Annotated in this window: 284 protein-coding genes and 11 pseudogenes (1 of these 295 running past the window's edge); 171 read left to right on the forward strand and 124 right to left on the reverse strand. The window is 68.3% G+C overall.

The window, feature by feature from the left end; genetic code table 11:
- Window positions 1-1,105: the 3' portion of a DUF4153 domain-containing protein gene (locus CJ179_RS27075; protein ID WP_095863407.1), read on the forward strand. Its footprint begins 383 nt before the window's first position; 1,105 of the gene's 1,488 nt are visible here — the last part of the coding sequence; the start codon falls outside the window, past its left edge; its stop codon occupies window positions 1,103-1,105.
- Window positions 1,106-1,212: 107 nt separating this feature from the next.
- Here the strand turns inward: CJ179_RS27075 and CJ179_RS27080 are convergent, their stop codons facing one another.
- Together CJ179_RS27080 and CJ179_RS27085 are read right to left on the reverse strand one after the other, a co-directional pair.
- Window positions 1,213-2,019 (reverse strand): ABC transporter ATP-binding protein, encoded by an 807-nt coding sequence (locus CJ179_RS27080; protein WP_095863408.1) that lies wholly within the window; start codon window positions 2,017-2,019, stop codon window positions 1,213-1,215.
- On the reverse strand, window positions 2,016-2,708 hold the full coding sequence (locus tag CJ179_RS27085) for a FadR/GntR family transcriptional regulator (protein ID WP_072944707.1): 693 nt from the start codon (window positions 2,706-2,708) through the stop codon (window positions 2,016-2,018). The genes CJ179_RS27080 and CJ179_RS27085 overlap by 4 nt, the downstream gene beginning before the upstream one ends.
- 94 nt (window positions 2,709-2,802) lie before the next feature.
- Between CJ179_RS27085 and CJ179_RS27090 the strand changes: the two genes are divergently transcribed.
- Together CJ179_RS27090 and CJ179_RS27095 are read left to right on the forward strand one after the other, a co-directional pair.
- Window positions 2,803-3,264, forward strand: a complete 462-nt coding sequence (locus CJ179_RS27090) for a PPOX class F420-dependent oxidoreductase (protein WP_095863409.1) — start codon at window positions 2,803-2,805, stop codon at window positions 3,262-3,264.
- Window positions 3,265-3,340: 76 nt separating this feature from the next.
- Entirely contained in the window at window positions 3,341-3,610 is a 270-nt protein-coding gene (locus CJ179_RS27095; protein WP_072944703.1) for a hypothetical protein, read from the forward strand.
- A gap of 145 nt (window positions 3,611-3,755) precedes the next feature.
- Here the strand turns inward: CJ179_RS27095 and CJ179_RS27100 are convergent, their stop codons facing one another.
- Both CJ179_RS27100 and CJ179_RS27105 read right to left on the reverse strand, forming a co-directional pair.
- Window positions 3,756-4,151: a helix-turn-helix domain-containing protein gene (locus CJ179_RS27100; RefSeq protein WP_095863411.1), complete on the reverse strand. Its 396-nt coding sequence runs from the start codon at window positions 4,149-4,151 to the stop codon at window positions 3,756-3,758.
- Window positions 4,152-4,160: 9 nt separating this feature from the next.
- Complete coding sequence (locus CJ179_RS27105; protein ID WP_095863412.1) at window positions 4,161-4,658, reverse strand: MaoC family dehydratase; 498 nt, start codon at window positions 4,656-4,658, stop codon at window positions 4,161-4,163.
- Between the two features lie 346 nt (window positions 4,659-5,004).
- On the opposite strand from CJ179_RS27105, the gene CJ179_RS27110 reads away from it, so the two are divergent.
- On the forward strand, window positions 5,005-6,720 hold the full coding sequence (locus CJ179_RS27110; RefSeq protein ID WP_241031479.1) for an alpha/beta hydrolase: 1,716 nt from the start codon (window positions 5,005-5,007) through the stop codon (window positions 6,718-6,720).
- Window positions 6,721-6,875: 155 nt separating this feature from the next.
- Here CJ179_RS27110 and CJ179_RS27115 read toward each other — a convergent pair.
- Window positions 6,876-7,516 (reverse strand): annotated as a pseudogene (locus CJ179_RS27115) (acyl-CoA dehydrogenase family protein); the annotation flags it as partial.
- 134 nt (window positions 7,517-7,650) lie between these two features.
- On the opposite strand from CJ179_RS27115, the gene CJ179_RS27120 reads away from it, so the two are divergent.
- Together CJ179_RS27120 and CJ179_RS27125 are read left to right on the forward strand one after the other, a co-directional pair.
- Window positions 7,651-8,346, forward strand: coding sequence for a TetR/AcrR family transcriptional regulator (locus CJ179_RS27120; RefSeq protein WP_095863413.1), 696 nt, complete (start codon window positions 7,651-7,653; stop codon window positions 8,344-8,346).
- Between the two features lie 23 nt (window positions 8,347-8,369).
- Window positions 8,370-10,652, forward strand: a complete 2,283-nt coding sequence (locus CJ179_RS27125; protein WP_257015780.1) for a serine/threonine-protein kinase — start codon at window positions 8,370-8,372, stop codon at window positions 10,650-10,652.
- On the opposite strand, the gene CJ179_RS27130 is transcribed toward CJ179_RS27125, so the two are convergent.
- Entirely contained in the window at window positions 10,653-11,918 is a 1,266-nt protein-coding gene (locus CJ179_RS27130) for an Nramp family divalent metal transporter (RefSeq protein ID WP_072944691.1), read from the reverse strand.
- 183 nt (window positions 11,919-12,101) lie between these two features.
- Here CJ179_RS27130 and CJ179_RS27135 point away from each other — a divergent pair, with 183 nt between their 5' ends.
- Window positions 12,102-13,280, forward strand: a complete 1,179-nt coding sequence (locus CJ179_RS27135; RefSeq protein WP_072944689.1) for a hydroxylase — start codon at window positions 12,102-12,104, stop codon at window positions 13,278-13,280.
- A 35-nt stretch (window positions 13,281-13,315) separates the two neighbouring features.
- Here CJ179_RS27135 and CJ179_RS27140 read toward each other — a convergent pair whose 3' ends face one another.
- The 3 genes from CJ179_RS27140 to CJ179_RS27150 form a co-directional block, all read right to left on the reverse strand.
- Window positions 13,316-14,617 (reverse strand): bifunctional o-acetylhomoserine/o-acetylserine sulfhydrylase, encoded by a 1,302-nt coding sequence (locus CJ179_RS27140; RefSeq protein ID WP_095863415.1) that lies wholly within the window; start codon window positions 14,615-14,617, stop codon window positions 13,316-13,318.
- Between the two features lie 40 nt (window positions 14,618-14,657).
- Window positions 14,658-15,185: an OsmC family protein gene (locus CJ179_RS27145; RefSeq protein WP_072944685.1), complete on the reverse strand. Its 528-nt coding sequence runs from the start codon at window positions 15,183-15,185 to the stop codon at window positions 14,658-14,660.
- A 231-nt stretch (window positions 15,186-15,416) separates the two neighbouring features.
- Entirely contained in the window at window positions 15,417-16,826 is a 1,410-nt protein-coding gene (locus tag CJ179_RS27150; protein ID WP_072944683.1) for a PLP-dependent aminotransferase family protein, read from the reverse strand.
- A 49-nt stretch (window positions 16,827-16,875) separates the two neighbouring features.
- On the opposite strand from CJ179_RS27150, the gene CJ179_RS27155 reads away from it, so the two are divergent.
- Window positions 16,876-17,334: a carboxymuconolactone decarboxylase family protein gene (locus CJ179_RS27155; protein WP_095863416.1), complete on the forward strand. Its 459-nt coding sequence runs from the start codon at window positions 16,876-16,878 to the stop codon at window positions 17,332-17,334.
- A 4-nt stretch (window positions 17,335-17,338) separates the two neighbouring features.
- On the opposite strand, the gene hppD is transcribed toward CJ179_RS27155, so the two are convergent.
- A complete protein-coding gene (gene hppD, locus CJ179_RS27160) occupies window positions 17,339-18,544 on the reverse strand; it encodes a 4-hydroxyphenylpyruvate dioxygenase (RefSeq protein ID WP_095863417.1) in 1,206 nt (401 codons plus the stop codon).
- Window positions 18,545-18,761: 217 nt separating this feature from the next.
- Between hppD and CJ179_RS27165 the strand changes: the two genes are divergently transcribed.
- Window positions 18,762-19,409: an IclR family transcriptional regulator gene (locus CJ179_RS27165; RefSeq protein WP_072944677.1), complete on the forward strand. Its 648-nt coding sequence runs from the start codon at window positions 18,762-18,764 to the stop codon at window positions 19,407-19,409.
- A 5-nt stretch (window positions 19,410-19,414) separates the two neighbouring features.
- Here CJ179_RS27165 and CJ179_RS27170 read toward each other — a convergent pair whose 3' ends face one another.
- Window positions 19,415-19,957, reverse strand: coding sequence for a gamma carbonic anhydrase family protein (locus tag CJ179_RS27170; RefSeq protein ID WP_179377646.1), 543 nt, complete (start codon window positions 19,955-19,957; stop codon window positions 19,415-19,417).
- Between the two features lie 213 nt (window positions 19,958-20,170).
- Here CJ179_RS27170 and CJ179_RS27175 point away from each other — a divergent pair, with 213 nt between their 5' ends.
- From CJ179_RS27175 to CJ179_RS27190, 4 genes are all read left to right on the forward strand, one after another.
- Window positions 20,171-21,388: a CaiB/BaiF CoA-transferase family protein gene (locus CJ179_RS27175; RefSeq protein ID WP_072944673.1), complete on the forward strand. Its 1,218-nt coding sequence runs from the start codon at window positions 20,171-20,173 to the stop codon at window positions 21,386-21,388.
- 14 nt (window positions 21,389-21,402) lie between these two features.
- Entirely contained in the window at window positions 21,403-22,272 is an 870-nt protein-coding gene (locus CJ179_RS27180) for a hydroxymethylglutaryl-CoA lyase (RefSeq protein WP_095863418.1), read from the forward strand.
- A gap of 28 nt (window positions 22,273-22,300) precedes the next feature.
- Entirely contained in the window at window positions 22,301-23,668 is a 1,368-nt protein-coding gene (locus tag CJ179_RS27185; protein WP_072944669.1) for an SLC13 family permease, read from the forward strand.
- A 222-nt stretch (window positions 23,669-23,890) separates the two neighbouring features.
- On the forward strand, window positions 23,891-26,167 hold the full coding sequence (locus CJ179_RS27190) for a bifunctional SulP family inorganic anion transporter/carbonic anhydrase (protein ID WP_095863419.1): 2,277 nt from the start codon (window positions 23,891-23,893) through the stop codon (window positions 26,165-26,167).
- Window position 26,168: 1 nt separating this feature from the next.
- Here the strand turns inward: CJ179_RS27190 and CJ179_RS27195 are convergent, their stop codons facing one another.
- Entirely contained in the window at window positions 26,169-27,065 is an 897-nt protein-coding gene (locus CJ179_RS27195) for a diiron oxygenase (RefSeq protein WP_072944665.1), read from the reverse strand.
- Window positions 27,066-27,180: 115 nt separating this feature from the next.
- A complete protein-coding gene (locus tag CJ179_RS27200) occupies window positions 27,181-28,686 on the reverse strand; it encodes an MFS transporter (RefSeq protein WP_257015822.1) in 1,506 nt (501 codons plus the stop codon).
- Window positions 28,687-28,850: 164 nt separating this feature from the next.
- Here CJ179_RS27200 and CJ179_RS27205 point away from each other — a divergent pair, with 164 nt between their 5' ends.
- The gene (locus tag CJ179_RS27205; RefSeq protein WP_083395614.1) at window positions 28,851-29,522 is read left to right on the forward strand and encodes a TetR/AcrR family transcriptional regulator; all 672 of its coding nucleotides are present in this window, start codon (window positions 28,851-28,853) and stop codon (window positions 29,520-29,522) included.
- A gap of 203 nt (window positions 29,523-29,725) precedes the next feature.
- Here the strand turns inward: CJ179_RS27205 and CJ179_RS27210 are convergent, their stop codons facing one another.
- Window positions 29,726-30,781, reverse strand: a complete 1,056-nt coding sequence (locus CJ179_RS27210; protein ID WP_179377647.1) for an adenylate/guanylate cyclase domain-containing protein — start codon at window positions 30,779-30,781, stop codon at window positions 29,726-29,728.
- Between the two features lie 164 nt (window positions 30,782-30,945).
- On the opposite strand from CJ179_RS27210, the gene CJ179_RS27215 reads away from it, so the two are divergent.
- A complete protein-coding gene (locus tag CJ179_RS27215) occupies window positions 30,946-31,662 on the forward strand; it encodes a DUF6319 family protein (protein ID WP_095863422.1) in 717 nt (238 codons plus the stop codon).
- A 121-nt stretch (window positions 31,663-31,783) separates the two neighbouring features.
- Complete coding sequence (locus tag CJ179_RS27220; RefSeq protein ID WP_095863423.1) at window positions 31,784-32,437, forward strand: S1 family peptidase; 654 nt, start codon at window positions 31,784-31,786, stop codon at window positions 32,435-32,437.
- Between the two features lie 66 nt (window positions 32,438-32,503).
- On the opposite strand, the gene ilvD is transcribed toward CJ179_RS27220, so the two are convergent.
- Both ilvD and CJ179_RS27230 read right to left on the reverse strand, forming a co-directional pair.
- Window positions 32,504-34,198: a dihydroxy-acid dehydratase gene (gene ilvD / locus CJ179_RS27225; RefSeq protein ID WP_095863424.1), complete on the reverse strand. Its 1,695-nt coding sequence runs from the start codon at window positions 34,196-34,198 to the stop codon at window positions 32,504-32,506.
- Between the two features lie 37 nt (window positions 34,199-34,235).
- Window positions 34,236-34,802 (reverse strand): TIGR03086 family metal-binding protein, encoded by a 567-nt coding sequence (locus tag CJ179_RS27230; protein WP_095863425.1) that lies wholly within the window; start codon window positions 34,800-34,802, stop codon window positions 34,236-34,238.
- An 83-nt stretch (window positions 34,803-34,885) separates the two neighbouring features.
- On the opposite strand from CJ179_RS27230, the gene CJ179_RS27235 reads away from it, so the two are divergent.
- From CJ179_RS27235 to CJ179_RS27250, 4 genes are all read left to right on the forward strand, one after another.
- Window positions 34,886-35,884 (forward strand): aldo/keto reductase, encoded by a 999-nt coding sequence (locus tag CJ179_RS27235; protein ID WP_095863426.1) that lies wholly within the window; start codon window positions 34,886-34,888, stop codon window positions 35,882-35,884.
- 45 nt (window positions 35,885-35,929) lie between these two features.
- Window positions 35,930-37,207 (forward strand): nitrate/nitrite transporter, encoded by a 1,278-nt coding sequence (locus tag CJ179_RS27240; RefSeq protein ID WP_072944652.1) that lies wholly within the window; start codon window positions 35,930-35,932, stop codon window positions 37,205-37,207.
- An 82-nt stretch (window positions 37,208-37,289) separates the two neighbouring features.
- Window positions 37,290-38,870, forward strand: a complete 1,581-nt coding sequence (locus tag CJ179_RS27245) for an FAD-binding oxidoreductase (RefSeq protein WP_072944881.1) — start codon at window positions 37,290-37,292, stop codon at window positions 38,868-38,870.
- Window positions 38,867-39,781, forward strand: a complete 915-nt coding sequence (locus tag CJ179_RS27250; RefSeq protein ID WP_095863427.1) for a diacylglycerol kinase — start codon at window positions 38,867-38,869, stop codon at window positions 39,779-39,781. The genes CJ179_RS27245 and CJ179_RS27250 overlap by 4 nt, the downstream gene beginning before the upstream one ends.
- 4 nt (window positions 39,782-39,785) lie before the next feature.
- Here CJ179_RS27250 and CJ179_RS27255 read toward each other — a convergent pair whose 3' ends face one another.
- Both CJ179_RS27255 and CJ179_RS27260 read right to left on the reverse strand, forming a co-directional pair.
- A complete protein-coding gene (locus tag CJ179_RS27255) occupies window positions 39,786-40,169 on the reverse strand; it encodes an RNA-binding S4 domain-containing protein (protein ID WP_072944648.1) in 384 nt (127 codons plus the stop codon).
- Between the two features lie 34 nt (window positions 40,170-40,203).
- Window positions 40,204-41,694, reverse strand: coding sequence for an MFS transporter (locus CJ179_RS27260; RefSeq protein ID WP_095863428.1), 1,491 nt, complete (start codon window positions 41,692-41,694; stop codon window positions 40,204-40,206).
- Window positions 41,695-41,809: 115 nt separating this feature from the next.
- On the opposite strand from CJ179_RS27260, the gene CJ179_RS27265 reads away from it, so the two are divergent.
- Entirely contained in the window at window positions 41,810-42,265 is a 456-nt protein-coding gene (locus CJ179_RS27265) for a GNAT family N-acetyltransferase (protein ID WP_072944644.1), read from the forward strand.
- A 53-nt stretch (window positions 42,266-42,318) separates the two neighbouring features.
- On the forward strand, window positions 42,319-42,738 hold the full coding sequence (locus tag CJ179_RS27270) for a hypothetical protein (protein WP_072944643.1): 420 nt from the start codon (window positions 42,319-42,321) through the stop codon (window positions 42,736-42,738).
- A 12-nt stretch (window positions 42,739-42,750) separates the two neighbouring features.
- Here the strand turns inward: CJ179_RS27270 and CJ179_RS27275 are convergent, their stop codons facing one another.
- Window positions 42,751-44,196 carry an MFS transporter gene (locus CJ179_RS27275; protein WP_072944641.1) on the reverse strand — a complete coding sequence of 482 codons (1,446 nt, stop codon included), beginning with the start codon at window positions 44,194-44,196 and terminating at the stop codon, window positions 42,751-42,753.
- An 86-nt stretch (window positions 44,197-44,282) separates the two neighbouring features.
- Window positions 44,283-45,527, reverse strand: coding sequence for a hypothetical protein (locus CJ179_RS27280; RefSeq protein WP_095863429.1), 1,245 nt, complete (start codon window positions 45,525-45,527; stop codon window positions 44,283-44,285).
- 90 nt (window positions 45,528-45,617) lie between these two features.
- Here CJ179_RS27280 and ubiG point away from each other — a divergent pair, with 90 nt between their 5' ends.
- Window positions 45,618-46,457 (forward strand): bifunctional 2-polyprenyl-6-hydroxyphenol methylase/3-demethylubiquinol 3-O-methyltransferase UbiG, encoded by an 840-nt coding sequence (ubiG, locus tag CJ179_RS27285; RefSeq protein ID WP_072944637.1) that lies wholly within the window; start codon window positions 45,618-45,620, stop codon window positions 46,455-46,457.
- Here the strand turns inward: ubiG and CJ179_RS27290 are convergent.
- The 3 genes from CJ179_RS27290 to CJ179_RS27300 all read right to left on the reverse strand — a co-directional run bounded on the left by CJ179_RS27290 (window position 46,448) and on the right by CJ179_RS27300 (window position 49,404).
- Window positions 46,448-47,296 carry a 3-hydroxybutyryl-CoA dehydrogenase gene (locus CJ179_RS27290; RefSeq protein ID WP_072944635.1) on the reverse strand — a complete coding sequence of 283 codons (849 nt, stop codon included), beginning with the start codon at window positions 47,294-47,296 and terminating at the stop codon, window positions 46,448-46,450. The two genes, ubiG and CJ179_RS27290, sit on opposite strands and share 10 nt — an antisense overlap.
- A 74-nt stretch (window positions 47,297-47,370) precedes the next feature.
- Window positions 47,371-48,531 carry an acyl-CoA dehydrogenase gene (locus CJ179_RS27295; RefSeq protein WP_072944633.1) on the reverse strand — a complete coding sequence of 387 codons (1,161 nt, stop codon included), beginning with the start codon at window positions 48,529-48,531 and terminating at the stop codon, window positions 47,371-47,373.
- Window positions 48,532-48,705: 174 nt separating this feature from the next.
- Window positions 48,706-49,404: a TetR family transcriptional regulator gene (locus tag CJ179_RS27300; RefSeq protein ID WP_072944631.1), complete on the reverse strand. Its 699-nt coding sequence runs from the start codon at window positions 49,402-49,404 to the stop codon at window positions 48,706-48,708.
- Between the two features lie 118 nt (window positions 49,405-49,522).
- Between CJ179_RS27300 and CJ179_RS27305 the strand changes: the two genes are divergently transcribed.
- Complete coding sequence (locus CJ179_RS27305; protein WP_095863430.1) at window positions 49,523-76,327, forward strand: non-ribosomal peptide synthase/polyketide synthase; 26,805 nt, start codon at window positions 49,523-49,525, stop codon at window positions 76,325-76,327.
- 164 nt (window positions 76,328-76,491) lie between these two features.
- The gene (locus CJ179_RS27310; protein WP_095863431.1) at window positions 76,492-103,038 is read left to right on the forward strand and encodes a non-ribosomal peptide synthase/polyketide synthase; all 26,547 of its coding nucleotides are present in this window, start codon (window positions 76,492-76,494) and stop codon (window positions 103,036-103,038) included.
- Between the two features lie 6 nt (window positions 103,039-103,044).
- Here CJ179_RS27310 and CJ179_RS27315 read toward each other — a convergent pair whose 3' ends face one another.
- Window positions 103,045-103,740 carry a 3'-5' exonuclease gene (locus CJ179_RS27315; RefSeq protein WP_072950394.1) on the reverse strand — a complete coding sequence of 232 codons (696 nt, stop codon included), beginning with the start codon at window positions 103,738-103,740 and terminating at the stop codon, window positions 103,045-103,047.
- Between the two features lie 334 nt (window positions 103,741-104,074).
- Here CJ179_RS27315 and CJ179_RS27320 point away from each other — a divergent pair, with 334 nt between their 5' ends.
- Window positions 104,075-105,205 (forward strand): magnesium and cobalt transport protein CorA, encoded by a 1,131-nt coding sequence (locus CJ179_RS27320; protein ID WP_072950396.1) that lies wholly within the window; start codon window positions 104,075-104,077, stop codon window positions 105,203-105,205.
- Window positions 105,206-105,251: 46 nt separating this feature from the next.
- Here the strand turns inward: CJ179_RS27320 and CJ179_RS27325 are convergent, their stop codons facing one another.
- Entirely contained in the window at window positions 105,252-105,935 is a 684-nt protein-coding gene (locus CJ179_RS27325; protein WP_083395613.1) for a hypothetical protein, read from the reverse strand.
- 52 nt (window positions 105,936-105,987) lie between these two features.
- On the opposite strand from CJ179_RS27325, the gene CJ179_RS27330 reads away from it, so the two are divergent.
- The 11 genes from CJ179_RS27330 to CJ179_RS27380 all read left to right on the forward strand — a co-directional run bounded on the left by CJ179_RS27330 (window position 105,988) and on the right by CJ179_RS27380 (window position 117,374).
- A complete protein-coding gene (locus CJ179_RS27330) occupies window positions 105,988-107,031 on the forward strand; it encodes an ATP-dependent DNA ligase (RefSeq protein ID WP_095863432.1) in 1,044 nt (347 codons plus the stop codon).
- Window positions 107,032-108,060 (forward strand): DNA polymerase domain-containing protein, encoded by a 1,029-nt coding sequence (locus CJ179_RS27335; protein WP_095863433.1) that lies wholly within the window; start codon window positions 107,032-107,034, stop codon window positions 108,058-108,060.
- Window positions 108,061-108,113: 53 nt separating this feature from the next.
- Entirely contained in the window at window positions 108,114-108,629 is a 516-nt protein-coding gene (locus tag CJ179_RS27340; protein ID WP_095863434.1) for a DUF6764 family protein, read from the forward strand.
- A gap of 92 nt (window positions 108,630-108,721) precedes the next feature.
- On the forward strand, window positions 108,722-109,927 hold the full coding sequence (locus CJ179_RS27345; protein ID WP_095863435.1) for a serine hydrolase: 1,206 nt from the start codon (window positions 108,722-108,724) through the stop codon (window positions 109,925-109,927).
- A gap of 18 nt (window positions 109,928-109,945) precedes the next feature.
- The gene (locus CJ179_RS27350) at window positions 109,946-110,167 is read left to right on the forward strand and encodes a dodecin (protein ID WP_072950405.1); all 222 of its coding nucleotides are present in this window, start codon (window positions 109,946-109,948) and stop codon (window positions 110,165-110,167) included.
- Window positions 110,168-110,260: 93 nt separating this feature from the next.
- Complete coding sequence (locus CJ179_RS27355) at window positions 110,261-111,940, forward strand: FAD-dependent oxidoreductase (protein ID WP_095863436.1); 1,680 nt, start codon at window positions 110,261-110,263, stop codon at window positions 111,938-111,940.
- Between the two features lie 169 nt (window positions 111,941-112,109).
- The gene (locus tag CJ179_RS27360) at window positions 112,110-113,030 is read left to right on the forward strand and encodes an Ig-like domain-containing protein (protein ID WP_095863437.1); all 921 of its coding nucleotides are present in this window, start codon (window positions 112,110-112,112) and stop codon (window positions 113,028-113,030) included.
- Between the two features lie 75 nt (window positions 113,031-113,105).
- Entirely contained in the window at window positions 113,106-114,059 is a 954-nt protein-coding gene (locus CJ179_RS27365) for a carbohydrate ABC transporter permease (protein WP_373560160.1), read from the forward strand.
- The gene (locus tag CJ179_RS27370) at window positions 114,056-114,955 is read left to right on the forward strand and encodes a carbohydrate ABC transporter permease (RefSeq protein WP_095863438.1); all 900 of its coding nucleotides are present in this window, start codon (window positions 114,056-114,058) and stop codon (window positions 114,953-114,955) included. Before CJ179_RS27365 ends, CJ179_RS27370 begins: the two co-directional genes overlap by 4 nt.
- A gap of 17 nt (window positions 114,956-114,972) precedes the next feature.
- On the forward strand, window positions 114,973-116,292 hold the full coding sequence (locus CJ179_RS27375) for an ABC transporter substrate-binding protein (RefSeq protein WP_095863439.1): 1,320 nt from the start codon (window positions 114,973-114,975) through the stop codon (window positions 116,290-116,292).
- A gap of 17 nt (window positions 116,293-116,309) precedes the next feature.
- On the forward strand, window positions 116,310-117,374 hold the full coding sequence (locus CJ179_RS27380) for an ABC transporter ATP-binding protein (RefSeq protein ID WP_072950412.1): 1,065 nt from the start codon (window positions 116,310-116,312) through the stop codon (window positions 117,372-117,374).
- Window positions 117,375-117,379: 5 nt separating this feature from the next.
- Here CJ179_RS27380 and CJ179_RS27385 read toward each other — a convergent pair whose 3' ends face one another.
- The 3 genes from CJ179_RS27385 to CJ179_RS27395 all read right to left on the reverse strand — a co-directional run bounded on the left by CJ179_RS27385 (window position 117,380) and on the right by CJ179_RS27395 (window position 121,224).
- Entirely contained in the window at window positions 117,380-119,329 is a 1,950-nt protein-coding gene (locus tag CJ179_RS27385) for a M13 family metallopeptidase (protein WP_072950417.1), read from the reverse strand.
- A 76-nt stretch (window positions 119,330-119,405) separates the two neighbouring features.
- On the reverse strand, window positions 119,406-120,368 hold the full coding sequence (locus CJ179_RS27390; RefSeq protein ID WP_095863440.1) for an intradiol ring-cleavage dioxygenase: 963 nt from the start codon (window positions 120,366-120,368) through the stop codon (window positions 119,406-119,408).
- Between the two features lie 91 nt (window positions 120,369-120,459).
- Window positions 120,460-121,224 (reverse strand): pirin-like bicupin family protein, encoded by a 765-nt coding sequence (locus tag CJ179_RS27395; protein WP_072950414.1) that lies wholly within the window; start codon window positions 121,222-121,224, stop codon window positions 120,460-120,462.
- Between the two features lie 343 nt (window positions 121,225-121,567).
- Between CJ179_RS27395 and CJ179_RS51430 the strand changes: the two genes are divergently transcribed.
- Complete coding sequence (locus CJ179_RS51430; RefSeq protein WP_167372172.1) at window positions 121,568-121,744, forward strand: hypothetical protein; 177 nt, start codon at window positions 121,568-121,570, stop codon at window positions 121,742-121,744.
- Between the two features lie 72 nt (window positions 121,745-121,816).
- Here the strand turns inward: CJ179_RS51430 and couM are convergent, their stop codons facing one another.
- From couM to couN, 3 genes are read right to left on the reverse strand one after another with little or no spacing between them, the layout of a single operon-like run.
- Complete coding sequence (gene couM, locus CJ179_RS27400; protein WP_095863441.1) at window positions 121,817-122,293, reverse strand: p-hydroxycinnamoyl-CoA hydratase; 477 nt, start codon at window positions 122,291-122,293, stop codon at window positions 121,817-121,819.
- A gap of 10 nt (window positions 122,294-122,303) precedes the next feature.
- Complete coding sequence (gene couO, locus CJ179_RS27405) at window positions 122,304-123,194, reverse strand: 4-hydroxyphenyl-beta-ketoacyl-CoA hydrolase (protein WP_095863442.1); 891 nt, start codon at window positions 123,192-123,194, stop codon at window positions 122,304-122,306.
- Window positions 123,191-124,102 carry a 4-hydroxyphenyl-beta-hydroxyacyl-CoA dehydrogenase gene (gene couN / locus CJ179_RS27410; protein WP_095863443.1) on the reverse strand — a complete coding sequence of 304 codons (912 nt, stop codon included), beginning with the start codon at window positions 124,100-124,102 and terminating at the stop codon, window positions 123,191-123,193. Before couN ends, couO begins: the two co-directional genes overlap by 4 nt.
- A gap of 114 nt (window positions 124,103-124,216) precedes the next feature.
- Between couN and couR the strand changes: the two genes are divergently transcribed.
- The 5 genes and pseudogenes from couR to CJ179_RS27435 all read left to right on the forward strand — a co-directional run bounded on the left by couR (window position 124,217) and on the right by CJ179_RS27435 (window position 129,320).
- Complete coding sequence (couR, locus tag CJ179_RS27415; protein ID WP_095863444.1) at window positions 124,217-124,657, forward strand: MarR family transcriptional repressor CouR; 441 nt, start codon at window positions 124,217-124,219, stop codon at window positions 124,655-124,657.
- Between the two features lie 6 nt (window positions 124,658-124,663).
- Window positions 124,664-125,122, forward strand: a pseudogene (locus tag CJ179_RS27420) (DUF3237 domain-containing protein); the annotation flags it as partial.
- A gap of 24 nt (window positions 125,123-125,146) precedes the next feature.
- Window positions 125,147-126,052, forward strand: coding sequence for a LysR family transcriptional regulator (locus CJ179_RS27425; RefSeq protein ID WP_072947578.1), 906 nt, complete (start codon window positions 125,147-125,149; stop codon window positions 126,050-126,052).
- A 176-nt stretch (window positions 126,053-126,228) separates the two neighbouring features.
- Window positions 126,229-127,554 (forward strand): MFS transporter, encoded by a 1,326-nt coding sequence (locus CJ179_RS27430; RefSeq protein WP_072947575.1) that lies wholly within the window; start codon window positions 126,229-126,231, stop codon window positions 127,552-127,554.
- Complete coding sequence (locus tag CJ179_RS27435; RefSeq protein WP_095863445.1) at window positions 127,551-129,320, forward strand: CocE/NonD family hydrolase; 1,770 nt, start codon at window positions 127,551-127,553, stop codon at window positions 129,318-129,320. The genes CJ179_RS27430 and CJ179_RS27435 overlap by 4 nt, the downstream gene beginning before the upstream one ends.
- 43 nt (window positions 129,321-129,363) lie before the next feature.
- Here CJ179_RS27435 and CJ179_RS27440 read toward each other — a convergent pair whose 3' ends face one another.
- The 7 genes from CJ179_RS27440 to CJ179_RS27470 all read right to left on the reverse strand — a co-directional run bounded on the left by CJ179_RS27440 (window position 129,364) and on the right by CJ179_RS27470 (window position 135,288).
- Complete coding sequence (locus tag CJ179_RS27440; protein ID WP_095863446.1) at window positions 129,364-129,939, reverse strand: DJ-1/PfpI family protein; 576 nt, start codon at window positions 129,937-129,939, stop codon at window positions 129,364-129,366.
- 29 nt (window positions 129,940-129,968) lie between these two features.
- Complete coding sequence (gene couL, locus CJ179_RS27445; RefSeq protein ID WP_095863447.1) at window positions 129,969-131,507, reverse strand: p-hydroxycinnamoyl-CoA synthetase; 1,539 nt, start codon at window positions 131,505-131,507, stop codon at window positions 129,969-129,971.
- Between the two features lie 41 nt (window positions 131,508-131,548).
- Window positions 131,549-132,877, reverse strand: coding sequence for a p-hydroxycinnamate MFS transporter (couT, locus tag CJ179_RS27450; RefSeq protein WP_095863448.1), 1,329 nt, complete (start codon window positions 132,875-132,877; stop codon window positions 131,549-131,551).
- Window positions 132,878-133,058: 181 nt separating this feature from the next.
- Window positions 133,059-134,225 carry a dihydro-p-hydroxycinnamoy-CoA dehydrogenase gene (couH, locus tag CJ179_RS27455; RefSeq protein WP_095863449.1) on the reverse strand — a complete coding sequence of 389 codons (1,167 nt, stop codon included), beginning with the start codon at window positions 134,223-134,225 and terminating at the stop codon, window positions 133,059-133,061.
- A gap of 105 nt (window positions 134,226-134,330) precedes the next feature.
- A complete protein-coding gene (locus CJ179_RS51435) occupies window positions 134,331-134,486 on the reverse strand; it encodes a DUF6131 family protein (protein WP_095863450.1) in 156 nt (51 codons plus the stop codon).
- 31 nt (window positions 134,487-134,517) lie between these two features.
- Window positions 134,518-134,724 (reverse strand): hypothetical protein, encoded by a 207-nt coding sequence (locus CJ179_RS27465; protein WP_072947562.1) that lies wholly within the window; start codon window positions 134,722-134,724, stop codon window positions 134,518-134,520.
- A gap of 57 nt (window positions 134,725-134,781) precedes the next feature.
- Entirely contained in the window at window positions 134,782-135,288 is a 507-nt protein-coding gene (locus tag CJ179_RS27470) for a hypothetical protein (protein ID WP_095863451.1), read from the reverse strand.
- A gap of 151 nt (window positions 135,289-135,439) precedes the next feature.
- Here CJ179_RS27470 and CJ179_RS27475 point away from each other — a divergent pair, with 151 nt between their 5' ends.
- Window positions 135,440-136,069 carry an alpha/beta fold hydrolase gene (locus CJ179_RS27475; RefSeq protein ID WP_373560158.1) on the forward strand — a complete coding sequence of 210 codons (630 nt, stop codon included), beginning with the start codon at window positions 135,440-135,442 and terminating at the stop codon, window positions 136,067-136,069.
- A 41-nt stretch (window positions 136,070-136,110) separates the two neighbouring features.
- Window positions 136,111-137,007, forward strand: a complete 897-nt coding sequence (locus CJ179_RS27480) for an alpha/beta fold hydrolase (RefSeq protein WP_095863453.1) — start codon at window positions 136,111-136,113, stop codon at window positions 137,005-137,007.
- 10 nt (window positions 137,008-137,017) lie between these two features.
- Here CJ179_RS27480 and CJ179_RS27485 read toward each other — a convergent pair whose 3' ends face one another.
- Complete coding sequence (locus CJ179_RS27485; RefSeq protein ID WP_095863454.1) at window positions 137,018-137,605, reverse strand: phosphoribosylanthranilate isomerase; 588 nt, start codon at window positions 137,603-137,605, stop codon at window positions 137,018-137,020.
- A 67-nt stretch (window positions 137,606-137,672) separates the two neighbouring features.
- Here CJ179_RS27485 and CJ179_RS27490 point away from each other — a divergent pair, with 67 nt between their 5' ends.
- The 4 genes from CJ179_RS27490 to CJ179_RS27505 all read left to right on the forward strand — a co-directional run bounded on the left by CJ179_RS27490 (window position 137,673) and on the right by CJ179_RS27505 (window position 141,489).
- Window positions 137,673-138,977 carry an esterase family protein gene (locus CJ179_RS27490; protein WP_072947557.1) on the forward strand — a complete coding sequence of 435 codons (1,305 nt, stop codon included), beginning with the start codon at window positions 137,673-137,675 and terminating at the stop codon, window positions 138,975-138,977.
- Between the two features lie 28 nt (window positions 138,978-139,005).
- Window positions 139,006-139,731 carry an ABC transporter substrate-binding protein gene (locus CJ179_RS27495; protein ID WP_095863455.1) on the forward strand — a complete coding sequence of 242 codons (726 nt, stop codon included), beginning with the start codon at window positions 139,006-139,008 and terminating at the stop codon, window positions 139,729-139,731.
- A gap of 73 nt (window positions 139,732-139,804) precedes the next feature.
- A complete protein-coding gene (locus CJ179_RS27500) occupies window positions 139,805-141,043 on the forward strand; it encodes an acyl-CoA dehydrogenase family protein (RefSeq protein WP_072947555.1) in 1,239 nt (412 codons plus the stop codon).
- Window positions 141,044-141,111: 68 nt separating this feature from the next.
- Window positions 141,112-141,489 carry a VOC family protein gene (locus tag CJ179_RS27505; protein ID WP_072947554.1) on the forward strand — a complete coding sequence of 126 codons (378 nt, stop codon included), beginning with the start codon at window positions 141,112-141,114 and terminating at the stop codon, window positions 141,487-141,489.
- Window positions 141,490-141,492: 3 nt separating this feature from the next.
- Here the strand turns inward: CJ179_RS27505 and CJ179_RS27510 are convergent, their stop codons facing one another.
- Entirely contained in the window at window positions 141,493-142,296 is an 804-nt protein-coding gene (locus CJ179_RS27510; protein ID WP_179377659.1) for an alpha/beta fold hydrolase, read from the reverse strand.
- Window positions 142,297-142,363: 67 nt separating this feature from the next.
- Between CJ179_RS27510 and CJ179_RS27515 the strand changes: the two genes are divergently transcribed.
- The gene (locus CJ179_RS27515) at window positions 142,364-142,834 is read left to right on the forward strand and encodes a nucleoside deaminase (RefSeq protein WP_072947550.1); all 471 of its coding nucleotides are present in this window, start codon (window positions 142,364-142,366) and stop codon (window positions 142,832-142,834) included.
- A gap of 32 nt (window positions 142,835-142,866) precedes the next feature.
- Here the strand turns inward: CJ179_RS27515 and CJ179_RS27520 are convergent, their stop codons facing one another.
- Both CJ179_RS27520 and CJ179_RS27525 read right to left on the reverse strand, forming a co-directional pair.
- The gene (locus tag CJ179_RS27520) at window positions 142,867-144,465 is read right to left on the reverse strand and encodes an ABC-F family ATP-binding cassette domain-containing protein (RefSeq protein WP_072947549.1); all 1,599 of its coding nucleotides are present in this window, start codon (window positions 144,463-144,465) and stop codon (window positions 142,867-142,869) included.
- 141 nt (window positions 144,466-144,606) lie between these two features.
- A complete protein-coding gene (locus CJ179_RS27525) occupies window positions 144,607-145,173 on the reverse strand; it encodes a hypothetical protein (protein WP_072947548.1) in 567 nt (188 codons plus the stop codon).
- 94 nt (window positions 145,174-145,267) lie between these two features.
- Between CJ179_RS27525 and CJ179_RS27530 the strand changes: the two genes are divergently transcribed.
- The 3 genes from CJ179_RS27530 (at window position 145,268) to CJ179_RS27540 (ending at window position 149,669) form a co-directional block, all read left to right on the forward strand.
- A complete protein-coding gene (locus tag CJ179_RS27530; protein WP_095863457.1) occupies window positions 145,268-147,076 on the forward strand; it encodes a penicillin-binding transpeptidase domain-containing protein in 1,809 nt (602 codons plus the stop codon).
- A gap of 96 nt (window positions 147,077-147,172) precedes the next feature.
- Window positions 147,173-148,852 (forward strand): NTF2-like N-terminal transpeptidase domain-containing protein, encoded by a 1,680-nt coding sequence (locus CJ179_RS27535; RefSeq protein ID WP_083395612.1) that lies wholly within the window; start codon window positions 147,173-147,175, stop codon window positions 148,850-148,852.
- A 79-nt stretch (window positions 148,853-148,931) separates the two neighbouring features.
- Window positions 148,932-149,669 carry a sulfite exporter TauE/SafE family protein gene (locus CJ179_RS27540; protein ID WP_072947546.1) on the forward strand — a complete coding sequence of 246 codons (738 nt, stop codon included), beginning with the start codon at window positions 148,932-148,934 and terminating at the stop codon, window positions 149,667-149,669.
- Window positions 149,670-149,693: 24 nt separating this feature from the next.
- On the opposite strand, the gene CJ179_RS27545 is transcribed toward CJ179_RS27540, so the two are convergent.
- The 3 genes from CJ179_RS27545 to CJ179_RS27555 all read right to left on the reverse strand — a co-directional run bounded on the left by CJ179_RS27545 (window position 149,694) and on the right by CJ179_RS27555 (window position 152,276).
- The gene (locus CJ179_RS27545; protein ID WP_072947545.1) at window positions 149,694-151,166 is read right to left on the reverse strand and encodes a peptide MFS transporter; all 1,473 of its coding nucleotides are present in this window, start codon (window positions 151,164-151,166) and stop codon (window positions 149,694-149,696) included.
- Between the two features lie 59 nt (window positions 151,167-151,225).
- Window positions 151,226-151,603 (reverse strand): DUF3054 domain-containing protein, encoded by a 378-nt coding sequence (locus CJ179_RS27550; RefSeq protein ID WP_072947544.1) that lies wholly within the window; start codon window positions 151,601-151,603, stop codon window positions 151,226-151,228.
- Window positions 151,604-151,697: 94 nt separating this feature from the next.
- Window positions 151,698-152,276, reverse strand: coding sequence for a TetR/AcrR family transcriptional regulator (locus tag CJ179_RS27555; protein WP_072947543.1), 579 nt, complete (start codon window positions 152,274-152,276; stop codon window positions 151,698-151,700).
- Window positions 152,277-152,362: 86 nt separating this feature from the next.
- Between CJ179_RS27555 and CJ179_RS27560 the strand changes: the two are divergent.
- Window positions 152,363-153,215: pseudogene (locus CJ179_RS27560) on the forward strand (alpha/beta fold hydrolase).
- A 21-nt stretch (window positions 153,216-153,236) separates the two neighbouring features.
- Here the strand turns inward: CJ179_RS27560 and CJ179_RS27565 are convergent.
- Window positions 153,237-154,370, reverse strand: a complete 1,134-nt coding sequence (locus CJ179_RS27565; RefSeq protein WP_072947541.1) for a TIGR00374 family protein — start codon at window positions 154,368-154,370, stop codon at window positions 153,237-153,239.
- A 28-nt stretch (window positions 154,371-154,398) separates the two neighbouring features.
- Complete coding sequence (locus tag CJ179_RS27570) at window positions 154,399-155,856, reverse strand: adenylate/guanylate cyclase domain-containing protein (protein ID WP_072947540.1); 1,458 nt, start codon at window positions 155,854-155,856, stop codon at window positions 154,399-154,401.
- A 188-nt stretch (window positions 155,857-156,044) separates the two neighbouring features.
- On the opposite strand from CJ179_RS27570, the gene CJ179_RS27575 reads away from it, so the two are divergent.
- The 5 genes from CJ179_RS27575 (at window position 156,045) to CJ179_RS27595 (ending at window position 161,786) form a co-directional block, all read left to right on the forward strand.
- Window positions 156,045-157,274: an AI-2E family transporter gene (locus CJ179_RS27575; protein WP_095863458.1), complete on the forward strand. Its 1,230-nt coding sequence runs from the start codon at window positions 156,045-156,047 to the stop codon at window positions 157,272-157,274.
- Entirely contained in the window at window positions 157,258-158,460 is a 1,203-nt protein-coding gene (gene macS, locus CJ179_RS27580; RefSeq protein WP_095863459.1) for a MacS family sensor histidine kinase, read from the forward strand. The genes CJ179_RS27575 and macS overlap by 17 nt, the downstream gene beginning before the upstream one ends.
- Window positions 158,453-159,121, forward strand: coding sequence for a response regulator transcription factor (locus CJ179_RS27585; protein WP_072947537.1), 669 nt, complete (start codon window positions 158,453-158,455; stop codon window positions 159,119-159,121). The genes macS and CJ179_RS27585 overlap by 8 nt, the downstream gene beginning before the upstream one ends.
- Before the next feature lie 61 nt (window positions 159,122-159,182).
- Window positions 159,183-159,833, forward strand: a complete 651-nt coding sequence (locus CJ179_RS27590; RefSeq protein WP_072947536.1) for a DUF1707 domain-containing protein — start codon at window positions 159,183-159,185, stop codon at window positions 159,831-159,833.
- Between the two features lie 66 nt (window positions 159,834-159,899).
- Window positions 159,900-161,786 carry a DUF2339 domain-containing protein gene (locus tag CJ179_RS27595; protein ID WP_095863460.1) on the forward strand — a complete coding sequence of 629 codons (1,887 nt, stop codon included), beginning with the start codon at window positions 159,900-159,902 and terminating at the stop codon, window positions 161,784-161,786.
- Here the strand turns inward: CJ179_RS27595 and CJ179_RS27600 are convergent.
- From CJ179_RS27600 to trmB, 3 genes are read right to left on the reverse strand one after another with little or no spacing between them, the layout of a single operon-like run.
- Window positions 161,761-164,739 (reverse strand): MMPL family transporter, encoded by a 2,979-nt coding sequence (locus CJ179_RS27600; protein WP_095863461.1) that lies wholly within the window; start codon window positions 164,737-164,739, stop codon window positions 161,761-161,763. The genes CJ179_RS27595 and CJ179_RS27600 overlap by 26 nt on opposite strands.
- Window positions 164,740-164,749: 10 nt before the next feature.
- Window positions 164,750-165,481: an NYN domain-containing protein gene (locus CJ179_RS27605; RefSeq protein WP_072947533.1), complete on the reverse strand. Its 732-nt coding sequence runs from the start codon at window positions 165,479-165,481 to the stop codon at window positions 164,750-164,752.
- A complete protein-coding gene (gene trmB / locus CJ179_RS27610) occupies window positions 165,478-166,254 on the reverse strand; it encodes a tRNA (guanosine(46)-N7)-methyltransferase TrmB (protein ID WP_174705561.1) in 777 nt (258 codons plus the stop codon). The genes CJ179_RS27605 and trmB overlap by 4 nt, the downstream gene beginning before the upstream one ends.
- A gap of 122 nt (window positions 166,255-166,376) precedes the next feature.
- Here trmB and CJ179_RS27615 point away from each other — a divergent pair, with 122 nt between their 5' ends.
- The 5 genes from CJ179_RS27615 to CJ179_RS27635 all read left to right on the forward strand — a co-directional run bounded on the left by CJ179_RS27615 (window position 166,377) and on the right by CJ179_RS27635 (window position 171,871).
- Window positions 166,377-167,252: a hypothetical protein gene (locus CJ179_RS27615; protein ID WP_095863462.1), complete on the forward strand. Its 876-nt coding sequence runs from the start codon at window positions 166,377-166,379 to the stop codon at window positions 167,250-167,252.
- The gene (locus CJ179_RS27620) at window positions 167,249-168,697 is read left to right on the forward strand and encodes a hypothetical protein (protein WP_095863463.1); all 1,449 of its coding nucleotides are present in this window, start codon (window positions 167,249-167,251) and stop codon (window positions 168,695-168,697) included. Before CJ179_RS27615 ends, CJ179_RS27620 begins: the two co-directional genes overlap by 4 nt.
- 105 nt (window positions 168,698-168,802) lie before the next feature.
- Window positions 168,803-169,114 carry a DUF6802 family protein gene (locus tag CJ179_RS27625; protein ID WP_095863464.1) on the forward strand — a complete coding sequence of 104 codons (312 nt, stop codon included), beginning with the start codon at window positions 168,803-168,805 and terminating at the stop codon, window positions 169,112-169,114.
- A gap of 274 nt (window positions 169,115-169,388) precedes the next feature.
- Window positions 169,389-171,218 (forward strand): phosphoenolpyruvate carboxykinase (GTP), encoded by a 1,830-nt coding sequence (locus CJ179_RS27630; protein ID WP_072947528.1) that lies wholly within the window; start codon window positions 169,389-169,391, stop codon window positions 171,216-171,218.
- A 152-nt stretch (window positions 171,219-171,370) separates the two neighbouring features.
- Window positions 171,371-171,871 (forward strand): hypothetical protein, encoded by a 501-nt coding sequence (locus tag CJ179_RS27635; protein WP_241031483.1) that lies wholly within the window; start codon window positions 171,371-171,373, stop codon window positions 171,869-171,871.
- Window positions 171,872-171,939: 68 nt separating this feature from the next.
- Here CJ179_RS27635 and CJ179_RS27640 read toward each other — a convergent pair whose 3' ends face one another.
- The 5 genes from CJ179_RS27640 to CJ179_RS27660 all read right to left on the reverse strand — a co-directional run bounded on the left by CJ179_RS27640 (window position 171,940) and on the right by CJ179_RS27660 (window position 177,454).
- Window positions 171,940-173,388: an aldehyde dehydrogenase gene (locus CJ179_RS27640; protein WP_072947526.1), complete on the reverse strand. Its 1,449-nt coding sequence runs from the start codon at window positions 173,386-173,388 to the stop codon at window positions 171,940-171,942.
- A 28-nt stretch (window positions 173,389-173,416) separates the two neighbouring features.
- Complete coding sequence (locus CJ179_RS27645; protein WP_095863466.1) at window positions 173,417-174,562, reverse strand: hypothetical protein; 1,146 nt, start codon at window positions 174,560-174,562, stop codon at window positions 173,417-173,419.
- Window positions 174,559-175,728 carry a phosphotransferase family protein gene (locus CJ179_RS27650; protein WP_072947524.1) on the reverse strand — a complete coding sequence of 390 codons (1,170 nt, stop codon included), beginning with the start codon at window positions 175,726-175,728 and terminating at the stop codon, window positions 174,559-174,561. The genes CJ179_RS27645 and CJ179_RS27650 overlap by 4 nt, the downstream gene beginning before the upstream one ends.
- Window positions 175,729-175,808: 80 nt before the next feature.
- Window positions 175,809-176,696 carry an ROK family protein gene (locus CJ179_RS27655; RefSeq protein WP_095863467.1) on the reverse strand — a complete coding sequence of 296 codons (888 nt, stop codon included), beginning with the start codon at window positions 176,694-176,696 and terminating at the stop codon, window positions 175,809-175,811.
- Between the two features lie 2 nt (window positions 176,697-176,698).
- Window positions 176,699-177,454 carry a bifunctional 2-polyprenyl-6-hydroxyphenol methylase/3-demethylubiquinol 3-O-methyltransferase UbiG gene (locus tag CJ179_RS27660; RefSeq protein WP_095863468.1) on the reverse strand — a complete coding sequence of 252 codons (756 nt, stop codon included), beginning with the start codon at window positions 177,452-177,454 and terminating at the stop codon, window positions 176,699-176,701.
- A gap of 174 nt (window positions 177,455-177,628) precedes the next feature.
- Here CJ179_RS27660 and CJ179_RS27665 point away from each other — a divergent pair, with 174 nt between their 5' ends.
- Complete coding sequence (locus CJ179_RS27665) at window positions 177,629-178,849, forward strand: glycosyltransferase family 4 protein (RefSeq protein ID WP_095863634.1); 1,221 nt, start codon at window positions 177,629-177,631, stop codon at window positions 178,847-178,849.
- Here CJ179_RS27665 and CJ179_RS27670 read toward each other — a convergent pair.
- Window positions 178,790-180,511 carry a hypothetical protein gene (locus CJ179_RS27670; protein WP_095863469.1) on the reverse strand — a complete coding sequence of 574 codons (1,722 nt, stop codon included), beginning with the start codon at window positions 180,509-180,511 and terminating at the stop codon, window positions 178,790-178,792. The two genes, CJ179_RS27665 and CJ179_RS27670, sit on opposite strands and share 60 nt — an antisense overlap.
- Before the next feature lie 62 nt (window positions 180,512-180,573).
- Between CJ179_RS27670 and CJ179_RS27675 the strand changes: the two genes are divergently transcribed.
- Window positions 180,574-181,770 (forward strand): polysaccharide biosynthesis protein, encoded by a 1,197-nt coding sequence (locus CJ179_RS27675; protein ID WP_072947520.1) that lies wholly within the window; start codon window positions 180,574-180,576, stop codon window positions 181,768-181,770.
- Window positions 181,771-181,886: 116 nt separating this feature from the next.
- On the opposite strand, the gene CJ179_RS27680 is transcribed toward CJ179_RS27675, so the two are convergent.
- Window positions 181,887-183,041 carry a DUF3068 domain-containing protein gene (locus CJ179_RS27680; RefSeq protein WP_072947519.1) on the reverse strand — a complete coding sequence of 385 codons (1,155 nt, stop codon included), beginning with the start codon at window positions 183,039-183,041 and terminating at the stop codon, window positions 181,887-181,889.
- A 220-nt stretch (window positions 183,042-183,261) separates the two neighbouring features.
- On the opposite strand from CJ179_RS27680, the pseudogene CJ179_RS27685 reads away from it, so the two are divergent.
- Window positions 183,262-184,317 (forward strand): annotated as a pseudogene (locus tag CJ179_RS27685) (acyltransferase family protein); the annotation flags it as partial.
- 23 nt (window positions 184,318-184,340) lie between these two features.
- Here the strand turns inward: CJ179_RS27685 and CJ179_RS53800 are convergent.
- From CJ179_RS53800 to CJ179_RS27705, 4 genes are all read right to left on the reverse strand, one after another.
- On the reverse strand, window positions 184,341-188,645 hold the full coding sequence (locus CJ179_RS53800; protein ID WP_095863470.1) for an alpha-(1->3)-arabinofuranosyltransferase: 4,305 nt from the start codon (window positions 188,643-188,645) through the stop codon (window positions 184,341-184,343).
- A 46-nt stretch (window positions 188,646-188,691) separates the two neighbouring features.
- Window positions 188,692-188,865, reverse strand: coding sequence for a DUF2613 domain-containing protein (locus tag CJ179_RS27695; RefSeq protein ID WP_072947516.1), 174 nt, complete (start codon window positions 188,863-188,865; stop codon window positions 188,692-188,694).
- A 127-nt stretch (window positions 188,866-188,992) separates the two neighbouring features.
- Window positions 188,993-190,084 carry an isochorismate synthase MenF gene (locus CJ179_RS27700; protein WP_072947515.1) on the reverse strand — a complete coding sequence of 364 codons (1,092 nt, stop codon included), beginning with the start codon at window positions 190,082-190,084 and terminating at the stop codon, window positions 188,993-188,995.
- A 30-nt stretch (window positions 190,085-190,114) separates the two neighbouring features.
- Window positions 190,115-190,582, reverse strand: coding sequence for a universal stress protein (locus CJ179_RS27705; protein ID WP_072947517.1), 468 nt, complete (start codon window positions 190,580-190,582; stop codon window positions 190,115-190,117).
- Between the two features lie 118 nt (window positions 190,583-190,700).
- On the opposite strand from CJ179_RS27705, the gene CJ179_RS27710 reads away from it, so the two are divergent.
- Both CJ179_RS27710 and CJ179_RS27715 read left to right on the forward strand, forming a co-directional pair.
- Window positions 190,701-191,876 (forward strand): glycoside hydrolase family 3 N-terminal domain-containing protein, encoded by a 1,176-nt coding sequence (locus tag CJ179_RS27710; protein ID WP_072947514.1) that lies wholly within the window; start codon window positions 190,701-190,703, stop codon window positions 191,874-191,876.
- Between the two features lie 103 nt (window positions 191,877-191,979).
- Window positions 191,980-192,579 carry a TetR/AcrR family transcriptional regulator gene (locus tag CJ179_RS27715; protein ID WP_072947513.1) on the forward strand — a complete coding sequence of 200 codons (600 nt, stop codon included), beginning with the start codon at window positions 191,980-191,982 and terminating at the stop codon, window positions 192,577-192,579.
- A 48-nt stretch (window positions 192,580-192,627) separates the two neighbouring features.
- Here the strand turns inward: CJ179_RS27715 and CJ179_RS27720 are convergent, their stop codons facing one another.
- Window positions 192,628-193,491, reverse strand: coding sequence for a MaoC/PaaZ C-terminal domain-containing protein (locus tag CJ179_RS27720; RefSeq protein WP_095863471.1), 864 nt, complete (start codon window positions 193,489-193,491; stop codon window positions 192,628-192,630).
- Window positions 193,491-194,837, reverse strand: coding sequence for a 3-oxoacyl-ACP reductase (locus tag CJ179_RS27725; RefSeq protein ID WP_095863472.1), 1,347 nt, complete (start codon window positions 194,835-194,837; stop codon window positions 193,491-193,493). Before CJ179_RS27725 ends, CJ179_RS27720 begins: the two co-directional genes overlap by 1 nt.
- Window positions 194,838-194,967: 130 nt before the next feature.
- On the opposite strand from CJ179_RS27725, the gene CJ179_RS27730 reads away from it, so the two are divergent.
- Entirely contained in the window at window positions 194,968-196,302 is a 1,335-nt protein-coding gene (locus CJ179_RS27730; protein ID WP_072947510.1) for an acetyl-CoA C-acetyltransferase, read from the forward strand.
- 330 nt (window positions 196,303-196,632) lie between these two features.
- On the forward strand, window positions 196,633-198,924 hold the full coding sequence (locus CJ179_RS27735; RefSeq protein ID WP_095863473.1) for a VanW family protein: 2,292 nt from the start codon (window positions 196,633-196,635) through the stop codon (window positions 198,922-198,924).
- Between the two features lie 72 nt (window positions 198,925-198,996).
- On the opposite strand, the gene CJ179_RS27740 is transcribed toward CJ179_RS27735, so the two are convergent.
- The 4 genes from CJ179_RS27740 to CJ179_RS27755 form a co-directional block, all read right to left on the reverse strand.
- Entirely contained in the window at window positions 198,997-199,980 is a 984-nt protein-coding gene (locus CJ179_RS27740; protein ID WP_095863474.1) for a hypothetical protein, read from the reverse strand.
- 180 nt (window positions 199,981-200,160) lie between these two features.
- On the reverse strand, window positions 200,161-201,996 hold the full coding sequence (locus CJ179_RS27745; protein ID WP_095863475.1) for an acyl-CoA dehydrogenase: 1,836 nt from the start codon (window positions 201,994-201,996) through the stop codon (window positions 200,161-200,163).
- Window positions 201,997-202,078: 82 nt separating this feature from the next.
- Complete coding sequence (locus CJ179_RS27750; RefSeq protein WP_072947506.1) at window positions 202,079-202,702, reverse strand: bifunctional 2-polyprenyl-6-hydroxyphenol methylase/3-demethylubiquinol 3-O-methyltransferase UbiG; 624 nt, start codon at window positions 202,700-202,702, stop codon at window positions 202,079-202,081.
- A 21-nt stretch (window positions 202,703-202,723) separates the two neighbouring features.
- Window positions 202,724-203,839, reverse strand: coding sequence for a DUF4185 domain-containing protein (locus CJ179_RS27755; protein ID WP_095863476.1), 1,116 nt, complete (start codon window positions 203,837-203,839; stop codon window positions 202,724-202,726).
- 285 nt (window positions 203,840-204,124) lie between these two features.
- Between CJ179_RS27755 and CJ179_RS27760 the strand changes: the two genes are divergently transcribed.
- Window positions 204,125-205,144 (forward strand): beta-ketoacyl-ACP synthase III, encoded by a 1,020-nt coding sequence (locus tag CJ179_RS27760; protein WP_072947504.1) that lies wholly within the window; start codon window positions 204,125-204,127, stop codon window positions 205,142-205,144.
- A 34-nt stretch (window positions 205,145-205,178) separates the two neighbouring features.
- Window positions 205,179-205,802 (forward strand): DUF3060 domain-containing protein, encoded by a 624-nt coding sequence (locus CJ179_RS27765; RefSeq protein WP_095863477.1) that lies wholly within the window; start codon window positions 205,179-205,181, stop codon window positions 205,800-205,802.
- Here CJ179_RS27765 and CJ179_RS27770 read toward each other — a convergent pair whose 3' ends face one another.
- The 3 genes from CJ179_RS27770 to CJ179_RS27780 form a co-directional block, all read right to left on the reverse strand.
- Window positions 205,803-206,564, reverse strand: coding sequence for an HNH endonuclease family protein (locus CJ179_RS27770; RefSeq protein ID WP_095863478.1), 762 nt, complete (start codon window positions 206,562-206,564; stop codon window positions 205,803-205,805). It abuts the gene before it with no gap.
- Window positions 206,565-206,638: 74 nt separating this feature from the next.
- On the reverse strand, window positions 206,639-207,799 hold the full coding sequence (locus CJ179_RS27775; protein WP_072947501.1) for an alkaline phosphatase family protein: 1,161 nt from the start codon (window positions 207,797-207,799) through the stop codon (window positions 206,639-206,641).
- A 46-nt stretch (window positions 207,800-207,845) separates the two neighbouring features.
- The gene (locus tag CJ179_RS27780; protein WP_095863635.1) at window positions 207,846-209,192 is read right to left on the reverse strand and encodes a cytochrome P450; all 1,347 of its coding nucleotides are present in this window, start codon (window positions 209,190-209,192) and stop codon (window positions 207,846-207,848) included.
- Window positions 209,193-209,279: 87 nt separating this feature from the next.
- Between CJ179_RS27780 and CJ179_RS27785 the strand changes: the two genes are divergently transcribed.
- Together CJ179_RS27785 and CJ179_RS27790 are read left to right on the forward strand one after the other, a co-directional pair.
- Complete coding sequence (locus CJ179_RS27785) at window positions 209,280-209,897, forward strand: TetR/AcrR family transcriptional regulator (protein WP_072947499.1); 618 nt, start codon at window positions 209,280-209,282, stop codon at window positions 209,895-209,897.
- A 49-nt stretch (window positions 209,898-209,946) separates the two neighbouring features.
- The gene (locus tag CJ179_RS27790; RefSeq protein WP_072947498.1) at window positions 209,947-210,876 is read left to right on the forward strand and encodes an alpha/beta fold hydrolase; all 930 of its coding nucleotides are present in this window, start codon (window positions 209,947-209,949) and stop codon (window positions 210,874-210,876) included.
- Between the two features lie 33 nt (window positions 210,877-210,909).
- On the opposite strand, the gene CJ179_RS27795 is transcribed toward CJ179_RS27790, so the two are convergent.
- Window positions 210,910-211,683 carry a VOC family protein gene (locus CJ179_RS27795; RefSeq protein WP_072947497.1) on the reverse strand — a complete coding sequence of 258 codons (774 nt, stop codon included), beginning with the start codon at window positions 211,681-211,683 and terminating at the stop codon, window positions 210,910-210,912.
- A 117-nt stretch (window positions 211,684-211,800) separates the two neighbouring features.
- Here CJ179_RS27795 and CJ179_RS27800 point away from each other — a divergent pair, with 117 nt between their 5' ends.
- Window positions 211,801-213,087 (forward strand): alpha-hydroxy-acid oxidizing protein, encoded by a 1,287-nt coding sequence (locus CJ179_RS27800; RefSeq protein WP_072947496.1) that lies wholly within the window; start codon window positions 211,801-211,803, stop codon window positions 213,085-213,087.
- 3 nt (window positions 213,088-213,090) lie between these two features.
- Here the strand turns inward: CJ179_RS27800 and CJ179_RS27805 are convergent, their stop codons facing one another.
- Window positions 213,091-213,387: a response regulator transcription factor gene (locus CJ179_RS27805; RefSeq protein ID WP_072947495.1), complete on the reverse strand. Its 297-nt coding sequence runs from the start codon at window positions 213,385-213,387 to the stop codon at window positions 213,091-213,093.
- Window positions 213,388-213,495: 108 nt separating this feature from the next.
- Window positions 213,496-214,590, reverse strand: a complete 1,095-nt coding sequence (locus CJ179_RS27810; protein ID WP_095863480.1) for a DUF1524 domain-containing protein — start codon at window positions 214,588-214,590, stop codon at window positions 213,496-213,498.
- Window positions 214,591-214,765: 175 nt separating this feature from the next.
- Between CJ179_RS27810 and CJ179_RS27815 the strand changes: the two genes are divergently transcribed.
- From CJ179_RS27815 to CJ179_RS27825, 3 genes are all read left to right on the forward strand, one after another.
- On the forward strand, window positions 214,766-215,755 hold the full coding sequence (locus tag CJ179_RS27815) for an alpha/beta hydrolase family protein (protein WP_095863481.1): 990 nt from the start codon (window positions 214,766-214,768) through the stop codon (window positions 215,753-215,755).
- A complete protein-coding gene (gene arfB, locus CJ179_RS27820) occupies window positions 215,752-216,213 on the forward strand; it encodes an alternative ribosome rescue aminoacyl-tRNA hydrolase ArfB (protein ID WP_072947492.1) in 462 nt (153 codons plus the stop codon). Before CJ179_RS27815 ends, arfB begins: the two co-directional genes overlap by 4 nt.
- A gap of 125 nt (window positions 216,214-216,338) precedes the next feature.
- Complete coding sequence (locus tag CJ179_RS27825) at window positions 216,339-216,818, forward strand: sigma factor-like helix-turn-helix DNA-binding protein (RefSeq protein WP_095863482.1); 480 nt, start codon at window positions 216,339-216,341, stop codon at window positions 216,816-216,818.
- 5 nt (window positions 216,819-216,823) lie between these two features.
- Here the strand turns inward: CJ179_RS27825 and CJ179_RS27830 are convergent, their stop codons facing one another.
- From CJ179_RS27830 to CJ179_RS52855, 3 genes are read right to left on the reverse strand one after another with little or no spacing between them, the layout of a single operon-like run.
- A complete protein-coding gene (locus tag CJ179_RS27830; protein WP_072947490.1) occupies window positions 216,824-217,174 on the reverse strand; it encodes a VOC family protein in 351 nt (116 codons plus the stop codon).
- Between the two features lie 41 nt (window positions 217,175-217,215).
- Window positions 217,216-217,422: a hypothetical protein gene (locus CJ179_RS52850; RefSeq protein ID WP_257015786.1), complete on the reverse strand. Its 207-nt coding sequence runs from the start codon at window positions 217,420-217,422 to the stop codon at window positions 217,216-217,218.
- Between the two features lie 2 nt (window positions 217,423-217,424).
- Window positions 217,425-217,778, reverse strand: a complete 354-nt coding sequence (locus CJ179_RS52855) for an SRPBCC domain-containing protein (RefSeq protein ID WP_257015787.1) — start codon at window positions 217,776-217,778, stop codon at window positions 217,425-217,427.
- Between the two features lie 213 nt (window positions 217,779-217,991).
- On the opposite strand from CJ179_RS52855, the gene CJ179_RS27845 reads away from it, so the two are divergent.
- The 3 genes and pseudogenes from CJ179_RS27845 (at window position 217,992) to CJ179_RS27855 (ending at window position 220,004) form a co-directional block, all read left to right on the forward strand.
- On the forward strand, window positions 217,992-218,411 hold the full coding sequence (locus tag CJ179_RS27845) for a recombinase family protein (RefSeq protein WP_095863483.1): 420 nt from the start codon (window positions 217,992-217,994) through the stop codon (window positions 218,409-218,411).
- On the forward strand, window positions 218,371-218,577 hold the full coding sequence (locus tag CJ179_RS27850) for a hypothetical protein (protein ID WP_244163883.1): 207 nt from the start codon (window positions 218,371-218,373) through the stop codon (window positions 218,575-218,577). Before CJ179_RS27845 ends, CJ179_RS27850 begins: the two co-directional genes overlap by 41 nt.
- A 3-nt stretch (window positions 218,578-218,580) precedes the next feature.
- A pseudogene (locus CJ179_RS27855) lies at window positions 218,581-220,004 on the forward strand (zinc ribbon domain-containing protein).
- 32 nt (window positions 220,005-220,036) lie between these two features.
- Here the strand turns inward: CJ179_RS27855 and CJ179_RS27860 are convergent.
- Window positions 220,037-220,654, reverse strand: a complete 618-nt coding sequence (locus CJ179_RS27860) for a TetR/AcrR family transcriptional regulator (protein WP_095863636.1) — start codon at window positions 220,652-220,654, stop codon at window positions 220,037-220,039.
- A 154-nt stretch (window positions 220,655-220,808) separates the two neighbouring features.
- On the opposite strand from CJ179_RS27860, the gene CJ179_RS27865 reads away from it, so the two are divergent.
- The 11 genes from CJ179_RS27865 to CJ179_RS27915 all read left to right on the forward strand — a co-directional run bounded on the left by CJ179_RS27865 (window position 220,809) and on the right by CJ179_RS27915 (window position 234,584).
- The gene (locus CJ179_RS27865) at window positions 220,809-221,705 is read left to right on the forward strand and encodes a diiron oxygenase (RefSeq protein WP_095863484.1); all 897 of its coding nucleotides are present in this window, start codon (window positions 220,809-220,811) and stop codon (window positions 221,703-221,705) included.
- Window positions 221,702-223,513, forward strand: coding sequence for a DUF4873 domain-containing protein (locus tag CJ179_RS27870; protein ID WP_095863637.1), 1,812 nt, complete (start codon window positions 221,702-221,704; stop codon window positions 223,511-223,513). The genes CJ179_RS27865 and CJ179_RS27870 overlap by 4 nt, the downstream gene beginning before the upstream one ends.
- 37 nt (window positions 223,514-223,550) lie before the next feature.
- Window positions 223,551-224,693 (forward strand): XdhC/CoxI family protein, encoded by a 1,143-nt coding sequence (locus tag CJ179_RS27875; protein WP_179377648.1) that lies wholly within the window; start codon window positions 223,551-223,553, stop codon window positions 224,691-224,693.
- A gap of 75 nt (window positions 224,694-224,768) precedes the next feature.
- Entirely contained in the window at window positions 224,769-225,674 is a 906-nt protein-coding gene (locus tag CJ179_RS27880; RefSeq protein WP_095863486.1) for a xanthine dehydrogenase family protein subunit M, read from the forward strand.
- 2 nt (window positions 225,675-225,676) lie between these two features.
- The gene (locus CJ179_RS27885) at window positions 225,677-226,255 is read left to right on the forward strand and encodes a (2Fe-2S)-binding protein (RefSeq protein WP_095863487.1); all 579 of its coding nucleotides are present in this window, start codon (window positions 225,677-225,679) and stop codon (window positions 226,253-226,255) included.
- Window positions 226,252-228,651, forward strand: a complete 2,400-nt coding sequence (locus CJ179_RS27890; protein ID WP_095863488.1) for an aerobic carbon-monoxide dehydrogenase large subunit — start codon at window positions 226,252-226,254, stop codon at window positions 228,649-228,651. The genes CJ179_RS27885 and CJ179_RS27890 overlap by 4 nt, the downstream gene beginning before the upstream one ends.
- 31 nt (window positions 228,652-228,682) lie before the next feature.
- Window positions 228,683-229,570 carry an XdhC family protein gene (locus CJ179_RS27895; RefSeq protein ID WP_095863489.1) on the forward strand — a complete coding sequence of 296 codons (888 nt, stop codon included), beginning with the start codon at window positions 228,683-228,685 and terminating at the stop codon, window positions 229,568-229,570.
- Entirely contained in the window at window positions 229,567-230,454 is an 888-nt protein-coding gene (locus CJ179_RS27900; RefSeq protein ID WP_072946900.1) for a MoxR family ATPase, read from the forward strand. Before CJ179_RS27895 ends, CJ179_RS27900 begins: the two co-directional genes overlap by 4 nt.
- A 12-nt stretch (window positions 230,455-230,466) precedes the next feature.
- Window positions 230,467-231,129, forward strand: coding sequence for an SRPBCC family protein (locus CJ179_RS27905; RefSeq protein ID WP_095863490.1), 663 nt, complete (start codon window positions 230,467-230,469; stop codon window positions 231,127-231,129).
- Complete coding sequence (locus CJ179_RS27910) at window positions 231,126-232,343, forward strand: VWA domain-containing protein (protein ID WP_095863491.1); 1,218 nt, start codon at window positions 231,126-231,128, stop codon at window positions 232,341-232,343. The genes CJ179_RS27905 and CJ179_RS27910 overlap by 4 nt, the downstream gene beginning before the upstream one ends.
- A 480-nt stretch (window positions 232,344-232,823) precedes the next feature.
- Entirely contained in the window at window positions 232,824-234,584 is a 1,761-nt protein-coding gene (locus CJ179_RS27915; RefSeq protein WP_095863638.1) for an MOSC domain-containing protein, read from the forward strand.
- 6 nt (window positions 234,585-234,590) lie between these two features.
- Here CJ179_RS27915 and ligD read toward each other — a convergent pair whose 3' ends face one another.
- The 3 genes from ligD to CJ179_RS27930 form a co-directional block, all read right to left on the reverse strand.
- Window positions 234,591-235,562 (reverse strand): non-homologous end-joining DNA ligase, encoded by a 972-nt coding sequence (gene ligD / locus CJ179_RS27920; protein WP_095863492.1) that lies wholly within the window; start codon window positions 235,560-235,562, stop codon window positions 234,591-234,593.
- Window positions 235,563-235,699: 137 nt separating this feature from the next.
- A complete protein-coding gene (locus tag CJ179_RS27925; RefSeq protein ID WP_072946891.1) occupies window positions 235,700-236,134 on the reverse strand; it encodes a PAS domain-containing protein in 435 nt (144 codons plus the stop codon).
- 92 nt (window positions 236,135-236,226) lie between these two features.
- The gene (locus CJ179_RS27930) at window positions 236,227-237,840 is read right to left on the reverse strand and encodes a serine/threonine-protein kinase (RefSeq protein ID WP_095863493.1); all 1,614 of its coding nucleotides are present in this window, start codon (window positions 237,838-237,840) and stop codon (window positions 236,227-236,229) included.
- A 142-nt stretch (window positions 237,841-237,982) separates the two neighbouring features.
- On the opposite strand from CJ179_RS27930, the gene CJ179_RS27935 reads away from it, so the two are divergent.
- Window positions 237,983-238,471, forward strand: a complete 489-nt coding sequence (locus CJ179_RS27935) for an FBP domain-containing protein (protein WP_095863494.1) — start codon at window positions 237,983-237,985, stop codon at window positions 238,469-238,471.
- Window positions 238,472-238,672: 201 nt separating this feature from the next.
- Here CJ179_RS27935 and CJ179_RS27940 read toward each other — a convergent pair whose 3' ends face one another.
- A complete protein-coding gene (locus CJ179_RS27940) occupies window positions 238,673-239,794 on the reverse strand; it encodes an AbrB family transcriptional regulator (protein WP_095863495.1) in 1,122 nt (373 codons plus the stop codon).
- Between the two features lie 90 nt (window positions 239,795-239,884).
- Here CJ179_RS27940 and CJ179_RS27945 point away from each other — a divergent pair, with 90 nt between their 5' ends.
- Window positions 239,885-240,583, forward strand: a complete 699-nt coding sequence (locus CJ179_RS27945) for a GntR family transcriptional regulator (RefSeq protein ID WP_095863496.1) — start codon at window positions 239,885-239,887, stop codon at window positions 240,581-240,583.
- 9 nt (window positions 240,584-240,592) lie between these two features.
- Here CJ179_RS27945 and CJ179_RS27950 read toward each other — a convergent pair whose 3' ends face one another.
- From CJ179_RS27950 to CJ179_RS27975, 6 genes are all read right to left on the reverse strand, one after another.
- Window positions 240,593-241,972 (reverse strand): tripartite tricarboxylate transporter permease, encoded by a 1,380-nt coding sequence (locus CJ179_RS27950; RefSeq protein WP_095863497.1) that lies wholly within the window; start codon window positions 241,970-241,972, stop codon window positions 240,593-240,595.
- Window positions 241,969-242,442, reverse strand: a complete 474-nt coding sequence (locus CJ179_RS27955; protein ID WP_095863498.1) for a hypothetical protein — start codon at window positions 242,440-242,442, stop codon at window positions 241,969-241,971. Before CJ179_RS27955 ends, CJ179_RS27950 begins: the two co-directional genes overlap by 4 nt.
- 32 nt (window positions 242,443-242,474) lie before the next feature.
- Entirely contained in the window at window positions 242,475-243,443 is a 969-nt protein-coding gene (locus CJ179_RS27960; protein ID WP_179377649.1) for a hydroxymethylglutaryl-CoA lyase, read from the reverse strand.
- Between the two features lies 1 nt (window position 243,444).
- Window positions 243,445-244,719, reverse strand: a complete 1,275-nt coding sequence (locus CJ179_RS27965) for a hydroxymethylglutaryl-CoA reductase, degradative (RefSeq protein WP_095863499.1) — start codon at window positions 244,717-244,719, stop codon at window positions 243,445-243,447.
- Between the two features lie 146 nt (window positions 244,720-244,865).
- On the reverse strand, window positions 244,866-246,770 hold the full coding sequence (locus CJ179_RS27970; protein WP_257015789.1) for a GAF domain-containing protein: 1,905 nt from the start codon (window positions 246,768-246,770) through the stop codon (window positions 244,866-244,868).
- A 131-nt stretch (window positions 246,771-246,901) separates the two neighbouring features.
- Entirely contained in the window at window positions 246,902-249,256 is a 2,355-nt protein-coding gene (locus CJ179_RS27975; protein ID WP_095863640.1) for an arylsulfatase, read from the reverse strand.
- Window positions 249,257-249,449: 193 nt separating this feature from the next.
- Between CJ179_RS27975 and CJ179_RS27980 the strand changes: the two genes are divergently transcribed.
- The 5 genes from CJ179_RS27980 (at window position 249,450) to CJ179_RS28000 (ending at window position 254,961) form a co-directional block, all read left to right on the forward strand.
- Window positions 249,450-250,115, forward strand: coding sequence for a hypothetical protein (locus CJ179_RS27980; RefSeq protein WP_095863501.1), 666 nt, complete (start codon window positions 249,450-249,452; stop codon window positions 250,113-250,115).
- Entirely contained in the window at window positions 250,112-251,293 is a 1,182-nt protein-coding gene (locus CJ179_RS27985) for a DUF2254 family protein (protein WP_095863502.1), read from the forward strand. The genes CJ179_RS27980 and CJ179_RS27985 overlap by 4 nt, the downstream gene beginning before the upstream one ends.
- A 141-nt stretch (window positions 251,294-251,434) precedes the next feature.
- The gene (locus CJ179_RS27990; protein WP_095863503.1) at window positions 251,435-252,502 is read left to right on the forward strand and encodes a LacI family DNA-binding transcriptional regulator; all 1,068 of its coding nucleotides are present in this window, start codon (window positions 251,435-251,437) and stop codon (window positions 252,500-252,502) included.
- Between the two features lie 229 nt (window positions 252,503-252,731).
- Window positions 252,732-253,910 (forward strand): Gfo/Idh/MocA family protein, encoded by a 1,179-nt coding sequence (locus CJ179_RS27995; protein WP_095863504.1) that lies wholly within the window; start codon window positions 252,732-252,734, stop codon window positions 253,908-253,910.
- A 49-nt stretch (window positions 253,911-253,959) separates the two neighbouring features.
- The gene (locus CJ179_RS28000; protein WP_095863505.1) at window positions 253,960-254,961 is read left to right on the forward strand and encodes a sugar phosphate isomerase/epimerase; all 1,002 of its coding nucleotides are present in this window, start codon (window positions 253,960-253,962) and stop codon (window positions 254,959-254,961) included.
- On the opposite strand, the gene CJ179_RS28005 is transcribed toward CJ179_RS28000, so the two are convergent.
- A complete protein-coding gene (locus tag CJ179_RS28005; protein ID WP_072946939.1) occupies window positions 254,953-255,876 on the reverse strand; it encodes a LysR family transcriptional regulator in 924 nt (307 codons plus the stop codon). The genes CJ179_RS28000 and CJ179_RS28005 overlap by 9 nt on opposite strands.
- Before the next feature lie 83 nt (window positions 255,877-255,959).
- Between CJ179_RS28005 and CJ179_RS28010 the strand changes: the two genes are divergently transcribed.
- The 7 genes from CJ179_RS28010 to CJ179_RS28040 are packed head-to-tail and all read left to right on the forward strand — an operon-like array spanning window position 255,960 to window position 262,372.
- Window positions 255,960-256,895 (forward strand): DMT family transporter, encoded by a 936-nt coding sequence (locus CJ179_RS28010; protein ID WP_072946871.1) that lies wholly within the window; start codon window positions 255,960-255,962, stop codon window positions 256,893-256,895.
- Window positions 256,892-257,476: a biotin transporter BioY gene (locus tag CJ179_RS28015; protein WP_083395608.1), complete on the forward strand. Its 585-nt coding sequence runs from the start codon at window positions 256,892-256,894 to the stop codon at window positions 257,474-257,476. Before CJ179_RS28010 ends, CJ179_RS28015 begins: the two co-directional genes overlap by 4 nt.
- A complete protein-coding gene (locus tag CJ179_RS28020) occupies window positions 257,473-258,582 on the forward strand; it encodes a class I adenylate-forming enzyme family protein (RefSeq protein WP_095863506.1) in 1,110 nt (369 codons plus the stop codon). Before CJ179_RS28015 ends, CJ179_RS28020 begins: the two co-directional genes overlap by 4 nt.
- Window positions 258,579-259,706, forward strand: a complete 1,128-nt coding sequence (locus CJ179_RS28025) for a thiolase family protein (RefSeq protein WP_072946868.1) — start codon at window positions 258,579-258,581, stop codon at window positions 259,704-259,706. The genes CJ179_RS28020 and CJ179_RS28025 overlap by 4 nt, the downstream gene beginning before the upstream one ends.
- Window positions 259,703-260,383, forward strand: coding sequence for an energy-coupling factor ABC transporter ATP-binding protein (locus CJ179_RS28030; protein ID WP_072946867.1), 681 nt, complete (start codon window positions 259,703-259,705; stop codon window positions 260,381-260,383). Before CJ179_RS28025 ends, CJ179_RS28030 begins: the two co-directional genes overlap by 4 nt.
- Complete coding sequence (locus CJ179_RS28035; RefSeq protein ID WP_095863507.1) at window positions 260,380-260,982, forward strand: energy-coupling factor transporter transmembrane protein EcfT; 603 nt, start codon at window positions 260,380-260,382, stop codon at window positions 260,980-260,982. The genes CJ179_RS28030 and CJ179_RS28035 overlap by 4 nt, the downstream gene beginning before the upstream one ends.
- On the forward strand, window positions 260,975-262,372 hold the full coding sequence (locus tag CJ179_RS28040) for an AMP-binding protein (RefSeq protein ID WP_095863508.1): 1,398 nt from the start codon (window positions 260,975-260,977) through the stop codon (window positions 262,370-262,372). The genes CJ179_RS28035 and CJ179_RS28040 overlap by 8 nt, the downstream gene beginning before the upstream one ends.
- On the opposite strand, the gene CJ179_RS28045 is transcribed toward CJ179_RS28040, so the two are convergent.
- Genes CJ179_RS28045 through CJ179_RS28055 form a run of 3 tightly spaced genes read right to left on the reverse strand, consistent with a single transcriptional unit; the run spans window position 262,369 to window position 265,429 of the window.
- A complete protein-coding gene (locus tag CJ179_RS28045; RefSeq protein ID WP_095863509.1) occupies window positions 262,369-262,698 on the reverse strand; it encodes a hypothetical protein in 330 nt (109 codons plus the stop codon). The two genes, CJ179_RS28040 and CJ179_RS28045, sit on opposite strands and share 4 nt — an antisense overlap.
- Entirely contained in the window at window positions 262,695-264,068 is a 1,374-nt protein-coding gene (locus CJ179_RS28050; protein ID WP_095863510.1) for an acyclic terpene utilization AtuA family protein, read from the reverse strand. The genes CJ179_RS28045 and CJ179_RS28050 overlap by 4 nt, the downstream gene beginning before the upstream one ends.
- Window positions 264,069-264,118: 50 nt before the next feature.
- Entirely contained in the window at window positions 264,119-265,429 is a 1,311-nt protein-coding gene (locus CJ179_RS28055; RefSeq protein ID WP_095863511.1) for a CitMHS family transporter, read from the reverse strand.
- Window positions 265,430-265,583: 154 nt separating this feature from the next.
- On the opposite strand from CJ179_RS28055, the gene CJ179_RS28060 reads away from it, so the two are divergent.
- Complete coding sequence (locus tag CJ179_RS28060) at window positions 265,584-266,504, forward strand: LysR family transcriptional regulator (protein WP_095863512.1); 921 nt, start codon at window positions 265,584-265,586, stop codon at window positions 266,502-266,504.
- A 9-nt stretch (window positions 266,505-266,513) separates the two neighbouring features.
- Complete coding sequence (locus CJ179_RS28065; RefSeq protein WP_095863513.1) at window positions 266,514-266,879, forward strand: VOC family protein; 366 nt, start codon at window positions 266,514-266,516, stop codon at window positions 266,877-266,879.
- A 12-nt stretch (window positions 266,880-266,891) separates the two neighbouring features.
- Here CJ179_RS28065 and CJ179_RS28070 read toward each other — a convergent pair whose 3' ends face one another.
- Window positions 266,892-267,917, reverse strand: coding sequence for a LacI family DNA-binding transcriptional regulator (locus tag CJ179_RS28070; RefSeq protein ID WP_095863514.1), 1,026 nt, complete (start codon window positions 267,915-267,917; stop codon window positions 266,892-266,894).
- A 132-nt stretch (window positions 267,918-268,049) separates the two neighbouring features.
- Between CJ179_RS28070 and CJ179_RS28075 the strand changes: the two genes are divergently transcribed.
- The 6 genes and pseudogenes from CJ179_RS28075 to CJ179_RS28100 all read left to right on the forward strand — a co-directional run bounded on the left by CJ179_RS28075 (window position 268,050) and on the right by CJ179_RS28100 (window position 274,267).
- Window positions 268,050-269,105, forward strand: a complete 1,056-nt coding sequence (locus tag CJ179_RS28075) for a Gfo/Idh/MocA family oxidoreductase (RefSeq protein ID WP_072946857.1) — start codon at window positions 268,050-268,052, stop codon at window positions 269,103-269,105.
- Window positions 269,106-269,110: 5 nt separating this feature from the next.
- Window positions 269,111-269,890, forward strand: a complete 780-nt coding sequence (locus CJ179_RS28080) for a TIM barrel protein (RefSeq protein ID WP_072946934.1) — start codon at window positions 269,111-269,113, stop codon at window positions 269,888-269,890.
- Between the two features lie 185 nt (window positions 269,891-270,075).
- Window positions 270,076-270,225: pseudogene (locus CJ179_RS54075) on the forward strand (YncE family protein); the annotation flags it as partial.
- Between the two features lie 475 nt (window positions 270,226-270,700).
- Window positions 270,701-271,402, forward strand: a complete 702-nt coding sequence (locus CJ179_RS28090) for a hypothetical protein (protein WP_072946932.1) — start codon at window positions 270,701-270,703, stop codon at window positions 271,400-271,402.
- Between the two features lie 32 nt (window positions 271,403-271,434).
- A complete protein-coding gene (locus CJ179_RS28095) occupies window positions 271,435-272,760 on the forward strand; it encodes a TIGR03118 family protein (RefSeq protein WP_095863515.1) in 1,326 nt (441 codons plus the stop codon).
- 1 nt (window position 272,761) lies between these two features.
- Window positions 272,762-274,267 carry a hypothetical protein gene (locus tag CJ179_RS28100; RefSeq protein ID WP_095863516.1) on the forward strand — a complete coding sequence of 502 codons (1,506 nt, stop codon included), beginning with the start codon at window positions 272,762-272,764 and terminating at the stop codon, window positions 274,265-274,267.
- Here the strand turns inward: CJ179_RS28100 and CJ179_RS28105 are convergent.
- Window positions 274,259-274,681: a hypothetical protein gene (locus tag CJ179_RS28105; RefSeq protein ID WP_095863517.1), complete on the reverse strand. Its 423-nt coding sequence runs from the start codon at window positions 274,679-274,681 to the stop codon at window positions 274,259-274,261. The genes CJ179_RS28100 and CJ179_RS28105 overlap by 9 nt on opposite strands.
- A gap of 104 nt (window positions 274,682-274,785) precedes the next feature.
- Between CJ179_RS28105 and CJ179_RS53805 the strand changes: the two are divergent.
- From CJ179_RS53805 to katG, 6 genes and pseudogenes are all read left to right on the forward strand, one after another.
- A pseudogene (locus CJ179_RS53805) lies at window positions 274,786-275,923 on the forward strand (RNA-guided endonuclease InsQ/TnpB family protein).
- 106 nt (window positions 275,924-276,029) lie between these two features.
- Window positions 276,030-277,193: a sensor histidine kinase gene (locus CJ179_RS28120; RefSeq protein WP_095863518.1), complete on the forward strand. Its 1,164-nt coding sequence runs from the start codon at window positions 276,030-276,032 to the stop codon at window positions 277,191-277,193.
- Window positions 277,194-277,210: 17 nt separating this feature from the next.
- On the forward strand, window positions 277,211-277,885 hold the full coding sequence (locus tag CJ179_RS28125) for a response regulator transcription factor (protein WP_095863641.1): 675 nt from the start codon (window positions 277,211-277,213) through the stop codon (window positions 277,883-277,885).
- A gap of 87 nt (window positions 277,886-277,972) precedes the next feature.
- Window positions 277,973-278,128: a hypothetical protein gene (locus tag CJ179_RS51445; RefSeq protein WP_167372170.1), complete on the forward strand. Its 156-nt coding sequence runs from the start codon at window positions 277,973-277,975 to the stop codon at window positions 278,126-278,128.
- Window positions 278,129-278,357: 229 nt separating this feature from the next.
- Entirely contained in the window at window positions 278,358-278,801 is a 444-nt protein-coding gene (locus tag CJ179_RS28130) for a Fur family transcriptional regulator (RefSeq protein WP_087555081.1), read from the forward strand.
- A 37-nt stretch (window positions 278,802-278,838) separates the two neighbouring features.
- Window positions 278,839-281,067, forward strand: a complete 2,229-nt coding sequence (katG, locus tag CJ179_RS28135; protein WP_095863519.1) for a catalase/peroxidase HPI — start codon at window positions 278,839-278,841, stop codon at window positions 281,065-281,067.
- 83 nt (window positions 281,068-281,150) lie between these two features.
- On the opposite strand, the gene CJ179_RS28140 is transcribed toward katG, so the two are convergent.
- Complete coding sequence (locus tag CJ179_RS28140; RefSeq protein WP_072946847.1) at window positions 281,151-281,384, reverse strand: hypothetical protein; 234 nt, start codon at window positions 281,382-281,384, stop codon at window positions 281,151-281,153.
- Window positions 281,385-281,489: 105 nt separating this feature from the next.
- The gene (locus CJ179_RS28145; RefSeq protein ID WP_095863520.1) at window positions 281,490-282,269 is read right to left on the reverse strand and encodes an acetoin reductase; all 780 of its coding nucleotides are present in this window, start codon (window positions 282,267-282,269) and stop codon (window positions 281,490-281,492) included.
- 127 nt (window positions 282,270-282,396) lie between these two features.
- Between CJ179_RS28145 and CJ179_RS28150 the strand changes: the two genes are divergently transcribed.
- Window positions 282,397-283,653 (forward strand): GAF domain-containing protein, encoded by a 1,257-nt coding sequence (locus tag CJ179_RS28150; protein ID WP_371851586.1) that lies wholly within the window; start codon window positions 282,397-282,399, stop codon window positions 283,651-283,653.
- Between the two features lie 3 nt (window positions 283,654-283,656).
- Here CJ179_RS28150 and lipA read toward each other — a convergent pair whose 3' ends face one another.
- From lipA to CJ179_RS28175, 5 genes are all read right to left on the reverse strand, one after another.
- A complete protein-coding gene (lipA, locus tag CJ179_RS28155; protein WP_083395606.1) occupies window positions 283,657-284,640 on the reverse strand; it encodes a lipoyl synthase in 984 nt (327 codons plus the stop codon).
- Window positions 284,641-284,711: 71 nt separating this feature from the next.
- Window positions 284,712-286,121, reverse strand: coding sequence for a dihydrolipoyl dehydrogenase (gene lpdA / locus CJ179_RS28160; protein ID WP_072946844.1), 1,410 nt, complete (start codon window positions 286,119-286,121; stop codon window positions 284,712-284,714).
- 9 nt (window positions 286,122-286,130) lie between these two features.
- Window positions 286,131-287,663 carry a 2-oxo acid dehydrogenase subunit E2 gene (locus CJ179_RS28165; protein WP_095863521.1) on the reverse strand — a complete coding sequence of 511 codons (1,533 nt, stop codon included), beginning with the start codon at window positions 287,661-287,663 and terminating at the stop codon, window positions 286,131-286,133.
- Window positions 287,664-287,665: 2 nt separating this feature from the next.
- The gene (locus CJ179_RS28170; protein WP_072946842.1) at window positions 287,666-288,697 is read right to left on the reverse strand and encodes an alpha-ketoacid dehydrogenase subunit beta; all 1,032 of its coding nucleotides are present in this window, start codon (window positions 288,695-288,697) and stop codon (window positions 287,666-287,668) included.
- A 14-nt stretch (window positions 288,698-288,711) separates the two neighbouring features.
- Window positions 288,712-289,677, reverse strand: a complete 966-nt coding sequence (locus tag CJ179_RS28175; RefSeq protein WP_095863522.1) for a thiamine pyrophosphate-dependent dehydrogenase E1 component subunit alpha — start codon at window positions 289,675-289,677, stop codon at window positions 288,712-288,714.
- A gap of 149 nt (window positions 289,678-289,826) precedes the next feature.
- Between CJ179_RS28175 and CJ179_RS28180 the strand changes: the two genes are divergently transcribed.
- Entirely contained in the window at window positions 289,827-290,114 is a 288-nt protein-coding gene (locus CJ179_RS28180; protein ID WP_095863523.1) for a nucleoside triphosphate pyrophosphohydrolase, read from the forward strand.
- Window positions 290,115-290,300: 186 nt separating this feature from the next.
- Entirely contained in the window at window positions 290,301-290,828 is a 528-nt protein-coding gene (locus CJ179_RS28185; RefSeq protein WP_095863524.1) for an ester cyclase, read from the forward strand.
- 148 nt (window positions 290,829-290,976) lie between these two features.
- On the opposite strand, the gene CJ179_RS28190 is transcribed toward CJ179_RS28185, so the two are convergent.
- From CJ179_RS28190 to CJ179_RS28205, 6 genes and pseudogenes are all read right to left on the reverse strand, one after another.
- Complete coding sequence (locus CJ179_RS28190; protein WP_072946838.1) at window positions 290,977-291,591, reverse strand: hypothetical protein; 615 nt, start codon at window positions 291,589-291,591, stop codon at window positions 290,977-290,979.
- A gap of 556 nt (window positions 291,592-292,147) precedes the next feature.
- Window positions 292,148-295,960 (reverse strand): YncE family protein, encoded by a 3,813-nt coding sequence (locus CJ179_RS28195; RefSeq protein ID WP_095863642.1) that lies wholly within the window; start codon window positions 295,958-295,960, stop codon window positions 292,148-292,150.
- A gap of 67 nt (window positions 295,961-296,027) precedes the next feature.
- Window positions 296,028-296,159, reverse strand: a complete 132-nt coding sequence (locus tag CJ179_RS52870; protein WP_257015801.1) for a hypothetical protein — start codon at window positions 296,157-296,159, stop codon at window positions 296,028-296,030.
- Window positions 296,160-296,346: 187 nt separating this feature from the next.
- A complete protein-coding gene (locus CJ179_RS54080; RefSeq protein ID WP_373560161.1) occupies window positions 296,347-297,753 on the reverse strand; it encodes a LuxR C-terminal-related transcriptional regulator in 1,407 nt (468 codons plus the stop codon).
- Between the two features lie 249 nt (window positions 297,754-298,002).
- Window positions 298,003-298,953: pseudogene (locus CJ179_RS54085) on the reverse strand (serine/threonine-protein kinase); the annotation flags it as partial.
- Between the two features lie 189 nt (window positions 298,954-299,142).
- Window positions 299,143-299,919 carry a hemerythrin domain-containing protein gene (locus CJ179_RS28205; RefSeq protein ID WP_083395604.1) on the reverse strand — a complete coding sequence of 259 codons (777 nt, stop codon included), beginning with the start codon at window positions 299,917-299,919 and terminating at the stop codon, window positions 299,143-299,145.
- A gap of 239 nt (window positions 299,920-300,158) precedes the next feature.
- Here CJ179_RS28205 and CJ179_RS28210 point away from each other — a divergent pair, with 239 nt between their 5' ends.
- Window positions 300,159-300,803, forward strand: coding sequence for a TetR/AcrR family transcriptional regulator (locus tag CJ179_RS28210; RefSeq protein ID WP_095863527.1), 645 nt, complete (start codon window positions 300,159-300,161; stop codon window positions 300,801-300,803).
- A gap of 183 nt (window positions 300,804-300,986) precedes the next feature.
- On the opposite strand, the gene CJ179_RS28215 is transcribed toward CJ179_RS28210, so the two are convergent.
- Window positions 300,987-302,372, reverse strand: coding sequence for an SLC13 family permease (locus CJ179_RS28215; protein WP_095863528.1), 1,386 nt, complete (start codon window positions 302,370-302,372; stop codon window positions 300,987-300,989).
- Window positions 302,369-302,641 (reverse strand): hypothetical protein, encoded by a 273-nt coding sequence (locus tag CJ179_RS50640; protein ID WP_143548918.1) that lies wholly within the window; start codon window positions 302,639-302,641, stop codon window positions 302,369-302,371. Before CJ179_RS50640 ends, CJ179_RS28215 begins: the two co-directional genes overlap by 4 nt.
- Before the next feature lie 122 nt (window positions 302,642-302,763).
- Here CJ179_RS50640 and CJ179_RS52885 point away from each other — a divergent pair, with 122 nt between their 5' ends.
- The 3 genes from CJ179_RS52885 to CJ179_RS28225 all read left to right on the forward strand — a co-directional run bounded on the left by CJ179_RS52885 (window position 302,764) and on the right by CJ179_RS28225 (window position 305,002).
- Window positions 302,764-302,889, forward strand: coding sequence for a hypothetical protein (locus CJ179_RS52885; protein WP_257015804.1), 126 nt, complete (start codon window positions 302,764-302,766; stop codon window positions 302,887-302,889).
- Between the two features lie 179 nt (window positions 302,890-303,068).
- Complete coding sequence (locus CJ179_RS28220) at window positions 303,069-304,178, forward strand: PrpF domain-containing protein (RefSeq protein WP_179377651.1); 1,110 nt, start codon at window positions 303,069-303,071, stop codon at window positions 304,176-304,178.
- Window positions 304,175-305,002 carry a CoA ester lyase gene (locus CJ179_RS28225; protein WP_095863530.1) on the forward strand — a complete coding sequence of 276 codons (828 nt, stop codon included), beginning with the start codon at window positions 304,175-304,177 and terminating at the stop codon, window positions 305,000-305,002. Before CJ179_RS28220 ends, CJ179_RS28225 begins: the two co-directional genes overlap by 4 nt.
- Window positions 305,003-305,028: 26 nt before the next feature.
- Here the strand turns inward: CJ179_RS28225 and CJ179_RS28230 are convergent, their stop codons facing one another.
- Window positions 305,029-305,949: a LysR family transcriptional regulator gene (locus CJ179_RS28230; protein ID WP_072946918.1), complete on the reverse strand. Its 921-nt coding sequence runs from the start codon at window positions 305,947-305,949 to the stop codon at window positions 305,029-305,031.
- A 178-nt stretch (window positions 305,950-306,127) separates the two neighbouring features.
- On the opposite strand from CJ179_RS28230, the gene CJ179_RS28235 reads away from it, so the two are divergent.
- From CJ179_RS28235 to CJ179_RS28260, 6 genes are all read left to right on the forward strand, one after another.
- On the forward strand, window positions 306,128-307,369 hold the full coding sequence (locus CJ179_RS28235; RefSeq protein WP_095863531.1) for a CaiB/BaiF CoA-transferase family protein: 1,242 nt from the start codon (window positions 306,128-306,130) through the stop codon (window positions 307,367-307,369).
- Window positions 307,369-308,154 (forward strand): CoA ester lyase, encoded by a 786-nt coding sequence (locus CJ179_RS28240; protein ID WP_095863532.1) that lies wholly within the window; start codon window positions 307,369-307,371, stop codon window positions 308,152-308,154. The genes CJ179_RS28235 and CJ179_RS28240 overlap by 1 nt, the downstream gene beginning before the upstream one ends.
- Before the next feature lie 221 nt (window positions 308,155-308,375).
- Window positions 308,376-309,554 carry a cytochrome P450 gene (locus CJ179_RS28245; protein ID WP_095863533.1) on the forward strand — a complete coding sequence of 393 codons (1,179 nt, stop codon included), beginning with the start codon at window positions 308,376-308,378 and terminating at the stop codon, window positions 309,552-309,554.
- Window positions 309,551-309,748, forward strand: coding sequence for a ferredoxin (locus CJ179_RS28250; protein WP_095863534.1), 198 nt, complete (start codon window positions 309,551-309,553; stop codon window positions 309,746-309,748). Before CJ179_RS28245 ends, CJ179_RS28250 begins: the two co-directional genes overlap by 4 nt.
- Window positions 309,745-310,875, forward strand: coding sequence for an NAD(P)/FAD-dependent oxidoreductase (locus CJ179_RS28255; RefSeq protein WP_095863535.1), 1,131 nt, complete (start codon window positions 309,745-309,747; stop codon window positions 310,873-310,875). The genes CJ179_RS28250 and CJ179_RS28255 overlap by 4 nt, the downstream gene beginning before the upstream one ends.
- Window positions 310,876-310,914: 39 nt before the next feature.
- Window positions 310,915-311,841, forward strand: coding sequence for a LysR family transcriptional regulator (locus CJ179_RS28260; RefSeq protein WP_095863536.1), 927 nt, complete (start codon window positions 310,915-310,917; stop codon window positions 311,839-311,841).
- On the opposite strand, the gene CJ179_RS28265 is transcribed toward CJ179_RS28260, so the two are convergent.
- Window positions 311,838-312,425, reverse strand: coding sequence for a TetR/AcrR family transcriptional regulator (locus CJ179_RS28265; RefSeq protein WP_072946827.1), 588 nt, complete (start codon window positions 312,423-312,425; stop codon window positions 311,838-311,840). The two genes, CJ179_RS28260 and CJ179_RS28265, sit on opposite strands and share 4 nt — an antisense overlap.
- Window positions 312,426-312,573: 148 nt before the next feature.
- Here CJ179_RS28265 and CJ179_RS28270 point away from each other — a divergent pair, with 148 nt between their 5' ends.
- From CJ179_RS28270 to CJ179_RS28315, 9 genes are all read left to right on the forward strand, one after another.
- On the forward strand, window positions 312,574-313,560 hold the full coding sequence (locus tag CJ179_RS28270; protein WP_095863537.1) for an aryldialkylphosphatase: 987 nt from the start codon (window positions 312,574-312,576) through the stop codon (window positions 313,558-313,560).
- Window positions 313,561-313,612: 52 nt separating this feature from the next.
- Window positions 313,613-314,566, forward strand: a complete 954-nt coding sequence (locus CJ179_RS28275) for a phosphotriesterase (RefSeq protein WP_095863538.1) — start codon at window positions 313,613-313,615, stop codon at window positions 314,564-314,566.
- Window positions 314,567-314,617: 51 nt separating this feature from the next.
- Window positions 314,618-315,739, forward strand: coding sequence for an NAD(P)/FAD-dependent oxidoreductase (locus CJ179_RS28280; protein WP_072946824.1), 1,122 nt, complete (start codon window positions 314,618-314,620; stop codon window positions 315,737-315,739).
- A 4-nt stretch (window positions 315,740-315,743) separates the two neighbouring features.
- Window positions 315,744-316,670 (forward strand): alpha/beta hydrolase, encoded by a 927-nt coding sequence (locus CJ179_RS28285; RefSeq protein ID WP_095863539.1) that lies wholly within the window; start codon window positions 315,744-315,746, stop codon window positions 316,668-316,670.
- A 1-nt stretch (window position 316,671) separates the two neighbouring features.
- The gene (locus CJ179_RS28290; RefSeq protein WP_072946821.1) at window positions 316,672-317,613 is read left to right on the forward strand and encodes an MBL fold metallo-hydrolase; all 942 of its coding nucleotides are present in this window, start codon (window positions 316,672-316,674) and stop codon (window positions 317,611-317,613) included.
- Between the two features lie 21 nt (window positions 317,614-317,634).
- Complete coding sequence (locus CJ179_RS28295) at window positions 317,635-319,368, forward strand: CocE/NonD family hydrolase (protein ID WP_095863540.1); 1,734 nt, start codon at window positions 317,635-317,637, stop codon at window positions 319,366-319,368.
- Between the two features lie 242 nt (window positions 319,369-319,610).
- Window positions 319,611-320,753, forward strand: coding sequence for an RNA-guided endonuclease TnpB family protein (locus CJ179_RS28305; RefSeq protein ID WP_095863541.1), 1,143 nt, complete (start codon window positions 319,611-319,613; stop codon window positions 320,751-320,753).
- A 42-nt stretch (window positions 320,754-320,795) separates the two neighbouring features.
- Window positions 320,796-321,122: an HNH endonuclease gene (locus tag CJ179_RS52180; protein WP_072946916.1), complete on the forward strand. Its 327-nt coding sequence runs from the start codon at window positions 320,796-320,798 to the stop codon at window positions 321,120-321,122.
- A 115-nt stretch (window positions 321,123-321,237) separates the two neighbouring features.
- Window positions 321,238-322,608, forward strand: a complete 1,371-nt coding sequence (locus CJ179_RS28315) for an MFS transporter (protein WP_072946818.1) — start codon at window positions 321,238-321,240, stop codon at window positions 322,606-322,608.
- Window positions 322,609-322,629: 21 nt separating this feature from the next.
- Here the strand turns inward: CJ179_RS28315 and CJ179_RS28320 are convergent, their stop codons facing one another.
- On the reverse strand, window positions 322,630-323,553 hold the full coding sequence (locus tag CJ179_RS28320) for a LysR family transcriptional regulator (protein ID WP_072946813.1): 924 nt from the start codon (window positions 323,551-323,553) through the stop codon (window positions 322,630-322,632).
- Window positions 323,554-323,739: 186 nt separating this feature from the next.
- On the opposite strand from CJ179_RS28320, the gene CJ179_RS28325 reads away from it, so the two are divergent.
- On the forward strand, window positions 323,740-325,026 hold the full coding sequence (locus CJ179_RS28325; RefSeq protein WP_095863542.1) for a glutamate dehydrogenase: 1,287 nt from the start codon (window positions 323,740-323,742) through the stop codon (window positions 325,024-325,026).
- A 24-nt stretch (window positions 325,027-325,050) separates the two neighbouring features.
- On the opposite strand, the gene CJ179_RS28330 is transcribed toward CJ179_RS28325, so the two are convergent.
- Window positions 325,051-325,716, reverse strand: coding sequence for a TetR/AcrR family transcriptional regulator (locus tag CJ179_RS28330; RefSeq protein ID WP_095863543.1), 666 nt, complete (start codon window positions 325,714-325,716; stop codon window positions 325,051-325,053).
- Between the two features lie 62 nt (window positions 325,717-325,778).
- On the opposite strand from CJ179_RS28330, the gene CJ179_RS28335 reads away from it, so the two are divergent.
- Window positions 325,779-326,606, forward strand: a complete 828-nt coding sequence (locus CJ179_RS28335; RefSeq protein ID WP_095863643.1) for an alpha/beta fold hydrolase — start codon at window positions 325,779-325,781, stop codon at window positions 326,604-326,606.
- Here CJ179_RS28335 and CJ179_RS28340 read toward each other — a convergent pair.
- Complete coding sequence (locus CJ179_RS28340) at window positions 326,595-327,170, reverse strand: ABATE domain-containing protein (protein ID WP_095863544.1); 576 nt, start codon at window positions 327,168-327,170, stop codon at window positions 326,595-326,597. The two genes, CJ179_RS28335 and CJ179_RS28340, sit on opposite strands and share 12 nt — an antisense overlap.
- Before the next feature lie 103 nt (window positions 327,171-327,273).
- Between CJ179_RS28340 and CJ179_RS28345 the strand changes: the two genes are divergently transcribed.
- Window positions 327,274-328,446 (forward strand): epoxide hydrolase family protein, encoded by a 1,173-nt coding sequence (locus tag CJ179_RS28345; protein ID WP_095863545.1) that lies wholly within the window; start codon window positions 327,274-327,276, stop codon window positions 328,444-328,446.
- 119 nt (window positions 328,447-328,565) lie between these two features.
- Here the strand turns inward: CJ179_RS28345 and CJ179_RS28350 are convergent, their stop codons facing one another.
- Complete coding sequence (locus CJ179_RS28350; protein WP_095863644.1) at window positions 328,566-329,273, reverse strand: LysR substrate-binding domain-containing protein; 708 nt, start codon at window positions 329,271-329,273, stop codon at window positions 328,566-328,568.
- Window positions 329,274-329,302: 29 nt separating this feature from the next.
- On the opposite strand from CJ179_RS28350, the pseudogene CJ179_RS28355 reads away from it, so the two are divergent.
- Window positions 329,303-329,686: pseudogene (locus CJ179_RS28355) on the forward strand (YihY/virulence factor BrkB family protein); the annotation flags it as partial.
- A 149-nt stretch (window positions 329,687-329,835) separates the two neighbouring features.
- Here the strand turns inward: CJ179_RS28355 and CJ179_RS28360 are convergent.
- Window positions 329,836-330,180, reverse strand: a complete 345-nt coding sequence (locus tag CJ179_RS28360; RefSeq protein ID WP_095863546.1) for a WhiB family transcriptional regulator — start codon at window positions 330,178-330,180, stop codon at window positions 329,836-329,838.
- Window positions 330,181-330,753: 573 nt separating this feature from the next.
- Here CJ179_RS28360 and CJ179_RS52890 point away from each other — a divergent pair.
- The gene (locus tag CJ179_RS52890) at window positions 330,754-331,089 is read left to right on the forward strand and encodes a hypothetical protein (RefSeq protein ID WP_257015808.1); all 336 of its coding nucleotides are present in this window, start codon (window positions 330,754-330,756) and stop codon (window positions 331,087-331,089) included.
- Window positions 331,090-331,963: 874 nt separating this feature from the next.
- Window positions 331,964-332,299 carry a hypothetical protein gene (locus tag CJ179_RS28370; RefSeq protein ID WP_257015809.1) on the forward strand — a complete coding sequence of 112 codons (336 nt, stop codon included), beginning with the start codon at window positions 331,964-331,966 and terminating at the stop codon, window positions 332,297-332,299.
- A gap of 102 nt (window positions 332,300-332,401) precedes the next feature.
- Here the strand turns inward: CJ179_RS28370 and CJ179_RS28375 are convergent, their stop codons facing one another.
- Window positions 332,402-333,049 (reverse strand): PAS and ANTAR domain-containing protein, encoded by a 648-nt coding sequence (locus tag CJ179_RS28375; protein WP_095863547.1) that lies wholly within the window; start codon window positions 333,047-333,049, stop codon window positions 332,402-332,404.
- A gap of 380 nt (window positions 333,050-333,429) precedes the next feature.
- On the opposite strand from CJ179_RS28375, the pseudogene CJ179_RS28380 reads away from it, so the two are divergent.
- Both CJ179_RS28380 and CJ179_RS28385 read left to right on the forward strand, forming a co-directional pair.
- Window positions 333,430-333,579: pseudogene (locus CJ179_RS28380) on the forward strand (cyclase); the annotation flags it as partial.
- A 158-nt stretch (window positions 333,580-333,737) separates the two neighbouring features.
- Window positions 333,738-334,148, forward strand: coding sequence for an anti-sigma factor (locus tag CJ179_RS28385; RefSeq protein WP_244163847.1), 411 nt, complete (start codon window positions 333,738-333,740; stop codon window positions 334,146-334,148).
- A gap of 44 nt (window positions 334,149-334,192) precedes the next feature.
- Here CJ179_RS28385 and CJ179_RS53820 read toward each other — a convergent pair.
- Window positions 334,193-335,044: pseudogene (locus CJ179_RS53820) on the reverse strand (hypothetical protein).
- A gap of 92 nt (window positions 335,045-335,136) precedes the next feature.
- Between CJ179_RS53820 and CJ179_RS28395 the strand changes: the two are divergent.
- Both CJ179_RS28395 and CJ179_RS28400 read left to right on the forward strand, forming a co-directional pair.
- Window positions 335,137-335,985, forward strand: coding sequence for an SDR family oxidoreductase (locus CJ179_RS28395; RefSeq protein WP_095863548.1), 849 nt, complete (start codon window positions 335,137-335,139; stop codon window positions 335,983-335,985).
- Window positions 335,986-336,043: 58 nt separating this feature from the next.
- Window positions 336,044-336,400 (forward strand): DUF2231 domain-containing protein, encoded by a 357-nt coding sequence (locus CJ179_RS28400; protein WP_143548919.1) that lies wholly within the window; start codon window positions 336,044-336,046, stop codon window positions 336,398-336,400.
- A 256-nt stretch (window positions 336,401-336,656) separates the two neighbouring features.
- Here the strand turns inward: CJ179_RS28400 and CJ179_RS28405 are convergent, their stop codons facing one another.
- From CJ179_RS28405 to CJ179_RS28420, 4 genes are all read right to left on the reverse strand, one after another.
- Entirely contained in the window at window positions 336,657-337,022 is a 366-nt protein-coding gene (locus CJ179_RS28405; RefSeq protein WP_072937592.1) for a universal stress protein, read from the reverse strand.
- 36 nt (window positions 337,023-337,058) lie between these two features.
- Window positions 337,059-338,495 (reverse strand): sugar porter family MFS transporter, encoded by a 1,437-nt coding sequence (locus CJ179_RS28410; protein ID WP_095863550.1) that lies wholly within the window; start codon window positions 338,493-338,495, stop codon window positions 337,059-337,061.
- Window positions 338,496-338,594: 99 nt separating this feature from the next.
- The gene (locus CJ179_RS28415; RefSeq protein ID WP_095863551.1) at window positions 338,595-339,551 is read right to left on the reverse strand and encodes a dioxygenase; all 957 of its coding nucleotides are present in this window, start codon (window positions 339,549-339,551) and stop codon (window positions 338,595-338,597) included.
- Window positions 339,552-339,608: 57 nt separating this feature from the next.
- A complete protein-coding gene (locus tag CJ179_RS28420) occupies window positions 339,609-340,685 on the reverse strand; it encodes a maleylacetate reductase (RefSeq protein WP_095863645.1) in 1,077 nt (358 codons plus the stop codon).
- 256 nt (window positions 340,686-340,941) lie between these two features.
- On the opposite strand from CJ179_RS28420, the gene CJ179_RS28425 reads away from it, so the two are divergent.
- The 4 genes from CJ179_RS28425 to iolG all read left to right on the forward strand — a co-directional run bounded on the left by CJ179_RS28425 (window position 340,942) and on the right by iolG (window position 345,795).
- Window positions 340,942-342,549 carry an IclR family transcriptional regulator gene (locus CJ179_RS28425; RefSeq protein ID WP_072937589.1) on the forward strand — a complete coding sequence of 536 codons (1,608 nt, stop codon included), beginning with the start codon at window positions 340,942-340,944 and terminating at the stop codon, window positions 342,547-342,549.
- A 189-nt stretch (window positions 342,550-342,738) separates the two neighbouring features.
- Window positions 342,739-343,824 (forward strand): Gfo/Idh/MocA family protein, encoded by a 1,086-nt coding sequence (locus CJ179_RS28430; RefSeq protein ID WP_095863552.1) that lies wholly within the window; start codon window positions 342,739-342,741, stop codon window positions 343,822-343,824.
- A 98-nt stretch (window positions 343,825-343,922) separates the two neighbouring features.
- Complete coding sequence (locus CJ179_RS28435; protein ID WP_257015811.1) at window positions 343,923-344,720, forward strand: sugar phosphate isomerase/epimerase; 798 nt, start codon at window positions 343,923-343,925, stop codon at window positions 344,718-344,720.
- Between the two features lie 67 nt (window positions 344,721-344,787).
- Entirely contained in the window at window positions 344,788-345,795 is a 1,008-nt protein-coding gene (iolG, locus tag CJ179_RS28440) for an inositol 2-dehydrogenase (RefSeq protein WP_095863554.1), read from the forward strand.
- Window positions 345,796-345,896: 101 nt separating this feature from the next.
- Here the strand turns inward: iolG and CJ179_RS28445 are convergent, their stop codons facing one another.
- A complete protein-coding gene (locus CJ179_RS28445) occupies window positions 345,897-346,166 on the reverse strand; it encodes a hypothetical protein (protein WP_143051403.1) in 270 nt (89 codons plus the stop codon).
- Window positions 346,167-346,619: 453 nt separating this feature from the next.
- Complete coding sequence (locus tag CJ179_RS28450) at window positions 346,620-347,222, reverse strand: hypothetical protein (protein ID WP_143548920.1); 603 nt, start codon at window positions 347,220-347,222, stop codon at window positions 346,620-346,622.
- 27 nt (window positions 347,223-347,249) lie between these two features.
- Between CJ179_RS28450 and CJ179_RS28455 the strand changes: the two genes are divergently transcribed.
- The 14 genes from CJ179_RS28455 to CJ179_RS52910 all read left to right on the forward strand — a co-directional run bounded on the left by CJ179_RS28455 (window position 347,250) and on the right by CJ179_RS52910 (window position 362,392).
- Complete coding sequence (locus CJ179_RS28455) at window positions 347,250-347,954, forward strand: FadR/GntR family transcriptional regulator (protein ID WP_072937584.1); 705 nt, start codon at window positions 347,250-347,252, stop codon at window positions 347,952-347,954.
- A gap of 200 nt (window positions 347,955-348,154) precedes the next feature.
- Complete coding sequence (locus CJ179_RS28460; RefSeq protein WP_095863556.1) at window positions 348,155-349,336, forward strand: substrate-binding domain-containing protein; 1,182 nt, start codon at window positions 348,155-348,157, stop codon at window positions 349,334-349,336.
- Window positions 349,337-349,369: 33 nt separating this feature from the next.
- Window positions 349,370-350,920 (forward strand): sugar ABC transporter ATP-binding protein, encoded by a 1,551-nt coding sequence (locus tag CJ179_RS28465; RefSeq protein ID WP_257015812.1) that lies wholly within the window; start codon window positions 349,370-349,372, stop codon window positions 350,918-350,920.
- A 28-nt stretch (window positions 350,921-350,948) separates the two neighbouring features.
- Complete coding sequence (locus CJ179_RS28470; RefSeq protein ID WP_072937581.1) at window positions 350,949-352,001, forward strand: ABC transporter permease; 1,053 nt, start codon at window positions 350,949-350,951, stop codon at window positions 351,999-352,001.
- A 22-nt stretch (window positions 352,002-352,023) separates the two neighbouring features.
- Window positions 352,024-352,740, forward strand: a complete 717-nt coding sequence (locus tag CJ179_RS28475; RefSeq protein WP_095863558.1) for an SDR family NAD(P)-dependent oxidoreductase — start codon at window positions 352,024-352,026, stop codon at window positions 352,738-352,740.
- 58 nt (window positions 352,741-352,798) lie between these two features.
- On the forward strand, window positions 352,799-353,986 hold the full coding sequence (locus CJ179_RS28480) for a fumarylacetoacetate hydrolase family protein (RefSeq protein ID WP_095863559.1): 1,188 nt from the start codon (window positions 352,799-352,801) through the stop codon (window positions 353,984-353,986).
- 1 nt (window position 353,987) lies between these two features.
- Window positions 353,988-354,938: a C-terminal binding protein gene (locus CJ179_RS28485; RefSeq protein WP_072937578.1), complete on the forward strand. Its 951-nt coding sequence runs from the start codon at window positions 353,988-353,990 to the stop codon at window positions 354,936-354,938.
- 26 nt (window positions 354,939-354,964) lie between these two features.
- On the forward strand, window positions 354,965-356,404 hold the full coding sequence (locus CJ179_RS28490) for an aldehyde dehydrogenase (protein ID WP_241031498.1): 1,440 nt from the start codon (window positions 354,965-354,967) through the stop codon (window positions 356,402-356,404).
- Window positions 356,401-357,933: a xylulokinase gene (xylB, locus tag CJ179_RS28495; RefSeq protein WP_095863560.1), complete on the forward strand. Its 1,533-nt coding sequence runs from the start codon at window positions 356,401-356,403 to the stop codon at window positions 357,931-357,933. The genes CJ179_RS28490 and xylB overlap by 4 nt, the downstream gene beginning before the upstream one ends.
- The gene (locus tag CJ179_RS28500) at window positions 357,930-358,580 is read left to right on the forward strand and encodes an HAD family hydrolase (protein ID WP_095863561.1); all 651 of its coding nucleotides are present in this window, start codon (window positions 357,930-357,932) and stop codon (window positions 358,578-358,580) included. The genes xylB and CJ179_RS28500 overlap by 4 nt, the downstream gene beginning before the upstream one ends.
- A 24-nt stretch (window positions 358,581-358,604) precedes the next feature.
- A complete protein-coding gene (gene rpiA / locus CJ179_RS28505) occupies window positions 358,605-359,363 on the forward strand; it encodes a ribose-5-phosphate isomerase RpiA (RefSeq protein ID WP_095863562.1) in 759 nt (252 codons plus the stop codon).
- A gap of 17 nt (window positions 359,364-359,380) precedes the next feature.
- The gene (locus tag CJ179_RS28510; protein WP_257015813.1) at window positions 359,381-360,835 is read left to right on the forward strand and encodes an aldehyde dehydrogenase (NADP(+)); all 1,455 of its coding nucleotides are present in this window, start codon (window positions 359,381-359,383) and stop codon (window positions 360,833-360,835) included.
- Window positions 360,836-361,119: 284 nt separating this feature from the next.
- Window positions 361,120-361,623 (forward strand): acyl-CoA thioesterase, encoded by a 504-nt coding sequence (locus CJ179_RS28515; RefSeq protein WP_095863564.1) that lies wholly within the window; start codon window positions 361,120-361,122, stop codon window positions 361,621-361,623.
- A 640-nt stretch (window positions 361,624-362,263) separates the two neighbouring features.
- The gene (locus tag CJ179_RS52910) at window positions 362,264-362,392 is read left to right on the forward strand and encodes a hypothetical protein (RefSeq protein ID WP_257015815.1); all 129 of its coding nucleotides are present in this window, start codon (window positions 362,264-362,266) and stop codon (window positions 362,390-362,392) included.
- A 722-nt stretch (window positions 362,393-363,114) separates the two neighbouring features.
- On the opposite strand, the gene CJ179_RS28520 is transcribed toward CJ179_RS52910, so the two are convergent.
- Window positions 363,115-363,387, reverse strand: coding sequence for a DUF3263 domain-containing protein (locus tag CJ179_RS28520; protein ID WP_095863565.1), 273 nt, complete (start codon window positions 363,385-363,387; stop codon window positions 363,115-363,117).
- Window positions 363,388-363,541 lie beyond the last annotated feature (154 nt).

Here is a 363,541-nt window from a genome sequence, read left to right on the forward strand (position 1 = left end):
GGCCGCAGGGTCGTTCGCGTTGTGGTTCACCCCGCTGCGGGTGGTGCGGTGGACGCGCCGGGGCGCACGACGGTGGCACGCGACCGGGACGGTGCCGGTGGGCCGGGTGTTCGGGGTCGCCGCCGTGACCGCCATACTGCTGCTGGTGTTCGGTTCGCTGTTCGCCGGCGCGGACGCGGGTTTCGCCGCACTGCTCGGCCGGGCCGCACCGACCGTCCACGTGTCGAATCCGTTCGGGCGGTTCGTGCTCGGCGTTCTGGTGTGCGGCGGGACCCTGGGCGCCGCGTACCTGCTGCGGCGCACACCCCGCGTCGACGCGCTGGCCCCGCGGCCGGGGCACCCGGTTGCCCGGTGGGAGTGGGCGATTCCGCTGGCCGTGCTGGATCTGCTGTTCCTCGGATTCGTCGCGGTGCAGCTGACGGTGCTGTTCGGGGGGAACACGCACGTGCTGACCACGGCGGACCTGACGTACGCCGAATATGCGCGACAGGGTTTCTGGCAGTTGCTGGCGGTGACCGCGCTGACACTGCTGGTGATCGCGGTCGCGGTGCGGAAGGCGTCGCGGGTGGAGGTCGCGGACCGGGTGCTCGTGCGGGTGCTGCTCGGACTGCTGTGCGGTTTGTCGCTCGTCGTCGTCGCGTCGGCGATCCACCGGATGTCGTTGTACGAGAGCCAGTACGGGTACACGCGGCTGCGGGTGACGGTCCTGGTGACGGAACTGTGGCTGGGCTTGGTTTTCGTGCTGCTGATCGCGGCGGGCGTGCGGTTGTCGGGGCGGTGGCTGCCGCGCGCCGTCCTGGCCTCCGCGGTGGGCGGCGTGCTGCTGGTCGCCGCGATCGACCCGGACGCATACGTTGCCAGGAAGAACGTGGAGCGGTTCGGCGACACCGGGCGAATCGACGTGAGCTACCTCGGTTCGCTGTCCGTCGACGCCGTCCCCGCCCTCGATCGGCTGCCCGAACCGGAACGGCCCTGCGCCCTGTACCGACTCGACCGGGAAGTCAGGGGCGACTCGGAGTGGTACGAGTACAACGCGGCCCGCAGTCGCGCGAAGGAACTGCTGGCCGCGCATCCCGTCGGCTCGTGTGAGCGGTCGGGCTCGTAGCCGAGACGGCGCGCGCTGTTTGCCCACCGATTCGCTGGAATCATGCGCAATTGCGCGGGAATCCGACCAATCCGTGTGCGGCTGTGGCGAGTACGGCCCGGGAGCGGCTAACCGACCGGCTCGGGCACCCGCGTCTGCGCGATCCACCGGCCGCGTTGCCGGTGGATCTCGATGGGGTGGTCGAAGCATTCGCTGATGGTGGCGGTGGTGAGGACGTCCGCCACGTCACCCTGTGCGATCACGCGGCCGTCGCGGATGAGGACGGCGTGGGTCGTGGTGGTGGGGATTTCCTCGAGGTGGTGGGTGACGAGGATGCTGGCGAGGCTCGGGTAGCGTTCGCGCAGTTCGTCGAGTGCGGTGAGGAGTTGTTCGCGCGCCGCGAGATCGAGTCCGGTGGCGGGCTCGTCGAGCAGGAGGAGTTGCGGTTCCGCCATCAGGGCCCGTGCGATGAGGGCGCGGCCGCGCTCACCCTGGGAAAGGTTGGGCCACAGGGCGTCCGAGTGCTTCTGCATGCCGAGGGAGGCGATCAGTTCGTCGGCGCGGGCGATCTGCTCCGCGGACGGCGACCATCGCGGCACGAAATCGGGTGTGTTGGTGAGGCCGGTGAGCACGACGTCGCGCACCGCCAGGGGCGCGTCGATCCGGTATCGCGGGTTCACGTGCCCGATGTGGGCGCGCAACTCGCGCATGTCGACCCGGCCCAGCTGGTGGCCGAGGACGCGGACGGTGCCGCGCGTCGGGTGCGCGACCGCGCCGAGCATGCTCAGCATCGTGCTCTTACCTGCGCCGTTCGCGCCGAGCAGCACCCAGTGCTGGCCGCGTTCGATGCGGAGGCTGATGTCGCTGAGCAGATACCGTCCGCTCCGCACGAGATCGACGTGCTCGATGCTGACGACCGAATCCGGGATGGTCACTGATTTCCGCCTTTCCGCAGAATCGACATGGTCGGGTCGAGGTTGGCGGCGGTGGCGGCGACGGCCGCCGCGGCGTCGCCGGCTTCCAGTGCGCGCACCAGATCGTCGTGGGCGCAGCTGGTGTCGGGCCGCCCCGGTTCGTGGTCGACGAGTTCGGCCAGCGCGTCGACGAGGAGCGGCCGGATCGAATCGAACAGGGCGGACAGGATCGAGTTGCCTGCGATCTCCAGGATCGCGGCGTGGAAGTCGAGGTCGGCCGCGACGAACACGGCGGTCGACGCGGTGGTGCTGTCATGCCGGGTGGACAGCTGCTCTCGCAGCCGCCGGAGGTCCTCGGGGCGCACGCGTTCCGCGGCGAGCCGGGCGGCCTCGATCTCGAGGGCGCGCCGCACCTCGTACACCTCGAGCAGGCGGGCACGGCGCAGCAGCTTCCCGAGTCCCGCACCGCTCGTGGGGGGCTGTGCGACGAACGTGCCGACGCCGTGCCGCACGTCGAGCAGGCCGTCGCGGGCGAGCAGCCGAACGGCCTCGCGGACGGAGGACCGGCCGACGCCCAGTTCGGTGGCCAGTTCGGCCTCGCTGGGGATGCGGCTGCCGAGTGTCCACTCGCCGTCCCGGATCCGGGCGGTGAGGAGTTCCTCGAGTTGGGGGACCAGCGGTCCGCTGCGGAGGGTGGGACGTCCGGCCATGCGCCGACGCTAGCACAGTCCTCAGACGTCTGAGGACTCCCCCGGGCCTAAGGTGAGTCCGGGAAGAACCACCGCAGCAGAGGAGAGGTGCACCATGGCCGTCGCCACCGCAGACCGTGTCACGAGGGAAGAGTTGCTCGACTTCGTCCGCCCGCGCCATCGCAGCGTGCTGATCACCCGGAAACGCTCGGGCGGCCTGCAGATCTCCCCGGTCACGTCGGGACTCGACTCGGAGGGCCGGATCGTCGTCTCCACCTACCCGCAGCGCGCCAAGGCCGCGAACGTGCGGCACGACCCCGCCGTGAGCGTGTGCGTGCTGTCCGACGAGTTCAACGGCGCCTACGTGCAGATCGACGGCACCGCCGAGGTCCTCGACCTGCCCGACGCGCTCGAACCGCTGGTGGAGTACTTCCGCGGCATCTCCGGCGAGCATCCCGACTGGGACGAGTACCGGGACGCCATGCGGAAGCAGAACAAGAGCCTCATCCGGATCACCATCGACGAGTGGGGACCCATCGCGACCGGTGGCTTCCCGCCGGACGCCGATCGCGGATAGGTCCCGTCACCGGTCTCCAGTTCGTTAGCAATCACTGTGCTATTTTGCTAACGACCCAGTCGTGAAGGAGACCGCCATGACCACCCCCACCCCGAATCCCAAGTCCACCAACGCGAAGACGGAGGCCAAGTCCGTCGGCTCGCAGTTCGTCGACGCCGCCAAGAAGGCAGGCAACCTGTCGCTGGACACATACGAGAAGGCTCTCGACAGCAGCCTCGACTTCCACACCAACCTCGCCGACGCGAGCAGCTTCGAGTGGATCGGCACCGTCACCCGCGCCCAGGCCACGCTCGTGCGGGAGGTGAGCGCCGCGGCGACGTCTGCGGCCCGTGAACTGCTGAAGTAAGCCGCGATCCCGAGCGCCCACGGCCGTTCCCCGACGGACGCCGTGGGCGATCGCCGTCCGGTCCGTCCCCACGCTCATGACATGTCGTATCGTCGACGGCGTCGCCACGGTTGAAAGCGAGAATCCGTCGACGGCGGGGGACCTGTCAGTCGGCGACGCCTGAGTCGTCGCCCGCCGCCGGCCGTCCCCGCTTGCGCCTGCCTCGGGTGACCTCACGGAACGTCTCGTACATCTCCACGAGGGCCTTGCGCTGTGCGTTCGTCAGGTCGGGGTCCTGATCGATCGCGGTGGCGACCCCGGACACGGCTCGAGGTTCGTTCCGGAGCTGCCCGAGCAGCATGTCGGTCGACATCTGCAGATGCTCGGCGATCGCGTCGAGCACCCGCTCGCTCGGCTCGCGGAGGTTGCGCTCGATCTGGGAGAGATATGGATTGGAGATGCCGACCATCGCGGCGAACTGCCGCATCGGGAGCTCGGCCAGCTCCCGCTGTCGCCTGATCAGTTCCCCCAGAGTGCGATAGCGTGCTTCCTCGTCGACCACTCCATCAGGTTAACCGGCGAGGAATCGAAGCAGCATCTCCGCGATGCACACCGGACGGCTTCCGCCCTCCACGTCGAAGGTGAGGGCGATGGTGGCCTGGTATCCGCCGGTGCACGGCTCGACAGCCACGAGGTCGGCGACCGCGCTCAGCATCGAATCCACCGGAACGGGTGCCGGAAACCGCACCTTGTTCAGCCCGTAGTTGACGACCTGGTCGCAGTCGGACACCTCGAAGATCTCCCACAGCAGGGGGACCGCGAGCGAGAGCGTGAGGTATCCGTGCGCGATCGTGGTGCCGAACGGGCCGGTCCGCGCACGATCGTGGTCGACGTGAATCCACTGACGGTCGTTCGTGGCTTCGGCGAAGGTGTCGATGCGATCCTGCGTGACCACCATCGTCCCGGACGAACCCAGCCGGGTACCGACCAACGCCGGCAGCTCCGCCATCGTGACACTGCGTGCCGGTGTGTGGGTGGTGGCACCCGCTGCCGAAGTGGATGTGTTCATGGATCCCCGTCGATGAATGGGTGAATTTCTTCCGGCTCACCCGCGGAGATCGGACAGTAACGCACACGCCGGCTTCGCGCGAATTGATCCCACACTCTTTCCCGTGCCCGCACGGTGTCGCATGCCTGTGGACCGCGACGCCAAAACAGTTACCGCTGACGGAATTTCGATCAAGAATTTGGCTCGTGTTTCCATTTTCGACATATGTCCCAAGAATGTCGAAGATGATCTTGCTCGAAATTTTTCATTACGCGCGGGTAACTATTTTTGGTGTTTATGATCCGGTCTACGCCGGACGAATCCCCGCGACGGGGTGACAGGTCCAGGTGCAGACAGAGGAGAACCGTTGACCAAGACAGCGGAGACGAAGGTGGCACTCGTGACACCCGATGCCACCCCCGATGGACAGGACCGCGCCGGCGGGTTCGGCGTGCGGAGCGCGGTGAGCGCGGTGGCGGGTGCCTTCGGGCAGGGCCGGGTGGTCCTCGACGAGTCCCTTCGCCTCGGGCGCGAACTGACGAAGATCGCGGTGGGCCGCTCGGAGGTGGCTCCGCACGGCGGCGATCGGCGGTTCACCGACCAGGCGTGGACGAGCAATCCCCTCTACCACCGCGTGCAACAGACCTACCTTGCTTCCGTCGACGCGATCGACGGCGTCGTCGAGGAGTGGGGCCGACGGGTCGACCACCGTCGCGCGCAGGAAGCGGCGTTCGTGTCGGCCGTCCTCACCAGCGCGCTCGCGCCGACGAACTACTTGCCCACCAACCCGGCGGCCGTGAAGGAGGCATTCGACACCGGCGGCATGAGCCTGGTGCGCGGCGCCCGCAACTACGTGTCCGACCTGCGCCGTAACGGTGGGATGCCGCAGATGGTCGATCCTGATGCCTTCACCGTCGGCGTCGATCTGGCCGTGACGCCGGGAGCCGTCGTCGCCCGCGACGAGGTCGCCGAGGTGTTGCAGTACACGCCGACCACGGAGACCGTGTACGAGCGGCCGGTGCTCGTGGTGCCGCCGCCGATCGGCCGCTTCTACTTCCTCGACCTGCGTCCCGGACGCAGCTTCGTCGAGCACGCGGTGTCCCGGGGTCTGCGGACGTTCATGCTGGCGTGGCGTAATCCGCAAGCAGAACAGGGCGATTGGGATCTCGATACATACGCGCAACGCGTGTCGGACGCGATCGACGAGGTCCGGGAGATCACCGGCAGCGACGACGTCAACGTGATCGGGTTCTGCGCCGGCGGCCTCATCACCACCGCCCTGCTCAACCATCTCGCAGCCACCGGGGACACCCGCGTGCACAGCATGTCGTACGCCGTGACGATGCTCGATTTCGCGGACCCGGCGGGGCTCGCGGCGTTCTCGGGACCGAGTCTGCTGAAGTTGGTGAAGAGTCGGTCCCGGCGGAACGGCATCATCTCCGCCCGCGACATGGGTAGTGCCTTCACCTGGATGCGCCCGAACGATCTCGTCTTCAACTACGTGGTCAACAACTACCTCATGGGACGCACGCCACCGGCCTTCGACATCCTCGCCTGGAACGCCGACGGCACCAACCTGCCCGGGGCCCTGCACGTCGAGTTCCTCGACATCTTCGAGGACAACTCCCTCGCAACGCCGGGAGCGATGACGTCGCTCGGCACACCCGTCGACCTCGGCAGGATCACCGTGCCCACCTTCGTCTCCGGCGCGATCGCCGACCACCTCACGTCGTGGAAGAACTGCTATCGCACAACCCAGCTGCTGTCGGGCGACAGCAAGTTCGTGCTCAGCTTCTCCGGGCACATCGCCAGCCTCGTCAACCCGCCCGGCAACCCGAAGTCTCACTACTGGGAAGGCGGCGAGCCGGGATCCGATCCCGAGGCGTGGCTCGATGCGGCGACGAGGAAGACCGGCAGCTGGTGGGAACCGTGGGCCGACTGGGTCTCCGAGCGGGCCGGCGAGCGAATCGCCGCCAGCACACGTCTGGGCAGCGACGAGCACACCGTCCTGGGCGACGCACCCGGTCTCTACGTGCGCGATCTGCTTCCCTCGCAGGTCGGGGAACACGTGGGACGTAACTAACCGTCCGATTAGGCCGCTGTTCGAGCACCCGCTCAGTGGTCGAACGGCGGTTCGGACGATCATGGCGCGAGAGGACACCTGACGTGAATACCAACGTGGTCCAGTTGCTGCTGTTGCTCGCCGGTGCACTCGGCGGCACCGGCGCTCTGCAGGCACTACTCGCGCGGCGGTCCGAGCATGCGTTCGGCGATCACGTTGAGCTGCACCTTGGTGGTGCCGCCGTAGATGGTGGTGGCGCGGCCGGCGATCAACAGCTCCATCGCCTTGTCGCTCGGCCCCCGGGGGTGGCACATAGGCCTCCATCTTCTGGCTCAGCGCCACCCGCTCGCCGGCCAGCGTCGTGCGCGCCACGTTCCAGCCGTCGTTCATGTTCCTGACCACGTTCGCGTAGGGGATGAACACGTCGTCGAGGAAGACCTCGTTGAACAGGACCGACCCGGTCATCTCGCGCAGCGGCCCGACGGTCACGCCCGGCGTCGACATGTCCAGCGATGCCCATGTGCGCGCACTTGTGCTCGACACCCTGGAACTGGCCGATCGGACGCCCGAACTGCACGCGGGTTTTCGCGTACTCGGACGCGGTGGACACGCACCAGGACATCACGCCGAGCGCCTCCGCGCCGAGAATGACGGTGGCCACGGACTGGACGCGCTACTCGGTGAGCCCGTCGAGGATCCGATCGGCGCCCACCCGGACGCCGGCGACCGTGATCCGTGCCGAACCGCGGAGCACGTCGGTGCTGTCCTGTAGCGTGACGGTGACGTTGGCGGAATCGACTACGGCCCAGCGGACGTCGGCGTCGGGATGACGAAATTCGAGTGCCCATTGCGGATCCCCGAGTCCGGAAAAATATGTGTACGACACCCTGTCTCACCAAAGTATGTGAGACATCCTGTCCAGTCAACAGTCGGATGGGTAACGTATGGGCGATGCCGGACAAAGTGGAAACCGCCGCGTCGCCCCAGGGTGACGGCCGCGCCACGCGCTGGGAGGACCACAAGGCGGAACGCCGCAGCCGGATTCTCGACGCCGCGATGGAGGCCATCAACGAGGACGGCCCCGACGTGGGCGTCCAGCAGATCGCGAACTGCGCCGACGTGCCGCGGTCGGTGGTCTACCGGATCTTCACCGATCGCGGCGACCTCGACGAGCAGTTGCGCGGCCGTATCATCGAACGGCTGATGGCGGACCTCGCGCCCACGTTGACGCCCGAGGGGACCGTCGGCGAGGCGATCGCGCGCGCGGTCGAGACGTATCTGCGGTGGATCGTGGAATTCCCGCGACTCCACCAGTTCCTCGGCACCGGGTCGCCGAGCAGGCGCACCACCGGCTCGCGCGTGGTGACGGGCACGAAGACCGCGATCGCGCTCCAGCTGTCGGGCCTGCTCGCGACGGTCCTCGACGCGGTCGCCGGCAACTCCGACCTGGCCGAGTCGCTGGCCTTCGGGTTGGTGGGACTCGTCGACGCCAGCGTCAACCGGTGGCTGAGCAACCCGCAGTCGGCGCTCGGCTGCGACGACCTCGCCGAGTTCCTGGAGGTGTCGATCTGGCAAGTGCTGCACGGCAATCTGACGCGGATCGGCGTGACCATCGACCCGTCGACCCCGGTGTCGGAACTGCAGTAGGCGGACGGGTGTGGCCAGCTACCATGGCTTTCATGCCCTTCCGGCGAGGTTCACCGGCCGCTTCCGAGCAGGCCCGGGTGTCGGACACGGCGGTCGGCGACGCCGTCGCGCGCTTCGCCAGCGCCTGGGAGTCCTCGTTGTCCGCGCCCGATCTGGTCGCCTATCTGCCCGCGTCGCCGGCACTTCGCCGGGTCACGCTCATCGAACTGATCAAGGTCGACCTGGAGAACCGCTGGCTGCGCGGCGACCACCCGAAACGGCTGGCGCAATACTGCGAGGAGCTGCCCGAACTGCGGCGGTGGCCGCTGCCGCCGGACCTGCTGTACGAGGAGTTCCACATCCGGCGGCGCAGCGGCGAGTCGGTCGAGGCGAACGAGTACACGCTGAGCTTTCCGGGGCAGGCGGGCGAACTCGGCGAACTGCTCGGCACCGGCGAATACCAGAGCACCTCGCTCCATCACGGGGAGATGACCCAGTCGGCGAGCCCCGGCTCGCTCGACGACCTCGAGGTAGGCAGGCGCATCGACGACTTCGACCTGATGACCGTTCTCGGCAGGGGCGCGTTCGCGCGGGTGTTCCTCGCCCGGCAGCGGTCGCTGCAGCGACTGGTCGCGGTGAAGATCTCTCAGGACCGCGGCACCGAGCCGCAGACCCTGGCCCAGTTCGACCACGACTACATCGTCCGGGTCTTCGATCAGCGACTTCTCGCGGGCCGCGACCTGCGCCTGCTGTACATGCAGTACGTGCCGGGGGGAACGCTGCTCGACGTGGTCGGGCGGGTGCGGGAGACGCCGCCGGAATCGCGCAGCGGCGCCGTGCTGCTGGACGCGATCGACCGCGCCCTGGTCGGCAGGGGCGAGATCCGGCCCAGCGAATCCGGCGTGCGCCAGGAGATCGCGACGCTGACGTGGCCCGAGACGGTGGCCTGGCTCGGCCGGAGGCTGGCGCAGGCGCTCGACTACGCGGGCGCGCACGGCGTTCTGCACCGCGACGTCAAACCGGCAAACGTGCTGCTGACGGTCGAGGGCGTCCCGAAGCTCGCCGACTTCAACATCAGTTTCAGCGGCAACCTCGCGGGCGCGAGTCCGGTCGCGTACTTCGGCGGCTCGCTGGCCTACATGTCACCGGAACAGCTCGAGGCGATCCACCCGGACCGGCCGGGCACGCCCGCCGATCTCGACACCCGCAGCGACCTGTACTCGCTCGCCGTCGTCCTGTGGGAGTTGCTGACCGGCGCAAGACCTTTCGACGACAGTGACGCCGAGCTCCACTCCCACCCGCCCGGCGACCGCACCACCCTCGACGCGATGCTCGCGCGGCGGCGGGGGCACGACGAACCGGCCGTCGCCGAGCTGCCCGCCGACTGCCCGAATGCGCTGCGGCGAGTGTTGCTGAAATCGCTGGCGCCGGAACCGAAGGACCGGTTCTCGTCCGGGGCCGAACTCGCCCAGCAACTCGATGTCTGCCTCGACGCGCACGCCCGGGATCTGGTCGATCCGCCGCCGGGGAGCCGGCGCCTGCGGATGCGCCGGTGGACGCACCCGATCATGTTCCTGGCCATCGCAGTTCCCAATCTGCTGGCCATCCTGTACAGCTACCACCACAACACCACGCTGATCATCAGCAAGCTTCCGCCCGGCGCGCAGGACAGCTTCGAGCGGATCACCCGGATCGACTATACGATCGCGTTCCTGATCGGGACCGTGGGCACGCTGTCGATGGTGCTCTACTTGACGGCGGTGGCCGGCGGTCTGCGCCGCGGGAGGGTGTACACCGGCGCCCAACTCGCCCGCGCCCGCAAGGACACCCTGCTGCTCGGCCAGCGGTGTGCACTGCTGTGTCTCGGGCTGTGGGTGGTCACCGGCATCATCGTGCCGATCACGCTGGAGGTGAGCGGCAGTGAGGTTCCGTGGAACACCGTCGTCCACTTCACCGCGTCCCAGCTCGTCTGCGGAGCGATCGCCGTGGTCTACCCGTTCTTCTTCGTGAACTTCTTAGCCGTGCGCTGCCTGTACCCGGTCTTCCTGCGGCACGGCGAGATCAGTGCCTCGGACGCCCGGATGCTGAAGCGGTTGGGACGGCGCAGCACGTTCTTCCTCGCCGCGGCCGCCGCCGTGCCGCTGCTCGGCGTCGCGGGGGCCACGTTCATTCCCCCGGAGGACCTGCCCCGCGTCATCGTCGCGCTCCGCGTCCTGTGCGTCGGCAGCGTCGTCGCGTTCGTCGGGGCCTACTGGATGTTCCGGATGCTGTCCGAGGACCTGCAGGCGCTGCAGCGTGTCGTGTCCGGTGCGCCGCGGCACGAGTGATCAGTTCGAACCGGTGAACGTCAGCCACAGCAGCGACACGTTGAGCACGACGATCAGCGACGCCGCCACCCAGGCGGCGACCGTGGTGGCCGTCGCGTTGCGGTGGACACCCATCAGGTCGCGGCTCGACGTCATCCGCACGAGGGGGACTACCGCGAACGGGATGCACAGGCTCAGAACGACCTGGCTGAGGACGAGCGCGAAGGTGGGATCGACGCCGACCGCCAGCACGACCAGTGCGGGAATCAGGGTGACGACCCGGCGCAGCAGCAGCGGGATGCGCATCGACAGCAGGCCGTACATGATCTCGGATCCGGCGGCGCAGCCGATCGACGTGGAGGCCAGACCGGAGGCCAGCAGCCCGACGGCGAAGATGACGGCGACGGTGGGGCCGAGTGAACTCTGGATGGCGGCGTGCGCACCGTCGATCGAATCGGTGCCGGGAATGCCGCGCAGGGCCGAGGCGGCGAGGAGCAGCATGCCGATGTTCACCGCACCCGCCACGATCAGCGCACCGACCACGTCCCACTTCGTCACCCGCAGCAGTCGCGCGAGGCGCGGGCCTTCGAGGTCGTTCCCGTGCCGGTCGCGGGCGAGAGCGGAATGGAGGTAGATCGCATGCGGCATCACGGTGGCGCCGAGCATGCTCGCGGCGAGCAGCACCGTCTCGGTGCCTTCGAACCGCGGCACGAGACCGGCGAGTGCGTCCGGGCCCGACACGTCGGTGAACGCGAGTCCGGTGAGGAACCCGACGGTGATGATCGTGAGGAGTCCCATCACGACGAACTCGAACGTCCGCTGACCTCGGCGGCTCTGGATCGACAGGATGCCCATCGACACGACACCCGTGATCAGGCCGCCGACGAACAGGGGAACGCCGAACAGGAGGTTGAGCGCGATCGCCCCGCCGATTACCTCGGCGAGATCGGTGGCGATCGCCATCGCCTCCGCCTGCAACCAGAACGCACGACGGTTGCCGGTCCGGAGTCGGGTCCCCAGCATCTCCGGCAGCGATTTGCCGGTGACCAGCCCGAGCTTGGCGGACAGGTACTGCACCAGCACAGCCATGGCATTGGCGAGCACGAGGACCCAGACGAGCAGGTATCCGTACTTCGCGCCCGCGGTGAGGTTGGCGGCCACGTTTCCGGGGTCGACGTACGCGATGGCCGCCACGAACGCTGGCCCGAGGAGCGCGACCGTTCGGAGGCTGCCCTTGCGGCGGGGTGCGCGGCGCGGGAGGAGAGGGCGGGGGGCCTCGATGCTCACGGAGCTCCTGATTTTCGTCGCGTAGATCTACCTGCTGATTCGTATCTCCGCACTATAGATTTAGGTGATACGAACTTTCAAGTGTGGAGTGCGGATCGGCTCGAAAACCGGCACGCCGGGCTATATTTACTAGAACGTGTTCTACTCACGACTCGTTCTACTGACTGCGGAAGGGGAGTCCCGATGGGTCAGGTTCTCGACAGAATCGAAGGCGTCGCCGAGGAGATTCGCGGGCAGGCCGTCCGGTCGGAGGCGGACTGCCGGCTCACCGACACCGCAGCCGGCCTCATCCGCGACTCCGGGGCGATCCGGTTGCTGCAGCCCAAGCTGTACGGCGGCTACGAGGTCCACCCCCGCGAATTTGCCGAGACCGTCATGGCTATTGCCTCACTCGACGGTGCGAGCGGATGGGTCGCCGGGGTCGTCGGCGTGCACCCGTGGGAACTGGCGTTCGCCGCCCCGCAGGTGCAGGAGGAAATCTGGGGCGAGGACAACGACACGTGGATGGCGTCGCCGTACGCGCCCATGGGCATCGCGACACCGGTCGACGGCGGTTACGTCCTGAACGGTCGGTGGTCGTTCTCGTCCGGAACCGACCACTGTCGGTGGGCCTTCCTCGGGGCGATGGTCGGCGACGGCGACGGCGGTATCGCGCTGCCGCCGTCGTCGCTGCACGTGATTCTGCCGCGCACCGACTATCAGATCGTCGAGGACACGTGGGACGTCATCGGACTGCGCGGAACGGGAAGCAAGGACCTGATCGTCGACGGTGCCTTCGTCCCCGGATACCGGACGTTGAACGCGTCGAAGGTGATGGACGGGCGGGCGCAGAAGGAGGCGGGCAGACCCGAACCACTGTTCAACATGCCCTACTCCTGCATGTTCCCGCTCGGCATCACCGCCGCCGTCATCGGCATCACCGAGGGCGCGCTGGCCTGTCACATCGCGGTGCAGAAGGACCGCGTCGCCATCACGGGCCAGAAGATCAAGGAGGACCCCTACGTCCTCAGCGCGATCGGGGAATCCGCCGCCGAGATCAATGCGTCCCGGGTTTCCCTCATCGAGACCGCGGACCGGTTCTACGACAAGGTCGACGCGGGCAAGGAGGTCACGTTCGAGGAGCGTGCGATCGGACGCCGCACCCAGATCGCCGCGGCCTGGCGTGCGGTGCGTGCCGTGGACGAGATCTTCGCGCGCGCCGGCGGTGGCGCGCTGCACTACAAGACGCCGATGCAACGGTTCTGGCGGGACGCGCACGCCGGTCTCGCTCACGCCGTCCACGTGCCCGGACCCACCAACCACGCGAGCGCGCTCACCCAGCTCGGCGGCGAACCGCAGGGAATGATGCGCGCGATGATCTGAACGCCGGGGGCCGAGTCTCGGCCCCCGGCATCGGATCAGACTGCGGCCGCGGCAAATCCGGTCTCGAGGTCGGCGAGGATGTCGTCGATTCCCTCGATGCCGACGGCGAGACGGACCAGTCCGGGCGCCACACCGGCAGCGAGCTGCTCCTCCGGGGTGAGCTGCGAGTGCGTCGTCGACGCCGGGTGGATCACCAGCGAGCGCACGTCGCCGATGTTCGCGACGTGGCTGTGCAGGGTGAGCGCGTTGACGAACTTCTTGCCGGCATCGACACCGCCTGCCAGTTCGAACGTCACGATCGCACCCGGACCCTTCGGGGTGAGCTGCCGTGCGCGCTCGTGCCACGGCGAGGACGCCAGACCCGCGTACGCCACGGACGTGACCTCCGTGTGTGCCTCGAGGAACTCGGCGACCTTCTGCGCGTTGGCGACGTGCCGCTCCACCCGCAGGCTGAGGGTCTCGATGCCCTGCGCGATGAGGAACGCGTTGAACGGGGCGACCGCGGAACCGAGGTCGCGCAGCAACTGCACGCGCGCCTTCAACGCGTACGCCGGGGCGCCGAGGTCCGCGAACACGACGCCGTGGTAGCTCGGGTCAGGGGTGGTGAAGTTGCCGTGCCTGCCCTGGGTCCAGTCGAACGTGCCGCCGTCGACGATGACGCCCGCGATGGCCGTGCCGTGGCCGCCGAGGTACTTGGTGGCCGAGTGCACCACGATGTCCGCGCCGTGCTTCAGCGGCTGCAGCAGATACGGTGTGGCCACCGTGTTGTCGACGATCAGCGGGATCCCGTTGTCGTGACCGACCTTCGAGATTCCCGGGATGTCCAGGACGTGGTTCTTCGGGTTGGCGATCGTCTCACCGTAGAACGCCTTCGTGTTCGGGCGGACGGCGCTGCGCCACTGCTCGAGGTCGTCCGGGTCTTCGACGAACGAGACCTCGATGCCGAGCTTGGGCAGCGTGTAGTGGAAGAGGTTGTACGTGCCCCCGTACAGGTACGGGCTGGAGACGATGTGATCGCCTGCCTCCGCGAGGTTCAGCACCGCAAAGGTTTCCGCGGCCTGCCCGGACGACAGCAGGAGGGCGGCGACGCCGCCTTCGAGGGCGGCGATGCGCTGCTCGACCGCGTCCTGGGTGGGATTCATGATGCGGGTGTAGATGTTGCCGGGCTCGGCCAGACCGAACAGCGCGGCAGCGTGATCGGTGCTGTCGAACGTGTACGAGGTGGTCTGGTAGATCGGCAGCGCCCGCGCCTTCGTGGTCGCGTCGGACGTCTGCCCGGCGTGGATCTGCTTGGTCTCGAACGACCAGTTGGCGGTGGGATCGATGCTCTCGGTCACGAGTGGAGTCCTCCGGATTCGGTGCAGTGGATGTGATGAATCAGTTGTCGCCGGTAGCTGTTTCGACCACGGTGTGGACCGGGGTCGGATTGCGGGTCAGGTCGAGGACGGGGCAGTGCGCGTCGACCGCTTCCTGCAGTTCGAGGTAGCGCTCCCGCGATTCCGGACCGGTGAGTGTCACGACGACGCGCACCTCTCCGAACCCGGGGCGGACGGCGTCGTCGAAGCCGAAGAACCCGCGCACGTCGAGGTCTCCCTCCGCGCGTGCCGAGATGTCGTCGACACGGACACCGAGCTTCTCGGCCCAGAAGCGGTACGTCACCACCTGGCAGGAAAGCAGCGAAGCGAGGTAGTACTCCACGGGATTGGCGGCGGAGTGCTCACCGCCGAGCGCGGGCGGCTCGTCCACCTCGACGCTGTACTTGCCGAGCGAGACGGTGCTCGCGACGGCGTCGTGGGCCTGCGCGGAGGCGGTGAAGACGACGTGCGCGTTCGCGGAATCCTGCGACACGGCGTCGCGGGTGGCGCTGATGACGGACGTGAGATGTGAAACGGATGCAGTGGTCACGAGTGACGAATCCTTCGAAAACGTGGGTGTGCAGAGAGAACCCGGCGTGGAGAGAATCACGCCGGGACGGGTCCGATCAGGAGATCGGACACCTCGAGGTACACACCAGTGCGAAATCGACATGGCGGCGCCGCGTCAGCAGCTCGCCTGAGTCGATCACACCGGATTCGGTCACGGATCAGACTGTAACCGCACGACACGCATTCCGACCAGTCCCATAGGAAATTCTGCTCACGGAGTGGGCAGCGCGCGGCACAGGGCGTCGAGCGTGGCGGCGAAGCGGGCGGACGACGGCGTGCTGTAGCCGACGACGAGCCCGTCCGGCCGGTCCGCGGGACCGTCCGGATGACGGAACGTGCGCAGACCCTCCACCGCGAGACCGAGGCCCGCGGCCCGGCCGACGGTGGCCGCCTCGGTCCCGGCCGGAAGTTCGAGGACGGCGTGCAGGCCGGCCGCGATGCCGGTGACGTGCACGTGCGGTGACCGCGCGGCGAGCGTCTCGACGAGGGTGTCGCGTCGGCGGCGGTACAGGGTGCGCATCCTGCGGACGTGCCGGTCGAACGCGCCCCGTTCGATGAAGTCCGCCAGGGTCAGCTGGTCCGTCGCGCTGACCCACCTCTCGTACACGCCCTTGACCGCCAGGACGTCGTCGATCACGTGTTCCGGCAACACCATCCACCCCACACGGATCGCGGGAGACAGGGTCTTGCTCACGGTGCCCAGGTACGCCACCTGTTCCGGGGCCAGACCCTGCAGGGCGCCGACGGGTTGGCGGTCGTACCGGAACTCTCCGTCGTAATCGTCCTCGATCACGATCCCACCGGTCGTGCGCGCCCATTCCACGAAAGCCGTTCTCCTGCTGGGGTGGAGCGGACCTCCGGTGGGGAATTGGTGGGCCGGGGTGAGCAGTGCCGCGGACAGCCGCGTACCCGTCGCGTCCGGGGGCTGGGCGCCGTGGGCGTCGAGGTGCAGGGGCACGGTGACGGCCCCGGCGTCGCCGAGCAGTTCGCGATGGAAATGCAGCCCGTACCCTTCGACGGCGACCGGTCCCTGCACGGCGCGGGCGAGGAGCCACAGTCCATGCCCCGAACTCGCGCTGACCACAATCCGATCGGGATCGGTGCGGACCCCTCGTGCCCGGGCCAGGTATTCGGCGACGGCGCGGCGCAGTTCGGGGCGGCCCCGCGGATCGCCCGGACCGAACGCGTCGTGGGGTGCCGCGGTGAGCGCCCGGCGCGCCGACGCCATCCAGGCGGCACGGGGAAACTCCGCGACGTCGGGCGAACCGGGCAGCAGGCTCCACGCGGGCCGGGGTGCGGAGGCGGAGCGGGTCTGCGCGCGGTGGGCGGTCTCGCGTGCCCGATCGGCGACCCGGGTCCCCGATCCCTGCCGTGCCGTGAGCCACCCCTCCGCGACGAGTTCGGAGTACGCCTCGGCGACGGTGTTGCGGGCGACGCCGAGGTCGAGGGCCAGCGCGCGGGAGGGCGGGAGGGTGGTGCCTGCGACGAGCCGTCCCGAGCGGATCGACTCGCGCAGCGCGGACACCAGAGCGGCGCGCACCCCGGAAGTCCGTCCACCGGCGGGTGCGGCGAGGTCGAGATGGAGGTCGCGGCCCAGACCCGAATTGGCCCAAGATTTCATGCTCGAATTGAACCATGGAGATGGGCTATTTCGCGCTTACTGTTCTCCTATGACCACAACAGAGCGCAAGACCCGAGTCGACCTCGCACGCAAGGCCCCCGCCGTCTACAAGGCGATGATCGCCCTCGACGCCGCCGCCCGGCAGGGCCTCGACCCGGAACTCGTCGAGTTGGTGCTCACCCGTTGCTCCCAGATCAATCACTGCGCGTGGTGCATCGACATGCACACCGCCGATGCCCGCAAGATCGGCATCAGCGAACAGAAACTGTTCCTGCTCGGCGCGTGGGAGGAAATGCACGGCCTGTACACCGACAAGGAGCGCGCCGCGCTCGCCCTCGCCGAGTCGATCACCGTGCTGACCGACGGCTTCGTCCCGGACTCGGTGTACGAGGAGGCGACGGAACATTTCGACGAGACCGAACTGGCCCAGCTCATCTCGCTGGTGCTCACGATCAACGCGTGGAATCGCATCGCCGTCAGCACCCGCAAGATCCCGCGAGTGCGCTAACCCCTCAGAAGTTTCCGCGGGCGGCTTGTTCGCGTTCGATGGCTTCGAAGAGGGCTTTGAAGTTGCCGATGCCGAAGCCGAGGGAGCCGTGGCGTTCGATGAGTTCGAAGAACACGGTGGGCCGGTCGACGAGGGGTTTGGTGAAGATCTGCAGCAGGTAGCCGTCCTCGTCGCGGTCGACGAGGATGCCGCGTTTCTGCAACTCCTCGATCGGGGCGCGGACGTTGCCGATCCGGGCCCGCAGTTCGGGGTCCTGGTAGTAGGAGTCCGGGGTGGCCAGGAACTCGACCCCCTCGGCGGTGAGCCGGTCCACCGCGGTGAGAATGTCATTGGTGGCCAGCGCCAGGTGCTGGGCGCCGGGGCCGCCGTAGAAGTCGAGGTACTCGTCGATCTGCGAGCGTTTCTTGGCGATGGCGGGCTCGTTGAGCGGGAATTTCACGCGGTGGTTGCCGTTGGAGACGACCTTGCTCATCAGGGCGGAGTAGTCGGTGGCGATGTCCTCGCCGACGAATTCGGCCATGTTCGTGAAGCCCATGACCCGGTTGTAGAAGTCGACCCAGTGGTCCATCTTGCCGAGTTCGACGTTGCCGACGACGTGGTCGAGGGCCTGGAACAGCCGTTTGGGGGCGCCGTCCCGTTTGGTGTGCGACGAGGTCCGGGCGAGGTAGCCGGGCAGGTAGGGGCCGGTGTAGTTGCTGCGGTCGACGAGGGTGTGGCGGGTGTCGCCGTAGGTGGCGATCGCGGCGATCCGGACGGTGCCGTGTTCGTCGGTCACGTCGTGGGGTTCGTCGAGGACGGTGGCGCCCTGGGCGCGGGCGTGGGCGATGCATTTGTCGACGTCGGGGACGGCGAGGGCGATGTCGACGACGCCGTCGCCGTGGGTGCGGTGGTGCTCGATCAGCGGGCTGTCCGGGTTCACGGCGCCGTTGATGACGAAGCGGACGGCGCCGGATTCGAGGACGAAGCTGTGGTGGTCGCGGTTGCCGGTGGTCGGTCCGGAGTAGGCGACGAGGGTCATCCCGAACGCGGACTGGAAGTAGTGGGCGGTCTGGGTGGCGTTGCCGACCACCCAGACGACGGCGTCCCAGCCGCTGACCGGGAACGGGTCGCGGGTGCCGTCGTATTCGACGAGCCCGACCAGCTGCTCGAGCTGGCCGAGGTCGAGACCTGCCAGGCGTTCCTTGTCGGTGAGAGTCTGCTCGATCGTCATGATGGTGCCTTTCCTTGCAACGGTTTTCGGGTACGGAGAAGGTGAGTGCGACTGCGCACCGGGGGAGTGGCGAATGCCTGACACAGAGGTAACCGGCCGCCGGCCCGGTCGTCAACCGAGACCCGCACATCTAGCCGCATCGACGGATGAGAGCAGCCCCGCCCCCGCTTTCCTATACAATCTGAATACTTCAATGGGGCAATAGAAATGGGCTGCGATGGTTGCGCGGAGTGAGATCGGCGTCGGAGTGCTCGCACGCGCGGTGGCGATCCTCGACGTCGTGGAGGCGAGCCCGATGGGTGCGAGCGACCTCGCCCGCGAATTGGACCTGTCCTTGTCGACCACGTACCGGCTGGCCACGGACATGGTCAAGCACGGCCTCCTCCGGAAGGATCAGGAAGGCCGTTTCTACCTCGGTCAGCGTTTCGTCACGACGGCGCTGAGCGACCTCGCCATCCCAGCGCTGCGCGAATTGGCGGAGATGACAGGCGAATCCGCACAGCTATGGGTGCGGCGGGGCGAATCGCGGCTGTGCGCGGCCAGCGTCGACTCGCAGCACGAATTGCGGGTCGCGCTGCCCGTCGGAACACTGGTGCCGCTTCCTCAGGGGTCGAGTGGGCACGTGCTGTCCGGAGACTGGGAGACCGACCCCGAGGCGGTGAAATCGGGTTGGTGGGTGTCGGTTTCGGAACGGACGCCGGGATCCGCCTCCATCAGCGCACCCGTTCGCAGGCACGGCGAGATCGTGGCCGCCGTGTGCGTGTCCGGTCCGGAGGGGCGCATGGGGGAGGATCTGGGCGCCCGGATGGGCCACGCAGTCGTCGCTGCTGCGCGGCAGATCGAGAAGTCGGTGCCGGGCGACTGACTCGTTCAGGCGATGTCGAACGTGGTGACGTCGGCCGACCGATGTTGCTGCGCCAGTTGACGGTAGACCGCGGCGTTGGCGGCGTTGTGGGCCACCTCGTCGTCGGTCAGTTCCCGGCGGACCTTCGCGGGCACACCGGCGACGAGTGAGCGCGGCGGAATCTGCGAGCCTTCGAGCACCAGTGCGCCGGCCGCGATCAGCGACTTCTCGCCGATCACCGCGCCGTTGAGAACGGTGGCCCCCATACCCACGAGTGCGCCGTCCCCCACGGTGCAGCCGTGCAGCACGGCGTTGTGCCCCACACTGACGTCCCGGCCGACGACGACGGGAAACCCCGGGTCGACGTGAACGGCCACTCCGTCCTGGATGTTGCTGCCCTCGCCGAGGGTGATGGAATCGCAATCGGCCCGCAGCACCGCGCCGTACCAGACGCTGGTCTCCGCGCCGAGGGTCGCGGCGCCGATCACCGCCGCGGTCGGCGCGACCCACGCGGTCTTCTCCGCGCGCGGCGACCGTCCGTTGATCGCAACGACGTGTGGTTCTCTCACCGTGTTCTCCTCCTGTCGAGCAGCGGATTCGCGCTGCATCTCGCAGCGTTCCGTCGTCCATTGTCGTGTGGCGCGGACTCCGGGCATTGCCAATTGTGACTGCTACCACTACCGTCATTCTTATCAGACGGGAATCCAACTGCCAAATAATGAGAATCAGCAGGTAGGACCCCAGTCGCCATCCGGTACAGATCGACGAGGGAGAACTCTCACATGCAGGTCCCAGAGAACGGCCCACTGCACGGCATCCGTGTGCTGGAACTCGGCAACTTCATCGCGGCCCCCATGGCGAGCCGCATCTTCGCCGACTTCGGCGCCGAGGTCGTCAAGATCGAACGGCCGGGCGTCGGCGACGAACTGCGGGGCTGGCGCCGCCGTCGCGGCGCGACGTCGATGATGTTCCGCACCATCGCCCGCAACAAGCGGTCCGTCACGCTCGACCTCCGGACGGACGAGGGCCGCGCGATCATCCTCGACCTCGCCGCCAAGTCGGACGTCGTCATCGAGAACTTCCGGCCGGGAACGCTCGAGCGGTGGGGCATCGGTCCCGACCAGCTGACGGCCGCCAACCCCGACATCGTCCTCGTGCGGATCTCCGGCTACGGGCAGACCGGCCCGTACCGGGAGCGCACCGGATTCGGCGGTGTCGCCGAGGCCTTCGGCGGGCTGCGGCACGTCACCGGCTACCCGGACCGCCCATCCGTCCGGGCGGCCGCCCCCATCGCCGACACCCTCGCCGGGCTGCACGGCGCGATCGGCGCCCTGATGATGTTGCTGGCCAAGGCGAGACAGGGCGATCACTCGACCCCGCGGGTGGCGGACGTGGCCCTGTACGAATCGGTGTTCATGGCGATGGAGTCCCTCGTTCCCGATTACGACGCGTATGGCATGGTGCGCGAACGGACCGCGGGCAACCTGCCCGGCGTGGTGCCGAGCGGTGTCTATCCGTGCGACGGCGGCTCCGTGATGATCGCCGGTAACTCGAGCGGCGTGTTCGGCCGGCTGATGCAGGCCGTGGGACGGGGCGATCTCGCCGACGATCCCGAACTGGCCGACGGGGATCAGCGATTCCGGCGTGAAGCCGAACTCGACGACGCGATCTCCTCGTGGACGTCGCAGCGGCGTCCCCGTGACGTCGTCGCCGAACTCGGCGCCGCAGGCGTGCCGGTGGGCGAGGTGTACGACGCGGTCCAGATTGCGGACGACGAGCACTACAACGCCCGCGGCATGCTGCAGAGCCTGAAGGTGTCCGTCGACGGGGAACCCGAAGAGGTGCGCTTTCCCGGAGTCGTCCCGCAGCTCGACGGCGAACCCACCCAGATCCGCTGGGCCGGCCCCGAGCTGGGTGAGCACACCGACGAGATCCTCGGCGGATTGCTGAACCTGTCGGGCGATCAGCTCGACGACTACCGCGCCCGCGACATCGTCTGAATCGGAGAAGTGAAATGACAGTCACCATAACGGATGTCGTACTGCGGGACGGACTGCAGGACGAGGACGCGGTCGTCTCCACCGACCGCAAGATCGCCGTCGCGGACGCACTCGTCGCCGCAGGCGTGAAGCACATCGAGGCGGCATCGTTCGTTTCGCCCACACGCGTCCCGCAGATGGCGGACGCCGACGACGTCATCGCCCGGCTGCCCCGCACCGATCCGTCGGTCACCTACAGCGCACTCGCACTCAACCCGCGTGGGGTGCACCGTGCCGCCGCGACCGGCATCGACGAGATCCAGGTCGTGACGTCCGCCAGCGCCGGGCACAGCACTGCGAACACGGGCCGGAATCCGGACGAGGCGCTGACCGGACTCGCCGAGGCATTGCAGAAGTACCCGGACCGGAGTTTCCTCGGAGGTGTGTCGACCGCGTTCGTCTGCCCGTTCGAGGGCATCATCGCCCCCGCCGCGCTGGTGCGGGTGGCGCGCGCGATGGCCGCGATGGGTGTACGCAGGCTCGGGCTGGCCGACACCCTGGGAACGGCCACCACCGAGCAGGTGCTCGCGTCGGCCGGGGCGGTGCGCGACGCCCTCCCCGACATCGAACTGAGCCTGCACCTCCACAACGCGCACGGGCAGGCCCTCGGCACCGTGATCGCCGCGCACCGGCACCTCGGCATCACGCACTTCGACAGCGCCATCGGAGGGTACGGCGGCTGCCCGTTCGCCCCGGGCGCCCACGGCAATCTCGCCACCGAGGAACTGGTAGCGCACCTCCACGCGCACGACATCGACACGGGGATCGATCAGCAGGCCCTCGGCCTCGCCGTCGGCACCGTGAAACTTGCTCTGGCACAAGCTCGGCCCCTCTCCGCAGTGTGAACTGCGCACTCACCCCGAAAGGCCGACCATGGTCTACGCAATCTCCATCGTCGCTCTGATCGCGATCTTCACCGTGGCGACACTCACCCCGATCAACATGGGCATCCTCGCGTTCGCCGGAGCATTCGTCATCGGCGGCTGGGTGTCCGGGATCCCAGTCGAGGACATCATCGACGCCTTCCCCGGCAGCACGTTCATCATCGTCGGCGGCATCACGCTGCTGTTCGCCATCGCGAAGACGAACGGGACCATCGACCTCGTCATCGAGGCCTCGCTGCGCCTCGTGCGCGGCAGGCGGTGGGCGATCCTGTGGATGATGTTCCTGCTGTCCGGGCTGCTGATGGCACTCGGGTCCGTGCTCGCGGTCGGGATGCTCGCCCCCATCGCGATGCCCCTCGCGGCGAAGAACAAGATCAATCCGTTCCTCATGGGCATGGTGATCAGCCACGGCGCCCTGGCCTGCGCGTTCTCGCCCATCAACCTCTACGGCGCGTTCATCAACGGACTGATGGACTCCACCGGCGTGGGGGCGAACCCGCTGGTCCTGTTCGCCCTGCCGTTCGTCCTCAACCTGGCCATCGCGATCGTGCTGTTCCTGATCTACGGCCTCGACCTGATCGGGCGCCGCACCCCGCGCCCGGTCGGGGAGACCTCCGACGGCGGCGGATTCGGCGGTTCCTCGCGCCGGTCGTCCGGTGGTGGCGCCCCCGCCGGCGGTCCGGGCGGGAACACCGCGACGCTCACCGATCGCGAGGTCATCGAGGAAGCGCTGAGTCACGAGGGCATGAAGCCGGTGAAGATGGACAGGTACCGGTTCGCGACGCTCGCGGGCATCGGGTTCCTCGTCGTCGGGTCGGTCGCGTTCGGAATCGACGTAGGCGTCAGCGCGATCTGCATCAGCGCGGTCCTGCTGTTGATGGCGCCCAAGTCGCACCCCAAGGTCGTCGACAACGTGGCATGGCCCGCCGTGGTGCTCGTGTGCGGGATGCTCACCTACATGGCGGTCATGACGCAGAACGGCACGCTCGACTTCCTCGGTGACGCGGCGTCGGCTCTCGGTTCGCCGTTGCTGACCGCGTTGATCCTCTGCTACGCGGTCGCGATCATCTCCGCGTTCGGATCGTCGATCGGCACGCTCGGCATCGCACTGCCCCTCGCCGCGCCGATGCTCGCGATGGGGGAGGTGGGCGCCGTGGGATTCGTCGCCGCCCTGGCGTTCTCCGCGACAGTGGTCGACGTCAGCCCGTTCTCGACGAACGGCGTGATGGTGCTCGCCAACGCACAGGTCGAGGACAAGGCGCGGTTCCAGCGCAAGATGCTCGCCTATTGCGGCCTGATCGTGCTGTCGGCCCCGATGTTCGTCTGGGCGCTGGTCGTCGTGCCGACGTCCGTGTAGCTCTTCCGGGCAGTGCCGGTCGCCGTCTTCGGGGCGGTGACCGGCACTTCTCACGGTGCGAGGCCGCCCGGTGTGAACTTTACGTACTTTAATCTTCATGTAATGAACTGTTGTCCAATAGTTTTCGATTCAACTGAGCGAATAGTGCTGCCACAGTGACACATGCCACAGGATCACGTCCGTTTCGGGCGTTTCGTCGGTCTCCGCCCGTAGGGTGTCGACATGTCGTCGATCCTCGAGAACGAGAAAGCACCCCCATCCGGTGCCCCCGCCCCCGGACCGACCCGCGGCGAAAGGTGGCGAAATAACGCGCGATACGACCTACCCGCGTCGCTCGTCGTCTTCCTCGTCGCCCTGCCCCTGTCGCTCGGCATCGCCATCGCGTCCGACGCCCCGATCATGGCGGGTCTCATCGCCGCGATCGTCGGCGGTGTGGTGGCGGGTTCCGTCGGTGGCTCACCGCTCCAGGTCAGTGGTCCCGCCGCCGGATTGACCGTGGTGGTAGCAGAATTGGTCGCCACCTTCGGCTGGAAGGCGACCTGTGCGATCACCGTCGCCGCCGGATTCCTTCAAATCATCTTCGGGCTCAGTAGAATTGCCCGTGCCGCCCTGGCCATCGCGCCGGTCGTCGTCCACGCCATGCTGGCCGGCATCGGAATCACGATCGCCCTCCAGCAGATTCACGTCCTCCTCGGCGGCAGCTCGCACAGCTCGACCGTCGAGAACATCACCCAGCTGCCCGGACAGCTGACGTCCGCCCGGTACGGCGACGTCCTCGTGGGAGCGGTGGTCATCGCCGTCCTGCTGTTCTGGAAGAAGATTCCCGGCAAGCTGAAGGTGCTCCCGGGGCCGCTGGTCGCCGTCGTCGCCGCCACCGTTCTGTCCCTGGTTCTCCCGTTCGACCTCGATCGAATCACGTTGGACGGCTCCCTGTTCGACGCCGTGGCACTGCCCTCGATGCCGGACGGTCCGTGGCTCGCCGTGGCCACCGGTGTGCTGACGGTCGCGCTGATCGCCAGCGTCGAGAGCCTGCTCTCCGCGGTGGCCGTCGACAAGATGCACGGCGGGACCCGGTCGGAGTTCAATCGGGAACTCGTCGGGCAGGGCTCGGCCAACATGATCTCGGGTCTCATCGGCGGCCTGCCGGTCACCGGTGTCATCGTGCGCAGCTCCACCAACGTTGCCGCCGGGGCGAAGACCCGGGCGTCCGCCGTCCTGCACGGCGTCTGGATCCTCGTCTTCGCCGCACTGCTCACCGCGCTGGTCGAGCAGATCCCGATGGCCGCGCTCGCCGGACTGCTCATCGTGATCGGCATCCAGCTCGTCAAGATGGCGCATCTGCGTACCGCGCGACGCACCGGCGACCTGTGGGTGTACGGCGTGACCGTGGCCGGTGTGGTCTTCCTGAACCTGCTCGAGGGTGTGATCATCGGTCTCGCACTCGCGGTGGTCCTGCTGCTGTGGCGGGTCATCCACCCCAGGATGCGCGCCGAACCCATCGGATCCGAGGACTCCGGGCGGTGGCGCGTGACCGTCGAGGGGTCGTGCAGCTTCCTGTCCATGCCCGCACTGACCGGGCTACTCGCGAAGGTTCCCGCGGGCGCACACGTCACCGTGGAACTGGCGGTCGACTTCCTCGACCACGCCATGTTCGAAGCGATCGACGACTGGAAGCGGCACTACGAGAACAACGGCGGAACCGTCGTGATCGACGCGCTCGGTCCCGTCGACATGAACGCCGTGGGTGCGTCGCCGCCCCGGCGCGGCGTCGGCGTGGCGAGCCCCCGCGGGTTCGCCCCGTGGAAGAGCTGGCAGCCGCGGCACCACGACACCGCGGAGACCACCACACCGGCGGCGCTGCGACCCGTCCTCGCGGGAGTGTCGGAGTACCACCGGCGCAACGCGGCGCAACTGCAGCCGCACCTCGACGACCTGCGGGACGGGCAGCGCCCCGACTCGCTGTTCCTCACCTGCTCCGATTCACGCATCGTGCCGAACGTGATCACCAGCAGCGGTCCCGGCGACCTGTTCACGGTGCGCAACGTGGGTAACCTCGTCCCGACCGGGAAGCAGGACGTGTCCGTCGAAGCGGGCCTGGCCTTCGCGCTCGACGAACTCGAGGTCAGCTCGGTGATCGTGTGCGGCCATTCCGGCTGCGGCGCGATGAAGGCCGTCCTGGCAGAGGCGCAGGCAGACACGGACGGATCCGAGGGGGCCGTCGAGCAGTGGCTGACGTTCGCGCAGCCGAGCCGCAGGGCGTTCCTCGGCGGTCACCCGGTGGCGCGTGCAGCGGCCGAACTGGGATTCGACGAAGTCGACCAGCTGGGCATGGTGAACGTGGCGGTCCAGGTGCAAACCCTCGGGCGCCATCCCCTCGTCGGTGCGGCGGCGGCCGAGGGCCGAGTACGCGTCGCGGGAATGTTCTTCGACATTCCGTCCGCGCGCGTACTCGAGATCACCTCGACCGGTGTGTCCTACCTGGACCACGTGCCGACATGATTCAGAGGAGATGGACCCTCTTGTAGAGGCGCTTCGACGGGCCGCCGACGAGGCCGACGCCATCGAGGAACTGCATCAACTTGGAACCGGACGTCCGGACGGTGTCCTTGTAGTGCTGGTTGCTCCTGGCCTCGGCGGCGGCCCGCTTCGGGTCGAGGCCGGCGTTCTCGTAGACCTCCTTGCGGATCATGCTCTTCATCACGAAGTACACGACCGCGGCGGTGTTGAGCCGCTCGATCTGGAGGCGGGCCCAGCTGGCGCCCTGGATGCGTCGTCCGACCTCCTCGCGGGCGAAGCGGATGTGGCGGGCCTCTTCGAGGACGTGGATCTTGCTCACCGTGCGGGTGACGGGCTGCACGCGCTCGTCCTTCATGAAGTCGCGCTGCATCATGTCGAGGATCTCCTCGGCGGCCATCACGCTGGCATACGCGTTGGCGCCCCGGAAGAAGCCACCCCAGATACGCCCGAGCTTGTGGATCACCGGATGGGGGCCGTAGCTCGGCATGTTCAGGCGTTCGCCCGCGCGGGCGAACATCACCGAGTGGCGGCACTCGTCCGCGACCTCGGTGAGGGCGAACTGGACGTGCCGCGAGTGCTTGTCGCGGCCGTACACGTCGCGCAGGAGCATCTGCATGAGAAGGATCTCGAACCACAGTCCGACGCTGGAGACGCTGGCGGCCTCGTGCTTGGTGAGTTCGATCTTCTGCTCGTCGGTCATCTCGTCCCAGAGGGCCGTGCCGTAGAGCGTGCTCCACTCGGGGGTGAGACCGAACTTGTCTTCGGGGATCGGTGCTTCCCAGTCGACCTCGACCATCGGGTCGTAGGACTTGCGTGCCGACGACGCCAGCAAGCGCTGGGCGGTCTCTTCGCGGTCGGAGACGACGATCGATGCGGTCATCACTACCCCTTGATCTGTGACTGGTTGATCTGTGATTTGGGCGGTCAACTAACTGTGACATTCAGTTACTGATACTGAACGATACAGCGATGGCGGTCACAAGGGCAATGTCCGCTCAGTCGATCTCGGCCAGTTCCTGCGGCGATTCAGCCCTCGGTGCGGACCCCTTCCGCCCGGGCGCCCACACCGCGAGCAGCAGTGATGCGCCGAACAGCGCGCAGGCCAGAACGATGGACGCCTCGTCGAAACCCTTCAGGAACGAATCCCGGGCGAACGTCGCCAGTTGCTCACCCTGCGGGCCGGCGACGTCGGCGACCTGCAGTGCCGCCGCCAGCGAACTCGACACCGGCTCCTTCGCGGCCTCCGGAACGGCGTCGACCGCGGGCTGCACATGCCTGCCGTAACCCGCGGCCAGGACGCTGCCCGCGAGCGCGACCCCGATGGCCGAACCGATCTCGCGCGCCGCGTCGTTGACGGCCGATGCGACACCCTGCTTCTCGTCGGGAGTGTTCTGCACGATGGCCGCCGTCGCGGGCGCCGTGCACAGTCCTATCCCGAAAGCGGCCACGATGAGCGGGGCGCACACCTCCGCGTAACTCGAATGCGCGTCGAGCCGCACCAGCAGGAGAATGCCCAGGCCGAGCAGCGCGGAGCCGGACGCGAGTAGCGGCCGCAGCCCGACGTGCGGGACGAGCATCGGCATGACCGCGGACATCGCCACCACCGGCACGGCGAGGGGAGCGAGCGCGAGCGCCGACTGCAGAGGCGAGTAGTCCAGCACCAGTTGCAGATACTGGACGAGCAGGAAGAACAGGCCGAGTGAGGCGAGGAACTGCAGCAGAAGCGACATCGAGCCCGAGCCGAACGCGCGGTTGGCGAACAGCCGGACGTCGAGCAGGGGGTGTTTTCTGCGGAGTTCCACGAGGGTGAACGCGGCCGCGGCGGCGAGTCCGCCGACGAGCAGTCCGAGCACGACGGGATCCAGCCAGCCGCGTTGCGGCGCCTCGATGGTTCCCAGGACGAACAGGCCGACCGCGGCGGCGATCAGGCCGGTGCCGGGCAGGTCCAGCGGTGGGCGCTGCGACTCCCGGGACGACGAGATGGTGAAGCCCGTGACGAAGATCAGCGCGGACACCACGGTGAGGCCGATGAAGATGGCGTGCCAAGACCACTTCTCGAGCAGGAATCCGGAGACCAGCAGGCCGGCGATCGCGCCGGAACCGGCGACACCCGACCAGATGCCCACGGCCCGGCCCCGGTGTGCCGGCGGAAAACCCGACGTGAGCAGCGACAGTGTGGCGGGCATGACGAGGGCGGCGCCGACGCCCGCCATCGCCCGCGAGCCGATGATCCACTCGGGTGCGTCGTTGACGAGGGGGATCGCGGTGGACGCGCCGAAGATCAGCAGTCCGATCATGAGCAGCCCACGCCTGCCGTACCGGTCGCCGAGCGCGCCCGCCGGAAGCAGCAGGGCGGCCAGGGTCAGGGTGTAGCCGTCGACGATCCACGTCAGCTGACTCTGCGTCGCACCCGTGTCGCGGGCGAGGTCGGGGAGCGCGGTGTTGAGGGCCGCCATCGCCGCGACGACGAGGGCGACGGCGCAGCACGAGACCGTGAGCATCCATATCTGCCGCAGGGTCCAGCCGGCGTTCTCCGGTTGTTCCTGCTGTTCCTGCGATGCCTCGTTCCGAGCGTGCACGACACTCCTCCCGATAGAAATAAGACTGTCAGTATCGTTGGTAGACTGACAGTTCACAAGAGGTCGGGCAGTGGCAGGAACGGGCGGTGCAGATGACCGAGCAGGATCCCCGCAGGCAGCGCTCGCGTGCGCGACTTCTCGACGCCGCGACAACTCTCCTCGCGAAGGGCGGCACGGACGCCGTCACCATCGACGCCGTCACCACGCTGGCGAAGGTGGCTCGTGCCACGCTCTACCGGCATTTCGACAACGGCACCGAATTGGTGGCCGCGGCGTTCGGGCGGCTGATTCCGCCGGCCCCGACGGTGCCCGCCGAAGGCGACCTCCGCGACCGGCTGGTCGAGTTGATGGTCAGTCAGGCGAAACTCATCGAGAGTGCCCCCATGAACGTGACGGCGATGTGCTGGCTGGGCATGGGCCCCGCGCTGGACGACTACTCGAGCGCGGACGCCGCCCAGTCGGACAAACCGGAACTGCGGACGCTCCGGCAGACGATCGTCGCGCAGTACCGGGCGGCGTTCGACCAGGTCTTCGGCACACCCGAGGCGGCGGAACGCCTCGGAAAATTCGACTACGACCTCGCCCTCGCCCAGCTTCTCGGACCGCTCGTCTTCACCCGGCTCGCCACCCTCACCCCGCTCGGACGCACCGCGTGTGAGCAGATCGTCGACGACTTCCTCGCGGCACGCGCCGCGCAGGTCGAAGCCGGTGCCCGGCCGCCGGCGCTGCACGAGATACCGCCTGCTCAGGCATTATGACGTCGACAGCTCAGGCTGTCGTCATTACCGTGGCAGTGCGCGCGGCACCCGACGCCGCGCCTGTCTGATGAATGGTGTGGGAAGGTTTTTCGATGATCACTGATGCACTCAACTGGCTCCTCGGTGCGTGGGGCGGCGTCGCCGCCGGCAGCAGCGGATACTCCATCCCGCCCGGAACCCTTCCCTTCGGAAGCTGACGCTCGTCAGGCGTCCCGGTTCCGGCGCAGCACGAACTGCTCGAGCCTGCGTATCCCTCGAACGCGTCGTGGGCGTAGCTGTTTGAGGTAGTAATCGGGAGCGCCGTCGAGTTCGTGGGCGAGTTCCTCGTCGATCAGCACCGTGCCGGGACGCGCCGAACCGGTGAGTCGCGCCGCGGTGTTGACGACGGAACCGTAGAGGTCGCCGAACCGGACGAGAACCGGACCCATCGCCAGACCGACCCGCAGTTCGGGGTCCGTCTCGTCCGGCAGGACCCGCTCCTGGAGTTGCAGGGCGATTTCCGCCGCATCGGCCGGCGATTCGACGGCGAACATCACCTCGTCGCCGACCGTTTTCACCACCCACCCCTGATGCCCGCCGATCACCGTCGTCGAGGCCGACTCGAAGCGTTCCAGCAGGTCCGCGAGATCCCGGGCACCGAGCTGACGCGTCAGGGACGTATATCCGACGATGTCCGCGAATCCGACCACCAGGGTCCGGCTCGCGACCTCCTCACCGGGATTGCCCACGTTGCGGCCCGTGGTCGAGGCGACGTGCCTGCGCCACACGTACGCCTGCAGCGACTCGACCGCCGGAAGGATCTCGGCGGTGAGTCCCCGCACCTGCTCCCGGATCGCCTGCTCGTCGCTGCCCGCCGAGCCCGCGAGTTGATCGACGATGTGCGTGCTGATCAGCGACACCTGCCATTCGGCGAGCCGCGACAACGACTGGCCCAGAGCGCGGGCCGCCGCCACTTCGCGTTCCGGTGAGATGATCCCCCGGTCGACGAGTGACGCGATGGTCCTCAGCGCGGCGGCGTCCCCCTCGGTGAACATGACGCTGTCCGGGTCGATGTCGACCGCGAACCCCATCGACACCCACAGGCGGTCCGCTCGCTCGACCGATACGCCCGCGATATCGGCGATCTCGGCCCGCGTGTACCGGCGGGGCCCACCCAGCAGCGACTCCTCGAGATCGGCCTGGACGTCGCGGAGCAGGGTCGGTGAGATCTCCGTCGGCGCTGCCGTCTCGTCGCCGTTTTCCGGTGCTTCCGAGGTCACGTCGTTCCTCTCGATATCTTCGATGCGCACGCGCTGTCGCTCGTGCGACCATCGCCCTCAATCTGCCACTGTGCGAGCCCGTCCGATGCGGAACCGTCGGTGGTGTGTGCAAGAGTTGCGGTGCTCACGAGCGTAACCAGGAGACAGACCAGAAAGGACAGCGCATGCCGCCCCGTAGACGTTCCGGCGCCGCCGCACCGGATCACCTGACCGCGGAGAATCTCGAGACCCTCGCTGCCGCGATCGCGGAAGGCAAGCGGGCCACCGTGTATCTGCGCGACGCGATGCCCAGCCTCGGGCTCGAGGCCGGAGCCTCGGCCAAAGTCATCTCCGTGCAAGGCAATACGGTCTTGATCCGCCCCAAGGGTGTCGACGACGAGCTCCCCTTCGAAGCCGAGGAGCTTCTGATGAGACGAATTCCGGCGCCCAAGCCGGCGCCCGCCGCCAAGTCCGCCCCCGCAGCGCCGGTCGTGCACCAGGAGATCGAACCGGGTCCGCCGCCCGCCCCCAAGACGCCCGCGGCGAAGACCGTCGCGGTGCCGCAACCGGCCGCCGCCGCGGTCCCGAAACCCGCCGCGGCACCGGCCAAACGCACCGCCAAGAGGGTGCCGGCCGGAGTCAGCGTCACCATCCATGCCGGCGCCGACAACGACTGGAGCGTCACCGTCGCGCACGGAGCCAAGCGTCCCGGTAAGGCCGTCCCCGTGTCACCGGACGCCGTCGAGCGTGCCGTCCGGGAACTCGGCGAGGAGACGGCGATCGAGGCCGTCGAGTCGATCATCGTGGCGGCCCGCAACCTCGCCGCCGCCCGGGTCGACGAGCTGAGCCGGCAACTCGAGGACGCCCGGAAAGCACTGGAGGCACTCGGCGCCGGCGAGTAGTACCGGAGCGGGCAACGGCCGCGGTCTCTACATCGGCATTCCCCCACGCAGGTCTTGTGCGGGGTGGGATTCTTATGGAGAGACACGCGGCCGTCGGGGCTCATCCGGGAAGGTTCGAAAAATGTTGAAACGATTCGCGGCGGTTGTTGCGGCGACAGCGGGAATTCTGGGATTCGTTGCGGCAGGGACCGCGACAGCAGCTCCGGCCGCCGTCATGGGGGGCGGTTCGGGGATCGTGGTGAACGACGAACTGGTCTGTTCACTCACCACCATCGGGCACGACAATGCGGGCAGGCTCGTCGGCCTGACGGCGGGCCACTGCGGTGAGGTCGGCTCGTACGTGGTGCCCGAGGCCAGTCAGGACAGCGGCATCATCGGGAAGTTCGTCATCTCCAACCCCGCGCTCGACTACGCGGTGATCCAGTTCGATCCGGCGAAGGTCGTCCCGGTCAACCGGGTCGGCGGCGTCACCATCACCCGGATCGGCGCCCCGGCAGCGTTCCCGCAGGTGGCGTGCAAGGAAGGTCGAACCACGGGCAACACGTGCGGCATCGTCTACGGCGACCTCATGCAGACGGGGGAGACGTGGACCCAGGCCTGCGTGATCGAAGGTGACTCGGGCGCACCGATGGTCGTCGGCACCACCCTCGTCGCCATGGTCAACGCCTACCTCGCCGCCCCGTGCATCGGCCCGGAGATCGGCACCAACCTCAACTCGATCGTCGCCGACATGAACGCGAACGCCGGTCCCGGCGCCGGGTTCCGGCCCATCTAGGCCCTTCGGGCCCGTGCGCCTTTTTGGTAGCCAGGACAACCAGAAAGGCGCACGGGCGCGGAGCGCCTATCCGCAGACGGCGCCGCCCGAGGCGGAACCGACGAGCTTCGTGTACTTGGCCAGGACCCCGCGGGTATAGCGCGGGGGCAGGGGTTCCCACTCGCTCTTGCGGCCGGCGAGTTCCTTCTCGTCGACGAGCAATTCCAGCGTGCCCTTTCCGACGTCCAGGCGGATCTGGTCGCCGTCGCGGACGAACGCGATCGGACCGCCGTCGACGGCCTCCGGTGCCACGTGCCCGACGCACAGGCCGGTGGTGCCGCCGGAGAATCGGCCGTCGGTGAGCAGCAGGACGTCCTTGCCCAGGCCTGCGCCCTTGATGGCGCCGGTGATCGCGAGCATCTCGCGCATGCCGGGACCGCCCTTGGGTCCCTCGTAGCGGATGACCACGACGTCGCCGTTCGTGATCGTGCCGTCCTCCAGAGCATCCATCGCGGCCCGCTCCCGTTCGAAGACTCGGGCGGTGCCGGTGAAGACGTCGGAGTCGAACCCGGCCGACTTCACCACCGCGCCGCCCGGGGCGAGGGAACCCTTGAGGATCGTGATCCCGCCGGTCGGGTGGATGGGCGAGCTCATCGCGCGGAGCACCTTGCCGTCCGGGTCGGGCGGCGCGATGTCGGCCAGGTTCTCGGCCATGGTCTTGCCGGTGACGGTGAGGCAGTCGCCGTGCAGCATCCCGGCGTCGAGCAGGGCCTTCATGATGACGGGGACACCGCCGATGTGGTCGACGTCCTTCATCACGTGCTTGCCGAACGGTTTGACGTCCGCGAGGTGCGGGACGCGCGCGCCGACGCGGGAGAAGTCGTCGAGGGTCAGTTCGACATCGGCTTCGCTCGCGATCGCCAGCAGGTGCAGGACGGCGTTCGTGGAACCGCCGAACGCCATCACCACGGCGATGGCGTTCTCGAACGCCTCCTTGGTGAGGATGTCCCTGGCGGTGATGCCGCGGCGGAGCAGTTCGACGACGGCCTCACCGCTGCGCCTCGCGAACCCGTCGCGACGACGGTCGGTGGCGGGCGGGGAGGCGCTGCCGGGCAGCGACATGCCGAGTGCCTCGGCGGCACTGGCCATCGTGTTCGCGGTGTACATTCCGCCGCACGCGCCCTCGCCGGGGCAGATGGCGCGCTCGATGGCGTCGACGTCCTCGCGGCTCATCAGTCCGCGCGAACAGGCGCCGACCGCCTCGAACGCGTCGATGATGGTGACGTCGAGTTCGGTGCCGTCGGACAGCTTGGCGACCCCCGGCAGGATCGACCCCGCGTAGAGGAACACGCTCGCGAGGTCGAGGCGGGCCGCGGCCATCAGCATGCCGGGCAGCGACTTGTCGCAACCGGCGAGCAGCACCGATCCGTCGAGGCGTTCGGCCTGCATCACCGTTTCCACGCTGTCGGCGATCACCTCACGGGACACGAGGGAGAAGTGCATGCCCTCGTGTCCCATCGAGATGCCGTCGGAGACGGAGATGGTGCCGAACTCGAGGGGATACCCGCCCGCGGCGTGGACGCCGTCCTTGACGGCCTTCGCGAGCCGGTCGAGCGACAGGTTGCAGGGGGTGATCTCGTTCCACGACGACGCCACACCGATCTGGGATTTTCCCCAGTCGTCGTCGCCCATGCCCACCGCACGGAGCATGCCGCGTGCTGCGGTCTTCTCCAGTCCGTCGGTGACGTCGCGGCTGCGGGGTTTCGGATCCGGAGTACTCATGCATCCCAGCGTAGGCGGGACCCTCGGCGGCGGTTGGTTAAATGCGTTGCCGGGGATCGCGACCGGTCAGGGCGATCAGGCGATCCTGCAGCGGTGCGTCGGCGGGTACGTCGACGGGGTCGGCGAACAGTCCGCTCTCGGAGAGCATCTCGCGTTGGCCGTCGAGGTCCGACCAGACCCCGGCGACGAGTTGCGGGTCGAGCGTGTCGTCGGATCCGGTGGCTTTGGCGAGGTCCCAGGCGTGGATGGTGACGTCGGCGGTCTGCTGCCTCAGGTACGGCTCGAGCGGCACCGTGCCGTAGGACAGATGCACGTGCGTCTGCGGGTCGGTCGACGACCACGCGCGGATGGCCGCGTCCGAATACCGCTGCCATTCCGCCCGCATGTCGCCGTGCAGGGGTTCGATGTCCGGGGTCGCCTCGCCGACCGTCTTCCCGGCGAGCAACGGGGGAACCCACTGCTGTTCCTCGATGACGTGCCGCACCAGGTGGGTGACGTCCCATTCGCCGTCCGGTGTCGGCGCCGACCAGTCGGTGATCGCGGCGACCCGCGCACCGAACTCGCGGTGGGCGATGCGGGCGAGTTCGAACCAGTCGAATGCCATGCCTTCAGGGTAGAGGCAGCCGGGTCACGATCAGCGCGATTCCAAACGATGCACCTGGCGGGGTGCTCGGGAAGGATGGGCGCATGACCAACATCCCCACCGTGCAGTTGTCCGAAGGCCTCACCGTCAGCGCGCAGGGCTACGGCGCCATGTCCGTCGCCCCCGTGTACGGCCCCGTCGATCCCGCGGAGGCGCTCGCGACCCTCCACCACGCCATCGACATCGGAGTGACGTTCATCGACACGGCCAATGTGTACGGCGACGGCGCGAGCGAGATCGCGGTGGGCACGGTGCTGAAGGAACGCCGCGACGAGGTGCAGTTGGCCACCAAGTTCGGTCTCGTCGGCAACATCGCGAACGGCAGGCGCAGCATCAACGGCAAGCCCGAGTACGTGGGGCAGGCCCTCGACGAATCGCTGAGCCGGCTCGGTGTCGACACCGTCGACCTGTACTACCTGCACCGCGTCGACCCCGAGGTGCCCATCGAGGACACCGTCGGCGCGATCGCGGAACAGGTGAAGGCGGGGAAGGTCCGCCACATCGGACTGTCGGAGGCGACCGGCGACGAACTCCGTCGCGCGTCGCGGGTGCATCCCATCGCCGCGATCCAGAGCGAGTGGAGCATCTGGAGTCGCGACGTCGAGAAGCACGTGGTGCCCGCGGCGGCGGAACTGGGCATCGGCTTCGTGCCGTACTCGCCCGTGGGCCGGGGCTTCCTCACCGGAACGTACGACCCGGCCGTGCTGGGCGACAAGGACCTGCGTCGCCGGTTCCCGCGTTTCGGGGACGACGCGCTGCCGTCGAACCTGAAGGTGCTCGACGTCGTCCGCGAGGTGGCCGCCGAGCTCGACGCGACGCCCGCCCAGGTGTCGCTGGCGTGGCTGGACGCGAAGGGCCGCGAGTTCGGGTTGCCGTCCGTGTCGATTCCCGGCACCCGGTTCGCGGCCCGTGTGACGGAGAACGCAGGTGCGGTCGCGCTCACCCTGACCGAGGGGCAGATCGCCCGTCTGGACCTGCTCGCGGACCTCACCGTCGGCGAGCGCACGGCCGATCCGACCTGGGTGTCGCTGGGCCGCGAGTGACTTCACCCAGCGGGTAATACCTGCTGGCGGGTAGTTTGATCTGCGATGAGCAGAGTGTGGTTGGTGTGGGGCGTCGGGGTTGTCGCATATATCGTCGCCGTCCTGCATCGAACCTCGTTCGGTGTGTCGGGGCTCGCGGCGTCGGAACGATTTTCGATCAGTCCGAGTGTGCTGTCGAGTTTCGTCGTACTCCAGATCGTGGTGTACGCGGGGATGCAGATCCCGGCCGGTGTGCTCCTCGACCGGTACGGGTCGCGGGTCATGATCGCCGCCGGCGCGCTCATCATGGCGTCGGCGCAGATGTTGCTCGCGCTCACCGAATCGCTGCCGCTGGCCGTCGCCGCGCGCGTGTTCGTCGGCGTCGGCGATGCGATGACGTTCATCTCCGTGCTGCGCCTGGTGCCGCAATGGTTCGCGCCGCGGCGGGTCCCGCTCGTGTCCCAGCTGACGGGCATCTTCGGTCAGATCGGTCAGATCCTGTCGGCGCTGCCGTTGATGCTGCTGCTGAACGGGCCGGGCTGGAGTTTCGCGTACGGCACGGCGGCGTCGCTCGGGTTGCTGTCCTTCGTGCTGGCAGTGTCCGTCATCCGCAACGCCCCGCCCGGTCTCGAGGTGGTGGCCGCACCCGCCGGACTGCGGGAGGTGGGAACGCAGATCCGCGCGGTGTGGCGGCGGCACGGCACCCGGCTGGGCTTCTTCACCCACATGGGCACGCAGTTCTCGATGACGACGTTCGCCCTGCTGTGGGGTGTGCCGTACCTGAGGTCGGCGCAGGGGTTGTCGGCGGCCGAGGCCGGTTCGCTGCTCACGCTGTCGGTGATCTCGGCGATCGTGGCCGGGCCGATCATCGGCATCCTCAGCGGCCGGTTCCCGATGCGCCGCTCGTATCTGGTGCTGGCGATCATGATCAGCAACGCGGCGATGTGGACCGTCGTGCTGGCACTGCCGGGCCCGGCGCCGATCTGGTTGCTGGCACTTCTGGTGATGGTGATCTCGGTGGGCGGCCCCGGTTCGATGATCGGCTTCGACTACGCCCGCATGTTCAACCCCAGTACCAGCATGGGAACCGCGCAGGGAATGGTCAACATCGGCGGCTTCCTGGCCTCGTTGCTGGTCATCCAGGCGATGGGGCTCATCCTCGACGCGATGGGCGGGTATTCGTTCGACAGTTTCCGGGTGGCCTGGCTCGTGCAGTATCCCGTCTGGATCGTGGCGATCACCGGGGTTCTGGTGACGCGGGGGAAGACGCGGAAGCAGATGGGACTGGTGCTGCGGCCGATCCGGCAGGTGTGGCGGGAGCGGGGCGATCGCCCGAAGGACTAGTTACACTCTTACATGATGTGTAACACTATAACGCATGAGCAATGAGCGTTCGGAAGATCACGCCGTCCTGACGGCACCCCCGATGCAGTGGGACGCCTGGGGCGCGCCCGAGAAGCACAAGGTCCTCTCGGACGGCATCAAGGGACTGCTGCAGCAGGCCCTCGGCGTCACCATCAGGGAACCCTCCGGCCGGGCGGCCGACGACGCCGTCCTCGCTCCGAGCGCACTCTCCGACCAGCACGTCACCGCGCTCGCGGGCATCGTCGGAGAGCAGTTCGCCAGTACCGCACACACCGACCGGTTGCTGCGTTCCGGCGGCAAGAGCACGCTCGACCTGCTGCGCCGCCGCAGCACCGAACCCCAGAACGCGCCCGACGCCGTCGTCACCCCCGGCACCGACGCCGAGGTCGCCGACGTGCTCCGGTACTGCGCCGCCAACGGCATCGCCGTGGTCCCGTTCGGCGGCGGAACCAGCGTCGTCGGCGGACTCGACCCGGTGCGCGACCGATTCGACGCCGTCGTCTCGCTGGACCTGCGCCGGTTCGACTCGCTGATCGACCTCGACACCGACTCCGGCATCGCGACGCTCGGAGCGGGTGTGACCGGTCCGCTCGCCGAGGAACTGCTCGGCGCGCACGACTTCTCGCTCGGGCACTTCCCGCAGAGTTTCATGTTCGCGACCATCGGCGGTTTCGCGGCCACCCGGTCGTCGGGGCAGGCGTCCGCGGGGTACGGCCGGTTCGAGGACATGGTGCAGGGACTGCGGGTGGTGACCCCCGCCGGAACCCTCGACACGGGGCGTGCCCCGGCGTCCGCGGCAGGCCCGGACCTCGGCGAACTGTTCGTCGGGTCGGAGGGCACGCTCGGCGTCATCACCCGGGTGCGGGTCCGCGTGCACGCGGTCCCGGCCACCACCGTGCGGGAGGGCTGGCGTTTCCCCGACTTCGCGACCGGCGCGGCCGCGCTGCGCGCGCTGCGGCAGGAGGGTGCGGTCCCGACCGTGCTGCGACTGTCCGACGAGGCCGAGACGGCGGTGAACCTGGCGACCACCGACAAGATCGGCGAGGAGACCGTCACCGGCGGCTGCCTGGCGATCACCACGTTCGAGGGCACCGCGGAGCACACCGCGGAACGGACGGCGGAGGCCCGCGCGGTGCTGCAGGCGCGCGGCGGCACGTCCCTGGGCGAGGAACCCGGAAATGGCTGGGAGCACGGCCGTTTCGACGCACCGTACCTGCGCGACTCGCTGCTCGACGCGGGAGCGCTGTGCGAGACGCTGGAAACCGCGACCACGTGGGGCAACCTCGCCGCCCTCCGCGCGGCCGTCACCACCGCGCTGACGGAATCGCTGTCGGCGCAGGGCACCCCGCCGCTCGTCCTCTGCCACATCTCGCACACGTACCCGACGGGCGCCTCGCTGTATTTCACCGTCGTGTCGGCGCAGGCGGACGACCCGATCGAGCAGTGGCGGCGGGCCAAGACCGCCGCCGGGGACGCGATCGTCGCCGCCGGCGGAACCATCACGCACCACCACGCGGTCGGCGTCGACCACCGCCCGTGGATGCGGGACGAGATCGGCGATCTGGGCGTCACGATTCTGCGGGCCGTCAAGGACGCCGTCGATCCCGCGGGAATCCTCAACCCCGGCAAGCTGATTCCGTGAGCACGCAGCAGGTGATCGAGAAGGTCACCGTCCTCGTCAACCCGCTCGCCGGGCACGGCCACGCGCCGGTCGCCGGGCGCAAGGGGGTCGCGCGCCTGCGGGAACGCGGCGTCGCCGTCACCGAAATCATCGGTACGGACGCCGATCACGCGCGCACGCTGGCCCGCCGGGCCATCGACGACGGCACCGACGCGCTCGTCGTCGTCGGGGGAGACGGCGCCATCAGCATCGGGTTGCAGGCGGCGGCGCAGTCCGGGACACCGGTCGGCCTGATCCCGGCAGGCACCGGCAACGACCATGCGCGCGAATTCGGCATCCCCGTCGGCGACCCCGTCGCGGCCGCCGACGTCATCGCCGACGGCGAGGTGCAGGAATCCGACCTCGCCAGGATCACCCTCGACAGCGGTGCGGTCGTGTGGGCGGGCACGATCGTCGCGAGCGGTTTCGACTCACTCGTCACCGACCGCGCCAACCGGATGTCCTGGCCGAAGGGCCCGATGCGGTACAACCTGGCGATGCTCGCCGAACTGACGCAACTCCGCCCGCTGCACTACCGCATCGCACTCGACGACCAGACCTTCGAGGTCGACGCGACACTGGTCGCCGTCGGCAACGGCCGCTCCTACGGCGGCGGGATGCAGATCTGCCCGAACGCGGACAAGACCGACGGACTGCTCGACGTCACCGTCGTCGACTACGGCCGCCGGTCGAGGCTGGTCCGGCTGTTCCCCCGCGTGTACAAGGGCACCCACGTGGAACTCCCCGACGTGCAGACCTACCGCTCGCGGACGGTGCGACTGCAGTGCGACGGCATCACGGCCTACGCGGACGGCGACCGCGTCGGCCCGCTGCCGGTCACCATCGAGGCGGTGCCTGCCGCGCTGCGGATCCTCAGCCACACCCCGGCCTGAGCGGTCACAGCCCGCGCAACCGGTCCATCTCGCGGCGTTCGCGTTTGGTCGGCCTGCCCGCGCCGCGGTCGCGCTGCGGGATGGACGCGAGGACCTCGCGCGGTGGGGGTGGTGGTGTGTTGTCGGTGTAGCACTCGACGGCCACCACCGCGCCCACCCGTTTGGTGATCGGCCGGATCACCTCGACGATCCGTTCGACACCGGCCGCGCGGATGCGGACCTCGTCGCCGGCCTTGACCGGCTGCGCCGGTTTCGCGGTGCTGCCGTTGACCCGCACGTGCCCCGACCTGCACGCGGCCGCCGCCGCGGAACGCGTCTTGAACAGCCGGACCGCCCACGTCCAGCTGTCGACCCGGACGCTCGACGGGTCGGTACCGGAAATCGCCACCCGACCAGGATACGAAAGCGTGCCCGCAGTCGCGTCACCCCTCCGGCGGGGTGGGGCCGGGCCGCGCGAGGGCCGGTTGCACGGCCGGACCGGTGACGTCGCAATGTGGTTTGCATGCAACCGAATCCGGGACGGGACCAAGCGGGGTGGGAGCCGGCGGAGCGGGAGCGCGGATCAGGGCTGCGGCGATGATCGCCCCGACCAGGAGCAGTGCGATGCAGATGTACATCGCGATGCGGAAGCCGTGCGAGAAGCTGGTGGGGTCGATCATGCTTTCGGCGTCGATCCCGGCGATCCCAGGGAGTGCGGCCACCGCCAGCAGTTGGCTGGTGCGCGCGACCGCGTTGTTCACCCCGGACGCGATGCCCGACTGCTCCACCGGGACCGACCCGAGCACGGCGGCGGTCAGCGGCGCGACCATGGCGGACAGTCCGAGACCGAACACGACGACGCCGGGAAGCACGACCGTCCAATAGCTCGCGTCCGGCCCGATCCGCGTCATCAACAGCAGCCCGACCGCTGCGAGGGCGGGCCCGACGGTCATCGGTAGCCGGGGGCCGTGGGTCTGGGCGTAGCTGCCGGCGCGGGAGGAGAACGCCAGCATCGCCAGCGTGATCGGGATGGTGGCGACCCCGGCCTCGATCGGCGAGTATCCGGCCACCAACTGCAACTGCAGGACCAGCAGGAAGAAGACGCCGCCGAGCGCGGCGTACACGGCGAGCGTCACCAGGTTCGCCGCCACGAACATGCGCGACGCGAACAGGCTCGGCGGCACCAGCGCGTTCGGTGAGCGCCGTTCCACCACGACGAACGCGATCAGCGCGACGGCTCCGACCACCCCGGCGATCAGGTTCATCTCGATCAGACCGTAGGTGAGGGCGCCGAGACCGACCACCGCGCACACCGACCCGAGCACGTCGAGGTGATCGGACGGATGCGGGTCCCGGCTCTCGGGGACGTGCCGCATCGACGCCCACACGACGACGACGGCGAGCGGAAGATTGATCAGGAACACCGACCGCCAGCCGGCCACCTCTACCAGCCAGCCGCCCAGCAGAGGTCCGATCGCCCCGGCCACCCCACCGAGCCCCGACCACAGTCCGATCGCGGCGCCGCGGTCGTCCTCGTGAATCGACGCCGAGATCAGTGCGAGGCTGCCGGGGGTCAGCATTGCAGCCCCGACACCCTGCAGAATTCGGGCGATCACGAGCATCGTGATGTCGGGTGCGATGCCGCACAGGAGCGACGCCACCGCGAACCAGACCGTCCCCCAGACGAAGACGCGTCGCCGGCCCCAGCGATCCCCGAGCGCCCCGCCCAGCAGGATCAGCGACGCCAGGGCGAGGGTGTAGCCGCTCAGTACCCACTGCATTCCGGCGACATCCGACCCGAGGTCCTCGCCGATGTGGGGCAGGGCGATGTTCACCACCGTGCCGTCCAGTAGCGCGAGGCTCGAGCCGAGAACGGTGGCGGTGACCACCCACCGCCCCTGGCGGGTGCTCAGGCGCAGAACTGTCTCGGTCATCTCCCCATGGTGCGCTGCGGTCCAGGCAGTGCGGTACTCGTTGCGATTTCTCGCGCCGGCTTCGGCATACTCGACAGCGTTGCCCGGTCGGAAACCGAAAGTCGAGAGCCTGCACGTGTATATCGAAGTCGACGACCTGTCCCGCGAGGACGTGCACGGACTGCTGGCCGAGCACCTGGCGGACATGCGTGCCACGTCGCCGCCCGAGAGCGTTCACGCCCTCGATCTGTCCGGTTTGCGGGACCCCTCGGTCACCGTGTGGACGTTGTGGGACGAGGAGGCCGTGCTGGGAACCGTGGCTCTGCGTGAGCTCTCGGCGGCCGAAGGTGAGATCAAGTCGATGCGGACGGCCACGGAGGCGCGCGGGCGGGGTGTGGCCACCCGGCTCCTCACGCACCTGGTCGACGAGGCGCGGGCACGCGGGTACGTCCGGCTCAGCCTCGAGACCGGCACCGAGGATTTCTTCGCCCCGGCAAGGCGGCTGTACACCGAGCACGGCTTCACCGAATGTCCTCCGTTCGGGGACTACGACAACGATCCGAACAGCATCTTCTTCACACTCGCCCTGTGACGGCTGTGTACGTGCGACACTTTCCGCCACGCACCTCGATATACGGAGAACTCATGGACATCATGCGCAAGGTCGCGGTCGGGGCCGTCGCGGTGGCCGGCCTGTCTTTCTTCGCTGCGGGGACGGCCGCTGCAGACCCGGTACCGGCGCCCATGCCGCCGCCGCTCCCCGCGCCCATGCCGGTCCCGTTGCCTGCCGGCACGTACCTCGGCACCACCAACGTTCTCGGTGGCGACCTGATCTGGAAGGGCAAGACGTTCGGACCCGGATGGGTCATGGACAACTTCGGGGTGTTCTTCCCCTACATCTTCGGCATGACCACCCCGGAACCGGGCGGCTCCCTCGTCACCGACTACAGCCCGTCCGGCCTGAATTTCCTCACCGACCGGATCACCCCGAGGCCGGACGGGACCTACGAGGGCACCGTTTACATCAACGGCAACCCCGTGGCCGGATACGCCCTGCACAAGTAGGGCGGTCGACGGCTATGCCTTCGACGACGCGAGCGGTTCGGTGGGAGCCGTGTTCGGCGGTGTGGGTGCACGTCGGGTGGGAATTGCCACGGTGATGGCCGCGGCGACGAGCGCGACACCGCAACCGATCAGCAGACCGGTCCGGAATCCGCCCTCGGTGGGCAGGGTGTGGCCCGCGACCTGCACGCTCATCTGCGCCAGGACCACGCCGACGACGGCCGCGGACACCGACGTGCCCACCGAACGCATCAGGGAGTTCACGCTGTTCGCGGACGCCGTCGCGGACTGCGGCACGGCGCTCATCACGAGGGCGGGCATCGCGCCGTAGGCGAGACCGACGCCCGCGCCGCAGATGCAGGTCACCACGACCAGACCCCACGTCGACCCCATCAGGAACATCGACGACCCGTAGCCGAGGGCGATGACGAGGCTGCCGACTAGCAGCGTGACCTTCGGTCCGCGGGTCGACGACAGCTTGGCGCCGAACGGGGACACCGCCATCATCATCAGGCCCGACGGGGCCATCCACAGACCCATCGCCAGCATCGACTGTCCCAGGCCGTATCCCGTCGACGCGGGCAACTGCAGGAGTTGCGGAACGATCAGCGACTGGGCGTACATCGCGAAGCCGACGACGACGGACGCGGCGTTGGTCAGCAGCACCTGACGTCCGGCGATGACCCGCAGGTCGACGAGGGGCTGCGGAGTGCGGAGTTCCCACCGGCCCCACGCCGTCAACACGATGATCGTGGCCGCGAACAGGCCGAGGGTGGTGCCGCTCGTCCAGCTCCAGTCGGCGCCCTTGGACACGGCCAGCAGCAGGCACACCAGTCCGACGCCGAGCCCGACCGCCCCGACGGGATCGAAGCGGCCCCGGGTGCCGTGCACCGGGGTGGCGGGCACGAAGTACCAGAGCAGTACGGCGATCACCGCGCTGAGCCCGGCGGCGCCCCAGAACAGCACCCGCCATGAGGCGTTCTCGGCGACCGTCGCGGCGAGCGGCAGGCCGAGGGCACCGCCGATGCCCATCGACGAGCTCATCAGGGCGATGGAGGAGTGCAGGCGCTCGGGCGGCAGCAGGTCCCGCAAGGCGCTGATTCCCAGCGGGATCAGGCCCACCCCGACGCCCTGCAGTCCCCGGCCGATCACCATCGGGGCCAGGGTCGTCGCGAGTGCGCAGACCACCGAGCCCAGGACGAGCGGCACCGTGCAGATCAGCATCATTCGACGCTTGCCGTAGAGGTCGCCGAGACGTCCCGTGACCGGGGTAGCCACCGCGCCGGCGAGCAGCGTCGCGGTGATCACCCAGGATGCGTTGGAGGCGGTCGTGCCGAGGAGTCGGGGCAGGTCACCGATCAGCGGCACCACGAGGGTCTGCATGAGTGCGGCGACGATGCCGGTGAATGCCAGCACGGCGACGAGGCCGCCCGGGCGGACGACGGGCGTCGGACTGTCCACACGAATCTCCTTGACGTTGCGAAACACAATTTGTGCACCCTACACAGTCTATGCATGGTGCACAACATATGTATCCTGCATATTGGTCAGGAGGGGCGTTTTCCGAGGTAGGCCGCGGTGAGGCCGTACGCGACCACGGCGGCCACCGACACTCCCGTGGACGTCCACCCCCACGAGTCCGGCCACGGCGTGGTCCCCGATGTGGTGAGCGGCGTGTACGCCGTCCACCCGTAGTCGACGACCAGGGGGACGGTGAGCGCGGCGGGGATCGCCAGCGCCGCCGCGGTGACCGGTCCGCTCGACGGCACGCTCGACGCGAACGTGTACGTGGCCGCGAGCGGAAGGAGCAGCCACATCGCGCCGAGTTGCAGGTTGTCCCACGGCGGGTGCTCGAACACTGCCGACGCGGCGACCACCGCCAGCGCCGCGATGCCGAGAACCGGCTGGGGGAAACGCCGTCCGAGCACGGCACCCGCGAGTGACAGTGCCGCGGGCAACAGCAGCCACGGCCACGAATCCGGGAACGCGGACCTGCCGATGCCGCCCGTGGCGACGAGCGCCATCGCGGCGAGCAACACGATCCCGGTGCGGCCCTCCAGCCACAGCGCGGCGGCGATCACCACCGCGACGAGGACGATCCCGAACACCCACCGGCCCTTCATTCCGCCGTCGGAGTCCACGTCCCACGCCTGGTGAACGAACCACCAGCACAGCACCAGCCCGACCAGCGGCACCACGATCCCCGCGACGACGGCGCGCCTGCTCACCGCGAGGTCCGCCCGCTCGCCGAAGTCGCCGGATCGCAACGCCACAGCCAAAACCACGGCCGTGAGCGCTAGGACGGCCAGCGCCGCCGCATCGACGGTGTGTCCGGGAAGGTAGTCCGCGTAGCGCCGGGGGAGGGATATCCGGAGATGCTCGATCGGTCCGTCGAGGAGGACCCCGGTGAGGACACCCGCCGCGAGTGCGGTCTGCAACCACTCGAGGTCGGCGGTGGCGCACAGTCCGACGAGACCGCCGAGGAGAAGTCCCGCAGCGACGCCGCCGAGGAACATCTCGAAGTCCCACGGCCTGATCGAACGGGCGACGCCCAGCAGTGCGAGGCCGGCGAACGACAGCGCCGACAGGCCCCGGCGGGCCCGAACCAGCACCGTCACCAGGACTGCGACGACCGCGGCGAGGGTGGCACCGGCGGCGGGATCGAGATACGACGCGTCCAGGACCTCACGGCCCACGACGAAAACGAACCCACCGGACCCGGTGGACGTCAACGCAATTCCCGCGACGAACCCGCCCAGCAGCAGGCACACGTGCGAGATCCGGAAAGTCATCCTCCGAGCATCGCGTACGGGTGTCGGCCTTGAAGTGACCGACGCGCAGGGGAAGGCTGGAGTCGTCGAAGTGCGCTCGGCAGAGAAGGGGTGGTCCGTGTGGTCATCGACAACGACGTCTACAACCGGGTGGGGGAGTCGTGGTGGGAGGAGGACAACCCGCTCAACCTGCTGCACGGAAGCCTGACGCCGGGACGATTCGCCTACTTCCGCAAGGTGCTCGGCCAGACGATCGGTCCTGACTATCGCGGTCTGCGTGCCCTCGACGTCGGGTCGGGTGGAGGGTTCCTCGCGGAGGAGTTCACCCGGATCGGATTCCGCGTGACGGGAATCGATCCGTCCCCGGTGTCGATCGACACCGCCCGCCGTCACGCCGACCGCGCGGAACTCGACATCGAGTACCGCATCGGGTCGGGCGAGCGACTCCCCGTGCCGGACTCCACGTTCGACGTCGTCTACTGCTGCGACGTCCTCGAGCACGTGTCGGATCTGGGCGAAGTGATCGCCGAGACGTCCCGCGTGCTGAAACCCGGCGGCCTGTACCTGTTCGACACCATCAACCGCACATTCGTCAGCAAGCTCGTCGCCATCAAGATCATGCAGGAGTGGCGGATGACGCGGATGTTCGACACCCCCATCCACGACTGGTCGATGTGCATCCGTCCCGCGGAGCTGACGGCGATCCTGGAGCGCCGCGATCTGCGGCTCGGCGAGATCGTCGGGCTCGGGCCGCGGTCGAAGAATCCTCTCCGGCTCCTCGACCTCGCCCGGGCGGGCGGAACCCGGCTCAGCTACGGGGAGTTGAGCCGCCGCCTCGACTTCGGGCAGATCCGGAGCACGGCCATCTCGTACATGGGATACGCCGTCGCGAACGGCGAAAGCCCGCCGCGACAACGCGACGGGCTCCCGGACGGGCGCGATCAGCTGTAGTCGTAGAAGCCCTTGCCGCTCTTCTTGCCGAGGTGCCCGGCATCCACCTTGCGCTTGAGCAGCGTCGGGGGAGCGTAGTGCGGCTCGGCGAACTCCGCGTACAGCGACTCCGCGGCGGCGAGCGTGATGTCGAGACCGACGGTGTCGATCAGCGTCAGCGGGCCCATCGGGTACCCGCAGCCGCCCTTCATGGCCTCGTCGATGTCCTCGGCGGTGGCGTAACCCGACTCGAGCATCCGGACCGCCGACGTGAGGTACGGGATGAGCAGCGCGTTCACGATGAATCCCGCGCGGTCACCGGCTCGCACCGTCTTCTTGCGCAGCGTGTTCTTCGCGTAGTCGGTGACCGCGGTGACGGTCTCCTCCGACGTGACGAGGCTGACCACGATCTCCACCAGCGGCATCACCGGCACCGGGTTGAAGAAATGGACACCCACGACCTGCCCGGGACGCTGCGTGGCGTTGGCCATCTTGATCAGCGGAATGGACGACGTGTTGGACGCGAGGATGCCGGACGGCTTCACGACCTTGTCGAGCTTCTGGAAGATGTCGACCTTGAGGGATTCGATCTCCGGCGCCGCCTCGATGACGAGGTCGCGGTCGGCGAAGTCGTCGATGTCGAGGGTGACCCGCACCCGGGCGAGCGCGGCGTCCGCGGCCTCCTGGTCGAGCTTGCCCGCCTTGACCCCGCGGGCGAGGGACTTCTCGATCCGGGCCTGCGCGGCCTCGGCGAACTCCGGCTTCGTCTCGAGGATGAGAACCGAGCTGCCGGCCTTGATACATACCTCGGCGATGCCGGCACCCATGGTGCCGCCGCCGATCACGCCTACTAGTTCCACAAATTCTCCTCACGTAGCCGTGCGCCTTTCTGGTAGCGGGAACTACCAAAAAGGCGCACGGGCGGCGTAGCCGCCTACTTCAACAGTGCACGCGACATCACGACGCGCTGGATCTGGTTGGTGCCTTCGTAGATCTGGGTGATCTTCGCATCACGCATCATCCGCTCGACGGGGAAGTCGGTGGTGTAGCCGGCGCCACCGAACAGCTGGACGGCGTCCGTGGTGACCTCCATCGCGACGTCGGAGGCGAAGCATTTGGCGGCCGCGGAGATGAAACCGAGATTCTTCTCGCCGCGCTCGGCGCGGGCCGCGGAGGTGTAGACCATGAGGCGCGCGGCCTCGACCTTCATCGCCATGTCGGCGAGCATGAACTGCACGGCCTGGAAGTCGCTGATCGACTTGCCGAACTGCTTGCGGTCCTTGGTGTAGGCGAGGGCGGCGTCGAGGGCGCCCTGTGCGAGGCCGACTGCCTGCGCGCCGATGGTGGGACGGGTGTGGTCGAGGGTCTGCAGCGCCGTCTTGAAACCGGTGCCGGGCTCGCCGATGATGCGGTCGCCGGGAATCTTGCAGTTCTCGAAATAGAGCTCGGTGGTGGGCGAACCCTTGATGCCGAGCTTCTTCTCCTTCGGTCCGACGACGAATCCTTCGTCGTCCTTGTGGACCATGAACGCGGAGATGCCGTTGGCTCCCTTGTCGGCGTCGGTGACGGCCATGACGGTGTACCAGCTGGACTTGCCACCGTTCGTGATCCAGCACTTGGACCCGTTGAGGATCCAGTCGTCGCCGTCGGCCTTGGCGCGGGTGCGCATGCTCGCGGCGTCCGAACCGGCCTCGCGCTCGGACAGCGCGTACGACGCCATCGCCTCGCCGGACGCGAGCTGCGGCAGGACCTGCTGCTTGAGTTCCTCGGAGCCGTTGAGGATCAGGCCCATGGTGCCGAGCTTGTTGACCGCGGGGATCAGGGAGGAGGAGCCGCAGACGCGGGCGACCTCTTCGATGACGATGCAGGTGGCGACGGAGTCGGCGCCCTGCCCGTCGTACTGCTCGGGGACGTGGATGGCGTTGAAGCCGGAGTTCACGAGGGCCTGCAGCGCCTCTTCGGGGAAGCGCGAATCCTCGTCGACTTCCTTCGCGTGGGGTGCGATCTCCTTCTCGGAGAGCGCGCGGATCGCGGACCGCAGTTCGTCGTGCTCTTCACCGAGCTTGAACAGATCGAAGTCCGGATTTCCGGCCATGGGGGCGCTCCTTGCTGAGTCTCGACGGCACCGAGTCTGAGCGGCACTCCGTGCCAGGTCTATTTCCGTTCAGGTGGGCCGCAACGTTCGTGGTCGGCAAACTACTGCCACTGGAGTGCAGTCAACCACGGCACTGAGTGCCAGTCAAGGGTGGGTGTCGTCACCTTCGGCCGCTCAGCCCCGGCGCCGGGACAACTGCGTCCGGATGCGCCCGGTGATCTCCTCCACGGGAGTCCCCGGCGGGTACGAGACCACCATTACGGCGTCCTCTTCCTGCGTGGATGCCCCCGGAGCGACGCCGAACGTCCGGCGCACGTCGAGCAGGGCTCGCTCGAGTTCCTCCGCGGTGGCGTCCTGGTCGCCCTTGATCATGTTCCGAAGCAGAAAGTTGTGGCACGCGGTGACAGCGGCCGCGAATCCGATGACCTTCAGGACCGGTTGGGTGGGCACGACGCCGCGCAGGTAGTCGACGAACAACCGCTCGTAGCGGACGCCGGTGACGATCTCCCGGTCGCGGAGCGCGGGAACCCTCTGGACCACCTGGTACCGGCGCACCGCCAGTTCCCGGTTCTCCCGGAACCTGTCGAAGACCAGGCCCGCCGTTCTGCAGACCGCCGCCCACGGGTCGTCGGTTTCCGTGGACAGATGGTCCTCTGCCTGCTGCAACAGTGATTCGTGATCGGCGAAGATCACGTCCTCCTTGGAGCGGAACTGTCGGAAGAACGTCCGCCGGGACACCCCGGCGGCCGACGCGATCTGCTCGACGGTCGTCGCCTCGTACCCGTTCTCGGAGAACAGTCGGATGGCCTGCGCCACCACGTGGACGCGGAAGTCCGCGGGATCGATGCCGGGTGTGTCGACGCGCTCGGTCATGAGGCCCAGTATCCATCGGCGGCATTGGACCCGCAGTGCCCTGGACCCGGAACGCCGCGCGGGCGGATACTCGAAAGAGTGCGTCCGTCCTGGTTGGGCGGGGCGAGGTCGAGTTCTAGTGTGCCCTGGACAAGGTGAAGGACCCGTTCCGGGGGCGGGGGATCCGCGCCGCCCCGCGGACCTGCGCGTCCCGGGACAGCGATCGGACGGTTCCGCCCCGGGCGGCAGTGAACCGATTCCGCTGTCGGCGGCGCAGCGGGCCACGTGGTTCGCTCAGCAACTGGAACCGCGGGTCCCGATCTTCATCGCCCAGTACGTCGAGTTCCGCGGTGCGCTGGACATGGACCTGTTGCGGCAGGAGACAGTGGAGGCGGCCCGCGAATTCGAATCGCCGTTCCTCAAGGTCTACGACGTCGACGGCCGCCCGCTGCAGTACGTGGACCATCGGACGGACACGTCGATCGCGTACGTCGACTTCCGCGCCGAAGAGGATCCGATGTCGGCGGCGCACGAATGGATGGAGCGTGACTACGTCACGCCGATCGACCTGAGCGCAGACCGGCTGGTGGAGACGTCGATCCTGCAGACCGGGGACGCGCACTTCCTGTGGTACAGCAGGATTCACCACGTCGCCCTCGACGGCTACGGTGCGATGACGATGCTGCGCCGCATCGCGCACCGGTACTCCGCGAAAGTTGCGGGCCGCGAACCGGATCCGAACAGGGCGGTCAGCTTGCGGCAGTTGTACGACATCGACAGCCGGTACCGCGCCTCGGACCGTTTCCTGACCGACCGCGAGTACTGGGCGGAGCGGGTCGCCGGGGTCGAGGGCACCACATTGGCGCGGACGGTGGGACACGTGTCCGCCGCCAGCACGGTGGAGAGTGCGGTCCTCTCCAACGACGTCGTGGCCGTTCTCGATTCCCGCGACAGCCCGTCGGCGGCGACCATCATCGCGGCCGCGGCGTGCTACCTGGCGCGGCGCACCGGCAGAACCGATGTGCTGGTGACCATCCCGGTGTCGGCGCGCACGACGGCGGTGCTGCGCAATTCCGGCGGCATGCTCGTCAACGTGGCCCCGATGCCCGTCCGCGTCCGGGCCGAGGACACCGTCGCGGACCTGATCGAGCAGGTCCATCGTGAGCTGGTCGCGGCACTGCGGCACCAGCGGTGCAGCCTCGACGACATCCGACGTGACGCCGGCGACACCGCGTCGACGGAATTGTACGGGCCGATGGTGAACGTCATGTTGTTCCGCCAGGAGGTGGCGCTGGGTTCGCTGGTGGGCGATTTCCACATCGTCACCTCGGGTCCGGTGGAGGACCTGCTGATCAACGTGTACCAGAGCGGCACGCCCACCAGGATCTTCGTCGACTTCCGTGCGAACCCCAGCCGCTACGAGCGTGGCGAACTGCGGGAACACCATCGGCAGTTCGTGGAGTTGCTCGCGGAACTGGCCACCGCGAACCCGGCGTCCCGGGTGGGCGACATCCACGAGGAAAGCGCCCGCATCGGGGAACGGTTGCTGGGCGAGGCCCGGGAAGTCGAGTACTGGCGCCGGCGACTGGATGGGTTGCCCGACCTCCTGCCGTTGCCCACCGACCGGCGCCGGCCCGCCAGGCTGTCGCCGGAGAGCGACCGGGTCACCGTGGTGGTGTCTGCGGAGTTGCACCGCCGGGTGGGCGCGCTGGCCGAAGACGCGGGCACCGCCGGCCGCACGGTGTTCCTCACCGCCCTGTCGATCCTGCTCGGCCGGGTCACCGGGAGCAGCGACATCGCCGTCGGGACGGCAGTGGACGTGGGCGACCGCACGGACACCGTGGTGGTGCGTTCGCGGTACGCGGGCGAGGTGTCGTGCCGCGACTACCTGGCCCACGTCCGAGACGTCGCCGCGGAGGCGTTGTCGCACACCGGGGTTCCGTTCGACCGTCTGGTGCAGGAGCTCGGCGTGTCGGTGTCGGAGGCGTACGCACCGATCGTCCAGGTGCTGCTCGACACCAGGCCCCCCGGCTCCCCGGATGCGGAATTCCCCGGCCTCGACCTGTGCGTGTCCGTGACGGAAGCGGTCGGCGAGTCGGGGGGACTGGCCGGGGCCACCGTCGAATTCGGTTTCGCCGCAGACCTGTTCGACGCCCACACCATCCGGGTGGCGGCCGAACGGTACCTGCGCATCCTCGGTGCGATGGCGGCCGATCCGGACGTTCCGGTCGGTGACATCGAGATCCTGTCCGTGGCCGAACGTTCCGCGTTGACACCGGTCCGGGGCCTGCCTGCCCGGTCAGAGCGCACCCTGCCCGGCCTGTTCGCCGATGCCGCGGCACTGGATCCGGCAGCAACGGCCCTGACCCGGCAGGGCGAAGAATTGTCCTACCGCGAGCTGGACCGGTGGTCGACGCAGGTCGCGCGCGTGCTGATCGACCAGGGTGTGGGACCGGAATCGTTCGTCGCGCTGGCGTTGCCGCGGTCGTTCCGGTCGGTGGCGTCCGTCTGGGCGGTCGCGAAGACGGGGGCGGCGTTCGTGCCGGTGGACCCGAACTACCCGGCCGACCGGATCGACTACATGCTTGCCGATTCGGGTGTGGTGCTCGGTCTGACGGAGCAGTCGGTGCGTGGCCGCCTGCACGATTCGATTCCGTGGTGCGTGCTGGACGATCCGGACTTCCAAGCCGAGTGCGCCGTCCGCCCGGACAATCCGCTGACCGACTCGGACCGCATTCGGCCCCTGCACCTCGACAATGCCGCGTACCTGATCTACACGTCCGGTTCGACGGGGCAGCCGAAGGGCGTCACCGTCACCCACCGCGGGCTGGACAACTTCGCCGCCGATCAGCAGGAGCGGTTCGGCGCCACCAGATCGTCTCGAACGCTGCATTTCTCGACCCCCAGCTTCGACGCATCCGTGTTCGAGTACCTGCAGGCCTTCGGAGTGGGCGCGACCATGGTGGTGGTGCCGCCGACCGCGTACGGCGGCGCCGAACTGGCCGACCTGCTGCGGTCGGAGCGCGTCACGCACGGCTTCGTCACCACCGCGGCGCTGGGAACGATCCCGCCCGATTCGCTGGGCGACTTCCTCGACGTGGTCGTGGGCGGCGAGGCCTGCCCGCCCGACCTCGTCGCCCGGTGGGCGCCGGACCGCCGGCTGCACAACGCGTACGGTCCGACCGAGACCACGATCATGGCGAACATCAGCGCACCGATGACCCCCGGTGACCCCATCACGCTGGGTGGGCCGCTCCGGGGCGTCGAGGAAATGGTGCTCGACGCCCGGCTCCATCCGGTACCCGTCGGGGTACCGGGTGAGCTGTACATCGCCGGTGCCGGGTTGGCGCGGGGCTATCACCGCCGCCCGGGTCTCACCGCGGCGCGGTTCGTCGCCGACCCGTACGGCCGGGGCCGGATGTACCGCACCGGCGACGTGGTGCGGTGGCGGCCCGATCACACGCTCGAGTACCTGCGGCGCAGCGATTTCCAGGTGAAGGTCCGAGGGTTCCGCATCGAGCTCGGTGAGATCGACGCGATGCTGCAGACGCATCCGGACGTGCGACTGGCCGTCACCATCGGCAGGCCGGGACCGTCCGGGGACACGGTCCTGGTGTCCTACGTCGTCCCGGCTCCGGGCAGGCCGATCGTGACGTCGGAACTACTGCGGCAGGTGCGGAACCGGTTGCCGGCGTACATGGTTCCCTCGGTGATCGTGGTGCTGGACGAGATCCCGCTGAACCCGGTCGGGAAGCTGGACCGCGCGGCGCTGCCGGAACCGCGGTTCCTGTCCGCGGCCGCCGAGTTCAAGGCGCCTGCCGACCCGGTCGAGGAGTCGATCGCCGAGGTCTTCACCGACGTCCTCGGCGTCGAACGGATCAGTGTCGACGACAGCTTCTTCGACCTCGGCGGTAACTCGCTCGTCGCGACGCGGGTGATCGCCCGGGTCAACGCGGCACTCGGATCGGACGTCGGGGTGCGGGCGTTGTTCGAGGCGCCCACCGTCGAACTGCTGGCGGCGTACGTCCGCCGGGCAGGCACCGAATTCGTGGACCGGCCGCCCCTGACCGTCGGGGATCGGCCCGATCGGATCCCGTTGTCGCTGGCGCAGCAGCGGATGTGGTTCCTCAACCAGTTCGACACGTCGTCGGCGGCGTACAACATTCCGATGGCAGTGCGCCTTACCGGACCTCTGGACGCGGACACGTTGCGGGCCGCGGTCGGGGACGTGATCGAGCGGCACGAGTCGTTGCGCACCGTGTATCCGGCATCGGAGGACGGCCCCTACCAGGTGGTGGTCGACACCGCGGAGGTCGCCCCGGACCTCACCCCGCACGTCGACGGCGACGAGTCGCTGCACGACCGGATCGGGACGCTCCTCACCGGTGGGTTCGACGTGAGCACGAAGGTCCCGCTGCGCGGGGCCCTGTTGTGGACCGGTCCGGACGAGCACGTGCTCGTGATCGTGGTGCACCACATCGCTGCCGACGGGGCGTCGCTCGCGCCGCTGGCCCGAGACCTGATCGTCGCCTACTCGGCGCGCCGGTCCGGGACCCTGCCGAGCTGGGAACCGCTGCCCGTGCAGTACGCCGACTTCAGCATGTGGCAGCGTCGACTGCTCGGCAGTGCCGAGGACCCGGACAGCCTCATGTCCCGGCAACTGCAGTACTGGCGCGATGTGCTGGCCGACCTCCCGGAGGTCAGTGCCCTCCCGCTCGACCGGAACCGGCCGGTCACCCGCTCGCTCGCGGGTGCGACCGCGGCGTTCCCGATCGATGCCGGCCTGCACCGGAAACTGCTCCTCCTCGCACGCGAACACAACGCGACGCTGTTCATGGTGATGCACGCGGCGCTCGCCGTGCTGCTCTCGAGGATGACCGGGTCGGGTGACGTCGCCATCGGCACCCCGATCGCGGGTCGCGGTGAGGCGGCGCTGGACGACCTCGTCGGGATGTTCGTCAACACGCTGGTGCTGCGGACTCCGGTGGAATCGGGTGACGTGTTCACCGACGTGCTGGCCCGGGCCCGCGACACGGATCTGGGCGCGTTCGGGCATACGGACGTCCCGTTCGAGAGCGTCGTCGACGAGCTCGCTCCGGGCCGGTCGACGTCCCACTCGCCGCTGTTCCAGGTGCTGCTCGAATTCCAGAACACCGTGCGTGCCCACCTCGAACTGCCGGGCCTGACCGTGGAGGCGGTCGACGTCGACCCGGGGGTTGCCAAATTCGACCTCCAGCTGTCGCTCGCCGAGTACCACGACGAGAAGGGCGCCGCCGCGGGGATGTCCGCCGCCTTCCTGTACGCGACGGACGTGTTCGACCGGTCGTCGGTGGAGGGGTTCGGGGAACGCTTCGTCCGGGTGCTGCGGGCGGTGGTCGACGACCCGGCGGTGGTGGTGGGGGACATCCCGGTTCTCGGTGCGGTCGAGCGCGAGCTGGTGCTGGACCGCTGGAACCGTGAGGGTGTCGCCGCCGACGCGCAGACCGTGGTCGAGTTGTTCGCGCGGGTGGCCTCGGCGACCCCGGACGCCACCGCGATCGTGTGCGGCGACGAGACGCTGACCTACGGCGAACTGGACGAGCGGGCGAACCGGTTGGCCCGGTTGCTGATCGCCGAGGGTGTGGGAACCGAGTCGCTGGTCGCGGTGATGGTCGATCGCACACCTGCCCTCGTGGTGACGTTGCTGGCGGTGCTCGCCGCCGGTGGCGGGTACGTGCCGGTCGACACCAGCTATCCCGCCGAGCGGGTGGCAGCGATGTTCGAGGACGCGCGACCCGTGTGCGCCGTGGTGAGCGCGGAATTCGCGTCGCTGGCGCCGGCCGGAATTCCGGTGGTGGCGATCGACGATCCGGACACGGTGGGTGCGGTGGCCGAACTGTCCGGGCTGCCGGTCACCGACTCGGACCGGTTGCAGCCGCTGTGGGCCGACGCCGTCGCGTACGTCATCTTCACGTCGGGATCGACGGGGCGGCCGAAGGGCGTCCAGGTGTCGCATCGGTGTGTCGTCACCCTGCTCGCCAACACCCGAAAGCTTTTCGGGTTCGACTCGTCCGACGTGTGGACGCTGTTCCACTCGTACGCTTTCGACTTCTCCGTCTGGGAACTGTGGGGTGCGCTCGTCCACGGCGGCCGGCTGGTGCTGGTCGACTACTTCACCGCGCGGTCGCCGGACACGTTCCTCGAACTGCTCCGCCGGGAACGGGTGACGGTGCTGAACCAGACGCCGACCGCGTTCTATCAGCTGACGGAGGCCGATCGTGCAGCGAGCGCCGTCGAGGACGGCGACGCAACGCCACTGTCGTTGCGGCACGTGATCTTCGGTGGCGAAGCCCTCGACGTCGGGCAACTGGAGCGGTGGTACACCCGGCACGACGACCGCGCCCCCGTGCTGGTGAACATGTACGGCATCACCGAGACCACCGTGCACGTCAGCTACCTCGCCCTCGACCGGGCGCTGGCGGCCTCCGTACCCGGCTCGGTGATCGGCGGCGGACTCCCCGGACTGCGCGTCTACGTCCTCGACGGCCGGCTGCATCCGGTACCCCCCGGGGTGGTGGGAGAGCTGTACGTGTCCGGAGACCAGGTGACCCGCGGCTACATCGGGCGGCAGGGGCTGACCGCGACGCGGTTCGTCGCCGACCCGTTCGACCACCGCCGGGCCGGGACGCGCATGTACCGGTCGGGCGACGTCGTGAAGTGGGGTGCGGGCGGGCGGCTCGAGTATGTGGGGCGCAGCGACTTCCAGGTGCAGCTGCGCGGATTCCGGGTGGAACTCGGCGAGGTGGAGGCCGCCCTCGGCGCGTGCGCCGGGGTGGCGCAGTCGGTGGTCGTGGTGCGCGGCGACGAGCGGGACGGCGACCGGCTGGTGGGCTACGTGGTCCCGGAGGCGGGCGCCGACGTCGACGCGGCGGCGGTTCTCGCCGCGGTCGGGGCGAGCGTGCCGTCGTACATGGTGCCGGCGGCGGTGGTGGTGATCGACGCCCTGCCCCTGACGGTCAACGGCAAGCTCGACCGGAAGTCGCTGCCGGACGCCGACTTCGGCACGGCGACGGTGGGATTCGTCGCCCCACGCAACCCGGTGGAGGAGATCGTCGCCGCCGTGTTCGCCGACCTCCTCGGCATCGTCCGGGTGGGGGCGAACGACAGCTTCTTCGCGCTCGGCGGAAACTCGCTGACCGCGACCCGGCTCGTCGCCCGCGTCAACGCGGCAGTCGGCGACCGTCTGGGCGTGCGGGACGTGTTCGACGCCCCGACCGTCGCCGGGCTGGCCGCCCGCGCCGAGGCTGGGGAATCCCGGGCGGAATCCCGGCCTGCGCCCGCCCCGCGGGATCCGTCGCGGGAGGTCCCCGTCTCGCTGGCGCAGCAGCGTATGTGGTTCGCCAACCAGTTCGACACGGCCAGTGCGGCATACAACGTCGCGATCGCACTCCGCCTCACCGGCACGCTCGACGTGACTGCGCTGCAGGCGGCCGTCACCGACGTCGTCGAACGTCACGAATCCCTCCGCACCGTCTTCCCGCTCACCGACGCCGGCCCACGGCAGGTGATCCTGCCGCCGGAGACCGTGGCGCCCGATCTCACACCTCACCCCGTCGCGCCGTCGGACGTCGGCGCGGAACTCCACCGCCTGCTCTCCGCGGGATTCGACGTGACCACGGAGGCGCCGCTGCGGGCCCGGCTGTTCGCGGCAGGCGAGCACGAGCACGTGCTGGCCGTGGTGGTGCATCACATCGCGGCGGACGGCTTCTCGATGGTCCCGCTCGCCCGCGACGTCCTGTCGGCGTACACGGCCCGCGCCCGCGGCGCCGCACCCGACTGGACTCCTCTGCCCGTCCAGTACGCGGATTACACACTCTGGCAACGGGACCGGCTCGGCGACGAACACGACGAGGAGTCGCCGCTCGCCCGCCAACTCCATTACTGGACGGCGGCGCTCGCCGACATCCCCGACGTGCTGGAACTGCCCACGGACCGGCCCCGCCAGGCCGCCCGCACCCTCGGCGCGGGCCGCGTCGAGTTCGGGATCGGCCCGGATCTCCACCAGGGTGTCGTGCAGGTCGCGCGCAGGCACGGGTCGACCGTGTTCATGGCGCTGCACGCCGCGCTGGCGGTCCTGCTGTCGCGGCTGAGCGCGTCGGACGACGTCGCCGTGGGCACACCCATCGCGGGCCGCGGCGAGGCCGAACTCGACGACCTGGTCGGGATGTTCGTGAACACCCTCGTGCTCCGCACCCCCGTCGACGGCGCCCGCACGTTCGCCGAACTGCTCGCGCAGGTCCGTGAGGCCGACCTCGGGGCGTTCACGCACGCGGACGTGCCGTTCGAACGCGTCGTGGAGAGTCTGCGTCCCTCCCGTTCGACGGAGTACTCACCGCTGTTCCAGGTCATGCTCGAATTCCAGAACACCGAGCGCCCCGAGCTGGAACTGCCCGGCCTCCACGTCGAACCCCTCGAGCTCGAGTTCGACACGATCAACTTCGACCTCCAGCTGACCCTGCGGGAGAACGTCGACGCCGACGGTCGTCCCGCGGGGATCAGCGCGGCGCTGGGCTACGCCACCGACATCTTCGACGAGGACACGGTGGCCGTGTTTGCCGAGCGGCTGGTCCGGATCCTCGGCGCCGTCACCGACTCGCCGGACGTCCCGGTCGGCGACGTCGACGTCCTCGGCGCCGGCGAGCGGGCCGCACTGACGCCGGTGAGCGGGGGGCCCGGCGTGCCGGCGCGGACGCTGCCGCAGTTGCTGACGGCCGCTGCCGCCGTGGACCCGGATGTCGCGGCACTGGTCTTCGACGGACGCCGGGTGTCCTACCGGGACCTCGACGAGCGGTCGGACCGGCTCGCCCGGCTCCTGATCGGGCGGGGCATCGGCCCGGAACAGGTGGTGGCGCTGGCCTTGCCGCGGTCCATCGAATCCGTCCTCGCCGTCTGGTCGGTGACCAAGACCGGGGCCGCGTTCCTGCCGGTCGACCCGAACCATCCGGCCGAGCGCATCGAGTACATGCTCGGCGATTCGGGCGCCGTCACCGGTCTCACCACGGCCGCGGTGCGGTCCGCCCTGCCGGCGTCGATCCCGTGGCTGGTGCTGGGCGACCCCGGGACCGACGCCGAGCTGTCGCTGTTCCCGGCGACGGCGGTGACCGACACCGACCGCTCGTCGGCCCTGCACGTCGACCACCCCGCGTATGTGATCTACACGTCGGGATCGACCGGCACACCGAAAGGTGTGGTGACCACACACCGCGGGCTGGCGAATTTCGCTGCGACGGAGCAGGGCACGTTCGGCACGACCACGGGGTCCCGGACCCTGCACTTCGCGTCGCCGAGCTTCGACGCCTCGGTGCTCGAGCTGATGCTGGCGGTCGGACCGGGCGCGACGATGGTGATCGCGTCCCCGTCCGTCTACGGCGGCGACGACCTGGCGGACCTGCTGCGGCGCGAGCGGGTCACGCACTGCTTCGTCACGCCGGCGGCGCTCGCCTCGGTCGATCCCGCCGGCCTCGAGAGCGTGCAGTGCGTGGTGACCGGCGGCGAGGCCTGCCCGCCGGAACTGGTGGCACGGTGGGCGCCGGGCCGGGCCATGTTCGACGCGTACGGTCCGACCGAGGCGACGGTCGTGTCGAGCATCAGCACGCCGCTGGCGCCGGGCGAGCCGGTCACGATCGGCGCGCCGACGCTCGGGTTCACCGAGACCGTCCTCGATCAGCGACTGCATCCGGTGCCGGCAGGCGTGGCCGGGGAGCTGTACCTCGCGGGCCCCGCGCTCGCCCGCGGCTATCACGGCCGGCACGCCCTCACCGCGGAACGCTTCGTGGCCAACCCGTTCGGGCCGCCGGGCAGCCGGATGTACCGGACCGGCGACCTAGTGAGCTGGACGGCGGACGGGCAACTCGACTACCTCGGGCGCACCGACTTCCAGGTGAAGATCCGCGGATTCCGAATCGAACTCGGCGAGGTGGAGTCGGCGCTGCTCGCCCACGAGAACGTGGCGGCGGCAGTCGCCGACGTGCGGCGGGACAAACGGTCCGGCGACCGGCTGATCGGGTACGTCGTCCCCGAACCCGGCGCGGCCGTCGATCCAGGCGAGGTCCTGCAGTTCGCGGGCACGCGGCTCGCGTCGTACATGGTGCCCGCCGCCGTTCTGGTGATCGCGGCGCTCCCGGTGACGGTGCACGGCAAGATCGACCGGAAGGCGTTGCCGGAACCAGACTTCGGTGTCACCGTCACCGACAGCCGGCCGCCGCGCACCGAGACGGAGGCGCTGCTCGCCGGCCTGTTCCGGGATGTGCTGGGACTCGCCTCGGTGGGCGTGGACGACTCGTTCTTCGCGCTGGGCGGCGACAGCATCATGTCGATCCAGCTGGTGGCCCGCGCGAAGGCCGCGGGACTGATCCTCTCCCCGCGGGACGTGTTCGAGCGCCGGACCGTCGCCGGTCTCGCCGAGGTGGCCCACCACGAACGCGCTGATGCCGTGGTGCTGGAGGAACTGCCCGGCGGCGGAGTCGGCCCGGTGCCGCTGACCCCCGTCGTCGCGTGGATGCTCGACCGCAGCGGCGGCAGGCTGGAGCGGTTCTCCCAGTCTGTGCCGGTCACCGCACCACGCGGCCTCACCCGCGAGGATCTCGCCGCCGCCGTCGACGCCGTGCTGGACCGCCACGACATGCTCCGCGCGCGACTCGCCGCCGACGAGGCGGGGCGGTGGGCGATGACGGTGCTGCCGACCGGATCGGTGCGCGCCGACGCGCTGATCCACCGCGTGCCCGTGACGTCGTTCGACACCGGCGACTTCGCTGCGGTGGCGAGAGTGGAATTGAACGCGGCGGCCGACCGGCTGGACCCGGCCGCGGCCAGCATGGTGCAGGTGCTCTGGTTCGACGGCCCGGACGGGCAGGGGCGTCTGCTGCTGGTCGCGCATCATCTCGTCGTCGACGGCGTGTCCTGGCGGATCCTGATCGCGGATCTCGCGGCCGCCCATTCCCACGTAGCCGAGGGTCTGCCCGCCGCACTGCCGGCGGTCGGGACGTCGATGCGGCGATGGTCGCACGGGCTCACCGATGCCGTGCGGTCCCGGCGCGCCGAAGGCGCACTGTGGCAGTCGATCCTGGACGGCCCCGATCCGCTTCTCGGCTCCCGGCCGCTGAATCCGGACGTCGACGTCGACGCCACGACGGGCCGCGTCGTCGTCGACGTGCCCACCGGCGTCACCGACGCACTCCTCACCACCCTTCCCGCCGCGTTCCACGGCGCCGTCGGCGACGGCCTGCTCACCGCCCTCGCACTGGCGATGATCCGGTGGCGGCGGCACCGCGGGGTCGACACGGCCGACGTGCTGATCAACCTCGAGGGCCACGGCCGCGAGGACCACGTCGTGCCGGGCGCCGACCTGTCCCGCACCGTCGGATGGTTCACCACACTGTTCCCCGTGCGACTCGACCTCACCGGCATCGACGTCGAAGCCGCACTCGCCGCCGACGACGCGGCCGGGGCCGCGACCGCCGACGACGCGGCCGGGGCCGCGACCGCCGACGACGCGGCCGGGGCCGCGATCAAGGCCGTCAAGGAACAACTCCTCGCCATTCCCGATCACGGCATCGGGTACGGCATGCTGCGGTACCTGGACCCCAGCGACTCCGCGGGACTGCGCCGATTCCGGCCGCCGCAGCTGAGTTTCAACTACCTCGGCCGGGTGGCGACGAGCGCAGGCGACGTGCCCTGGCTGCCGGTCGCGGACAGCGGGGACCTCGGCGGAACCCAGAACCACGAGATGCCCGCCGCTTGGGTCGTGGATATCAACGCCGCGACCACGGTCCGCGACGGGGCGCCAGTGCTGACGGCGACGTGGTCGTACCCCACCGGTGTGCTCGCCGCCGAGGACGTGGAGGAGCTCTCCGCGCTGTGGGTGCGGGCGCTCACAGCACTCGCCGAGTACGCGAACCGGCCCGGCGCGGGCGGGTTGACCCCGTCCGACCTCGACCTGGTGTCCGTCGGGCAGACCGACATCGACCGGCTGGGGCGCACCTACCCGGACCTCGCCGACATCTGGCCGCTGTCCCCGCTGCAGGCGGGTCTGCTGTTCCACGCCCAGCTGTCCGAGCATCGCCTCGACGCCTATCAGGTGCAGTTGGTCCTCGACCTGCGCGGCACCGTCGACCCGGCGAGGCTGCGCCGTGCCGCGCAGGGCCTGCTCGACCGGCACGCGAATCTCCGCGTGGCGTTCGCCGACACCGGCAACGGACCGGTGCAGGTGGTACTCGATTCGGCGACCGCGCCGTGGACCGACGTCGATCTCTCAGACCTCGACGACAGCGCGTTCCTCGCCGCCGACCGTGCCGTCCCGTTCGAGATGTCCGAGGCCCCGCTGCTCCGATTCACGTTGCTGCGCACCGCACCCAACCGGTACCGGCTGGTGCTCACCCATCACCACATCCTCCTCGACGGCTGGTCGACCCCGCTGGTGATCAAGGACCTGCTCGTCCTGTACGCCACGGACGGCGACGCGACCGCCCTGCCCCGCGTCACGCCCTACCGCGACTACCTGCAGTGGATCGGCAGACAGGACCACGAACGGTCCACGGCCGCCTGGGTGTCCGCCCTCGCCGGCGCGGACGAGCCGACGTTCGTGGCGCCCGCGGCGCACGGCGAACAGTCCTTCGCCGAACCCGAGGACGTGCGCCTCGAGGTGGGCGAGGAGAAGACCCGCGCGCTCGAGTCCCTCGCACGCGAGCGCGGGCTGACGATGAACACCCTCGTCCAGGTGGCGTGGGGGCTGGTGCTGACCACGCTCGGCACCCGGGAAGACGTGACGTTCGGCGCCACCGTGTCCGGCCGCCCACCGGCGGTCGCGGGGATCGAGTCGATGGTCGGGCTGTTCATCAACACGGTGCCCGTCCGGCTGCGCCTGCGCAGGGAGGAGACGCTCGCCGAACTGCTGCAGCGCTTCCAACGCGAACAATCGGCCCTGCTCGATCACCACTACCTGGGACTCACCGAGATCCAGCGCGCCGTCGGGGAGGGCGCCGCGTTCGACACACTCACCGTGTTCGAGTCGTATCCGGTGGACCGCATGGGGCTGTCGGAAGACACCGACATCGGCGGCATGCACGTCGCCGCGATCGAGGGGATCGACTCCACCCACTATCCGTTCACCCTGATGGCGCACGTCGACACGGCACTGCACCTGCGACTGCGGTACCAGCCGAACGTCTTCGGCAGCGAGTTCGCGGAGTCGGTGGCAGCCCGCGTCGCACGTGTCGTGCAGATCCTGCTGTCCGATATCGACACCCCGCTCGCGCACCTGACGCTTTTGTCGGAGGCCGAACTCGAGGAGTACACCGCGGTGTGCGGCGCCCCCGCCGGGCCGCCGAGGACGCTGCCCGAGCTTCTCACGGCCTCTGCCGGGAACCGGCCGGACGCGTCCGCGTTCGTCTTCGACGGACAGGGGACGAGCTACCGGGAACTCGACGAGCGGTCGAGCGCGCTGGCCCGCGTGCTGATCGAACAGGGTGCAGGGCCGGAGACGTTCGTGGCGCTCGGGCTGCCCCGATCACCGGAATCGGTGCCCGCGGTGTGGGCGGTCGCCAAGACCGGAGCCGCGTTCGTGCCCGTCGACCCGACCTATCCCGCCGATCGCATCGAGAACATGCTGGCCGATTCCGGTGCGGCACTGGGGGTGACGACGTCGGCGCACCGGCACCGGCTGCCCGGCTCCGTGCCGTGGCTGGTGCTGGACGATCCGGACTTCGAGCGCACCTGGTCCGCCGCCTCCCCGGCCCGCGTCACCGACCTGGACCGCCGGTCGGTGCTCGACGTCGACCACGCCGCCTACGCGATCTACACGTCCGGGTCCACCGGCAGGCCGAAGGGTGTCGTCGTCACCCACCGCGGTCTGGCGAACCTGCTCACCGAGCAGACCGAGCACTACACCGTGTCGCCGGACTCCCGGTGCCTGCACATCTGTTCACCCAGTTTCGACGTGGCCATCCTCGAACTCGTCCAGTCGTGCGCGGCGGGAGCGACGCTGGTGATCGCGCCTCCCGACGTCTACGGCGGTGCGGAACTCGCGGACCTGCTGCGCCGCGAACGGGTCACCCACGCCTGCATCACCCCGGCCGTCCTGGCCACCGTGGAGCGCGACGGCATCGAGCACCTCGAGGCGCTCGTCGTGGCCGGCGACGCCGTCGGCCACGAACTGGTGGTCACGTGGGGCGCGGACCGGGCGATGTTCAACGGCTACGGCCCCACCGAGGCGACCGTCCTCACCACCTTCAGCGCACCGATGGCGCCGGGAGAACCGGTCACGATCGGGAGCCCCGTCCGCGGCATCGCACTGTCCGTCCTCGACGCCCGGCTGCAGCCCGTCCCGGCCGGGGTGCCCGGCGAGTTGTACATCGCGGGAACGGCTCTGGCCCGCGGGTACCACCGGCGCGCGGCGCTCACCGCGGAGCGGTTCGTCGCCAACCCCTACGGCCGTGGCCGGATGTACCGCACGGGCGACGTCGTGCGGTGGCGTCGCGACCACACCCTCGAGTACCTCGGGCGCAGCGACTTCCAGGTGAAGATCCGCGGTCAGCGTGTGGAACTGGGGGAGATCGATTCCGTGCTCACCACCCACCCGCACCTCGACTTCGCCGCGACCCTCGGCAGGCCGGGGCCGCTGGGCGACACGGCGCTCGTGTCGTACGTCCTGCCGCACGACGGCGAGGAGGTGGCGGCGCCGGACGTGCTCGCGTTCGCGGGCCGCATCCTGCCGAAGTACATGGTGCCCGCGGCCGTGGTGGTTCTCGACGAGATCCCGCTGACCCCGGTCGGCAAACTGGACCGGAAGGCGCTGCCCGCGCCGGAATTCGTAACGGCGACCCTCGGTTACCGGGCACCCACCACTCCGGTCGAGGAGGCCGTCGCGGACGTGTTCGCCGAGGTGCTCGGCGCCCCGCGCGTCGGTGCGGACGACAGCTTCTTCGACCTCGGCGGCGACTCGCTCAGCGCCACCCGGGCCGTCGCGCGCATCAACTCCGCCCTCGACGCCGGGATCGGGGTGGCCATCCTGTTCGATGCGCCCGTGGTGGCCGATCTGGCGGTCCGGATCGATTCGGCCGCGTCGGCGAGGACGCCGTCGGTGGCGCTCTCCGCCGGGCCGCGCCCCGACCGGATACCGCTGTCGCTGGCGCAGCAGCGGATGTGGTTCGTCAACCAGTTCGACACGTCCTCGCCCGCCTACAACATCCCGATCGCCCTGCGGCTGACCGGCGCCCTCGACCGCCCCGCCCTGCACGCGGCGGTCGGCGACGTCGTGGAGCGGCACGAGTCGCTGCGCACCGTGTTCCCCGGGTCGGTCGACGGACCGCACCAGGTGATCGTCGATCCCGGGCCGGCGACCCCCGGCCTCGACCCGGTGCCCGTGTCCGGTGACCGTGCGCTGCGGGACGCCGTCGCGGCACTGGTCGGGACGGGTTTCGACGTGAGCGACGAGATCCCCTTCCGCGCACGGCTGTTCGAATTGGATCCCGAGCAGCACGTCCTCGCCATCGTCGTGCACCACATCGCCGCCGACGGGTTCTCGATGATGCCGCTGGCCCGCGACGTCATGCTCGCGTACACCGCCCGGACCGTGGGGGAGACACCCGGCTGGACGCCGCTGGCGGTGCAGTACGCCGACTACAGCGTGTGGCAGCGGGACGTCCTCGGCGCGGTGGACGATCCCGACTCGGTGATGTCCAGGCAACTGGGCTACTGGGCGGACACGCTGTCCGGTGCACCCGAGGTGCTGCAGATCCCGGTCGACCGGCCGCGCCCCGCCCAGCGGTCGTATCGCGGGGACGTCGTCGAGTTCGACGTGCCGGCGCGGATGCACCGGGCGCTGAACACGATCGCGGCCCAGCACAATTCGACGCTGTTCATGGCCGTGCACGCGGCGTTCGCCGTGCTGCTGTCGCGGTTGTCGGGCACCGGCGACGTCACGATGGGAACGCCGGTCGCCGGCCGCGGGCAGGCGGTACTCGACGACGTGGTCGGCATGTTCGTCAACACGCTCGTCCTGCGGACGGTGGTGGACCCGCGGGCGTCGTTCGGTGAGGTCCTGACCGCGGTCCGGGCCGTGGATCTCGGGGCGTTCGAGCACGCGGACATCCCGTTCGAGCGGCTCGTCGACCACCTCGCCCCCGAGCGGTCCACGTCGCACACCCCGCTGTTCCAGGTCCTCATCGAATTCCGGAACGCGGAGGGCACCCACCTCGAGCTGCCGGGACTCACCGTCGACTCGCTCGACGTGGATCTTCGTGTCGCGAAGTTCGACCTGGAACTGAGCGTCGCCGAGCAGGTCGACGAGGACGGCGCACCCGCCGGACTCGCCGCCGGGCTGCGGTTCGCGACGGACGTGCTCGACCGCGACACGGTGACGCGGTTCGGGGAACGGTTCCTGCGGGTGCTCGAATCGATCGCCGCGGCCGGGGCGCTCCCGGTGGGGGACATCGACATCCTGGACCCGGCGGAGCGGGAGTCGGTGCTGCCCGCGCTCGCCGAACCGATCGGGGCGCACGCGACGCTGGTGGAACTCTTCGAGCGGGCCGCGGAGCGGTCCCGCGACGCGACCGCTGTCGTCTGCGAGGGCGCGTCGCTCACGTACGAAGAACTGGACACCCGGGCGAATCGCCTGGCGCGGTTGCTGATCGCGCGCGGCGCGGGCCCCGAGACCCTGGTGGCCGTCGCCGCCGCACGGTCGGTGGACCTGGTGGTAGCGCTGCTCGCGGTGGTGAAGTCGGGGGCCGGCTACGTACCGGTCGACGTCACGTATCCGGCGGAGCGACTCGCGTTCGTGTTCGCCGACGCCCGGCCGGTATGCGTGCTGACCACTGTGGCCGAATCCGGCGCGGTCCGCGCGAGCGGCGTCCCGGTCGTCCTCGTCGACGGCCCGGAGACGGTGGCCGAACTGGGCCGCACGTCGCCGCTGCCGGTGACCGACCAGGACCGGCGGGGACCCCTGCACCCCGACGCGGTGGCGTACGTCATCTACACCTCCGGCTCGACGGGACAGCCGAAAGGCGTTCAGGTGTCGCACCGCAACGTCGCCACCCTGTTCGCGCACACGCAGCCGCTGTTCCGTTTCGACGCCGCCGACGTGTGGACCATGTTCCACTCGGCGGCATTCGACTTCTCCGTCTGGGAGTTGTGGGGTGCGCTGCTCCACGGCGGCAGGCTGGTGGTGGTCGACTACTTCACCACCCGCTCACCCGACGCGTTCCTGCGATTGCTGCGGGACGAGAACGTCACCGTCCTGAATCAGACCCCCACCGCCTTCTACCAACTCGCCGAGGCGGACCGGGTGTCCGGCGGCACCGAACTGGCGCTCCGCGTCGTGGTGTTCGGCGGCGAGGCACTCGACCTGGGGCAGCTCACCCGCTGGTACACGCGACACGGAGACACCGTCCCGGCGCTCGTGAACATGTACGGCATCACCGAAACCACCGTGCACGTCAGCCACCTGCCGCTGAACGGGGAACTCGCCGAGTCCGCGTCGGCGTCCGTGATCGGCCGGGCCCTGCCCGGACTGCGCGTGCACGTGCTCGACTCCCGCCTGCACCCGGTGCCGCCGGGCGTGGTCGGGGAACTCTACGTGTCCGGCGCGCAGGTGTCCCGCGGATACCTGGGCCGGTGCACGCTCACGTCGACGCGGTTCGTGGCCGACCCGTACACACCCGGATCCCGGATGTACCGGTCCGGCGACCTCGGCCGGTGGAACAGAGACGGGCAGCTGGACTATCTGGGCCGCAACGACTTCCAGGTGCAGGTCAAGGGGTTCCGCATCGAACTCGGCGAGGTGGAATCGGCGCTCCTCGCCTGCGACGGTGTGGCGCAGTCGGTGGTGCTGGCGCGGAACGAGCGCCTGGTGGGCTACGTGGTGCCCGAGGCGGGCCGGGTGCTGGACCCCGCCGGGATCGTCGACACGGTCGGGGGCCGGCTGGCGGCGCACATGGTGCCCGCCGCCGTGGTGGTGCTCGACGCCCTGCCCCTCACCGTGAACGGCAAACTCGACCGCCGGGCGCTGCCCGAACCGGACTACGGCCGGCAGGTGTCGCTCGGCCGCGCACCGGCGACGGAGACGGAACGGATCCTCGCCGGCCTGTTCGCCGAGGTCCTCGGCCTCGACACGGTGGGCGTCGACGATTCGTTCTTCGCGGTCGGCGGCGACTCGATCATGTCGATCCAGCTGGTCACCCGGGCGAAGGCGTCCGGGGTGGTGATCACCCCGCGGGACGTGTTCGAACGCAAGACGGTTGCCGCGCTCGCGGAAGTCGCCACGTCGGGGGAGGAGACGATCACCCTCGAAGAGTTGCCCGGCGGCGGTGTCGGCGAGTTCCCGCTGACCCCGATCGTGCGCTGGATGCTGGGCCGGGACGGCGACTTCCGGCGGTACTCGCAGGCGGCGCTGTTCACGACCCCCGCCGAACTGGACCAGGACACGCTGACGGCGGCGATGCAGGCCGTCCTGGACCGGCACGACATGCTGCGCGCCCGCCTGTACCGCAGCGACCGGGTCGGTTGGACGGCGGCGCAGCCCAACTGGACGATGGCGACCGCGCCGCCCGGGTGGGTACGGGCGGCCGACGTGGTGCGCACGGTGCCGCTCGGCGCCGCGGACTCGTTCACCGACGCCGCGTCCCGCGAATTGGACGCCGCCGCAGGCCGCTTGGACCCCGAGTCGGGCGTGATGGTACAGGCGGTGTGGTTCGCGAGCACCGAGGAACCCGCCACGGCGGGACGGTTGCTGATCGTCGCCCATCACGTGGTGGTCGACGGCGTGTCGTGGCGCATCCTCGTCCCCGATCTCGCCCTCGCCTGCGCCCGGGTGCTGTCCGGTGAGGCAACCGCCCTGCCCGCCACCGGAACGTCGATGCGCACCTGGGCGCACGCACTAACCGACGTGGCGCAGGAACCATCTCGCACAGCCGAACTCGGCCTGTGGCGGCAGATGCTCGACACCCCCGACCCGCCGCTGGGGTCGCGGCCGCTGACCCCGGCCGACGTCCAGACCTCCGACGTCGAGGTCCAGCTTCCCGTCGCCGTCACGGAGACGCTGTTGACGTCGCTCCCGCAGGCGTTCCACGGGAACGTGGCAGACGGGTTGCTGACGGCGCTGGCGTTGGCGCTCGTCCGGTGGCGCCGGCGCCGTGGGATCGAGTCTTCCGCAGCGCTCGTGAATCTCGAAGGGCACGGTCGTGAGGAACACGTGGTCCCCGGCGCCGATCTGGCCCGCACGGTCGGCTGGTTCACCACGATCTTCCCGGTGGGCCTCGACCTCGACGGTGTGGACGTCGAGGAGGCGTTCGCATCGGGCCCCGCCGGCGGCGATGCGGTCAAGGCGGTGAAGGAGCGGCTGCACTCGATCCCCGACCACGGCATCGGGTTCGGGCTTCTCCGGTACCTCGACGACGACACGGCCCGGGAACTGTCGGCGCAGGCGAGTCCGCAGGTGAGTTTCAACTACCTCGGCAGGCTCGGGGCGGGCACCGCCCCCGGCGGCGACTGGATGCCGGTCTCCGACGCGGGACTCGCCGCCGCCGCGCACTCCGGGTTGCCCGCGGCGGCCGTCGTCGACGTGAACGCCAGAACCACCGACACCGCCGCCGGCCCCGTACTCACCGCGACGTGGTCGTTCCCCGTCAGGGTGATCGCGGCGGAGGACGTCGGCGAACTCGCGCGACTGTGGGTGCGGGCGCTGGAGGCCCTGTCCGAGCACACAAGGTCGGGTGGCGGCGGCTTCACCCCGTCCGACCTGAACCTCGTCCGACTCGGCCAGAGCGCGATCGACGACCTCGAACGCCGGTACCCGGCGATGACCGACGTCTGGCCGTTGTCGCCGTTGCAGGCGGGCATGCTGTTCCACGCCGAACTGGCCGACGAGTCGGTGGACGCCTACCTCGTCCAGCTGATTCTGGACCTCGCCGGCGACGTCGACGCGGCACGGTTGCGCCGGGCCGCAGGCGCGCTCCTCGACCGTCACCCGAACCTTCGCAGCGCGTTCTGCCACGACGCCGACGGCGGGGCCGTGCAGGTCGTCTCGGGCCGGGTTGCCGCGCCCTGGCGGGAGATCGACGTGAGCGGACTGGACGCGGACGCGGCGGAAGCCGAGATCGAGCGACTGCTGGCCGCCGACCGGACCACCCCCTTCGACATGGCCACCGCACCGCTGATCCGGTTCCTGCTGGTGTGGACGGCGGGCGGCCACTGCCGACTGGTGTCGACGAACCACCACATCCTGCTCGACGGCTGGTCGATGCCGCTGATGATCCGGGAACTGCTCACGCTGTACGCCACGGACGCCGACCCCTCGCCACTGCCCCGCGTGCGGGATTACCGCGACTACCTGGCGTGGATGAGCGGGCGCGACAGGGGCATGTCCGCGCGGGCCTGGGCGGACACTCTGGACGGGGTCGAGGAACCGACGCTGCTGATCCCCGCGGACCGGGCGCGGCAACTGTCGACCGTGTCGCGGGAATGGGTGTTCGACCTCGACGAGGACCGGACCGACCGGCTGCGCGAATCCGCGCGCACCCGCGGGCTCACGCTCAACAGCATTCTGCAGACGGCGTGGGGCATCGTGCTGGGAATGCTCACCGGACGCGACGACGTCGTGTTCGGTGCCACCGTGTCCGGCAGGCCGCCGGAACTCGCCGGCATCGAGACGATGGTCGGGCTGTTCATCAACACCGTGCCGGTGCGGGTCACGCTTCGCCCGGACGAGATGCTCGGCGCGTTGCTGGAGCGGGTGCAGGCCGAGCAGGCGGCGATGCTCGACCACCACTACACGGGTCTCGCCGAGATCCGGGACGCCGCGGGCCCCGGCGTCGGGTTCGACACCCTCACCGTGTTCGAGTCGTACCCGGTGGACCGGGCCGGGCTGTCGGAAGACACCGACATCGCCGGGCTCCGCGTCACCGGCGTCGACGCCCGCGACGCCGCCCACTACCCGCTGAGCCTCGTCGCGTCGGCGGCGGCGAGCCTGCACCTGAAGTTCGAGTACATCCCCGACCTGTTCGCCCCCGGAGAGGTCGAGGACATCGCCGACCGGGTGGTGCGGGTGCTCGACGCCTGCGCCGGACCCGACGTGCCACTGGCCCGGTTGTCGCTGCTCACCGAGCGGGAACGCGAGGAACTGGTACCGGTCCGCGGTGGCCCGGCCGCGTCCGTCCGCACACTCGCGCAGATCTTCACCGACGCCGCCGCGGTCGACCCGGATGCGGTCGCCCTGTCGTCCGGCGACGTCGAGGTGTCGTACCGGGAGCTGGACGAGCGGTCCACCCGGCTCGCTCGCGTTCTGATCGGCCGCGGTCTCGGTCCGGAAATGTCGGTGGCCGTGGGTGTTCCGCGTTCGATCGAGTCGGTGCTGTGCGTGTGGGCGGTGGCCAAGGCCGGGGCCGTGTTCGTGCCCGTCGACCCGAACTATCCCGACGAACGCATCGCGCACATGCTCACCGACTCGGAATGCGCTCTCGGACTGACGACGTCCGAGCATCGTGCCCGGCTGGCCGGGAGCACGCGCTGGCTCGTCCTCGACGATCCCGAGTTCGGCGCCGAGTGCGCGGCCGGTTCCGCGGCACCGGTCGACGACGGCGACCGCACGGCACCGGTCACTCTCGACTCCGCCGCGTACGTCGTCTACACGTCGGGCTCGACCGGAATGCCGAAGGGCGTCACCGTGACGCACCGCGGCCTGGACAACTTCGCCAAAGACCAACTCGCCCGTTTCGGGGCGGACTCGGAGTCCCGGACGCTGCACTTCTCGACCCCGAGCTTCGACGGATCCGTGTTCGAATACCTGCAGGCGTTCGGTGCCGCGGCGACGATGGTGATCGCGCCGCCCACCGTGTTCGGCGGCGACGAACTCGCCCAGCTGATCCGCGACCGGCGGGTCACGCACGCGTTCGTCACCACCGCGGCGCTCGCATCCCTCGACCCCGCGGGGCTGGATCTGTTCGCGGACGTCGCGGTCGGCGGCGAGGCCTGCCCACCCGAACTCGTGTCCCGGTGGGCGCCGGGACGCCGGTTGTACAACGCGTACGGGCCGACCGAGACCACCATCATGTCCAACATCAGCGATCCCCAGACCCCGGGGGAGCGCATCACCATCGGCGGACCGATCCGCGGTGTCACGGAACTGGTGCTGAATTCCCGGTTGCAGCCGGTCCCGGCCGGGGTTCCGGGGGAGTTGTACCTCGCAGGCGCGGGACTGGCGCGCGGCTACCACCGCCGCCCCGGGCTCACCGCCACCCGGTTCGTGGCCGACCCGTGCCGGCCCGGTGAGCGGATGTACCGCACCGGCGACGTCGTGCGCTGGACCCCCGGACTCACCATCGAATACCTGGGCCGCAGCGATTTCCAGGTCAAGGTCCGCGGGTTCCGCATCGAACTCGGCGAGATCGACACGACACTCGCGGCGGTCCCCGGCGTCCGGTTCGCGGTCACGGTCGCCTACCTCGGCCCGGCCGGCGACACGCTCCTCGCGTCCTACGTCGTACCCGCCCCCGGGCACACCCTCGACACCGGCGACCTCACCCGCGGTCTCGCGAGCAGACTGCCCGCCCACATGATTCCGTCGTCGATCACCGTGCTGGACGAGATCCCGCTGAACGCCGTCGGCAAGTTCGACCGCAAGGCCCTGCCCACCCCCGAATTCGACGTCGGCACCGCCGAATACCGGGCACCGGCCGACCCGGTGCAGGAGACGGTGGCCGGCGTCTTCGCGGAGGTACTCGGACTGGACCGGGTGAGCGCGGATGCGGGATTCTTCGATCTCGGCGGCAACTCGCTGAGCGCCACCCGCGCCGTCGCCCGCCTGCGCGCCGCGCTCGACACCGACATCGGCGTGCGGGCGTTGTTCGAGGCGCCCACGGTGGAGGCGTTCGCCGCGCGCATCGAGCATGCGGGAGCGGGTCCGTCCGGCCGTCCCACCCTGACCGCCGGGGACCGCCCCGCCCGCATCCCGCTGTCCTACGCGCAGCAGCGCATGTGGTTCATCAACCAGTTCGACACGAGTTCGCCCGCCTACAACATTCCGATGGTGGTGCGGCTTACCGGCGACCTCGACGTGGATGCGCTGAGGCTGGCGGTCACGGATGTCGTGACCAGGCACGAGTCGCTGCGCACCCGATTCCCGCTCCGTGACGGCGAACCGGTGCAGGAGATCCTCCCGCCGGCGGCGCCGATGGCTCCGCCGACCGCGGTCGCGGACGACGGCCGGCTCCGGGAGGAACTCACCCGGCTGGTGTCGGCCGGCTTCGACGTCGCCGCCGCCGTCCCACTGCGCATCGCCCTGTTCTCCCTCGACACCGTCTCTCTCGACACGGTCTCCCTCGACACCAGGACCCATGTGCTCGCCGTCGTGGTGCACCACATCTCGGCCGACGGCTTCTCGATGGCACCGCTGGTGCGGGATGTGATGGTCGCGTACGAATCCCGCGCCCACGGTCGCGTTCCCGCGTGGACGCCGCTACCGGTCCAGTACGCCGACTACACACTGTGGCAGCGCAGGCTGCTGGGTTCGGAGGACGACCCCGAGTCGCTGATCTCGCGGCAGCTGTCCTACTGGGAGTCCGCGCTGGCCGGGCTGCCGGAACTCCTCGAACTGCCCACCGACCGCCGACGTCCCGCACAACAGTCGTTCCACGGCGACCGGGTGGGCTTCACGATCGACGCGGGGCTGCACGAGCGGATCCGGGCGGCGGCGCGCGAGCACCGGTCCACCGAGTTCATGATCGTGCACGCCGCACTCGCCGTCCTTCTCGGGCGGCTCGGCGGCACGGGCGACGTGGCGATCGGCACCCCGATCGCCGGCCGCGGCGAGGCGGCGCTCGACGACCTCGTCGGCATGTTCGTCGGCACGCTGGCCCTGCGCACCGCGATCGAGGCGGGGCAGCCGTTCCGCGACCTCCTCGCGCAGGTCCGCGACGCCGATCTCGGTGCCTTCGCGCACGCCGACCTGCCCTTCGAACGGGTGGTGGACGCCGTCGGCCCGGTGCGCTCGACCGCCCACTCGCCGCTCTTCCAGGTGTCGCTCGAATTCCAGAACACCGAGAATCCCGCGCTGCGGTTGCCCGGGCTGAGCGTCGAGGGACTCGATCCCGACCTCGCCGTCGTCAAGGTGGACCTCGAGGTCATCCTCGACGAGCGATTCGACACCGACGGCACCCCGGCCGGCATGACGGGGGCGATCGACTACGCGACCGATCTGTTCGACGCCGACACGGTGCTGGGTTTCGCGGAACGGTTCGTGCGCATCCTCGACTCCGTCACCGCCCAACCCGGAATTCCGGTCGGCGACATCGAGATCCTCGGCACCGACGAGGTCGCGGCGCTCACCCCGGCGCGCGGAGCACCCGACGCACCGAACGTCCTGCTGCCGGACCTGCTGACGGCCGCGGTCCGACTCGACCCGGACGCCGACGCGCTGTCGTACCGGGGCCGGGCGATCACGTACCGCGAACTCGACGAAACCTCGAACCGGCTGGCGCGCCGCCTGATCGAGTCGGGTGCCGGTCCGGGAACCACTGTCGCGCTGAGCCTGTCGAGGTCGATCGAATCGGTGCTGTCGGTGTGGGCCGTCGCCCGCACGGGCGCCGCGTTCCTGCCGGTCGACCCCGGGTATCCGCTCGACCGGATCGAGCACATGCTCACCGACTCGGGTGCCGTGTCGGGGGTGACGGTCCGGGAACACCGAGATCGGCTGCCCGCCGCCGTGACCTGGATCGTGCTCGACGACGTCCGGGATGCCGACCGGATCAGGACGCAGTCGCCCGGCCCGGTCACCGACGCGGACCGGACCGCGCCGCTGCACGAATCGCATCCCGCGTATCTCATCTACACGTCCGGATCCACAGGCGTCCCCAAGGGTGTGGCCGTCACGCACCGCGGCCTGGCGAACCTCGCCGCGGAGGAGCGGGACCGCCTCGCCGTCACCCGAGGCTCGCGGGTGCTGCACTTCGCGTCGCCGAGTTTCGACGCATCCGTCTTCGAACTCGTCATGGCGTTCTGCGCGGGTGCGACGCTGGTGATCGCACCGCCCACGATCTACGGCGGCACCGAACTGGCCGCGCTGCTGAGCGACGAGCGGGTGTCTCACGGATTCGTCACCCCGACCGCGCTGGCGTCGATGGACCCGCTGGGCTTCGAGTCGCTGCGGACTCTGGTCGTGGCTGGTGAGGCCTGCCCACCCGAACTCGTCGCCCGGTGGGCGCCGGGCCGCCGGATGTTCAACGCCTACGGGCCGACCGAGACGACGATCATGTCGAACATCAGCGACCCGCTGGTGCCGGGCGACCCGATCACACTCGGCGCACCCACCCGCGGCGTCGCGGAGGTCGTGCTCGATTCCCGGCTGCGCCCGGTGCCGGTCGGTGTGGTCGGTGAGCTGTACGTCTCGGGCCGCGCCCTGGCCTCCGGGTATCACCGCCGGTCCGGCCTGACGGCGTCCCGTTTCGTGGCCGTCCCCTGGGGCGCCCCCGGCGACCGGATGTACCGCACGGGCGACGTGGTGCGGTGGCGCCGCGACGGCACCCTCGAGTACGTCGGGCGCAGCGATTTCCAGGTGAAGATCCGCGGGTTCCGCATCGAGCCCGGCGAGATCGACGCCGCACTCACCACCCACCCCGACGTCGGGTTCGCCGTCACGATCGGCCGGGACGGGCCGGCCGGGGAACCGCTCCTGGTCTCCTATGTGCGGCCGGTCGGCGGCGCGGACGTCGACACCGCGGAACTGTCCCGCCTCGTCGCCGAGCGGCTGCCGTCCCACATGGTGCCCGCCGCGATCGTCGTGCTCGACCGGATCCCGTTGACGCCGGTGGGCAAGCTGGATCGCGCCGCGCTGCCCGCTCCCGAGTTCCTGTCGGGCACCCGCTTCCGGCCGCCCGCCACCGACCTCGAGGCGGCGGTCGTGGACGTGTTCGCCGAGGTGCTCGGTGTGGACCGGGTCGGGGCCGACGACAACTTCTTCGAGAGGAGCGGCAACTCTCTGCTGGCCACGAAGGCGGTCGCCGCCTTGCAGGAGCGACTCGACCGGAAGATCCCGTTGCAGTGGATGTTCCTCGATCCCACACCGTCCGGCCTCGCCCGCAGGATCGCACTGCCGTCGGCGGAGGGCGCAGTGACGGAGGCGCTGGCGGTGGTGATTCCGCTGCGCACCGAAGGCACCGGACGACCGCTGTTCTGCGTCCACCCGGGAATCGGGCTGTCCTGGGGGTATGCGGGCCTCGTCCGGTATCTGCCCGCCGACCGCCGCGCGTACGGTCTGCAATTGCCCACGATCAGCGGGGACGGCGAGTACCGGTCGATCGAGCAACTCGCGCACCGGTACGTCGAGGAGATGAAGGCCATTCAGCCGGAGGGACCGTACGACCTGCTCGGCTGGTCGCTGGGCGGGGTCATCGCCCACGCGATGGCCGTCGAACTCCAGCGGGCAGGCGAAAACGTCGCGACCCTCGCCGTCATGGACAGCTATCCCGACAACGGCGAGGACCCGCTGTTCGGGAAACTCGACATGCGGGATCTGCTCCGCGGGCTGGGCCTCGTCGTCGCCACCGACGCCGAAGTCACGTACGAACGCGCAGCGCAACTGCTCAACGAATCGTGGGGTAGCGACTCCGGGCTGCGCGGAGAACACCTCGAGCGGATCAACGCCGGATACGAGAATTCGCGGGAACTCGTCCATCGGTTCGAGCCGCAGGTCTACGACGGCGACCTGCTGATCTTCCCCGCGACCGGCGAAGACGACGGCACCACCCGCGCCCGGTCGGTGGACGAGTGGCGACCGCTGGTGACCGGCCGGATCGCGGAGTATCCGGTGGACTGCGGGCACAACGACATGATCGAGCCGCAGTCCCTCGCCGTCATCGGGCCGGTGCTGTCGAGGTATCTGGGCGCCGATCGCACCCCGCGCCACGACGACCGAATCGGCTGAATGCGGCCACGCCGCTGTGCGACTATGGGGTCTGTGCGCCCTGTGGATGGCGAACGAACGACCTGGGGGACGGGGAAGAACTACCGCCTCCCGCATTCGCGAGTCAGGATCCGGACGCGCTCACGACGTCGACGGTCGGGGATACCGTACGGGGAGGACCCACCGTGAAGGCCCCAGACACGCGGAAGCCGGCTACACAGAATTCGGACGCGGACGCATTCCCGCTGTCCGCGGCGCAGCGTGCCACGTGGTTCGCGCAGCAACTCGACCCGGCGGTGCCCATCTCGGTGGCGCACTACGTGGAGTTGCACGGCAACCTCGACATCGACCTGCTGCGACGCGAGACCATCGTGGTTGCCCGCGAGTTCCAGTCGCCGTTCCTCAAGGTCGTCGAGGTCGACGGCAGGCCGATGCAGTACGTCGACCACACCACCGACACGTCCATCGAGTTCGTCGACTTTCGCGGCGACGACGACCCGGTCGCCGCCGCGCACGAATGGATGGACCGGGACTACCAGGCCCCACTCGATCTCGACGCCGATCGGCTGTTCGAGACGTCGATCCTGTGCGTGGGCGAGGCGCATTACCTGTGGTACAGCCGCATTCACCACGTCGCGCTCGACGGCTACGGTGCCATGACGCTGATCAACCGCATCGCGCACCGGTATTCGGCCACGGTCGCGGGTCGTGAACCGGATCCGAGCCGCGCCGCGACGCTGCGCGCACTGTACGACGTCGACGCCCTCTACCGGGCGTCCGATCGCTTCGTGGCCGATCGGGAGTACTGGGCCGAGCGAGTCGAGGGAATCGGCGGGTCGACGTTGGCCGACGCGCCCGCACCCGCACTCGCCAGGAGCACGGTCGAGAGCGTGCTGCTGTCCGAGGCGGCCGCGTCCGGCATCCAGAGTTCCGACAGCCAGGCGACCGCCGCGGCGGCCGTGACGATCATCGCGGCCTTCGCCTGCTACCTGTCGCGGGCCACGGCGAAAACCGAAGTCCTCGTGAACGTTCCGATGTCCGGGCGGACCACGTCGCTGCTGCGCAATTCCGGCGGGATGACGGTCAGCGTCGCACCGCTGCCGATCACCGTCGACGAGAGCGCAACGGTCGCGGAACTCGTGTCGCAGGTCAGGCGAGAGCTGATGGGCGCGTTGCGGCATCAGCGGTGCAGCGTCGAGGACATCCGCCGCGACGTCGGCGCGGGCGGTGTCGCGGAACTGCACGGACCCATGGTCAACGTCATGCTGTTCCACCAGGAGGTGGTGCTCGGCCCCCTGGTCGGCGAATACCACATCGTCACCTCGGGGCCGGTGGAAGACCTCCTGGTCAACGTGTATCCGAGCGGGACGCCGGCGGAGATCTTCGTCGATTTCCGGGCCAACCCGAACCGGTACGAGGATGCGGCGCTGCGCCGGCACCACCGGTACTTCGTCGAACTGCTGGAAGAATTCGTCTCGGCGGATCCACAGGCCCGGCTCGCGACCGTTCACGAGGCGACCGCTCGCGAAGGCGAGCGGCGGCGCCGCGAGGCGCACCACCTCGCGTACTGGACCGATCGGCTGTCGGGGATGCCCGAAGTGCTGAACCTGCCGTCCGATCGGGCCCGGCCGCCCGCGCAGTCCGGGAACACCGACCGCGTCGACGTCCCGATCGGAGCCCGGACCCACCGCGGGGTGCGGGCACTGGCAGACGAACACGGCACCACCGCGTTCACCGTTCTGCACGCGGCCGCGGCCGTGCTGCTGAGCCGGCTCTCCGGTGCGTCGGAGGTCGCGGTCGGAACGACGGCCACACTGGACCGGGGGCAGAACCTCGTCGTTCTCCGGACCCGCGCCGAACCGGACGCGACCTTCACGCAGCACCTCCGTCACGTTCGCGACGTCGACCGGGAGGCGTTCGAGCACCCCGACGTCCCGTTCGAGCAGGTGGTCCGGGCGCTCACGGTCCGCGAGTCGCCCGCATACTCGCCGATCGTCCAGGTGCTGTTCGACGGCGGGGACGCGGCCGAAACGGCCGTGATCGGCAGATTCGACCTCCGGGTGACCGCGGCGGAGACGTTCGACGCCGACGGCATCCCGACCGGCATCACGGTGACCCTCGCGTTCGCCACCGATCTGTTCGACCCCGGCACTGTTCGTCGACTCGGCGAACGATTGAGCCGAATCCTGCAGGCGGCCACCGGCGACCCCGATTCCGTCGTCGGCGACATCGACATCCTGTCCGACACCGAACGCGCCACCCTCGTCCCGGTGCCCGGCGCGCCCGGACGGCCGGGGCGCACGCTACCCGAATTGTTCTCGGCGGCAGCCAAAGCCAACCCCGCCGGTGCCGCGCTCTCGTATCTCGGAATCGACGTGACGTACCGGGAATTGGACGAGCGCTCCAACCAACTGGCCCGCGTCCTGATCGAACACGGCATCGGGCCGGAGAACGTCGTGGCGCTGGGCATGACCCGCTCGATCGAGTCGGTGCTGTCGATGCTGGCGGTCGCCAAGTCGGGTGCGGCGTTCCTGCCCGCCGACCCGAACTATCCGGCCGAACGGATCGAGCACATGCTCCACGATTCGGGCGCCGCGCTTTGTGTGACGGTGTCGGCAGTGCGGTCCCGGCTAGCAGGATCGGTGCCGTTGCTGGTGCTCGACGAGGACGCGTTCCGGTCGCACTGTGCGAGTCGGCCGGCCTCGGCCGTCACCGACGCCGACCGGGTTCGGCCCCTCCGCCCGGAGAATCCGGCCTACGTGATCTACACGTCCGGTTCGACGGGCAAGCCCAAGGGGGTCGTGGTCACCCACAGCGGCCTGGACAACTTCGCGGCCGAGCAACGCACCCGATCCGGTGCGACGCAGGCCTCCCGGATTCTGCACTTCTCCACACCGAGTTTCGACGCGTCCGTCTCCGAGTACCTGCACGTGTTCGCCGCCGCGGCAACGATGGTGATCGTGCCGCCCGCGATCTACGGCGGCGAGGAACTGTCCCGGTTCCTGCAGTCGGAGAGGGTCACTCACGGATTCGTCACCACCGCGGCGCTCGGCACCATCGAGCCGGACGGACTCTCCGACTTCCGGGACGTGGTGTTCGGCGGCGAGGCGTGCTCCCCGGAACTGGTGCAGCGGTGGGCGCCCGGCCGCCGGCTGTCCAATGCGTACGGGCCCACCGAGGCCACCGTCATGTCGAACATCAGCGCGCCGCTGTCCCCGGACGGCGCCGTCACGCTGGGCGGCCCGCTCCGCGGTTTCCGCGAGGTCGTGCTCGACGAACGGCTGACACCGGTGCCCGTCGGCGTGGCCGGAGAGTTGTACATCGCCGGCGACGCCCTCGCCCGCGGCTACCACGGCAGGTCGGCGCTCACGGCGGAACGGTTCGTGGCCGACCCGTTCGGCGGCCCCGGCGACCGGATGTACCGCACCGGCGACGTGGTGCGGTGGCGGCCCGACCGCACGCTGGAGTACTTGGGCCGCAGTGATTTCCAGGTTAAGGTGCGCGGCTTCCGCATCGAACTCGGCGAGATCGACACGGTCCTCCACACCCATCCACACGTGCGGACCGCGGTGACGATGCAGCGCACGGCACCGTCCGGAGACACGGTGCTCGTGTCGTACGTGCTGTCCGCCGCCGGGCAGCGGCTCACAGCGACCGAGTTGACGGACCATGCCGCACGGCGACTGCCGACGTACATGGTGCCTGCGGCGATCGTGATACTGGACGAGTTCCCGTTGACCCCGGGCGGAAAGCTCGATCGTGCGGCATTGCCCGCGCCGGAATTCCTGTCCGCGACCGCCGAATTCCGCGCTCCTGCCACCCCGGAGGAGCAGGCGGTGGCGCGGGTGTTCGCGGACGTCCTCGGCGTGGAGCGAATCGGCCTCGACGACAGCTTCTTCGACCTCGGCGGGAATTCGCTCGTCGCGACGAGGGTCGTCGCACGTGTGAATGCCGCACTCGGCGTCGAACTCGTGGTGCGGACTCTGTTCGAGGCGCCGACGGTGGAGGCATTGGCGGAACGCATCGGGAGTGCGCACGCGCGGCCCTCCGGCCGCCCGGACCTCGTCGCGCAGCAGCGCCCCGACCGGATCCCTCTCTCGCTTGCCCAGCAACGCCTGTGGTTCGTCAATCAGTACGACACCTCCTCGCCCGCCTACAACATCCCGATGGCGCTGCGCCTCAACGGAACCCTCGACGTGGACGCGCTCCGAACCGCGGTCGGGGACATTCTCGAACGACACGAATCGCTGCGCACGGTGTATCCGGCGTCGGTCGACGGACCGCATCAGGTGATTCAGCCGCTGGGCGAGATGATTCCGGATCTGGAGCCGAGAATTGTCGAGGACGAGGCGGCGTTGCGTGCGCGAATGGCCGAGTTGACCGCGCGGGGATTCGACGTGAGCACCGACGTGCCCGTGCGGGGCGCCCTGTTCCGCGCCGGCCGGGACGACCACGTTCTCGTGCTCGTGGTGCACCACATCTCGGCGGACGGAGCGTCGCTGGCTCCGCTCGCCCGCGATCTGATGGTGGCGTACTCGGCGCGGGTGCAGCAACAGCCGCCGGACTGGCGACCACTGCCGGTGCAGTACGCCGACTACAGCCTCTGGCAGAGGGCGGCCCTCGGCAGCGAAGACAATCCCGGCAGTGTGATGTCGGCGCAAGGGGCGTACTGGAAGCAGACGCTGTCCGGTCTGCCCGCCGCGATCGACCTTCCATTGGATCGACCGAGGCCCACCGACAGGGCGCTCCGCGGCGGGACCGTCCGGTTCACCGTGCCCGAGGACGACCACCGGGCGCTTCTCGCCCTGGCGCGGCAACACGATTCGACGATGTTCATGGTGACGCACGCGGCGCTCGCGGTGCTGACGGCCCGGTTGAGCGGGTCCGGAGACGTCGCGATCGGGACGCCGATCGCCGGGCGTGGCGAAGAAGCACTCGACGACGTCGTGGGGATGCTCGTCAACACCCTGGTCCTGCGCACAGCCGTCGACCCCGCAGCGGCGTTCGCCGACGTGCTGTCCCGGGTGCGGGAGGCGGATCTGGCGGCGTTCGGACACGCGGACGTGCCTTTCGAGAGTGTGGTGGACGCGGTCGCGCCGACCCGCTCGACCGCGTACTCACCGCTGTTCCAGATCTTGCTCGAGTTCCAGAACACCGCCCCGGTCCACGTGACCCTGCCGGGACTGACGGTGGAAACCGTCGACGTCGAACCCGGTGTCTCCAAGTTCGACCTGCAGTTGACGCTCACCGAGAAGTACGACGCGACGGGGACCGCAGCGGGCATCGACGCTTCGTTCACGTTCGCATCCGACGTGTTCGACCGGGCGACGGTGGTGGGGTTCGGGGAGCGGTTCGTCCGGATTCTCGAGACGATCGCCGGTGATCCGGGCACCGTGGTGGGGGATGTGGAGGTTCTGGGGGCGGGGGAGCGGGGGTTGGTGGTCGGGGCGTGGAATGCGACGTCGCATGTGGTGCCGGCTACCACTGTTGTGGAGTTGTTCGAGGCGCAGGTGGTGCGGTCTCCGGGTGCGCCGGCGGTGGTGTTCGAGGGTGGGGTGTTGTCGTATGGGGAGTTTGCTGCGCGGGTGCATCGGTTGGCGCGGTGGTTGATCGGGGGGGGGGTGGGTCCGGAGTCGTCGGTGGGTGTGGCGGTGCGGCGTTCGGTGGACATGGTGGTGGGGATCTATGCGGTGCTGGTGGCGGGTGGGGCGTATGTGCCGATCGATCCGGATCAGCCTTCGGAGCGGGTCGGGTATGTGGTGGGCACGGTTGCTCCGGTGCTGGTGTTGACGACGGCGGCGGATGTGGGGGTGTTCGCGGGGTCGGTTCGGGTGGTGGCGGTGGACACGCTGGATGTGTCGGGGTTGCCGGCGGGTCCGGTGGGGGTGGGGGAGCGGTCGCGGTTGTTGCCGGGTCATCCGGGGTATGTGATGTTCACGTCGGGGTCGACGGGTCGGCCGAAGGGGGTGTCGGTTCCGCATGGGGGGATTGTGAATCGGTTGTTGTGGATGCAGGATCGGTATCCGTTGCAATCCGATGATGTGGTGTTGCAGAAGACGCCGGTGACGTTCGATGTGTCGGTGTGGGAGTTGTTCTGGCCGTTGCTGTGTGGTGCGCGGTTGGTGATCGCCGCCCCGGACGGTCACCGTGATCCGGCATATCTTTCCGGACTGATCGTCGAACACCACGTGACCACAGTGCATTTCGTTCCCTCCATGCTGGCGGTGTTCACCGCCGAGCCGGCCGCGGCGCGCTGCACGAGCCTGCGGCAGGTGTTCGCCTCGGGTGAGGCGCTGCCCGCGCCGACGGCGTCGAGGATGCGGGCACTGATCCCCGAGGCCCGCATCCACAACTTGTACGGCCCGACGGAGGCTGCGGTGGATGTGACGTTCCACGAGGTCACGGGGTCGGATCGGGTGGTGGTGCCGATCGGGGTGCCGGTGTGGAATACGCAGACGTTCGTGTTGGATGGGCGGTTGCGGCCGGTGCCGGTGGGGGTGGCGGGGGAGTTGTATCTCGGGGGTGTGCAGTTGGCGCGGGGGTATGCGGGGCGGGCGGAGTTGACGGCGGATCGGTTCGTGGCGAACCCCTTCGGTGCAGGTGCTCGCTTGTATCGGACGGGGGATCGGGTTCGGTGGTTGCGGTCGGGGGAGTTGGAGTATCTGGGGCGTACGGATTTTCAGGTGAAGTTGCGGGGGCAGCGGGTCGAGCTGGGTGAGGTCGAGGCGGTGTTGCTGCGCCGGGTGGAGGTGGCGCAGGCGGTGGTGGTGCTGCGCGGGGACGGTGCGGCGGGGGAGTATCTGGCGGGGTATGTGGTGCCGGTGGTCGGGATGGTGGTGGACGAGTGGGTGGTGCGGGAGTCGGCGGCGACGGTGTTGCCGGGGTTCATGGTGCCGTCGGTGGTGGTGGTGTTGCCGGAGTTGCCGGTGACGGTGAACGGCAAACTCGATCGGAAGGCGTTGCCGACACCCGACTTCGGCAGCCCGACTGCCGGTTTCGTGGCCCCCCGAACCCCGATCGAAGAGATCGTGGCCGCCGTCTGCGCCGATCTGCTCGGACTCGACAGGGTGGGCGCGCATGACAGCTTCTTCGACCTCGGCGGGAACTCGCTGATCGCCACCCGGTTGGTGGCCCGGATCAATGCGGTCGTCGGGGACCGGATCGGACTGCGCGACGTGTTCGACGCCCCCACCGTCGCGGGTCTGGCGCTGCTGGCCGAGTCGCAGGAAGGGCTCGAGGCCCGCCCCCCGCTGAAACCGAGGGAGGGCACCGCGGAAGTTCCCGTGTCGCCGGCCCAGCAGCGCATGTGGTTCATCAACCAGTTCGACACCTCCTCCTCCGCCTACAACGTCGCGTTCGCGCTGAGACTCGAGGGCCGGCTCGACGTGCCCGCGCTGCAGGCGGCGGTCGCCGACGTCATCGAACGGCACGAGGCCGTGCGCACTGTCTTCCCCCTCACCGACGACGGCCCCCGCCAGGTGATCCTGCCCGCGGCGAGTGCGGTGCCCGACCTCACACCGGTTACTGTGTCGAGTGAAGCGGACCTCCGCGAACTATCGCTGACACTGCTGTCCGCCGGATTCGACGTCACCACGCAGGTGCCGCTGCGCGCGCGACTGTTCCGGCTCGGCGAGAACGTGCACGTGCTCGCGGTGGTGGTGCATCACATCGCCGCCGACGGCTTCTCGATGGCACCGCTGGCCCGGGACGTCATGGTCGCGTACGCGTCCCGAGCGAACGGTTCTGCCCCGGACTGGGCGCCCCTGGACGTGCAGTACGCCGACTACGCGCTGTGGCAGCGGGAGTGGCTGGGATCGGAATCCGATGGCAAGTCGCCCATTTCGCGGCAGCTCGCCTACTGGACCACGACGCTGTCGGACCTGCCCGAACTGCTGGAGTTGCCCACCGACCGTCCCCGGCCCGCCGTCCGGTCACTTCGCGGTGGCCACGTCGAATTCCTGATCGACCCGGACATTCATGCGGGCGTCGTGAGGTTGGCGCGGGAACAGACCACCACGGTGTTCATGACGTTGCATGCCGCGCTGGCGGTCGTGCTGGCACGCGTGAGCGGCGCGGACGACATCGCCGTCGGGACGCCGATCGCCGGTCGCGGCGAACGCGAACTCGACGACGTGGTCGGCATGTTCGTCAACACCCTCGTCCTGCGTACCCACGTCGACGGCGGCGCTACCTTCGCCGAGTTCCTCGGCCGTGTCAGGGAAACCGATCTGGGTGCCTTCACGCACGCGGAGGTTCCGTTCGAGCGGGTGGTGGAGGTCCTGAGCCCGTCCCGGGTGACGGCGTACGCGCCGCTGTTCCAGGTGATGCTCGAGTTCCAGGACATCGAGCGCCCCACGCTGGAATTGCCGGATCTGCAGGTCCGGAACATCGACTTCGAGATCGACACCGCCAACTTCGATCTGCAGTGGACCCTGGCCGAGAAGTTCGACGAGAACGGCAACCCGGCAGGCATCGCCGCGGGTCTCGGCTACGCGACCGACCTCTTCGACGAGGACACGGCGATCGGATTCGCGGAACGACTCGTGCGTATCCTCGCGGCGGTCACGGCCGACCCCGGCGCCCGGGTCGGCGACATCGACATCCTTGGATCCCTGGAGCGTGCCCTGCTCACCCCGGTGCCGGGTGGTGCGGCGGTCGCGCCGCGGACGCTGCCGGACCTGATGGCCGACGCGGTCGCGCACGATCCGGAGGCCACGGCGCTGATCTTCGCCGGGAGTTCGGTGCGGTACGCAGAACTCGACCGGCGTTCGAACCGCTTGGCTCGCATGCTGATCGAGCGCGGCATCGGACCCGAGTCGGTGGTCGCACTGTGCGTGCCGCGGTCCGTCGAATCGGTGGCGGCCGTCTGGGCGATCGCGAAGTCGGGGGCGGCCTTCCTCCCCGTGGACCCGAACCACCCGCCGGCGCGGATCGAGTACATGCTCACCGACTCCGGTGCCGTGTGCGGGCTGACGGGATCCGCGCAACGTGGCGTACTGCCCGACGTCGTGCCGTGGCTGGTGCTGGACGACCCGGATGTCGGCGACGATCTGTCGCACTATCCGGCGCCGGCGATCACCGACGACGACCGGATCGCGCCCATCCGGGCCGACAATCCGGCGTACCTCATCTACACGTCGGGGTCGACCGGCATACCCAAGGGCGTGATCACGACCCACCGCGGTCTCGCCGCCTTCGCGGCCCAGGAGAGGGAGACGTTCGGCACGACGCCCGAATCCCGGACCCTGCACTTCGCATCACCGAGTTTCGATGCGTCCGTCCTCGAACTGCTGCTGGCGGCCGGCGCGGCAGCGACGATGGTGATCGCACCGCCGTCCGTCTACGGGGGCGCCGAATTGGCGCAGTTGCTGGAATCCGAGCGGGTCACGCACTGCTTCGTCACTCCGGCGGCGCTCGCGTCGGTCGACCCCGCGGGTCTGACCGCCCTCGGGTGCGTCGTGACGGGCGGGGAGGCCTGTCCGCCCGAACTGGTCGCCCGGTGGGCGCCGGGCAGGCGCATGTTCAACGCGTACGGGCCGACCGAGACGACGGTCGTGTCGAGTATCAGCGACCAACTGGTGCCGGGCGAACCGGTCACCATCGGCACACCCACCCGCGGTTTCGCCGAGACCGTGCTGGACTCACGACTGCACCCGGTGCCTGCCGGTGTCGCGGGCGAGTTGTATCTCGCAGGTCCAGCCCTCGCGCGCGGATACCGCCGGCGGTTCCCGCTGACCGCCGAACGTTTCGTCGCCGATCCGTTCGGGCCACCGGGAAGCCGGATGTATCGCACCGGGGACCGGGCGCGCTGGCTTCCCGACGGCCAGTTGGAGTACCTCGGGCGGACCGATACCCAGGTGAAGATCCGGGGCTTCCGGATCGAACTCGGCGAAGTCGAGTCGGCGCTGCTCACCCACGACTCCGTCGCCCACGCGGCGGCGAGCGTGTGGAACGCCGACGGCGGAGGCGACCGGCTGATCGGGTACGTGGTGCCCGAATCCGGTGTGACGATCGATTCGCGGGTAGTCCTCGACTTCGTCGCCGGCCGGTTGGCGTCGTACATGGTCCCGGCCGCGCTGGTGGTACTCGACTCCCTTCCCCTGACGGTCCACGGAAAACTCGACCGCACAGCGCTTCCGGCACCCGACTTCACCGGATCCGGAAGCCGGCCGCCGCAGACCGAGACCGAGGAACTTCTCGCCGGACTGTTCGAGGACGTGCTCGGACTCGATTCGGTCGGCGGGGACGATTCGTTCTTCTCCCTCGGCGGCGACAGCATCCTGTCCATCCAGTTGGTGGCCCGAGCCCGGGCGGCCGGTGTGATCCTCTCTCCCCGAGACGTATTCGACCACCGAACCGTCACCGGCCTCGCCGCTGCCGCTCGATTCGACCGTGACGGCACGGTCGCTCTCGGCGAGTTGCCGGGCGGTGGCGTCGGCCCCCTGCCGCTGACACCCGTCGCGCGGTGGATGTTCGAGCGCAGCGGCGGACGGCTCGACCGGTTCTCGCAGGCGCTGCTGCTGGCGGCCCCCGCCGGTCTCACTCACGAGGTGCTCGTCGGCGCCGTCGAGGCGGTACTGGACCGGCACGACATGCTCCGGGCGCGGGTGTCCGCGGACGGCATGGACGTGCTGCCTGCGGGTTCGGTACGGGCGGACGTCCGCCGGGTGCCAGTCGACGCGGTGCGGGGCGAAGACTTCACCGCACTCGCCGGCGCCGAACTCGATGCCGCGGCCGACCACCTGGACCCGGCCGCCGCCCGCATGGTGCGGGTGGTCTGGTTCGACGTCCCGGACGACGTCGGGCGACTGCTCGTCGTGGTGCACCACCTCGTGGTCGACGGTGTCTCCTGGCGGATTCTCGTGGCGGACCTCGCGTCGGCCGCCGGCCGACTCCAGGCCGGTCTCACACCGGCGTTGCCGGCAGTCGGAACGTCGATGCGGCGCTGGTTGCACGGACTGGCCGACGCCGTGCGGACCCGGACGGGCGAACTCGCGTCGTGGGAGAAGATCCTCGACGGCCCCGATCCGCTGATCGGTTCGCGCCCCCTGGATCCCGCGATCGACGTCGCCGCGACGGTCGGCACCGTCACGGCCGACGTGCCGTCGGCGGTGACCGACGCCCTGCTCACCACGCTGCCGGACGCATTCCACGGGACTGTGGGCGACGGGTTGCTCACCGCGGTCGCCCTGGCACTGATCGCCTGGCGACGGGAACGCGGCGCCGCCGTGCCGGACACCCTGCTCACCCTCGAGGGCCACGGCCGCGAGGAGCAGATCGTCCCGGGCGCGGACCTCTCCCGCACCGTCGGGTGGTTCACCACCGTGTATCCGGCGCGGTTGGATCTCACCGGAATCGATGTCGACGACGCCCTGGCAGGCGGCGCCGCGGCGGAGCAGGCGGTCAAGACCGTCAAGGAACAGTTGCTCGCGATCCCGGACCACGGCATCGGCTTCGGACTGCTGCGCTACCTGGACGACGAGACGTCGGAGACACTCCGCCGATTCCGTTCTCCGCAAGTCGGTTTCAACTACCTGGGCCGGGTGACCGTCACCGGCGGAGGCGAGGACTGGCTGCCGGTGGAGAGCACACTCGGCGGCACCAGGAACCCCGACATGCCCGTCGAATCCGTGATCGACATCAACGCCTTCGTCTCCGACACCCCCGAGGGGCCCCGGCTACGGGCGTCGTTCGCGTTCCCGGCCGGCGTCCTCCACGAGACCGAGGTCGCAGCGTTCGCGGATCTGTGGCGCCGTGCACTGGAGGGTCTCGCCGCGCACACGGCACGACCCGATGCGGGCGGGCTGACACCGTCCGACCTTCCGCTGGTGCCGGCGAGCCAGAAGCAGATCGAACGCTGGGAGCAGCGGTTCCCGGCACTGCAGGACGTGTGGTCGCTGTCTCCGCTGCAGTCGGGGTTGCTGTTCCATGCCTCGCTGGCCGCGGAGTCGATGGACGTCTACACGGCGCAACTGCGGATCGACTTCGAAGGCGAGGTCGACGCGGCGCGCCTCCGTGCGGCCGCCGCCGCTCTGTTGGCTCGCCACGCGAATCTGCGGACCGCGTTCGTGTACGACGACGGGGTACCCGCGCAGGTCGTTCTCGACGCAGTGGAGGTGCCGTGGCGGGAGGTCGATCTCACCACTGCCGGGACTGAGACGGAACTCGCGCGACTGCTCGACGAGGACCGCAGTGCTCGATTCGATCTCGCCCGGCCGCCCCTGCTCCGGCTGACGCTGTTCCACACCGCACCAGGCAGATTCGTCCTCTCGATCACGAACCACCACATCATTCTCGACGGCTGGTCGATGCCGTTGCTGGTGCGGGAACTGCTGGTCCGGTATGCCGCCGACGGCGACCCGGCCGGGCTACCGGAGCCGCCCTCGTACCGCACGTACCTGGAATGGCTGGCGAACCGGGACGCGGAAGCGTCGGCCCGGGCCTGGGAACGAGCACTCGACGGTGTCGAGGAGCCGACGCTGGTCGCGCCGCACGCGTCCGCGGCGCTCTACGGTGTGCCCCACGAACTCGACGTCGACCTGCCCGCCGGGATTCTCGACGGACTCGCCGCCACAGCCGCAGGCATCGGCGTCACCATGAATACGGTGATCCAGGCAGCGTGGGGTGTGCTGTTGTCCCGGTTGGTCTCCCGCGAAGACTTGATCTTCGGCGCCACCGTGTCCGGTCGTCCGCCGCAACTGTCCGGTGTCGAGACCATGCTGGGCCTGTTCATCAACACGGTGCCGGTGCGAGTGCGGGTGGACCCGGACGAGACCGTCGCGGGACTGCTCGCCCGCCTGCAGGACGAGCAGATGTCCCTGCTCGACCACCATCACCTCGGCCTCGGCGACATCCAGTCGCGGGTGGGCCTGGGCAACCTGTTCGACACGCTGTCGGTGTTCGAGTCGTACCCGATCGACACGTCCGGACTGGACGAGAACACCGACATCGGCGGCGTGCGGGTGACCGGTCTCGATGCCCGCGACGCCACGCACTACCCGGTCACGCTGCTGACGATCGTCGAACCGAGACTGCGACTGAGTCTGCGCTACCAACCGGCGATCCTCGACCGGGCCACCGTCGCCCCGCTCGCCGACCGCCTGGTCCGGATTCTCGAGACGATCGCCGGTGATCCGGGCACCGTGGTGGGGGATGTGGAGGTTCTGGGGGCGGGGGAGCGGGGGTTGGTGGTCGGGGCGTGGAATGCGACGTCGCATGTGGTGCCGGCTACCACTGTTGTGGAGTTGTTCGAGGCGCAGGTGGTGCGGTCTCCGGGTGCGCCGGCGGTGGTGTTCGAGGGTGGGGTGTTGTCGTATGGGGAGTTTGCTGCGCGGGTGCATCGGTTGGCGCGGTGGTTGATCGGGGAGGGGGTGGGTCCGGAGTCGTCGGTGGGTGTGGCGGTGCGGCGTTCGGTGGACATGGTGGTGGGGATCTATGCGGTGCTGGTGGCGGGTGGGGCGTATGTGCCGATCGATCCGGATCAGCCTTCGGAGCGGGTCGGGTATGTGGTGGGCACGGTTGCTCCGGTGCTGGTGTTGACGACGGCGGCGGATGTGGGGGTGTTCGCGGGGTCGGTTCGGGTGGTGGCGGTGGACACGCTGGATGTGTCGGGGTTGCCGGCGGGTCCGGTGGGGGTGGGGGAGCGGTCGCGGTTGTTGCCGGGTCATCCGGGGTATGTGATGTTCACGTCGGGGTCGACGGGTCGGCCGAAGGGGGTGTCGGTTCCGCATGGGGGGATTGTGAATCGGTTGTTGTGGATGCAGGATCGGTATCCGTTGCAATCCGATGATGTGGTGTTGCAGAAGACGCCGGTGACGTTCGATGTGTCGGTGTGGGAGTTGTTCTGGCCGTTGCTGTGTGGTGCGCGGTTGGTGATCGCCGCCCCGGACGGTCACCGTGATCCGGCGTACCTCGAACGGGTGATCCGCGAGGAGTCGGTCACGACGGTGCATTTCGTGCCGTCGATGCTCGAGGTGTTCCTTGCGGGCGCGAACGTGGAGGGGTGCGGCGCGTTGCGCCGGGTGTTCACCAGCGGTGAGGCGTTGCCGTCGGCGACGGCGGCACGGTTGCGCGGGGTGAGCGGGGCGGAGCTGCACAACTTGTACGGCCCGACGGAGGCTGCGGTGGATGTGACGTTCCACGAGGTCACGGGGGCGGATCGGGTGGTGGTGCCGATCGGGGTGCCGGTGTGGAATACGCAGACGTTCGTGTTGGATGGGCGGTTGCGGCCGGTGCCGGTGGGGGTGGCGGGGGAGTTGTATCTCGGGGGTGTGCAGTTGGCGCGGGGGTATGCGGGGCGGGCGGAGTTGACGGCGGATCGGTTCGTGGCGAACCCCTTCGGTGCAGGTGCTCGCTTGTATCGGACGGGGGATCGGGTTCGGTGGTTGCGGTCGGGGGAGTTGGAGTATCTGGGGCGTACGGATTTTCAGGTGAAGTTGCGGGGGCAGCGGGTCGAGCTGGGTGAGGTCGAGGCGGTGTTGCTGCGCCGGGTGGAGGTGGCGCAGGCGGTGGTGGTGCTGCGCGGGGACGGTGCGGCGGGGGAGTATCTGGCGGGGTATGTGGTGCCGGTGGTCGGCATGGTGGTGGACGAGCGGGCGGTGCGGGAGTCGGCGGCGACGGTGTTGCCGGGGTTCATGGTGCCGTCGGTGGTGGTGGTGTTGCCGGAGTTGCCGGTGACGGTGAACGGCAAACTCGATCGGAAGGCGTTGCCGACACCCGACTTCGGCACGACCACCCGCGGATACCGCGCGCCGACGACACCCGCGGAGGAGGCGGTCGCGTCGGCCTTCGCCGCCGTCCTCGGAATCGACCGCGTCGGCGCCGACGACAGCTTCCTCGACCTCGGCGGAGATTCGCTCAGTGCCACCCGGGCGGTGGGGCGCATCAACAGCGCGCTGGACACCGACGTCGGTGTCGCGGCGCTGTTCGACGCACCGGTGGTGTCCGATCTCGCCGTCCGGATCGACTCGGAGATGATGACGAATTCCGTCTCTCCGGCGCTCACCGCGAGGCCGCGGCCCGAGCGGATTCCGCTGTCCCTCGCGCAGCAACGGATGTGGTTCGTCAACCAGTTCGACACCGCCTCGGCGGCCTACAACATCCCGGTCGCGCTGCAACTGGACGGGGCGCTCGATCTGGGTGCACTGCAAGCGGCACTCGGCGACGTCCTGGAGCGACACGAATCGCTGCGCACCGTGTTTCCCGGTTCCGCGGACGGACCCCGGCAGATGATCGCCTATTCCGCACTCGTCACCCCCGACCTCGATCCGATCCCGGTTTCCGAAGGTGCGCTCCGGGACTCCCTCGCCGCGCTCTTCGGCGTGGGATTCGATGTCACCGAGGACCTTCCGCTTCGCGTGCGGCTGTTGCGAGTCGCGCCCGAGCAGCACGTTCTCGCCCTCGTCGTGCACCACATCGCGGCCGACGGCTTCTCGATGGCCCCCCTGGCGCGGGACGTGATGCTCGCCTACACGGCACGCGCGCAGCAGCAGGCACCCGGCTGGGTGCCGCTGCCCGTGCAGTACGCCGACTACAGCCTGTGGCAGCGCGAGACTCTGGGCACCGACAAGCAGCCCGATTCGATGCTGTCCGGCCTGCTCGACTATTGGACCCGGACGTTGTCGGGCATCCCGGACGTGCTGCCGCTACCACTGGACCGGCCACGACCCGCGCAGCGGTCCCAGGTCGGGGCCGTCGTTCCGTTCGACATCCCACCGGACGTCCACCAGACCCTGGCCGACCTTGCACACCGGAGCAATTCGACGCTGTTCATGGTGGTGCACGCGGCCTTGGCCGTGCTGCTGACGAGGGTGTCGGGATCGGAAGACGTGGTGGTGGGTACCCCGATCGCGGGCCGCGGCCACGCCGCACTCGACGACGTCGTGGGGATGTTCGTCAACACGCTGGTACTCCGCACCCCGGTACCCGCGGGAACGTCGTTCGCCGAGTTGCTCACCGACGTGCGGTCGGTGGACCTCGGTGCGTTCGAGCACGCAGACCTGCCCTTCGAGCGGCTGGTCGACGAACTTGCACCCGAGCGGTCCACCGCGCACTCACCGCTCTTCCAGGTGTTGCTCGAATTCCAGAACGCCACCCGCACACACCTGGAACTGCCCGGGCTGACCGCCCGGTCGCTCGACGTCGATCTGGACGTCGCGAAATTCGATCTGCAGGTGAGCCTGGTGGAGCGCGTCGACGAGCAGGGCGTGCCCGTCGGGATCAGCGCCGGTGTCCGCTACGCGACGGACGTCTTCGATCGTGCGTCGGTGGAGGGTTTCGCGGAGCGCTTCGTGCGGGTGATCGAGGCCGTGACCACCGACCCGGCCGCGCCCGTCGGGGACGTCGACATCCTGGATGCGCCCGAACGCGAACTCGTGCTCGCCGCCGCGTATCGGCCGGGGACCGACGTCGCACCGCTGTCACTGGTCGATCTGTTCGATCGGGCGGTGGCGTCCGACGGCGAGGCCGTCGCGGTGCGCTGCGAAGGCTCGTCGGTGACGTACCGGGAACTCGACGAGCGGGCCAACCGGCTCGCCCGACTGCTGGTGGCGCGGGGAGCGGGCGCGGAAACACTGGTGGCGGTGGGGATGACGCGGTCGATCGACCTCGTCGCGGCGCTGGTGGCGGTGGTGAAGGCGGGCGCGGGCTACCTCCCGGTGGATGTGACCTCTCCTGCCGAGCGGTTGGCCTTCCTGCTCGGCGACGCCCGGCCGAAGTGTGTGCTCACCACCACCGCGGACGCCGAGACCTTCCGAGACTCCGGGGTGCCGGTGGTCGTGGTGGACGACCCCGCGACCGTGACTGCACTGCAGCAGCTGTCGCCCCTTCCGGTGACCGACGACGACCGTCGCACTCCGCTGCATCTGGACTCCGTGGCTTACGTGATCTACACCTCCGGTTCCACCGGGCAGCCGAAGGGCGTGCAGGTCTCGCACCGCAACGTCGTCACGCTGGTGGCAAACACGCAGACGCTGTTCGGATTCGGACCGGCCGATGTGTGGACCATGTTCCATTCCGCCGCATTCGACTTCTCGGTGTGGGAGATGTGGGGGGCACTTGCCCACGGCGGCCGGCTGGTGCTGGTGGACTACTTCACGGCGCGCTCACCCGAGATGTTCCTCGAACTTCTGCGCGAAGAACATGTCACGGTCGTCAATCAAACTCCCACCGCCTTCTACCAATTGGCGGAGGCGGATCGCCTCGCCGGCGGTCCCGCGCTGTCGCTGCGGTACATGATCTTCGGCGGGGAGGCCCTCGACTTCGGGCAACTGCGGCGCTGGTACGCCCGCCGGGGAGACACCGCGCCGGTCCTGGCGAACATGTACGGCATCACGGAAACGACCGTGCACGTCACCCACCTGCCGATCGACCGGGACCTCGTCGGGGACGCGTCCGGGTCTGTGATCGGCCGGGGTGTGCCCGGACTGCACGTGTACGTGCTCGACGGACGGCTCCACCCGGTGCCGCCGGGAGTGGCGGGGGAGATGTACGTCTCCGGGGCGCAGGTCTCGCGCGGCTACCTCGGCAGGCCCGCCCTCACGTCCGGCCGATTCGTTCCCGACCCGTTCGTGCCCGGGGCCCGGATGTACCGGTCCGGCGATCTGGGCAGGTGGAACGCGCACGGACAACTCGAGTACCTCGGCCGCAACGACCTCCAGGTGCAGGTGAAGGGCTATCGGATCGAACTCGGGGAGGTGGAGTCGGCCCTGCTCGCGATCGAGGGGGTGGCGCAGGCGGCGGTGACGGCGCGCGGCGACCGGTTGGTGGGGTACGTGGTGCCGGAGGCCGGCGTCGTGATCGACGCGGCCCTGATCGTCGACGCGGTCGCGGAGCGATTGGCCTCGCACATGGTGCCGGCCGCAGTGATGGTGCTCGATGCAATGCCGCTGACGGTGAATGGCAAACTCGATCGGAAAGCGCTGCCCGAACCGGACTTCGGGCAGCGAGTGACCGCGGGTCGCGGACCGGTCACCGAGACCGAACGGATCCTTGCCGGCCTGTTCGCGGAGGTCCTGGGCCTCGACTCGGTGGGTGTCGACGACTCGTTCTTCGCCCTCGGTGGCGACTCGATCATGTCGATCCAGCTGGTTACCCGCGCCAAGGCTGCGGGGGTACTGATCTCGCCGCGGGACGTGTTCGAGCGCAAAACCGTTGCCGGGCTTGCCGCGACGGCCGGCACGGACGACGAGGCGGTGGTTCTCGACGAATTGCCCGGGGGCGGGATCGGCGAGATCGTGCTGACGCCGATCGTGCGGTGGATGCTTGCCAGGGGCGGGGATTTCCGCCGTTACGCGCAGTCCGTGCTGTTCACGCTCCCGGCGACGATGACCGAAGGCACCCTGACGCAGGCCCTGCAGGCCGTGCTGGACAGGCACGATGTCCTGCGGGCGCGGTTGTACCGCACGTCCAGCGCCGAACCGGGATGGTCGATGGAGGTACAGGGGGAAGGGTCGGTGCGGGCGGCGACCGTGCTGCGCCGGGGCCGGGCGGACGAGATCGGCGCCGAATTCGACAGCGCTCTTGATCGGCTCGACCCGGAGTCGGGCGTGATGATACAGGCGGTCTGGTTCGACGAGGCCGAACGGCCGGGGCGCGTGCTGATCGTCGCGCATCACCTGGCGATGGATGGGGTGTCCTGGCGGATCCTGATCCCCGACCTCGCTGCGGCGTGCGCGCAACTGCAGTCCGGCAGCCCACCGGCGCTGGAGCGGCAGGGGACGTCGATGCGCAGGTGGGCGCACGGGCTCGCCGACGCCGCGCGTGAGCCCCGGCGCGCCGCCGAACTCGACGTGTGGCGCGCGATGCTGGACGCACCCGACCCGTTGCTGGGGTCGCGTCCGTTGACCGCGTCGGACACCGCCGCCACCGCCGCGGACCTCGCGGTGCGTGTTCCTGCCTCGCTGACCGAGACTTTGTCGACGACCGTGGCGCGGGCGTTCCACGGCAGCGTCGCCGATGCCCTGCTGACCGCGCTGACGATGGCGCTGACGCGATGGCGGCGACACCGCGGCATCGACCTTCCCGGCGCGCTGGTCGGGCTCGAAGGCCACGGTCGTGAAGAGCAGGTGGTGCCCGGCGCCGATCTCGCGCACACCATCGGCTGGTTCACCACGATCTTCCCGGTGCGACTCGATCTCGCCGGGGTGGACCTCGCCGACGCGTTCGCCGCGGGTCCGTCCGCGGGAGCCGCGCTCAAGTCCGTGAAGGAGCAACTCCGCGCCGTTCCCGACCACGGCATCGGGTTCGGGCTTCTCCGGTACCTGAACGACGAGACGGCGCAGTCTCTTTCGCCGCTGCCGACTCCCCAGATCAGCTTCAACTACCACGGCAGAATGGGCGGAACCGCCACGGAGACCGCGGAGGGGTGGGTGCCGGTCGACGAACCCCGACTGCGCGAGAACCCGGCCGTCCCGGTCGCGGCCGTCGTCGACATCAATGCAATGACCGTCGACTCGGGCGACGGCCCCCGGCTGAGTTCCACGTGGACCTACCCGCCGGAGGTCGTCACCCGCGCGGAGATCGAGGAACTCGCGCAGCTGTGGCTGCAGGCCCTCGCCGCCCTCGGAACCCACGCGGAGTCGGGCGGCACCGGGTTCACGCCGTCGGACCTCGATCTCGTCGCACTGCGACAGGACGCGATCGAGTCGCTCGAAAGCCGTTGCCCGGACCTGACGGACGTATGGCCGTTGTCGCCGCTGCAGTCCGGCATGCTCTTCCACGCCGAACTCGCCGACGACTCCCTCGACGCCTACCTGGTGCAGGTGAGCCTCCAACTCGACGGCGCCGTGGATCCGCGTCGACTGCGCCGCGCGGCCGATGCGCTGCTGGCCCGGCACGACAACCTGCGCGCCGGCTTCCTCCGCGACGCCGAGGGCAACGCCGTACACGTGATCCGGCGACGGGTGCAGGCGCCCTGGCACGAGATCGACCTGACGGCTCTGGGCGTAGACGCCGCCGAGTCCGAGATCACGAGGTTGCTGGCCGAGGACCGGGTGCGCCCGTTCGACATGACGCGCGCCCCGCTGATCCGGTTCATGCTGATCGCGACCGGGCCGAACCGGTACCGGCTGGTGTCGACGAACCATCACATCCTGCTCGACGGCTGGTCGATGCCGTTGCTGATCCGGGAGTTGCTGACGCTGTACGCCACCGACGGGGACGCGTCGCCGCTACCTCGTGTGCGCGCATACCGCGACTATCTGGCGTGGATGACCCGCCGCGATCAGGACGCCTCCCGGGAAGTCTGGGCCCGGGCTCTCGCCGGCGTGGAGGGGCCGACGTTGCTGGCCCGCTCGGATCCGGGACGACGGCTGTCCACGATTTCAGACGAGTTCGTGTTCGACCTCGACGAGGAGCGCACCGCCCTGTTGCGGGACGTCGCGCGTTCGCGAGGGCTGACCGTCAACACCCTCGTCCAGGTGGCGTGGGGGATCGTGCTGGGTGCGTTGACCGCCCGCGACGACGTGCTGTTCGGTGCCACCGTGTCGGGGCGGCCGCCCGAGTTGGCGGGTATCGAGACGATGGTCGGGCTGTTCATCAACACCCTGCCCGTCCGGATCAGGCTGCGCCCCGACGACACGGTGGGTGCCCTGCTGGAGCGCGTGCAGGCCGAGCAGGCGGCGCTGCTGGATCATCACTACCTGGGCCTGTCCGAGATTCAGGGCGCGGCGGGGCCGGAGGTCGGGTTCGACACGTTGACCGTGTTCGAGTCGTACCCCGTCGACCGCGCCGGGCTCACCACCGACACCGACATCGCAGGCCTGCGCGTCACCGGGGTGGACGCGCGGGACGCCGCCCACTACCCACTCAGCCTGGTGGCGTCGGTCGACGCCCGGCTGCACCTGAAATTCGAGTACCTCCCGGACGTGTTCGACGCAGACACCGTCGCCGACGTCGCCGGGCGGGTGCTCCGGGTGCTCGATGCCTGCACCCGTCCGGACCGGCCGCTGGCCGCACTGTCGCTGCTGACGGGCCGGGAGCGCGCCGAACTGGTGCCGGTCCGCGGCCGTCCGGGCGGATCGACCCGCACACTGCCGCACATCCTCGAGGAGGGCGCCGCGCTCGACGCGCACGCGGTCGCCCTGTCCTACGAGGACGTCGACGTGACGTACGGTGAGCTGGACGAGCAGTCGAACCGTCTGGCCCGCGCCCTCATCGCACGCGGGGCGGGCCCGGAAACGTTCGTGGCCATCGGGATTTCGCGGTCCCTCGACTCGGTGCTGTCGGTGTGGGCGGTGGCGAAGACCGGTGCGGCGTTCGTGCCGATCGACCCGAACTACCCCGACGAGCGCATCACCCACATGCTCGTCGATTCCGGAGTCACGCTCGGCCTGACCACGACCGGGCACCGAGACCGGCTCCCGGGGGACGCGCAGTGGCTGCTGCTCGACGAACCCGGCTTCGCGGTCGAATGCGCCGAGCGTCCGGGGGCACCCGTGACCGACGCCGACCGGAGCGGTTCGGTCACGCTGGACACCGCCGCGTACGCCGTCTACACGTCGGGGTCCACGGGCCTGCCGAAGGGTGTGGTGGTCACCCACCGCGGTCTGGACAATTTCGCCCGCGATCAACTCGAACGTTTCCGTGCGACACCGCAATCCCGGACACTGCACTTCTCCACGCCGAGCTTCGACGGGTCGGTCTTCGAGTATCTCCAGGCGTTCGGCGCCGGCGCGACGATGGTGATCGCGCCGCCCACCGTGTTCGGCGGCGACGAACTCGCGCGGCTGCTGGCCGACCGGAACGTCACCCACGCCTTCATCACCACGGCCGCGCTGGCGTCGCTCGACCCTGCCGGGCTGACGCACCTGACGGACCTGGTGTTCGGCGGGGAGGCGTGCCCACCCGAACTCGTCGCCCGCTGGGCGCCCGGCCGCCGCCTGTACAACGCGTACGGGCCGACCGAGACCACGATCATGTCCAACATCAGCGCACCGATGGTCCCGGGGGAACCGATCACCATCGGCGGGCCGATCCGCGGCGCGACGGAACTGGTGCTCGACACCCGGCTGCAACCGGTCCCCGTCGGTGTTGCCGGCGAGTTGTACCTCGCCGGGGCGGGTCTGGCCCGCGGCTACCACCGCAGGCAGGCACTGACCGCCGAACGGTTCGTCGCCGACCCGTTCCGGCCCGGTGAGCGGATGTACCGCACCGGCGACATCGTGCGGTGGACGCCGGACCACAGCATCGAGTACGTGGGCCGCACTGACTTCCAGGTCAAGGTCCGCGGCTTCCGCATCGAACTCGGCGAGATCGACGCCACGCTGATGTCGGAGCCGAACGTCGGATTCGCGGCCACGCTCGCGCACCGCGGGCCCGCGGGCGACACTCTGCTCGTGTCCTACGTCGTACCGTCGTCGGGCGGCTCCCTCGACACCGCCGAACTCACCCGGCACGTGGCGGACCGATTGCCGCCGCACATGGTGCCCACCTCGATCACGGTGCTGGAGCGCATTCCGCTGACGGCTGTCGGCAAGCTGGACCGCTCGGCGCTGCCGGAGCCCGACCTGCTGTCCGGGGCAGGGCACTACCGGGTCCCGGCCGGCCCGATCGAGGAAACGGTGGCCGGTGTCTTCGCGGATGTGCTCGGACTGGCGCGGGTCGGCGCCGACGCCGATTTCTTCGACCTCGGCGGCAACTCCCTGAGCGCCACCCGGGTCACGGCGCGGTTGCGCGCGCTGCTCGGCACCGACTGTGGTGTGCGGGACCTGTTCGAGGCGCCCACGGTCGCGGCGCTGGCGGCCCGGATCGAGCAGTCCGGGGCGGAGACGGCCGGCCGCCCGGTACTCGGGGCCCGCACGCGGCCCGACGACATTCCGCTGTCGTTCGCGCAGCAGCGGATGTGGTTCGTCAACCAGCTCGACACCACCTCGGCGGCCTACAACATCCCGATCGTGGTGACATTGAGTGGGGATCTCGATGTGGGAGCGCTGAACTCGGCGCTCACCGACGTCCTCGTCCGGCACGAGTCGCTGCGCACGATGTTCCCGGTCCGCGGGGACTGGCCGGTTCAGCAGATCCTGCCCGCCGCCGGTGCGGTGCCCCCGCTGGTCCCCGCCCCCGTCGCGGAAGAGCACCTGCGGGACGAGGTGTCCCGGCTCGTCTCCGCGGGTTTCGATGTGACCGTGGAGCTTCCGCTGCGGGCCGGGCTGTATTCGCTGAGCACTACCGAGCACGTCCTCGCCGTGGTGGTGCACCACATCTCGGCGGACGGGTTCTCGATGGGGCCGCTGGTGCGCGACGTGATGGCGGCGTACGGCGCCCGCGTGTCCGGCGGCGCGCCCGACTGGACACCGCTTCCGGTGCAGTACGCCGATTACGCCCTGTGGCAGCGGGAACTCCTCGGTTCGGACGACGACCCCGAGTCGCTGCTGTCGAGGCAGCTCGACTACTGGACGACCGCGCTGGCGGGTACCCCCGACCTCCTGGAACTGCCCACCGATCGGGATCGGCCGTCGCAGCAGTCCTTCCGCGGTGCGCGCATCCACTTCTCCGTCGACACCGACCTGCATCGACGCATCCGGGAGCTGTCTCGACGCCTCGGCTCCACCGAGTTCATGACCGTGCACGCCGCCCTGGCGGTGTTGCTCAGTCGGCTCGGCGGCACCGCGGACGTCGCCGTCGGCACCCCGATCGCCGGCCGGGGAGACCCCGCCGTCGACGGTCTGATCGGCATGTTCGTGGGCACGCTCGCGCTCCGCACCCGGGTGGACGCGGCCGCGTCGTTCACTGCCCTGGCCGCGCACTGCCGGGACGTCGACCTCGGGGCGTTCGCACATGCCGACGTTCCGTTCGAGCGGGTGGTGGACGCGGTCGGGCCGACCCGCTCGACGGCGTACGCGCCGCTCGTCCAGGTCTCGCTGGAATTTCAGAACAACGAGCGACCGGTCCTGACGCTGCCGGGGCTGGACGTCCGCGGCATCGACTCCGGGCTCGCCGTCGTCAAGGTGGATCTCGAATTCCTGCTGGCGGAGGAGTTCGACGCGGACGGTGCGCCGGCGGGGATGACCGGCGCCGTCGATTTCGCCACCGACCTCTTCGACGCAGGCACCGTCCGCGGGTTCGCCGACCGGTTCGTGCGGATCCTCGACGCCGTCACGGCGAACCCCGACCGGCCGGTCGGCGACCTCCCGCTGCTCGACGAGGCGGAGCTGAAGGCAATGGCGCCTGCCCGCGGCGAGCCGGACGTGCGAGCGCAGTTGTGGCCCGACCTGCTCACCGCTGCCGCCGCATTCGACCCCGATTCGGTGGCCCTGTCCTACGAGGACCGGCGGGTCAGGTACCGCGAACTCGACGAGTGGTCCAATCGGTGGGCGCGGGTCCTGCGCGGCCGTGGGGTGGGGCCGGAGACGTTCGTGGCCGTCGGAATGCCCCGCTCGATCGAGTCGGTGGTCGCGATCTGGTCGATCACCAAGGCCGGTGCGGCGTTCGTGCCCGTCGACCCCACGTATCCGCGCGAGCGCATCGACTACATGCTCACCGATTGCCGGGCCGCACTCGGCCTCACCGTGAGAAGTCGCCGCGGCGACCTGCCGGACACCGTCCCGTGGCTGATCCTCGACGACGAGGGGGCCGCTGCGCAGGTGGCAGCGGTGTCACCCGCACCGGTCACCGACGAGGATCGGACGAGTCCGTTGCACCTCGCGCACCCGGCCTATCTCATCTACACGTCGGGGTCGACCGGACGACCGAAGGGCGTCACCGTCACCCACCGGGGGATGGCCGACTTCACCGCGGAGACGCACGAACGGTTCCAGGTCACCCACGAGTCCCGGGTGTCGCAACTGGCGTCCCCGAGTTTCGACGCCTCCGTGTTCGAACTGATGATGGCGTTCAGCGCGTCGGCGCAGGTTGTGATCGTGCCGCCCGCCGTCCTCGGGGGCAGCGAGTTGGCGGACCTGTTCCGTCGCGAGCGCGTGACCCACGCGACCATCACCCCGACCGCGCTGGCGGCGCTCGACAACGACGGACTCGATTCGCTCCGCGTCCTCGACCTGGTGGGCGAGGCGTGCCCGCCGGAGGTGGTCGCGCGGTGGGCGCCGGGCCGGAGCCTGCACAGCGGGTACGGACCCACGGAGACCACCATCCAGGCGAGTGTCAGCGCCCCGATGCGTCCCGGCGAGGGTGTGAACATCGGTTCGCCCGCAGTGGGATTCGCGTTCCTCGTTCTCGACGAGCGGCTGCAGCCCGTGCCTGCCGGGGTGCCCGGCGAGTTGTACACCGGGGGGCCGGGCATGGCGCGCGGGTACCACGACCGGCCTGCGCTCACCTCGGAACGATTCGTGGCCTGCAATTTCGGGGAGCCGGGGTGCCGGATGTACCGGACCGGCGACGTGGTGCGCTGGAGACGTGACCACACCCTGGAGTACCTGGGCCGCAGCGACTTCCAGGTCAAGGTCCGTGGCTTCCGCATCGAACTCGGGGAGATCGACGCCGTGCTCGGCAGGCACCCGGCGGTGGCGTTCGCCGCCACCGTCGGTCACACCGGCCCGTCCGGCGACACCGTGCTCGCCTCGTATGTGCGGGTTCAGGACGGACAGGAGGTCGAGCCCGCCGGACTGCGCACCTACGCGTCCGAGCGCCTGCCCGCTCACATGGTGCCGTCCGCGGTGGTCGTACTCGATCGGATACCGATGACCCCGGTGGGCAAGCTCGACCGGAAGGCGTTGCCTGCCCCCGAGTTCGGTTCGACCGGCGCCGCGTTCCGGGCCCCGGCCACGGACACCGAACGCATCGTCGTGGACGTCTTCGCGTCGGTTCTCGGGGTGGACCGGGTGGGCACCGCCGACAGCTTCTTCGATCTCGGCGGAAACTCCCTCCTCGCCACCCGGATCGTCAGCGCACTGCAGGCCGAACTGGATCGGCGGGTTCCGCTGCAATGGATGTTCCTCGACCCGACCCCGGCGGGGATCGCAGGCCGACTCGACCTTCCGCACCGGAGCGCCGGTCTGGAAGAGGCGCTCGCCGTCGTGATTCCGCTGCGGGCGCAGGGCAGCGGCAGGCCGCTGTTCTGCGTGCATCCGGGAATCGGGCTGTCCTGGGGGTACGCCGGTCTGGTGCAGTACCTCCCGCCGGACCGGCCCGCGTACGGGCTGCAACTGCCCACGATCAGCGGCGGCGGCGACTACCGGACGATCGAGCAGCTGGCGCACCGCTACATCGAGGAGATGCGGGCCATCCAGCCCACCGGCCCGTACGACCTGCTCGGCTGGTCGCTCGGTGGCGTCATCGCGCACGCCATGGCCGTCGAACTGCAGACGGCGGGCGAGGAGGTCGGCACCCTGGCCGTCATGGACAGCTACCCCGTGGGTGGCGAGGAGCCGCCGTCCGGCAGGCTGGACGTCCGGGAACTCCTGCGTGGGCTGGGACTGCAGGCCGACCCGGACGCCGAGATGACCTACGAGCACGCGGCCCGGTTGATCGACGAGTCGTTCGGCGCCGAGACCGGCGTGCGGGGACGCGACCTCGAACGGATCTCCGCCGGCTACGAGAACTCCCGGTGGCTCGCGCATCACTTCGTGCCCCGGGCCTACGACGGGGACCTGCTCGTCTTCCACGCCACCCGCGACGGGGACGGGACCGGCCCTGCGCACTCGGCGGACGAATGGCGGCCGCTCGTCACCGGCCGGATCGACGAGCAGCCCGTGGACTGCGGGCACAACGCCATGATCGAGCCGCAGTCCCTCGCCGTCATCGGGCCGGTGCTCTCGCGCGTGCTCTCCGACCGCTCGTGACCCGGGTCAGGCGATGAGGAACGGGGTGAGTCCGCGAATCGGCCACTCGCCGTTGACATCCGACGCATCGCGCCCCTGCCGGACGAGGTAGTCGGCGAAGTCGCGCTGCCGTTCCGCGTGCCAGTCGGCCTGATGGGTCATGATGTCGAGGGCCCGTAGATTCGGGAACTGCTGCGCCAGCGTCCGGGCGAGATGTGCGGCGGCGAGCGCGTCGGCCTCCGCCTCGTGAGCGTCCTCCAGCGCGATGCCGTAGTGCTCGCACACCGCGCCCAGGGTGCGCCTGCCCTTCCGGTACCGATCCATCTCGCGGTCGATGACGTAGGGGTCGACCACGGTGCCGGTGACGAGTTCGGGCAGCCCGAGCCGCAGACCCTCGGTGTGCATGACGGTCAGGTCGTAGGACGCGTTGAACGCGACGACGGCGTGGTCCAGGGTCCACGCGTTGTACAGGGCGTCGCGGATCTCGCCGTACCCGGTGGCGTAGTCCTGCCCGCGGGCCCGGGCGTACTCCGTGGAGATGCCGTGCACGTCCGTCGCGCCCTGCGGGATGGGAACCTCGGGGTCGAGCAACCAGGTGCGCGACTCGAAGTGGTGAGCGTCGACGACGGCGATGCACGCGGAGACGATGCGGGCGTCGGTGGGGTCGGGCCCCGTCGTCTCCAGATCGAACGCGCAGATCGGTCTGTCCGACCAGCTGGTCATGGGGGCCTCTCGGTGGTGATTCGGTGCGCGCCCAGTATCTGCCGAGGGAGGCGCCGGATCCGGGACCGACACGGCGGGGATCCCAGGTTGTCGTGGCCGGTCGCCGGGGGTATCGTGTCCTGCGGTCTGCAGTTCGCCGAGGTCGTGAACTGTGTTATCTCGAGAGAGCGTTCTTTCGAGGGAAGAGTGCGAGAGGGTAAGGAGGTGTGGCATCCGATGAGAAGCCAACCTCCCAGTACCAACTGAAACCGTTCCACCGGTAGGTGCGCGGTTTCACGGTCCGTGTTCCTCAGCGCCGTCCCGCGCTGCCCTTTTCCCTCGAAAGCCCCGTGCCATGCCTCAGTTGCGCCCGATCCGTTCCCTCCTGCCCAGCCGCTCCGCCGGTGTGTCCGACGCGAACGCCGGTCACGCCGTCACGCGGCGCCCCGTCGAGCCGACGCCGGCGGAGGAAACGGTGGTCAACAGCGCCGTCTACCGCGACGGCCGGAAGACGGCCACTCCGGCCACGCTGTCGGAGGCGCTCGCGAGCCTGCCGGATGCGGCGTCGATGGCGTGGATCGGGATGTACCGGCCCAACGACGCCCAGTTGTATGCGGCGGCAAAGCAATTCGACCTGCACGAGCTGGCCGTCGAGGACGCCATCGTCGCCCACCAGCGGCCCAAGCTGGAGCGTTACGGCAAGACGCTGTTCGTGGTGCTCCGCGCCGCGCGATACTGCGACGAGACCGAGCGCGTCGAATTCGGTGAGCTGCACGTCTTCTGCGGTCCGACGTTCGTGCTCACGGTCCGGCACAGCGAATCCCCCGACCTGTCGGCGGTCCGCAGGCGGATGGAGAGCAACCCGGACCTGCTCCGGCTCGGACCCGAGGCCGTGCTCTACGCCATCCTCGACGCCGTGGTCGACGGGTACGCGCCGGTGGTGGCCGGGTTGCAGAACGACATCGACGAGATCGAGACCGAGGTGTTCAGCGGGGCGCCGGGCGTGTCGCGTCGCATCTACGAACTCACCCGTGAGGTCATCGAATTCCAGAGGGCCACACGGCCGCTGCTCGGAATGCTGCGGGGGTTGTCGCAGGGTTTCGAGAAGTACAACACCGACGAGGAGTTGCAGCGTTACCTGCGTGACGTCACCGACCACGCGACGGTCGTCGTGGAGCGGGCGGACGGGTTCCGTCAGTTGCTCGGCAACATCCTCACCGTCAACGCCACCCTGGTGTCGCAGGAGCAGAACGAGGAGATGCGCAACCTGACCCAGGCCAGTTACGCGCAGAACGAGGAGATCAAGAAGGTGTCGGCGTGGGCGGCGATCCTCTTCGCGCCCACTCTGATCGGAACCGTGTACGGCATGAACTTCGACCACATGCCCGAACTGCACTGGGCCGGCGGGTATCCGTTCGCGCTGTCGCTGATGATGCTCACCTGCGCCGGGCTGTACACGATCTTCAAACGCCGGGGCTGGTTGTGAGCGAGGCCGGCCGCGGGCGGGACCCGCGGCCGGCCTGCGCCCGCCGTCAGAGTTCGTCGACGCAGACGACGAACTTGCGTTCGGAGTATTCGTAGCCGTTGGACGACGTGCTGCACGAGTCCACGGACGTGGCGCCCTGCACGATCTCCGTCACTTTCACCCCGTCGACGGCCGTCGTGTCACCGCACTCGATGCGTGCGGGGTCCTCGCCACCGACGTCCATGCAGCCGCCGATCACCCAGTCCACGTCGAGGCAGATCGCGCCCTGCTCGATGCCGCCGAGGGTTTCGTAGTAGTACGAGTCGGCGTCGCTGATGCACTGGCTGTTCTTCGCGGCCTTCGCGATCACCTTGTAGTTCGAATCGGGGCTGCCGCACACCGCCTTGTCGATCTCGGCGTCGGTGACGGTGCCGCCGAGTTTCACGCACTCACCGATCGCGACCTCGAAGTCGACGTCGCCGCCCGAGTCCTCGCCTTCCTGTCCGTCGATCACGGTGGTCGACGAGGTGGCCGCGGAGGCACCCGACTCCGGCACCGCGGTGGGCGTCGTGTCCGAACCGCACCCTGCCACCAGAACTGCCGTCGCCGACAACGCGACGACCGCGGTACACACCCGCCGAACTAACCCTGTCATGTCTGACCCCTCCGTCGGGTGACGTCCCGCCACCCGTGCCTCTGAGATGACCGTTGCCACCTCGACCGTGTCCACCGCGATTGCCGTGTCGCGCATTATTTGATTACATCGCTGTCCGATTTGCCAATTGTGATGACAGTATGGACGGGTGGACCTCCCCGTGATGCCTCCGTTACAGCCGATGCTCGCGAAGGCTGCGTCGTCCGTTCCGGCGCAACCGGAGTCCGGGCCCGTCTGGTTGTACGAACCCAAATGGGACGGGTTCCGCACCCTCGTCTTCCGGGACGGCGACGAGGTGGTGCTCGGTTCCCGCGGCGGAAAAGACTTGGCCCGGTACTTTCCCGAACTCGTCCGCGCCGTGAAGGACGAACTGCCCGAGCGGTGCGTGGTGGACGGCGAACTCGTCGTCCCGCGCAACATCGACGGCCGCACCCGGCTCGACTGGGAGTCGTTGTCGGAGCGCATTCATCCCGCGGAGAGCCGGGTGACGATGCTGGCGGAGAAGACCCCGGCCCAGTTCGTCGCGTTCGATCTGCTGGCCCTGGGCGACCGCGACCTCAGCCGGGAGGACTTCTCGGTGCGCCGCGCGCAACTCGTCGACACCGTCGGCGGCGGGCCCTCCTGCCACGTCACCGCGGCCACCGAATCCAGTGCGACGGCCACCGAGTGGTTCGAGGCGTTCGAGGGGGCCGGCCTCGACGGGGTGGTGGCGAAGAAGCTGGTGGGCCCGTACCTGCCGAACAAGCGGGAGATGGTGAAGGTGAAGCACGCCCGCACCGCCGACTGCGTCGTCATCGGATACCGGCCGCACAAGAGTCAGCCGGGGATCGGGTCCATGCTGCTCGGACTGTACGACGGCGAGCAGATGGCGATGGTCGGTGGGGCGTCGGCGTTCACGGCCGCGCGGCGGATCGAACTGCTCGCCGAACTCGACGAACTGCGCGTCGGCGACGACGTCGTCGCGGACGGGGCACCGACGCGGTGGCAGTCGGGCAACGACCGGACCTGGGTGCCGCTGCGCCCCGAACGCGTCGTCGAGGTGGCGTACGACCAGATGGAGGGTGCCCGGTTCCGGCACGCCGCGCGGTTCCTGCGCTGGCGCCCGGACCGGACGCCCGACGAGTGCACGTTCCAACAATTGGAGGTCCCGGTGCGATACGACCTTGCCGACGTCCTGGCCGGAGGTTCCTAGATGGCGAGTCCTGCCGAAGAACTCGACGTCGACGGCGTCGCCGTGCGGCTGTCGAGTCCCGACAAGATCTACTACCCGAAACTCGGTGCCGACGGCGGCACGAAACGGCACCTGGTGGAGTACTACCGGACGGTGGCGCTGGGCGGTGCGCTGCTGGGCGCCCTGTTCGATCGGCCGACGCACCTGCAACGCTTCCCGGACGGGGTCGAGGGCGAGGAGATCTACCAGAAGCGGGTGCCCGCGAAGCGCCCCGACCACGTCGACTCGTGCGAGGTCACGTTCCCGTCCGGCCGCAAGGCGGACGTGCTCCGGGTGCGCAGCGCCGCGAACATCGTGTGGGCGGCGAACCTCGGCAACATCACGTTCCACCCGTGGGCGGTGCGGTGCCCCGACGTCGATCACCCCGACGAACTGCGCATCGACCTGGACCCGCAGCCCGGCACCGGATTCGACGACGCCCGGGCGGTCGCGCTGGAGGTGCTCCGGCCGCTGCTGGACGAACTCGGTCTGATCGGCTACCCCAAGACCTCGGGCGGACGCGGCCTCCACGTGTATCTCCGCATCGAGCCGCGCTGGGACTTCATCGAGGTGCGGCGCGCGGGCATCGCCCTGGCCCGGGAGATCGAGCGGCGCAGCGGCGACCGGGCCACCACGTCCTGGTGGAAGGAGGAACGCGGCGAACGCATCTTCCTCGACTTCAACCAGAACGCCCGGGACAAGACCATCGCGTCCGCCTATTCGGCCCGCAAGACGCCGATCGCGACCGTGTCGACGCCGGTCACCTGGGAGGAACTCGTCGACGTCCACCCCGACGACTTCACCATCGCGACGGTGCCGGCGCTGCTCGAGAAACGCGGCGACCCCATGGCGACCATGGGTGACGTGGCGCAATCGCTCGACGTGCTGCTGGAGATGGCGGAACGGGACACCGCGAACGGCCTCGGCGATCTCCCGTACCCACCCAATTACCCCAAAATGCCGGGGGAACCCAAGCGGGTACAACCGAGTCGGGACCGAGACCGCAAATAGCCGGCGCTCACGTAGGCTCGGGACGGTCGGGTCGGGAACAATGTGAGGTCGCCATGGAACGTAAGACGGTTCGTACTGCCGGACTCGTCCTCGGTGTCGTCGCGACGGCACTCGGGACTCTGATGATCGCGCCGGCCACCGCGTCGGCCGTCTCCCTCTCCTGTGTGTCCCCGCCTGGCCGGGGTCACACGACGGTCGTCGACCGCACCGCGTGCGGGGCCAACGCCGACACCAGCAGCAATTCGGCGGCCTTCGGCACCGACGGTGTCGGTTTCGCCGACGCGGCCCACGCGGGAGCGGCGCTCGGCGCCGGACTGGGCGGCGGTGTCGGCGCGGCAGAGGCACGCCGCGGCGCCGTCGCGGCGGTCGCGGTCGGGCCCGAGAGCGTCGCCATCGGAACGGTCGACAGCGTCGGCCCGGCGCTGGTGCTGAGCGGTCCCGGTGGGCAGGCGCTCGTCGCGGATCCGGCCAAAGGCGTGGTGTGCGCGGCCGGTCCCTCGCTGGCCATCAATTTCCTTGCAGGTCAAGCATGTCTGAGCGACGGCACAACTGTGTGGCGGCTTCCCTGAACGGCACCCCGGTCCGCGTCGTATGGTGACGGTAGTCACAATGGGCTGACGCACTGCCGTAGGACTTACGGCAGCGAGATCGGAGGTGGTCGATGACGACCAGCGTTCGAGTTTCCCGGCCCGCGTCCGTGCCACGGACGGAACTGCACGTCGATCCGCGGTTCCTGCCGCTCGCCGACCGGTTCTTCGCGATGTACCGGCAACCTCAGCACGGCGGCGGGGCACTCACCGCGTACTTCCGGGGCGAGAAGGTCCTCGACGTCTGGGCGGGCTGGGCAGACCGCGACCGCCGCTGGGACCGCGACACCGTCGCATTGTCGTTCTCGACCGGAAAAGGCGTGGCCAGCACGGTCGTCCACCGGCTCGCCGAACGCCGGCTGATCGACTACGACGCGCCCGTGGCACGCTACTGGCCCGAATTCGGTGCGGCAGGCAAGGACGACATCACCGTCCGCGACGTCCTCACCCACCGGGCCGGACTGCACAAGGTCCGGGGGCTGATGCGGAGCCCGCTCGATCTCCTCGAATACGACGCAGTCGTGGAGGCCCTCGCGGCGGCCCCGGCGGATCCGCGCAGGCTGCGCGGCCCCGGGTATCACGCCGTCACCTACGGGTGGCTGGTGGCCGAGCTGATCGCCCGCGTCACCGGAAAACCGTTCGTCCAGGTCGTGCAGGACGAGATCGCGGGACCGCTCGGTGTCGACGACTTCTGGTATCAGGTTCCCGGACAGCACCGTCCACGGATCGCGAAGCTGTTCCCGCACATCAACCCGGCCGGACTCAACTGGGAGCTCACCTCGAATGTGCTCTCGCTCGTCGGCCCTACCCGCGGGCTGGCCGAGGCGGCGATGCCGCAGGGATTCGACGCGCTGGTGCGGAACCCGGCGGTGCACGACGCGGTGATGCCCGGCTGGAACGGTGTGTTCAGTGCGCGGGCGCTCGCGCGGATGTACGGCGCCATCGCGAACGGGGGCAGGCTGGACGGACGCCGGTTCCTGCGCAAGTCGACCATCGCGCGGATGTCGGAGGTGCAGACCCGCGACCGCGACTACGTCCTCGGTATCCGGCCGCTGTGGTCGCTCGGCTACCACCGGCCGATCTTCGCGTCCCGGGAACAACCACGGAACGCGATCGGGCACTACGGGGTCGGCGGGTCCGGCGCCTACGCGGACCTCGACAGCGGACTGTCGCTGGGGTTCGTCACCAACCGCCTCGGCAGTTCCCTCACGGCTCTCGGTGATCTTCGTCTGGCCCGGCTCGGTGTCGAGGCACAGGCGATCGTCCGGAACGGCAAGTAACCCACGAAAGGAATCCCGATGAGTGATCACGTGTACCGAGTTGTCGAGGTCGTCGGTTCGTCGAGCGACAGCACCGATCAGGCCATCAAGAACGCGATCGCGCGGACCAACGACACCGTGCGGAACGTCGAGTGGTTCGAGGTCGTCGAGACCAGGGGCCACGTCGAAAACGGCGCCATCGCGCACTACCAGGTCACGGTGAAGGTCGGATTCCGGGTAGAGCCGGGCGACGCGGTCTGACCTCGCGCACGGTTCTCGCACAAAAGTGGAACACGTTATAGTCTGGGGTCATATCTCGACTTCGGACTGCGCGTACTCAGGTAGGGGAGAACCGTGGCATATGTGATCACGCAGCCGTGCTGCAACGACGCGTCGTGCGTCGACGTCTGTCCGGTCAACTGCATCCATCCCACACCGGACGAGAAGCCGTTCGCGAGCACGGAAATGCTGTACATCGACCCGGACACCTGCATCGACTGCGGGGCCTGCGTCGAGGAGTGCCCGGTGGAGGCCATCTACGCGGAGAACGACCTCGACGAGGTCGACGAGCCGTACCTCGACATCAACGCGCAGTACTACACCAAGCACCCGATCGGCCCCGACTGGCCCGAGCCGCTCAAGCTGCCGCAGATCGACGCAGCCCTCGGCACGCTCCACGTCGCGGTCGTCGGGTCGGGTCCGGCCGCCTGCTACGCCGCGATGGAACTGACCGCGAAGCCCCGCGTCGAGATCGACATCTTCGACCGTCTGCCCACCCCGTACGGGCTGGTGCGCGCAGGCGTCGCCCCGGATCATCCGGGCACCAAGGGCGTCACGGACCAGTTCCGCTCCGTCGTCGGCAAGCGGACGGTGCACTGCCACTTCAACGTGAACGTGGGCACGGACGTGACCCACGAGGAACTGCTCGCGCACCACCACGCCGTCATCTACGCGGTCGGTGCGGCAGGCGACCGCGAACTGGGCATTCCCGGCGAGAATCTCGCCGGCAGCCACGCCGCCACCGAGTTCGTGGCCTGGTACAACGGGCACCCCGACTACGCCGACCGCACGTTCGACCTGTCGGGGGAGCGGGCCGTCATCGTCGGCAACGGCAACGTGGCACTCGACGTGGCCCGCATCCTCGTCACCGACCCGGAGATCCTGGCCACGACGGATCTCGCCGACCACGCCCTCGAGGCGCTGCGGGCGAGCAACATCCGTGAGGTCGTCATCCTCGGCCGCCGGGGCCCCGCCCAGGCCGCCTACACCAACCCCGAACTCCTGGCGCTCGGGCGCATGCCGAACGTGGACGTCGTCGTCGACCCGGAGGAAGCCGTGCTCGACCCGGCGAGCCGCGCATTCGTCGACGGCGACGATGCGGAGCCGTGGCAGCGCCACAAGGTGCGCCAGGTCGAGGAGTTCGCCCGGCGCACCGCCGACCCGGCCAAGAAGCGGATCGTGCTGCGCTTCCTGACCTCGCCCGTGGAAATTCTGGGCACCGACGCCGTCGAATCGGTGCGCATCGCGAAGAACGAGATGGTCGCGGACGCGTCCGGCAGGCTCAGCGCAAAGCCGTCCGACGACACCTCGACGCTGCACACCGGCCTGGTGCTGCGCTCGATCGGCTACCGCGGGCAGCCGGTGGCCGGTATCCCGTTCGACGACCGGCGCGGCGTCATCCCCAACGAGAACGGCCGGGTGATCGATCCGGAGACCGGCGCACCGGTCCCCGGCGTGTACGTGGCCGGCTGGATCAAGCGCGGGCCGACGGGCGTGATCGGCACCAACAAGTACTGCTCCGCGGAGACGGTCAGGATGCTGATCGACGACTTCTCCGCCGGGCGGCTCGACGCGCCCGCCGACCGTGAGGCTCTCGACCGGCTGATCGCCGAGCGCGCGCCCGACGCGGTCGACTTCCAGGGCTGGCAGCGGATCGACAAGACCGAACGTGCCGGGGGCAGGGCGGCCGGCCGGACGCGCACCAAGTTGATCACCATCGAGAGCATGCTCGCCGCCGCCCGCGCCGAGACCTGATCGTGAGCGCTTCTTGACCACTCGGTGACACCGACCGCCCGCAGGCCGCGGAGCGGCAACGATTGCGGGCAAATTGCTCGCGGCCGGATGATGTGTGTTAATGGCAGTGCGCGATTGATAGGTCCGTCGGGGACGCGCGGTGTACACGTCGTCGAACGAGAGTGGTCATATGGGCAAGTCACGAATCGGTTCTTCCAGGAACAAGCACTGGTCGTCACGCGTCGCTGTCGCACTGACCGGGGCCGTCGTCTCCGGAACTGCGCTGGCCGGGGCCGCACAGGCCGCGCCGCTCTTTCCCGGTGGACCGGAGATTCCGAGTCTTCCCACCCTGCCCGGTCTGCCCGGCGCGCCGCAGCTCCCGCTGCCCGAACCGGCGCCGGCGCCTGCGAACTTCTCGGCCCCGTCCCTCAACCCGGGTGCGGGCGAGGTCGTGGGTGTCGCGCAACCGGTGATAATCCGCTTCAACGAGGCCATCGGCGACCGCGCCGCCGCCGAGAAAGCCATCAAGGTCACCACCAGCCAGCCGGTCGAGGGCGGCTTCTACTGGATCAACGACAGCCAGGTGCGCTGGAAGCCCACCGAGTTCTGGCCCGCGAACACCGAGGTCACCGTGGACGCCGGCGACGCGCACTCCACGTTCACCATCGGTGACGCGTTCGTCGCGACCGCCGACGACAACACCAAGCAGATCACCGTCACCCGCAACGGCGAGGTGGTCAAGACCATGCCGACGTCGATGGGCAAGGTCGATCACGAGACGCCGAACGGCACGTACATCATCGGCGACAAGTTCCGTGACATGTACATGGACTCCTCCACGTACGGGGTCCCGGTCGACTCCGCCGAGGGCTACCGCACGTACGTCGAGTACGCCACCCGCATGTCGTACAGCGGCATCTTCGTCCACGCCGCGCCGTGGTCGGTGAACGCCCAGGGCAACACGAACGTCAGCCACGGCTGCCTCAACGTCAGCACCGAGGACGCCAAGTGGTTCTACGAGAACTCGAAGAAGGGTGACGCCGTCGTCGTGCAGAACACCGCGGGCGGCGTGCTGAACGGCTCCGACGGTCTCGGTGACTGGAACCGCTGACCCTGCTCCGACCAGTTCTTCCCGTAGCCCGCACAGTTCAATGTGCGGGCTACGGCAATTTACCGGCTATTCGTAATCGGTCGTCAGACTGCCGCAGTGAGATCGAGTCCGGAACGAACCCTGCCGTCGCCGGGAAAGCAGGGGTTCCTCGGGCGTCCGTGGCGGGACTACGCGCTGTTCGCGGCGCTGGTGGGCCCCAATCTGGTTCTGCTCGTCCTGTTCACCTACCGCCCGCTGGTCGACAACATCCGGCTGTCGTTCTTCGACTGGAACATCGCCGACCCCGCCGCCACGTTCGTCGGCCTGGGCAACTACCGCGAGTGGTGGGGCCGCCCCGACACCTGGCAGATCGTCGGCAATACCGTCGTGTTCACGGCCGTGACCGTGGTGGGATCGATGGTCGCCGGTCTCGCGCTCGCCGTGCTGCTGGACCGTAAGCTGCACGGTCGCAACCTTGTTCGATCCGCGATCTTCGCGCCGTTCGTCATCTCGGGCGCCGCGATCGGGGTGGCGTTCCAGTTCGTGTTCGATCCCCGGTTCGGGCTGATCCAGGACCTCCTGCACCGCGTCGGGGTCGACTCCGTGCCCGACTTCTACCAGGATCCGCACTGGGCGCTGGTCATGGTCACGGTCACCTACATGTGGAAGAACCTCGGCTACACGTTCGTGATCTACCTTGCGGCACTGCAGGGTACGCGACGCGAACTGGCGGAGGCCGCGGAGATCGATGGGGCGAGCGGGTGGACGACGTTCCGCCGGGTCGTTCTCCCGCAGTTGCGTCCGACCACCTACTTCCTCTCGATCACGGTGATGCTGGGCTCGCTTCAGGTGTTCGACATCATCAACGTGATGACCAGGGGCGGTCCGCTCGGCACCGGCACCACCACGATGGTCTACCAGGTCTACAACGAGTCGTTCCGCAACTTCCGGGCCGGGTACGGGGCCACCGTCGCCACGATCATGTTCCTGGTGCTGCTCGGAATCACCGTCTACCAGGTGCGGATCATGGATCGCGGGGACGGCCGGTGACCGCGGGAGCCGTGCGCGAGCGGCGCAGCACGGAGGTGCCGGCGACGGCGGACGCGGCCCGCGACCACCGCCGGCGGGAAGCGCTCGTGACGGCGCTGGGCTACGCCGCGATGGTGGCCGTGCTGGTGACGGTTGCCCTGCCGCTGTACTGGATCGTGATGACGTCGTTCAAGGATCGCCCCGACATCTACACCCTTCCGGTCACGTGGTGGCCCGGGACCTTTCACCCCGAGAACTATGCGGAGGCCACCACGTCGGTGCCGTTCTGGACGTTCCTGCGTAACTCGGTGATCATCACCGGAGTGCTGTCCGCCGTGAAGTTCACACTCGGCGTCCTCAGCGCCTACGGTCTGGTGTTCCTGCGGTTCCCGGGCAAGAACTTCGTGTTCCTCGGCATCATCGCCGCGTTGATGGTGCCCAACCAGATCACCGTCATCTCGAATTACGCCCTCGTCGCCGGATGGGGTTGGCGGAACAGTTTCCACGGCATCATCGTTCCGCTCGCGGGAGTTGCGTTCGGAACGTTCCTGATGCGCAACCACTTCCTGTCGATACCCACCGAGATCATCGAGGCCGCCCGGATGGACGGCGCCGGCCATGCCCGGTTGCTGTGGCGGGTGGTCCTGCCGGTGTCCGGCCCCACCATGGTGGCGTTCGCGATCATCACCGTCGTCACCGAATGGAACGAATACCTGTGGCCGTTCCTGATGGCCGACGACGCGTCCGTCGCGCCGCTGCCGATCGGGCTGACCCAGCTGCAGAACAACGACGGGCTCACCGACTGGGGTCCGGTCATGGCGGGGACGGTGCTCACGATGCTGCCGATTCTCGCGGTTTTCCTTGTGCTGCAACGGCACATGATCAAGGGCCTCACGTCGGGTGCGGTCAAGGGATAGCGGACACGAGGAGAGACATGAATCGGATGAATCGCCGGGGATTCCTCGGGCTCGCGGGCGCGGTGGCAGCCGGTGCCGCGCTCACGGCCTGCGCGGGCTCGGGTTCGGGCTCGTCGGCGGCGTCCGGGGCGGCGGGGGACCCGAACACCATCACGTTCTGGTCCAACCACCCGGGCAAGTCCCAGGACGTCGAACGTGAACTGATCAACCGTTTCCAGGCGACACACCCCGGCCTCACCGTCGACCTCGTGGACGCCGGGAAGAACTACGAGGAGGTGTCGCAGAAGTTCAACGCGGCACTGTCGGGCGGCGCACTGCCGGACGTCGTGGTGTTGTCGGACGTGTGGTGGTTCAACTACGCCCTGACCGGTGCCGTCGAACCGCTCGACGGGCTGTTCGGTGACGTGGGGGTCGACACCTCCGACTACGTCGACTCGCTGCTCGCCGACTACCTGTTCCAGGGGATGCACTACGCCCTCCCGTACGCGCGGTCGACGCCGCTGTTCTACTACAACAAGCAGGTCTGGGCGCAGGCAGGCCTGCCCGACCGCGGTCCCGCCACCTGGCAGGAGTTCGACGAATGGGGTCCCGAACTGCAGCGAGTGATCGGCGGCGGCAAGCTGGCCCACGGCTGGGGCGACGCCAAGAACTACCTCGGCTGGACGTTCGAGGGACCGGTCTGGACGTTCGGCGGGGCGTACTCGGACCAATGGGACCTGAAGTTCGGCGACGAGAAGACCCTCGCCGCGGGGACCTTCCTGAAGAACATGATCCACACGAAGAAATACGCGGCCGTGTCGAGCGACATCGCCAACGAGTTCGGGGCGGGCATCCTCGCGTCGACGATCGCCTCGACCGGCGACCTGTCGGGGATCACCAAGTCGGCCGCGTTCGACTTCGGCACCGCCTTCCTCCCCGCGTCGGGCGCGCCGGGCTGCCCGACCGGCGGCGCGGGTCTCGCGATTCCGGCGCGAATCTCCGACGAGCGGAAGAAGAATGCGCTCACGTTCATCGACTTCGTGACCAACCGCGAGAACACCGCGTACTTCTCGCAGAACGTCGGGTACATGCCGGTCCGTAAATCTGCGGTCGAGGACCCGGCCATGAAGGCGTACCTGGACGCGAACCCCAACGCGCGCACCGCCGTCGACCAGCTCGCGAAGACCCGATCGCAGGACTACGCCCGGGTGTTCGTGCCCGGCGGCGACCAGATCATCGGCACCGGACTCGAACAGATCGCGCTGCAGAACGCGGACGTGGCGACGACCTTCGCCGGTGTCGGGGAGCAACTCCAGCAGATCGTCGACCGCCAGATCACCCCCAAACTGCCCCAGTAGGAGGAGAAGGAACATCCATGGCCAACGTGCAGTTCGCGGGTGTCACGCACCGCTATTCCGGAGCCGACCGACCCGCGGTCGATCGGCTGGACCTCGACATCGCGGACGGCGAGTTCCTCGTTCTCGTGGGTCCGTCCGGGTGCGGTAAGTCGACGAGCCTGCGGATGCTGGCCGGCCTCGAAGCCGTCGAGGCCGGCCGCATCGAGATCGGCGGCGCCGACGTCACCGCGCTGCCGCCCCGAGCGCGGGACGTGGCCATGGTGTTCCAGAGCTACGCGCTGTACCCGAACATGACCGTCGCCGACAACATGGGGTTCGCGCTCCGCAATGCCGGCGTCGGAAAGGTGGAACGCACCGCGCGGGTGCTGGAAGCGGCGCGGATGCTCGAACTCGAACCGCTGCTCGGTCGCAAACCGGCGAAACTGTCCGGCGGGCAACGCCAACGGGTCGCGATGGGCCGCGCCATCGTGCGGCACCCCAAGGTGTTTTGCATGGACGAACCGCTGAGCAACCTCGACGCCACGCTGCGGGTGAGTACCCGCTCGCAGATCGCGGGGCTGCAGCGCAGGCTCGGCACGACCACCGTGTACGTCACCCACGACCAGGTGGAGGCCATGACGATGGGCGACCGGGTGGCGGTCATGCAGGCCGGCCGCCTCCAGCAGGTCGCCCGGCCACGAGATCTGTACGACAACCCGGTCAACACGTTCGTCGCCGGGTTCATCGGCTCCCCGGGCATGAACCTCATGGACACCCCGATCCGGGACGGTGTCGCCGAACTGGGCGAACTGCGTATTCCCGTGCCGCACTCGGCGATCGGGGACGGCTCCGTGATCGTCGGAGTGCGACCGGAGTCGTGGACGCTGGTCGGGTCGTGGCGCAAGGACTCGTACACCGTCGAGACCGACCTGCTCGAGGAACTCGGTGCCGAGTCGTTCGTGTACGCGTCCGGCACGTCCGGGAAGGTGGTGGTGCGGGTGGACCGCACCCGCACCGTCGCCGCGGGGGAGAGGTTGCACCTGCAGCCGAAGCCCGGCGAGGTGTACTTCTTCTCCGCGGCGACGGGCGACCGTCTGGGGTAGCCGCGCTACCAGATCTTGACGCGCTCGCTGGGATCCAGATACAGGGCGTCACCGGGCTGGACGTCGAACGCGTCGTGGAACGTGTCCAGGTTGCGGATCACGCCGTTGCAGCGGAACTCCGGCGGCGAGTGCGGGTCGACGGCGAGCCGGCGGAGCGCCTCCGCGTCCCGGGCCTTGGTGCGCCACACCTGCGCCCAGCCGAAGAACACCCGCTGGATCCCGGTCAGGCCGTCGAGGACCTCCGGCTCGGACCCGTCCGTCGCGATCCGGTACGCGGCGATGGCGATGGACAGGCCACCGAGGTCGCCGATGTTCTCCCCGATCGTGAACTCGCCGTTCACCGTGTGCCCGGGCAGCGCCTTTGGTTCGAACGCGTTGTACTGCTCGATCAGCGCCTTCGTGCGCTTGCCGAATTCGGTCCGGTCGTCGTCGGTCCACCAGTCGATCATGTTGCCGTCGCCGTCGTACTTGGCGCCCTGATCGTCGAAGCCGTGGCCGATCTCGTGACCGATGACGGCACCGATCCCGCCGTAGTTGGCGGCGTCGTCGGCCGCGGCGTCGAAGAACGGCGGCTGCAGAATGGCTGCGGGGAACACGATTTCGTTCATGCCCGGGTTGTAGTAGGCGTTGACCGTCTGCGGTGTCATGAACCACTCGTCGCGGTCGACCGGGCCGCCGAGCTTCGCGAGATCGCGGTCGTACTCCGCCGCGTAGCCGCTGCGGTAGTTGCCGACCAGGTCGTCGCGGGAGATGGTGACGGCTGAGTAGTCGCGCCACTTGTCTGGGTACCCGATCTTCGGCGTGAACTTCTCCAGCTTGCGGAGCGCCGCCTGCCGGGTCTCCGGGCTCATCCAGTCCAGGTCGGAGATGTTGCGCCGGTACGCCTCCTGCAGATTCGCGACGAGTTCCTGCATGCGGGCCTTCGCGTCCGCCGGGAAGTGCCGCTCGACGTACAGCTTGCCGACAGCCTCGCCCAGCAGATCCTGCACCAGGGACACGCCGCGCTTCCAGCGCTCACGAATCTCCTCGGCGCCGGTCAGCGTCTTCCCGTAGAACGCGAAATTCTCCTCGACCAGCGCCTCGGTGAGATACGGGGCGCGGGAGCGGATGACGTTCCACGTCGCCCACGCCTTCCAATCGTCGAGGTCCTCGGACGTCCACAGCCCGGTCAGGGTGGTGAGGTAGTCGGGCTGGCGGACCACGATCTCGGCGAACTGCTCCGACGTGCCCCCGAGCGCGCCGATCCACGAAGACCAGTCCAACCCGGCAGGCAGCTGGTCGAGGGTGAGCAGGTTGTAGCTCAGCTCGGCGTCGCGACGCTTCACGACGTCCCAATGGCCTGCCGCGATCTTCGTTTCCAGATCGAACACACGCTGCGCGTCGTAGTCGACACCGGCGAGGGCGAACATCTTCGCGATGTGCTCCACGTACGCGGTGCGGATCTCCGCGTGATCGTCCTGGCGGTAATACGACTCGTCGGGCAGCCCGATGCCGGCCTGGCTGAAGTGCACGAGGTAGCGCGCGGAGTTCTTGGCGTCCGTGTCGACGTAGTGACCGACGGCGCCGCCGACCCCCGTGCGCTGCAGGCGGCCGATGACGGCGGCGAGGGCGGAGCGGTCGGCGGCCGAGGCCACGTCGGCGAGCTCCCCGGCGATCGGAGCGAGCCCCGCCGCCTCCACGACATCCGCGTCCATGAAGCTGCCGTACAAATCGCCGATGCGCTGTGCGTCGGTCCCCGGGGCCGCGCCGGAGCCCGCCGCCTCCTCGATGATGTTCTGGACGTCGACCTCGGCCTTGTCGTAGAGCGTGCGGAACGCGCCGTCGATCGCCCGGTCCGCGGGAATCTCGTAGTCGTCGATCCACTTGCCGTTCACGTGGACGAACAGGTCGTCCTGAGCGCGGGTGTCACTGTCGAGGTGGGTGAGGTCGATGCCGGAGCGCTGAGCCGTGGTCATGCGTTCCATCCTTACACCGTTCCGCGCCGACAGGTCCACCACTGCGCTCAGGGCGAAACAAAGGACCGGGGAGCGGTCAGACGTCGATGCCGAGGTTGATCGCCGCGAGGTAGCCGTCCGACTGCGTGGCGACCGTCAGCAGGCCTGCGTCGTCGTAGATGCCGTCCGTGGCGTTGGTCACGTTGTTCTCCCGTCCGGTGTGGTCGGAGTACGGCGCCGTCGCGTACACCTCGTCGAGCAGGGCCTCGTCGAAGTACAGCTGGGTGGTGAGCACCGTCTTCTTGTCGATGTGCACCTTGAGATGGATGTGCGTGGTCCGGCCGGTGTACCAGCCGGGGAAGATTGTCGTGAACTGGGCGATGCCGTTCGCGTCCGTCGTCTGAGCGCCGCGCAGGTAGGTGCCGTCGTCCGTGGTGGTGGCCTCGCTGTCGCCGACGCTGTAGGACCCGTCGGACGTCTCACCCGAACCGCCGGACATGTCGCCGCCGGGGCCGCCGGGTCCACCGGGACCTCCGGCCGGGGGCTGGCCGCCGTCGCCGGGCCCGCCTGCCGGCGGTGCTCCGGCGGGCGCGCCGTTGCCGCCGAGGTCCGCGGCCTTCGAACCCGACTCGAAGCCGGAGTACACGCCGCCCGCGTCGCAGTGCCAGATCTCCACGACGGCGTTGCTCACCACCGCGGCGGAGCCGTCCGCGGAACAGTTCGTCAGGTCCTGCACCCGCAGTGCGAGCTGCAGGTTCGTCCCCGGCCGGTCTTCGCGGATGTCGCTGCGGATGGAGTCGACGTCGAACCAGTACGGTCCCTGCGTCTCCTCGACGGCCATCACGCACTGCGGCGCCTGGTCGAGCAGGGCCGTCACCGCGTCGTCGCTCGTCGTCGTCGCACTCGACGCGGCCGCGGTCGACGTGGCCGACGCCGACGTGCCGCTGCTCCCGTTCCCGGTGCAGGCGGCGATGAGCCCACCCAGACTCACTGTCCCCCCGACCGCAAATGCGCGGCGGCGGCTGATGCGCAGTCGGCTCTTCTCGACGTCCTTGTTCACTGTGGGTACCTCTCCATGATCGGGCTGTGCCTCGATCGTGGCGCACGAACCTGCGCGTGGCGTTCCGCCCGGCTGTGAACTTGCTGGGAACTCAGCCGCCGAGGCGGGCGTGCATCTCCCAGACGAGCACCTCGGCGCCGGAGTGTGAGGAGATCTGCTGGCCACCGGAGGCGCTCAACCGGACGGCGTCGCCCTCGTACAGGGTGCCGACACCCTCCATCTCCGCGGTGCCCCGGGCGACGAACACGTGCAGGAACGGCGCTTCGGGAAGGGTCACCGGTGCGCCGGGGAAGAGTCGCGCGACGTGCAGCGCCGCGTGCTTGTTGTTGATCCGGATGGCCGAATTGTCCTTGTATTCTGGCATTCCGGACGCAACGGGCACCAGCCCGCCTTTGAGGATTTCGTCCTCGATCTCGAGTTGCTCGTAACTCGGGGCGAGCCCGGGTTCGTCGGGTACCACCCACATCTGGACGAAATGCACCGGCTCGTGGTGCTGCTCGCCGGCGAGGCGCCAGCTGTCGTTCTTCTCGGAATGCATGATGCCCTTGCCTGCGCTCATGCGTTGCGCAAGGCCGGGATAGATGATGCCGGAGTGGCCGATCGAGTCCTGGTGGACGAGCGAGCCGCGCAGCACCCAGGTGACGATCTCCATGTCCTTGTGTGGATGGGTGTCGAATCCCTGACCGGGGAGCACCGTGTCGTCGTTGTTGACGAGGAGCAGTCCGTGGTGCGTGTTGTCGGGGTCGTAGTGCTGGCCGAAGGAGAACGAGTGCTTCGAATCCAACCAGGAAATCTTGGTTTTCAGCCGATCGCCGGCGCGATGAACGTAGACGTGAGGTGTGGTGACTGCTGGCATATCGGTCCTCCTTCGGGTGGTACCCGGTCCAGAGTACGAGGTGCCGGCTGCGGGTACTCGCGAGACGGTGTCGATTGTGCATCGAATTCATCGCCTGCTCGTCGCGGTGGAGGTGCCCGAGTCGATCCCGAAATGATGTTGCGCAGTGCGGTATTGGAGGATCGACGCTCCGTAAGGTGCTGTTCGGCAACGGGTTTCGCCGACGGCCGGAAAGTGTGAAAGACGGCCGTCCAGTTTGTACCACCACGAATGCCCGCTTCTGCCGGGCCCGCGGCGTACAGTTCGAATTGTGCGTCCAGGAGTCGCAGGATTCCGGCACGTCGCACCCGGCGGAAGGAGCGTGATGAAGGCGAATCCGGATCGACACGATCAGCTCCCCGAACACCAGCGGATCGCAGACCTCGTCGACGACATGGAAGACCGGCTCGCGGCCGAACGCGAGGCGAAGGGAATCGCGGGCAACGCGTCCGAGCGCGAGCAGGCGGAGCAGGTCGAGCCCGACGACCAGGCGCCCGAGTAGGCGTGGTGGTGCGCCTCCGGCACCTGTGAGTACTTATTAACCGCCCGACGTTAACAAGTACTCACAGGTGGTCTACTCGAAGAAGCGGTACACGGCCTCGACGACTACCGCGGGACGCTCGCTGCCCTCGAGTTCGATCTGCCCCGCGACCGTCACCTGGACGCCGCCCTTGGGCAAATCCTCGAGGGACTGCAGCGTCGCGCTGAGCCGGACGCGTCCTTCGGCGGGCACGGGGCTGGTGAACCGGACCTTGTTCAGCCCGTAGTTGACGGCCATGGTGACGCTGTCGACGGTCAGGATCTCGTCCCACATGGGGATGATCAGCGACAACGTGAGGTACCCGTGGGCGATGGGTCCGCCGAACGGGCTCTCGGCCCGGGCGCGTTCGGGGTCGACGTGGATCCACTGGTGGTCGTCGGTGGCGTCGGCGAACGTGTCGATTCGCTGCTGCGGGATGTCGATCCACGAGCTGGTGCCCAGCGACGTGCCCTCGAGTGCGGCGAGGTCTGCGAGGGTGGCGACCCGGGTGGTGGTGGCGGTGGTGGTCATGTCAGGGCTCCTAGTCTTTGATACCGAGAACACGCAGGGCGTTCTGCTTGAAGATCAGCGGTGCGACCTCCGGTTTGATGTCGAGGTTCTCGAAGTCTGTGATCCAGCGGTCGACCTGGATGACGGGGAAGTCGGACCCGAACAGCACCTTGCCGCGGAGCATGCTGTTGGCGGCCTTGACCAGTTGCGGCGGGAAGTATTTCGGCGACCATCCGGACAGGTCGATGTAGACGTTGGCCTTGTGGGTGGCGATGGAGATCTGCGCGTCGACCCACGGCACCGACGGGTGGGCCATGATCACGGTGAGGTCGGGGAAGTCGGCGGCGACGTCGTCGAGGAGCATCGGGTCGGAGTAGCGCAGTTTGATGCCGTGGCCGCCGGGCAGGCCGGCGCCGATGCCGGTCTGGCCGGTGTGGAACAGGGCGGGGACCCCGGCCTCGGTGATGGCGTCGTAGAGCGGGTAGAACCGGCGGTCGTTCGGCTCGAATCCCTGCATGCTGGGGTGGAATTTGAAGCCCTTGACGCCGAAGTCGTCGACGAGGCGGTGGACGCGGCGGACGGCGGCCTTGCCTTGCCAGGGGTCGACGGAGCCGAACGGGATGAGGACGTCGTTGTGGCGGGCGGCGCCCTCGGCGATCTCCTCGACGGAGTTCGCGGCGTGTCCGCTGGCGGAAGCCGCGTCGACGGTGAACACGACCGCCGCCATGTTGCGGGCCCGGTAGTGGTCGGCGATCGCGTCGATGGACGGGGTGCGTTCCTCGCCGGACTTGAAGTATTTCTCGGACGCGGCCATCAGTTCGTCGTCGAGGGACCGGTGTCCGCAGCCGTCGATCTCGACGTGGGTGTGGATGTCGATGGCGTCGATCGTGTCGAAGTCGATGCCGTACTCGTAGCGGCTCACTTGGCCATCAACTCCTCGGGGAATTCCTCGCCGACGGACTGGACGGACTCGCCGAACGTGGCCGTCCACTGTGCGGCGATGTCGTCGGCCGACCAGCCACCGTCGTGGTACTCGACCGCGGTGAGTTCGGGGTGCGACCACAGTGCGAGGCGGTCGCCACCGACGGCGAACGCCTGTCCGGTGATGTCGGCTGCCGCGTCGGACGCGAGGAACGAGATGATGCCCGCGGCGTCGTCGGGGCTGCCCATGCCCACCTCGCGGCGGATGATGTCGGGCAGCGGCTCACCGTTCTTCATGCCCTCGATGTAGGGCGCGAGGAACGGGACGGTCTCGGTCATCGCGGTCGCGGCGACCGGGCAGACGGCGTTGGCGGTGATGCCGGCGCGCTGCAGTTCGAGCGCCCAGGTGCGGACCATGCCGACGATGCCGGATTTGGCGCCGGAGTAGTTGGTCTGCCCGAAGTTGCCGCGCTGGCCGGCGGGGGAGCCGATGCAGATGATGCGACCACCGTCGCACTGTTCGCGGAACTTCAGGACGGCCTCGCGGACGCACGTGAAGGTGCCGCGCAGGTGCACGCCCACCACGGCGTCGAAGTCGTCGTCGGTCATCTTCCACAGCACCTTGTCGCGGAGGATGCCGGCGTTGGTGACCATGACGTCGAGGCGGCCGAACGCGTCGACCGCGCCCGTGACGAGGGCCCGGGCGGTCTCGGTGCTGCCGACCGGGGCGACGATGGCGACGGCCCGGCCGCCCGCGGCGGTGATCTCGGCGACGGCGGCGTCGGCGGTGGCCTGGTTGACGTCGTTGATCACGACCGCGGCGCCGTGGCGTGCCAGGTCCTTGGCGTAGGCCAGTCCGAGGCCCTGTCCGCTGCCGGTGACGACGGCGACTTTGTCGGTGAGGTCCATGTCGTGATTCTCCTAAGGTCGTGTTCGCTGAATCACACGTAATCATTGATGATTGAGAAAGTCAATCATTAAGATCTGCTACTCTAGCGACACTCATCGGAAGGGGGTCGTCGCATGGCAGAGGCGCAGGCGTTATCGGACGACATCGGGTTCCTGCTCTCGCGCGTCGGCGGAATGGTGCTGGGCTCGGTGAACAAGGCTCTCGTTCCCACCGGGCTGCGGGTGCGGTCCTACTCGGTCCTGGTGCTCGCGTGCGAACAGGCCGAGGGCGTCAACCAGCGCGGAGTGGCCGCCACCATGGGCCTCGACCCCAGTCAGATCGTGGGGCTCGTCGACGAACTCGAGGAACGTGGACTCGTCGTGCGCACCCTCGACCCCTCCGACCGCCGCAACAAGCTGATCGCCGCGACCGACGAGGGCAGGCGGCTACGCGACGACGCCAAGGCCCGGGTCGACGCCGCCCACGGGCGCTATTTCGAGGGCATCCCCGAATCTGTCGTGAACCAGATGCGGGACACGTTGCAGAGCATCGCCTTTCCCGCAAGTCCCGAGTAGGGCACGATGACCGACCTGCTCGCCCCGGCCCCGCCCGGCCTGTCGTTCCTCGCCACGTTTGTCGTGCAGGTCGCCGATCCGGTGGAGATCGGATCTACACCCGAAGGCACCCGCCGCATCATCCCCATAGTCGGGGGACGCGTCGAGGGCCCCGAACTCCGCGGCACCGTGTTGCCGGTCGGGGCGGACTTCCAGGTGCTCAGCTCGCCCACGCTCACCGAACTCGAGGCCAAGTACGCGATCGAGACCGACGACGGCGACCGGATCTACGTCACCAACTTCGGCCTTCGCTCAGGCACCCCGGAAGACATCGCCCGGCTGGTCGCGGGTGAGCCCGTGCCGCCCGAGCGTGTCTACTTCCGCTGCACGCCGCGGCTCACCGCCGCCGAGGGCCGGTGGTCGTGGCTGCGCTCGCGGATCCTCGTCGGCACCGGCGAACGACTGCCCGGCGAGGTCCGTCTCACGGTGTTCGTGGTGGACTGGCCTGCCGTGGAAATCCGCTGGATGAAATCGTTCGTGGCGGTCGCCGAGGAACTCAACTACGGCCGGGCCGCCGAGGTGCTGCACATCGCGCAACCGGCGGTGAGCCAGCAGGTGCAGCAACTCGAGAAGCGTCTCGGTGTGAAACTGTTCGACCGCACCACGCGCTCGGTCCGGCTCACCGCGGCGGGCGAGCGCTTCCTGCAGCCGTGCAAGGACGCGCTCGCCGGCATCGACCGCGCCGTCGATGCCGCGGTGATCGCGGATCCGAAGGTCGAGGGCCGCGTCCGGGTCGGCTTCAGCGGGGCCTACGGGCAGACCGAATTGTCCTCTCTGGCAAGGTCGGTGCGCCGACGGTATCCCCTGATCGACCTCGTCCTCGAGGGGGCGACGGTGAGCGGGCAGATCCTCGACGAGATCTGGGAGGGGCAACTGGACCTCGGGATCGTGTCGGACGCGGTCTCGCACCCCCACGTGCTCACGCGGCAGATCTCGGTGGAGTACCTCAGTGCGCTGCTCCCGAGCGATCACCCACTCGCCGAACGGGAGTCGATCGATCTCGCGGAACTGCGCGAGGAGGCGTTCGTCGCGAATCCCGCCGCCACCGGATCCACGCTCCGCCGGGATCTGCTCGCCGCGTGCCGGGATGCCGGGTTCACCCCGAACATCGTGCAGGAGACCACCGACGGCATCGTCCTGACCGCCCTCGTCGCGGCGGGGGTCGGCGTCGCGCTCGTGCCCGGTGACGTGCAGACGTATCCCAACCGGGTGGTGCTGATCCCCCTCGACGCCGGTCGATTCGAAGTCCGGGCGGCGCTGGCCTGGTCGGACCGTCCCGTGTCGCCCGTCGTGCAGACGGTTCTCGACCTCGCCGCCGAGGTGCTGCCGACGCCGGGCGCCGTCTCCGACGAGTAATAAAGATCGGTTATCAATCACTGCCGATACTGCTCTTGGACGGTGATCGGTTTCTTTGGCAGAGTCTCCCTCGGCGGCAACGGATGTGACCTGGACAACTTCCGATCCCCGGTGTCGCCCCCACCTCGAGGCCTCTCCGAACTCCCGGAAGCCCTTCACTTTCAGGTAGGAACCACATGACTTCCACATTCGACGGCCGCGTCGCACGCGCCGACACGAGCGCCCGGTCGCCCCACGCGCGCCGGGCCGCCCTGGCCTCCTTCGTGGGCAGCACACTCGAGTACTACGACTTCTTCATCTACGCCTCCTTCTCCGCGCTCGCGTTCAACACCCTGTTCTTCCCGGATCTCGGTTCGTTCTGGGGGACCATCGTGTCGATGGCGACCATCGGGATCGGGTACGTCGTCCGGCCGCTCGCGGCCCTCGTCTTCGGGCACTTCGGGGACACGCTCGGACGCAAGCGGATGCTGGTGGTGACGCTCGTGATGATGGGCGTGGCCACGTCCCTCATCGGTTGCCTACCCACCTACGGGGCGATCGGCGTCGCGGCGCCGATCCTGCTGGTCCTGCTCCGGGCCGTCCAGGGCGCGTCGGCGGCCGGCGAGTCGGCGGGAGCGGCGTCCCTGGCCCTCGAACACGCACCCGCAGGCCGCCGCGCGCTCGCGGCGAGCTGGGTGAACACCGGTGCGGCCGCCGGCATGCTGCTGGCATCGCTGGTGGTCCTCGTGTTCTCCGGACTGCCCGAGGACGCCTTCCTCGACTGGGGATGGCGTATCCCGTTCCTGCTCAGCATGTTCGTCGCACTCGCCGGCCTCGTGATCCGCCGGATGCTGCCCGAGAGCGAGGTGTTCGAGGAGGCCGTGTCCACCGACGGGCCGACGGAGATGCCGGCGAAGGTGATCTTCCGCGACCACTGGCCGAGCGTGCTGCGGGTCGTGGGCTGCGGACTGTTCGCGGTGGTGTCCACCATCTTCAGCGCCTTCGCCCTCGCGTGGGGCACCCACGAGGCCGGTGTGTCCCGGACCGTCATGGTGGGAGCCACCGTCCTCACCGCCGCGCTCGCCCTCGTCGCGCAACCCGCCGCCGGGATCCTCGCCGACCGGATCGGACGCAAACCGGTCTTCATCACCGGCAACCTCGTCTGCGCAGTCTCCATCTCCGGGTTCTTCTGGGCGATCAGCCAGCGTTCGACCGTCCTGATCCTGATCACCGCGTGCATCGTGATGGTGGTCGGCTACTCGCTCGTCAATGCCATCGGCCCCGCCCTGTACGCCGAGATGTTCGAGACGCGCATCCGGTACTCGGGCATGGCGATCTCCGGACAGCTGGCCCTGGTGGCCACCGGATTCGCCCCCACCATCGCCGCGACCCTCGTCCGGCCAGGACCGGACGGCTGGATACCGGTGGCCGCGTTCACCGCGGGCTGCTGCCTGGTCAGCGCGCTCACCACCCTCACGGTCCGCGAAACCTACCGGACCAGCACCACCGACCTCGGCAAATGACCCACCTCCCGTCGAAAGCGACCGAACCTGTGAAACACGATGTACTGATCGAGAACGATGTCGAGGCGACGATGCGGGACGGCGTCGTCCTGCGCTCGACCGTCTACCGCCCGAATACCAGCGGCAGCTTCCCGGTGCTGCTCACCCGCACCCCGTACGGCCGCGACCTGTCCGTCAACTCCGGCTACCTCAACCCCACCACGGTCGCGGCCGGCGGATTCGTGGTGATCATGCAGGACGTCCGCGGCCGGTTCGGCTCCGACGGTGAGTTCGTGCCGTCCGAGAACGAAGGCCCGGACGGCTACGACACCGTGCAGTGGGCCGCCGAACTGCCGTACTCGACCGGAGCCGTCGGCATGTGGGGAAGGTCGTACTTCGCCGAAACGCAGTGGCGCGCAGCCCAGGAGAAGCCACCCGCCCTGCGCGGCATCGCCCCGGGAATCTCGGCAGGCGGCAACGCGCGGTCCGGCGGGCTCGTGCGCGGGGGCGCGGTCGAATTCGGCGCCCGGCTCGGATGGGGGCACCTGTCGGCAGGGCCGGCCGAGATCGCGAAACTGTCCCGCACGGATCCGGCACGCGCAGAACGCGAATGGGCGTCGTGGGCGCGGATCGATCGGGCGATGTCCGAGGACGCGTACTTCGACGCCCTGCCCCTGCGCGACCTGGCTGCCGATGCCCCCGCGTTCTTCGCGTCGCCGATCGTCGAATCGCTCGGATTCCCGATCGACCACCCCAGCCGCGACCTGTGGGACAGCGCCGGCGACCGGGCCGTCGACCTCCCCACGCTGCACATCGGCGGCTGGTACGACATCTTCGTCAACAGCACCCTCGACCAGTACTTCGGCCAACTCGCCCACAGCGATTCCGGTGCGGCTCCCGCGCCGTACCTGATTCTGGGTCCGTGGAGTCACACCAACTTCTCCGGGCTGGGTGGGTCGGTGGTGTTCGGCAGTCCTGCCAACCAGGCGGTGCTCGACTCGGGTCAGGACCTGTCGTCGGTGCACGCGCAGTGGTACGCGGCGGTGCTTGGCGACGAGGAACCCGACCTGCCGCGGGTCCGGATATTCGTGATGGGGGAGAACCGGTGGCGGACGTACGACCGCTTCCCGGAGCCCACCCGCACCGCGGACCTGTTCCTCGCTCCCGGTGGAACCCTCGCCGCGGAAGCAGAGCAGATGGAAGGTCGCGTCGACTACGACTACGACCCGGCGGATCCGGTACCGACGGTCGGTGGGGCGACGATGATGCCGGGAACGTTCGCACCCGGCGCACTGGAACAGAGCCGGGTCGAATCCCGCGACGACGTCCTCGTGTTCACCGGCGAGGTCCTCACCGAGCCGTTGACCGTGATCGGCCGGGTGTCCGCGACACTGTTCGCGTCGTCGAGTGCCGTCGACACCGACTTCGTCGTCAGGCTGTGCCGCGTCACGACGGACGGGACGTCGATCACCCTCACCGACGGCATCGTGCGGGCCCGCTACCGCGACTCCTACCGAACCCCTGGGGCGTACACGTCCGCCGAGCAGAGCCTGCTCGAGCCCGGGGAGGTGTACGAGTACGCGATCGACCTGTGGTCCACGGCCGTCACGTTCCAGCCCGGTGAGCGGATCCGCGTCCAGGTGACGTCCAGCAACCATCCGCGGTGGGACCGCAACCTCAACACCGGCGAATCCGCCTACGAATCAGCGGAATTCGTGGTCGCCCACCAGCGCGTGCACACCGGGGCACGGTACCCCAGCAGGGTGTCGCTGCCGGTCGTGCGCTGACGCACCCGTGAGTACTTGTTAACCGCGGGACGTTGACAAGTACTCACGGCTCGTACTGGATGTAGCGTTGCACCTCGCGCGCCCGCTCCGCTCCGGCGAAGCGGGCGACGAGGTGCAAAGCCATGTCGATGCCCGCGGACACACCGGCCGAGGTGATCACGTCGCCGTCGTCGACGAACCGGTCGTCCGGCCGCACGACGATGCTCGGGTCGATCTCCGCCAGCAAACCCAGTGACGCCCAATGCGTCGTCGCCGGCCTGCCGTTCAGCAGGCCGGCTTTCGCGTAGACCAGGGATCCCGTGCACACGCTGGCCATCAACGGAACCTCGGCGCGCTGCCTGCGGACCCAGCCGAGATGGGCGTCGTCGAGCAGCTGCGGACGCGTGCCCTGGCCGCCCGGGTGGATCAGGACGTCGAGCGGCGGGGCGTCGGCGTAGGAATGATGCGCGCCCAGGACGAGCCCCTTGGCGCACTGCACACTCCCACCCGATGCGGACAGGCAGAACACCGCGTAGCCGTCGTCCGGGTACATCCGCGTCCACGCGGACAGCACCTCCCACGGTCCGACGGCGTCCAATTCCTCGACGCCGTCGAACAACACGATCCCGATGTGCTTCACCCTGAAATGCTACCGCCCGTGAGTACTTGTCAACCGCGGGACGTTAACAAGTACTCACGGGCGGAGGTTCGCAGGTCGGGTTTGCGGATCTTGCCGGTCGCGGTGCGGGGGAGTTCCTCCGCGATCCGGATGAACGTGGGAATCTTGAACCCCGCGAGCTTCTCTCGCAGCCGGGCGCGCACCGTGTCCTCGTCGAGGGCGGTGCCGTCGGCGGCGACGACGAAGGCCATGCCGGTCTCGCCCCACTTCTCGTGCGGGACGCCGATCACCGCCGCCTCCCGGACGCCGTCCAGCTTCAGCAGCGCCGCCTCGACCTCGGCGGGGTAGACGTTCTCGCCGCCCGAGATGTACATGTCCTTGTAGCGGTCGCAGATGAAGAGGAAGCCGTCGTCGTCGAAGTAGCCGGCGTCGCCGGTGTGCAGCCAGCCGTTCACGATGGTGCGGTCGGTCGCCTCGGGCTGATTCAGGTAGCCGAGCATCACGTTCGGCCCCTTCGCGACGATCTCACCGATCTCGTTCGGTTCGGCGCTCGACCCGTCGGGGCGGACGACGTCGACGTCGGTGAAGAACGTTCGCTTGCCTGCCGATCCGACCTTCGCGCGGACGTCGTCCCCCGACAGCATGGTCACCGACGGCGCGGTTTCCGTCAGACCGTACGCCTGCGCGATCGCGACGCCGCGTTCCTGCCACGGCGAGATCAGCGCTTCGGGCAGGGGAGCCCCGGCGACGCAGATGGCCCGCAGGCTGGACAGGTCGGCGCCCGCGAACCGGGGGTGGTGCCAGAGTTCCTGGATCATCGTGGGGACCGCGAAGAACGTGGTGATGCGTTCCTTCTCGATCGTGTCGAGGACGGCGCCGGCGTCGAACTTGCGCAGCAGCACGACGGTGCCCCCGGACAGCAGGGTCGGTGTGACGGCTCCGCCGATACCGCCGATGTGGAACAGCGGCGCCACCGACAGCGTGCGTTCCTTGGACGTCATGTCCTGGGCGAGAAGCTGGTTCATGGCGTTCCACAGCATGTTTCCGTGGCTGAGCATGACGCCCTTCGGTGCGCCGGTGGTGCCCGACGAGTACATGAGCACCGACAGGTCGTCGAGACCCACCTGCTCGTCGATGCGGGTGTCGGGCTGCCCGGCGCGCACACTCTCGTAGGTGTGGGCGGACCACGAGTCGGTCAGCCCGATCCAGGTGGTGACCGGGGACTCCGACTGCGCCAGCTCCTGCGCGACGTCGGCCTGCTGAGTGCCGAAGATCACTGTGGTGCAGCGTGAATCGCCGAGAACGTAGCGTGCTTCCTCGGCGGTGAGGCGGGCGTTGAGCGGGAGGTACGTGGCGCCGAGCAGGCCTGCCGCGAACATCACCTCGAGCGCCGCGGGGTCGTTGAACCCGAAGAAGCCTACGCAGTCACCCTTCTCGACGCCGAGGGCGCGCAGCCCGTGGGCGAGCCGGCGGGTCCGCAGGGCCATCTCCTTGTAGGTGACGGCTCGTTCGTCGAAGACGAGCGCCTCGTTCCCCGGCGTCATGGTGATGCGGCGCTCGAGCCACGAGCCGATGCCTTCGTTGTCCATGGTGACTCCTCGTTCTCTTCGAAACTACTCTCGGGCTCGTGTCAGGCAGACGGGGTGTCGGCGCTCAGGTCGTTGTCCTTGCTTTCCTTCGTCGCGACAAGGAAGACGGCGCTGACTACGCACAGTGCGATGACGAACATCCCGACCGGGAGGATCGACTTGCCGGACGACGCGAACAGTGACGCCAGGATGACGGGGGTGAATCCCGCGCCGACGAGGGTGGCAAGCTGGTATCCGAGCGACGCCCCGGTGTAGCGCGCGCGGGTGCCGAACTGCTCGGAGATGAATGCGGCCATCGGCCCGTAGGTGGCCGAGTGGCAGAGGGTGTACCCGACGAAGGCGAGCGCGATGAACAGGAACTGTCCCGTGCCCAGCAGCAGGAACAGCGGGTAGACGCTGAGGATCATCGCCGCGAGACCTGCGAGCATGACCGGTCGGCGGCCGATCCGGTCGGACAGCCGCGCCGATCCGAGAACCAGGAAGATCGCACAGAACTGGCAGAAGGAGAATGCCAGCAGCGCGTCGGACCGCGGGGCGCCGCTCGACACGGCGTACGTGATGGCGAAAGTGGTGAAGGCGGTCTGCATTCCGAAGCTCGCGATGCAGCTCATCGACGCCACGACGACCGCGCGTGGCCGCTTCAGGATCGTGACGATGGGCGGGGTGGTGTCCTTCTGGGCCGATTCCTTCAGTGCCGCCGTGAACAGCGGGCTCTCCGACACCTTGGACCGGACGAAGAGGCCGAGGGCCAGCATGAGCGCCGAGATGAGGAACGGAATGCGCCAGCCCCACGTCAGGAACTGCTCGTCGGGCAGTAGGGACACGGCGGCCAGGGCGAGGGTGCCGAGCAGTGCACCGGTCGGCGCACCCGCGTTGGTGAACGCCGCGGCGAAGCCGCGTTTGCCGGATTCGGCGTGCTCGAGCGACATCAGCGCTGCGCCACCCCATTCGCCGCCGACGGCGAGTCCCTGGCAGACGCGGAGGAGGACGAGCAGCACCGCTGCCCAGGATCCGATCATCTCCGGCGGGGGAATGAGCCCGATCGCGAACGAGGCGATGCCCATGACGGTCATCGAGATCAGCAGCATGGCCTTGCGGCCGACGGTGTCGCCGAAGTGGCCGAACACGATTCCGCCCAGCGGACGTGCGACGTAGCCGGCGGCGAATGTTCCCATCGACGCGATGGTCGCGGCGAGCGGGTCCAGGCCGGCGAAGAACACCGGGCCGAAGACGAGGGACGCCGCGGTGGCGTAGAGCAGGAAGTCGTAGAACTCGATGGTGCTGCCCAGGTAGCTCGACAGGATCACCCTGCGAACTTCCTTCTTGCGTCGGGTGGCCGACATGGTGCCGGCGGTGGCGGTGACCGTCATCGATACTCCTTGGCCGAGCGTGGGACAACAGAGCGGAGCGCATGTGTAGCGCGGATCACAATTAAACATTAATCATTGAAGTTGTCAATGGAAGAGATTGCCAACGCTTCGGGGGTCGTGGTCGCAGACGGCCGCCGGGGCCGCGGCTCGCGTGAATCATTCACGCGGGCAATCGGACCCGTCAGGACCGTGTGAGCCTGCGCCCGATGATCTCCTTCATGATCTCGGTGGTGCCGGCGTAGATCGGCCCGCCGCGGCAGTCGAGGTAGTCCTGCGCGACGTCGTACTCGCGCATGTACCCGTAGCCGCCGTGTAGTTGGACCGCCCGCTGGACGACCCGCTGCTGCAGCTCGGTGATCCACCATTTCGCCATCGCGGCGGTCACTTCGTCGAGCGCGCCGTGCGCGGCGTCGAGGATGCAGCGGTCCGTGAAGCACTGCGCGATCTCGATCTCGGTGGCGAGTTCCGCGAGGTAGAAGCGGTTGGCCTGGAAGTCGGCCACCCTCCGGCCGAACGCCGTGCGGTCGCAGCTGTACGTCAGGGCCTGGTCGAACGTGCGGCGCATCGACGCCATGGACGTGACGGCCACGCTGAGACGCTCCTGAGGCAGATTGTGGCGCAGGTGGCCGAAGCCGGCGTTCGGTTCGCCGAGGACGTTCTCACGGGGGACGAGGACGTCGTCGAACACGAGCTCGGCGGTGTCCTGGGCGCTCAGCCCGACCTTGTGCAGCGGGCCGTTGCGGGTGAATCCGTCCATTCCGGCTTCGACCACCAGCAGGCTCATGCCCTTCTTGCCCGCGGCCGGATCCGTCTTGGCCACGACGATCACGAAGTCGGCGAGCATGCCGTTGCTGATGAAGATCTTGGTCCCGTTCAGGACCAGGTTGTCGCCGTCGACGACGGCGGTCGTGGAGATCGCGGCCAGGTCGCTACCCGCGCCCGGCTCGGTCATGGCGATCGCCCCGATCTTCTCGCCGGTGCACAGGGGTGTCAGGAATCGGTGCTTCTGCTCCTCGTTCGCGAGCGAGGCGAGGTAGGGCGTGACGAGGTCGTTGATGCCGGCCAGGCCCATCACGACGGCGGGCGCCCCGACGCGGCAGAGTTCCTCGATGACGATGGCATTGAAACGGAAGTCGTCGGTTCCGCCACCGGCGAATCGCTCCTCGACATTGATCCCGAGGAGCCCGAGCTTGCCTGCCTGACGGTAGACGTCCCGATCGACCTGCCCTGCATCGGCCCATTCGCGAAGGCGTGGGGCGACGTCACGTTCGGCGAATCGGCGCACCGTGTCCCGGAACGCATCGTGATCGGCGTCGAAGATGGTCCGTTCCAGTGCAACCGGAGACATGCAAGGTTCCTTTCGTCGGCAGGCGCGCATTGCACGCCTGCATGCCCGAAAGGAACCTATCTATCAATCATTGATAATGTCAATGATTAGGGACGGTCGCCGACGTCAATACCAGTACTTCCGCCCGCCGACCGCGCGGCCCGTCGTGCCCAGCAGCAGAAGTACGAGGCCGACGACGAGGAGGATGATTCCGATCGTCGTGAGAATCGAGATCCCCGTGACGAGGCCGATGACGAGCAGGATGAGTCCGAGAACGATCACGGTCTTCCCTCTTTCGGTTGACTGCTTGGAACTACTGACTCGGTTGCGGCACTTCACAATCGATCTTCGGGTTGACACCCGCATAGTTGAGCGGCCCGGCGATCACGGTGACGGCGATCGTTCCCGCGCTGGCGCAATCGGCCTGCGCGTCCTTGAAATAGCCGCGCTGGAACACGGCGATGGCGCCGATGATCAGCCAGATGATCACGATCAGCGACAGGAGCCGTCCGATACGCATTTCCGACCTCCCGTGTGGGCACCGGCACCGGGCCGGTGTACCTGTCGTACCCGAACGCTATGTCGACGACGTGTCGGTCGGCTTCGCGTGTGCTCCATGGGTATTCGTGGAGCTCGTGCCGTCGGTCCGGGCGTTGGCCGGTCCGCCGTCGGTGGTGCGGGCGTCCGCGGCCCTGGCGTCGGTGGTGCGGGCGTCGTTCGAGGCGGCACCCCTCGTCTTGACCTCGGGATCGAGCTCGTCCGCCCTCTTCCACTCCTGCTTCAGGTCGTCACGAGACGTGGTCGCCGTGTTCTGATGAGTCTGCGCATCGACCTGTAGTCGCTTGGCCTCGGCGGCCTTCGCCTCCGCTTCTGCCTGGGCCTTCCGCGCATTGGCCGCAGTCTCCTCCGCCAGCGCTTCGCGCTTCTCGACGACGGACGTCTGCTCCTGCGCCTTCGCGCGGATGCTGTCGGCCTCCCGGTGGCGGCGCTCGTTGCGCTTGCGTGACGCCGCAATGAGCAGCGCGGCCACGGCGAGTACGACGACGATCGCGACGATGATCCAGATGATGGTCATGGTGTCCATTGGCTACTCCCAGCAGTCGTGTTGTTAAAGTACCCAGCCCGCAAATGCGGCAAACAGACCGTGAGCCAATCGCAATCAACGGGAAGTTCCGGCAGGCAGGTTTCGCAGCCGGAGCGCTGGAACAGTCCGGCATTCCACTACCGTGAACCGCATGAGCGAGTTGCTGGAACGCGACGGCGTGCGCGGACGTCTCCACCGCCCCGCGGGAGACGCGTCGGCCGGGCTGGTCCTGACGCACGGGGCGGGAAGTGACTGCGACACAAAGCTGTTGCGGGCCGTGACCGAGGGGTTCGTGCAGCGGGGGGTGGCGGTCCTGCGGTTCGACCTCCCGTTCCGGCAGCGCCGCGCGTCGGGTCCGCCACACCCGTCGAAGGCGGCGGAGGACCGGGAGGGCATCGCGGCCGCGGTGGCCGTGATGCGGGAGTTGGTGCCGGCGCCGGTGTGGGCGGGCGGGCACTCGTACGGCGGGCGTCAGGCGTCCATGCTCGCCTCGGAGCGTCCGGGTCTCGTCGACGCCCTGCTCTTGCTGTCGTACCCGCTGCATCCACCGGCCAAGCCGGAGAAGCTCCGCACCGAGCACCTGCCCGGCCTCCGCACCCCGGCCGTGGTGGTGCACGGGTCGAAGGACCCGTTCGCGACCCCCGACGAAATGCGGTCGGCACTCGCACTGATCCCCGCTCCGACGACGCTCGTCGAACTCGAGGGCGCCCGGCACGATCTGGCCCCGGACAGGTTCCCGGTGGTCGAACGCACGGTCGCGGCCATGCTGGACCTTCTCTAGGGCGGCCGAGAGCGTCCGCCCGTGGTCGGTATGTTCGGTGAATGAGCAACGAGCAGTCGGACGCGCCCCATTGGTTCACCACGGCAGTGGCGGCCCCGGTCGACATCGGCCGGGTGGACGTCGCCGGTGCGGAGGTCCACTACCGCGCGTGGGGCCCGACGGGCACTCCCGGGCTCGTGCTCGTCCACGGCGGTGCCGCCCACAGCCGGTGGTGGGATCATGTGGCACCCATGCTGGCCACGGGCCGCCGCGTTGTCGCACTCGACCTGACCGGGCACGGAGACAGCGACCGCCGCCAGGAGTACGGACTGGAACGGTGGGCGGAGGAAGCCCTCGCCGTCGCCAAACCGGCGGGCATCTCGGGGGCGCCCGTGCTGGTCGGGCACAGCATGGGTGGAATGGTGTCGTACGTGGCCGCGCAACTGTTCGGCGAGGACCTGGCCGGTGTCCAGCTGATCGATTCGCCCGTCCTCGCGCGCACGCCGGAAGAGGAAGAAGCGCGGAAGCAGCGGGCCTTCGGTCCGAAGAAGGTCTACCCGTCCCGGGAGGTGGCGCTGGAGCGGTTCCGGTTCGTCCCGCCGCAGGACACCGCGGTGCCCGCCGTCCTGCGCCACGTCGCGGAGACCTCGATGGAGGAGGTGGACGGCGGGTGGTCGTGGAAGTTCGATTCCTCGTTCTTCTCCCGCGAGGGCAGCGGCCATCTGGGCGCGTCCGACCCGCGCTGCCGCCTCGCCTACTTCCGCGCCGAGAACGGCATCGTCACCGACGCCATGATGGACAGCATGCGCAGCCGATTCGGGCCGACCGCGATGGTCGTCGAGATCCCCGATGCCGGACACCACGTGATGATCGATCAGCCGCTCGCGCTGGTCGTCGGTATCCGGACGGTGCTCGCATCGTGGGACGTGGAGGATTCCGTGGCCGGGATGCCGCGCTGAATCAACTGACTCAGTCGCCGGACCGCACGGCGGCGACGAACTGCTCGATCAGCGCCGCATCCTTCACCCCGCGGGACGATTCGACGCCGCTCGACACGTCGACACCCCACGCGCCGGTCGCGTCGACGGCGGCCCGCACGTTGCCCGGATGAAGCCCGCCGGCGAGGATCCATTGGCCGTCGGGCCTGCTCTGGTTCGCCCAGTCCCAGGGCACGCCTGCCCCGGCGGTGGCCCCGTCGACGAGGATGCGGTCTGCTCCGAAATCGCCCGAGGTGTCACCGGCGACGACGGCACGGATCACGCCGAGGCCCGCCTCCCGCAACCGGGTGACGTCGTCGGCGGAGGTCAGGTCGTGCACCTGGACGGTGCCGAGACCTGCCGCGGCGGCGATCTCGATCACCTCCGGAACGGGACTCCCCTTGAACACGCCCACCGCGACCGTGTGACCGGTGACCCGGCGGACCAGCGGTGCGGCTTCCTCGGCGGAGATCCGGCGGACGCTGTCGGCGAACACGAAACCCACGGCGTCCACGCCGAGGCGCACGGCCAGATCGACGGAGGCCTCGTCACGCAGGCCGCACACCTTGATGAATGTCACCCCCGCAATTTTACCGGTCGCTCCGAGTCGCCGACGCGGTGCGGGTTCGCGCTCTAGGCTTCGGAACGTGGAATGGCTCAGCGACGTCAGCGTGATCTCAGGGCCTCTGCCCTGGATCCTCACGGGGATCGGCGCGCTCGGCGGCGTGTGGTTGCTCGCCGCCCGCGCCCCCTGGTACCGCACGAAAGCTGTTCCGATCTGCCTGGCCGTGTCGGTGGTCGTCACCGTCGTCCTGTACGTGATGGTCGAAAAGGTTCTCCGGCCGTTCCCCGACCCCATCGAGATGTCCATCTACGTGTGGATCGGTCTGGGGCTCTTCGCGATCATCCTGCTCGTGCCGCGGATCCGTGCGGGCCGGACAGTGAAAGCCGCCGTCGGGTCGGTTCTCGCGGTCCTCGCCGTGCTTCTCGCGTCCGCGACGCAGATCAATTGGGTGTTCGACGCCTATCCCACGGTGGGCACGGCATTCGGGGCGGAGCCGTTCGACCGCGTCCAGATGAACGACCTCGGCAGCTCCACCGAGAACGTCGTGACGGGAACGCCGCTCGACGCGTCGTGGACGGCCCCGCCCGGGATGCCCAGCGAGGGACGGGTGCTGACGGCGGCCGTTCCCGGGACGGCGTCGGGGTTCGCCGCCCGCGACGCCGAGATCTACCTGCCGCCCGCCTACTTCGCCAACCCGCGCCCGCTGCTGCCCGTGCTCGTGATGCTGGCCGGCCAGCCCGGCTCGCCGGAGGACTGGTTCGCCGGAGGCAAGCTCGCCACCACGATGAACGAGTTCGCCGCGAAACACGATGGACTGGCCCCGATCGTGGTGGTGGCGGACGGCACCGGTTCGCAGATCGCGAACCCCCTGTGCACCGATTCGAAGCTGGGCAACGTGGCCACGTATCTGGCGAAGGACGTTCCGTCGTGGGTGAAGTCGAACCTGCAGGTGAACCCGGACCCCAAGGCGTGGGCCATCGGCGGCCTGTCCTACGGCGGCACCTGTTCGCTGCAGATGGCCACGAACTATCCCGACGTGTATCCGACGTTCCTCGACATCTCGGGTCAGGAGGCGCCCACGCTCGGCGACCACCAGCGCACCCTCGACGACGGCTTCGGCGGTGACGAGGCGGCGTTCAAGAGGGTCAACCCGCTCGACCTGATGGCGGCGAACAAATACCCGGACTCGGCCGGGGTCTTCGTGATCGGCAGCGACGACGATGCCTACAAGCCGGGAGCGCAGAAGGTCTATCAGGCCGCGAAGAACGCCGGAATGGACGTGCAGTACGTGGAAGTGCCTGGCGGGCACAGCTTCGCGGTGTGGTCGGCGGGACTGGAGAAGGAAATGCCCTGGCTGGCACAGCGGTTGGGGCTGATCGGTTCGTAGGCACCCGCCACGGCCGGAGAGGGGCGACATGACGGCGGCAGCGCGCGTACTGCGGGTGGGTTCGGCCCTGCCCGACCCGCCGTTCGAGTTCCGGGACGGCGAGGCGCCTGCGGGTTTCGACGTTGAGTTCACCCGGGCGCTCGCGCAGGAACTCGGCCTCGACTGGTCGCTCGTCCCGTACCGCGGCACCGACTTCAACGGCATCTTCGACGCACTGGCGGACGGCGAATTCGACTGCATCGCCTCGGGAACCACCGTGACGCCGGAGCGGCGGACGCGTGCCGATTTCTGCGCCCCGTACCTCGTGTCGGGTCAGTCCCTGGCCGTCGACACGTCCCGGCATCCGGGCGTGCGCGGGGTCGACGACCTGCGCGGCCTGACCGTCGGTGTCCAGCACGGCAACACCAGTCAGCCGATCGTCGATCGCCTGGTCGCGGAGGGCCGCGTGGGCGCGATCCGGGTGTACGCGTACGACCGGATCGGACAGGCCCTCGACGACCTGTCCTCGGGCGGGTGCGACGCCGTCATGAAACTCGCGCCGGTCCTCACCTGGCTGGTCCGGGACCGCCCGCACGTCGAGGTGGTCGAACGGGGGATCTCCCGGGAGGAGATCGCCGTCGCCGTCCGCACCGGTGATCGCGCGCTGCGTGACCGCATCGAGTCGGCGCAGCGCGCCCTGGCCGCGGACGGCACCCTCGACCGGCTGCGGTCGAAGTGGCTCGGGATCGGTGGAACGGACGGTGGCTCGTCATGACACCTGTCGAATAATAGGAACGTGTTCTATATTTGCGGCAACCCTTTGTCTCTCGGCGACTGGAGTGCCCGGCATGTATGAGTGGTCAGATACCGACCTGATGTTCCGCGACGCGATCCGCGGCTTCATCGACAAGGAGATTCGACCGCACGTCGACAAGCTGGAGACCGGCGAGCTGCCTCCGTTCGACATCATCCGCAAGCTCTTCGCCACCTTCGGCCTGGACGAGATGGCCCGGGAGGCGCTCACGAAGTCCCTGGACCGCGAACGCAGCGGCGACGCGGCAGCCGGCGCGAAGGAGGAGAAATCCGGCGGCCTCGGCGGCGCGGGCAGCATGGGCGTCATCATGAACGCCGAACTGGCGGGCGTCAGCCTCGGGCTCGTCGCCTCGCTCGGGGTGAGCCTCGGGCTGGCGGCGGGCACCATCCGCAGTCGCGGGACGCTGGCGCAGAAGGAGCGCTGGCTGCCCGGTCTGGTCACGTTCGAGAAGGTCGGAGCGTGGGCGATCACCGAGCCCGACTCCGGCTCGGACGCGTTCGGCGGCATGAAGTCCTACGTCCGCCGCGACGGCGACGACTACATCCTCAACGGGCAGAAGACGTTCATCACCAACGGTCCCTACGCCGACGTCATCGTCGTCTACGCGAAACTCGACGAGGGGGACTCGTCCGTCGACCGCCGCGACCGGAAGGTCCTCGCCTTCGTCCTCGACGCGGGCATGGAGGGGCTCACCCAGGGGGCGCCGTTCAAGAAGATGGGCATGAACTCCTCGCCCACCGGGGAACTGTTCTTCGACAACGTGCACCTCACCCGCGACCGTCTGCTCGGCGAGACGGAGGACGGCGGCAAGTCGGACGGCAAGTCCAGCGCGAAGGAGAACTTCGCGGCCGAACGGATCGGTATCGCATCGCTGTCACTCGGCATCATCAACGAGTGCCACCGACTCTGCGTCGACTACGCCAAGTCCCGCAAGCTGTGGGGCAAGGAGATCGCCCAGTTCCAGCTCGTCCAGCTCAAGCTCGCCGAGATGGAGATCGCGCGCATCAACGTGCAGAACATGGTCTTCAACGCCATCGAGCGCACGGCGGCGGGGGATCGGGTGAGTCTCGCGGAGGCGTCGGCGATGAAGCTCTACTCCTCGCGGGCCGCCACCGAGGTGGCGATGGAGGCGGTGCAGCTGTTCGGCGGCAATGGCTACATGGCCGAGTACCGGGTCGAGCAGCTCGCGCGCGATGCGAAGTCGCTGATGATCTACGCCGGCAGCAACGAGATCCAGGTGACGCACATCGCGAAGGGCCTGCTGGCGATGTGAGGTCCGCCCCGGGAACAATTGTCGTACGGCGTACGTTAGTGAGGTGTCGTCAACGAAAGGACACCACCGTGAAGGTCACCGCGAGCGCACTGTCGCTGAACGTCGCAGACCCCGTCGCGTCGGCCGAATTCGCCAAGTCCCACCTGGGCTTCGTCGAGGAGATGGCCGCCGAGGGCTTCGTGTCGCTGAAGCGTGCGGACGTCGGCTTCAATCTGGTCTTCCTGAAGACCGGACTGGAGACGTTCAAACCCGCGCGGATCGCCGGTGACGCCGGCCAGGGGCTGCTGATCGCACTCGTCGTCGACGGCATCGACGGCGAATACGAGCGACTGCAGGCGGAGGGCGTCCCGATCGTGACGCCCATCGAAACCGAGCCGTGGGGCGAACGCTACTTCCAGATGAGCGACCCGAACGGGGTGATCATCCAGTTGGTCGAATGGGTGTAGCGGTCACACCGCCGCGAGAAACGGCTCGACGGCCGCGAGCACCTCGGTGCTCGCGGCCACCGCCGTCGAATGGTCGAAACCGGGCAGGATCGTCAGCGACGCACCGGGAATCAGCGCCGCCACCCGCCGGGTGTCGCCGATCCGCTCGGCATCGTTCGAGCCGACGAACAGCAGGGTGGGGACGGCGATCCGGCGCAGGACGTCGTCGTCGACTCCCGGCTCCACACCGGAACGCCGCATGTACGCGGCGAGCGCCTTCGCGTCGTTCGCCATGAACGCCGCCCGCGTCCCGGCGTCGATCGGCCACCCGCGCCGGGCATTCCACTGCCCCAGGAACGCCTCCATACCGTCCCGCTCGAGGACGTCGATGCAGCCCGGGAAGAACAGCCGGTCGAACGCGCCTGCCTGCGGGAGGCTGCTGCCACCGCCGACGATCAGGCTCTCCAGACGTTCGGGCACGCCGACCGCCAACGCCAGCGCGACCCGGCCGCCGAGCGAATACCCCAGCACGTGCGCGCTGGGAAGCTCCAGGTGGTCGAGGACCGCCAGGACGTCGCCGCTGAGCAGATCCATCGCGTACGCGTCCTCGTCGTGCGGCTTGTCGCTGCGCCCGTGGCCCCGCAGATCGACCAGGATCAGCCGGTACCGATCACGCAGCGCGGCGACGTAACCGAATCCGCGCCAGATCGCGTGGGAGAGAGCCGTGCCGTGGACGAGGACGAGCGGTTCCCCGTCGCCGACGGTCTGGTACGCGATCCGGACGCCGTCGACGGGATTGGTAGCGTGCTGCACCCGACCAGTCTGCATCACGCGCGTGTCGCGGCCGACTCGCGGAGTGCACTCGGGCGCACGGGCCGGGGGCGATACTGGTGGCATGCCGATTCCTCCGAATCCCGCGCTCGACCCCGAGGAGCTGCTGGCCGTGGCGATCGCCGAGGCGGAACTCGGCAAACGTGAGGGCGGAATCCCGATCGGGGCCGCGCTGTTCGCCGGCGACGGAACCCTGCTGGGCCGCGGCCGCAACCGGCGGGTCCAGCACGGCGACCCGTCCGTCCACGGCGAGACGGACGCGTTCCGCGCCGCCGGGCGCCAGCGTGACTACCGCTCGACGATCATGGTGACTACCCTGTCGCCGTGCTGGTACTGCAGCGGACTGGTCCGGCAGTTCAACATCGGCGCGATCGTCGTGGGGGAGAGCGTCACGTTCACCGGCGGTCACGAATGGCTCCGCGAGAACGGCGTCGACGTCACCGTCCTGCGCGATCAGCACTGCATCGACCTCATGGCCGAATTCATCGAGCGCAGGCCCGCACTGTGGCACGAAGACATCGGCGTCGCCGAATGAGCTTCGCCCGTGCGCCTTTGTGGTAGCCGGGACTACCCGAAAGGCGCACAGGGCCGGAGGCCCTCTCCCGTCATTTCCAGCCACCGGGTGACACCGATGTCGTGGAGGAACTGCCGGTCGTGGCTGACCACGATCAGTGCACCGCGGTAACTGCGCAGCGCCTGCGTGAGGTGCGCGAGGCTCGGCAGGTCGAGGTTGTTCGTCGGCTCGTCCATCAGCAGCAGTCGCGGGGCGGGTTCGGCCAGCAGGATGGTCGCGAGGGCGGCCCGCAACCGTTCCCCGCCCGACAACGCCGACGCGAGAACATCGGAATCGTTGCCCCGGAACAGGAACCGGGCCAGCTGGGCGCGGATCTGTTCCTGCGACGCGTGCGGCGCTGCCGCGGCCACGTTCTCGGCGACCGTCAGCGACTCGTCGAACACGTCGAGTCGCTGCGGCAGGGCCTTGAACGGCACCCGCGGTCCCGCTGCCACGACGGCGTCGAGCAGGGTCGTCTTCCCGACGCCGTTGCGTCCGACGAGCGCGATCCGCTCGGGGCCGACCACGTCCAGCGACACCTGCTGTCCGCTGCGCAGGCTCAGGTCCCGGACGGAGACCACCTCCTGACCCGAGTACACCTCCGTGTCGGGCAGGTCGATGCGCACCTCGCGGTCGTCCCGCAGGGCACTCTCCGCTTCCGTCAGCGAATCCCGCGCCTCGTCGACCTTCGCGATGTGATTGTTCCGCAGCTTTCCCGCCGACTCCTGCGCCTGCCGCTTCCGCAGTCCCATCACGATCTTCGGCTCGCGTTTGTTCTCGAACATCTTCTGCCCGTACCGCTTACGACGGTCGATCTTGATGCGGGCCTCGACGAGTTCCCGCTTCTGCTTCTGCACGTCGCTGCGGGCGTCGCGCACCGCGGCCCGGGCGGCCGCCTGCTCCGCCTCGACGATCTCCCGGTACGCGCTGAAGTTCCCGCCGAACATGCGGATCTCGCCGGCGCGCAGTTCCGCGATGGACGTCATGAGGTCGAGCAGGGCACGGTCGTGGCTGACCACCAGCAGCGTGCCCGGAAACTGTTGCACCACCTCGTAGAGCTTGCTGCGGGACGCGCCGTCGAGGTTGTTGGTGGGCTCGTCGAGTAGTAGCACCTCCGGTTCCCTCAGCAGTTGCGCGGTGAGACCGAGCAGCACGGTCTCGCCACCGGACAGGGTGCCGACGGTGCGGTCGAGGTCGGACGTGCTGCCGAGCACCCGCTCGAGACCGAGCCGGTGCAGGGTCGACACGGCCCGCTCCTCGATGTCCCAGCGGCCGGTCGCGGCATCGAAATCCTCGGGCGTGCCGTCGCCGGACTCGATGCGGTGCAACGCCGCCCGAAGATCGTCGATGCCGAGGATCCGGTCGATCTTCAGCGTGGGGTCGAGCGTGATGTCCTGCGGCAGGTACGCCACCTCGCCCTGTGCCGTCACCGACCCGCGGTCGGGACGCAGGCGCCCGGCGATCAGCCGGAGCAGCGTGGATTTTCCGGAACCGTTGAGACCGACCAGGCCGGTGCGTCCGGGGCCGAAGACGGCGTCGAGGCCGTCGAAGACAGGCTCGCCGTCGGGCCAGGTGAACGTGAGGTCGGACAGGGACAGATATGACTGGGCCATGGGGTACTCCCGAGGTGTGTGCGGATGAAGACTCGCGTGACTACCTCGTCAGGAGCAATGGACCGTTCCCCTCTGTCTGACGCGCCCGGTGCGCATCGGTGACGTTCACGATAGGACGCCACCGATACCCGTGCAATCGAATTAAATCTGGGGACCTTCGGCGCGGAGGTCGTCCACCTTCGCCATGGCTTCACGGAGTTCGGTGAGCCACTGTTCGCTGTGCTGGCCCGCCAGGCGCACCGTCCACATCAGGGCGTCCGACCGCGACCGCGCCACACCGGCGTCGACCAGCGTGTCGAGAACCTTGCGTTCGGGCTGGCGGAGCCGGGTCATCACCGGAACCGCGAGGTGGGTGAACAGCGTCTTGTGGCCGTCGAGGCTGACGCCCCACGCGACCTTGCGTCCGTAGCGCCGTTCGGCCTCGTCGGCGATGCGCATTCGATCGCCCCGGGTGGTTTCGCGGAACCGGGAAATGCGTCCGTCGATCGCGGCCTCCGAACCGGAGTCGGCGGACTCGACGGGCGGCAACTCGCCGACCACCACGATCTCCTCGCGGTCGACCTCGACGGTCGCGGGGCCGGTGAACCAGTCGTCGGGAAGGCGGCCGGCGAACCACTCGGCCGCGTCGCTCGCGTCGGGGACGTCCGCCTGCTGCCATCCACCGGGGCGGCCGAAGCGGCGGGAGCCCGGACCTTGTGCGTTTCTCATGGCGTCCTCCTGGGAGCCGGGTGCCACGATCACCGTGATGCAGCACTGATTACATAATTACACCGATTATTCGAAGCGCGCCACCACGTCAGGCATGATCGAGTCCGTGCGCACCTCAACCGTTCGTCACAGCCCCACCCGTCCCACCCCCACCCGGAAGGCCACCGCCGGAATCGCCGTCCTCGCGACGGTGCTCTCCGCCTGCGGACTCTTCGGACCGGACCAGCCCGACACCGTGTCACAGCAGTTCGCCGACGCCCTGAACAGCGACGACGTGCAGGCTGCCGCCGCGCTCACCACCGACCCGGCCGCCGCCACCGCCGCGATCACGGCCATGTACGACGGGCTCGGGAACCGGGACGGCACGTACACCCGCACCGACGTGCAGGAGTCGGGCGACAACGGCGGAACGTTCACGATGGACGTGTCCTGGCCGTTCGCCCCGGGGCAGGAATGGAAGTACAGCACCACCGGCAACGCCACCAAGGAAGGCGACGACTGGAAGATCGTCTGGGACCCGGCCGTGCTCGCACCCGGACTCACCGACGACACCACCGTCCGGTACACCACCACGACGGGAACACCGCCGAAGGTCCTCGCCGCGGATGGCGCGCCGATCCTCGAGCAACAGGTCGTCACGCTGGTCAACCTCGACCAGGGCGCCGACACGGCGGCGGTTGCGTCGTTGCTGTCGCCCATCGCACCGACCATCACCGCGGCCACGCTCCAGCAGGATCTGGCAGGCGCCCAGGGCAAGCCGGTCACGGCCATCTCGCTGCGGGCCGAGGACCTGGCGCCGATCGAACCGCAGTTGCGGCAACTCGCCGGAGTCACGCTCGCCCCGCAGACCAGGTTGCTCAGCACGGACAAGGCGCTGGCCTCGCCCACCCTGGCCGGGCTCGGCGACCTGTGGCAGCAGGGGCAGGACGCGTCCGCGGGCTGGGCAGTGCAACTGGTCGGTCAGGACGGTTCGGCGAAGACCGTCGCCGGCGAGCAGGGCCCCGACGCCCCCGACATCGCGACGACCCTCGACCTCCCGATGCAGATGGCCGCCGAGCGGGCGCTCGCCGACGTGCCGCAGCAGGCCGCGATCGTCGCCCTGCGACCCTCCACGGGTGAGGTGCTCGCGGTCGCGCAGAACGCCCCCGCCGACGCGCTCGGCCCGATCGCGCTCACCGGCCTCTACCCGCCGGGATCGACGTTCAAGACGGTGACGACGTCCGCCGCGCTGCAGGCCGGTGTCGCCACCCCGGACACCGTCCTGCCCTGCCCCGGCACCGAGAACATCGAGGGCAGGCAGATCCCCAACGACGACGAATTCGACCTCGGCGCGGTCCCGTTGCACACCGCGTTCGCCCGGTCCTGCAACACCACCATGGGACGGCTGGCGGTCGGGTTGCCGCCCGACGCCCTGCAGAAGGCTGCGCTGCAGTTCGGGCTCGGCGTCGACTACGTCACGCCCGGACTGACCACCGTGACCGGCAACGTGCCGATCGCCGACAGTCCCGCCGCCCGGGTCGAGTCCGCGATCGGACAGGGGCAGGTCACTGCGTCGCCGTTCGGCATGGCTATGGTGGCCGCATCGATCGCGGACGGTTCCACGCCGGCGCCGATGATCGTGCGGGGACAACCCGGGACCGCGGACACGACGGCGCCCGCCGTGCCCGCGAACGTCACCGCCGACCTCCGGACGATGATGCGCGAAACTGTGACGGGAGGTACCGCTACTGCGCTGCAGGACATTCCGGGGCTGCTCGGAAAAACTGGCACGGCCGAGTCCGGAAGTGGTCCCGCTCACGGCTGGTTCGTCGGAATCAAGGACGACCTAGCATTTGCCGTCTTTATTGCAACAGGTGACAGTTCGGCCCCTGCTGTGCAGGCTGCGGGGCGTTTTCTTCGATAAACCCGTTCACGCGTTGCTGTTCGGGGATAAGTTGTGGCTCAACCGTAACTCCTTCGTAGGCAAATGGTGCTTGTTACGCATGTGACTGAAAGCAAGATGGTGGACATGGGGAATGGACGATCGCTTGGCCGCCGCAACAGATACGTGATCGCCCTGACGTCGGCTGTCGTTCTGGCGGTAATTCTGGCGTCGTGCGTGCTGTCGAAAGAGGAGGCGACCGCGCAGTCGGTCGTCGACGACTTCGTCAACGCACTGAACGAGGGCGATGCCGCTGCCGCTGCAGCGCAGACCTCCTATCCCAACGCCGCGGAGACGGCGATTCAGCAGATGTTCGACGGCCTCCATCCCGAGGACGCCAAGTTCGACGTGACCCAGTTCATGGATCTCGGCTCGGATTCCGGCTTCTTCACCGTCGGTGCCGCTTGGCATTTCGGTGAGGGCAAGGATTGGAGCTACCAGGTTCAGGGTGGCGTGCGGAACCTGTCCGTCGGCTGGCGCATCTCCTGGGATCCGTCGATCCTCGCGCCCGACATGGGCAACGGGCGCGTCGTCCGCTACGACCGGACGGACGCCGCACCGCCGCGCGTCTTCGACGCCGTCGGCGGGCTGCTCATGAACGAGCAGACCATCAACTCGGTCACCCTCGATCCCGCGACGATGCCCGATCCCGTCGCGACCACCCGGCGTCTGGCGGAGGTCCTCGAGCCGGTGGCTCCCCTCGTGACGGCCGACTCGATGATGGCGGAGATGGCCGAGAAGCCCGGCCAGCAGGTCACCGCCGTGCTGTTGCGCGACCAGGACTGGCAATTCCTCGAGGAGGACCTCGCGATCCCCGGCGTCGTCACCATCAAGACGCCGAAGCTCATCACGTCGGATCGGCGCATCACGACACCGTTGCTGGATCCGCTGCGCAAGGTGTGGCAGGCCAACCGGGACGCGACGGCCGGCTGGGCCGTCCACCTCGTCGACCCCGACGGCACGCTCATTCCGCAGGCCGGTTTCCAGGGCCCGCCCGGGCCGGACATCGTCGCGACGGTGGACTCCCACCTGCAACTGGCAGCAGAGGAAGCCGTGGTCAGCGTCGGAACCCCCGCGGCGATCGTCGCGATCCAGCCGTCCTCCGGCGCCGTGCTCGCCGCCGCGCAGAACAACCAGGCGATGGAGCAGGGGCCGATCGCGTTCCAGGGTCTCTACCCCGCCGGATCGAACCTCGATCTCGTGAAGAGGGCCGCTGGACTGCAGAAGGGCGTCGACCCGTCCTCGCTGTCGATCGAGGACATCGAGAAGGCGGGCAATCAGCTCGGGCTCGGCATGAACTACAACATCCCGGGCCTCGACCATCAGACCGCCGTCTTCACCGCCGACCAGTCGGGCATGAACCAGGTGATGAACCGCAAGGACAGCGACCTGCCCGCCGTCACGCCGTTCGGGATGGCCATGCTGGCCGCGTCGATCGCACGGGGCAGCGCGCCGGCGCCGATGATCGTCCAGGGACAGCCGGGCACCACCGACGTGGCCGCTCAGCCGCTTCCGGCGAACATCAACGACCAGTTGCGGGGCATGATGCGCGACAACGTGGTGCGGGGCGGTGCGTCGTACCTCAACGGCTACCCGGACCTCATGGGCATGAATGGTGCGAGCGGCGACGACCGCTGGTTCTACGGCTCACGCGGCGACCTGGCCTTCGCGGTCTTCGTCGCCGACGCCGACGGTGGCGACCGCGCGGTGAAGATGACCGACATGCTCTTCCGTGAAATGGCGAAGCCGGCGAACTGACAACGACGGGGACCGTCCGCGCTGAGGGGCGGACCGTCCGCGCTGAGGGAGTAAGTGAGCAAGGGTAAGTTTCTACCTTGTGTCCCTGCTTGATATCGGTCTTCTCGTCGTAGCGGGGTTCTTCGCGGGACTGGTCGGGTTCGTCACCGGCCTGGCGTCCATCGTGTCGTATCCCGCACTCCTCGCCGTCGGTCTGCCGCCCGTGACCGCCAACGTCACCAACACGGTCGCGATGGTGGCGGTCGGCGTCGGCGCGCTGTCCAACTCCACGCGGGAGGTCGCCGACACCGGTCCCAAGCTGTGGCGGTGGGCGCTGTACTCGGCGGCGGGCGGCCTGGTCGGCGCGGGAATCCTGCTGTTGGCGCCCGCGGGGTCGTTCGAGGCGATCGTCCCGTTCATGGTCGCGTTCGCCGCGCTGGCACTGCTGCTGCAACCCCGGCTGCGGGCGCTGGCCGGCGGGCGGGACATGCCCCGCACCTATTCGGTGTCGCTGTTCGTCGTCGCCATCTACGGCGGGTACTTCGGTGCGGGTGCCGGTGTCATCTTCCTGGCGATCGCCCTGATCCTCACCTCGGAGAAGATCTGGCGCGCGACCATTCTGAAGAGCTTTCTCCTCGGCGTCGCGAACCTCGTCGCCGCGATCGGGTTCGCGGCCTTCGGCCCCGTCCACTGGGGCGCCGCCGCCGCGATGGCGATCGGCGCCCTGGCCGGTGGATGGTGCGGCCCACCCGTGGTCAGGCGGATACCGCCGTCCGTCCTCCGCGTCGTCATCGCGATGGCGGGATTCGGTTTGGCCGTGTGGTTGTGGGTGCGCTGAGACCGTTTCTCAGCGCAGCGGGTGTTAGTGCACGCCCTTCATCAGACGCTTGATCCACGGTGCCCCGATAGCGAGGAGCACACCCACGGCGATCGAGCCGAGCCCGACCGCGGTGAAGTACGGGACCTCGTTGTTCTCGTCGTAGTACTTGGCCAGCGTGCCCGCCATCGCGGTGCCCAGGGCGACGGACAGGAAGAACAAGGCCACCATCTGGGTGTGGAATGCCTCGGGCGCCAGCTTGGTCGACAGCGACAGTCCCACCGGCGACAGCAGCAGTTCCGCGAACGTGAACAGCAGCAGGATGCCGGCCAGACCCAGCAGCGGTGCGCTGTTGGCGCCGCCACCCGACATCGGGATGAACGCCAGGAACGCGAGACCCATGATGATCGTGCCTGCCGCGAACTTGATCGGCGACGACGGCTGACGGGGGCCGAGTTTCGTCCACGCGGCAGCGAAGACACCCGCGAAGATGATGATGAAGACCGGGTTGATGGACTGCACCCACGACGGCGGGAAGTCCCAGCCGAACAGGTTGCGGTCGAGTCGTTTGTCGGAGTAGACCGCAACGGTGGTGAACTGCTGCTGGAACAGCGACCAGAACACGGCGCTGGCGATGAACATCGGAATGAATGCGTAGACGCGGCTGCGCTCGACGGCCGTGATGCGGCGACTCGACAACATGATCGCGAAGTAGCCGATCGCCGCAACAATGGTGAGGCCGACCACGATGTCCGACATATTGGCCGCGGTGATCACCCCGGTCAGGGACAGGGCCGCAATCACCACGATCGCGGCGGCGCCGATCGCGATCCACTTGGGCCGCTGGGCGCGGGGAAGGGGATTGGGCGGTTCCGCCCCGATGCCCCGGAGGCGCTTGCGGCCGAGTGTGTACTGGATCAGTCCGAGCGCCATACCGATGGCGGCGAGCGCGAAGCCGGCATGGAAGCCGATGGCGTCCTGGGCCCAGCCCGTCAGCAGTGGGCCGACGAGCGCGCCGATGTTGATGCCCATGTAGAAGATGGAGAATCCGGCGTCGCGGCGCTCGTCGTGCTCGTCGTACAGATCGCCGACCAGGGACGTGGCGTTGGCCTTGAGCCCACCGCTGCCGAACGCGACACAGACCAGACCGATGCCCACACCCCACAGACCCGGGAACACCGCCAGGGCGATGTGGCCGAGCATGACGAGGATGGCGCTGTAGAACAGGGTTCGCTCGGAGCCGAGGAGCCGGTCCGCGATCCACGCGCCGAGAATGGTCGACAGATACACCGTGCCGCCGTAGGCGCCGACGATGCTGGTCGCGGACGATTCGGCGATTCCGAGGCCACCTTCGGAGGCCGAATAGTAGAGGTAATAGATCAGGATGCCCTGCATCCCGTAAAAGGAGAATCGCTCCCACATCTCGACGCCGAACAGGTTCGCGAGGGCGAACGGCTGGCCGAAGAAACCGCGGTCGGACCGCCGCTCGTCCCGGGCCGGATCGATGGTGTCACTCATGGGAAAACTGTCTCACCTCGAGCGGAAGTTCGTGTGCCGTCGGGGCGGATTCGCCGGTATCAGGTGGTGGCGCGGGCCTTCGTCACGATCTTCGCGACTGCGCGCCAGCCGAGGAGGAACACAGCGAGAACCGTGCCCGCCACGATGATGAAACTGAACGCCGTTCCCTGGCCGCTCACCACGCGTAACAGCATGCCCACCACGAGCGTCGACAGCCACACCACGATGCCCGTCGGGACGATGAGGAACGCGTCGAACTTGTCGCGGTAGAGCGCGACGGTCGCGAGCCAGCCGACGGCCAGACCGGACAGGAATGGCCAGGCCGTGGTCGCCAGGCCCGTCAGGGCATTGGCTTCGTCGTGACTGCGGCGGCCGATGGCGCAGAACACGATGACGAGGACGACGTCCAGGGCGAGCGCGGGGAGGTACTTCTTCACACGGCCAGCCTAGAGGTGGTGTCGACGTGGCGTTCCGCCCGATCGGTTCAGCGACCCGGCCCGTGAGTGGCAAAGCGTGTCCGGGGACGCTTTCTCACTCACGTGGGGGGAGGCAGGCGCGCGCGGCGGCGAGCACGGTGGCCCCGGCCGCGTCGAGCGGCTCGGTGCTGCGGAGCGCCCGGGCGAGCACGAACGCGCCCTCCAGGCTGGTGACGAACCCCAGGATCAGACGCCTCGCATCGGCCTCGCCGAACCCGCGGGCCCGCAGCAGCGCGCTGCCGGAGTCGATCCAGCTCGTGAACACGTCCGCCGTAGCGACGCGGAGCACCTCGTTGGTGCTCGCGACCTCGAGTGCGACCGTGGCGATGGGGCAGGCGTCCGCGTAATCGGTGGCCACCAGGGTGTCGCCCGCCAGCCGGAACCCGACCTCGATCCCCTCGAGGATGTCGGGATGCGCGTCGAGGACGGAGAACACCAGCCGCGCGTACTCCTCGCCCGACGTGCGAATGACCTCCTCGCCGAGCTGCTGCTTTCCGCCCGGGAAGAAGTGGTAGATCGACCCGAACGGGGCGCGGGCCTCCGTTGCGACCTGCTTGAGTCCGGTCCCCGTGTAGCCGTTGCGGCGGAAGAGGTCGCTGCTGGTGCCGAGGATCCGGGCCTTGGTGTCGTTCACTTTTCTGCCTCCGACCGTTGCGCTCGGTGCGCACCCCATCGTAACCTGATTCTAAGTAGAACGATCTATCAAATGGAGTGAGCGCCATGAAGAAGATCGAACTCTCCGCAGGCACCGTCGAGTACGACGACACCGGAGGAGACGGCCCCGTCCTCGTGTTCGTCTCCGGCCTGACGATCGACGGCACCGTGTGGCGGCACGTGGTCGAGCGACTCGTCCCGGACTTCCGCTGCATTCTCCCCACCCTCCCGCTCGGCGCGCACCGCATCCCGATGCGCGCCGGCGCCGACCTCTCGTTGCGCGGTCTCGGACTGCTCATCGGCGAGTTCCTCGAGAAACTCGACCTGACGGACGTCACGCTCGTGCAGAACGACTGGGGCGGCGCGCAGGTGCTGATCGCGCTCGGCGACACCAGCCGCGTCGGGGCCCTCGTCCTCACGCCGTGCGAGGCGTTCGACAACTACCCGCCGGGAATTCCCGGTCGCGCGATCGGTCTCGCGGTGGCAGTCCCCGGTGGCCTCGCCCTGACCATGCAGGCGCTGCGATTCCGGGCGATGCGCCGGGCTCCCGCGGCGTGGGGATGGATGAGCAAGCGTCCGGTACCGAAACCGGTGATGGACGGCTGGTTCCGCCCCGCGACCACCGATCGCCGGATACGCCGGGACCTGCGCAAGTACACGACGTCGCTTCCGTCCAAGTCGACGCTGCGCGAATGGGCGGAAGGCGAACCGGCGCTTCGACCGGCCGGTCCTCGTGCTGTGGGCGGTCGAGGACAAGGTGATGCCCCGCGACCACGGTCGGCGACTGGCCGAGCTGTACCCGCACGCCCGACTGCGGGAGGTCGAGGACAGCTACACGTTGATGCCCGAGGACCGCCCGGACGTGGTGGCGGAGGCGATCCGGGCCTTTGCGGCTTCGCCACCCGTGAGTACTTCTTAACCGCCCGACGTTAACAAGTACTCACGGCTGAGAGTCGGGCTCGGACTCCGTGGAGTGCTGCGTCCGGTTGGTGGTCGGGGTCGACTGCTCCCGGCGTTCGAATTCGAGGTCCATCTCCAGGTCCTCGTGCTGGTTGTGCCGGAACAGGATGAGGAACACCACCCAGCCGACCAGTGCGACGAGGATGTAGCTCACGACGCGGTAGACGAACACGGCCGCGAGGGCCTGCGACGCGGTGGCCCCCGCCGCGGTCAGTGTGGCGATCAGTGTGCCGTCGACGAACCCCAGCCCGCCCGGCGCGAGGGGGATGCTGCCCACGGCCTTGGCCGCGGCGAACGCGATCAGCAGACCCGCGAACGACGGTTCCGCGCCCACCGCCCAGCACGCGAAACCGAGGCACGCGACGTCGGCGAGCCGGTGCACCGCCGACCACCCGAACGTGATGATCGAATCCTTGCGCCTCAGCTCGACCGAATCGAGCTGGCTCAGGATCTCCCGCCACCGCTCGGCGCCGGCTTCGGGGGGATTCTTGCGGAACTTGTTGTACCGGGCGAGCACCCACAGTCCGATCGACTCGATGGAGTCGGGGTTACGTGAGATGTATCGCAGTGCGTAGAACAAGCCGAACGCGGCCACCAGCGACAGCACCAGAGTGACCGGACTCACCTTGGTGCCCACCGCGAATGCGCCCGCGGCGCCGAGAAGCGCGAGGCTGCCCGCGGCGATCACGCCCGAGATCGCCAGCTGCCAGGACGCCACAATGGGGGTGGCACCCCACTTGCGGGTCTGCTTGTAGGTGAAGGCGGTGGAGAACACCTGACCGGCCGGCAGGCTCACGGCCATTGCGGTGCTCGCGTAGATCACGGACACCGACTTCAGCTGGCTGACGACGACTCCGCCCGCCTGCAGCAGCCGCTGCTGGACTGCTCCGTACCCGCTCAGGGACACAGCCTGGGCTGCGATGCACGCCGCGACCCACCCCCAGTGAATCTCGGTGAGCGCTTTCCACGAGTCGCTGAGTGTGGGCCACAGATAGATTCCCTCGACGGTCAGCAGGGCCAGGAGGCCGGCGCCGAGTAGCCATTTGATCCACCAGTATCGGCTTCGCTGCCGAGGAGGCTCGGCAGTGGGCGGGTCGGATCGAGGCTGTGCCACCTGGCCAGCGTAACCAACGGGTAGCGGATTACTCCGGATAGTCCTCCGGCCAAGCCAGATGGGTGTTGCGGCGACGGCCCCGCAGCTGGACCTGTTCGCCGAGTTCCCAGTGCGCCTGTTCGTCGTCGTCCGCGAAATACAGGGCACTCGTCGACGCGAGCACGCGGCTGGGGTGCAGCTTGGCGAGTTCGGTGAGCCGCGACGCCTCGTTGACGGGGTCCCCGATCACCGTGTATTCGAAGCGTTCGGCGGCGCCGATGTTGCCGGCGACGGCGAGGCCCGCGGAGACGCCGATGCCGACGTCGAGGCCGGTGATCTCGTTCAACGCGAACCGCAGCTCCCGGGCCGCGGCCAGCGCCGCCGTCGGTGCGTCGGGGCGGTCGAGTGGGGCGCCGAAGATCGCGAGCGCCGCGTCACCCATGAACTTGTTGACGAAGCCGTGGTGCCGGTCGATCACATCGACGACGACGCGGAAGAACTCGTTGAGCAGGTTCACGACCTCGCCGGGGGGACGCTCCGCGGCGGCGCCGGTGGACCCGACCATGTCGACGAACAGCACTGCGACGAACCTCGTCTCGCCGCCGAGTTCGGTGCCGAACTGCAGTGCCCGCCGTGCCACGTCTTCACCGACGTGCTGGCCGAACAGTTCACGCAGCAGCCGCCGCTCGTCCGACTCGCGCATCATGCGGTTGAACCCGACCTGCAGTCGCCCGACCTCGCTGCCGTCGAACACCTCGACCCGGACGTCGGTGGCGCCGCGCTGGACGCGTTCGATGGCCCGTCGCAGCTGCTTGATCGGGTCGGAGATCTGGCTGGCCGTCAGCATCGACAGCGCGAACGCCTGCGCGATCGCGATGATCGACAGCAGCATGATCGCCCACGCGAGCGCGTCGGGGGAGAACACGAGGTCGGTGGTTATCTGCGTCACGCACAGCAGGATGATGCCGATGACGGGCATCAGCGTTCCGAGGCCCCACGTCATCGCCATCCGGGTGCCGACGCCGGGGGCCATGGTCCGGTCGAACTCGCCCTCGCTGAGCGCGCGGGCGGCCACCGGTCGCAGGATGCGTTCGCCGAGCATGTACGTGAAGCCGAACGTGGTGGTCGCGGCCATGCAGACGGTGACGATCACCGCGACCGCCAGTTCCGGCATCTCGGTGATGGTGAGCAGCACGAAGATGATGCCGCCGAGGATCCACAACACCAGGTGCACGATCGCCTGCCGCAGCGGCGCGTGCAGCGCCGACATCTGTTCGCTGCGCGTCGGCGGACCGCCCCGCAACTGCCAGCGGACGACCGACCGCAGCATCATCGCGGCGGCCGTGAGACTCACCACGGCGGCGAACGCGAGATAGCCGCCGAAGATCGCGACGTTGCGCACCCGGTCGGCCATGATGGCTGCCGATTCGGGGATCGGCACTCCGTACCGCACGAAGGCGAACACGAGGATGGCGCCGATGAAATTGGCGAGGAGCATCGAAATCATATAGAGCGGCCATCTGCTGCGGACCGTCGCCGCGATCGCTCTATAGGATTTCCGCACGCCGTTCAATTTAGCGGGGGGTGTACCGGGTGGCGTAGGACACGTCCCCTAAACGGCGCATATGCGTGCCCTGCGCACGTGTTTCCCGCGCGAAGCACCCGGCGCCGCCCGAACCTCGATACGCTCCGCAGGTGAACGCGAACGAGCAACGCTCGGACACTGCCGCGGTAACACAGGGCGGGGGTCACCCCTCGGCGTCGGTGCACCCGGTGGTGCGGGTGGCGGCCGAGTGGACGTGGCGGATACTGGTCATCTTCGCCGGCCTGCTGACCCTCGGATACATCGTGACCAGGCTCGACACCGTCCTGATCCCGGTGGGTCTGGCGCTCCTGGCGTCGGCGCTGCTGGTGCCCCTCGTCGACTGGCTGCAGGGCAAGGGGGTGCCGCGGTCGGCCGCCGTCCTCGTCGTCCTCATCGGTTCGATCGGCATCGTCGCCGGGATCATGACGTTCGTCGTCGAGCAGTTCATCGAAGGTCTCCCCGGCCTCACCGAACAATTCGAGGCGAGCATCACACAGATCCAGGGGTGGCTCACGGACGGCCCGTTCCACTTCAGCGAGGATCAGATCCGGCAGGCCGGCGATTCGGTGGTCAAGTCGATCCAGGAGAACCGGCAACAGCTGACGAGTGGCGCACTGACGACTGCCACGGTCGTCGGCGAGATCTTCACCGGCGCCCTGCTGACGCTGTTCACCCTCATCTTCTTCCTCTACGGCGGCTCCCAGATCTGGGAGTTCGTCACCCGCCTCGTCCCGTCCGCGTCCCGGCGGCGGGTCCGGCTGGCGGGGAGCGAGGGGTTCGGCTCGCTGATCGGGTACGTCCGGGCCACCGTGGCGGTGGCGGCCGCGGACGCCATCGGGATCGGGGCGGGACTCGCGATCCTGGGGGTTCCGCTCGCCCTGCCGCTGGCGTCGCTCGTGTTCATCGGCGCGTTCATCCCGATCGTCGGTGCGTTCCTCACCGGGTTCCTCGCGGTGCTCGTGGCCCTGGTCACCAAAGGATTCCTCACCGCGCTGATCGTGCTCGGCATCATCATCGGGGTGATGCAACTCGAGGCCCACGTGCTGCAACCGCTGCTGCTCGGCCGCGCGGTCCGGTTGCACCCGCTCGCGGTGGTGCTGGCCATCACCACCGGCATCGTCCTCGCCGGGATCGTCGGCGGTCTGCTGGCGGTGCCGATCGTCGCGCTGCTGAACACGGCGGTGCGGTCACTGCTGTCCGCGGATCCCGAAGCCACCTACGACGCACTCGAGATCGACGACCCGTCGGTCCCGCTCTATCCGGCCGAGGCCGACACACCGCCTCACCACGACGACCCGCACTTGGAGAACCCGGCGCAGACCCATGACCGACGAGAGTGAACACCGCACCCGCCTGCACTACCGGCCGAGAGCCGCGACCGAACTCGACACCCAGCCGGACGCACCACTGTGGCGTGCGGCGCAGGCGTTCCGGCTCGTCACGCTCGCGTACGCGATCAGCTACCAGATCGTGTCGCTGCAGTACTACACACATCAGCGGCTGAGCTGGTTCTTCGTCGCCCTGATGGCGGTGTGGTCGGGACTGTCGGCGGTCCTGCTGTCCCACGGAAAGGTGCCGCGCTACCAGGTCGTGATCGCCGACCAGGTGATCGCCATCGCGCTGATGGCGTCGACGCGCCTCGTCTCCGATCACGATTGGTACAGCCACCATCAGACGCTGCCGACGACGCTGTGGGTCACCAACGCGGTGATCTCCGCCGCCGTCTTCGGCGGGCCGTGGCTCGGCATGGCGTCCGGGGTGCTCATGGCGGCCGTGAGCGCGGTGGTGCGCGATCAGGTCAACCTCGACCTGTGGAAGGACGCGACGGCACCAGTCCTGGTGTCGGTGGGGTTGGCGCTCGGGCTCGCCACCACCACCGCGAGGCGCGCGCAGGCCCAGCTGGAGCAGGCGGTGCGGTTGGCCGCCGCCACCGAGGAACGGGAACGACTCGCCCGCGAGGTGCATGACGGCGTCCTGCAGGTGCTCGCGCTCGTCCGTCGCAGGGGCAACGAGATCGGCGGGCCCGCAGCCGAACTCGCGGAGCTCGCCGGCGAGCAGGAGGTGGCGCTGCGCATGCTGATCTCCGAGCAGGGCGCGGGTGTCGCGTCGGATCTGGGTGGGAGCGCGATCGACGTGCGACTGCTGCTGGGCACGCGGGCGAGCACCACGGTGTCCGTGTCGACTCCGGCGGATCCGGTGACGATCGAGCGCGGACGGGCGACCGAACTCGTCGCGATCGTCGACACGGCACTGTCCAACGTCACGTTGCACGCGGGGTCCGGCGCCAGGGCATACGTCTTGCTGGAGGATCTGGGCGCCGAGGTGATCGTCAGCGTCCGCGACGACGGCAGCGGCATCGCCCCGGGACGGCTGGCCGAAGCGGAGGCCGAGGGTCGCATGGGAGTATCGAAATCCATTCTGGGCCGCGTCGGTGCGCTCGGCGGCACCGCCGCACTCGACACCGAACCCGGCCAGGGCACCGAATGGGAGATCCGCGTGCCGAAGGGAGACGAAACGCATGAGTGACACGGAGACCGGCGAACAGATCACCGTGATGGTCGTCGACGACCACCCGATGTGGCGGGACGCCGTGGCCCGCGACCTCGACGGCGCCGGGTTCACCGTGGTCGCCACGGCGGACGGCGTCGCGGCCGCGGGACGCCGGGCGGCGGCGACCCGTCCCGCTGTCGTCCTCATGGACATGCAACTGCCGGACGGCAACGGCGCCGCGGCCACCGCCGCCGTCCTGGACGTGTCGCCGGACAGCCGGGTGCTGGTGCTGTCCGCCTCGTCGGAGCGTGACGACGTCCTCGACGCCGTCAAGGCAGGCGCGTCCGGGTACCTCGTGAAGAGCGCGTCCGTGAAGGAACTGCTGGACGCGGTGCGGGCCACCGCGGCCGGGCAGGCGGTGTTCACGCCGGGGCTCGCGGGACTCGTGCTGGGGGAGTACCGCCGAATGTCGAGTGCGCCCGCCGACGAGCAGGGCCCCGCGGTCCCCAAACTGACGGAGCGGGAGACCGAGGTGCTGCGGTTCGTCGCGAAAGGGCTCAGCGCCAAGCAGATCGCGAACAAGCTGTCGCTGAGTCACCGCACCGTGGAGAACCACGTCCAGGCCACGCTACGCAAGCTGCAGTTGGCCAACCGCGTCGAGCTGACCAGGTACGCCATCGAGCAGGGCCTCGAGTAGCCGTGAGTACTTGTTAACGTCCGGCGGTTAACAAATACTCACGGGCGCTAGCCTGGTCGGTATGGAGGCACGGGACCTACGCGTATCGGATGCGGAACGGGAACACGTCGGCGAACTGCTGCAGCGGGCGGTGGGCCAGGGGATGCTCTCGCTCGGGGAGTTCACCGAACGGATGGACACGGCACTCGCCGCGAAGACGCGCGCGGAGCTGAACGTCGTCCTGGTGGATCTGCCGGGAATCCAGTTGATCTCCGAGTTCACGCCGCCGCCGTACCCCGACCAGCCGTACGTGTCCCGCCCGGCGCCGCCGGTTCCGCCGACCGTGCACCGGTCACCTCCACCGCCCCCGGGCGACGTCGTCCGCGGCCGGATGTCGTCGGTCAGCCGCACCGGCTCGTGGAACGTTCCCCCCGCCCTCGAGGTGAACACCCGGCTGTCGACGGTGACGCTCGACTTCACGCGGGCCGTCATGGCCACGCAGGTGGTGCACGTGACGATCGACGACTACGCGAGCACGATCTCGCTGGTCGTGCCGGAAGAGGCGACGGTCGACCTCAACGGCGTCGAAACGGTCGGTGGTTCCGCGACCAACAGGGTGCGGACCGGCCCTCCCATCGGCCCGCTGCACCTCGTCGTCCGGGGCAAGGTCAGGTTCGGGAACGTGACCGCCAAACACCCTTTCGGTACGTCGATCCGCCGCATGTTCGGGTAGCTCGACGCAGGTCTCTCGAGTAGGCCTACTCATGTGTGGGCGCCGTCGCCGCAGGACGATTGATCCATGTCCACACCTGGTATTCCTTCGGTCGACCCCCGGCTCGTCGCGCAGCTGTCCGGCGACTTCTCGGCGCTCGGTCAGCAGATGCGTCACGTGGGTGAGAACCTCGCCGTCCTGCAGGCGCAACTCGCGAGCGTCCCGCGGCCCCAGCCCCAGCCCCAGCCCGTGCCGCAGCCCCAGCCGGTGCCGCAGCCGATGTACCGGCCACCGGTGCCGCAGACTGCCCCGGCACCTCCGCCGCCCGCACCGGCCGCCCCGTACCGGCCCGCACCACCACCCGCGCCGCGGCCCCGGGTGGTTCGCGAACCCTGGTGGCAGCGCGACGGGATGATCAGCCGCGTCCTCGCCGTCGCGGGTGTCGCCGTCACCCTGATCGGTGTGGTGATGCTGCTCGTGCTGGCGGCGCAGGCCGGGTTCTTCGGCCCGGAACTGCGGGTGGTGGCGGGCGGGCTGTTCTCGGTCGGTCTCGTCGTCGCCGGTGCCCGCGTCTTCGGACGTCCCGGCGGCCGGGTCGGCGGGATCGCGCTCGCGGCAACGGGTATCGCCGGCGCCTACCTGGACGTCGTGGCCGTGGCGGTCGTCTATCACTGGCTGCTGCCGGTGCTCGCGATGGTCGTGGCGCTCGGGATCGCGGGAGCCGGTGTCGCACTGGCGGTCAGGTGGGATTCGCAACCCCTCGCCCTGCTCGTGGTGACCGGTGCCGCCGTGCTCGCGCCCGTGCTCACCGACGGCATCACGCTCACCCTGATCGGGTTCCTGTTCGTGATCCAGGTCGCGAGCTTCCCGGCGCAACTCGGTCGCGACTGGCTGTACCTGGCGATCGCGAGGACGTGCCCGGTGGTGATCGCACTGGTGATCGCGATCGCGAATACCGGACTCTACGACCGGCCGGAACGGTTCTGGCTGCTGGCCTCCGCCGCACTGGTTGCCCTCGTCGGGCTCGTGTCGTCGATCATCCTGCTGCGCAGCAACTCTCGCGACATCACCGCGACCGCGATGATCGTCACGACGGCCGTCCCGACGCTGGTGATCGGTCACCTCTTCGACCGGCTCGGGTCCACGCTGATCGCGCTGGCACTGGCCGCCGCGATGTTCGCCGCGTTCGCCGTGGCCCGGTCGTTGCCGAACCATGCCCGGATCGCGCTCGCCGGCGTGGGTACCCTCGCGCTGCTCGAAGCCTGCCTTCTCGGGTCGAGCGAAGACCTCGCACCGCTCGTGCTGCTCGGGGTGGCGGCACTGTTCCTCACCGTGGGCGGGCAGGCGGAGTCACGGATCGCATACGCCGTCGGTGCCGTCTTCACCGTCGTGGGCGGGCTTGCCTTCGCGATCGCCGCGCCGCCGTTCGTCCTCGTCGACGAGTACCGCGCGCTCGACGCGCTCGGGGTGACCACGGTGCTATCGTCGCTGGTGCTCGCGGGAACGGTCTTCCTGTTCGTCTGGTACGCGCACACACTGAAGCTGCTGAGCACCGCCGACGCCCAGCCGTGGTGGGTGCTCGCCGGCCTGGTGATCCTGTACGCCGTCACCACCGCGACGGTGTCCGCGGGGACGGCGCTCACCGGGACGTCCGCAGGCTTCATCGCCGGACACTGCGCCGCGACCATCGCGTGGATGGCGGCGGCGACGGCCGCCCTGGTGTTCGGACTGGCCCGCCGCGACTACGCCCACACCGCGCTCGGCGTCGGACTGGGGCTGACCGCCGCGGCGCTGGCCAAACTGTTCCTGTTCGACCTGGCCACCCTCGACGGGCTGTTCCGCGTCCTCGCGTTCCTGGTGGTGGGCCTGCTGCTGCTCCTCGCCGGCACCCGCTACGCGCGTGAATTCGCGGAGCGGGAGGCCGGGCGGGGAACGCCGAACGGCTCCGTCAGCGCCGGTTCTGCCGAGCGATGAGTTCGCTGACGCTGACGGCGTTGCCGTCGTCCGCGCGGTGCCTGCCGCTCGAGGCGTCGTCCGGATCGACGGGCGGCTCCTCGGCGCGGCGGCGCGAACCGTTGGCCGGGGCACCGTTGGCCGGGCTCCCGTTGGCAGGCGCGCCGTTGGTGCGCCTGCCGCCGTTCACCGGTTCCGCAGGCTCGGCGGCGCGACGCCGGGACGGGATCGGCGGCACCGGGCGGGCAGGAGACGACTGGGGGGTCTCCTGCTCGTACGGTGCCGGCACCGAGCGCGGCGACCGCGTGGGCAGTGACGGCGACGCCGCGCTCGGTCGCGGTTCGGCAGGCGAGGAGATCGGCCGCGGTTCGGCGGCCGACGTCGACCGGAGGTCGGCGAGCCAGCTCTCGATGGGACGCGACTCGGTGGCCGGACCCGGGGCGGGGGCCGCCGCCGGGCGGGGCCGGGGAGCGGGACGCGACTGCGGTGCGGGGCGCGGCGCCGGCGCGGGACGGGACTGCGTGGGGGCCGGACGCGGCGCAGCAGGCTGCGGCAGCGCGGTGGTCTGCGGTTCCGCGGGCGGCTCCTCGATCTCCACCGGCGGCCGGGCCGGGCGGCCGGTCGCCGACCGCCGGGCCTCGTCCTGTGCCCTGCGCGCCTTCGCGTCGTCCTCGGACATCTTCGCGGCCAGCGCCCGCGCGGTCACCAGCGGGATCGGCTCGGTGAGCGGTTCCGGTTTCCGGGGTGCGGGCGGCGCCGCGAGCTTGCGCTGCGGCGGAACGGCACCGATCGGAGTGAGCTCCGGGACGTCGGTGGGCATCAGCTCGTTGTCGAGGATGGGCTCACCGAGGCCCGTCTTCTCCTGGATCCGCTTCATCCACGCCGGCGCCCACCAGCAGTCGTCGCCGAGCAGCTTCATCGTGGCGGGGACGAGGAACATGCGGATGAGGGTCGCGTCGATGATGAGCGCGGCGATCATGCCGTAGGAGATGTATTTCATCATCACGAGTTCGGAGAACCCGAACGCGCCGGTGACGACGATGAGGATGAGCGCGGCCGCCGTGATGATGCGGCCCGTGTGCGCGGTGCCGATGCGGATCGACTCCGTCGTACTGGCCCCCTGCGCCCGCGCCTCCACCATGCGGGAGAGCAGGAACACCTCGTAGTCGGTGGACAGGCCGTAGACGATCGCGATGATCAGCACCAGCACCGGCGACATGATCGGTCCGGGGGTGAAGTTCAGCCACTCCGAACCGTGACCGTCGATGAAGATCCACGTCAGGATGCCCAGCGTGGACCCGAGGCCCAGCGCGCTCATCAACGCCGCCTTGATCGGCAGCACCAGCGAGCCGAACGTCAGGAACATCAGCAACGTCGTCAGGAAGAGGACGGAGATCACCATCGTGGGCAGGTGGTCGAGCAGCGCGGAGATACTGTCCTGTTCGATCGCCGGGGTGCCGCCCACCAGCACTTGCACGCCGTCCGGACTGTCCATGGCACGCAGATAGTCGATGGTCGGCTTGGACTCGTTGCGGTCGACGAGACCCGCCTTGAGGACAACCACCCCGTCCTTGGCCGCGCCCTCCGGGGTGAACCGCTCGATCAGACCCGGCGCGCCACTGGCTTCCTTGATGATCTGGCCGAGCGCCTTGTTGTCGGCGTCGGACACCACGAGCTTGACCGGTTCGGTGCGCAGGTTCGGGAAGATCTCGTCGAACTGTTCCTGCGCGGCGCGGGTCGTGCTGTCCGGGGGCAGGTAGGTCTCGTTGATGCCACCGAACTTGATGCCCGTCAGCGGCACGATCAGCAGGAGCAGGCCGACGACGATCGGAATGGTGACCTTGAGCGGGTTGCGCATCACCCAGCGGGTGAGCCGGCCCCAGATGCTCGCCTCGATCTCTTCGGTGTTCTTGGTCTGACGGAAACGGTCGAGGCTGAGGGCGTCGACGCGCTTGCCGAGGATGCCGAGGATCGCGGGCAGGATCGTGATCGACGTCAGGGCGGCGAGGCCGACGGTCGCGATGGCGCCGTAGGCGACGGATTTCAGGAAGCCCTGCGGGAACAGCAGCAGTCCGCCGAGGCTGGCGACGATCATCGTCGCCGAGAAGACCACGGTGCGGCCCGAGGTCATCACCGTTCTGCGGACGGCGGCGCGGGTGTCGTACCCCTCCGCCATCTCTTCTCGGAACCGGCTGACGATGAACAACCCGTAGTCGATGGCCAGGCCCAGCCCCACGAGGGAGACCACGGGCGCGACGAACGAGTTGACCTCGGTGAAGTTGGTGATCAGACGGACGATGCCGTTGGCGCCGACCACGGTCAGGCCACCGATGATCAGCGGCAGCGCCGCCGCGATGACACCACCGAACACGAAGAACAGCAGCACACCCACGGCCGGGATCGCGAGGAGCTCCATCCGCCGGATGTCCGTGGCCATCGTGTCGTTGAGCGCACCCGACACGGGCTGGAGACCGGCGAGTTGCACGTCGACGCCGTCGATGTAGAACTCGTCCTTGACGTCGCGGAAATTGGCCGTGACCTCGGTGTCGTTGTCGCCGACGATCGCGACGCTCTCGATCGCGTGCTGCTTGTCGGCGTCCGCGGCGGACGCCAGCTGCGGTGCGGTGCCGACCTTGAAATAGCCGCCGTTGATCTTGAGGATCTTGTCCGGGTGTTCCGCGGCCAGACGCTCGAGGTTCGCGACGACCTTCGCCTGGAACTCGGGGTCCTCGATCGTCTTGCCCTCGGGCGCCGTATAGAGCGCGACGACGTCGCTGTTGGTGTCGCGGCCGAAGGTGCCGTCAGCCAGCTTGGCCGCGGCGACCGACTCCGAGCCCGGATCGTCCCAGCCGCTCTGGCTGAGATGCTTCTCGAGGCCCAGGCCGTACGCGGCCGAACCGAGCAACAAGGCAACCATGATGCCGATGACGGTGAATCGGGCCCGGTAGACGACGCTTCCCCAGCTCGCGAACACAGATCAACTCCTACTCGGCAGCACTCTTCCGCCCGACGAGCAGGGCGGAAAGCGGTCGGAACGGCTGCAACCAGGCACCCTCGTCGGGCAGTGTGTCGAGGCTGACCCGAGGCAGTGGCTCCCGGAACACGCCGGGGATGTCCTCGAGATCGACGAAGTCCAGAAGGTCGGACGCGACCGCCCAGCTGGCGTGCTCGCGGAACCCGAGTATCTGGACCGGAATGCCGGTCGCGGCGATGTCCTCCAACGGTTCGCGAAATGCTTGACCGTCGGCGGAGGCGACCATGACACCGGCCAGCCCCTCGCCGTGACGAAGCGCGATGTGGTCCAGCATGTCGGAGTCGACGTCGCTGTCCTCATCGATCTTCGGCTTGGCGAACACCGCGAATCCCACATTACGCAAGGCTTCGACCCACGGTCTCACGACATCGGCGCTGCCAGCCGCGATGTTGGTGAAGACCGTTGCCTCGGGTTCGAGTGTGTCGGTGCCGGACGCGGACAGTTCCGCGGTCCGGGAGAGCAACCAGCGGCCGAGTGCGTCGAATCGTGGCCGGTAGGCGGCCGTGGGCCTGCCGCCGAGGATGGCGCCGAGACCCATGTCGAGGTTGGGTGCGTCCCAGACGAGAAGGACCCGCTTCTGGTGGCGCCCGTCACGTGCACCCACCGCGGGAGATCCTGACGACACTGCGGTGCCTGCCGGGGCGGTGCCGGCTGTGTCGGTGTACTGCTCGCTGACGCTCATGACCTGATCTTCCCCCAAATCAACTCGGTGATCGCACTGCCGACCTGGTGGGCCTTGTCTTCGAACTTCGTCACCGGACGCTCGTGCGTCATGGGTGATTCCCAGTCGAGGGAGGTCAGGAGGGGTTCCGCGTTGCCTGCCTCGGCGATGGCCTCGGCGTACTCGGCGTGATCTGTTGCGACATGCAACACACCGCCGGCTTTCAACCTGCTCGCGATCAGGGCGAAAGTGGGGGCCTGCAGCAGGCGCCGCTTGTGATGGCGGGCCTTCGGCCACGGATCCGGGAAGAAGACACGGACTCCGGTGAGCGATTCCGGTTCGATCATGTTCTCCAGGACATCCATGGCGTCGCCGCGCAGGACCCGGATGTTCGGGATCTCGTCCCGTTCGATCTGTTGAATCAACTGTGCGAGCCCGGGCCGGTAGACCTCGACGGCCACGAGGTTCACGTGCGGTTCGGCCTTCGCCATCGCCGCGGTGGCGGTACCCGTGCCCGAGCCGATCTCGAGGATCAGGGGCGCGTCCCTGCCGAACCACGACGGCGCGTCCAGGCGATTGTCCGAGACGTCGGCGCCGATCACGGGCCACTGCCGGTCCCACGACTCCTGCTGGGCGGCGGTCAGGGCGCCCCTGCGCGAGCGGAAACTTGTCACCCTCGGGTGGAGACGGGACCCCTTCGAGTCCTTCGTCTGCCCCTCCTCGGGGACGGCGGGTGCATCCTGATCAGCGTGGTTCACCGGACCATTGTCACGCATGAGGGGCGTTTCTGGCATACGGGTCTGAAGTTCACCTTGAGACTTTTTCGGTAATCCGGTGCCCAGCCTGCACGGTTGCCCACGCCGATTCGGGGCGAGTCTGACAGAATCGGCGCGGGACGAAGGGGGGTGACTGCGTCATGGGCACTGCAGATGCCGGGGGCGGAATACTGACGGATCTCGCCGCAGAAGTAGCGGCACTGGACGAGGCCGGCGGCGACCGGGTGCGCGCCGCCGTCGCGGCGTTTCGGGCGCCTGTCCGGGTTCAGACCGCCGGTCGGGCGGGTGTGGGCAGGTCGACCGTGGCCGCCGCGCTGACCGCCGGTGGCATCGACGGCGCGGTCGTGGAGGAATCGGACGCCGTCGACGTGCCGGGCGCTCCCGACCCGGTGCTGGACGGCGACGTCGTGGTCTACGTCCTCGTCGAAGCGGTGCGCGACGCCGACCGGGACGCCGTGCGGAACCTGGACCCGGCGCAGGCCCTGTTCGTCCTCAACAAGGCGGACACGGTGGGCGCGTCGCGAGTGCCCGCCGACGCCTGGGCGACGGCGACCGCGCGGGCTGCCGAATGCTCGGACGAGGGCGGCCTCCCGGCTCTGCCGTTGATCGGCACGCTCGCGACCGCGGGGACGTCCTCGGAGTCCGGGATCGGTGCGGTGTCGGCCGCGGTCGCCGACCGGGTCGCACGAGTCCGGGCGCACCGCGGTGAGATCCTGCTGAACACGCTGCGGTCGCAGGCCGCGCGCAGCCTCGCGTCCCGCGACGTGCTGGAGCGGTACCTCGCCGGCGACCACGCGGTTGCTCTCGGCGCCGCCGCGGCCCGGCTCCACCTCGCCGACTGCATCGCGGACGAGCCGGAACCGCCGCGCACCGCCGCGGACGCCGGCCGGTGCGCGGACTGGTGGCGGGCGCAACTCGCCCGCCAGCCGACGGCCCGCAGGCGCCGGGCGGTCGTCGACATCCGGCGCCACTACGTTCGCGTCGGACGGCAGCTGAGCGGCAGCCCCGGAACGTGACGACACCGCAGTTGTCCGATCTGCCCGCCGAGACCGTCGACGTGGTGGCGCGATGGAACCCGGACGCCGTCGCCCGGCTGAAGTCCGGGGGACCCGCGCAGCGAGGTGTCCTCGTGGCGGGGCCGCGGCGCGCAGGCAAGACCACTCTCGTGCGCCGGCTCCGCGCGCTCGACGCGCACGCGCTCGCATTCGTGGAGGATCCGCTCGACGCCGGGGTGGTTCTGATGGTGCTCGACGCGTCGGCACCACTCGGACGGGAAGAGCTGTCCGTTCTCGACGTCGTCGCGCGACCGGCGTGCCCCGTGGTCTTCGCGCTCACCAAGACCGATCTCCACCGGGACTGGGCGGGCGTGCGCGAACGCAACCGGACCCTGCTCGCCCGGCACGCGGCGCGTTTCGCCGACGCGGAGATCCACCCGGTCGCGGCCGGCGGATCCGGGGTGGAGGCGGTGCTCGCGGCACTCCAGAGGGCCGCCCGGGACGAGGCCCGCGACTCGCGCCCCGCCGCCGAGGCGGTGCTCGAGCAGACCCGGCGGATGATCGCGGCCACCGCCCGGTCCGTGCGGGAGACCGAGCCCGGCGCGGAACTGCGCGCCGAGCGGGTTCGCGCGCTGACGCTGCGCGACGGCGGACGCACGGAACGGGTCGCCCAGCTCCGCGGTCAAGTCCAGCTCGCGAAGGTCGAGTTGCTGCACGAGGTGGCATCCCAGGTCCGCGCGGCCGGAACGTCGGCGCGTTCCGAGATCGACCGCGCAGGCCGCGGGACCCTTGCGGACTATCCCGGCCGGCTGGCCGAGATCGTGCGAGAGAGAAGCGGTGCGGTCGACACCGCGGTGACCGGGCGCCTCGACGACCTGCGGTCGCGTGTCGGCGTCGCCGTCTCCGATCCCGAGGCCGCCGCTCCGCTGGCGGAACCGGTGGTGCCGGAAGGGCCCGAACCGCGGCACCGCGGACTGGAAGACCGGATGACGATCCTGATCGGTGCGTCCGCCGGGCTCGGTCTGGGCAGGCTGGTGGTCTCGCCGCTGTCGATGGTGCCCGCCCTCGACATCGCGACCATCCCGCTCACCCTCGCGCTGGGCGCGGTCGCGGCGTGGTGGCTGACGCGGTCGCGCGCGCACGTCGCCGAGCGTGCCCACGTGCGGCAGTGGGCGACCGAGGCGCTGGTGCACGTGCGGTCGCAGTGGGAGCAGTTCGTCCTCGCCCGGTTGCTGGCGGCGGAGACCCGGGTGAGTGAGGCGGTCATCGCCGAGAGCAGGGTCGCCGCCCGGGAGGTGGACGAGCGGGTCGCCCGGATCGACGGTGAACTCCGCCGGCTGGCCGCGCGACGCAGCGGGCAGTTGTCGTCGTGCGAACGCGACCTCGCGGCGGTCGACCGGGGACTGCAGGAGGTCCGCAGGCCGGCCGGGGAACCGAATCGGCGCGGCGAACGTCTGAATACATAGGTGCCCGACCGATGTTCGCCCGTTTTTATGTGGGATCGTGTTGAATTATCTTGATATGTCTTGTTTTGGGCGGGAAACCGGTCCGAAATACGAAGGGAGACCGCGGTGGCGACGACTGAGAGTTTTCTGGTCCCGGACGTGCCGGACCTCGATCCGAACACGTTCGGCCACGATTCCGGGCCGGTCGCGCTCACCGATCCCACCCACGACATCGACGGCGACGGCGTCCTCGACACACAGACCTTCGACGCGGGCGATGCCGTCGTCATCGCCTCCGACCTCGACTCGGACGGCGACGCAGACCATCTGACGTTGATCCACGAGGACGGCGACTACGCGTCGTGGGAGTTTCACCGCGACGGCGACGGCGTCGTGCACTGGGAGCAGACCGATGGTGGGACTCTCGGTATCGGCTGACCATCCCCGAAATCCGCACTCCAGACGCGGGAAAGGCTCCTGACAGGGCTACTGAATCGTTTCTGTGACCATTCCAACCGCACCCGATTCCCCGAGACGGGACTCGCGGCGTTAACCTCTAGGGATAGGACACCCGGCGCCCGCGTCTTCCATGTGGCATGGACGGCCTGGCTGGACCCCGCCGAGAGGGGAAATCGGACCGTCTGGCACACGCTGCGAGGCTCTCTCAGCGGACGGCAGATGGTCCGGTTCCGGCTCACCCCAGGAGAGTTTGATGACCTCAGCGACCATTCCCGGTCTGAACGGAACTGACGGCACGCCCCCCACGGAGCACAGTGAGCTGCTCGCCTGGGTTCGAGAGGTTGCCGAACTCACTCAGCCCGACCGCGTCGTCTTCGCCGACGGCTCGGACGCAGAATGGGATCGACTGACCGAGCAGCTCGTCGCGGCCGGCACGTTCACGCGACTCAACGACGAGAAGAAGCCGAATTCGTTCGTCGGCAACTCGGACCCGTCGGACGTCGCACGCGTCGAGTCCCGCACCTACATCTGCTCGCGGGAGGAGATCGACGCCGGGCCCACCAACAACTGGATGGACCCGACGGAGATGCGGTCGCTCATGACCGACCTCTACCGCGGCAGCATGCGCGGACGCACCATGTACGTGGTGCCGTTCTGCATGGGTCCGCTCGGGGCTGACGACCCGAAGCTGGGTGTCGAGATCACCGACTCCGAGTACGTCGTCGTCTCCATGCGCATCATGACGCGCATGGGCACGGCCGCGATGGAGAAGCTGGGCAAGGACAAGCCGTTCGTGAAGGCGCTGCACTCGGTCGGCGCACCTCTCGCCGAGGGTCAGGCCGACGTCCCGTGGCCGTGCAACGACACCAAGTACATCACCCACTTCCCCGAGGACCGCGAGATCTGGAGCTACGGTTCCGGCTACGGCGGAAACGCTCTGCTCGGCAAGAAGTGCTACTCGCTGCGCATCGCGTCGGCGATGGCCCACGACGAGGGCTGGCTGGCCGAGCACATGCTGATCCTCAAGCTGATCTCCCCGGAGGACAAGCCGTACTACATCGCGGCCGCGTTCCCGAGCGCCTGCGGTAAGACCAACCTCGCGATGATCCAGCCCACCATCCCCGGATGGCGCGCCGAGACCCTCGGTGACGACATCGCGTGGATGCGCTTCGGTGAGGACGGCCGCCTGTACGCCGTCAACCCGGAGTATGGGTTCTTCGGCGTCGCGCCGGGCACCAACTACGGGTCGAACCCGAACGCGATGAAGACGCTCGAGGCCGGCAACTCGCTGTACACGAACGTCGCGCAGACCGACGACGGCGACGTCTGGTGGGAGGGCCTCGAGGGAGACCCGCAGCACCTCGTCGACTGGAAGGGCAACGAGTGGACGCCCGAGTCGGACGAGAAGGCCGCGCACCCGAACTCGCGTTACTGCACCCCGATGTCGCAGTGCCCGATCCTCGCCCCCGAGTGGGACGACCCGCAGGGTGTGCCGATCTCCGCGATCCTGTTCGGTGGACGCCGTAAGACCACGGTTCCGCTGGTCAGCGAGTCCTTCGACTGGCAGCACGGCACGTTCCTCGGTGCGACGCTGTCGTCCGAGCAGACCGCTGCCGCCGAGGGCGCCGTGGGCACCGTCCGCCGCGACCCGATGGCCATGATCCCGTTCATCGGCTACAACGCCGGCGACTACCTGAACCACTGGATCAACCTCGGCAAGCACGCGGATTCCGAGAAGCTGCCGAAGATCTTCTACGTCAACTGGTTCCGTCGCGGCGAAGACGGCCGCTTCCTGTGGCCCGGTTTCGGCGAGAACTCCCGCGTGCTGAAGTGGATCGTCGACCGCATCGAGCACAAGGCCGGCGCCGAGTCCACCCCGATCGGATTCGTTCCGACCGCAGCCGATCTGGAGCTCGGCGGGCTGGACGTCAACGGCAACGACGTCGACGAGGCGCTCAAGGTCGACGTCGACGAGTGGAAGCAGGAGCTGCCGCTCATCGAGGAATGGTTCGAGTTCCTCGGCGAGAAGGTGCCCTCCGGCATCCGTGACGAGTTCGAGGCCCTGAAGCAGCGCCTGGGCTAGTCCCTCCCCGGTGACCGAATGTCACAGTGGTTCAGTTCGCCTGAACCGCTGTGACATTCGTCGTTTCGGGGGAGGCTTCTGTAGTAAACGCATACCATTCGGTTTGTAAAAGCTTCGATTCTCGAAGCTCGCACGCGACGAAAGGATTGCAGATGCAGACAGGGACCAGCAGGGGCATGAAACGACTCGCCGGAGGGGCCGCACTCGCTGCCGCAGCCGCCGCCACCGTAACCATGACCATGCCGGCGACCGCTTCCGCAGCGACGGAAGTGCAGCCTCCCACCGTGGTGACCGCGGTCGACGGAAGCACCCTCGACATCACCGTCACCAACCCCAACGTCCTGAATCTGCTGGACGCCCAGTCCTGCGGCGCCGTGGCATTCGACGCCACCAAGCTGCCCGCGGTACTCGCGGACCCGACCGTCGTTCTCGAACCGGGATTCGTCGCGTGGGCCACCAACCCGATCGAACGCGTTCTCGCGAACGCCACGGGCGACGCCGTCAAGACGTTCACCACTCCGGAACTTCCGGACGGCGCCTACGCGGTCCTCGGCGAATGCCTGTCGCTGACCACCGTCGCCAATCCCCAGACCACGATGCCGCAGATCGTCCTCGTCGGCGGCCCGCTCGGTGGGGTCCAGTTCGGCAGCTAGGCGCTTCGCGCCCGTGAGTGGTTGAGGAGTCTCTGGACTCGTCAACCACTCACGGGCGGCGGAGCCGCCTACCCCGTGTAGCCGGGCGGCATGAGGACGGACTTGGTCTCGCAGAACGCCTCGAGCCCTTCCGGTCCGTTCTCGCGGCCGATGCCGGAGGCCTTGTAGCCGCCGAACGGTGATCCCGGATCGAATGCGTACCAGTTGATGGCGTACGTGCCGGTGCGGATCTGCTTCGCGACGGCGAGTCCGTGGTCGATGTCGGTGGTGTACACCGAGCCGGCGAGTCCGTAGTCGGAGTCGTTGGCGATCTTGATCGCCTCGTCCTCGGAGTCGTAGGGGATCACGGAGAGGACTGGCCCGAAGATTTCCTCGCGGGCGATCGTCATCGAGTTGTCGACGTCCGCGAAGATGGTCGGCTCCACGTACCAGCCCTTGTCGAGGCCCTCCGGGCGGCCGCCGCCGAGCACCACGCGGGCACCCTGTTCCTTGCCCTTGGCGATGTACCCCTCGACGCGGTCGCGCTGCTTCTCGGAGATCAGCGGCCCGAGTTGCGCGGCCGGGTCGGACGGATCGCCGACGGCCATGAATCCGGCACCCGCGACGAGGGCGTCCAGCACTTCGTCGTAGCGGGACCGCGGGGCGAGGATCCGGGTCTGCGCGACGCACGCCTGCCCGGTGTTCATCAGCCCGGACATCACCAGCATCGGCATCGTGGACGCGAGGTCGGCGTCCTCGAGGATGATGGCCGCCGACTTGCCGCCCAGTTCGAGGGAGCAGCGCTTGAGGTTCTGCGCGGCGATGGCCCCGATCTTGCGGCCGACGGGACTGCTGCCGGTGAACGTGATCTTGTCGATGCCGGGATGCGAGACCAGGTATTCACCGGTCTCGGCGCCGCCGGGCAGAACGGAGATGACGCCCTCGGGGACCCCGGCCTCGGCGAAGATCTCGGCGAGAACGTGTGTGGAGAGCGGGGATTCGGGTGCCGGCTTCAGCAGCACGGTGCAGCCGGCGAGCAGCGCCGGGGACAGTTTGTTGACGGCCAGGAACAGTGGGACGTTCCAGGCGAGGACCGCGGCCACCACACCGACCGGCTCCCGCAGCACCTTCGTCTGGCCGAACACGCCGGTGCGGGTCTGCTCCCACTCGAATTCGTTCGCGAGACCGGCGTAGAAGTTCAGCGTCGCGAGCGACGGCGTCTGCTGCATCATCCCGACCATCGCGGGCGGCTGACCCATCTCCGACGAGATCAGCGCGTTGAGGGTCTCGCCGCGCTCCTCGATGAGCTTCGCCGCCTTCGCGAGGATCTCTCCGCGCTCCGCGGGAGTGGTCTGCGGCCACGGACCTTCGTCGAACGCCCGCCTGGCGACGGCGACGGCGTCGTCGATGTCGGCAGGCGACGCGACGGGACAGCTGCCGACGCGTTCCTCGGTGGCCGGGGAGAACACTTCGAGCACCTGGTCGGTGGCCGGGGCCACCCACTTGCCGCCGATGTAGAGCTTGTCGTAGTCGGTCATGAGTCCATTCCTCGTGTCGTTCCCCCGGTCAGGAGGCGGTGTCGGTGAAACTGTCGAATCCGTATCGTGCGTGTGGCCCGATCGCCGCGACCTCGAACAGCCCGGTCCCGACTACGGTCTCGCCGCCGTCCTCGAGTCGGAATCGGGTGAGATTGTCGACGGGGCAGAACATCCGGAGTCCCGGCTCGATCTCGGACGCCCGTTTGCGCAGTCCCTGCACCACGAGTTCGCCCTGCCACATGCCGTGACGCCAGTCGGCCTCGAGTCCGTAGCCGGTTCCGATACCGATGTAGTTGGGAACCAGCAGGTCGCAGGTGACGGTGACGACCTCGCCGGTCGGCCGGTGGAAACTCAGCGACGCCGACGTGACGTCGCGCGTCCCGGGCTCGAATTTCAGCTCGTGTTCGGGTCGGCCCAGCCATTCGGGTTCGTGGTCGGCGTCCGGCCAGATGCGGACGGCCTCCTCGACGATGCGCCTGCCGAGTTCGTCCTCCTGCAGGACGACGGAGACGGCGTAGTCCTCGAACTGCATCACCGAGTAGATCCAGAAGAAGTTCTGGATCCCGTCGACCGCCCGCCGTCCGGGCGGCTCGGACTCGCCGACGGGACGCACTCCCCACGACCGGTCGCGGTTGCCGCGCCAGGTGTCGGGGGTGACGGGGCGGCTCTGCCCGTCGATCGTGAGTTCGCCTGCCCAGGTACCGGTCTGGACGAAGCGGCTCGTGTCGAACGTGACCCGCTCGAGTTGCCTGCGGAAGTGGCGGGGCTCGAGCGTCGCGGGGATCGCGCCGTCGAAGGTGAGGTCGAAGGAGAGGTCGTAATCGCCCGGTGCGAGCACCACGCGCAGGCGCTGCAGCCCCTCGAGGACCTCGACCCGGAATGGTCCGACGGTGCTCTCGGAGCGGTCGTGGCCCAGCGCCGCCGACCCGCGGACGACGATGTGGTCGTCGCCGCGGCGGAGCACCGCGAACGCGTCCGTGACCCCGAGGTTGGGGTACTGGCCGAGACCGATGATGAGGAACAGGTCGGACTCGGCCGAGGGATAGCAGTTGAAGTAGTAGCGGTCGTAGAAGTTGCGGTCGGACGTCGCGACCCGCCGGATGGGCTCGGCCACCTGATGGATGGGGTAGTCGTCCATCGGGGACAGCGGGTTTCCGGCGTAGTCGGCGGTCATCGGATCTTCTCCCAGTACGTGCCGTCGAGCATCGCCTCGAGCGAGGCGCGGTGCATGATCATGTCGTCCGGATCCTCGGGGGCGACGGCCTGACCGAAGTGGATGGCGCGCTCCTGAATTCGCAGCATGATCGTCGCCTGCCGCAGGGCCGCGTAGGCGGTGTAGTACTCGAGATCGCGGGGCGCGTGGCCCGTCAGTTCCTCGTACAGGGCGGCGAGGTCGTCGAGGCGCAGGAAGCCGGGCATCCCGTCGAGTCCGGCGGCCGCGGCGATGTCCTCGAAGAACCGGTGCAGGTATGTCATCCAGCCCAGGTCGAGTTCGCGGGGCCCGAGCGTGGCCATCTCCCAGTCGAGTACGGCCACCGGCCGGAAGTCCTCGAACATCATGTTGCCGATGCGGGCGTCACCCCAGCAGAAGACGGCGGGGGAGGAGTCGTCCGGGAGGTTCTCCTCCATCCACGCGAAGCCGCGTTCGATGAGCGGGGACCGGGGGCCGGACCGGGTCGTCCATTCGTAGTAGTCACGTTGCTGCCGGATGTGCGCGGCGAGCGCCTCGGAGACGGTGGGGCCGGCGCCGGGCAGCCGCAGGAACGCGAACCGCTCCCACGGCCGGTCGATGTCGTGCAGTTGCGCAAGCACATTCACGGCACTGTGCTGCAGCAGTGCACGCTGCTCCTCGGTCGCCTCCGTCACCCACGACCCGAAGTTGTAGGGCATCACGTCCGGCGGAACCTGCCCGGAGACGCGGGCCATGACGAAGAACGGGGCGCCCAGCGGCCCGGGATCGGGCTCGGACCAGTAGACGACCGGGACCGGGACGGCGGAGTGTTCCCGGACCTGCGTCATCGCCTGGAACTGTCCGTCGAGGTCGTAGTCGGGGAAGACGGGCATCGTCGTGTCGGCGGGCGCGACGCGTGCGACCAGCGGGTGCACCTCGCCCGACCAGGTGGCGTCGAACAGGATGGTCTCGCTCGACATGCCGTTGGCGTCGGGGAGATGGACGTGGGTGACCTCGGGTGCGGCGTCGGAGGGCAATTGCGCGGCGAGCCAGCGTTGGAGCGCCTCCCGCAGCACCTCCGGATCGCGACGGGAATCACTGGGCCTGGCAACTTCGGATTGGTGATCGGAGTCGTCGGCAGATCGGGTTGCGCTCGTGCTCACGGTCACCTCCTCTCCTGAACGTGGTGTGACCCTGAACACTAGAACACGTTACAGAATTTCGGAACAGGTGAGGAGATTCCGCTGTGTCAGCCCTCGCCGGCGGCCAGGACCGCCGCCCCGACGAGCGTGCCCGAGGCGCCGAGTTCCGCGGGCACCACGCGCAGATCGGCGACGAAGGACAACCGGGCGTGACGGGCCGCGGCCCGGCGCATCGGGTCCCACAACGGCGGCCCTGCCTGCGCGAATCCGCCGCCGATCACCGCGAGATCGACGTCGAGCAGAGCCGCGGCCGACGCGATCGCCTGCCCCAGTGCGGTCCCCGCGCGGTCGAGGGCGGCCACCGCGACCTCGTCACCGTCCGCGGCGGCCCGCGCCAATTCGACGCCCGTCGTTCCGCGCCATCCGCGGGAGCGGGCCCAGCGCACGGACGACGGTCCGCTGGCGACCGTCTCCAGGCACCCGACCCCGCCGCACGTGCACGGGTCGGTCCCGCCGGAAACCACCATGTGGCCGATGTGTCCCGCGTTGCCGGTCCGGCCGGTGGCGATGCGACCGCCGAGGATCACCCCGCCGCCGATGCCGGTGGACACGACGAGGCTCAGCAGGTCGGGGGCGCCGCGACCGGCGCCGTGGTGATGCTCGCCGAGTGCGGCCGCGGCGCCGTCCATGGCCAGTCGCGCAGGGACGCCGGGGAAGAGGTCCTGCACGGCGCCGACCAGGCCGAATCCGCCCGCCCACTCCTCGATGTTGATGGGCGACACGGTGCCGGCGACTGTGTCGACCGGTCCGGCGCAGGCGATGCCGACCGACGTGATCTTCGCGCTTCCCGCGACCTCGCGCAGCAGGGCGGCGCACGCGGCCGCGACTCCGGCCGCCGGCGTGGGAGTGGTCACAGGGTGCGGCACCGCGCCGTCCGCGCCGACGATCCCGGCGGCGATCTTGGTGCCGCCGATGTCGAGTGCCAGCGCGACCACGGTCAGCGCTTCCGCATCACGAGAACGAGATTGCTCACCAGGAACTCCCGCAGTCCGGGGACGCGCACCATCCACCACGCCCAGCGCGGGTGATAGCGGGGGAAGGCGGCCAGCAACTCCGCGTCCGGGGTGCGCCGGGCCCACCGAAGCCCGTCGGCCGCACCCACTTTGAACAGCGACACACCGTAGCGGTTCTTGGGTTCCCGGCCGTTCCTGCGCAGGTAACGCCGGGCGGCGTACTCGCCGCCCAGTGCATGCCACGGTCCGGTCTCGTGGCCGCCGAACGGGCCCCACCACAACGTGTACGACAGCACCATCAGGCCGCCGGGTTTCGTCACGCGGATCATCTCCTCCGCCATTGCCCACGGTTCGCTGACGTGCTCGGCGACGTTGGACGAGAAGCAGATGTCCACCGACGCCGTCCGGAACGGCAGCGCCAGCCCCGACCCACGGACGGCGCCGCCCACCGCGAGTCCCGCGGCGTGCATCTCGGACGGATCCGGTTCCACGGGAACGTACCGGGCGCCGGCCTGCTGGAACACGTCCGCGAAGTAGCCGGGGCCGCCGCCGACGTCGAGGACCGTCGTGCCGGTGAGATCCGCGTCGGTCAGACCGCCCCACAGGTCGCCGATCAGTTCGACGGAGTCGCGGGCGAGGGCGCCGTAGAACAGGTCGGGCGCGGTCTGTTCGTGCCGGAAGTCGCTGAGCAGGCCGAACGACCTCTTCAGGGTTGCCCGTCGACCGAATCGCCGGGTCACGGGAGGCGTCGTCACGAGACTGAACCTTAGCGAGTGGAGCCGCCGGGACGGCAATCCGTTCGCGGTGGCTGCAACATCGGGTGGAATACGACCGATAGGGTGTTCGGGGACTACAGCGGCGAACGTCCCGCCCCGAGACCACGAGTACCGCACCGACCACAGGAGTATATGAACGTGCGAGAGGTTCTGCTGCTCTGCTGGCGCGACACCGGTCACCCGCAGGGTGGCGGCAGTGAGCGGTACCTCGAGGAGGTCGGCGCCCAGCTCGCGGCGCGGGGAATCAAGGTCACCCTCCGCACCGCCGGTTACCGCGGCGCCGCCAAGAAGGAGACCGTCGACGGCATCGAGATCAGCCGGGCAGGCGGACGGTACAGCGTCTACCCCCGCGCCCTCGCCGCGATCGCCGCCGGCCGGCTCGGGTTCGGGCCGCTCCGCGGCATCCGGCCCGACGCCGTCATCGACACCCAGAACGGCATCCCGTTCTTCTCCCGCGTCGTCGCAGGCGCACCGGTCACGCTGCTCGTCCATCACTGCCACCGCGAGCAGTGGCCGGTGGCGGGCCGGTTGATGGGCAAGATCGGCTGGTGGGTGGAATCCCGGCTGTCGCCGCGCACCCACCGGGACGACCAGTACCTCACCGTGTCGCTGCCGTCCGCCGACGAACTCGTCGAACTGGGAGTGGAGCGCGAGCGGATCGCGGTGGTGCGCAACGGCGCCGACGACATCCCTCTCGGCGTGGACATCGGCGGCGCCGACACGAGGACCGCGCACCCCAGCGTGTGCGTGCTGTCACGGCTCGTGCCGCACAAACAGATCGAGGACGCCCTCGAGGCCGTCGCCGCCCTGCGCCCCACGATCGCCGACGTGCACCTCGACGTCATCGGTGGCGGCTGGTGGGAGCAGAACCTCCGCGACCGCGCGCACGAGCTGGGCATCGGCGACGCCGTCACGTTCCACGGGCACGTCGACGAGACCCGCAAACACCAGTTGCTGTCGCAGTCCTGGGTGCACGTGATGCCCTCCCGCAAGGAGGGCTGGGGTCTCGCCGTCATCGAGGCAGCGCAGCACGGCGTCCCGACCGTCGGCTACCGCAGCTCCAAGGGCCTCACGGATTCGGTCGTCGACGGCGTGACCGGCGTTCTGGTCGGCAAGGCGGAGGCGGCGACGGCCGACGTCGCCGACCTGACCGCGGCGGTCAAGACGCTCCTGCTCGAGCCCGAGACCCGCACGGTGCTCGGTGAGAAGGCACGCGTCCGGGCGGGTGAATTCTCCTGGAAGCACACCGGGAACGGCGTCCACGAGGTGCTGGCCGGCACGGCCGCGGGCCTGCGCACGTCAGGGCTGGTGTCGCCGGCGCTGGCGCGTCCGGGCCTCGAGCACGCCCGCGCCGAGTAGACCACCGGCCAACAGCATCGCCCACAGCACGTGGGCCGCGATCACGGTCGCGCGCGCCCGTCGGGTCGCCTCGTACGGCGCGACGTCGCCGTCGACGCGGTACAGCTCCAGATGCTCGTCCGAGAACTGTCGCTCCAGCCGGGACAGGGTGGTCGCGGATTCGCCGCGGGGTCCGGGCGTGTCGCGCTCGACCAGAACCCATCGGACGCCCAGCGACGCGAGATCGGCGGCGGAACCGCCGGTGAGCAGCACCCGTTCGACCTGCTGCGCCCGGGACCCCTCGCCCCCGACGCTGCCGCCGGCCACCACCAGCTCGCCGGTCTGCAGGACGTCCTCCGGCAGCATTCTCGGGGCGGGGTCCAGGACGGGAGCGGAACTGCTGTAGGGGAACTTGCGGAACATGCCGGTGGGCAGGACGGCGACGTCCCCGCTGGTCGGGTCGTCGTCCAGTTCGGCGGCCAGCTGCCGCCACGACGGCGGATAGTGGACCGGGCGCAGGGAGCCCCCGACGCCCCACGCGAGGTCGGGGAGGGCGAGCAGCACGATCAGGACGGCCGAGACCGACCAGGTGACCGGGCGCCGCAGCACGGCGGCCGCGGCGGCGAGCGCATACAGCGGGGCCGCAAGGGCCACCCACTTCTGCGCGTCCCGGAGCAGCCCCGCGCCGGGGACGTGCTGCACCGACCAGCGGCCGGCGTCGAGACCCCACGCCGTCGCGCCGAGCGTCGGCAGCAGCACCGCGAGCAGTGCGAGCACGGTCAGCGCGGCCACTGCGGGATGCCGTCGACGCCGCCACAGCGCAGGGAGACCACACAGCACGACACCGAGCAGCAGGACCGTTCCGACCAGGGCGAACAGGGTGGTCCGGGTCTGCGGGACGGCGGTCTCGTTCCAGACGCCGCCGAGCCCGGCGAGACTGCCGAGCGTCGCCAGACCCGGTTCGGCGCGGGCCGCGAACGCCGCGACCCCGGCGGGATCGGAACCGTCCCCGCCGCCGCCGGACAGAGCCGTGGCCACCAGCCACGGCGCGCTCGCGGCGAAGAACAGGCCCAGCGCACCTGTCAGACGGAGCCATCGGGCGGAGCGTCCACCCGGGCAGGCGAGGACGGCCAGCGCCGTCACCGCCGCGAGCAACACCCCGGTCGGTGTCAGACCGGCCGCGGCGAGGCAGACCGCGAGGGCGAACCACCCCTGCCGCCGACCGCGCCGGATAGCGACGGCCGCGCACACCGTCCACGGCAGCGCTGCATACCCCGTCAGCAGACTCCAGTGACCCTGCAGCAGTCGCTCGGCGACGTACGGGTTCCACACCGTCACCGTCGCGGCCACGAGTTGCGGCCCGAGCCCGGCGGTCGGCAGGACTGTCCGGACCATGCGGGCCGCGCCCCAGCCCGCCGCCCACAGGGCGAGCAGCAGGATCGCCTTCACCACCAGTCCGCCGTCGACGAACGCACTCAGCGCGGCCAGGAGGGCGTCCTGCGGGACCGCCCGCGCGGCGGCATCGGTGAGACCGAGCGCCGAGTCCGTGCGATACGACCGGGGAGTGCTCACCGCGTCACGCAGCAGCAGATAGCCGGGACCGAGCAGCGGACCGAGGATCAGTAGCGCCAGGACGAGGCTGTAGACCGCCGCCACGAACGGTGCTCGGCGCCGGACGGTCATGGGCCGTCACGATACGTGGTGCATCGACCCGGCCCGCACGGCACGTAGTGCATCATGGGCGAATGCCACGCCAGACCCTCACCAGCTCGGCGGTCGCCGGGGTGACGATGGTGACGGCCGGCTCGATGACCGCGAATATCGCGTCCTACCTGCTTGCCTGGGCGGCGAGCGCCTGGCTCGGCCCGGCGGGTTACGGGGAGTTCGCGAGTCTGCTCGCCGCCCAACTCGTCCTCGCCGTCCCCGCGCTCGCACTGCAGACCGTCGTCGCCCGCGAGGCGGTCCGGGGCAAGGGTGCACACGCGCTCCGGCTGCTGGGGTACCGCTGTGCGCTGATCGTCGCGGTCGCGGCGACGCTGCTCACGCCCCTCGTGTCGTTCGCCCTCGACACCGGGATGCTCGCCACGTTCTCGGCGCTCGTCACAGCGCCCGTCCTCGTCCTGCTCGCCACCGAACAGGGACTGCTGCAGGGTTCGGCGCGGTTCGGCCCGCTCAGCGTCGTCCTCGCCGGAGCCGGAATCGCAAAGGTCGTTCCCGCGGTCGTGGTGCTCGCCGTCGGCGCCGGGCCGGGACTCGCCCTCGCCGCCAGCGCGGTCGGCACCGGCCTGGTGGCCCTGTGCGCCCGACTGTTCGCAGACTCCGGGATCACCGGGGAATCGAGCACCCGGATCGGCGTCGCGGCCGTGCTGAAGGCGTCGCAGGTGCAGTTGGCGCTGATCGCGCTGTCGTCGATGGACCTCGTGATCGCCCGCATCGTGCTCAGCAACGACGACGCAGGCCTGTACGCGCTGGGTGCCGTCGCCACCAAGGCCGCGTTCTGGCTGCCGCAGGCCGTCGGGGTGGTGCTGTACCCGCGGATGGCGAATCCCGCGCACTCCGCGCAAGCGATCCGCTCGGCGCTCGCCGTCCTCGTCGGACTGGGCGCAGTGCTCGTCGCGGGTGTCGCGGTGGCCGCCCCCCTCGTCCCGCTCCTCGTCGGGGACGCGTACCGCCCCGTGCAGTCGCTGCTGTGGCTGTTCGCGCTCCACGGCGCCTGCCTGGCCGTCCTGCAGGGCGCCCTGCTGTCCGCCATCGCGGGGGAGCGGACGTACCTTGCCGTCATCGCCTGGATCGGCCTCGCCGTCGAGATGACCGCCATGCTGACCCTCGCGTCCACGATCGGGCAGTTCATCGCCGTCGCCGTGACGGTCGCGTCGAGCACCGCCCTGGTCGCGAGTCTCTTCGCCGTGCGCAGCGCGCGACGTGACGCACCCGCGATCTGACATCGGCCCGGTTCGACAGGCCCCCCGACACGACAGCCCTGACACGACGAAGGGGACCTCGGTGAAAAACCGAGGTCCCCTTCGCACCGGACTACGTGGCGTCCGGTTGTCGCGCTCTACCGCTCGTCGTATCGGCGCGGATCTGCGACGGGAATCTCCTCCGTCTTGTCCGTGGTCCAGTCGTGCTGCTCCGTGGGAGCCTCCGACTTGCCCAGGTCGACGTGGCGTCCACCACCGCTCTGCGGGACGTCACCACCGTCGGCCGGTGCGGGCTGCTTGCCCTTGCCGCCGCGCAGCGCCAGGAACAGTCCTGCGATCAGGGCGATGAGACCGAGGATGCCGGCGATGATCGGCACGGTGCGACCGAACGTGCTGAGCTTGTCCATGCCGTCCTTGGCCTGCTGGACCTGGTACTCGATGGTCTGCTCGTTGAACGGCAGTTCCACCTTCAGGACGTCGATCTCCGGCTTGTCCTTGTTGCGGGCGTAGTACTGGTGCAGCTGCTCCTGGCCCTTGACGACGACACCGGTCTCGGGCTCGACCCACACGTCACGCACGTTGGTGTACCAGCGGGTCATCGTGACGGGGAGGGTGCCGCCGGGGACGCCCCACGTCTCGGCGGGCAGTGTCAGCTTGTTGGTGGGCGAGTTGACGACCTTGGACAGGTCGACCGGCGCGATCGTCTGGCTGTAGTGGTACACCTTCAGACCGTTGATCTCCGTCTCCTCGACGAAGTCGATGTCCTGGGTGGCGCGCGCGTTCAGATCGAAGTAGGGGTAGCTCTTCTTCTCCGAGTCGAACGGGAACTTGTACTGCAGTCCGTCGCGCGGAACTTCCTCGGCAGGCTGGTTGGGTTGCGTCTGGATGGTGCCCACCGGGTCGTTGGTCGGCATCGAGGTCTTGCGGTCGACGGTGTTGCGGTCGACGATCGCGGACAGCAGTCCGGTGTCGCCCTGCTTGTCGGTGCGCCGGAGTGTCTGCCCCGCCTGGAGAGTGACGACGTCCGCGTTCGCCGGGTCCTCGGTGGTGACGTAACGCTGTGACACCAGTGGAACGTTCGTGTTGACTTCGGTCTTGCCTGCGAGAAGAGCCTGCGAGTTGAGCACGCTGCCGGAACCTTCGGCGATCGTGGTCACTTCGAGGTCCAAGGGCGTCTTCGCCAATTTGCCCACCGTGTAGGTGGGAATGAGAATGGCGACGGCCAAGAGGAAGGCACCGAGGCCCACCAGAATGCAAGCAAGTATCCGGCTCGGCCCTGAGCGCTCCGCCATGCTTTCTCTCCTAACCCAATTCTGTCGATTGAGATTCCCCCACCGGCAGCACGGCTGCACGGATCGCATGGAGCCCACATCGACACCACGTGAGGCAAAACACTAACAGTCTCGAATGCGCATTTGCCCCATCGGATAGTAAACGCACCGGCCGTTCCGCAGCGAAGTGACCGGGACGGAGTTTTCCGTCACAGGGCCCGGACCAGGCACACTGTTGGTGATGAGCACCCCGGCCACGATCTCGCCCGCGCCCGCGGCGACCGCTACTCCGCGCAGTTTCATTCCCGCACTGGAGGGGATGCGCGGTCTCGCGGCGCTGGGGGTGCTCGTGACGCACGTCGCTTTCCAGACGGGCGCGACGCACGTGCCGGTCCTCGGCCGCATCTGGGGACGATTCGATCTGGCGGTGGCGGTCTTCTTCGCGCTGTCGGGATTCCTGCTGTGGCGCAGCCATGCCGGGGCTGCGCGGGGGATGGGTTCCGCCCCCGGCGTCGTCCGGTACTGGATTTCGCGGGCGACGCGCATCCTGCCCGCGTACTGGGTCGCCGTGGCCGTGGTGTTGACGTTCCTGCCCACCGCCAACGCGAGTTACCGCACGTGGTGGGCGAATCTCGGTCTCGTGCAAGTGTTCGTGCCACTCACTCTCACCGACGGTCTGACCCAGATGTGGAGTCTGTCGGTGGAGGTGGCCTTCTATCTGGTGCTTCCGCTGCTGGCCCTCGCACTGGTCCGGCTACGGGGTCCGGCTGCGCGGCTGCGTGTTCCGGCGATCCTCGCGTTGATCGCGGTGAGCCTGACGTGGGCATTCGTACCGGTCTCGACGCCGGGCGGCATCCACCACGACAACTGGCTGCCCGGATACCTGCCCTGGTTCGGAGCTGGGATGTTGCTGGCCGAACTGGCGGTGAGCCCGCCCGGGCGGATGCACCGCTGGGCGCATCACCGCGTCCGGATGTTCCTCGTCGCCGCAGTGGCATTCGCGCTCACGGCGACCGACCTCGCCGGGCCGGAGGGGCTGGTGCGTCCCGAACCCTGGCAGTACGCCGTCAAGATGGCGCTCGGCGCCGTCATCAGTTTCGCGTTGATGGCACCGCTGGTGCTGTCCGACAGGTCCACCCACCGTTACCTCGCGAGCCCGCTCGCTCTCGCGGTGGGCCGCTGGTCGTACGGCATCTTCATCTGGCACCTCGCGGTGCTGTCCATCGTCTTCCCGGTGTTCGGGCTCGTCCCGTTCTCCGGCCACTTCGTCTACATCCTGTTCCTGACGACGGTGCTGAGCGTCGCGGTCGCGTCGGCCAGTTACGCGTTGGTGGAGGAACCGGCGCGCCGCGCCGTCAAACGCTGGGAGGCGCGCGCGAGCAACGCCGAACGTCCGAGCGGCAGCACGGCCAGCCCCGTCGCGACGAGCGCGAGCAGCAGCGGGAACTGAACGAGGAACGAGTGCCCGACGTATCCGCCGGGCGCGCGCCACGGCCCGGTCGAGAGCATCGCCATGCCGAGCATCGTCGACGCTCCGGCGACCCCGACCAGCACGCGCGCGGTGGTGGCGGTTCCGCGCAGCCGGATCAGGACCACGGCCAGCAGCGTCGCCACGACCGTCGTCACCGCGCCGACGGGACCGCCGATCACGGTGGCGGCGGCGAGGATTCCCAGCCACCCGGCCGTTGCGCTACCCCAGGTCCGGGGTGCCGGGCCGGGTTCGCGCTCACGGGCGCGACGCGGCCACAGCGCGGCGGCGAGCAACGGGATCAGCAGCAGCAGGCCGCCGAAGATCCCCAGCCGATACCAGTGGTCGGTGGGGAAGTCGAGGGTCACCGTCCCCTCGGTTCCCGCGGGCAGGATCCATCCCTGCTGCCAGCCGTCGACGACGACCGGCGTCAGTTCGCCGCCGTCCGGGGCGGTGGCCACCCAGCCGACGTTGGTGCTCTCGGGGACGACGACGAGGCGCTCGGTGTCAGAGCGGGGCACCGTGAGTTCCCGGTGGTTCTCCGTCCACGCGATGGTCGACACCTGCTCGGCCGGAACGGCCTGTGCCAGCGGTCCGGCGTCGAGGCGCAGACTGTCGACGAAGAACGCCGACCCCGGGTCGACCGTCACGTCCTGTGATCCCGCCGCCAGCGGGACGGGGCCGGGACCGTCGCAGAGCGTCGCGGGAACCGGGTCGCCGGAGAGCAATTGCCCGGCGGTCGCGGTGACGCTCGTGCGCACCGGCTGCCCGCCGATCGACACGACCGGCCCCTCCTCGCAGGGCACCGTGACCGGGCGGTCGCCGGCGTCGTCGACCGGACCCGAGCCGGGCAGCAGGACGCCGTCCTCGCCCAGCACCCCGACCTCGGCGAGTCCGGCGGGCTGCAGCTGGGCGAACCCGAGAGCGTTCTGGTCGAGGGTGCTTTTCCAGGACACGAGGCTGAGCACGATCCGGTCGGTCACCCGGGGTTCGACCGTGACGGTCCCGTCGTCCTCGTTCACGTCGCGCACCTGCGGTCCGTTCCCGAGGTCGACGGCGACCCGGTCGGGGGCGGCGGGCAGGGCACCCAGGCTGGGCGTCAGCTGCAGGCCGGTGACGAGCGTGGGTTCGGGAAGATCGATCGTGAGGGTCGGTTTCGCGCCCTTGCCGCTGGTGGTGTCCTGTTTCGCCGACCAGCTGGTGCGCGGATCGTTGTCGGTGGCGGCGAACGCCGAGCCGCGCAGGTCGGTGATGTTGCTGGTTCCGTGGGCGGACGGCCGATCCCGTTGCGTGAGAACATCCTCCAGCGGTGCGCCCTGCCGGGCCCGCAATGTGAGCTGCGGCGTCACCGCGGTCGGTTCGGGCACCGACAACGTTCGCTCGAACGCGCCGACCTCCTCGGGGGGCAGGACGAAGGCGTTGCTGCACCGCACCCGGTCCGGGGCCTCCGCGCACGCGTTGCGGCCGGGGAGTTCCTGGCTGAGGTCCCAACCCGACACGGACGCGCCCTCGGGGGTGGGAGGCAGCACCGTCCGGTACCGGATCGGCACGGTGACCGGGGCGTCACGCTGGGCGAAGTCCTCGACCGATACCTCGCTGATACCGAACTGCGTTCCCGGGGAACCGTTCTCGGTGCGGGTCGCGGTGATCCGCACCCACGGGGTGACACCACCGGGAACGGACACGGCGATCGGTTTGCCCGGGGTGTCCACCTTCACGGCCGTGCTGCCGTTGGGCGTCGACACCTCCATCCAGCGGACGGGCGCGCCGATCGCGGCCGGGCTCGTCGTGATGTGCAGCAGCGAACTGGTGAGCGGGGTGTCGAAGTCGATCTGGAGCCACTGACCCAGCGCCCGCTCGATGCCGTTGCTGAACCAGCCCGTCGCCGGGTCGCCGTCGACGGTCGCGGCGGCACTGCTGGCGGGCGAGGAGCCGCCGAGTTGGGTGGCGTCGGACGCCGCACTCGACACGCTCAGCGTCGCGCCCTCCCACCGGCCCTCGACCAGCGGGGTGTCCGCCACCGGGTAGTCGGGGACGTGATTGAACGTGCGGCGCGCATCGTCCGGGGTGCGCAGCGCCGAACTGTGATTGTCGACCTGGCCGTAGTCGGTTTCGCGGTCCCGGGGCGTGTCCGTGACCGTGACGTCGTCGACGGGCAGTCCGGCGCGCTTCGCGTCCGCGGCAAGCAGGACAGGTCCGGTTCCGGGCAGGGTGCCGTTCTCCCGCAGGCGCTGCAGCGATTCCGGACCGCCCTGCACGCGGGGGATGCCGTCGACGTTCGCCGTGTAGGGGCCGCTCGTTGCGGGCGATCCGTCCGGTGTCGACACCTCGAAGATCTCGATGGCCGGATATCGCGGCCGCAGGTCGCTGTCGATGACGAGGCCCTCGACGTCGCCGGGGCCGATGTCCTCGCCGAACTCCGCGACCCGGGTGAATCCGGGAGATCCGGTGACGGCCTGGTGCGCGAGCAGTGGGCGCGTCGACCGCGACGTCTCCGGGTCGAGGTCGTTGCGGAGGACGAGGTAGTGGATGCCCTGGCCGAGCAGGGTCTGCGCCATGCCGTCCGAGGGCCGGCCGTCGGCGATCAACCGCTGGATCGAGTCCATCGCCCGGATGGTGCCGGGCGGGGTGAGCGGGACGGCGTCGCGGGACGCCCACGGCGTGGACGCCAGAGCCTGCATCGGCTCGTCGCGGGTGAGACCCCAGAGCTGGCTGCCGAACGGTGCGCCGGGCACCACGAGCGCGCGCTCCGCGTCCGAACCGTCGGGGCTGGTGCCCCCGGCGTTGTCCTCCAGCCACGACGCGGCCTGCTGCCAGTAGTCGGGGACGTCGGTGTACGTGCCCCGCGGTGCGAGCTTGCCCGTCCACGCCAGCGACGTCGCGAGGGTGAGGGCGACCAGCACCAGGCTGGTCACCGCGACCATCGGTTCACGCTCGGGATGCGCCAACGCGCTGCGCCACCGCGCGAACGGCACGGACCCGGGCAGCGGCACCTTCGCCAGGAGATGCGCCAGCCCGAGCACGAGCGGGAGCCGGACGAGCGGCTCGAGTTTGTGCACGTTCCGCAGGGGCGCCCCGGTGGAGTCGAGGAACAGTCGCACCTGCTCGGCGAACGGGGAACCCAGTTCGCCGATGTACCCGGCGGCGAGTCCGGCGACCCCGACGAACAGGATCAGGGTGAGACGACCGCGGGCCGGCATCGACCGCATGCACAGTCCCGCGAGACCGGCGGCGGCGATGAGCCCGGTCGCGGCGACCGCGGCGGGCTGGGTGACGAGGACCGCGCCTGCGATGCGTTCGGGGGAGACGAACGGTGTCCAGCTGTCGGTGCCGCGGAGGATTTCGGCGAGGGACGTCCACTGCGTCGTCACCCCGGACGATTCGATGTAGTCGAGGAACGGCGGGCTCACCTTGCCGAGCAGCAGCAGCGGCACGATCCACCACAGCGTGGCCAGCGCCAGGAACGGGAACCACCACGCGGTGAACGTCCACCACCGGCGGTTGGGGCGGTGGGAGATCCACCACAGGCCTGCGACGAGGCACGCGGCCGCGGTCGCGACGGCGTTGACCGCACCCATCAGCGCGACGGCCAGCGCCGATTGGGCCGCCAGCCGTGCAGGTGAGCGCCAATGTGCGTCCCGGGACGCTTTGCCGCTCACGTGGGAGAGGGCGACGACGACGGGCAGAAGGACCCACGGCGCCAGCATCATCGGGAGGGTTTCCGACGAGATCGAACCCAGGGTGGTGAGGACGCGGGGGGAGAACGCGAACGCGATACCGGCGATGACGCGGGACGAGCGGCTACCGGCGCCGAGCGCCTCGGCGAGGCGGACGATGCCCCAGAATCCGGCGACGAGCAGCAGTGCCCACCACACCCGCTGGGTGATCCACGCCGGGACGCTCAGGACGTCGCCGAGCGCGAAGAACGCGCCGTGCGGGAAGAAGTATCCGTAGGCCTGGTTCTGCACCTGGCCCATGGGGGCCTGGCTGCTCCACTGATGGGACGCCCGTTCCAGGAATCCGATCGGATTCTGGGACAGGTCGTACTTGGTGTCGGCGGCGAGCCGGCCGGGGGTTTGGAGGAACGCGAGAAGGAACGCTACGACAGAGGCGCCGAACAGCCACCGCCGCGACAGAGGCTCCGCCGAGGGCGCCATGGCCGCCGACTCGGGGGAAGTGCGGGAAGTTGTCGAGCCGGCGCTCTCAGCGGCTGCCGTACTCAACCTGGTTCAGGAGTGAGGAATCCGCGTTGCCGCTCCGGTCGACCTCGGGACGCGTGTTGTCCTGTGCGGCTGCGGTGATGCCGAGCGTCGCCACGGTGCCGAGAGCGACACCGACCACGGCGCTGACCACACCGGGCACAAGGAACTTCCCCATCAGACATCTCCCACCGTCGTGCCATCGACGCACACGGCTACTCCCGCGTACGAATTGCTCGGGTCAAGGTATCACCCGAGGGCCGCCGAACTGCTGATTGGTGCTCGGGGACCGCCGTTTCCGCAGTTCACGGGCTCTGCTGCACACCCAGCGCCCGGAGCAGCGTGCGCAGTTTGGTGGTCGTCTCGTCGAGCTCGGACTCCGGGTCGGACTCGGCGACGATGCCCCCGCCCGCGGTCGCGAGGGCCTCGAGCCCGTCGGCGGCGATCTCGGCGCAGCGGATGGCCACCACCCAGTCGCCGTCACCGTCGCCGTCGCACCATCCGACGGCACCGCCGTAGAACCGCCGATCGTCCTCGACGTCCCGGATGGTCGCCAGAGCCGCGTCGGTGGGGGTGCCGCACACCGCGGGCGTCGGGTGCAGCAGCACCGCCAGGCTCAGGGCGCTCGTCGACTGCTCGCGCAGCACGCCCTCGATGGGAGTCGCGAGATGCCACACCTCGTGCGTGCTCGTCAGCACCGGGGAAGCCGGGACCGTCAACTCCGTGCAGAGCGGCGCCAGGACGTCCCTGATCCACGCCGTCACGAACGCGTGCTCGGCCAGGTTCTTCGTCGACTCCAGCAGGCCCCGGCCTTCTTTCTCGTCGGCCTCCGGATCGGCGCGCCGCGGGGCGGTTCCGGCGAGAGGGCGGCAGGTGACGCGTCGGCCGCGCCTGCTGAGCAGGACTTCGGGGCTGGCCCCGACGAGGCTGCGGCCGCGGAAGCCGTCGCCGGCCGCGGACAGGTCGACGGCGAACCCGTTGGCGGTCGGATTCTGGTGGATCATCCGTGCGGCCAACGATTCTGCGGAGATGGGGGCGTCCGCGCGGAGGGTGACGCTGCGCGCGGCCACCACCTTGCCGAGGGCACCCTCGCGCAGTCGCTCGACGAGGGACCGGACGCGGGCCACGTGCTCGGTCGGTTCGGGGACCTGCCGAACGACGCGGACGGAGGGGAGTGCGGCGACGGTGCCGGGCCGCCACGGGCCGTCCGTGAACTCCCACGATTCCGGGGCGGTCAGCGCGGCGGGACGTTCGGGATCGAACGGCAGCGCCCCGACGATCAGCCCGGTGTCACCGTTCGTGAGGGCGGACGCGGCAGCGGCCGCGGTGTCGTACCCGTGCCGCACCCCGGATGTGCGCAGCGTCCGTTCGGCGCGGGAGAGAAGGAAGCCGTCCATGGTGCACCCGACAGTAGTCGGGCGTCCGGACTACTTCCCGGGAGGCACGATCAGCACCGGGCGGTGACTGTGCCGCAACACGTGGTCGGCGACGCTGCTCTGCAGCAGCGACCGCAGACCGGTGGTGCCCCGGGTGCCGGTGACGATGATGTCGACCGCCAGTTCGTCCGACGTCTCGACGATCGCCGTCCAGATCGTGCTGGTGCACTCGATGCACCGACCCTCGGTGGTGAGCCCGGCCGCCTCGGCGAGCAGGATGCCCTCCTCGTTGGTGACCTTGGCGTCGGAGAACGCGACGTCCTCGGTCTCCTCGTCGGGCACCCACTCGGGTTGCATCACCCCGGACAGTCCCGACATGCGCGCGGCCTGACGGACCATCGGCTCCCACACCGTCACCAGCACAGCGCGATTGGAGGCGAGAAAGCGTCCGGCGCACTCCACGGCGCGCTTCGCGTTGTCGGATCCGTCGTAGGCGATCAACATCAAACCACCGGGCACCACGACCTCCTGAGTACGGGTTTCCTCTGTGTCCAGATTAGCAAGACGGGCGGCAGCGGTCGTCGATTCGGGGCCTGCTGCGGGAGCATCGGCGGTCAACTGGGCTACCGTCGAACCCATGCGGATCAAGTATGCCCTCGCGCTCGCAGCCTGTACCGGCCTCGTCGCCGGATGTTCGTCGGGTGGTGGCGAGACGGTCGCGGAGTCGTCCTCGGCGACGCCCTCCCCGTCTTCCGTCGAGCCCGCGTCGCACACCGGCACCGCCGCGCCCGCCGCAGCGCCGGTGTCGTGCGAGACGCAGTTCCTGCAGTCGTTGCCGTTGCGGCGCAAGCTCGCTCAGCTGCTGAACGTGGGTGTGACCGGCACCGCGGATGCCGCCCAGGTGGTCCGGAACGAGCAGGTCGGTGGCATCTTCATCGGAAGCTGGACCGACGAGACCATGCTCGCGAACCGCGAGGTTCCCCAGGTGGCCTCGGCGTCGTCGCTACCGCTGATGGTGACGATCGACGAGGAGGGTGGGCGGGTGTCGCGCGTCGAGAACCTGCTCGGCGCCGATCCCTCCGCCCGGCAGACCGCGGCCACGATGACGGAGGAGCAGACGTATCAGATGGCGCTCGAGCGCGGGCGCGGACTGAAGGACCTCGGGGTCACCGTCAATTTCGCGCCCGACGTCGACGTCAGCAGCCAGCCCGACGACAGCGTCATCGGCGACCGCTCCTACTCCGACGATCCCGCCGTCGTCACCCGCTACGCCGACGCCTACGCGCGCGGCATGCGGGACGCGGGAATCCTTCCGGTGATCAAGCATTTCCCCGGTCACGGATCCGCGTCCGGCGACTCCCACACCGGGGCTGTCACCACCCCACCGCTCGAGCAGTTGCAGACCAAGGACCTCGTCCCGTTCCGGAATCTGGTCTCCACCGGGGTCGGCGTCATGCTCGGCCACCTCGAGGTGCCCGGCCTGACGGCGCCCGGGATCCCCGCCAGCATCAGCCCCGACGCCGTGGCGCTGCTGCGCGGCGGCACCGGCTACGGCGCGCCGCCGTTCACCGGCCCGATCTTCACCGACGACCTCAGCGGCATGCAGGCGATCACCGACCGCTACGACATCACCGAGGCCGTCGAGACGGCACTGGAGTCCGGTGTCGACGTCGCGCTGTGGCTCACCACCGACGACGTCCCGCGGGTCCTCGACCACCTCGAAGGCGTCGTGGCCTCGGGCAAGCTGCCGCAGCAGCGGGTCGACGAGGCGGTGCTGACGGTCGCGCGGGCGAAGGGCGCTCTGGCCTGCTAGTGCGCGGTGTGGGGACGGGGTGCTGGTATTCTTCTCGTCCGCCGGTCGAGCCCGGTTTCTTACCGTAGAGTAAGATAGCGGGTTCGACGATGATGGAGGACGAATGGCCGGCGGCACCAAGCGACTGCCGCGCGCAGTGCGCGAGCAGCAGATGCTCGACGCTGCCGTCGACGTCTTCTCCGACAGGGGTTTTCACGAGACGTCGATGGACGCGATCGCGGCCAGGGCGGAAATCTCGAAGCCGATGCTGTACCTCTACTACGGCTCCAAGGACGAACTGTTCGCGGCCTGCATCCAGCGGGAGGGGCTGCGCTTCGTCGAGGCGCTCGCACCGGCCGGTGATCCCGGGCTGAGCCCGCGTGAACAGCTGCGCCGCGCGCTCGAGGGGTTCCTCGGGTTCGTGGGCAAACATCGCAAGTCGTGGATGGTGCTGTACCGCCAGGCGATGGGGCAGCAGGCGTTCGTCGGCTCGGTGCAGTCGAGCCGCGACCGGCTGATCGAACTCACCGCACACCTGCTCGAGTCCAGCACGAAGGATCCGGAGCCGGGCCAGGATTTCGAACTGATCGCCATCGCCCTGGTCGGGGCCGGTGAGGCCGTGGCCGACCGGGTCGCCGGCGGCGAGATCGAGGTCGACGCCGCCGCCGACCTGCTGGAGTCCCTGGCGTGGCGCGGCCTCGCGGGCAAGAAGAAGCCGGAGTGAACGGGACGCTCGTTCGATCAGATCGAACGAGCGTCCCGTTCGTCCCCGTCAGCGCAGCGTCGCGGTGAGGTGCGGGTACCCCTTCTTCGGGTGCTTGATCGACAGATCCCAGCCGTCGGCGGTCCGATCGGCGTACACGTTCAGCGTGGACGGCAGCAGGATCGGCTTGCCGAAGCGCACGCTGTAGGTGACGGCGTCCGGGATCCGGCCCTCCACCGACCCCAGGACCGCGGCCGCACTCCACATGCCGTGCGCGATGGTCTTCGGGAACCCGAAAGCCTTGGCGCCCAACGTCGACACGTGAATCGGATTCCGGTCGCCGGACACCGCCGCGTACTTGCCGATCGTCTTCTGATCGACCCGCAGCGTCCGCAGCGGGCGCGGCGGCTCCTCCTCGGCCTTCGGCTCGGGGCCGGGCTGACCGGACAGCGACGTCTTCTGCTGACGCAGGAACGTCGACGTCTGCTTCCACACCAACTCGCGTCCGACCCTGATCTCGCTGATCACGTCGATGAGCAGCCCCTTGCGGTGCTCACGCAGATTCTCCGCGTGCACCGACACGTCGAGGGGTTCGACCACCGAGATCGGGCGGAACTGCTCGATGACGTTCTCCGCGTGCACCGAACCGATGGCGGGGAAGGGGAAACCCTCGGACACCATCAGCTTCATCACCACCGGGAACACCAAGGTGAACGGGTATGTGAGCGGCAGGGTGTCGCCGAAGCGCAGCCCCGTCACTCGGTCGTACGCCGCCAGGTTGTCGGGATCCACGTGCACGCCGCTCAGGACGAGCGTCGTGTCCGGGGCGCTGTGCCCGCTCGCACCGATGACCGGCAGCGCGCTGCGCACGGCGCGGGTGTAAATGTCGAGCGTGCCCGGCTTCTCCGTGAGTTGCACGACCTTGCCCGACATCAGGCCCCCAGCAGGCTCTGGCCGCAGACGCGGACGATCTGCCCGGTGACGGCGTTCGACGCGGGGCTCGCGAAGTACGCGACGGTCTCGGCGACGTCGACGGTCTCGCCGCCCTGCAGCAGCGAACTCATGCGGCGTCCGGCCTCGCGCGTCGCGAAGGGGATCGCCGCCGTCATCGCGGTCTCGATGAAGCCGGGGGCGACGGCGTTGATGGTGATCTTCTTCTTCGCGAGCACCGGCGCGGACGCCTGCACGAGTCCGATGACACCGGCCTTGGAGGTGCCGTAGTTGGTCTGGCCCCGGTTGCCCGCGATGCCGGCGATGGAGGAGACGTCGATCACGCGGCCGCCTTCCTTCAGCGCACCCTTGGCGACGAGGACGTCGGTGATGCGCTGCGGTGCAAGAAGGTTGACACCGATCACCATGTTCCAGCGGCCCTCGTCCATGTTGGCGAGCGTCTTGTCGCGGGTGATGCCGGCGTTGTGGACGATGATGTCTGCGCCGCCGTGCCGTTCGAGGACGAACTCGGCGAGCTTGTCGGCGGCGTCGTCCGCGGTCACGTCCAGGGCGAGGGAGGTGCCGCCGACCTTGTTGGCGGTCTCGGACAGCGCCTCACCGGCGGCCGGGATGTCGGCGCAGATGACGTGCGCGCCGTCGCGGGAGAGGACCTCGGCGATGGTCGCGCCGATGCCGCGGGCCGCACCGGTGACGACGGCGACCTTCCCGTCGAGCGGCTTGTCCCAGTCGGCGGGTGCGACGGAATCCTCGGACCCGACGCGGATGACCTGGCCGCTGACGAACGCGGACTTGGCCGACAGCAGGAAGCGCAGCGTGGATTCGAGACCCGACAGTCCGGTGGCGGCCTTCGGCGAGACGTACACGAGCTGAGCGGTGGCGCCGCGCTTGACCTCCTTGCCGACGCTGCGGGTGAAGCCCTCGAGCGCACGCTGGGCGATGTGCTCGTCGACTCCGGACGCCTCCTCGGGGGTGGTGCCGATGACGACGACGCGCGCGGACGGTGCGAGGTTGCGGATGACCGGCTGGAAGAACTCGAACAGCTGCTCGAGCTCGGTGACCGAACCGATGCCTGTGGCGTCGAACACCAGGGCGCCGTACCGGTCGTCGCCCGCGCCCGCGGCGGGGTAGTCGGACAGGAGTTCGCGCAGCGGCTCGACGAGGCGGCCCTTGCCGCCGATCAGGACCGGGCCGGCGAGCGCCGGCTCGCCGTGCTTGTATCGCCGCAGGTTCTCGGGCCGCGGCAGTCCCGCCTTCGCCGCGATGAACGCGCCGGGTGCGGATGAGAGGAACTGGGAATAGAGGTCGGGAGCTCCCTTGCTGGCTGCCACGGTCCTACCTTCTGTCGTCGTTCGGCGGTCAGTCACCGAGCACCGAGTGGAGTGCGGTGTCGACAAGTAACTTACTCCTGAGTAAGAATAGTAGCCAACAGGTAATCGCACCAGATCCTTGGAGACGTCAGTGACCAGCAAAGCTCGCACCAACTCGAACTCCGCTGCGGCCCCGAAGCCGGGCGGAAAGCAGCAGCGTCCCGTCGCGATCGTCGGCGGAAACCGCATCCCGTTCGCCCGCTCCGACCGAAAGTACGCGCAGGCGTCCAACCAGGACATGTTCACCGCCACCCTCGACGGACTGGTGAGCCGCTTCAACCTCCAGGGCGAGAAGCTGGGCCTCGTCGCGGGCGGCGCCGTCCTCAAGCACAGCCGCGACTTCAACCTGATGCGCGAATGCGTCCTCGGCAGCGCCCTCAGCCCCTACACCCCGGCCTTCGACCTGCAGCAGGCCTGCGGCACCGGACTGCAGTCGATCGTCGCGGTCGGTGACGCCATCGCGGCCGGCCGCATCGACGCCGGTGTCGGCGGCGGCGTCGACACCACGTCGGACGCCCCGATCGGCGTCAACGACGACCTCCGCGAGTTCCTGCTGTCCCTGAACCGCGCGAAGAGCACCGGCGACCGCATCAAACTGCTCGGGAACGTCCGCCCGTCCATGCTCGGCATCGAGATCCCCCGCAACGGCGAACCCCGCACCGGCCTGTCCATGGGCGAGCACGCCGCCATCACCGCCAAGGAGTTCGGTGTCCGCCGCGAGGACCAGGACGCACTGGCCGCCGCCAGCCACCAGAACATGGCCGCCGCCTACGACCGCGGATTCTTCGACGACCTGGTCACCCCGTTCCTGGGCCTCACCCGCGACGACAACCTGCGTCCCGATTCCAGCGCCGAGAAGCTCGCCAAGCTGAAGCCGGTCTTCGGGGTGAAGGCGGGCGACGCCACCATGACGGCGGGCAACTCCACCCCGCTCACCGACGGTGCGTCCGCGGTCCTGCTCTCCACGGACGAATGGGCCGCCGAGCGCAAGCTTCCGGTCCTCGCGCACCTCGTCGACTCCGAGACCGCGGCCGTCGACTACATCCACGGCAAGGACGGGCTGCTCATGGCGCCCACGTACGCCATCCCGCGCCTGCTGGCCCGCAACGGCCTCACCCTGCAGGACTTCGACTTCTACGAGATCCACGAGGCGTTCGCGTCCGTCGTGCTCGCGACGCTGCAGGCATTCGAATCCGACGAGTACTGCAAGGAGCGCCTGGGGCTCGACGGCGCACTCGGCTCCATCGACCGCAGCAAGCTCAACGTCAACGGCTCGTCGCTGGCGGCGGGCCACCCGTTCGCCGCGACCGGCGGGCGCATCGTCGCCTCGCTCGCCAAGATGCTCGCGGAGAAGGGTTCGGGCCGCGGCCTGATCTCCATCTGCGCCGCCGGCGGCCAGGGTGTGACGGCAATCATAGAGGCGTGAACCGACTGGCCTTTCCGGTAGCTGGGAGACCGGAAAGGCCAGCGTGTGCGCGGTGCGAGCGGGGATCCGGCAACGAGGGGTGGCCGGATCCCCGAAAACTTTTCCGACAGGTGTAACGCTGGAGATTAGCTGGCGATATCCCTGTCAGCCCCGTGTTGCTGCCTGACCCCCGACCTGGCAGCAGCGCGGGGCTCTTGCATTTCCGGCGGCCGGTAGGCTGACGTGGGGGTCTCGACCGGGCCTCGCTCGGATCGGATCGCGCTTGAAATGCAACGAGCACCGACGGCAAGCTGAGGCCCGCACGAAGGACGACTCGGTGAGAGGGCCACGGTGAACCACGAAGACGGCGACAAGGGGAGCACTGCACCCGAACGGTCGACGCCGGACCCTTCCACGACGCCCGACAGCGTCGAACCCGAGAACGCGGCCGACGAGCCTGCTTCGGAAGCGGACGAGGCCCCGACAACGCAGCCGAGTGCCGACGAGGCCCCGACAACGCAGCCGAGTGCCGACGAGGCCCCGACCACGCAGCCGAGTGCCGACGAGGCCCCGACCACGCAGCCGAGTGCCGACGAGGCCCCGACAACGCAGTTGGACCTCGGTGACCTGGGGGAACGTTCCGAGGAGCAGGCCCCGTTGTGGGTGGAGCCGCCGGCGAACGAGGACGTCACGCAGGTGATTCCCGCGATTCCGCCGGGTCCCGTTCCCGGGCCGACGCAGGCGTACACCACGCCGGCCGACGAGCCGACCGTGGTTGCTCCGGCCGCCGCGGCTCCGGTCCCGCCGCAGCCGGAACCGGAACCTTCCGCGCCTGCCGAGCCGTCCACGGAATCGACAACCCCTGCTCCCTGGGTGAAGATCGCAGCGGTCACCGGGGGTGTGATCGCCCTGATCGGCATCGCCTACGCCGCGGACCTCGCGGTGTCCTCGGGAAACGTGCCGCGCGGGGTGACCGTGGCGGGCGTCGACGTGGGTGGCTCGACCCGCGAGGAGGCGGAGGCCACGTTGCAGGCGCAGGTCGGCCCGCGCGTCGGTCAGCCGCTGACGGTGCAGGCCGGCGACGTGTCGACGGAACTCGTTCCGTCCGCCGCCGGGCTCGGGGTCGACTGGGAAGCCACCCTCGACCGGGCCCATTCGCAGCCGCTCAACCCGTTCACCAGGGTGGCGTCGTTCTTCACCACCGACGAGATCGGGGTGGTGTCGACTCGCGACGAGGCGGCGCTGGCGTCCGCCGTCGACGGCCTTCGCAGTGAGACCGACCGCGCGTCCCGCGAGGGGACCGTCGTGTTCGAGGGCGCGACCCCCGTGCGGGTGGATCCGTCGACCGGGCAGAACCTGAACGGTGAGGGTGCCGAGGCGGCGTTGATCGAGAAGTGGGCGTTCGGCCGGACGGTGGATCTGCCCGTCGACGTCGTGCCCGTGTCGGTGACGCAGGAGGGTGTCCAGCGGGCGCTCAACGATGTTGCGGTGCCGGCGGCGTCCGCCGATCTGGTGGTCACCGGTCGTGACGGCAAGGTCGCGACCGCGCCGCGTCAGCAGATCGGCGCCATCGTCGGATTCGAACCGGACGGCAACGGCGGGTTGAAACCGACGTACAACGTCGAGGCCGCGACCGGCATCCTCGCCCCGCAGCTCGTGTCGACGGAGATCGTTCCGAAGGACGCGAAGATCACGCTCGACGGGGGATCGCCGACTGTCGTCCCCGCCGTTGTCGGCGATCTGGTGCAGTGGCCCAAGACGTTGGAGACACTGCCCGAGGTGTTGCGCGGCAACGGTTCTCACACCACCGCTGCGGTGTATGGACCGATTCCGCCCGCCCTCACGACGGAGGCCGCGCAGGCGCTGGGTGTGAAGGAAGTGGTCGGCGAGTTCACGACCGGCGGTTTCTCGGCGGCGTCCGGGACGAACATCCGGCTCGCTGCCAGCGAGATCAACGGGGCACTGATCAAGCCGGGCGACACGTTCTCGCTCAACGGGTACACGGGTCCGCGCGGTACCGCTCAGGGCTATGTGGAGTCGGGCATCATCAACAACGGCCGCCCGGACACCGCCGTCGGTGGCGGTGTGAGCCAGGTGGCGACGACGCTCTACAACGCCGCGTATTTCGCCGGCATGGAGGACGTCGCGCACACCGAGCACTCATACTACATCTCGCGGTACCCCGAGGCGCGGGAGGCCACCGTCTTCGAGGGCGCCATCGACCTGCAGTTCCGGAACACCGGAAAGACGGGTGTGATGATCCAGGCCATCGGCGGCGCCTCGGATCTGACCATCCGGTTCTGGGGTACCAAGTCGGTCGACGTCGAGTCGATCACCGGCAACCGCACCAAGCCGACGCAGCCCGACACGGTCACCCTGCCCGCCGGTGACCACTGCATCGCCTCCAGCGGCGCACCGGGGTTCACCGCCAGCGACACCCGGGTGATCTCCGATCACGCCACCGGCCAGGAGATCTCCCGGGACACCAGGACCGTCCGCTACGACCCCGTCCCGATCGTGAAGTGCGAGGAACCCGGCGCTCCCAAGCCTGACGAGCGCACCCCCGCCGCGGCGCCGGCCCCGTCCGCTCCGGCGGAGAGCCCGACCGCCACCCCGAAGCCGAAGCCGAACGACGGCGAATAGACGCACCACTTCTCGGTTTGCACACACCCTTTCGAGGAAGAAGAGCTGCGCGCAAACCGAGAAAGGGTGCGGCTACAGCGACCGCACCGTGAGCGGCTGGGCGGACGGCAGCGGCGCCTGGACAACCCATCCTCGCGGCGATTCGGCCCGGGCGATCGCGCGGCGGACCCGGTCCACCGCCTGTGAAGGCGACTCCAGGTCGTCCCAGGTCCACCGCACCACCTGGTATCCGAGGTCGCGCAGTGCATCTTCGCGTTGTTTCTCGGCGAATACTGCGTCGCCGGGTGATTGCCCCGGTTTCAGCAGCCGTCCGTACTTGACGCGTCCGTCGAACTCCCCGAGCACGATGCCGTCGAAGTGGAAGTCGACGCGCCCGACACGGCGCCCGCCGGGGTCGAACACCTCACCCTGCTGGGAGGGAACGGCGAGCCCGGCCCGCGCCAACATCACCCGGCTCCGCGATTCCCCGACACTTTCGCTGTGCCCGCTCACGAAGTGGACGACCCTGCGCGCCGCGTCGATTCCGTGCCGCCGCGCGGCGAGGGCGAGTTCTGCGTCCAGTTCGTCGCGGCTGATGCCGAACGTGCGGACCGCCGCGTCACCGGCCACGGCGGCCTGCTCGAACGGCAGCGTCCTCGCGAGGTCGACGACGGTCCGCGCCGGGAGGGTCAGCGAGTGTCCGTCCACCACTGCCACCCGTTCTCCGATCGGGGCGCAGTGCACCGTGATCCGTCGCTTGACCCGGCCGCCTCCCCGCCGGTTTCTGGTGACGTGAACGCGGTCGAGGGCCGTTCGCCACAGCGGCAGTCCGTACACGACGGCCGCGGACTGGTGGCTGAGTACCGCGTCGTCCGAGAGGGCGTGAAGTGTCGAATCGATCAGGAAGCGATGACGTTCCTCGTCGCCGAGCGCCGAGCACACCGCCGCGGAGAGGTACGCGCCGCGGCCGATGCGTTGCCACTCACCGCGCGTGTAGAGGCGTCGGATCTCGTCGTCGCTGTAGCCGCGGCCCAACGCTTCCTGGCGTCGCAGCATCGCCCCCGGGTCGTGTTCCATGGGAACGATTCGCGCCGGGGCGACGCCGCGAATCCGGCTCGGCGGACCGGGCTGTGGATGACCCGAGGGTTGTGGACAACTCCCGCACTCCTTCTCTGCCCGCGCACTGGCTGTGGGGTCAGAGAAGGTATGCGTCGACCGAGAAGGAGTGCTGGAGTCCACAAAGCCCTGTGAAGCCGATCAGAACGCTGCTTCGTCGAGCTCCATGATGTCGTTGTCGAGGTTCGCGACGATGCCGCGGGTGGCGGTCAGCTCGGGCAGCACGTTCTTCGCGAAGAAGGACGCGATGGCGACCTTGCCCTCGTAGAACGCCTTGTCCTTGTCGGAGGCACCTTCGTCGAGGGCCTTGATCGCGATCTCGGACTGGCGCAGGAGCTGCCAGCCGATGAGGAGGTCGCCGACGGACATCAGGAACCGGACGGAGCCGAGACCGACCTTGTACAGCTCGGACGGCTGCTCCTGTGCGCCCATGAGGTACCCGGTGAGGGTGGCGGCCATGGTCTGGACGTCCTCGAGGGCGGTGGCGAGCAGGGCGCGCTCGGCCTTGAGGCGACCGTTGCCGGCCTCGGTGTCGATGAACTTCTTGACCTCGCCTGCGACGTGGGCGAGTGCCACGCCGCGGTCGCGGGCGATCTTGCGGAAGAAGAAGTCCTGCGCCTGGATGGCGGTGGTGCCCTCGTACAGCGAGTCGATCTTGGCGTCGCGGATGTACTGCTCGATCGGGTAGTCCTGCAGGAAGCCGGAACCGCCGAAGGTCTGCAGGCTGTCCGTCAGGTACTGGTAGGCCCGCTCGGAGCCGACACCCTTGACGATCGGGAGCAGCAGGTCGTTGACGCGGAACGCGAGGTCCTTGTCGGCGCCGGACACCAGCTTGGCGGTGGCCTCGTCCTGGTGCGCCGCGGTGTACAGGTACACAGCGCGCAGGCCTTCGGCGTACGCCTTCTGCATGGCGAGGGCGCGACGGACGTCGGGGTGGTGCGTGATGGTGACGCGCGGGGCGGCCTTGTCCGTCATCTGCGTGAGGTCGGCGCCCTGGACGCGTTCCTTCGCGTAGTCGAGGGCGTTGAGGTAGCCGGTGGAGAGGGTGGCGATGGCCTTGGTGCCGACCATCATCCGGGCGTGCTCGATGACGTCGAACATCTGCGCGATGCCGTTGTGAACCTCGCCGACGAGCCAGCCCTGGGCGGGAATGCCGTGGCCGCCGAAGGTCACCTCACACGTCGCGGAGACCTTCAGGCCCATCTTGTGCTCGACGTTGGTGACGAAGGCGCCGTTGCGCTCGCCCAATTCGTTGGTCTCGAAGTTGAAGTGCGTCTTCGGGACGAAGAACAGCGACAGTCCCTTGGTGCCGGGGCCTGCGCCCTCGGGGCGGGCCAGGACGAGGTGGAAGATGTTCTCGAACAGGTCGTCGGAGTCGGCGGACGTGATGAACCGCTTGACGCCCTCGATGTGCCAGGAGCCGTCGTCCTGCTTGATGGCCTTGGTGCGGCCTGCGCCGACGTCGGAACCGGCATCGGGTTCGGTGAGGACCATGGTGGCACCCCAGCCACGCTCGACGCAGGTGGCGGCCCACTTCTTCTGCTCTTCGGTGCCGTTGTGGAACAGCACGTCCGCGAACGCGGGTCCGGCCTGGTACATGTGCGCGGCCGGCTGGGCGCCGAGGATCAGCTCACCGATGGCCCACACGACGGACCGGGGGACGGGTACGCCGCCGATCTCCTCGGAGAGTCCCATGCGGTACCACTCGGCGTCCCACAGTGCGCGGAACGACTTCTTGAAGGATTCCGGCAGGGTGACGGTGTGGTTCTCGGGGTCGAAGACCGGAGGGTTGCGGTCGGCGTCGGCGAAGGACTCGCCCAGCGGTCCCTCGGCGAGGCGGGCAACTTCACTGAGCATGTTGCGGACGGTGTCGGCGTCGAGATCGCCCCACACGCCGTCACTCAGCGGCTGCTCGAGACCGAGTACCTCGAAGAGGTTGAACTCCAGGTCGCGGACGTTGCTCTTGTAATGGCCCATGTCTTCTGTCTCTCCCAGTGAGATGGTGCGGTCTATCCGTTAGTACCGCCCAAGTTATTACTCGTCGGTAACATCAGCGATATTACGCGCCATTTACCGGACTGCCAAGACTCGGGCGGCGTGCGACGAGGAGTGCGTCGATCGCCGTTCCCGCGTCCGTCTCGCGGAATCGCCGTTCGGCGACGTCCACGTTCAGGCGACCGTCGAGCATGGTCACCAAATCGTCTGGTGTGTAGAGGATTTCGATGTCCTGGGGACCCCCGACTCCCTGCGACAAGTTAACGGCGTCATGCCCCAAAATCATGAGGATTCCGTCAGGTTTCAGCGCGGATATGGCGCGGTTCACAACCTCCAGACGCTCCTCGGGAGCGAGATGGAGGTAGATCATGAGCACCAGGTCGTACTCGCCGCCGAGGTCCGAACCGGTGACGTCGGCGACGCGGTACTCGAGCCGTTCCCGGACCGAGCGGGGCGCCTCGGCGGCCACCCGGCGGGCCTTGTCGAGGGCGACGGCCGAGTAGTCGAGCCCCGTCACCTCCCAGCCGCGGGTGGCGAGCCAGTGCGCGTTGCGGCCCTCCCCGCACGCGAGGTCGAGTGCGCGACCGCGGGGGAGCGCGGTGACCTGCTCGACCACGACGGCGTTGGGTGGCGCGCCCCACACCAGTTCGCTCTGTGAATACCGTTCGTCCCAGGCAGCTGCATCCATGCCCCGACGCTAGTACGACCGCTACGGAGTGAGCGTGGTGCGCATCAGGAGAACGTTGTAGTTGTTGTGCACCGTCGTGAGGAAGTAGAGGTCGCGTCCCGACGACCACGGGTGGATGTAGGCGCCGTACGCGGTGGGCAGTTCCCGGGTGTCGACGAGTACCTCGGGTGGGCCCCACGGTCCGGTCACCGACGGTGCGCGGCGCATGACCACCGAGTTGAACTGATCGGTGGTCAGCATGAGGTACTGCCCGAGGTATTCGTTGTACGCGACGGACAATTCGCCGACGCCGCCCGGCATGATCGGCCTGGCGACGTCGGGGTTGCCCTTGATCCACTTGGCGCCGTCGAAGTACTCGTACGCGCCGAGGTCCATGATCTGGGGTTCCGGGACGCGGGCGATGTGGACGAGTCCGCCGCGCCCGGCGGGTGTGCCGTACTGGTAGACGAAGCCGTCGGCCTTGACGAACGCGCTCATCTGGAAGTTGGCGTTGCCCCCGACGTTCGGGCGCTGCGTCTCGGGGGCGACGGTCCAGTTCTCGCCGTTGTCCTGCGAGTAGACGAGGCCGGAGTAGTTGGTGTCCCACGTGCCCGCCGGACCCCAGTTCTTCACCGACATCATGCTCAGCACCTGGGTGTTGCCGACGGCGACGCCCGCGGTGGGGATGCGGCTGATCTCGACGAACGGGATCTTCGGGCTGGGGACGAGCTCCTTGGACTGGCCGAAGATGTCGCGGGGTGAGCTGTCGAAGTTCATCCCGTCGGACAGGATGCCGTCCGAGCTGCGGAAGAGTGTGCTGCTGCGCCAGGCCCACAGGCTGCCCGACAGCAGGTTGGGCAGTCCGAGTCCGGCGGAGTCGCCGAACGCCGTGAGGACCTGGCCCTGGCCGTTGTCCCACATGACGCCGAGGTCGGTGCCGAGGACGTTGGCGTCCTGGGTGCGGTTGGGACTGAGCATGCCGGTCTGTTGGGCGACCGCCTGGGTGCGTCCGGTGAGGTGGGGAATCCCGTTGGTGCCGTTGAGTCCGGGGATCGGATTGATGGCGTTGGGGTTCGCGGCGGCCGGGCCCGCGAATGCGATCAACGTCACGGCCGCGCCGACGAGCGAGGCTGCTGCAAGAGCTCTGGTTCGCTTCACGAAGGTCACTCCATCTCTAGCAGCAGGCGGCACTGCGTGGCCTGAAGAGACCACTCCCCCTACCGGTGATCAACTGCTGGAAATCGCGAGAAGTCTAACAAGTCTGTTCTTCCGAAAGTGTCGATTTGACCGCCCTGTTCGTTTCATCCGTGCCCCTGCAGATCCGATGTTACCCGCGAGTAACAGGAACCGGTGCTACCCGCGGGGCGGCTGCCGACGTAACGTGTGCTGGCGACAAGTCCACACTGCGCGTAACCACGCGGGACCTGATGAGGAGATCGATCGATGGGAAAGCAGATTGCCACCGTGGCTGGAGGTCGGCAGTCCGCCCTTCTCGGGCTCGGCGTGTACCGGCCCGAACGGGTCGTCACCAACGACGAGATCTGTGAACTGATCGACTCGAACGACGAGTGGATCCAGTCGCGCTCGGGCATCCGCAACCGGCGGTTCGCGGCGGAGGACGAGAACGTCGTCACGATGTCCATCGAGGCGGGGCGCAAGGCGATCGAGGCGAGCGGGATCGACCCCGAGCAGATCGGGTGCGTCATCGTCGCCACGTCGACGTACCTGCTGCTGACACCGCCTGCTGCCGCGCTGGTGGCCGACGCCCTCGGCACCAACGGGCCGGGAGCGTTCGACCTGGGCGGTGGATGTGCGGGCTTCTGCACGGCGCTGACCGTGGCGTCCGACCTGGTTCGCGGCGGATCCGTCGACTACGCCCTCGTGGTGGGTGTCGAGAAGATGAGCATCACCACCGACCCGACCGACCGCTCGACGCGCTTCATCTTCGGTGACGGCGCCGGGGCCGTGGTCGTCGGCAAGAGCGACGTCGCAGGCATCGGACCGGTGGAGTGGGGTTCGGACGGCTCCCAGGCCGACGCGATCGTGCAGGACCTGGATTGGTACGAATACATCACGACCCCGGGTGCGACGCGTCCGTACATCAAGATGGCGGGTACCGCCGTGTTCCGCTGGGCCGCCTTCGAGATGGGCAAGGTCGCGCTGCGGGCGGTCGAGAAGGCCGGCATGTCGGTCGACGATCTCGACGCGTTCGTCCCGCACCAGGCCAACTCGCGGATCACCGAGGTGATCGCGCGCAGCATGAAGCTTCCCGAGGGCGTGCCCGTGTCCGACGACATCGCCGAGAGCGGCAACACGTCGGCGGCATCGGTGCCGCTCGCCATGGAGGAGATGCTGCAGTCCGGCGCCACCAAGCCCGGCGACACCGCCCTGCTGCTCGCCTTCGGCGCCGGGCTGTCCTACGCGGCCCAGGTCGTGACGATGCCGGTACTCGCGAAGAACTGACCCGGTCCCGTCGGGGGCAGGAAAGCAGGGATCGATGGGTGTCACCCGGCAGTCGGTCGCCGTCGCGGTGCTGATGTCCTCCGCCGTGGCCCTCGCGGGCTGCGGCGGCGGGAGCACCGGTGGGGCCGGCACCTCGACGGTGTCCGGCTCTGCGGTGGAACTGAACTCGGGCGGTGACTGCGCGGGCCGCGACGTGATCGTCAACCGGGACGGTGCCGGGGTCGTCCTCGAGGGCGAGTGCGGCACCGTCACCATCGAGGCCAACGGTGTCTCGGCGACCGTCGCCACGTCGAACGCGGTCGTCGTGCGCGGTCAGGACACCAGCGTCGTCGGCGGGCAGACCGGAACGCTCACCATCTCGGGGCGCAGCAACAGTTCCACCATCGACGTCGTCGAATCGATCGAACTGCAGGGCAACGCCGTGACCGTGCTCGGCAAGCAGGCGGAGCGGATCTCGGTCACCGGAAGCGGGAACTCCCTGAACGTCGACGACGCCGGTGCGATGACGGTGAGTGGCAACGACAACTTCGTGCGCGCGGTGTCCCTCGACTCCCTCGAAGTGACCGGTTCCAACAACTCCGTCGACTGGGACTCCGGTGCGACCGCCCCGGCGGTCGACACCGGCTCCGAGAACCGGCTCACCCCGCCCGGAGCGTGATCACCGCGCGCCGCACCCGGTGAGCACCGCGGCCATCGCATCGCGTTCGGGCGGCGTCACCCAGAGTCGGTACGCCACTTTCACTTCCACCTGCCGTGCCACGTAGGTGCAGCGGTACGCCGCCAGCGGGGGCAGCCACGTCGACGCGTCGGCATCGCTCTTGCGCTGATTGGTGGGTCCGTCCACGGCCTGCAGATTGCGGGGATCGTTCGCGAGGTCGGCCCGCGTCTGCGCGTCGAGGAGCTGAGCGCCCTTCTGCCACGCGTCCGACAGCGCCACCACGTGATCGATCTGCACGGCGTCCGACGTCTTCGTGCCGCGGGTGAACGCAATGATGTTGCCCGTGTAGAGATCCCGCAACGTACCCGCCTGCACCACGCAGTCGCGGGTGCGGTCCCGCGACGTGATGTCGACGAGGTCGCGGCGCAGGATGTCGTTGCGGGTGTCGCAGCCGTTGCGTCCGAGCGCGACCGACACGTTGTCGGTCCAGCTGGGGCCGAACAGCTCCCGGTCGTACCCCGTCTTCGGTGCCCTGCCCTTCACGTCGAGGGTTGACAGCTGGGTGAAGGCCGCCTGGATCTGTTGTGCGTCAGTGGCTTCCGCCGGTGCGGCCGGTCCGGTTCCGGAGGCGAGGGTGTCGTCGGGATCCGGTGAGAGCATCGTGACGAGCACGACGACGAGCAGGCCGGCGAGGATCCAGGGCCACTTGGTTCTGATGGTCGTGATGATGGAGCCGGTGTTCGGTACCGCAGAGCGGGGCATGAATCTCTCCTGAAATCAACGCTGTTCGTCATTTCTATCAGGAGTGACCCGGCAAACCGGTGAACGACCCGGGTTTACGTGGCGGCGCCCAGCAGCAGCGGAATCAGCAACTCGTCGTCGGTGAGCGCGCCGTGCTGCCCGGGCAGGGCGGACAGCCGCGACTCCGCCTTGCGCCGGACCACCGCGACACCGCCCTGCGCGATGGCGACGACGTCTCCGATGCGGCCCTGCACTTCGGACCGCACGGCGGGACCGAACAGTCCCGCGGTGACGGCCTCGTCTCTGGTGCCGATCCACATGCGGTGTCCCAGTTCGCCCCTCCACCGGGCGGCGACGTCGTGCGCGGCTCCGGCTCGCGCGTGGACGTGCCTGCACCGCGGTTCGCCTGCGAGCGCCACCACGCCGTCGGAGAGCGCGGGTGTGTCGTCGAAGTCGATTTTGTCGGCGTCGTCGACGGTGACCATGCCGTGGTCGGCGGTGACGTGGAGGGCGGCGCCCGGTTGCGCGATCGCGAGTTCCGCAGCGAGTCTCTCGACGAGCCGGTCGACGAGGTCGAGTTGGTGCAGCCACGGTGCGGATCCCGGACCGTAGATGTGCCCGAGGGTGTCGATTTCGCTGAGATAGCAGTAGGTGAGCGTCCGTTCGCCGGATCGGGCCGCGGTGACGACGTGTGCGATCAGGTCACCGTACGCGTGTATTCCGGCGAACTTCCCGCCGCGGAGGACGGCACGGGTGAGCCCGGACCCGTCGAACTTCGCCGGAACCACGGTGGTGCACGCGATACCGGCTGCCGCGGCACGCTCGAACACGGTCGGTGCGGGCTGCAGGACCTCGGGGACCAGCCGGGTGAGTTCGTCGCCCTTGTGGCCTGCGCGCCACGACAACCAGTTGATCGTGCCGCGGACCTCACGAACGTATGACTGGTAGCCCGTGATGCCGTGACCGCCGGACGGCAGTCCCGTGCCGAACGACGCGATGCTGGTGGCGGTCGTGGTGGGGAACCCCGCCCGGATCGGCCGTCCGGTCAGGCTGTCGAGAAACGGGGCGCGCTCGCGGTGACGACGCAGCAGGCTCCAGCCGAGGCCGTCGATCAGTATCACGACGGTGTGCCTGCTGTCCGGTAGGTGCAGCCGGTTCGGCTCGCCGGCGACACCCAGCGAAGCGAGGACGGACGGCATGAGGTTGGACAGCGTGGGCTGTGAATACACGTCGAGCGGGGGCGCCGTAACGGTCATGACTCCCACTATGGTGGATCGGCCGAGGCTGCACTACGGAGTCGGCTCAGTACAGGTCCACCGGCTGGCCGTCGGAGGGGAACGGCAGCGAGGTGTAGTTGAGCGGGGCGACGTAGCCGGGGCTCACCTGCCAGTCGAATCGCTGCAGCAGGTGGTGCATGACCGTCTTGATCTCGGCGCCCGCGAAGTGCATCCCCAGGCATTTGTGCACGCCGCCGCCGAACGGCTCCCACGCGAACCGGTGGACCTTGTCCTCGCGGCGTTCGGGTGCGAACCGCTCGGGGTCGAACCTCTCCGGGTCGGGCCAGTACTCAGGCATGTGGTGGGTGAAGTGCACGACCACCGACATGTACGTGCCCTTCGGGATGTAGTGGCCGAGCACCTCGGTGTCCCGGACCGCTCGCCGCGCGACCACCGGGACCGGTGGAACGAGGCGCATGCATTCCTTCATGACGAGGTCGAGGTCGGTCAGTTCTTCGAGTTCGGCGTAGCCGGGGGTGGACGTGCCGAGCGCCGCGGACTGCCGCCTGCAGCGTTCCAGCCATTCGGGATGCTGGCCGAGGTACTGCATCATCGTCGACAGCGTGATGGTGGACGTGTCGTGCGCCGCCATCAGCAGGAAGATCATGTGGTTGATGACGTCGTCGTCGCTGAACCGTTGTCCGTCTTCGGATTCGATGTGGCACAGGGCGGAGAACAGATCTTCGCCCGCACCTGCGCGACGGGCCGGCAGGTACCGGCGGAAGAACTCCTCGAGTCGGCGGCGTCCGTCGATGCCACGCTTCCACCGCGTTCCGGGCAGCGGGTACCGCACCACCGACGTGGCGGCCTGCACGCAGTCGATGAAGGCCTTGTTGACCTCGGCCATCTCCCGTGGCGTCGACCCCTCGGCGCCGCCCATGAAGATGCTCGTGGCGAGATCGAGCGTCAGTTCCTTCAGCGCTGGGTACACGGCGAAACCCGGGGTGGGCCGCCAGGTGTCGAGCCCGTTCGCGACGGCCGGATGCAGTGCCTCGGTGTAGCGCGACAGTCGGTCCCGGGTGAAGGCCTGCTGCATGATTCGCCGGTGGACGAGGTGTTCGTCGCCGTCGAGGAGCATGAGCCCCCGGTGGAAGAATGGTCCGATCAGCACGCTCCACCCGTCGCTGTTGACGAAGGCGCGGTCCTTGTTCTGCAGCACGGTCTGGCAGCCGTCGGGGCCGAGCACGGTGACCCATCTCTTGCCGGCCATGCTCAGCCAGGACACGGGGCCGTAGCGGTCCCAGCGGCTCTGGAGCAGTCCCATCGGGTCGCGGAAGTACTCCAGGGAGTGTCCGATGACGGGGAATCCGGCATTCCCCGAGATGGGACTGAGCGTGCTTTCCTGCGGCGGAGCAGCGAGAACTTTGGGCACGGGCACTCCCTCATCGGGTATGTGACAGGACGCCATGTCAGATGTCTGTAGTGTGCGTCACACCAGGTGGTCTGTCAACATCGAGTCATGAGCCAGCCGGCGCGGCAGTACCGCGGGAGAAGTTCGGAGGAGCGCGCGGCCGAACGTCGTGCGCGACTTCTCGAAGCGGGGCTGCAGGTCTTCGGGACCGTCGGCGGCGACAAGGCGACCATGACCGCCATCTGCGCCGAGGCGAAACTGACGGAACGCTATTTCTACGAGAGCTTCCGCGGCCGGGACGACCTGCTGGTGCAGGTGATCGAGGGGATCGCCGCGGAGATCGGCGAGGCTGCGAGGGTCACGCTCCGGACCGTGACGGGCGACCCGGAGGTGCGGGTGCGGGCGGCGATCGCGGCGTTCGTCGACATCCTGACGGCCGACCCGCGGAAGGGGCGGGTGTCGATCATCGAATCGGCGGGCGCCGAACCGCTGCGGACGCGAAGACGTGAACTGCTGCGGGCGTTCGCGCTGCTGGTGGCGGAGCAGGCGAGGGAACTCTACGGCGACCGGGCGTGGTCGTCGCCGCAGGACGAGATCACCGCGCTGCTGTTCGTGGGCGGGCTCGCCGAACTCATGACGGCGTGGCTGAACGGTGAGATCGAGGTGTCTCCCGAGCAGATCGTCGACGCCGCGACCTACCAGTTCACGTCCACCGCACACCGCTGAGCGGGTCCCGGCCGGAAACGTGACGACCGTCACGTGCGAAGCTGTGGGCATGGTGGATATCGCACGCCCGCAGTTGGAGGGCACGGTCGCGGTAGGCGAGGGGCGTCGGCTCGGCTTCGCGGAGTTCGGTTCGGCACAGGGCAGGGCGGTGTTCTGGTTGCACGGCACACCCGGCGCGCGGCGTCAGGTGCCGATGGAGGCCCGGGCGTTCGCCGAACGCGAGCACGTCCGGCTGATCGGGATCGACCGGCCGGGGGTCGGGTCGTCGACCCCGCACCGCTACGGCGCGGTGATCGACTTCGCGGAGGACCTGCGCACGGTCGCCGACACGCTCGGCATTGACCAGATGGCCGTGATCGGCCTGTCCGGCGGCGGTCCCTACACACTCGCCGCGGCGTACGCGATGCCCGACCGCGTGGTCGCGACCGGCATCCTCGGGGGTGTCGCGCCGACGAAGGGTCCCGACGCGATCCGCAGCGGGTTGATGGATCTCGCGGTGCTGGCCGCACCGGTGCTGTCGGCGGGCGGCGTCCCGGTCGGGCTGGCGGCGAGTTCGGTCATCAGGCTGGCGAGGCCGTTCGCGTCGCCGATCATCGACCTGTACGGGCGGATGTCCCCGGAAGGCGATCGCCGTCTCCTCGCGCGGCCGGAGTTCAAGGCGATGTTCCTCGACGATCTGCTCAACGGCGGCAGCAAACAACTCAGTGCCCCGTTCGCCGACCTCGTCCTGTTCGCGCGGGACTGGGGATTCCGGGTGAACGCGGTGAAGACCCCGGTGCGGTGGTGGCACGGCGACTGCGACCACATCATCCCGCTCCGGCACGGGCAGCACATGGTGTCGCTGCTGCCCGACGCCGAGTTCCACACGATGCACGGGGAAAGCCATCTCGGCGGCCTGGGCATGTCGGAGGAAATTCTCCGCTCGCTCCTCGACATCTGGGACGCCAAGGAGGCGCAGGCGCCGTTCGGCCCGGTGTGACGGTGGCGCGGCCCGCGCGCCACCGTCTCGAGGTCAGGACTGCAGGGTGGTGATCTGGAAGGTGGCGCCGAGGGGGTCGGCGACGGAGGCGAGCCGCCCGAACGGGGTGTCCTCCGGTTCGCGCCGGACGCTGCCGCCGAGTTCGGTCACCTTCGCGACCGCCGCATCGGTGTCGCCGACACCGATGTAGAACTGCCAGAACGAGGGGACGCCGTCGGGCAGGAACGAGTCGGCGTCCATGATGCCTGCCACGGTGCGGTCGCCGATGTTGGCCTGGGAGTACCGGAATTCGTCTGTGTCGCCGAGGGTCTGATACGTCCAGCCGAACACGTCCGCGTAGAAGGGGAGCGCGGCTGCGTAGTTGCGCGACAGCGTTTCGTGCCAGACCGGCGCGCCGGGTTCGTCGACGAGGCCGAAGCCGGTGTGCTGGTCGGCCTGCCACACGCCGATGACGGCGCCGGCGGGATCGCCGAGGATGGCGATCGTGCCCTGGTCGCCCACGGCCATCGCGGGCATCATCACCTGGCCGCCCGCCTCGGCGGCCGTCGCCGCGGTGGCCGCGGCGTCCTCGGACGCGAGGTACGTGGTCCACACGTTGCCGTACGGGTTGCCCTGCTGTTGGGGGCCAAGGCCCGCAATGGGTTTGCCGTTCATGCTGAAGATCGAGTAGCCGCCGTACTGCGGATCCTCGCTGGTGTCGGACCTCCACCCGAACAGTCCGGTGTAGAACGGAATGACCTGTTGCGGGTCGGAACTGGTGAGATCGATCCAGCAGGGAGCGCCGGTGAGGGACGGACGGTCGGGCATCGCGGTCTCCTAGGACGTCAGGGGGTTCGAGGCAGCGCACGGTGTGGTGCCGGTCACAAACCTACGCGTGCGCGCGACCCGGCGCCGGTTCGCGATGTGCTGTGGAAGACTCGGCGCATGTCTGTGAGCGAGAACCAGGACAGCCCGGGCCGGGCCCGCCAGAATCTGATCTACCGCGACGGCGTCCTCGGCCGCACCCCCTCCGTTCCCACCGACTTCGACACCCTCGAGCGGCGCGCGCGGCGGAAGATGAGCGCGAAGGGCTGGGCGTACGTTCACGGCGGCGCCGGGCTGGGCCGCACGATGCAGGCCAACCGCGACGCGTTCGACAAGTGGCAGATCGTTCCCCGGGTGCTGCGCGACGTCTCGAAGCGCGACATCGGAGTCGAACTGTTCGGGCGCCGCATTCCGGCGCCGGTGCTGCTCGCTCCGGTCGGCGCCGCCGAACTGGCCAGGCCGGAGGCCGATGTCGCCATCGCCGCTGCCGCCGCCGAACTGGGTGTGCCGTACATCTTCTCCAACCAGGGCTGCGCCCCGATGGAGGAGAGCGCGGCGGCGATGGGCGACGCGCCCCGATGGTTCCAGCTGTACTGGAGCACCGACGACGACCTCGTCGACAGCCTGCTGCAGCGGGCGGCGAACATCCGGGCGGACGCCGTCGTCGTCACCCTCGACACGACGATGCTCGGCTGGCGGCCGGAAGACCTCAACCTCGGTTCGCTGCCGTTCGCGCAGGGGCAGGGCATCGCGCAGTACACGTCCGATCCGGTATTCCGCCGGATCGTGCACGACCGGATCAAGGCGGCGGCGAAGAAGCCGGACGTCGAGGTGACGCTCGGCGCCATCCGGTCGCTGGTGTCGATGACCCGGCGCTTCCCGGGCCGCTTCCTCGACAACCTGCGGTCGCCGGAACCGCGGGCCGCTGTGGAGACGTTCCTCGACATCTACTCCCGGCCGTCGCTGAGCTGGGCCGACATCGAGACCCTCCGCAGTCGGACATCGCTGCCGATCCTCCTCAAGGGCGTGCTCCACCCGGACGACGCCCGGCGTGCGCTCGATGCCGGGGTGGACGGGATCGTCGTGTCGAATCACGGTGGGCGGCAGGTGGACGGCAGCGTGTCGTCGCTGGACGCTCTCGTGGACATCGCGCCCGTCGTCGACGGCAGGCTGACGCTGCTCCTCGACAGCGGAATCCGCACCGGAGCAGACGTCTTCAAGGCGCTCGCGCTCGGTGCCGACGCCGTGACACTCGGCAGGCCCCACCTGTACGGCCTGGCCCTCGCGGGTCAGGCCGGTGCGCGCGACGCCACCGCCAACGTGATCGCCGAGTTCGACCTCACGATGGGTCTCAGTGGTCTGACGTCGGTGGCCGAGATCGACCGGGACGCCCTGCGCAGGGCGTAGGCCTCAGAGTTCGGCGATGGTGATGATGCCGTCCTGCAGGGCCCGCACCAGCAGTGTCGTCTTGGTGGACGCGTCACGCCCCACGAGTGCGTACTTCTCGCGGATGCGGGTCAGGTGGGTGTTGACCGTGCCGAGAGCGATGTGGAGGTCGGCGGCGACGGCGAGCTTGGAGTCGCCGCGCAGCCAGTGGCGGAGAACCTCGATCTCGCGCGCCGACAACGCCGGCTTCTCCAAGACGCGGGCGACTGGCGGTTCGTCCGTATGTGGGGGGTGCCCGAGTGCGTCGGGTGCAGTGGTCATGCCGGTCTCATCTTTCTGACATGTACAGAAATGACTACAGGTACCCGACGTCCCTGCAGGCAGTTCAGGTTAACTGGTGGTGGCGGTGCGTGTCTCGGCAGGCCCGGTTCAGCTCTCACAGCCGACACCGTCGCCGTCGCGGTCCAGGTGTGTGCCGTAGCCTAGTTCGCCGCGGTGAACCGGTGCGGCACCGGCGGCCTTGGCCGCCGAACAGTTCTTGTAATAGACGTCGCTCGGCCCCGCCGTGTCCACGAACGGGGCGGGTGCGGGCGCCGGGGCGGGAGCGGGAACGGGGGCCGGTGCAGGCACCACGGCCGGGACCGGGTCGGTGGTCGGGGCGGGCGCCGCGGCGGGCGTCGCCGCCCCGCAGTCCTGGAGGACCCGGGCGATCGCATCGTGCTCGGCCTGCGTCACCCACAGCCCGTACGCGGCCTTCACCGCCACCTGATCCGCCACGTACGTGCACCGGTAGCTCTTGTTCGGGGGCAGCCAGGTTGCGGCGTCGCCGTCCGACTTCTGCTGGTTGGCCGGGCCGTCCACGGCCTTCAGGTTCCGCGGATCGTTCGCGAAGTTCACCCGGGTCGCGGTGTCGAGTTGCTGCGCGCCCTTCTGCCAGGCGTCGGACAGCGCGACGACGTGATCGATCTGGACGGCGCTCGACGTGCCCTCTCCGCGGACGAAGGAAATGGTGGTGCCGGTGTAGGGGTCGTGCAGGGTTCCGGTCTGCACCGCGCAGTCGCGGGTGCCCGGTTTGAACACGATCTGGACGAGGTCGCGCCCGAGGATGTCGTTGCGGGTGTCGCACCCGTTGTGGCCGCCCTCGACCGTGACGTCGTCGGTCCACGCCTGGCCGAACAGATCCCGGTCGTACCCGGTCTTCGGTGCGCGGCCCTTGATCTCGAGGCCGGCGAGCTGCTGCAGCGCGGCGGTCGCGTCGGCGCCGCCGACCACCGCGGGTGCGACCGGTGAGAGTGCCAGCGCAGACGAAACCGGCACCGGTGTCGAAGAGCTCGACGTGGCAGCCGCTACCGTCGAAGCGGTGGCCGCGGGGGTCGCGGACGCGGATACCGCTGTGGCCTGGGCCGATTGGTCGTCCTGTCCGGGGCTGCTGCACGCGACCGCGGCGACGGCTACGACGATCCCGCCGGTAATCCAGGGCCACTTCTTGCGAGCGGCAGATGATGTGGGCAGGGGAGACGTCATGCCGGTCCTTCAATGAACGTGGGGGGTCGGATGTTCATCGCACGGAAGGTCTCTTCCGTTACTCGGCACATCGCGGGAACTGTTAGCATGCCCCGGGACCGGAATTCGTGCGGGTGGAGGGCGGTATACGGTCGTGACACGACATGTCTTACGGGGGAAATTTCGCACAGCGGCCGTGACGGCCGTGACCGTGATGTCCCTCTGTCTCGGCGGCACTGTAGCGGCCGCCGATCCGGTCGTCGACACCGGTCGGGCGCTCGGTTCCGTGGCGGCGCCGAACGGTTCGAAGCTCGACCACGTCACCGTGATCGATCCGAGACATTTGACGCTGCACGTCTTCTCGGCGTCGATGCAACGCGTCGTGCCGGTGTACGTGCAGCGGCCCGCCGATACGAGCGCGCCGCGGCCGACGCTGTACTTCCTCGACGGCCAGATCCGCCGGGAGAAGACCGATGTCGAAAAGTTTCTGGCCGATCAGAACGTGAACGTCGTCAGCCCGTCCGGCGGCGAGAACGCGTATTGGACGGACTGGAAGAGCCCCGACCCGGTCATGGGGGTGAACAAGTGGAAGACCTTTATGACTCAGGAACTTCCGCCGGTCGTCGACGCGGCCCTCGGAACCAACGGAGTCAACGCGCTTGCCGGCATGTCCCGGGTCGGCACCGCGGCACTGCAGTTGGCGATCGCCGCCCCCGGCCTGTTCCGTGGCGTCGCCGCCTACAGCGGTTGCGCTCTGACCAGTGATCCGCTCGGTCAGCTGCTCATCAAGATCACCATGGACAACTACGGTTACGGCAACCCGGCCAACATGTACGGCGAGCCGGACGATCCGGCGTGGTCGGCGAACGACCCGTTCGTGCATGCCGCCGAACTGCGCGGCACGGAACTGTTCCTCTCCAACGGCAACGGTCTACCGGGGCGCTACGAGACCCTCGACGGCCCCGGTATCGAGGGGAACGTCGGGGTGCTCGCGCGGCAGATCTACGCGGGTGGTCCGATCGAAGCGGTGACCAACTACTGCACGCATCGATTCACGGATCGCCTGGAAGAACTGGAAATACCTGCAACCACGAGTTTCCGTAACTCGGGGACACACTCGTGGGGATACTGGCAGGACGACCTCCACGATTCCTGGCCGGTGCTGGCTCGGGCGCTGGGAGTGTGAGCGAAGTTCCTCCGGTGTTTCCCGGCGGCGAGGTCACCGACGACCTGGAGATCACCCGTTCGCTCGTCGTCCCGGCCGCCGAGTTGCAGTGGCGGTTCTCCCGCGCCGGTGGTCCCGGCGGCCAGGGAGTGAACACCACGGACTCGCGGGTGGAACTCCGGGTGAACCTGTGGACGTTGTCGACCCTGTCTCCCGCCCAGCTCGAACGCATGCAGGTTCAGCTGGGCCACAGGCTCGTTGACGGTGTGGTCAGCGTGACGGCGTCCGAAACCCGTTCGCAACTGCGCAATCGGCGCGCGGCACGGGCCCGGATGGCGGCGCTGCTGCGCGCGGCCGTCCTGGCCGAGACGCGGACCCGGCGTCCGACCAAGGCGACCAAGGGTTCACACCGGCGAAGACTCGACGCCAAGAAGCAACGCGGCCAGACCAAGAACTTGCGCAGGAAGCCGGACATGTAGGTGGTTTCACGCACCGGGAAATGGGGAACTTCCCGGATGTGTTGCCCCCTCGTGTGTCGGAAGATGAGTACGGAAGCGCCGTCACGGATGACCGGAGACGGCGAGGTCGGGGGATCGAGGGCAGCATGAGTGTGCTTGACGAGGAATTACATTCGGCGGCGTCAGCCGCCGCGGCGGGGGATCGCGAGGCCGTGCAGCGGATGACGGCGACGCTGTGGCCGCAGGTGGTGCGGTATTGCCGTACCCGCGTGGGGAATTCCACGCAGGTCACGCGGCCCGCGGACGAGGTGGCGCAGCAGGCGCTGCTCGCGGTGGCGCGGCAGCTTCCGTCCCTCGCCCGCAGTGACCATCCGGTCCGTGAGGTGTACCGCGTCGTGAGCCGGACCGTCGCGGACGCGCAGGGCAGTTCCGGAAGCCCCGACCTCCCGGCGGAAGTGGCCCGATTACTGCACGGACTCGACCCCACCGCGCGGGAGATCGTGCTGCTGCGGGTCATCGACGGACTGTCCGCGCACGACACCGCGGGCGTCCTCGGCCTCCCGGTGGGCCGGGTTCTGGTCGTGCAGCACGAGGCGCTGCGAGCCCTGCGGGCGAAGGTGGCCTGATCGCGTCAGGGCCGGCCGGAGAGTACGCAGAACTCGTTGCCCTCCGGATCGGCGAGCACCACCCAACTCTGCTCGCCCTGACCGACATCCGCGTGCCGGGCGCCGAGTGCGAGTAGCCGTTCGACCTCGGTCTGCTGATCGTCGGGCCGGAAGTCGAGGTGGAGCCGGTTCGGAATCTTTTTGCGGTCCGGAACGGCGACGAACAGGATCTCCGGGTGGCTGTCGGCCCGGGGCCGGATGTGGACGTCGCCGTCGGCGTCGGTCACGGCGCCCCAGCCCAGGGCCTCGGCCCACCAGCGTCCGAGGGCTGTCGGATCGACGGCGTTGACCACCACGGCTTCCCATTGCAGGCCCATGAGTCAACGGTACCGGGGAGCGGCGGACGGCCGTCGCCGATTCACGGCAGCGTCGGATCGATCGGTTCGACGCCGAGGCGTTCGGAGTACTGCTCGTTGAGTGCGCGCCAGCCGTAGTTCATCGCGTCGGCGCCGACGATCGGTCCGATCGGGTTGCCGTCGAGCAGGGCCTCGGCGACGTCCAGGCACATGTGCCACCCGGCGGCCGTCATCGCCGCGGTGCGCTGGTCGTCGAGCGTGTGGCGCAAAGTCAGTCGCGTTCCCTCGCCGGTTCCTCGATCGTCCACAGCAGAACGTCGTCACCCCAGGCGTGTTCGAGAACGTGCGGCGCCTCGGCCCGTGTCACGGTGCCGTCGAGTTCGATGCGGTCCGGCCCGTCGACCATGGTCAGGGTGGCGGGACCGACCGTGCCGAGGTCCCGGTCCGCGGTGTACGGCGCCCACTGCGGCAGTTCGCCGGGGTCGGTGAGTGCTGTCCACAGAGCGGCAGGCGAGTGCGTGAACTCGCGGACGAAGGTCAATGCCCATCGGGTGCCGTCAGGTCGTGCTTCGGCGTGCCGGAGTGGGCCGGGGCGATAGTCGCGTCGTGCGTCCGACTCGGTCATGACGAGGTCTCCTTCGAATCGAGGTGCCGCTCGAGGGCGTCGAGGTGGTGTGTCCACAGCCGGCGGTAGGGCTGCAACCACTGTTCGAACTCGTCGAACGGTTCGCGGTGCAGGCTCTCAACTGTTACCGCAATCCCTAAAACTTCCTAGTCCTTCCTGTCACTATTGGATCATGCGCATCGGCGAGGCGGCGAGGCGGCGGCATACCTGAACATGTCGGTGGTGGGGGTCCGGAAGGCCGCGTCGGACGGCCGGTTTCCGTCTCGGCGTACAAGTTCCGATCAGCGAGTATTCGATCGGGAGGATCTCGACATCTACCTGGGTCGACCTACACCGGAGAGCGTTCGGGCCGACAGGGCGGAAGCATTGTATGGCCGGGTGTCCGGCTCTACCGGTCAGGAATCCTCGCTTGCCAATCAAGAGAAGGTGCTTCGTGAGAGTGCCACCGGCACCGTGTACAGGGCCTACAAGGATCGTGGTTCCGGTCTGCGGGAGAACCGAGCGGGACTGAATCGGATGCTCGACGACACAGCCAAGGGCCGGTTCACGGTGGTGCGAGTGGTGTGGCGAGATCGGTTGGCGCGATTCTCCGGTGGCATGGATCGAACGTTACCTGTCGGTGGTCGGCGTTAAGGTCGAGGTCCTGCGTGAACATGGGGACAAGGCGCTGGTAGAGGAGCTGATGGACGACTTCATGGCATTGCTCGCCTCGTTTTCCGGCCGCTACTACCAATTGCGGTCGAAGCGGAATCAACGTCGACTTCGTCGGCGATGCGGCAGCACGGTTGGAGAGGACTAACTGATGGCCAACGCCGGATACACTGCGCTGCGGCAGTTCTCGTTCACCACCCGCCCCTACCTGGCGGTCGATGACATCACCGGTGAGCCGATCGGGCTCGACGACGTCGACACCCGGGTGGGGTGGTTGCTCGACCTGATCTCGGGCGCCGAAGCGCAGATGCTGGCGCGGCTGTGGCAACCGGCCACCTTCGATGTCCTGGCCGCCGGCGTGGACCGCCAGGGCCGCAAGCTCCCGATACAGGGTCATGTCGCTGCTGCGCGTCTGGGCTGGACCCCGCATTACCCGGACGGGGTCTACGTCCCGTCGCGTGTCACGCGGGTGGTGACCGCACAAGCGGTGGCGACGCTGCGGACCCTGGCATACCGAGACACCGCCATCGCGTCGCTGTCGGCCCGGTTCGACCCGGCCACCAGCCGCCTCGCCGCACCCACCACTGCGGCGGAGTACCTCCCGGCCGGATTCGTCCGAGGCGTGGTGCGGCAGCTCACCGCGCGCGCCCGCCGCGAGGGCGGGGCACTCGCCGGCCGGTTGCGGATCACCGACATGCAAGCACCACCGAAGACCTCGGCGATGGCTCGGCTGTCCGCAGCGGATCGACAACTCGCACACCTCACCGTCACAGACACCGTCATGACGTTGACGGTGAAACTCCCCACCACCGTCGCCCCGACGGGACGCGCGCAGCGAAGATCGCCGTCCTTGATGCCCACCGCGAGGCGGTGGGCATCAAGCGGGGGAAGATCAACCGGGAAATGGCGTTTCACTTCAGCTCCCAGGTTACCGACTTCGCTGCCGCGGCGGGCGCGACGGTGATCGCGGTGGAAGACCTCACCACCCTCGAAACCCGCGGGCACGGGCGCGTCAACAACAATCGGGCCGCGCAATCGGCCCGCCGCCAAGCCGTCGACGCCCTCACGCACACCACCGCCGGTGTCGGTGCGGTGGTGGTGTCCGTACCGGCACGCGGATCCTCCGCGCAGTGTCCGGGCTGCAACGAACCACTCTCTCGCCCCGGCGGATACCACACCGCATGGTGTTCGGGGTGCAAAATTGGCGGAAACCGTGACCATGTGGCCGCCGTGAACCTGGCCAAACGAGCATTGCTGGGACGCGGAAAAGCCGTTCGGAAGCGCGGCCGGAATCCGCAGATCCGGGTGGTCGAGCATGCGCCGGTGCGCCGATGCCGCGACAAAATGTGTCCCACTCCGAGCCGGCCGCGGCATCGCCGTGTCCGTCACAGTGCTCCCGCCGCGACACCACCGGTGGGGGTGAACCAGACAAAGACTGTTCCTGCGCCACAAGCGTCGGTGTGGGACACGGTACAACCCGTAACACCGCAGGGTACGGGTAGCCGTGAAGTACATACATCTCCCACGCCAGCCACGTCAGTGGTAGGAAGCATGAGATCTATGCAGACGCTGTAGATGCGCTGCTGGCCCCTACGCGTATATACGCGTCAAGGAATATGCACGTCCGGTTGCGGGATGAACGCGATCGACAGCAGGGACCGGACGAACCCGCGCAATGCCTGCTCGTCGGATGTGTCCACGATTCCCTCCGTGATGACGAGGGAACCGATGATCCGGAACGCCCACTCGGAGATGGCGGCGGGACTCACCCCCGACAGTTGCTCGGGCGTGAACAGGCGCTCGAAGTGGGGGGTCAGCAGTTGCGCCCCGAGTTCGATCATCGGCTTCGCCTTCACCGTGAACCAGGGGAGCACCACCTCGGGGTCGTCGCGCAATCCCTTCTGCAGCAACCGGTGTCCGCGGGCGTACTGGACGGCGAACACGACGGCGTCGACGAATCGCACCTGGAGTTGGCTCTGCCGTCCCCGCAGTATGGGGTCGAGGACGACGAAGAAACGGGAGATTTCCCGCTGGAAGAGGGCCTCGAGGATGGCGGACTGGTCGCCGACGTGTTTGTAGAGCGTGGGCCGCGACAGTCCCGCTCGCTCGGCGATGACCGCATGAAGTCGGGTGCTGTACCCGAGTTCGATCAGGCACTGTTCGGCCGCGTCGAGGATCTTTTCCCGGAGTTCGCTCGGGGTCGGTGTCGTCGGCCGCGTCCTCACGGCCTGATTGTGCTGGTCGGGTGGGGTGGGTGCAAACCGGAAGTGCAAATGTGAACTCGAGTTACAGACAACCATTGACCTGGGTCACACCCGGGTTTACGTTTTACCTATAAACGGCAACGAGAGGGAATCGCTCTCGACGAAGGGATCAGCGATGTCTCAGCGTTCACACACGATCGACCGGGAGGAAGTCGCCGGCAGACTCCTCGCGGGTTCCGTCAAACGCTCGTACGCTCCCGTCGTCGACATCGACTGGGACGCGCCGCTCGAGGACGGCAAGTACTTCCTGCCGCCGCAGGTCCTGTCCCTGTGGGGAACGGAGATGTGGGACGCGATGAGCGAGGCGCAGCGCATCGAACTGTCCCGGCAGGAATCGGCGAACATCCTCAGCGTCGGAATCTGGTTCGAGAACATCCTCAACCAGGCCCTGCTGCGCGCGCTGCTGCACAACGATCCGAGTTCGCTGCACACCCGGTACATGCTCACCGAGATGGGCGACGAGTGCAGGCACATGACGATGTTCGGCCGCGCCATCGAGCAGATGGGCGCCAAGCCCTTCCAGCTCCGGTGGTACCAGGCCGTCGTGGTCAACGTGCTGCCCAGGACATTTCGCGGAACCATGCTCTGGGTGGCCGCGCTGATCGGCGAGGAGATCTTCGACGCCACGCAGCGGCGCGTCCTCGAAGACCCGCAGTTGCAGCCGATGATCTCCCGGCTGATGCGGATCCACGTCACCGAGGAGTCCCGGCACATCCGCTTCGCGCGCGAGGGGGTGCGTCGCCGTGTCGCGGAAGGCCACCGGATCGACCGGCTGTGGGTCGGCACGCTGCAGGGGATCGGCGGCCCGCTGTTCCAGCGGCTGTTCACCAACCCGGTCATGTACGAGCGGGCCGGACTCGATCCGAAACAGGCGCGCCGACAGGCGCTGGCAAATCCGAACTTTCGCGAGAATCAACGCCGCGGGTTCGAATCGCTGGCAGCGTTCCTCGAGGAGAACGGCCTCATGCGAGCGACCTCCCGCGCGCTGTGGCGGCGCGGGGGATTCCTGTGACCGACAAATTCGCCGAGCCGGACGTCCTCGTCGTCGGTACCGGATTCGCCGGATTGTGCATGGCGATCAAGCTGAAGGAGGCGGGGCAGGAAAACTTCGTCGTCCTCGAGAAGGCCGATCGCGTGGGCGGAACGTGGCGGGAGAACACGTATCCGGGGTGCGGCTGTGACGTGATGTCGCTGATGTACTCGTTCTCCTTCGCGCCCAACCGGAAATGGACCCGGATGTACGCGCGGCAGCCCGAGATTCTCGACTACATCGAGCGCGTGGTCCGCGACTACGACCTGGCGCCCCACCTCCGGTTCGGTGCCGAGGTGATCGCCTACGACTTCGACGAGACCACGGACCGGTGGCGGGTCGAGACCCGCTCGGGTTCCGTGTTCCACCCGCGGATCGTCGTCGCGGGCCCGGGGCCGCTGCACAAACCCAGCGTTCCCGCGTTCTCCGGACGAGAGTCGTTTCGGGGAAAAGCATTCCATTCCGCCGAATGGGATCACTCGGTCGACCTGACGGGTAAGCGGGTCGCGGTCGTCGGCACGGGAGCCAGTGCCGTGCAGTTCGTGCCCGAGGTCGCGAAGACGGCCGCACACGTCGACGTCTTCCAGCGGACGCCGCACTGGATCCTGCCGAAGCTGGACCGCCCGATCACCGCCGGCGAGAAGGCAGTGTTCAAGGCTGTTCCCGGCGCGCAGAAGACCTACCGCCACGCGATCTACTGGAGCCACGAATCGCTGATCGCCGGGTTCCTGCACCCACGACTGATGACGGTGCTGGAATCGGCCGCCCGGGGACTGTTGCGGAGGCAGGTGCACGACCCCGCCCTGCGTGCCGCCCTGACCCCCGGTTACACGATCGGATGCAAGCGAATCCTGGTGTCCAGCAACTTCTACCCGGCCCTGCAACGGGATAACGTCGACCTCGTCACGTCGGGCATCTCGGAGGTCACCGAGCGCGGGATCCGCACCGAGGACGGGCGCATGCACGACGCAGACGTCATCGTCTACGGCACGGGATTCGCGGTCGGCGACCGATTCGAGAACGAGCACATCGTCGGTCGTCGCGGGCTCACGATCCAGCGGGCCTGGCGCGACGGCATGGAGGCGTACCTCGGTGTCGCGGTGACGGGGTTCCCGAACTTCTTCCTCATGATGGGGCCGAACTCCGGAGGCGGCAATCAGTCGATCGTCTTCGTCATCGAGGCCCAGGCGCACTACATCACCCGCTGCCTGGCGCTGATGCAGAAACGGGACGCAACGCGGATCGAGGTGCGGGCAGGCGCGCAGCGTGAATTCAACCGGGTGATCCACCGCAAACTCGAGGGCTCGGTGTGGAATTCGGGTGGTTGCGACAGCTGGTACCTCGATTCCGCCGGCCACAATCGGGCGGCGTGGCCGGGCTCGAGCGCATCGTACTGGCGGCGCCTGCGTACCCCCGACGACCGGCACTTCGAGCTGAGTTCACTCACCGAACGCGAGGACGACACCGAGTACCGGGGGCCGGGCGTGCTCACGTCCGGCGACCTGACCGTGGCCGTCGAGGTCTTCCTGAACGGTCACCTCGAACCGCTGGACGGTCTGTACCACTGGTACGGCCGCGTCGTCGGCGACGGCGTCGACGCGGCGAAGCAGCGCAACCGCACCCCGCTGTTCCTCACCATCGGCGACGGTCGCGAGGCACCTGCCGCCCTCGCCGAGCGCGACCCGTGGGGCCACTTCCGGATCGCCGGAGTCGGGACGCCGCCATTCTCGCTGGCACCGGTCGACGTCGAGGTTCCCGTCTCCGCGGCCAAACTCGCGTCGGCGGAATAGTCTGGAAGCGAATCGGACTCGAGCGGGAAGGGTGCTGATGCGCGACGTGCTGGCAGACCTGATGGCGGTGTGGACGGTGGGCGGAACGGCGGGCGTCGGAACGGTGGTCCGCACGTTCCGCTCCGCACCGCGGCCGGCGGGGGCGTCCATGGTCGTGGCTCCCGACGGCAGCGCGTCCGGTTCGGTGTCGGGCGGATGCGTCGAGGGGGCGGTCTACGAACTCGCGACCGAGGTCGCGGCGACGGGGACGCCGGTGCTGCAGCGGTACGGGATCAGCGACGAGAATGCGTTCGAGGTGGGTCTCACCTGCGGTGGAATCATCGACATCTTCGTCGAGCCCGTCTCGCGGGACAATTTTCCGGAACTCGGTGAGATCGTCCGGGACATCGAGAACCACCGGCCGGTCGCGGTCGCCACCGTCGTGGCGCATCCCGATGCCACCCGGGTGGGTCGCCGGCTGATCGTCCGGCCCGAGGACGTGAGCGGTGCCCTCGGTTCGGACCGCGCCGATTCCGCCGTCACCGACGACGCCCGGGGTCTCCTCGCGGCCGGCGGCAGCACGGTGCTGACGTACGGCACCGACGGTCAGCGTCGTGGCGAGGGAATGGAGGTGTTCGTCGCCAGCTATGCGCCGCGGCCGCGCATGCTCGTGTTCGGGGCCATCGACTTCGCCGCCGCGGTGGCCCGGCAGGGCGCCTTCATGGGATACCGGGTGACGGTCTGCGACGCCCGGCCGGTGTTCGCGACGCACGCGCGGTTCCCGACCGCGGACGAGGTGGTGGTGGACTGGCCGCACCGGTACCTGGCCGGCCAGGCCGAGGCCGGTGCCATCGACGGCCGGACCGTGATCTGCGTACTCACCCACGACCCGAAGTTCGACGTCCCTCTCCTCGAGGCGGCGCTGCGCCTCCCGGACGTCGCGTTCATCGGTGCCATGGGATCACGCAGAACCGACCTGGACCGGCGCGAACGCCTCCGCGAGGCGGGTCTGACCGACACCGAACTCGACCGGCTGTCGAGCCCCATCGGCCTGGACATCGGCGCCCGCACCCCGGAGGAGACGGCGGTGTCCATCGCCGCCGAGATCATCGCCTGCCGGTGGGGTGGCACGGGGCGCCCGCTGGCGGAGTCGAGCGGCCGCATCCACCACGAGGAACCGGTGGATTCCCTCGTCGAATAGGGCGGTTCACCGGGGTTGACGGACCACCGGTTCTTGCGGAGGCTGAAAGGATCCACATTTGTGAGGTAGGTCACAATGCAAGTACCAGGATCCTTCGAATACGAGCGTGCAACGGGCGTCGACGACGCGATCGCCCTGCTCGACCGGCTGGGCGACGAAGCCCGCCTCGTGGCAGGCGGCCACAGCCTGCTCCCCATGATGAAACTTCGTCTCGCCAATCCCGAGTACCTCATCGACATCAACGACCTCGAGGGCGAACTCGGATACATCACGACCGAGCGGTCGAGGCTGCGGATCGGTTCGATGACCCGGCATCGCCGGCTTCTCGAATCGGACGAACTCGCGGCGGCGTTTCCACTCTTCCGCGACGCGGAGAAGGTGATCGCAGACCCGGTGGTCCGCAACCGCGGAACCATCGGCGGATCGCTGTGCCAGGCGGACCCGGCCGAGGACCTCACGACGGTCTGCGGTGTCCTCGGCGCCACGTGCGTGGTGCAGGGACCCGGCGGACGCCGCGAGATCCCCATGTCCGAGTTCATGGTCGGACCGTACGAGACGGCGCTCGCGCACAACGAGATGCTCATCGAGATCGTGATACCCGTCCACGGCCACAGCTCCAGCGCCTACGCCAAGGTCGAACGGCGAACCGGCGATTGGGCGGTCACCGCGGCAGGAGCGGCCGTCACCGTGGAGGGCGGCGAGATCGCCCGGGCCGCCGTTGGCCTGACCGCGGTCGACCCCGACCCCTCCGGGCTCGCGGACATCGCCGACTACCTGACCGGACGCCCCCCGTCCGAGGAGGCGTTCGCCCAGGCCGGGCGGATGGCCGCGCAGGTCTGCTCGCCGGTCGGCGACGCCCGCGGCACCGTCGACTACAAACGTCATCTCGCATCCGAACTCACGATCCGCACACTCCGTACAGCGGTCGACCGGGTGCTCCGCAGCGACGTGGAGCACGAGCCGACCGGAGAAGAGGCATAGCCATGCAGGTGAACATGACCGTCAACGGTGAAGCAGTGACCGCCGAGGTGGAACCGCGCATGCTGCTCGTCCACTTCCTCCGCGACCAGCTGGGCCTGACCGGGACCCACTGGGGCTGCGACACCAGCAACTGCGGCACGTGCGTCGTCACCGTCGACGGCGATCCGGTGAAGTCGTGCACGATGCTCGCCGCGATGGCCGGCGGGCACGACGTCCGCACGGTCGAGGGCCTCGAGCACGACGGCGAACTCGATCCCGTCCAGCAGGGCTTCATGCAGTGTCACGGACTGCAGTGCGGGTTCTGCACGCCCGGCATGATGATGACGGCGCGGGCCTTGCTCGACCGCGAGGAGAGCCCGGACGAGGCCACCATTCGGGAAGCGATTTCCGGGCAGATCTGCCGCTGCACCGGGTACACCACGATCGTGCGCTCGATCCAGTGGGCGGCGGACCACCGGGCCGGTGAAGCCGCCGAGCCCGAACCGGCAGGCGACTTCGACGCGGACGTCCAGGAGGACACGACGCGGGGCGCCGAGGGCACGCCAAAGACAGTCGAAGAGCACGTGGGAAGTGCGTCATGACCACCGTCGAATCGCGTCCGCCCTCGGGCGACGCCGTCGTGGACAACGACAAGAAACCGTGCGGCCACGGTCGCATGCTCCGCAAGGAGGACCCCCGCTTCATCCGGGGGCTCGGAAATTACGTCGACGACATCACCCTCCCCGGCATGCTGCACCTGGCGATCCTGCGGTCGCCAGTCGCGCACGCGCGGATCGTGAGCATCGATACCACTGCGGCGCAGGAACATCCGAAGGTGACGGCGGTGGTGACGGGCGCCGACCTCGCCGCGAAGAACCTCGCGTGGATGCCGACGCTGTCCAACGACGTGCAGGCCGTGCTGGCCACCGACAAGGTGCGTTTCCAGGGCCAGGAGGTCGCGTTCGTCATCGCCGAGGACCGCTATTCGGCCCGGGACGCGCTGGAACTGATCGACGTCGAATACGACATGCTCGATCCCGTCGTCGACGCCCGCGCGGCGCTGTCGCCCGATGCGCCGGTGATCCGCGACGACCTCGACGGCAAGACGGACAATCACTGCTTCGACTGGGAGACAGGCGATGCCGCCGCGACCGAGGCCGTGTTCGCGAAGGCGGACGTGGTGGTGAAGCAGGAGATCGTCTATCCCCGGGTGCATCCGGCGCCGATGGAGACGTGCGGTGCGATCGCCGACATCGACCGGGTGTCCGGCAAGCTCACCCTGTACACCACCTCACAGGCCCCGCACGCGCACCGGACGGTCTACGCCCTCGTCTCGGGAATCCCGGAGCACAAGATCCGGGTGGTGTCCCCGGACATCGGCGGCGGATTCGGCAACAAGGTGCCGATCTACCCGGGATACGTGTGCGCGATCGTCGCGTCGCTCGTGACGGGCAAACCGGTGAAATGGATGGAGGATCGCAGCGAGAACCTGATGAGCACCGGGTTCGCCCGCGATTACATCATGGTCGGCGAGATCGCGGCCACCGCGGAGGGCAAGATGCTCGCGATCCGCACGAAGGTGCTGGCCGACCACGGGGCGTTCAACGGCACGGCGGCGCCCATCAAATACCCGGCCGGTTTCTTTGGCGTCTTCACCGGCAGCTACGACATCGAGGCCGCGCACTGCGCGATGACGGCGGTCTACACGAACAAGGCGCCCGGCGGCGTGGCGTACGCCTGCTCGTTCCGCATCACCGAGGCCGTGTATCTGGTCGAGCGGCTCGTCGACTGCCTGGCATTCGACCTGAAGATGGATCCGGCGGAACTGCGGCTGAAGAATCTGCTGAGGCCGGAACAGTTCCCGTACACCAGTAAGACCGGGTGGGTGTACGACTCGGGCGACTACGAGACCACCATGCGCAAGGCCATGGACATGATCGGCTACGACCATCTGCGGGAGGAGCAGAAGGAACGCCGCGACCGTGGTGAGCTGATGGGAATCGGCATGGCGTTCTTCACCGAAGCCGTCGGTGCCGGCCCCCGCAAGGACATGGACATCCTGGGTCTGGGCATGGCCGACGGGTGCGAACTGCGGGTCCATCCCACGGGGAAGGCCGTCGTCCGGTTGTCGGTGCAGACCCAGGGGCAGGGCCACGAGACGACGTTCGCGCAGATCGTGGCGGAGGAACTCGGCATCCCGCCGGACGACATCGACGTGGTGCACGGCGACACCGACAACACGCCGTTCGGGCTCGGCACGTACGGCAGCAGGTCGACGCCGGTGTCCGGGGCGGCGGCCGCGCTGGTCGCCCGCAAGGTGCGGGACAAGGCGAAGATCATCGCGTCCGGGATGCTCGAGGCCTCGGTCGCGGATCTGGAGTGGGAGAAGGGCGAATTCCATGTGAAGGGCGATCCGTCGGCGAAGGTGACCATCCAGGACATCGCGATGCGGGCACACGGCGCAGGCGACCTGCCGGAGGGCATCGAAGGCGGACTCGAGGCGCAGATCTGCTACAACCCCGAGAATCTGACGTACCCGTACGGCGCGTACTTCTGCGTCGTCGACGTCGATCCCGGCACCGCCGTGGTGAAGGTACGGCGGTTCCTCGCCGTCGACGACTGCGGCACCCGCATCAACCCGATGATCATCGAGGGGCAGGTCCACGGCGGCATCGTCGACGGCATCGGCATGGCGCTGATGGAGATCATCGAATTCGACGAGGACGGCAACTGCCTCGGCGGGTCGCTGATGGACTACCTGATCCCCACCGCGCTCGAGGTTCCGAAACTCGAGACCGGCTTCACCGTCACCCCGTCGCCGCATCACCCGATCGGCGCCAAGGGCATCGGCGAATCGGCGACGGTCGGATCGCCCGCGGCCGTGGTGAACGCGGTGGTGGACGCGCTCGCCCCGTTCGGGGTGCGGCACGCCGACATGCCGCTCACCCCGTCCCGGGTGTGGGAGGCCATGCAGGGCCGCGCGACACCCCCGATCTGAGTGTCGCCCCCGTCGGCTGCGAGGAGGCCCGATGGATCTGAAAGAGCGTGCGGCGCAACTGGTGCGCGACCGCAGGCCGTTCGTCCACGCGACGGTGGTGCGGGCACAACCGCCGACGTCGAGTCACACCGGCGACGAGGCGATCCTCCTGCAGGACGGAACGATCGAGGGTTTCGTCGGCGGGCAGTGCGCGCAGAATTCGGTGCGCACGGCCGCGCTGGGTGTGCTCGAGCGCAACGAGAGCGTGCTGTTGCGGGTCCTGCCCGACGGGGCCGTGCAGTTCCCCGAGATGCCGGGCGCGTCCGTCGTGGTGAATCCGTGCCTGTCCGGCGGCGCCATGGAGATCTTCCTGGAGCCGCAGGTGCCGCCGCCGCTCGTCAGGATCTGCGGCAGCACACCGATCGCGCAGTGTCTGGCGGGTATAGCGGAGCTGCTGGGGTTCACCGTCGAGCACGACGACGCCGGGCAGTTCTCCGGCACGACGGCCGTGGTGCTCGCCGGCCACGGCGGACCCGAAGCCGAGGTCATCCGTGCGGCGCTCGACGCCGGCGTCGGGTACGTCGGGCTCGTTGCCAGCCGGACCCGCGGGGGAGCCATCCTCGACATGCTGGGCCTCACCGAGTCCGAGCGGGCGCGGGTGCACACCCCGGTCGGCCTCGACATCGGGGCGCGGACGTCGGCGGAGATCGCCGTGTCGATCGCGGCCGAGTTGGTGCAGCAGCTGCGGAGAGCGGGACTGCGGGCGCCGGAGGACGGTTCGGCCTCGCGGTCGGCGGTGGCGGAAGCGGTCGATCCGGTGTGCGGGATGCGCGTCGTGTTGGGACCGGACACCGTCCATCTCCGGCGCGACGGCCACGACTTCTGGTTCTGCGGGCCGGGGTGCCGGGCGTCGTTCGCGCAGGAGACGGGAGCGGTATGACGGAGGGGTTCGAGGATGTGGCGGACGTGGTCCGGCGGTTCGACGCCGAGGACTATCTCCTGGACCTCGGAACCGCGTCGGCGCTGTACCTCGGGGCGGTCCTGCGCCGTCCGCTGCTGCTCGAAGGCGAACCCGGAGTCGGCAAGACCACCGCGGCGAAGGCTCTGGCGACCGTTCTCGGTGCGCCGCTGATCCGGTTGCAGTGCTACGAAGGCCTCACCGCGAACGAGGCGCTCTACGACTGGAACTATCAGCGGCAGCTGCTCACCATCCGGCTGGCCGAGTCGCGGGGCGACGGCCTGACCGAGGACGACCTGTTCACCGAGGAGTTCCTGCTGGAACGTCCGATCCTGCACTGTGTGAGATATCGGGGACCGACCCCGCCCGTGCTGCTGATCGACGAGATCGACCGGGCCGACGACGAGTTCGAGGCCCTGCTCCTCGAGTTCCTGGGGGAGGCGTCGGTGACCGTTCCGGAACTGGGAACGTTCACGGCCGAACATCATCCCGTCGTCGTGCTGACGTCCAACCGCAGCCGCGATCTCCACGACGCGCTGCGCAGGCGGTGCCTGTACCACTGGATCGACTATCCGGAGCCGGCGCGGGCGGCCGCGATCGTGCGCCGCACGGTGTCCGTGGCGTCCGAACTCCTCATCGAGCACGCCACCCGATTCGTCGGCCGTGCCCGCGACCTCGATCTCGACAAGCCTCCCGGAATCGCGGAGACGATCGACTGGGTGTCCGCGCTCGCGGCGCTGGGTGTGGCCGATCTGGTTCGCGAAGACGCGATCTCGAGCCTGAGTGCACTCGCAAAGACCCCGGACGACCGCACAATGGTTCAGGACGCATTCGTCGACTACGCGCGCGGCCTGGCCACCGGATGAGAGGGTTCCGCCATGAAGATCGCCAACGAGTTCACCGTCAGCGCCCCGATCGAGCAGGCGTGGGAGGTGCTCAGCGACCTCGAGGAGGTTGCCCCCCTGCTGCCCGGCGCGCAGATGACCGGGCGGGAGGGCGACGACTACCTGGGGAAGGTGAAGGTCAAGGTCGGCCCGGTGACGAGTGAGTTCAAGGGCAAGGCCACGTTCGTCGAACGTGACGCGCAGGAGCACCGCGCCGTGATCGACGCCCGCGGCCGGGACTCGCGTGGTTCCGGCAATGCGTCCGCGACGATCACCGCCCAGTTGCACGAGGCGGGCGACGGCACCCGCGTCACCGTGGACACCGACATGAAGATCGTCGGCAAACTGGCGCAGTTCGGCAGCGGGATGATCCAGCAGGTGTCGGAGAAACTCATGGGGCAGTTCGCGGAATCGCTGGAAGCGAAACTCTCCGGAGGGCCTGCCGACCAGCCCGCGGCCGAACCCGAATCAGTGGGTTCCGCCACCGACTCCGCCGGCACCACGGCGCTGTCCGTGGCACGGCCCGCCGCCGAACCGGCGCCGCTGGACCTGCTGGCGCTGTCCGGTGCGGGTGCGTGGAAACGGTACGCCCCGATCCTCGCTGCCGTCCTCGCGGGAATCGTGGTCGTCCTCGTGGTGGGCCGCCGCAGGCGATGACCGCGTCGGGCATCCTGCGGGGTGTCGATCTCGCCGCGTTCGCCGTGGCACTCGTGGCCCGGTTGCGGGCCCGCGGCGTCGTGGTCTCGGCGAGCGGCCCCGCGGTGTTCGTGCAGGCGCTGCACCTGTCGCCGCCGGGTTCACGTTCGCGGCTGTACTGGTCGGCGCGTCTGACGCTCGTCAACCGCGTCGACGACCTCGCGTCGTTCGACGCGGTGTTCGCCGCGGTCTTCGAGGACGCGCTGCTGTCGGTGGACCCGCATGCGCGGCGCACCGCCGCCGGGCGGGAGTCGGCCCTCGCCGCCGTCCGCGACGGCCGCGACCGGCCCGGCGACCCGCAGGACGTCGAGGGCGTGCCGTGGATGACCCGACCGCTGATGACCGGCGGCGTCGACAACGCCGAGGACGGCCTTCACGACGCGCTCACCGCGGTGCCGGACACCCTGCCCAGCAGGCTCGTGGCCCGCGCCGACGAACCCTTCGCCCGATTCGACGCCCGCGATCTCCGGCTCCTCGGAGCCTGGCTGGAACAGGCCACCGCGGCGTGGCCGTCCCGCCGCACCCGGCGTCGCGAAGTGCATCGCCGCGGCAGGCGTATCGACCTGCGGGCCACCATGAACCGGTCGAGGGCGACGGGCTGGGAGCCGGTGGTGCTCGCGCGGAGCCGCGCCCGGGACCGCCCGCGCCGCATCGTCATGCTGTGTGACGTGAGCCGGTCGATGCAGCCGTACGCCGCGATCTACCTCCATCTGATGCGGGCGGCGGTGCAACGGCAGACCGCGGGCAGGCCGGAGGTGTTCGCGTTCTCCACGTCGCTGACGAGACTGACCCCCGTGCTCGCCCACCGCAGCGCCGAGACCGCGGTCCGCAGGGCGAACGAGAAGGTGGTCGACAGATTCGGGGGCACCCACATCGCGGGCAGTGTGAGTGAACTGCTCGCGTCCCCGCACGGCAACGCGCTGCGCGGCGCACTCGTCGTCATCGCATCCGACGGCTGGGACAGCGACGACCCGGAGCGTCTGGCACACGCTCTCACCCGGGTGCGTCGTCGCGCCCATCGCCTGGTGTGGCTCAACCCCCGCGCCGGTGACCCCGGCTTCCGGCCGCTCGTCGGTTCGATGGCGGCCGCGCTGCCCTTCTGCGACGCCTTCCTCCCCGCGCATTCGCTGTCCGCGCTGCGCGACGTGCTGGACGTGATCGGCCGCCTCGGCTGAGCGGGTGGCCCGACTCCACCCCCAGGGTGCCTGGCAGTCGTGGCGTCCTTCCCGGATGCTCGAACGACGGTGCTGCACACCGCGCTTCAGCTCACAGGAGGAACAATGTCGACTACCAGAACTTCCGCCAGGATCGTGGCGGCCATCGGGGCGATCCTCGCGGCCCTGTCGATCTCGTTGGTGGGAACCGCCGAGTTCGCCGGCGCCAGACCCTGTCAGAACGATTGTCACGCACCCGTTCCCAAACCTCCGGTCGACGGCTGCCAACTCTGCAATCCCAACCCCCCACCGCCTCCGCCGCCACCGCCCCCGCCGCCCCGGTAGGGAAGGGTTCGGCATGCGAGACACGCGCCCCGGCCGCACGGTCGGGGCGCGTGTCTCGTTGCGGTCGCACGCCGAGTCGTTGATCCGCGGGATGGGATGACAGATGATCGATCGGGGGCCGATCGCGTGTCGTACCGACCAGAAGAGGCGAATGCCGTGGCTACGCTCAGTTCACTGAATGTCGGGTTGCCCCGGGACGTGTCCTGGCGGGGACGGACGGTCCACACCGGCGTGTGGAAGCGCCCCGTGGACGGCCCCCGGACGGTCCGGAGGCTCAACATCGACGGTGACGGCCAGGGCGACCTCGGGGGACACGGTGGTGAGATCCGCGCCGTGCTCGTCTATCAGACCGAGTCCTACCGTCACTGGCGCGAATACCTCCGCCGTGACGATCTCGAACCCGGGCATTTCGGCGAGAACTTCACCGTCGACGGTCTGCCCGACGACGAGGTCTGCATCGGTGATCGCTACCGGATCGGAACCGCGGTCTTCGAGGTCACCCAGCCCCGCGTGACGTGCTACCGGGTGGGTATGCGCATGAACGAACCGCAGATGGCGGCGTTGCTCGTGTCCCACCGCAGGCCAGGCTTCTACCTCCGGGTGATCGAGGAAGGAGAGGTCGAGGCCGGGCAGGACATCGTGAAGGTCGCCGCGGGCCCGGAAGCGGTGCCCGTCGCGGAGATCGACGCGCTCCTGTACCTGCCCGGCCACCCCCGCGACGCACTCGAAAGGGCGTTGCGGATCCCGGCGTTGAGTCCCGGATGGAAGGAGTCGCTGCAGAGCATTCTGGACCGAGTCGATTCGGGTGCCGGCGGAAACGTCGGGCTGACGAAGACCGCAGGCAGCCCGCCGCCGGCGTGGCCAGGGTTCCGCTCGCTCACGGTGACCGGGATTCACGAGGAGAGCCGCCGCGTCCTGTCGTTGTCGTTGGCCGCACCCGACGGTTCGGCGTTGCCGTCCTGGCAGGCGGGGCAGTCGATCACACTGCGCCTGCACCCTGACGACGTGCAGGGCCCGGTGATCCGCAGCTATTCGCTGTCGAATCGCCCCGGCGCCGCCGACTACCGGATCAGTGTGAAACGGGAACCGCACGGCGTCGCAGGCCGGTACGTCCACTCGCGTGTGCGCCTCGGTGACACCCTCGAGGTGGCGGCCCCGCGAGGGACGTTCTTCCTGGACGGCGAGGCGAGGCCGGTGGTGCTCGTGTCCGCGGGCGTGGGGGTCACACCTCTGCTGTCGATGTTGTACGCACTCGTGGAAGCGGGTTCGTCGCGGCAGGTGTGGTGGGTGCACGGTGCCCGTGACGGATCCGAGCATCCCTTCGCCGAGGAGAGCCGCGACCTCCTGGACCGGTTGCCGGGCAGTCGTTCGCACATCGCCTACAGCAGGCCTGCCGAAACCGACAGCAGGGGCGCCGACTACACCACGGCAGGCCGGCTCACCGGGGAACTGATTGCGAGTCTCGGTCTGCCCGTGGACGCGGATGCCTATCTGTGCGGGCCCGCATCGTTCATGGCCGATCTCGGGTCCGCGCTCGCCGCCGACGGACTCGACCCCGCGCGGATTCACATCGAAACGTTCGGTGCGGAAGGAGCCCTCAATCCCGGTGTGGTACAGGGTTCGTCGCGGGCGCCCCATCCGCCGTCCGGACCGCAGGGTGCGGGTCCGTCCGTCTCGTTCGCACGCAGCGGGCTCACCGTGCCGTGGGACGCCGGGCGGGGAACCCTCCTCGACTTCGCCGAGGCGTGTGACGTGCCGACACGCTGGTCGTGTCGCACCGGCGTCTGCCACACCTGTGAAACGGTGCTGCTGTCCGGGGCCGTCGACTACGACCCGGAACCGATCGAACCGGCCGCGGACGGGAACACCCTCATCTGCTGCACCACACCGGCGGACGACGTGGTGCTGGACCTGTAGCGCCGACTAGTCCTCCGCGCCACCGGGATCCGACTCACCCTCGGCCTCGTCGCGGTCCGCCCACTCCAGCAGCGGCTCGAGTGAGAACACGGCGTCGTCGATTCCCGCGTGCAGATCACCGAGTGTCGCGAACCGCTCGGGGACGGTGGCGATCGTGAACTCGTGCGGGTCCACGTCGTCGATCTCGTCCCACGTCACCGGGGTGGACACCGTCGCGTCGGGCACACCCCGCACCGAATACGCACTGGCGATGGTGTGGTCGCGGGCGTTCTGGTTGTAGTCGACGAACAACTTGCGCGGGTCCCGGTCCTTCCGCCACCAGGTGGTGGTCACGTCCTTCGGTGCCCTGCGCTCCACCTCGCGGGCGAAGGCCAGCGCAGCCCGACGGACGTCGCCGAATCCCCAGTCGGGCCGGATCCGGACGTAGACGTGCATGCCGCTGCCGCCGGACGTCTTCGGCCACCCCGTCGCACCCAATTCGTCGAGCACCTCGTGCACCACCCCGGCGACGCGCCGCACCGTGTCGAACCCACAGTCGGGCATCGGATCGAGGTCGATCCGCCACTCGTCGGGTCGTTCGACGTCTGCACGGCGCGAGTTCCACGGATGGAACTCGACCGTGGACATCTGCACCGCCCAGATCACGTCCGCCGGGTGCGTGACGCACAGTTCGTCGGCGTGGCGGTTGTACCGCGGAAACGTCACGCGGACCGTCTGCACCCAGTCCGGCGCGCCGTGTGGCAACCGCTTCTGGTGCACCTTCTCGCCGCTCAGGCCGTCCGGGAAGCGGTGCATCATGCAGGGGCGTTCGCGCAGTGCGCGCACGATCCCGTCGCCGACGCTCAGGTAGTAGTTCGCGAGGTCCAGTTTCGTGGCGCCGGTGGCGGGGAAGTAGACGCGCTCCGGGTGCGAGATCCGCACGGTCCGGTCGCCGACCTCCAGTTCGACAGCGGGTGACTTGTCCTTACCGGTCGCCATGCAGCCAACCTAACCCGCGGCAGATCGGGCCCGGGTGGTTTCGCGGCCATCCTCGTCGCGGTGTGTGCACAGCGATTTGCCGGATGCGGGCGCAATTGCGCGGGATTCCGGCACATGCCTGTGCAACTGTGGCGAGGTCAGAACCCCGGGGCCCTGCCGCCGTTCCACAGTTGTTCGGTGACGTCGTGGAAGCAGACGAGGGTCACCGGGTCGTCCTGCCGGCGGAGGATGGGCCTGCTGACGAGTGCGCGGACCCGGGATCCGTCCTGATGTGCGAGGTCGACGGGGGTGGTCGCCGACTCACGGAGGTGTTCGACCGCCGCGGCGCCCGTCGACGTCTCGTCCAGGTCGAGGAGTTCGGACACCGGACGCCCGCGCAGTGACGCGACGGGGTGCCCCAGCATCCTCTCGAACGCACTGTTCGCGTGGACGACCGTGCCGTCGTCCTCGACCGCCAGGACGGGAACCGGGAGGCGCTCGAGCAGGACGAGGGCGGGTAGCTGCTCGAGGTAGCCCAACGGGGTGTCCGGGATCGGGCGACGTCTCTCCTCATGATCTGCCTCTGCGCTCACAGCCCTATACTCTCACCGATTCCGACCGCCCGTCCCGTTGTCGCCGCAGACGGCGATTCTTCGGAGGACATTCGGATCCGTCGGAGGGCGATTCAGCGGTATGCGGACTCGATCATCGGTTCGGTCGCGAGGACCTTGCCGTCGCCGCCGACGATGGTCAGGGCGGACGGGGTGAGCCGGTACTCGGTGCCGCCGTCGCCGGTGGCGACGAAGCCGGAACCGCTGGGGCTCGGGTCGTCGACGGAGATCGCGGCGCCGTCACTGATGCGCACGCCCTGGTAGTAATAGCGTCCCACGCCCGTCTCGCAGACCACGACCAGGGACTTCGTGGTGCGACCGATGAACACCGCCGGGTTGGTGTAGTTGCATCGTGCATCGGACGGGGGCAGGAAGCCCTGCCGATCGGCGCCCGACACCTCGCCGACGATCGGCGGCGCGGGCGCCGTCGTCGTTCTCGTCGTAGTTCTCGGCGGAGTCGCGGCGGGCGGGACCGTCGCCGGAGCCGCCTTCGTGGTCGCGACGGGGACGTCTTCCGTGACGGGAAGGCGCACCTGACTGCTGCCGGCCGCGGTGACCGCGGGGTCGTCCGGGTTGTTCCGGTCCAGCACGAGCCATCCGACCACCCCGGCGAGTGCCAGCAACGCGATCACCAGCACGGTCACCGTCACCGGCACGGCCACCGACCGTCGCGCAGGCGGCGGGGCGGTGTAGGGAGTGAGCGGGTAATAGGGCGGAGGTGGAGCGGGCGGACCGCTGTGGAACGCGGTCGGCGGGTAGACGGGTGGACGCCCGCGGTCGTCGACCCGGGTCGGCTCGGACCGCATGCCCGGCGACGGTTCCGGGCGGGTCGCGATGTCGGTTTCGGTCTTCCGCTCGCGAGCGGTCAACGCGGAGCGGGCTGCCGCCGCGAAGTCGCCTGCCGTCCGGTACCGATCGCGGGGATCCTTGGCCAGACCCCGGGCGATCACCTCGTCGAACGTGGCGGGCACTTCGGGCCGGATCGAGCTGGGGCTGGGCACCGGCGTGGTGAGGTGCGCGCGGATCGCGCTGCTGATGCTGTTGGACGGGAACGGAATGGACCCCGTGAGGCATTCGTAGAGGACGCACGCCAGCGAATAGACGTCCGCGCGGGCATCGACCGGTGCGTTGTCGAACCGCTCGGGCGCCATGTACGCGTAGGAGCCGACAGCGCTGCCGAGGGTGGTCAGGCGGAGATCGGAACTCGAGTGCGCGATACCGAAGTCGACGAGGTACGCGAATTCACCGGCCGTGACGAGGATGTTCTCCGGCTTGACGTCGCGGTGGATGAGACCGTCGGCGTGGGCGGCGTCGAGCGCCGCCGCGATCTGGTCGACGACCGCGACCGCATGTGCGGGGCCCATCGGGCCACGCGAGCGGAGCAGCGCCCGCAGATCCTGCCCGACGACCAGACGCATGTCGATGTAGAGCACACCGTCGATCTCGCCCCAGTCGTGGATGGGGATGACGTGCGGCTCCTGCAGCCGGGCCGCGGCATGCGATTCGCGGCGGAACCGCTGCTGGTAGGTGGGGTCTTTCGCGAGGTCGACGTCGAGGATCTTGAGTGCGACGGTGCGATCCTTGGTGGTGTCGTACGCCTCGTACACCTCACCCATTCCGCCTCGGCCGAGCAGAGCCCTGAGATGGTAATGCCCGAACTGCGAGCCGACCCGTGTGCCTGCCGTCATTCCCATCCCCTCGAAGCCGGAAACAGCACGATACACGCAGCGTCAGAACTCTGGATCGTCGAAAATCCGTTGCCCGACGCCGCCGCGGTCCGTATCGTCACGTGGCTTTGTCCACCCGTCGACAGAAGGAGTTCACTTCGTCATGGAACCCGTCACCGAACACGACATCAGGTCGTCCTTCATCAATTGCTCCAAGGGCGACGCCAAGCGCCTACCGGTCCCTCGTGACCTGGACGATCGGCCGTGGGAGGATCTCGACTTCCTCGGCTGGAGCGACCCGTCGTTTCCCGGCCGCTGTTATGTCGTCGTACCGCGGGAGGATCGTCTAGTCGGCGTCGCGCTGCGCTATGAGACGGGCGGTTACCGCCGCGCGCAGATGTGCACGGTCTGTATGACCACGCATGCCAGTGGCGGTGTCTCGCTGATGACCGCGCGTAAGTCGGGGGAGTCCGGGCGCCGGGGTAACTCGATCGGCACGTACATGTGCGCCGACCTCGCCTGCTCGCTGTACGCGCGCCGGAAGAAGTCGCCCGCGCTCGGCAGGCAGTACCGCGAGGATCTCGAACCGGAGGAGAGGATCGCGCGGGTTCGCGACAACCTCGACGCCTTCATCGCGCGCGTCTACGGCTGATCGAACCCCGACACACCAACCTGCAGCCCGGTGGCTGCCGAAGAGAATGAGAGGTAGATGCCATGCGCCGACATTCGAGAAACCACTCTCCGGCACACCCCGAGTTCGGAGACACTGCAACCGAACCCGGGGTGTGTGGGATTCCTCTCCGGTCGAGACGGCCCGGACGTGACCGGACCGCCTCGTCCGGAGAGGATCCCGCTACGCTCGCCGTCGCCGAGAACTGAAGTGGGCGAATGCCTTCGCCATGATCGGGGTGGTGATGAGCATGATGACCAGCCGCAGCACCTGAGCGGCCGCGACGAACGTGACGTTGGAGGAGGTGGAGGCCGACACGGCCAGCACCGCCGCCAGACCGCCGGGGGTGGTGGCGAGATAGGCCTCGAGGAGGCTCGCGCCGGTGAGGTGGGCGAGAAGGATGCCCAGGCCTGCGCACGCCGCCCCGACCAGGAGGGTGAGCAGCGCGGCGTACGGCAGGATCCGTCCGATCGCCCGCAGGCTCGCCCGGTCGAATGCGAGCCCGGCCTGCCAGCCGATGAGGATCAACGCGGCGGTCATCAGTATCGGCGGGACCGAGACCGCGTCGCTCCAGCCGCCGAGTTCGAATCCGGCGCTCACCGCCAGCGGCCCCAGCGTCGCGGGGGCGGGCAGTCGCAGAAGGGACGCCACAGCGGTGCCGCCCACGATGAACAGCGCCAGGAACGGCAGTGCCACATACCATTCGGCGCCGCCGCCGTCGTCGGTTGCCGTCGCCGGTCCCGTACCGGTATCCGCGCGGAACCCGAACGTGACGATCATCGGCATCGACACCACGACGAGCGCCACCCTCAAATATTGCACCACCGCGACGATGCGGTCGTCGCCGCCGAGTTCGCGGGCCATCGCGACGAGTCCGGTGGCGCCGCCCGCCGTCATGGCCAGGGATCCGGTCACCGCGTCCACGTCACGATGCAGCGCGAGGAGGGCGCCGGCCGCCACGCTGATCACCAGGGTCGCGGCTGCGATCGAGACCACCGGCACCCACAGCGAGCCCAGGGCGGCGATCGTCTCCCGGTGCACCATCAGCCCGACCGCACTGGCCAGCACGCCCTGGGCAAGCTTGCCCAGCGGGTGGGGCACACGCGACGGGCCCCAACCGGTGACGGCCAGGGCCGCCGCGACTATCAGGGCCGCGAAAAGGCCGGCCGCCGTGAGTCCCATGCTCTCGCCGAGCGCCCAGCCGCCGGCCGAGAGTGCGATCAGTGCGGCCCATCGGAGTCCGTGGCGACGCAGTCGGGATGCGCGCGTCGGCACGGTCCGTTCGGGGGTGTGCACGTCGGTCACGATCGGGCGCCTTTTTCGGGATGCTGTTCTTCGATGGTGTGCATTAACGTATACCTTAGCCGATGCCATTGCGAACGTTAGAATGTATGCATGGCGGGCGAGAGCAAGAGCGAACAGGTATACGGGCAGCTCAGGGCGGATATCCTGAACGGGGTTCTGTCGCCGGGGCAATCGCTGAGTGCTCTCGACGTCGGCTCGCGGTACGCGGCGTCTCGTACCCCAGTCCGTCAGGCCTTCCTGCGACTCGAGGCGGAGGGGCTGGTCTCGCTCGTCGACCGGCAGGGCGCACGGGTCTCTCCCATCTCGATCAAGAGCGTCCGCGACCTCTTCGAATTACGCATCCTGCTCGAGGCGGCCGCGGCGCGTATGGTCGCCGAGACCGTCGCCCGGGACTCCGCGGCCCGGCAGCAGTTCGAAGAGGTGGCGGAAGCACTCGAGGCGATCTCCGAGGAGGGTGCGTCCGATGACCGGCGCGATCGCTACTACGAACTCACGGAAACCTACGACCAGGCGGTCATCGCGCGTACCCGGAACGCGCAGCTGGCCCGCTCGATCGCCGAACTCCGGCCGCACACCGAGCGGCTGCGCAACATCGCCCACTCCCGCCCCGGCCGCCTGGACGTCTCGCTGGCCGAGCATCTGTCGATGTGCCGTGCGATCCTCTCCGGCGACGGGGCGGCCGCTGCCGCAGCCTGCGCCGAGCACCTGGCGCAGACGCAGCGGACCATTCTCGCGGCGGTGGTCGATCCGCAGGGATCCGGTGTCTCCATCGACCTGGTCACCGCGTAGCCGGGGCGGTCAGAGCGCGAGGATGGCGGGGACGCTGAGGACCGCCACGTAGTACCCCATGAACAGGACACCGGCGTGGATCTTGAACGCCCTCGACAGCAGACCGCCGACGAGTCCGACCGTGAGGGTGACGGCGAGCCCGAGGATGCCGCCCTCCCAGACGCTGATGACGACGACGAGTCCGGTGAACGTGGCGATGATCGCTTCGTGGCTGACGTACCGGACGACCAAGGTGGCCGCGCGGTGGGCGAAGTTCATCGCGAACGGGTACGCGATGATCGCGGCGATCACGACTGCGCCGAGACCGTAGAGCAGGAACTCCCAGTTGGTCAGTGCCGTGGACAGGTTGCGGATCTGCCCGGTGCCGTCGTCGGTGGTGAAGACCGGTGGCGCGTTGAACAGGGGAGCGGCCGGCCCTGCCGCGACCGGGCTGAGCGGCAGACCGAACGCGATGAGCGGAATGAGCGCTTCGGCGATGTACGTCGATTCGGTGGTCCCGTTGCGGGCGGCGATCACCGAGGTCAGCCGGTGGTAGCCGTGCTTGACCCGGGATCCGACGACCTCGCCCATGAGCACGGTCATGGCGACCGGGCTGAAGACGAACGTGGCGCTGGAGACGGTCGCGGTCGCGGCGACGTGCGCCGTCTGCTTGCGGTCGAGCATCCGGAACGGGTTCGGGAAATACCCGTTCCACCCCTTGATCTCCGGGGCGAGCCACACCGTCGCCGGTTCCTTCCGGGCCATGTCCTTCCGTCCCGACGCACCCAGCACGAGGAACAGATCCGCGATGAGGGGACCGACCGCAATGCCGAGGAAGTAGCTGATGTTCAGGGAGACGTCGTAGCTCTTCGTCAGCGATTTGAGCGCGAGGACGAGGACGACGAACGGCACGAGCGCGGCCACCCCGGACCATTTGCCCGGCGACGTGTAGGCGATCGCGACGGCGGCGACGAGGAACAACCACGGTGCCACGGACTGGACGGTGTCCGCCACCGGGGCGAGCAGGGTGGCGAACAGCACCGCCACGGGGACGGCGATGAACGCGGAGATGATCGCACCCGAGATCGCCTTGCGCAGGGCGATGTGCGGCACACCGAGGCTGCGCAGCAGCCGCGCCTCACGCATCAGCGGCACGGCCATCGTGTCGCCGGGGATGCCGAGCAACGTGGTGGGCACCGCGTGGGTCATGTGCTTGGCGACGGCGCCGGCGAGGAAGAACGTGAACACCGCCGCGGGCGGGGCGCCGAGCAGGATGACCAGCAGCGTCAGCGGAGCGATGGTGGCCGTCTCGTCGGTCCCGGACACCAGCCCGATCAGGGAGAACACGATGGCGCCGATGACGCCGAGCGCGATCGCGACGAGGACGTCGTTGGTGAACAGCACGCTCATGATCGTCCGCCCGTCCCGTGTGTCTCCGCCTCGGCGAACCGGTCGTAGAGGTCGAGATCCTTCAACTCCCGGACCGTCTGGGCGGGGAGGTCGGACACCGAGCCCAGCCCCTGACGTTCCTCCTGCAGCACCCGGATCACGTCGCCGACCTTGTCGCCCTCGGACGAGTCGACGGCGATGTTCCGCTTGGGGCGGAACAGTTTCCCGCTGACGACGCCCGCGACGAGGCACGCGGCGATGCCGACCAGAAGCGCATACGCTTCTGCCAGAGACGAATCCGTGACGAAGGAGTTGAAGAACGCGGTGGCGCCGAGGAGCGCGCAGACGCTCACGACGATACCGATGACGACGGAGACGGCGAGATCTCGCCCGGCCACCGTGTCGCCCCACACCTCGAGGTAACGAGGCCGAGGCATCTGATCGTCGGTGGGCGGGGGCGCCTGCGAGGCGGGCTGGCTTTCGATGGACATCGTCTGTACTTCCGTGTGAGGGGTGTCGTGCGCTAGGAGAGTGCGGCGGTCAGGGCCGTCGCCACCCGAGACGGGCTGGGATGGCCGATGTGCCCGGCCATCCAGCGGGAGGCGTCGGTCAGGGTATCGAGGTCGATGCCTGTGTGGATGCCGAGGCCGTGCAGCATCCACACCAGGTCCTCGGTAGCGAGATTCCCGGTGGCACCCTTCGCGTAGGGGCATCTGCCGAGGCCTCCTGCTGCGGTGTCGAATTCGGTGACTCCCGCGATCAGTGCGGCGTGCACGTTGGCGAGCGCCTGACCGTACGTGTCGTGGAAGTGTCCGGCGATGGAGTCGACCGGCACACCGGCGGCCACGACGGCGTCGAGCACAGCGCGGACGTGGCCGGGGGTGGCGACGCCGATGGTGTCACCGAGCGAGATCGACGTGCATCCCATGCCCGCCAGTTCGGCGGCGATGTCGGCGACACGGCCGGGATCGACCCGTCCCTCCCACGGATCGCCGAAGCACATCGAGATGTAGCCACGGGTGCCGATTCCTTCGGCGCGCGCACCCGCGACCACCGGCCGGGCGTTGTCGAGCGCCCTGGCGACGGTGGTGTTCAGGTTTTTCCGGGCGAACGTCTCGGTGGCGCTGACGAAAACGGCGATCTCCCGGGCGCCCGCGGCAAGTGCCCGACCCAGCCCCCGCTCGTTGGGGACCAGCACGACCTGGCGGACGTCGTCGGGAGGGTCGAGTTCGGCCATGAGCGACTCGGCGTCGGCGAGTTGCGGAATCCATTTCGGGGAAACGAAACTCGTCACTTCGAGCGATCTGACGCCGGCGGACACGAGCCGACGGCAGAACTCCGCCTTGACCGCGGTGGGGACGAGCGCCGACTCCGCCTGGAGCCCGTCACGCGGTCCGACTTCGTAGATGCGGACCGCGGACGGCAGCGACGGGTCGGCGAACGCGTGGGGCGCCGGACGCCACACTGGTTCGGGATTCTCGGGGGTGGTCATGTCAGTGTCCGGAACGAAGGTCGGCGAGCACCTTTTCCGCGTGCTCGACCCGGATTCGCTGGTCGTCGATAAGCCGCGTGACCACCAGATCGAGTTCGTCGCCGGTGGCGCCGGCGGAGGCGGCGATGGTGCGGGCGTGCAGACTCATGTGGCCGCGCTGGATTCCCTCGGCGGCCAGCGCCCGGCAGGCGCCCAGGTTCTGCGCGAGCCCCACCGCGACGATCACGTCCGCCAACTCCGAGGCCGTGGAGACGCCGAGCATCTTCACCGCCGCCTGCGCGACGGGGTGGACTTTGGTGGCGCCGCCGACCAGTCCGACGGCCATCGGCACCTCGAGGGTGCCGGAGAGGTGACCGTCCGCGGTCTTCTCGAAGTGCGAGAGCGCCGTGTACCGGCCGTCCGCGGCGACCGCATGCGAGTGGCAACCGGCCTCGACCGCGCGGGTGTCGTTGCCGGTAGCCAGGACGGCGGCGGTGATGCCGTTCATGATGCCCTTGTTGTGGGTCGCGGCGCGGTAGGGGTCGCATTCGGCGAGCGCGGACGCATGCACGATGTTGTCGACCACCTCGTCGCCACCGAGCAGGTCCTTGTCGAACACGGCCCGGGCCCGGGTGATGCGCAGGTCCGCCTTGTTCGTCAGGATCCGCAGCAACGAACGCCCGCCGGAGATCTCGCCGAGCCGCGGCGCGATGGCCTCGGCCATGGTGTTGACGGCGTTGGCGCCCATGGCATCGCGCACGTCGACGTGGATGTGCACCACCACGTGCACGCCGGTGCGCGTCGGGACGAGTCGCACCGTGAGGTCGCGTGCGCCGCCGCCGAATCGGACCAGCATCGGATCCTGGGCATTGGCCAGTTCCATGATCTCCGCGCGTGCCTCGAGCACCCGCAGCCGGGACGTCTCGGGGTCGGGGCAGTCGAGGATCTGGATCTGGGCCTGCATCACCGGATCGGTGCTGGAGGTGTGGAAGCCGCCGTGCACCCGCGCCATCCGGGCGGCGTTGCTGGCGGCGGCCACCACGGACGGCTCCTCGGTAGCCATCGGGACGAGGTAGTCGCGCCCGTTGACGGTGAAATTGGTTGCGACACCCACCGGGATCGCCATGACCCCGACGACGTTCTCGATCATGTGATCGGCCTGATCGATGCCGAGACCCTGCCCGGGATCGAACACGGCGACGTCGAGTTCGGACAGGCCGGTCCTCTCGGCGATCACCGTGCGGCGCTGCTGCGCGCTGGAATCCTTGAGACCGGGGATGCGGCTGTTGACGGGCACTGTGTTCCTCCACGTACTCACGGGCGGGGGCGTGTGGTGAGCCCCGACGGCAACCCTGTTTGTGCTTCGGTTCACACGGTAGGGGCATTCCGCCGACCTCGACATGTATCGATCACACATGTATTTACTTCAGGAATGTGTGACTATCACTGCCCCCGGAGTTCGTCGAGGCGGACCGCAGCCGAGATTCGGAACAGGTGTTCGTCGCCCCGCCACTCGGGCCCCAGCAGCATCTCCAGTCGGTGGAGTCGCTGCAGAATCGTGTTGGTGTGGTAGTTGAGGGCCCGCGCCGTCTTCGTCGGGCTTGCCTCGTTGCGGACGAATGCACGCAACGTGGCGAGGAGGTCCGTTCCCTTGCCGTCGTCGTAGGCGCGCACCGGCCCGATCGTCTCGTCGATGAACGCGTTCAACGTCCGTGCATCGGTGTCGAACAGCAGCGCGTAGGGCAGATACGCGTCGGTGCTGACCGCGGCGTCGGTGGTGCCGAGCGCGGCGAGTAGTCGGGAGGTGCGCAGACCGGACTCGAATCGTGCGGGGAGCGCATCCGGCGACTCCGCCCGGGGGGTCGTGATCGCCAGCACCGGACCGTGCAACGTCTCGCGCAGGTGGTTGCGCAGGTCCAAGGTGAACTCGGGCGGGGCGGTAGCGGTGAGAACGGCAACGACGACGCCTGCGTGTTCCCCGACGAGGCCGTGGCGGCCGACGAATGCGGTCGCGTCACGGGCCGCGGTGGCGCGGTCCTCGGCCGGGACCGCGATCAGCACCACGGTCTCGAGGTCTGCGAGGGCGACATGCTGGGCACGCACTCGACGTTCCAGATCGCGGCGCCGCTCCGGTGCCGGGTCGAGCAGGTCCGCGACCAACTCGACGCGGGCCCGCAGGTCTGCGTCGGCCATCGCATTCTGCTGCAGCACCAGCAGTGCGCCGACCTGCGCGGCGCGTTCGATGGTGCGCTCGTCGACCGGTCCGAGTTCGAGGTCCCCGGACCCGACCAGAACCGCGCCGAAATACAACTCACCCGCGATGACAGCGGCCACGATCGGCGTCCCGGGGTCGTCGACGCGAACGCAGTGGCCGGTGGTCCGGCTCGACGTGATGGCATCCCGCACCAGCGGCGGCAACTGGGCGGACGCCTGCCCGGCCGGCGTGGGGTGGGAGGCGACGGCATGCAGATCCCGGTCGACGATCGTGACCGTGCGGCCGAGTGCGGTGGAGAGGGTGCCGGCCACCTGCTCGAATCCGCCTCCGACCAGCACTGCCTCGATGAGTTCCTGGTGCACGACCGTGGACCGGTCGCGGACCTGCAGATACTCGGTCAGCCGGTCGAGTGCCGTGCGTGCCTCGTCCTCGGACCTGCGCACCTGTTCGAGGGTGCTGGCGGTCTGCAGCACCACCGACGCGTGATCGGCGAGCGCGGACAGCACGGCGATCTCGTCCGGCGTGAAGGCGTACTCCTGGCGGGTGGCGGCGAACAGCACGCCGAGCACCTGACCGTCCGACAGCATGGGCACCCCGAGAATCGAAACGATCCCCTCCGCGGAGACCGCGTCGTCGATGAGTTCCTCGTGCGGTCCCTCCGCGTAGTCCTGATAACGCAGAACCCATTGTGCGGCACGAGAATCGGCGATCTGGCTGGCCAGGCCCATTCCCGGGGGAACGCGGAGGTGCTGGAACTGCGGTGTCACCGAGCCGGCGGTCTTGCGGACGTTCAGCTCCCGGGTCGCCGGATCGAACTCGGACAGGTAGGTGACGTCGGTGCCCATCATCTCGTGGGCGCGGCTCACCAACCGTCCGAGGAGGGCGTCGATGTCACGGAGTTCGGCGAGTTCGCGGGCACTCGAGAACAACACCCCGAGTTCGCGTTCCCGTCGCCGCAAACGGGTCAGCTCGGCCTGGTGCCTGCGCACCTTCTCCGCGAACGCCGCCCCGCCGGCCGGGCCGGCAGCAATCCGGTCGAGCGCCTCACGGACCGCGGCCGAGTCCACGGTCAGTTCGCCGGTCATCGCGTCGGCGAGTATCCCCAGCGCGTCGCCGCTCTCCCGTGAATCCATGCCCACACTCTGCCCTGACCGGCGGAGAAGTCCCTACTGATCGAGATCAGCGCCCCGCACGAATCCCGGCACGGCGGGCAGATGCCGCGGACGGAAAATCGAGGCTGGTGCGGCTGCTCCGGTGAGCGGCGCTAGTCGATCATGAACCAGCCCCGGACCTGTGCCTCGTGGTCTACGTAGTGTTCCCCGGAGACGTCGACGACGACCTTGTCGATGGTGCCACCGGTGAACGGGAACGGTGCGGTGTAGTCGGCGGTGACCGGGGAGGCACTGTCGCGTCCGACGCAGATTCCGTCTCCGACGAGGCAGAACACTCCGGGTTGGGTGACGATTTCGCTGCTGGCCACCTGCTGCTCGTCGAGGTAGAGGTCGAGGGTGCCGGCGAACCCGGGCATGGCCGGGTCGTCGTTCTTGCCTTTCACGGTGAATTCGGCGGTGCACACGTGCCCGCCGGGGGTGATGTCGCGGTCGGCGGCCACGTCTTCGATTCGGGTGCCGAGCCAGTTGAACGTGTAGTGGAGTCGGTGGTCTTTGACGTACAGGCTGTGCCCGCCCGCGACACCGCCGTGCGCGAAGAGGACACCCTCGGCGTCGGAAGTGTCCACGTGGACGCCGGCCGCGATGGTGTACGAGCGGCCGGTGATCGGGGCACCGGCGCTTTCCGGGACGTCCGCGCAGTTCGGGTAGTAGACGTAGCGGTCGCGGGGTTTGCCGGGGTGGGGGCGGTCGGCGAGGACCTGTTCGAGGGCGCTGCGGTCGTCGAGCGGGAGGCCGTTGAAGATGCCGGCGTAGTAGAACCAGAGTTCCTTCATCTCGGCGAGGCGGTCCGGTTCGGTGTCGGCGAGGTTGTGGAGTTGGGCTCGGTCCTCGTCCAAATGGTAGAGCTCCCAGACGTCGTGGCCGAAGTTGCCCCACCCGGAGATCGGCGGGTGCAGCGAACACGCGAGCCATCCCTCGTGGTACAGGGAACGTTGCCCGAGCATTGCGTAGAACTGGGTCTGTTTCCCCGGGGCGGTGGGGTCGGTCAATGTGGCCGCGAAGCTCTCGCCCTCGATCGGGCTCTGTGTGTAGCCCTTGAGCACCGCGGGCGGTTCGATGTCGAGGAGTTCGTAGATGGTGGGCACGACGTCGACCGCGTGAATGTACTGGTGCAGCGGTTCGGTGCGGGGTTGCAGCCTGGCGGGCCAGGAGACCATGCACATGTCGGCGATGCCGCCCTCGTATCCGGCCCACCTCTTCCAGTACGGGAACGGGGTGTCGAACGCCCAGGCCCATCCGGTGTTGTAGTGGTTGTACGAGGCGGGGCCGCCGAGTTCGTCGAGGTGCGGCAGTGTCACCTCGGTGGTGTCGGCGACGCCGTTGAAGAACCGCCATTCGTTGAAGGAACCGTTCGGTCCGCCCTCGCCGCTGGCGCCGTTGTCGGAGATCACGATGAGCAGAGTGTTGTCGAGTTGACCTGATTCGGTGAGGAAGTCGATCACCCGGCCGAGCTGATCGTCGGCGTAGGAGATGAATCCGGCGAATACCTCGGCCATCCGGATGAACAGGCGCTGCTCGTCGGCGGTGAGCGAGTCCCACGGGCGGACGGTGTCGAGGATCGGCCAGAGTTGACCGTCCGGGCCGGTGGTGTTCGGCTCTCCGTGCGGGTTGATCGGCGACAGCTCGGTGCCCCTCGGCAACAGGCCCAGTTCCTTCTGCCGGGCCAGGATTTCGGTGCGGATGGCCTCGTAACCCTGGTCGAACGTGCCCCTGTATCGGTCGGCCCATTCCGGGGGGACGTGGTGCGGGGCGTGCCCGGCCTGCGGGGCCAGGTACATGAAGAACGGTTTGTCCGGGTCGACGGCTTTGGCGTCGCGGATGAACTCGATCGCCTTGTCGGACAGGTCCTTCGACAGGTGATAGCCGTCCTCGGGGGTTCCGGGTGCCTCGATCGGGTGGTTGTCGTAGACGAGGTCCGGGTACCAGCTGTTCGACTCGCCGCCGAGGAAGCCGTAGAAGCGTTCGAACCCGCGGCCGAGCGGCCACCGGGTCTTGACCGCCGACAGGTTGCATTCCTCGCTCGGGGTCAGGTGCCATTTGCCGAGGCAGTAGGTGTTCCAGCCGCGTTCGGCCAGCACCTCGGAGATGAATCCGTTCTCGAAGGGGATGTGCGTCGAGATGCCGGGGAACCCGGAGCTCATTTCGGCGACGGTGGCCATCCCGTTGGAGGTGGCGTTGCGGCCGGTCAGCAGCGAGGCGCGGGTGGGCGAGCACAGCGCCGTGGTGTGGAAGTTCGAGTAGCGCACACCCGAGTCGGCGATGCGCCGCATGGTGGGGGTCTCGATGGGACCGCCGAAGACGTCCATGCTGCCGTAGCCCACGTCGTCCCATGCGATGATCAGCACGTTCGGGGCGCCCTCGGGGGCCGCGGCGGGCAGGTACGGTGACCAGTCCGGAACCGAATCTCGAATATCGACGGCGATCTTGCCCTTACGGTTGGTGGCCATGGCGTCGCTCCTCCGGTCGACGGTCCGCTGCGCACTTTTCGGCATGCGGGAACCCCGCCTTTTCATCGTTGTCGGTGCGGCGACGGGGCGTCTACCCCCGGCACGCGCAAGCCGCGGCGGCGTTATTCACCCGCGGTGCAGCAGATCGGTTGCCTGCTGGTTCCCACACCCGACTTCGGCCATGATTGAACCCATGGCCGATCCGCGCAGCGAGGCCCAGTTCCATCGTCTGCGGACACCGCGTTCCGCGGCGATCGCGGGCATCGTCTTCGGTGTGCTCTTCGCCACCTGCGTTGCCCTGCTGGCCGCGGCGATGCCGGCCACCGCAAGCGCGCCCTGGGCGCGGGGTGGATCTCAGATCACCACCGCCTTGTTCCTCGCCCCGATCGCGGGCATCGCGTTCCTCTGGTTCATCGGGGTCCTGCGCGACCGGTTCGGCGACCTCGAGGACCGCTTCTTCTCGACCGTCTTCGTGGGCAGCGGGCTGCTGTTCCTCGCCATGACGTTCGTGTCGACGGCGCTCGCGGGGGCACTGCTCGCCGTCTCCCGGAACGCGAACGCCCCGGAGAACGACATCGTGTACTTCGGGCGGGAGGTGATGCTGCACGTCACCAACGTCTACGCCGTGCGGATGGCCGCGGTGTTCATGATCTCCCTGGCCACGATGTGGTGGAGGACCCGGCTGATGCCGAAGCCGCTGGTGATCACCACCTACCTGTTCGCGGTGGTGCTGCTGGTCATCGTCAGCTTCAGTCTCTGGGTGGCGCTGGTCTTCCCGGCGTGGGTGCTGGCGGTCAGCGTGTACATCCTCGCCACCGATCACCGACAATCGGTCCGGCCGCGGGAGGGAGGACCATGAGCACAGCGTCCGCCGGTGATGCCTACCGTCGTCGGCGCATCCTGTACGCCGAACTCACAATGGTGCTGTACATCCTCGTCGGGCTGGGCCTGGGGCTGACCGTCCCGAGGATCCGGCGCGGACCCGAAGTGCCGGCTCAGCAGGTGATCGGTGTCCTGACCACGATCGGACTCGGTGTGCTCGGCCTGGTCGCCGTCATCTACTCACTGGGGATTCTGGTCGTGCGGTGGGTGGCCTCGAACTACAGCCCGCGCCTGACCCAATTCCGTGACACCCCGATTCTGCGGCAGACCTTCGCGTTCGCCCTCGGCGTGGCCGTCTTCTGCATCTCCGCGGCCTTCGCCACCGGCCCCCGCGCCCGGGTCTCGATGGCCGTCCTGATCATCGCCATCGTCTTGCTGGCCGTGATGGCCGTGCTGCTGCGGACCCTCCAGGTGACAGCGGCAACCTCCATCCAACTCTCGCCCGTCCTGAACTCCATCGCTGCCCGCGGCCGCGACGTCCTCGACGCCGCGAGCCCCACAGCCGCGAGCACCGTTGGGTCACCCGCAGCCCCCCTGCCCGAGCCTCGCACCATGGTCACCTGGCCGACATCACCTGCCGTGCTGCAAAGAATTCTGGTCGACCGCCTCGTCGGCGCCGCCCAGACCGCGAACGCCGTCATCGTCCTGCGCGCAGCCCCGGGCACCACCCTGCAGTGCGGCACCACGGTCGCCGACATCCATGGGGAACTGGCACCGTCGATCGTCCTCGGCGGGCTGGTTGTCGGCAGCGAGCGGACATTCGAACAAGACCCGCTGTTGGCCTTCAGGCTCCTGACCGACATCGCGCTACGCGCGCTGCGGCCGAACGACCCCGCGACGGCGGTCCAGGCCCTCGACTACCTCGAGGACCTGCTCGCCCGGGCCGCCGCGGCACCGATCGAATCCCGGCGCGTCACCGACCGCAACAACGCTCTGCGCCTGGTGATCGCACGACCGGGCTGGGACGACTTCGTCCGGACCAGCCTCGACGACCTCATCCCCGCGGCGGCGACCACACCCAGTGTCCTCATCCGCATCCAGACATTGCTCGAACGCGTGCGGAACCGGGCCCACCCGGACCACCGCGACGTCCTCACCCAGCGGCTGACCCGGGTGAACGAACACCTCGCCACACTCCTTCCCCGTCCCGCGTGAACGGGCCGACGATCCCGCGCCCGGCCCGATGCTTCTCGTCGTGGCACCCGGACTGTTCGGGGAGGTAGCCCGGTCTAGTACTTCGGTCCGTGTCGGATACCCTGGGTGTGCCTCGTGCCCGGCGAGCGAAAGGGTCCGCACATGCGAAGCGACGACGATTCCCGGAGCGGCGGTTCCGTTCAGATGCCCCGGCAGGCCGTCACGATGCAGGACATCGCCGATCGAGTGGGTGTGTCGAAGGCATTGGTCTCCATGGTGTTTCGGCGCGTCGCCGGACCGAGCGCCGAGACGCGGAAACGCGTCCTCGAGGTCGCGGACGAGCTCGGCTACCGGCCGAACCGGACCGCCGCACTGATGTCGCTTCGACGCACCCACCTCGTCGGCGTGATGGCCGACATCCGCAACAGCTTCCACGCCGAGATGGTCGAGTACCTCGTCGCCGCCGCCGACGAGAACGGGTACGAGGTGGTGCTCGGTGCGCTCACTCCCACCCACGCCGAACAGAAGGTGGTCGACACGCTGCTCGATTTCCGCTGCGAGGCGCTGATCCTGCTCGGCACCGAACTCGACACCGACGTCCTCGACGTGCTGGGGGAGCGGCTGCCGGTGGTCGTGGTCGGCCGTCGCGTCGGTGACAGCTCGGTGGACGTCGTGCGCACTGCGGACGGCAAGGGCATCGGCACCGTCGTCGATCATCTCGTGGAACTGGGTCATCGGCAGATCACGCACCTCAGTGGCGGTGCGGGCACGATTGCGGCCGACCGGAGATCGGGCTACAGCCGCGCCATGCGTCGCCACGGCCTCGACGTCGACGTCGTCGAGGGTGACTTCACCGACAGTGCCGGGACGGTCGCGGCGCACACTCTGCTCGAGCGGTCCCAGCTGCCCACCGCGGTGATCGCGGCGAACGACCGCAGTGCCATCGGGCTGATCAGCGAACTGCGGAGCCGGGGCGTGAGGATCCCGGAGGACGTCTCCGTCGCCGGATACGACGACAGCCTCCTGGCTCAGCTCGCGCACATCGATCTGACGTCGGTCAATCAGCAACCGCGGGAGCAGGCCGCCACGGCGGTCGACGCGGTCATCGAGCGGCTGGACCGCGGCAGGACCGAATCGATCGCGACCGTTCTCCGGCCCCGGCTCGTCACGCGCCGGACCACCGGACCGGCGCCCGCGCCGGTGGAAGGATCCCGGTCCGACGTGTCCTGATCGGGAACGTGCACTGACGCAATAATTTTCATAATCCCACCCGCCGAGGCTGCAGACCGCCCGGCGGGTGTTCCTGTCTGCTCCGACGCGTAGGTGCGTGTCGCTCGGCGCTGGGCTTGACACCGCGGCGTGATTCAGCTCATAGTAGTCTTACTAGACCGGTCAAATAGACCGAACTAGTCGGACAGGACACCCGCCGGTTTCTTCACCCTCTCGAAAGGCTTCACTCATGACCTCCAACTCGATCGGTGTCGCCGTCATCGGCGGCGGCATGGCCGGACGAGCACACGCCGCCGGATATCGCATGGCGTCGACCCTGTTCGGGACCGACCGGCCGGACGTGCGTCTCGTCGCGATCGCCGACACCAACGAGGCCGTCGCCGACGACACCGCGAAGCGGTACGGCTACGAGCGGGCCGAGTACAGCTGGCAGGCGATCGCCGAATCCCCGGACATCGACGCGGTGAGCGTCGTCGTCGCCAACCAGCTGCACCGGGAGATCGTCGAAGGACTCCTCGCCGCCGGGAAGCACGTACTGTGCGAGAAGCCGCTGGCCGGGTCGATCGCGGACGCCGAGTCGATGGTCGCCGCGGCGGCGGACGCCGACACGATCGCGACCGTGGGATACACCTACCGCCGCTCACCCGCGATTCAGGCGATCCGGGACGAACTCGCGACCGGGCGTCTCGGCGAGATCATCCACTTCAACGGGCACTACTGGTGCGACTACGGCCTCGACCCGGCTTCGCCGATCACCTGGCGGCACCGCGGCGGTCCCGGCACCGGCGCGCTCGCGGACGTCGGCAGCCACCTGCTCGACATGGCCGAGTTCGTGTGTGGTCCCATCGTCGAGATCAGCGGCGCGACCTTCACAACGGTGATCACGGAACGTCCCGTGCCCGCCGGAGTCACCTACGGCCACACCAAGGCCGAGACCACCGGGGAGATGGCTCCCGTCGAGAACGAGGACCTCGCGACGTTCACCGCGCGCTTCCAGAACGGCGCGGTCGGCACGTTCTCCGCTTCCCGTGTCGCGCACCAGCTTCCGGACGGACTCGGATTCGAGTTGTTCGGGACGTCCGGGTCCGCCGCCTTCGATCTGGCTCGCGCCGCGGAATTCTCGGTGTCCAGCGAGGGCATCGACCCCGCCGTCAACGGTCAGCGACGGGTGATCATCGGACCGCAGCACCCGTACATCCAGGGTGGCCTGCCGATGGACGCGGGCGGCGTCGGACACGGCAAGGCCGAGTTCTTCGCCTACCAGGCCCGCGCCTTCCTCGACCAGATCGCCGGCATCGACAGCCTGGGGCCGCTGCCGACGTTCGCCCACGCGCTGCGCGGCATGCAGATCGTCACCGCCGTCGCCGAGTCCGCCCGCTCCCACGGGGCAGCCGTCAAGATCGGCTGACCCGGCCCCCTCGCCCGACCCACACTCTTCTCACCACCAAGGACCACTCATGAAGCTCGGTGTCTACACCGCCATCCTGCACGACCGCAGCCTGCGCGAGGCCCTGGAGACCATCGCGTCCCTCGGACTCGAGGGCGCGGAGATCAACGCGGGCGGATTCCTGCCCACCCCGCACCTGCCCGTCAAGGAACTCCTCTCCGGCGAGGTGTCGCCGCAGGAGTACCTGAAGGTGTTCGACGAGACCGGTGTCGCCATCGCCGGCCTGAACTGCAATGGCAACCCCCTGCACGCCGACCCCGAGGTCGGCGTCGAGGACGCCGAGGACCTGCGCAACGCCATCCGCGTCGCCGGCCTGCTCGGTGTCGACCGAGTGGTCACGATGTCGGGGCTGCCCGCCGCGCACGCGGGCGGCCAGTGGCCGGCATGGCACGTGAACACCTGGGACAGCGGCTATCTCGACTCCCTCGACTACCAGTGGGATCAGGTCGCGGTGCCGTTCTGGAAGGAGATCGACGCGCTCGCCCGCGAGAACGGGGTCAAGGTCGCGATCGAGATGCACCCGCAGAACCTGGTGTTCAACCCGCCGACGCTGAAGCGTCTGGTCGAGAAGACCGGTGCGACGAACGTCGGTGCCGAGATGGACCCGTCGCACCTGTTCTGGCAGGGAATCGACCCGGTCGCCGCCGTCGACTGGCTCGGTGACCTCGTCTTCCACGCGGCGGCGAAGGACACCCGGATCAACGAGAACTGCAAGATCTACGGTGTCCTCGACGACCGGTTCACCCGGATTCCCGCCGACCAGAACCCCACCGGGCTCGGCGGCAAGCACGTGGTCAACAAATGGCCCGAGGACTCGGCGTGGGACTTCGTCGCCGTCGGCCGCGGACACGACGTCGACTTCTGGTCGCGGTTCCTCGCGGCGCTGCAGCGCGTCGACCCCGACATGGCCGTCAACATCGAGCACGAGGATGTCGAACTCGGACAGCTCGAAGGGTTGCAGGTCGCTGCCCGCACGTTGAAGGACGCCGCGTCCGCCGTTGCATCACGCTAGGACCCCCGACTCCCCACCCGCGTCCGCGCGGGTGGGGAGTTTTGTGCGCTGCGCCGCCAGACGGTCGAGGACCAGTCGCAGCGGCGGCCAGGTGGACCTGCCGCGGCGGGTCACGGCGTACGCCGTCAGCACCACCTTCGGGTTGCCGAGCGGCAGGACGGTGACCTCTTCGCGGGTGGGACGGTCGGCCGGCAGCAGGCCCACGCCGTAGCCGGCGGTGATGAGGTCCTCGACGAGGTCGAGGCTGTCGATCTGGTGGGCGATCCGCGGTGTGAAACCCGCGAGCGAGGCCAGCGTGCGGACGGCGTCCTCGTCGGCGGTGTTGCGGGAATTCACGATCCACGGCGAATCGGCGTATGCCGCGACGTCGGCGGGTTCGACCGCGGCGGGTGCGGGGACGCCGAGTCCCCAGGCCGTCGACCACAACGGGACGGCCTCGAGCGCCGCGCCGGGTGACGCCGGCGCCAGGTTGTAGTCGTAGGTCAGGGCGAGATCGAGTTCGTCGTCGGCGAGCAACGCGAACGCCTCGACCGGCTCGTATTCGCTGATCACCACGTCCACCTGCGCGTGGGTGTGCGCCAGTTCGGCGACGACGGGGAGCAGCGACACCCGGATGCCCGTCGCGAAACCCCCGACGCGCAGGGTGCCGACCGGCTCGGCGTGGGGGTCGAGGTCGAGCCGGGCGGCGTCGACGGCCGCCAGGATGGTGACGGCGTGATCGGCGAGCCGGCGACCGGCCGGGGTGAGCCGCACCCGGCGGCCGATCGGTTCGACGAGCTGCGCACCCGTCTCCTTCGCCAGCGCGGCGATCTGCTGGGAGACGGTCGAGGTGGTCAGCCGGTGTGTCTCGGCGACCTCACGCATCGAGCCGAGGCGGGAGAGCTCGAGCAGGAGATGCAGGCGTCGGGTATCCACACCCACATTGTTCGCGATATCCGAACGATTTGTCCATGAAAGACACGTGGACGTGAACGGTCGAGGTGTCCTTGAATACAGGCATGACCAGGAACCCGACCCACGTCGGCGCGACGATGGCGCTGACCTCGATGCTGTGCGTACAGACCGGACTCGCGATCTCCGTCGGCGTCTCCGAACGCGTCGGCGCCGAGGGTGCCGCCTGGTTGCGCCTGGCCTGGGCCGGGGTGCTGCTGGCCGTGATCGTGCGGCCCCGTCCGAAGGCGTTCACGCGTTCCTCCCTCGTCGCGTGCATCCTGCTCGGAGTGGTCACGGCCGCGGTCACCCTGCTGTTCATGGCCGCGGTCGACCGGATCCCGCTGGGAACCGCGAGTGCGCTGGAGTTTCTGGGACCCCTCGGCGTCGCGGTCGTGCACGGGCGGGGCCGCCTCCGGTGGCCGGCGCTGGCGGCCGTGGGAGTGCTGCTGCTGACGCAACCCTGGGTCGGCGGCGTCGACCCGGTGGGAATCCTGTTCGCCCTGGGCGCGGCCGCGTGCTGGGCGCTCTACATCGTGCTCACTCAGCGTGTGGGGGACGAGGTGGCGGGAATCAACGGTCTCGCGGTGTCCATGCCGGTCGCCGGATTGGTCGCGACCGTCGTGGGCGGGCCGTCGATGCTCGCGAAGATGACGCCGGACCTGTTGATCATCGGGCTGGGATTGGCGATACTGCTGCCGGTAGTGCCGTTCACGCTGGAGATGCTCGCCTTGCGCCGGCTGAACACGGCGGCGTTCGGGACGCTGATGAGTCTGGAACCGGCGTTCGCGTTGATCATCGGGCTCGTCGTGTTGCACCAGGTACCGGACCACGCGGCGGTGGCCGGGATCTGTTTCGTCGTCGCGGCGGGGATCGGCGCAGCGCGGGCCGGGGCGCGCACGTCGCCCGACGAGGACGAGGTGCCGGAGTCTGCCGCACCGTTGGCGGCGCCGACCTGCTACCTTGAACGTCGTTCAAGTTTGAAGCAAGAGGAGTCGTCATGACAGAAGTCGGGAGTGCTCGGGTGTCGAGGCTCGGTATTTCAGCGCGGGACATGGCGCAGATCGCGGTGTTCGCCGCACTGATCGCCGCGCTGGGTCTGCCCGGCGCCATCACGGTCGGCTTCAGCGGCGTGCCGATCACGCTGCAGACCCTCGGGGTCATCCTCGCGGGCGCCGTGCTCGGGGCACGCAAGGGCACCGCCGCCGTCGCGGTCTTCCTCGCACTGACCCTGATCGGACTTCCACTGCTGTCCGGTGGCCGCACCGGACTGACGGCGCTCGCCGGTCCCAGCGCCGGATACCTCATCGGGTGGCTTCCCGCGACGCTGGTCATCGGCCTCCTCACCGCGCGGATCCTGCCGAAGTACCCGATCGCTCTCGGTCTGCTGATCAACGCCCTCGGCGGGATCGTGATCATCTACCTGTTCGGCACCATCGGGCTGCTGCTGCGCACCGACCTCGGGGTCGGGGCCGCCATCACCACCAACTTCGCGTTCATCCCCGGCGACGCGCTGAAGGTCGTCGTCGCCACCGTCGTCGCCAAGAGTGTGCACCGCGCGTACCCCGGCCTCATCCGTACGTGATTGCCGTACTCGGCGGCGCCGGCGATCAGCCTGCTCTCGACGTCGACGGCCGCACGTACACCTACGCCCAACTCGACCGGGCGATCGACGAGCACGGCTCCGACGCGTCCGTCCACGACGCGTCGGAGTTGCCGGTTGCAGACGCGTTGATCTGCGTGTGCGCCGGCGCGCGGCGGGGGACCGCGGTGATCGTCGAGAACCCCGACGCCCGTCCCGACCGGCCCGCGATTCCGCCGTCGGCGTTCCTGCTGGTGGCCACGTCCGGTTCCACCGGCAGGCCCCGACCGCTCGCCCGCACCGCGGCATCCTGGTTCGACAGCTTTCCCGCCTTCACCGCGATCACCGGAATCGACGCCACCGACCACGTGCTGATCACCGGGCCGCTGCACGCCACGATGCACCTGTTCGGCGCGGTGCACGCGCTGTGGCGCGGCGCGTGCGTCACCGACGATCCGTCGCGGGCGACGGTGGTGCACGCCGTCCCCGCCGTTCTCCGTGACGTGGTGGGGAAGGCCCCGAAGCTGCGCACCGCGATCGTCGCAGGCACCGCCCTCGACGACGGCGCCCGCGCGGTGGCGGACGGGATCGAGATCGTCGAGTACTACGGCGCCGCGGAACTGTCCCTCGTCGCGGCGCGGAAGGTCCCCGAACCGCTGCGGCTGCTGGATGGTGTCGACGCCGACATCCGCGACGGACTGCTGTACGTCCGCTCGCCGTACAGCGTGATCGGGGCCCCGGACTGGTTCGGCGTCGGTGACCTGGCGGAACTCGGCGACAACGGGGAACTGACCGTGCGCGGCAGGGGTGACTCCGCGATCAACGTCGGCGGCACCACGGTGGTCGCCGAGGACGTCGAGCGCATCCTCGAGACGCTCGACGGCATCGACGCGGTCGCCGTCGTCGGATCGCCGCACCCGGTGCTCGGCGAGACCGTCACCGCGGTGGTGGAGCTCGACGGCACCGCGGAGATCGCGGACATCCGTGCGCACGCGCGCCGGGCGCTGACGAAGGAAGCCATGCCCCGCCGCTGGGTGCCGATCGAGGCGCTGCCGCGGACCGCCAGTGGCAAGGTCGCCCGAGGCCGAGTGAGAGACTGGCTGGCATGAGCTCTGTCCCTGTACTGGTGGCGCCGCGCCGGACGCCGATCGGCAATGCCGGGCACGGGTTCGCCGATCTGACCACCACCGATCTGGCCGCCCCCGTGCTGCGCGAGGTCCTGGACTCGCTGCGCGGGTCGGGCCTCGTCGCCGAGGTCGACGACGTCGTGCTCGGCAACTGCCTCGGGCCGGGCGGCGACCCGGCGCGGGTCGCTGCCCTGCGGGCGGGGCTGGGTGCGGAGGTTCCCGGGGTCACCGTCGACCGGCAGTGCGGTTCCGGTCTCGATGCGGTGATGCAGGCCGCGCTGCGCGTGCGCAGCGGCGCCGACGAGTTGATCCTGGCGGGCGGCGTCGAATCGGCGAGCACCGCGCCGTGGCGGTTCTGGCCGCCGGTGCCCGGCGCCGACCCGGTGCGCTACACCCGTGCTCCCTTTGCGCCGCACGGCTTTCCCGACCCCGACATGGGTGTGGCCGCCGACGATCTCGCCCGGGTGCGCGGCATCAGCCGTGAGCGGCAGGACGCGTACGCGGCGCGGTCGCACACCCTGGCGGCGGCCGCCGACTTCTCGTCGGAGATCGTGCCGGTCGGCGACATCGCGAAGGACCAGCGCATTCGCGCAGGCCTGACGGAGGCAAGGCTCGCGCGACTGCGCCCGAGTTTCGGTGCCGACGGAACGGCCACCGCCGGGAATTCGTGCGGCATCTCCGACGGCGCTGCGGTGCTGGCCGTGACCACCGAGACGCTGGCCGCCGGACTGCCTGCGCTGCGGGTGCTCGGCTCCGCGGTCGCGGGATCGGACCCCGCGTTGCCCGGGCTCGGTCCGGTTCCGGCGATCCGCAAACTCCTGAAGCGAACCGGGCACGACGTGGCGGATCTGGGCGTCGTCGAGATCACCGAGGCGTTCGCGTCGGTGGTGCTGGCGGTGTCGGACGAACTCGGACTGGACGAATCCGTGATCTGCCCGCAGGGCGGCGCCATCGCCATGGGACACCCATGGGGGGCGTCGGGCGCGATCCTGCTGGTGCGCTTGGCAAGTCAGATGCTGCGCGAGGACGGGCCCGCGCTCGGACTCGCCGCCTGCGCCATCGGCGGCGGACAGGGCATCGCCGTGCTCGTGGAGCGTGTGTCGTGAGTGAGATCGTCTTCGACTCGGTGAGTCACGCCTTCGGCGACCGCAAGGTACTGCGCGGCGTCGACCTGCGTTTCGCGGAGCGTCGCGTCGGCATCATCGGATCCAACGGTTCCGGCAAGTCGACGCTGGCGCGGATGATCAACGGGTTGCTGAAACCCACCTCCGGCACCGTCACGGTCGACGGCGTCGACGCCGCCCGGAAGGGCGCGCAGGTGCGGCGGAAGGTCGGATTCGTGTTCACCGACCCCGACACCCAGATCGTCATGCCCACCGTGTCCGAGGATCTGGCGTTCTCGCTGCGCCGGTCCGGTCTGAGCAAAGAGGAGATCGCGACCCGCGTCGAGGAGATCCTGGTGCGGTTCCGGCTCGACAAGCACGCCGAGCATCCCGCGCACCTGCTGTCCGGGGGCCAGAAGCAGTTGCTCGCCATCGGCGCCGTCCTCATCCGCAGGCCCGAGGTGGTCATCGCCGACGAGCCGACCACGCTGCTGGATCTGCGGAACGCGCGCGTCGTCTCCGAGGCCCTCGATTCGATGGACCAGCAGGTGATCGTCGTGACCCACCAACTGGCGTTGCTGGAGAGTTTCGAACGGGTCATCGTCATCGACGACGGGCTCGTCGCGTTCGACGGCACCCCGGACGACGCCGTCCCCGCGTACCGGCAGCTGGTCGAATGATCGGGCTGTACCGCCCCGGCGACTCGCTGCTGCACCGGATGCCCGCCGGGCTGAAACTGCTGCTGTTGATTCTGTCGATCGTCGCGGCCACCGTGTTCGTGCGCACCCCACTCGAGGTCGGCGTCGTCGTCGTTCTGGTAGGACTGCTGTTCGTGGTGGCGTCCATTCCGTGGCGGGTGGCCGTGGCGCAACTGCGCCCGGTGGTGTGGATGTTGTTGATCATCGCGGTGTTCCAGGTGCTGATCACGTCGCCGTCGCGGGCGGTCGTCGTGTGCGGGGTGCTGCTGATCTCGGTGGCGCTCGCCGCGTTGGTCACGCTCACTACCCGGGTCACCGACATGCTCGACACCGTGTCGCGCGCGCTCGGGCCGCTGCGGAGAGTCGGGGTCGACCCGGACCGGATCGGGCTCCTGCTCGCGCTGGCGATCCGGTGTATCCCGCTGCTCACCGGGATCGTGCAGGAGGTGGCGCAGGCGCGGAAGGCACGAGGATTGCAATGGTCGATGACAGCGCTGGCCACACCGGTTCTGGTGCGTGCCCTCCGGACCGCGGATGCGATGGGCGACGCCCTCGTCGCACGGGGAGTGGACGATGACTGAGCTGCTGCCCGCCGAACGCATCGCCCGACGTGCCGCCGAGAACCCGGGGGCGGTAGCGATCGTCTCCGCCCGCGAGACCGTCGACTACGGCCGGTTCTGGTCGCGCGTCGCTCGGACCGCGGCCGGGCTCGACGGCATGGACCGGGTCGCCGTGCTGCCGACCTCGGACGTCGGGTCGCTGGTCGTCGTGACGGCCGCGATGCACGCGGGCGTCAGCGTCGTCCTGCTGCACCGGCACCTGCTGCCCGCGCAGCTGACGCGGGTGCTCGAACTCGCGAAACCCGGTGCCGTCGTCGCGGCGCCGCACCAGCACCGCCGGCTGCGGAGGCTGGGATTCGACGGGACCGTCGAGACGGCCGACACCCTGCAATCCGACGGCACCGCGGGCCGGGCACACCCCGGCGCCGAACTGCTGGTCGGCATCACCTCCGGCACCACCGGTGAACCGAAGTTGTTCGTGCGCAACCAGCGATCGTGGGCCAGGACTCTCGACCGCTCCGACACGACGTTCGACATCGGCGGCGGCGACCGCGTGTCGGTGCCCGGGGTCCTCGACCACACGCATTTCCTGTACGGCGCGATCCACGGACTCAGCCGCGGCGCGACCGTGGACCTGCGGCCGGTCACGCAGTCGCTGGGCGACGCGGCCACCCACCTGTACTCGGTACCGACCATCGCCTGGGACGTCGTGCGGTCGGGGATCGGCACCGTCGACAGCGTCCGGGAGGTGCTGTCCTCGGCGGCCCGGTGGCCGCGCACGGGGCGTGAGGCGTTGCAGGGCGTCCTGCCGAATGCGTCGCTCGTGCATTTCTACGGAGCCTCCGAACTGAGTTTCGTGTCCTACGACCGGGGTCTCGGTGCCGCCGACGAGCATTCGGCGGGCGTCCTGTTCGACGGCGTCGACGCCGAGATCCGCGAGGGCCTAGTGCACGTGCGCAGCGACATGCTGTTCGACGGGTACCTCACCGAGGACGGTGTGGTGAACGGCCCCGACGACGGGTGGATGACGGTGGGCGACCGCGGCCGGGTGGTGGGCAGCAGCCTGCAGTTGTTCGGCCGCGACAGCGACACGGTGATCCGGGCGGGACTCAATGTCGAACCCGCGGCCGTCGAAGCGGCGCTGACCGCGCTGCCCGGGGTCTCGGAGGCCGCGTGCATCGGGGTTCCCGACGCGCGGATGGGGGAGGCGCCCGCCGCCGCGATCGTCGTGCACGGCGACGCCCCGAGCACCGCCGAGATCTGGCGGCATCTGCGCGCGACCCTCCCCAGCCCCAGCATGCCGGTTCAGGTCCTCGTGGTGGACAGCCTGCCGCGCACGCCGCGCGGCAAGCTCGATCGTCCCGCACTCGCCGCCATCCTGGCCGACTCGCGGAACCCGAATCCCGGTTAGACGTCTCGGATTTCGAGGCTCAGCAGGTGGTAGCCCAGCGTCTTGCCGTGCCCGTCGAGCGCGGGTGAACCCGTGACGCCGCCGCCGAGGACGCCGGGCAGTTCGAACACCATCGCCAGCAGATTGGGCTGGCAGGTGCGCCGGGCCGGTCCGGTGATCAGTTCACCGTAGTGGGCGGCGACGACGTCGTCGGTCAGTCTCCGCTCGAGCAGGCCGTAGGCTGCGCGGTCCCGGGCCAGGACGGCGACGATGAGCGTGTCGCCCTTGTCGCCGGCGCGGACGTCCGCGAGTGCGTCGATGCGCTGAACGGTGGCGGGCGTGGTCATTTCGACACCTCCGTGAGATGGACGCGGGTGGGGACGAGTTCGCGGGGGAGGGTGCACGAGCGGATCGCGAGCACCTCCGTCGAGGAGCGCCGGGCACCGCCGCCGCCTGCCGGTCCGTTGGTGTACAGGCTTTCCACCTCCCAGCCGACGAGGTCGGCTTCCTCGCGAGTTCGTGCCCGGGCCGTCACTCGCACGCGAACCTCGCGGGCATCCTCGTCCGTGTCGAGTCCGCGGAAAGAAGCACCGGCGCCGATGTATTCGACGGAGACGGCGTCCTCTCTAAAACCGTGCACGTCGACGAGTCGTTCGGTGACGATGTCGGCGGCGAGCCGGGCGCGGGGGTAGGCGCGGGGTCCCGCGTAGCTGATCTGCCCCTCGCCGAGCCAGCCGCCGCGGAAGCCGAGGGTCACCTTCAGTTCCCGCGGGCGGGGGCGTCCGGTTGCACCGGTGATGGCGACGCGGTCGGGCCCGACGCTGCCGAACGACACGTTGCCGAAGTCCGCGGTGACATCGGGGGTCAGGTACGAAGTGGGATCACCCACCTCGTACAGGAGTTGCTCGGCGCAGGTTCGTTCGGTGAGGATGCCGCCCGATCCGTCGAGCTTGCCGAACGTCGCCGATCCGTCGGCGAGGACGTCGGCGAACGGGAAGCCGAGATCGGCCATGCCCTTCACCGGTTTGGTGACCGGATCGGCGTAGTACCCGCCCGTGAGTTGCCCGGCGCACTCGAGTAGATGCCCGATCGCAGTTGCGGCGCCGATGGTTTCGTGATCGGCGAGGCCCCACCCGAAGTGGTGGGCGAGCGGGGCGACGTAGAGCGACGGGTCGGCCAGGCGGCCGGTGACGACGACGTCGGCGTCCAGTTCGAGCGCGGGGAGCACGGCCTCCGCACCGATGTACGCGTTCGCGGAGACGAGCACGTCTTCGTGCTCCGACAGGCGTTTCCCGGTTTCCCACACGACGGGGTCGTGGCGCAGCACCTGCTCGAGCACCGCGTCGCCCGTGACCGCGGCGATGCGCACCGGACGGTCGGCGGACCGGGATGCGATGCCGGAGACCAGTTCCGCGGCGGCGAGCGGGTTGGCGGCGCCGGCGTTGGTGATCACCGTGGTCCAGGACGCGAGGGTGTGCGGGAGCACCGCGCGCATGCGTGCGGCGAGCAGCGGATCGTAACCTTCGTCCGGGTTCTCCAGCCGGCGAGCGTTTCCGGCGGCGACGGTGCGTTCGCCGAGGCATTCGAAGATCAGGTAGTCGAGGTCGGCGTGCCGGGCGAGTTTCTCGGCGGGGTCGATGCGATCCCCGGAGAACCCGGATCCCGCGCCGAGTCGCACGCTCCACGCGGTGCTGCCACGGGTGCTCGATGGTGTCACGGTTTCGAAGTCCTTTGCTGGTTCGACGGATGCGGCGGTGTCGGGGACGATTACAGCGAGAGGGCACCGGTGAGCAGCGCTACGACGGTCATCACGATCGTGGTCCCGAAGGCCCAGCCGAAGATGAACCGCTGGTGCTTGCCGAGGTCCACCTTGCTCAGTCCGATCAGGATGAACGTCGCGGCGGTCAGCGGGCTGAGCGGGAACCCGGTGGTCATCTGGCCGAGGATGGCGGCGCGGCCGATCTCGGCGGGGTCGCCGCCGAACGAGGCGGTGGTCTCCGCGAGCACCGGTACGACGCCGAAGTAGTAGGCGTCCGGGGTGAAGACCAGGCTGAGCGGCATCGACGTGACCGCGGTGATGACGGGGATCAGGGACCCGGCGGACTGCGGAATCCAGGAGACGAACGTCTGCGCCATCGCGGTGATCATGCCGGTGCCGTTGAGGATTCCCGTGAGCACACCTGCCGCGAGGATCATCACCACCACCATGGTGACGTTGCCGCCGTGCTTCGCGAACAGGGCCTGCTGATCCGCCCACTTCGGGCGATTGACGGCGAGCGCGAGCGCGAAGGCGATGGCGAACGCCACCTCCAGCGGCACGAGTTGGAACAGCAGGATCACGATCAGGACGAGGGTGAGCACCGTGTTGAATGCCATCACCGCCCGGTGGCGGCGGGTACGCATCGGCGGGTCGGAGACGTGCGGGGTGCCGGGACCACCCTCGCCGGGAGACACGAGTTCGGACACACCGAGCCGTTTCCGTTCCGTGCGGCCGATCATGTACGCGGCGAACAGGACCCACAGGACCCCGACGCCCATCGCGGGGAGGACCGGCGTGAAGATGTCGGCGCTGGTCAGGTCGAGCGCGGCCATGGCGCGGACGGTCGGGCCGCCCCACGGAATCATGTTCATCAGACCGGCGGCCAGGCAGACGATGCCGGTCAGGACGACCGGGCGCATCCCGAGCCGCTGGTAGATGGGCAGCAGCGCCGAGATGGTGATCAGGAAGGTGGAGGTTCCGTCGCCGTCGAGCGCGACGAGCAGGGTCAGCACCGCGGTGCCGACGGCGATCTTGGTGGGATTGCCGCCTGCCCACCGGACGATCCGGCGGATCGCCGGATCGAACAGTCCCACGTCGACCATCAGGCTGAAGTACAGCACCGCGAAGGCGATCATGATGGCGACGGGCGCGACCTTCAGGAGGCCGTCGCCCACCATCTCCCCGAGGTTGGGTGCCCACCCTCCCACGATCGCGAACGCGATGGGAACGAGGATCAGCGCGACGAGCACCGAGACCCGGCGGCTGAACGCCAGCGCCAGGAAACACGCGATCGTGGCGAACCCGAGTGCGGCAACCATGTGACCTCCTTCGAATCGGAGTCCCAGTGTCGCGCGCCTCACAATTGCGCGTCAAATATCAATGCATGATCGATTCATGATTTTTGCTCATGAATGAGTCGCGCAGATGGGACGGGCAACGTGGCGGCTCGGCGCATGAATAGCGGCCATACTGATGCACATGAGCATCAATCTCGGGATCTCGCACCTGAGGAGCATCGTCGCGATCGCCGACTACGAGAGCTTCACCTCGGCTGCTCACGCCCTCGGCGTGTCCCAGTCCTCCCTGAGCCGCTCGGTCGCCGAGGCCGAGCGCAGACTCGACGTCACGCTGTTCGAGCGCACCACCCGCCGCGTCGAACTGACCACGCACGGGCGCGAGATCATCGAGCACGCCCGGCGGATGCTCCACGACTTCGACGACGGGCTCACGCAGATCGAACGGTTCGTCACCGGTGACCGCGGAATCGTGACGGTGGCGTGCCTGCCCTCGCTCGCGGCCACGTTCCTTCCCCCGTATGTGGTGGACTTCCGCGAGCGGCACCCTCACGTGCGGCTCCAGATCCGCGACGGTCTGCGTCAGGAGGTTCTCGACGCCGTGTACTCGGGGACGGTCGACCTCGCCCTGGTCACCACCTCGGGGATTCTGCCCGGCCTGCAACAGGACGTCCTGACGAGCGACTCCTTCTACTGTGCGGTCCCGCCGACGCACCCGTTCGCCGAACGGCCGGTGCTGCAGTGGTCGGATCTCGCCGGGCAGCCGTTCATCGCGTTCGGCCCCGAGAGCAGTATCGCGGCGCCCGTGCGCCGGGCCGTCGAGGACGCTCGCATCGAACTCGGACCCGTCATGCAAGCGCAGAACATCGGCGCGGTAGCGGGTTTGGCGGCCGCCGGGCTCGGTGTCACCGCGGTTCCCGCACTCGTGCTTCCCATGATCTCGTTCGCCGGTCTCGTCCACATACCCCTGCGGCCGAGAGTCGAACGCACCATCTCGCTCGTCCAGGTCGCCGGCCGTCCCCAGACAGCGAGCACCCGCGGTTTCGTGAACATGCTTCTTGCCGAGAGAAATCCCGATCGAGAAGCCGATTCCGGCTAGAGTTCCGGCATGTCACCTTCTCGCGCAGATCATCATCGACTGAACTATGTCGAGCTGTCGGTCACGAACCTCGAGGACGCGGAAGCGTTCTACCGCTCGGCATTCGGCTGGGAATTCAACCCCTACGGACCGCAGTACGCGGGCATCGCCGGAGCGGATGGAGAAGACGTCGGGGGCCTGTTGCAGGTTCCCGAACGGAAGCCGGCAGGAGGACCGCTCGTGTTGCTGTACTCCGTGGACCTCGACGCATCGGTGGACGCCGTGCGGGCGGCCGGCGGCGTGGTCGTCAACGGCCCCTACGACTTTCCGGGCGGGCGTCGCTTTCACTTCACCGATCCGAGCGGAAACGAACTCGGGGTCTGGTCGTCGACCTGATCCCCGTCGAATCTAGTCGCCGTGTGCGACAGGGCCGGTGGTCGAGCGCCGGACCAGGTGCGGGGCGAGCACGAGGTCGACGGCCTCGCCCCCGGCGATCTGAGCCAGCGCCGCGTCGACGGCGGCGTCGGCCATGTGTGTGGCGTCCTGCGAGATCGTCGTCATCTGCACGTGCGGAATCCTCGCCAGGCGGGAGTCGTCGTAGCCGACGACGGAGATGTCCGCGGGCACGTCCCGGCCGCGGCGGACCAGTAGGTCGAGTACGCCGGTGGCGCACCGGTCGTTGAACGCGACGACCGCGGTCGGGGGAGTGGGCAACGCGAGCAGCTCGTGCATGCCCTGTGCGCCTTCGGTTTCCGTCGGACCACCGGCCACGACCGTGGCCGAATCCGACAGTCCGTGCCGGTCCATCGCGGCCAGGAAGCCGGCCCGCCGGTCGGCGCCGCCGGGGGCGTCGGCGCCGTCGATGTGGGCGATGTTCCGGTGCCCGAGTTCGGTGAGGTGGTCGACGGCCAGGGTGATGCCTGCGACGTCGTCGCCCCGCACGGCGCCGACCCCGGGCAGTCCGCTGGCGCGCGCCACGACGAGGGCGGGCAGGCGGTCGGCCAGCGCGCCGAGTTCGTCGGTGTCGAACCGCGAGCCGAGGAGGATCGCGGCCTCGCAGCGTTCCCGCATCAGCGCCTGGACCGCGACCTGCTCGGCGCGACTCGGGGCGACCGCGCTGAGCATCACGTCGTAACCCCGGCGGGTGGCCGCCGCGTAGATCTGTTCGACGAGGTCGCCGTGGAACGGTTGCTGCAGTTCGAACACGACGCCGAGGAGCCGGGAACTGGCCTGGCGCAGTTTCTGTGCGCGACGGTCCGGCACGTAGCCCATCCCGTCGGCGATCTCGAGCACCCGCTGACGGGTCGCCTCGCTGGCGCCGGGGACCCCGCGCATCACGATCGAGACGAGCGCTGTGGAGACTCCTGCCGCTCGCGCGACGTCGCCCATCGTCGGACGGGCGCCACCGGTCGGTCCCGCCACCGGTTCGGCCACGTGCACGACTCCTGTCTCCCGGGCCCGCGATCGGGGCCGCTCTTGACCAATGATCTCACGAGTTCTACGGTCTAGAACTAGAACGTACTAGTTCGCCTCTACCTCCACCCTTCACCGCACTGGAGCGCATTCATGTCACTCACCGAAGCCGCACCCGTCCGCTCGGCGACGGCCGCTTCCCATCCGGTCCGCATCGCGACGATCGGCGCCGGACGCATCGGCTCGAATCACGCGGAGATCGTGGCCCGCCTGGTCCCCGGGGCTTCGCTCGTCGCGGTCAGCGACCCGGTCGGCGAGTCCGCGCAACGTCTCGCCGCGGCGCTGGGCGCACCGCTCGCCACCACGTCCGTGGACGACGTCCTTACCAGCGACGAGGTCGATGCGGTGCTGATCACCGCCCCCGCGCGGAGTCACACGGACCTGGTGGTCGCGGCCGCGGCGGCCGGCAAGCACGTGTTCGTCGAGAAGCCGATGGCGGTCACCCTCGAGGACGCCGACCGCGCCATCGCGGCGGCCACGGACGCAGGCATCGTCCTGCAGGTCGGGTTCAATCGCCGGTTCGCTCCCGGGTTCGCCGCCGCCCGCGCGGCGATCGACGCGCAGAAGGTCGGAACTCCGCATCTGCTGCGTTCGCTGACCCGCGACCCCGGCCCGTTCACCGCCGATCCGGCGCGCATCCCGCAATGGACCATCTTCCTCGAAACGCTCATTCACGACTTCGACACCCTGTGCTTCCTCAACCCGGGTGCGCGACCGGTGCGGGTGCACGCGATGGCCGACGCCCTGGTGCGACCGGACGCCAAGAGCACGGGCCACCTCGACACCGCGGTCGTCACCGTGCAATTCGACAACGGCGCCATCGCGACGGCGGAGGCGAGTTTCAGCGCGCTGTACGGATACGACGTGCGCGCCGAGGTGTTCGGCTCCGGCGGCATGGTCACCGCGGGCAGCGGGCTCAGCACCGACATGACCTACTACGGCCCCGACGGGCAACACGCCGACACCGCGCGCCGCGACACCGACCTGCTCCACACCGCCTACGTGGGCGAACTGACCGCCTTCGTCGGCGCGATCCGCGCCCACACACCGGCCGTGGTCACGGGCGAGGATGCCCGCACCGCGCTGTCGATCGCACTCGCCGCGATCCGCAGCGTCGAGACCGGCGCCGCCGTCGATCTGGACCGGTGACCCCGATGACGTACACGCTCGCGGCCAGCGCCGAAATGCTCTACCTCGAACTGCCGTTCGCGGACCGTGTCCAGCGCATCGCCGAACGCGGACTCCAGGTGGAGATCTGGGACTGGTCCACCAAGAACGTCGACGCGCTCGTCGCGAGCGGCGCCGAATTCTCCTCGATGACGGGCTATCTGGAGGGCAACCTCACCGAGCCCGACAGCATCGAGGCGCTGCTCACCACCGCACGCCAATCCCTCGACGTCGCGAAACGGCTCGACTGCCCGAGGTTGAACCTGCACGGAACCGGACTCGACAACCGGGGTCTGCCCGTTCGTCCCGTCGAAATGGTCACGCCCGCAATGTGGCTCACTGCCGCCGACACCCTGCGGAAGGTCGCCGAACTCGGTGAACAGGCGGGGCGCGTGTTCACGCTCGAGAACCTCAACCTCGCCGTCGACCATCCCGGTACCCCGTTCGCGACCGCAGCCGACACCCTCGCTCTCGTCCGGGCGGTCGACAGCCCTCATCTGCGGATGAATCTCGATCTGTATCACGCCCAGATCGGCGAGGGAAACCTCATCGAACTCGTCCGGAAAGCGCTGCCCTACATCGGTGAGATCCAGGTCGCCGACGTCCCCGGACGCTGTGAACCCGGAACCGGCGAAATCCACTACCCGGCGATCGCCGCCGCCCTTCGAGACATCGGCTATACCGGCGTCGTCGGACTCGAAGGCTGGGCGAAGAACGATCCGGACGACGCGCTCGACGCGTTCGAGGCGGCCTTCGCGCACGGCTAGCGTCTGGACACTCCGCTGACACCGGGCCGTTGCCGCTGCACCCGGTAGGGTAAATCGCTCTGCCCGGCAACGGGTCCCGGTTCGACGGACACCGGCACCGACCTCGCCCGCGGCCCGACCGGTCGCGATCCGGACGGGATCGCATACGACCCGACACGCGGTGCGGTGTGGACCACAACGAATCCGTCGGCGCTGGCCCCGACGTGCTCGCCTACGACCAGGGCGCCCACCGTCTCTATGTCGCGGCCGAATCCGGCACCCTCACCGCATTCGACCAACAGGACCGCCACTTCGCCGAGATCGGGTCCGGTCATCTCGCCGATAATGCGCATGTGAAACAAATAGTCGGGCAACCATTCCGGAGAAGGCGAAGGCTGCGCCGGCCTGGAGCGGGCTCTCGATCCCCAGCCGACGGCGGCAACTCCCTGCGCACACTCGGATCACGCCGATTGTGAGGATTCCGCCGGTGTGTGATTGCTGACACATAGATTGACTTAGGGGCGCCAAACATTTTTACTTGAGCAGCCCGCAAACAAAGGGCAGGCTTAGCTATATCCTGTGAGTAAGCTGTGAGCAGATTCGAGAGGGGACCGTTCGTGACCACGCAAGCATGCCGCCTCCTCTCGAACGGCACCGGCTTCAGGAGCTGACAGGCTCCGCAGACTGGCGTCCGGGACAGCGCGCGCCGACACGCACCCGTCGACTTGTGTGGACTCCGTTCGCGCACTTCTCACTCAGGACCGGTTCGCCCATGCATCCCTGCTGTACCCGTACGCCCGAGCACGCGCCCGTCGTCGTCCGGAGCGTCCCGTGACGCGCCCCGAACCCGAGGTCGGGCCACCTACTCTGATCTCCCCCGTCACGCCCCTCGCGCCACGACAGGTTCGTGCCGACGCCGTGTCGTGGGGTCCGGTCCACGCAGGCAGGCCGCCACGCAACGGCCGGAAGCGTGTGCTGCCCGTTCCGCCGGGAGAGCCGGAACGCCCACTTGCACTTCATGATTCTTGGTTCATCGTGCTCGCCGCCGCGCTCCTGGCCGCACTGGCGCTCGCCGGGGTCCTGTGGATCTCCGTGCACGTCCGGGTGGATCCCGTGCTGCACACCGCGGCCCTCTTCGTGCACCTCGCGTCGCTGGTGCTCGGCTTCGGGGGTGTCCTCATCGCGGACTACCTGGTGCTGCTGTGGATCTCCGGCCGGTCGACCCTCGCCGAGGCCATCCGCGGCGCGGAACGCCTACACCTGCCCATCTGGGCCGGCCTCGCCGGCCTCGTGGCCAGCGGCGCACTCCTCGAACCCAATCTGGCCTCCACGCTCACCCGGACCAAGCTGGTCCTCGTGTTACTCCTGACCGTCAACGGACTACAGGCGCTGATACTGGGCAGGCGGATCGCGCACAGCGATGCGACGCATCTTCCGACCCGGCTGACGCTGTGGGGCGCGGCGACCGCACTCATCTCCCAGCTGTGCTGGTGGGGTGCCGTGTGGATCGGCTTCTGGAACGCCGAGCACTGATCTTCCCGTACCCCTGAGAGAGGCATAGATCGATGAAGAACACCCGCACGACGCTGTCGTGGGCCGCGCTGCTCGTCACGGCGGCGGCGTCGGCGACCGGATGTGCACCGGCCGCGTCATCGCACGCACTCCAGGATCTTCCCGGCAACCGTTACGCTCGAACCGCTCTCGTCGCGAGCAGTGCCGACGCCGCCGCCGCGACCACCGTTCCCGCAATGGTGAACGCATGGGGCGTGGCCATCCGCCCGCAGGGCGAAGGCGGCCACTTCTGGGTCGGAGCGGGCGGAAACTCCTTCGAGTTCGTCGGCGACGTGACGGCGTCGCCCGACCCCGCACTGCGCACACTGCACCAGGACGCGCTGCACGAGGTCAGTGTGCCCGGCGCGGATGCGGACACCTCCGAGGCCGGCCTCGGAAAGACCACCGGTGTCGTGTTCAACCCCGCACCCCTGACCTCCGACAGCTTCGCCGTCACCGGGCAACCCGTGATGGTGGACGGGCGACAGGAGATACTCGGTGGGTCGTCCCGATTCCTCTTCGCCACCGATTCCGGCCGCATCTCCGGTTGGACCGAGCAGGGGGCCGACGGACGCATCGTCCGGCACGACGGCCCCGCGAAGGAGATGTTCAACGGTGAGTCCGCGGGGATGAGCTTCTTCGGGCTGGCACTCGCACCCGGCCGCGACGACACATTGTGGGCCGCCGATTTCGGTGCGGAGCCGCAGATCCGGCAGTTCGACAAGACCTGGCAGCCCGTCGCCACGCACGGTTTCGCCAATCCGTTCGCGACCGGAGACCCGCTCGACCCCGCCGACCCGAACGGTGGCAAGCACACCCGCCCCGGCGATCCGGCCCCGTTCAACATAGTCACGGCCGGTGACCGGGTCTTCGTCACGTATGCGACGACCAAGGCTGCCGAGAACGGCACGGGATTCGACGCGGGCGAGGAGGACTCACTCGACGCCGAACAGGAGACCGCGAGCGGCGACCGCCCCGACCGCGGCAAGGTCGCCGAGTTCGACGCCGCGGGCAATCTGGTCCGTGTCCTCGACGACCAGGGCCGCCTCAACGCCCCGTGGGGTGTCGCTGTCGCACCCGCCGATTTCGGTGCGCTCGCCGGCGCGATCCTCGTCGGCAATTTCGGGGGTGCGGGCCGGATCGCCGCATTCGACGACGAGACCGGCGCCTTCATCGACTACGTACGTGACGAGTCCGGTGCCGTCCTCGCCGTGGAGGGCCTGTGGGGACTGTTGTTCGGCAACGGGGAGAGCCTCGGCGACAGCAGTTCGCTCTACTTCACGGCCGGTCCCGCGGACGAGACGGACGGCGTCTTCGGCCGCCTGCGCGCGGCCAACTGACATGGACGACAACAACACCCACGGACTCGGGCTGAGCGTCGGAACGGCGTGCGCCGTCGCAGCGGTTGCCGGTGCAGTCGGCGTCGACGCCGTGCTGACCCGCCGTTCCACGCTGACGTTCGGCCCGTCGTCGACCGTGCGGTTGGGCGACCAACCGGGCGACACGGGTGTGGTGGCGGGCTTCGCGGATCGGATCGGAGAGGCCGTCGTCGCGGGCGACGGTCTCCGCTACTCCGGACAGGATCTGGTCGCCGCCGCCGCGCACTGCCTGATCGTGGAAGCCGACCAGCTGGACGACCCGCCGATCGTGCTCGCCCACCCGGCCGTTCACCTGCCCCGGGTCGTGAACGCACAACGGGAAGCGCTCGATCGTGCGGGTCTCGGCAGGGTGGGTCTGGTCGCCTCGCCCGTCGCCGCCGTCGCCTGGCTCGAGTCCGAACACGGTCCGCTCGGCGAGGGACTCGCGCTCGTCTGCGAGTTCGGTGCCGACAATCTCGACCTCACTGTCGTGGCGTTCGGTGCCGCGAGCGGTTCCGATCCGATAGTGGGGCGGCCACTCCGTTCGACGGAGTTCCGCGGGCGTCACCTCGCCGGGGTGGGGGAGGACTCGATCGACGACACGGTCTCGGGGAGTCTCGAACTCGTCGCGGACTGTATTCGTGTCGCTCGCGTGAACGTCACCGATCTCGACGTAGTCATCGTGACCGGTGCCGCGGCGACCGATCCCGTCGTCGAGGAAGTGCTGTCCGGGGCGCTGGGCGCGCCGGTGGTGTGCGAGCCGGCGCCCGGCCACGCATCGGCCTGTGGGGCAGCCGTTCTCGCGGCGGCAACCAGGTCCGGTACTGCAGCAACAGCATCCGCGCATCCGGCGTCGGTTGGACGACGGGCCCTGCGCGTTACTGCAGCCGCGACCGCCGCCGCTGCGATGATCGCCGTCCCGTGGCTTGCCCGCGACATGACCTCGATACGGGAGCCGGGGGCGGGTTCGTCCGTCACCGCACACGCGTTCGAGTTGATCGAACAACCAGGGCCGCCGCGAATCCCGGCCGCGAGAACCACAGCCTCGAGCCCGGCCGTGTCCGCGGTGGCAGTTCCCCAGGCCGCGCCGGCTGTGGCAGTTACCCCGGCCGGGTCGAGATCGTGGGTTCCCCGGCTGGTATCGATTCACGCGCATCCTCCGCTGATCGAACCGAGCGTCGAATTCACCGTCGAAGCCGAGCCTCTCCCAACGGCATCCACATCTGCGCCACGAATCTCCGCGGTGACACCGGTGGTGTTCGCGCCCACGAGCGCTCCGGTTGCGACCTCGACTCCGCCGGATCCCACCGAGTCCACTCCGGCGCCCACCGAGTCCACGCCGGCGCCCACCGTCGGACCCGACCCGACGACGTCGCCTGTCGAGCCGCCCCTCACGGACGCGCCGAGCGAACCGGCTCCGGACCTCGACGACCCCGCGTTGCCCTCATCTTCGCCCTCCGAGTCGGAGCAGCCCACCTCGTCACCGTGACGACCCGCCGCTCAGCACGGTTGTCCGCCGGTCGCTCCGGTGGCCGGACACACGTCCCGTGGTGTGGGCCTCGATCATCCGTTGCTCGTCGCGTTGGGAGCCGCGCAGCGGCACGGACGAGGCGGACGCGGCGTCGAGCAGCGCGCGCAACTCCGGCTGCTCGCCGGCCAGTTCGCGCCACGCCGCGTTCACGGGTGTGCCGTCCTCGACGGCCTGGTCGAGGCGGGCGGCGAGATGGTTGCTCCACCGGTGCTGCAGGGCGAGCAGGATGCTGTCCGCAGAACCGAAAAGCTGGATCGCGCCGGGCACTTCGTCGAACCGCAGCGCCACTGCGGGGTCGACGTGCGCCCGCGCCAGGACCTCTTCCAGTACCGCCCGGCGAGCACGGAAATCGTTCCACGACATCTCGGCCACCTCCGTGGTTCCGTTGATCCGTGAGTCTTTCGGCGCATACCCGGTCCTTCAGGTCCGGGTGAGCCGATCTGTTTGTGTCGGACTGTGTGGCTAGTGTCTGGGTTATGGCGGGGAAGATGGTGAAGCGGGCGTTCAAGTATCGTTTCTATCCGACTGCGGTGCAGGCGGAACAGCTTGCTCGGACGTTCGGGTGCACCCGGTATGTCTACAACCGGGCGTTGGCCGAGCGGACGCGGGCGTGGTCGCAGGAGCAGCGACGGGTCACCTACGCGGACACCTCGAAGATGCTCACCGGATGGAAGCGGGACGCGGGGACCGCGTGGTTGGCGGAGCCGTCGAAGGGGCCGTTGCAGGAGTCGCTGCGGCAGTTGCAGGGTGCGTTCGAGAAGTTCTGGCGCAAGCAGGCCGGCTACCCGCAGTTCAAGAGGAAGGGGCGGTCGAAGGATTCGGCGACCTACTATTCGAACTGCTTCACCTACCGCGGCGGGCAGATCCGGTTGGCCAAGCAGTCCGAACCGCTGGACATTCGGTGGTCGAGGCCGCTGCCGGAGGGGGCCGTGCCGTCGCAGGTGACGGTGTCGCGCAATGCTCGTGGTCAGTACCACATCTCGATTCTCGTCGAGGACACCATCAGCGAACTCGAGCCGATCGATCGGGTGGTCGGGCTCGACGCCGGGATCACCAGCCTCTACACGCTCTCGACGGGGGAGAAGATCACCAACCCGCGACACGAGCGCAGGGATCGTGAGCGGCTGGCGAAGGCATGTGCTGGCCAAGAAGCAGAAGGGATCGCGTAACCGGGCCAAGGCCCGACTGAAGGTCGCGAAGATCCATGGCCGGATCGCCGATCGGCGCCGCGATTATCTGCACACACTCTCCACTCGGCTGGTGCGCGAAAACCAAGTGACCGCCATCGAGGATCTGAGTGTGCGGAACATGGTCAAGAATCGGTCGTTGTCTCGGGTGATCTCGGATGCGGGGTGGTCCGAGTTCCGGTCGATGCTCGAGTACAAGGCCGACTGGTACGGGCGGCGGGTGGTGGTGATCGATCGGTTCTGTCCGTCGTCGAAGACCTGCTCGGTGTGCGCGGAGGTCGCGTCGACCATGCCGCTGAACGTACGGGAATGGACATGCCCATGTGGCGCCGTCCACGACCGGGATGTGAATGCGGTGAGGAATATTTTGGCCGTCGGACTGGCGGTGGCAGCCTGCGGAGACGGTGTGAGACCACCTCGCACATAAAGTGTGGGGCGGCGACTGTCGGTGAAACAGGAACCTCGGGACGTGAGTCTGGAGGGGATTCTCGGTCGTTCACGGCCGAGAGGACGTCAAGCCCGCAACGCTACGGATCCGCGGAGGCGGTTTCGCCGTGCCGGTGTTCGCGCACATCGCCGTCGTCGCCATCGGCGGTGCCGCTGTCGCGCAACGCGACGGCTTCGTGCCGCCGGGGTGGGTGCTGCTGTGCGGGCTGGTCGCCGCGGTGACCCCCGTTGCGGGAGACATGATCAGACCGGGGGTGGTGCTTCCGCGGCCGTTCCTTGCCGTCGTCGTGACCGCGGCGGCCGCACTGTTGCTCCTGCAGCAACCCGACACCGCGTTCGACTTCGCCCCGCTCATCCTGGTGATCCTGACCGGCGAGGTCGCGGCAACGGCGTCGCTGTGGGTCGGCCTCGCCACCCTGTTCAGCTCGATGGCGGTCCTGTCGGTGTTCGCCGTGGCGGGGCGACTCGACGGCGCGCCCTACGCCCTCGCCGGCGTCGTGCTGGGGTGGGCGTTCGGGTATCTGATGCTCACCCAGTTGCGTCTCCTGCATCAGGAGCGCGCGTCGAAGGCGATCCAGTCGGAGCAGGCCGCCACCCGAGAGCGCCAGCGGATCGCCCGCGAGGTCCACGACGTCATCGCCCACTCGCTGAGCATCACGCTGCTGCATCTGACCGCGGCCCGCCGCGCGCTCGAGCAGGACCGCGACGTCGACGACGCCGTGGATGCGCTCTCCGACGCCGAGCGACTCGGGCGGCAGGCGATGGCCGACATCCGCCGCACCGTCGGGTTGCTCGACGCGGGCCCGGCAGGTACCCGCCCGGAACCCGGGGTCGCGGATCTTCCCGATCTGATCGACGACTTCCGCCGCGCGGGCCTCCCGGTGGACTTCGACCTGCACGGAGACCTCTCCGCGGTGACCGGGACAGTCGGTCTCGGCCTGTACCGCATCACACAGGAGTCGCTGGCGAACGTCGCCAAACATGCGCCCGGCGTCGGCGCCGACGTGCGGCTCACGATCGAGCCGGAACGTGTGTCCCTGGAGATTCGCAACCCGATCCGGGGCCGGGTGTCGGCACCGGACAACTCGCGCGGTTCCGGGCTGCGGGGTATGCGCGAGCGCGCCGCGTTGCTCGGTGGCACGCTCCGCGCCGGCCCGGACGGCAGGCGGTGGTCGGTGCGCGCCGCGGTCCCGCTGCCCCGCGACTCGTGCCGGCCGGCGATCCTCCGTCACATTCCGGGACTGTCGTGACCGGTCCGGAGATCAGGGTGCTGCTGGTCGACGACCAGGAACTGGTGCGGTCGGGGCTGCGCCGGATCCTTCGGCGCAAGGACGGCTTCGTGATCGTCGGCGAATGCGCCGACGGCTCGGAGGTGCCGGGCGCGGTCGCGGAGCACACCCCGGACGTCGTGCTCATGGACCTGCGGATGAAGAAGGTCGACGGCATCCGGGCCACCCGCGACCTCCGGTCGGCCGCCCAGCCGCCGCCGGTGCTGGTGCTCACCACGTTCGACGACGACGATCTGCTGTCCGGATCGCTCCGCGCGGGTGCGGCGGGGTTCATCCTGAAGGATTCGCCGGCCGAGGATCTGATTCGCGCCGTGCGCACCGTCGCCGAGGGCGGCGCCTGCCTCGACCCGGCCGTGACCGGACGGGTTCTCGCCACGTACCACACCGTCGCGCCGTCGTCCGACGGGGACGGCAACCGCCTCACCGAGTTGACCGCGCGGGAACTCGACGTGCTCGCGCTCATCGGGCGCGGGCTCAGCAACAGCGAGATCGGTCGTGAGCTGGGCATCTCGGGCGTGACCGTGAAGAGTCACGTCGGGCACATCTTCCTCAAACTCGATCTCCGCGATCGCGCAGCCGCCATCGTGTACGCGTTCGATCACGGCATCGTCTCGCCGGGCGACACCGGTCCGGACCGAGGGCCGGCCGTGTGATCAGCCGCTGCGGTTCCCTGACGCCGACGGCTTCCTGCGCCTAGGATTCGCATAAAAGCCCGAGCCACTCTCACAGAGGAATTGGCCATGATCGCAATCGGTGTGGTGCTCATCGTCGTCGGCTTGGTCGTCAAGATCTCGTCCTTGTGGATCGCGGGCCTCATAGTCGGCGCCGTCGGCCTTCTCCTCCTGCTCCTCGGGCTGCTGGGCCGCAAGGTGGGCGGACGTAAGTACTGGTACTGAGGGGTCGACCCCGCCAGTCACGTTGTGGCCGTTCCGCATCGAAGCGTCGCGAGTGGACAGTCGCGCGCAGGCACAGTCGATGCACGGGAGTGATCGCCTTCGAGCTTCCTCGACGGGCTGTCGGTGCACTCTCCGGCCACCGACGATCTTTTGTATGTAAATGGAAGTCACGGCAAATTGTTTCCGCAAACTCTTTACTGAGTCCAGAAAAGTAGTCCATAGTGAGTGGGTGCCGTCGATGCCGGATTACGCAGCGTTACTGCGCGGGGCTGAGCTTCGCGTGACCCGCCCGCGGGTCGCGGTGTTGGAGGCGGTGCACGCACGTCCGCACGCCGATACGGAGACGATTTTCGGAGCGGTGCGGACGGTTCTGGACGGGGTGTCCCGGCAGGCCGTGTACGACGTGCTGCACGCAGTGACCGCGGTGGGATTGGTGCGCCGGATACAGCCGGCCGGCTCCGTGGCTCGTTACGAGTCGCGGGTCGGAGACAATCACCACCACGTGATCTGCCGGTCGTGTGGGGCCATCGCGGACGTCGACTGCGCCGTCGGCGAGGCGCCCTGCCTGACCGCGTCCGACGACAACGGTTTCCTCGTCGAGGAGGCCGAGGTCATCTACTGGGGTCTGTGCCCCGACTGCTCGACAACACAGACTTCTCGATCGAAACCCTGACCAACAGCCCAAATTGGTCTCTCCCGGAAGGAATGTTGTGTCCGATAGCTGCCCGGTCGCTCACGAGGGAAACACTCAGAGCACCAGTGAAAGTGAAAACCCCGCAATCCCGTCCCCCACTCCGACGGCGCACCGCCCGAGGACGAACCGCGACTGGTGGCCGAACCAGCCGGAGTTGTCGGTCCTGCACGCCCATTCGTCCAAGTCCAACCCGATGGGTGAGAACTTCGACTACGCAGCGGAGTTCGCGAAGCTCGACGTCGAAGCACTCAAGCGCGACGTCATCGATCTGATGACGGATTCGCAGGACTGGTGGCCTGCCGACTTCGGCCACTACGGCGGCCTCTTCATCCGGATGAGCTGGCACGCCGCAGGCACGTACCGCATCGCCGACGGCCGCGGCGGCGGCGGTCAGGGCGCCCAGCGTTTCGCGCCCCTCAACAGCTGGCCCGACAACGCGAGCCTCGACAAGGCCCGCCGGTTGCTCTGGCCCGTGAAACAGAAGTACGGCAAGCAGATCTCGTGGTCCGACCTCCTCGTCTTCGCCGGCAACTGCGCCCTGGAGTCGATGGGATTCAAGACCTTCGGGTTCGGATTCGGACGCGACGACATCTGGGAGCCCGAGGAGATCTACTGGGGTCCCGAGGACACCTGGCTGGGCGACGAACGCTACAGCGGTGATCGTGACCTCTCGGGTCCGCTCGGGGCCGTGCAGATGGGTCTCATCTACGTGAACCCGGAGGGTCCCAACGGCCAGCCCGATCCCCTCGCCGCCGCCCGCGACATCCGGGAGACGTTCGCCCGCATGGCGATGAACGACGAGGAGACCGCCGCGCTGATCGCCGGCGGCCACACGTTCGGCAAGACCCACGGTGCAGGCGACGCCGACCTGGTCGGTCCGGAGCCGGAAGCCGCCCCGATCGAGCAGCAGGGCCTGGGCTGGAAGAGTGCCTACGGCACCGGCGTCGGCAAGGACGCGATCACCAGCGGTCTCGAGGTCGTGTGGACTCCTACACCGACGAAGTGGGACAACAGCTTCCTCGAGGTCCTGTACGGCTACGAGTGGGAGCTGACCAAGAGCCCCGCCGGTGCCTGGCAGTGGACCGCGAAGGACGGCGCGGGCGCGGGCACGATTCCCGACCCCTTCGATTCGTCGGCGGGACGCGCCCCCACGATGCTGACGACGGACCTCTCACTGCGCATCGACCCGGCGTACGAGAAGATCACCCGGCGCTGGCTCGACCACCCGGAGGAGTTCGCCGACGCGTTCGCCAAGGCGTGGTACAAGCTGCTGCACCGCGACATGGGACCGGTCACGCGCTACCTCGGCCCGTGGGTCCCGGAGGCCCAGCTGTGGCAGGACCCGGTCCCCGCTGTCGATCACCAGTTGATCGGGGACAGCGAGATCGCCGCCCTGAAGGGCAAGATCCTCGACTCGGGGCTGTCCATCTCCCAGCTGGTGTCCACGGCCTGGGCGTCGGCAGCCACGTTCCGTGGCACCGACATGCGGGGCGGCGCCAACGGGGCGCGGATCCGTCTTGCGCCGCAGAAGGATTGGGAGATCAACAGCCCGGCCGAGCTGTCCAAGGTTCTGCAGACCCTCGAACAGATCCAGCAGGACTTCAACTCGTCGCAGTCCGGCGGTGTGAAGGTCTCGCTCGCGGATCTGATCGTTCTGGCCGGTGCCGCGGCGGTCGAGAAGGCGGCGAAGGACGCCGGCCAGGACATTACGGTTCCGTTCACGCCGGGGCGCACCGACGCATCGCAGGAGCAGACCGACGTCGAGTCGTTCGCGGTGCTCGAACCGAGGGCCGACGGGTTCCGCAACTACCTCCGGCCGGGAGAGAAGTTGCCTGCCGAGGCACTTCTGGTCGAGCGGGCCTACATGCTGAACCTGACCGCCCCGGAGTTGACGGTCCTGATCGGCGGCCTCCGTGCGCTGAACGCCAACTTCGGGCAGACGGCGCACGGCGTCTTCACCGACCGGCCCGAGGTGCTGACGAACGACTTCTTCGTCAACCTCCTCGACATGGGGACGGTGTGGAAGGGAGCAGCCTCCGCCGAGAACGTCTACGAGGGCAGCGACCGCGTCACGGGCGACGCCAAGTGGACAGCCACAGCCGTCGATCTCGTGTTCGGTTCGAACTCGCAACTGCGTTCCCTCGCCGAGGTCTACGCGACCGACGACGCGCAGCAGAAGTTCGTGCAGGACTTCGTTTCCGCGTGGGACAAGGTGATGAACCTCGACCGGTTCGACCTCGACTGATCACGGTGGTTGGTCGGCTCCGGGCCGGCCAACCGTCACCTGACCCGGCACCCCGCGAGCAGATGCTCGCGGGGTGCCGGGGTTCAGGCCATCGACAGCTTCTCGGCGTTTCGCACCGCGGTCTCGAGGTGCCTGTCCGCGGTGCTCAGGTCCAGCCGGGCGTCGCTGAGGCTGTCGATCACGCCTTCACGCGAAGCGCCGTCGGCTGTGCTGTGGAGCAAGTCGAACTCGTCGGTCAACTCCTTGATCCGGTGTTCGAGGGTTTGTAGATCGGCTCGTAACCGGGCGGTGCGTTCGACGAGGTCGCCGACGTTCATCGCTGCCCCCTTTCATCCCGAACTCACTGACGCGTCACCACCTCGTCTACCCGCGACTGCCCCCGCGAAACCACCACCGCCCAGCCTTGGCCTGGAACGCCCTGCCTACCGGTACACGAGGCCGCCGTCGATCAGTCCGGCCTGCCCGGTCATGTAGTCGGAGTCCGGTCCGGCCAGATACGACACGTACGCCGCGACGTCCTCGGGTGTCTGTGCACGGCCGAGGGCGATGCCGCCGACGAACTTCTCGAACGTCGCACCCTTCGGCGCGCCGGTGAGGGCCGAGAAGCGCTCGTCGATGGTGATCCACATGTCGGTGCCGACGACACCGGGGCAGTAGGCGTTGACGGTAATGCCGTCGGATGCGTACTCCTTCGCCGCGGCCTGGGTGAGTGCGCGGACCGCGAACTTCGTCGCCGAGTACACGCCGAGCATCGCGAATCCCTCGTGGCCGGCGATCGACGACGCGTTGATGATCTTGCCGCCGTGCCCCCGCGCCCGGAACTTGGCCGCCCCGGCCTGGATGCCCCACAGCACGCCTTCGACGTTGACGGCCAGGATCCGCGACACGTCCTCCGGTGTCGCGTCGGCGATCGGGTCGACCTGGGCGATGCCCGCGTTGTTCACGATGATGTCGAAGCCGCCCAGTTCACGCTCGGTTCGGTCGACGGCGGACCGGACCTGATCGCGGTCCGTCACGTCGGCGACCAACGAGATGGCCTTCGAACCCGCCGCCCGGACCTCGTCGGCCACCGCGTTGATCCGGTCGGGGTTGACGTCGACGAGCGAGATGTCGGCGCCGTCCGACGCCAGCCGCAACGCGATCGCGCGTCCGATGCCCTGGCCCGCGCCGGTGATCAACGCGACTTTGCCCTCGATGCTCATTCCTAGCTCCTCTCCGATGTGATCGTCCTCACAGGGGAGCCAAGCATCGTCTGCCGAGACTGTTCAAGGGTTGCAGCCGATTGCATTGTGACGAGTTTTGAACCGATTGCGTTCTCTCCCAATGAAAATGTGCCGAGCCCGGCCTTGGTTCGGCGCTCACATTCCCGGTAGGCTCGGAGGTGTGAGTACTACCGGTTCGGTTCGGCACCGCCTTCCCGCTGTCGGCTCGGGGGTGGATCTTCCCCGGCACGCACGGTTGTTGAGTCAAGTTCACGACGCGGTGCTGTCGGGTCGGCGACCACCGGCGCAGCCGCGCGAGATCGTCGGCAGGTCGTGGTCGCGGCTACAAGCGGACGGGGTGAGTCCCGACAGTTGTGAGGACGTGGTGCTGGCCGACTGCGCCGAGGTCGAAGCCCGGCGGACGCGTACGGCTTTGCGTGCGGTTCTTCCGGAGCTTCGCAGCACGTTGACTCAGGTGGCGGAGGACGCGAATTTCATCGTGGTGATCGCAGACTCCGACGGGGTGGTCCTGTGGCGGGAAGGGTCCCGTGGCCTGCGGAAGGCCGCCGATGCCCTGGGATTCATGGAGGGGGCCCGATGGTCCGAGAGTTCGGTGGGTACGAACTCAATCGGGACGGCGTTGGTGGAAGATTCTCCTGTGCAACTGTTCTCGGCGGAGCATTACGCACGGTCGCATCGTGGCTGGTCGTGCACGGGCTCTCCGGTGCACGATCCCCGGAGTGGCGAAGTGCTCGGCGTCGTCGACATCAGTGGCTCGGCGATGTCGGTTCATCCGACGACGGTGGCGCTGGTGCAGACGGCGGTGCGGTTGGCCGAGGCCACATTGTGGCAGGAGCACACGATCAACCTGGAGAAGCTTCGCGGTCATGCGTCGCCGGTGCTCGGGGCAACCGCGGGTCCGGCCCTCGTGGTGGACCGGCACGGCTGGGTCGCCGACGCCCGGGGGCTCGCCGCCCCCGACCGGGTGTCACCTCCGTGCCCCGGCACGCCGCTGTTGGTGCCCGGGTTGGGGCTGTGTGTGCCGGAACCGCTCGGTGACGGCTGGCTGGTGCGACGCGAAGGCAGGCCGACGACCATCGGAGTGGAACTCGATCTCGGTGAGTCCCCGCGAGCAACGGTGCGGGGCGATACGAGTTGGACCCGGGCGCTCTCACCGCGCCATGCGCAGATATTGCGAGTGCTGACCGAAAGTGGTTCCGCTGGAATCGATGCTGCGTCGCTGAGCGTGTCGTTGTTCGGTGACCGCGACCACGTGGTGGCCGTGCGCGCCGAGATCTCCCGTCTCCGAAAAAGTCTCGGCCCCGTTCTGTCCACCCATCCGTACCGTTTCGCCGACGGTGTCGACGTGCATGTGGTCGGTTGAGTGTCAGGAGGCCTCTCCGGTCGGCGAAAGAGGCTTCTCCCTAATCGCTTTCGCCTGCGCGTAGAGGCGGCCGGCGCGGTACGACGAGCGGACGAGCGGTCCGGCCATGACGCCGGCGAACCCGATCTCCTCGGCGGCCTGGGAGTGCTCGACGAACTCTTCGGGCTTGACCCACCGCTCGACGGGGTGGTGGCGGGGGGAGGGGCGCAGGTACTGGGTGATGGTGATGATGTCGCAGCCCGCGGCGTGCAGGTCTTCCATCGCCTGGTGGACCTCGTCGGGGGTCTCGCCCATGCCGAGGATCAGGTTGGACTTGGTGACCAGCCCGAAGTCGCGGGCGGCGGTGATCACGCCGAGGCTGCGCTGGTAGCGGAACGCGGGGCGGATCCGCTTGAAGATGCGGGGGACGGTCTCGACGTTGTGGGCGAGGACCTCGGGACGGGAGTCGAAGACCTCGGCGAGCAGGTCCGGCTTGCCGCCAAAGTCGGGGATGAGGTTCTCGACGCCGGTGCCGGGGTTGAGCTGGTGGATCAGGCGGACGGTTTCGGCGTAGAGCCAGGCGCCGCCGTCGGGGAGGTCGTCGCGGGCGACACCGGTGATGGTGGAGTACCGCAGTCCCATCGCCTGGACGGATTCGGCGACGCGGCGGGGTTCGTCGCGGTCGAGGTCGTCGGGTTTGCCGGTGTCGATCTGGCAGAAGTCGCAGCGGCGGGTGCACTGTTCACCGCCGATGAGGAACGTCGCCTCGCGGTCTTCCCAGCATTCGTAGATGTTGGGGCAGCCGGCTTCTTCGCAGACGGTGTGCAAACCCTCGCGTGTGACGAGGCCCTCGAGCTCGGAGTATTCCGGGCCCATCTTCGCTCTCGTCTTGATCCAGTTGGGTTTGCGTTCGATCGGAGTCTCCGCGTTTCGGATCTCGAGGCGGAGCAGCTTGCGGCCGGGCGGGGCCTGCACGGCCCGGGACGGTGTTCGTGGTGTGGCAGTCACGTGTCGATTCCTGGGTGGTGGTTCCCACCGAACCGCGGTGCCGGAGGGCAACCACGGTTCGGCGGGGAGCGCTACATGTTGATCGGGCGGCCGAGCGCCGACAGGACCGATTCGTGCATGGCCTCGGACAGCGTCGGGTGCGCGAAGACCACGTCCGCGAGATCGTCACCGGTGGCCTCCAGGGATCGTGCGATGCCGAATCCCTGGATCTGCTCGGTGACTTCGGGCCCGACCATGTGGGCGCCCAGCAGTTCACCGCTGTCGGCGTCGAAGATGGTCTTGACGAAGCCTTCGGCTTCACCGATGGCGAGTGCCTTGCCGGACGCCTGCAGATCGAACTGTCCGATCTGCAGGGAACGTCCGGTTGCCCGCGCCTGGTCCTCGGTGAGGCCGAGGCTGGCGACCTGGGGTCTCGAGTACGTGCATCCGGGGACATAGTCCTTGTCCAACGGTGTCACGTGTGGGGCTCCCGCCAGCTTGTCGACACACAGCACGCCTTCGTGACTCGCTTTGTGGGCGAGGCACGGGGCGCCGGCGACGTCGCCGATGGCGTAGATCCCGAATGCGGTGGTGCGGCACCACTCGTCGGTGGTGACGAACCCGCGGTCCACCTCGACGCCGACGTCCTCGAGCCCGAGATTCTCGACGTTGCCCTGGACGCCGGCGGCGACCAGAACCCGCTCCACGACCCGTTCTTCGAGGGATCCGTCCGCGCATTTCACCGTCACGGCGACGGAACCCGCGCCGACGGTGAGTTCGGACACCGAGGCGCCGGTGTGGATCTCGATCCCGCGCTTCTCGAACTGCAGGCGCACGTGGCCGGCCACCGAGGCATCCTCGACGGGCATGATCTGCGGTGCCAGTTCGACGAGGGTGACCGCACTACCCAAATCGTGGTAGAGGCTCGCGAACTCGACGCCGATGGCACCGGAACCGATGACCAGCAGCGACTTCGGAAGTTCCCGGGGTACCAGCGCGTCGAAGTAGGTCCACACCCGATCGCCGTCCGGTGTCACCCCGGGCACCGAACGGGGACGCGCACCCGTGGCGAGGATGATGTGGTCGGCCCGGTACTCGGTGAGCGGCGACGCCGAGTCACCGTCCTCCCGAACACCCACCACACCCTTTCCGGCCAGTCGCGCGGTGCCGCTGATCACGTCGATGCCGTTCTTCTTCATCAGGTACCCGATGCCGTCGGACAACCGCCCCGACACCCCACGGCTGAACTCGACCAGTTGCGCCATGTCGAATTCTACACCGCTGGTGGAGAATCCGAGGGGGCGCAGATTCTCCAGCGTGTGCGCCACGTCGGCGCCGTGGAGCAGGGCCTTGGTGGGAATGCAACCCCAGTTCAGGCAGATTCCGCCGAGTCGGTCCCGTTCGATCACCGCAGTGCGGAGTCCGTGTTGGGCGGCGCGGATGGCGGCGACGTAGCCGCCGGGTCCGCTTCCGATCACCAGAACGTCGTATTTGTCAGTCATCAACACTCCCTAGACCAGCATCAACGCGGGTGATTCGACGAAGCGCCGCAGTTCCTGCAGGAACGTCGCGCCGAGGGCGCCGTCGATCACGCGGTGGTCGCACGACAGCGTGACGGTCAGCATCGTACGGACCTCCATCCGACCGTCCACGACGATCGGTCGTTGCTGCCCCGCACCGACGGCGAGGATGGCGCCCTGCGGTGGGTTGATGATCGCGTCGAATTCGCGCACGCCGAACATACCGAGGTTCGAGATGGTGAACGTGCCGCCCTGGAACTGCTCCGGCGTCAACTTGCCGGTCTTGGCCCTGGTCACCAATGTGTGGACCTCACCGGAGATCTCGGCCAGGCTCTTGCTCTCCGCTCCGCGAACGATGGGCGTGATCAGGCCCGACGGCAAGGCGACGGCCACCGAGATGTCGGCGGCGGAGAATCTCAGCACCGATTGCGCCGCTTCGTCGAACTGGACGTTGACGTCCGGGACCTGGCGGAGCGCCGCAGCGCAGGCCTTGACCACGAAGTCGTTGACCGACAGCTTGACTGCCGGCACCGTTGCGTTGATCTCCGTGCGGAGTGCGAGGAGATTGTCGATCTCGAGGTCCGCGGTGAGCCGGAAGTGTGGGGCGTTGCGCTTCGATTCCTGCAGGCGCTGACCGATCGCCTTGCGCATCGAGTTGAACGGGATCGTCTCGAACTCGGGTATCGCGTGCGGGGTGGCCGCACCGCCGGCGGGCGTGGGTGTCGGTTCGGGAACCAGTCGGAACGTCCTTTCGGCTTCCCGGACGTCCGCCTCGCAGACGCGCCCCCGCGAACCGGTGGCCCGGCAGTCGTGCAGGTTGATGCCCAGAGATTTCGCCAGTCGACGTGCCACCGGCGTCGCATCGACCGCGCCGTCGTCCTCGGCGGAGCGTCCGGGCACACCTGAGCGAGTCGGCGACGGTGCCTCTGCGACGGTTCCGCCTGCCGAGCGAATCGCGTCGTGGACGTCAGCGACCGAGATCCGGCCGTCGCGGCCGGTCCCTGCCACCCGGCCCAGGTCGATCGACAGTTTCTCGGCCAACCGCAGGGAGTGCGGCGTTGCGAAGACGTCGACATTCGTCTGTCCCCGTAGCGAATCCGGGACGGCGGTGGTGCCGGATGGCCGCGCCGATTCCTGGGCCGCCGGAGCGGTCGGGGTAGTAGTCACGCGCGGCTCTGCGGGCGTGGGCTGCCCGCCCGGTGCCCGCTCCGGCTCGGGCGCGGGGACGTGATCCGCTCCGATTCCGGTCAGGAACTCCTCGATATCGGCATCGGAGACGGCCGCGTCCGCCGACACCGCCAGGACCGCACCCACCGGCAGCGTGGCACCCGGCTTGGCGACGATGCGCCGCAGTGCGCCGTCGAACGGCGCCTCCAACTCATTGGTGATCTTGCTGGTCTCGATCTCGCAGATCAGATCGCCTTTTGCGAAGGGCGATCCTTCGTCGATCAACCACGCGGTGACGGTGCCCTCGTCCATGGACAGGCCCCATTTGGGAACTTCGATCAGCTTGATGTCGCTCATGGTCAGGCAGTCACCACCTTGCGTACCGCGGCCTCGATGCGCGCCGCGTTGGGAAGCCATGCCTGTTCGAGCACGGGGGAGAACGGCACCGGGGTGTGCGGTGGGGTGACCAGTTCGATCGGTGCCTTCAGCGAACCGAACGCCTTGGTGGCGATCAGTGCGGCGACGTCGTGGCCGAATCCGCAACGCGCCGCGGACTCGTCGACGATCACAACCCGTCCGGTGGACGCGACGGATTCGAGGATGCCTTCCTCGTCGAGGGGCGAGACGGTCCGCGGGTCGACCACCTCGACGGAGATGCCCTCGGTGGCAAGTTTGTCGGCGGCCGTGTTGGCGGCGTTCACCATCGCCGAGAGCGCGATGATCGTGACGTCCGTACCTTCCCGGGTGTAGTTGGCGACCCCGAACGGGATCGTGTACGGCTCGTCGGGAACCTCGCCCTTCAGGTCGTACAGGGTCTTGTGCTCGCAGAACACCACCGGGTCGTCATCGCGAATGGACTGGATGAGAAGACCTTTGGCGTCATACGCGTTGGACGGGGCCACCACCTTGAGGCCCGGGACCGCGGCGAACACGTTGTACGGGGACTGCGAATGCTGGGCCGCCGCCGAGAATCCGGCACCGATCATGCCGCGCACCACGAGCGGGGTGCGGGCCTTGCCGCCGAACATGTAGCGAAACTTCGCCGCCTGGTTGTACAGGGCGTCGTAGCAGACTCCGAAGAAGTCCATGAACATCAGTTCGGCGACCGGACGCAGCCCGGTCAATGCGGCGCCGGCTGCCATGCCGATGATCGCGGACTCGGTGATCGGGGTGTCGATGACCCGGTCGGAACCGAATTCGGTCCACAGGCCCTTCGTCACACCCAGCACCCCACCGAACGCCTCGAGTTTTCCGGACTCGAGGTCCGGATTGGTACCCGCCTGACCGCCACGTAGGTCTTCACCGATCTGCACAACCGTCGCGTCGCGTTCCATCTCCTGGGCGAGCGCGGCCTTGATCGCTTCGCGGTACGTCGTCTTCGACGTTGTCATTTCTGTTCTCACTCTCAGTACGACACGTAGACGTCGGTCAGAAGGTTTGCCAACGGCGGATACTCGGCCTGCCGGGCCTTCGCCACGGCGTCGTCGACCCGGGCCCGCGCGTCGGCGTCGATCGCGTCGAGTTCCTTCGCGGACACCTTCTTGCTGTCCGGGTGGTTGCGGAAGTTCAGCAGCGGGTCTTTCGTCTTGCGCAGTTCCGCGACCTGATCCGCGGTGCGGTACAGCTGCGCGTCACCTTCGAAGTGTCCGTGCCAGCGGTACGCGATCGCCTCGATCGACGTCGGCCCGCCTCCCATGCGCGCACGTTCGACGGCCTCACGGGTCGCCTCGTACACGGCGAAGAAGTCGGTTCCGTCGACGGTCACGGCAGGCATGCCGAACGAAGCCGCACGGGAAGCGATACTGGGTGCGCCGACGGCGTAGTCCCGGCCGGTGGCCTCGCCGAAACCGTTGTTCTCGGTGACGAAGACGATGGGAAGGTCGAGCACGACGGCCATGTTCATGGCTTCGAAGACCGTTCCCTGGTTGGAGCCGCCGTCGCCGGTGAACGAGGCGGCGACGCCGCCGTTGCGCAGTGTCTTCGCGCTGAGCGCCGCACCGATGGCGAGGGAGGGTGCCCCGCCGACGATGGCGTTCGCGCCGAGCATGCCCACCGACAGGTCGGCGATGTGCATCGAACCGCCCTTGCCGTGGCAGAGGCCGTCGTCCTTCCCGAAGATCTCCGCCATCATCCCGTGGAGGTCGCACCCCTTGGCGATGCAGTGCCCGTGACCGCGGTGGGTGGACCCGATGTAATCGCTGTCCTGCAGGTTCTCGCACACGCCGACCGCAATGGCTTCCTGACCGGAGTACAGGTGGATGAAGCCGGGAATGTCGCCGGTGGCGTTCTCCTCGTGAAGGCGGTCTTCGAACGCTCGGATCTCGGACATCTTCCGATACGCGCTCAGTAACGAATTCTTGTTCAGCGCCATTGCACTCCCTTGGTTTCTCCGTTGTCGCCGGCTACGTCGGGGCCGACCTCCGATCGCGATGCGGCGCCGGAACGGTTCGTGCCTCGTGTAACCCGGGTCATGAATGTAGGGAGATATGACGTGCGCACTAAAGGTTGCAGCGGATTGCAATGGGGCGGCTTCCGCGGCGAGGGGCCGGCCCGCGTGCGCCGGAATACCTGGCGGCCCTCCACACCAAGGTCGTGGAGGAGGCGAAAGAACTTCAGGACGCATCGCCGGACGAGCGGGTCGACGAACTCGCCGACCTTCTCGAAGTCACCACCGCCCTGATAGCGGCGCTGGGGATCACCGAGGCCGAAGTGAAACAAGCGGCCGACCGCAAACGCGCCACCCGCGGTGGCATCGAACGGAGAATCTGGCTCGAACACGTCGAACTCGGCGGCGCGTCCGACGCGTAGTCGGGGGGTATTTCCCCATGCGAATCATCGATGACATCGCAAGCGGCGCGGAGGACAATGGGAACCGACCGGCCCCGGCAGCTGGAGTCGGCCGGGGTCGTGTTGTGTCAGAGTCTGCGTTCCGCAGGGGCCGAGGCTGCGTGCCAGCGTGCCAGCCTGCCTCGCGTCAACCTGCATGGAGTAGAGATGTCTGATCGCAGCCCGACCTCGACAACTTTTCCTCCCCCGAACGACGTCTCCAATGCGCTACTCGTCCGGTGGGCTTTCGAGCGGATCAACGCCAAGGACGTCGGCAGCCTGCGAAGTTTCTGGACCGCCGATTCCACCGTGCACTTCCCGACCGGGACATGTCGCGGGAGCGACGAGATCGCCGTCTACTTCGACCAGGTCTTCGCCGCCGTCTCCGACTTCGCCTTCGAGATCGTCGCGATGGCCGAGGCCGGCAACGACGTCCTCGTCCACTGGCGCCTGACCGGGCGGCACGTCGGCACCTTCGTCGGCGTCGCCGCCACTGGCCGGCGAATCGAATTCGAGGGATTCGACCATTTCGTCATCGCCGACGGAAAGGTCGTCACCAATACGGTGCGCTACGACCAAATGGAGTTCGCCCGCCAGATCAAGTTGCTACCGCCCGACGGTTCGATTGCGGATCGCGCGTTGAAGGCGGCCTTCAATGCCAAAACCCGTGTCGTCGGTATCGCTCGTCGTCGCTAGCTCGCGATCACGGATTGATCATCCGACGCAAGCTGTCGACGAACGGATAATCCCTGTTCGGGAACCGCGGTGGCCGAGACGAACTCGGTGCTCGCGGGGGATCTCGCAGTCGAACTCGATCCGGGCCTTCATCTGAATTCGTGTCAGATCAGGGCGCAAACTTCCCGACGGCGTCGAGGTTGGCGAACACCTCACCCGGCTGGACGAGGTTGGCGCCGGCGGTGTCGTTGAAAACCTGCGCGAAATATGGGGAGAAACGGAACGGCCAATATGTGGGTCCTATCCCGCCGCCGTGGGGCGTCATGAGCGTCGGCATCATTTCACCCACGTTGTAGGTGGCGACCATCCTCTCGCCCTGAGGAACTCCGTTGATCGTCACAGCTCCGTAGGCGCCGTCCATTCGCAGCCAGATATTCTCGACCGCAACAGAATTCCCAGTCTTGCTGATCAATCTCGGACCGCCGGGGTAGTACACGCCCTGGCATGCGTCGATGTAATTGGTGTGCGAGCCGATTGGCAGATAGAGACCGGTCTTCGCGGGCTTGGCCTCGAACGGCGTGATGCCTTCGACCGCGATCTCGTTGTCGTTCATCAGCGCAACGATTCGCGGGGGGAAATCGAAGTTGGCATATCCAAACGGCGTGAAGTACGGCATTCTCAGACACTCGGCCTGAGCAGTCGGCACGGGCGCGTGAAGAGATAGTCCCAGAACCAGAATGATCGCCCCGGCGATCCCTCCTACAAACGCACGCAAGATACGCATCTCTGCTCCAATCTTCGGGTTTGTATGGCGCGGCACCGGGCGGCAGGTAGCACCGAGAAGCGCTAGGAAGCGCCGAGAAGCCTCATGTAGTAGATTACGCGCCCAGCGCCTGACATTGAATCGCTATTTTTGCTGGGCTTGACCTTCTGTTGGGATTATCGCCACCGAGGCCTGAAGTTCGACTTCAACTTCAGCTTCCGCGCGAGGCGCCGTCAAACGACCGGCACCCGTGTGGTCGACCGCCAACCGTCGCCGCCGAGGGTGCTCACAGTGCACGGTCGTGACGAAGTCCGGCTTGGTCAGATTCCGGCGAGTCGAGACCGCCCGGGGCCGAAAACCACGGCGATGGAACTTTTTCCGGACGCCGTCGAGCGGGACGGCTCTGTGAACACATGCTCGACTTCCCCGTGCTGACATCGCGCATCCGGTGGCGGGTCTGAAGGCGTATTGGGGCGACGTGGCCGGTCCCAAATCGACACCGCTCGTGTGAGTTTCGCGCGCGGTCATGCGCGGAGAATTGAGCATTTGGCCATTCAGGCGTTCGGCCGCCGGGTGTTCACACGCTCTGGGCGGCGGGCGCGCCGATCGTCAGGCCGGAGACCGCGTACACCGCGCCGTCGCGGTAGTCGGTGACGTACAGCGTGTCGCCCGCGAGCAGCACGTTCCGGAGCGGACCGTAGGGCCCGGTGACCGCGCCGTCCTCGTCGGTGACGAAGGTTCCGACGACGGTGTTCGTGGCGGTGTCGATCACCGCGACGGTTCGTCCATCCCCGACGGTGACGAATGCCCGGCTGCCGTCGTGGCTCAGCGCCAGGTCCTGCGCGTCGCCGGTCAGTCGCACGTTCTCGAGCGTGGTGCCGTACGTGGCACTCGCCGGATCGATGTCGATCACGGAGACCAGTCCGTATCCGCCCGTCACGCGCCACAGCCGTCCGGTGTTGTCGACGATGAACTGTCCGTTGGAGAAGCCGCCGGAGGCGAGTTCCACGGTGCTGACGTGCTGGGTGACGTACAGCCGGTTCCCGTTCACGACGGTGAGGCTGTGCGAAACGTCGGTGAATTCGCTGCTCGTCCTGGTGTGGTCCCACGTGGGCCCGACCGTGATGGAGCCGACCGTGGTCAGGGACTCGGTGTCGATGATACTGACAGTCGACCCGTTCGCGCCGAACAGGTAGCGGCCGTCCGCACTGACTTCCAGGCTGCCGTAGGAGCCGAGCGGCTGCGAAGCCACGACGGCGTTCGTGGCGGTATCGACCACCGACACCGTGCCGTCCTCACCGCTGGCGTAGAGGCGCGTCCCGTCGGGGCTGACGGCCAACTCCTGCGCCAGGGAATAGCCCTGAAAGTCGGGGGAGGTGGGCAGCCAGATCGTCTCGATGACGGTGCCGGTGGTCGTGTCGATCACCGAGATGGTGCCGGTATAGGGGCTGTTGACGTACACCCGGTCCACGTCCGGGGCGGCCGCGATGTTCGACGACGCCCAGTCGACCGCGATCGGCGTCCCGACGGTCCCATCTGCGTCGATGACCCGCACATAGCCGTCCTCGCTGACGACGTAGAGCCGGTCGTCGACGACGGCCGCGTCGGTCGGGTACCCCACCGTGATCTCCGTCGACTCGACGTCGAAGACGACCTGGAGGGGGGTCGGCGAAACGGAAACGGTGACAGGGATGTTCGTCACGGCGTGGCCGTCTGTGAGGGCGATGGTGAAGTGGTCGGCGTCTTCAATCGGTGTTTGCAGGGCGAGGTCGCGTGCGGCGGCGGTCGGGATGTAGGTGAAGGTCACGCCGTCGGAGAGGACCGATCCGGACCCGGGCGCGGTGTTCGTGAAGGTCACCGGGTCGCCGTCCGGGTCTTTGGGGTCGACGAGGGTGACGACGACCGCGCCGTCGGACGCCCGAGGTGCGCCGGCCGTCCAGGTCGCTGTGGGCGCGGAGTTCACGTAGGTGAGCGTCAGGGCTCGGACCCGCCCGTCGGCCGCATCGGTGACGAGCATCCGGGAACCGTCGGCACTGAGCGCGATGGAGTGGTCGCCGGACTCGGTGGGCGAGTCGAGGGAGAGGGTGGACACGACGGTGTTGGTGCGCGTGTCGACGACGGTCAGTGTGTCCGGATTGGAGACGACATAGGCTGCGCTTCCGTCGGGGGTGACGCGCACGGCGGTCGGCTGGGAACCGACGGCGACGGTGGCGACGACGGTGTTGGTGGCGGTGTCGATGACCGAGACGGTGTTGTTGGCGCGGTTGGTGACGTACGCGCGGGTGCCGGCGGGGTTGACGGCGACGGCGGTGGGCGTGGTGCCGGTCTTGACGGTGGCGACGACCGTGTTGGTGGCGGTGTCGATCACCGAGACGGTGTTGCTGCTGCGGTTGGTGACGTACGCGCGGGTGCCGGCGGGGTTGACGGCGACGGCGTTGGGCGTGATGCCGGTCTTGACGGTGGCGACGACCGTGTTGGTAGACGTGTTGATCACCGAGACGGTGCCGCTGCCGCTGTTGGTGACGTACGCGCGCGTGCCGGCGGGGTTGACGGCGACGGCGCTGGGTGTGGTGCCGGTCTTGACGGTGGCGACGACCGTGTTGGTAGACGTGTTGATCACCGAGACGTTGCCGCTGCCGCTGTTGGTGACATACACCCGGGTGCCGGCCGGGTTGGCCGCGACGCCGGTCGGCGAGGTGCCGACGGTCACCGAGCCGACGACGGCGTTGTTTGCGTCGAGCACGGAGACGCTCTTCGAACCCTGGTTTGCCACATAGGTTCTGGTGCCGGCGAACACCACACCCGATGGGTTGGACCCGACAGTGGTGGACTGCGCGAGCTGCATCCGTGCCGCCGACACCGGCACCTGCACAGTCACCGGGGTGCTGGACTGCCCGGAGGTCACCGTCACGGTGAACGAGTCGTAATCGGCGTCCGGGTTCAGCGCGGCCCGTTGGCGCTCTACCTGGGTGGGGGTGTAGGTGAAGCCGCCGGTCGTGTCGACGGTGACCGTGCCGCGGCTCGGCGGTGTGGTGACGGTGTAACCGAGTTGGCTTCCGGACGCAGTGATCGAGCCGAGCACCGCACCGGTGCTGCGGTCGGGGACACGGACATCGACGGTCGGCCCGGCAGTGGATGCAGAGAGTGCGGCGGTGGATGTGGTGCTCGCGGCGGCGAACGATCCGATCGGCTCGCCGGTCATGACGGAGGATGTTCGTGCTCCGGCGAACGATTCGATCGGCTCGCTGGTCGTGACGGGGGCGGCAGCCAGCGCCCGGCTCGCGTCGGTGATGACTGCCTTCTCCTGTCGACGGCACCATGCCGCGGCCAGCGCCCAGAACGTCGGCGACTCGATCGGTACCTGTGGGTCATTCGACAGGAACGGGCGTAGCCCGAGGGCGCCGAGCACCTTCGACACGACGCTGGATGCAACTTCTACCGCCGGGGCGGGGAGAGACGGTCCCGATGCCTGCGTCCCGATCTGCGGCGCATCGGCACGGGTGACGGGCACCGCGCGCGTCAGGGCTGCCGTCCCGTCGATCGTGGTGATCGCGGGAGCCGTCGCCGGCACTGCTTCCGGAATCGCTGCCGGAACTGCTGCCGGCAAGTCCGGGACGAGTTCGCGCACTGCCGCGGCCTTGGCCGCGGCGGCCGGGTCGAGGGCCGCGCCGGATCCGTCCGTCACCGGTGCTGTCGACAGGTTCGGCACACTGGCGTCGCCCGCAGGTGTGCGGTCGTCACCCTGCGAGGATGTCGAGGACACCGGCGAATCCGATCGCTCGGTGACTGCTCGTTCCGCAGGCCTGCCGGCCGGCGCTGTCGCGGCACCGGGCTCGTCTGCTGCCGTGCCCGAATCCGGCACGCCACCGCGGCTCACAGTTGACGAACTGTCGGGTGCCGTGGGGTCGGGTGCCGTGGCGGGGTCGGGAGTCGTCACGTCGGACCCGTTCACGTCGTTGTCCGAGGACGTGGATTCGGTGCCCGTAGTGGATTGGGTATCGGCGCCGGAGGTGGATTGCGAATCCGTGCCGGACGTGGATTGTGAATCCGTGCCGGACGTGGATTGTGAATCCGTGTTCGAATCGCCGGTCGTCGACGATCCGGATCTGTCGCTCGACGAGTCCGAGTCGGTACCCGATGTACCGGATGACGTCCGGTCCGACGAAGTCCTGTCCGTGGAACGGTCAGTGGATCCCTGGTCAGTGGATCCCTGGTCAGTGGATCCCTGGTCGGACGATGTCCGGTCGGACGAGTCGGAACCGGACGACGTGGACGAGTCGCCGACGGACGGTGCTGCCACCGCCATGCCGGCCGGTGCTCCGACCGCAAGCCCGATGCCCACTGCCACCGCCAGCTCGCCGAGGTGCTGGAGGTGCTTGTCGTTATTCATGAGTTCCTCCTCCATGAGGACGCTTCGAACTGCCAGTCCGGACGCACCATCCCGGGGCTGGGCCGGCTCATCGCCCCGGAACTGACGTCTTGCCTGCGCGCATTCCGGCGCGGCCCGTGATGAGAATGTCTCGCGGCGCGAAGTCGAGGTCGGCCATCGTGGTGCCCTTGTCCGTCATCGTTGCCTCGCTGTCAGGCAACTGGTTTGAGGCTAGTTCGTGCGTCGCCACCACCGCATCGGGCGTTCGCTGTATTCGGCGTCGCGCTAATCAGCCCCGATGGGCATTTCGACCCATTGGCGCGCTCGATCAGGCATCGGACATGGAGTGCCGTCCGGACAACAGGAAGTACCGGTCTGCTTCCGGCACGAACATGAATCGCGGCTGGTCAGTTCAGGCCGTGTTGGTATGCGTAGGCAGTCGCGGCGGCGCGTGAGGTGACGCCGATCTTGGCGAAGATGTTGCTCAAGTGCCGTGCGACGGTCTTCTTGCTCAGCGACAGGTGTTCTGCCACATCTTGATTAGTCATTCCGGACGCGACTAGTCGTAGCACCTCGACCTCTCGCGCGCTGAGACCGTCGGGGAGTTGTGCCGGTGGTGGCGCCGACCCGAGCAGTTCGTCGGTGCGCTGAAGATCCGGCATCGCACCGAGGCGGTCGAACACCGCACGACAGGCGTCCCATTCGAGTCGTGCAGTGTCCTCGTCGCCGATTGCGCCGCACGCGAGTCCGATCAGCCGGTGGCTGCGTGCGGCCTCGTAGGGCATGTCGAGGTCCGCCCAGATCTGCACGGCACCGCGCAACTCGGGTAGAGCACCCGCTGGGTCGCCGTCGGCGAGGCGGACGGCACCGACAACCTGTTCTGCTGCGGCGCGGACGGCTGGCGGGGCGCCGTCCGCCAGGGCGGCAAGTTCCTCCGCGGTGGCGCGTGCGCGGTCGAGGTCGCCCGCAGAGATCGCGATCTCTGCTTGTGCGGGGAGGAGTTTCGCCCTCGCGAGGCGGTCCGAGGGATGTTCGACCAATGCACGGGCGAGACCGGCGGCGGCTGCGTCGGTGCGGCCCTGCGCGGCTCGCAGCAGTGCCATGCCGGGCTGCACATCCCAGCCGTAGGCGCCGGCGTGCCCGAACGCTTCCTCCGCTGCGGTGAGGTCACCGACCAACCGCCGGATCTCGCCGATCTGGTACCAGGCCTGGCCCGCATCCATGGCGACGGTTCCGTTCTGCTCCGCGCAGGCCTGCCGTGCTTCGTGTTCGGCGTCGGCCCAGGATCCGTGCAGGCGCAGGATCCGGGATCGGTGCATCCGGCACGAGCCGGAGACGGCCGTGGCACCGTGCTGGGTTCCCAGCCATTTCTCGAATGCGGATGTCCACGTGCTGGCGCGGCCGAAGTCCGACATGTATTCGGCGGTGTTGATCGAGCTGCAGTAGATCCACCAGGAGCTCACTGGTTTCACCTCGTGGCCGGCCACGGCGATCATGGCCTCGTCCAGTAGTGCGGTGCCTCCTGAGATGTCACCGAGCGCGACGAGGGCGCGACCTGCCTGGTGCAGGCCGACGTTGACCAGATCGGGATCGGTGAACTGTGTGCCGATTGTCGTTGCGCGGCGCGCCAGCTCGAGTGAACTGTCCGGGTTGCCGGTATGGAACGCACCCTCGGCCTGAGCTAGGGACAGATAGCCGTGCACCGCGCACTCCGGCTCCCGTTGCAGCAGCCGTTGTGCACGGGAGAGCCATCCCATGGCCGGGGATATGTCGCCGTGCAGCATCGATACCAGGTGGATTCGGATCGCGCACATGGCGGCGCCGGGGTCGTCACCGTTGTCCACCCGGTAGGTGTAGATCCGGCTACGTACCTCGACGCTGTGCTCGGGCCGGCCGTTGAGGTGGGCGGCCTCGGCGAGGGCCTCGAGATCGTCCGGATCCAAGGCCGCCGATTCGTCTGCGCGGCTGAGCCGCGAATACGCCTCGTCCCACACCTGTGCTCGGTAGGCTGCTCGACCGCGCTCCAGGTCGTCGACCGCGCGACGGCACCGCGTGTCGCCCGAGGGCGTCGCCCGTCGAAGGAGCTCACCTGCGGGCGAACGAGTAGCAGTTGTGCCGGGCACGATCATCTTGTCGACGTTGAGCCCGCACCCACGCTGAATCTCTTGGAGTTCGGCCCCGAACTCAGCGGCAGTGTCGGGACGATCGACGGGACTGGTGGCCATGGCCCGTTCGATGGCAGCGCACATCTTCGGCGGAATACCCGCCACACGAATGTCTGGAATCGGCTGCGTGGTGATTCTCAGGAACTGGGCAATCAACTGCTCGCCGCTCCGGCGTTCGAAAGCGGCGTGACCTGTGATTGCGCAGAACAACGTCGCGCCCAGTCCGTAGACGTCCGATGACGGTGTGGACGGCTCACCCTCGAGTAGCTCCGGGGCTGTGAATGCGGGCGAACCCGTGACCGTGCCGGTGGACGTCTCGAAGCCTCCGGCGATGCGCGCGATACCGAAGTCGGTCAACTGTGGTTCTTCGTAGTCGGTGAGCAGGATATTTGCGGGCTTGACGTCGCGGTGGAGTATCCCGTTCCGGTGCGCAGCCTCGAGTGCACCGGCCAGCTTGATCCCGAGGCCCATCGCATCACCCCACTCGAACGGGCCGGCCTGGTGGATTCTCTCCTCTACCGAACCGCCGGGGTGGTACTGCATCACGATGTAGGGTCGGCCGCTCCGGGTAGCCCCGACCTGATAGATGTCGACGATGTTCGGGTGGCCCGACAGTTTGCCCATCGCATGCTGTTCGCGGATAAACCTCTCGCGGTCGTCCGGATCTACGTCGGCGGTGAACACCTTGATCGCGACCGTGCGGTCCAGAGAAGGCTGCCGGCACCGATACACGATGCCGAAGCCACCCCGTCCGATCTCGATTGCATCTGTGAACCCGTCTGCAACCAAGTCGGCCGTGAACCCCGAAACGGGATCACGCTGGGTTGCCAGCGGGTCGTCCTCGGACATGGGTTATCTCAATTTCTCGACCTGGGGCATCAACGATGACGGAGGAACCACTTCGGTCTGCGCCGGTCACCGCAACAAGTCATACGAGCACCACCACGACAGGTCACCGCGCCCTCCTCGGATTTACAGACCGCATGGTTGTTTCATGTCAACCCTAAGTCCCGGCTCCATCGGTAGGTAGGCCCAGCTTCACATTGGCGCAGGTCCAATCTGTGGATACCGATCCGCCTGGTTCCGTCTCGTGGTGGGCTCGGCTGGTGGGATGCCCGCGTCCCTCACGGAGGCTTTCAGCGGCGGTACAGCAGCCGCCGGCCCGTCCTCCCACAATAGGGTGGCCTTACGGCGGTAGCTCCGGCCGAAGGTGTGCAGAAGTACGAAACGTGGGACCGCAGGAATCACATGCAAGATCACGTCGCGGTCGTCGGGGCAAGCCCCGTCGATGATCCACGGTCCCTCGGCGCCCAGCTCGGTGAAACTCTTTGGTTTGACGAAGTACTCGTTCTCGACGGCGAGGTACTCGGCGGTGGTGATGGTAGCGCCGACGACCGGCATCATCTCAAATTCTTCACGCTGCAGGTGCGGCAACAAGACGTCGTTGAGTCCAGCGATCGCATTGCGCAACCGTTCACGTGCGCACTCACTGTGACGGTAGGCTCGTGCGGCCTCCTCGACGGTGGTGATGGCTGGGGCGATCCGCTGGTGGTCGGCATCCATCTGGTCGAGCAGGCCACTCGCAGACGGATTCCTGGCCCGGATCAGTGGCCAGAGTCCGGCGTCCTCGGCGGTGTGGTGCATGTGCAGGACGTGCATCATCCACACGACGTGCCCTGCGAGCGCTCGACGACGTCTGCCGTCCGGATAGGGCGGAGACGCGAGCACCAATCGGGTTCGTTCCAGGTCACGGCGCAGAGCGCTGTGGACGATCCCCATGCTTCGTGTATCGGCGGGCTCATGCAGGTTTTCCATGTCCCTTTCCCTTCCCTCGTCCGCACCGCGCGATCACGTTGGACCGCATCGTTTTGCCGACCAACGACTTACGCGGTTTCGACAGGGCTGGACGCACTCTCTCGATTCGGCCGACAGGTATGTCGCATATCCGTCCCGATTCGGCCGCCTGCTGTGCACCCGGTTGCGCCTGCGGTGCTGTGGCGTCAGCCCTGATATATTGGATTCAATCAGGTTGTACTTAAATTATCGGAGCGGCGATGGTCGAAGTCAAGAGGCGCTACGACGTGTCCGGCAGGCAGGAGCGGGCGCGCGCGAGACGGCGTGCCGTGGTCGTGGCTGCGAAGGAGTTGTTCGAGCGCGACGGCTTCCGGGCCACGACACTCGCGGCGGTCGCCGATCGGGGCGGTGTCTCGGTGAAGGGCCTGTACAAGAGTTTCGGTAGCAAGGCGGCCCTGGCGAAGGCGGTGTTCGATTTCGTGATCGCCGGTGACGACGAGCCGGTGTCGGTCGCCGACCGCCCGGAGCAGCGGGCGATGCTCGACGAGCCGGACGTGCGCCGCAAGATCGAGATGTTCATCCACGCACTGGCGCGGCGGCAGCAACGGTCGGCCAAGGTGCAAATTCTCATTCGCGACGGACGGCACGTGGACGACTCGCTCATCCCGGTCTGGCGGCAACTGAGCGAGGAGGGATTGACCGCGATGACGATGATCGGAGGCCACCTCGCGGGGACAGGCCAACTTCGTGCCGGCATCGAACTCGACGAGGTACGCGACGTGCTGTGGAACTACCTCGCGATAGACACTTACGAGCGACTCGTCCTGGAACGGGGATGGACACTCGACCGATACTCGGACTGGATGACGCGAACGATCATCGCCGCCCTGTGCACGCAGGGGTAGGGAGTGCTCGGGAGCCGGTCAGTACCTGGACCCACCGGCGAGGATGTGGCTGAAGTGTGTACAGCACCATTCAGTCCGACAGGCCGGTGACCGGGGCTGCAGAGGTGGCCGCCGGCACGCGGGTGCTACGAGCGCGACCGCCACCTCGGATGAGGTGGCGGTCGCGGCCCTTGTCTGGCGTGCTCAGAACAGTGCAGGGGCGGCTACCAGGATGAACCAGCACAGTGCAGGTGCGACTGCGACGACGATGCCTGCGTTGAGGAGAAGCTGGCGGTAGAACGCGGGGCGTTCGATGTTCTGTGCGTTGGCGAGGACGAGGGCGCCGTTCGTGGAGAACGGGGACACGTCGACGACGGTCGCCGAGATCGCCAGCGCCGCGACGACTCCGACGACGGGGAGTGCGCCGGTCTGCAGCAGGGGCAGGGCGAGCGGGATGATCGCGGTGAGCAGTGCGGTCGAGGATGCGAACGCGGACGTGACGCCGATGACGTAGCACAGGACGAACGCGACCAGCAGTGGTGCGCCGACGGTGATGGCCATTTCGGCGAGGTGGTCGATGGTGCCCATTTCCTCCATGATCGAAATGTAGGTGACCATGCCGGCGACGAGTAGGACGGTGGACCAGCTGATGCCGGCGATGGCTTCGTTCTGCTTCGACAGATCGGTGAAGGCGAGGACCGCGCCGGCGGCGATGGCGACGAAGCTGATCGGCAGATGCAGCACCAGCACGAGTACGAGCACGGTGGCGATGAGGAACAGGGTGAGCTTCTGGACCCGGGTCACGGGGTGTGCGTCGGGCAGGACGCTGGTCGCCGTCTGCCCGCGAGTGAGTACCTGCGTCCCGCCCGACGAGCCTGTACCGCCGGTGGTCGGCGTCCGATCCGGTGCCCCAACGGTGGTGGGACGCGGTGTACCGCTGCCGGTTTCGTTGCTGGTCCCGGTGGCGGTGTACTCGAGGTCGCGGACTCGGGCGAGGACCGAGTAGCCGACCACGGTCAGCACCGACAGCAGGAGGTTGATGCCGTAGCTGGCGAAGAACAGCGTCCAGGGCGCGATGGTCAGGCCGCTGGAGTTGACGATGTCGGTGACGAGGACACCGGAGACCGAGATCGGCGAGAACGCGCCGGCGTGGGCGCCGTTGATCGTCATGATGCCCATCACGAGCGGACTCATCCGGGTGCGCGCGGCGAAGGACATCGCCGCGGGCGAGATCAGCGCGACCGCTGCGGGGCTGAAGGTGCCCAGTGCCGTCAGTACGGAGGCGGAGAAGAAGAACACCCAGGGAACGATCACCGTCCGGCCGCCGACTGCGCGGATGCAGGCGTTGACGAGGAGGTCGATGGTGCCGTTCCTCTTGGCCATGCCGAAGAAGTAGGTGACGCCGATGATCGTCAGGACGATCGAACTCGGGAATGCGGCGAGGATTTCCTTGTCGTCGTAACCGAGGGCGAAGGCGCCGACGAGGAAGGCTCCGATGAAGCCCAGGATGCCGATGTTGATGGGGAAGATGGTGGCGATCACGAACATCGCGACCAAGGCGATCAGGGGGAGTATTTCGATGGAGGTCATGGTCGTTCTTTCGCTTGCTGTCCGGCAGGGTCGCCTGCCTGGTCGTCGGCTGTTCCGGTTGCGTGAACAATGGGGGCCTCGACGCGTCCGAGGGCACTGAATGGCGGTGCCAGGGGGTGCGTGTGCGGCGTCTCCCGACTTGTGACGGGGTCACGGTGCGGGGTCAGAACGGGCGCGGTGGAATCGACCAGTTCGGTGGACAGCTCCCAGGCCCGGTCCCGGTCGGCGGGAACGTCTTCGCTTGGGGGTAGCGGGCTCGTGGTTCGCATGTCACATCCTCTCGTCGATCATGTCCTACATCACGTTAGAGACGACAGATGTTCAGAACAATGTCACGTTTCTACCCGGGGGTTCAGTTCTGCTTAAGTCATGCCGACGGCTTCGTGCCCAGGTGATCGTCGTGCTGGTGGCGTCGCTGTGGGTCGTCGACCTCGACGAACGGTGGCGCCCGAGGTCACACCGCGCCGCCGGTGGGTGGGTGCGCAGTCCTACGAAGGCGCTCGACCCGGCAATGTAAGCCACTCTTAAGGGTCGTCCTCATATTCGAAATTGTGCTCCACCCAGGTGGGGCGCAGGGTTGATGGTGTCACCGCTGGAGATTCAGTTCCCTTACCCCGATCAGAGCCTTCGGCGGTGCCTCAGACTTCGTCACGAATGAAAGGCGGCCGGGCGGTGTTCACACTCCGTGGAACCTGGATGCGAGGGGGCACCAGCAAGTGCTGGCTCTTCAACGCGGTTGATGTCGACCCTCTGGTCGAGCAGGCGGGCGGGCTCGACGCCATACTCACCTCGGCCTTCGGGTCGGGTGATCCCCGTCAGCTCGACGGCGTGGGCGGTGGCAGCTCGACAACATCCAAGGCCGCGATCGTGCGCCGATCCGCCGAGCCGGGCATCGACGTCGAATACCTGTTCGCGCAGGTCGCGATCGGTGATCGCCGGGTCGAGTGGGGCAGCAACTGCGGAAACTGCGCCACCGGGATCGGGTTGTATGCGCTGCAGTCCGGACTCGTCGCGGTCGACAGTGCGACGACGATCGTGCGGATGCGCAACACCAACACCGGTGCGATCCTCACCGCCGAGATCGCCACCCCGGGCGGGGTGATCCCCACCGAGGGGGATGCCGCCGTGCCGGGGACCAGTGCGCTCGGCGTTCCGGTCACCCTGACCTTCACCGGCCTGGCCTCCGGCACGGCGATGCTGCCCACCGGCTCGGCGTCCGATTCGTTCACACTCGGTGATTGCCGCTACCGGGGCACGATGGTGGCTGCCGGGGCGCCGGCTGCGTTGTTCGACGCCGCCGATCTGGGCTTGAGCGGGGCGGAGGACAATTCGGTGATCGCCGACCACCTCTCCGTTCTCGTGGCCTTGCGGCGCGAATCGTCGCTGCGGATGGGACTGAGCACGCCTGGTGATCCCATCTCGCATGCCATTCCGAAGGTCGGTGTGATCGGCCCACCGCGGGACTATCGCACCAGCGCGGGCATCGACATCGTCGGTGCGGACTACGACGTCTCGGTCCGCATGCTGTCGATGCTCGCCCCGCATCCGGCGATCGGCCTGACATCGGCCGTCGCCGTCGCCGCGGCCGCCACGGTGAAAGGGGGAGTGGTGGCCGACAACGCCCGGGTGCGGTGGCCCGGCTCGCTGCGACTGGGAACGGCCGCTGGTGTCCTCGACATCGACCTCACCACCTCCCCCGACGGGGTGATCGAGACGGTCTCACTGCACCGCGCGGCACGGCGCATCGCGGCCGCCGAACTGTTCGTCGCCTCCCCGGCCGCCGTGCTGGCGGGATCCGCACGGTGACCCGGCCACAGCACCTCGCGGGGATCGCGCGTTCGTGGCTGCTGGTGAACGGGACCCGCGTCGAGACCTTCGAGCAGGCCCGCCGATCTCCCGCGGACCAGATCGTCCTCGACATCGAGGACGCCGTGGACCCGAAACGGAAACCGCACGCCCGCGAGGGCGTCGCGACGTGGCTGGAGGAGCATTCGGCCTGGGTCCGGATCAACGATCACACCACCCCCTACTGGTCGGACGACGTCGACCGCCTCGCGGGCCTTCCCGGACTGGCCGGGGTGATGCTCGCCAAGACCGAGGCGGCCGGCCACGTCACCGACACCTTCGATCGACTGGGCGGCACCGTTCCGGTCCTCGCCCTCGTCGAATCGGCCGTGGGCATCGAGGAAGCGCCCGCCATCGCCCGCGCCCGCGGCGCCTTCCGGCTCGCCTTCGGAAGCGGCGATTACCGCCGCGACACCGGCACCAGCGCGGACGATCTCGCCATGGTCTATCCGCGATCGCGGCTCGTCGTCGCGAGCCGGGTCGGGGACCTCCCGGGACCGATCGACGGACCGACTGTCAGCAACAGCCACACCGTTCTGCGCGAGCAGTCCGCGGTCGCGGTATCCCTCGGTCTGACCGGCAAACTGTGCCTGGACACCGGGCAGCTGCCCGTGATCAACGAGGCCATCAGCCCGGCACCGTCCGACGTCATCTGGGCGCGCGAATTTCTCGCCGACTTCGATGCGCGCGGTCGGGTCATCCGGGACGGCAGCGACCTGCCGCGGCTCGGCAGGGCCGAGAAGATCGCACATCTCGCCGACGCATTCACCATCTGCCCCTCGTAGCCGGCGATCACCGTGCCGCCCTGCGCCTACGTGTCGGCGAAACCTTCCTCGAGGCGCCGCGCTGCCGCCATGCACAGTGTGATGGCCGCTTGAGCGGCCGGGCTCAGCCGACGCTCGGTCAGGTGTGCGACGAGGATCCGGCGCTGCGGCGAGCGGGTGGCGAGCGGGATGGACCGGACGTCGGGGCGGGGATTGAGGACGGCCAGCCGCGGCGCGATCGACACCCCCAACTCGACCCCCACCATGGCCTGAACCTCCCCGTAGTCGTGGGCGAGGAAACTTGTCCGGGGCGTGAATCCGCCTTGCTGACAGAGCCGTTCGAGTGTGTGGGCAACCGGGTGATCGTCGGCGCGCACCACCCACGACTCGTCGCGGAGTTCGGTGATCCTGATCGACTCCCGGTCGGCGAGGCGGTGTTTCTCCGACACCAGGAGCAGGGTCGGATCGTTCATCAGGTGGTGGTACGTCAGCAGTGGGTCGTCGATCCGGTTCCACTCGTAGTCCCACAACAGGGACAGCTCCGTCTCCCGGCGGCGAAGCGAATCGACGAGCTGGGCGAATCGTCCACTGAGGACGCGCAGGTCGATGCCGGGGTGGTGGGTCTTGAATTCCTTGATCACCAGTGGCAGCAGCGAGGATCCGGCCGTGGGGAAGGTTCCGATCGCCAGTTCTCCCGCACGTAGTCCCTGGATCTCCGCGAGTTCGGCGTCCGCGGCCTCGAGTTCGATGAGGATCCGTTCGGTGTGTTTGACGATGGAGCGGCCGGCGTCGGTGAGCATGATGCCGCGGGCATGCCGTTCCAGCAGCGGTTGCCCGGCCTCCTTCTCGAGCTTGGCGATCTGCTGCGAAACCGCCGAAGTGGTGTACCCGAGCGCCGCCGCAGCCGCGGTGATGGAGCCGTGCTTCGCGACCTCGCACAGCGTGAACATCCGCGTCGTGTCGAGCACGTCGGCCACCTGCCTTTAGAAGAATTTAAAGGGAGTCAAGATACTCGCGATTGTACTTCACTCGGGCGAGTGACAGATTGGAGTCCGCACACGCGGGAAACGTGCCGCCCGACTTCCACGCAGGCGCCATCACCACCGTCCCGCTTCAATCGCCTCTCGACAATGCCGAGGACTGCCCATGAGCGTGAATCCACACGATGACACCCCGACCGCGAGTTCGCCGAGGGAGGCGAACCGCGGCCCGCTGCACGGAGTTCGAGTTCTCGACATCAGCACCGTGTACGCCGCACCGATCACCGCGATGCTGCTCGGCGACTTCGGAGCCGAGGTGATCAAGGTCGAGCACCCGACGGGCGACCCCGCCCGATCTCATGGGGCGAACAAGGACGGCCACGGACTGTGGTGGAAAGTCATTGCGCGCAACAAGAAGTGCATCACCCTCGACCTCGGCACCCCCGAGGGCCAGCAGATCCTGCGGGATCTGGTCGTCGACGTCGATGTGCTCGTGGAGAACTTCCGACCCGGAGTGCTGGAGAAGTGGGGACTCGGACCCGACCGGCTGATGCTGCTCAATCCAGGCTTGATCGCGTTGCGGGTCACCGGCTTCGGGCAGGACGGACCCTACGCCCAACGTCGCGCCTTCGGTACCCTCGCCGAGGCGATGAGCGGATTCGCACACCAGACCGGTGAGGAGGACGGACCGCCGACGCTGCCCCCGTTCGGTCTCGCCGACGGTGTCGCCGGCATCACCGGCGCCTTCGGCGTGGTCACGGCACTGCTGCACCGCAACAGCCCCGAAGGAAACGGGCAAGGGCAGGTCATCGACCTCTCGCTGCTCGAACCCCTGGTCGGCATCCTCGGCCCGGGCCCCACCGCCTTCGACCAGCTCGGCGCGATCGCCGGCCGTCAAGGCAACCGATCGCCCAACAACGCCCCCCGCAACACGTACCTCACCAAGGACGACCGGTGGGTGGCGATCTCGGCCAGCGCCACCTCCGTCGCAGAACGGGTCATGCGTCTGGTCGGACGAGCTGACCTCGTCGAACAGCGGTGGTTCGCCTCCGCCGGGGAACGCAGCCGCAACGGCGACCTCCTCGACGAATCGGTCGGGAAATGGATCGCCGCCCGCCCGTTCGACGAGGTCGTCACCGAGTTCGAGCGCGTCGGCGCCGCTCTCGCACCCATCTACGACGTCGAGCAACTGATGAACGACCCGCACGTCCGCGCCCGCGACGTGATCACCACTGTCGACGACGAGGACCTCGGGCCCATCGCCATGCAGAACCTCATGGTGCGCATGCTCGGCACCCCCGGCGCCATCCGGTTTCCCGGACGGCGACTCGGACAGGACAACACGCAGATCTACCGCGACGCACTCGGATTGAACATCGAGGCTCTGCAGGACAGGGGAGTCATCTGATGGCCCGCAGCTACCTCTTCGTGCCCGGGCACAAAGAGAAACTCCTCGGCAAGGTCTTCGATGCCGGTGCGGACGCGGTGATCCTCGACCTCGAGGATGCGGTCCCGCCGGAGTCCAAGGACGCCGCCCGCGCTCGCGTCGCCGACACTCTGACCATCCACCCCGCGTGGGTGCGCATCAACGCCGTCGGCACCGCGCCGGCCGCCGACGACCTGGCCGCGGTCGCCGACCGTGCTCACGGCATCCGGATCCCGAAGGTCGACTCGGTCGACGACGTGCGGTGGGTGCGGGATCGGGCACCGGGGACGCCGCTGATCTGCGCGATCGAAACCGCGAGGGGAGTCGCCAACGCCCTGGCGATCGCCGCCGAACCCGGCGTCGAACATCTCGCCCTCGGCGGCATCGACCTCCGCAAAGACCTCGACATCGGCGACGGGGACACCCCGCTCCAGTACGTGCGATCGCACCTGGTCATCGCCTCCCGGGCTGCGGGAATCGCACCCCCGATCGACAGCGTCTACCCCCACCTGCGGGACACCGACGGACTCGCCAGGGAAGCCGCACACGCCCGCTCTCTCGGCTTCGGCGGCAAATCTGCGATCCACCCCTCCCAACTGCCGATCATTCACACCGCCTTCAGCCCGAGCGAGGACGAACTCGCCTGGGCACGAAGGGTTGTGAACGTCTTCGAGGAGTCTGGCGGGGCCGCCGTCCAGCTGCCGGACGGCGAGTTCGTGGATCTGCCCGTCGCCGAGCGGGCCCGCAGAATCCTCCAGTCCCAGTAGTCCTGGGTGTTGCGGTTGTTCAGGTAGAGCCAGAGTGAGTCGACGGCGAAGACATCCCGGCTTCTACACGTGGCAGCAAATGTGCGAACCGGATCCCGCGTCCGCGGTGTGCCGCGACCACGGATGAGAGCACCGCAGGGCGGACAGCATCAATCTTGTTCATGTCCGTACATGCCTAATATGAGTTGGATTTATGTGAGTGGAGTCACTTCACTGGAGGCATGAACAGAAGCACTCCGGCGAGTAGCGATACGGACCTCTTCGCCGACGAGGTCGTGATCGACCCCTATCCGACGTACGCCGAACTCCGCGATCTCGGCGCGGTGGTACATCTGCCCGCCAACGACGTCTATGCCCTGACCCGCTACGACGTCATCCGCGACGCGTTGGCCGACCCGGGCACCTTCTCGTCCCGGACGATCGGCTTCAATTCCGTGGTCAACGAGGCGCTTCAGGGCACATCGCTGGCCTCGGACCCGCCGATCCACACAGAATTGCGCGCGACTCTTTCCGAGAACCTCTCTCCACGGGCGCTGCGGGGACTCCGGGATCAGATCCACACCAAGGCCGATGCGCTGGTCGCGGACCTGGTCGCCAGAGGATCGTTCGAGGCCATCGATGCGTTGGCGCGCGCCTTCCCGCTCGAGGTCGTCGCGGACCTGATCGGTTTCACCGGTGAGGTGCGCGACAACATGTTGCGCTGGGGGCAGGCCGCGATGGAAGTCATCGGTCCGATGAATCAGCGGACCGCGGAGAACTTCCCGATCGCCGGCGAACTCTACGGTTGGTGCACCGGGGTCCGGGCCGGTGATCTGGCGCCGGGGTCGGTCGGTCGCGGCATCTTCGACGCCGAGGACCGCGGCGCCATTCCTCCCGGCACCGCCGGCCATATCATCCACCAGTACCTGGGCGCGGGTGTCGACACCACTATCGCCGCGCTCGGCAACATCGTCGCGCTCTTCTCGGCTTTCCCCGATCAGTTCGACCTGGTCCGCGGAGATTCCGCGCTGGTGCCGGCTGCCTTCAACGAGATTCTCCGATTCTGGGCGCCGGTCCATGCCTGGGGCCGCTCGGTGACCCGGGACGTGAATATCGACGGCACCCTCGTGCCGGCCGGATCCCAGGTGGCGATCCTGTTCGGCGCAGGCAACCGCGACCCGAGGCACTACGAGAACCCGGACGCCTTCCTGGTCCAGCGAAACCCCGTCGACCACCTCTCCTTCGGGTACGGACCGCACGGCTGCGCCGGCCAGGGCCTGGCCCGTTTGGAAGCCCACGCCGTCATCGGGGCACTCGCCGTCCACGCGCAGCGGCTGGTGGCCGCCGAGCCGGTTCGGTTGCCCAGCAACATCACCCGCTCCATCGACGCACTCGAGATCCTGAAGGTGGTCCCGGCATGAAGAAAATCGTGATCGACCGGCCTCGCTGTGAAGGCCACGGACTGTGCGAAGAGATCGCTCCCGACCTGATGCACCTCGACGACGCGGGCGAACTGATCCTCGACGTCGAGGACATCCCCGAGGGAAGCCCGGAACTCACGGACGCCGGCGCCGCGGTCCGGGTCTGCCCCGTGGCCGCACTCAGGCTCGCATGAAACTCATCGAAGTTCCCGAACGAATCCTGGTCATCGGCAACGGGATCGCCGGCCAGACCGCGTGCGACGGCCTCCGAGCCGCGGGTTTCGACGGCGATCTGACCATTGTGGGGGCCGAACCCCGGGCGGCGTACTCGCGGCCCGCGCTCTCCAAGGCGCTCCTCGTCGACGGCGGTTCCCACGAACTGGCACCGCCCACGCACGAGGCAACCGAGGTGCGCGGGGTGGCGGCCGTCGAGCTCGACGTCGAGTCCCGCCGGGTGCGTCTCGACGACGGTTCGGACCTGACCTACGACGGACTCGTGATTGCCACCGGTTCCAGGGCACGGCGCCTGGGCGGCGACCACAGCGTGGAGCTGTCCTTGCGCACCGTGGACGACGCCCTGATCCTCCGGGAACGGCTGGCGGCCCGGCCCACGGTCGTGGTTGTCGGCGCCGGTCCGCTGGGCATGGAGATCGCATCCGCGGCCCTGTCGGCGGGATGCCGGGCCACGCTGGTAGCCGACGGCCCGCCGATGCTGTCGCACCTGGGGCACTGCCTGTCCGACGCGTTCACCGCGGCCGCGGTAGCCCGAGGGCTCACGGTCGTCCTCGGCTCGGCTGCCGGGATCGACGACGCGCATGGGGTGGTCCTACGCGACGGATCACGAATCGACGCCGACCTGATCGTCAGTGCGATCGGCGACATACCCGACACGGAGTGGCTGGCCACCAGCGGACTGCTGACCGGCGGCCGTCTCGAGGTGGACTCGCGCGGCCGGGTCCGGCCCGACATCGTCGCGGCCGGGGACGCCGCCGCCGTTCCCACGCCTACGGGAATACGTCGAATTCCGCTGTGGAGCAGCGCTATCGAGCAGGCCAAGGTCGCTGCCAACGCGCTCCTGGCGGGCGACGATGCGCCGGAACTCGACCTCGAACCCTACTTCTGGACCGAGCAGTTCGGGCTGAACCTCAAGGCCACCGGCCACCTACCGGCCGCCGGTGAACCCGAGTTCCTGCTCGGCGACAGCCCGCACGGACCGTCGGTGATGCGCTGGACCCACGTCGGCGGTGACGGTGTCGCGGTCGCCGTCAACCATCGGATCCCGATCCCGAAACTGCGCCGCATGGCCGCCGCGGCCGGATGACGTCGACCCCTCGGAAGGAGGACGCGTAACTTCGTGTGGATGAACGAACCCGGTGATCACTCGAGTGATCTCGGCCTGGAGCGGCTTGCCTCGGTCAACCTCAACTTGCTGGTGCCGTTGCTGGCATTACTCGAGGAAGGATCGGTCACCCGCGCCGCGGCCAGGGTGGGCATGTCCCAACCCGCGATGAGTCATGCCCTGGGGCGGATGCGCCGACTGATCGGTGACGATCTGGTGACGCGGCAGGGAAGCGGCCTGATGCTCACACCGCGTGCCCTGGAACTCGTCGCACCACTGCGTGAAGTGCTGCGGCAGACCGCACAGGTAGTGAATTTCCCGGGCTTCGACCCCGCTCGCGACAGCCGCACCATCACTGTTGCAATGACCACCAGCACCGCATTCGTGGTCGGGCCGGGTTTGGCGCGGTTGATCGCCGAGCGGGCACCGAATGCGACTCTGCGGGTGCGCAACTTCGTTCAGCCGCAACCGAGCGACTTCACCGACGACGGCGTGGACGTCGTACTCCTGTCCGAGGCGTTCACATCGCCGTACCCGCGCGAGCGCCTGTACGAGAATCGCTGGGTGGTGATCGCCCATCCGGACAGCGATCCCGGGGCATCCGCACTGGATCTGCTCACGTCGCTGCCCCATGTCACCTACGACTCCCGGCACCGGGTGGCGCCGTACGCCGCGATGGACGCGCACGGCGTGCACTACCGGATCGGGCAATTGATCTCCGACCACCTGCTCATCCCGCACATGGTCGCGTCGGCAGGCGGGGTGGCGGTGCACACATTCCGGGTTGCTGTCGCGATGCGGGAACGGGTGGACCTCCGTATCGAGGAGTTCCCGCTGCCGGTCTCGCCGTTGCGGATCGACATGGTGTGGAATCCGCGTCTGGCGGATGCGGCGTTCATCGCCTGGTTGCGGGAGATCCTCGTCGACGCGACGGCTTTCGAGTTCTAGTCGTCCGACGCAAGTAGGTGGCACCAGGAGTCGGTGAGTTCGTCGAGGCACGCCTCGCGGGGAGTCTGCCAGCCGACCGCGAAGTAGCGGCGCGAGAGGTACTCCAGCTGACCGAACGCGAGCACGCAGCGAATCCGGCGCCGACCGGGAGGGAACCGCTTGGCCTGGTCCAGTCCCGCCGTCATGTCGCCGACGGCGGACTCGAACCACTGCTCGGTCTTGGCTGCGACGTCCGGCTCCTGGGCTGCCTGGTAGGACGCGGTGAGATAGGGCTTGATCTCGTCCCACTGTGAGAACTTGCGGTCCAGCCACTCCTGGATCTGGTCACGCGAGCCCGAGGCCACCACCGCGGTGAGCGTGGGGTCGTCGGCAGCGGTGAGTAGTGCGTCGACCTTCGTCAGCAGCGCGCTCATCACGTCGGCCTTGGACGAGAAGTGCAGGTAGAAGGTCGTCCGGGTCGATCCCGCGGCGCTGGCTATGTCATCGATCGTGGTTGCGACATAGCCCTTCGTGCCGAACAGCTCGAGCCCTTTGGCGAGGAAAAGGTCGTAGGTCATTTGCTTCTGTGCGGCGCGGAGCGACATGACCTCAGATTGTAGCCGCAGTCCACCCACGAATCAGATGGACCATTCACCCAACTGGCAAGCAACTTACTTGACGCTTTGTAATGTGAGTGGCTACTGTGGCTAGTACCACGTCATGCGCACATGACGTTGACGAAAGGAAGTGCCGATGAAGGGCTCCCAGACCGCCGAGAGAAACACCGTCCACACCGTTCTCGGCCCAGTTCCCGCCGACGAACTGGGGGTCGTCTCGGTTCACGAAGCGCTGCTGTCCGTGGTCCCGGGCGCGGAGCACGCATTCGACATCACCCCGGACCGCGCCGAGACCTTCGAGGTGCTGGTGGGGAAGCTCACCGAATTCCGGGACCACGGCGGGCGGACGATCGTCGACAGCACCGGCATGTTCCACGGCCGCGATGTCAAGCTCTACGAAGCGCTTTCACGCACGACCGGAGTGCACATCGTCGCGTCGACGGGCATGGGACCCGAGGAAATGCTCGGCGGATACTTCCTGACGCCGCAGACCAATCCGCCGACGCCGTGGCCGGCAGACAAATTCGCCGACCTCTTCACCAGGGAGATCACCGAGGGCATGGTGGTTCCCCGGGTGGAACGCCGGGGTGCCGCAGGCCTGGTGGCTACCGCCGCGAATCCCGACGGCATGACCGCCACCGAGGAAAACCTCGTCCGTGCCGCGGCCCGAACCGCCCGCGACACCGGCGTACCGGTCTCTCTCCGCTTCGGTAAGGACGCGGTGCACGACCTCGGGATCGTTGTGGGCGAGGGCCTGCAGGCCGACCGCGTCGTCGTCGGCGGACTCGACCGCAGGGATGCGGTCGACGCCGGCGCGCCGCTCGAGATCGCCCGCCGCGGAGCCTACGTCGCCCTCGACCACGTGGGTGCGGACGGCGGCATACACGTCACCGACGCCGAGCGCGCCACCCTGATCCGCGAACTGGTCGACGCCGGTCATGGCGACCGAATCCTCCTGTCGAGCAACGCCACCGGTGTGTCGCTGGGAGAACCGGGTCTCGATCTGCCGTTCAGCTACATCCTGTCGACTTTCGTGCCGCTCCTCACCGCGCAGGGACTCGGCGTCACCGACATCCGGCGCATGCTCGCAGACAACCCCCGCGACCTGCTGTCGGTGCGCTGAGCACCCGACCCCACATCATCGAAGAATCGTCCTTCCCGAAGGGGAACTGCCTGTGTCAAGAGTGAACACCGTCCTGGGATCGATCCCGACCGAAGAGTTGGGCATCGTCGCCGTCCACGAGCACATCGGATACGGCATGCCCGGCTCCGAGCTGGACACGAGGTGGTGGAAGACCCCCGAGGAGCGGTACCAGGAGACCGTACCGAAACTGCGTAAGTTCCACGAGTACGGGGGCGGAACCTTCGTCGACGTCACCGGAATCTGCAACGGCCGTGACATCGACTACTACAAGTCGCTGTCCGCCAAGACGGGCGTCCACATCGTCGCCTGCACCGGCTTCGTCGGCGGCGACACCGCCCTGCCCTTCTTCGAACGCGCGAGTGTCGACTACCTGACCAAGCAGTTCATCCACGAGATCACCGTCGGCATCGGCAACACCGGCAGCCGCGCCGGAGTCATCAAGGTCGGCGTCAGCCGCGGCGGCAAGATGACCGACCTCGACAAGCGCATCTACCGGGCCGCGGCTCGCGCCGCACTCGAGACCGGCGTACCGATCCTGACCCACCTGGCCATCGACGCCGAGAACGCCATCGCGATCTTCACCGAAGAAGGACTCCCGCTGCACCGCGTGCTGTTCGGGCATGCCGACGACGGAGTCAACGCTTCGAAGACACGCGACCGGTGGATCGCCGAACAGGGCGGCCGCGTCGGCTTCGACACCTTCGGCTACGAAACCGAACTCGAGGACCCGCCGTTCTGGGCCCGCCCGCGCAAGGAACGCCTCGACCACTTCCTCGGGTTCCTCGCCGCCGGTCACCTCGATCAGGCGCTCGCCGGCGTCGACGCCAACTGCAGCCCACTCGGTTGGCCCGGAGTCAAGGGTCACACCTGCAACTACCTGTTCGAGGACCTCATCCCGGATCTGCGCGAAGCAGGCCTGGACGAAGCGACCATCACCACGCTCTTCGTCGAGAACCCGGCCGACTTCCTGACCATCCAGACCTGACCCACCTCGAACCTTCGGCGCACCGGTGCGCCCACCCAGAGAGACACCACCATGCAGAGCACGCATCTGAAGAATCTGACCGTCGCCGTCATCGGCGCCGGGTACGCCGGCGCCGCATCCGCCAAGGCCCTCAGCCTGCTCGGCGCCGACGTCACCGTGTACGAGCAGGCCACCGAAATCCGTGAGGTCGGCGCCGGCATCGGCCTGCGCCCCTCCACCATGGACCGCTTCCGCCAGTGGGGCATCTTCGACGCGATTGCGAAGGTCAGCTCACCGAGCGACTACTTCGAGATCCTCACCGCCACGGGCGAACCGATCATGAAGGAATCGTGGCCGGGTATGGACGAGTACACCGTCAAAACCCACACTCACCTGATCCACCGCGGTGACTTCATCGAGGCCCTCGTGGGTGTCCTGCCCGGCGGCATGGTCGAGCTCGGCCACAAACTCGCCACCGTCGAGGACCGCGGCGAGCGTTCCCTGCTCACCTTCACGAACGGCACGACCGTCGAAGCGGATCTGGTCGTCGGTGCCGACGGCATCAAATCCGTGGTGCGCCGACAACTCTTCAGCGACAACGAACCGGTGTTCTCCGGCGAGCGGGCCTACCGCGCCGTCATCGATGTCGCCGACGCCCACGGCATGGTCGTCGACGACAACCTACGCATGTACATCGGCAAGGGCACCAAGGTGTATCTGCTGCCCCTGCGCCACCGCAGCCAGGTCTCCTTCGACATCACCGCCCTGTGCCCCGACAGCAACTGGGCGCCACAGGTATCCAAGGACGACATGCTCGCCACCGTCGACGGCTTCGACCCGAGGATCGTCGACATCACTCGCGACCTCGACATGAGCATCGTCAACACCCGCGGCGTGTACGACATCGACCCGGTCGACACGTGGCATTCCGATTCGGCGGTCCTCGTCGGCGACGCCGCCCACTCGATGCTGCACCACCAGGGTCAGGGCGCGAACTCGGCGATCCTCGACGCCGGCGCACTCGCCGACGCCCTGCGGGACGCCGACACCGTCGCCGGGGCATTGGCGCTCTACCAGGCCACCCGCAAACCGGTCACCGACGAACTGCAGCGGATCTCCCGTCAGGGCTGGACCGAGGACGAGGTCGACGACGTCTTCCCGGGGCAGAAGCCCACCGCTCGGGCGCAGGCGTGACACGATGACCCTTCACCCCGCCATCGCCGACGTCCTCAGCACACTGCCGGCTCCGCCGGACTCGCTCGACCCGGCCGTCCTGCGCGCGATCGAAGAGTCGCAGGTCGCTCCGATCGACGAGCGCCTGCCCCTGCACACCGTCGAGGACACGACTGCACACACGCGCGTGGGTGAGGTGCCGATCCGCATCTACACCCCGGTCGAGGCCGACGCGTTCGGATTGCTCGTCTACTTCCACGGCGGCGCGTTCTTCCTCGGAAGCCTCGACACCCACGACCACGTCGCCCGGAACCTGGCCGTCGAAACCGGACTGAAGGTCATCTCCGTCGGCTACCGGCGCGCACCCGAGGCGAAATTCCCGGCCGGACTGGACGATTGCGATGCGGTGGTCCGCTGGGTCGTGGAGCAGGGCGAGAGCCTCGGCTGGGACGGCGATACCCTTGCGATCGCGGGCGACAGCTCCGGCGGTACCTTCGTCGCGGCCGTCGCCGCAACGGCCCACGACGAGGGGTTCGACCGCATCACGCATCAGGTGCTGTTCTATCCGTCCTTGGACCTGGACTTCGACGTCGACCGCTACGACTCCCTCCGGGAGAATGCCGAAGGCTACGGTGTGGAGACGGCCGGGTTGAAACCCTTCAACGCGTTCTATTTCGACAGCGGCGCCGACCCCGCCGACCCGCGCGTCTCGCCCATCAAACGCGGCGACCTCACCGGCCTGCCGCCGGCCCTGATCGTCACCGCCGAGTTCGACCCGATGCGCGACGAGGGCGAGCTCTACGGCGCGCGTCTGAACGAGGCCGGGGTGAAGGCCACGGTCAGTCGCTACGCCGGCGCCAATCACGGCTTCGTCCAGAACTTCTCGTGGATCTCCGAGTTCCACCGGGCCTTCGAGGAGACGGCCGAGTTCCTGACGCGGCCGGGGGAGTGACGTGGCGAAGGACGGGACCATCCACCCGCTCGTCTCACCCTGGGGCCGGTTCGGGCTGTACAGCTTCTACATCGATGCTCCGGAGCCGGCGATCGTCGACACCGGCATCGCGACGTCGCCCACCGAGGGCATGGCGCCCGCCCTCGAGGCCCTCGGACGCCGTATCGAGGACGTCCGATGGATCCTGTTGACCCACGGCCACATCGACCATATCGGCGGGGCGCACGCGCTGTGGGAACTCACCGGAAGGCGTGCCCAGGTCGTCATCCACGAGGCCGACGCGCACCTGCTGCGCTCACGGCAGGCGCACGTCGACGAGTACCTGTCGGTGCGTGGGCAGTACCTGCACGACCCCGACGGTGAGGCGAAGCAGATCGCGGCGACGCAAGCGGTGATCTCCGGTGAGATGGAACCGACGATGCTGGTCCGCGGCGGCGAGACCCTGTCGCTCGGAGGAGGTGTCACCGTCTCGGTGCATTCCATCCCCGGCCACACACCGGGATCGGTGGCCTACGTCGTGGACGGTCGGAACTCCGTGTTCGTCGGTGACGCCGTCCAGGTCCACGGAGCGGCCAACGGATTCCCCGGCTACGAGAATTCGGATGCCTACCGGTCGAGCCTGGAGTACCTGCGGGACGAGATCCGCCCGAACCACCTGTACCTCGGGCATCCCTACCGGCGGGCGGACGGGGTCGCCTACGGCGTCGAACTCGACCGGGACCAGGCCGCCGAAGCGCTCCACGAAAGCCTCGACATCGAAGGCGACGTCCGCGGCGCAGCCCATCGGTGCCTGTGCGGGGGCCTACGCGAGATCGACTCGCCGTATTCGCCGTTCACCCCGGTGGCCGAGGACCTCGGCTACGACGGCGATCCCACCCTCGAACCGTCCCCGTTCTTCACGACGCTGCACGGCTACCGCACGCAGTACACCCAGAAAGTCTGACACAGAAAGGAGTCGCGCCCCATGGCCGAGTTCCAGACGTTCGACGCGGGTGGACAGACCATCCACATCCGCAAGGATCTCCGCGTCCCGATGCGAGACGGCATCGAGTTGGCAGCGGACGCCTACCACGGCGTAGACGACACACCACGACCGGCGCTGGTGGCGCTGAGCCCGTACGGCAAAGAGCTGCAGGCGCTCGCCCTCACCACACCGCCGCAGCGTCGCCCCTCCCCGATGTGGGACGGCTGCATCGAAGCCGGCGACATCGCCCGCGTCGTCGAAGAGGACTACGTCCACGTCATCGGCGATCTGCGCGGCTCCGGCGCCTCCGAGGGCGAGCACATCGGCAACTACAACGCCGGCGGCGTCTCCCTGGGCCAGGACGCGTACGACTTCATCGAGTGGGTCGCCGAACAGCCGTGGTGCGACGGCAACGTCGGCATGATCGGCATCTCCTACTTCGGGTCGATGCAGGTGCTCGCCGCCGCGGAGCGGCCGCCGCACCTGAAAGCGATCTTCGTCAGCGGCGGTCATTTCGACTTCTACGAGACCACTTATCACGGCGGCATCATGTGGTTCATGCCGCGTGCCGCCCGCGAGGGCCGCGGAGGCGACTCCGGCTGGGCCTTCACCGACAGCGTCAAGTCCCGCATGGTCGAGACGTGCTCCCCGGACGAGCTGAGGAAGCGCGTCGCGGCGCGCCTGGAGGATCCGGATGTGGCCGCCTGGCCGAACCTGGTGCACGTGCTGAACTACCCGAATCACCACGAGGCCTGGTTCGACATCGTGATGAACGACCTGGACGGCGAGTGGTACGAGGAACGAAACCCCATCACGCTGGCCCCGAGCATCGACATCCCCGTCTATCTACAGATCGATCAGGGTCGCGGCTGGACGGTGGACGGCACGATCGCGCTGTTCGACGCGCTGCAGGGACCGAAGAAACTCGATATCGGCCCGTACCCACCCATGCAGTCGCGGCCGTTCATCGAGGAACACGACAAGATGTTCCGCTGGTACGACTACTGGATCAAGGGTATCGACAACGGTGTGATGGACGAGCCGGCGGTCACCGTCCACGTCGAGGGCGCACGCGAATGGGTCACCGGTGACCAGTGGCCGCCGAAGGATGTGGAGTACCGGTCGCTGTACCTGCGACCGCGCGGCAAGCTGTCCACCGACCCCGAACCGATGGCCGCCCGGTACGCCGCCCCGGACGGCTTTTATCAGGCGCCGCTGACCGTCACCGACAAGGTCGAGATCCTGAAATGGGAGACAGCGCCGTTCGAGGAGCCCACGGAACTGATCGGCACCGGAGCCGCGCACCTCTTCGTAGAGATCGACCAACCTGACTCCAATTTCATTCTGCGCCTGTGGGATTACGCACCGAGCGGTCAACGTCAGCTGATCACCTCCGGGTACCTCAAGGCCTCGCACCGCGAACTCGACGAGCGCACTACCGAGGGCAACCCGCACCACCCACACACCCGCGCGCTGCCGGTCGAGCCGGGGACGATCGAGGAGTATGTGCTGCGCCTCTACCCCTTCGCCGCGACATTCCGGCCGGGGCATCGTCTGGTGGTGGAACTGTCGAACGCCGAACCGCTGGCGGACGAGCACAACGCGCTGCTACCACCGGATGCGTTCCACCTGCCGGTCGGCCGCCCCGTGACCCACAAGATCTACCGGGACGCCGACCACCCGTCTCGCCTCGTGTTGCCGTTCACGACGCGCACGTCGGAGGAGAAGGTGTAGCGACAGAGGTTTCGGCCGACGCGTCGGCGGAGCACTGGCGCTCGCCGAGTCATTCGGTCACGATCGACTGGTGGACCGCACCGCCAGACTCGCCCTCGCCGTCGACCGGCAGGGTGGGCGATGCCTGTGGTGTGGTCGGCGTTTCGGGCCGTTGATTCGTGAGTCTTTCGGCGCAAACCCGGTCCTTCAGGTCCGGGATGGCTGATCTGATGTTGTCGGACCGTGAAGCTAGTGTCTGGGTCATGGCGGGGAGGGTGGTGAAGCGGGCGTTCAAGTTTCGTTTCTATCCGACTGCGGTGCAGGCGGAGCAGCTTGCTCGGACGTTCGGGTGCACCCGGTATGTCTACAACCGGGCGTTGGCCGAGCGGTCGCGGGCGTGGTCGCAGGAGCAGCGTCGGGTCACCTACGCGGACACCTCGAAGATGGTCACCGGATGGAAGCGGGACACCGAGACCGCGTGGTTGGCGGAGCCGTCGAAGGGACCGTTGCAGGAATCGCTGCGGCAATTGCAGGGCGCGTTCGAGAGGTTCTGGCGCAAGCAGGCCCGCTACCCGCAATTCAAGAGGAAGGGCCAGTCGAAGGATTCGGCGACCTACTATTCGAACTGCTTCACCTACCGCGGCGGGCAGATCCGGTTGGCCAAGCAGTCCGAACCCCTGGAGATCCGGTGGTCGAGGCCGCTACCGCACGGGGTGACACCGTCGCAGGTGACGGTGTCGCGCAATGCTCGCGGTCAGTACCACATCTCGATCCTCGTAGAGGACACCATCAGCGAACTCGAGCCGGTCGATCGGGTGGTCGGGCTCGACGCCGGGATCACCAGCCTCTACACGCTCTCGACGGGGGAGAAGATCACCAACCCGCGACACGAGCGCAGGGACCGTGCGCGGCTGGCGAAGGCGCAACGGATGCTGGCCAGGAAGCAGAAGGGGTCCCGGAACCGGGCCAAGGCCCGACTGAAGGTCGCGAAGATTCATGGTCGGATCGCCGATCGGCGGCGCGATTATCTGCACACACTCTCCACTCGGCTGGTGCGCGAAAACCAAGTGATCGCCATCGAGGATCTGAGTGTGCGGAATATGGTGAAGAATCGGTCGTTGTCTCGGGCGATCTCGGATGCGGGGTGGTCCGAGTTCCGGTCGATGCTCGAGTACAAGGCCGACTGGTACGGGCGCCGGGTGGTGGCGATCGACCGGTTCTGTCCGTCGTCGAAGACCTGCTCGGTGTGCGGGGCAATCGCCGGGGCGATGCCGCTGAACGTGCGGGAGTGGACGTGCCGCTGCGGCGCCGTCCACGACCGCGATGTGAACGCTGCGAAGAACATTTTGGCCGTCGGACTGACGGTGGCAGCCTGCGGAGACGGTGTGAGACCGCCCCGCACATAACGTGTGGGGCGGCGACTGTCGGTGAAACAGGAACCGCGGGACGTGAGTCTCGCGGGGAATCTCGGTCGTTCAGGCCGAGAGGACGTCAATCCGCCGACCACCGAACATTTGGTGCCGCGACTCAAAGGCGGGCCCAGCATCGTGGCCAATGAGGCCGCCGCGTGCCGGCGGTGCAACGCGGACCGCGGCCACATCGGTCCGGTCGACTGGCTCGCGCAGTGCCGGCGTCGCCATGGATGGGCTCCACAGGCGACCCTGCTCGCGACGCTCCTGAACGCGCTGGACATCGAACTCGAGAACGTGGGTGGTCATCGCCGTGCCAGGCGGTACCTGTCCAGCCAACTACGACGCTGCCGGAGCAGTGACTGATGCGAGCCACGGCGCCGGACTGTCGTGATCGGAGTAGACACGCAGCGGGGAGTGAATTGGTCCGCCCCTGCGTGACTCGACCAGGTGTGGTCGGTCGATCCGTTATCGTCGACGGATGATCGATGACGCGACTCCGTCCGGTCCAACCCGCGCTCCGACGAGCACTCGGCGGGCGGTGCTCAACACGATGAAGGGTTCGGCAGGAAACCTCGTCGAGTGGTACGACGTGTACATCTACACGGTCTTCGCAACGTATTTCGAGGCACAGTTCTTCGACGAGAACGACTCCAACTCCACGGTGTACATCTATGCGATCTTCGCGGTCACCTTCGTCATGCGACCGGTGGGGTCTTGGTTCTTCGGCCGGTTCGCTGACCGTCGTGGCCGCAAGGCGGCTCTGATGCTCAGCATCACCATCATGTCGTCGTGCTCCTTCTTGGTGGCAGTCATGCCGACACGCGACACCATCGGGTATTGGGCGGCGGTCATCCTGGTCGTCGCCCGGCTCGTGCAGGGATTTGCCACGGGTGGCGAGTACGGCACCTCGGCGACGTACATGTCCGAAGCGGCAACCGCGAATCGGCGTGGCTTCTTGTCGTCCTTCCAGTACGTGACCCTCGTGGGCGGTCACGTCCTCGCGCAGTTCACGCTCCTGATCGCGCTCAGCGTTCTCGATGTCGAGGCGTTGCACGATTGGGGATGGCGGATCGGCTTCTTCATCGGCGGCGTCGCCGCCCTGGTGGTGCTGTGGATTCGGCGTTCGATGGACGAGTCGCTCAGCGAGTCGCATCTGAAGGCCATCCGTGCGGGTGAGGACCGGACAGCGGGTTCCTTGACGGCATTGTTCACCGAACACTGGCGTCCGCTGCTGCTGGTGTTCCTCATTACCGCGGGCGGCACGGTCGCGTTCTACACCTACAGTGTCAACGCGCCGGCGATTGTGAAGTCCACCTTCGGGGACGACCGGGCGCTGACGGCAACGTGGATCAACCTGCTGGGGCTGATCTTGCTGTTGCTGCTGCAGCCGGTCGGCGGCATCGTCAGCGACCACGTCGGGCGCAAGCCGCTGCTGATCTTCTTCGGTGTGGGTGGGGTCCTCTACACCTACGTCCTGCTCACCTACCTTCCGAAGACCACCTCGCCGCTGGTGGCGTTCACGCTGGTCGCGGTCGGCTACATCATCCTCACCGGGTACACCTCGATCAACGCGATCGTGAAGGCGGAGCTGTTCCCCGCCGACATCCGTGCCCTGGGTGTGGGACTGGGCTATGCGCTCGCGAACTCCGTCTTCGGCGGTACGGCGCCGCTCCTGTACCAGGCATCGAAGTCGGCCGGCCAGGTCGGCTGGTTCATCGTCTACGTGACGGTCGTGATCGGGGTCAGCTTGCTGGTCTACATCTTCGGGCTGAAGAACAAGGCGGTCACCGTGCTCGATCGCGAACAGGGGAGCGCGTGGGCCGTGCCCGCGCCTTCGGGTCCACGCTGATCCCCCGCGGTGTGTCGTCGGCTATGGGTACGGCGACCGCGCAGCGAGCCCCTGTGCGGCCGCCGCGGCCCGCACGGCGTCGATCACCAGTTGCAGCGGCTGGCGGTGTGCTTCCGTCCCCCGATGGGCGATGGAGATCGTCCGCATGACCGGTTCGGTGAGCGCGACGACGTCCATGCCCGGCGGGCGCAGCGTCAATCCGAGATCGGAGACGAGGGTGACCCCCAGGCCCGCGGACACCATCGCGAGTGCCGTCGCCTGCTCGCCGACCTCATGGTTGATCTTGGGTTCGAATCCGCAACGCTGACAGGCCGAGCGCACCGCGCGGCCGAAATGCGAAGTGGGTCCCGCGAGGATCCAGGGATGCTCGGCGAGGTCCGCCAACGCCATGGTTCTGGCGGACACCGTTCCCGGTGGCAGCGCTGCGTGCAGTCGCTCCACCGCGATCACCACTCTGGTCAACTCCGGGTCCCACGGCATCGGGTAGTCGGAATAGTTGATCACGAACGAGAAGTCCAGCGAGCCGTCCCGTACTGCGACTGCGGTGTCCTCCGGCGCGAGTTCTTTCGTCCGCACCTCGATGCCGGGATGTTCGGCGGCCAGCAACGACAGCGCACTCGGCAGCAGGCCCGACGCGACGGACGCCCACACGCCAACGGTCAATCGGGCGGTGACGCCCTCCTGCGTTTGCTCGAGGGCGGAGGTCGCGCGGTCCACCGATCGCATGATCTCCTCAGCGTGTTCGGCGAGGAGCAGGCCGATCTCCGTGAGTTGTACCCGCCGACCACGCCGCTCGAATAGCTTTGCGCCGACGTCGCGTTCGAGCTGGGTGAGCTGTTGGGATACCGCGGACGTGGTGTAGTGCAAGGCCTGCGCGGCGGCTGTCACGGTGCCTCGGCGGTGCAACTCCCGAAGCATCCGCAACCGGCGCAGAGACAGCTCCATGCCCCCAGCCTATGCATCCGGTCCGAACCGTCCAATCGGACCACGCGTCGCGCTGTGTAGAAAGCGTGAACGCAATCATTCAAGATTCTTAACTGGACGCCCGGTCACCGGGGAGCGCACTCTGACGTCATCGGCCGAATGGCCGAAACGGCGATGATCTTCCGAGGACGATTGGGGTAACTCGAGGTGACGACGACGACGGAATCCGGGTTCGGGCGCACCCCCGAGCACCGTGAGTACGACCACCGTGAGAACACTGCGCCGCAGCGTCGGGTCGATGTGGCGACCGTGCGCAGCGGTGAGCCCCTGCTGCGTATGACCTGGTCCGATCCGGTCACCGGAGCTCAGGGCTACCTCGTCGTGCACACGTTGGTGTCCGACCTGGCCACCGGGGGCACCCGCATGCGGGCAGGCTGCACGATGTCGGAGGTGGAGGACCTGGCCGGCGGCATGGCTGCCAAGACCGCGGTTTTCGACCTGCCCGTCGGCGGCGCGAAGGGCGGCATCGACTTCGACCCGAAGGACCCCCGCGCCGTCGGTGTGCTGGAGCGGTTCTGTCAGGCGATGCGCCCGTGGCTGGACGCGCACTGGGTGACCGCGGAGGATCTGGGGGTGCCGCAGCATCTGATCGACGACGTCTTCGCGCGGCTGGGTCTTCAGCAGTCCTACCATGCGGCGATCAGCCGTGCGGAAGATCCGCAGAGGACTCTGCGCCGGGTGCGGGCCGCGTTGAACGCCCCGGTGGCCGGCGGTTTTCTGCTGGGCGATGTGATCGGCGGTTACGGAGTCGCGCAGGCCTGCATCGGTACCGTGAATGCAAGTGGATGGGCTCCGGCCGACACCACGGTGGCAATCCAGGGCATCGGCACCATGGGGGGCGGCGCGGCCTGGTACCTGCACGAGGCCGGTATGCGCGTGGTTGCTGTCGCCGACGCCGTCGGCACGCTGTACTGCCCCGACGGCCTGGACGTTCCCGCGCTGCTCGACCTGCGGAACGGCTACGGCGAGATCGACCGCTCCCGCGTCCCCTCGCATGTTCAGCGGTTGCCGCGCGCGGCTGTGATCGCCACTGCGGCAGACATCCTCGTCCCGGCCGCGATCTCCTATGCGATCACGACGGACAACGTCGACCACGTCGCCGCGAAAGTCGTGATCGAAGCTGCGAATGCCGCGACAACCCCGCAGGCCGAGGCGGTGCTCACCGGCCGGGGCATTCCGGTGGTCCCGGACTTCGTTGCCAATGCCGGAGCAGTCGCCTGGGCCTGGTGGGTACTGCTCGGTCAGGTCGGCACCGACCCGGAGGACTCGTTCCTGCGGTTGCGTACCGAGATGCTGGCCAAGGTCGCGTTGCTGCTCGGCCAATGGATGCTGGACGGCGTGACGCCGCGGCACACTGCGTGGGACCTCGTCGCGGCCAACCGCCGCGCGCCGGCACCGGGCGATCCTCTGGCAGTGCCGCTCACCATCCCGTAAACGGTCCGGCCAACGACTCCGTTCTCAGGACAGCAGACCGACCAGGAGGCTGCGCAAGGCATCCTCGAAGAGGTCCCGATCGGTGGGCGCAGGAGTTGCGTCAGCGGAGATCGCCCTGGCCACGTGCGGATACGTATGGCTGTCGATCGGGGGAAGTGCGGGCTGTGAAGCGAGCTCGCTGCGAGCGAACAACGTCGTGACTCCCGTCGCCATCGCGATCGCTTCAAATTTTGCCCGACTGGAGGCCGTGACTGGTTCGAGTACCTGCAGGCAGTGGTCCAGCCAGGCCAGGGCTTCGGGACCGAAGGCGGGCGATTGCTGGGTGACGTCGACGAGCCAGGAGTGACGCCGATACAGGTGCAACTGTCGACGTGACATCTCGAGCATGGCGTCCAACCACTGATCATGGCCGGCTGGGTACGGGCGGAGCTCGCGCATGACGTGATCGGTCATCAGCGCGAGAAGTTCGTCCCGCGATGCCACGTACCGGTACAGCGACGCTGCACCGGTACCCAGCGATGCGGCAACGGCCCGCATGGACAGACCGGCCAAGCCTTCGTGATCCGTGAGTGTTATTGCGGCGGCAGCGATGTCGTCGCGGCTGTGCGCGGGGACCGGACCTCGTCGGCGCGGCGGTGTCTCCCTGGCGGAGGCATTGTGTTCGTGGGGTCGGTGTGGGTCGTCGCGCACCTCACAATCCTAAACTGCGAACACTGTTTGCTATTGTTGTGCACGCATTCAGGGAGGCAGCGATGCAAGAGCGGGTTGAACGAGCGGGCGACGTCGTCCTGCACACGGTTGGTGACGGCCCTGCTCTGGTGGTCGTTCATGGCGGCGGGGTGACGATCGATTCCTATCGCCGACTGGCGCGCAAACTGTCGGATAGCTTCACCGTGCATCTCTATAACCGACGCGGACGCGCAGATGCGCCGCCCCGTTCGGAGCCCTACGACGTTCAGGAGGACGTCGACGACCTGGGGACTGTGCTCGAACACACCGGCGCAACTGACGTTATCGGCCACAGCAGCGGTGGGTTCATCGCCCTGACGGCGGCCCTGCAACTGCCCATCGTGCGTCTCGCGCTCTACGACGCAGCAGTGTCCGTGAACGGTCTCTTCCCCGCGCAGTGGCTGGACAGCGCCAGGGCAGCGGCCCGGGACGGCGACGTTGCACGCGCGATGGCGATCACCGGGGCCGGCATCAACACCCAGTCGCGGGCGAGCGCCCTGCCTCTGGGGGTGCAGATCGCTATGAGCCGACTGTTGTTGCGCACTCCCGTCGGGCGCACCATGGGTGCCTTGTTGCCCATGACGTTGGACGAGTCGCAGGCAATCGCACGCGCCGACGGTCCGCCGAGTCGCTGGGCGGGGGTGACTGCGGAGGTTCTGTTGCTGAGGGGTGCGGACGGACCGCCCTATTACGAACAACTCAACGATGCCCTTGCTGCGGCACTGCCCCACGCCCGTGCAGCAGCGGTCCGCGGGGGCCATGACGGCATCAACCGCGCCCCGGCCCAGCTGATCCGGACGTTCGCGGCCTTCTTCGGATCTACGGCGTCAAGGCAACGATCAGTCCGCTGATCTGGGGTTCTTGCGCTGGTTGGCAGTGAAGCGCGCCTTCTTCTGGCGATTCCCGCACGTGTTCATGTCACACCATTTGCGGGTGCGACTTTGGCTGGTGTCGAAGAAGGCGGCCTGGCAGGTCGGCGATGCGCACAGGGCCAATTTTCCGTCTCGTTCGCCTGCGATGATGCTGATCGCGTCGGCGGCGATCACGCCCAGGGCATCTTCCACACACGACGCCGAGCTGAGCCGCCATCGACGATTGCCCTCGGGCGTCAGGATCGCTGCGGCCCGGCCCTGAGCGCTGCGGTCATTGATGACGTGGACAGCGAATGCGGGGAGAGGTTCGTGTATCGCGGCCGCAGTCGCGGCGGCGTGAATCGCCTCCCGCAGTTCCCGAGCGAGGTCGAGCTGGGCGGCGGTGCAGGAGTCCACGGCGAGGCCGCTCACTGCCAGCCAGTCGACGAGTCGCTGCGGCGTGGGAATGCGCTCCACGGCGTCGCCGCGACGCTCCGTCAGAGTCGCCGTGAAGCTGGTCGCCAGCACGCTACCGAGGCGGAAGTCGGGGAACTCGGCACGCATGGAACCACCTTAGCTGGTTGCGCGACGGCATGAAGGCGTGCTAGAACCGGCTTAGACGGTTCGCAAAAGTTCCTAGCCGGTTCCACGGTGACCAGGAGGTCTCATGCCCCGCCTAACCAGCGACGTCCACGCATTCGAAGCCCACGCACCCGACGCCGATCTCGACGATCTGCGCGCGCGACTGGCCGCGGCGCGACTACCGGAGGCCGAGACGGTCTATCGCGCCGCGCCCGGCCCTCGCCGATGGGAACAGGGCGTTCCTCTCGCCGACCTCGTCGACGTCGTGGACTACTGGCGCACCGGGTACAACTGGCGGTCGTTCGAAGAACGCCTCAACCGGATCGGCCAGTTCCGCACGACCGTCGACGATCTGGGAATCCACTTCCTGCACCGCCGATCCGCGCGCGCAGATGCCACTCCGCTGGTCCTGACGCACGGCTGGCCCGGCAGCATTGCCGAGTTCGTCGATGTCGTAGACGAGCTGGCCGATCCGAAAGATGCAGACGCGCCGGCGTTCCACGTCGTCGTCCCGTCGCTGCCGGGATTCGGTTACAGCGACAAGCCTGCCACCACCGGGTGGGGAACCGAAAAGATCGCGGCCGCATGGGTAGAACTGATGGGACGGCTCGGCTACAGCAAGTTCGCAGCCCACGGCGGCGACTGGGGAGGCAACATCACCACGGTCCTCGGCGGCCGGTTCCCGGCGCACGTTCTCGGCATCCACACATTGTTCGCGGAGGCACCACCCGGTTTGACGACGGACGGGCTGACGGCGGTCGAGCGCAAGTGGACCGAGGAAACCCGCGATTTCTGGCACCACCGCGCGGCGTATGCGAAGCAGCAGGCGACCCGACCGCAGACCATCGGTTACTCGCTCGTCGACTCGCCGGTCGGGCTGCTCGCCTGGATCCTGGACAAATTCGCCGAGTGGTCGGACACCGAAGACAGCCCGTTCGAGACGATGTCCAGAGACAGAATTCTCGACGACGTCACCCTGTACTGGCTGACGCGGACCGGCGCATCGGCGGCCCGCATCTACTACGAAAGCCACAACTCGCTCGATCCCGAACTCCGGGTCGACGTCCCGTCGGCAATCACCATGTATCCCCGCGACATCGAGAAGTGCCCGCGCCCCTGGGCACAAGAGCGGTACCGACACATCGTCCGATGGAGGTCGCCCGAAACCGGGGGACATTTCCCCTCGCTGGAGGTTCCGGAGTATTTCGTCAAGGACCTGCAAGAAGGCCTCGCGGCAGTGCTGGCCGCCAATCGGTGAACGCGGCGGGGTCGACCCTTGTGACCAGCCGCTCCAGGCGCACAATGCGTTCCCATCCAGGCGACCGCAGTCGACGCGCCGGACAGTTGCAACGCGATGTACGGCGCACTTCCGGAACCTCAGGGTGGAGTCGAGTGCAGGGTTTCGCATCGTGCTTTGACGAGTTCGAGTGTCTCTGCGACGAGCGGATGACGTGCGGCGCCCTTGCGAGTGGCGGCAACGATCTTGCGGGCGGGCACAGGTTCACCTGACAACCTGATTCGGGTGACTGCCCACTCCGAACTCAGTAGCCACAGCCGTGGCACGAGCATGACCCCCATATCCTGAGAAACTATTGCCGCACCGGTCTCCCACTCGTCGGCCTGGTGAGCGATGTTGGGTGTGAATCCAGCTGCGACGCAGGCGGTCACGGTGAGTTGGTGGTATGCCCCACCAGGGGTCCCGACCACCCAGGGCTCGTCAGCGGCGTCGGCGAGCGTGACTCGTCGGCGGGATGTCAATGGATGATTCGCGGGCACGACCAGATCCAACGGGTCGTCCACCAGCAACTGTTGATCAAAGCGGAGATCGTCCAGGGGAGGGGAGTCCGCGGTCACCATCACCAGGGCGAGGTCCGCCTCCTCCATCTGCAGCAGCCTGAAGCATTCGGCGGGATCGGCCTGAACCAGACGCACGCGGAGGCGGGGATGGCGATCGCGTAGAGTTTTGCCGGCATAAGGCAGTAATTGTGTTGACGCCGTTGAAAACCCACACAAGGTGTACGGGCCGGACGGCTCGTCCACCGTTTCTGCGAGCTCGCTCTGGGCTAACTCCCACTGAGCCCGCATGATGGCGGCGTGCCGTAACACGGTGCGTGCAGCCGAAGTTCCGTTGGATCAGCGCCGGTGCGTTCCTCGCCATCGTCACATGGATCGTGGCGTCGGTCCTGTTCGGGCTCTACGTCGCCAACTTCGGCAGCTACAACAAGACCTACGGCTCCCTGGCCGGAGTCATCGTGTTCCTGTTGTGGTTGTGGATTACCAATCTGGCGTTGCTCTTCGGCGCCGAACTGGATGCCGAACTCGAACGTGGACGGGAGTTGCAGGCCGGCATGCCGGCCGAGGACGAATTGCAGTTGCCGCCGCGAGATACCCGGGTTTCGGACAGGAACGCGGAGAAGTACGAGCAGTATGTCCAGCAGGGCAGGGCATTACGCGAGAGTGACGGTCACACCGCCGACGTCGATGCGGTGGAGCGGTAACGGCGGCGCACCGGCAGTCGCCTCGACGATCTGCAGCTGCGCCGAGTTCGAACCGATGTCGAGCCGCCCGCGCCGCGCACCGGGCGAGTACCCCGGCCTTGCAGGGCGAACCATCGAGCGGCGTCGTCTGCCCGCCCAGGCCGCCATCCTCACGCTCTGGGTGTTCGGATCCGCAAGGTTGAAGGGTCCGGTGCCGGGACGCGCTCCCTGGGGCGGGCGGCCGCGCGGCGGGTTCGTCGGGTGTGGCGGGCGCGTTCGGATTCGGACATGCCGCCCCAGATGCCGTGACTTTCGGCGGTGAGGGCGTGGGCGCGGCACTCGGTGAGGACGGGGCAGTTCAGACAGATTTGTTTGGCGGTGTGCTCGCGCTGGCCGCGGCCGCGGCCGCGGCCGCGTTCACCGTCCGGGGAGAAGAACACCTCGGTGTCGGTTCCCCGGCAGGAGGCGCGGCGCTGCCAGTTGCGGTCGATGTGGTGGTGCGAATGATCAGGCATTGCGGGATGGGTCGCTTTCGGTGTCGAACAGTGACGCGATCCGCCGGCAAGAGCAGGGCACGTTAGGAGCGGGCGGGGCCTGGGCCGGTCGCCGACGGGTGTGACCGAAGAGACAAGGGGCAGTGGCAGACCGGGCCTGGATGGCGATCTGTACTGCACCGGGTCCGCAGTCGAAAGTGAACGGTCTCGGTGGGTGATGCCATGGCTCGACATCGGGGATCAGGAGGCGCCCGGGTGTCGGAGGCCCCGCACCCTTCACGTCTCGAAAGAGTGGGTGAAAGGGTGTGATGCTGACGCTATCGGAACACCGGTGGACGGTTGAGAGGAATCGCTCGACAGTAACTGGCATCACATCGGGTGGTGAGCGCGCGCTGCCGGTCCAGAGCGCGCCCGTGCGGGTGTGTTCGATGGTACAAACCCGCGCATGGACACGGACCGGTGAACCGAGACGATCGAATGGGTACAAGGGTGGACATGAGATGGCCTTTTCCCGCGCGGGCCGGTACTCAGACGCGGCGACCCCTTGCGGGTGGCTGGGGTACCTGGCTGCGCAGAGCGCTACAGCATCCGGGGGTGGTGTCCGCCGTGAAGTGCACGGTGGCGGTGCTGACCGCCTGGTTGCCGGCCGATCGAGTGTTGCAGAGTCCGGAGTCCTTCCTTGCGCCCTACGCCGCCTTGTTCATCATCGGCACCACGGTCCGCAGCTCGGTGTCCGCCGCCGCACGTCAGGTCACGGTCGTGATCCTCGGCGTGCTCGTTGCCGCGTTGGCGGCTGGCACCCTGCCTGAACTCACCGCCATCGCGGGTGCGGTCGCGGTCGGGACGATCCTCGGCCGCAGCCGGTGGTTGGCGCCGGACGGGATGTGGGTATCGATCACCGCGCCCAGCTTTCCACGGCCCGCGATCTGATTCTGCAACGTGCTCATGAACTCTCGACCCTGCTTGCCGGTCTTGCCCACAGCCTCCGGACCGGCCGTCACGACAGTGATCGAGGACGGCAACGGGTGTGGGATCTGCACAAGTCGACCGGCGCCGGCGCTGCGCTGCGCGAGGGCCGGGAAAGCTTGCGCGGCAACCTTCGTAGCCCCGGCTGGACCAAGGTAGGCGGATCGCAGGTATACCACCCGATAGCAACTGTTCTCGACGACACCTTGCTGTATGCGTCAGTGTTGGAGGTTGCTGCGGAGGTACTCACCGACGCCGATGATCGGACGGCAGGTAACCCGGACTCGGAGCATCTTCGACACGAAGCAGCGGGCTACTCGAGGCATTCTCGGCCGCATTCGACGAACTCACCTGGGACCCGGCCCACCATCGAGAGCCCTACCTGCACGTCGTGCAGACCGCTCTGCCTGAAGCCCGCTCGCGCCTCGAGTCGTTCGAGGAATCGGTCCGACGACACCAACCCCTACCCGGTGCGTGGCCGGCGATCGCCTTGGCCGCGGATGGTCTGTGGGCCGCGCTTGCCGTGCTGGACATTTCCGGCGAGCACTGACGCGCGCAACCTGCAGCAACGTTCGTCGCCAGACGTCGAACCGATAGAATTGGGGAGCGCTGCGCTACAAGGGTGTTCGCTCCTCATGGTGACGGGTATACCGCGCGACTCCGCTCGGCCGTATCGCAACGAGACAGGCGCAATACACGGGGATTACCCACTCTGAAGTGCTGGCTGCTCTTCCGCTGAGCGGACCCGGCTGTGATGGGGTCGGTACGCCCGATGGGTAGATGGCGGATTCCGGTTTCGCGCGTCAGGGCATAGCTAAGCCGGCCGGTATACGGCGATGTGCTCGCGTGGGTTGTCGACGCCACTGTCGGTGTGGTCGTCACGCGGCTGGGTGGCGCGGGTCCGGAGGAGACGTTGGTCCTCGACGTTCGCTTCGCGGAAGGACGGTACGTCGACGGCGACGCTTTGCCGGCGTCGGAGCGTTGGGTGCTGCGGACGGTGTCGGCGTTCCTCGCCGAGGATCTGGTAGAGGGAGAGCGGTCGCTCACTGCCGCTGAACAATTCGACATCACCCTGCGCGCGGAAATCTTGGCAGACGCCCTGATCTGGCTGGACTTCGTTCTCGATGTCGACCTTCCCGACCCACCATACATGGCCACCGCACAGGAAGGGTGACGGCTCGGGCACCGCCCGGGTGTCTTCGGTGACGGCCTCACCGCTGTGAGGCTTTTGTGGTCGGCGGGCCGGCGATGAGCCGGAAGACCGGGCAAACGCCCCTCAGCTCGAGCGAGTTGGTCGGTGGTGTGCGGTGAGCAACAGGTGGTCGAACCGGGTGCGCAGGCCGGTGTCGGGTTCGAGCTCGCCGAATCTGGCGACGATTCGTTCGGCCAGGGTGCGGAGCCGGATATTTGTTTCCTGGGAGCGCCAGGTCAGGATGTCGAACGCGCGGTCGGCGGGGATACCGTAGACCAGCATCAGGGCCCCTTTTGCCTGCTCGATCACCGCCCGCGATTGCTCGAGGGCGGCGACGGTTTCGTCGACGGAGTCTTTGACGTCGTTGCGGTGGGAGTCGGTGATATCGATGTAGAAGCCGGTCGTGCCGATGACGGCGCCGCTGTCGTCGTGCATGCGGTCGCCGACGACCACGACCTGTCGGACCTTGCCGGTGGTGTCGATGATGCGGTGTTTGCTGCTGAACGGTTCGGCGTCGTTGATCATCCGGTCCAGGACCCGGGCGACGTGCGGGTGGTCCTCGGGGTGTTTGTGGGAGAGCAGCAGTTCGGTGGTCGGGGTGACTTCACCGGGCCGGTAGCCGTGCATCAGTGCGACGGTGTCGGACCATTCCCACCGTTGCCCGTCCAGGTAGAAGCGGAAACTACCCACCCGCTGTGGCTCACCACCACCGAACACCTGCTCTGAATCCACGACTACTTTCTAGCGCACCGTCACACGGTGCGCAGGTGCTATCAGACTCGAAGCGTGAAAGATACGAATCGGATGCGGAAGGCGAGGGCGCCGAGTACGCCCGCGGCGGGGGCAACGTGGTCGACCTTCGCCGGAATCGGCTGCGGTGCCCGAGCGTAAAACAGGCGTCGGAGGGGTAATCGCTGGAACAGCCCAGTTCGCCCTGCCCGGCGGCTGGGCGCGACTCTGCGAGTCCCCGCGGCTCCGTGAGGCCGCACTGTGTCGCGGAGAGGACTTGTTTCCCGTCCGGCGGGCTCGAAGTTGAATCCGGCATGGAACGGTGGGTTGGACGCGGGATCGTCGGGTAAGCGGTCGTCATGAGCGCAATCACCGAGGCTACCGATGTGGCGGGGCAGGTGTGCGAGTTCGACGCCACCATCACCGAGCAGCATGCGGACGAACGGGTGGCCTGGAATTCCGACTCCGGTCCCAACCACGCCGGGGTCATCACCCTCCATCGATTCGACGACGAGAAAACGCCGGTGATGGCGTCGAGAGGTCGATCGATCCACCCCTGACTCGACAGGGTCTCGTGATGGTATTGCGCTGCAGTAGCTTCCGAGTAATCGTGACAGCCCGGGCGGCGAAGGGTGCCGAGCGTGCAGCGCTCGGCATTCACAGATCGGCGGAACGAATGGCGGAAACGGGGGTGAACAAGGTGAGCGCCCGGCCGCAGAGCACCACCGAGTTGCGGGTCGAGGCGGCCCGGGATCAGTTGCCGATCATTCGGGCGGTCGCGCGGACGTTGGCCCACCGGCGCGGCTTCCTGCTCACCGAGATCGCGGACATCACCCGCGCGGTCGACGAGGTGGGCGCCGCGCTGATCGACGCGGCGACGCTCGGTTCTCCGCTGCGCTGTTCGTTCGAGGTGTCGGGGTCTGCTTTTCTGCTGACCACTGCGGTCACGTCGCACCGAGGCCTTCCGCGGTACCCTGGTGCGAGGTGGCGGTCATTGGAGGCACTGACGGACCGCGTGCTGACCACCGACCTGCTGGGGGAGTCGTCGGGCGAGCGCGAAGTTGTGGTGGCGTTCATCAAACAGCGCCGCGGACGCCGCTGAGGCGACCATTGCCGGATGATACGTCGACCGATGGTCCTTGCAGGTCAGCCGGCCGCGGCGACCCTCAACGTCTTCAGAGTCGAATCAGTGGCGTCGGGCACGGCCATTCGCGCGGCGTGTCCGCTGCGCAGGTAGTCGATGACGGCGGTGTCGAGTCGTTCGCCGGGCACGACGGCCGGAATTCCCGGCGGATACGGGGTGAGCTGTTCGGCCGCGATCCGTCCGGCAGCACTGTCGGTAGCGATCATCTCCGCCGTGCCGAAGAACGCATCACCCGGTTCCATCTCGGACTCGAGCTGCAGTTCTTCGGGGCTGGGGAGGTCGCGGGCGCGAAGGAGGCGGTGGCAGAGCTCATCTCGGTGAGGGCCCGAAGCAGTCGGTCGGTGGTGTGCTCGTCGTCGGCCATGGACATGGTGGCGAGGAGGCGCCGGTGGTCGGCCATGCCGACGTCCAACCGGCAGTGGCTGCGGAGCCAGTCGGCGCACTGGTACCCGGTCGCGCCGGTCGCGGTGTGACTCTGCTGAAGATCAGGCCCGCGACGATCGATTTGTGCGAATCACGGCCGACGATCAGGCCGCCCGGGTGGTTCCCGGCAACGGCCATCATCGCTGCCTTCACCGACAGCGAGCTCCCACAGGTGGAGAAGAATGCCTGATCGGCTCCCGCCGCCTCGGCCATGAGGTCTTCGGCGTCGGCGAGATAGCGGCCGCTCGAGGTGCGGTCGTCCAGACCGAAGGCGGCGAGCACATCGGAACGGAACGGGTCGATCCCGAGCACCTCCGTGACGCGTCGATCGGCGCCGCGGCCCTGCCGGTGCCCGGGCGGGTGAACCCGTACCGGTCACGGTGGTGGTAGTCGGCCAGTGCCTCCAACATCGGTGCGGGTGACTGATCCATGCGGTCCGGTACCCAGTCGCTGTGCGCCCGCCGATTCACCTTTTCGTGGGCCGGGTACCCGACACGTGACTCGCCACTGATCGGAGAGGTGCATGAGCGAACACACCCCGCACGCAATCGACTACCCCGGCCGCACCGCGGACATGGCCGAAGAACCGCAGGACGAGATGCGCGCGTACCGGGGCAACGAATTGCTGAAAGGCAAACGGGCGCTGGTGACCGGGGGTGATTCGGGAATCGGCCGCGCCGTGGCGGTGGCGTTCGCGAAAGAGGGCGCCGACGTGGCCATCGCCTACCTCGAGGAGAGCGACGACGCGGCGCACACGGCCGAGCTGGTCGAAAAACAAGGGCGGCGCTGCCGCACCTTCGCCGGCGACCTGGCCTCGCCGGCGCACTGTCGCGACGTGGTGGCCCGCACGGTCTCGGAACTGGGCGGACTCGACATCGTCGTCAACAATGCCGCCTACCAGGAACCGGTCGACGACTTCCTCGAGTTGTCCGATGAGCAGTGGCGGCGCACGTTTTCGGTGAACATCGACAGCTACTTCCACGTGACGAAGGCGGCGGTACCGCATCTCGGCCGGGGTTCCGCCATCATCAACACCGGTTCGGTCAACGGATTGCGCGGGAACAAGTCGCTGATCGACTATTCCGCGACCAAGGGTGCTGTGACGGCGTTGACGTATTCGTTGGCTCAGACCTTGTTGGATCGCGGAATTCGCGTCAATTGTGTTGCTCCCGGACCGGTCTGGACACCACTGATCCCGGCGACCATGGACGAGGAGAAGGTCGCGGAATTCGGGAAGCAGGCCCCCTACGGGCGGGCCGCCCAGCCCGACGAGATCGCGCCGTCCTACGTGTTCTTCGCTTCCGGTCTGCTGTCCTCCTACTACTCGGGGGAAGTGCTCGCCCCACTGGGTGGCGAGACACTGCCGGGCTGACGGCGTGCCAGACCTTCGAAAAGTGTTCGAGTCGACAGGAAATCGGGATGTGGTGGACGTGAATGTACTCGAGCGAGGTGTGCGTCGGCTCGAGCATGCTGAAACCCTGGACCGCCCCGCGGGCGCGGTCGTGACCGCGATCAACAAATGGCTCCCGGCGGGCCAGCTCGAGGATGCGTTGTCCGGCACCGATCTCGGGCACCCTCTGCACCCACTTCTGGTCACCGTCCCTATCGGCGCGTGGGTCAGCGCCGGATTCCTCGATGCCCTCGGGGGCACGAGCGCGCGGCAGGCCGCGACAAAACTCGTGGGGCTGGGCGCCCTTGCGGCAGTGCCGGCCACACTCACCGGCGCGTCGGAAATGGGCCGACACGCTCGGCGCCGAGCGCCGGGTCGGTGCAGTCCACGCGGCTAAGAACATTTACGCAGCGTCTCCGGAAAAAGACCAGCTGAGGATGTTTTTGCTCTGCGGACTGCTGTCGGAGCACCTCGCCCAAGGATTTCGTGCAGGTGGGGGAGGAATATGCCGTGCTGAGGCGGCAGGCGGCACTCGGGCGAGCGCCTTCGTGCTCAGCTACATCACGAACACCGTAGGTTTGACTCGCGGCCGCTGCCACCGGACCGATCTTCGCCCGGAACTGACATTGCGCGGCTGGGTTCGGGCGTTGTCCCTACGGCTGTCGGTGTTCGGCTTGAACAGCGAGCACAGGAACGGGAGAGTCGAGAATCAGTCGTTGCGTGACGCTCCCGAGCAGCGCTTTGCCCACCCGTGACCGGTGCCTGATGCCCAGGACGAGCCTGCTCACCTCGTGCGTGGCGAGCTCGTCGAACACGGCCTGCACCGGATCGCGATCGTCGCGACCGATACGTTCGATCACCTCGATAGGCACATCGGTGGGTAGTTCGGCGACGTCGAGGTCATGCAACGCGAGGTTGATGACGACGAGGTTCGTATCGAACCGGCGTGCTTCGGAGATTGCCGCGTACAGAGCTGCTGTCCCCTCCGAGTTGTCCGCTACGGCGACAACAATTGCCATGCGTGGCGTCCTTTCCAAGTTCGGCGGTTTGCCGGTTCAACGGCGAGCAGAATATGCGGCGCTGTATTCTTCTTCGAATTCTTCGAGGGTTTTCCCACGGGTTTCCGGGACGTATCTGACGATGAAGATCCATGACAGGACCCCGAGACTGGCGAAAATGAAGAATGTCGGTGCAATTCCCAGCGACGCCACCACCGGCGGGAAACCGAACGCGACTCCGGCATTGGTCATCCACAATACGAAGACACACACTCCCATTGCCAGGCTGCGAATCTTCAGGGGAAAGATTTCCGCGAGCATGAGCCACGCCAGCGGCCCGAGAGTTCCTTGCATGGAGAACACGAAACAAACCACGAACACCAAAATGAGATACGGCTTGATCACGGATCCGTCGGGAAGGAGCAGAGCCGACAATCCGATGAGGATGTGGAAAGTCGTGATCAGCCCGTATCCGACGAGGAGCATGGTGCGCCGGTTGACGCGGTTGATGAGCATGATGCCCACTGTGATGCCGAGGACGCTGAACAGGCCGTTGAGTGTGTTGGCGACGATGGCTCCGTCGGCGGAGAATCCGGAGTCCTCGAGCAGTTGGGTGCCGTAGTACATGATCGAGTTGATGCCGGTGACCTGCTGGACAATTCCGAGACCGATGCCGATGAACACCAGGCGCCGGATCCACGGCACAGCGAGGTCGGTCCATCCCCCGGTCTGCGCCTTTTCTTCCTCTTCGGCGAGTTGGTGGACTTCGGCCATCTCGGCCTCCGCGCGCCTGGGTGAACGGACTTGATGCAGGACGGCGAGTGCGTCGTCGTCGCGGCCTTGGGAGCTGAGCCAACGCGGGCTTTCGGGCATGCGAAGCATTCCGATGAAGAGTGCGAATGCGGGGAGCACCGCTATGAGGAGCATGAACCGCCACACCGCGGAGTGCTCCCCCCAGACGTTGAAGATGATTGCATTGATCACGAAGGCAGCGAACTGACCCGAGACGATCATGACCTCGTTGCGCGTGACGAGGGACCCTCGCTTTTCGAAGGGGGCGACTTCGGCGAGGTAGACCGGCACGGTGACCGACGCGCCGCCGACGGCGATGCCGAGGATGAATCGGAACGCGCCGAGGACCTCCCAGGTGGGGGAGAAGACGCATCCGAACGTGCCGAACGCGAAGACCCCGGCCAACATCAAGATGTTGTGGCGGCGGCCGAACCTGTCCGAGAGTCGCCCACCGATCAATGCGCCGAACGCTGCACCGATCACCAAGGCACTCACGACGAACCCTTCGGTGAAGGGTGTTAGCCCGAGGTCTTCCTTCATCGGCTTGAGGGCACCGTTGACCACTCCGGTGTCGTATCCGAACAGCAGTCCGCCGAAGGTTGCGACCACGGCGATCATGCCGAGCCGCTTCGAGTGCGGTCCTGGTTCGTTGGGCGGAAGATGTGCGGCGACGCGGGACTGCGGCGATGCGGGGTGAGTCATGTCGGGGGCCTCTCAGGGAACAGGGCAGCGTGCGGAGAACGCGAGCGGCGAGTGCAGGTCGGCTGCTCGCCTGCCTCGCCGGTGCACCACCGTCTCCGGTCAGTTGACGACGGAGTGATTGCCGGCGACGGCGGGCGCAAGGATGATGTCGAAATTAGCTCTGGCCCAGTTTGATTTGCCGGTGTCGAGGCCGTCCGGAGTCGGCGTGCCTGCGGGTTGCTCCACGAAGTCTTTGATCAACGACTCCTTGACGCCGAATACGGTGTCGTGGCGGAGCAGTTCGTCGCCTCGGACGAAGATGTGGGTGACCAGGGTGCGCAGACCCGGGGCGGTGACCATGAAATGCAGGTGTGACGCGCGCATGGGAGAGCGTCCGGTCGCGGCCAACATGCGGCCGACGGGCCCGTCGTGCGGGATCGGATATGGGGTGGGGGTCAGCGCCCAGAACCAGTAACGGCCTTCCTCGTTGCTGAACAGATGCGCTCTCCCCGAGACCCGGGAATCGTCGTATTGGACGTCGTAGAAGCCGTCCTCGTCGGCCTCCCACACCTCGATGCGGGCATTCGGGACGGGATTGCCGTCGGTGTCGCGGACGGTGCCTTCGACCCAGCAAGGTTGACCGGCGGCACCTCCGGCGACGTCACCGCCGTTGGCGATGAGCGGTGCGTCGTCGACGAAGAATGGCCCGAACACTGTTGCTTCGGTGGCATCACCGTGAGCGACGTTGTTGACGTTGATCGTTTGCATCGACGCCCCGAGTACGTCGGACAGCAGGATGAACTCCTGACGTCGGTCGTCGGTGATGTGTCCGACCTCGGTGAGGAACGAGATCGCGGTGTTCCACTCCTCTTCGGTCAGGCGGACGTCGCGAATGAACGCGTGCAGGTGCCGGACCAACGACTGCATCAGTTGCGTCAGTCTGGGGTCAGTGCAGTCGTCGAACGAGCGAAGCACGTTGCGCGTCAGGGATTCTTCGACGGCGATCTGGGCTTCGGTGAACTCGGTGGTGGTCGGAGGCTGTGCTGCGTCGGGGGCCATGTAGGTGTGTTCGGTCATGTCGGCTCTCGGTGGTCTGGTGCGGATACGTTTCTGCAGGCGACGAACGGTCGCGGTCTACGCGTCGAAGTCGGTGGGTACTTCGCCCGCCCATGCCGCGCGCAGGAGGGCGGCGACCGCTGCGTGTGTGATCGGGCGAGGATTGCCGTAGGAGCGGCGTGTCGCCTCCTCGGCGATGCGATCGATGTCGTCTTCTTTCATTCCCAGTTCGGCGAGAGTGCGCGGCGCTTTCAGATCGCCGGCGAGTTCCCACAGCCTGGTGGCGGGGTCTGCGGTACCGGGGAGTGCCCGAGAGAGTGCTGCGACGGCGTCGGCGGCGTGGGGCTGGTTGAACGCCAGAACGTACGGGAGCACGACGGAGTGGGTCGGGGCGTGCGGAAGGTTGAGGGTGCCGCCGAGCGCGTGGCACAGCTTGTGGTGCAGCGACATCGTCGTGGCGCCGAGTGTCGCGCCACACAGCCACGCCCCGTAGAGCGCGTCGCTTCGGGCTTGCGAATCCGAAGGCGCGGCAAAGATCTTCGGCAACGCGGAGGCCAGTGCCCGCACGCCGTCTTCGGCCATCAGAGCGATGATGGGACTGATGTCGGGCGCGTAGAGTGCTTCGACCGCGTGTGCCATGGCGTTGATGCCGCTGGTGACGGACATCTCGACCGGAAGGCCGATGGTGAGGTCGGGGTCGTAGACTACGCTGCGCGGCAACACTTTCGGGTCCCGTCCGGTCTCCTTGCGTCCGTTGGTCGTCATGCCCCAGACGGGAGTCATTTCGGAACCTGCGTAGGTGGTGGGAACTGCGACGATGGGCAGGCCGTGTTCGAGGGCGATGGCTTTGCCCAGTCCGATGGCCGAGCCTCCGCCGACGGTGACGCAGCCGTCGGCGCCGAGAGTCACCGCTTCGGCGCTCGTGCGTGCGGCGACCTCGGCAGGAACGTGCATCACGGCATCTGCTCTGGTGCCCACGCACCGGTTGTCGAGGATGGAGGCCACCAGCTCCGCAGTCTCTTCCTGGCCCGGTGAACAGAGAACAAGGACGCGATCGAGTCCGAGCTGATCGAGTTCGTCCGGTAGTGAGGTGAGTGCTCCGGCACCGAATCGCACCCGCATGGGGTTCGCGTCGTACAAGAAGTCATAGGTCATCTGGTTCTCCTGGCGCATGCCGACTGGTTTCGCTGAGGCTTCCCGCTACCTCGCCCGAATCGACTAGTATCGTGTCGTGGACAAGATGTTCACACAGTACCATCAACTTAGCCAAGAGAGTGACCCACGCAACTGCAGCGCAGTTCTGGGTGCCAACCGGTGTCGGCATGATTTTGGCGGTCGTGAACAGTGGCGCCGTGCCGCTGCAGATCGGCGCGAGCTACGCAGGCCCTAGACATGGAGGACAGTCCGACCAGTGAATGCCATACAACTTCTCACCAAAGCTGGTCAGATCGTCGACGAACTTGCGCGACTCGGCCCGTCAACACCTGCGGAGCTGGCCAAAGTGGTCGCCGAACCGCGCCCGAGCGTCTACCGCATCTTGACCGCGCTCGAGCAGATATCTGTCGTTCGTCAGGCAGGCGAGGGTCGACTGGAGCTAGGAATCGGGCTGTTGCGGTGGTCCGATGCTGCGGTGGAGGCATTCGTCGACAAGGGTGAGCTCCGCCGCCAGCTGCGGTGGGTACGCGAACAGCTGGGGATGAACGTGTTCTTCTGCGTACCTCACGAACATGGCGTGCTCAGCTTGGATCAGGTCGAGGGCGCCGTGGTGGACATGCTCGATCTGGGGCCGGGGCGGATGCTTCCACGATTTGCCGGTGCGGCGCCGCGTGCCCTGTTGGCGTTCGAGAGTCCGGACGTGCAGGACAGCGTATGCGCTGGTGCGCCGTTCGGCCGGCTCGCGTCCGGCACTCCGATGACGGCGCAGGATCTGCGAGAGCTGCTCGACAACACGGTCGCGCGCGGATGGAGCGTCGACGACAGCGAAGTGGTCGAAGGCGTGGCATCGGTGGCGGTACCGGTGCGTCGAGACGACGGAGGTGCAGCGGGCGCAATTGCCGTGGCGGGTCTGCGGGAAAGTGTGTTGGCCCAGGAAGACGTAGCTGGGCAGGTCCTCACCGTTGCCGCCGAAGCATTGGCTGCTGCGATGGCTCGCGCGCAGTCGACGGGCCCTCGGTCCGACTCGGCACACAACAGGACGGCCCAGCCGTCGGAGACACGCGCCCCTGCATTGATCGTGAAAGCCGGCGCGCTGATGGAAGCGCTTGCGCGCGAACGCATCGCCACCTCGACCCGCCTCACGGAAATCCTTGACGAGCCGGTCAGCTCGGTGTACCGCATGCTCGCGACCCTGTCCGAGATCGGCTGGGTCGAACAGATCGGGCACAGGGGCGCATACCGCGTCGGCGGTCGGCTGCTCTCGCTGTCCGGCGAATTGACCCGTCGACTCGACATTCGACGCGCCGCGGGGCCGGTGCTGCGTGCAATTCACGAGGCTACGGGCGAGACCACCTTCATGTGCGTTCGGCACGGGACGCGAGCGGTGTGCATCGAACGCGTCGACGGGATACGAGTGAACAGCCGCGTTCTGCGGCTGGGTCGGTCGTTGCCCTTACATGTCGGCGCCGCGCCGCGGGCGCTGCTTGCGTTCGAAGACCGCGCGGCGTGGGACGAGTACGCCTCCGCGGCGCTCAGCGAGGACCTGCTGCACATGGGTTCGCGCTCGACGCTGTACGCCGAACTCGATGAGATCCGATCGCTCGGCTTCGCGCTCAGCGACAACACCGTCACCCCCGGGATCGCCGCGGTCGGTGCCCCGATCTTCGATCATCGCGGTGAAGTTGCCGCCTCCTTGTCGGTCAGCGGCCTGCGCGACGGCGTACTGACACAGCCAGCGCACGGCCGATCCGTGACGGATCTGGTGCTCTGGGGTGCAGCCGAACTCTCTCGCTACCTGGGCTTCGACGTCGCACGACTATCCGAGGCCCCCCGCTCCTCGGCGTCGAACACACCACCTTCTTGACCCCCTACAGAGCAGCATGCAACACTATGGACGACTCGTCCACTCAGTGACAGTGGTTTGCGGCACTCGCTGACCGAATCCATCGGATTCTTTCTGCCCGGTGCCACGTGTACCTCATCGAACACCCGCGACCGCCCGCACAAACAAGTTCTCGCACACCGGAGCGGTCCCAAAGCAACAGGAGACGATGTGTCCGATCCGATCGTGGTGGGCCTGCTCGGCATCACCCACCCGCACGCGTCCGCGCGAGTGCGAGCACTGCGCGAGATCAACGGCGTCTCCGTGATCGCCGCCGCTGACGACGACTCCCGCCTGAAGTACTTCGCCGACAAATACGACCTCGAAGCCCGCAGCATCGACGAAGTGCTCGGCGATCCGAGCATCAACGCGATCATGGTTCACTCCAAGAGCCGCGACATGGTGCCCCACGCGCTGCGAGCCCTGGACGCGGGCAAGTCGGTCGTCGTGGAGAAGCCGGGCGGCGGGACCGTCGCCGATCTTCTGACGTTGCGCGACGCCGAGGCTGCCGCCCAGCCCGGCCAGATCGTGCAGGTCGGCTACAACGTGCGCCTCGCCCCGTCGGTGACACGAGCCAAGGAACTGATCGAGTCCGGCGTCATCGGCGAGGTCGTCACCGTCTCCGCACGCGGAGCCGCACTGGCCGGGGAACACCTCACCGAGCACCTCAATCAGCCCGCCGACATGGGCGGTGTGCTCTGGATCCTCGGATGCCACATGCTCGACGCGCTGGTACGGGTTTTCGGTGCACCCGAGTCGGTCAACGCACGAGTACACAAGAGCGCTCGCCTGTCGGACGAGAAGAGCCGCGAGGATTCGGCTGCCGTACTGCTCAACTACCCGGACATGTCGATGACGTTCAGCTTCGACGGTCACGACCGGCTCGAATGGTTCGAGAGCTCGCGCATCATCGTCCACGGCACCCACGGCATGATCGAGGTCGGCATCCTCCCGCAGAGACTGAAGGTCTACGTCGACGCAGACCGAGGCGGATACAGAGCGGGGTGGACAGAATGGACACAGAGCCACTTCACCCCGCCCTTCGCCCGCACCGAGGCGAACAAATTCTCCGAGCTCCCTGAACTCGAGAACATCAGTAACTTCCACATCGAAATGCAGGGCTGGATCGACAGCATTCGTACCGGCGCACCCAACGTCGCACCGGTGTCGGACGCACTGTCCGTCGCTCGGATCGTAGATGCCTGCTACCGCTCCGAGAAGTCGCGCGGCGCCGCCATCGACGTGGAGTCGGCGTGAACAACCAGAACGAGGACACCATGACACCGGAACTCATCGCCACCTGCTGGGTCAGCGCAGGAAACACAGCACCCGGACTCCCCGACGAAACCAGCCCGGTGCCCATCGAAGAGCGCATCGCCTTGGTCGCCAAGACAGGATGGGCCGGCATCGGCCTGGTACACACCGACCTGATCAATGCGCGCGACACCATCGGCTACGACCGCCTGGCACAGCTGATCCGCGACGCGGGCATCGGAACAGTCGAGGTCGAATTCCTCGACAACTGGTGGACCACAGGCTCCGAACGCGCCGCCGCGGACCGCGTACGCGCAGACCTGTTCGAAGCTGCCACCGCGCTCGGTGCCTGTCACATCAAAGCCGGCGCAGGAATGACCGACGACCCCTTGCCTTTGGCCACTCTGGTCAGCGCGTTTTCCGACCTGGCCGACGAAGCAGACGAAGCGGGAGTCCGGCTGGCCCTCGAGGCAACACCGTTCTCCCATCTGCGCACCACCCATGAAGCCGTCGACGTGGTGACCGGCTCCGACAGCCCCTCGGCGGGACTTCTGGTCGACATATGGCACACCTACAAAGCGGGCCTGTCGCACGACGAACTCTACAAAGTGGTACCGATCGATCGCGTCGTGCACGTGGAAATCGACGACGGTACGGATGAGCGGCGCACCGGCTTGGCCGCTGTCTTCGACGACTCGACCAACTACCGCAAGTACTGCGGTGAAGGCGCATTCGATACAGCGACGTTTATCCGTCGCACGCTCGACGCCGGCTACACCGGCATGTGGGGCGTCGAAATCATCTCCGAAGAACACCGCCGCACCCCCGTCGAAGAGGGTCTGATCAAAGCACGCGCCACCGCACTCGCCTCGTTCGAAGCGGCCGCCAGACTGTCCTGACGTCCCGATCGCACTTTCCGAATGTCGTCGCACCGCGGACGACCGAACCCACCTATAAAGGATCGACGTGTCTTCCACCAAACTACGTCTCGCCCTGTTCGGCTCCGGCCGCATCGGGCAGGTACATGCCCGTAACATCGCGGACCACCCTGAGCTCGAGCTGGTATTGATCGCCGACCCGTTCATCGACGGTGCTCGTGCACTGGCTTCACGAACCGCCGGGCGCGCCGTACAAGACCCCGACGAGGTCTTCGCCGACTCGACCCTCGACGGCGTCGTCATCGCCTCACCGACGCCCACCCACGTCGATCTCATGTCCACTGCTGCAGCGCACGGTTTGGCCGTGCTGTGTGAAAAGCCCATCGACCTCGACATCGACACCGTCCTCGACTGTCGCGAACGCATCAAAGAACATGCCGTCCCGATCATGCTCGGCTTCAACCGGCGCTTCGACCCTCACTTCGCCTCGGTCCGCACGCAGGTCGCCGCCGGAGCGATCGGTGCCCTCGAACAACTCCTGATCACCAGTCGCGATCCCGCACCCGCACCGCGGGACTACATCGCTGCGTCGGGCGGAATCTTTCGCGACATGACCATTCACGACCTGGACATGGCGCGCTTCTTCCTCCCGAACATCGTCGAAGTGTCGGCTATGGGCACCAATTCTTTCCACGACGACACCAAAGCGCTCGGCGACTTCGACGCTGCGACGATCATTCTGCGCGGACGCGACGGCGAAATCGTCAACATCACCAACTCGCGCCACTGCGCTTTCGGATACGACCAGCGCCTCGAAGCGTTCGGATCCACCGGAATGCTGACTGCCGGCAATGTCGCTCCGACGACGGTACGCCGGTACGGCAGCAACGGCACCGAGGAAGCCCCCGCATATTTCCCGTTCTTCCTCGAACGCTACGCCCAGGCCTACCGCGCCGAACTCGACGCGTTCGCCCTCTCCATCCGCACCGGCGACCCATGCTCACCCGGATTCGACGACGGTGTGGCCGCACTCGTCCTCGCCAACGCGGCCGCGGAATCGGCTGCTACTGGCAAGACCGTCGCCATCACCGACTGACCGTCCCCCGTCGGTTATCCGCCCACTGGTCGGGCGAACAATGGAACATCCAGAAGTGGCGGTGCGGGAATGCCCGAGCATGTCCCGCATCGCCACTTCGATCAGTTTGCATACGCTCCGAGGGCTCCGACCATCGCTGTGCCGTCCCGGCCCAATCGACGTCGAACTGAAGTTGTTCTCCTCTGGGTACCTGTATCGGTGCGATTTGGATCGATCTCTTCGCTGAGGCTGTCGGCCTGCTCGTGCCGATCGGCGTGCAGATAGTAAGACGCATCGAGATAGTGGTGCTCGCGCAGCATGATGGCGACGTCCATCCCGTCTTCGAGCGCTCGCCAGTGCTGTTCCCATTCCGGCTTCCGGGTCCGCGACATGCACCGCATCGCTGAAAAGCGCGATTCGGCCTCGTGACCAGGTCGGTAGCGTGGCAGGTGAAAGACGTGCGTAGGTGCGATGCACGTCGAGGCCGTCATGATCTGCGCGAACGTGGGCGAGCGCCGTCCGGCCCCTGCCGCAAGTCGAGATCTCATTCCTCCGTGGACAGAACCTCGAAGCTGCGTGCGGGAATCTTGCGAGGAGAGCGCCGTAAAACCACGCGTTGCGTCTATGAAGTGGATGCTCCTATTGCTGTCAAGCCGTGTCGACCAGGTATAGGGATCTGGACTGCTGCTCGCGGTCGGTGAGCCACCGCGAGTAGTTGGCGGCGAGATCGGGGCGAGGCGTTGCCCGATCTCCGGACGTCGCACGCGCTGGTAGGGAACCGCGGGTGCGGTTGCCACCGTGGCGATCGGGATTGCCGGTGTTCGGCGACGTTGTCGTGCCGCTATTCACCGGCAGCGTATTCCGGATGAGCTTGAAAACCTCGCGCGACGAAGCGTTTGCGGCGAGTGGATGATCTCGCGCTCGGACTTGCCCTCTGCTGTGCACCGCGCAATGCAGTCGACGGTGCGCGTGTCACCGGCGGACATCTGCACGAGCACGATGCGATGGATCGCGGAGTTGGCGGTGCGGTCACCGCCCCGGAGGGTTCGCTCCGGGCCGTGACCGGGAGTCGGCCGTGATCGAGATAGTGCGGCAACGAGTTTCACGCTGCCGAGATTTCTGTAGGTACCGCGTATCTGTCCCAGTGTGGTCACCAGCAGAGCGCGGATCTGGTTCATCGCCGCGCGTGGCGCCTTGCGAGCCGACGACCGTTCGGCGAGCAGGATCCGCATCGATTCGACAAGCCCGTCGCGGCCTTTCGGGGTCGGCGGCCCGCGCCCGGACAGTGCAGCCAGGCTCAACGTGCTCGTGAGGCGATCGACCTCAATCATCATACAAAGATCGGCCCGACTCCATCGACGCGAAGAGCAGAAAGGTGCATATCCGCTGTTCATCCCCGGTGAATCGAGACGAAAAGCGTGAGGAACCGCTGACGTGAGCTTGACCACAGCGCATCTTTGTCGTACATTTCTGGCATGTCGGAAACCACTCGCTCGAAGCAGCGCCTCTCTGATGTCGTCGCTCAGACCCTTCAGGACGAGATCCTGGGTCTTGCTGTGGGCGAGCGGCTTCCGACGGAGGCCGAACTGGCCGAGCGGTTCGAGGTCAGCCGGACGGTGGTCCGGGAGGCGACGCGACTGCTCGTCCAGCGTGGTCTGGTCGCGGTGAGCCCGGGGCGGGGAATGACTGTGGCGGCGGTGGACGGCAGTGTGATCGCCGAACAGTACGGTCTTCTGCTCCGGCTGAGCGAGGGGTCCTTCGAGCAGTTGATGGAGCTTCGGCTCGTTCTGGAACTCGAGATGGCTGCGCTTGCTGCTGCCCGGCGCACTGACGACCACTTGGCTGAGCTGACGCGGCTCAATGAGCGGTTGCAGGCGGCGGACCCGTCGACATCGGAGTTCCTGGACGCGGACCTGGCCTTTCACGAGCAGATCGCGCAGGCGAGCGGAAACCCCTTCTTCCTCCTGGTCATGAGGCCGGTCAACGACTACCTCAGTGACTCCTACAGCGCCGGCGCCGGGTACCCGTCCGAAGCCGGCCACACCGTCCAGGAACATCTCGAGATCGCCCAAGCGATCGCAGCGGGCGATCCGGCCCGGGCACGGTTCGCCGCGGAGAACCACCTCCGCCGGATCGTGCGCCACCGGGCCACGCTGACGTCCTCCCGTCAGCGGGAATGACCGACACCACGCGCTGACGGGGCGAATCGCCTCCTCCCGGCTTACCTACACGTACTCGATCACTCTGCGAAGTGATCGTGGCGGCCAAACATGCCCCGAACCACCTTCCGGGGCGCTGCAGTGACCGCATATGCCTGCAGCACAACTCAACTCGTCCATTCTCGGTGACGCCGACGGGTGGTATACGCAGAAGGAACGACATGGCAATCGCACGGACCGCTTCGCACAGGCGCGGAGTCGTAGTCGCCATCATTGGCGTGATTCTCCTGCTGACGGGCTGCTCGACAGCCCCGTCGGATCGATCGGCAGTCGACCCGGCCGCACGGGAGGCGGCGGTGGAGAAAGCACGCGGCGGCGCGGCCGAACTCCTCGACGCAGGAATGCACGACAACCAGTGGACGGGACCGGAAACCAGCCCGCCGCCCCGGCCAGGCCTCAGGATCACCCTCATCCCGGAGCAAATGGCCTCGACCGGGTCGAGTCGACCGGCCAAGGCCATCGAATCGGAGGTCAAAAAGCTCGGCTGGGTACCGAAGATCTCCGACGGCCAGGGCAAGCCGGAGGTCCAGCTCAACGCACTGAACACGGCTGTGGACGAGAAGGTCGATGCCGTCATCCTCATCTTCGTCGACACCACCCGCGTCCAGTCCGCGCTCCAGCGTGCCCTTGCGGCGGGCGTCAAGGTGGTCACCCTCGGATCACTGAAGAACACCCCCGACACGGTCCCGGATGTGTCCTTCGACTGGGTGCGTGCCGGAGAGTCGGTCGCGCAGTACGCGGTGTGGAAGAGCGGCGGCGATCTCGGCATGCTGCAGATGCGCAATGCCGACCTGTACATCGTGGTCAACGGCCAGTACAAAGGCTCGCAGGACTACCTCGACACCCCGGGGAACTGCCCGGGATGCGACGTCGTCACCCAGGACTGGAGTCTGGCGACCTTCGAAGATCCGACGATCGGCCCCGCCGCGCAAGCGGTGGCCACCAGGCTGGCGAACCCCCAGCTCAACTGGGTCTCCTGCTTCGACTCCTGCCTCTTCCGCGTCAGCAACGGCCTCAATCGCGCAGGGTTCACCGACTCCGTTTCCGGCGCCGGCTTCGATTGCAACCCGGAGAACCTGGACATCATTCGCGCCGGCGGCGTGCAGAAGGTGTGCTTCGCCGACCCGCGAGAATGGTTGGCCTACGCGGCAATCGACAACGTCAACCGCATGACCAACGGCCTACCCGCGTTCGACTTCACCGAATCCATCCCGGTCGCCTTGTTCGACAAGGACTCGCTGTCCCAGCTCCCGCCGGACCGGTCGGCCGAACTCGAAACCAAGGGATGGCAGGGCAACTTCGACTTCCGCGCGAAGTTCGAGCAGCTGTGGGGGATCGGATAACACATGGTCACCGACCGAGAAACGAGAACCGCAATGACATCGAATGACTCGTCACCGGGTGTCGAAATCATCGGACTGTCAAAAGAATTCGGAGTCAACCGGGTTCTGGACGACGTGAATCTGGAATTTCGGCCGGGCTCGATCCACGCCCTGCTCGGCGCGAACGGATCCGGGAAGTCGACCCTGATCAAGCTGCTCGCCGGATACCACACCCCGACAACCGGAAGCATCCGCGTGCACGGGGAGGAACTGGCGCTGCCCGCCGACCCCACGGTGCTGCACGACGCCGGGGTGCGCTTCGTCCACCAGGACCTCGGTCTGATCGAGTCGATGTCGATCGCCGACAACCTGGCACTGGCCCTCGGCTACGAAAAGCGCGCCGCCACCATCGACTGGCGCCGCCAGCGCGCGACCTCGATTACCGACCTGGCCGCGGTCGGACTCGACGACCTCGACCCCCGCACCCTGGTCGGTGCGCTCGGACCCGTCCAGCAGACCCTCGTCGCGATGGCCCGCGCCCTGCGGGGACTGCAACCGGGGAAGGGTGTCCTCGTCCTGGACGAGCCCACGGCACGACTGCCCAACGCGCAGGTCGACGAACTGCTCAGCCGCTGCAGGCTGCTGCGCGATCAGGGCATCGCCCTGATCTACGTCTCGCACCGCCTCGACGAGGTGTTCGCGATGGCCGACCGGGTCTCGGTGTTGCGCGATGGCCGACTCGTCTTCGACGACGTCATCGCCGCCACCGACGACCAGCATCTGACGCAGATCATCACCGGCGGCGCCGCGGGGAGCGACGCCGCCGACATCCCGGCACCTGCCCGACGCGCCGTCGAACCGGGAACGGCGCCGAAACTGTCGTTGCGGGGGGTGTGCGGAACGTTCGTGCAGGATGTCGATCTCGACCTGCGGCCAGGGGAGGTGCTGGCCGTCACGGGTCTGGTCGGTTCCGGCCGCAGCGAACTCGGCCGACTGATCTTCGGGTCCCAGGCCATCACCGCCGGGCAAGTCCGACTCCGTGGCCGGCAGCTGCACCGGATCTCGCCGAAGCTCAGCATCGAACGAGGCATCGGATACGTCCCCCAGGACCGCAAGCAAAGCGCGATCCCGTCCTTCACACTGGCGGACAACCTCTGCCTGGCGAGCCTGGACAAGCACATGAGCGGCGGCCGATTGTCGAGCAGCAGCGAGCGGACGGTCACCGCGAACGCGATCGAACGCCTGGACGTGCGCCCGGCCGACCCCGAACGTCTCCTCGGTGAGCTCTCCGGCGGAAACCAGCAGAAGATCGTCCTCGGCAAGTGGCTCGAACTCGACCTCGACGTCCTCATCCTGGACGAACCGACCTACGGCGTCGATGTCGGTGCCCGCAAGACGATCCTCGAGGCCGTCCTCGAACAGGTTGCCCGGCGTGAATTGTCTGTGCTGCTGCTGGACTCGGACATCGACCTTGTCGCCCGCTACGCCGACCGAGTGCTGGTGATGCGCCGCGGGCGTATCGCCACCGAGCTCGTCGGCGCAGAAATCACCACCGAACGCATCGCCGCCGCGAGCTACGCGGTTCAAGACCTTTCCACGGCCTAGCAGCCATCATCGAATCTTGGAGTACACCATGACCGTTCAACGACAGCCGGGTCGCCCGGCGGGAGCGTTCAAGAGGATCTTCACCGACTACGGAATCGTGATCGCCCTGATCGCGATCATCGGATTCTTCTCGGCGATGCGTCCCGACACCTTCCCGACCATCGCGAACTTCGGCTCGATCCTGCAGGCCAACGCCTCGATCATGTTCATCGCCTTCGGGCTGATGCTCCCGCTGATCGTCGGTCACTTCGACCTGTCGGTCGCCGCCATGGCCGGGTTCGGTGGCGTCCTGGCCACCGGGCTGATGTCCAACGGCACCGTCTCGCAGTGGCCGCTGGCGGTGCTGATCGTCGTCGTCGTGGCCGTCGTCGTCGGGCTGATCAACGGATTCCTCGTCGCCTACCTGAACCTGAACGCACTCGTCGTCACCCTCGGCACCCAGTCCGTCCTCTTCGGCGCGATCCTGTGGTACTCCAAGGGCGCGGTCATCTACAGCGGTATCCCCCAGGCGTTCAAGGACCTCGGCCAGGACCGCCCCCTGGGTATCCCGCTGCCGTTCATCTTCGCCGTCGCCGTCGGCATCGTGCTCTGGTACGTGCTGTACTTCCGTCCGGTGGGCCGACGGCTCTACGCCATCGGCGGCAGCCGGGACGCCGCACGGTTGACCGGCATCAAGGTCGACCAGCTCACGGTCGGCGCGTTCGTCGGCGGCGCGGTCCTCGCGGCCATCGGCGGTGTCCTGCAGGTCGCCCAGGTCGGTTCGGCAGCACCGACGAGCGGCTCGGAGTTCCTGCTCCCGGCCATTGCCGCCTGCTTCCTCGGCGAGACGTCGATCCGCCGCGGCTACTACAACGTCTGGGGCACCATGACCGCCGTCGTGCTCGTCGCGGCCGGCACCACCGGACTGTTCATGCTCGGCGCCCAGACCTGGGTGCAGCCGGTCTTCAACGGTGTCGTCCTGATCGGCGCGATCCTCGCGGCCAAGGTCGGTGTCCTCAAGACCCGGGCACGCAAAGCCCGCCCGCGCACCCCCACGGCCCCGCCCACGCCCGCAGTGGCCGCGGCCGCGGCCGCGCACTGAGAACACCGAGGAAGGAAACACCATGCGCGGATTGAACGGGAAGGTCGTGGCCGTGACCGGATCGGCCGGCGGCATCGGCGAGGCCGTGTGCGCCCGGCTGATCGACGAAGGTGCCACGGTGCACGCCCTGGACCGGACGGCGTCACCGCACGGCGAGTCGACGATCGTCGACATCACCGATCCGGACGCGATGGCGCACGTCGCCACCCGCATCGCCGAGCGGGAGGGTCGTATCGACGGACTGGTCGCGGCCGCCGGCGTCGTCGAAGACGACATCGCCGCCGAGGAGATGACCCTCGACGAGTGGGATCGCACCCTCTCGGTGAACCTACGAGGGCTGTTCATCACGAACCAGGCCTTCGGCCGGCCGATGCTCACGCAACGCTCCGGCGCCATCGTCAACATCTCCTCGATGAGCGGCAACCACGTCGTCAACGTCCCGCAGAAGCAGTGCGCGTACAACGCCTCGAAGGCGGCGGTCACCGCCCTGACCAAGTCACTGGCCTCCGAATGGGCTGACCGCGGGGTCCGCGTCAATGCTGTCTCCCCGGGCTACGTCGCCACCCCGCTGCTCGCCCGCAAGGCGCACCAGTTCCAGCAATGGCTCGACGCCACCCCCCAGCAGCGAATGGCCGAACCCTCGGAGATCGCGGCCGCGGTCGCCTTCCTGCTCAGCGACGAGTCGCGGTACTTCTGCGGCAGCGAACTCGTCGCCGACGGCGGCTACAGCCTTCGCTGATGACCACCGCCGGCCCCCATACTTCCACGACAATAGAAACGAAACGGAACTCGGCACCATGAACCTCATCGATCAGCACGTAACGATCCTGCCCACCGACGCGGCGGACGCCACGCTCGTCGGCCGCGTCCACGACGACGCCATCGGCGGCCCGTGCATCGTCACCCTGCGCTCGGGTGCGGTGGTCGACATCACCGACGTGTTCCCGACCATGACCGATCTCCTCGAATCACCGGACCCGGTCAAGGCCGTCCGCAGCGCGGTCGGCACCCGGTCCTGGCCCATCGCCGACGTCCTCGCCAGCTCCCTCGCCGCCCGCACCGGTGCCCCGTATCTGCTCGCACCGGTCGACCTGTCGGTGCTCAAGGCCGCCGGGGTGACGTTCGCGACGTCGCTGCTCGAACGGCTCATCGAGGAGCGCGCGGGCGGTGACCCCGAACAGGCCGACGCCATCCGCGGCGACTTCGAGCGGCTCATCGGCTCGACCCTGTCCTCCATCGAACCCGGCAGCGAGGACGCGGCCCGCCTCAAGGAAGACCTCAAGGCCCGCGGCCAGTGGTCCCAGTACCTCGAGGTGGGATTGGGCCCGGACCCGGAGGTCTTCACCAAGGCACCGGTCCTCTCGGCGGTCGGGTGCGGATCCGAAATCGGTGTCGCACAGGTCTCGTCGTGGAACAACCCGGAACCGGAGGTCGCCCTCGCGGTGTCCTCCACCGGACGCATCGTGGGTGCGATGCTGGGCAACGACGTCAACCTCCGCGACGTCGAGGGCCGCTCGGCGCTGCTGCTGCCCAAGGCGAAGGACAACAACGCCTCGGCCTCGCTCGGACCGTTCATCAGGTTGCTCGACGAATCGTTCACCCTCGACGACGTCCGCGCCGCCGAGGTGCGCCTGCAGGTGCTGGGGGAGGACGACGGCTTCGTTCTCGACGACGTGAGCTACATGCGCGAGATCTCCCGCGACATCAGCACTCTCGCCGAATACACCGTGGGCGATGCACACCAGTACCCGGACGGGATCGTCCTCTACACCGGCACCCTGTTCTCCCCGACGCACGACCGCGGCGGCGAGGGCATGGGATTCACCCACCACATCGGCGACGTGGTGCGGATCTCGAGCCCGAAACTCGGCACCCTCGTCAACCGGGTCAACCACTCGGAGAAGGCGCAGCGCTGGGAGTTCGGGCTGCGCTCGTTCATTGCCAACCTGCACGGGCGCGGACTGGTCGGGAAGGTCGGTGCCTGAGATGCGGATGGTGATCACCGACCACAGCTTCGCCGGCGAAGACTTCGAACGCGCCGCCGCGAAAGACCTCGACGCCGACTTCGCCGTCTTTCACGCCACCACCGAGGCCGAGGCGATCGAGGCGGTCCGCGGCGCCGACGTGGCGCTCGTCAACTTCGCCCCCATGACCGCCGCTGCGCTCGGAGCGATGAACCCGAACGGGGTCGTCGTCCGCTACGGCATCGGCTTCGACAACGTCGACCTCGACGCCGCTACCCGGCTCGGGGTGCGGGTGTGCAACGTGCCGGACTACGGCGCCGATACCGTCGCCGATCACGCCGTCACCCTGACGCTCATGTTGGTGCGTAAAGTTGCCCAGTTCGACCGCGCGCTGGCAGCCGGCGGCTGGCCGTCCGCGACCGAACTTGCCCCGATCCGCTCGACGAGCGAGACGACGGTAGGTTTGCTCGGCACCGGGCGGATCGCGCTTGCTGTCGCAAAGCGGTTGCGTCCCTTCGGGTTCGACCTGATCGCTCACGACCCGTACGCGGACCCGGATGTTGCGGCCGCACACGGCATCGATCTCGTCGACCTCGACGAGTTGTTCCGGCGGTCCCATGTGCTCTCGCTGCACGCTCCGGCCACCGCGGACACCCGCGGGATCGTCAACGCCGACAATCTCGCCAAGATGCCGTTCGGGTCGTTCCTGGTCAACACCTCACGCGGCGCCCTGGTCGAGCAGGACGCCGTGCTGGACGCACTCGACTCCGGTGCGCTGGCCGGGGTCGGACTCGACGTCTTCCATCCCGAACCCCTGACCCCCGACCACCGGCTGCGCGCCCACCCGCACGCCGTCCTCACCCCGCACGCCGCCTTCTACTCCGAACAGTCGCTGCGCGATCTCCAGCGCCTCGCCGCCGAGGAGGCGGCCCGCGCGATCCGGGGCGAGCCGCTGCGATGCCCGGTGAACTGACCACCCCCGAGCGAAAGGCACATGCCATGACGATCACGACACTGAACAACTACATCGACGGCGGGTGGGTCCGGAGCGAGACGACCTTCAAGGCGCTCAACCCGGCCGACGAAAAGGTCATCGCCGAGGTCCCCGCTTCGACCGCCACCGACGTCGACGCCGCCGTCACCGCGGCCCGCCGCGCCTTCGCCGACTGGCGGCACGTCAACCCGACCGTGCGAGCCCGCCACCTCCACAGCATCGGCGACATCGTCAAGACCCGCGAACGCGAACTCGCCGAAGCGATCACCACCGAGATGGGCAAGACGATCGGGGAGGCGACCGGCGAGGTCGACAAACTTGCCAAGGCGTTCCACTTCTACGCCGAAGAGGCCACCCGGATCCACGGGGAGGTGATCCCCAACGACGTCGACGGCTTCGCCAGCCTGGTCGTCCAGGAACCGATCGGCGTCATCGGGGCGATCACCCCGTGGAACTACCCGCTCGAACTGGTCGGGTGGAAGCTCTGCGCCGCCCTCGCGGCCGGCTGCACGATCGTGATCAAGCCGTCGCAGTACGCCTCGCTGTCCCCGGCACTGCTGTTCTCCTGCATCGACGAAGCGGGACTGCCGGCCGGGGTGGCGAACCTGGTCCTCGGTGGCGGCGAGACGGGCCCGGCCGTGGCCGGTCACCCCGGATTCGACAAGCTGGCGTTCACCGGATCGACGGCAACGGGCGGCAAGATCGCCCGCGGCGTGCCCGCCGCGAAACCCCTCACGATGGAATTGGGCGGCTCGTGCCCGATGATCGTCACCGACCGCGCCGACATCGACGCCGCCGTCGCCGGCGCCGCGCGCCGCGGGTTCCGTAACGCCGGACAGATCTGCATCGCCATCAACCGCATCTACGTGCACGAAACGGTGTACTCCGAGTTCGTCGACCGCCTCACCGCGAAGGTGTCCGAGCTGACCGTCGGCAACGGCATGGACCCCGCCGTCGACGTCGGACCGATGGCGACCCGCGCCGGCGTCGACGTCGTCGACCAGCACGTGCGCGACGCCGTCGCCCGGGGCGCCACCGTCACCACCGGTGGCACGCGGATCGAGACGCTCGCGCCCGGGAACTTCTATCAGCCGACGGTCATCGCCGGCTGCAACCCGGACATGCTCGTGATGCGCGAGGAGACGTTCGGCCCCGTCGTCGGAGTCATGCCGTTCAGTGACCTGGCCAAGGCCGTCGACCTCGCCAACGGCACCGAAGCCGGGCTCGCGGCCTACGTCTACACCGGTGATCTCACGCAGGCGCACGACCTCGGGCGGCTGCTCGATTTCGGCAATGTCGCCGTCAACAACGTCGACGCCGGAATCATGAACGCTCCCTACGGCGGCCGCAAAGGCAGCGGCTTCGGCGTCGAGCACGGCAAGGCCGGGCTGGAGGGGTACCTGCAGTACAAGCACCTCCGCATCCAGTACGGGACACGGCAATGACCACCACACCGAGATTGCACCTCGGCGTCGACATCGGGACCTCGTCCTGCAAGGTCGTCGTCGTGGACCACACCGGTGCGGTGATCACCACCGCCGTGCGTGAGTACCCGCTGTTCGCCGACCGCCATGGGTGGTCGGAGCAGAACCCAGAGGACTGGTGGGCGGCCACCGATGCCTGCATCACCGAGGTCACCGCACAGCTGCCGGACCGCGGTGACGAGATCGTCGCCATCGGATTGAGCGGGCAGATGCACGGCCTGGTGGCCCTCGACGACACCGGCACCGTCATCCGGCGCGCCATCCTCTGGAACGACCAGCGGTGCGAAGCCGAATGCGTCGCGATCACCGATACCGTGGGCGGCCCCGACGCGGTCCTCGGCGCCACCGCCAACCGGCTCATCACCGGATTCACCGCAGGCAAGGTGGCCTGGCTGCGCGATCACGAACCCGAGATCTTCGCCCGCACGCACCGGATCCTCAACCCGAAGGACTACCTGCGCTGGCGGATGAACGGACGCTTCGTCACCGAGGTGTCCGAGGCATCCGGAACAGGCCTCTTCGACGTCGCCAACCGCACGTGGTCCCCGGTGATGCTCGCAGCGGTCGGGGTGCGCGAGTCGATGCTCCCCGAGGTCGTCGAGTCTCCCGAACCCACCGGCACCCTGCTCCCGGACATCGCCCGCGCCTGGAACCTGCGCGAGGACGTCCAGGTCTACGGCGGCGGTGGGGACGCGGTCGTCCAAACGGCCTCGATGGGCATCGCCCGCCCCGGCGACATCGGAGTCACCCTCGGCACGGCCGGCATCGTGGCCGCGGTCTCCCAGTCCTGCCCGGACAACGTCACCGGCGCGGTGCAGGTGTCCTGTTACAACCAGCCCGGCTACTGGCACGTCATGGGAGTGTCCCTGTCCGCCGCCGGGGGACTGCAATGGCTCGCCGACGTCCTCCACCAGCTGCCGGGGGCCCAGGACGTCAGCTTCACCGAACTCATCGACCTCGCCAAGAAGGTGCCGGTCGGCGCCGACGGCCTGCTCTTCCTGCCGTACCTGGCCGGCGAGCGGTCTCCGCACTACGCCCCGTCGGCGAGTGGGGCCATGGTCGGGCTGACCCGGATGCACGGGCTCGGGCACCTCGTGCGCGCCGTGATCGAGGGCGCGCTGCTCAACATGCGTCAGATCCTCGAATCCTTCACCGAGCTGGGGATTCCGTGCGACCGGATCATCGCCTCCGGCGGGGCCACCCGCGACGGGTTCTGGCTGCAGACGATGGCCGACGTGTTCGACACCGAGGTCGTCACCATGACCGGTAGCAGCGAAGGCGGCGCGTACGGTGCCGCGATCGTCTCCGGTGTCGGAGCCGGCACCTGGGATTCGTTCGACGACGCGTACGGGCACCTGCAGGTGTCCTCGCGGCATCTCCCCGGTCCCACCGAAGCCACCCGCTACACCCGGATCTTCGAGGGTTACCGAAACCTGTTCGGGCACTTCACCGACGTGTTCTCCGACATCGACATCGCAAGGAAGACATGAGCACCACTCAGACGAAATTCACGGCAGTCGTCTTCGATCTCGACGGCACCCTGGTCGACAGCAGTGAGGACATCGCCGCGGCCATGAACGAGGCGCTGGCCCGGCACGGCGATCACCGGGTCACGGTCGCGCAGGTCGCCGCCGCCCTCGGCGGTGGCCCCCGCGTGCTTGTCGAACAGTGCCTGCGGGTCGCCGGCCTGCCCGTCACCGCACCGATCGTCGACGACGTCCTCCGGACATACTCCGAGTGTTACCGCGCGAATCCGGCGAGTAAGACCCGCCTGATCGACACCGCCGCCGCCGTGCTCACCGAACTGGACGCCCGGGGCATCCAGCTCGGAGTCTGCACCAACAAGCGCACACCCATCGCCCATGCGGTCCTCGATGCACTCGGGCTCGGGAAGATCATCGGGGCGGTCATCGGTTCCGACGCCACCGACGGGCCCAAGCCCGATCCCCGGCACCTCACCGACACCATCGCCGCCCTCGGCGCCCCCTCGGAAGTGCTCTACGTCGGTGACACCGACATCGACCGCGACACCGCGGCAGCCGCAGGCATCCGCTACGCCCATGTGAGCTGGGGACATTCCGATATCGATGCCGACTTCCGGCTCGACTCCTTCGACGACCTGCTCACCCTCGTCTGAACCACCCGAAAGGAACTCCTCCACATGTACACGACCGAAACTCCGCAGGACGCGGCGAAATACGCCGTCGGCCGGGCCGCGGTGGAGCGCTACGCGCACGACGGTGCCCGACTCGGACTCGGCTCCGGAACGACGTCCGCGTGGTTCGTCCGCGCCCTCGGCGAGAAGGTCGCCGACGGCCTCGATGTCGTCGGTGTCCCCACCTCCACCGCAACCCGCGACCTGGCCCTGTCCGTCGGCATCACCCTCGTCGATCTCAACGACCTCGACCGCCCTCTCGATGTGACCCTGGACGGACCCGACGAGGTCGACCACGACGGCGACATGATCAAGGGCGGCGGCGCCTGCCTGCTGTGGGAACGCATGGTCGCCGAGGCCTCGTCGAAGATGGTGTGCATCGCAGACGACACCAAACTCGTCGAGCAGCTCGGCTCGTTCCCACTTCCGATCGAGGTCATCCCGTTCGGGTGGAAGGCGACCCGGCGATCGATCTCCGCATTACTGACCGACCTCGGCTACACCGACATCGAGATCGTCCAGCGGCACCGGGACGGGCAGCCCGTGGTCACCGACAGCGGCAACTTCATCCTCGACGCCCACATGGTCGCGATCACCGACAAGGCCCTGCTCGACACGAACCTCAACTGGATCGCCGGCGTCGTCGAGAACGGTCTGTTCACCGGCATCGCCCACGAAATTCTCATGGCTTCCCCGGACGGGGCCGCGAAACTGATCGAACTGCCGCACCGGAATGCCGCCAGGATCCCGGCGTGGCGCAAATGAGAGGAGCAGGTACAGACATGGACCTGGACACCGTGCTGGACCAGGCGACAGCCGCCAACGCCGAGTTTGCCCGTCACACCCCACAACAGCGGTACACCCAACTGGTGGAAATCGCGGACCGTCTCGACGCCGCAGCCGACGAACTGGTGCCCGTCGCGATGGAAGAAACGCACCTCCCGGAACCCCGACTGCGGGGCGAACTCGCCCGAACCACGATGCAATTGCGGATGTTCGCCGAACAAGCGCGGACCGGCGAGTTCCTCGACGCCCGCATCGACGACCCCGATCCGGACTTCGGTTCCGGACCCAGGCCGAACCTGCGCCGCATGCGGGTGCCGATCGGTGTCGTCCTCAACTTCGCGGCAAGCAACTTCCCGTTCGCGTTCTCGGTTGCGGGCGGCGATACCGCATCGGCGCTGGCCGCCGGATGCCCGGTGATCGTGAAAGCCCACGAAGGGCACCCGAAACTCAGTGAACTCACCGCACGGCTCGCCTCCGCGGCGCTCACCGATACAGGCGCCCCGGCCGGAGCCTTCCATCTCATCGAGGGCCGCGACGCCGGCGTGGACGCGCTCCGCGACGACCGCGTCGACGCGGCAACCTTCACCGGATCGGTGCGCGGAGGCTTGTTCCTGGCAGGGATCGCGGCCGAACGACCGCGACCCATCCCGTTCTATGGAGAGCTGGGAAGCATCAACCCCGTCTTCGTCAGCCAGGCCGCCATCGACGCGCGTGGCCAGGCGATCGCCGAGGGCTTCGTCGACTCCTTCACCCTCGGAAGCGGCCAGTTCTGCACCAAGCCCGGCATCGTGTTCCTGCCCACCGGCCACGGCCTCGAAGGTGTCCTCACCGAACGGATCGGCGGAAAACGCACCGGCGCACTCCTTACCGACTCCATCACCTCCGGCTTCGCCGACCGGTTGAAGGAGATCGGCGATCAGATCGGCGGCCGGATGCTCGTCGAACCGACAACAGTCGATGGATGCCACCAGCCCGCACTCCTGGCCATCGACTACCCCACCTTCGTCGAGCACTCGGACAACGTGCTCACCGAGGCCTTCGGCCCGTTCTCGATCATCGTCGAGTACACCGACGTCAAGCAGCTCACCGACGCCGCCGACCGCCTGCACGGCTCGCTCACCATCACCCTGCACGCAGAAGAAGCCGACGCGGACGCACTCGACGACCTCCGCCGTCTGGCGGAGACGCGAACCGGGCGACTGATCCTCAACGAGTGGCCAACCGGCGTATCGGTCACACCCGCACAGCACCACGGCGGACCCTTCCCGTCGACGACCTCACCACTGCACACCGCGGTCGGAACCGCAGCCGTCGAGCGATTCCTCCGCCCCGTCGCCTTCCAGAACTACTTCGACTCCTGGCTCCCCGAACCACTGCAGGAAGCGAACCCATGGAACATTCCCCAAAAACGGTCACCGGCAGGGCAATCGAAGCTCTGGGGGCGGAGCTGACCCTCTGAAATTGGCGCACGAAAAGTGCGCTGCGGGTACTTTCGCCCGTGCCGTCAGACGACGAGGGCGGCACTACCAGCGCCGCCGATCATCGTCTCGACCACAGACGGCGCCGGCACTGACGTCGTCGCGTGGCACCGCGCCCGCAACGGTGCACTGCGGACGCACATTCACGCCAAGGAGCCGGGGCAACGCGGTGTTGTAGCGCTACAACGCGGTATCGCTACAACACCGCACTCGGCCGCGGACAGCCCGCCTGCCACCACCAGACCCACGGAGAACGCATGCCAGCGAACGACCCCATCACCCGCCCGACATCACTGTCGATGACCGTGCTGATGACCCCGGACATGGCCAACTTCTCCGGCAACGTCCACGGCGGCAGCCTGCTCAAACTGCTCGACCAGGTCGCCTACAGCTGCGCGAGCCGCTACGCCGGCACCTACGTCGTCACCCTGTCCGTTGACCGCGTCCACTTCCGGGACATCATCCACGTCGGAGAACTGGTCACCTTCTCCGCATCGGTGAACTACACCGGACGCACCTCGATGGAAATCGGTATCCGGGTCGACACCGAGAACATCCAGGAAGGAGCCAGCCGCCACACCAACAGCTCATACTTCACCATGGTCGCCGTCGACTCCGACGGCAAACCCGTGACCATTGCACCCCGCCCCCTCCACACCGACCTCGACACACAGCGATTCGAGTCAGCACGGCAGCGGCGCCGAGCCCAACGCGACGCCTTCGCCAGCCCCCACGGCATCGCACCGCCCGTCACCACGTGAGTAAGCCGTCGAAAGCAGCAACATTTCCCACGCCGGCAACCGTGCTCTCTCCCGGAGGGCGGGCAATTGTCTGCAGTTAGGTTGCGGAAGAATGATTTGGCCATCCCTGCGATTGACACAGCACCCCACCCGGTCCGCATCAAATCTGATTGGATCTCGCGTACGACGACCTCTTTTCCGTCGGACGGCCTCCGATCGGGCGGACCAGGTTCCTCTACTGGATGTCGTCGCAGATCGTTGGTCGTCCGCCCTACGTGCTTTCGCGGTTCTTCACGGACATGCAGGCGAACACCAGTGCACGGTCGACAACGTCACGGAGTGTCCGAACCTTCTTCAACTCGATGACCTGTGCGCGTCGACTTGTTCACATCGCGAATAGGACGATCCGCGCTCCGAAGTCGATGACCACCGGACATCCGATCTGCCCTCCCATCGGTGTAGACCGGGGACTTCCAGGCAGCGCATTTGGCGCTCACATTTCAGTCCGTCCCACTGCGACGGTTGTCGGAGGCACACGCAATAGCGCGGCTCAGCGACATTCGGCGACTGCTCCGCAACGCTCCGCCCGCCGCAGCAGATGTGAACACCGAGAAACAGGATGTCTTCGCGGCGAAGCGGAGGCAAGTCAGGTGTGGGGAGAATGCCGTATCTCGGGTTGATCGTGCTGGTGCTGTGGGTGGGGTGTCTGGTCGATGTGATCTGCGCCGAGGACTATCGGGTGCGGCATCTGCCGAGTGTCGCCGGAGGGGCAGGCTCTGTGATCCACTAGTTGACATACTTCGTTATCCGAACTTTGGGAATGTATGTCTAGCAGAATATTTGGCGGAATGTTCGACGCGGGCGACTGAGTGCCTGACTGAAGTCGCCGAGACCGAGATCGCAGTGTCGCACTGGTGAGGTCGGCGCCGCATGCTACCCACACGTGCGCGACCAGTTCACCACCCCGTCGTCGGGGATGTCGCGTGGGGGTGTGTTGGGCGCGCACTCCAGGCGAATGGGTGGTCGGTGCAGATCGTTCTGGGTGGCGCAGAGCGCCACGAGTCGCGTTTTGTTGGGGGGCTTCTCAATTCGACTGGCAGTTGCTCGGATGACAACGCCCCAACGCTGGGAGCGCGTCACCAAGTCCGGCTACCAGGCCTGTGCACATAGTCCGACGGTGTGGCTGTTCGAACGACCTTCTCGACGGGGAGCCCCGCCCTAACTCCATGCGCGGGCCCGGTCCGACCCCCGTATCGTTGTCGCGGCTGCCCAACCGGCCCTCATTCCGCATATTTCCCACTTGAGTCGTGGCTCGGCACATAGCCGCCCTGGATCTCCATGGCTGTGTGAGTCGGAGCCTTCGGCATCACCACAGCCGCTCAGTGAGTCGGTCCCCATGCAATCATTCGGAGTGGTCAGCACCTTTGCCGGCCGTAAGGCCGATTCAATCCACTGGCTCGGGAGGGTCTCGATCGTGCCCGCAGGCGCGGCTGAAAGCCGGGAGCCGATATCTCAGCTGTGCCGTATTGCTCGTTGTCTCGTCATTCCCGGCCTATCCCTCTGCGGGTAGCCGTACTCCCGGAGCTTCGCCATGCAGAAGGTGATCAGAGCTTTACGCTCCTCATCCCCGAGGCCGACTGTACGCGGGCGGGCGAGGAGGGCCAGGACTCGCTGATAGAACGTGGGTTCGCTGATGCCGAATTCAGGCAGGATCTGATCGTCGCTGCCACCGTAGGGTTGCCAGGTCCGTGCGAAGGCCAGCATGTCCTTTTCGTGTAGGTCCATCTTGTCTCGATCTTTCGGTTGCGGAGTCGGCTATTGGGGTCCGCGGATGGTGTCGAAGACTGTGGTGTCGAAGACTGTGGGGTCGACGAGGGTGGAGGTGTCGCCGAGGTCGCGGCCTTCGGCGATGTCCTTGAGCAGGCGTCGCATGATCTTG

Origin of the sequence: Rhodococcus sp. ACS1, assembly GCF_002300155.1 — a bacterium.
GTDB lineage: Bacteria > Actinomycetota > Actinomycetes > Mycobacteriales > Mycobacteriaceae > Rhodococcus_F > Rhodococcus_F koreensis.

Coding starts and splice junctions, on each gene's coding strand:
- CJ179_RS27865 (WP_095863484.1), top strand. CDS start 220,809: ATGTCTCAGCGTTCACACACGATCGACCGGGAGGAAGTCGCCGGCAGA.
- CJ179_RS27280 (WP_095863429.1), bottom strand. CDS start 45,527: ATGACTTTCCGGATCTCGCACGTGTGCCTGCTGCTGGGCGGGTTCGTC.
- CJ179_RS28350 (WP_095863644.1), bottom strand. CDS start 329,273: ATGCGGGCTCAGTGGGAGTTAGCCCAGAGCGAGCTCGCAGAAACGGTG.
- CJ179_RS27520 (WP_072947549.1), bottom strand. CDS start 144,465: ATGGCCCAGTCATATCTGTCCCTGTCCGACCTCACGTTCACCTGGCCC.
- CJ179_RS27535 (WP_083395612.1), top strand. CDS start 147,173: ATGGTGGACATGGGGAATGGACGATCGCTTGGCCGCCGCAACAGATAC.
- CJ179_RS27510 (WP_179377659.1), bottom strand. CDS start 142,296: ATGCAGACTGGTCGGGTGCAGCACGCTACCAATCCCGTCGACGGCGTC.
- CJ179_RS27335 (WP_095863433.1), top strand. CDS start 107,032: ATGGCGAGTCCTGCCGAAGAACTCGACGTCGACGGCGTCGCCGTGCGG.
- CJ179_RS28145 (WP_095863520.1), bottom strand. CDS start 282,269: ATGAGCATCGAGGGCAAAGTCGCGTTGATCACCGGCGCGGGCCAGGGC.
- CJ179_RS28220 (WP_179377651.1), top strand. CDS start 303,069: ATGCGAGGGGGCACCAGCAAGTGCTGGCTCTTCAACGCGGTTGATGTC.
- couM (WP_095863441.1), bottom strand. CDS start 122,293: ATGACCACCACCGCCACCACCACCCGGGTCGCCACCCTCGCAGACCTC.
- CJ179_RS28250 (WP_095863534.1), top strand. CDS start 309,551: ATGAAGAAAATCGTGATCGACCGGCCTCGCTGTGAAGGCCACGGACTG.
- CJ179_RS27315 (WP_072950394.1), bottom strand. CDS start 103,740: ATGACCAGCTGGTCGGACAGACCGATCTGCGCGTTCGATCTGGAGACG.
- CJ179_RS28185 (WP_095863524.1), top strand. CDS start 290,301: ATGTCTGATCGCAGCCCGACCTCGACAACTTTTCCTCCCCCGAACGAC.
- CJ179_RS27790 (WP_072947498.1), top strand. CDS start 209,947: ATGGTGGATATCGCACGCCCGCAGTTGGAGGGCACGGTCGCGGTAGGC.
- hppD (WP_095863417.1), bottom strand. CDS start 18,544: ATGACGATCGAGCAGACTCTCACCGACAAGGAACGCCTGGCAGGTCTC.
- CJ179_RS28195 (WP_095863642.1), bottom strand. CDS start 295,960: ATGAATAACGACAAGCACCTCCAGCACCTCGGCGAGCTGGCGGTGGCA.
- CJ179_RS27120 (WP_095863413.1), top strand. CDS start 7,651: ATGCCGGACAAAGTGGAAACCGCCGCGTCGCCCCAGGGTGACGGCCGC.
- CJ179_RS27750 (WP_072947506.1), bottom strand. CDS start 202,702: ATGGATGCAGCTGCCTGGGACGAACGGTATTCACAGAGCGAACTGGTG.
- CJ179_RS27495 (WP_095863455.1), top strand. CDS start 139,006: ATGACGGCGGCAGCGCGCGTACTGCGGGTGGGTTCGGCCCTGCCCGAC.
- CJ179_RS27875 (WP_179377648.1), top strand. CDS start 223,551: ATGCGCGACGTGCTGGCAGACCTGATGGCGGTGTGGACGGTGGGCGGA.
- CJ179_RS27190 (WP_095863419.1), top strand. CDS start 23,891: ATGTCGTCGATCCTCGAGAACGAGAAAGCACCCCCATCCGGTGCCCCC.
- CJ179_RS28175 (WP_095863522.1), bottom strand. CDS start 289,677: ATGGCGCTGAACAAGAATTCGTTACTGAGCGCGTATCGGAAGATGTCC.
- CJ179_RS28470 (WP_072937581.1), top strand. CDS start 350,949: ATGACCGTTCAACGACAGCCGGGTCGCCCGGCGGGAGCGTTCAAGAGG.
- CJ179_RS28340 (WP_095863544.1), bottom strand. CDS start 327,170: ATGCGTGCCGAGTTCCCCGACTTCCGCCTCGGTAGCGTGCTGGCGACC.
- CJ179_RS27195 (WP_072944665.1), bottom strand. CDS start 27,065: ATGACCGCATCGATCGTCGTCTCCGACCGCGAAGAGACCGCCCAGCGC.
- CJ179_RS52855 (WP_257015787.1), bottom strand. CDS start 217,778: ATGACCGAGTCGGACGCACGACGCGACTATCGCCCCGGCCCACTCCGG.
- CJ179_RS50640 (WP_143548918.1), bottom strand. CDS start 302,641: ATGCGAACCACGAGCCCGCTACCCCCAAGCGAAGACGTTCCCGCCGAC.
- CJ179_RS28205 (WP_083395604.1), bottom strand. CDS start 299,919: ATGGAAAACCTGCATGAGCCCGCCGATACACGAAGCATGGGGATCGTC.
- CJ179_RS27715 (WP_072947513.1), top strand. CDS start 191,980: ATGGCCGGCGGCACCAAGCGACTGCCGCGCGCAGTGCGCGAGCAGCAG.
- CJ179_RS27955 (WP_095863498.1), bottom strand. CDS start 242,442: ATGTCCATCGAAAGCCAGCCCGCCTCGCAGGCGCCCCCGCCCACCGAC.
- CJ179_RS28025 (WP_072946868.1), top strand. CDS start 258,579: ATGAGCTCTGTCCCTGTACTGGTGGCGCCGCGCCGGACGCCGATCGGC.
- CJ179_RS28320 (WP_072946813.1), bottom strand. CDS start 323,553: ATGGAGCTGTCTCTGCGCCGGTTGCGGATGCTTCGGGAGTTGCACCGC.
- CJ179_RS28170 (WP_072946842.1), bottom strand. CDS start 288,697: ATGACAACGTCGAAGACGACGTACCGCGAAGCGATCAAGGCCGCGCTC.
- CJ179_RS27270 (WP_072944643.1), top strand. CDS start 42,319: ATGGACATCATGCGCAAGGTCGCGGTCGGGGCCGTCGCGGTGGCCGGC.
- CJ179_RS27670 (WP_095863469.1), bottom strand. CDS start 180,511: ATGACCGTCCGGCGCCGAGCACCGTTCGTGGCGGCGGTCTACAGCCTC.
- CJ179_RS27830 (WP_072947490.1), bottom strand. CDS start 217,174: ATGGGCCTGCAATGGGAAGCCGTGGTGGTCAACGCCGTCGATCCGACA.
- CJ179_RS28315 (WP_072946818.1), top strand. CDS start 321,238: ATGATCGATGACGCGACTCCGTCCGGTCCAACCCGCGCTCCGACGAGC.
- CJ179_RS28095 (WP_095863515.1), top strand. CDS start 271,435: ATGAAGAACACCCGCACGACGCTGTCGTGGGCCGCGCTGCTCGTCACG.
- CJ179_RS28285 (WP_095863539.1), top strand. CDS start 315,744: ATGACCCTTCACCCCGCCATCGCCGACGTCCTCAGCACACTGCCGGCT.
- CJ179_RS27435 (WP_095863445.1), top strand. CDS start 127,551: ATGACCCACCTCCCGTCGAAAGCGACCGAACCTGTGAAACACGATGTA.
- CJ179_RS28010 (WP_072946871.1), top strand. CDS start 255,960: ATGACCAGGAACCCGACCCACGTCGGCGCGACGATGGCGCTGACCTCG.
- CJ179_RS27500 (WP_072947555.1), top strand. CDS start 139,805: ATGTATGAGTGGTCAGATACCGACCTGATGTTCCGCGACGCGATCCGC.
- CJ179_RS27950 (WP_095863497.1), bottom strand. CDS start 241,972: ATGAGCGTGCTGTTCACCAACGACGTCCTCGTCGCGATCGCGCTCGGC.
- CJ179_RS27430 (WP_072947575.1), top strand. CDS start 126,229: ATGACTTCCACATTCGACGGCCGCGTCGCACGCGCCGACACGAGCGCC.
- CJ179_RS28060 (WP_095863512.1), top strand. CDS start 265,584: ATGCACATGAGCATCAATCTCGGGATCTCGCACCTGAGGAGCATCGTC.
- rpiA (WP_095863562.1), top strand. CDS start 358,605: ATGTACACGACCGAAACTCCGCAGGACGCGGCGAAATACGCCGTCGGC.
- CJ179_RS27775 (WP_072947501.1), bottom strand. CDS start 207,799: ATGACCGTTACGGCGCCCCCGCTCGACGTGTATTCACAGCCCACGCTG.
- CJ179_RS28040 (WP_095863508.1), top strand. CDS start 260,975: ATGACTGAGCTGCTGCCCGCCGAACGCATCGCCCGACGTGCCGCCGAG.
- CJ179_RS28240 (WP_095863532.1), top strand. CDS start 307,369: ATGGCCCGCAGCTACCTCTTCGTGCCCGGGCACAAAGAGAAACTCCTC.
- CJ179_RS28490 (WP_241031498.1), top strand. CDS start 354,965: ATGACGATCACGACACTGAACAACTACATCGACGGCGGGTGGGTCCGG.
- CJ179_RS27220 (WP_095863423.1), top strand. CDS start 31,784: ATGTTGAAACGATTCGCGGCGGTTGTTGCGGCGACAGCGGGAATTCTG.
- CJ179_RS27785 (WP_072947499.1), top strand. CDS start 209,280: ATGAGCCAGCCGGCGCGGCAGTACCGCGGGAGAAGTTCGGAGGAGCGC.
- CJ179_RS28500 (WP_095863561.1), top strand. CDS start 357,930: ATGAGCACCACTCAGACGAAATTCACGGCAGTCGTCTTCGATCTCGAC.
- CJ179_RS28445 (WP_143051403.1), bottom strand. CDS start 346,166: ATGTCGCGGACCCGGAAGCCGGAATGGGAACAGCACTGGCGAGCGCTC.
- CJ179_RS27770 (WP_095863478.1), bottom strand. CDS start 206,564: ATGCCCCGCTCTGCGGTACCGAACACCGGCTCCATCATCACGACCATC.
- CJ179_RS28460 (WP_095863556.1), top strand. CDS start 348,155: ATGGCAATCGCACGGACCGCTTCGCACAGGCGCGGAGTCGTAGTCGCC.
- CJ179_RS27960 (WP_179377649.1), bottom strand. CDS start 243,443: ATGACCACCCCCGAGAATCCCGAACCAGTGTGGCGTCCGGCGCCCCAC.
- CJ179_RS28065 (WP_095863513.1), top strand. CDS start 266,514: ATGTCACCTTCTCGCGCAGATCATCATCGACTGAACTATGTCGAGCTG.
- CJ179_RS27795 (WP_072947497.1), bottom strand. CDS start 211,683: ATGCCCGACCGTCCGTCCCTCACCGGCGCTCCCTGCTGGATCGATCTC.
- CJ179_RS27085 (WP_072944707.1), bottom strand. CDS start 2,708: ATGGCCGGACGTCCCACCCTCCGCAGCGGACCGCTGGTCCCCCAACTC.
- lpdA (WP_072946844.1), bottom strand. CDS start 286,121: ATGACTGACAAATACGACGTTCTGGTGATCGGAAGCGGACCCGGCGGC.
- CJ179_RS27185 (WP_072944669.1), top strand. CDS start 22,301: ATGGTCTACGCAATCTCCATCGTCGCTCTGATCGCGATCTTCACCGTG.
- couN (WP_095863443.1), bottom strand. CDS start 124,102: ATGGACCTCACCGACAAAGTCGCCGTCGTCACCGGCAGCGGACAGGGC.
- CJ179_RS27260 (WP_095863428.1), bottom strand. CDS start 41,694: ATGACCGAGACAGTTCTGCGCCTGAGCACCCGCCAGGGGCGGTGGGTG.
- ligD (WP_095863492.1), bottom strand. CDS start 235,562: ATGGCGACCGGTAAGGACAAGTCACCCGCTGTCGAACTGGAGGTCGGC.
- CJ179_RS28055 (WP_095863511.1), bottom strand. CDS start 265,429: ATGGTTGCCGCACTCGGGTTCGCCACGATCGCGTGTTTCCTGGCGCTG.
- CJ179_RS28035 (WP_095863507.1), top strand. CDS start 260,380: ATGATCGGGCTGTACCGCCCCGGCGACTCGCTGCTGCACCGGATGCCC.
- CJ179_RS27990 (WP_095863503.1), top strand. CDS start 251,435: ATGCGAAGCGACGACGATTCCCGGAGCGGCGGTTCCGTTCAGATGCCC.
- CJ179_RS27570 (WP_072947540.1), bottom strand. CDS start 155,856: ATGATTTCGATGCTCCTCGCCAATTTCATCGGCGCCATCCTCGTGTTC.
- CJ179_RS27740 (WP_095863474.1), bottom strand. CDS start 199,980: ATGGAACACGACCCGGGGGCGATGCTGCGACGCCAGGAAGCGTTGGGC.
- CJ179_RS27200 (WP_257015822.1), bottom strand. CDS start 28,686: ATGCTCACGGTCTCGTGCTGCGCCGTCGCCCTCGTCGTCGCGGCGATG.
- CJ179_RS27910 (WP_095863491.1), top strand. CDS start 231,126: ATGACCGCGTCGGGCATCCTGCGGGGTGTCGATCTCGCCGCGTTCGCC.
- CJ179_RS51430 (WP_167372172.1), top strand. CDS start 121,568: ATGAAGGCGAATCCGGATCGACACGATCAGCTCCCCGAACACCAGCGG.
- CJ179_RS54080 (WP_373560161.1), bottom strand. CDS start 297,753: ATGTGCGCGATCCGAATCCACCTGGTATCGATGCTGCACGGCGACATA.
- CJ179_RS27525 (WP_072947548.1), bottom strand. CDS start 145,173: ATGAGAAACGCACAAGGTCCGGGCTCCCGCCGCTTCGGCCGCCCCGGT.
- CJ179_RS28245 (WP_095863533.1), top strand. CDS start 308,376: ATGAACAGAAGCACTCCGGCGAGTAGCGATACGGACCTCTTCGCCGAC.
- CJ179_RS28455 (WP_072937584.1), top strand. CDS start 347,250: ATGTCGGAAACCACTCGCTCGAAGCAGCGCCTCTCTGATGTCGTCGCT.
- CJ179_RS27470 (WP_095863451.1), bottom strand. CDS start 135,288: ATGGACACCATGACCATCATCTGGATCATCGTCGCGATCGTCGTCGTA.
- CJ179_RS27585 (WP_072947537.1), top strand. CDS start 158,453: ATGAGTGACACGGAGACCGGCGAACAGATCACCGTGATGGTCGTCGAC.
- CJ179_RS28295 (WP_095863540.1), top strand. CDS start 317,635: ATGGCCGAGTTCCAGACGTTCGACGCGGGTGGACAGACCATCCACATC.
- CJ179_RS28360 (WP_095863546.1), bottom strand. CDS start 330,180: ATGCCTGATCATTCGCACCACCACATCGACCGCAACTGGCAGCGCCGC.
- CJ179_RS27155 (WP_095863416.1), top strand. CDS start 16,876: ATGACCACAACAGAGCGCAAGACCCGAGTCGACCTCGCACGCAAGGCC.
- CJ179_RS27975 (WP_095863640.1), bottom strand. CDS start 249,256: ATGGCCACCAACCGTAAGGGCAAGATCGCCGTCGATATTCGAGATTCG.
- CJ179_RS27360 (WP_095863437.1), top strand. CDS start 112,110: ATGGGCAAGTCACGAATCGGTTCTTCCAGGAACAAGCACTGGTCGTCA.
- CJ179_RS27720 (WP_095863471.1), bottom strand. CDS start 193,491: ATGTCGGGCAAGGTCGTGCAACTCACGGAGAAGCCGGGCACGCTCGAC.
- CJ179_RS28475 (WP_095863558.1), top strand. CDS start 352,024: ATGCGCGGATTGAACGGGAAGGTCGTGGCCGTGACCGGATCGGCCGGC.
- CJ179_RS28235 (WP_095863531.1), top strand. CDS start 306,128: ATGAGCGTGAATCCACACGATGACACCCCGACCGCGAGTTCGCCGAGG.
- CJ179_RS27595 (WP_095863460.1), top strand. CDS start 159,900: ATGTCCACACCTGGTATTCCTTCGGTCGACCCCCGGCTCGTCGCGCAG.
- CJ179_RS27880 (WP_095863486.1), top strand. CDS start 224,769: ATGCAAGTACCAGGATCCTTCGAATACGAGCGTGCAACGGGCGTCGAC.
- CJ179_RS28075 (WP_072946857.1), top strand. CDS start 268,050: ATGTCACTCACCGAAGCCGCACCCGTCCGCTCGGCGACGGCCGCTTCC.
- CJ179_RS27765 (WP_095863477.1), top strand. CDS start 205,179: ATGGGTGTCACCCGGCAGTCGGTCGCCGTCGCGGTGCTGATGTCCTCC.
- CJ179_RS27545 (WP_072947545.1), bottom strand. CDS start 151,166: ATGAGTGACACCATCGATCCGGCCCGGGACGAGCGGCGGTCCGACCGC.
- CJ179_RS27805 (WP_072947495.1), bottom strand. CDS start 213,387: ATGACCACTGCACCCGACGCACTCGGGCACCCCCCACATACGGACGAA.
- CJ179_RS28415 (WP_095863551.1), bottom strand. CDS start 339,551: ATGACCGAACACACCTACATGGCCCCCGACGCAGCACAGCCTCCGACC.
- CJ179_RS27515 (WP_072947550.1), top strand. CDS start 142,364: ATGCCGATTCCTCCGAATCCCGCGCTCGACCCCGAGGAGCTGCTGGCC.
- CJ179_RS27630 (WP_072947528.1), top strand. CDS start 169,389: ATGACCTCAGCGACCATTCCCGGTCTGAACGGAACTGACGGCACGCCC.
- CJ179_RS27480 (WP_095863453.1), top strand. CDS start 136,111: ATGAGCAACGAGCAGTCGGACGCGCCCCATTGGTTCACCACGGCAGTG.
- ilvD (WP_095863424.1), bottom strand. CDS start 34,198: ATGAGTACTCCGGATCCGAAACCCCGCAGCCGCGACGTCACCGACGGA.
- CJ179_RS27105 (WP_095863412.1), bottom strand. CDS start 4,658: ATGAACACATCCACTTCGGCAGCGGGTGCCACCACCCACACACCGGCA.
- CJ179_RS27935 (WP_095863494.1), top strand. CDS start 237,983: ATGGAACCCGTCACCGAACACGACATCAGGTCGTCCTTCATCAATTGC.
- CJ179_RS28210 (WP_095863527.1), top strand. CDS start 300,159: ATGGTCGAAGTCAAGAGGCGCTACGACGTGTCCGGCAGGCAGGAGCGG.
- CJ179_RS27240 (WP_072944652.1), top strand. CDS start 35,930: ATGAGCAGAGTGTGGTTGGTGTGGGGCGTCGGGGTTGTCGCATATATC.
- CJ179_RS27165 (WP_072944677.1), top strand. CDS start 18,762: ATGGTTGCGCGGAGTGAGATCGGCGTCGGAGTGCTCGCACGCGCGGTG.
- macS (WP_095863459.1), top strand. CDS start 157,258: ATGACCGACGAGAGTGAACACCGCACCCGCCTGCACTACCGGCCGAGA.
- CJ179_RS28260 (WP_095863536.1), top strand. CDS start 310,915: ATGAACGAACCCGGTGATCACTCGAGTGATCTCGGCCTGGAGCGGCTT.
- CJ179_RS27845 (WP_095863483.1), top strand. CDS start 217,992: ATGTCGGTGGTGGGGGTCCGGAAGGCCGCGTCGGACGGCCGGTTTCCG.
- CJ179_RS27395 (WP_072950414.1), bottom strand. CDS start 121,224: ATGCCAGCAGTCACCACACCTCACGTCTACGTTCATCGCGCCGGCGAT.
- CJ179_RS28410 (WP_095863550.1), bottom strand. CDS start 338,495: ATGACTCACCCCGCATCGCCGCAGTCCCGCGTCGCCGCACATCTTCCG.
- CJ179_RS27985 (WP_095863502.1), top strand. CDS start 250,112: ATGAGCACAGCGTCCGCCGGTGATGCCTACCGTCGTCGGCGCATCCTG.
- CJ179_RS28180 (WP_095863523.1), top strand. CDS start 289,827: ATGGGGCGGCTTCCGCGGCGAGGGGCCGGCCCGCGTGCGCCGGAATAC.
- CJ179_RS28190 (WP_072946838.1), bottom strand. CDS start 291,591: ATGCGTATCTTGCGTGCGTTTGTAGGAGGGATCGCCGGGGCGATCATT.
- CJ179_RS51445 (WP_167372170.1), top strand. CDS start 277,973: ATGATCGCAATCGGTGTGGTGCTCATCGTCGTCGGCTTGGTCGTCAAG.
- CJ179_RS27090 (WP_095863409.1), top strand. CDS start 2,803: ATGGCCGTCGCCACCGCAGACCGTGTCACGAGGGAAGAGTTGCTCGAC.
- CJ179_RS52910 (WP_257015815.1), top strand. CDS start 362,264: ATGCCGTATCTCGGGTTGATCGTGCTGGTGCTGTGGGTGGGGTGTCTG.
- CJ179_RS28000 (WP_095863505.1), top strand. CDS start 253,960: ATGAAGCTCGGTGTCTACACCGCCATCCTGCACGACCGCAGCCTGCGC.
- CJ179_RS27215 (WP_095863422.1), top strand. CDS start 30,946: ATGCCGCCCCGTAGACGTTCCGGCGCCGCCGCACCGGATCACCTGACC.
- CJ179_RS27905 (WP_095863490.1), top strand. CDS start 230,467: ATGAAGATCGCCAACGAGTTCACCGTCAGCGCCCCGATCGAGCAGGCG.
- CJ179_RS27345 (WP_095863435.1), top strand. CDS start 108,722: ATGACGACCAGCGTTCGAGTTTCCCGGCCCGCGTCCGTGCCACGGACG.
- CJ179_RS27700 (WP_072947515.1), bottom strand. CDS start 190,084: ATGGACGGCTTCCTTCTCTCCCGCGCCGAACGGACGCTGCGCACATCC.
- CJ179_RS28150 (WP_371851586.1), top strand. CDS start 282,397: ATGTGCCGAGCCCGGCCTTGGTTCGGCGCTCACATTCCCGGTAGGCTC.
- couH (WP_095863449.1), bottom strand. CDS start 134,225: ATGTCTCCGGTTGCACTGGAACGGACCATCTTCGACGCCGATCACGAT.
- CJ179_RS28405 (WP_072937592.1), bottom strand. CDS start 337,022: ATGGCAATTGTTGTCGCCGTAGCGGACAACTCGGAGGGGACAGCAGCT.
- couR (WP_095863444.1), top strand. CDS start 124,217: ATGGCAGAGGCGCAGGCGTTATCGGACGACATCGGGTTCCTGCTCTCG.
- CJ179_RS28165 (WP_095863521.1), bottom strand. CDS start 287,663: ATGAGCGACATCAAGCTGATCGAAGTTCCCAAATGGGGCCTGTCCATG.
- CJ179_RS28335 (WP_095863643.1), top strand. CDS start 325,779: ATGCAAGAGCGGGTTGAACGAGCGGGCGACGTCGTCCTGCACACGGTT.
- CJ179_RS27970 (WP_257015789.1), bottom strand. CDS start 246,770: ATGGATTCACGGGAGAGCGGCGACGCGCTGGGGATACTCGCCGACGCG.
- CJ179_RS27135 (WP_072944689.1), top strand. CDS start 12,102: ATGGGTCAGGTTCTCGACAGAATCGAAGGCGTCGCCGAGGAGATTCGC.
- CJ179_RS27710 (WP_072947514.1), top strand. CDS start 190,701: ATGCGGATCAAGTATGCCCTCGCGCTCGCAGCCTGTACCGGCCTCGTC.
- couL (WP_095863447.1), bottom strand. CDS start 131,507: ATGGACAACGAAGGCATCGGCTCGTGGCTCGAGCGCCGCATCACCATG.
- CJ179_RS53800 (WP_095863470.1), bottom strand. CDS start 188,645: ATGGCGCCCTCGGCGGAGCCTCTGTCGCGGCGGTGGCTGTTCGGCGCC.
- CJ179_RS28305 (WP_095863541.1), top strand. CDS start 319,611: ATGGCGGGGAGGGTGGTGAAGCGGGCGTTCAAGTTTCGTTTCTATCCG.
- CJ179_RS27375 (WP_095863439.1), top strand. CDS start 114,973: ATGAATCGGATGAATCGCCGGGGATTCCTCGGGCTCGCGGGCGCGGTG.
- CJ179_RS28140 (WP_072946847.1), bottom strand. CDS start 281,384: ATGAACGTCGGCGACCTCGTCGAACGCACCGCCCGGTTACGAGCCGAT.
- CJ179_RS27890 (WP_095863488.1), top strand. CDS start 226,252: ATGACCACCGTCGAATCGCGTCCGCCCTCGGGCGACGCCGTCGTGGAC.
- CJ179_RS27885 (WP_095863487.1), top strand. CDS start 225,677: ATGCAGGTGAACATGACCGTCAACGGTGAAGCAGTGACCGCCGAGGTG.
- CJ179_RS28515 (WP_095863564.1), top strand. CDS start 361,120: ATGCCAGCGAACGACCCCATCACCCGCCCGACATCACTGTCGATGACC.
- CJ179_RS27150 (WP_072944683.1), bottom strand. CDS start 16,826: ATGAAATCTTGGGCCAATTCGGGTCTGGGCCGCGACCTCCATCTCGAC.
- CJ179_RS27680 (WP_072947519.1), bottom strand. CDS start 183,041: ATGGCGGAGCGCTCAGGGCCGAGCCGGATACTTGCTTGCATTCTGGTG.
- CJ179_RS27235 (WP_095863426.1), top strand. CDS start 34,886: ATGACCAACATCCCCACCGTGCAGTTGTCCGAAGGCCTCACCGTCAGC.
- trmB (WP_174705561.1), bottom strand. CDS start 166,254: ATGCCAGAAACGCCCCTCATGCGTGACAATGGTCCGGTGAACCACGCT.
- CJ179_RS27635 (WP_241031483.1), top strand. CDS start 171,371: ATGCAGACAGGGACCAGCAGGGGCATGAAACGACTCGCCGGAGGGGCC.
- couT (WP_095863448.1), bottom strand. CDS start 132,877: ATGACGGTCACCGCCACCGCCGGCACCATGTCGGCCACCCGACGCAAG.
- CJ179_RS28345 (WP_095863545.1), top strand. CDS start 327,274: ATGCCCCGCCTAACCAGCGACGTCCACGCATTCGAAGCCCACGCACCC.
- CJ179_RS27640 (WP_072947526.1), bottom strand. CDS start 173,388: ATGACCGACTACGACAAGCTCTACATCGGCGGCAAGTGGGTGGCCCCG.
- CJ179_RS28080 (WP_072946934.1), top strand. CDS start 269,111: ATGACGTACACGCTCGCGGCCAGCGCCGAAATGCTCTACCTCGAACTG.
- CJ179_RS28255 (WP_095863535.1), top strand. CDS start 309,745: ATGAAACTCATCGAAGTTCCCGAACGAATCCTGGTCATCGGCAACGGG.
- CJ179_RS28520 (WP_095863565.1), bottom strand. CDS start 363,387: ATGGACCTACACGAAAAGGACATGCTGGCCTTCGCACGGACCTGGCAA.
- CJ179_RS27380 (WP_072950412.1), top strand. CDS start 116,310: ATGGCCAACGTGCAGTTCGCGGGTGTCACGCACCGCTATTCCGGAGCC.
- CJ179_RS28480 (WP_095863559.1), top strand. CDS start 352,799: ATGAACCTCATCGATCAGCACGTAACGATCCTGCCCACCGACGCGGCG.
- CJ179_RS27825 (WP_095863482.1), top strand. CDS start 216,339: ATGAGTGTGCTTGACGAGGAATTACATTCGGCGGCGTCAGCCGCCGCG.
- CJ179_RS27295 (WP_072944633.1), bottom strand. CDS start 48,531: ATGGCCGGAAATCCGGACTTCGATCTGTTCAAGCTCGGTGAAGAGCAC.
- CJ179_RS27465 (WP_072947562.1), bottom strand. CDS start 134,724: ATGCGTATCGGACGGCTCCTGTCGCTGATCGTGATCATCTGGCTGATC.
- CJ179_RS27125 (WP_257015780.1), top strand. CDS start 8,370: ATGGCTTTCATGCCCTTCCGGCGAGGTTCACCGGCCGCTTCCGAGCAG.
- CJ179_RS27645 (WP_095863466.1), bottom strand. CDS start 174,562: ATGACCGCCGACTACGCCGGAAACCCGCTGTCCCCGATGGACGACTAC.
- CJ179_RS27180 (WP_095863418.1), top strand. CDS start 21,403: ATGACAGTCACCATAACGGATGTCGTACTGCGGGACGGACTGCAGGAC.
- CJ179_RS27675 (WP_072947520.1), top strand. CDS start 180,574: ATGCCACGCCAGACCCTCACCAGCTCGGCGGTCGCCGGGGTGACGATG.
- CJ179_RS27530 (WP_095863457.1), top strand. CDS start 145,268: ATGATCGAGTCCGTGCGCACCTCAACCGTTCGTCACAGCCCCACCCGT.
- CJ179_RS27300 (WP_072944631.1), bottom strand. CDS start 49,404: ATGACCGAGCGCGTCGACACACCCGGCATCGATCCCGCGGACTTCCGC.
- CJ179_RS27930 (WP_095863493.1), bottom strand. CDS start 237,840: ATGACGGCAGGCACACGGGTCGGCTCGCAGTTCGGGCATTACCATCTC.
- CJ179_RS27320 (WP_072950396.1), top strand. CDS start 104,075: ATGCCTCAGTTGCGCCCGATCCGTTCCCTCCTGCCCAGCCGCTCCGCC.
- CJ179_RS27615 (WP_095863462.1), top strand. CDS start 166,377: ATGGGCACTGCAGATGCCGGGGGCGGAATACTGACGGATCTCGCCGCA.
- CJ179_RS27245 (WP_072944881.1), top strand. CDS start 37,290: ATGCAGTGGGACGCCTGGGGCGCGCCCGAGAAGCACAAGGTCCTCTCG.
- CJ179_RS27095 (WP_072944703.1), top strand. CDS start 3,341: ATGACCACCCCCACCCCGAATCCCAAGTCCACCAACGCGAAGACGGAG.
- CJ179_RS28280 (WP_072946824.1), top strand. CDS start 314,618: ATGCAGAGCACGCATCTGAAGAATCTGACCGTCGCCGTCATCGGCGCC.
- CJ179_RS27605 (WP_072947533.1), bottom strand. CDS start 165,481: ATGAGCGTCAGCGAGCAGTACACCGACACAGCCGGCACCGCCCCGGCA.
- CJ179_RS27745 (WP_095863475.1), bottom strand. CDS start 201,996: ATGGGCCATTACAAGAGCAACGTCCGCGACCTGGAGTTCAACCTCTTC.
- CJ179_RS28420 (WP_095863645.1), bottom strand. CDS start 340,685: ATGACCTATGACTTCTTGTACGACGCGAACCCCATGCGGGTGCGATTC.
- CJ179_RS27350 (WP_072950405.1), top strand. CDS start 109,946: ATGAGTGATCACGTGTACCGAGTTGTCGAGGTCGTCGGTTCGTCGAGC.
- CJ179_RS27325 (WP_083395613.1), bottom strand. CDS start 105,935: ATGCGCGACACGGCAATCGCGGTGGACACGGTCGAGGTGGCAACGGTC.
- CJ179_RS27230 (WP_095863425.1), bottom strand. CDS start 34,802: ATGGCATTCGACTGGTTCGAACTCGCCCGCATCGCCCACCGCGAGTTC.
- xylB (WP_095863560.1), top strand. CDS start 356,401: ATGACCACCACACCGAGATTGCACCTCGGCGTCGACATCGGGACCTCG.
- CJ179_RS27895 (WP_095863489.1), top strand. CDS start 228,683: ATGGATCTGAAAGAGCGTGCGGCGCAACTGGTGCGCGACCGCAGGCCG.
- CJ179_RS27945 (WP_095863496.1), top strand. CDS start 239,885: ATGGCGGGCGAGAGCAAGAGCGAACAGGTATACGGGCAGCTCAGGGCG.
- CJ179_RS28045 (WP_095863509.1), bottom strand. CDS start 262,698: ATGACCACGCCCGCCACCGTTCAGCGCATCGACGCACTCGCGGACGTC.
- CJ179_RS27760 (WP_072947504.1), top strand. CDS start 204,125: ATGGGAAAGCAGATTGCCACCGTGGCTGGAGGTCGGCAGTCCGCCCTT.
- CJ179_RS27340 (WP_095863434.1), top strand. CDS start 108,114: ATGGAACGTAAGACGGTTCGTACTGCCGGACTCGTCCTCGGTGTCGTC.
- CJ179_RS28015 (WP_083395608.1), top strand. CDS start 256,892: ATGACAGAAGTCGGGAGTGCTCGGGTGTCGAGGCTCGGTATTTCAGCG.
- CJ179_RS28510 (WP_257015813.1), top strand. CDS start 359,381: ATGGACCTGGACACCGTGCTGGACCAGGCGACAGCCGCCAACGCCGAG.
- CJ179_RS28485 (WP_072937578.1), top strand. CDS start 353,988: ATGCGGATGGTGATCACCGACCACAGCTTCGCCGGCGAAGACTTCGAA.
- CJ179_RS27590 (WP_072947536.1), top strand. CDS start 159,183: ATGGAGGCACGGGACCTACGCGTATCGGATGCGGAACGGGAACACGTC.
- CJ179_RS28395 (WP_095863548.1), top strand. CDS start 335,137: ATGAGCGAACACACCCCGCACGCAATCGACTACCCCGGCCGCACCGCG.
- CJ179_RS27995 (WP_095863504.1), top strand. CDS start 252,732: ATGACCTCCAACTCGATCGGTGTCGCCGTCATCGGCGGCGGCATGGCC.
- CJ179_RS28265 (WP_072946827.1), bottom strand. CDS start 312,425: ATGTCGCTCCGCGCCGCACAGAAGCAAATGACCTACGACCTTTTCCTC.
- CJ179_RS28465 (WP_257015812.1), top strand. CDS start 349,370: ATGACATCGAATGACTCGTCACCGGGTGTCGAAATCATCGGACTGTCA.
- CJ179_RS28215 (WP_095863528.1), bottom strand. CDS start 302,372: ATGACCTCCATCGAAATACTCCCCCTGATCGCCTTGGTCGCGATGTTC.
- CJ179_RS27810 (WP_095863480.1), bottom strand. CDS start 214,590: ATGACGTCTCCCCTGCCCACATCATCTGCCGCTCGCAAGAAGTGGCCC.
- CJ179_RS27900 (WP_072946900.1), top strand. CDS start 229,567: ATGACGGAGGGGTTCGAGGATGTGGCGGACGTGGTCCGGCGGTTCGAC.
- CJ179_RS27385 (WP_072950417.1), bottom strand. CDS start 119,329: ATGACCACGGCTCAGCGCTCCGGCATCGACCTCACCCACCTCGACAGT.
- CJ179_RS27695 (WP_072947516.1), bottom strand. CDS start 188,865: ATGGGGAAGTTCCTTGTGCCCGGTGTGGTCAGCGCCGTGGTCGGTGTC.
- CJ179_RS27980 (WP_095863501.1), top strand. CDS start 249,450: ATGGCCGATCCGCGCAGCGAGGCCCAGTTCCATCGTCTGCGGACACCG.
- CJ179_RS28270 (WP_095863537.1), top strand. CDS start 312,574: ATGAAGGGCTCCCAGACCGCCGAGAGAAACACCGTCCACACCGTTCTC.
- CJ179_RS27175 (WP_072944673.1), top strand. CDS start 20,171: ATGCAGGTCCCAGAGAACGGCCCACTGCACGGCATCCGTGTGCTGGAA.
- CJ179_RS27475 (WP_373560158.1), top strand. CDS start 135,440: ATGAGCGAGTTGCTGGAACGCGACGGCGTGCGCGGACGTCTCCACCGC.
- CJ179_RS27800 (WP_072947496.1), top strand. CDS start 211,801: ATGTCTGTGAGCGAGAACCAGGACAGCCCGGGCCGGGCCCGCCAGAAT.
- CJ179_RS28100 (WP_095863516.1), top strand. CDS start 272,762: ATGGACGACAACAACACCCACGGACTCGGGCTGAGCGTCGGAACGGCG.